The organism is Bacillus sp. CIS52 (assembly GCF_053545315.1).
Genome location: NZ_JBIUFR010000001.1, coordinates 346030 through 807402, shown reverse-complemented (window position 1 = coordinate 807402; position 461373 = coordinate 346030). Strand labels below are relative to the sequence as shown.

Below are 461373 nucleotides of genomic sequence, written 5' to 3'. Positions count from 1 at the left end.
GATTATCCGGTTATCATGGCCATGACGGTCATTTCAGCTGTTTTGGTTGTAGTGGGGAATTTAATTGCAGACATCTTATATGCGTTGGCTGACCCCCGTATTGAATATTAACAAAGAGAGGTGAGAGGTCAAATGTTACAGCCAAATACCGGCACACCCCCCAGTGAAATAAAATTAAAAGAAAATATTCAATCCAAACCGGAAACAATGACTAAGATTTTTTTCGAAAAGTTCTTTCAAAACAAACTTGCTGTAATCGGAGCCGTTATATTAACCATCATCATTTTGTCAGCTTTATTCGCTTCGGTAATCGCTCCTTACTCTCCAGAGAGTCAATCTCTTATCAATCGTTTGAAGCCGCCGAGTTTAAAACATCTAATGGGAACAGATAAATTCGGAAGAGACATCTTTACGAGGGTTCTGTACGGGGCGCGCGTTTCCTTGCTTGTCGGATTCGCATCTGTGATCGGTGCGATTACAATCGGAACTGTTGTCGGAGCCGTTGCCGGTTATTTTAAGGGGATTGTCGATGCCGTTCTCATGAGAACTGTTGATATCGTATTATCCATACCTGATATATTTTTGCTTATTACACTTGTTACGATTTTTCAGCCCGGAATGGATAAATTAATTTTAATTTTCTCCCTTACAGGCTGGACAACAACAGCACGCCTTGTGCGGGGGGAGTTTTTATCGCTTCGTTCCAGAGAATTTGTACTGGCTGCAAAGACGATCGGTACAAAAAATCATCATATTATTTTTTCTCATATATTGCCTAATGCGCTTGGACCGATTATTGTCTCGGCCACATTAAAGGTCGGAACGGTTATTTTGGCAGAATCTACATTGAGTTATCTCGGTTTCGGGATTCAGCCGCCGATCGCAAGCTGGGGCAATATGCTCCAGGATGCACAGAACTTTACGCTTATGATTCAGGCTTGGTGGTATCCGTTATTCCCAGGGTTGCTGATTCTTCTTACTGTATTGTGTTTCAACTTTGTCGGCGACGGGCTGCGTGACGCGCTTGATCCGAAAAATGTGAAATGATCTCCCGGACGGAACGGGAGATTTTTTTGTTGGGATGCAAGCGGAAATCTTATATTAAAATGGAATAATTTATCTACCCCTTGCCTATACTGTGGACAACAGTTTTTGTAAAGTGAGGGGTCGAATATGTTATTTCTTCATGATGTGTGGGTCAATTGGTTTGAAGGGGAAGAGAATGGCTACAATGTATGTCATTTTCACGAATGGCGGAAGGAAGACACGGTTGAGCTTTTGGATCAGACGCCGCTGCTCAGAGTGCCGTCGGTATTATTTCATTACATAGAAAACGACTTATCAGAGCTTCCGAAAGAGCTGCTGGAACAAGTGCATCAAAAGTCATACGTGCGAAAAAATCATGAACGGACGAAGCTTGAGTACTGTTTTGTCGTGACTGACGGAATCGGCATCATTGCCGTGGATACGATCGGGTATACCATTCCGGTCAGAAAGAGCCGCCTGATTCCAAGGCAGGAGCAGCTTGTTTATGAAATGGTAAAGGATGTAGAGCCGGAATCGTTTCAATTTGAGCCTGCACAATTGGAGTCTTCAAAAGAATATCACATTTTATCATTGGCGCCGGAGCATGTCAGAGGGCTGACGAGAAAAGAACGGCAGATCAAGCAGCTGATGTTTATGGCGCTTGACCAGCTGAAAGGGCTGAAAAACCGCGCGGAAATAGTGTATTGGTACACGGAATGGAATCCGCATATGTACGAGCAGATCAAACGGATGAGCTTCGAAGAGATTTGGGACATGCTTTACAATGAAACAATCGAAGGCTGGTCAGACAAGCATCTTGCGTTCTGTGAAAATTTGATTAAAGGGCAGCCGTTTTTCGAAAAGCTTTGGGAAATGGAACAGGAATCAAAAGTGAACTAAAAAAGAGGCGGGGATCATCCCGCCTCTTTACTTTATCTTCTTTTCCGTCCGAGACCCATGGCGTTCTCCATTTTTTTCACCATTTTGCCGGCGGTTTTGTTTGCGCGTGCTGCCCCTTCGTCGAGAATGCGGTCAAGCTCGTCGCTTTCAATTAATTCACGATAGCGCTCTTGGATCGGTGACAAAGCGCCGATAACAACTTCGGCTAAATCGCTTTTGAATTCACCGTAGCCTTTGCCTTCATATTTTGCCTCTAATTCTTCAATTGATGTATTTCCTAAAATAGAATAGATCGTCAAAAGGTTAGAAACACCCGGTTTATTTTCTTTATCATACTTTACAATGCCTTCCGAATCAGTCACGGCGCTCTTGATTTTCTTTTCGAGCTGTTTCGGCTCATCAAGCAGCGTGATGTATGCCTTTTGGTTCGGGTCTGATTTGCTCATTTTTTTGAGCGGATCAGCCAGTGACATGATGCGCGCGCCCGTTTCAGGGATTTTCACCTCAGGAATCGTGAAGATGTCATTGTATTTCTTATTGAAGCGTTCTGCCAGATTGCGGGTCAGTTCAAGGTGCTGTTTTTGGTCTTCTCCGACCGGAACAAGGTCCGTGCCGTACAGTAAAATATCACCGGCCATCAGCGGCGGATATGTTAACAGCCCTGAGACGACGGCTTCTTTGCCTTTTGACTTATCTTTAAATTGCGTCATCCGCTCAAGCTCGCCGATATATGCGACACATTGGAGCATCCACCCCGCCTGGGCATGAGCGGGAACCTCTGACTGGATAAAGAGGGTCGCTTTCTCGGGGTCAAGTCCGACGGCCAGGTAAAGAGCCGCCAGATTGCGGATGTTCTTCCGCAGCTCAAGCCGATCCTGCGGAACCGTAATTGCATGCTGATCGACGATGCAGAAATATCCGTTGTAATCATGCTGCAAATCGACAAATTGTTTCATGGCGCCGATGTAGTTGCCGAGGGTAACGGAGCCGCTCGGCTGAATGCCTGAAAAAATCGTTTTCTTCATAGTTCTTACCTCATTTCTTAAAACATAATAAAAAAAGCCCATTCTTCCCGTAGAAAAAAGGGACGAATGAACCGTGGTGCCACCCTGATTATTCCATTACAATGGAATCGCTCGAGACGTTGGTAACGGAGGCTGCTCCGGCTGGGCCTACTTTACGTTCGGTCAGCTGCTCAGAAGTCCATTCCACAGGGCCCGTTACCTGCTCCCAGCACCGCAGGCTCTCTTCAAACGGGTTGATATGTGTACTACTCTTCATCATAGCAATCACAACAAAATGTTCTTTGATTGATCTATTATAAATCAATTATAGCCAAATGTCATCAGAAGAATACAAGCTTATTTCCAATTTACTTAAAGGCTGAAAATCCGCAAAAAGAACTGAAAATCCCTAAAAGATAACGGATATCAACATTTCGTATAACGAATATTATATGTAAAAAGCAATATGAACTGGAAATTACAATAAAAATATTTAGTTAGGTCATGCTTTAAACTATAGAAGTGTATCACCTTTTTGGCAGAAAAACTGACCAAATTTAAATATTTTAAATTGAGAAAATAGTATTGCAATAAATTATTCATTTCATTATAATGAACTTGTTCACTCTATTGTTACAGCTTCTTTACATAAAATAATCAGAAAAGACGGAACACAATTAAAGTTTAGAAAAATATTACGTTATTTTGTCTGATATTTCTGAGTATTTAGTAGTAAAGGCTGAAAATTTGATTAGGGGGTTAGTGCATGAAAAAGCGTTGGTCTATTGTAGGTTTGATGCTTATCTTCTCGCTTGTGTTAAGTGCGTGCGGCGGATTCAGCGGCGGATCAGGCGACGGTAAAAAAGACACCAAAGGACAGACTACACTTAATATCAATATTAAAACTGAGCCGTTTTCAATGCATCCGGGATTAGCGAATGATTCCGTTTCAGGAGGCGTAATCCGCCAGATTTTTGAAGGATTGACACGCGTAAACTCCAAAGGTGAGCCTGAAGAAGGAATGGCATCTAAAATTGAAACAAGCAAAGACGGAAAGACCTATACATTTACGATTCGTGACGGTGCGAAATGGTCTAACGGCGATCCCGTGACTGCGCAGGATTTTGAATATGCATGGAAATGGGTGCTTGACCCGAACAACGAATCACAATACGCTTATCAGCTCTACTACATCAAAGGCGCTGAAGCCGCCAATACAGGAAAAGGCAAGCTTGATGACGTAGGCGTAAAAGCCGTAAATGACAAAACATTAAAGGTGGAACTGAACAACCCGACACCTTACTTCCTGCAATTAACTTCATTCTATACGTATATGCCGATCAACAAGAAAATTGCTGAAAAACATAAAAATTGGAACACAAACGCAGGTGAAAATTACGTGTCAAACGGCCCGTTCAAAATGACAGCCTGGAAACACAGCGGTTCCATCACGCTTGAAAAGAACGATCAATATTGGGATAAAGACGCTGTGAAATTGAAGAAAATCAACATGGTGATGATTAACAATGACAACACCGAACTGAAAAAATTCCAGGCGGGTGAGCTTGACTGGGCAGGAATGCCGCTCGGCCAGCTTCCGACCGAATCTCTGCCGACTTTGAAAAAGGATGGATCGCTCCATGTTGAACCGATCGCAGGTGTGTATTGGTACAAATTCAACACAGAAGCGAAACCGCTGAACAATGTGAACATCCGTAAAGCCCTTGCTTATGCGATCGACCGCTCATCTATCGTGAAAAATGTGACGCAGGGGGAACAAATCCCGGCCATGGCTGCAGTGCCGCCGTCAATGAAGGGATTCGAGGATAACAAAAAAGGCTATTTCAAAGACAATGACGTCAAAACAGCTAAAGAATACTTAAATAAAGGACTGAAAGAATTAGGTATCAAGAGCGTCTCTGACCTTCCGGCAATCAAATTGTCCTACAATACGAATGATGCGCATGCGAAAATAGCGCAGGCCGTACAGGAAATGTGGAAAAAGAACTTAGGTGTCAAAGCTGAGCTTGATAATTCCGAATGGAATGTGTACATCGATAAGCTGCACAGCCAAGATTATCAGGTCGGGCGTATGGCCTGGTTAGGCGACTTTAATGATGCAATTAACTTCCTTGAAGCATATCGCGATAAAGATGGGGGAAACAATGATACAGGATGGGAAGACCCTGAGTTTAAAAAGCTGCTGAACCAATCTCAGCTTGAAACGGATCCGGATAAACGTATCGAAGAGCTGAAAAAAGCAGAAAAAATCTTTATGGACGCAATGCCGGTCGCGCCAGTTTACTTCTATACAGATACTTGGGTGCAGGATAAAAACCTCAAAAATGTAATCTTGACCGGAACAGGTGACGTTTTCTTCAGAAACGCTTCTTTTGAATAACAGGCGGTTCTGAAAACAAAAGACCCAAGGTATATGGGGAGGATGTCCCCGTATACCTTTCTTGCTTATTAAGTTTAAAATGGTAAAAAATATGGAGGTGTTCACCTTGCTGAAATACATCGGTAAACGATTCATTTACATGATCATCACGCTGTTTGTGATTGTCACCGCCACTTTCTTCTTAATGCAGGCAGCCCCGGGCGGACCATTTTCCGGCGAAAGAAAGCTGACGCCTGAAATTGAAGCAAACTTAAACGAACACTATGGTCTGGACAAGCCTCTTTTCGTTCAATATGTCAGCTACTTAAAATCTGTAGCGATGTGGGACTTTGGGCCTTCTTTTAAATATAAAGGCCAAAGTGTTAATGATTTAATCAATTCCGGCTTCCCCGTCTCATTCACTCTCGGTGCAGAAGCAATTCTCCTCGCATTAGCGTTTGGTGTGCTTTTCGGGGTGCTGGCTGCCCTGTACCATAATAAATGGCAGGATTATACCATTGCGATTTTAACGATCTTTGGGATCTCAGTTCCGAGTTTTATATTGGCGACGATTTTGCAATATATTTTCTCCATTAAATTAGAACTGTTCCCGGTCGCGGGTTGGGAATCCTGGGCATACACCTTTCTGCCCTCCATTGCGCTCGCTTCCATGCCGATGGCATTTATCGCCAGACTCTCCCGTTCAAGCATGATTGAAGTGTTAAACAGCGATTACATACGGACTGCAAAAGCAAAAGGCCTTTCCCGGCCGTCAGTCACCGTGCGCCATGCGCTTCGAAACGCGCTTTTGCCCGTCGTGACATATATGGGGCCGATGGCGGCGTCCATTTTAACGGGAAGTTTCATCATTGAATCGATTTTCGGAATCCCCGGTTTAGGCGCGCATTTTGTAAACAGCATTACAAACCGTGATTATACGGTCATTATGGGAGTTACCGTGTTCTTCAGCGTGATCCTGCTTTTATGCGTATTGATTGTAGATGTGCTGTACGGATTGATCGATCCGAGAATCAAGCTTTCTAAAGCAAAGAAAGGAGCCTAGACCATGCAGAACATTCCTAAAAATATGTTTGAACCAGCTTCAGCTAATGCCGGCGATGCCGAAAAAATAAGTAAAAAAAGCCTTTCCCTCTGGAAAGACGCCATGCTCCGCTTCCGCAGCAATAAGCTTGCGATGGTCGGGTTGGTACTGATCGTTCTTATTATTCTTATGGCGATTTTTGCACCTGTTTTTTCAAAATATGATTATGCGACTACCAATCTATTAAATGCTGATAAAGCGCCGTCGAAAGATCATTGGTTCGGCACCGATGACCTTGGAAGGGACATATTTGTCCGGACATGGGTGGGCGCGCGGATTTCGATCTTTATCGGAGTCGCAGCTGCCGTGCTTGATTTATTAATCGGCGTAATCTGGGGCAGTATTTCCGGATTCCGCGGCGGACGCACAGATGAAGTGATGATGCGCATCGCCGACATTCTGTGGGCTGTTCCTTCATTATTAATGGTGATTTTGCTGATGGTTGTTCTGCCGAAAGGGTTGCTGACCATTATCGTCGCCATGACGATCACGGGCTGGATCAATATGGCGAGAATCGTCCGCGGACAGGTGCTGCAATTAAAGAATCAGGAGTATGTGCTTGCTTCACAGACACTCGGTGCCAAAACCGGCCGGCTTTTGTTTAAGCATATCGTCCCGAATGCGATGGGATCTATACTTGTAACGATGACGCTCACGGTTCCGACGGCGATTTTTACAGAAGCATTTTTAAGTTATTTGGGGCTTGGCGTACCTGCACCGCTTGCGAGCTGGGGGACGATGGCCTCAGACGGATTGCCTGCATTAACCTATTACCCTTGGCGTCTGTTCTTCCCTGCAGGATTTATCTGCCTGGCAATGTTCGGCTTTAACGTTGTCGGCGACGGGTTAAGAGACGCGCTGGATCCTAAGTTACGCAAATAAGGAGTGATATGAGTGACACGCTTGCTAGAAGTAAAAGACTTAGCCATTTCATTTAAAACATACGGCGGAGAGGTACAGGCAATCCGCGGCGTGAATTTCCATTTGAATAAAGGAGAGACGCTGGCGATCGTAGGGGAGTCAGGTTCCGGAAAAAGTGTGACATCTCAGGCGATAATGAAGCTGATTCCGATGCCTCCGGGCTATTTCAAAAGAGGACAGATTCTTTTTGACGGGCGCGATATCGTGCCGATGTCCGAAAAAGAAATGCAGGCCATCAGGGGAAGGGACATCGGAATGATTTTCCAAGATCCGATGACCTCTTTGAACCCGACGATGAAAGTCGGAAAACAAATTATGGAAGTGCTTTTCAAACATGAAAAAATCTCAAAAGAAGCTGCGAAAAAACGCGCCATAGAGCTGCTTGATCTCGTCGGCATCCCGATGCCTGAAAAACGGGTCGGCCAATTCCCGCATGAATTTTCAGGCGGTATGAGACAGCGCGTCGTCATCGCGATGGCGCTCGCAGCAAATCCGAAGCTGTTAATTGCCGATGAACCGACAACAGCGCTTGATGTAACGATTCAGGCGCAAATCCTTGAGCTGATGAAAGATCTGCAAAAGAAAATTGATACGTCTATCATTTTCATCACGCACGATCTCGGCGTTGTCGCCAATGTCGCCGATCGGGTCGCCGTCATGTACGCGGGTCAGGTGGTTGAATCGGGCACGGTGGATGAAATCTTTTATGATCCGCGCCATCCGTATACGTGGGGGCTGCTTGCCTCAATGCCGAGTCTGGACAGCACAGATCAGGAAAAACTGACGGCCATTCCGGGCACGCCGCCTGATCTCACAAACCCTCCGATAGGGGACGCATTTGCGCTCCGCAGCTCGTATGCGATGAAAATTGACTTTGAACAGGAACCGCCGATGTATAAAGTGTCCGACACGCATTTTGTGAAATCATGGCTTCTGCATCCTGATGCGCCTAAGGTCGAGCCGCCAGAAGCGGTGAAGGCTAAAATCCGTCAGCTGCCGAATACGTATCAGCAGCCTGTTTTAATGAAGGAAGGTGAAAAAAATGACTGAGAAACTGCTTGAAATCAAACATTTACAACAGCATTTTTTTACGCCGAAAGGAACGGTAAAAGCCGTAGATGATTTATCATTTGATATTTATAAAGGCGAAACGCTCGGCCTTGTCGGAGAATCGGGCTGCGGTAAATCAACGACGGGCCGCAGTATTATCCGGCTGTATGAGGCAACCGGCGGGGAAGTCCTCTTTAACGGGGAAAATGTCCACGGGAAAAAATCCCGCAAGAAACTGCTGGAGTTTAACCGGAAAATGCAGATGATTTTCCAGGATCCGTACGCTTCGTTAAATCCGAGAATGACAGTCGCCGACATTATTGCCGAGGGAATAGATATTCACCGCCTGGCCAAAACGAAAAAAGAGCGCATGCAGCGGGTTCACGAACTGCTGGAAACGGTCGGTTTAAATAAAGAGCATGCCAACCGCTATCCGCATGAATTTTCGGGCGGGCAGCGCCAGCGTATCGGAATCGCCAGAGCATTGGCGGTTGATCCGGAGTTTATCATTGCGGACGAACCGATTTCGGCGCTTGACGTTTCCATTCAGGCGCAGGTTGTCAATTTAATGAAAGAATTGCAGCAAGAAAAAGGGCTCACTTATCTGTTTATCGCCCATGATCTATCAATGGTCAAATACATCAGCGACCGCATCGGCGTCATGTATTTCGGGAAGCTGGTGGAGCTTGCGCCGGCGGATGAGCTTTACGAAAATCCGCTTCATCCTTACACGAAATCATTGCTGTCCGCTATCCCGCTTCCTGATCCGGACTATGAAAGAAATCGCGTGCGAAAGAAATATGATCCGTCAATTCATCAGCTCCAAGACGGAGAAAAGATGGAATTTCGCGAAGTGAAACCGGGACATTTTGTCATGTGCACAGAAGCTGAATTTAAAACCTATCTATAAAAGCAGCATCCTTCAAGACTTAGTCTTGGAGGATTTTTTTTTCGCGCACATCCAAGTTTATTCAGCCTGCTCCCGTTTTCCTATAATGGAAAAAAAGGGGGAGATCAGTATGAAAACCATTTTATGCGCCTTTGCGGCGGGACTGTTTTTCAGTGCAGCCGCTTATCCGGCACAGGCGGCTGTAAAAGAAGAGCAGCCGCTTGTAAAAATAGCGCTGACTGAAAAAGAGCTGCCAAAAGCAAATGAGAGGTTTGCTTATCCGTCAGGACTGCATTTTACACGTCCTGATAAGGTCCGGGGCATTTACGTCACAGGACATTCAGCGGGAGGGAGCAAATTCGGGGAGCTGACAGACTTTGTGGACAAATCGAAGCTCAACACAATGGTGATTGATGTGAAGGACGACAACGGAAATCTTACCTTTAAACCAGACGGTCATTCTGAGTATGACAAAATCGCCAAACCATACATCAAAGACCCAAAAAAGATGATGAAAAAGCTGGAGGAAAAAAAGATCTATCCGATCGCGCGTATTGTCGTATTTAAAGACAGCGAACTCGCGAACGAAAAGCCGGAGTGGTCCTTTAAAGAAAAAAACGGAAGCGTCTGGAAAAACGGCCGCGGAGAATCGTTCGTCAATCCGTTTATGAAAGAAGTATGGGATTATAATGTAAAGATTGCAAAACAAGCTGCGAAGATGGGCTTTCAGGAAATTCAGTTTGATTATGTCCGTTTTCCTGAAGGATTTGAAAAACGTGATGGCGAACTGACATACGGACACGGCGATTACGGAAAAACAGCAGACAGCAATGTGCAAAAACGCGTTCATGCCGTCACCGATTTTGTCGGATATGCGAAGAGAAAACTCAAGCCGTATGGCGCAAATGTGTCGGTTGATATTTTCGGCTATTCTGCGACACTGCCGGAGGCGCCTGGGATCGGCCAGAATTTCAGCAAAATTTCAGAACAGGTCGATGTCATTTCATCTATGATTTATCCGAGCCATTGGACAAGCTATTTCGGCATTGATAAACCGGATCTTGAGCCTTACAATGTCGTCAAAGAATACGCGAAGGTGGAAAATAACAAACTGTCTAAGCTGAAACACCCGCCTGTGTCGCGCCCGTGGCTTCAGGACTTCACGGCTTCTTATCTTGGCAGCGGAAATTATCAAAAGTACGGGAAAAGCCAGGTGGAAGACCAGATTAAAGCGCTGCATGATGAAGGAATTGACGAATTTTTATTATGGGATGCGGCAAACCGTTATACAAAAAATGTCGATTACACACCATTTTAAAAAAATTGAAACCATGTCAAAGGGTCACACGTCTTAATAGATGTAAGATTGTTTAAACAATCGGAAATGGGGTATATCTAAAAGTGTGAAGACAACGAACCCATAAGGAGCAAATGAATGAACTGGTACGAAAAGCTGAGTGAATATTTTCCGATTGAAGAAATGAAATCAAAAGCGCATATGGAAGCTCTGTTAAAGGAGCGAAGCGATGTTTATCATAAAGAAGAAGGACAGTACCACGTGCTGATGTATGCGGAATTTGACTCTTTCATCTTTATTGATTACCTGTTTGTGTCGAAGAAATCCAGAGGACAAGGTCTCGGAAGCAAGCTGATCGGCAGGCTGAAAAAGAAAAACAAACCGATTCTTCTTGAAGTGGAGCCTGTTGATGAGGATGACACGGACACACAGAAGCGCTTGCGTTTTTATCAAAGAGAGCATTTCAAGCACGCGCAGTCAATCGGGTATCGGCGCCGGTCATTGGCTACGAATGAAGTGAACAAAATGGAGATTCTGTACTGGTCGCCTAAGACGGAGTCAGAAGAAGAAATGTTTGAAGCGATGAAACAGACATATGAAAACATTCACACTTATAAAGATGAAAAATGGTACGGAGAATCATACGAAAAAACGGATGAAGTTCTCAAAGTCATTGAGGAGAACAAACGAAAAAACATTTTCGATCAGCTGAGCTAATTGAGAATGGGAAATAATCCGAAAACGTAAATTTGCCGGATTGACACATTTTTTTCTCAGGAGACTGTTCATACTTACTTTTTTATAGTATAATACCTATAAAGATTCCTTTTTTAAAGTCATTTCAATTTGAGAATACAAACATGTTCATCCTACTAATTAGAGGAGTGAAGATTAATGGTTACATTATACACATCACCTAGCTGTACGTCATGCAGAAAAGCAAGAGCTTGGCTTGAGGAGCACGAGATTCCGTTTGAAGAAAGAAACATTTTCTCTGAGCCGTTATCAATTGATGAGATCAAGCAGATTCTGCGTATGACTGAAGACGGTACGGATGAAATTATCTCTACCCGTTCTAAAGTATTTCAGAAACTGAACGTAAATGTTGAATCAATGCCGCTTCAAGACTTGTACACTTTGATCAATGAGCATCCGGGACTGCTCCGCCGTCCGATCATCATTGATGAAAAACGTCTGCAAGTCGGCTATAACGAAGATGAAATCAGACGATTCCTGCCTAGAAAAGTACGTTCTTTCCAATTAAGAGAAGCACAGCGTCTGGCTAACTGATATAAGCTTACGATAAGCATGAAAAAAGCCCAAAACCGTCGGCGGTTTGGGCTTTTTATTATTTTTCAGTCTGCTGATAAATCATACTGGCGAGGATGACAAAAGCGACGGTCAAAATCGGCAGCATCATCTGTATAGTGCCGTGTTCCGCCATGAAGAAAGACAGCTTGCTGTCCCCGGCAATCATTTCACCGCCGGTAAATGCGAGAAGGCCGCTTCCAGCGTACATCAGTAAAGGCATTTTCTCCATAGCGGTATGAACGAGCTTGCTGCCCCAAATGATAATCGGCACCGAGATGAAAAGCCCTATCACTACAAGCGTCAGCTCACCGTGAGAAGCGCCGGCTACTGCGATGACATTGTCAAGAGACATAAAGATATCAGCCAAAACAATTGTGCGGATGGCTTTCCAAAGGGAAGAACTGCTTTTCACATGCTGCGCATCTTTCTTCTCAATCAGAAGCTGATAGCCGAGATACAATAAAAACACTCCGCCTGCGCATTGTAAAAATGGAACATTCAATAAATAGACCGCGGCGCTCGTCAGCACGATTCTCAAGACGACTGCGATAAACGTTCCGAAGAGGATCGCTTGCTGTCTTTGTTTATGCGCCAGATTCCGGCTGGCCATCGCGATGACGACGGCATTGTCACCGCCGAGAATGAGATCAATTCCGATAATGAGCAGAAGGGACAGCAGGTAATCGTGCGGCATGGTAACACCTCGCTTATAGTTCGGTTGCTTGTACAGCTAATATATGAAGCAGTGTGCCATTTATGATGGGAACCGGGAGAAAGCCTGTTTTTCGGCGTGAAAATGCATTTTTATTTCTTTTATAACTGTTTTATCATAAAATAGAAATATACAGAATTTGTGCTGTCTTCTATAAGGTTAAGATGTGGACGGAATGGGTAAAGTGTAGTAAAGTACTATTCATCGGGAGCTTAGATGTCCCTTCAACATCTTATAAAGAAGGGAAGGTTGGCAAAATGGAAATAGAAAGAATTAACGAGCATACTGTAAAATTTTATATGTCTTATGGTGATATTGAAGATCGCGGTTTTGACAGAGAAGAAATCTGGTACAATCGCGAGCGCAGTGAAGAACTGTTCTGGGAAGTCATGGATGAAGTTCATGATGAAGAGGAATTCGCTGTCGAGGGTCCTCTTTGGATTCAGGTTCAGGCATTGGACAAAGGACTGGAAATAATCGTAACAAAAGCCCAGCTTTCCAAGGACGGACAAAAACTCGAACTGCCGATCCCGGAAGATAAAAAACAAGAGCCGGCAGATGAAAATCTCGATGCTTTACTTGATGATTTCCAGAAAGAAGAGCAGGCCGAGAGCCGGGAAGATAAGGAGCAAAAGCTTCAGTTCACTTTGCGGTTCGATGATTTTGAGGATCTCATCTCGCTATCAAAATTGAATCTTAACGGAATTAAAACGACCCTGTATTCGTTTGAAAACCGATATTATTTATATGCAGATTTTTATGAGCAAACTGATGAAGAGGTTGAAAATCAGCTAAGCATCCTGTTGGAGTACGCGCACGAATCGCCAGTCAGCATTCACCGTCTTGAAGAATACGGAAAATTGGTGATCGCTGATCATGCGTTATATACGATAAAAAAACACTTTGCATCATAACAAACCGATTTCTCTCAGCAGAAATCGGTTTTTTTTGTTCTGAATGACATGATAAACGGCTGAAAACCCCATAACAGCGCTCACCCGCAAACAGGATTATGCCTTCTTTCTGCTGAATACATCAAGATTCAGGAAAGGAGAAGATGCAATATGTTCAGTGCTGTGAATGCCGGCGGCCGGCTCATTCAGCTGGCCGGAAGCTATTCAAAGGAAAAGGCGGCGGAACTGAGAAAAAAGCGCTGGTTCTGCCCCGTGTGTAAAAGTGAGCTTGATATTAAACTTGGACGGGAGAAACTGCCGCACTTCGCCCATAAAAAAAGCAGGCTGTGTCCGGGAGAATCCGAGCCTGAAAGCGAATACCATCTGGAAGGAAAAAGACAGCTTTTTCTCTGGCTTAAGGCACAAGGGTGCACCGTCAGCCTGGAGCCGTATCTGACTTCTGCAGGTCAGCGGCCTGACTTGACGGCTGAAAACGGAAAAGAGAGGCTGGCTATTGAATTTCAATGTGCGAACCTTTCGGCAGACTCTTTAAAGAGCCGGACGGCAGGCCTGCAAAACGCCGGATACCGGCCGGTCTGGATCATCGGGGCAAAACGCCTGAAACGGCTGGCTGCGCATTTTTTCCGGCTTTCTGCATATCACTGGCAGTTCTTTGAAGCGAATTCATTTTCATCCTTGATGTTTTACTGCCCCGACGCCCGCTCCTTTTACAAACTGCATTCCATCACCCCGTTTTACACCGGCTATTCTTATGCCGGCTTAACCACGATCCCTCTTCACAAAGCAAACCTGAAAGACATTTGTCATCCGGAAGGGCGGCACAGCGTCAAACTTTCCAATTGGAGACGCGCCGTAGCTGGCTTTCGCACAAAAAGCGGCCGGTTTTTATCTGAGGATGCCGGTCTCATCCGGCGGCTTTTTTACGAGAGACACCAGGTTGCATTTCCTTTTCTGCCTTCTGAAGTGTTTATTCCCGTTTCAGCGGGATTTGTGTTTGCAAGTCCCGTTTTCGTGTGGCAGGGCCATTTATACTTGCGGCTTGCGGAGCTTTTTGAAAAAAGAGCACCAATCCGGTTATCCGGCATGATTCAAAATGTACGGCATAACATCCGCCGTCAGGAAATCCGGATGCGGTACGATTCTCACGAACATCTCATCGGAATGGCGGTAAAACAATATGCGGATTTCTTATGCTTGCAGGATTTTTTAAGGGAAACTGAGAATGAAGTATATATGCCCTCATCTCAACAGAAGCGCCCTCAAACGGCTGAAGAGCTGCGTCAGCGGGATCAGCTCTTTTTTGGAGAATGAGAATGCTTGATTTCGTTCACCCTAACGTCAAGGTGGTGGCGAATGTGAAGGGCGTACGGGCATTTTGTTTTCGTTTTTTCACTGGATTATTGGTATGCTTGGTCTTATATGCCGCATATGATTTGACAAAAGGCAGTGAAAAGCCGGAAGATAATCACAACACAAGTTTTTGGAGAAACAATCGTTTTTTCAATTGGCTTGAAGTAAAGAAAACGAGGGGGATCACCATGACTGAGGAAAATAAAGCAGCACAGCTGCCTGACAGAAGTGAAGTAAAGGCAGAGCATACATGGAGACTAGAGGATATTTTTCCTAGTGATGAGGCCTGGAATAAAGAATTTCAAGCGGTTAAAGAATTAATTCCGAATTTATCTTCCTTTAAAGGCACGCTTGCTCATTCAGCCGATAATTTATACGCGGCGCTTACCGCACAGGATGAAGTGACGAGCCGTTTGGGGAAACTTTATGCATACGCGCATATGCGTTCAGACCAGGATACGGGAAATTCTTTCTACCAAGGGCTGAACGACAAAGCCGCAAGTCTGTATTCTCAGGCTGCCAGCGCGACTGCTTATATTGAACCGGAAATTCTGGCGATTCAGGAGGACAAGCTGCATCAGTTTATTCTGGAAAAAGAAGAGCTGAAGCTTTACTCCCATGCAATTGAAGAAATTACAAAACAGCGTCCGCACGTGCTGAGTGAAAGAGAAGAGGCCCTGCTTGCGGAAGCGTCAGAAGCGCTGTCTTCGCCTTCCAATACATTCAGTGTGTTAAATAACGCCGATATTACGTTTCCGTCGATTAAAGATGAAGACGGCAAGGAAACTCAACTCACACACGGCAACTTTATTAATTTTCTGGAAAGCAGCGACCGGGAAGTCCGTAAAAACGCCTTTAAAGCCGTATATAAAACATACGGACAGTATAAAAACACGATGGCGACTACACTCAGCGGCACTGTGAAAAAAGACAATTTCTACGCCCGTGTGAAAAAATACAAATCAGCACGAGAAGCGGCTTTATCCAATAACAGCATCCCTGAAGAAGTTTATGATAACCTGATCAAAACGATCAATAAACATCTTCCGTTATTACACCGCTACATTGATCTGCGGAAAAAAGTGCTCGGCCTTGATGAAGTCCATATTTATGACCTGTACACACCGCTTGTAAAAGATTCGGGAATGAAGGTCACATATGAGGAAGCAAAAGATTATATGCTCAAAGGGCTTGCTCCGTTAGGCGAGGAATACGCGTCTATTTTAAAAGAAGGACTTGAAAACCGCTGGGTCGATGTATACGAAAATAAAGGAAAACGCAGCGGTGCTTATTCGTCCGGTACATACGGCACGAATCCGTACATCTTGATGAACTGGCATGACAATGTCAACAATCTGTTTACGCTCGTTCACGAGTTCGGCCATTCCGTGCACAGCTACTATACGAGAAAATATCAGCCGTATCCATACGGAAACTACAGCATTTTTGTCGCTGAAGTCGCTTCTACGACCAATGAAGCGCTGCTTGGTGAATATATGCTGAACAGCTTAAAAGATGAAAAACAGCGTCTGTACCTGCTCAACCACATGCTTGAAGGTTTCAGAGGCACAGTCTTCAGACAGACGATGTTCGCTGAATTTGAGCATCTGATTCATACGAAAGCGCAGGAAGGCGAGCCGCTGACGCCTGAACTGCTGAGCAAGCTTTATTATGATCTCAATAAAAAGTATTTCGGAGACAACATGGTGATTGATAAAGAAATCAGCCTGGAATGGTCAAGAATTCCGCATTTCTATTACAATTATTATGTGTATCAATATGCGACAGGCTACAGTGCGGCACAAGCGCTGAGCAGCCAGATCTTAAAAGAAGGCAAGCCTGCGGTTGAGCGTTATACCGAATTCTTAAAAGCAGGAAGCTCAGAATACCCGATCGACATACTGAAAAAAGCGGGAGTCGATATGACATCGCCTGAACCGATCGAGGCGGCCTGCAAAATGTTTGAAGAGAAACTGAATGAAATGGAAGAGCTCCTTTCGAAAGTGAACCCTTCATAATAGAAAAAGCCTGTGCAGAAGATGCGCAGGCTTTTTAAAATCCTTTAAACGTTTTTCGGTGATTCAGCCGGTACAGGGCAAACAATATCGACAGAAACAGCAGGGGAGATGTGATGTAAATCGGCAGCATGTGCATCATGGCCAGCAGATTTAAAAAGAAGAAAAACACAATCATTCCGATGGTCAATACGGTGCGAAGCATGTATGTCCCTCCTTGTTTACATTGATATATTCTATGAAAACAAGCAGTCAGTTATGTTTTGTGACAAAAATATGAACATTAAGCTTATGGGTTGTCAAAACTCGACAAGATTTGATATGATAAGGATGTGAAATTGATCACAAACAAACATTACCCCTTTGTTTGACCGTGAAAAATTTCTCCCATCCCCTTTGTTGTCGTTAAGACATATGAAACCGCGCTTATCCCGGCGCGGTTTCTTTATTTGCACAAAAAAAGCCGGCTCCGTAAGGAATCAGCTTTTTTTAATGATCGCAGCAGGTGACATCCTCTTTGGTTCCGGTTAAGGATTTCCAAAACAGACCGTGCTTTGCATCCACTCTGGCGACCTTTTTGGCGAACGCCAGTTTTTTCATTTCTTTTTCAACTTCCTCAAGGCTTAAATCATAAACAAGTGCAATTTCTTTCGATGCGACAAATCGGAAATATTCAATGAAACATTCCAAAGGCGGCGTTTCAGAAGGCTTCGGTTCATCGCCGAGCATTTCGAATAAGATGTCTTCGTATACTTCATAAGAATAGTTGCCGGGCACTTTCAGCCCTTCATCATCATGCAGGCTGTTAAAGAACGTCAATGTCGGATTAACGGTGACGTCCATTTCCGCGGCGATTTTCATATCGCACTGCAGCGCTTTTACCGCGCTTTGTGAATGGAGATCGCGTTTAAATTCTTCGACATCCAATTTTGTCTTTTTGGCAATCTCTAAAAGAACGTCTTCATCTGTAATATTCTGCTTTGAGACAAACAGGCTTTCCTGCATGTTGCGGAGAAACAGGATGCCGGCCTTTCTTCCCTGCAGTTCGGCCGCTTTTAAAGCGAGTGCCGCCAGATAAGGTGATGAAAGGGGCTGATCCTGCTCAAGCCAAAGGCTTCCGTCACACGGCATCCCGGAACGGTTCGCGATTTTTTCCCAAGCTTCGGCAAGAAGGTGTTTTTTACGCTTTTGCTTATTCAGTGATGTGATGCTCGCGGAAACAATGATCCGCAGCGTAAAAAAACGTCCGTATCGGATTTTTAATTTTTTTATGGCGGGCTCCAGCGACCAGCATTCAGGACATAAAGGGTCGACAAACATGTAAATTTCCAGCGGTTTTTTTGGATGTCCGTGGCAATGGGCGAAGTATTGCTCATGCTGATAATTCGTCAATATGATCGATCCTCCGCTTCCGACTGGTTTACCATATGTCTGGCCGTTAATTCCAGACGCCCGTACAGAAATTCACGAATATCGCCCTCTAGCCCGACATGATCCATCGCTCTGCTCATACAGCTCAGCCACGCATCAGCCCTTTCTGCCGTAATCGGAAAGGGAAGATGCCTTGCTCTGAGCATGGGATGGCCATGTTCTTCAGTATAGAGGGGAGGCCCGCCTAAATACTGGGTTAAAAATTGCTTTTGTTTTCTGGCCGTTTCAGTCAAATCACTTGGGAATATCGGCTTCAGCAAGGGATGAGACGAGACACGCTCATAAAAAGTATCAACAAGTTGCGATAGAAGTTCCTCTCCAATCGCTTCATATGGTGCGTTAAACGATTGTCCCATGTTGACTACTCCTTTTATATGGCTAATAGGAATCATAATTCCTATTGCGAAATTATCTTTCAGTTTTACTATCTTCAGTTACTGTATATTTTAGCAATAACATTTTATTTCTACAAACAAAGTGCCTTTCTGTCAGGCGCTTGTATTTCATATCATATCACATCGACTTCATTCATGTGTAAGATTTACTCCGCAAAAAAACCAGAGAAGGAAGCCTCTCTGGTTTACGCGTAATACTGTTGGGTGATGTTTTTGACATATTGCTGTGTTTCTTTAAACGGCGGAATGCCTCCGTACTGATCTACGTTGCCGGGGCCTGCGTTGTAGGCGGCTAACGCCAAAGACACATTTCCGTCGTATTTTGTGAGCATCTGCTTTAAGTATTTCGTCCCGCCGTCAGCGTTCTGGACGGGATCAAGCGGGTTTGACACCCCGAGTGATTCAGCCGTGGAAGGCATGAGCTGCATCAGTCCCATCGCCCCCGCACCGCTGACCGCTTTCGGATTAAAGCCTGATTCCTGTTTAATAACCGCACGGATCAGCTTTTCGTCGACTCCGTATTTTTCGGCCGCTTTTTGAATGGCGCTGTCTATTGAAAAGTTTCCGGTGCTGATGTCAGAAGCTGTATGCGCAGGTTTTATGCCGGAAGAAGCGGTCTGTGAAGCGGCCGCGTGACTGACTGAAACCGGAATTCTCGGTGAATATGAAGTATGATCGGTCCGCACCCCGTTTAAAATTCCCGCTTCCGGCTGCTGCCGGACGGCTGTGCCCGTATATTGGCTGAGCAGCGCGCTGAAATTTGCAAGCGGGCTTTCTGCAGATTGTCCGCTTGAAGCGGTGCTTGTATTAGAGATTGATTGCAGCGCCATTGATTGAAGCTGGAGAAGGGACGCCCAATTCGTTATATTCACTGTGTCATTCCACCTTTTTTTGTTTCTGTTCATAAAAACGCTGGATTTTATTTTTAGTGACCCGCTGAGGGATGCCGAATTGCTTGAGCAATTGTTCAAACGCCCGTTTTCCTTCGTCCCACTCAGCAGCCTCGAATTCCAATTCAAAATCTTCTTTCTCTAAATATCGGCTGTGATCTAAAATGATTAAGCCTTTTTCTGATTCTTTTTCCGCGCGTTCAGTCGACAGCGTTCCGAAGTAACAAATGGCTTCTGAATGGATACCGAGACCGTCCAGCTGCCGTTTTACGGGGCCATCGGGAATTTTGAAGCTGGCAAGGCCAGGCTGTTTTGCAAGCTCTTGGTGCGTTTCCAGCAGACCGACCGCGGCAGGCTCTTTTAAAGTCAGGACGAACGCGCCGTCTTTTTCACGGATGCGGAGGGCTGATTTTTTTTGTTTCAGAGAAAAATCTTTTGTATCGAAATAATGATTGATTTGCTGCTTAAAATCATGTTTTTTCATGCCGAGTGCTTCACTCAGCTTCTGAAATTCTGATTTTGTCAGCAGATTTTTGAATTCAATTTCTATTTCTTGGGTCATGACAGTCTTCCTTTCAGGACGAAAAATTGTATAATTCCCATTATCTCTTTAGAGGTTACGTTTATCAATATCGACCTTGATATGATAAAATAAATGCTGTACTTTGTTAAAAAAGGAGAACATTATGCAAAAGAGAATTGAAATTCAAAATGCATCATTAACAGAAGACGTGCTCCGCCTGAAGTGCGGAGAGGACTTAAGCGGAGCGGAACGCAAAGCCACAGGTCAAATGCTTGTTGATTCCGATCACTTTGCTTTTGTATACATACTTGAAACAGCTGACTCTTTTGAATATGTCATTATAAAAGAACATGTATGGCCGGATCTGAAAGAGGCCTTTGACAAAAGAAAACCGGCGGTGCTGGAGGCCGGCGGCAAAACGGTTGAACTTTCAGGGCTGCATGAAGAACTCGATTATCTTATTGAAAATATTAAAGATAATGCAAACTACGGAGACATGGAAGAAAAAGTGAAAAGCGTATTTCTTTAGATCAGGTTCGGAATTGGGGGATGTACGATGGATGACAAACAATGGGAGCAATTTCTAGCGCCATACCGCCAGGCTGTTGAGGAATTAAAGGTGAAGCTGAAAGGCGTCAGAACCCTTTATGAGTATGAAGATGACCACTCACCGATTGAGTTTGTGACAGGCCGCGTGAAGCCGGTGGTAAGCATACTTGAAAAAGCGAGACGGAAAAGCATACCGCTTCATCAGATTGAAACGATGCAGGATATCGCAGGACTGCGTATTATGTGCCAATTTGTCGATGATATCCAGATCGTCAAAAATATGCTGTTTGCCAGAAAAGATTTTACCGTTGTCGACAAGCGGGATTACATAGCAGAGCATAAAGAGAGCGGATACCGGTCTTACCACCTTGTCGTTTTATATCCTTTACAAACTGCGTCCGGAGAAAAGCATGTTCTTGTGGAGATACAGATTCGGACGCTTGCCATGAATTTTTGGGCCACCATTGAGCATTCACTGAATTACAAATACAGCGGGAACATTCCCGAAAAAGTAAAGCTGAGGCTGCAGCGGGCCTCGGAAGCCGCATCCCGGCTCGATGAAGAAATGTCTGAAATCCGCGGAGAGATTCAGGAAGCCCAAGCCGCGTTTTCACGAAAGAAAAAAGCGGGAGGCCACCAGTAGAAAGGAGGGGAATGGCATGAAATTTGCCGTTTCTTCAAAAGGAGACGAAGTTTCAGATACACTGAAAAGCAAAATACAGGCGTATTTACTTGATTTTGATATGACCCTGGATGAAAAAGAGCCGGAAATCGTTATTTCCGTCGGCGGTGACGGAACGCTTCTCTACGCATTCCACAGATACAGCGACCGTCTGGATAAAACGGCTTTTGTCGGGGTTCACACGGGGCATTTGGGTTTTTATGCCGATTGGGTTCCGCAGGAGATAGAAAAGCTTGTTCTTGCCATCGCCAAAACGCCGTATCATACCGTGGAATATCCCCTTCTTGAAGTGGCTGTCACTTATCATGATGAAGAGCGTGAGGAACGGTATCTGGCTTTGAATGAATGTACGATCAAAAGCATTGAAGGCAGTCTCGTCGCTGACGTTGAAATTAAAGGCCAGCTGTTTGAAACGTTCAGGGGAGACGGTTTATGTCTGTCAACGCCTTCCGGAAGCACGGCTTATAATAAAGCGTTAGGCGGCGCGATCATTCATCCTTCCATCAGAGCGATTCAGCTCGCGGAAATGGCATCCATCAACAACAGAGTGTTCAGGACTGTCGGTTCGCCGCTTTTGCTTCCCGATCATCATAACTGTGTCATCAAACCGAGAAACGACGTCGACTTCCAAGTCACGATTGATCATTTGACCTTGCTGCATAAGGATGTCAAATCTATTCTATGCCGGGTGGCAAATGAAAAAGTCAGATTTGCAAGATTCCGCCCTTTTCCGTTTTGGAAAAGAGTGCAGGATTCCTTTATCGGAAAAGGCGAATAGAAAGAGGAAACGGATTGAACAACTTTTTTATCCAAAAGAATATTTCAGCCTGGGAAGCCGGCATGACGGTAAAAGAATATACGGCACAGCTCGGCATTTCGAAACGGCTTCTCGCTGACATTAAATTCGGCGGGGGAGATCTTCTTGTCAATGGAGAGCATGTAACCGTCCGCGCCGTATTAGCGGCAGGGGATGTGCTTAAGATTGAATTCCCAAAGGAGCATGTGAGTGAAACGCTTTTGCCTGAGCCGGTTCCGCTTGACATTCTTTATGAAGATGACCATGTGCTGGTGGTCAATAAACAGCCGTATGTTTCCTCAATTCCATCACGGGAACACCCGTCGGAAAGCATCGCTAACGGAGTGATCAGCCATTACTTAAAAAGCGGCGTACAGTCCACGGTTCATCTCGTCACCCGTCTTGACAGGGATACGTCGGGAGCGATGCTGATCGCCAAGCATCGGCTTGCTCATTCTCTTTTGTCGGCAGCGCAGAAGAAGGGGCTTGTCAGCAGGCGGTATCTCGCTGTCGTACACGGCGTCATGCAGCAGAAAAAAGGAACAGTGGACGCGCCAATCGGCAGAAAACCCGGCAGCATTATTGAGCGGATGGTAACGCCGGAGGGACAAGAAGCGGTAACGCATTTTCAAACGGAAAAAACCGGACGTGTGTTTACGCTTGCGCAGTTGCGGCTTGAGACGGGGCGGACGCATCAAATCCGGGTGCACATGAGTTACCTCGGCCATCCGTTAGTCGGTGATACGCTGTACGGCGGGAAAAACGAGGGAATTGCACGGCAGGCGCTTCACAGTGAGCGGCTTTCATTCGTACACCCCATAACAGGAGAAACGCTCGTTTTTCATGCCCCCGTTCCTGACGATATGAAAACATTGATTGAACATATGTAAAGCCCGAACCGTTTACCGGTTTCGGGCTTTTTTTCATGTCTGACTGCCTTGATCTTCGCGAAAGCGTGAAGCATCATAGGGCATTGAGCTTTCAACAGAGACGGTTTCATGCTCCGGAAAGCGAAAGCCTGTCAGCTGATTCCCGAAGACGCATCCTGTATCAATGTTGATTGTACGGTTGACGATCCGGGGGCGTTTTACCGGGGTATGGCCGTAAACAATCCATGCCTTCCCTTCATAGGCGGCGGCCCAGTCTCTCCTGACGGGTCTGCCGTCGGGATGCGTTTCACCCGTGATATCGCCGTACAACACAAATTCTTTTACCTTACGCGAGTATTTACCGATATCGTCAGCTTTTATGCCGGCGTGGGCGACAACGAGATCGCCATTATGTAAAATGTCATAAAGCGGCGCTGACTCATATAATCGGATAAATTGTCTGGAGACTTCCGTTCTGTCGGCGGGAGACAGCTCTTTCAGTTCGGCTGCCGTCGTTTCCAGTCCGTGCATCACTTTTACGGGGTTTCCTTTTAAGTAACGATACAGTTTGTTGCAATGATTTCCCGGGACATAACGGACGATGCCTTTTTCATATGCTTTTGCCACGAAACGCATCACATCTACGGATTTGGGGCCTCTGTCTGTTAAATCTCCCGCAAAGACTAGCGTTCTGTCTTCAGAATGGACGGGCATTCCGTCTTTCACTTCATATCCGAGCTTTTGCATTAACGCGATCATTTCGTCATAACATCCGTGTATATCGCTGATGATGTCATAAGCCATTCTGTCAGCCTCCCTTTTCCGGTTTTTTATTTATTATGGGACTAATTCCTTTACCTAATTACGCTGTTTTGGTACAAATTAAAAAAGAATTTGAAGAAATAATGCCTTATCACTTTTTTTTCGCCGCCAGCCTTGTTAGAATATGCGTTATGTTTTTAAAAAAAGTAAGGTATTGCCCGCTTTAAGCGGGCTTTTATAACCCTTGTTTTAAGGAGGTATTTACAAATGGAACACACATCAGTCGCTTCTTTAGTCGTCGTTCTGATCGTCGCTTTTTTGACACCGCTCCTTTTACATCGGTTTAAGCTCAGCATTCCGGTCGTTGTCGCGGAAATCATCATGGGGCTTATTATCGGAAAAAGCGGCCTGAATCTCGTCGTTCAGGGAGACACGTGGCTGGAGACGCTGTCTGTTCTCGGCTTTATCTTTTTAATGTTTTTAAGCGGATTGGAAATTGACTTTTCGTCATTTGAGAAAGGGAAGAAAAAACAATTCCTTCCGAACGGCAAGGAAGCACCCAATACGTTTTCTGCCGCACTGATCATATTTTTCGGCATCTTTATTTTATCATTGCTGCTGTCCTATGCCTTTGTATTAGCCGGTTTTATTCAAAACGCGTTTTTAATGACGCTTATTATTTCGACAATATCACTCGGTGTGGTCGTTCCGACTTTAAAGGAAGAACGAATCATGAATTCCAATATCGGCCAGATCATTCTGCTTGTCGCCGTTATTGCGGACTTGGCTACGATGATTCTGCTCGCTTTCTTCTCTTCTCTTTACGGGGAAGACAGCGGAAATATGTGGCTTCTTTTGATTCTCTTTGCCGCGGGGGTGGTGCTGTATTTCTTCGGCAGGATCTTTAAACACCGCTCATTTGTGCAGTCGATGTCTAAAGGCACTGTCCAGATCGGCACGCGAGCCATCTTTACACTGATTATCGTGCTTGTCGCTTTATCGGAATCTCTCGGGGCGGAAAATATTCTCGGTGCATTTTTAGCAGGCGTTTTGGTATCGCTTCTGTCGCCGAATAAAGAAATGGTGGAGCAGCTGGATTCATTCGGCTACGGGTTTTTAATTCCGATCTTTTTCGTCATGGTCGGGGTGAAGCTGGACATATGGACGCTCTTCCAAGATCCAAAAACTTTGACGATGATTCCGCTGCTTCTGCTTGCGCTGTTTATCAGCAAAATATTCCCGGTGTTTTATTTAAAGAAATGGTATGACAAAAGAACCGTGTTTGCTTCGGGGTTTTTGCTGACTTCTACGCTGTCGCTTGTTATCGCGGCGGCTACGATCGGAGAAAGGCTACACATTATCAGCGCCAATATGTCCGGCGCGCTGACTTTGGTTGCGGTTATCGCCAGCATCATCACACCGGTCGGCTTTAAAAAATTATTCAAGCGGCAAAGTGCGCCGCAGGAAAAGAAGCGCATTACATTTATCGGCGCCAACCAAATGACGCTTCCGGTGACGCTGGAGCTGCCTGATGAGGAATATGATGTGCGGGTCGTCCATGTGTATCAGGAAAATGCCGGGGAAAAGCTTGCGGAATCTGTTTTTTCTGTTGAAACGATTTCTGATTACGAGCCCGGCACGCTTGAGTCGCACGGTATTTTTAAAACGGATATTCTTGTCGTGGCGACGGGAAATGAAGATGTGAACGCTGAAATCGCCTTAATGGCGAAAGAGAAAGGGACTGAGCGCATCATCGCAAGCGTCGGCTCGGTTGAACATGAAACAAAACTGAAGGAAGAGGGCATCAGTATTTTTTCTATCCTTCTGTCTACAAAGACGCTCTTGCGCGCATTAATTGAGGCGCCGGGCGTGATGAACCTTCTGACGAATGAAGAGTCTTCGCTTTATCAGATCAATCTGGAAAATACGGCGTATAACGGCATTATTCTGCGCGAATTTCCGCTGATGGGCGATGTGATTTTCGTCCGGATTTTCAGAGGTGTGGACAGCATCGTTCCGCACGGGGACACGAGGCTGAAAACAGGAGACCGTCTCATCGTTACGGGCTCACGCAACTACGTGTCGGAGCTGAGAAAAATCCTTGAAGCTTGACCAAATTGCATTTCGTGATAAGATAGAAGGCATAACAAGTAAATGATCAATCGTATGACCACTAGGGGTGTCCTTCATAAGGGCTGAGATAAAAGTGAGACTTTTAGACCCTCATAACTTGAACAGGTTCAGACCTGCGTAGGGAAGTGGAGCGGTATTTTTTGGGTTCCTTTTATCCAGATAAATTCCAAACCACTTTTCCGATGCGGGAAAGTGGTTTTTTTATTTTATCAGGGGGGAAAACTTTATGACATTTTCTGAAGAATGCAGACTGGCGGCAGCCGAATGGTGGGACGGAAGCTTTGTTCATCCGTTTGTAACAGGGATCGGTGACGGAAGCCTGCCGTTAGACCGTTTCAGTTATTACGTGCTGCAAGATTCCTACTACTTGACGCATTTTGCAAAAGTTCAGGCGTTTGCAGCCGCATATGCCGAAGACTTGTTTACGACGGGAAGGATGGCGGGCCACGCTCAGGGCACATATGAAGCGGAAATGGCGCTGCACCGCGAATTTACGGAGCTTTTAGGGATTACAGAAGAAGAGCGCGCGGCATTTAAGCCGGCGCCGACAGCCTATTCTTATACGTCTCATATGTACAGATCGGTGATGAGCGGGAATTTTGGAGAAATTTTAGCCGCGCTTCTGCCCTGCTATTGGCTTTATTATGAAGTCGGCGAACGCTTAAAGGAATGCAAACCGGAACATCCGATTTACGAAAAATGGATCGGTACATACGGCGGAGACTGGTTCAGACAGCAGGTCGAAGAACAGATCAGCCGTTTTGACGAGATTGCTGAAAACAGCACAGAGGAAATCCGCGCGAAAATGAAAGAGAATTTTGTGATTTCAAGCTATTATGAATATCAATTTTGGGGAATGGCTTATCAAAAAGAAGGCTGGTCCGAGAAGGGCGGAAAAGAGGTGGAATCCTTTGGAGCTGCACGCCGTAACTGATAATCGCAAACCCGTTGCCGAGCTGGCCGAGGATATTCTATCGATTCAGCGCGAAGTAAGCTTTATCCATATCAGGGAGCGGGACAAAACAGCGGGAGAGATCATGCAGCTTTTGTCCCTTTTGAAAAAGGGAGGTGCGGATAAGGACAAATTGATCATCAATGACAGAGCGGATATCGCGCTTTTTGCCAACATACACCGTGTTCAGCTTCCATCCCGCAGCTTTTCCGTAAAGCAGGTGCGAAGCAGATTTCCCCATCTTCATATCGGACGTTCGGTTCATTCGCTGGAAGAAGCCATCCAAGCTGAAAAGGAAGATGCGGATTATGTGGTGTTCGGCCATGTGTTTGAAACCGAATGTAAACAAGGACTTGAAGCAAGAGGCATCAGCCTGCTTTCAGAGATCAAACGCACGCTTTCCATCCCTGTCATTGCAATCGGCGGAATGACACTGCAGACGATCCGGCTCACAAAGCAGGCGAAACCGGACGGAATTGCTGTCATGTCAGGCATTTTCTCAGCTGAAAATCCTGAGGAGGCGGCAAAACGGTGTGCACGCGCGGTGAGGGAGGCTGATTATGAAGAAGCACTATGATACGGCGGTTATCGGGGGCGGAATTATCGGATGCGCCATTTCTTATGAGCTGGCGAAGACGCAGCAGAACGTTGTCTTGTTTGAAGACGGAGCAATCGGCCGAAAAACGACAAGCGCTGCGGCGGGAATGCTTGGCGCTCACGCGGAATGTGAAAACCGGGATGCGTTTTTTGATTTTGCTATGCACAGCCAAAGACTGTATGAAGCGGCGGGGCAAGAGCTTGAGGAAGCCAGCGGCATTAATATCAGGCGCCATAACGGCGGAATGCTTAAACTGGCGTATACAGAAGAAGACATGATCCGTTTACGGAAAATGGATGATTTGCCTTCCGTCACTTGGCTCTCAGCGGAGGAGGTTCTTGAAAAAGAACCTTACACTTCAAAGGACATTCTCGGCGCATATTTTATAAAAGACGATGTCCATGTAGAACCTTACTATGTTTGCAAAGCATATGCAAAAGGGGCGCGGCGTTATGGCGCTGACATATGTGAGCATACACAAGTCACTTCCGTAAAACGGGTGAACGGGGAATACTGCATCACAACGTCCGGCGGGGATGTTTATGCTGACAAAGTCGCAGTTGCCAGCGGTGTATGGAGCGGCCGGTTTTTCAGCCAGCTCGGCTTGGGACAGCCTTTTTTCCCTGTGAAAGGAGAATGCCTCTCTGTGTGGAATGACGAAATCCCGCTGACCAAAACCCTTTACCATGATCATTGTTATGTCGTTCCGAGAAAAAGCGGGCGGCTTGTCATCGGCGCCACGATGAAACGGGGCGACTGGAGCGACACGCCTGACATCGGCGGGATTGAGGCTGTCATTGCGAAAGCGAAAACCATGCTTCCCGCCATCGAACATATGAAAATAGACCGGTTTTGGGCGGGGCTCAGGCCGGGGACAAAAGACGGAAAGCCGTTTATCGGGCGGCATCCTGATAACAGCGGCATCATATTCGCCGCCGGCCATTTTCGAAACGGCATCCTGCTAGCTCCGGCAACGGCTGAAATGGTGCGGGATATGATCCTGGGAAGACAGGTTAAACATGAATGGGAAGAAGCGTTTCGAATTGATCGCAAGGAGGCTGTTCAAATATGATCCTTCAGCTGAACGGAAAACAAATTGATTGGAATCGAAAAGAGGGGACGGTTCAGGATTTGCTTGAATCGTATCAGCTTGATCAAAGAATCGTAGTTGTAGAAAGAAATAAAGAAATCATCGAAAAAAAGAATTATGAAAACACAAGTTTATGTGATCGCGACGTCATAGAAATTGTCCATTTTGTAGGAGGCGGATGAGGATGTTAACAATAGGCGGGAAACAGTTTCAGTCAAGATTGCTGTTAGGAACGGGAAAATATCCGAGTTTTGAGATTCAGAAAGAGGCGGTGGCCGTCTCGGAATCAGATATTTTAACCTTTGCGGTGCGGCGGATGAACATCTTTGAACAGTCTCAGCCAAACTTTCTCGAACAGCTTGATTTGTCTAAGTACACGCTTCTCCCGAATACAGCCGGCGCCGCAACGGCTGAAGAGGCGGTCAGAATCGCAAGGCTTGCTAAAGCTTCGGGACTTTGTGACATGATAAAAGTGGAAGTCATCGGTTGCAGCCGGTCACTTTTGCCTGATCCGGTTGAAACGCTGAAAGCATCAGAGCAGCTGCTTGAAGAGGGATTTATCGTTCTTCCGTATACGTCAGATGATGTCGTGCTCGCAAGGCGTCTTGAGGAGCTCGGAGTCCATGCTATTATGCCGGGCGCTTCACCGATCGGTTCAGGCCAGGGAATTTTAAATCCGCTGAATCTGTCCTTCATCATTGAACAGGCGAAAGTTCCGGTCATTGTCGATGCCGGCATTGGTTCTTCAAAAGACGCTGCCTGCGCGATGGAGCTCGGAGCTGACGGTGTGTTATTAAATACCGCTGTGTCAGGCGCTGATGATCCGGTCAAAATGGCCCGGGCGATGAAGCTTGCCGTAGAAGCGGGCCGCCTTTCTTATGAAGCCGGGCGGATTCCGGTGAAAGATTACGGAACTGCAAGCAGTCCGCGGGACGGTCTTCCGGTATGACGGACAGATATTCCAGACAGGAGCTGTATCAGCCGATCGGTCCCTCCGGACAGGAGAAGCTCCGGTCGTCTCATGCCGTGATTATCGGCGCGGGTGCGCTTGGTGCGGCAAATGCGGAGATGCTTGTCAGAGCAGGGGTCGGGAAGGTAACGATCGCTGACAGAGATTATGTGGAGTGGAGTAATCTCCAGCGCCAGCAGCTTTATACCGAAGATGATGTCAGACAGGAAATGCCGAAAGCCGCAGCAGCTGAAAAACGGCTTAAATCCATCAACAGCGATGTAGATGTGAAAGGATTTGTCATGGATGTCACTGCGGAAAACGCACCCGGACTGATTTGTGACGCATCTCTTATCATTGACGCGACTGACAACTTTGAAACGAGGCTGATTGTGAACGATGCGGCCGTACAGAAAGGAATTCCCTTTCTGTACGGCGCCTGTGTCGGCAGCTACGGACTCTCCTTTACCGTCATTCCCGGTGTCACGCCGTGCCTTCACTGTCTGCTTGAGACATTGCCTTTAGGCGGTATGACATGTGATACGGCGGGAATTATCAGTCCGGCTGTATTACAGACGGCTGTTTTTCAGACTGCAGACGCGCTGAAGCTGTTAACAGGCGGACCTGTTGAGCATGTTCTCCGCTCGTTTGATTTGTGGAAAAATGAACGGTCCGAAATAAACGTTGCCCGTCTCAAGAAAGCTGATTGCCCAAGCTGCGGCACGAACGATTTTCCGTTTTTATCTTACGAGAATCAGTCAAAAGCGGCTGTTCTGTGCGGGAGAAACACGGTACAGATCAGAACAGGAATCTCAGAGCCATTTGATCTGCAAAGGCTTTCGGGACAGCTCAGACGGGCCGGGCTTGACGTTTCGGCCAATCCGTATTTAATTTCTTTCACGACAGACAGTTTCAAGATGGTTCTGTTTCGTGACGGCAGAGCATTAATTCACGGTACAAGCGACATCAGCAGAGCGAAATCCTTTTATCATAAATGGATCGGATAATGCGAAAGGAGAGAAAAACAGCATGAGCATTTGCAAAGCATTGACGATTGCCGGGTCAGATTCAGGAGGAGGGGCCGGTATACAGGCGGACCTGAAAACTTTTCAGGAGCTCGGCGTCTTCGGGATGTCAGCCATTACAGCGGTAACCGCCCAGAATACATTGGGGGTTCACGGCATCTACCCGCTCACCCGGGAAGCGCTCGGCAGCCAGATCGACGCGGTGGCGGAAGATCTGCGGCCTGACGCGATAAAAACGGGAATGCTGTGGAGCGCGGAGATGATTGCGGAAATTGCGGAAAAAATGGATCAGTACAGACTGGAGCATCTCATCACTGATCCCGTCATGATTGCCAAAGGAGGCGCATCCCTGCTGCGTGAGGAAGCACAGGCCGCGTTAAAAGAGCTGTTAATTCCGCGCAGTTATGCGATTACGCCGAATGTTCCGGAAGCTGAGGCATTGACCGGAATGGAAATCCGTACGTTTGAAGACCGGAAAAAAGCGGCGGAACGCCTTTGCCATCTTGGGGCAAAGAACGTCATCATAAAAGGCGGACACCAGCCGGAAAAGGGAAAAATCGTTGATTTATTATTTGACGGTTCATCTTTTACCGGAATCAGTCACGCCTATATTGACACGAAACACACCCACGGAACGGGCTGTACATTTGCGGCTGCGCTGACGGCGGAGACCGCAAAAGGAAAACATATTCAAGCCGCGTTTGAGACAGCCGCCAACTTTGTGCGTGAAGCCGTGGAACATACGCTCGGCATCGGAGCTGGACACGGGCCGACAAATCATTTTGCCTATAAAAGAAACAGCCTGCAGACGAGATAAAAAGAGACCGCTTCAACACTCCGCGGTCTTTTTCCCATGCTTTCAATCTGGACAAGGTTATGATATGATAAAAATTAAGATCAGGTACTAAATTATGTCTTTAAGACGATTACAGGAGGCTTTATACATATGAATTTCTCACTAGAAGGCCGCAACATCGTTGTGATGGGCGTTGCCAATAAACGCAGTATCGCCTGGGGAATCGCCCGCTCGCTTCATGAAGCCGGAGCGCGCCTCATTTTCACTTACGCAGGGGAGCGATTGGAAAAATCAGTTCATGACCTTGCGGCTACATTAGAAAGAAATGATTCTCTCATCCTTCCGTGTGATGTGACAAATGACGCTGAGATCGAAACTTGCTTTGCGAGCATTAAAGAGCAGGTCGGCGTGATTCACGGCATTGCGCACTGCATCGCATTTGCAAACAAAGAGGAGCTTGTCGGTGAATATTTAAATACGAACCGTGAGGGATTCCTGCTTGCACATAACATCAGTTCTTACTCTCTGACAGCGGTCGCAAAAGCGGCTCGTCCGATCATGACTGAAGGCGGCAGCATCGTCACACTCACTTACCTCGGCGGCGAGCGCGTCGTTTCAAACTATAACGTAATGGGTGTTGCAAAAGCGTCTCTTGATGCAAGTGTCAGATACTTAGCGGCTGACTTAGGAAAAGAAAACATCCGCGTCAACAGCATTTCAGCAGGACCGATCCGCACGCTTTCTGCAAAAGGAATCAGTGATTTCAATTCTATCCTGAAAGAAATCGAAGAGCGCGCGCCGCTGCGCCGCACGACAACACCTGAAGAAGTGGGTGACACGGCCGCATTCTTGTTCAGTGATCTGTCAAGAGGCATCACGGGCGAAAATCTTCACGTTGATTCCGGTTTCCATATTACCGCACGTTAATTGACAAGCAGTCCCTTTTTAGGGATTGCTTTTTCTTTCTTCTGATTTTAATCATTCCGTCATATAGATAAAACATGACAGAATCGGAGGGATGAAGATGTCAAAACAAAACAGAAACGCGGACAAAAAACCGCTCATGTATATTGTGCAGCCGGATTATTCAGACACGCAATCATCAATGCAGGATATATTAATCAAAAGGAAAACACCTCAGCCGCCTATAGAAGAGCCTGCGCAAGGAAGACAGGAGGAAAAAAGTAAGACTCAGCCTGTCGAAGCAGCGCCTGCCGAACCAGAAAAGCAGACACCTGAACAGCACAGCCGCACAGAGGAAGCCGCACAAGAAATTCCGGCGCAAGTGCAGGATGCTGCTGAGCCCGACACCGCAGAAAAAGAGCCTGAAGCGGTTCACAATGACGCCTCGGAGGAGAGGGTTCCGCCAAAGCGCGTGAAAAAGCCGATGAGCAGAATGTCCATTCTTGAAAAAATTGATTTCTTAACGAAACTGCCGCATAATATGCCCCGGGCGCTTTGTTTGATAGAAGCCAACGGGAAAACTTATAGAGGCGTAATCGTCGGCAGAAAAAATGATGCCATCTATTTGAGGACGACGAGCAACGGTGCGCCTGCTGAGCTTGCCATCAGCGATATCACCTCGCTGCATCCGCTCGGTTTTTAACCATACAAAAAGCTGCCTGAATTCTTTACTCCGGCAGCTTATTTTTATGCTTTTCGGTTAAGAATGTGTGCGGTTCAGCAATCTCGGGCTAAGGCAATTGATGGCGCAGAAGCTGTGAAGATCGACTTCAACGCAATAGTTTGTTTTTTCTAAACGGAATACATCACAGACAGAATCTTTATCTGTAAAATCAAGGATGTGCTTATGTTCGTCAAAAGCAATAAGCAGGCTTAATGTGGCACAGCCGTCACAGACTCTTTCAACTCTGAAAAAAAGAGTATTAAAGCACGGACCGTTATCCAGCTCGCCGACATTTCCGAAAGCGATAAACGGCGATGATTTAGAAGTGAAAAGCACAAACGGCACTGTATCGCCTAATGAAAAACCCGGCGATAAAAGGTTGGAATAGCATCCGGCCGGGCAATCTTCCTCAACCGCATTTTGCAGGTCCTCAATATTTTCCACCGCTTCACGCACACAGTATGTTGTATTCTTGCTCATAATTTCCCTCCTGACTTCACGTTTTAAATGGCACCGGATTAAACGATATCGGAGAGTCAGCCGCCCGGGCGTCCGGGCGGGCTGATGATTGCATCTGTAATAGAAAGTTGGAAGGGGATTCCTCTTTAGAAAAGATGCGAATCAATGACTATCCGTGATGCTTTTTCTCTTTGTGCGGCGCAGGCCGGTCGACAAGTTCGGGTGAAAGGCATTGAATGGCGCTGAAGCAGCTCAGATCAACTTCAATGCAAAAATCTGTTTTTTCTAAACCGAAGAAATCCGGATCACAAGGATGGCAGACGCTGAGGGTGTCGCCGTGCACATCTACGGGGCGCAATATTGAAAGCGTCGCGCAGCAATCGCAAACTCTTTCTGCCCGGAAGAAAATAGACTCGAAACACTGGCTGTCATCCGCAAATCCTCCGACGTTCCCGAATGTGGAGAACAAACCGCCTTTTTTATCAAACAAGAGAAACGGGATGGTATCTTTACCGGTAACCGTCGGGCTTAACAGATTGGTATAGCATCCAGTCGGGCATTGTTCTTCAACAGCCTCTTGTTCTGCTAAAATCTTCTCGACTGCATCGCATACACAATTTTCATCTCGGCCATGGTGTTTTCCGCAGCTCATGGATTTCAGCTCCTTCTTTTAGGGTATTTGACTTTTGTCTTTAACAACATATGTACGCGAGCCTCACTTGGTGTGGGTGAACGTCTATATATTCATCATATGCGGAGAAAATAAGAAAAAGCAGAGCGTTTTTTAGCTCTGCTTTTCTTTTTAGAGGACGAGAGTGATGACTAAGATGGCAACCAGTGTATTTGTCGCTGTTGAGATCAGCGTTGCGATATCGGCATCTACTGTTGTCACGTTTACGCCGCGGGAGTTTTCGATGAGTAATTTTTGGCGGTTGATTTGTTTGTTAGCTGTCAGCTGCAGTAAGTCTTGTGCGACCAATTCAGCGATGACTCCGTCAGCGATTGAAGTGAGAGTAGCCGTTACGACTGCTGCATTAAGCGCTGTTACAACGGAAGTGACTGCCTGAACGTCTGTCGATGTCACGTTAATATCGCAAGAATCTCTGATAATAATCGCTTCTTCAGAAACTTGTTTGTTGATGTTCGCTTGGGCCAGGTCTTGGTCAAGGAAGGCGTTATCTTCGCCGAATCCGTTTCCGTTACAGCAAACACTGCATCTTCTGCCTTCTTTTTCTTCTTTTTCTTCTCGCGGATGTTCGCATTCAGGATCAAGTGCAACCCAAGAGTATGGTCTGCTTTCCATATCTATTCCTCCTTTTCTTTTACTATTATTAAATGAGCCGGCCCCTTACTTTGACTCAGGCATATATCCTGATAAAAATCACTATTTTTTAGTTATTGACCGGGATTTTGGCGTCTTTGCCGGAGCTGTTCGATTAATTGTTCTCTGCGGGTTTGCGGAGTTTTCTGCTGCTCTTGTGCTTTTTCCTGCTCTTTTTTCTGTTTCTGGCTTTCAAGAAAAGCTTCTGATTTCGCCTGCATGTCTTTGACTAAAGCGATCAGCATTTCTTTTTCTTCATCAGGTATTTCCCGTAATTTATCTTTTGTCACGCCGTGTTTTTTGAAGACATTGCTGACAAGCACTTTTAAAAGCGGGTCCACTTCTGGTAGATTTTCGAGTTCTTTTTTGATTTTTTCGTTGTCTGCCATTTGTTCTCACCTCTATTTTAAAAAATTTGAATAGAAAGAGTTAAAGGATGTCTAGTTCAGCAAAAAGTATATTTAATAATTGAAACAAAATTTGTACAAAGGCCATGATATCGTCTGCTGTCAGTGTGATTTTGACATTGCGGCTGTTCAGAACTTGAATGACGGTCCTCTTTTTTATTTGGCAATCATCCAGGATCAGCAGTTCGGTTACCATTTGGTCGGCTGTGTCTTCATCTGCTATCACGAGCTGTGTCGCGAGGATAATCGCCGCAGTAACTGAGGCTTGTATAGAAAGAGCGGCCGTTATATGTGTTGTATCTACTGTGACATTTTCGCAATCAATCACTTCGATCTTCTGCTCGAATTCGTTGGATAATTGTTCGAATATTTGTGGTTGCAGTGTTTCAACATTTTCTTCAAACGACATAACCTTCACTCCTTTCTCATTCATACTTTATATAATGCAAATGAAACGCCGAGCGGAATAAGAAAAACAACTAAACCGCACCTATTTTTTTCCCGGACAAGGTGCGATTCATGAAGAACAGGGTTTTCGCATATATATTATGAGGTCAAGTTTTAAAAAGGAGTGAACAGGTGGTTATCAATTGGCTTTCATTTATTCTGTTATCGTTTGCCGTTTTTCGGCTGGCCAGGCTTTTCGTATTTGACACTATAATGGCGCCGCTCCGGAGCCTTTTTCATGAGGAAAAAACAGAAACCGCACCAGACGGCACGACAGAAACCTATATTGTCATAAAAGGCAAAGGCATCAGGGCTTTTATCGGTGAACTGCTCAGCTGTTACTGGTGTACGGGCGTATGGTGCGCCGCCTTTTTAATTGCGGCGCAGATTGTGATTCCCGAGGCTGCGCAATGGCTGATTTTACTTTTAGCCATAGCCGGCGCGGCCGGGATCATTGAAGCTGCGGTTTCGCGTCTTCTCCAGGAATAAGGCGGTTCCATCAGCAACTTACCATTATTTTCTGCATAAAATGGTATATATGACATAAGGAAAGGAAGGATCAACATGAATCAATCAAGCAAACCTTCCCAAAAAACTCCATACAAATCCACTGAGTACCAGCCTTACGAAAAAAAAATTAAAAAGAAAGGCTGCGGCTGCGGCCAAAAGAAAAAACCGAGATAGCCGTTTTCTAAAAAAACCGGGGATTCCGGTTTTTTTGTTTTTTGCCGAACACCGGTCCCTGTTCCGCATAGATCATAGGAGGAGGGGATGTTATGAATATATTTGAAGCATTGATCAATGGAAAATACCGCAGACACAATCAAAATCAGCGGGAGTATAACAAACATATCTTATCTATTGAAAAGCAGCTGTCAGAGTTTGATGAAGCCGGTTTGCGCTTCGAGGAATGGATAGATGTGTTTGCCGCTGAAACCGAAGCCAAACTGAAGAAAAATGAGCATTCTCAATAAAATGAAATGAAATCCGCACCGGCCCTATGCATTTATCCAAGCCAAACAAGTCTCATCACATAGAGTATAGAGAGTAAAGGAGGTGCTTAAGTATGGGATTCGGATATGGCGGATTCGGAGGCGGCTACGGCTGCGGCGGATACGGTGGCGGCTATGTCGGAGGCGGTTACGGCTCAACATTTGTTCTTGTTGTCGTATTGTTCATCCTCTTGATCATTGTCGGTGCATCCTTTTTCGGCTAAAACTTAGCTAGACCCAGGATAAGCGCGGGATCGTTCCCGTGCTTGCCTGATGTATGAAAACGGGGTATGCGGAATTTCCCGTTGTCTTACGGGCACATGTTCCGCCCTTTGTTCATACAATATCGTATTACTCCACAAAAAGGAGGCACAACATGGATAATCAATTTTTTAAAAATATTGAGAAGAAAACAGGCGTCAGCATGAAGGATGTCATGAACCTCGCGGGATCATTGCAAAATGCAAATTTCAAAGATGAAAACACGGTGAGAGGTGTCATTCAGAAGGTATCCCAGCTGGCTAACAAACGTGTACCGAAAGAATTGGAAGACAAAATCGTTCAATCAATTACAAGCGGTAAAGAGAAACTTGATTTTGGCACCATTTCTAAAATGATGGACAAAAAATAGGCGTCAGCCGGCCTTATTGAAGGCCTTTTTATGTGAGAAGAACCCGGCAGTGATCTGCCGGGCTCTTTATATTCTGAGTGCGCTCCGTCTGTCCGTCCGAAGAAGGGGCTCGAGAAATCTTGAACTGCGCGCTGTTTTCCCCCGTCTGTTCGCGGGACATGATACATATAAATGCTGCATGGCCCTTGTCATTGCGACGTACAGAAGCCGTCTTTCTTCTTCGAGCGGAGCGGGATCGCCCTGTCTCGCCGTCTCAAGCGCGAAGTCATGGGGGATCGAGCCGTCAGCCGCGCCTAAAATATAGACCGTATTGAATTCAAGACCTTTTGAGCGGTGAATGGTCATCAGTTCGACGCCGTTTTCATCGGTTTTCAGATTCTCGGCGGCGCGCATATGATCGACATGCGCAAGAAAATCCGGAATGGTTTTAAATTTTTTGGCGGCCACTTTGACATCCCGGAGATCATCAGAGCCTTTTTCCAGCTTGTTTCCTTCATTGCCCCGTTTTTTTAAATACTCGGAAAAGCCCATTTTGCTTTCGGCGAAGGTGATGGCTTCAACGGGCTTCATTGTCCGGATGCTGGCGAAAAACGGAACGATCTGCTTGATTTTCCCTATTTGAAACGGCTTCAGGTCAGGAAGTTTCGTCAGCGCCTTAATCATCGTGCAATCTTCTGTGATTGACAGCGCCTTTAGCGTTTGCAGGGCGGATTGCTTTAAAAATAAGGCCGAAAGCAGATCTTTCACTGCATCCGTATCATCCTCGTTCTGGCTCGCGTATAAGTAGGCGAGGATCTGCCGGACGATTCTGCGGCTGTAAAACGTCTGTACGCCCCTGTCGGCATGGTAAGGGATTGATGATTGATGCAGTCTTTCATAAATGGCCCGCCCGGCGCTGTTTGTCCGGTAAAGCACGGCAAAATCGCCGGGGCTCGCTCCGTTTTGAATTTTCTCTTTTATATCCGAAACGATCATGGTTGCTTCTTCTTCCTCATCGTAAGGATAAAACATCACGGGATCGTGAGCGCCGTCTTTGATGGCAGAAAGTGTTTTTTCATACCGTTTTTTATTTTTCTTTACGACGGTATGAGCACTTGAGACGATCGGATGCGGCGAGCGGTAATTTGCCGTTAAGTAAATGGTTGTTGCTGCCGGATAGTCTTTCTGAAAATCAAGGATGAAAGACGGGCTGCTTCCGCGGAACGCATAAATGGATTGGTCGTCATCCCCCACGCAGCACAGGTTATTCTCTGGGCTTGCGATCAGCTGCATAATTTTATACTGTACAGGATTAATATCTTGAAACTCATCAATCAAAATATGAGAAAATCTGTTTTGATACTGTGCGAGAATATCAGGCCGGCTTTTTAACAGCTCATAACAGCCTTGGGCCATGTCATCAAAATCAAACTGGCGATTTTCCCGCTTTTGCCGTTCATAATGTTCATAGAGCCTGTATACTTTTTTCTCCCAGTCATCCGCAAGCGGAATTGTCTCATGGGGGAGGTACGTGTTTTTCCAGCAGCCGATAAGCTGAAGCGCCTGGTCGACGGGAAACTCTTTTTCATCCAAATGTTCTTCATAGAGCGCCTTTTTTACATATTGCTCTCTCTGCCATTCCATTTTTAGAAGCTGGCTGCCGTTCCATTTTGAAGAATCAAAATGATAGAGTATTTTATAGAAAAAGCTGTGGAATGTTCCCGTCACGAGACGGGAGACTTTGCCGGCTGCCAGCCCGTACTCAGTCGCCATCCGCTCTTTCATTTCGGCGACGGCTTTTGTCGTAAAGGTCACAAGCAGCATGTTCTCAGGTGAAATGCCGAGATGTTCAATCATATGGGCGGCGCGGGCTGTCAGCACCCTCGTTTTTCCGCTTCCCGCTCCGGCGAGCACCAGCAGGGGCCCGTCGGTTTCTGTGACTGCCCGCATCTGTTCACGGTTCAGTCCGATACCGGGAAACAAAGATGTATCAGCTGCTTCAGATATTGGTGAAAACGGCTCGGCTGCAGGCACCTTTTTCGGGCTTTTCCATTCTGAGACGATCGGTTTCGGATTCTCTGAAATCGCTTTTCCTTTCGGCAGGCGGAACATGCCGGCTTCCTTATACTCTTCCTTTTCCTTCTCCGCTTTTGGCTCCTTGGCCGCGCATGCTTTTTCACAGGCGGTAAAGTCTCCCTTTTGCCGGTGATAAAATGCCGGCTGCTCTAAAATCGAAAGCCGCATGAAGACGGGCTGGTCACAATGTGCGCAAAAAATATTTCCTTTCTGAGCTTCTTCAAAAAGGAATTGGTAATGTTCTCTAGAATATGTATGTAAATGTATCGTTCGGTTATTCAGTCGGGCGCATTTCAAAAAGGGGTCCTCCCATTAAAAGGTGTTCATCCATTTGATAGACAAAGAATATCATAACAAAAGAACCGCGTTTCAAAAAGTAAGATTAAGGGAAATGAAAAGCTGAAGGGGAGGGGTACATATGATTTATGCAGGACGGATTCAAAACCAGCAGTATACTCAATACGCAAACCGGACAGCGGGTTATAGGCCTGATTACGCCGGCATTACGAAAGCGGCCGCCCTCGCCAATGACAGGATGTACAGAGAGGTGGAGCGCCGCCAGGAAAACACCGCAGCCGCAGAAAAGAACGTACATGAGGAAAAACGTAAGCGCTCTCTTTCCCGTCTGCCGCAAATTATGGGAAAAGGCCGATTGATTAATCAATACGTGTGAAAAACCCGGAAAATATCCGGGTTTTTTTGAGTCGTATATATAAAAGGTGAAGAAGGAGATGATTTTTTTTTGAGAAGGTATACATTATTCATCGCGGGGTTGTTTTTATTCGGCCTCTTTATTGCCGGAATGAAACCGGCGCACGCATCGGCGGGCTCCGCAGCAAAAGATGTCACTCTCACACAGCTGGCGCCGCATGTTTGGATGCATACAAGCACCGGCATGGCAGACGGAAGTCCCGTCCCTGCGAACGGATTGCTCCTTGAGACGTCCAAAGGAATCGTACTGATTGATACGCCATGGAATGACAGTCTCACAGAGCAATTAATGACAAAAATAAAACAGCAGTTTCCCGGTAAAAAGATGACCGATGCCATTGTGACACACGCCCATGACGATCGCATCGGCGGGCTGAACACCCTGTATACATACGGCGTAAAGGTCCACAGCACGAAGCTGACCGCCGACTTCGCCCGGCAGCAGGGATATGACCGGCCGCTCGGAGATTTGAAAAACGTGACCAAGCTGCAGTTTGGCGATATGAAAATTGAAACGTTTTATCCGGGTAAAGGGCACACGGAAGACAATATGACTGTCTGGCTGCCTGAGGATAAGCTCTTATTCGGCGGATGCTTAATCAAGTCATTAGAAACAAAGGAAATCGTGCCTACTCCTGGGTTTTACCCGGACCACTGGCCGCGAGCCGTCCGCAAAGTGATGAAAAGATATCAAGATATCAGTATTGTCGTTCCGGGCCACGGCAGCCCGGGGGATGATCGTCTGCTGCCGCATACGATAAGCCTTCTGAAAGAAACGTAAAAAAGAAGACCGGCGCTCCCATTACGGAGTGCCGGCTTTTTTTATCTCTTCCTAATTTTTATAAAACTGAGGAAAGCAAGTGCAAGCGCCAAAACGGTATATCCCGCTATCGGCCAAACATGCTGATGAAATGAAGAATAATCTCCGGATATGACTTCCTGGGCCAGCTCGATCGAGTGGATAAACGGCAAGGCATAAGCAATATGTCTGAACGTCTCACCGAGCAGATTAACATCCATCCAAGCTCCGCCCAGAAATTGCACGAGTGTTATATAAATCGTTCCGATACCTGAAATTTGTTTGTCCGTAAACACAGCCCCTAAACATAAACCGAAGAAAACGGACATCATCGCAATCGGCAGCAGTACAGCGATACCGGCGAGAAGATTGATCCATTCGGCTGACAAACCGGCAGCCGCTGCTGCGGTAAAACAAATGACAATTTGTAAAACGGCTAACGGGAGCATCGGCAGTGTATAACCGATGACATAATCGGCTGTTTTTAAAGGAGAAGCAAACAAACGGGTCAGAAGAGCGGTCTGTTTGTCTTTTGCGATCAGCAAGGCAGAGAACATCGTAAGGAAAGCAAAGCCGAAAACAATGAGTCCGGGTGCTAAATGCTGGACTTTAAAGGTGTCAAGCGGCGCATTTTTCTCAATCGCCGTAAACAGAAACAATAGAATAACAGGCAGTGCGATTCCAAGGATGATAGATAGGGGATCACGAAAAATCTCTTTGCGGTTGCGTATGGCGAAATCAAGCATAAAGTCCCGCCTCCCCGTCACAAATCGCTAAAAAGGCATCTTCAAATGTGGCTGAATGAGTTTGCTTTTTCAGAGCCTCTGCCGTACCCAGTGCTTTTAATGTCCCATTTTCTAAAATGCAAATACGGTCTGCCAGGGCTTCGGCCTCTTCTAAATAGTGTGTCGTTAAAATAATCGTCATGTCTCCCTTTAATGCCTCAAGATTTTTCCACAACTCGCGGCGTGAACGGACGTCCAGCCCTAATGTCGGCTCATCTAAGAAATAAATATCCGGCTTTGTAATCATACCCATGGCGATGCTGAGCCGGCGCTGCATTCCGCCTGATAATGTTTTTGTTTTTGCTCTTTCTTTCTCTTTTAATTGAAACAATTCGAGCATCTCATCCGTTCTTTTTTTTCCTTCTTTTTTGGAAATTCCATAGACTCCGGCTATAAACTCTAAGTTTTCCCGTACGGTTAAATGAGGGGCAATGGCTGTTTCCTGCGGAGATATATTCATTTTCGGTTTAATTTTATCCAAATCAGTCAAAATGCTGAAGCCGAGCACTGATGCATCACCTTCATCCGGAGAAAGGAGGCCGCAAAGCATGCTGATTAATGTCGTTTTTCCAGCTCCATTCTCACCGAGTAAAGCGAAAAATTCTCCTTTTTCAACTGAAAAATCAAGACGGTCAACGGCGGCGGTTTCTTTATAATGTTTCGTTAATTGCTTCAGCTCAATCGCGTGCATTTACTCATCCTCGCCATCTGCGTCAATTTGCTTTGCGTTTAAAATATCTTTTGCAAATTCGAAAAAGAGTTCTTGTTTTACAAGTGCGATACCCTGCTGGTCATCCCCGAGCATAAGCAGTGAGTCCCCGGGATTTATATCAAAAACATCTCTTGCTTCTTTAGGAATGACAATCTGGCCTTTTGTGCCAACTTTAACGGTCCCGAATATATGCTTTCCTTTAGGTGCTGTCATGTGTATCCCTCCGTTGTGTGAATTGTATTTTTTGTATGAATTGTAATACTTCGTATACTAAACATACATTAACCTTCCATAAAATTCAATAAAATTCATGAAAAAGTAATATTTTCATAAAAAAAGCACTCCTGCCATATCAGCAGAAGTGCTTTTGATTTTATAATTTGTGTTCCTTTATCATTTCCAGGTGGGGGATGCCGGCATCGAGAAATTCTTCGCCGGATGTGACGCGGTACCCTTGTTTTTCATAAAACGGAACCGCCTGCGTCTGCGCATGTAAGATAAAGCTGCCGGCGCCCTGGGCGGCCGCCGCTTTTTCAAGCGCCTGCATAATGATTGCTCCGACACCGAGAGAGCGGTGGCTTTTCATCACGCAGATGCGCTCTAATTTTCCGCGCCCGTCTTTCAAGCGCCATCTGCCGGCTCCGACCGGCTGGCCGCCGTCATATATGACTATATGCTCTGACGCGTCTTCGAATTGATCAATTTCCTCTTCTTCCGGAACGTGCTGCTCTTTCACAAAGACCTCTTTTCTGACGAAAAAAGCGTCATTCAGATGTTTTTCAGTTTTTGCAACGATGGCTTCCAAACAGTTATTCTCCTCCGCCTAATAAAAATGTTTCGTACACAGTCCATGAGCCGTTATCCAGCTGATAGAGCAGGTGAAAACGGTCGATGACTTCTTCGTGGGAAATGTCCTGCATTTTCAGCTGTCCGAGTACGTCGGAATGTTCATCTGACGACAGCTTCTGGCCGACCGTGACATGCGGAACGAAGCTGTATTCCGGCTTACCGGACAATGCTCCTGAGTAGCATTTCTCACTCAGAGTTTTTAATTCCTCCGTCGGCTCCGCTTTCATATATATCACATTATTCACAGGAGAAAACGAGCTGTATTTTGTGATCTTCAGAACGAGCGGGTGCGACTCTTTCGCCGTCTGTCTCAGCTGTGATACGATCTGCTCGATTTCCTGTTCTGTCGCTTCAAACGGATCTCTTACCGTCAGATGCGGCGGTATGAGCGCGTAGCTCGGGTCGTAGCGTTTCCGGTACGAATTTGCGAGATCCTGTAATTTTTTTGATGGAAATAAAACAATACCGTATTTCATGAAAGTTCCCTCCTTAATGAATGGTTACAGCATTTTTTTCAGCGCCGGCGTGATGAGCGGCTGCCAGTATGTCCATTTATGATCCCCGTCAAAGGTTTCATACGTGTATTCAGACTGTTTGCTTTCCAGCAGCTGTTTGAGCTCTTCGTTCGGCGCGGTGAAATCAAGCACCTGGCCGTCCGTCGTGTGGACATCGGTTTCTTTTTCTCCGATTTGATGATAAACGGATATCTGTTTGAGATCCTCCGACTGCCGGACGGCATCCAGCACGTGCCCGTCAACATACGGAGACTGCATGATGACGTTTCCAAACATGTTCGGATAGTCAATCGCCGTCATGAGCGAGACGGTTCCGCCGAGGGAATCCCCGATCATGGTGCGGCCGTATCCGACTTGATAAGTCGGATATTCTTTGTCGATAAAAGGAACGAGCTCATTTGCGATAAACCGTTTATATGAGGCGAACTTAGAGCCTTCGGGATGGTATGTGTTTCTTCGCTCCCGCACATTTTTATATGGGACGCCGATAATGATGCAGCGGTCAATTTCCCCTTTTGACATGAGCTCTTCCGCCTGCCGCCCGATCCTCCCTAATCTGAAATAATCATGGCCGTCCTGGGCGATGACCGTATGATATTTATACAGAGGGGAGTAAGTGTTGGGCAGGTAGACCAAAACGGTCATTTCTTCTTCAAGCTCATGAGAGAAAAGTTTTTTCTCATGAATGATTCCGGTTTTCGGTGCCACTTCGCATTCCTCCAGGCCGCTTCTTGTCTTGATGGTTTTTCCCTATTGTACCATGAATTATTAGAAATTTCTTTCTTCAGATGCACTTCTTGCGAGAGTTCAGAAAATTAAAAAGTTGTTGAAATCCATTTTATAGTGCGTTAATATAGAACAATCAGAAAATACAAAACAATATTCTTATCACGAGAGGTGGAGGGACTGGCCCTTTGAAACCTCAGCAACCGGTTTGCTTTGCCGCGGGAAGGCAAAGTGCCAAGGTGCTAAATCCAGCAAGCGATTCACATGCTTGGAAGATAAGAGGAAGAGAAAAGCTCCTTCTTCTTATGAAGAGGGAGCTTTTTTATTTTTGAAAAGGATGGTGCTTACTGATGACGCAGCATGTTGAAACAAAATTAGCCCAAATTGGAAATAGAAGCGAAGAAGCAACAGGAACGGTCAGTCCGCCGATTTATCTGTCCACCGCTTACCGGCATAGAGGAATAGGAGAATCTACAGGTTTTGATTACGTGCGCACGAAAAACCCGACACGCCAGCTCGTTGAAGACGCTATCGCCGTGTTGGAAAACGGTGCGAGAGGCTTTGCTTTCAGCTCGGGAATGGCAGCCATTCAAACGATTATGGCTTTATTTAAAAGCGGGGATGAATTGATTGTATCCTCCGATTTATACGGAGGCACATACCGTTTGTTTGAAAATGAATGGAGAAAATACGGCTTAAGCTTTATTTACGATGATTTCAGCGATGAAGACTGTTTACGCTCCAAATTAACGGAAAACACGAAAGCGGTATTTGTTGAAACGCCGACAAACCCGTTAATGCAGGAGGCGGACATTGAAAAAATCGCCCGGATTACGAAAGAAGCCGGCCTGCTCTTGATTGTCGATAATACGTTTTATACCCCGGTCATCCAGCGCCCGCTTGAACTGGGAGCCGATATCGTCATTCACAGCGCCACAAAATATTTAGGCGGGCACAATGATCTCCTTGCCGGTCTTGCTGTCGTAAAGGATGAAGAGCTCGGCGACATCATGTTTAATCACCAAAATGCGATCGGAGCCGTTCTCCCGCCATTTGATTCGTGGCTTTTAATGAGAGGGATGAAAACACTCGGGCTCAGAATGCAGCGTCATGAAGAAAACGCCCGTGAACTTGCAGAATTTTTAGAACAGGAAGAAGAAATCGCCGACGTGTTATATCCCGGAAAAGGCGGAATGCTTTCTTTCCGGCTGCAAAAAGAGGAATGGGTCAATCCGTTTTTAAAGGCGCTGAAAACGATCTGTTTTGCAGAAAGTCTCGGCGGGGTGGAAAGCTTTATTACATACCCCGCGACACAGACGCACATGGACATTCCGGAAGATATCCGTATCGCAAACGGCGTCTGCAACCGCCTGCTGAGATTTTCAGTGGGAATTGAACATGCAGAAGACTTGAAGCGGGATGTAAAGCAGGCATTACAGCAAGTAAAAGAGGGGGCCGTGTCATATGAGTAATCAAAATTGGACGCTGGAAACCCAGCTCGTGCACAATCCATTTAAAACTGACGGAGCTACAGGAGCCGTCAGCGTGCCGATTCAGCATGCTTCCACATTTCATCAGTCTTCCTTTGAAGAATTCGGGACATATGATTACAGCCGCTCCGGCACACCGACAAGAACAGCGCTTGAAGAAACGATCGCAGGTCTTGAAGGCGGAACGAGAGGCTTTGCTTTCAGCTCCGGAATGGCGGCGATTTCGACGGCGTTTCTGCTCTTATCCCAAGGCGACCATGTTCTCGTCACGGAGGATGTATACGGCGGAACATTCCGCATGGTGACAGAAGTGCTGTCCCGTTTCGGAATCGAACACACTTTTGTCGATATGACGGACACAGAAGCGGTTGCCCGCGCCATCCAGCCGAATACGAAAGCCATCTATATGGAAACACCGTCAAACCCGACGCTCGGCATCACGGACGTTAAAGCCGTCGTCGAGCTGGCAAAAGAACACGGCTGTCTGACATACCTTGACAACACTTTCATGACGCCTGCACTGCAGCGGCCGCTTGATTTCGGCGTAGATATCGTGCTTCACAGCGCGACGAAATTTTTAAGCGGCCACAGCGATGTGCTGTCAGGCCTTGCCGCCGTCAAGGATGAAGAGCTCGGCAATCAGCTGTATAAGCTGCAAAACTCATTTGGAGCGGTGCTCGGCGTTCAGGACTGCTGGCTCGTATTGAGAGGCTTAAAAACATTGCAGGTCAGACTGGAAAAAGCGAGCCGGACGGCTGAACGGCTGGCTGCCTTTTTTGACGGGCACCCCGCCGTCAAAAACGTTTACTATCCCGGCCTTGCCGGACACCCGGGAGCCGATATCCATAAACGGCAAGCAAGCGGAGCGGGCGCCGTCCTGTCCTTTGAACTGGAAAGCAAAGAAGCCGTCAAAAAGCTGGTCGAAAATGTATCTCTTCCGGTATTTGCGGTCAGCCTAGGCGCCGTTGAATCCATTCTCTCATACCCTGCAACCATGTCGCATGCCGCCATGCCGAAAGCGGAGAGGGAAAAACGCGGCATCACAGACGGCCTTCTGCGCCTGAGCGTCGGGGTCGAAAACGCCGAAGATTTAGAACGCGACTTCGAACAGGCATTGAAAAAAATAACTCCCGCCAAAGTCAGATTATAAATGAAAAGGGCGGCGCCAATTGAGCGCCGCCCCTTTTTTTATTTTTGATAAAAAAGTGTTGACGAACGGCTAAGCAGGATATATAATTATAAATGTCAGAGAGACAACAACATACCCAGCAACACATACATATCATGATTCCGTAGCTCAGCTGGGAGAGCGCTACCTTGACAGGGTAGAGGTCGCTGGTTCGAGCCCAGTCGGAATCATACACTGCGGTTAGAGGCGTTATATCAACGTTTCTAGCCGTTTTTTATTGCGTTGACTTAGTCGTATTAAGGCGCAGGGTAGCGGCGGGCCGTTACCGTGTTTGAACGTTTCTTATTCTATTAAACTGGAATAGGAGGCGTTCTTTTTTTTATGGATGATATTCGAAAAGGGAAACCAATTAAACGAACACGCAGGCGTAAACTTCGTGATCTCAATGACTTAGACGGATTATTTCAGACGCTCATCACGATAAATACGCGCTTTAAAACACTGCGAATGCTGTATAACATTCAGAAGATGATACTTAACAAAAGTAGGTAAGCTTACGTAAGTCTAGTAGATGCTATTAAAGATAACCCAGACAGTAAAGTCAAAGATACAATAAAGTTGAAGAGCATTTATAGAAACAAACTGCTGTAATGGAAGCGACTGTTGAACCTCAAAAGCTAGAATGAATATGGCTTATGATAGAGGTATCTCTATTTCCTCTCAATCACTTCATATACCGCCAAGGGGTTATTTGCCCTTGGACGGAAAAACATGGCTCTAGCAATACGAGAAGATACACAGAAGATTGAGAAGGTCAAATCTAGATTATACGAGTATGTATTTATTTAAAACATGAATTAAAACTTGGTGAGATAACAGAGTATATTTTTAAACGAAAACGTAAAACTGTTGACACTGCTCTTAAAGAAATCTGTCCAAAGGCAATTTAAAAAATTATTTTAGTACACGAAAATCTTAAATCAACCAATAATGAAGATTGGGCAAATGCAGTACATACCTGCAGAAGAATTATAAAGAGATTGCTGATTCTCTTTACCCACATATTGAGCAAGTCTACTAGCAAAGAGTTTTCATCTATTGTTGGGTTACATTTGAGATTTAAAGGTCAGATCGCGTCATGAAGCAGTAAATAAAGGAACTCATGCAGAAGTGACACTTGATGAAGTAGAACTAATACATTATTTTACTTATTTAGTCGTTAGATACATTTTATTGTTTAAATTATTGGTAGGATATGAAATTCACTTTGGCTGATTGCTATTTTATTTGATAAAATTCACAGTCATACCTGATAGTGAAAAAGTCCTTTATCCATAGGTGTGATTCTATTATTTAGGATGAATTTACTTTTTTTAAATGATATGTTAATATTGCGAAATGAAAATATTGAAATGATTTATAATTATTAGATTATGGAGGTACATATGAATAGAAAAAGTAGTATGTTATTGAAAGTAGTTTCCTCAGTTTCTATTTTGGGTTGTGTAGGTTTTCTAACTGAGTCAGGTCCACAAACTTCTTTTATAGACAATGTAGCTTCTGCTGCAGAGGTAGGCATTCTTCCTAGTGAAAATGCTTCATTATTATCTGAGTCGGGAGATATAAGTCATTATAATTTTGTTAATTCTAGTTCAGTTTTTAATTATACTGATAACAAATGGGTTTATAAATCATCAACAACACCAATTAAAGATGTGAAATCATTTGATGGCAAAAACCTATATGCTACTGCAGACGATGGTTATTATGCAAAAATACTAAAATGGAATAATAGTTTAAAAGTATGGGATCAACTTGGGAGTTTTAGAGGCGGGCCAATTTTTGATTTGATCAAAACAAGTGATAATAAATTTGCCGCCGGTGGAGGAGAATCACGCACATATGGGACCACTTCAACAATTTTCACATCAATTGGCGGTGATGCGAACTGGTCACAGAAAGTCAATGGCTATAAATCCAAAAACTCAAGTTACACCACAGGTGGCTACTTAGGTGTCGTGTTCACTGGAGTTGCAATTGATGATAAGATTCTTATGTTTGGTAACTCATATGCTACAAACTATATAAGTGAGTCTTCTGATGGTATTAATTTTACTAGAAAAGGAAGTTTTGATGGTGAATATTTTGATGCCATTTACAATGGAGATAAGGTTGTGGCTGTTGGCCAACAAGCAGGAGGGACATTTAGCGATTATGGTTTAGTTGCTGTTTCCTCTGATAAAGGCGAAAATTTTAAAACGACGGTACTGGGGTATAATACTCCTCTGAATTCTGTTACATATAAAGATGGTGTATACATTACTGTAGGAGATCTTGGAGCAATTTATTATTCTGAGGATGCAGACAATTGGACTAAAGCAACTTCTCCTACAACCAACAAACTAAATGATGTTGAATGGGATAACGTAAATAACCGTTTTGTTGCAGTGGGGGATTCTGGAACTGTTTTATTCTCCTTAGATGGTAAACGATGGATTTCCATTAACAGTGGAATAAAAAATAATATTAACGGTGTTATTATGGCGGAAAACTCATAATAATAAATGAAACAGGCAATATCTTTTTAGGTATTGCCTTTATAATATAGTCAAATAGAAACACTATAGCTGATGACACAAATCTTCATTATTGGCCGACTAAGCTAGGGTATAGGTAATCATTTGAATCTGAGCGCGGAAGAATGGGTGGATGGAGAAATCACTACTTTTAATGAGTACACAAGGAGCCAGCTGCGGTGACGTGTGGATCAATGGTTTTTACGGATTCGAACATGATGAGCTTGAATGTAAATTGGTAAGGTTAATATATAGTTAAGGTATTTCCTTGACCTTTTTTATGGATATACTGATAACTATAAGTGATCGTGGATAAACCTCCTTGCTAGATTCTCGTTTCTCCGAAATCCATGCTTAAAATATTCCAATCTATAGAAAGTATATCTGGACGGTATTGGAATGCAGACATTTGAGTTCAATAAAGAAATATCGGCCACGTTATCAAGCCCCCCACCATTAACTGAGGGGGGCTTCTTATTAATTTGGAAAATGCGTTGACTAACAATCCATATTCAAAAAGATCAATTGCTTTTAGATTCACCGTTCTTTTTGCTCCTGACAATCTTTTTGTCGACTAAATCACTTTATTTAAGTTGAATTGGTTGTTAGAACATCATGTGATGCACCTCCTTTAAAAAGCATACACACATATTAGAGGGCTGAAAATTACCCGTATGAATTGGGATACGGCGGTCCACATGGCTTTTCGCATGGAGCCAACATGCGGCAACTGGTCAACAGCTTTAGAAACTTCATCCTAACAGGGAAGTGCGGCAAGCATTGGGAATATAAAGGAATATAGGCTTACAGCTATGAAGGATGTATGAATATCCGTCAGACGGCGAAGGAAAGGCAATCTCCATGTGTCGTGACGGTTCGTATGCGGTTGGACCTTCCCATTCATCCGCTGTTATGTCAGAGGGACGAAAAGACATGTTTTGAGGAGGAAGCGGAATGATTAAATTCACACGGCCATCGCCTATGAAGAAAACATGCTCGATGCACCCGGAAAAGAAATCTGTCAGAGCGGTTTCGTTTGCTGATTTTAACGGCAATTCTGTAACAATAACACTTTGTGAAAAGTGTCTGGCTGATTTAAAAAAGAAAGCCGCGGCTGAGTACAGGGGCGTGATCGAGGAGCGGGCCAAACAGAATCGTTTCAAGATTGGCGATCATGTGTATTTAAAGCATTTGGGAGTAGTCGGCGAGGTGAAAAACATGGAAGGCGTTCAAGCGGCAAACAGGACAGACACAGACGAAATCCGAATGGCCACCCCTAAGGAAATCGCAGAATACAAAAAGCAGGAGAAGCAATAACAAGGAAATTCTATCAGCGGTATTACTAACGGGAGCGGCGGCCGTTGCTCCGTCTGCTTCCGCGGCTTGGTCTGGCTGGCAAAATCAATCCGTGTAGAGCAGTCGGGTGTTCACGTATGCCCCCACTTATACAAGATTTTAAAACGGCAACGCCTCTGAAATTATTCAACGTGAAAACAATCCAGAATAAGAGCGTAAAGGGAATATATTCCATCAATCTGGAATCCGGCAAGGGGAACTACATGGGAACATTTGAATCAGTCAATTGTCATATCAAATAAGGGGGATTCGATGGCGCTAAGAATAGTTTTTCTGCTGATGGGGTTAGGATTCTGGTTTTATTTTCATTACGAATAAAGGCAGGAAAGAGAAAGTGGACCTTGCTTTGATTGGGGCAATCATTTCGTTCACGGCTACGACGTTTTTTCAAGATATTGATAAGTAATAGAGAAGAGGAATGACAAATGAACCCGATTTAATAGTATTTTTTAAAAAACTAAAGAAAATCCATAATTTGCCGATCTTAAAAAGAGACTATTTAGAAGAGGAGGAAATGTTATGGATGTTGTTGGTTTGCTTAAGAGTATTGGGATACCAGGTTATATAGCTGCTGCAGGTATCTTAGCTTACGGGTTAGTTGTAACATTTAGGCCAATAACTACTTTAACTGCCAATATATTTGAAAAGAAGCTTTTTTCTAAAGAGAAATTGTTTACAATAATGATTTGGCGTCACTTTTGGCAGACAGTATTTTGGACAGCGGTTTTTCTTTCTATACTAAGCTTGAGCAATTTACCAGAATGGACAGTTAATTTCAATACATCTACGACGGTTGGTACAATAACTGCTACGATTGGAGAAATATTATTCATAATTATATTGTTTATCAAAGAATTTGAGGACAAGGACTGGGGATTTTCGAATTTTTTCAAACCATATTTGGCAAGGTGTAGCATTGTTATTATTTTTGTAATATGTTTAATCTTGTTCTACGTTGCGCTTGATGGTTTTATAATCGGAAGTACCAAAGATGAGAACCAATTAACTAAACTAATTTGCATCCTGGCTCTTCCTTTTGTTTTTTCTTTACCAGTTCCGTTTTTAATGAGGCCGGTATCCAGATTAGTCGAATGGTCAAAAGATAAATATATTGTTATAGATAGATCCGAACAAGAACGTCAACAAAATCCTTCAACAAATGAAGAGAGTGAGGACTATTGGTATGTTTTACATGCAATCAGCAAGGAACTTATTTTGTTAGGAAATGAACCAAAGCCCAAATTATGCACGGAAACAAAGATAATAAAATTAGATGAACTATGTGATAAGAAAATGTTTATAAAAGACAAAGCTTAATATAGTCCAAGACGGAAAGCCTGCGGACACTGATCATTGCACAGAATCACTGTGCTCTGATTGGTGTCCGTTTTTTATTTGAACGGAGGAATGACATGAAGCTGGAAAAGAAAAAGCTCAATAAAACACGCAGGAGCGCTCAGATCGTTTCTGGCAACAAATGATGAACACGAACATGCAAACACTTAAACGAGGCAAGGGCGGCGCATTTAAGCGCAAATAAGGGGAGGAATCAGAATGCAAGTTAATCATTGAATACAAACGAGCTTTAAGAGAAACAAGAAAAATGTATCGGCTCTACAAAGATACGGCTGAAGTCAATCTGACGGCTGAACAGATCAACGACAAAAAGATTATCAGTAGCATGATCAGTGACATTGAATTCACTCTCGAATGGCTGCAAAACGGAAGACAGCCGGGCGCCCGCCGAGGTGCTGACAGAAGAGACGCATATCAAAGGACGATTCTTGCTGATCCGCGCTTAATTGATGCGCTCCAGGAAGAATACGTAATCGTTCAAGAGGTTGATGGAGAGGTAAGTGATTGGGATAAGGAAAGAATCGCTGATGCCCTTTTTAAAAGTGGAAGATTGTTGGTCAGCTGTTGTCCAAACTTCAAGCGGGTGCGCTGGCGGCTATCTATCCAATTCGAATAAAAGGTATAGAATTTCGATTGCTGGTGATAATGTTCCGAAAAAAACGAAAAATTGCGTATAGAAGGTTTCAGGTCTATAAACAAGTTGGTCGCTGAACTAATGCTTTACAAAGTAAAGATCATTATTTATAAAGAAATTTAAAAATTCACCGATAATAGTATTGTTCTTTACTAGATTAACTTTTCGGAGAGTGATTTTTTTGAAGAAAAACATAATTATAGTTTTGTTTCTTATTTTTTTTAGTGCGTTACTCACTACTACTGCTTCAGTAGAAGCTCAAAATGCAGATCAAACTGGAGTGAAAACTTGGGAAGGTAAAGAGGATTTACCAAAGGGACTATCTCTTTTTAGCACTGCAGTTATTGACGGTAAAATCTATGTAATTGGTGGTAATAATAACGGCAAAGTTCAAAACCAGATTTATGTATATGACCCTAAACAAAATAAATGGATTGAAAAAGTTTCTATGAATGAAGGGAGAGAAGGTGCAGCTATTGCAGTTGTTGATCATAAAATCTATGTAATCGGAGGTTATGGCGAGGATAATTCTGGTTCGAAGACCTATTTAAAAACTGTTGAAATATATGACATTAACACAGATTCATGGACAAAAGGTATAGAATTACCTAAATCTCTAACGGGATCATCTGCAACAGTTATAGGGAAGGATATTTATTTAATAGGTGGATTTAATCCTAGTGAAGGTCCAACTTCCAATACTTATATGTACAATACTGAGACTAAAACCTGGTCTGAAAAAAGTTCTCTGCCGATTCCATTAAGAGCTTTAAGCACAGCAACAGTAAAAGAGAAAATTTATGCTATTGGTGGCGAAAATAAAAGTGGTTTTAGTAATAGCATTTTTGAGTATGATCCCAAAACTGATAATTGGACCTTTAAATACTCTTTGCGGGATAAATTAAGCTATATAGCTTCTACGGTTTATAATAATAAAATTTATTTAATGGGAGGATCAGATTCAAGTAAAAAAGCATCAAATAGTTCAGTAATTTATGACCCTGTTGCAAATACAGTTAATGATTTTCAAAATCTAACCAGTTCTCGAATAGCTGCAGGTGCGGCAACAATAAATAATAATATTTTTATTATCGGGGGAACTACTAAAGGTGGCTCTATTGCCGTAGATACTTCAGGTATGATGAAAACAGTTCAGGTGTATACAGAGAAAAACCCAGATGATAACTTGGGAGATCCGAGTTCTGGTGGCAATATTCCTGAGGAAGGGAACGCTGATCGAGCTGTCCTTACTATAACAATGACAAACGGACTTGAAAAAGAATTTGATCTTTCGATGGAAGAGTTAAATAATTTTGTTAACTGGTACGATAAAAAAGAGTCGGGAACAGGCCCTTCTAGATACGAGATAGACAAACACGACAATAATATTGGTCCGTTCGAGAACAGAAAAGATCATGTTATTTTTAAGAATATCCTTACTTTTGAAGTGAGTGAGTATTCAACCAATAAAAGCAGTAATCAGAGTGACAAAACCTCTTAACAAAAACAGATTTACATAAAAACCCCTCAAATTATTTGTTAAATGGTTAATGCTCTTTTGAGCCAAGGATCTTTCCTGTTAGAGTATTATCTATTAATCTAACGTTGACGTGCGGGCCTTGACCGCCTTCACAGGAGGCAGTAAACATTTCTGCTCGATTGATTGACTCTGGCTGTTTACCGTCAGCAGGCGTTTTTTAGCTGCTTTCCTAACTGTCACGGAAAACATTTCACAGGAAAAATATTGACTGTTTTCCTGTTTGTGATGTTTATTAGAAGGAGTATGAAAAATCATTATAATGAGGAGGTCTGGATGTGAAAAATAAAGCGAGAATACAAGTTGGAATATGCATTGGGCTTTTATGTTTAAGCTTTACCGGTTTCAGCCCTTTATTCGGCTCAGCGCATGCTGAAGCGAAATCCATAGAAGACACAAAAATGACAAGCTGTACAACGAACAAAAAATTTGTTCAGCTTGAGAAAAAATTTGATGCCAAGCTCGGGGTTTATGCGATTGATACGGGGTCAAATAAGACAATCGCCTACCGGCCGAATGAACGGTTTGCTTACGCATCAACCTATAAAGTTCTGGCCGCAGCTGCTGTTCTGAAGAAAAGCTCAAATGAAAAACTTAATGACATCATCCGCTACACCAAAGATGATCTTGTTACATATTCTCCAATCACAGAAAAACATCTGGATACAGGCATGAGCCTGAAAGAAATCTCCGAAGCCGCTGTCCGTTACAGCGATAATACCGCCGGGAACCTATTGCTCCAGCAGCTTGGCGGCCCTAAAGGTTTCGAAAAGTCATTGAAACAGATCGGGGATCATGTAACGAAAGCTGATCGATTCGAGACGGATTTAAACTCGGCGATTCCCGGGGATCGTCGTGACACAAGCACCGCAAAAGCACTGGCAACTGACCTTAAGACTTTCGCTTTGGGTAACACTCTCACGGCTGACAAGCGCACGATTTTAACAGATTGGATGCGGGGCAACGCTACCGGCGACGAACTGATTCGGGCAGGCGCTCCCGCAGGGTGGGAAGTCGGCGATAAATCCGGAGCCGGAAGTTACGGCACACGAAACGACATTGCGATCGTTTGGCCGCCTGACAGAGCTCCAATTGTTTTGGCAATCCTGTCAAACCGGTTTACAGAAGATGCCGATTATCATAATGCTCTTATCTCGGAGGCTGCAAAAGCCGCCCTTGATGGCCTTAAATAAACATTGCCGTTCATTGCGGTATTTTTTTCGATAAATGTGATAATGTAAAGCCATAAAATGATGGGAAGAAGGGGAATTGTGATGCATTACATAACAGCATGCTTAAAAATCATCAGCGACAGAGACCTTAATGAAATCATGAAGGAATTCAAAAAACTTGAGGAAGAAACGAACAAAGAAGAAGGCTGTATTCAGTTCCATGCTCATCCGCTTGAACCATCAGAACGCAAAATCATGCTTTGGGAGATTTGGGAAAACGAAGAAGCTGTTAAAATCCATTTCACGAAAAAGCACACAAAAGACGTTCAAAAACAAAAATTAACGGAAGTAGAATGGTTAATGAAAAGCAATGTGAGTGAGTAAAAGGCTTTGTCTGTTTGGCCGACTCTTCCAGCAACAATCATCAGTTTCATTCACTAAAACCCTTGCTGCGCAAGGGTTTTTTACTTTGAAAAGTTCTTTATATCGCAGTCTTTTTATGGGTAAGGAACAGACTTGGAATGAAGATGGCCGCAAGGATGATGACGGATATTAAGAATCCGGCATGGTAGCCTTTTAAACTGTTCGAAATCGTCGGCTGCAATCCTTGTATGACAGTTGCGGTAACGGTTGCGATCACAGCTGACCCAAAGCTGGAACCGAGGTTTTCAATCATATGAATACCGACACCTGCTTCCGGAAGCTGTTTACTGTCAAGACCTGTATAAGCGTCACTCATCAATGGGAGCATAATTCCTCCAAAACTGGTGCCGCGGATAAACAATATGACGGAAATCCAAATCATACTTGTGTTATCGGTGATAAAAATAAGCGGGACAGATCCGATCAGCGACAGAACAAGACTGACCATAACCACGTATTTCGCACCAATCTTATCAATCATTTTTCCGGTCAGCGGACGAGTCACGAGCATTCCAACTCCTTGAGGGATTAAAGCGAGTGCTGCTTCGACTGCCGTGAAATGCCGGAAGTTTTGAAAAAACAGCGGAAGTATTAACATCGGCCCCATGATGGCAACATTCGCTAAGAACAACCCGATCGCTGATGCTAAGAAGCTCTTGTGAGCAAACAAATTCATCGGCAGCACGGTTTGATTTTTTTTGATTCGATTATATACGAGGTAAATCGCTGCTGAAACAAGACCGATGACCATCCAAAAGATCGTGTCACTATTGTTAAATGATGCATGATCCGCCGCTTTCGTAATACCGTACATCAATGCCGCGCTCATTAATGACAAATTGATAATCCCGAAAATATCGAGTTTCCGATCTTTGTTGAATGGTTCAAAGTCCGGAATGGTTTTCATCATAAGCGGTGCAGCAATCAAAACGATGAACACGTTGATGTAAAAAATCCAATGCCATGAAGCACCTTGGACGATGAAGCCTCCGATGACAGGTCCTAAGATCGGGCCGAAGATCATAGGGGTGCTGACGATTGCCATCACTTTTCCCAGGTTTTCCTGACCTGCCGTTTTAACCAAGAGTGTTGACATAAGCGGAGTGATAATGCCGGCGCTGAATCCTTGAAGCAAACGGAAGAAGATGAAGCTGGAAACGTCACGGCTCATTCCCGCAAAAACAGAAATGACACCAAAGGCGATGACTGAGCCGATGAAGATTTTCTTGCCGTTATATTTGTTCATAAGCCAGCCGGATACGGGTACTGCAATCGCAAGTGCTAACATATAGCCTGTAACGGACCACTGAATGGCATCCAATGTCGTGTGGAAGTCTTCAGTCAGTTTGCCGATGGCGATGTTTACCATCGTAGAATCAAGCATTGGAGCGATTGCTCCCAGTGCAATAGCCCAGGCGGCAGTGAGAATTTCTTTTGGCAGCCGAAGTTCATTTCTTTTATGTGTTGACATATTATTCTCCTCTCAAAATTGCTGTCTTTGTTTCCTTGTCAACAAAATAATAGAGTGTTTTTGTTTCTTTGTCAACAATAAGAGGGGTATAAAAAGGCAGCCCGTTTTCATGGAGCAGGGCTGCCTGTTGTTTTATTCATATTTATTCCGATTTTATGTCTGCACCAAGTTTCTTTATTTCTGAATCCAGATGCCTGCTGTATGTTTCCACGAAGTTCAGCATCGTGTCAAATTGTTCATCAGTTACTTGTTCAAACACGATTTCGTCCCGTTCTTGAAACTCTTTGTGCAATTCCTCGTGAATTCTATAAATGACTTTTCCTTGCTCGGTAAGCCTGAAATAGATTTCTTTCTTGTTAAGCGGCTTCTGATAGCTTTCGATAAGGCCTTTATTGATAAGCTTCTTCGTTAATTTACTTATGGCGCCTCTTGTCATATAAAGGGACTCCGCAAGTTTAGTCACATTGGCGTCTTCAATTTTTTCGATTTTTTCGATGCAATGCACTTCAGAAGGTTTATGCCCCTTAAGGCTTTCTTCCATCTTCAGCCTATTCAGCCACACCATCTTGTTAAAAAAGTCCCTGAAATTCGTGAGGAGCTGTTCTTTTTTGTCCATGGCCCGTCCTCCTGCTCGGTGGTGCTTACACAATAGTATAAAATTTTTGTTTCTTTTTCAACAATCGTAAAGCTGTTTTAGGAACTGAGAGTTAACCGAAACGTGGTTTTTCGGGTATTTTTCTTTCCGTATTCGTTACTTGCTCTTTTTCATAACAGGCCAACTCTACAGCCTTATAAAAAAGCAGGCTGCGCAATAGCCTGCTTGAGAATCGCATCAATCATTTTCCTGTTGCGGCGTCATAAAAAGCGTCGATTGCGGTGGTGTATTTCAAGACGTTTTTAGACACTTTTGCGGTTGCGCCTAATGGATATGCGTCTGACAGAACGCTGGAGTGAGCCTCGGGCTCCCAGTAAAATACGCCGGTTCCTTTACTGTTCGGAACCGCTTTCACCAGTTTTATGGTGTCTTTTATGGTCCAGTAGGAATCTTTAGGATTATTTTCATCTCCGCCCAGTTCAACCACCATGACTTCCTTGTTGTAGCGGGAGGCGATGTCATTTAAATTAGAGGATAATTGGCCGGTGAGCTCCCAGTACGGCTTACCCTCCCAATAGGGGTAGAACGAAACGCCGATGATGTCGGTTTTGCCGCCATTTTTAAAGAATTGATCAAACCACCATCTGAATAGGCTGTTGTCCGTGCCGTGTGCCAAATGGCTGATTACCTTGGTGGCCGGGCTGACGGATTTCACGGCATCATAGCCTTTGTTCAATAAGGCGGTCAATTTGCTGAAATCGTTCGTGCTGCCGTCGGGCAGTAAAATTCCTGAATTCATTTCATTTCCTACTTGCACCCAATCAGGGGAGATGCCGTTATTTTTAAGTTCTTTCATGACGTCGTACGTATGGTTATACACCGCTCCCTGCAGCTGGCTGTTTGAATAGCCGGTCCATTGGTTCGGCTTGATCTGATGGCCGGGATCGGCGAACACATCACTGTAATGGAAGTCAACCATGACCTTCATTCCTAACGCTTTTGCCCTTTTGGCCGCTGCAAGTACGCCCGCTTTGTCACTATAGCCGAGCATGGTCCATGTTGTGCCGTCTTTCAGCCAATAATAGCTGCTTGGCGGATTCACAAACACTCTCAGTCTCACGGCATTTATTCCGTGATCTTTAAGGATCTGCAAGGCATCTTTCTGTTTCCCGCCGTCATCCAGCCAGCGCACACCTTCATCCTCCATTTGTTTCAGCCAACCTATATCAGCGCCATAGGCAAACGGGGCATCCGCTTTTGCTTTAGGAGACTTCTCAATGAATGTAAAAGCGGTGAAAATGAGGGAAAGACAGATGACGTTTACAAATACACGTTTTTTGAACATCACAATACCTCCTGATAAAAAAGATTGTTGATTGAGTTCACTCTGAATGTTTCAGCTGCCATTCTCCAATAACGTCGTGAAACGCTGAAACGCCTGAATGCCTTCGGCTGTCATTTTAAAAACGCCTGCATCGGTCAGCGCGCGTAAAAATACATTCGCGGTTTCTCTTTGTAAAACAGCGGCTGCATTTTCTGGTGTCACGTCTTTATCCGCTTTGATGTTTTCAGCCCACGGAAGATGAATGTCTTTGATGTCATGAGGTTCATTCAGTAAATACTTTTTCACTTCTGCCAGCTCATCTTTCAGGCGGGGAGGTAAAACGGCGAGCCCCATCACTTCAATCAGACCGATATTTTCTTTTTTGATGTGATGAACGTCTTGATGCGGGTGAAAAATGCCATCCGGATAATCTTCGGAGATGCGGTTGTTTCTGAGGGCGAGATCGATTTCAAAATCCGTTCCCCTGCGTCTGGCAATTGGAGTGACGGTATTATGGAATTCATTCGTCTTTGCGATGACGCCGACAGTTTCGTCTGTATATTCCCGCCACTTTTCAAAAACATATGCAGCCGCCTCAGTCAGCAAATCCGGATCTTTTGCCCGCAGGCGGATCACTGATACCGGCCACTTCACGACAAAAGCCTGAACGTCTGGAAAATGATGCATACGAAAAGGATAAAGGGAGTCCGCTTTTGCCATCGGAAACTCATGAGCGCCGCCTTGATAATGATCGTGTGAAAGAATGGATCCCCCTACGATCGGTAAGTCTGCGTTTGATCCCGCGAAATAATGCGGGAAGATTTCCGTAATGGCCAGAAGTCTTCTGAAGCTGCCGCAGCTGATGTTCATCGGCTTGTGCGTGCTTGAAAGGAAAATGGCGTGCTCGCTGTAATACGCATAAGGTGAATATTGAAAACCCCACTGTTCTCCCGCTAAGTCAAGCCGGATGATGCGGTGGTTTGAACGGGCAGGGTGATGTAAAGTTCCGGCATATCCCTCGTTTTCCATACAGAGCAGACATTTCGGATAACGGTTTTCCGGGCTGTTTTTAACCAAGGCGATGTCTTTAGGGTCTTTTTCCGGCTTTGATAAATTAATCGTGATCTCCAACTCGCCAAAAGGTGTTGGTGAGCGGTACACGATATTTTTTCGGATGGCCCGCGTCTTCATATAGTCGTTGTTTTGGCTCAGACGGTAAAAATAATCTGTTGCTTTTTTCGGGCCATCTGATAACAATTCGCTGAATGTGGCATTGATCAGAGAAGGGGCCGGTGTGATTACATCCATGATCCTGCTTTCCAGCATGTCTTTTTCAGCCGGCGTGTCGTTGATCATTGACCGTTTTACCGCGTCTTTCACCATTTCGTCCAAATAGTGAAGCCTGTTTTGTTTCTTGATATGCTTCGGTTCTGCATAATCCGTCAGTCCGAGCAGATCAAGAAGCCTGTTTCTTGTATAAATTACATCTGTTTCATTTATGTCGCCTAAGACAGTGCTCTCTTTCAGAAACCCTGCCACTGATTCAAAAACTTCAATGACCGCCGCCTCCATTTCATTTGTCTTTGTATCCGTTTGGATGACGCAGATGCCAATTCCATGCTGATGCAACGATTTCCGTTATGTCCGTTTGTTTCGGATTCCAGCCGAGAATGTTCCGCGCTTTATCGCTTGATGCGATGAGCGTGCCCGGATCACCGGGTCTTCTTTCGGCCGCTCTTGCTTTTATGCCTCTCCCGGTTGCTTGCCGGGCTGCCTTGACCATTTCTAATACGGAAAATCCGCTGCTTGAGCCTAAATTGAAAATGCCGCTGTCTCCGCCGTTCTGCAAATATTCCAGAGCGAGAATATGGGCATCGATTAAATCAGAAACATGAACATAATCGCGGATGCACGTGCCGTCTTTAGTATCATAGTCAGTGCCGAATATCAAAACCTCCTCGCGCTGACCGAGCGCCGTTTGTAAAAGGATAGGGATAAGGTGGGTTTCCGGATGATGATCTTCTCCGATGGAACCGTCCGTTTTCGCGCCGGCCACGTTAAAATACCGAAGGGAGACATATTTTATGCCCCAGGCGGCATCGCACCACTTCAGCATTTTTTCTGCCATGAGTTTTGATTCGCCGTATGCGCTTTCCGGCTTTTCCGGCATGTCTTCTGTGATGGGCACTTTTTCAGGTTCGCCGTATACAGCGGCGGATGAAGAAAATACAATGTGTTTCACCCCGAATTCCTGCATGACCTCCAGTGTAATTTGTGTGCCGTACACATTATGATTGAAGTATGAAAGCGGGTCTTTCATTGATTCGCCGACAAGAGATTGAGCGGCAAAATGGAGAACGCCTGTTATGTTCTCCTTCGCAAAAACAGAGCGAAGAAACGGTTTGTCGCGGATATCTCCATGGTAAAAAACGGCTTTTTCATGAACGGCTTTCCGGTGGCCTGTCTGGAGATTATCCACAGCTATCGTTTTAAATCCTTTGTTTACTAATTGATCAACCGCATGAGAACCGATATAGCCGGCTCCGCCGAGAACGAGAATCGCCATGATTTATTTTTCCCTCCATTCAGCCGCGCCATCGCTTATATCCGCGATGTAGAAAGAAGCTTCAAGACCTGTCCTGCTGCGGTAGTGAGATGAAACAGCCCGGATAAAGCCGGCGGTTTCTCCGCTTTCCACAATGGCTATGGCGCAGCCGCCGAACCCCGCGCCCGTCATCCGCGCCCCGAGCGCTCCTTCCTTCCAGGCTGCTTCAGCGAGCGCGTCTAATTCGGCACCGGTCACTTCATAATCATCGCGTAACGAACGGTGGGACGCGTTCATCAGCTCCCCGAACGTTTTCAAATCATTCAATTTGAGAGCTTCCGCGGCTGAGAGGGTCCGCTCGTTTTCATTGATTCCGTGACGGGCTCTTTTGCGCAATGTTTCACGGGAGAGAAGGTGTTCGAGTTTGTTGAATTCTTCTGCCGTTAATTCCGCAAGTGATGCGATATTCCGATATTGCCGCAGTTCCGAGAGAGCCTCATCACATTCACTGCGGCGTTCATTATATTTTGAAGCTGCCAGTTCCCGGCGCTTGTTCGTATTCATAATGACGATTTTATATCCGTTAAAAGCAGCCGGAATCATTTCGTGCTCAAGCTTATCGCAGTTTAAAAGAATGGCCATGTTCTTTTTGCCTTTTTGCACTGCGAATTGATCCATAATGCCTGAATTCACGCCGATAAATTCATTTTCGACTCTTTTTCCGATAAGCGCCAGTTCAGTATCGGAAACATTCAGACTGAATAACTCTCTTAAAATGGCACCGGTTAACATTTCAATAGAAGCGGAGGAACTTAATCCGGCGCCGTTTGGAATCGTACCGTGAAAAAGAATATCCATTCCGCTGTCTATTTGGCCGCCGGCTTCGAGAAGGTAACGGATCATTCCCTTTGGGTAATTGGTCCAGCCGTCTTCTTTTTTGTATGCTGTATCGTGGAGATCCAGGCAGGCAATGCCGCTGTCCGGAAAGTTTTCTGAGAATAACCGGATTTGGTGATCTCCGCGCTTTGCGCAGACGGCATATGTTCCGATTGTAATCGCGCAGGGAAGAACGTGGCCGCCTATATAATCCGTATGTTCCCCGATCAGGTTGATCCGGCCGGGTGCGAAAAACAGTTCCCCGTTACTTCTCTGGAAAACGTCTTTAAATCTTGATTTCAAACGTTTGTCATCCATGATAACCCTCCGATTCTATTTTGAGGTATGCTCCAGTATGAACTGAATGGCTTTGTGCGAATTCCTGGTGAGGCTGATATATTCCGCTCCTTTCGTTGCGATGAGTTTCACATGCAGGCGGTCTGCATCTTCTTTAATGTCATCGTAATAAGAGCCGACTTGCGGAGCCAAAATGATCATATCGAAGTCTTTCATGATGTCGTAATGGGATCCGTAGGCGCCTGCTGAGGCGGTGATCGGCACGTTATATTCCTCGGCGCCCTCTGTCAGTGCGTTCGCAAGCATGGCGCTCGTTCCCGCTCCGGCGCACAGCACTAACACATTGGTGCCGTGTTCCAAGGCGGATGAGGATTCCTGAAGATTTGTGCTGATGACCGAGGCCGCGTCTTCTGAGGCGCCGGCCATTGCGGGCTGTATCTCCCGGGATGTTTGCGGCGCGGTTTCAGATTCGGTGTGTTGAGCTTCTTTCGCCGCTAATACATTGTCGTAAGCTTTACAGAATGGCAGGTATATCAGGAAATCGACAATGATTAACACAGCTGTGAGAACAAAAGCCGAAAGCCCCATCCCGGTCCCCAGAATCAGGCCGACGGGAGCCGGGGCAGCCCACGGAAGAACATACATAAAACTGTTCATTCCGATGACATCCACGAAAAATTTAAACAGACAGACATTCACCATCGGCGTTACAACAAACGGAATGAAAAAATAAGGATTTAAAATGATCGGCGCAGCAAAGAGAAGAGGTTCGTTTACTGCGAAAGACACCGGAACCGCGGATGCTTTTCCGACTGCTTTCAATTGCTTGGATTTCGCGAAAAGAAGAAAGATAAACGGAACAACAAGGGTTGCGCCGGTTCCTCCCATTGTGCCGACGAAATTTCCGAGTCCGACGGTCAGCACGTTGGACGCCTGCTCACCGGCATTATGAAGCTGCAGGTTCGCCTCCACATTTGCGTAAATAATAGCCGCGATGGCAGGCTCCACAATAGAAGGCCCGTGAACGCCGACAAACCAGAACAGCGCCATCATTCCCCAAATGACAGAAATCCCAAGATAACCGTCTGCAGCGGTAAAAAACGGCGATAAGAGAGAGGAGAGAGCCTCCGCGAACGATACGTTCAGCGTATTCCTGATCAATAAATCAATGATCACCATGGCCAAAACGGAAAAGGCGAACGGGAAAACATCTTTAAATGTTTGTGAAATGGTTCCCGGAACTTCTTTCGGCATTTTAATCGTAATATTTTTCAGAGCGCAGAATCTGTATACGTTCACTGTTATGAAAGCGGATACAAAAGCGGCTAAAAGGCCTTTTGTTCCGAGATATTCCGTCGAGAATCCGCCGTCGATTTGAGTGACGCTTAAAATGAGAAACCCGACGACTGAAGCAAGCATCGCTGAAACGGGATTGATCCCTTTGTTTTTCGGCATTTTCCGGTTCATTGATTCACTCAGGCATTTCGCAGTTGTTGCCGCAACAATCAGGCCGAGGGCGCCCATTGAATAGTTATAAACTTTCCAAAGCCATTCAGAAACACTTTTAGGCCAAGTGAAACCCAACACTTCCGGCACAGCCGCGGTGAGGATGAAAATGCTGGCGAATAAAATAACAGGCATGGCCGTTAAGAAGCCGTCGCGGATCGCGCCTAAATAAATGTTTCTTGAGATTTTTTCAAAAAACGGTTTTCCCTTTTCGATTTGCTTGATGATACCGTTCATTTTTCCACTCCTTATCGGCGGCTTCGGTAGAGTTCTATAAAATCCTGAATAAGATCACGGAGCAGAAGGGTTGTCATTAAATGGTCCTGGCCGTGAACGAAAATAAACCCTAATTCCATGTCCTTGCCGTCAGCTTCTTCAGCTAACATTTTCGTTTGCACATTGTGGGCGAGGGTTAGATTTTCATCTGCGCTTTTTAATGCTGCTTCCGTGTTTTCGAAGTTTCCGGCACGGACTTCTTTCAGGACTTTCAATAAAGTGCTTCTGGCGTCGCCAGCATAGGCGACGATTTCAAAACCGAGCATCTGCAATTCTTCCTTTGTCATGAAAAAACCCTCCTAAAGACGGCACACATGATGAAAAGAGATTCTTTTCACCATGTATGATCGTTAAATGATTGTTTTTGTTTCACTTACAAGTTTGTACCAGTAGGCCGATTCTTTCGGATACCGTTTTTGGGTGTCGAAGTCGACGTAAAAAAGACCGTAACGTTTGTTGTAGCCGTTGGTCCATGAAAATAAATCCATTAAGGACCATAAGAAATATCCCTTTACGTTGACCCCGTCGCTAATCGCTTTGCTGACGGCTTCTAAATAGACTTTTAAATAGTCGATTCTTGCCTTATCCATAATGATGCCGTCTTCAAACTCATCTTTATAGCCCATGCCGTTTTCGGTAATGTAAATTTTGTTATATTGCGGATAGTCCCGTTTGATGCGCATCAGCATGTCATACATGCCTTCAGGATAAATGAGCCAGTCCCAATCGGTCCGTTTCAGGCCTTCTTTGTAAATTCTTTCGCCGATCCCTTTTACTTTATAGACCGAAGTGCCCTTATCGCCCGTTCCGTTATGGTGAATAACGGTCTCTCCGTCGTACGCTTTGACGAAATGGCATTGGTAATGATTGATGCCGAGATAATCATTGCGTGTTGACGCTTTTTTCATCACGTCAAAATCGCTGTCTGAAAACTCGTATGAAGCGCCGTTCGCCTCACAGATTTCATCCAGAGCACGCATCGTTTCCTCAGAATAATAGCCGAGGTAGGTGGCATCCAGGAGGAATCTCACTGATAACGCGTCATCGAGAAAGCAGGCATGGCGGTCTTCTTCCGAGTCACTGGCGGGGTATTTTGTTTCCAGTGAGTGGACGACACCGATTTCTCCCGGATAGCCGCCTTCTTTAAAGAGGTTGACGGTCATCGCATGCGCCACCATCATGTGATGGAGACATTGAATGACTTTTGTGATATCACTTTTAACAGATGGCGGGAAAACGCCGAGTAAATACTGGTTGGTGGCTGTAGGATAGATTTCGTTAAACGTGCTCCAATATCGGATTTCGCTGAATTCTTTAAAGCAAAACTCCGCATACCTGACGAACGCATCTATTGCGGCGCGGTTGAGAAAATCTCCCTGATCAAATAATCCTTTCGGCGTATCGAAATGATGAAGCGTGACAAAAGGGGTGACGCTGCGTTTTTGGCACTCTGAGAAAATACGATGATAGTAATCAACGCCTTCCTGATTGATTTCGGCTGTGCCGTCAGGGAAAATTCTCGTCCATGCTATAGAAAGGCGGATGCCGTTTATTCCGAATTTCTCACATAGTTTGATATCTTCCGGAAACTGCCGGTAAAAATCACTTGCCGGATCAGGGCTGAATCTTCCCTGTTTTTCAAGAAATTCATCCCAGGCTACAGGCCCTTTGCCGCCTTCTTTTGTGGCGCCTTCCGCTTGGTATGCCGCAGTCGCCCCGCCGAAAATAAAGTCATGAGGTAATTTGAGCATTACTGAATCCTCCTTCGCCAATGTGTGAATTGAAGTTTGTTAATGTTTGTAAATGTTATCTTTTGTTTAATAGTAAACGCATACATTTTTGTTGTCAATAGCTTCATAAGGAAATAATAACTGTGTTTACAAGGGTGAAACAAGTTTTTCAATGTTTTATATGTTGATAATATTGTTTGTTAATGTTTGTTTTTGTTGACCGGAGTGCCGCGGTATGTTAGATTGTGTGTAAAGTTGAGGGGATGATTGAAAATGTTAAAAAAAGAGCGTCTTTTAAAAATCATCGATATCGTAAACTCGCGGGGGTTTATTACGGTGAGTGATATTATCGATGAATTGGAAGTTTCTGATATGACGGTGAGAAGAGATCTGGATGAGCTGGATAAGGCCGGAAAAATCGTGCGTATTCATGGAGGCGCACAGAGCATTTCTTATTCCATTGACCACGAATTATCGCATAATGAAAAACTGGATGTTCAAATGGAGGAGAAGGGGAAAATCGCGGAACTCGCGGCTTCATATGTAAATGACGGCGATACCGTTTTTTTAGGACCGGGCACGACAATTGAACTTTTAGCGAAACACCTGCTGCATAAGAGAATTCGGATTATCACCAATAACTACCCCGTGTTTGATATTTTAAAGCATGGCGACACTGCGGATACCATTCTGATTGGCGGCGACTTCCGAAAAAACACCGGAGCATTCGTCGGGCCTATTGTGAACGGCAACCTGCAGAAATTCAATTTTACGAAAGCCTTCATCAGCGCAAACGGCATACATAATGATGAAATTTCTTCTTACAGCATTGAAGAAGGAGAGGCCCATCAAATCGCGCTGAACAATTCGCGGACGAAATTTTTGCTGGCGGACAATAAAAAATTCAACCGGGAAGATTTTTACGTGTTCTACAACTTACACGATATGGATTATCTGATTACGGATGATAAAGTGATGAAAGATGTTCAGATTCATTATGAGCAATATGTGGATGTCAAAATCGCAAAAAAATAAAAAGGGGAGGCGGTTCGATGAAAGGGGTTATTTTTGATTTCAACGGCACGATGTTTCAAGATTCACATCTCCACGAAAAAGCGTGGTTTTACATGGTGAAAAAATACGCTCCGAAAGCGATTTCTGATGAAGATATTTTCGTTAACATTCACGGAAGAACAAACAGTGAAATCCTGACGCATTTTATTTCCAACGATTTAACAAATGAAGACATCAAGAAGATGTCTTTTGAAAAAGAAGCCTACTACAGAGAATTATGCCTTGAAAACAAAGCTGAGTTAAAGCTGACGAAGGGGCTGACCGGCGTCTTAAACCATCTGAAAAAGTCCGGAATGCCGATGACCATCGCCACGGCTACGGTAAAGGAAAATGTCGAGTTTTACTTTGATGTCTTTCATTTGGGGAAGTGGTTTGATTTTGACAAAGTCACGTTTGATGACGGAAGCTTCCCCGGAAAGCCGGCGCCGGATATTTTTATCATCGCATCGGAAAAATTAGGCCTTAACCCTGAAGAGTGCCTAGTCATTGAAGATGCCTTTTCCGGGCTCACAGCGGCGAAAAAAGCAGGTGCGGGCAAGATTGTGGCCATTGACCCGTTCGGAAAAAACCGCGCGTTATTTGAAGAAAAACATCTGGCGGATGACGGGATACTGACAGATTTCACCTCGTTTTTTGAGGTGATTGCCGGACATTCTGTTTGAGAGATCAGCCGGTTCTTCATGTTGGTATGGCCTTACAGATGCGGACACCGTTCGTAACACAAGATGTTTTTGTGTTCGGGCGGTGTCTTTTTCTGATGAGACTGTGCAGAATCAGTTTCGGACAGGGGCCTTTCTTCTTTTTTTCGCACATGTTCAATTAAGCGCTCGCATGTATTCAAGTCTTATTACTGACTGCTGATATGTTTTACGATAACATCCTGAGCATATAAGAATAGCAGCCATCCTGTTAGTCCAAGCCCTGATGCGGCAATGAAAGGCAGTGAATGGCGAAGGGCGATGCCGATAATGACCAGCATAATGACTGTGGAAGGGATGCCGGAAGCCACACTGAAGGCAAAATGACTTAATGTCTCCTTCGTTTCTCCTTGGATGTACAGCCAAACCATGCTCAGCATACTGACAATTGGCAAAGCCGCTATTATACCTCCATAACTCGGGCTTCTTCTTGATATTTCAGTGATAATCCCAATAATAGCAGCAGAGACAATAATTTTAACGATCGTAAACATCTTCAGCCCGCTCCTTCATCAAACTGAATGCTTTTAAGACAAGTGTTCTTTCTTCATTATTCATGTTGTCAAAAAGAAGCTGTTTAAGCTTTTCTTCATCGAGGCCGGAATGACGGTAAAGGACATCCGCCCCCAAATTGGTAAGTTTTAAAATAACCTTCCGCTCATCCTCAACACTTCTGATTTTATAAACGTACTTTTTCTTAAGTAAACGTTTTATATGTTCGGAAGCGGTATTATGTGAGACTTGAATCGCTTCGGCAATGTCTTTTATTCCGACTGCCTGCTCTTTTTGAATGACTTGCAGAATTCGCACACCTTGGTGAGTGATTTTTTCATGATGCTGATAACGGAGCCGATAGTAAATATCTGTCCAGAGGCCGTTTAATTCCAATATTTCGTTTGCCATCGTCATCAACCCTTATCGTTTATTAAGATTATATCTTATAATACGATATAAATTAACGGATTGAAAGAAGTTTTTAAACATGAGTGATGGAACTGCGTTTTGTTTTGGAAGATGGAAGCGAAAGCAGCCGCTGACTTCAAAGCCAAAATAGAGAAAGAAGCTTTTTAGCATAATAAAAAGGCACTGACAATAAGTTGGAGAACCAAAGAATATATTAAAATACCATGTGCTGATTGAAAAAGATACACGGAATAAAAAGCGGGTAAGAAGATAAGGAAAGGAGAGAGACGGATGGAACTTGATTTTGTGATTCGTCTGGCGGTTGCGGGGCTGCTTGGGGCCTTGATTGGATTGGAGAGAGAATTCAGGGCGAAGGAGGCCGGTTTGAGAACGCATTTTCTAGTGGCCGTCGGCAGCGCCTTGATGATGATTGTTTCCAAATATGGATTTTTTGATTTGTTATCCAACAGCCATACGTCCTTTGACCCGAGCCGGGTGGCGGCGCAGGTTGTCAGCGGTGTCGGATTTTTAGGGGCCGGCACGATTATTTTGCAGCGGCATGTCGTGCGGGGGCTTACGACAGCCGCGGGGATTTGGGCTACGTCCGGGATCGGTCTGACGATCGGGGCGGGTATGTATGTCATCGGTATCAGCGGCACGATATTGGCGTTAATCGGGCTTGAACTTTTAAATTTTCTGTTTAAACCGGCGGCGCATTCTCTGTCTGTCAGTTTCCAGATTGAGGAGAAAGCCGTTATGCATGAAATTTTAACTTCGCTTGAAGCAAAGGGAATTCTCATCACGTCCTATGAATTGAATAAGGCGGTGCTTGAAGTGAAGGGAAGGGTGAAAAGCAAAAGCGGAAAAGCCTCGGTGATGGAGAAAGTTCAATCCCTCCCGTATATCCTGTCCGTCAAAGTTGAATAGCAAAAAGGGGAAGCTCCCCTTTCTGCGGTCATTTCTTTTCAAACATTAATACCAAGGATAGAACGGGATATACGGCCGCGGATAGTATGGATACGGTCTTGGGAAATAATAAGGCGGCCGCGGATAGTATGGATATGGTCTGGGGAAATAATAAGGCGGCCGGGGATAATGATACGGCACCCGCTCGTGGCTCTCGGCTGTGTATTCATGATCAAAAGGATCGTACAAGAGGAAAACCTCCTTTGAAAGAGTTATTCCGTTTACCATATTCCTGTATGCCCGGTATGGTGTGCGTAATCCGGGCAGAAAAAAAGATGCCGGTTATCATCCGGCATCTTTTTTTACACTTTTACATCAATGGAATGGCCGGCAGTCGGGTGCTGGGCCGGCAGCATTTTTACGGTTTCTTCCGCAGCGGTCTGGGCATTCTGCATGACCGTTTTTGTTAACGCGATATTTACATTCTGCGCCAGAGATGCCTGGTGCATAGCGATTGATAACGCAGGGATATCCATAGCTTCCACCTCCTTATCCCTTCATATCGGCGGCGTGCTCCGATTATGAAGAGAGCCGGCGTTTTCTTTTGACGGCCCATTCTAAAAGTGCGGCCGCGCATACTCCGAGGGTATAGGCGAAAATGTCGCTCCAGACAAATTGCCAGCCGAGGATCAGCCCGCCGAGCGTGCTGCTTCTGATCTCGTCAATCCACGGCGCATGATACAGCTGGCTGCATTCAATCAGACAGCAAAACGAGAGGCTCAGGATAGCGGCTGTTTCCGTCCGGATGTTTCGAAATAAAAAACCGAATCCGGTAAAAATCATTGCCGCCCACAGGGCATCTCCTAAATAAGCGTTTATCATGCCGGGCAATAGGTTGGTAATGCAGTTGGTTCTGGATAGTAAACCGAGAGCGATGATAAAAACGGTCAATGCCCCGTATGTCAATCGATGTCTATTCACTTCACACTGTTCCCCTTTTTTTGTATTCCCATGTATTGTAAGGAATGACGGAGAAGCTGTCTATGAAAAAAACGGCCCGGGAGGCCGCTTTTTCGGATTATCTTTCTTTTAGGTTGACATGGTCTGCTTTTTGATCACTGCCGATGACGAAGCGGAGCTCATACTGTCCCGTATGATAGACGTAATCTGTTTCGCCCGTTTTCGGCACTGTCAGGATTTTGTCAGCGCTGCCGATTTGTTTGCTTAAAACGTCAGGTGTGACGCTGCCGAGGTTTAAACGCCGTTCCACCCCTGTCCCGAAATAGCGGATTTCTGAGATTTTGCCGTTTTTATGATAGGAAAATCCATAACCGGGGTTTCCCATGTTCCAGCTGTATAAATCAAATGGATTGCGGCTGTCCGCTTCCTGTTCCGGCTCGCCGATTTTATCGTAAACATCCTGTCTCGTGCTTTGGTTGATTTTCAGGCCTTTCACTTGTTGCGGCATTTCTCCTTGAAACGCCGATTGATAAAGGCTGTTCACCAGTTCTTGTGCACGTTGATTTTCCGTTTTTGAAGCAGCTTCGGCATGAACGGACTGTGTATCCGAAACTGCTTCTGCGCTGAGTGCGCCGCCTGTGAGCATCACGGCCGACAATCCCGTGATGAGTGTTTTTTTCTTCAGCATATGTGAATGCCTCCTTTTTACCGCTCATACCCGTATGTTTCCTCAGTTAAACGGGATGTTTTAGTGAAAGGTGGGCTGGGAATCATAAAGGATGTATAGAGGGGAACAGAAAGGGGAAAAGAAAATGGCTGATACAAAGAAGGTTACAATCAATGGCGTTGAAATGGAAGCCGCAGACGGACAAACCGTTTTGCAGCTTTTGAACAATAGTTCAATTGACGTGCCGCACGTGTGCTATCATCCGAGTCTCGGTCCGATTGAAACGTGCGATACTTGTATCGTCAGTGTTAACGGGGAACTCGTCCGTTCGTGTTCCGCGCAAATAAAGGACGGAGATGTCATTGATACGCTTTCGTCCGATGTGAAAAAAGCGCAGATTATCGGCATGGACAACATTCTGCACAACCATGAATTATACTGCACGGTTTGTGATTACAACAATGGGAGCTGCGAAGTACATAATACCGTAAAGGAAATGAAAATCAATCACCAAAGCATTCCGTTCGATCAAAAACCGTATCCTAAAGATGAATCAAATCCGTTTTACCGGTATGATCCCGATCAGTGCATCTTATGCGGACGCTGCGTCGAAGCCTGTCAGGACGTACAGGTAACCGAGACGTTAAGTATCGATTGGGAGCGCAAACGTCCGCGGGTCATTTGGGATCAGGATGTGCCGATTAATGAATCATCATGTGTTTCCTGCGGACATTGTTCAACCGTATGTCCGTGCAATGCCATGATGGAAAAAGGCATGGAAGGCGAAGCGGGCTATTTAACAGGCATCAATGAAGAGACGCTTCGGCCGATGATTGACATCACAAAAGGCGTCGAAACCGGCTACGGATCGATTTTGACCATATCGGATATGGAATCAGCCATGCGTGATGAAAGAATCAAAAAGACGAAAACCGTATGCACATACTGCGGTGTCGGCTGCAGTTTTGATATATGGACGAAAGGAAGAGACATTTTAAAGGTAGAACCTCAGGCCGAGGCGCCCGCAAACGGAATTTCGACGTGTGTAAAAGGGAAATTCGGCTGGGATTTCGTCAATAGTGAAAAGCGCCTTACCAAACCGCTTATACGGGAAGGGGATTCGTTTCGGGAGGCGGAATGGGATGAAGCGCTGCAGCTGATCGCCGATAAATTTACCGATATAAAAGAACATTTCGGCCCGGACGCGCTTGCTTTTATCACATCTTCCAAATGCACGAATGAAGAATCATACGTGATGCAGAAGCTTGCCAGAGCCGTGATCGGCACAAATAATGTCGACAACTGCTCACGCTACTGTCAGTCTCCAGCTACGGCCGGTTTGTTCAGAACGGTCGGCTACGGCGGCGATTCAGGATCGATTACAGATATAGAAAAAGCTGAGCTCGTACTGATTATCGGCTCAAATACGTCTGAGTCTCACCCCGTTCTGTCTACACGTATTAAACGTTCCCATAAGCTGCACGGACAGAAGCTCGTCGTGGCGGACTTGCGAAAGCATGAAATGGCCGAGCGCTCCGACGTGTTTTTCCAGCCGCGTGCCGGATCGGATATTGTCTGGCTGAACGCCGTATCGAAGTATCTGCTTGATCACGATTTGGCGGATACTGCATTTCTGAATGGAAGAGTGAACGGATTAGATGAATTCGTGAAAAGCCTTGAACCTTACACGATGGAATATGCTGAAAAACATACCGGTGTGGACAAGGAGACCTTAATCAAAGTAGCGCGGATGATTCATGAAGCCGGCAGTGTGTGTGCGCTGTGGGCAATGGGGGTTACCCAGCATATCGGAGGAAGTGATACGAGCACGGCCATTTCCAACCTGCTGCTTGTGACCGGAAATTACGGCAAGCCCGGGGCAGGCTCATATCCGCTTCGGGGCCATAATAACGTGCAAGGTGCCAGTGATTTCGGCAGCATGCCTGACAGCTTCCCCGGTTATGAAAAAGTAACGGATGAAAAAGCCCGCAAAAAGTATGAACAGGGCTGGGGAGCAGACCTGCCGAAAGAAATCGGAATGACAAATCATGAAATGATCGAAGGCATCCACTCGGGAAAACTGAAGTCCATGTACTTAAAAGGAGAAGAAATGGGGCTTGTCGACTCCAACATCAACCATGTTCATGCCGCCTTTGAAAAGCTTGATTTCTTTGTTGTGCAGGATATTTTTCTCTCGCGGACGGCCGAGTTCGCCGATGTGGTGCTCCCGGCAAGCCCGAGCCTTGAAAAAGAAGGCACGTTTACGAATACGGAACGGAGGGTGCAGCGCCTTTACCAAGTGTTTGAACCGCTGGGCGATTCAAAGCCTGACTGGCAGATCATTACGGACATCGCCAACCGGCTGGGCGCTGATTGGCGCTATGAACATCCGGCAGACATTATGGAAGAAGCGGCGATGCTTTCACCGCTCTACGCAGGCGTCACTTACGAACGTCTCGAAGGCTACAATTCACTGCAATGGCCCGTTGCAGCGGACGGAACCGATTCACCGCTTTTATTTACGGAGAAGTTCCCGTTTTCAGACGGCAAAGCGGTTCTTTATCCCGTTCAGTGGACCGAGCCGAAAGAATTTGATGAAGAGTATGATCTCCATGTGAATAATGGGCGGCTGCTTGAGCATTTTCACGAAGGAAACCTGACTTACCGGTCAAAAGGAATTTCCGAAAAAACACCGAGTGTGTTTCTGGAGGTCTCACCCGAACTCGCTGAAGAAAGAGGGCTTGAAGACGGGACGCTTGTCCGCCTGACATCACCGTACGGAAATGTGAAAGTCAAATGCGTCATTACAGACCGGGTAAAAGGCAAACAGGTTTATCTGCCGATGAACGATTCAAAAGATGCCGCCATTAACCTTTTAACAAGCAGCTATGCGGATAAGGATACGGATACACCAGCCTATAAAGAAACCTCAGCGAAGATGGAGATTTTGAAAAAAGAAGGCATTAATCCGCTTCCGAAAATCAATTTCCGTTACGGAAACCCGCAGCCGCAGATCGGTGTCCAGGTTGAGCGGAAATGGGCGCGAAAAGATTATGTATTTCCGGGAGACGCGGTAAAAAGGGGGAAACAGCAAAATGGCTAAAGCAACCCGCACCATCCGAAAACAGACCGTCACGGAAGAAGACAAACGAAGAAAGGATTTAGAAGAGATTGAGACGGCTCTTCTGCAAAATAAAGACGCGATTTTGGAGTCTTTGCACATTCTTCAGCACATGAATGAGCGCGGCGTTTTGGCGCTTCTGCGCGGACTTTTCGGCCAGGGCGACAAAGTGATGGACATCCTCGTGAAGAAGGCGAATACGCCGGAAACGGCCAATATGCTGAAAAATCTCCTGCTGTTAACCGGCGTCCTCGGCATGCTTGATGTAAAACAGCTTGAGCCGTTTATCGTCAAAATCAACGCGGGCGTCACAAAGGCTGTTGAGGAGAAAGACAGCAGCAAAAAGACGGGTTATTTTGATATCGTCCGCGCTTTAAAAGACCCGGAAATCAACAAGGCCGTCACGCTGCTGTTTTCTTTCCTGAAAGGCATGGGTGCTGATACAAGCGATATGGAGAGAAATACGCGGCCTCCTGAAGACCAAAAGCACCATCAGGAACCGCAGACGAATGAGTGAACATCACCCCCCGAGCCTCTCATACGGCTCGGGTTTTTTGTGCGTTCATGCTGCTTTCTTGGGAAAAATTTCACCTCGGGATTCATGACTTTTGTTGTGTTATGTTAATAGTTAAGGTTATGAATAGAAAAAAATTGAAAATATGTGCTAGGATAAAATTCAAAGTAGGTCAACTGTTCAAATATGAAACAATCAGGAGTGATAAAACATGAGTAAGCTGAGGAGCCCGAGACAAGCCATCCAAAGAACCCTGATGAAAGGAAAAAACGGTCTGGACGTATACAATCCTTTTCCTTGGTACGAAAAAATGAGACGGGAAAGCCCCATTCAATTTGATGAAGAAACTAAGGTATGGAGTGTGTTTTTATATGATGATGTCAAAAGGGTCATCAGTGATAAAGAGACTTTCTCAAGCCTTATGCCAGACGTGAAAAGCTCGATTGCAAAGTCCATGCTGAATATGGACCCGCCGAAGCATACCCAAATCAGATCGGCCGTCAATCGCGCTTTCACTCCGCGCGTACTGAAGGAATGGGAGCCGAGAATTGAAGACATTACAGAAAATCTGCTGAAACAGGCAAAGAACAAAGGGCGGATTGATATCGTGAAAGATCTTTCCTATCCTTTGCCGGTCACGGTGATTTCAGAATTATTAGGCGTCCCGTCCGAATACATGGAGCAGTTTAAAAAATGGTCGGACATTCTCGTCAGCATGCCGAAAGATGCGAGTCCTGAAGCGGCGGAGAAAAATCAGCAGGAGCGTGACCAATGTGAGGCGGAGCTGGCGGCGTTTTTTGCGGAAATAATAGAACGCAAACGAAAACAGCCCGGCCAAGACATTATTTCTATTTTGATCAAAGAGGAAGAAGAGGGGGAGAAGCTATCGGCAGAAGACCTAATTCCGTTTTGCAATTTGCTTTTAGTAGCGGGAAATGAAACAACGACTAATCTCATTTCAAATGCGGTTTACAGTATATTAGAGACGCCCGGCCTTTATAAAGAACTGAGACAGGACCCTTCTCTCATCGCGCAAACGGTGGAGGAAACACTGCGTTTTCGCGCTCCCGCTCCATTTGTCAGAAGAACGGTCCGGCATGATACTGAATTGTGCGGCCGCCGTCTGAAAACCGGGGATATCGTTCTTTGCTATATTGCATCTGCCAACCGTGATGAAAACAAATTTGAGCAGGCTGACGTATTTGATATTCATCGCGAGTCAAATCCGCACCTCTCCTTCGGGTTCGGTATACACTTCTGCTTAGGAGCCCCGCTTGCCAGACTTGAAGCGGAAGTTGCGCTGAAAGGAATTGTAAAGTCCTTTCCACACCTGGAGCCCGTCCGGATTGAGCCGATCCGAAACAGTGTCATGTACGGGCTGGAGTCTTTAGAAGCGGAGATAAACGAAAATAAGGGAGAGAAACAAAGATGAGACAAACACACATCGCCATTATTAATGTGGGCGCTCATGGCCATGTCAATCCCACGCTGCCCGTAGCCGAAGAGCTTGTCAATCGCGGGCACAGAGTGACATTCGCTACGACTGAGGAATTCGAGGCTTCCGTTGCCAAAACGGGTGCCGTTCCTCTTTTATACCGCACAAGCATTAAGGCGGATCCGAAGACGATAAAAGAACGGGTAAATAAAAATGACGCGTTTGTGATGTTTCTGGAAGAAGCGGTTGAAGTGCTTCCGCAGCTGGAAGAGCTGTACAAAGACGACCTTCCCGACATCCTCCTGTTTGATTTTTTAGCGCTTGCCGGAAAGTTGTTTGCGGATAATGGCGGCATCCCGGCCGTAAAGTTCTGCCCAAGCTATGCAATGAATGAGTATTTTCAATTAGGAAGAGACGAAGAAACGATGGAAGCCGCCAAACAGGCGATAGAAGAATATCAGGAGAAAATTGAAAATGAACAACTGAAACGGATGACGATGGAAGAGTTTTTCATGCCTGAAAAACTGAATATCGTCTTTATGCCAAGAGCTTTTCAGCCGAAACAGGAAACCTTTGACGAACGGTTTTGTTTTGCCGGTCCGTCCCTTGGGAAACGTACAAATACGGGAAGTTTGGAAATTGATGCGGCTGATGACCGTCCGCTTATGCTCATCTCACTGGGAACTGCGTTTAACGCTTGGCCTGAATTTTACCAAATGTGTATCGATGCGTTTCGGGACTCAGACTGGCGGGTTATTATGTCAGTCGGCACAACAATTGATCCGGACAGTTTTTCGGATGTGCCCGATCACTTTATTATCCGCCAGCACGTTCCGCAGCTTGATGTACTGGAGAAAGCAAAGCTGTTCGTATCTCACGGCGGGATGAACAGTACAATGGAGGCGATGAATGCGGGTGTTCCGCTCGTTGTCGTTCCGCAAATGCACGAACAAGAGGTCACTGCAAAGCGCGTGGATGAATTGGGGCTCGGCGTGCATCTGCCGCCGAAGGAAGTCACTGCGGCGCGTCTCCAAAAAGATGTTCAGAAAGTTTACGGTGATAAAAACATCCTCAGCCGTGTGAAAAGCATGCAGCAGAAAATAGAAGAAACCGGCGGCGCCAAACAGGCTGTTTGTGCCATTGAAGAATTTCTGAAAGAGGCGTCCGTCGAAAATTGATTGAAAAAACAGGCAGCGCCGGACGGCTGCCTGTTTTGTTATATATTTTTCTTCATGCCGCATCTCCGGCATTCCCGCAAAAATTTTCCGCCCTTCACTGAGCTTTTAAACAGCGTATAGTCGCAATTATCACATCGGCCGCTGTGAACATCAGGATATTCATTGAACTCATAAATGACCGAAGTATCGTAACCTTTTGTTTCGAACTCTTTTTTTGTTTCCATGATTGAAAGTCCCTCCGCGAATCAAATCATTCTGCCCGGTTAATGATACAGCAACTGCACGGGGGATTCAACGGAGCATATCTTGATTTTCCCGGCTGATTGCGTAACAATAATAGAAATAAATGACGGCCTGCCATGGGGCGCCCGGCATCTGAAGGGAAGAAAAAACAGCGATGGGAAAAGGATTGAAAGGTAAACGGATTGCCATCGGCGGTTCGCGGAAAACAGAAGAGATCACAAGATTAATAGAAAAGCAGGGCGGAACGGCAGTCACCCGTTCCCTCCAAGGAACCGTATACTTGGCGGAGGATCAGATAGAACCTGACGTAAGAACATTTGCTGAGCAAAAAGCCGACTGGGTGATATTTACCACAGGCATCGGGACGGAAACGTTATTGTCCGTATCAGAAAAAATAGGTTTGAAAGAAGAATTTCTAGCGGCCGTACATGAAGCGAAAATCGGCTGCAGAGGCTATAAAACATATGCGGCCTTAAAGAAGCTCGGCATCACGCCGCATGCCTCTGATGAAGACGGTACAACAAGAGGGCTGATCCGCTCCTTGGAACGGTTTGACTTTAAAGATAAAAAAGTCATGATACAGCTTCATGGCGAAAAAGCGCCCGTTTTAACGGAATTCTTCGAGAAAAACGGAGCGGAGGTATTCCCCGTTCTGCCTTATCAGCATATTCCGCCTGAAAGGGAGACGGTTGATAAACTGCTGGGAGAGCTGTTAAACGGCGAGGTTGACGCCGTCTGTTTTACGACAGCCATTCAAGTGCGTTCTCTCTTTGATTATGCAAAAGAAAAAGGGTCCGCAAAAGAACTGCAGCAAGCATTCGAAAACCATGTTCTTGCCGCCGCAGTCGGCAAAGTGACGGCTGAAGCGATCAAGGATGAAGGGGTGGAGAGAGTCCTTGCTCCGGACATTGAGCGGATGGGAGCGATGATTATTGAATTATCCCGTTACTATGAATCTCTGACATTGTCATAAACAATCATTCAGCAGGGAAAAGCCTAAGCTTCCCTGCTGAATTTTTTTAATTGCCAGTGTTCCGTGAAAAGGGATGGATACGTTAAGGCGCTGAGTATGATACATGTAAGAAGAGCGGAGGCCATCGTTGTAAAAACGATCAACAGCTGAAAGCGCACCGCCTGTATCGGATCAGCCCCTGCTAAAATCTGTCCCGTCATCATGCCGGGAAGCTGAACGAGACCTAATGTTTTCTGGCTTTCCAGTGTCGGTATCATACTGAGTTTCATACTGGACGTCAATATATGGCGGACTGCCTGCTTAGGCGTTCCGCCGAGAGAGAGAATCAGCTGAATTTCTTCCTTCCGCAGATCCGCTTCCGAACTGAGCCGGTTTAAAAACAGGCTTGAAAGCACCATGGAGTTTCCGATGACCATGCCGCTTATCGGAATGACATATCTTGAAGTAAACGGAATGATATGAAGGGCCAGTAAAATTCCCTGTGTCACGATTTCCACAATAGCCAGTGTCAGATAAACGCGCCAAAATGAACCGATCCGCATTTTTTTCCGTTTGGCGACATTATGCGAAGCGGCCGTGAGCATAAGAAGCACCATGAGTAGGATAAACACCGGGTGATCACCGTGGAAAATCAGCGACAGCACATAGCCGATGATGAGAAGCTGAATGACGGCCCTGACGGTTGCGATGATCATATCTTTTTCTACGCCGGCTTTAAAAGATTTAGACAGGAATAAAGCGATAATGACAAATACACTTGTAAATAACAGAGAAAGATAATCCATATCAGCACCCGCTCCCTTGTAAAAGCGCCCGGGCCTTTTCGTGTTTCGGTTCTTTAAAGAACGTTTTCGTTTCCGCGATCTCTAAAAGCCTGCCCTCGGCCATAAACCACACCGTATCGGATATCCGTTCCGCTTGTTCAAGATTATGAGTGATCCACAGGATCGTCAGCTGTTTTTGCCGATGGAGCTTTGTAATCAGCTTTTCGATGATGAGAACAGATGCGGGGTCCAGGGCCGATGTAATTTCATCGAGAAGCAGGATAGACGGCAGGCTGGCGAGGGTTCTCGCCAACGAGAGCTTCTGCCGCTGTCCGCCGGATAATTCTTTTGCATCCTGATCCAGAAGCCCGTGCGGAAGATCAGTGAAGTCTGCGAGCTCTTCAGGCGTATAGTGCTGTGTCCCGTGAAGTTTTTCTGCGAGCAGAAGGTTGTCCCGCACTGTGCCGTCGATGACGGGAGCTGACTGGAATGCAAGGCCCGCGGTTTTTCTGAGCTCTCTGATGTCCCAGCGCCTTATTTCTTTTCCGAATACAAGCACTTCGCCTTCATCAGGTGTATTCATCAGATTGCACAGTGACAGCAGTGTGCTTTTCCCCGCGCCGGACGGCCCTATCAACGCCGTAATAGAGCCTTTTTGGATATGTCCGGTTACCTGGTTGAGGACATCAAAGGACGTATTGTTTTGTTTATAGCGTTTGCCGGCCGACAGAAAAGATATTGCCGGAATTTCTTCTTTCATACAGGATGACACCTTTCGTAAAAAAAATCAGGAACCGGTGAGATCGGCTGCCGTTTGTTCCGCCGTTTTCGGGTCTGTCTGCCGTGAAGCGAATGTATGCATGACCATTCCCGCAATAATAATGAACAGTCCGGCAAACGAAAGAAGTGACGGAAACGCTGCAGATAAAAAGACGATCTCGCCGATCAGCGCAAACAGAACCTCTCCGGATTGCGTCGCTTCAACAGCAGCGAGCTTCTGCGGCTCATTCCTCACCATATCGGTGGCGCGGAAAAATAACACTGTCGCGATAACACCCGAGCTGAGCGCGACGATAAAAGATTGAAATGTCTGCCCCATTGACGGAAGCCCGTCTCTGTGCCAGCCGAAAGCGGCGATCAGAAGCCAAAACGGAAGGCTTGCGAGCGTCATGCCGAGCACGCGCTGAAACGTGTCGAGTTTACCGCCGTATTGCTCCAGCATTTTTCGATTGCCGAGCGGATAGGCAAATGCAGCGATGACGACCGGCACAACACTGAATAGTATCGTGCGCCCGGACAGAGAGCCCGCATGCTGAAGCTGAATCAGGCCTGCTCCGATCAGGATGATGACGGAAGTAACCAGCGAAATCAGCGGGATCTTTTGTCTGACGGGAACCGGGCCCGCCGGTGAATCTTTTGTTTCATAGAAAAACGGCGACAGGAGCACACCCGCGACAATTGTAACCTGCCACGTGCCGGCGATCAGCCAGCCCGGCCCGTATGCCGCCGCAAAGGTAATCGGGGCATAAAAAAGCACGAAGCCGGTAAAGCTCCACTTCAGCCAAAAAAACGGTTTTTTCCGGATTTCATGCCAGAGCGGCACCCATTTTCCTTTCGCATAAACGATCAGAAATAAAAACGGAACCATAAAAAGAAAACGCAGGGAAGAGCTCCACATCCAGTTTCCGCCGGAAAGCTCCATCGCCCTGTTTAAAATAAATGTGACTGCAAAAAACAGAGATGCCAATATTCCGAATATGATGGCTTTCATGAAATCCCTCATTTTGACACATATTTTTTTATACTATACTATTCACCGGCAGGCTTCGCAATGGAATATGTGAAAATAGCGTTTTAACAACTGATGAATGGGAAACAGACATATACGGAGGTGAACACAATGCAGAAAGAGGATATTGAAGTTCTTTATTTTGAAGATGACGGCCGCATTCCGAATAATCCGAATCTCCCGCTTGTCATTTATAAAGCGGTATTTAATGAAGAAACGGTACAGAAAGCGGAATCCGTCCTCCGCCGGCACGATTGGTCGAACAGCTGGAGGGGCGGAGTATTTCCGTATCACCATTTTCACAGCACCACCCACGAAGTTCTCGTCGCGGTAAAAGGAAACGCGGTTTTGAGGTTCGGCGGGGAACAAGGCGCAGACGCCGTTCTTCAAACTGGAGACGCAGCGGTCATTCCGGCCGGCACCGGACATAAAAAACTGTCGGCCAGTTCTGATTTCACCGTGATCGGGGCTTATCCGGGCGGCCGGCAGTACGATACAAAAACGGAGAAAAATGATAGAACTTCAGAAGAAATCAGCCGTGTCCCGCTCCCGGAATATGATCCCTTTACGGGAAAAACGGGCCCGCTTATAAAATTGTGGGAGAAATGACAGGGGAAAAGCGGATGGTCTGTAAAAAAATAGCCTAAAAGAAACGTTATTACACCCCCGCCATATAAATAATTTCATAAACGAAACAATTCACGTTCAAATTTTGTTCAAAAAGTGTTATTATATAAGAGTAATTCAAATTGGGGTTTTTTATGTTTGCTATTTTCAGAGAGGAAAAAGAAATTTTGACTTATTCAATTGTTTTTGTTGATATAAAAATAATACTGAATATGGCAAAGTGAAAAACTGGGTAGTAAACATTTATTTTTGCAACTGATTGTGCACGGATTCACAATCTTGCTTTTTCATGCTTTTCTGCATGAGAGGGGAAAGGCTACCCTTTCCAAAAAAATCAGCACACTGCTTATAGTAAAGGAGAATCGGATATGCCAGAAACAATCGATCAAACAAATGCATCTGTCAGCCAAGGCCAACGCGATCTTATTGATCAGCTGCTAAAACCTGAAGTTCAAGAATCACTGACTGTTTTAGTGGATCAGCTACCAAAACTGACTGAGTTAGTAAATATTTTAACGAAGTCTTATGATTTTGCACAGTCTGTAGCGACAGACGAAGTATTGAAGAGCGATACAGTGGGTGCGCTTACAGAAATTCTTGAGCCTGTGAAAGAAACAGCGAAAGACATTGCGGCTACTGCGATCGAAGCAAAAGACCGCGCGGATGCAAGCAATGACACGATCGGACTTTTCGGCCTGCTGCGCATGCTGAAAGATCCTCAAGCGCAAAAGCTGTTCCGTTTTGCTAACAGCTATCTTGAAATCATGAACGAAAAACAAAAATAATCTCAGATTCAAATTGATATAAAGGACGGAGGATATACGATGTCAAAACATATTGTCATTTTAGGCGCTGGTTACGGCGGAGTTCTTTCTGCTTTAACCGTTCGCAAACATTACAGTAAAGATGAAGCACGCGTAACCGTTGTGAACAAATACCCGACTCACCAAATTATTACGGAACTGCACCGCCTTGCAGCCGGCAACGTGTCTGAACAGGCTGTTGCTATGCCGCTTGAAAAACTTCTTAAAGGAAAAGACGTTGACATTAAAATCGCAGAAGTCAATTCTTTCTCAGTTGATAAAAAAGAAGTCGCCCTTTCTGACGGTTCTAAGCTGACTTATGACGCGCTTGTTGTCGGACTTGGTTCAGTTACGGCTTATTTCGGCATTCCTGGACTCGAAGAAAACAGCATGGTGCTCAAATCTGCTGCGGATGCCAACAAAGTATACAAACACGTGGAAGACCGTGTGCGTGAATACTCTAAAACGAAAAACGAAGCTGATGCAACGATTCTTATCGGCGGCGGCGGCTTAACAGGCGTTGAGCTTGTCGGTGAGCTTGCTGACATCATGCCGAACCTTACGAAAAAATACGGCGTAGACCATAAAGAAATCAAACTGAAACTAGTTGAAGCAGGTCCGAAAATTCTTCCTGTTCTTCCTGATGATCTTATCGAACGCGCGACAAAAAGTCTTGAAAAACGCGGTGTTGAGTTCTTAACAGGTCTTCCTGTTACAAACGTGGAAGGAAACGTCATTGATCTGAAAGACGGTTCAAAAGTCGTTGCCAACACATTTGTATGGACAGGCGGCGTACAAGGCAACCCGTTAGTCGGCGAATCAGGTCTTGAAGTGAACCGCGGCCGCGCGACTGTTAATGATTTCTTACAATCTACTTCTCACGAAGATGTATTTGTTGTCGGAGACAGCGCAGTATACTTTGCGCCGGACGGCCGTCCATACCCGCCTACAGCGCAGATCGCATGGCAGATGGGTGAACTTGTCGGTTACAACCTGTTCGCTTACTTAGAAGGAAAAACGCTTGAAACATTCAAGCCTGTAAACTCTGGTACGCTTGCAAGTCTCGGACGTAAAGACGCGGTTGCCATCATCGGAGCGAACTCTACTCCGCTGAAAGGTCTTCCGGCATCTTTAATGAAAGAAGCAAGTAACGTACGTTATTTAACACATATCAAAGGATTATTCAGCCTGGCTTACTAATCCTTCAAATGACACTGCCGACTTTCTCGGCAGTGTTTTTTTATGTCTAAATGTTAACGTGAACAGTCAGCACCGCGGCTGATGCGCTGAATTTCTGTCTTCCGTCATCAGGATTTCTTTCAGGCATCGGACTGATCAATACCGGCTATATCCCGAATACATCTCGACGAAAGGCACGTTAATCGGGATTATAGGCTCCTTTTGCTGTGCGCCATGCTGATTATCGGTATGATGGATAAGCTGATAGACAGGCAGCATGCCGGGTCCGTTCAGGACTTACATCATGCAAAACCTCAACTTTAGTGATTTTATGGACTGTCCGTTAATGGTACAATAGAAATAAATGACAGTATACAGGGAGAAAGGAAAACCGATGGTAACCATAAAAGATATCGCAAAACTCGCCAACGTATCCCATACAACGGTATCCCGGGCACTGAACGGCAGCCCCTACATTAAAGAGCATACAAAACAGAAGATATTAGAGCTCGCTTCACAGCTGAATTACACACCGAATGTAAATGCAAAAAGCCTTGCCATGCAAAAGTCCCATACGATCGGACTGTTTTTTACAAGCATCACAAACGGAACTTCACACAGCTTTTTTTCCGATACGATCAAAGGAGTAAACCGCACAATCAGCGAGGATTACAGTTTGTTCGTCCGCGCGATTGACGACCTGAAAAGCTTTGAAACCATTACGCCCATGAGATATGACGGAATCATCTTAATGAGCCAAAGCGACAGTGATAATTCCTTTATTTATCATATCCGTGAGAAAAACATCCCGCTCGTCGTGCTGAACCGGGACATTGATGACCGGAGCATCACGAATATCCTGTCAAACGATAAAGAAGGCTCCAGACAGGCGGTTGACTGCCTGATCGCAAACGGACACAGAGATATCGCGATCATTGAGGGAAAAGAAGGATTCAGGTCAACTTCTCAGCGGAAAGAAGGCTATTTGTCATCTTTAATTGATCATTCTATTCCGATTAAGCAAGAATACAGTGTAAAAGGCAACTACGATATGGAGAGCGGCAGTCAGGCGATGGAAAAACTCTTGGCGCTTCAATCACCGCCTACCGCTGTTTTTTGTTCAAATGATGATATGGCGATCGGAGCGATGAACGCCATTTTCGCCAAAGGTCTGAACGTTCCCGAAGACATATCCGTCATTGGGTTTGATGACATCGGCATTTCACAATACATGACGCCGAGGCTTTCGACCGTAAAACGCCCGGTTGAAAAAATCAGTATCCTCGGCGCAGAGAAGATTCTGGCGCTTATCGCTGATCCGAATACGGCGGCGAGAAAAATATATGAAAACACTGAGGTGATGATAAGAGATTCAATCAAAAAACTCACATAAACTGCCCCGTCTGAATATCCGGGTTTTTTTATACGGAAAAATGTTAACGTGTGCATAAATACAGCAGGAGGCGGACAGCTTGCGGCAGATACATTCAATATCCTGAAAAAGTCCTTCAGTTCGGTGAAGGCCATTTCTTGCGGGCTTTATCAGTCCGGCAGATCGATCAATTGAATCAATTGACGGACTTTAACGAGAAGCATAGCCGCCGTACAGCCGAGAGGCTCTGAGAAAATCAAATATTAAAATGAGCAGGACGGTATTTACGCTTCTTTTGCAGGGAATAAAGGACGGGAAACCGGCTGTAGAACTCATGATTGTCAAATCCATCAGCCGCGGCATTGATCTTTTATCTGATTATGATTCATTTAAACGGCTGGCAGCACATTGCATTGGAAGAGGCTTTATACATCATTCAAGCGGCAAGCGCAGAATTCACCAATAATAAAAAATGATTTCCGGGAGCTTGCGATTTTTAAGTCCGGTGTGACGTTATAAGAGAAAAGGCGATCCGTGAAAGGGTTGCTTTTTTATTTTGGAAATGAATTGTGAAAGTGGGATGTGCGAAAATGCAGGCAGAGGAAAAATGTTACTGCATACTTGATTAAGTTATAATTTGGAATGACGCTGTAAAGAGCAATCAAAACGGAATGGTTTTTAATAGCGACATTTTTTCTGCTGCAATAAACCTCGTAACGTTTCATTTCTGGTAATGAAAATGTCCGGTCGCAATCGTCTTATCTTTTTCCCAGACTAATAGGCATATTTGAAAAAATAGAATGTAAATGGAGGGTGATTTGACATGGATCAGGTTATTTTTGGGATTTCAATGCTCGCTTTAGGAGTTACACTGGTGACATTTTTCGGAATGATTTTGAATGACGGATTAAGAGGAGTATTAAACTTCTCAAGAAAACCCGTAAAATTTATGACCGGATCATTTCTGGTATACATTGTCGCGTTTGCTGTTTATATTTTAATAAGTGTAAGGTGATATCGAAAAATAAAAAAGCGTTCCTGTAAAGGACGCTTTTTTTATATTAATTTTATTCCGCTGATCAAAATAATCGCCGCCATCACAAACTGCAGCGGGCGCGGAGAGAATTTCGGCGAAAAGAAGCTGCCGAGGAGCACACCCGGTACGGAGCCGAGCAGAAGATTCAATACGAGCAGGTAATCGACGCTGCCGAAGCTTGCGTTTAACAGACCTGCGGCCGTTACGAGCAAAAAGGCATGTGCGATATCCGTTCCCACTACTTCTGCAGTTTTCATTCTGAACAGGTACAGCATGGCGATCGCGAATAATGAGCCGGACCCGATAGATGTCAGGCCGACGATGAAACCGAAAATGACGCCGATCAGTATCATAAGTGTCCGTTTTTCTTCAAGCGTTTTTTGCTGCCAGCGGTTCGGCCGCAGTTTTTTATCGAAAAAAAGGCGGGCGATAATGGAAATGGCGACAAGAGTCAGCACGTAGCCGAGCGCCTGTTTGATAATCTGCTCCTGATGCTGGTGAAAAGCGGGAAACAGGTGAAGAATGCCGATGGCGGCTGTTGCGCTGGGAATACTTCCGAGCGCCAAGTAGCCGACAAGTTTAAAATGAACGGTGCGCTGCTTCCAATGAGAAACGACACCGAACAGTTTGGTGATGGAGTTATATAAAAGGTCCGTGCCGACGGCAATTGACGGGTTGATTCCCAAAACGATCAGTAAAGGAGTCAAAAGCGCCGCTCCTCCCACACCCGTCAATCCGACCAGCGTTCCGACAATGAACCCCATAAACACAATGCTTACAGTCATCTGTGTGCCCCCTGAATAATCCTACTATTTTTATCAGATTATATATGATTAAGGGGCGATTATCAATTAAATTTTCGGAAAATTTTATACAGAACAAAAAAATCCGCCGGCCTGCTGTTATTTCGCAGACCGGCGGATGGCCGGATTATGATTTTTGCTGATAAAACGGAAGTTCCGTGTGGCCCATTTCTCTTACATACACGAAAAGATTGCCTTTATGATGAATTTCATGTTCCATCGCAAGCTGAAGGAGAGCGGAGCCGGTAATTTTTCTGCCGAAAGAGGCAGTCAGGTCAATTTCGCGGTTCAGCTGCTCTTCAGTCAGCTGTGACAGGATGTCTGTCGTTTTTTCAGTACATGCTTCCGCCAGTTTGACGAGGTCTGTTTCCGCTTCTTCTTTCGGCTTGTTCTGGATGGCTGATCCGTCTCCGTCTTTAATGACGTTTGCAAACATGAGAAAAGAATAAACGATGTGTTTTACAAGTTCCTGAGCGGACATTGATGTCTCTGCCGGCTTGTAATCGTAATGTTCGCGGCTGATTTTTTCCGCCAGCTCAATCGTCACGTTTCGATGTGACAGAAAGTGGCTGACCAATTGATTTTGTGCTGTCATGTGAAAACCCCCATTTGATCAAGAATTAAAATGATGCAAGGATATGCTATATCAACGGCACGGAAGAAACAAGCAATAAGCTCTTGATGAAGATAAATCGTTGCGGATTTCCGAAATTCGACAATTGCGGTCTTTTTGCGTTCTTCTTTTTCTAGCAAATATGATAAAATATGACATATCTCGGTCATTCCAAAAGGGGGGATTAATTGAGGATGAAGCAGACTATTCCGTCCTCTTTTGTCGGGCTCAAAATTAATGAATGGTATACCCATATCCGGCAGTTTCACGTCCTTGAGGCGGAGCGCGTCAAACGTGAAGTAGAGAGAGAGATCGAGGATATGGAAGAAGATCAGGATCTGCTGCTGTATTATTCATTAATGGAATTCAGACACCGCGTCATGCTGGATTACATTAAGCCCTTAAAGGAGGACCCTTCTCAGCCTGAGTTTTCAGAATTATTGGAAGACATTGAAGGCAGCCAGTATAAGCTGACAGGACTGCTTGATTACTATTTTAATTTTTTTCGAGGAATGTATGAATTTAAACAGAAAATGTTCCTAAACGCCATGATGTATTACAAACGGGCTGAAAAAAACCTTGCACTCGTTTCTGATGACATCGAGAAAGCTGAGTTTGCTTTTAAAATGGCCGAGATATTTTACAACCTGAAACAAACCTACGTCTCCATGAGTTATGCCGTACAAGCCCTTGAAACGTACCAATCGTATGAGACGTACAACGTCCGCAGAATCCAATGTGAATTCGTTATTGCAGGGAATTATGATGACATGCAGTATCCAGAAAGAGCATTGCCCCACTTAGAACTTGCTTTAGATCTTGCGAAACAAGAAGGCAATCCCCGTCTTATTAGTTCAGCCTTATATAATCTCGGAAACTGCTATGAAAAAATGGGAGACCTCTCTAAAGCAGCCGAATATTTTGAGACATCTGTTTCCATTTGCAAGTCAGAAAAGTTCGATAATCTTCCGCATTCTATTTACTCATTAACACAGGTCCTTTATAAACAGAACACCACTGCCGAAGCAGAGAAGCAATACCGCCTCGGGCTTAGTATCGCCCGCGAATACAATGATGAATTGTTTGTCAAGCTGTTTCAGTTTTTACATGCGTTATATGGCAAGATGGATAACGCATGCGTCAGGCATACCTTTGAGTTTCTGGAGGAACACATGCTGTATCCGTATGTTGAAGAATTGGCGCATGACGCTGCCAAATTTTACATGGAGCATGGACAGCCTGGAAAAGCGCTCACGTTTTATGAAAAAATGGTGCACGCCCAAAAACAAATCCAGAGAGGAGATTGTCTATATGAAATCTAAACTGTTGTCAGGATTGCTGCTTGTTGCTGTCGGGTTCAGCTTTACACAGGGAATCGGCCATGAAAGCCATTTGGAAAACCAAGCGGACGGCACATTTCATATTGCCGCGCGCAACCAAACATAAGTAAAGACCCTTCTTAGGAAGGGTCTTTTTTTTGCCTAAGCACAAATATTCCACTTTTATCCGATTGCGGGGTCTATATACTCAAGGCGTCTGTCCTACGAATGCCACCTATTTATGAAAAAGGCATAAGGAGAGATGAAGAGTGGGGATTGAAGTGAAAAAACGGCTCGTATCGGCTGATAAATATGCGTTAAAATGTCCGAATCCAATGACGCCGGAGTATATTACCATCCATAACACGGCAAACGACGCATCCGCCGCCAATGAAATCAGCTATATGACGGGGAACAGCGAATCAACGAGCTATCATTTTGCAGTCGATGACAAAGAAGTGATTCAGGGCATTCCGCTGGACCGGAATGCCTGGCATTCGGGAGACGGCACAAACGGCACCGGAAACCGGAAGTCGATTGCAATAGAAATCTGTTACAGCAAGTCAGGCGGCGAACGGTACAGAGCCGCAGAAGAACTGGCGATTGAGTTTGCCGCTCAGCTTCTGAAGGAGCGGGGCTGGGGGATTGACAGAATCAGAAAGCACCAGGACTGGAACGGAAAGTACTGCCCGCACCGCATTTTGTCTGAAGGCCGCTGGGATGAAGTGAAGGCGAAAATTGAAAAGAAATTAAGCGGCAGTACGCCTGCAAAAAAGGCTGCCGTTTCTCCGTCGGTATCTGAATACCATGTGAAAAAAGGCGACACCTTGTCGGAGATTGCCGCATCACACGGTGTCAGTGTAAAATTGCTGCAAAGCTTAAACCATATCACCGACCCGAATCACATTACAGTCGGACAGGTGATCAAGCTGTCTCAGACGGGATCTTCCTCGAAAAGTCAGGCTGCGTCTTCCTATCCGCTCCCGTCCGGAGTGATTAAAGTGACAAACCCGCTGACGAAAGGGACAAACGTGAAACAAGTGCAAAACGCTTTATCCGCCCTTTATTTTTATCCTGATAAAGGCGCAAAACATCACGGGGTTGACGGCGTTTACGGTCCGAAAACGGCAAATGCCGTAAAACGTTTTCAATCCGTCAGCGGATTAACGGCAGACGGAATTTACGGCCCGAAAACGAAGGCAAAAATCGAGGAAAGGCTGTAATCAATAAAACGGAAGCTTTCCGGGCTTCCGTTTTTCTTACATACAAACTGCGGCAAGAGCCTTTTGAATATCATAAATGCTTTCATCTTTTTTAAACTGCTTTGAGACAGCGGGAATTTCCGCGCCGGAAATCCAAATTTTCAGCTCTGAATCTAAGTCAAAGCGGCCGGCGGTTTCTACGCTGAATCTGGAAATGCTTTTGTACGGAATGGATTGAATCTCTGTTTTCTTACCCGTAAGCCCCTGTTTATCAACAAGAATAAGACGCTTATCCGTAAAGACAATGATATCGCGGACGAGTTTAAACGCGGCGTTGACATTCTCACCTTCCAGCAGAATACGGGCCAGTTCTTCTTTTGCTTCAGCCGTCGATATTGTCGACGCGTTACCCAGCAATCTATTGATAAACCCCATGATAGATCCCCCCTGATACGTATTCTTTCAAATCATACTATAAAAAGGTTTTCATTCCTAGACGAGTAGAGTAAACTGGTGCTGACTGAAAAAGGAGAGCATGTTAAACATGAAAGATCGATATGACAGTTTCGCAGCTCTTTCCGCTGCTGAATCGGAATACAGAATTATCTATGAAGAAAATGAGGGAAGTGAACATATCGTCCTCGCTCCCCACGGCGGCAGAATTGAGCCCGGTGTCAGTGAACTGGTGCGGGCATTTTCTGACCAAAGCTCAATTTACTTATTTGAAGGCACAAAGCAATGCGGCAATCGCTCCCTCCACTTGACAAGCACACGCTTTGATGAACCGCTGGCTTTAGAAAAAGTGACCGCTCATCATTATGCATTGGCTTTTCATGGGTACCATGATCGGGAAACGGCAAATACGCTCGTCGGGGGCGCGGATCTGGAAAAGGCCAGACTGATTTGTGATCTGCTGCGTGAAGCGGGTTTTAGCGCCGAGCTGACGGACATGAACGACCGGCTGGCAGGTGTAAACCCCGGGAACATTGTGAATCGGACAAAAAGGAAAATGGGGCTGCAATTGGAAGTAAGCACGGCACAGAGAAACGTGCTGTTCAGCAATTTTGGCTGCAGGGGAGAAGAATACACGCCAACGGATCTGTTTTTTCGGTATGTAGATGCCGTCAAACTCGGTTTTTATGATAAATGAACAGGGTTCACTGGGTCTGTGGGGAGCAAGAAGTGCTTGGCTGGCAGCACGGTGAGAACAGCTTCATAATGCAAAAACCTTTCCTCCGATGTCAAAATGATGACATTCTGCCGGCTGCGTTTTCAGCCGGCAGAGAATCGCTAGTTTTCAATAAAATACGGCGATTTTTCTTCAGCGGCATGCAAGTGTGTCTGCCTGCCTTCGTAATACACATTCGGCCGCTTGTCGGATAGCAGACAAGTGAGCCGCTTCTGAAATTGAATACCTGCTTTACGCCGTTCAAACAGCTCAAGCCTTTTTTCCGCAAATGATGCCGTCACCCGGAAAGCGGCTGCGATTAAAATAACGGCGTGGTTCCTCCGCTGAGGAAGCTCCATGTTTAACAGCATAAAGGTCGGTACACAGAAGTGGTACATAAAATGGTTGGCCTGGAATTCCTGCAGTTCCCTGAACAGCTTGTTCATGTGGAAATGGTTCCCGGTATGCTTCAGCACATGGCACAGTTCGTGTGCAAAATCCTCCCATTGCTCCTCAGGTGACTTTTTTTGGTTCAGGACGATGCTGTACATGCCGTCCCGCTTCAGCATCATGCTGTGCGTATCTTCAAAATGAATCCAAATGTCAAGCTCCTTGGCAATCGTTTGCATATCAATATGGAGGGGGGCGGTCATTCCCATGCGGCAATATAAGTTTTTGACGTATTCCTCAAGATGTGTTAAAAAATCGCCCAATTGAATACACCCTTTCGAACATATGTTCTTTTTTAGCGAGAAAGAAAAGCCCTGATCGGACTTTGAATCAATTCCCTTTTCTTTCAAAAATAAACATTCAGATATTATATCGGCTGAACGTTAAGCATTTTAAGGAAAAGAGCGAATTATTTATGTTTCGGCCTGCGGTTTTTCTCTTTTTCTTTTAAATAATTAATGAATTCAATGGCCTGCTGTTTGCTTTCCGGTGAAAAGTCCTGCATGTCCCGATATGCGATCTGCAGGTCGGGATCGGCAAACATGTCTTCATCTGAAGGTTCTTTTCCGGTTAACAAATAATCCGTCGACACTTTGAAATAATCCGCAAGCTTTTGCAGCGTTTCATAATCGGGTTCAGATCGGCCGTTTTCATAATGAGAATATCTGGCGCGCGAGACACCGATATGATTTGCGACTTCTTCCTGCGTTTTTTTTCCTCTGAGACTTTTCAATCTTCCGCCTATCATCCGAACGACCTCTCTTTTTTCAACACCCTAAGTTACTTATCATTATAGATACAAAATGTATCAAAATAAAGCGATGATAAAAAAAGTATCAAAAAGGTCTTGATGATACGAAAGGTATCGTTTATAATCAACATCATAGGGATACGAAAAGTATCGAAATATGATAAGAAATTGATCAGGAGGGTGAGAGATGCATCCGATTATCATCCGTTTCAGCAGCAATCCGGCTGACCAAAGAAGTTTAGGAAAAGCAGGCGGGTCGATATCTTTTACCGCTTGCGGACTTCCGGTGTTCCGATTTGATAACCGATTGCAGTATGAACACTATATAAGTTTGAAGAAAAACGGAGATGTCCGTTATGAATCGTAAAAGCTACCCGTTTTTTATCTATTCCGGATTATTAAATTCTGAACATTATGACAAAATAGGTTCCGCTTTATGGCTGTTTTTATGGTTCATCAGTTCAACGACAAAGGAACACGTAAAAGACGGCGTCAAGTGGGGGCTTGTCCTCGGACATAAGCCAGTAAAAGCAAGAGAAATGGCCGATGTATTCGCAGTCAGTGAAAAAACCGTCAGGCGGTGGCTCGAGAGCTTGGAACAGCATGAATATATCAAAACCGTCCGCGCGCCTTACGGACTTATCATCTCCGTAAAACACTCGAAAAGATTCACGCAAAAAGGGACATTGCCCCGCCCGGAAGCAACTGACCGGACAATATCGGCAGATCACCGGGACAAAAATGTCCAGAGAGAAATAGATATAACAAAAAATCATACTGCTGAAGAAGCGATTACCGAAATTGCCGCCCAATTTATCAGATTAAGGTCTGCACAGGAGGGGCGGAGCGTATACCCGTCGCCAAGAGTTTATCAGGCCATCGCCCGTATTGTTTCCCTCGGTGCGTCAGCACAAGAAGCAATCAAATGGCTCGGCGAATGCTTTACCGCTTTTGAACAGCGGCGCACCTCTTCAGCTGAAACGATCAAGGCTTTCAGCTATTGCGCTAAGTTTATGGAAGACCGCTTGAATGCACGAATTGCGGGAAGGACAATCACAACAAAAAAAGAGAGGAATACGATACATGACAAAACGAACGATCGAGCAGATACTGGCCGACCTGAAAAACGGAAAACGTCCATTACTGGCGGACAGACCGGAAGAATCAGACGAAAGCCGCTTTGACTGTCCGCTCTGTAAAGATCAGGGCGGTTATCTCGAAAAACAGCTGGGAATGGATGTGTGGGTCAAGTGCCGCTGCGCCGCGGAACGAAAAGCAGAGCGCATCCTCAGCGCAAGTGAGATTACAGGCGCTTTTCGGAAGCTGGATTTCAAAGGATTTATTACGCAGGGCAAGCCTCAGGCGATCGTTGACGCATATGAATGCGCCCTTGAATTTGCTGACAACTTCGACAAGATTAAAAACTGCCGGAAAAACAGCATTGCCCTATTAGGGCGTCCGGGATCGGGGAAAACCCACCTTCTGACTGCTCTCAGCAATCATGTCATGAGACAGAAGCAGACACCGGTGCTGTATTTTCCTTTTGTGGAGGGATTTACAGATTTAAAAAATGATTTTGATCTGCTCGATACAAAACTGACCCGTATGAAACGGGCGGATGTGCTCTTTATTGACGATCTGTTCAAACCGCTGAACGGAAAACCCCGGGCGACCGATTGGCAGATTGAACAAATGTACGCCGTCGTGAATTACCGCTATTTAAATCATAAACCGCTTCTTATCTCGAGTGAGCTGGCGTGTGACGAGCTGGTGCAGGTTGATGAAGCATTGGGCACAAGAATGTATGAGATGTGCAGCGATTATTTAGTCATCATTAATGGAAACCCATACGAAGTCAACCACAGATTAGAGGGGGCGAGATAATGTGTAAACTGTGCGGGCCAAAGAGGGTCGTTGTGACGGAAACAAGTTTCGGCGCTGTCTTTCACCCTTGCCCGAACTGCAAAACAGGAACAGATTTAACGCCGGTCATTAAACGTCTTGAGCGAATGGTTCAAGACGCAAAAGCGAGGCTTGATGCACGTGTATAAATATATCAAATGGCTTTTTTGCCTGCTGTTCAGGGCGAAACGGATCGAAAAGCAAATTGAAGCATGGCATGAGGCTGATGGAAAGTGAGGATAAACATTGCAAGTAAACAACAGCCCCGCTCCATGGCGGGCCGTACACAGCGGAGAAGAAAAACCCATTTACATTTATTCTGCTTACAGCGAAGCGGAAAAAGAGAAATTTCCTTATTCAAACGGAAGGCTTATCGCGGCCGTTTTCAACTTAAGTTCATACTCACAGCGGATCAACGCGGCAATGATGGCGAAAGCCCCGGAACTTTTTGAGGCGGCCGAAACGGCTCTCCGCCTGCTCCGGGGAGAAAGTGCTGAAGAAAAAGAAGCATTCATAAATAATCTCGAAAGCCTCATACATGAAGTAAATATCCTGAAAAAGACGGAGGGCGTAAAACATGAATCCTAAAAAACTGTCAGACATTGAACATACAACATTAAAAAGCCAGCTGGAAGAAGGCAAGGTGCGGGTGATTATTGTAGACGGGCTGAAGAATGAAGCCTGGCTCGCAGAGGCGCCGGAGCACGGCAAAACGCTTGTCGAAACGAGAAAAGGCGATCTGGCCCGTGTCGAATATGAAATCGGCTTTAAATTGAATTAATCGAGAAAACAGAATACGTCCAAGACGGAAAGCCTGCGGACACTGATCAATCGCGCATATGCTGCGCATTGGTTGGTGTCCTTTTTTTGTCCGAAAAAGAGGAGGATCTATGATGGAAGACTTACTATTTGAATATAAACGCACGCTGAAAGAGACGAAAAAATGGTACAAGCAGCTGGGGGAAGCCGATGAATCGGCTCTGACTTCAGAAGAACTGAAAGATAAAAAAATCATCAGAACGATCATTACAGATTTGGAATATGTCACCGAATGGCTTGAAAAAGGCCGGCAGCCCGGCATAAGAAGAGCAATAGACCGCAGAGACGCTTATCAAAGGATGCTGATTAAAGATCCTAGAATCATAGATACCTATTCACAGGCGCTGATGTTCGAACCTTCCGGGAATGTGACTGAAGATGACAGAATCAGATTGCGGGAAGCATTAGCCGTTTTAACGGAAAGAGAAAAAGAAATACTGCTGCTCCACAAAGCGGAATGCTTTTCATATGAACGGATCGCCGCATTGCTGAATGTAAAAAAATCAACCGTACAGACGACGGTCAAACGGGCGCTTCTAAAAATTCAAAAACAGCAGGAACAAAGAAATCAGTCGCCTGCTTAAAATGTTGTCATACGTTTGCCACTTAGAAGTGAACAGACGATTACAAAAAGCGGCCCGAAAGAAGCCGCTTTTTATTATAGACATCCATGTCGGAGGTGGCGGTGATGCCGTAGCATGAAAAACGCAAAAAGAGAACAGGCATTTACAATCTATCAGTCTCATAAAGGCCGCATCACAAATCGCGCCCTTGCCGGCAAATCAGGCGTATCCGCAAGAACGATCGGCAGATGGAAAAAAGAAGGGCGCTGGGACGAGGCGCTCGATAAGAACGCGGAAAGCGGCGGAAAAATCGCCCCGGCCGAAAGTGATGAGTTAAACGAACGGCAGCGGCTGTTTTGTCTTTATTATGTGAAAAGCTTTAATGCCACCCAATCTGCGATAAAAGCCGGGTATTCACCGGAAAGCGCGCATGTCACGGGAAGCAGGCTGTTAAAAAACGAAAAAGTCGCCAAAGAAATCAGCCGCATGAAAAAGGAAATGGTCAATAAAGTGTTTGTCGAAGCGATGGACGTTCTTCAAGTCTATGTGAAAATCGCTTTTGCCGACATTACCGATTATGTAACCTTCGGAAAAAAAGAGGTTCAGGCCTTCGGAAAATCAGGGCCGCTCTTTGACGAAAATGATAATCCGATTATGCAGGAGATCAGCTACGTTGACGTTAAAGATTCGAATCTGCTGGACGGAACGATCGTCACGGAGGCAAAACTCGGGAAAGAAGGCATTGCAATCAAACTTGCCGACAAAATGAAGGCTCTTGAAAAGCTGTCGTTGTACTTTGACCTTTTCCCCGATCAATTTAAACAAAAAATTGAAAATGAAAAATTAAAGCTGGCGCAGCAGAAGCTGGAAAAAACAGAAGACAGCCAAAAGCCGATTGACATTGTCATTACGCGGAAAGAGGAACGGCCATGATTGAAAAAGCGGTCAACCCGCGCTTTGAAGATTATTTATTCAATTGGAATGAAACGTACCAATTTCTCGTCGGAGGCTATGGGTCGTCAAAAAGCTATCATACCGCGCTGAAAATCATCTTGAAGCTGCTTCGTGAAAAGCGGACGGCGCTTGTGGTGCGGGAAGTTTTCGATACGCACAGAGATTCTACCTTTGCCTTGTTTGAGGACATTATCGAGGAGCTTGAGCTGGGACATGCCGTAAAGGCCGTGTCTTCACCGATGCAGCTGAGATTTTCAAACGGAAGCCGGATTATGTTTAAGGGGATGAACAACCCGGCCAAATTGAAATCTATTCATCATATTTCTCTGATTTGGATTGAAGAATGCTCAGAAGTGAAATATGAAGGCTTTAAGGAGCTGATCGGCCGTCTGCGCCATCCCGAGCTTTCGCTTCATATGATATGCACCACAAATCCCGTCGGCACTTCCAATTGGACGTACCGGCATTTTTTTCGTGATGAGCAAAAAAAACGGTTCGTTTTGGATGATCAGATGCTGTATGAAAAAGGCACCGTCGTTAAGGGAGATACGTATTACCATCATTCCACAGCGTGCGACAATCTTTTTTTGCCGAAAAGCTATATTAAGCAGCTGGACAGCTTACGGCAATACGATCCCGATTTGTACCGGATCGCCCGCAAAGGACAGTTCGGCGTGAACGGCATCCGTGTATTTCCGCAATTTCAGGTCCTGGAGCACAACGAAGTCACAGAGAGGATTGCCGCCATCAGGCGCCCTCTGTTTCGGACGGGCATGGATTTCGGTTTTGAAGAGTCATACAATGCGGTCATCCGGCTTGCCGTCGATCCCGATCAAAAAGAGCTTTATATTTTCTGGGAGTATTACAAAAACAAAATGACCGATGACCAGACAGCTGAAGAGCTTCAGGAATTGGCGGATCAAAAAGAGCTGATCAAAGCGGATTCGGCCGAGCCGAAAAGCATCCAATATTTCCGCAGGCAGGGCTTTTGCATGGTCGCGGCCAAAAAATTTCCCGGCTCAAGGCTCCAGTATACGAAAAAGCTGAAACGGTTCAGACACATCTATTGCTCAGACAGCTGTGAAAATACGATCCGCGAATTGCAGAACTTAACATATGCGAAAAACAAAAACGGCGCTCTGTCGGAAGATGAGTTTTCAATTGATCCCCACACACTTTCAGCCATTTGGTACGCGCTGGATGATTATGACGCGGCGGATCTGAAAGAGTCATCGCAAAAACGGATGCGTCCGAATCGGGAAAGGAGGAGGTAAACGTTGCCCAACAATCAAAACGTTAGAGCCACCGTCATTAAATCAAAAATGGCCGCGCCGCAGGCAAGGCAGATGCACGAAGATCAATTTGCCGATCTGTACGGAGAAGATATCATTTCACCGCCCTATAATCTGATCGAGCTGAAAACGATCGCTGAATATTCGACCATTCTTCAGCAGTGCATCGACGCATACCGGGTCAATATTACGGGTTTTGGATTCGATGTGGAATATACCTTTGACGTAAATAGTTCAGATTGCTCCCCGGGCAAAAAGGCGCGGGCCGAAAAAAACTGGATGAAGCTGGAGAGCTTTTACAAATGTCTTCATTTTGATGAATCAGCTGAGACGATCCTTGGATATGTGATAGAAGACCGTGAAAAAACAGGCAACGGTTTTCTCGAGGTGCTCCGGGACGGGCTGGGAAAACCGGCGGGGATTGAATATCTGGATGTAAAGCATATGCGGGTATGCGGTGTGACTGATCCTGTTGAGGTCACGTTTTCCTATGAAGAAAACGGCGCATCCAAAACGATTAAAAGGCAAAAACGGTTCCGTAAATATGTTCAGATGCTGAACGGACGGAAAGTGTTTTTCAAGGAATACGGCGATCCCCGCATGATGGACATGAGAACCGGCGAATACGTAAAAACCCTGCCTGAAAAGTTCAGGGCAAATGAAGCCGTTCACTTGAAAATCGGAAGCGGAACGTACGGTATTCCGCGCTGGGTCGGCAATATCGTCAATCTGTACGGCGCCCGGAAAGCGGAAGAACTGAATTTTATGTATTTCAAACAGGGCCGTCACGTGCCGGCCGCCATTACGGTTGAAAACGGCATGCTGTCAGAAGCGTCGTACAAAGAGCTACACGATTATATGAATGACCTTGAAGGGGTGGAAAACGCCCACAAATTTCTGCTGATTGAGGCGGAAGGCATTGCGAAGGAAAAAGACCTTCACGGAGGCGAAGACATTACGCCTGTGTCTGTGGAAATTAAATCACTTGCGGAAATTCTGCAGGAGGATGCGCTGTTTCTTGAATATGACGACAAAAGCAGAAATAAACTCCGCTCCGCGTTTCGTCTCCCGCCGCTTTATACGGGCGAGGCGCAGGAATACAACAAAGCCACAGCCGATACGGCACGCAAAATTACGGAGGAGCAGGTGTTTCAGCCGGAGCGGAAAACGCTGATTAATAAGCTCAATACGTTATTTTTGCCTGAATTGGGGCTTCACGATGTACAGCTCACTTTAAAAGGGCCTGATTTTCGCGATCCGCTTGAAATTGCGAAGGTGCTTACACCATTTATCTCCGCCGGTGCCGTTTCTCCTAATGATCTCCGTGATCTGGCCGGAAGAGTGCTCGGCAAAACGCTTGAGGAATGGCCGGAAGAGTACTACAGCCGGCCGGTGCTGAAAGGGAAAAAAGAGCAATCCTGAAAGGGGGTGAAAACATCTCGTGCCGAGAGAATTAAGAAATGCTGTCATCAGTTTTGTGAGCTATGTCGATAAAGCGGCGAACCAAACGGAATTTTTTTTCACAAAAGCAGCCGGCCTTCCGTCATTTGAAAAAAAGGTGCAGGTGTTTACAAAAAGCGAACCCGATGAGCAGAAGCTTGTCTACGGCATCGTTTACGAGCCGGATGTCCCGGATGCCCATGGCGATTATATGACGGCCGAAGAGATTGAAAAGGCCGCTCACGGTTTTTTGGCGGACGCCCGCAACATTGATACAAATCATAATTTTGAAGGCGGAACCGGCGAGGTGGTGGAGTCGTACGTCGCCCCGGATGACTTTGAAATCGGGAATGCTGTGATCCGGAAAGGATCTTGGGTGCTTGTCACCAAAGCCTCCGATGAAGTATGGGATCAGATTAAAGCAGGTGTCATTACAGGCTACAGCATGGCGGGAACCGCTGATGTTTACGAGGAGCCGGCGGAAAAGCAAGCCGGATTAATCGGCGCGGTCAAGCAATTTCTCGACCGTGACCGCAAATCAAGATACCGCAAGGGAGAGGACTTGAACAAGATGAGAAAAGATGATTTAAGAGAATCGATTGAACACGCGCTGCACCCGCTCTTAAAGCGGCTTGACAGTATGGAGCAAAATACGGAAGACAAAGACGGGGCGCCTGCACAGTCTGATGAAGAAAAACTGAAAACGCTTGTCGAGGACATGCTGGCGCCGATTATTAAACGCATCGAAGCGCTTGAAAAAGCAAGAGGCGCTTCAAAGCAGCCGGAAGAAGAGACGGGCGGCCAAGAACCTGTTAAAAAATCCATTTGGAGCGGACTGCTTTAAGCCCAGTCAGAAGGAGGAACTGTTAGTGAGAAATCAAGATATCATCAGAAAGGCGGAAATGTCACTTTCCGCTTTAAAAAGCGGCGGTTTAATGAATCCCGCACAAGCTTCAGCATTTATCCGCATGGTGCAGAACACGCCGACCATTTTCAGCGAATCACGTGTGATTCAAATGGAAAACGACTCGCAGAAATTTGAAAAAATCGGTTTCGGCCAGCGTATTCTGCGTGCCGCTGAGGAAGGAAAAGCCTTAACGGACGATCAGCTGACCGTCCCGGCAACAAGTACGGTGCAGCTGAATACGAAAGAAGTCATTGCGGAAATTAACATCACCTATGACACGCTTGAAAACAACATTGAAAAAGACGGTCTGCAGCAGACAATCATGCAGATTTTAGCGGAGCGGGCGGCAGTCGATATTGAAGAGCTTGTCGTAAACGGCGATACATCTTCTTCTGATCCGTATTTGGCACAGCTTGACGGAATCCGTAAACAGACTGTGTCTCACGTCATCGACGGAAACGGGGAAGAGCTGTCCAGGGCTACATTTAAAAAAGGTTTAAAAGCCATTCCGGCAAAATATTTACGCCTGCCTCAGGAATTCAGATTTTACACGTCTCAAGGCATGGAGATTGAATGGAAAGACCGTGTGGCTGACCGTCAGACCAATCTGGGGGATCTTGCGGTGCAGGGCGGTTTATCCTCAGCATTCGGCGTTCCGGTCAAGGGGGTTTCCAATCTGCAGCCGTACTCAGTCGGAGAAGGTGATTCCCAGTACGATGCGTCTGACATCATTTTGACTCATCCGAAAAATATCATTCTCGGTTTTTCACGGAATATCCGAATCGAAGTAGATAAAGATATCCGCAGCCGAAAATTTATTATCGTACTGACGGCTAAACTTGACAGCAAATTTGAAGAAGAAGATGCAAGCGCCAAAATCGTAAACGTTAAAGAATAAGCCGGGGGTGGCAGTTATGTTAATTCAGCCGTCTGACGTTGTCTCATATTCAATTTATGATGAAGTCAAAAACAGGCCGGAGCCGCTGCTTATACAGGACATTCTGGAGGCGGAAGCGGAAGCGGCCAGAATGGCGGGGCACTCGTTCACTGATCCTGTTTACTCACCGCTTCCCGAGAAGGTTAAGCTTGCGTTATTAAAGCTTTCTCAATATTTTGTGTTGATCAATCAGAATGAAGCCGCCGCTTCCGCCTATCAATCTGAAAAGATAGGCGACTATTCCTATACAGTGTCGGGGGAAGGCGGAATCCGAAAACCGGCGGTATACCATCTGCTCTGTGAATATATCGCGCCGGGCTATTCCCCGGTTTCTATAAGCGCTAAGGTGAGACCGTTATGAGCTATGAACGGCTGCTCACTGACAGATGCGATATTTATCATGAGACGGTGTCAGTTCCGAAGGCCGGGCGCTTCGGCATTCCCGCTGAAAAGCTCCAGCCTGTTTTTTCTTATCCGGACGTTCCCGACGCTGAAGACGTGCCGTGCCTGTTTGTTGAAAAACAGCAGCGGCTTATTCAGCTTGCGCCTGATCATAAAGTATATCAGCGGTTTCTCGTTCATTTTCCGAAAGAGGCTGCAGTGCGTGTTAATGACAAAATCATTTGGGAAGGACAGGCGTATATTCTGGAAATGCCGAAGAAAGCAAGACAGCACCATTGGGAGGCCATCGCTGTGAGAGATGACAGACTATGAGCATAAAGAGCCTGGAAAAATGGAATCGGTCGCTGCAAAAGGCATCATCCGGAGAATTTGCCCGTCAGGCTGGCCGATGGCTGGAACAATCAGGGGAGGATTTTCTCGACCTGGTACGGGAGGAGCTTATGCATTCGGGAGGGATTGATACAGAAAACCTGCTGTCTTCCTTCCGAAAAGGAGCGCAGGATCATGTATGGATCATTGAAAACGGGGGACTGACCCTTGAAATCGGCACCAATGTAGAGTATGCCTCATTCATAAATGACGGACATTGGACCGTCTCAGATGAAAATGTCAGATGGGTGCCCGGGTATTTTCAAGGCTCCCGGTTCATCTATGATCCGTCAGCTTCAACGGGAATGGCCCTTAAAAAACAGTGGATCAGCGGGAATGGGTTTTGGGACAAAGCCCTTCTTATGTATGAAACAATCTTCGCCGGTTCGCTGGACAAGCGCTTCAATCAGTGGCTCAACACGTTAGGGGGGAGATAACGGATGAATCGCGAGACCGGTTCAATCGCCGCTTATTTGTATCAGCAGTGCGGCGTGCCCGTATATGAAAATGAACTGCCTGAACAATTTCAGGTGCCGTCCCTTTACATCCCGCCCCCGTATGTTTTTGACGAGAATGACACAGTCTCCACCTTTAAGAAGACATACAGTCTGAATGTGAAGCTGTTTCATGCTGACTCGGTGCAGGCGCTCTCTGCAGCCGACCGGATTGCTGATGCGGTGAGAGAATCAAGACAGATCATTCCGCTGCTTACGGAATCAGGAGAGGATACGGGTGATTTCGTCCGCATCAGCCGTATCGAAACAAGAGTCGGAGACAAAGGCGAGGCAGTGATCACCATCCGCTGGACGAGCCGCTACTACTATCAGAAACAAACATCTCCCGCACTGCGGGATGTGGACATTAACAGCGGGGTGAAACAAAAGTGAAAGAACATAAAAAGAAAAATGCCGCAACGGCAGAAAGAGCGGTTCTTTTTGACACGGTGGATTTAACAAAGCACGCGAAGGAGCTTTTCGGCGTAAAACCTGAGATTCTCCAGGGGGCTTTATTCGGCGTGAAGCAGAAACAAATGACAAAAGCGCAAGCCCAGACTTACATTCAAGCATTTTTAACCAAGGAGGTCATGCAATAATGAACGGCGGAACATTTACGCAAGGAAAAGAAAAAGAACGTGCCGGGATCTATTTTAACTTTAAGACAACTGCCCAGGAGCGGGTCACAATCGGTGAACGGGGGATTGTCGCCCTTCCCGTCGCATCTAACTGGGGGGAAGCGAAAACATTCGTCTCTATTTCAAGCATTGAAGATTTGAATAAAAAAGTAGGGCTCAGTATTGAAGATCCGTCACTGATTCTGCTGCGCGAGGCGAAAAAGAATGCAAAAACCGTTTTGATGTACCGTCTGACAGAGGGAATCAGAGCGAGCGCCGATCTTTCGCAAGGTGTAAAAGCAACCGCTTTGTACGGCGGTTCAAAAGGAAATGACATCATCATCCGCATCAGTGAGAACGTCCTTGACCAGACTGCTTTCGATGTGACCACATACATGGATGAAGCGGAAGTTGACAAACAAACGGTGAAAAAGGCCGAGGAGTTAAAAGCGAACGGCTATGTCACATTCACGGGAACGGGCGAGCTGTCGGCTTCTATCCCGCTGACAGGCACTGACGAAGAGTCCGGAGAAACGTTAAATCCTCAGGCAGGCATCCGTCTTGCGGGAGGAACTGATAAAGCGCCGGTCAACTCAGACTATACGGATTTTTTAGCTGCGGCTGAAACGGAGAATTTCGATGTCATCGCTCTTCCTGTCGCGGATAACGATCAGCTGAAAGCGACATTTGCCGCATTCATTAAACGCCTTCGCGATGCGCAGGGACAGAAAGTGCAAGGGGTGACTGCCCATTACAACGGAGATTACGAAGGTATCATCAATGTGACTGAGGGCGTCCTGCTTGAAGACGGAACCGAAATTAAAGCTGAAGATGCGACCGCGTGGGTGGCAGGTGCAAGTGCCGCCGCTGCATTTAACCAATCCTTAACTTTCGTTGAATACGAAGGCGCGGTCGATGTGCTGCATCGCCTGACTCATGATGAAGTGATCGAACGCCTTGCCAAAGGTGAATTCCTTTTCTCTTATGACGCCCGTGATAAGTCAGTCAGCGTTGAAAAAGATATCAACTCATTGGTGACATTTACGGCAGAGAAAAACAAAAAGTTCGCGAAAAACAAAATCGTCCGTGTGCTTGATGCGGTGAATAACGATTTGACACGTGAACTGAAAGCCTTAATTAAATCGAAAAAAGGCACCGGAAGCGATCTTCCTGCGACAAACGACGGCCTTCAATTCGTCAAAACGATGATTATTCAATATTTGACAACGCTTCAGGATGCGGGCGGCATCGCTAACTTTGATTCAGATAAAGACATTACAATCGGCCTTAATGAAGACCGCGACGGCTTTTTAATTGATCTCGCCGTGCAGCCTGTGGATGCAGCAGAAAAATTCTACTTTAATGTGGAGGTAAACTAAGATGGCATTAAAAGCGCAAAATACAATTTCAGGAAAAGAAGGCCGTTTATTTCTCGATGGAGAAGAGATGGCGCATATTAAAACATTTGAAGCAAACGTAGAAAAAAATAAATCAGAAGTAAACATCATGGGACGCCGCATGACGGGGCATAAAACCACTGGCGCCAACGGAACGGGCACGGCGACGTTCTATAAAGTCACATCCAAATTCGCCGTGCTTATGATGGATTACGTGAAAAAAGGCAGCGACCCGTATTTTACGCTGCAAGCCGTTCTTGACGACAAATCATCAGGCCGCGGAACAGAACGCGTCACCCTGTATGACGTCAACTTTGATTCTGCAAAAATCGCCGGACTGGACGTAGACTCAGAGGCGCTTGAAGAAGAAGTGCCGTTTACCTTTGAAGATTTCGATGTGCCGGAAAAGCTTTCTGAAACGTTTTAATCAAAATCAGTATGAATGAAACAGGCCTTGTACAGGCCTGTTTTTTATAAAAAAAAGAGTAAGGGAGTTTTCATCATGAGCGAAAAAAACGAACAAGTATATGATCTGTCATTCTTTATGCCGGGTAAAACAGTCGAGGCTGAGGAGATCCGCGTTCCGCTTTCAAAGCGTTTTGTCGATAAAAAAGGAAACATCGTGCCTTTTATTTTTAAAGCCATTACGACGGAACGCATTGATGAACTGGAAAAGGAAAGCACGACTTATAAAAATGTAAAAGGCAGAGGCCGCGTAAAAGACTTAGACAGCCAGCGTTTTTATGCGCGGATCGCAGTTGAATCTACGATTTACCCTGATTTCCGGTCTAAGGAGCTCCGTGATGCCTACAAAACGGCAGATCCGGTCGAAGTCGCAAAACGCGTTCTTTCAGTCGGCGGCGAATATGCAAATTGGCTGAATAAAGCGATTGAGATCAATGGTTTTGAAGATGAATTAGAAGATCTGGAGCAAGAAGCAAAAAACTGATAAAAGATGGGAATAAGGAAGCCGTGTATCTTTATTACGCGATGCACGAGCTTCATTATTCTCCATCAGAACTGAAAGAGTTATATGAAGCACCGAGGCATTTTAAGGCGCTGCTGTACGGTTTAATCGGTTACAAGCTGGACATTCTTGAAAAACAAGCGAAGAAAGGGGGAGCGACATCATGGCAAAGCTGACCGCCCGTTTTGAATTGGAAGATCGGGTTTCAAAGAAAATAAGGAAAATCCAAAATGGCTTCAGAGCGCTTGAGAAATACAGAAAAATGACAAAACGCCAAAGTGAAATTGATATACGCAAAGAGAGTAAATCTGTTTTAAGAACAATTGACCGCATTCAGCGCTCTATGAAAAGAAAGCTGGGCGCACAAACGATCTCTATTTCAGCTGAAGACGGAGCCAGTGCCGTCATTCAAAAGGTGCAAGCCCAATTAGCGGGTCTGCCTGCGTCTTTAACCATTAAAATAGGAGCAAAAGACAGCGCGACAGCGGCATTTGACAGATTGCGGAATCTGGCTGCGGGTTTCAAAGGATTTACCGTTTCACTGTATGCGTCAGACGAAGTGACCCCTGCCATGGAACGCATCAAACGCTACATGCAATCTGCGTTAAAAAACGGGTACTCCGTCACTATACGCGTCATAGATCATGTCATGAAAACAGTCGGCCGAATTTCAGCGGGCATTGATTCGCTGACGGGAAAAAACAATGTCATTCAATTATCGTTAAACGAAAAGGTGACAGCACAGCTGGCTGCAATGCAAAAGAATATGCCGGAATTCGGAAAAGCTTCTGCATCTGCTGCTCCTGCTTCGCCGAAAACCGATTTTTCAATGCTTGATTCCGTTGCAGACACCTTCATGAAAAAAGTCAATGACATCGCATCCAAGTTCTATCCGGAAACGATTATCGCGGAACTGGACAAATTCGCCGCAAACTTTATGAAAAAGGCAGACGAAATCGCAAGCAAATTCAGTCCGGAAACGATTTTAACAGAGCTGGACAAGTTCACGACGTCATTCATGGGAAAAGTGGACGAAATCGCGAGCAAATTCAGTCCGGAAACGATTTTAGCGGAGCTGGACAAGTTCACGACATCATTCATGGGAAAAGTGGACGAGATCGCAAGCAAATTCAGCCCGGAGACAATTTTAAGCGAACTGGACAAGTTTACGACGTCATTCATGGGAAAAGTGGACGAGATCGCAAGCAAATTCAGCCCGGAGACAATTTTAAGCGAACTGGACAAGTTTACGACGTCATTCATGGGAAAAGTGGATGAAATCGCAAGCAAATTCAGTCCGGAAACGATTTTAGCGGAGCTGGACAAGTTCACGACGTCATTCATGGGAAAAGTGGACGAGATCGCAAGCAAATTCAGTCCGGAAACGATTTTAGCGGAGCTGGATAAGTTCACGACGTCATTCATGGGAAAAGTGGATGAAATCGCAAGCAAATTCAGTCCGGCAACAATATTAGCCGAACTGGACAAGTTCACGACGTCATTCATGGGAAAAGTGGACGAGATCGCAAGCAAATTCAGCCCGGCAACGATTTTAACCGAACTGGATAAATTTGCTGATTCGTTTATGAAAAAGGTAGACGGAATCGTGAGTAAATTCAGTCCGGAAGCCATATTGAAAGAACTGGATAAATTCACTGATTCATTTATGAAAAAGGTAGATGACGTTGTCAGCAAATTTAGTCCGGAAGCCATATTGAAAGAGCTGGATCATTTTACTGATTCGTTTATGAAGAAAGTCGACGACGTTGTCGGTAAATTCAGTCCTGATAAGCTAATCGACCGCGCCGAACAATTTGTAAATGACACGATCGACCGAATTTCTGAGAAATTCGATTTTCTCAATCCGGATAAGATTCTGGAAAAAGTGGAGCAGTTTACATCCTCACTGTTCGGAGGCATTGATAAAAAGTTCGGCAAGTTCAGTCCTGATGCGATCATCGAGAAAGCTGAGGCATTTGTTGATAAAATTGTCGGCAAGATTGCAAAGAAATTTGAGAAATTCAGCCCGGACAAAATCATCGAAAAAGCCGGGGAATTAATAGAAAAAATATTCGCAGGCATCGCCGAAAAATTAGGCAAACTCAATATCGGCGGATTATTAGGCGGCGGCACGAAAAAAGAAAAGAGTAAGGGCGGCCTTTCTGCCGGCGGCGCCAACGGCCCGAAGCGTCCTGATCTGACAAAGGGTTCACAGCGCACGGCAACAGCGCCAAAATCTTCAGGAAAGTCAGCCAAAAAAACCGGCGGGGCTTTTGGGGGATGCTGCTGCTGTACCGGAGTGACAATGGGCAAAAGCAGTAAAGTCGAAGGGCGAAATAAATCTTCGAAAACAGGCTCCTCTGTAAAGGAAAGCAAACAGGCATCTGTAAACACGCCGAAAACAAAAGGGGCAGGTAAAGGAATCGGCGCATTTTTGAAAGACTTGGGAGGTTCAAAGGCGCTGAAAGGCGGTATGAAAGGGTTGAAAGGTGCCGCTAAAGGAATTCCAGGCATAGGTGAATTGTTGTCACTTACTGATTTAGCCGGCATCAATAAAGATAATGCAGGGGAGAAAGTCGGCTCGGCGGGAGGCGGTCTTGCCGGCGCAGCGGCCGGCGCGGCAATAGGCAGCGTTGTTCCCGGAGTGGGCACATTAATTGGCGGCGCGGTAGGCGGCATCGCCGGCAGTTTAGGCGGTTCCAGCTTAGGAGAGGCCTTTGATTCAGGGGCTCTGAAAGACACGTGGAATGATATTTCCGAAGCGGCACAAAGTGCTTGGACAACAATACAAGATACTTGGGGAAGCGTTTCATCATGGTTCATGGAGAATGTGTGGACGCCGGTTTCAACGGCAGTAGTCGGAGTGGCGACAAGCATTTGGTCAAATATCGTGAATGCGTGGACGACGATTCAAGGGATTTTCGGCACGGTGTCATCCTGGTTCATGGAGAATGTATGGACGCCGGTTTCAACGGCAGTAGTCGGAGTGGCGACAAGCATTTGGTCAAATATCGTGAATGCGTGGACGACGATTCAAGGTGTCTTCAGTACAGTATCCGGCTGGTTTATGAGCACTGTCTGGGAGCCCGTAAAATCGGCTGTAGTCGGAGTAGCGACGTCCATTTGGAGTAAGATCACAGGAGCTTGGGATAAAATTAAATCTGTTTTCAGTACGGTATCCGGCTGGTTCATGGATATAGTCTGGAACCCGGTGAAAAACATGGTGGAAAAAGTCGGAAAAGGAATATCAGACGCTTTCACGACTGCTTTAGATACTGTAAAGGATATATGGAAAGGGTTAAGCGGCTGGTTTGAGAAAAATATAAAAGAACCTCTTGTAAAAGTGGGAACAGCCATATCAGATGCTTTTTCTGCAGCATTCGACTGGGTGAAAAAGATTTGGGATAAAACCGGAGGCAAATTGATTTCAGGCGTAATGGACTTCGTCACAGGCGGCGGAGATAAAAAGAAAAAAACGGACAAAAACGCCACAGGCGGCTTCATTACAAAGCCGACCATTTCGTGGATCGGTGAAGCCGGTAAAGAATTTGTTATTCCCGTTGACAACAACCGCGGCCGCGGGAAAATGCTGCTTTCACAAGCTGCGTCTAAGCTTGGCATGCGTGTCGTCGACGATATGGGAGCGGCTTCGGCTCAGTCTTCCGCTGCACCGGCGGGAGCGGGCGGTGTTTCTTCTTCGGCGTCTGTATCAGCCTATGCGTCTATGGATGCTTCCGGATTTGCCGGGACGGCTTCATCACTCGGCAAACAGTTTACAGAAGGCTTTGACAGCGGGATCAGCAATAAAGCAGTGGATATGGACGGCTGGAAAGAGAAAAACATCGGTACGCCGTTTAACGCCCTCATTTCGTCTTCGCCCGATTACGGAAAGCAAGTCGTTGCGGGCTATGCGAAAGGTCAGAATACGTCACAGACGGGCACCGATTCGTTTTTAAAAACAAAGGTGAAAACACCTTATCAATCGGCGGTCAATCAATCGTCCTCCTGGGGCACCGCTACAGTTAAAGGATTTTCGGCCGGACAGAATGCAAAAGATACGGGAACCGCACAATACGTGAGCACACACATCAATAAACCGTTTGTGCAATCAAGAGATTCTGCGAACGGCTGGGGGTCAGGCCTGATCGGACACTTCGTATCAGGGATGAATGCGAAGGGAAGCGAAGTCAAACAGGCGGCCAAAGATTTGGCCAAAAAAGTCGAGGACGCATTCAGGGAAGAGCTTGATATTCACTCTCCTTCCCGTGTCATGATGAGTCTCGGACGCTTTGCTTCAGTCGGCGTCGTCAAAGGGCTCAGCTCAGTTGACGTGAAAAAATACGCCGAAAAACAGGCAGGCTCGCTTGCAGCGGCCTTTTCCGGCATGGGTGCAGCGGGAGGAAGCGTCAAAGAGTGGCTATTGGCCGCAATGAAAGCGACCAATACTCCGATCAGCTGGCTTCCCGGATTAATGACGATCGCACAGAATGAATCAGGAGGCAACCCTAATTCCATTAACTTATGGGACAGCAACGCCAAAGCCGGACACCCGTCACAGGGCTTAATGCAGACAATTCCGAGCACTTTTGAATCTCACAAAGCGCCGGGAATGAATGATATCAGAAATCCAATCCACAACGCCGCTGCCGCCATCGGCTATATTAAAAGCAGATACGGCTCGATCAACAATGTGCCGGGGATTAAGAGTATGGCGCACGGCGGCCCATACGTCGGTTATGCCAACGGAGGTCTGATTACGAAGGAGCAGATCGCCCGTGTCGGCGAAGGGAACAAACGGGAGTGGATCATCCCTGAAGAACGGGGCATCCGCGGCCGTTATCTGCTTCAAAAAGCGGCTCAAGCGCTCGGCATGGAAGTGTCCGATCCGTCCCAGACGGAACCCGCGGCGCTTTCAGCCGGCACGGTTTCCGCAGCTGTTAAAGGCGGCGGACAAACCATGCAAAAAACGGGAACAAAAGAGATCAAAATCGAATTCAGCGGCGATCAGCATTTCCATAACGGACAGGACGCCGACAGCCTCGCTGCCAAAATCAAACAGGCGCTGATTGATGAACTGCAAAAAGACATTTATACCGGAGCAAAGGGGGCCGTTGCTTTTGACTAAATCTGTTTACGAATTTTGGCTGTCACAGGGGAAGGACAAGCTCCGGCTTCCCGTTCTCCCTGAAGCGATTGATATCGCAAACAGCGTGCAGAATGATTCCGTGAAAGTCACGGGTCTTGGAGAGGTGACGTTTATTGAAGAACCGGGAGCGAAAGAAATTTCGTTCTCTTCTTTTTTTCCGAAACGATACACCCCGATTGCCGAATATCAAAGCATCCCTTCGCCGGAAAAAGCCATTTCAGCTATTGAAACATGGATGAAAGCGAAAAAACCCGTTCAGTTTTTGATTACAGGAACAAAAATCAATGTTACATGCAGTATTGAAAGTTTCAATTACAGCGAAGGTGACAATGAAATCGGCGACCGGAATTTTGATATCGTACTGAAAGAATATAAAACCGCTTCGCCAAGAAAAATCAAACAAAAGAAAAAAACGAAAGCGAAGCGCCCATCCAAAGCTTCACCCAAAACATATACCGTCAAAAAAGGGGATACGCTTTGGGACATCGCCGGCAAGTTTTACGGAAACCACACGGAGTGGCGGAAAATCTGGAACGCGAATAAAACCGCCATGATTAAGCGGAGCAAACGGAATATCCGGCAGCCGGGGCATTGGATCTTCCCGGGGCAGAAGCTGAAGATACCGCAATGAAACGGGTGAGAAGATGATTGAACTATTTGTCATAAAAGAAACGGAGTGGCTCGAGCTTGTCACAGAAAGCGTAACGCTGGAAGGACACAGATATCAGGCGCCCCGCTCCATCGAAGCGACAATTGTCGTAAAGCAGGGCAGCCAGACGTATTACGGCGTATCAGAAGGGGATACGGTTTTGTTCAAATGGAACGGAAAAGAGCTGTTCCGCGGCATTGTCTTTGCAAGAACGCCGGATGAGCATACCGTCGCCTTCACCGCATACGATATGCTCCAATACCTTGTGAAAAACCAGGACGTTTATGTGTTTTCCAACAAGCGCGCCGATCAAATATTAAAAAGGATCGCCAGCGATTTTCAAATTCCCGTGACATCCATTGCCAACACAGGGCATACCATTAAATCACTCGTTTTCAAAAATGATACAAGTCTTTACGATATGATGTTAAAAGCGTTAAAACAGACAAAAAGCCAGACGGGCCGCAATTATCAGCTCTATTCAGAAAAAGGCAGACTCGGCTTGCGTGAATGGCCGGATCCGTCTGACATTTGGGTGCTGGAAACAGGAGTTAATATTACAGGGTATCAATACAGCACTTCAATTGATGATACCGCAACCCGTGTCGTCATGCGGCTGCAAAAAGACGATAAAACCGTGAAGGCTTCCGCGTCAGACAGCGCGGGCATGAAAACATTCGGCGTTTTACAGTATACCGAAACGGTTTCTGACGACATTAACGAAGCCCAGCTGAAACAGCGTGCAAAAGTGAAGCAGGCTGAGAAAAAAGGCGTAAAGAAAGAGCTGAAAAATATACAGGCGATCGGTATTCCGGGGTTGGAAAGCGGATTGCCGGTCTATATCTCAATTCCGGAAATCGGGCTGAAGAAAACTTATTATGTAGATACGGACCGCCATGAATTCCAAGGAACAAAGCATACCATGACGATTGATGTCACGGAGAAAAATTCACTTCCGGAGGGGACATCCTGATGAGATTAAGCGATGCTATTAAACATTTAGCCGTCGGGGCGGTTGACGCCGAAGCGCCGGTGGAGCTGATGACAGCGGAAGTGACCTCGGTTTCGCCGCTCGAGCTGAAGCTGAAAGATCACGACAAACTTTTGATTCCGTCTGATGCACTCATTGTGCCGAAGCGGCTGAAATCCGGCGGAGATGATCAGCTTCAGGCAGGAGACCGGGTGATGACCGCCGCATTAACAGGAGGACAGTCCTTTTTTGTGCTGGATAAAATTTAACCGCATTCGATGAATGCCGGGAGTGTGACTTTGAAAATTCATCCGTCTGGACAGAAATGTATTAAAGATATCAGCCTGTTAAAGCCGCTTCATTTTCTGAAGAGGGCTTTTTTACATGAACAAATCAAAAAGGAGCGGGTGCAATGGCCCTGACACCGGAAATCGAATTTGAAGATTTGGAGGATGCGAGTGAGGCCATTGAAACTTCACAAACCTACCGAATTGATTTTGAAAACAACCGGATTACCAATGAACTGATAAACGGACTGGATGCCATCAGACAATTCGTCTATATCGCTCTTCACACAGAACGGTATTCATATTCGGTTTTCAGCCATGATATCGGGAATGAACTGCAGGAAGTGCTTTCTGATCAGAACACGACGGATGCTTATAAAAAAATGGAGATTCCAAGACTGATAGAAGAAGCCTTGCTGTATGATGACCGGATTTTGGCTGTTGCCAATTTTGAGATTGAGAAAAAAGATGATGCCTTCATCGTCTCTTTTACCGTTGAAGCGGATGAGGGCATGCTTGAGATAGAGGAGGTGCTGGGAGAGAATGTTTGAAGCTCAGACGTTTGACGGCATTATGGACAGAATGCTGGCGCGCATTACGGCGGATATTGATACGAGAGAAGGAAGCGTCATTTACAATGCGCTCGCGCCTGCGGCCGCTGAGCTCGCAAAGTCTTATATTTGGCTTGATACCGTGCTGGAGCTTGTTTTTTCCGATACGGCTCAAGGAGAATTTCTGGACAGGCGAGCTGCCGAAGCGGGAATTGAACGAACACCTGCCACAAAAGCGGTCAGAGCCGGAGAATTCACAGCGGGCATCACCATTCCGACAGGCTCCCGTTTTTTCGTCGACAACCTGTATTTTCAATATACAGAGGATGGAACGCTCGAATGTGAAACGGCCGGAGAAGCGGGGAATGCCGGCATTACAGGTCAAAATCTGCTGCCGCTTGATACGATTCCCGGGCTTGAGAAAGCGGTCATGGGCGATATATTAATTCCCGGCCGTGAGGAAGAAGATGACAGCAGCTTAAGGACACGATATTTTACCCGAGTCCGCCGGGAGGCAGTCAGCGCAAATAAACAGCATTATAAACAGTGGGCTGAAGAAGTGGACGGTGTCGGCAGAGCGAAAATCTTTCCGCTTTGGAACGGAGACGGAACGGTGAAAGTTGTCATCACAAATGCGAATTTGGAACCGGCATCAGATATTCTGATCAAGAAAGTAAAGGATTATATTGACCCGGATGAAGGCCAGGGAGAAGGCCAGGCGCCGATCGGAGCTGCAGTAACAGTGGAAAGCGCGGTATGGAAAGAGATCGAAATCTCCGCTTCCGTGCTGCCTGAACTGAACAGCTCGATCGATGACGTGAAAGCGGAGATTGAAAAAGGCATCCTGAATTTATTTAAGAAAATGGCCTTCGAAGAAAACACCGTCCGCTTATCACAAATTAACAACATCGTTTATAACGCGGCATCCGTCAGTGACTACGCAGATATCAAAATGAACGGTGCGGCGGAAAATCTTGTGCTCAGTGATGTGGAAATTCCTAAACTCAAAGGGGTGACAATCCTTGAGCAGACTCGATGAGATGACGGCATACCTCCCGCCGTTTTTAACTCAATTAAAAGAGATGGCGGAAATTCTTGAGGCGGAAGCTCCCGAGTTTGAGCGGCAGAATAACGATATTTTCGATTTGACAGACCAGCTTTTTATTACGACGGCGACGTGGGGGCTTGACCGCTGGGAAAAAATATTAAAAATACCGCGGGAGTCAGGTGACACAGAAGACATGAGACGGCTCAGGCTGATCTCGAAGATGTCGAATATTCCGCCCATCACCCATCAAGCGATCGAACAGGCGCTAAACCGTTTTTTAAAACATCCGTCAGCTTATGTTCGGATGTTTCCGGGGGAATATCGTTTTTATGCCGATATGGAGCTTGATGACCTGCAGTACATGAACGACCTGATTGAAACGCTTGAAAAAATCAAACCCGCTCATTTGGCGTATACACTGAGAGCTGCATTAAACGAAACACTGGAAATCAAAGACCGGGTCATTCTCAACAATCGGAGATACCGAAAAGTCAGTGAACTGAAGGTCGGTTATTCCGTCACACTCAACAATAACGAGGTGGTCTTACCATGATATCAGCCGCTTACAGACAGCGTGCTGCAGCCGATTTGAAAAACAGGATCACAAAAGTGCTGTTAAACGGCAAAGAAACATTGATTGCGGACATTTCTGTAAAAGATGCCGCAGTCACCGTTCTCACACGCAGGGAAGAAGACATTAAACATATTGAAACCGTGCAGATGCTTGACGAAACAGGGAGCATCATCACAGAACGAAAAACAAATTTGGACCTCAGCAATAACAGAACGCTTGATTTAAGATTTACTTTTGAGGTGGTGTAACGATGGCTTACGAAGAAAAAACAGACTGGCTTCCAGACGACCCGATTAACGAAGATGACGTCAACCGCTGGGAAAAAGGCATAAAAGACGCACACACGGATCTGGCGGCCCATAAAAATGACATGAACAACCCGCACAAAACGACAAAGGCCCAAATCGGCCTCGGAAACGTGGACAACGTCCAGCAGGCAGCAAAAAAAGATTTCGACCAGCACAATCAAGATCAGAACCGGCATGTGACGATAGCTGATAAGGATAAATGGGATGCAGGACAGCTGTTTAAAATCACCGCCGATAACGGAACTCAAAAAATCAATTTAACTTCCGGCTCGTTTTATGAATCGTTAAAAGACGTGGGTTCTGTAACTTTTTACGGAACCAATGCAGTAACAGACAACCCATCAGATACGAGCTTACGCGGCATGCAATTAGTGGGGCAGCCGGGAATAGGTAATGGTTATGCCGTAGACGTGAAGGGTAACGCATGGTGGTTTTACTATAACTCTAATCAAACAGCAATCAATTGGTATCCTATAGAGTCTACAACTGATGTGCAATCAAAGATAGATGCCCATGCTAATAAAACAGATATTCACGTAACAAAAACTGATAAAGACAAATGGAACAATTCGCAGTTAAATAAAATTTCGAATGATGACGGCCAGCCGTTATTAAATGTCACAACTGATCTTCATGCTGAATTGTTAAACTATCCGTCATTAACCTATTTCTCATATGAAAAAACTGCGGCGAATACCCCGCCTGCAGGCGGACGCGGGTTTTGGACCTGCAGCGTCGGAAAGTCATATGGTCATGTTCTTGCCATGACAAATGACAACAGAACATTTCGTAAGTCTTTGGCAAATAACGTTTGGAGTGATTGGGTTGAGTTGGACAGCACAGAAGATGCACAAAAACTAGTAGACGCTCACGCCAATAAAAAAGACATCCATGTCACACAGGCGGATAAAAATATGTGGAACGGCGGGCAGCTTTCCAAAATCACAAACGACAGCGGCGGCATTCTTCTCGCGATTGGTGATGAAGATAACTTTCTTGAAAAAATTGTAAAAAACGGCAGGGCGTTCGGCACCTTTTATTCAACCGGCAAAGCTGCAAACAGTCCGAGCAATGCTTCGACCCGCGGCATGTTTCATTTTACCTCTCTTGACAGTGAGGGAAAGGGAACGTTTGGGTATGTCATTGCCATCGATTATAAAAATAATATGTTCACGAACTATTTGGATTTGAACTTGGGCTGGCAGGGCTGGAGGCGGATCGTTACCGAACTTGATACTGAAAATGTTCCTTGGGTAAATGTTCCTTATAAAAATGGCGCTAAGTCAGGAGACAGGCCGCTTCAATATCGCAAAGTGGGAAACACCCTTCACCTGAACGGACACGTTCTTACGGACAGAGAAGTGGTATTCGGGAGTGTGCCATCCTCTTGTGCGCCGGCCAAAGGCGTTGTGACTATGGTCGCAGCCAGCGGCACCACCGGTTACAGTAAGATTGTTTTTTATTCTAATGGAGATATGAAGCTGACGGGAATTATGGCCAATATAGAAAATAATGTTAACGGCTATTACATTGATCTTGTTGTGGCCCTCACGTAAAGGAGCGAGAATATGAAATTAATATTTCCGTATGACAATGACAACATTTATACAGGCAGTCCGGTTGAGCTTTATCCGGATTCTGAGACAGGAGATTATATAATGCCGGCTAACGCTGCGGACTTTCCGCCGGAAATAAACGGCGAAGGCATGTGGCGCCCATTTTTTGATGAGGAAAAACAAGAATGGGTGGAAACGGCTGATGAAGCATATAAAAACAGCTTAAAAAAAGACATGGCCCCAGATTCAAATTCATTAAACCAGCTTGCGGGCCTCGGCGCGCAGCTGGCAAATGAGAAATTGGCCAGAAAAGCAGCCGAACAAGCACAGCAGTCACTCGGCGTGCAAATAGCATCTTTAAAACTGGAACTCTTAAACGTAAAAGGAGAATGAAAAAATGAAGAGACTTAACTTTTGGGTTTATGCTTTGTTTTATAAGTGGGCCTCAACAGAAATGGTCAAACAGGCTATGGGTTATAATGACTGTTCTGCCGAAGATCTGGCTGAAGGGGTGGCCGCGCATTATATCACGCCTGAGGAATTTCAAGAAATAACGGGTGAAACATACGAAAACTATAAAAATGCTGTGTCATAAGCCAAACGGCTTTTTTTATTTGTCATTTTTAAAAAAGGAGGATGGCCAATGATAAAGCATTCATTTGAATTTCCCGCTGATCAACTTGGCAGGCCAGGCGCCGTAAAAGCTTATCGCGGTAGCAAAAACGATTATGCCACACCGGTTGCTGATTTGTCCGGAATGGCAGAGCTGCTTACCAACACGCCGCTGCAGGCAATTGAAGTTTACAGCCAATTCGGACAAGACCGTTTAGGGGCCGTCTTAATAGACAGAGCACAGGGTTGGGCTTATTCGGACCGCAGCGGAACTCTTTTTATCGAAGAGAGCGAAGATAACAATTCGTGGACAGCTTCACATTCTGTCACAGTCAAAGGCGGAGTGCTGACCGCTTCGGGGTGGGTCTGCCTGACAAAAAGATATTACCGGTTCCGTTTTGAAAATGGAAATCAAAAGCAGTCCGAATTTGTTTTATACCAATCCGTCGGTACGGGCGGTGATATGGCGTTTTCATATACAGACGTGATTTTTCATGAAGATGCAGCAGAGGCGGGCGAGGGGGTCATCTTCTCAGCGGGCGCCTGGAAAAAACTTCTCGTCGAAATCACCGGCACGGCTGAGTCGGGCCATGTCGCGTTTTGGGGAAGGTCTATCTCGGGGAAAAATGTGCCGATCAGGGGAATCAGATCTGACGACGGAACCTCAGCCGCCGGCACGTCAGGCACAGGAGAAGTGTGGTTATTTGATATTGCCGGCTTTAAAGAAATCGTCATGGAAATCAAGAGCATTTCCGGCGGCAGCCTGTCTGTCAAAGGCACGGCATTTTCTTAAGAATGAAGCTTCCGAAGGGAGGTGAGAACAATGTAAGAGGGGGGAGCGGAAGTGCTTCTGGATGAACAAGCGGTGCAAAAAGAATTCGCAGGCATTAAAGGTGAACAAAAGGTGCTTGAACAGCGGGTGGCCGCATTAGAGCGGGTATCCGACCGGCAGGATCAGCAAATCATGACGCTGAATGAAAAACTGAACAAAATTGACGAAAACACAACATGGATTAAGCGGACCATTACAGGAGCGATCGTGACAGCAATCTGCACGGGCGTCATTGGCGGAGCCATCGCCATCATGTACAATCTGCTGCAAAAGTAAGGGGGAAAACCGATATGAAATTCGCGGACAAAGGCACGGTCGTCAGGACGGTGCTTCTTTTGCTTGCTTTATTAAACCAGACTTTGCTGATGTTCGGCAAATCGCCGCTTGATATTCAGGAGGACCAGGTCAGCCAGCTTGCAGATACACTGTATGCCGCCGGATCGGCCGTTTTTACGATCGTAACGACAGCCGCAGCCTGGTTTAAAAACAATTACGTCACTGCAAAAGGGAAAAAACAGCAGGCTTTATTAAAAATAAACAATTTATCGAAATAGGAGAGATGAGAACATGGTAAAAATCACACAGGATTTTATCCCGGCAGGAAACAATAACCGCCCCGGCTATGCAATGACACCGATTTACATTACGGTGCACAATACGGCCAATACCGCAGCCGGCGCTAACGCCAAAAGTCACGCAAACTATGTGAAAAACCCCGATACGCCGACAAGCTGGCATTTCACAGTCGATGATACGGAAATTTATCAGCATCTTCCGCTCAACGAAAGCGGATGGCATGCCGGAGACGGAAACGGGGACGGCAACCGCAAATCTATCGGTATTGAAATTTGTGAAAACGCCGATGGCAACTTTTCAAAGGCCGTGGCAAACGCCCAATGGCTCATCCGCACATTAATGACGTCGCACGGCATCCCGCTTTCAAATGTCGTTGCGCACAAACATTGGTCAGGAAAGCTTTGTCCGAGAAGACTGTTGGATACATGGGACGAGTTTAAAGCGGGAATCGGTTCTGAGGAAAGACAGACGTATACTGTTCAAAAAGGAGATACGCTGTCGGCCATCGCGCGAAAATTCGGCGTCAGTGTGGCTGATCTTCAGAAATGGAATAACATCGCAGACCCGAATTTGATTAAAGTCGGACAAGTGCTGTTTGTCAGCCCGCCGGTTGAAGCACTGTATCCTCTTCCAGATGAGGTGATTCAGCTGACAGAGCCGTACACGTCCGGTGAAAAAGTATACCAGGTGCAAAACGCGCTCGCCACGCTTTATTTTTATCCTGAAAAAGGAGCTGTCAATAACGGCATTGACGGCATCTACGGACCGAAAACCGCAAATGCCGTGGCCCGATTCCAATCTGTAAACGGACTGCCGTCTGACGGCATCTACGGTCCCGCTGTAAAAGCGAAAATTCTGATGCAGCTTTAAAAAATAAAAGGCTGGGTCCCGATCACATTACGGGATTCAGCCTTTCTTCTTTTTTAATCGGTTCAATAGCCCGAGACTCCTCGCCCGCATCCTCAGAGAATAAGCGGAAAGCCCGAACCGTCCGTAATCCACAAACTTTACGCGCCTTACAATTTTCTTCACATCATCACCTGTCGCATCTCTTTGTTGATTTTATTATATGAAATATAAGGAAAAAAGGAATAAGGACAAGAGCCGTGTCTCCTGTCCTTAGTGTAATCAAGCTTTTTTTTGTTTATACTTGTCAATCAGCCGTTCGTTTTCTTTGAAAATTCTGGCGGTATGAGGGCTGACCTGGTAACTTGCGATACTTGTCATTGAGCGTTTTTTAAACATTTTGAACGGTTTCGCTCTTTGTTCCGGCTGCCCGTTTTGAAATGCCTGCTCCATTATTCGTCACCTTCCTCTTCTATTGGCAGCATTAAATCATAAATGCTCGTGAGCGATGTGAAAAGCAAATAATCGAATTCCGTCAACAGGTTTTCTGACGTCAGTTTGATCACATAATGGCGGTCCTGGACTGTAAACGGAATAAGCACAAGCCTGCCCTTTTGATCATAGTAGACGTCTTTTCGGTTAAGGCGGGACTGAACGTCTGCCGCATCAGGCATATGCTCCGTCAAGCGGTCCTTATCCGACTGTGCCGAATAGTCGCACAATGAAGCCGTGACATTCATTTTTTCTGCATAAGCGGCCAGCAGTCTGCTGATGCCTTCTGCATAAGCTTCTGTACTTCCATAATATACATGGATCGGTTCATTTTTCAACAGATATTGATAGGTTTTCAGTTTTTCAAGGTAGGAGTGAAGCATTTCATTGTTTTCTTCCAAAATCTCCCTCGTATCCGTCTCTAATTCATTGCCGGCGAGCTTTTTGATATATGCGCTCAAAAAGATAAACGCATCAATAAGAGCAAAGCAGACGGCAACAATCAAATATTGTCTCCATGCGGAAAAGAGCGATTCGGGATCATATGTCCAATAGACCATGGAGCCCAGTACAAATAGTAAATACCACGTTTTACGGATGGCAAACATTTTTTCTTTTACCTTTGCCTCAAACCGCCAGGATGCGTACACATATAAAATGAGTGCGGCGGCCATCGTCCACACCATGATCTGAAAAAACATGAGCATGAGCATCCCTCACAATTCGAAAAATGGTCTGCTATGTTCATTCTATGTCATGACATCATTTTCCTGTCACAAAAAAACCGCTTCTGTAAAGAAGCGGATGCCGTCATTAGAAAAAGAGATCTAAGATGAAAAAGGCGATGGCGCCGAGTGTGCCTGCAATCGGCAGGGTGATGACCCATGTAATGAGCATCCGTTTAGCCGTTCCCCAGTTTACGCCTTTTACGCGGTGGGAAGCGCCCACACCGAGAATGGAAGACGAAATGACGTGCGTCGTGCTGACAGGGAGATGAATAAACGTGGCCCCGAAAATAATGGCTGCGCCGGTTAAGTCGGCAGATACGCCGTTTACCGGACGGATTTTCATAATTTTACCGCCGACGGTTTTAATGATTTTCCAGCCGCCGATGGATGTGCCGAGACCCATTGCCAGGGCACAGGAGAGCTGCACCCAGAAAGGAATCGTATCACTTTTATGTAAATTGGCCGTCATAAGCGCCATCGTAATGATACCCATCGCTTTTTGCGCGTCGTTTGTTCCGTGTGTATAGGACTGAATGGCAGCCGTCAAAATCTGCACTCTGCGGAAGCGTTTATTTGTTTTCGCCAGATTGCTGTCTTTAAAAATCAGCTTCACGATCGAATATACGATAAAGCCGAGAACAAAGGCGATGATCGGTGATAAAATAAGTGCTTCGATAATTTTAATGAACCCTTTATAATTAAGCGTCGCAAAACCTGATGCTGCAATAGCCGCACCGGCGATCGCTCCGATAATCGCATGTGAAGAGCTGCTCGGAATGCCGAAATACCATGTGATCAAGTTCCAGGCGATTGCGGCGAGTAAAGCAGCAAGAATGACAACCGATCCGTTGTCTAATGTATAAGGATTCACAATATCTTTCGTAATGGTTTTCGCCACACCGGTAAACGTCATGGCTCCGAGAAAGTTCATGATGGCGGCCATGATAATCGCGTGCCGCGGCTTCAGCGCTTTTGTCGAAACTGAGGTGGCGATTGCGTTGGCGGTATCGTGAAATCCGTTAATGAAGTCAAATACCAAAGCGCAAATGACAATTAATATCGTTAAAAGTAATAGAGTATCCATTATAACCCCTCGTTACGCGTTTTTCATAATGATGGTTTCAAGGTTATTGGCAACGCTTTGGCAAGAGTCGGCAATTTCCTCAAGCGTTTCGTAAATCTCGCGGTACTGAATCACTTTAATCGGATCGGTTTCTGTGCCGAACAGATTTTTTAATGATTTTCTGTGCAGGTTGTCACAGTTGTGCTCATACTCTTTAATTTTGATGGCGTGAGGCTGAATGTCCTTTAAGCGGTTTTCTGCCAACAGCTCAGTTGCAATTAAAATTTCTTTCGCACATTCTCTAATGTATCCGCTGAATTTGTCGATATGCTCGTCTGATGAAGTAATTGAGAAAATCTCCATCATGGCAGAGAAATGTTCAATTCCGTCAAGCACATCATCCAGGCTGTTTGTCAGCTGAAGGATATCTTCGCGTTCAATAGGAGTGATGAATGCTTTGTTAAGCTCTTTAATCATGACATGAACATGATTGTCACCTTTTGTTTCGTATTCTTTTAACGTATCTGCAAATTCTTTAAGTGTTGTTTGGTTTGTGACTTTAAAGTTCACAAAATACTCTGCAGTTTCATCTATATTTTTTGCGATTTCTGTTAAAAGGAGTGAGAACTTATCTTTTTTTCTTTTTATCATTAAAAACCCTCCATTGTTTGAATGAGACAATGCACACATCAAATTATTATATAGCCTTTTGTCGAAAAAAAACAGATGAAGTCGAAAAAAACGCCTCTTGATTTTTTCGTAAAAACGTGTCTCATCCTGTTTTTCTTATGTTACCCACTTTGCCAAAAAAACGTAACATACTTCGAATTCAGACATCTTGCTTAAAAAGTATAACAAAAGATGTGAATTTGCTGTCAACTTTTGCACGTGATTTTGCCGAAAAAAAACGGCTCCCGTAAAAGGAACCGTTTTTGTCAGTCATTTCTGCGGTTTTTCAGCCAAAAATAAAGCGGGAGTCCGGCAAGACCGATCAAGATGGAAAGCCCGCAGCTCAGTGTATCTGTAATGATCGTGCTGATCAGCACAAACAGTGAACCCGCTATGGCCAAAACAGGAATGACCGGATACAGAGGCACGCTGTAGGCGCGCGGTTTTCCGCCGCTTTTTTTTCTTAGGATGAAAACGGCGAAAAAGGCCATGACGTAAAAAATATAAATCATGAAAATAGAGATTTCAGACAGCTTATCAGGGTTGCTGATGATCATAAAAATAATAGCCAGCGCGATCTGAAATGACACGGCAATCCAAGGAGTGCGGAACGTCGGATGCACCCGTGAAATCTGTCCGGCAAACGGCAGCTGTTTCCGTTCCGCCATTGCAAACGAGACACGCGGAAAAGCGAGAATCTTTCCGTTTAAACAGCCGAAAATGCTGACGATGATCCCGACGCTGATCAATTTTCCTCCGATACCGCCAAACAGCATTCCGGCAGCGGTGCCTGTGGCATTTTCACCGAGTTTGACAATGTCGGTCGCGGGAAGAATGTGCAGCAGTGCGAAGTTAATGAAAAGATAAATGGCGGTGACAACCAAGAGTCCGCCCGTCATCGCTCTCGGGAGAAGCTTTTCCGGGTTTTTCATTTCACCGCCGAGAGCCGCAAGCAGAATCCAGCCGTCATAGGCAAACAAGGTAGCCAGTATGGCAGCGCCGAAATTCATTTCTGACATGCTGCTTGTAACGGCTGTGAAAATATGCTGATCGCCTTTCCAAAGGCCGAACACAATCATGCAGATAATCGGAATCAATTTGCCGACCGTCGTAATTCCCTGGACGATGCCGCCATATTTCGTTCCGATAATATTAATGATGCTTAAAAACAAAACGGCTGCAATTCCGATCAATTTAGACCAGCCGGAATCCCAATTGAACAAGTGCGCCATCAAAGAGCCGAAATACAAGCCGATTGCTCCGATAATCGCGGGTCCGTAAATGATGATTTGCACCCAGCCGCACAAAAAGCCCCAAAATTCGCCGTACACTTCTTCAAGATATGTATAAAGTCCGCCCGTTTTCGGAATCTGAGTGCCGATTTCCGCAACGGTCAGGCCGCCTGCTAGCGTCAAAATGCCTCCTAACAGCCACGCGATAAGCGCGGTTTTTGCATCACCGGAGTAGGCAAGCACGGCGCCTGGTTTCATAAATACGCCGGAACCGATGATGGTGCCGATAACAAGTGAGAGGGCGATGGTAAGGCCGATCTCTTTTTTTAGTCCGTTTTCTTCAATCTGCATATCCTTTCCCTCCAGATGTAAAATCGTCATGCTGAAAAAACTATTTTCCATATTGTAAACCCTAATTGCTGAAACACGAATAAAATAAATTTTCTGATTTCGGCTTTTGGCTTAAAAACAAAGGTTTTCGCTTTTGATAAGAAAAATATTTTATTTTAAAAACGAACATTAAGAGTTTTAAAATTTCTATAGTTCGTTATTTTGAAGACGGAAATCTGCGGACCGTCGGCAAAGCAGATGTGTTGACTTTATGCTCCGGATAACATAAATTGTATATATAAAATATCTCGAAATCGAGATAATTGAGTGGAGGATAACATAATGAAAGTTAACGGAATACACCATGTATCAGCAATGACGGCTGATGCGCAGAAAAATTTAGATTTCTATCGGGACATCCTGGGACTGAAACTTGTGAAAAAGTCCGTAAACCAAGATGAACCGACGATGTATCATTTGTTTTACGGTGATGAAACAGCCAATCCGGGATCTGAATTGACGTTTTTCGAAATTCCGCGGATTGCGCCGTTTCATGCGGGAACAAACAGTATTTCTTCAATCGGCCTGCGTGTCCCGGATGCACAAGCGCTGCAATATTGGAAAAAACGATTCGAAGAGCATCAGGTCGCTCATGGCGACATCGTGACAATAGCGGGCAGAGAGACACTCGCTTTTCAGGATCATGAAGGACAGCGGCTTGTATTGACGGCTGACGAAAAAGGAAAAGACATCGGTGAAGCGGTGAAACAAAGCGGCATTCCGGAAGAATATTCTTTCCGCGGTCTTGGTCCCGTTGAATTGACTGTCCCGTATGCGGAGCCGACGCTGCGTGTGTTAACCGATGTGCTCGGCTTCACTGAAATCGGAAAAGAAACCCATGAAGACCGGGGCACAGTTACAGTGCTGGAATCAGGAAACGGAGGCGCGCGCACGGAAGTCCATCTGATTGAAAGAAACGATCTTCCGCGAGAGCGTCCGGGGAAAGGCAGCGTCCACCATGTGGCCTTCCGCGTTCAGAATGAAGAGGAGCTTGCTTTATGGCACCGCATCATTACAAAAGAAGGTTTCAGCAACTCAGGCATCGTAGAGCGTTATTATTTCAAAGCGCTGTACTTCCGGGAACCGAACGGAATTCTGTTTGAATTGTCAACGGACGGTCCGGGATTTATGGTTGATGAAAAACCTGAGGAGCTCGGCAAAACGGTGGCGCTTCCGCCTTATCTCGAACACCGCCGTTCTGAAATAGAAGCGCGGCTGAAACCGATTCAATAAATCAGGAATAATGACAGATGCCTCCCGCGGCTTGAGGGAGGCATCTTTTTTTACTTTCTAAAACCGTTTTGTCCTTCTTTTTACCCATTTGTAAACGGCAAAATAATTGTCTTTGTTTATTAATAAATTTTTCACATTTGGTTGTTACACTTGTTCAAAGTTCAACCAAAGGAGTGAAAATACAGGTGAAAATGAAAAAACGCGAGATAGACGCAGTCTTAATCCTCATTTTACTCGTTTCCGCATTCTTGAATATGTACAACATCTGGAATGACGATACGGTGAACCCTTATTACACCGCAGCGGTAACGAGTATGCTACAAAGCTTTCATAATTTCTTTTACGCTTCATTTGACGCAGCCGGATTTATCACGGTAGATAAACCGCCTGTTACATACCAGATTCAAACGATCAGCGCGCTGATATTCGGTATGCACGGGTGGAGTGTCATCCTGCCTCAAGCATTGGCGGGTGTAGGCTCGGTTCTGTTCATGTACTTATTAATAAAGCCGACGTTCGGAAAAACGGCGGCCCGCATCGCCTCATTTGTCATGGCATGCACCCCGATCGCTGCAGCGGTCGCGCGGACAAACAATGTCGATGCTTTACTGGTCTTTTTCCTGCTGTTCGCCACATGGCTCCTCTTTAAAGCGATTCGAAAAGGAAAACTGATTTGGCTTCTGGCGGCGTTCTTTGTCGTCGGGGTAGGTTTTAATACAAAAATGCTTCAAGCTTATATGATTTTACCGGCTTTCTTGCTGTTCTATATGATTGCGGCAAACACAACCATTAAGAAAAAAATCATTTCATTGGCAAGCGCGCTGGCCGTATTAGCGGCCGTTTCGTTGTCATGGCCGCTCATTGTTGACAATATCCCTGCCGGCAAACGGCCATATGTCGGAAGCAGCCAGACCAACTCAGTATTGGAATTGGCTTTCGGATATAACGGCATTCAGCGGCTGACAGGCCAAAGTTCGGGCGGCGGTCAGGGCATGCCGCACGGAGACGCTTCGAAAGAAAAGGCTTCTTCCGCCGGTTCTTCACAACTGCAGGCGCCGCCCGGACAGTCTTCAAACGAAGGCAAATCTCAAAACGGCAACATGACGGCACCTCCATCTACAGGGCAAATGCCAAGCGGCGGCGAAATGCCGAATGGCGGTCAAGGAGGCCCTCCAAGCGGCGGAGGAAAAGGAGGCGCAGGCACCGGCTCAAAAATGCAATCAGGTTCAGGAATGTTCGGGACGGGAACCCCCGGTCCGCTGAGGCTCTTCCAACAAGAATTATCTGATCAGATCAGCTGGCTCCTGCCGTTTGCGATTTTTGGAATGGCCGGTTTACTGATCGCCGGGGCGAGAGAAAGAAGAAGATTGTCAGAAGAACAGAAGGAAACGATCTTTTGGGCAGCGTGGCTAGTGCCGATTGCCGGATTCTTCAGTGTGGCGGAATTTTTCCACCATTATTATCTCATTATGCTGGCCCCTCCGATTGCTGCTCTTGCCGGTGCGGGATGGGTTGCTCTCGTTCATCTGTACCGCATGGAGACAGGCTGGAAGTCTTGGCTTCTGCCGGCCGCTATTCTTGTGACAACCGGATTTGAGCTGTTTATCCTCAGAAACTGGATTGATCAAATCGGCGCAGGTTGGAGCATCGGTGTTGGCGTTATCGGAGCTTTGTCTGCAATCGCTCTGTCCGTGTTCAAACAGCGCCAAAAACCGCTCAGTTATTATCTGTCACTTGCCGCTCTTCTCGTCTTGCTGGTGATGCCGTTATATTGGGCGAGCACACCGCTTCTGTACGGGGGCAACAGCTCATTGCCTGAAACAGGCCCCCAGCTTGCGTCAACAAGCGGGAAAGGCATGGGAATGAATAACGCCTCTGTAAATAAAAAACTGATCAGCTATTTAGAGAAACATAACGCCGGAGCGGACTATCTATTTGCAACAACCGATTCCAACACAGCGGCGCCTTACATTATCAAAACGAAAAAAGCGGTCATGGCGATCGGCGGATTCAGCGGATCTGATCCGGCCATCACGCTGACTCAATTTAAAAAGCTCGTAAAAGAAGGGAAAGTAAAATACTTCTTAACATCCGGAATGGGCAAAGGCGGAAACAACGAAATTGTTGAATGGGTTGAGAAAAACGGTAAGAAAGTATCTTCAGATAAATGGCAAACAAGCACAGATCAGAAAACGAAAAATCATGATGCAGCTGATACAAAGCGCAGCAAGACCTCAGGTGAAAACAGCCGGATGGGCGGCGGCCCCGGCGGAATGAATCAGTCAGCTTCATTATACGAACTGCAATCTGATGAATAGGAGGAAAAAATATGAGCAGACATATTCAATATTCAATTGTCGTCCCGGTGTATAACGAAGAACCCGTCATTCAGACAACCTATCAGCGTCTGAAAGAAGTCATGGATCAAACAAAAGACCATTATGAATTAATCTTTGTTAATGACGGAAGCAAAGACCGCAGTATTGAAATATTACGAGAACACAGTCTGATTGATCCGAGAGTGAAAATTATTGATTTTTCCAGAAACTTCGGACACCAGATCGCGATCACCGCGGGCATGGATTACGCAGAGGGAAATGCAATCGTCGTCATTGACGCCGATTTGCAGGACCCTCCCGAACTAATCCTTGATATGATTGAACAGTGGAAAGAAGGCTACGATGTCGTGTACGCCGTCAGAACAAAACGAAAGGGAGAAACCTTTTTCAAGAAACAGACGGCTTCTATGTTTTACCGGCTGCTTCGGAGCGTGACTGATATTGATATTCCGCTCGATACCGGAGATTTCCGCCTGCTTGACCGAAAAGTCTGTGACGAAATGAAAAGATTAAAAGAGAAAAATCCTTTTGTCAGAGGGCTCGTCAGCTGGGTCGGCTTTAAGCAGACTGCTGTTGAATATGAACGTGATGAGAGGCTTGCGGGAGAAACGAAATACCCGCTTAAAAAAATGCTGAAGCTTTCCATGGACGGTATCACAACGTTCTCCCATAAACCGCTCAAGGCGGCAAGCTACGCGGGAATGATGATGTCCGGGGCGGGTTTTCTCTATATGTTTATCGTTTTATATATGAAACTCTTTACAGACAGCACCATAACGGGCTGGTCCTCTCTGATTGTGATACAGCTGTTATTCAGCGGCATCGTTCTTTTAATGCTCGGAATAATCGGCGAATATATCGGAAGGATTTATGATGAAGCAAAAGACCGTCCGCTCTATATCGTGCAAAAAGCGTACGGCATTAAAAACGAAAAGGTTTATCGGGATCAGCATATGTCTTAACCGAAACACCCTGTCCGGCCACCCGGGCAGGGTGCTTTTATGTCAAAAATAAAATCCGCAAGAACACAGAGTGTCCCGCGGATTTTTTCATTCATCTGCGGCCGGTCTGGATGTGCAGAGAGCGCATGATCAAGCCGGTTCCCGTCAGGTTCAATAAAATGCTTGCACCCAGCGTCATGCCCCAAGCCACGTTTTGCTGAGGAAGCTGAATGCTCAGCTGCAATAAGATAAGGCCGGTAACGACCAGCAAAAGTCCGGTATGTTTCATAGGTATGTATCCTCCTTTGTACACTAAGTCATACGGCTGATCTAAGCCTAAAGTTTCATCTGTATATAAAAAATCCAAGGCCGCTGCCTTGGATTTTTGTTAAGACGAAGTTTCTTCTTTTTGAGTCAGTTTCATTTTTTTTGTCATTTCCTTGCCGTTTCTGATAATCTTCACGTCAACGGTGCTGCCGACTTTCGTATTCTTATAGAGAATATTGCGAAGTTCGCTGCCCGTGTCAGTTTCTTTCCCTTTCAAGCTGATAATGATGTCTTCTGCTTTTAATCCGGCTTTGGCTGCAGGGGATCCCTGCGCCACTTCGCGAATGTAAACCCCTTTATTCAGCTGTTTGCCGAAAAGGCCGAGTGTGCCTTCCTGATAGTTTTGCGGCACTTGCTCCAAGTCGATCATGCTCACCCCGATATAAGGGCGCTCCACCTGTCCTTTCGTGAGAAGCTCTTCGGCAATCGGTTTGACATCGTTGCTCGGAATCGCAAAACCGATGCCTTCTACATCATTTTCACTGATTTTCATGCTGTTGATGCCGATGATTTTGCCGTCTGTATTCAAGAGCGGCCCGCCGCTGTTTCCAGGATTGATGGCGGCATCGGTTTGAATGACGTTGATACTTGACTCGCCGGCTGATGTGGAAATCGAGACCGTTCTGTTTAAACCGCTCACGATTCCCTGTGTGACGGTGCGGGAAAGGTCTTTGCCGAGCGGATCACCAATGGCGATCACGGATTCACCCGTTCTGAGAGCGGATGAGCTGCCGAAGCTTGCCGTTTTTGTTACGTGTTTATCACTGATTTCTAATACGGCCAAGTCTGTCAGCGAATCACGGCCGACGAGTTTAGCTGTTACATCGGTGCCGTCATATAATGACACTTTAAGGGAAGAGGCGCCTTCAACCACGTGATTATTCGTAATAATATACGCCTTGCCGTTTGCTTTCTTAAAGATAACGCCTGAACCTGAGCCTGTTTCCGCATCTTCACCCGATGAATTTGAGTTCGAATCTGAACCGGAACCGAATCCGAATAAATCTGAACTGTTTTGCTGCTTTTGCAGATTGGTGATTCCGACGATCGCCGGTGAAATATCTTCCACCATATTCGAAATGCTGCTTGAATTTGCGGATGAGCTGTTTGCCGATTTGCCGCTGCCGGAATCAGAAGATGTCTGCTTAGCGGTTACTGAAGACGTTTCCTGAGCGGGAGCCGGATTTGAAGTATCTTGAGTCTGATGGTCTCCAAGCGGCGTAAATGAATAGATGCCGAGGGCGAGCCCCCCGCCGATCACCCCGCCGAGAAGCGGTCTGAACCAGCCGAAGCTTCGTTTTTTCTTGTCCTCGTCCGGTGCGGAATATCTCGCCGGCTGCTGATTTTCTTTTACTAAAAGGACTTCCTGTTCTTTTTGGTCTGTCCGATTTTCATCACGATAGTTATCCATCATGTTCACTCCGTTTCTCTATTTCATCATAGCATGATTTGCCTATTATTACTGACTCCATCTTAAACAAAAAATGTGGGATAATAATGAAAAGATTGTGGGAAATTGTGAAAAAGACGTAATCGGACGGCGGCGCTCTATATTGACAATTTCCATCGGATTTGAAATAATAAATAAGATATTATGTTCAATCCTTCACATGAAAAGATATGAAAATTCTGTCAAGCTAATGGGGGAAATCTGTTAGCTTTTTCACTTTGTCAAATTTTAGAAAGGGGCTGCCAAATGAAAGAAAAACATCACTGGATTATTTCTCTGCTTGCTGTGCTGGCGGTCGGGCCGGGACTGATGTCGAACACCGCTCTTGCGGCTGTCCAAAGCCTTGTCCGGCAGACGGTCGGCGGGGAAAACTTTGACTCTTTTCATCCGATTATTATCGGTAATATGGCATTCGTCTTATTTGTGCCGGCTGGGCCGTATTTAAGAAAAAGGTTCGGCTCCCGGCCTGTCTATATGATTTCGATGGCCGCGGGTGTCATCGGTGCGCTGCTCGCTGCTGTGACGAATGATATTTACCTGCTCGCTGCGGGCCGTTTGCTGCAGGGAGCTGCGGCGGGCACTATGCTGATGATTATGATTCCGATGCTGGTGCTTTCGTTTCCGATTGAGCGGCGCAATTACGCATTATTTGTGTTAATCGGCGGATTTTACGGAGCCGTCATTATGGGGACCGTATTAGGCACGGCGGCGGCAAGCGCCGCCGGCCATTGGCATTGGCTGTTTATCATTTTTGGCCTGCTGTCTCTTTTCGGCTTGATTTTCAGTTATGTGTGGCTGCGGGATGATGCTCATAAAAATGCTGAAAAATCTCCATTTGACAGCATCGGTTTTCTTTTGGCCGGTATATCAGCCGTGCTGACCGCTTATACGTTTATTCATCTGCCGAAATGGGGCTTTTCGTCTTGGCATACATTGGCGGGATTTGGCGGAAGCTTCGTCATTCTGCTGATCCTGCTGATTATGCAGTACAGAAACGAACATGCGCTGATTTCGATTAAACTTATGCTGATTCCAAAGCCGATTCTGGGTGTTTTCATGATCGCTGCGGGCAGCATTTCCATAGCGGTCAGTCTTTCTGCATTTCACGGGGAGCTTCAGACCGCATACCATTTGTCACAAACCCAGTTAATATTCTTATATGCGAGCCTTTTGGGAGGCGTGGCCGTTGCCGCTGTCATCAGTGCTTTAGCATATGATAAAGTCGGCCCGGGCATGCTCGGCATAACAGGCTCTGTTATATTGGTGTTCGTGAATTTTCAATGGATGACGACGGATCATCATCTGCCGCTTATTCTATTTGCGGGTCTTTTCGTGATGCTGGCGGCAGGGACAGGGCTTATCGTGGCGGCCGGACTGATGGGCGCCGCGTTGGGCGGGCCGCTTCCGGAACTGGTGAAACGCATGACGGCCGTTCAGTTTTTACGGCTGTTCATTTATATGGGCGCGCCTGTATTAATCGGGTATTTTACGAAAAGAGATGCTTCGGGCACGCTTTGGGGCGCGCGCAGCACACAATCGCCGCATGACCAGCTGATGGGGACATACAGCGATCTGTTTCTAATTGCTTTTATCTTTAGCCTGCTTTTAGTGTGTTTATCATTTGTCATGAATGCGACCGGCATGGGACATAAGCTGGCGCATAAACCGCATACCGTACGCAGGCAGGCGGCTGAAGAGCCTTCGCCGCAGGTTCCTGAACCGATCAGGCATCAGGTCATTCCCGATCGCGAATACAGAAGTGCGGTCAGACAGTTTCAGGGTCACCCTATAAACAAAAACAGGATGTAACTTTTTCTATCAACAAACCCTTTTCCCTGTGAAAAGGGTTTGTTTTTTCCTATAAAGGCATAATGGTATATTGCATGTTTCATCCTTTTTTAATATAATTTGTTAGAATATTCATAATTTAATATCGGAATTTTAAATAAAAAAGGAGGCATTATATGAAACTGTATCTATCTGTAGACATGGAGGGGATTTCCGGACTGCCGGATGAAACATTTGTCAATTCCCGCATGCACAATTATGAGCGCGGCAGGGTTCTGATGACTGAAGAAGCAAACTGGTGCATCGCTGAAGCGTTTAATAACGGATGCACGGAAGTGACTGTGAACGACAGCCACTCTAAGATGAATAATCTGCTTGCAGAAAAACTTCATCCTGAGGCAGAGCTGATCACGGGGGATGTCAAGCCGTTTTCTATGATGCAGGGGCTTGATGAATCATATTCGGGCGTGATGTTTATCGGCTATCATGCAAGAGCCTCGATGCCGGGCGTCATGTCACACAGCATGATTTTCGGCGTGCGCCATTTTTACATAAATGATCAGCCGGTCGGTGAACTGGGGCTGAATGCCTACCTCGCCGGATTTTACGGCGTCCCGGTTATCATGGCAGCCGGAGACGATTGCGCCGCAAAAGAAGCGGAGGAGCTGATACCGAATGTGACGACTGCCGCCGTCAAACAATCCATTTCAAGAACCGCTGTCAAATGCCTGTCTCCTCAAAAAGCCGGGCGGCTCCTGACGGAAAAAACAGCTTATGCGCTCAAAAATAAAGATAAGGTCAAGCCGCTGACACCGCCTGATCGACCTGTATTAGGCATTGAATTTGCCAACTACGGACAGGCTGAATGGGCCCATTTAATGCCGGGCACAGAAATTGTACCGGGAACGACAACCGTTCAATTTCAGGCAAAAGACATGCCGGAAGCTTATCAGGCCATGCTCGTCATGACAGAACTCGCCATGAGAACAACATTCTGTTAAAGGGGTGAACGGCATGCTGCGGTATTTTATCAAACGTTTTATCGCCATGATTGTGACCGTGCTCGTCATCACCACTCTGACATTTGTCATGATGAAAGTGATACCCGGCTCGCCTTTTAACGAGGAGCGGGGCACAAACGAAGCGGTCCAGCGAAATCTCGAATCCTACTACCATCTGAACGAACCTCTTATCACTCAATACGCCATTTATCTAAAATCCATTCTCGCCTTTGATTTCGGTCCTTCAATCAAAAAACCGTCAGACAGTGTAAACGCCATGCTTGAACGCGGATTTCCCGTTTCCTTTGAGCTTGGCATAACGGCGATCATTGTCGCTGTTATTTCAGGACTTGCGCTCGGCATAACGGCCGCTCTCAGACGCGGCGGCTTTCTCGATTATGCAGCCATGAGCCTTGCGGTGCTGGGGATTTCCATTCCGAATTTTATTATGGCGACACTGCTGATTCAGCAATTTGCGGTTCATCTGAAATGGTTTCCGGCAGCCACCTGGACGAGCCCCATTCATATGGTGCTGCCGACTGTTGCGCTTGCCGTCGGCCCTATGGCCATTATCGCGAGGCTGACAAGGTCAAGCATGGCCGAAGTGCTGACTCAGGATTATATCCGCACGGCAAAAGCAAAAGGTCTTTCCCCTGTCAAAATTATCATCAAACACGCCTTGAAAAATGCTCTTATGCCCGTTGTGACAGTACTTGGCACGCTTGCCGCAAGTATCCTGACGGGCAGTTTCGTCATCGAGAAAATCTTTGCCATTCCGGGAATGGGCAAATATTTCGTGGAAAGCATCAATCAGCGTGACTACCCGGTGATTATGGGAACGACCGTTTTTTACAGTGTGATTCTGATCGTCATGCTGTTTCTGGTTGATTTGGCATACGGCCTGCTGGATCCGCGCATAAAACTTCATAAGAAAGGGTGAGCCTGATGAGTCTCCCGCAAGAAACGGTAAAACACACAGAAGTGCCAGATGACTGGTTTCAGCCGGGCATGGAAAGAAAGGGTGAAACCGAGTCGGTGAAGCGTCCGAGCCTGTCTTACACTCAGGATGCGTGGCGGCGGCTTAAAAAGAACAAATTGGCGATGGCCGGCCTTGTGATTTTATGCTGCCTGTTTCTTTCAGCAGTGTTCGGTCCGCTGATATCACCGCACAGTGTGACGAGGCAGACGCTCGCCGAGCAGAATCTTCCGCCGTCTTTTTCACATTGGTTCGGAACTGACGAGCTTGGGCGGGACGTGTTTACAAGAACATGGTACGGAGCGAGGATCTCTTTATTTGTCGGTGTGATGGCGGCGTTGATCGACTTTTTGATCGGCGTCATTTACGGAGGCGTCGCCGGCTACAAAGGTGGGCGGACAGACAGCGCCATGATGAGAATCATCGAAGTTCTCTACGGCTTACCGTATCTGCTCGTTGTCATTTTGTTAATGGTGCTGATGGGACCGGGGCTCGGTTCCATCATCGTCGCTCTGACCGTGACGGGATGGGTCGGCATGGCGCGGATTGTCAGAGGGCAGGTACTGAGGATGAAGCATGATGAACACGTGCTTGCTTCGAAAACGTTTGGAGCGAAAACATTTCGGATCATTAAGAAAAATCTGCTGCCGAATACGATGGGAGCCATTATTGTCCAAATGACGCTGACGGTGCCGGCGGCGATTTTTGCGGAATCATTTCTAAGTTTTCTCGGACTCGGCATTCAGGCGCCGTTTGCAAGCTGGGGCGTCATGGCAAACGACGGGCTTCCGGCGATTTTATCAGGCCATTGGTGGCGGCTGTTTTTCCCCGCCTTTTTCATTTCCTTAACGATGTACGCGTTTAACGTGCTTGGAGACGGCTTGCAGGACGCGTTAGATCCGAAACTGAGGAGGTAGGAAAAATGACGCAGCCAATTCTTTCAGTTCAAAATCTGCATGTTACTTTTTCGACATACGGCGGCACCGTAAAAGCCGTCAGAGGCGTCGGCTTTGATTTATATAAAGGTGAAACGTTTGCGATCGTCGGTGAATCGGGCTGCGGAAAAAGCGTGACGTCACAAGCCGTGATGGGTCTTCTTCCGAAACATTCGGCAAAGATTGAATCCGGAAGCATACAATTTAAACAGAAAGACCTTTGCCAAATGACGGAGCGGGAAATCCGGGCAATTCGGGGGCGCGACATTTCTATGATTTTTCAGGACCCGATGACGGCGCTCAATCCGACGTTGACCATAGGGGATCAGCTTTCGGAAGCGCTGTTGGAACACCGCGCCATGACGAGAAAAAAAGCTGAATCCGAGGTTCTCGCTATGCTGGATCTGGTCGGAATCCCTGACTCGAAATCCCGCCTGAAGCAGTATCCTCACCAATTAAGCGGGGGCATGCGGCAGCGGATCGTGATCGCGATGGCGCTGATCTGTGAGCCGGAAATCATGATCGCCGATGAACCGACAACGGCTCTTGATGTGACGATTCAAGCGCAAATCCTTGAATTATTTAAGAAGATTCAAAGAAAAACAGGCGTATCTATTATTCTGATCACGCATGACCTCGGTGTTGTCGCTCAAACCGCTGACAGGGTGGCCGTCATGTATGCGGGAAAAATCGCCGAAATCGGCACGAGGCATGATATTTTTTACCGGCCGGCTCATCCCTACACAAAGGGGCTGCTCCGCTCAGTGCCGCGGCTGGATATGGAGGACAGTGAGCTTTCGCCGATTGACGGGACTCCGCCTGATTTATTCGATCCGCCGCCGGGCTGTCCGTTTGCCGCCCGCTGTCCGGACAGGATGATCGTCTGTGAAAAGGTATATCCGGAAACAACCGTGAAATCCAAAAGCCATTTCGTCAACTGCTGGCTTCAGGATCACCGTGCCGAGCGGCTGAAGCACAAACAGCTGACGGCAGCAGAGGAAAAAGGGGGATTCAAATGAAAAAGAGATGGGCGATCGGAGTGATTGCTGTTGTTTCGTTTGCTTTGATGGGCTGTACGGCCAATGAGCAGGCGGGGACAGAACCCGGCAAAGCAAAAGAACAGGGGGGCGAAACGGTGCTCCGGCTCAATAACGAAAATGAGCCGACCTCACTTGATCCGCCGATCGGATTTAATAATGTTTCCTGGCAGCCGCTCAATAACATCATGGAAGGCTTAACGAGGCTTGGAAAAGATAATAAGCCCGAACCGGCCATGGCGGAAAGCTGGAAGGTGTCCGCTGATAAGCTGACATATACCTTCAATATCCGTGATAATGCCAAATGGACAAATGGCGATCCCGTCACGGCGGATGACTTCGTCTACGCCTGGAAACGGATGCTTGATCCGAAAACGGGCGCATCTTCCGCATTTCTCGGCTACATGATCAAGGGCGGAGAAGAATTTAACAGCGGAAAAGGCAAAAAAGAAGACGTGAAAGTTGAGGCAAAAGATAAAAAAACACTGGTCGTCACATTGGCGGCACCGCAGGATTATTTTCTGAGCGTCGTATCCAATCCGGCGTATTTCCCGATTAATGAAAGGGCAGCCAAGGCTGATCCGAAATGGTTCACTGAAGCGAAAACCTTTGTCGGCAACGGACCGTTCAAGCTGACGGAATGGAAGCATGATGACAGCATGACGATGGTCAAAAACGAGACGTACTGGGATAAAAAGACGGTGAAACTGGATCAAGTCACATGGGCGATGGTCAGTGACCGGAATACAGACTATCAAATGTTCCAGTCGGGGGATTTGGATACCGCTTTCGTGCCGGCAGAACTGAGTGAGCAGCTGATGGGCGGAAAAAACGTCCGCACGTGGGATCAGGCCGGACTTTATTTCTATCGCTTTAACGTAAAAATGGAGCCGTTCCAAAATGAAAAGATCAGAAAAGCGTTTGCTGCAGCAATTGATCAAAAAGAAATCACGGATTATGTGACCAAAAACAGGGAAAAGCCGGCGCATGCTTTCGTATCTCCGGGATTTACGCAGCCTGACGGGAAAGATTTCCGCGAAGCGGGCGGCAGTTTATTAACCCCGAATGAATCAGAAGCCAAAAAACTGCTGGAAAAGGGCATGGCAGAAGAGCATTATGACAAGCTGCCTGAAGTCACACTGACATACAGCACAAAACCGGAGCATAAGAAAATAGCGGAAGCGATACAGCAGAAGCTCAAAAGTGTGCTCGGTATAGACATTAAGCTCGCCAATATGGAATGGAACGTCTTTTTAGAGGAGCAGAAAGGACTGAAGTTCCAGTTCTCTCAAAGCTCATTTTTACCGGATTACGCAGATCCGATCAGTTTTCTTGAAGCTTTCCAGACGGGGAATTCCATGAACCGCACAGGCTGGGGCAGCGCGGATTACGACGAATATATCAAACAGGCAAAACAGGAAGCCGATGCAAAAAAACGTTTTGCGCTCATGCATAAAGCGGAAAAGCTGCTCATGAACGAGGCACCGATCATTCCGATTTATTTTTACAATCAGGTGCATCTGCAGAACAGCGGTGTGAAAGGCATTGTCCGGCATCCCGTCGGTTACATTGATCTGAAATGGGCGGAAAAGTCCTGATATCACAACGGAAACAAATACCGCTGTGTTTCACTTTTCAATCCATGGAAAAGGAGATTGAAAAAGCCATGAACCATAAACCGAAAGCACTGCAAAAAGGCGACACGGTCGGTGTGATTGCCCCTGCGAGCCCGCCTGAGAGCAGGACGCTGCAAACCGCGCTGCTTTTTTTAGAAGATGAGCTTGGTCTTCAAGTGAAACTCGGCCGGGCGCTGAAAGCCCGTCACGGCTATTTGGCGGGAGAGGACCGCGCGCGTCTCGATGATCTTCATGACATGTTTAGCGATCAGAAAGTCAAAGCAGTGATATGCGCGTGCGGAGGATTCGGCACGGGCCGCATTGCCGCTGATATGGACTTCGGCTTAATCCGCCGCAATCCGAAAATTTTCTGGGGATACAGCGATATTACGTTTTTACATACCGCCATTCATCAAAATACGGGACTCGTCACATTTCACGGCCCGATGCTGAGTACGGATGTCGGGCTTGATGATGCTGATCCGCTGACAAAGGCGTCATATCACCAGCTTTTCGCAGAAAAGGAATTCACCTATACGGAGGACATTTCCCCATTAGAGGTGCTGACAGACGGAAGAGCCGAGGGAGAGCTTGCGGGCGGCAATCTGTCCCTCATTACATCGACACTCGGCACGCCGTTTGAAATTGATACAAAAAACAAATTGCTGTTTATCGAGGATATTGATGAGGAGCCGTATCAAATCGACAGAATGCTGAATCAATTAAAAATGGCCGGAAAACTGTCAGACGCGGCAGGAATTCTGGTCTGTGATTTTCACCAATGCGAACCGAAGAATAAAGAAAAGTCTCTTACTTTAGAGCAAGTGCTGAACGATTACATTGTCAAATCAGGAAAGCCTGCGCTTAAAGGCTTTAAAATCGGTCATTGTTCACCGAGCTTCGCCGTTCCGATCGGAGCCCGCGCGGTTATGGATACGGCGGCCAAAGCGGTAACGATTGAATCGGGGGTTTCCGGAAGGGAGTGATCAGGCGTGAGGATAACAGATATTCAAACGGGGCGGATATCCGTCCCGCTGAAAAAGCCGTTTAAGACCGCTTTGCGCACGGTTTACCATGCTGAATCTGTCATTGTGAAGCTCACATTTGACAACGGTCTGACCGGCTGGGGCGAGGCACCGCCGACGGTTGTGATTACAGGCGACAGCGCGGCCGGTATTGAAAGCGCCGTCTGCGATGTGCTGAAGCCCGCTCTCTTGGGGCGGAGCCTATCCAGCATGGAAGCTGTGCTGTATGATATCAGCCGGCTGTTGGAAAGAAATCAAAGCGCCAAAGCCGCTGTAGATATGGCTGTATATGACGGATGGGCGCAAATGCATGGGCAGCCGCTTTACCGGCTGCTCGGCGGCTACCGGAATACACTGGAAACGGATTTTACCGTCAGCGTCAATTCTCCAGAGGAGATGGCGGGGGACGCAGATTATTATGTAAATAAAGGGTTTCGTATTTTAAAAATAAAAGTCGGCATAGGTGACATATCAGACGATGTGGCGCGGATTCAGGCGGTCAGATCACGTGTCGGCGCAAACGTCAAACTGAGACTGGACGCGAATCAAGGCTGGACGCCGAAAGAAGCCGTGGCCGCGATCCGAAAGATGGAAGACGCCGGACTCGGCATTGAGCTGGTCGAACAGCCTGTTCACAAAGACGATATCGGCGGGCTGAAACAGGTCACTGATGCCGTAGACACGCCGATTATGGCGGATGAGAGCGTGTTTACGCCCCGTCAGGCCTTTTGCGTGCTGCAGACAAGAAGCGCCGATTTAATCAATATTAAGCTGATGAAAGCGGGCGGCATCAAGCAGGCGGAAACAATCAATGCGATGGCGGAAACGTGCGGGGTGGAATGCATGGTCGGCAGCATGATTGAGACCAAGCTCGGCATCACCGCCGCAGCCCATTTTGCAGCGGGCAAACGCAATGTGACAAAGTTTGATTTTGATGCGCCGCTTATGCTGAAAAATGATCTCATTAAAGGCGGCATCATATACAGCGGCAGCCAGATTACGATCCCCGATGAACCGGGTCTCGGCATTACCGGTGTGTCGAAACAAGAGGAGGCGAAACAATGAGGGCAGCCGTAACAGCGGCGGCAGCCAACATATGGACGCTGCCGTCATCTCCCCGTTCGCATGATGCGCCGATGCTCGAAAACCCGCCCAAGATCAGAAAATGGCTGGCGGCTATGGGATATGAAGAGCGGCTCCGATTATGCACGGACAATCTTGTCCAAACGCAAGTGCTTTTCGGGGAAGAGGTGATCATTCTCAAAGAAGAAGGAGAATGGGCTTTTGTTGCCGTTCCCGGTCAGCCTTCAAAAAAGGACGCGTGCGGATATCCGGGCTGGATGAAGAAAAGCCAGCTTTCAGCATCCGGCTTTCAAACATCTTCTCCCGCCGTCTGGATTACCAAACCGACAGCTTTTTTATATCACACAAACGGCGAACCGGACTTGGAAGTGAGTTTCTTAACGCGTCTTCCGGCATCAGGACGTGAAAAAGGCTTTTTTCGTGTGATGACGCCGCTCGGGGAACGGCTCATAAATGAAGCTGACGCAGACGAATTTCGGCATACAGAAGGGCGGGCCGCAGATGTCATCGAAACGGCAATGATGTTTCTTGGACTTCCGTATTTATGGGGAGGACTGAGCGGTTTTGGGTTTGATTGCTCCGGATTGATGTATTCGGTATTTAAAGCAAACGGCTATACCCTTCCCCGAGATGCCCGGGACCAGGCAAAAGCGGGACGCGGCGCAGAAGTAAACGATATCCGGCCGGCTGACCTTTTGTTTTTCGCCTATGAAGAAGGAAAAGGCGCGATTCACCATGTCGGTTTGGCGCTTGGAGACGGCAGGATGCTGCACTCCCCGAAAACGGGAAAAGCCATTGAAGTGCTGCGTTTGAAAGGAACCGTCTATGAAAAAGAATTATGCACCGTACGCCGCTGTATAAGCGAAAAGGGGGAATGAATATGACGGCATCTCCGCTCCTTGAAGTCAGTGGGCTGAAAATGCATTTTGACGCCGGAAGAAAGAAAGCCGTCAAAGCAGTCGACGGTGTCAGTTTTCACATTCAAAGAGGGGAAACATTCGGACTCGTCGGAGAATCGGGTTGCGGTAAATCGACGCTCGGAAGAGTTATTCTCCGTCTGTATGACCCGACTGCCGGTTCGGTATTATATGAAGGGACGGACATACACCGTGCCGCGGCAGAACAGCGGTCCGTCCTCTTCCGTAAGCTGCAGATGATTTTCCAAGACCCGTACGCCTCGTTAAATCCGCGTTTGACCGTACGTGAAATTATTATGGAGCCGATGGAAATCCATAATCTTTACAATACCCGTAAAGCCCGGCTGATGATGGCCGATGAACTGCTTGAATCTGTCGGGCTTCATCCGGATTTCGGCAGCCGGTATCCCCACGAATTCAGCGGCGGACAGAGGCAGAGAATCGGGATTGCCAGAGCGCTTTCTCTGCACCCCGAGTTTATTGTGGCGGATGAGCCGATTTCCGCGCTTGATGTGTCCGTGCAGGCCCAGGTCGTCAACCTTTTAAAAAGGCTTCAGAAAGAGAAAGGGCTGACATTTTTATTTATAGCCCACGATTTATCAATGGTTAAGCACATCAGCGACCGGATCGGCGTGATGTATCTGGGGCGCATGATGGAAATCACTGAAAGCGCTGCGCTTTATAAGGAACCGCTTCACCCTTACACGAAGGCGCTTTTATCCTCAATCCCGATTCCTGATCCGCTTCTTGAGGACAAGCGTGAACGGATTATTCTGAAAGGGGAGCTGCCGAGTCCCCTTAACCCGCCGAGCGGCTGTGTGTTCAGGACGCGATGTCCTGAAGCAATGGAGATCTGCGGCAGAATAACGCCTGAGCTTGAGGAAGTGAAGACAGGGCGTTTTGTCGCCTGCCACTTATACAAAAAAGAAAGCTGACCTTATGCCGTCAGCTTTCTTTTTGATTAAACCTGATGGAGAAATGACACGCAGACCGGATACGGAACCGGTACGTCGGATTGAAGCAGAGTCAGTCCGCCCGTTTCGGAGTCGCGTTCAAACAAAACCAGATTTCCCGTTTCTTCATTTGACGCGACAAGGAATGTTTCGGACGGATCAAACGCGAAATCACGCGGCCAGTTTCCTTCTGTCGGCACCCATTCAAGAAGAGACAATTCACCGGAATACTGGTTGATCTTAAAGATGGCGATGCTGTCATGTCCGCGGTTGGCGGCATAAAGAAATCTGCCGTCTTTAGATATGCGGATCGCGCTGCCCTGCGATTTGTCCGTAAATCCTTCAGGCAAAGCGGAAATGACCTGCAGCTCTCTGAATTCACCTAAGGTCGGGTTGTATTCAAGCACAATGACTTCATTGCTGATTTCCGTCATGACATAGGCGTATTTCTCCGCCGGATGGAAAACGATGTGGCGCGGCCCTGAACCGGGTGCGAAAGAATGGGTTTTCACCTCAGTGAGCGCACCGTTTTTCATTTGGTACGTATACAGCGTATCCGTCCCTAAATCGAGGGCTGCAATGTAGTTATGCTCAGGTGTATAGCCCGCGAAATGGGCATGCGGTTTCTCTTGTCTTTCATGAGGGCCAGTCCCCGTATGAGCGGCTTCGGCTGCCGGCTCCCGCAGGCTTCCGTCCTCATTGACCGGAAAGGCGTGCACTTTTCCGCTGTGATAATTCGCGGTTAAAACATATTCATGTTTCTCATCAATGCTGACGTGGCACGGTGACGGGCCTTCAATCAGCTGATGGTTCACAAAAGTTAATTCCCCGCTGTTCTGATGAATCTGATAGGCTGCCACGCCGCCTTTACCGTCTGTTTTTTCAATGGAATACAGCATGCTGTTATCAGAGTTCGGTGTGACGTACGTCGGGTTGCCGAGCTTTGCAGCCAGCTTCGGCCGGCTGAGCCGTTTCGCTTCTGTATCAAGTTCAAAACAATAAATACCTTCGCTTCCGCCTTTTGTATATGTTCCCGCATATCCTATGTACTTAGCCATTCGGTTTCCCCCTTTAAGTCTTGTCTTCTCTATATTAACGTATCTTGAAGGAAACTGCCTTGTAAATGTTTAAGATGTTCTGACAAGCGGAAGGGTGCAGCAGCGGAAGGAACCGCCTGATTTAATAATTTCGGAAAACTCGGTTTCAATGACATTATATCCTCTTTTTCTAAGCTCGCGGTTCGTATGACGGTGCTGGGGCAGGCTGATAATTGTCTGATTCCCGATGGACAGGATATTCGGGCCGAGCGTAAATTGCTCTTCTTCAGGCACTTCTATCAGCTCAAAACGTTCGGCGAGAAGATCAATTTCTTTTTGCCCCAAGCCATTTTTGCAGTATAGCGCCTCCGTTTCCGAGATCATATTAAATACACAGTCCAAATGTAAGAAATCCTCCTTGAGAGGGATCGGCACAACGGTCATCTCCGGCAGCGCTTCCTGCAGCTCCCGGACAGCCGTTTTATCCGTGCGCTCGCTCAGCCCGGCATAAACGGTGCCGTCTGCGATCATGACGTCGCCGCCTTCAATGTTCGCTTTTCTGAGCCGCGTATAAGGGATGTTCTCCTCGTCAAGCAGGTTTTGAAAGACTTTTTCTTCTCCCTGCCTGACTGAAGCCGCCATGCTTGAAATAAACGCCGTCTCTCCTAAGACAAATCCGATATCCCGGGTGAATATCTGCTCGGGCAAACCGGGATCGGCGGGAAGCAGGGCGACTTCAATCTGATGGGATTTTAAAATGTCAATAAATGCATCATGCTGTTTGAGGGCGGCGGGGATGTCAATATTTTCTTGTTTGAAATGTTTTTGTGTTCCGTTAATAATATCTTTGATGGCCATGTGTTCCGGCCGGCATAAGATAACGGTCTTCAAAGCATCATATTCACTTCGGCATGCCGGTTTCTGTGTGGATTTGGGAATGGATACGTCCATGTGACAGCCTCCTATCAGTAATCAATGTGCGTTTATTATTCCCGGATGCGATGAATAATGAAACATTTCTGATAGAATATCTAACCAACTTAACATTTAAAATTTTAGACAAAATGGTCAAATTATTGTTTAATAAGGTACAGATGCAGTACGACCAGACACAAAGGGGAGTTTAAATCATATGAAGTTGCCAGAATCAAGGTTTTGCAAAGAAACAAGGGTTGTCAAGACAAGCAGGGTTTTTCCGCTCGATACGAATAATCACAATACACTGTTTGGCGGAAAGCTGATGAGCTACATAGATGACATCGCCTCAATTTCCGCGGCCCGTCACTGCCGATGTGAAACAGTCACGGCCTCAATGGACTCTGTAGATTTTTTGCGCCCTATCGGCCAACAGGATTCCGTATGTCTTGAATCCTACGTCACATGGGTCGGCACATCGTCTATGGAGGTGTTTGTCAAAGTCATTAAAGAGCATCTGATGACGGGTGAACGCGAGCTTGCGGCAACGTCGTTTCTGACATTTGTCGCGCTCGATTCAAACGGGAAATCGGTGCCCGTTCCGCGAATCGTGCCGGAAACCGAGGAAGAAATCATGCTTCACAAGACGGCCGTTCAGCGCGCCGGAGAACGAAAAAACCGCTTAAAACACAGCAAGGCCCTGGCTGAGGCGCTCGGAACAGATAAGCCTTGGTAATCAATCGCCAAACCGCTTTTTTTTAAAAGCGGTTTTTTTACGCTGAAAAAGGACTTTTCCCGCCGGATCCATAATCTATTACAGGGAAAGGAGCGTGGCGTGTATGATGAAACATAAATCTTCCGGCACCATCCTGACAACCGGGCGTATCCGCCTGCGGACCATGCGGGATGACGATGAAGAAAATTTGTACGGGCTGTTTACCGACAAAGAGGTCATGAAATATTATCCTTCTCTTAAAAGCAGGCGTGAAACAAAGGAATGGATCGCCTGGAACAAACGGCTGGCCAAAGGATACGGCGTCAGTCTTTGGATCGCAGAGGATAAAGAGACGGGCGCATTTCTCGGTCAATGCGGAATCGTTCCGCAGACGGTAAACGGAAACACATTGATGGAAATCGGCTATATGGTTGCCCGCAGCCGTTGGGGATGCGGTTATGCGACAGAGGCTGCGAAAGCCTGTCTGAAGTATGGTTTTCACACGAAACAATACGGACGCATCGCGGCGCTGATTGACCTGGATAATCTTGCTTCCGTCCGCGTCGCGGAAAAAATCGGCATGGTGCCGGGCGAGACCGTTAACAAATGGGAAAGGCAGCTGACGGTTTTTGATATTACATCTGACATTGAACGTTTCAGCGAAGTGTAGTATGATACGAACAGACATGTTTTCTAGGGTTCCGCATGTTCATACATGGCCTGGTCCGAGAGAAAACACATATGCGGACATCTTCCCGCATATGCACACGGAGGGAAAAAAGCCCGGGAGAGTCAATCTCATGTGAGACGACTATCCGGGCTTTTTTGTATTGTCCGGAACAAGAAAGGGTGAAGAACATGAAATGGGGTTTAGTGGTCATAGCCGCCGTATTTGAAGTGGTATGGGTCACCGGACTGAAACATGCTGATTCGGCACTGGCGTGGAGCGCCACGATTACGGGAATCATCATCAGTTTTTATCTATTAATCAAGGCGACAGACAGCCTGCCCGTAGGAACGGTATATGCGGTCTTTACAGGGCTCGGAACAGCCGGCACCGTGCTCAGTGAAATTCTGCTTTTCAAAGAGCAGGCCGATCCGGTGAAAATCGTGCTGATCGGCGTTTTGCTGATCGGTGTTATCGGATTAAAGCTGGTGACGCAGGATAAGCCTGAGACGAAGGAGGAGAAGGCGTAATGCATTGGATCAGCCTGATAGCCGCGGGCCTTTGTGAAATGCTCGGGGTCATTTTGATGAATCAATTTCAAAAAGAAAAGAAAGTCAAATGGATTCTTTTCATTATCGCAGGCTTTGCGGCTTCTTTTTCCTTGCTTTCTTATGCGATGGAGACGATTGCGATGGGAACGGCCTATGCGATCTGGACCGGTATCGGCACGGCGGGCGGCGCTTTAGCCGGCATTCTTTTCTACGGCGAGCAGAAGGATGCGAAGCGCATCTTTTTCATTGCGCTTATTTTGTGCGCAGCCGCAGGGCTGAAAATTCTTTCGTAAATTGATTTTTATCAAATTTTCAGTATAATCTATAATAAGTTACGAATTATGAAGATACGAGGGATTAAAGCATATGAATTCATATATGACACAGCGGCTGAAAGAATACCGCGACGGGAATGAGGAAAAAGGGCGCCTGCTTGTCAGCTGCCCCGATCAGCCGGGAATTGTATCGGCTGTGTCCGCGTTTTTGTTTGACCACGGTGCAAATATTATTGAATCAAATCAATATACGACTGACCCTGAAGGCGGACGTTTTTTTCTCAGGATTGAATTCGACTGCAAGGGCATTCGTGAGAAAAAAGAGGATTTAAAGCAGGCGTTCGCTTCAATCGCCCAGACATTCGGCATGACATGGAGCCTCTCTCTGGCAAGTGAGCTGAAGCGCGTGGCGATCTTTGTATCCAAAGAGCTGCACTGCCTTCATGAACTCATTTGGGAGTGGCAAAGCGGCAATATGATGGCCGAAATTGCGGTCGTCATCAGCAACCATGAAGAGGCGAAAGAAGTGGTCGAGCCGCTGAATATTCCGTTCCATTACATGAAAGCTAACAAAGACATCCGCGCCGAAGTGGAGCGGCGCCAGCTTGAGCTGCTGGAGCGATATGAGATTGATGTGATCGTTCTTGCCCGCTACATGCAGATTTTGACGTCTGATTTTGTATCTGCCCATCCGAATCGGATTATTAATATCCACCATTCATTCCTGCCGGCCTTTATCGGCGCCAATCCGTATAAACGGGCTTATGAGCGCGGAGTGAAATTAATCGGGGCGACATCTCACTATGTGACGGACGATCTTGACGAAGGTCCGATTATTGAACAGGATATCGAACGCGTCGATCACAGAGATCACGCGGAGGATCTGAAGAATATCGGCAGAACCATTGAGCGCAGCGTGTTGGCGAGAGCCGTAAAATGGCACTTGGAAGACCGTGTCATCGTTCACGGAAACAAAACCATCGTATTTAATTAATGACGGTCCGCCGGGGAGGCGGGCTGTTTTTATGGATAAAAATGTCTTGACAAGAACCTTTTTTCTTTGCATAATATAAAAAAATCATTGAGCGTTGAAGAGGATCAGTACGCAGAAATTTCTGTGACAGAGAGCAAAATGGCCCGCTGAAACATTTTGCCGCATGAAACCTGCCGAACCTGCCTTGGAGTCCTGAGGGGAAAACTCAGGCGCGATAACCTGGCGTTACAGGAAAGCGGGACGCGTGCAAAACGCGTTCAAACAAGGTGGTACCACGGAAAGCCCATTTCGTCCTTATTTTTCAGGACGGAATGGGCTTTTTTTATTGAAGAAAGCCGGTTTGGATTGATTGCCACGGAGGAGAAACGATGAAAAAGCAAAGAATTGTTGTGAAAATCGGGAGCAGCTCGCTCACCAACAGTAACGGAAGCATTGATGAAACCAAAATCAAAGAGCATACGGAAGCCATTTCATTATTAAAAGAAGACGGGCATGAAGTCATTCTCATTACCTCAGGCGCTGTGGCCGCGGGTTTTTCCGCTCTCGGCTATCCGTCGCGCCCCGTTACGATAAAAGGAAAGCAGGCGGCTGCCGCGGTCGGCCAGACGCTTTTAATGCAGCAATACATGGACCATTTAAAAAGATACGGACTGACGCCGGCGCAAATTTTATTAACAAGAAATGATTTCTCAAAAAGAGAGCGGTACAGAAATGCGTACGCTACGGTAATGGAGCTGCTGGAGCGGGGAGTCGTGCCGATTATCAATGAAAATGATTCCACATCTGTTGAAGAGCTGACGTTCGGTGATAACGACATGCTGTCGGCGCTTGTGAGCGGTTTGATTCATGCAGACCAATTAGTGATTCTCACAGACATTAACGGCCTGTACGATGCCAATCCGAATGAAAACCCGGACGCAAAGCGGTTTGACTATCTGAATGACATCACACCTGAATTGCTCGGGTATGCCGGATCAACAGGCTCAAAGGTCGGCACCGGCGGCATGAAGTCAAAACTTCTCGCCGCCCAGACCGCATTGTCGCTCGGAGTGAAGGTGTTTATCGGCACCGGCTTCGGGCGGGAAAAACTGAGGGTGATTTTAGACGGAAAAGGTGACGGCACATATATCGGCGATAAAGAGCTGTCCTCAGTGAATAATACACGGCAATGGATCATGTTTCATTCTCCGATATCAGGGGAAATCATCATTGATGGGGGAGCGGAGCAGGCGATGATCCATAACGGGTCAAGTCTGCTCCCGGCCGGTGTCGCCGATGTCTGCGGCAGTTTTCCGAAAGGGGCTGTGGTGGAAGTCAGAGGGCCCGGCGGCATCATCGGAAAAGGCCAGACGCTTTACTCATCCGATGAGATTTTAGAAGCTAAAGGGAAGCGGAGCGATCAGCTTCCGGGCACGAAGCAGGTGGAAGTGATTCACAGAGATGATTGGGTGAATTTATTTGACGAGGGGGAAAACAAATGAGTGAAGTATTGCAAAAAGCAGCCTTGGCAAAAGAAGCCGCTGCCGAAATGGTCATGAAAACGACGGCTGAAAAAAACGAAGCGCTCCAATGTATCGCAGACGGACTCAGAAATGAACGGCAGCTGATTTTAACAGAGAATCAGAAAGACATTGAAGCAGGACAGAAAAGAGGATTGACAGCTGACATTATTGACAGGCTGACTCTTGATGAAAAACGCCTGCTCGATATAGCGGACGCTGTGGAACTGTTAATCGGTCTTGAAGATCCCGTCGGTGAATCATTGGAGACCATTCAAAAAGAGAATGGATTATTCATTGAAAAAATCCGTGTGCCCCTCGGAGTAGTGGGTATGATCTATGAAGCCAGACCGAATGTTACCGTAGATGCTGCTACACTCTGCCTGAAAACCGGAAACGCGGTTGTCCTCAGAGGAAGTTCTTCAGCCATCCACAGCAACATAGCGCTTGTCAGTGTGATGAAACGCGCACTCGGGCTGTCAAAGCTTCCGATTGATGCCATTCAGCTCATAGAAGATACAAGCAAAGAAACCGCGAAACAGCTCTTTACATTAAATGACGGTCTGGATGTATTGATCCCGCGCGGCGGCAAAAATTTAATTGATCTTGTGGTCAGGGAATCCACCGTACCCGTGTTAGAAACCGGAGCGGGAAACTGCCACGTGTACATAGATGAGTCAGCAGATCCAGATATGGCAAGAGAAGTCGTCATCAACGCCAAAACACAGCGTCCTTCCGTTTGCAATGCGATTGAATCTCTTTTGATTCATGAAAAATGGGCGGAAGAACACGGGCGAAAACTGTTGCGCCAGCTGACAGAAAAAGGGGTGGAGCTTCGCGGAGATCAGGTGATTTGCGGACTGGAGCCTGCAGCGAAACAAGCCGAAGAGGCCGATTGGGGAGCGGAATACCTGGCGCCGATTCTCAGTGTAAAAACGGTGCAGGACGTACAGGAGGCGGTCCGCCATATTCAGCAGTACGGCACAAACCATTCAGAAGCCATTCTGACGGAAAACGGCGAGCATGCCGCATACTTCCAGACGGCCGTAGACGCCGCTGCCGTGTATCATAATGCTTCAACCCGGTTTACAGACGGCTTTGAATTCGGATACGGAGCCGAAATCGGCATCAGCACGCAAAAGCTTCACGCGAGAGGGCCGATGGGGCTTCCGGCGTTAACCTCTACAAAAATCATCATCAAAGGAAACGGACAAATCCGAGTATAGTCTATTAAGCTTATCCTGAAAAAAAGGGTAGGCTTTTTTTTATACAGAAAGATTGACGAGTTAATTTGTATTGTGTAGAATTAAATTGCGCAAAATATAAAAGAGGTGAATTCACATGACAAAACCATTATTTACAGCAACAGTATCAGCCGCCGGCGGACGGGAGGGAAAAGTCACGTCTTCTGACGGTGTGCTGAATCTTGATGTTGCCATGCCGGGAACGCCAAGAGCGAAACGTCTCGAACACGCCACAAACCCTGAACAGCTGTTTGCTGCAGGGTACTCAGCCTGCTTTGACAGCGCCCTTCAGCTCGTAGCGAGAAAAGAGCGCCTGAGTATTGAAACAGAAGTCACTGCGCATGTCAGTCTGCTGAAAGATGAAGCAGATCAAGGATATAAACTCGGCGTTACGCTTGAGGTTAACGCATCCGGCATTGAGAAACAGGAGCTGGAAGCACTTATCCAAAAAGCGCACGGTGTCTGCCCGTATTCAAAAGCGACGGCGGGAAATATAGAAGTAAAGCTTCTGGCAGCAGAATAAAAATAAGGATGCCCATTCGGGGCATCCTTATTTTTCGCCGTGCAGCGTTCTTAAAACCTCATAAAGCGACTGCTTTACCTGCTTTAATTCCTCTTTTGACAGTCCCGTCTGTTCCAGCATGGCAATGGGAATATCCGCCGCCGTTTTCTGCATGGCCCATCCTTCATCTGTCAGCCTGATCGTTACGGAGCGCTCATCTTCAGGCGACCGCCTTCTTATAATGATTCCGCGCTGCTCCATCCGTTTCAGCATCGGTGTCAGCGTTCCTGAATCCAGGTGCAAAAGCTCACCCATCCGTTTTACATTCAGTTCTTCATGCTCCCATAATAAAAGAAGCGCCAAATATTGCGGATAGGTCACATTGAGCTTATCAAGCAGCGGCTTGTACCGTTTCGTCATTTCCCTTGAGCTTGCATACAGCAAAAAGCAAAGCTGATTCTCCAGTTTCATATGTTCAAATTCTTTTTCTGCCATAACTTCTTCACCAACTCTTTGTTTGTTAACGTTACCCCTATTGTAGCCGAAAAACGGCCCATTTCCTATTCTAATATGTTTAAAAATATGAGCATGGGTAATATAAACAATAAGTACAATGAGGAGGCTGATAATTATGGCATTATTTACTGCAAAAGCGACCGCAGTCGGCGGACGGTCAGGACATATTAAATCCGAAGACGGAGTGCTGGATTTTGACATCATCATGCCGAATGCAAAAAAAGACGGAGAAACGGGCACAAACCCTGAACAGCTTTTTGCGGCAGGATATGCTGCCTGCTTCGGGGGAGCGCTTGAGCTCGCTGCCAAAAAACAGAATATCGACCTGACTTCTGAAATTGAAGGGCAGGTCAGCCTTTTAAAAGATGAGAGTGACGGGGGATACAAAATTGGCGTAACGCTCGTCATTGATACAAAAGACCTTGATAAAGAAACGGCGGAGAAGCTTGTACAGGCCGCTCACGAGTTCTGCCCGTATTCAAAAGCAACAAGAGGAAATGTTGACGTAAAACTTGAACTCAAATAAATAAAGAACGAATATCCCGGATATATAAGATCCGGGATATTTTATTAACGAAACATCAGTAATGAACTCTTCTCTCCCGGAATAAGAATACGATATAGCACTTTTGCATAATGACACCAAGAGAAACGAGGGAGAAATCGATGTCTCTTCCAAATATCCCGAACATCACCCCCGACATTACACTCTCCAAATGTGAGACTTTGAACTTCCTTCTTTCATCTGTGGCTATGGAAGAAATCGGGCTATCCCATATTCTGCAGGCGGAAGCAGATCGAATTCAAACGTTTCTCGGCGCTTCCGGCGATCCTTCTCTGGGGGAATTGTCAGCAATCAATCGAAGCACCGAACGGCTTCTGCGCACAGTCATGAAATCCCAGCTCCTTTTGCAGACAAAGCTTGAGGACATTATCTACTTACAGGATTCTGAAGCCTGCATGGATCCTGATGACCGAAGCGATCCGAGTGACCCGGACGATCCTGATGACCCGTGGGACCCAGATGAACCCTGCGATCGTGATGATCCTGATGACTCGTGGGACCCAGATGAACCTTGCGATCGTGATGATCCTGATGACCCGTGCGACAATCCAAGCGACTCATGTGATCCGCGCTTTCCGAATCCTCCGCCCGAAGATCCGTGCGACGGTCTGTTTTACGGCCGCATTGGCTGCTGTGAGTGCGGGGATTGTGAGGAATGCGAATGGAGGAGAAAAGGCGGGGAGCGTTCATAAAGGAAGAGATGGGTGAAGCATATGCCGTATCCAAGCCTCTCAAAAGCGAAACAGACATCTTTTGAAGCGATGCATTGTCTCACAATTGCGCTGTTACATATATTAGCTGTGACCGTTGAAAAAAGAAAGGATTCAAATTACAAAGAAGAAATCAGGCTGTTCTCCGCATTGTGCCGCTGGCAGGCGGAAACAGGCGGGCGGCTGTTTTTAATGATTAGCATGGAAAGAGAGAAGAAGCGGATGTATGAGCGGCACTTTCACGAAATGAAGACAGTGACGGAACGAACGAAAAAATTCATTTCTGAAAGCCCGCCAGAATTCCGGACGCATCCCATTACGAAACGGGCGGTCAGGCAGCTTCGGGAATGGGATCCGGAATCATCTGCCGAACCTGCCGTCAGATGGGTGCGGCCTGTTTTCGTAACGATGAACGGCACTCCTGAGAAGCCTTGGTTCAATCAACAACTCCAAAAGCGGGAAAGGTGAGAACATGAGCGGAAATGCTGAATGTAAACTGACGCTTTGCATGATTGTAAAAAACGAGGAGAGATATATCTCCCGGTGTTTATCAAGTGTACAAGATATTGTGGACGAGATCGTCATTGTAGACACCGGATCACAAGATAATACAAAAGATATCTGCAAAAGCTTTCAGGCCAGAGTGTTTGATTTAGAATGGGAGAATGATTTCGCCAAGGCGAGAAATTACGGCCTGCAGCATGCCAATGGGGATTGGATTTTAATGCTTGACGCTGATGAAGAGCTCGATCAGGAGAGCGGCCGCTTTATCACTTCGCTGCTTCATGATGAATTACCGAGCCGGGGTCTTTTAAAAATCATCAATTACACTGGGAAGCAGCTGGATGAAAATGAAGCGTTTGAAAGCATGCAGCCGAGATTGTTCCGCAATCGTGAAGGCCTTCTGTACCAAGGCAGAATTCACGAAAATATCACCTCTTCCAATGAGGAAGAAAACAATACTTTTTTTACGCTTCCTTGTGTGATTCATCACTACGGTTATTTGGAGCAGGAAGAAAAGATCAAACAAAAACATAAACGGAATATCAGCATTTTAAATGAAGAGCTTTCAGAGGAGAATCCGGATCCGTGGCTTATTTATCATTTGGCAAGCGAATGCTGCAGAATAAAAGACTATGAAAAAGCATTACATCTTGTCAACGGATCAATTTTTCAATTTTTAAGCGAAAAACGAATGCCTCCGTCTCTCTTGTATCATTTAAAATATACAATGTTGCTTGAACTCAAACGGTATGAAGAAGCGGAGCAAGGGATTGAGAAGGTGCTCAGGCTTTATCCTGATTACAGCAATCTTCATTATTATAAGGGCCTTATATTATATCATTTGGGAAAGTACAGAGCAGCTATCAAAGCATTTGAAAACGGAACGAAGATTGAAGAAGAAAATGCTGGCCACTTACATTTAAAAGGTGCCGGCGATTTCAGAGCTTTTTATCATATGGCGAAATGCCATGCTGCATTAAACCATGATATGACGGCCGTCGCTTACGCCAAAAAATCCGTGAAATCTAATCCTCAATTTAAACCTGCACAAGAACTTCTGACACAATTAAAAAAGGATCAGCGGACAAACGCCTGATCCTTTTTTTTTGTTCCTGTTAAGATAATCGAATAATGTTCAACGCCGCACCGGCACTTCCTCCAAGCAATGCCGCCGCACCTAATAATCCGAACAGCTGAAGCTGGATGGTGCTGCCTGCTGACAAATTCACAATGAAGGAGTTGTTGAAGTTTGCCAATGACACGGCAGGTGCAATAATTGAACTTGCAGGCGGGGTGCCATTAATCAGGACCCGTGAACTTACAAGCAGGCCGGCTGCTAAATTAATCTGGTAGGAGATATAGTACCGTCCTGCCGTCGCAACGGTAAACACAGTATTAGCAGCATTAGCCGTAATATCTGCGGAAAGGTTTTGATCATTCGGCAAGGAAATGGCTGTGCCGCTGATAACAACAGCGACAACACCGCCGCCCGTATTACTTGCAAACCCGGAAGTCGCCGTTAAACTTGTTCCGGTGACACCCGCAGCGCCGGTGGCTCCAGTGATACCAGTGGGTCCGGTGGCTCCGGCAGCACCAGTGCTGCCTGTGGGCCCGGAGACCCCTGTAGCTCCGGTAATTCCTATCGGTCCATTTTCTCCAGCATCGCCAGTGGCCCCGGTAATCCCGGTCGGTCCAGTCGGCCCCGCCAGTGAAGGAACATTTGTGATACTGTCCAATTTTGAACCGAGAAGAAGTTCCTGTTTCATTAAGCTGTCAAGCGTATGACGGACGCTCTCATTCAAGTTCAAAATATCCGTAAGACTTGACGGCGGCCCTGTTAATCCGGGAATCGTTCCGAGCGCATATTGGATTTTTTCTCCTTCCGCATCCAGAATATGTGCCATTCCCAGCTCTTCCATCGCAATTGATGAAAGAAGAAGGTCAATGGTATCGTCCCTGGAATGGGTCACGACAGGGGTGATGTTAGGTAAATTAGGCTGTGACACAATGTCCCTCCTTATGAGTTGACAGAAAATGTCTTCATTACGTATTAAGTCCCCGAAAAAAAGCGTAAAGCAGTACTTTATCAATATATTCACTTATGCTGTCCATTTTTCTGAAAGAATGATCTTAACTAACCAATTGCGTCCACGAAAAATAAACCTGCGTTGTAAGCAGGTTATTCGGGATTAATATACTTTTTTGCGGGCGGAAGTTTTCCAGGCGTCAAAGGGCGCGGTATGATCGGAGAAGCTGAGATGATAAAAAGGAATTGATCTCTCCGTCCGCTGTTTCTTGATTTCATCATATATGAAGGTGTCATCAAAGCCTGCATCAGAAGCATCTGAGTGGCTGGATGCGTAATATACCGCTTTTGGCCTCGCCCAATAAATGGCGCCTAAACACATAGGGCAGGGTTCACAGCTTGTGTAAATCACACAATCATCAAGCTGATATGTTTGAAGCGTCCGGCACGCATTCCGGATCGCCGTTACTTCAGCATGGGCTGTCGGATCGTTGCTGGATGTCACATTGTTCTGCCCTTCGGCGATAATGACGCCGTTTTTAACGATGATGCAGCCAAAAGGCCCTCCGCCTTCATCCACGCTCTCAACTCCCAGCGTGACCGCCCGCTTTAAAAATGAAGTGTGCTGATTCATCTCAAGTCCCCCTCGGTTGATCGAATACTTTAACTATAGCTGAAGATACATCGCAAAACATTGGCAAATCGGTCAAAATAACTGCTGGAAATGGGATCATATATATAAAGAAAGCTTTGTCTATATATCTTGTGCATGTCCTGCAAAAACTCTCTTTTTCATTTCCAGTTTTCTGTATAAAAGGGCAAGAAGCATAGAGGGGATCGTACAAACAACCATTCCGATAAAGGCATACCGGGGTTCAATTTCATATAAAAAACCTCCGAAAATAGTAAATACCGCAGTGCTCCAGCTGAGCGCAAGCGCTGAATATATGCCTTGGGCTTTCGGGACTTGCGCAGGGGAAATATGTTTAATTAAGTATTTCATAAATGCATAGTGTCCCATCGCGAATGAACAGGCATGCAGCGTCTGCGCGAGGCAGAAAATGATGACATGCGGAAAGGCAAAGACGAGTACCCAGCGTACGGTAGCACCAAGCGCCGCCAAAGCGAGTAAAGCACCAGCCGTAAATTGATGAAAGCATCGGTCAGCGATTGCGAAGAAAATGATTTCCGCAATAACGGCGATGTTGATGATGATTCCGATTGCATATGCGGGTGCATGAATTTCCTGCAAAAAGAGATAACCGTAATTGTAGTAAGACGCATGTGCCGCCTGCAGCAAGATAACGATTGCGAGCACCAGACCGAAATGTTTGATGCGGAATAAGGCAAGCATGCCCTCTTTTTTTGTACAATCTGTTTCCGGCCGTTTTGAAAGAACAGCGGGCGCATGCATAAAGCTGAGGCATACGAATATCAGAGTGCCCAAAAGCAGTGCCCATAAAATCACTTGATCTCCAAATATACCTGTAAAGACGGACAGGATGACGCCGGCTGAAACAAATCCGGCGGACCCCCACTGCCGGCTGGTCCCGTAATCTCTTAATTCATTATGCTGTACCAAAACGCCGCAAGCGCTGTCCAAAGCAGGCATCAAAGCCGGATAAAACACATGCAGCCCTAATGTGACAAGAAGCAGGCTTAGAAAAGAGTCAGCCGGAATATAACATAAAAGCGCAAGAAGCGTACCGATTCTGGCTCCGTTCAATATGGCTCTGCTGCTGAATTTTCCGGATAAATAAGGAAAGAAAAGCAATGTGGAAATTCCTCTTGCCGCCAGACCTAAGCTCATAATGAAACTGGCTTCGGATACAGAAACCCCTTTTATATGAACCATCCATCCCGTCCAATAGGGCAGAAAAATCCCCCATGTCATAAAAAAGCTAAAAAAATGCAGACTCATCCAGCGATATGCGTTCATTCCCGTTCCTCCTTTTCATTGGCATGTTATCATGTAAAACGTAAAGATAATATGAGATATCTCATATATTTCGGGGTGGGCGATGGAAATTTATAAAGGTGAGAAAAAACGGCATCAGATAGAAAAACACTCAATCGCGCATTTATTTTCTTTTCCCGCTGAAGAGTATATGGAAGTGCGGGAATATCAGCGGGATGAATGGATTATTCAAGAGGGCATGAGGCCGGACTTCCTGTTTTACGTGATTGAAGGAAAAGCGAAAATATTTGTAACCCATCAAAACGGAAAAGTATCGTTAATTAATTTTATCAACAAAAATGATTACATTGGAGAGATGGAACTATTACATGAAGTATATTACACAAAAGGCATTCAGGCCTCAGCGAAGACTGTGTGTTTCGCTCTGCCGATTTGCCGCTGCCGCGCGCAATTGCTGCAGGATGCGAATTTTCTGCGTGAATTGGCTAAGTTTTTAAGTGATAAGGCAACGCTTATGGCTTCAAAGTATTCACAAAGTCTGGCGTTCCCTGTTGAAAACCGGCTTGCTGATTTTATTTTGCAGACGGCTTATGAAGGATTTTATAAAGAGAAGCACGTAACGGTTTGTGATTATTTAGGTGTATCTTACCGTCATCTCTTGCATGTGCTGACGCAATTCTGCCAAAAAGGGTATTTGCAGAAAGAAGGGCGGGGCTATCAAATTAAGCAGCATGATTCACTAAGTGAACTTGCAGAGGCGCTGAAGAATAAGTAGCAAACCCAAAAAACAGCCATCCGCACATTAGGGGATGGCTGTTTTCATTATACAAGCTGAGCTTGTTTTTTTCGCGCCTGTTTCGCAGCGTCGACCATATTTTTTAATGCCGCAACGGTTTCTTCCTGCTGTCTTGTTTTCAGCCCGCAGTCCGGGTTTACCCAGAAGCGGTCTGTCGGACACACTTCAAGCGCATCATCGATAATTTGATAGATTTCTTCAGTAGCCGGCACGCGCGGGCTGTGAATGTCGTATACACCGAGTCCGAGGCCTTTCACGTAAGGATGATCTTTCAGATATTCTAAAAATCCTCCGTGGCTTCGGCTGTGTTCGATTGTGATGACATCCGCATCAAGGTCATTGATCGTATCGACAATATCTTCAAAGTTGCTGTAACACATATGCGTATGAATCTGCGTCTCATTTTTCACAGAAGACGTCGTTAATCGGAAAGCTTCTGCGGCCCAAGTTAAATATTCATCCCAATCCTGCGTTTTTAACGGCAGTCCTTCGCGGAGCGCGGGTTCATCCACTTGGATAATCTGAATACCAGCATCTTCAAGCGCTTTTACTTCTTTTCTGAGGGCAAGCCCGATCTGGAAGGCGATTTCTTTTCTTGAAATATCCACGCGCGGGAATGACCAGTTTAAAATGGTGACAGGTCCCGTCAGCATGCCTTTCATGTGCTTTTCTGTCAGCGATTGGGCATAGACCGTATCTTTTACCGTCATCGGTTCGATAAATTCGACATCTCCGAAAATGACAGGCGGACGTACGCAGCGTGAACCGTAAGACTGCACCCATGCATATTTCGTAAAGGCGAACCCGGCCAGTTTTTCACCGAAGTATTCGACCATGTCCGTCCGTTCAAATTCTCCGTGAACGAGCACGTCTAAGCCGATTTCTTCCTGAATCTCAACCCAGCGCTTCGTTTCCGCATTAATAAACGCTTGATACTGTTCATCCGTCCAATCTTTTTTCCGCCATTTTTGCCGTGCGCTCCGCACTTCTGCAGATTGGGGGAAGCTTCCGATCGTCGTCGTCGGCAGAAGGGGAAGACCGAGTGATTCATTTTGCAGCGCCAAACGTTCTTCAAAGCTTGCAGGGCGGGAGAAATCTTTTTCTGTCAGCTGATTCAATTCTTCTTTTTGAGCTGAGTTCGCCCCTGTTGCGAATGCTTTCAAAGCTTTAAGTGCCGCTTTTGACTCTTCGATCTGCTCACTGACAGCCGCTTTGCCGGACAGAAGCCCTTCTTTTAAGACGCCGAGTTCCGCCAGTTTTTCTTTAGCGTATGACAGGCCGTTCAGCAAATCCTTTTCAAGATGCTCGTCAGGGTGTTTCGCCACCGGCACGTGCAGAAGGCTGCTTGAAGGCTGAATCCATAACTCCTCAACATCAGCGTGGCTGAGGATATCCAAAGCCGCATCAAGGCGTTCTTCAACATCGATTTTCCAAATGTTTCGGCCGTCGATCACACCGGCTGCCAGCACTTTATCTTTCGGGAAGCCGTACTTTTTCAATTGCTCAAGGTTTCTGCCTTTATCATGCACGAAATCAAGCCCGATTCCTTGTACAGGATACGAAACGAGTTCTTCATATGCATCAACCGAATCGAAGTATGTCTGCAGGAGGACATTCAGCCCTGAAAGCTCTTTTGCAATAGATTCATAGAGTTCTTTTGCGGCGCGGACATCTTCAGCAGAGGCTGTCACAAGGGCTGGCTCATCAATCTGAACCCATTTGACGCCTTCTGCTTCAAGCTCTTTCAGCAGCTGCACATAAAGAGGAACAAGGCGCTTTTGAATCGCTTTCGCCTCTGATTCTTCGTATCCTTTCGCAAGCGTGACGAATGTGTACGGACCGACGATGACAGGTTTCGTTTCCGCTCCGAATTCTTCTTTGATCCGGCGGTAGTCGTCAAGCTGTTTGTTTCTCGTCAGACGGAATTCAATGCTTTCGTCATATTCAGGAACGATGTAATGGTAGTTGGTATTGAACCATTTTGTCATTTCACTGGAAACGGCGTCTTTAACACCGCGGGCAATCGCGAAATATGTATCAACGGGATCTGTGATACTGCGGAATCTTTCCGGAATCCAGTTAAAGCTGACAGCTGTATCAAGCACATGGTCATAATGAGTAAAATCAGAGACCGGCACGATGTCGATATTTTGGTCAAGCTGTGTTTTGACAGCCGATAAGAATAAACCGTCAAGCTCTTTAAGAAACGTTTCTTTATCAGTGTTTCCTTTCCAATAAGCCTCAAGCGCTTTTTTCCATTCTCTGTTCAAGCCGATTCTCGGAAAACCGAGATTTGAAGTTTTGATTGTAGTCATTAAGTCTCCTCCTTTAAGTGAGATGTAACAAAAAAGCCTCTTTCTCATGAGAGAAAGAGGCTTTAACATCAAAATTTAAGCCTCTCTTATCTCTCAGATCACGTCTGATGGAATTAGCACCGTGCCTTAGGAGACTATCGTCTCGGCGCAAAAATCACGCGCCCCATTTCACAATGGAATTACGGTCGGTTGCTGTTGGGGTCAAAAGGCCAATCCCTCGCCCAACTCTCGATAAGAGAAAATATTTCAATTTTTTTGAAAAGTTACATCATTTGTTGGTTATCTTATCAGCTTATTCAGATCACTGTCAATAGAAAATCTCACATTTTAAAAATTGGTGATTTTGACAAGCGGATCAATCATTATATGAAAAAAATATCAGAAAGACAGCAGCTGTGCCTGTTCGGCTCTTTCCAGGAGCACATCAGGCGCGTCTAAATACAGAAACCCGTTCCCGGCCAATGTTTTGGAGATGTTCAAAGGAAGAGTACGCCGCACAAGCTGGGCATAAATTTCGGCTTCAGAAAGCGTCCGCTGAAACGAGTCCTGTTCAAGCCCTTTTATTAAGGCCAGCGCTCCGCTCACGTGCGGGGCGGCCATTGAAGTGCCCGTCAGCTTCCCGTATTTATGGTTGGGAAGGGTGGAGAGAATGTTTTCTCCGGGCGCCACGAGGTCAATTTCTTTATTTGCGTTTGAAAATTCTGACGATTTACGGGCGATTGAGACTGATCCGACGGCAATCACTTCGTTGTAAGCGGCCGGATACGACAGTTCTTCTGTCCGCTCGTCTCCGTCACCTTCATTTCCTGCTGCGCAAACGACCAGTACACCGCTTTTTACCGCATTTGAGACGGCTTCTTTCAGTTCAGGCACATCGTTCGGTCCGCCGAGTGACATGGAAATAATGTCCGCCTTTTGTTCAACGGCGTAGTTGATGCCGTTAATGATCCATTCGTATTTGCCGCTGCCGTTTTGACCGCCGAGAACTTTAACGATTAAAAGGCTCGCTTCCGGCGCAACACCTGAAATTCCGCCGTTTGAATCATTGGCGGCAATCGTTCCGGAAACATGTGTCCCGTGGCCGTTGTAATCGGAAATCGCGTCTTCTTTGCCTTCGTCATCATCGGTAAAGTTTTTTCCGCCGATAACCCGGTCTTTCAAATCAGGATGATTAATGTCGCAGCCTGTATCAAGCACCGCGATTTTAATATCCTTTCCTTTAAACCCTTTTGCCCACAATTCTGGCGCCTTAATCACTTTAATACCCTCAGGAAGCTCGTTCACATCCATGATCTGCTCATCCGTGACATAAGGAATCAACCGCATTTCACCATTCATAAAAAAGCCCTCCTTTTTTATGCTTGCGAGTGGATTCAAGGGTGTTGCTACTATTTTATGGCAGATTATGCCGTTCGGAAAGAGTCATTTGAAGCATTTTCATAAAAAAGGCGCAATCTATTGCACTAAATAATTTCAAATAATTGGATGGTTCAACGGCTTTTATTTTGATTCGGCATCAGCTGACGCTATAATTGGAAATGGGAAAGGAGAAGAGGTATGAAGATAAATGAAGCATTGTACGACTATTTTTCCGAACGGGTGGATCAAATTGCGAAAGAATGGATTGAAACGATGGAAGATTCGGATCCGAATTCGATTTACTCTTTGACAAATCCCGTCATCATAGAAGAGCTGATGGAGCAAGATAAAGAATTTTACCGGCATATTAATAAAATGTATATCATGCCGGAAAAAGAATTTTTAGAAGAGTTCGAGCGATGGGTGATTGAGCTTGCGAAAGACCAGAAGCATCTGGATACCCCGGTCCAGTATGTGGTCCGTGAATTCATGAGAAACCGGAGACTGTACATCGGTTATTATGATGCGTTTGCCGATAAACATGAATCTTCGTTTGCCGAGGGAGAAAGGAAGAGATGGGAGAATTTAATCGTTCAAGTATTTGATTTTACGATTTACACCTTTGTCGATCACGCCGAATATAATTCGAAAATGCAGCTGAATGCGCAAAGAGAAATGATTTTAGAATTAAGCTCGCCGGTTATTACGCTGAGCAAACGGACGGGTCTTCTGCCGCTTGTCGGCAATATTGACACGGAACGCGCCAAATACATTCTTGAAAATACGCTGAGTACATGTGCAAACCGGCTGATTGAGCATCTGTTAATCGACTTGTCGGGCGTAGTGGTTGTCGATACAATGGTGGCGCACCAGATTTTTAAATTAATTGAGGCGCTGAACCTGATCGGCGTTTCGTCCACTTTATCCGGGATCAGGCCGGAAATTGCCCAAACCGCCGTACAGCTCGGCATTAATTTCTCGGATATTACGGTTAAATCCAACCTCGCCCAGGCTCTCAATTATCATCAGTAACATACATATAAGAACAGGCTGCCGAATCACTCCGGCGGCCTGTTTTTATACAAACAACAGTGAAATGAGACAGCTTGCGCCGAATAAAAGGAGCACGAGCATGAAAAAGAACCAGTCGGCGCGGCGCACAGTAACCGTTCTGTAAAACGTGCGGTTTCGGCTACCTGTAAAGCCTTTAGATTCCATTGCGATCGCTGTGCGTTCCGCCTTTCTGATGGCGCCTGCCAAAAGCGGGATGGTAAAGCGCCTGAAGGCAAAGAGCTTTCCTTTCAGCCCGGAATCAGATGCCGCGCCTCTGATTCTGTGCGCCTGTCTGATAATCAGGATTTCATCTTTCAGAAGAGGAAGAAACCGGAACCCGGCGATCACGCCGTAAGCAAGCTTCGGCGGGAGCTTACATTGCTGAATCAGACTGAGCATAAACAGAATCGGATCGGTTGTGAAAAGAAACATCATCGACAAAGCGGAAAAACATAAAATACGAAACGCGATAGAAATCCCGAGCGCCGCATTATCACTGTTGACGGCAATCGGTCCGAGCTTAAACAGCAGATTGCTTTCGGTTGTCGGGACGTTTCCGAATACGGCGGCTGTCCATAAAGAACCGAAGGCAAGAATGACAAACGGAACCGTAAACAGCCGCCATTTTTTCAGCGGCACACGTCCCGCCAAAAGGACGCCTCCGGCAATGATAATATAAAACAAAGCAGGCGTGTACGGGTTATAAATAAACGAAAGCATAATGACGCATAACAAAACAGCCGCCGCCTTAATTGACGGGTTAACAGCCTCCAGCCGCAGGTGCATTTCTCCGCCTCCTGTCGTGTTTCATCCATTCATACCGCAGGGGCAAAGCTAAATGCGCCCGCTCCGCGATTCCGATATGATCAGAAAACAATGAGTCGGGCGTTCCGCGGTACACAAGCTTCGTGCCGCAGAGCACAACGATCGTATCGGCATAATCTGAGACGAGCTCCATATCATGTGTCACCATTAAAACGGCCGTTCCTTCCTTTTGGATCTCCTGAAGCATCAGCATGCACTCACGCGCCGTTTTTGCGTCCTGCCCGAAAGTCGGTTCATCAAGCAGCAAAACTTTCACCTGATGCATAAGCATCGTGGCGACGCTGAGCCTGCGTTTTTGTCCTTGGCTTAAAGAGAATGGATGCTGTGAGGCATAGCGTCTCAGGCCGAACCGGGTTAAGAGCTGAAGAGCTTTCTCCTTTGCGGCTTGACCGTTTTCAAAGCCGAACAGCAGCTCTTGAATGACGGAATCTGTGACAAACTGGTGTTCAGGATTTTGGAAAACATACCCCATCAGCCGCCGAAGCTCTTTTTCCGAATAGGAATCTACCGGTCTGCCGTCTATTTTGATGTCTCCGCTCACAGGACGGATGAGCTTGGCCGCGGCGGACAGGAGCGTTGATTTTCCGGTTCCGTTAGGGCCGGCAATCGCGGTGATTGACCCTTTTTTTACGGAAAAGCTCACGTCCTGAAAAATGGTGTCTGTTCCTCTTATGAATGACAGCCCGTGAACACTCAGCGCGTCCTCTGCCGAAAGCGCGGCGGGCCGGGGGCCGGGAAAGGGCGGTACAGGTTCTTGAAACAGTCTTTCTTTGCACAATGTAAAAGGAATGCTGACGTGCTCCTGCAATGAGATCACCCGCGGAATCGGAATGCCGAGCTGTGTCAGCTCTTCAAGTTTTGTTTCAAAGATCGCGCCCGTCTCTCCGTCCATCACTTTCTGACCCGTTCCGTCAAGGACAATTGTCCTGTCCATCCACGGCGCCCAATGATCAAGCTGATGCTCGATAACAAGAAGTCCGAAGCCTTTTTGGGCCTGCAGTTCTTTGATCAGCCGCACCAATTCACGCACGGAATATGGATCAAGCTGTGCCGTCGGTTCGTCTAAAATAATGAGTTCCGGTTCCATCGCAATGATACAGGCGAGCGCGACCTTTTGTTTTGAACCGCCTGACAGCGAGGCGATCGTCCGTGTTTTCAGATGAGTGATTTCTAATTTTTCCAAAACGTCCTCAATAATTAAGTCCATCTCTTCTTTTGTATATTGCAAATTTTCCAGACCGAAGGCTATTTCATCTTCAACCGTCAGCATGCAAAACTGCTGATCCGGATCTTGAAACACGACCCCGATGGATCGGGCGGCGGGTTCTGACAGGTCCGAAAGAGGTGTTCCGTATAAGGAAACGGTTCCCGTTTGAACCGCATCGCAGGCTTCCGGGTACAGACCGTTTAAACAAAGTGCGAGCGAGCTTTTGCCGCATCCGCTCGGCCCGAGCAATAAAACCCGTTCTCCTTTGCGGAGCTGAAATGACACGTCTTGAAAAACCGGCTTCTCATCCTGCTCATAAGAAAAGGTAAGACGGCGGGCCGATAGAAGGGGTTCAGATGCCTGCATCTTGGTTCACCTGTTTCTTTTTCTTCTTGAATTCTTTTCCGAGCGCCATGCCGTTCAGCACCCCTGTGTAAGCCAGCGCATCACTGATTGCTTTGCCGAGAAGGCCGGCAAGAAGCGCACCTGAGACCAGGCGGATGAGAAGCATGACGGCTAATAAACCCGGATTCAAAACAGAGTATCCGGAAATGAACAAGTCATAAATGAAGCTCGCAACAGAAGACCCCATACCGGATAAAAGGAGCACGGGCAGGGTATACACCCGCCAGCGTGTCGCAAAAAAGACCGCTTCCGCACCGATTCCCTGCGCGATGCCGATCAGAATTACCATCGGCCCTGACGGATTTCCGAGTAAACACTCCACAAACGCGGCGATGATTTCAGAAATGAGCGCCGCTCCCGGTTTTTGAATAATGTAGGCGGCAATCACCGAGACGATAAACCAAATACCGTAAATCGGTTCGTAGCTCATCCGGCCGAAAAACCCTGCCGCTATATTGCTTGCATGAGTTGATAATAAATAAACGACAGCAAATACAACACTGATGACGGACATGACGACAATTTCTCTCATTTTCCAATTTTTCATTGTGATCTCCTGCTTTCTTATCGGATAGTCGTATGTATGAAAGAGTTGATTTTACGAAAGACGATTGGTCGTAAGTTTCATATTGCAGTGTCCTCCCCCGTTTTTTAATGAAAAATAAAAAACTGCATATCCGAGGGAATATGCAGCAGCAGAACGAAAACGCATGGAAAAAACCCTGCGCTCCGGTCAATCTGCACTTCCCCACGCTGGTATTATCCAGATCGGGTTATAAGGGATCAAAACACGCCTGCCGCATGTTTTATCTCAGCCGATAACAGCACCCCTAGTGCGTTTCCTATACAGTTTTTTATGATGACATCATCATAGTTGATCATGTCTGATTTGTAAACAGCCTTTCTCTAAACAGAGTTTGGAATCGGACCGGAAGATCATTCATAAAGATAAGAAGAGCCCTTTTGATCAAAAGGAAACGGAGGACATCTATGTTTGTTCATACAGTGCAGTCTGGCGACTCGTTATTTTCCATCAGCAGAAAGTACGGATACCCTGTTGACAGCATCAGAAGCGTCAATGGGCTTGAGGAAACGAATATCGTACCGGGGCAGGCGCTTTTGATCCCTCTTAATGAATATACGGTTCAGCCGAATGATACGTATGCCGTTATCGCAAGTAAAACTTATGTGCCGCAGATGCAGCTGATGCAGGCAAACCCGGATATTCCGCCGAACCGGCTGCGGCCGGGTGTGAAAGTGAGAATTCCGGATATCTCCAACTATCTGGCGGGAACCCTCCAATTTTATGTCATTCGGACACCTGAAGCGGACAGAGAGCTCATTAATGATTTTGCACCCTATTCATCGGCGATTTCTTTGTTTGAATATCATTTTGGCCCGAACGGAGATATCATGAATGATTTAAACGACAGAACCGCGATAGAAACCACATGGCAAAACAGGGTGCGGCCGCTTGCGGTTATCACGAATCTGACAGAAGGAGGGTTCAGCCCGGAATTAGCCCATCAAGTCCTGCAGAACCCGACGGCGAGAACGAACCTCGTCAATAATATCGTCTACCTGACCGTAAGAAAGGGATACGGCGGTGTAAATATTGATTTTGAACGGATCAGGGAAGCCGACCGGGACCTGTTTACAGGATTTCTCCGGCAGTTAAAAACCAGGCTCTCAGAGCATCAGCTCGCGCTAACGATATCGGTTCCGGCGAAAACAAATGAAGCGGTGCCGTGGCTGAGGGGATATGATTACGGCGGAATCGGAGCCGTCGTCGATTATATGTTCATCATGGCGTACGACTGGCACCATGCCGGCAGTGAGCCGGGACCCGTAGCGCCTTTGACGGAGGTCAGAGAAACCATCCATTTTGCCATCAGCAGGGTGCCGAGAAGAAAGGTGATTCTCGGTGTGCCGCTGTACGGATATGATTGGGTGATTCCGTACCGCCCCGGGACGATCGGATCGGCGATCTCCAATCAGCGCGCCATGGAAACCGCCATGAAATATCAATCAGTGATCCGCTACTCTCAGAGGGATCGCTCCCCTTACTTCCGGTATACGGATGAAAATGGAAGAACGCATGAAGTATGGTTCGAGGATGTGCGGAGCATGAGTGAAAAAATGGTTCTCGTGCGGGAATTCGGACTGCAGGCGATCGGCGCGTGGCAATTAACGCTCGGCTTCAAACCGGGTCCGTGGCTGTTGCGGAACTTTTTCACCATCCGAAAGATATAACTGCATTGTCCCGCTTTTGCGGAGAGTTTTTCTTTCTTATGATAACGGATCTTCTTTTGGACAATCTAAAGTTGAAAAGGAGGTCTGTTCTGTGAAGAAAAGGGAAGAGCAGTATATCAACGAGGCTGAGTATGTACCGCACCCGACAAAAGAAGGGGAATACGCGCTCATGCTGCATGAATCATATCATTTACTTTCAGAAGAAGATGAAAGCGATTTGCCGGAATAAGGGCTTTATGCCTTTATTCCGTTTATTTTATAGGCATATGCTGAAATAACAATTTAAAGGTTGACACATTCCTTTTTTTTCTGTAATCTCAGTGTGTCAATTCAAATAACAACTTCGTTAGGTGAGGCTCCTGTATGGAGATACGCTGCTGCCCAAAAATGTCCAAAGACGCCAATGGGTCAACAGGAATCATCGACATAAGGTGATTCTTAACGCAGCTGGATGATTGTCCTATGCCATACAGTGCTAAAGCTCTACGAATGAAGGCCCCGCACGTTTATTTGCCGTGCTTGTTTTCGCCTTCATTTCGGAAGGTTTTTTTTATGCCTCAAAACGTACATGACTGAGCATGATAAGGAGGTGCGGAGTATGGATTCTCCCCATTCGAGTATGTCAGAAGAAGTACCCATATACAGCCAGATAACCAGTGACGACATGATGAGGAGACAAACCGCCGCACTTCCCTTGACGGACGGCGCGTCTCCGTAAAGGAGGTACGAGTCCCGATGGTCCAAAACATGACCTATGACGAACTCATATTACGCATTATCATTTTATTGCGGGACGGAAAAATAAAAGAATTCCGAAACATGATAGACGAGCTTCAGCCCTATGATATGGCCTTTTTATTTAAAGAAATGCCGGAAAAGCACCGGGCCCGCTATCTGTCATATATGACGGTTGATGACATCACCGACATGATCGGAGAGCTGGAGCGGGAATTTCAGCTTGCCGTTCTCCATAAAGTCGGTAAAACGAAAGCCACTCTCGCAATGAATAAAATGGATAACGACGATCTCGCCGCTTTGCTGGAAGAGATGGATGAAGAGCTGAAAGAGCAGCTTTTGTCCAGCATGGAAGCCGAGGAATCAAAGGCCGTACAGCTTTTGATGAACTATCCGCAAGAATCCGCGGGCCGGATGATGACGAACCGCTTCGTCTGGATTCCGCAGCATTATACAGTAAAAGATGCGGTCGTGAAGCTGAAAAGCTTTGCGGAAATCGCAGAATCAATTAACTACTTGTACGTGATTAATGACAGCAAGCAGCTTGTCGGGGTGCTGTCTTACAGAGATTTAATTCTCGGCGAGCCTGACGATAAAGTGCAGGATCTCATGTTTACGCGTGTCATCTCGGCCGGGGTGCTCCAGGATCAGGAAGAAGTCGCCCGGCTGATCCAGCGGTATGACTTTTTAGCCATTCCCATCGTTGAAGAAAATAATGTGCTTGTCGGCATCGTCACTGTCGATGATATTATCGACGTCGTGATTAAAGAGGCTGATGAAGATTACGAAAAATTCGCCGCCTCCGGTAAGGCGATTACATTTGATACGAAAGCGTACGTGGCGGCGTACCGCCGCTTGCCGTGGCTCATTCTCCTTTTGTTTATCGGATTGATTTCCGGAAGCATCCTGAATTATTTTGAAGATACATTGCAAAAAGTGGTCGCCCTCGCATTTTTCATGCCGATGATCGCGGGAACGACGGGAAATACAGGCACACAGTCGCTCGCTGTCGTTATCAGAGGATTGGCTAAAGAAGAAATGAATAAAAAAACCATCTTTAAGCTGATTTTCCGGGAATTAAGAGCCGGCATCTACATCGGTATTGTCTGTGCGATTGCGATTACGATTGTCGCAACCGTCTGGCAGAAAGACTTAACGCTCGGTTTTGTCGTCGGTTCATCGCTGCTTGCAACGCTGATTATCGGTACGATGGCCGGAACGATCGTCCCTATTATTCTTCATAAACTGAACATAGACCCGGCGATTGCATCCGGGCCGCTGATTACGACGCTGAACGATATTTTGTCCTTATTAATTTATTTCGGCATTGCAACTGCATTTCTTCATGCTTTATAAAAAAAGGTCCGTCTCATTAGGAGGCGGACTTTTTTTGTCAGCGGTTTTTATATTTAAAATGAGCATTAAGCTGTCCTTCCAGCATTTTCTTGCGGAGCTGCGGGTCGTTTTTGAGGGCCTGCTCTTTTTTGCGCATGTCTTTTAAAATCTCAGCCGTCTGTACGCCGTCCTCACGCTTGTTGGCAATATCCATCAGCCGCTCAACGTCCGCGAAGGAATATTTTCTCGTTCCCCGCGATGAGCGCTGCGGGTAAATTAATTTCCGTTCTTCATAGTATCTGATCTGCCTGACTGACAATCCGGTTAATTCGCTTACAATGCCGATCGAGATTACTTTTTTATCTTTGTAAGATTGTTCGTCTGTCGTCATTTTTCCACCCCTGGATGTCTTTTACTCATATTATATAAGAAAAAAAGAGAAAAAACCTGACGCTTGTCAGGTTTTCTGACGTGAAATAGAAGATTTTAGAAAAAAAGCGTCAGAAAAATTAACAAGGTTAATGCATGGCTCTGTATCCCGTTTTATGCTTACTTTACAGATACAATGAGAGGAAGGATATGAATGGAGAAAGAAAAAGCGGTTTCGCTGGCAAAAGAAATCATTGAATTAGATATGAAACGCGATGAAATGCTGGAGACGTTTATGCAGATTGCCGGGGAACACGCTTTTCCGCTGCTCAGAGCCGTCCAGAACGGACTTTACCGAAAAACATCATAATTCCACATAAGTTTTACAATGGCTTCATACGTCATTGAAATAAAAGCGGTATTCTGATCATAGAATAACGGAAAACAAAGGAGGGCGTCATGAGTCATTTGTTTCAAAATGCACTGGACAAAGAGAGAAACCATTATTCCAAAAAGCTTCTTCAGATCGGAGTCTATACGAAAGAAATACTGAACTCCATGACAATCACGGAGCTGAGAAAGGAATACGCGTATTTTTTCCGGAACATTCCCTATAAAGAACGAAACCCTTATACAAATTAAATGATGTATAAGGGTATTTTTTTATATAAAAAAGAAGGAATTCTGAAAAACGGCACGAATAGAATATAAAACAAAGAACGACTCTTATGAATTGTAAGGGTTTACATTATTTTTTTATAAAAATCTTAAATACGGGGTAGATATGATGAGATTATCATTTAATGAAGAAGAAGTGATGCGTTCGATGAATTTGTACAAAGTTTTTGCAAGGGCTTTCAAAAGTGTGTCTGAACACAGCATCCGCGACAGTAAAGAACACGGTTTTAATCCGACTGAATTTGCCGTTTTGGAGCTGCTGTATACGAGAGGCCCGCAAAAGCTCCAGCAAATCGGGTCGCGTCTTTTGCTTGTCAGCGGGAATGTCACCTATGTCATCGACAAGCTTGAAAGAAACGGGTTTTTGGTCAGAGAACAAGACCCGAAGGACAAACGGTCTGTTTACGCCCATTTAACTGATAAAGGAAATGAGTATTTAGACAAAATTTATCCGATTCATTCATTGAGAATTGCGAGAGCGTTTTCAGGACTTATGCCTGAGGAACAGGAACAGCTGATCGCCTTATTGAAAAAAGCGGGGATCCACAGCCAGCACTTGCTTTTCCGTTAAAAGAAAGCGGATACAAACACTCTTCTTCAAGGAGAGTGTTTTTTTCTGTCCGACGGTAGAGCCTGAAGCGGATTTTGCATATGATGATACAGGGCGGCATCATTATTTACCAATCATAATGTGACATGCCCCATGCCAAAATATGAAAGTGCTTTGAATATAAAGAAGGTGAACGTGTGAGAAGCTGTCTGCTGACTATATGGTACTTACTTGATCCGCTTTATTTCTTCTTTACCCGGCTGACGCTGATTGATAAACAGCAATCGAATGTATTCCGCGTTCGTTTGACAAGATATAAAGGGAAAGAGGTCATCCTGAGCGACGGAACCAGAATTAAAAAAAATGACGTGTTAGTCAAGATTCATCTTCATAACGTCAAACTCCTGAAAGAGCTGCAGCCTATTGAAAGCGCGGTCAGAAGGGGGATTATGCTATATCAAAAGGTTTATCAATCCATGCCTCATTTAGCTGATTATATTAACCAGCATAAACGGAAAGACGAGATTAAAGGCGTCGTCGGCATTACAATGCTTCATAAAGGGGCGGCAAGACTCGGATTTGATGTGATAAAGCCGTCCAGCTGCTGCTACAGGCTGTTTAAAAAAGCGGCACATATTCCGATTTTATATTTTACTGAAAAACAGCTCACCCTCAAAAACATTCCTTATTCCTGCTATTTATTCATTTCCAAAGAAAAACTGATGTGCACGTATCAGACTGAAAAGAGCTGACGAAAAGCGTCAGCTCTTTCTCTTGATTTGCTCAAGCACGTTTGAAAGCGGGCCGTCCTGCGGATTCCGGTAAAAATCATAAAACGGATCTCCCTCTGTCCTGACCCGATTCACCACTGTATCAATCGTATAATCATCGGGTGTTAAAGAGGAGTTGACTTCGTTCCAATAAAGAGGGGCGGCAACCGTTCCTAGTTCGTTGCCCCGGGTCGAATAAGGAGCGATGATCGTTTTTCCTTCGGCATGCTGCAAATAATCAAGGTAGAGCCTGCCGTTTCGGTTTTTGATGAACCGCTCTGTCGTAAAAAGATCCGGACGTGTCCTGACGCAATAATCGGCGATGAGCATTGTGAACGCACGGGTCTCCTCATAGGTGAATGCTTCCGGTGAAAGCGGGATGTAGAGCTGAATGCCTTTATTCCCGGAGAGCTTCGGGAATGATGTAATGCTGAATGAGTCAAACAGCTGTTTCAGCACATGCGCCGCCTCCACGGCCATAGGAAAATCGTTCCTTGACGGAGGATCAAGGTCAATGACGATTTCTGCGGGCCTTTCAGAATGCACCGTCTGAAACGGAACGTGAAATTCCAGCGCCAGCTGATTGGCGAGCCATAAAAGAGACGGTACGCTGCTGCATACGATGTGTTCGTGGCTTCCGTCAAATACGCTTGAGACGAAGTCAGGCGTGTAATCCGGTTTGTTTTTTTGAAAAAAAGATTCGCCCGGCGCCCCATGCGGATAACGGATCACCGTGACGGCCCGATCTTTGAGAAAGGGCATAAGAAAATCGCTCATCTTCACCATATAGCAAAGGAAATCCTCTTTCTTTTTTTCAGACTTCTTAAAAACGGTCTTGTCCAGGCTTGTGAACTGCAGTTTCGGCGGCAGCGTTTTAGAACGGAGGATAAGCTGCTGATACGTACATTCAGTCCAATCCATTTCAAACTGAAAAGAAACAAAAGATACTTCACGCAGCGTGTCCTGCAATATGGTTAAATACTGCACGGTCATACAGATGGAAGGCTCAAGTATATACTCGCCGCTTTTTTGTTTTTTGCCGTGAGTCTCCATAATGGTTCTGACGGCGTTTTTTTCTTCCGTCTGCATGCCGTGGGAAACGGAAGCGATCGGGACAATGGTGCCGTCTTTTAATACCGAGGCCGTCACATACCCGTTCTTCGGATTAAACCCGGTTAATAGCACGTGAGCCGTTTTCATATGTTTATACTTCTGCCAGTCGGGAGACCGTTTATTTTCCGCCCAGCCGCTTGATGCTCTTTTTGCTACTATTCCTTCTCCGTCATACCGGACGACCTTGTCCCAGAGCGCTTTAAAGTCAGTGTGCTCCGGAATGTACTGAATCGCTTCCTCCGCTAAGTGATGGGGGCTTTTCGGAAGATTGGCTTCTTCAAACAGTTTGAAAAGGGCGCGCTTCCGCTTCACATACGGCAATGAGACGGTGCCGGCACCTTCCAGAACCAGGAGATCAAATGCCAGAAAGCGGCACGGCCGTCTATGGGCGGTGGTTTCAATGGCTTCTGCCCGTTTTAAACGCCCGCGGATTTGAATATGTTCAAAGTCCGCTCTGTACGGATTGATTAAATAGACAAGCTCTCCGTCAAGCGTAATGGGCAACCGGTCTTTTATGTGCTGAAAACACTGTGCCGCAAAAGCCGTGATTTCCGGAAATTGATTCGTCAGCGTCTGGCCGTTTCTGCTGGTCAATGTGACGCCGCTTTCGTCTATGCGGAGAAGACAGCGGAATCCGTCATACTTTACCTCATAGCGCCACTCACTGCCTATGGGCGGTGAAGAGGTTAAAATCGGCTGCATCGTCAGCACCATGATTAAGACGTTCCGGCTTTTTGTCTGGTCGTCTTCCGCTTTTTGCCTTCGCCGCCTGCAGGTGCGGCGTCTTTTGTCCGTGCCGGTGCAGCCTGCTCGCGATTCGGCCGCTTCGTCCGGTCGATGCTTGCCTGAAGGGCGCTGACAAGATCAATGACATCTTCGCGCGGGCCGGCAGCAGCCGGTGTTACGCCCGCTTCTTCATGTTCAAGCTTATCATTAATTTTGGCGAGAAGGGCTTTCCGGTATGTGTCTTCGTATTGCTCTGGCTCAAACTCGGTTGTCAGCTCATTAATTAACGTAATCGCCGTCTGCAGCTCTTTTTCATTAACGGCTGTCTGCTCCGGAACGCCCGGCACATGTCCGGCGTTTCGGACTTCATCCGGATAATGAATGGATTCCATCACGATGCAGTTGTCATACACCCGAAGAATCGCAAGCTGCTGCTTAGAACGGATCGTAATAGAGGCAATCCCGATTTTACCGGTCGTCCTCAGCGCTTCCCGCAAAAGTGTATAGGCTTTTGTGCCGTTGTCTCCAGGGCCGACATAATAAGACCGGTTAAAATAAATCGGATCAATCTCTTGCAGCTGGACAAAGTCAACAATCTCAACCGCTTTTTCTTCGTGTTCCTGTTTTACGTCTTTCAGGTCTTCGTCTGTCAAAATGACGTATTTTCCCTTTACATACTCATAGCCTTTAGCGATTTCATCCGGCTCCAGACTCTTTTCACACCCGGTACAGATCTTTTCGTATTTAATCGGCGCATGATCTTCTTTATGAAGACTGCGGAATTTTATATCTTTATCTTCAGTGGCCGCAAAGAGCTTGACCGGGATATTGACGAGGCCGAAACTGATCGAACCCTTCCACATCGTGTGCATGAATAAAAACTCCTTTTTTCTTTATTGTGGATAATCGGGTCCGTTCCATGTGTAGAAACTTATGGGTGGCGCGGCGCTTCATTGAGGAGCCGTTCAATCTCCTCAGGAGGCAATGGCCTGCTGAAATAGTATCCCTGAAGAAAATCGCATCCTTTTTCATCTAAAATCTTTTTTTGCATCGCCGTTTCAACCCCTTCAGCAACGACTAAAAGAGAAAGCTGATGGCCCATGGCAATAATGGCGCCGGTGATCTGCGCAGATTTAGGATGTGTCTGGAGATCATCTATAAATGATTTATCTATTTTCAATCTGTGAATCGGAAAGTCCTTCAAGTAGCTGAGAGAACTGTGACCCGTTCCGAAATCATCGATGCTTACACTGATTCCCAGCTCAGTTAGTGCAGTAAGCACTTTTTTGCTGTGCTCGTGATCCTCCATTGTCATGCTTTCGGTCACTTCTGCTTCAATCAGCCGGGGAGGAAGCTTGTAATGGGAAAGTGTTTTCTGAATAAACGGAACCAGTTCTTCTGATTGAAACTGTTTGGCCGAAATATTAATGGCGACTGGAAGATGGTATCCTTTTTCATGCCACTCCTTCGCCTGCCGGCACGCCTCGGTGATGATCCATTTGCCGAGGTCAATAATCAGCCCGGTTTCTTCGGCAGCCTGGATAAAGTCTCCGGGATTCTTCAGTTTCCCATCCGCGCCGGCCACTCTCAGAAGCGCTTCAGCTCCCGTGATGAGCTGATCAGAAGAGCTGTATTGAGGCTGATAATGAAGGACGAACCTTTTTTTCTCAATCGCTTCTCTCAGCTCCATCTCAAGCCGAAGCTTTTTCGCTTCTTTTTCTCCGATTTGGGCAGAATAATATTTGTATTTGCTTTTGTTTCGGTCTTTGCAGGCGTACATCGCCATATCGGCTTTTTTCATCAGTTCCATCCCGTCCGACCCGTCTTTTGGAGAGACAGCGATTCCGATGCTGACGGAGGTGATCAGCTCATGCTCCTGAATGGTAAACGGTTTTTCGAACTGCAGGATGATCTGTTTTGCTAAATCATCAATGTCATCGTTCTCAGAAGGGACGTCAGTTAAAATAATAATAAATTCATCACCGCCAAGACGGGCGATAAAACCATTATCCGGGATGATGGAGGAGAGTCTCTGAGCCGCTGATTGAAGAAGTCCGTCTCCGGCATTGTGCCCGAGCGCATCGTTAATAATTTTAAACCGATTTAAATCGAGAAAGAACACAACGGTCAAGCGTCCGAATGAATGATCTCTTTCCAGAACTTCTGTCAACCGCTGAACGGCATGCCGGCGGTTCGGCAGGTCTGTCAAAGAATCATAATGCGCCATACGGTGAATGTCCTTCTCGGCTTTCCGCTGTTTGGTCATGTCTTTGCAGATGACATATACACTGTCCAGTCCGTTATCGACCAAAACGGGGATAAAGGTAACATTTATATAAAATAAGCCGACGTCTGTTTTCAGATCAGCATCAATATGCAGGGCCTGCTGTTCTTTTTTTACCTGTTTAAAATAAGTTTTCAGCTGTCTGCTGATATGCCGGCGCCAATTTTGGCTGTCCAGTCCGAAATTGTGTTTCATCTCGGCTCCTGCTTCATTAGAGTAAAGAATTTTACCGTCAGGAGATAGGATGAAAATAGGGTCAATATTATGATTGATTAATGATTGGAACCGCTGTTCATGGTCTTTCATACGTTCATTGTGGCGGAAAAACTGACGATCGAAATGTGAGCTGAAAAACAATAACATCTGAAAACAAAAGATGATCAGCGTAATAAAAACGGACCAATGAAACGAATGAATTTCCATATCGTTTTCCGGCTTTCTCATGTCTTCATAAAATGAGGCAGCCATCATTCCGGTATAATGCATCCCTGAGACGGCCGCGCCCATGAAAACAGAACCGATGATTTTGTGAAAAGTAAAAGGTTCCGTCGGTTTCTTCGCTGCCAAACCGAAAAATACTTTCAGCGAAATGAAAGAAGAAGCCATGGCAATTAGAATAGACATACAGAACAAAAAGGGATTATACATAATCATTACCCGGGAAATGGCCGACATTCCCATATAATGCATGAGAGAAATTCCCGCTCCCATAAAAACAGATCCGGTAATCAGCCGGCTGAATGTTAAGATTCTCCGGCTGACGATGTATAAAGCCGCAAAAGATCCGGAAATCGCGGCGGCTGCAGAAAAGAACATCGGCACAGCTTCATAATTCATATGCATGTTCATATAAACGGCAAGCATTCCGACAAAGTGCATTGACCATATGCCGAAACCCATGATAACTGAACCCATAAACAGCCACAGCTTACTGTGAATCCCCGTTTTGAGCGTTATTTTTCTGGAAATTTCAAGTGAAGTAAACGCCGCCAGACAAGCAATCAGGATGGATAGCCCGACAAGCGGGACATTGTATTGTACATGTAATTCCAAAAGATGATTCCTCCTACTACTACCGATCTGAAACGATCCTCATTTATATCGGCGCGGCATAAAAATATTTCAGTTTCGAGGTTTTGTGTTAAAATGATTCTTAAGATTCGGAATACAAAATGCCTGGAGTGATAAATCATCGAAGGTTTTATCATATCAATAATAGAAGCGTTTAAAAGCTTATCCTACGCCGGAATTTTTTTGGCGCTGAGTATAGAATTCATCCCGGCGGAAATTGTACTTCCGCTTGCAGGCTACTGGGTGTCAAAAGGGGATATGACGCTTGCCGGAGCCGTGTTTGCCGGATCGCTCGGCGGTGTTTCGGGTCCGCTGGTCTTATATGGAATCGGAAGGCTGGGGGGCCGGCCGTTTTTGCTGAAGTATGGAAAGTATATATGGATAAAGCCCGAATCGCTTCAGAAATCAGACCATTTCTTTCAGAAACACGGAGGTTTGGTAGCGTTCAGCGGCCGTTTTATACCGGGGGTCAGGACGCTGATTTCTCTGCCGTGCGGAATCGCGAAAATGAATGTCTGGGTGTTTTCTCTTTATACATATGCAGCGATGCTCCCGATTACGTTTGTTTACGTATACCTCGGAATGAAGCTCGGGGAAAATTGGAAAAGCGTCGGTTCCATTCTTGATCAATATATGCTGCCGCTCGGTATATTCATTGTCTTTCTTCTTGTCTTTTATCTGCTTTTAAAGAGAGGAAAGCAACGGGATAAAACAGAAAAAATTTCTCAATTTGTTAAAAAAGTTAAGCGTTGACAAATGATGAAACAGGCTTTATCATGAGCGTATAAACAAAATATTTCTTGAAATCCCAAAGGGGAGTAGCGTCCGGATGTTCCGGAAACAAAGTCGTCAATTCATGGATCATATCCATCGGCTTTGTTGGCATGCCAATTATTCATGTCTAGCAAGACCTTTGCCTTATATCGGCAAAGGTCTTTTTTGCGTAAAAAAACGCCGGTATAAGCTCGGATGATAGAAATGAAACGGAGGGAATGGATTGGACTTTGCATTATTATTGGAGTATGGATGGGTTCTTCTCGTTTTAATCGGGCTGGAAGGGATTTTAGCGGCGGATAACGCGCTGGTGATGGCTGTGATGGTGAAGCATCTTCCGGAAAAACAAAGGAAGAAGGCTTTATTTTACGGATTGGCGGGCGCATTTATTTTGCGTTTCGGGTCGCTGTTCGCCATTTCTTTTCTGGTGAATGTCTGGCAGGTTCAGGCCCTGGGCGCCTTATATCTGCTTTACATCGCGGTCAGTCATTTGCTGAAGCGGTATGTATTCAAACATGGCACAGGGCAGAAAACACAGAAAGAGAGCGGATTTTGGCAGACTGTATTGAAAGTGGAGCTGGCTGACATCGCTTTTGCCGTTGACTCCATTTTAGCGGCGGTCGCGCTTGCCGTAACGCTTCCGGAAACGCCGCTTCCTGCCATCGGCGGCTTGGATGGCGGTCAGTTTCTCGTTATTTTAGCCGGCGGTGTTATCGGTTTAATCATCATGCGCTTTGCAGCGTCAATGTTTGTTTCCTTATTAAAAACCAGGCCGGGCCTTGAAACGGCGGCATTTGTTATTGTCGGGTGGGTAGGCGTGAAGCTCGCTCTTTATACTCTGGCTCATGAGGAACTCGGCGCCATTCCGGCGGATGTTATTCATTCTGCGGCTTGGAAAATCATTTTCTGGACGGTTTTGGCAGCCATTGCGGTTTGCGGATGGTTTATGTCAGGAAGAAAACAAATAGAGCAGGACGCGGCATCGGCGGAAAGAGAACATGCATAAAAGGAATCTTAAAGGGACTGTTTTTTCAAAAAACAGGTTCCCTTTTTTATTTGAAACGCTTACATTTAAGACATATGATAACAATTTTATAACAGCCTTGTTACAAAAAACACAGAGAAAACCCCCTTAATTCTGCCCGAGCGCACGAAATCATGTATAGTACGTCTTATTGGCTTGTCATAATTGAGACAAATGAAATCGATTTCTCTTTTTCTTCCTTTGCGAATCCCTACTAAATTAGCTATGATTATGAGTAGTTATAGGGAGGAACTGAGGTGAAACCAGTGCTTAGCCTTTTGTTTAAATTGGGAAAAAAGAAGCAAACGCTTGAAACATCTGTTGAAAAAATACAAAAAGGCGACAAAGATCTGCAGAACGATTTAATACAGCAATATAAGCCTTTTATCGCGAAGACGGTTTCATCCGTTTGTAAACGATATATAGATGAAAAAGACGACGAATTCAGCATCGGGCTGATCGCGTTTAACGAAGCCATTGAAAAATATTCGGCTGAAAAAGGTAATTCGCTGCTTGCATTTGCAGAGCTGATTATAAAAAGAAAAGTAATAGATTATATCAGAAAAGAAGCAAGAGCCGCCCAGCATATCAATATGGATGTGCAGGAAGGCGACGACCAGGAGTCTTCGCAAAGCCTTATTGAAGCGGAGCTTTCCATTGATGAATACCGCAAACAGATAGAACAGGAGCAGCGCCGGGAAGAAATTCTTTTTTTTCAGAAGCAGCTGCAACAATACGGTCTGTCCTTTAAAGAGCTGCTGGAACAATCGCCGAAGCATACAGATGCGAGGCAAAATGCGATTAAGGTAGCCTACACGCTTGTGGAAAATGAAGAGCTGGCGTCTATTTTGCACCAGAAGAAACAGCTTCCGGTCAAACAGCTGGAGCAGCTCGTGTCGGTCAGCAGAAAAACGATCGAACGGAACCGAAAATATATCATCGCCATGAGTATTATTATTTCCGGTGATTATATTTATTTAAAAGATTATCTTAAAGGGGTGTTGCACTCATGAGAAGAGGGATCATAGTAGAGAAAAATAAAAAATTCGTCACGTTGCTAACCCCTGACGGACAATTTTTGAAAACAAAAAATGATCACCGTGCTTGTGAAATTGGAGAGGAAATTACGTTTGAAGGCGAAACGCGTATGGGAAGAAGGGCCAGCTTTTTTGATTTTCTGAAACTGCGCCCTTTTAAATTGGGAGTGTTTACAATGACTGCTATTATCCTATTTATTTTAATCATGCTCCCGGTTTTTTCTGATAACAAAGCTTACGCGTATATGACGCTTGACATTAATCCAAGCATTGAAATGGCTTTAAACAGCAAATACGAAGTCATTGAACTCACACCGCTGAACCATGACGCCCAAAAGGTCATAAGTGACATCGGAGACTGGAAAAGCAGCGATTTTAAGGAAGTCATCAGTAATATTATTACCGATTGCAGCAAGCATGGATATGTAAAGGAATCAAAAGAGATTTTAATTTCCACGGTTTACGAAAATACAGATGACAATACATATAAAAAAGGCGTTAAAAAACAGCTGGCTGACATGACTGAAAAATATAAGGGCACCTACCAGCTTCAATCTCTTGAATCGGATATGGAAACAAGGGAAAAAGCAAAACAGGAAGGGATGTCAACAGGCAGCTACATAAGAAGAAACGAAAAGAAAACAGAAGATAAACAGCCTGAAAAGAAAACCGACGATAGTGAAAACGAACAGAAAAACACTGAAACAGATACCGATCAAAATAAGCAGCCGGACACAGAAAAACCGGCGGCTGATGACAACACGGCTCCTGATGAAGAAAAGGCAGCAGAGCAGCCGGAAAACAATGAAACAACGCCCGGCACGGAAGATGCGAAGCCGGACAGTCAAGACGGCAATCAGCAAAACGAAAAAAATGCAGTTTCCGGATCAGAGGAAAATACTCAGAAGGAACAAGATGGGGAAACAGAGCAGCCCCCAACACAAAATCCTCAGGAAAACGGAAATGACAAAGAGCCTAAGCAGAGGTATAACAATCATTACTGGAATCATGAACGAAATGAACATTGGGAATCCTATCGGCGCCATGAAGATCCGTCAGACCGAAGGAACCCGAACGGCTACCGGCACGGAAGGGAGAATGCCGATAAACATCAAAATTCGCCGAGAAATCCCGGCGAATAAGCTGCATTATTGAGTTTTGCCGTTTAATTGTGATTGAGCCTGCTGTACAAGCCGCTTTGTCATTTCCCCGCCTACAGAGCCGTTTGCGCGTGCTGCTGTATCAGAGCTAAGGTTCACGCCGAATTCTTGAGCCACTTCGTATTTAAATTGGTCAAGTGCCTGCTCAGCCCCTGGAACTAAGAGTTTATTTCTGCTCGCCATCTTTTTCATCTCCTTTTCTCTGGCAAGATGTTTTTACGCGTTTTAGTTTCAAACGGAACGGTATTGATTATGCTGGCAATTGTTGTGCACCTGAAAAAACCCCGGCGCAGACACCGGGGCAAAAAAACGTATGAATTATAATAAATGGCTGGTCATTTTGTAGGCGGAGGCTTGGATATGGAAAGTCAAAACGGAGAGCACGGTAACCGCGAGTATGGCCCTGATATTGTTCCATTGCCCGCTTTCGAGTTCTTGAAAGCAGCCTCTGAGCTTGTCCGTCTGCTGTTCAACAAGCTCCTGCAGGCTCGTTTCCTTCATCGGCGGGTTTGTCTTATGATGAAGATAATCAATTACCTGGGCGCAGCTCTCATAATAGCTGATCGGGCTGATGACGTCATCTGATCTGTCGGTGATCGTGTTAAAAGCGATTTTTAATATGGCGCGTATATGTTCGAAGTCATAAATTGATTTTAAATCACGTACAATGAGAAGGATGACAGCTTGTTCAATTGTATATTTTTTTCCGAGTAAAGGGTGTCCGATTAAATCTTTAATATCGCGCTTCACCCAGTTTTGAACAGCGGTTGATTTTAAAGACGTCAGCTCGCACAGGTTTCCCAGCTCGACAATCTCGTTTGTTGAAAGCCCGTATTCCTTTTTCTCTTTTTTTCGTTCGAATCTCGTCAGAAATTCAGGGATGTGCAGCCGGCTTTCCGCTTCATCCAATGTCATGTCCGCTGATTGCAGTAAGATTTGGAGAGGGGTTGCGTCTCCTTGGCCTTTTAACGCGTAAAGAAGCCGCACCATATCGGTTCGGGTCAGTTTAAACGTGTTCATGATTCACCTCTGATTGATTACGTGTTCACTTTCTTATATCACTGAGAATTACATTAACATCATACGTCGAAATTGTTGCATTTTCAAACAGATCATTTATAATTTAATTAAATAAGTTCTTTTGATCTTAAAAAAGACGGAGGTAATTATGGCGAAAAGAATATTTCTGTTTATTTTAACGAACCTTTTGGTCATTACGACAATCGGAATTGTGCTTACGATTATTACAAGCGTTACCGGTGTCGGCTCGTATATACAAAATGGCCGCGTCGATCTGATGGCATTGCTCGTGTTCAGTCTTGTCGTCGGTTTTGTCGGTTCTTTTATTTCTCTCGGTATGTCCAGATGGATGGCAAAAACGATGATGGGCGTCCGGGTGTTAAATCCGAAGAAGCAGTCACTCAGCTATGAAGAGCAGCAATTGGTTGACCGTGTGCACAGATTGTCCCGTGCAGCGGGGATGACGAAAATGCCTGAAGTCGGCATTTATCATTCATCTGAGGTCAATGCCTTTGCGACCGGGCCTTCTAAGCGCCGCTCGCTTGTCGCGGTTTCCTCAGGTTTATTGCAGCAGATGGATGATGCTGCGGTGGAAGGGGTTCTTGCCCATGAAGTCGCACACATTACAAACGGTGACATGGTCACGATGACGCTGCTTCAGGGAATCGTCAATACGTTCGTCGTATTCCTTTCCCGTATCGCGGCATGGATTGCGAGCCGCTTTGTCAAAGAAGATCTCGCGCCGGTCGTGCATTTTATCGCGATGATCGTGTTTCAGATTATTTTTTCCATTCTCGGCAGTCTTGTCGTCTTCGCATATTCGCGTCATAGAGAGTTCCACGCTGACCGCGGCGGTGCCGACCTTGCCGGAAAGGATAAAATGATTCACGCCCTGCGTACGCTGAAGTCTTATACGGGACATGTGAATGAAGAGGACCAGACGGCGGTGCAGACGTTAAAAATTAACGGCAAAAAGCATTCGTCACTGTTCTCCACACACCCTGATCTGGATGAGCGCATCCGCAGGCTGGAAGCCAAATAATCAACAAAACCTCTGACAATCGTTTCAGAGGTTTTTTGTTTAAAGATCGGCAAATTACATAAGGTAATGAAAAATCTTTCTAAAAAGCCCTTTAAAAAATCTCCCAATATCATTAGAATAATTACGTACTACATTTGAGAGGCAGAAGGAACTATCTTATGAAATTAAAGCTGAAGAAATTCATACAGGTTTTGTCGCCTGCACAGCTGATCGCGTTATATTATTTTCTTGCTGTGACGGTGGCATTTATTTTGTTAAGTCTGCCGGCCGCCCACAAACAAGGGGCCAGCTGGTCGTTTATAGACGCGCTGTTTACGGCGGTCAGCTCAGTCAGTGTCACCGGTTTAACGGTCGTCAGCACGGCTGACACGTTCAGTACGGCCGGAATTGTCATTTTGGCTTTCGTGCTGCAATTCGGCGGCATCGGCATTATGACGCTCGGAACATTCGTCTGGCTCATTATGGGCAAACGGATCGGTTTGCGGGAACGGAAGCTCATTATGGTGGACCAGAATCAATCGCAGTTTTCCGGTATCGTCAACTTGATGAAGCAAGTGCTGTTTTTAATTTTATTAATCGAGTTTTTAGGCGGCATCATTTTAGGAACATATTTTTTAACGTACTATAATTCGTTTGAACAGGCGTACTTGCACGGCTTCTTTGCGAGCGTCAGCGCCACGACAAACGGCGGTTTTGATATTACGGGAAATTCACTCGTTCCGTTCAGGCATGACTATTTCGTGCAGTTTATTACGATGCTTCTGATTGTTTTCGGTGCGATCGGGTTTCCGGTGCTCGTAGAAGTGAAGGACTTTTTGTTTTCAAAACAGCGCAGATACTCATTTACGCTGTTCACGAAAATTACGACCGTAACGTTCGGACTGCTCGTTTTGTTCGGGGCTGTCGGAATATACGCGCTTGAAGCCAGCCATGTCATGAAGGGAAAAAGCTGGCATGATGTTTTATTTTTATGTCTCTTTCAATCAACCGCTACGAGAAGCGGCGGGCTTGCGACGATCGATATCAGCCAGCTGTCCGCGCCGACATTATTTTTCATTTGCGCCCTTATGTTCATCGGCGCATCGCCGAGCTCGGTCGGCGGCGGAATCCGTACGACGACATTTGCGCTCAACCTTCTTGCCCTGTTTCATTTTGCCCGCGGAAATAAAGCGGTCAAGGTCTTTAAGCGTGAGCTTCATCAGGCTGATGTCATAAAGTCGCTGGTCGTTACGATGATGGCGATTCTGCTCGTATTTGGGTCAACGCTGATTCTGGCAGTGACGGAGAAAAATCAGACGCTGCTGGGGCTGCTGTTTGAAGTTTGTTCCGCTTTCGGAACGACCGGGCTTTCGCTGGGAATCACTCCGCATTTAAGCGACATCGGAAAATGCGTGATCATGGTGGTCATGTTTATCGGCCGAATCGGTATTTTGACGTTCCTTTATTTAATCGGCAGAAAAGAAATCGAAGCAAATTATCACTATCCGAAGGAAAGAATCATTATCGGCTGACACCGCTTTTTGAAAAGCGGTGTTTTTTTATTACCGGAAAATGGATGGGTGGAAACCGTTTATTTGGAGATTCTAATTCGTAAAGAGGTGACGTCATTGCTTGCCGTTTTTTGGAAATCTTTGATTATGATAGCTGTCGGTACCTTTTTATTGCGAATTGCCGGACGGAAATCGATCAGCCAGCTGTCGGTGACTCAGACGGTCATCATGATTTCCATCGGCTCGATTATTATTCAGCCGTTTATTGAACATAATTTATGGGAAACCATTTTCGCAGCGTCTATTTTTATCGCGGTACTGATTCTGATGGAATATTTAGAAATCAAATCAAACTTTTTTGAGTTTTTGTTTTCGGGGAAAACCGTCGCCGTTGTCAGAGACGGAAAAGTCATCCCGGAAAATTTAAAAAAGATGCGTTTCACCGAGGCGCAGCTCTCCATGCGGATCAGGCAGGAAGGCCTTGGGGACATAGAGGATTTTAAATATGTGCTGCTTGAGCCGAACGGACAGATCGGCTATGAGCTCATTGATGATGCCAAAAATGTGACAGTGCGCGACCTGAAAAAAATGTTTGATGAATTCAAAACAGATCTGCAGACAGAAGGAGGAAATCAAATGAAACGAAAAGCAGCGAAGAACGAAGCTTTGACCAACAACAATACACCGACTGAGAGCATGGATAAAGATGCATACAAAACACAATATGACGGCGATCCCGGACTGAGAGGGGCAAACCGCAAATCAAAGCACGGCAGACAAGGGGGCGAATAATGTGACGAAAACAAACCGGCACAGCAAAGACATGCAAAATCATAAAAAGCCGATGGACCCTAAATTGCTTGAAGAAGAATTTTCAAGTGAGCTCGGAGATTATAACGCCGGAAAATGGATTGAAACGCTTGAACAGACGAAGCCAAAGAAAAAAGAAGACGGCAAAAAATAAAAAATACCTCTTAGGCGATAACGCTTAAGAGGTATTTCACATTATTTCGAATAAGCCCCGTTCCTTGTTCCTTTAATCGCTTCAAGCCAGCCGGTAATCCGCAATTCAATAAACGGCTGTGCGGCCGTTTTCACCGCATTGCTGGAGAGAATGGACGTGAGGGCGGCCGTTAAAATCAAGAGCATGACTAAATTCTGGTAATCAGACAGATGATCTTCAAGCCCGATCTGCCGCAGCGTTTTTATAATGAATCCATGCAGCAGATAGACGTAAAACGTTCTCGTACCCCACTTCGTAAAGAAATAGCGCTTTTGCGGAACGAGCGCCAAAAAGCTGAAGGTGGCGGCAAAGGCCAATACATACCAGCCGATCCGCGACAGACCGCTCAAAAGCGTCACTGTGCCGAATGTAGAATAAGGCTCCGATCCGAACAGCCACGAGTAATCAAAATCAATGCACCAGCATAAGAGGAAAACAATGCCCAGTACGCCCGCGGCAATCTGCCTGCCCCTTTTGGCCCGAAGTAAATCAAAGTGCTGTTTTTTCAAATAAAACCCGACGAGGAACATCGGAAGAAAGACAAACGTCCGTGAAAGACTCAGCGTGCTGCTGACAAAATCGAGATACCCGATCATGACGGCAAGCCCGCAGCTTGCCCCAAGCGCCCACATTTTCGGCAGCTTCGTAAAGGGATACAGCAGCAGATTCCAAAAGAATAAGCTGACTAAAAACCAGAGAGACCACTGCGGATCAATCGGATTGACGCTCGTCATGCTTTCATCCTGAATCAAATAGTAAAAAACCGAGTAGATGCCCTGAAAAATCAGGTACGGAATAATCAGCTTCACAGCCAGCTTTTTTACATAACCTTTCCGCTTAAAGTTTTTTGCGAAGTAGCCGGAAACCAGAATAAAGGCCGGCATATGAAAAGTATAAATGAATTTGTAGAGATGGAGCATAAACTCATTTCCGTTAATAAATGACCGGAGGATATGGCCGAACACCACCAGAAAAATCAAGATAAACTTGGCGTTGTCAAAATAACTGTCTCGCGATTTTGTCATAGCATCACCTTCTCTTCAAAAATCATCCACTGCATGATTATTTCCTGATGATGTTCATTTTAAAATAAAAAACAAAAAATTGAAGGAGGAAAAAAGGGATTGTTAGGATGATGTAACGGGGAGGTAAGGATCGTAGAAAAAGACTCTAACTTGTCATATCATTGAAATTTTCTGAAATGTATAGGGCGAATGAAGGAAGATGAGGTATTTTGTAGAAATATTGAAGGATAGGTTTTTGAAGAAGGAGTGTACTGAATGGCTGAAACTCTGGATTTGCAGACAAAGGAGTCGCTGAAAGAGCAGCTGAAGCGGCTGAAGGAGGAAAATGACCGCCTGAAGAGTGATTTGAACCGGTATCATGTGATTATGAATAACACGCTTGATGCCATTTTTATATGCCATAAGGAAATGAAAATCGTCCAGGCGAACGAGGCCGCGGCCCGGATGATGCAGATTGAGGCAGAGAGCCTCATGAACCGCTCCGTTCTGGACTTTTTATATTCCGTGCCTCAGGAAGAACTGAATAAGGCCGTGAAAAAATTTTTGAAAAAGGGCTATCTGTGGAAAGAGGTGCCGATTAAGCTTGACAGCGGCGCGACGAAATACATTGAATTCCTCGCCAGAGACGGAATTGGGGAGGATTATTTTTTTGTGGTAATGAGGGATATCTCCTCTAAAAAAATCTTAGAGCGTGAATTCTCCATGAACGAGCAGCTGTTCAAAGATTTGTTTGACAGAGCTGTCGACGGCATCGTGCTGTTTGATAAGGACGGCGGTTTTATTGATGCGAACCTCTCTTTTTGCAAAAGCTTTGAGATCGGCCAGAATGAACTGTCCCATCTGTCGCTCCGCCATTTTACCGATGGAGAAAACAAAAAGCACCTGAAAGAAATCTGGGACACCCTCCGGAGAAAAGGAAACGCCAAAGGAGAACTGCCGGTCAAGCTTCGGTCGGGCGAGGAGAAGCTGTTTGAGTTTACGATTACGTCCAACTTAATCAGCGGGTTTTACATGTCTATTATGAGAGACATAACGGAGAAACGGTCGATGGAATTGAAACTTTTTAAAAGCGAAGAGCGCTTCCGCGAAATCTTTGAAAACGCCATGGACGCGATTGTCATTTGGTCTGATGACGGAAAAATCGCCAAAGCAAACGAGTCGGCGTGCCGCATTTTCGAGCTGCCGATGGATAAGCTGGTGGAGACGAATTTATGTACGTTTATCGTTGATCCGCAGAAAAAATACAAGCAGATTAAGAAGAAATATGAAAAATACGGGGAAATCCGGGAAGAGATGCTGTTTCAAATGGCAAACGGCCAATACAAAGAGCTTGAGTTCACATCAAAACGAACCATACTCGAAGGTCAGCATTTAACCATTTTAAGAAATGTCAGCGATCGTAAGCGGATGGAAAAAGAATTGCGGGAAAGCGAGCTGAAGTTCAGAAAAGTATTCAACGGCTCAATGGATGGAAAAGTCTTGTTTGACAACCAATTCCGCATAATTGACGCGAATCCTCTCGCAAGCCGTATACTCGGCATGCCCGATGATGAGCTGAGAGCGCATACCGTTCCGGATATTCTTTCTAAATTTGAAATTGAAAACGCGGGTGTACCCGCCAAAAAGATCGATTTGGAAGGAATGGATAATGAAATCCCCTTCCTGTTAAGCAGCAGTGACAGCCGCAAATTGGAATTTTCCTTCAAAAGGAATATCATTCAAAATATGAACCTGGCCATCTTTAAAGATGTCACCGAGGCCAAAGAGCTTGAGGAGAGGCTGCGGAAATCCGACACTCTTCACGTCGTAGGGGAGCTGGCGGCCGGCATCGCCCACGAAATCAGAAATCCGATGACTGCGCTGAAAGGGTTCATTCAGCTTCTGCAAGGAAGCATTGAAGGCGAATATTCCCTGTACTTTAACGTTATTACCTCAGAATTAAAACGCATCGAGTCTATCATAACCGAATTTTTAATTTTAGCGAAACCTCAGGCAATATTATATGAAGAAAAAGACGTGACGCAGATTATGAAAGACACGGCTGATCTTTTGAATGCCCAAGCCAATCTTGTCAATGTGCAGATCCATTTGAACCAGACCGGGAACATCCCGCCGATTTATTGTGAGCCGAATCAATTAAAACAGGTGTTTATCAATATTTTAAAAAACGCCATTGAAGTCATGCCGGGCGGCGGCAATATCTACGTGACCATCCAGCCTTCTGATAAAGACCACATTCTGATATCCCTTCAAGATGAAGGAACAGGCATTTCTGAAGACAAATTAAAACGTTTGGGCGAGCCATTCTACACGACAAAAGACAGGGGGACGGGCCTCGGTCTCATGGTCAGTTATAAAATCATCGAAGAGCATCAGGGCCGCATTCATGTGGAAAGTGAAGAAGGGAAGGGAACGGTTTTTCATTTGACGCTTCCGATCCGGCAGAATACCGAAGAAAGAAGGAGCGGCGAATGATCTGCTTTACAAGTGTGAAAGCACCGTTTGGAACGGTCAGTCTGACGGAGGAAGAGGGCTTTATTACCGGCCTGTTTCTCACCGGGGAAGATTTTGAGGAGTGGCGGAAAGATACGCCCGGCGTGAAATTTTGCGAAACCGATGTGCTGTCGGAGGCGAAACAGCAGCTGACATCATATTTTTCCGGAGAGAGAAAGCATTTCTCTCTGCCTCTGAAACAACAAGGCACACTCTTTCAGGAAAAGGTATGGAACGCGCTGACGATGATTCCTTACGGTGAATCACGAAGCTATGGCGATGTAGCTGAAGCTATCGGCAAGCCGAAAGCGGTGCGCGCCATCGGACAGGCCAATAAACGCAACCGGCTGCCGATTTTTGTCCCGTGCCATCGGGTAATCGGCAAAAACAGCGCCTTAACGGGATACGCAGGCACGAAGACGGATGTGAAAGCGGCGCTGCTGAACATCGAACAAATATCCTATAAAGAAAAATAAAGCATATGGCACGTTCCGTTTTTTCACGCCCGACATATCATTTTATTAAGTGAAAAAAGTTGGTCTGATGAAAAAGGAGGACGAAGCCTGATGAAAATGAGCCGTCCGCAAAAGATAGCCGGTTATGCAGAGCTGTTTTTTAAAATGCATCTGATTTCAGCCGCCCAAAAAGATGAAGTGCTGACATTATGCAGACAAAAAAACCGCTGACATTGCCTGAGGCAACATCATCAGCGGTTTTTCAGCTCAGCTGGCAGTCTGCGAATAATTGTTCAATTTCTTCCGTGTAAGAACCCGTCACAATTCCTTTCTCGGTGATAATGCCTGAAATCAGGCTGCCCGGTGTGATGTCAAAGGCCGGATTGAAGACCGGCACATCTTCGGGAGCGGTGCGTATGCCGGAGATTTGTCTGACCTCATCCGGATCTCTTTCTTCAATCGGAATCTGATCGCCGTTTTCAATCTGCAAGTCAAATGTCGAAAGCGGTGCGGCCACAAAAAACGGAATCTGAAAGGCGTTTGCCAAGATCGCGAGGCCGTACGTTCCGATTTTGTTGGCTGTATCTCCGTTTTTAGCAATTCTGTCAGCGCCGACAATGACTGCTGAAATATGTTTTTCCTTCATTGTATGGGCGGCCATGCTGTCAGTAATGAGCGTGACATCAATCCCGCCCTGCATCAGCTCCCACGCCGTCAGCCGCGATCCTTGGAGAACGGGCCTTGTTTCACATGCGTAAATATGAAGGCCGAGGTCTTTTTGTTTCGCTAAGTAAAAGGGAGCAAGCGCCGTACCGTACCGGCTTGTGGCAATTGAACCCGCATTGCAGATGGTCATGATCTGGTCGCCTTTTTTAAAAAGGTGCAGCGCATTTTGGCCGATCATCCGGCATGTTTCTTCATCTTCAACCTGAATTTGAATGGCTTCATGAACGAGCGTTGTCTTCGCTTCATTGATTGAGATTGCATTCCTGATGGAATCCGTCAGTCTGTCAAGCGCCCAAGCGAGATTGACGGCAGTCGGTCTTGAGCTGTTTAAATATGCTTTGACATCGGCCAGCTGACGGCGGAAATCAGAAAGATCGCGTGTTTCAAACGATTTGGCGGCAAGCGCGAGTCCGAACGCCGCAGTTATACCGATGGCCGGAGCGCCCCTTACTTTCAGTGTGACAATCGCGTCGAATACATCTTCCTTTGTTTCAAGATCCGCATACTCAGTGACATCAGGGAGCTTTTGCTGATTTAAAATGCGGATGTGTGTTTCTTTCCATTCCACGGAACGGGGGATGGCAAATTCATTTGTCATGCTGCATCATTCCTTTACACGGAGCTTAAATTGATCCAGAACCTCAGTGATATGCTTTAGTTCTTTTCTGTTTTCGATATAATAGGCGCCGATTTCAAGCGCCAGCTTCTTCCGTTCAATTCGTTTATCAAACGGAGTGATTTCATCCAAGTCAGCCACATGGGCGAGCCCGATCGTGCGCCGGATCAGTTCGCATCCCGCAAAACCGACTGCTTCCTCAAACGCGTTTTTCAGTGTATTTTCCAGCAGGTGTCTGCAGGAAGGCAGGCAGTCTTTCTCCCATGCTTCACTGAATGTTTTTACAAATGTGTCCCATACGGCGGCGGTGTGGTCATATAACGGCTGTCTGTCGTCACCGTCCCGGCTGAGGGCGTTTAACAGCAGATTTGCAATAAATTGGCCGATGTCAAAGCCGATCGGTCCGAAGAAAGCAAACTCGGGATCAATGACCTTTGTTTCATGTTCATCGGCGAAGATGCTTCCCGTATGCAGATCGCCGTGAACCAATGTTTCCGCGGAATTCAGAAAGACGGCTTTCAATTCATCAGCGCCTTCTTTCAGGCGGGAATTGTTCCAAATTTTTTCTGCGAATGGGCGCAGCTCCTCTTCAAAATCGTTTGTTTCATGGTCGAGAAACGGTTCTGTAAACACAAGCCTTTCTGTAATATTGCAAAGTTCGGGATTTGTAAACTGCTTTGCGAGCTGCTGTTTTACTTTCGCATCAAGCGCATAATCGGATGAGTAAAAGAGCGTTTTTCCCAGAAATTCACCGATATGAGCTGATAAATTCGGATAATGTTTTCCTTCAATCAGTCCTTTTCTTGAGATCTTCAGATGCGAAAGGTCTTCCATTACCGTGACCGCCATTTCAGTATCGGAATAGTAAACGGCCGGAACGAGATGGGGCACGTGTTCGCCCTGGCGGATGAGGGCGCTGCTTTCGATTCTCGCCCGGTCAATCGTAAGCGGCCAGCTTTCCCCGACGATTTTCGCGTAAGGAATCGCCTGTTTGATAATCAGTCCCTTTTTGTTTTCTTTATCGAAAACGTGAAAGACGTAATTTAAATTGCCGTCGCCGATTTCACGGCATGTGAGAGTGCTTTTGCTTTGAAATAAGCCGAGCTTCACAGCTAACGCTGCGGCGGAGCTTTCCGTTAATTGTTCATAAAGACTTGTTTTAGTTGCAGACATGGATTTACCCTCCAATTATGTAGTGGCAGTAAGAGATCGTGACGGAGAATACGCCCGAAAAAAAGCCTCCTTCTCTGAAAGAGAAGGAGGCCGAAACAGTGCAGTCCGCCTCTTATCTCTCAGATAACATCTGATGGAATTAGCACCGTGCCCTATGAGACAATCGTCTCGGCGCAAAATGTACGCGCCCCATTTCACAATGGAATTACGGTCGGTTGCTGTTGGGGTCAAAAGGCCAATCCCTCGCCCAACTCTCGATAAGAGAAAAATATATTGATTTGTATCACAATTCGGATTAATCAGTTGATGAAAATATTAGCAGGTGCCGAATATTCTTGTCAACGTTTTTTTGAAAATTAATATAAATCATGCCGCAAATCTTTGAAAACCGGGATGGTCTCGCGTACGGACGCGCTTTCTGAAACATCGATTTCCGCCCGGACTGCGCCTTCCGTCCGATCTCCTTCGGCTAAAATCCGGCCCCACGGGTCAATAATCAGGCTGTGGCCGGCAAATTCATTATCGGGATTTGACCCCGTGCAGTTAGAGGCTGCGACAAAACATTGGTTTTCAATGGCTCTGGCGACAAGCAGACTCCGCCAATGATCGAGGCGGGGCAGAGGCCATTCCGCAGAGATAAACAGGACATTCGCTCCTTGGGACGTATGCTTTCTGATCCATTCGGGGAACCGGATATCATAGCAGATCAGCCCGGCGCACTTGACACCGTCAAGCTCAAAGGAACCATCACTGTTTCCTGCTGTCAGATACAGATGTTCATCCATCAGCTGAAACAGATGGGCTTTCTGATAGCGCTTCACGATCTTTCCGCTGTTATCGGCGGTGTACATAGTGTTATAGACATTTTCGCCTTCTTTGACTGCAAAAGATCCGGCAACGAGGTGTACGTTGTATGCTTTGGCCGTTTTTTTAAGCCATTGTGCCGAAACTTCGCCGTTTTCATCCGCCAGCTGGTCAAGCCGTGTGAGATCATAGCCGGTCGTCCACAGCTCAGGAAGCACGATGACATCAGCATGGCGGCTTTCTTGCTCAATCAAAGATTCTGCTTTTTTGAAGTTTTCTGAAGGATTTCCGTATGAAATATCAAATTGCAAACAGGAAACGGTCCATTTCATTTTTTATACACCTCAAGTTTCTCTTTACTTTTTTTATTTAACCATATATGATGATGGACTATCATTTCAAGACATTTTTAGAAGGTGAAAATATGAACTTTGAAGTCTCAGATGTACTCAAACAGCTGCCGGAACAATTTTTTGCATCTTTGGTGCAAAAGGTCAATCAAAAGCTGAAAGAAGGCAAAGACATCATCAATTTAGGACAGGGGAATCCCGATCAGCCGACACCTCAGCATATCGTTGAAGAAATGAAGCGCGCCGTCGAAAAGCCGGAAAATCATAAATACTCATCATTCCGGGGCGCTTACAGCTTCAAAAAAGCTGCGGCTGAATTTTATGAAAGGGAGTACGGGGTGACGCTTGACCCGGAAACGGAAGTAGCCGTGCTGTTCGGAGGCAAGGCGGGGCTTGTTGAGCTTCCGCAATGTCTTTTGAACCCGGGAGATACCATTCTTGTGCCTGATCCCGGATATCCTGACTACTGGTCGGGGGTCGCCCTTGCGAAAGCGAAAATGGAAATGATGCCTCTGACGGAAGATAGAGGGTTTCTCCCCGATTACAGCGCAATTCCTGAAAAGGTGCAGAACGAGGCGAAGCTGCTGTATCTCAATTATCCGAATAATCCGACCGGTGCTGTGGCAACAGAGGCGTTTTTCGAGGAGACGGTCAGCTTTGCGGAACAAAACGGCATTTGTGTCGTTCATGATTTCGCATACGGGGCCGTCGGTTTTGACGGGCATAAACCGCTGAGCTTTTTGCAGACGGAAGGCGCAAAAGAAACGGGGATTGAAATCTATACTTTGTCCAAAACGTATAACATGGCGGGCTGGCGGGTCGGATTTGCCGTCGGAAACGCGTCTGTCATCGAAGCGATCAATCTTTATCAAGATCATATGTTTGTCAGTCTGTTTCCCGCGGCGCAGCAAGCGGCAGCCGCCGCTCTTTTGGCGGATCAGACGTGCGTCGCAGCGCAAAATGACAGATATGAGTCGAGACGCAATGCCTGGATTGCAGCCTGCCGTGATATCGGCTGGGATGTGAAGGCTCCGGCGGGTTCCTTTTTTGCATGGCTTCCGGTGCCGGACGGTTATACGTCGCAGTCGTTTTCAGATCTGCTTTTGGAAAAAGCGGATGTCTCGGTCGCAGCCGGAAACGGGTTCGGAAAATTCGGAGAAGGCTATATAAGAGTCGGTCTTCTGACAAGTGAAGAAAGACTTAAAGAAGCTGCGGAACGGATCGGGAAGCTGAATCTTTTCACCCGAAAAAGCATTGACATATCAGGATAACAATGCGATAATTCAAAATACTTTATAAAATCATTATTCTTATCAAGAGCAGGCAGAGGGACGAGCCCGATGAAGCCCGGCAACCGACTGATAAAGCACGGTGCTAATTCTTGCAGCAGGAGCTGAGAGATAAGATTCGGACATAACACGAAGCCTCTTTCTGCTCTTAAGGAAGAGGCTTTTTTATGTTTTGCGAAAGAAAGAGAGGCGTTCACGCATGAGCGAAGTATTGGCAACATATCTTCTGACAGACACAACGGACAGTGAAAAGCGGGCGGAACAGATTGCGGCGGGGCTGACGGTAGGCTCCTGGACGGATCTGCCCCTGGTGAAACAGGAACAGCTCAGAAAGCATAAAGGCCGGGTCGTGAAAGTTGAGGAAAAAGAAGGGGCCAAAGAAAACGAAACACAATCCGTCATCACCATCGCCTATCCTGAGGCGAACTTTTCAAGAGATATTCCGGCCGTCCTGACGACGGTATTCGGAAAGCTGTCACTGGACGGAAAAATAAAATTGACTGATCTTGAATTTTCCGAAGGGTTTAAACGCTCCCTTCCCGGGCCGAAATTCGGTATATACGGCATCCGCAAACTGCTGGGCGAATTTGAAAGACCGCTTCTGATGAGCATCTTTAAAGGCGTGATTGGACGGGATCTCGCCGACATTAAAGAACAGCTCAGACAGCAGGCGCTCGGCGGCGTGGATCTTATTAAAGATGACGAAATTTTCTTTGAAAATGAACTGGCTCCGTTTGAAACCCGCATTATCGAAGGAAAACAAGTCCTGAAGGAAACGCGGGAGGAGACGGGGCATAAGACGCTGTACGCCGTAAACCTGACGGGGAGGACTTCTGAATTGCGGGATAAAGCGAGACGCGCGGCAGAACTCGGGGCAGACGCCCTCTTACTGAATGTATTCGCCTACGGCTTAGACGTCATGCAAAGTCTTGCTGAAGATGGGGAAATCCCGCTTCCGATTATGGCGCATCCGGCGGTCAGCGGCGCGTTTACATCATCTCCCGTTTACGGTTTATCGCACGCACTTTTGCTCGGCAAGCTGAACCGCTATTGCGGCGCCGATTTCAGCTTATTTCCGTCACCATACGGATCCGTCGCTCTTCCGAAGGAGTCCGCACTTGCGATCCATCATGAATGTGTAAAGGAAGACGTCTTTCATCCGACGTTTGCCGTCCCGTCAGCAGGCATTCATCCAGGCATGGTGCCATTGTTAATGCGTGATTTCGGTATTGATCACATCATCAATGCAGGCGGAGGCATTCACGGCCATCCGAAAGGAGCCGAGGGCGGCGGAAGAGCGTTCCGCGCCATTATTGATGCGGTGCTTGAAGCACAGCCGATTAAAGAAAAAGCCGCGTCGTGCAAAGATCTTCAGCTCGCATTAGACAAATGGGGAAAGGCGGAATCCGTATGACCCGCACACCGCTGATTATTTGTGATTTCGACGGAACAGTCACCATGAACGACAACATTGTCAGCATGATGAAAGAATTCGCGCCCCCTGAGTGGCTTGAATTAAAAGACGGTGTTCTGTCTAAAAGCATATCAATTCAGGAAGGAGTCGGCCGGATGTTCGGGCTGCTGCCGAGCAGCTTAAAAGATGAGCTGACGGACTTTATTCTGGAGGATGCGAAAATACGGGACGGCTTTTTGGATTTTGTTTCGTTTGTCCGGTCAAACGATCTCCCGTTTTATATCGTAAGCGGGGGAATGGACTTTTTTGTGCATCCGCTTTTAGAAGGCATCGTAGAAAAAGAGCGGATCTTCTGCAATCATGCATCCTTTGACAATGAATATATTCATATCAATTGGCCGCACGCCTGTGACGAAGCCTGCACGAATCAGTGCGGCTGCTGCAAACCGTCAGTCATCCGGAAGCTATCCGACCGGCAGAAATTTCTCATTATGATCGGTGATTCGGTGACGGATGTCGAGGCTGCAAAGTTATCCGATATGTGTTTTGCGAGAGATTATCTTTTGACTGAATGCAAAGAGCTTGGTCTTCGGCATCAGCCTTTTCAAGATTTTCATGAAGTGAAAGCAGGCATCGAAAATATCGGGGAGGTGCAGGCATGGCTGCAAAAGAAGAACGCTGGCGCGAACTTGCCGAAGTAAAGCGCGAGCTGGCTGAAAGAGACTGGTTCCCGGCAACAAGCGGGAATCTTTCCATCAAAGTATCCGACGGGCCGCTGACTTTTCTCGTTACGGCAAGCGGAAAAGACAAACGAAAAGAAACAGACGAAGATTTTCTCTTAGTCGATGAGAACGGGGAGCCCGCGGAGACCGGCCATTCCTTAAAACCCTCGGCAGAGACGCTTCTCCATACGTACTTATACCAAAAGACAGACGCGGGCTGCTGTCTGCATGTCCATACCGTTAATAATAATGTCATCTCAGAGCTCTACGGGGATGAAAAACAAATCACTTTTCAGGGGCAGGAAATGATTAAGGCGCTCGGATTGTGGGAGGAAAACGCGTCGGTGACCGTTCCAATCATTGACAATCCGGCGCACATCCCGGCATTGGCCGAAAGCTTCGCGCGCCATGCAGACGCCGGGTCAGGCGCGGTATTAATCCGCAATCACGGCATTACGGCATGGGGGCGGACCGCGTTTGAGGCGAAAAGGGTGCTGGAAGCCTATGAATTTTTATTCAGCTGTCATATCAAGCTTCTGTCACTTCGGCCGCAGCTTGTAAAATAAAAGGAGGAACGCAAAATGGCGACAATCAGAATTCATGACGAAAAGAATACGATCATTGAACATCAGGAAGAAGTAGCGCGCTTTTTAGACGAACAAGAGGTGATCTATGAGCAGTGGAACATTGAAAAACTTCCGCCTGAGCTTTCGGAGAAATACGATCTAACCGAAGATGAAAAAAACCGGATTCTCACAGTGTTTGATAAAGAGATTCAGGATATTTCAGCCCGGCGCGGCTATCAGTCTCAGGATGTCATTTCTTTATCAGATACAACACCCAATCTTGATGAGCTGTTGAAAAATTTTCAAAGAGAACATCACCACACGGATGATGAAGTCCGCTTTATCGTCAGCGGGCACGGCATCTTCGTCATTCAGGGCAAAGACGGCACTTTTTTTGATGTCCGTTTAAATCCGGGGGATTTGATTTCGGTTCCGGAGAACATCCGCCACTACTTTACGCTTCAGGAGGACCGCCGGGTCGTCGCAATCCGAATCTTCGTGACGACTGAAGGATGGGTGCCGATTTATGAAAATGAAAGTGTGCAAAACGGATAGATGTCCGAACCTCTCATGCGGTCAGCCGCATGAGAGGTTTTTTATTGTAATATAAAATCTCTGTTTTTTTATGCATTAAATGGGCGCATTTTGTTTATATCATTACCTGAATGGGTATTATTCTCGTAATCATAGTAAAGATTCCAATATGAAATGAAAAATTAAGTTATTTAGTAAAAAAATGTTTACAAATAAAGTATAATCTGTAATAATGCTCAATAACCCAATCAAACTTGTTTCCTATTCTTTTAGCGGTGAGGGGTGAAGTGAATGGGCAGTTATTCTGAACAAGAAAAATTGCTAGTATCTATTGATGAAAAGAGGAAAATGATGATAGATGCGGCTAACAGGCAGGGGTTTACAGGATATGACACGATCAGACACAGCCAGGAACTGGACAGTCTGATGAACGCGTATCAGCAGCTGATAAACCGTGAACGCACACATCACCAAGGAATACAGGGCCTTGTGAAGAAAATAGGCTTGTTCTCCCGCGGTGACGTCATGCCTGCATATGAAGCAAACAAATGATTGATGATAAACAGATAACGAAGACTGAATGCGCTTCATGATCAACCGCCGCATCCGAAAGATGACCGCGTACAGTCAGCGGGTTTTTCCGCTGGCACAGCTCACGAAGCGCCTCGTATCTATCTGCCGGCTATGTTGCCGTTCCCCGGTATATCCTCTTACACATATTCTTCTTATATAAAAAACACCCTGTTTCAGGGTGTTTTTTCATCGTGAAGCGGCAGGGAGGGTAATGGTGACCTCTGTGCCTTTATCGACTTCACTTTGAATGTCAATCGAACCGCCGTACATCAGCACGATCCGTTTACATACGACAAGACCGAGGCCGGTGCCTTTTTCCTTTGATGTGACAAACGGAAGGAAAATGTGCTCAAGCATATCCTCAGAAATACCCATTCCGTTGTCGGCCACCTTAATGACTGCTTTATGGTCGAGGGCCTCTAAATAGATGGACAGCCTGCCGCCTTCCTGCATTGATTCGAGCGCGTTTTTCGCGACATTTAAGATCACCTGTTTAATATGGTCTTTCGTGCAGTTGACCTTGAGCGGCCGATTGACGAGAATCTCCACATTCACTTCCACATTATAAAGATTCCCTTCCGAATAAATAATCGGCATAATCTCATCAAGAATATCCTGCAGCGAGTTCACTTCCAATCGTTCCGCGGTCGGTTTGCCAAGCACTAAAAACTCACTGACAATCTGATTGATCCGTTTAACCTCCTGCTCAATAATTGAGAAATACAGCTGATCTTCCTCTGTTTTATATTTTTTCTGCAAAAGCTGAATGAAGCCGCTGATCCCTGTAAGCGGGTTGCGTATTTCATGAGCGGTGCTTGCGGCAAGCGTTCCGATCAGCTCCAATTTTTGCGCCTCGTTTTGAGCGCGCTCCAGCTCGGTCTTGCGCTTAAGCAGATAATATTGAACGAGGATGAACAGAATATTCAGCAGCACGGCAATACTGGACATCGGCAGCAGCACGCTTTTGGTCAGCTCGTTCAGCTCTACCGGTTTCGGGTAAACATTGATATTCCAATTAATATCATCCAGATAGCCGCTGACGGGTTTCACGCCTTCTGACTGATCTGCCCGTCCGCTGGCAAATATCACTTTATCCTCATGGGTTGCCTTGACATAAACGTCGGGGCTCAGCATATTGATCATATTTCTCAAATAATCGACTTGTATGGCGGCCACGAAATAATCCGTGACCTCCCGGTTTGCGTCTAACACCGGCACGCAGATCGTAAAGATGCGCTGGCCTGTAATTCTGCTGGAGTAGTCGTTTGTGATGACCGTTTTTTTCGTCTTTTTTGCCTTCGTAAAATACGGTCTGTCGGCCAAATTCACCTTTGTTTTCAGATCGGTCGTGCTTGCGATGACGTCACCTTTGGAATTCAGCATATACAATCCGCTGAATCTGGGTTCATCCTCAAAAGCCTGATCGAGAATTTCATTTATCTTTTCTTCATTGACAGGCTTATCGACAGCGATCGCAAGTGTTGTCATCCGGGCTTTTGTTTCACCGATTAAATAATTGAGCTTATTGCGGTGAAGATTGAGCATCATACTGGCTTCCTGTATGTGTTTATCGGCTATTTTCTGCTTTTCTTTTTCATATATGAAAAAGCTGATAATAAGTGCCGGGATGATCACCAATATGAGATAAAGTTTGATCTTTCCCCGGGCACCTTTAAATGTATTCACTCTGCATCGCTCCAACATTACACTTGAATAGAGGTATTATATCATTGTTTATACTTCTTTAATAAGAAAAAATAACCAAAATGCTATAAAAACAAATTATTTTATTAAGGTCCGTCAAAAAGAAGAGAAATTTTGGAAAGATTTTTGTTGACATTTTTCATTTTGTTTATTAATGTTTCTCTGTAACGGTTTCTTTTGCAAAAAGGATGATTGAATGTATGACGGATAAAACAGAAAACTCATTGAAATTATTTATTGTACTGTCGCGTGCATACCGGTCCATAAACGACCATATGAATAAACATATTCATAAGCACGGCCTGAATCCGACAGAATTTGCTGTGCTTGAACTGCTGTATCATAAAGGCAACCAGCCGCTGCAGCAGATCGGCGACAAAATTTTATTAGCGAGCGGAAGTATTACATACGTTGTTGACAAATTAGAGAAAAAAGAACTTCTCATCAGAAAAGCCTCGCCGACTGACAGGAGGGTGACTTTCGCACAGATTTCCGAAAAGGGAATCCGTCTTTTGGACGATATTTTCCCTGATCATGCAGCCGAAATTAAAGAAATGATCAGTGTGCTGAGTGATGAAGAGATAGAAATGTGTACGGAAATGCTGAAAAGAGTGGGATTAAACGCTAAACATTTTCATCAGAAATAAAAAAGGAAGCCATTTGAAAGGCTTCCTTTTTTATATTACTGATTTTCGTCAGGGACGGCGTTTCGCGGCTGTATCAATACTTCGACACGCCTGTTTTTGCTGCGTCCTTCCGCGGTTTTGTTCGACGCAGCCGGCTTATACTCACCGAAACCTTTGGCGCTGAATACTTTTGCATCAAGTTTCGGGTTTTCTGTAAGAATAGCCATGAAGTTGACGGCACGCATGACGCTTAAATGCCAGTTTGATTGAAATTGTGAGTTTTTAATCGGCACATTGTCCGTATGCCCGCTGATGATAATGTTCCTTGGCGGATTCAGCACAAGGAGATTCGAGATTTCCTTCGCAAGCGGAATATCTTCCTGGCGGATATCCGCCCGTCCTGAGTCAAAAAAGATACTGTCTTTAATGGTAATTAAGAGTCCTTCTTTAGTCAGCTTTGTTTCCAGCTGAGTTTCAAGCTTTTTGTTTTTTATAAATTGATTGACTTGCTTTTGCACACCTTCAAGCTCTTCGCGGTCGGCTGCTTCTCTTTCTTTCTTTTTCTGTTCTTTATCTTTTTCCTTGTCTTTTTTTAACTGATCAACGCCGTCTTTTTCATTTTCGGGAGGGGTGACGCTTGAATATTCAAGGACCCCCGTGCCTCCTGTGAAAACGGCGTTAAATGATTTAGACAGCATTTGAAATTTCGCCGCGTCGACAGAACTCATGGCGAACAATACAATGAACAGAGCCAAAAGAAGGGTGAGAAGGTCCGCGTACGGGATCAGCCAAGACTCATCCACATGCTCGTCATCATGCTTCTTCTTCTTTTTTCTCGCCATTGGTTGCCTCTCCTTCTTGTTCAATGACTTTTGCTCGTTCGTTCGCAGGGAGATACATGAGAAGTTTTTGTTCGATCACTTTCGGCGCCTGTCCTTCAAGCACCGACAGAACGCCTTCAATCATGATTTCACGCAGTTTGACTTCCTGTTTTGATTTCCGTTTCAGCTTGTTGGCGAAAGGATGCCATAGTACATATCCCGTAAAGATCCCGAGAAGGGTGGCGACAAATGCCGCACTGATGGCATGTCCGAGCGCCTCGGTATTGTTCATATTGGAAAGAGCGGCGATAAGACCGATGACCGCACCCAAAACGCCGAGTGTCGGCGCATATGTGCCGGCTTGGGTAAAGATAGCCGCGCCGGCCTGGTGTCTGTCCTCCATCGCTTCAACTTCCTCAGTCATAATATCTCTGATAAATTCTGCACTTTGTCCGTCAACCGCCATGCTCAGTCCGTTTTTCAAAAACGCGTCATCCACGTCTTCGATGCTTGCTTCCAATGCGAGCAGACCTTCCCGTCTGGCGATTTGCGCCCATTGAGAGAACATGGGAATTAATTGCGCAATGGTCAGCTGTTTGTTTTCTTTAAACAGCACTTTAAAAAGGGCAGGCACTTTTTTGATTTCTTTTCCGGGGAATGCGATGATTACCGCAGAAATCGTACCGAACAAAATAATCAGAATAGCTGCCGGGTTAGCGAGTGCGCTTAAGCTGACCCCTTTCAGCACCATGCCCACGCTTAAAGCAATCAGGGCGAGGATGATACCGATAATCGATGTTTTATCCATAGTTTTCACCAAATCCTTTATACTAGCTTTCTATGGTTAATATCGGTGGCAGTGGATGGAACTTTAGGGTGAATGCGAAATTGTTGCCGAATTCTTCACAGTTTCTGCCCTCCGGCATGGAAAAAGATACAAAAAAGCGGCTCCCCGGACAGGGAACCGCTTTTTCTTATTGTGCACGGACTTTGATGCCGTCTTCTTCCATTACGACATGGAAGGCTTTTATTTCATTGTCATCCAATAAGAGATCTGTCATTTCGTCTTCGATCAATTCCTGGATGGTTCTTCTGAGCGGGCGTGCTCCGAAAGCAGGGTGATAGCCGATTTCAGCGATTTTTTCTTTCGCATCATCGGTGACGCTCAGGCTGATGCCGCGCTCTTTTAATGTGTCTTCAAGCTCTGCGAGAAGCAGGCTGACGATTTTCACGAGATGTTCTTTTTTCAGGGATTGGAATTCAATAATGCTGTCAAACCGGTTTAAAAACTCCGGTTTGAAGAACGCGCTCAGTGAATCAATCAGCGTTTGTTCTTCCATGACGCTTTCTTCAGACTGGAACCCGACCTTTGCTTGTTTTTCGCCGGTTCCCGCGTTGCTTGTCATAATCAAAACGGTATCTTTGAAGCTGACAGTTCTGCCTTGGCTGTCTGTCAGACGGCCGTCCTCCATAATCTGCAGGAACATATGCTGGACGTCAGGGTGCGCTTTTTCAATCTCATCAAGCAGCACGATGCTGTACGGATTGCGTCGCACTTTTTCCGTTAATTGCCCGGCTTCATCATGTCCGACATATCCCGGCGGTGAACCGATGATTTTAGAAACGGCGTGTTTTTCCATGTATTCACTCATATCGAGCCGGATAATGGAATCTTTTGTGCCGAACAGTTCATCTGCGAGTGTTTTTGATAACTCGGTTTTTCCGACCCCGGTCGGTCCGACAAAGAGGAAGGAGCCGACAGGTCTGTTTTTTGATTTTAAGCCGGCGCGGCTTCGTCTGACTGCTTTCGCCACTTTTTTCACGGCTTTTTCCTGACCGATGACGCGCTCATGAAGGCGCTCTTCAAGTTCCTTCATTTTGACTTGTTCATCAGCCTGAAGTTTTCCGACCGGAATGCCTGTTTTCTGTTCAATGATGGCTTGAATATGCTCCGCCCCGATTTCTGAAGAAGCGGCCGGTGTTTCATGCGCCAGCTGCTTTTCCAACGCCGCTTCTTCATCGCGCAGTTTCGCGGCAAGCTCATAATTTTCTTCCTGAAGCGCTTTTGATTTCTCCGCGTCAATTGCTTTAAGTCTCTCAGCCGCATCTTCTTCATTTACGGTATCAAGCTCCAGGTTTGCCTTAGAACCGGCTTCATCTAACAAGTCGATCGCTTTATCCGGCAGATGGCGGTCCTGAATGTAGCGGGAAGAAAGTGTAACACACGCTTTGATCGCTTCATCGCTGAATGTGACGCCGTGGTATTTCTCGTATTTATCTTTAATGCCTTCAAGAATGCTGATGGCTTGTTCGATAGAAGGCTCGTGAACCATGACAGGCTGGAAGCGTCTTTCAAGCGCTGCGTCTTTTTCAATCTGGCGGTACTCTTTCAATGTTGTCGCCCCGATGACCTGCAGTTCACCTCTGGCCAGCGCAGGTTTCAGGATGTTTCCGGCATCCATTGATCCCTCGGCAGAGCCGGCGCCTACGAGAAGGTGAATCTCGTCAATGAACAAAATGACGTTTTTCCGCTCTTTTAATTCGTTCATTAATTGTTTCATTCTTTCTTCAAACTGGCCTCTGATTCCTGTGTTGGCGACGAGGGAAGCGACATCAAGCAGATAAAGTTCTTTGTTTTTCAGTTTGTTCGGCACATCGCCTTCAGCGATTTTAAGCGCCAAACCTTCTGCAATAGCCGTTTTGCCGACACCGGGTTCACCGATAAGCACCGGGTTGTTTTTATTCCGGCGGTTCAAAATTTCAATTACGCGCGCCACCTCATCATCGCGTCCGATCACAGGGTCAATCAGACCTGCTTTTGCGCCGTTTGTGACGTTTTGAGCGAGCTCATCGAGCAGACCCTTTTTACGGCTGTCCTGCTGTTTATTTTGACCGGGAGCGAAGCCTTGCTCAAACGGGAATCCGAAAGATTGCGGACCCATGCTCATAGCCGGTTTGCGGGTTAATTCTGTATAACATGTTTCACATAAAACGAATTGTCTTTGAATGGAATTGACTTGCATGTTCAGGCGAATCGTCGCCTCGTTTTTGTGACAGTGTTGACAACGCATTTGCCAAAACCTCCTTGTTTGATCTTCTTTGACCAAATGAATTAGAAAATAAGGCCTTAACTTTGACCTTCTTTGATTAATAGTATACTCTGACCTTCTTTGACTTTCAAGTGTTTTGTTTTAAACCGCGAAAAATCAAAGTTTACAGCATGAAAAGCGGCATTTCCAAATGTTTGACCTTTCTTGATGAAGAGTATACGCCGGTCCTTTTTTTCTTTCAATATTTTTGCTTAAAGGGGAGAACTGAATTCGTTTTTGGGGAAGGATGATTTGTTCTTCTTTTCAGGCGACTTGTCTCATATGCTGATAAAAAGGCCTGGACAAATCTGCGCATAGCCGGAGGGTGAAATGGGACAAAGAAAAGGTTCTGCAAGTCAGCTTGCATTCGTATACGTAGGAACGGTTGTAGGAGCCGGTTTTGCCACGGGACGGGAAATCGTTGAATTTTTTCTGAGGTTTGGCTGGATCGGTCTGTTCGGTATTATGGTAAGCGGTCTGATGTTTACATATTTAGGCGCCAAAATCATGATTATTTCCAAACGGATTCATGCAGCATCTTATCAGGAATTGAACACATATTTATTCGGCCGGTCCATCGGCCGCGCCGTGAACATATTTATGATGTTTATCTTGCTTGGAGTGACCTCCGTCATGCTGTCCGGAGCTGGAGCGCTGTTTCATGAGCAGCTTGGCTGGCCCGCACAGGCGGGGATCCTTCTGACGATCGTACTGAGCTTTGCCGTCATGACAAGCGGTGTTAAAGGTGTGTTCGGCGTCAATATATTGGTTGTGCCGCTTTTAATTTCTTTCTCTTTTATCGTGACAGCTGATTCATTTGTATTTACAAGCACGAGAAACGCGGACGAATGGGTATGGCCTGACAAGTGGAACTGGCTTTTGTCCGCCGTCTCTTACGGCGCGTTAAATTTATCGCTTGCCCAAGCCGTCCTTGTGCCGCTTGCGAACGAAATGTCTTCAGAGAAAGTGATCAGAAGGGGGGCTTATTTAGGCGGCGCTCTTTTGACACTAGTGCTTGCCGCGAGCTTCTTATCATTATCGGTGCTGCCGGATGTACTGGAGTTTGACATCCCGATGGCTCAAGTTGTGTATTTGTATTCGCGCTCGCTTCATATCATCTATTTGTTTATTATTTTCGGGGAAGTGTTTACGTCAGTTATCGGCAATTTATATGGATTGGAAAAACAATTAAACAGTTTTCTTCATATAAAAAGTACATATATTTACGGCGGCATTTTGATGTTTGCGTTTATTGTCAGTCAAATCGGCTACGGACAGCTGATTTCTACCGTTTATCCGGTGTTTGGATATGTGAGTCTGGCTTTTATCGGCGCATTGGTTTGCAAAAAAGTCCCGAAAGAAAAACAACGTAAATAAGGAAAATGTCTGTATTTTTTGGGAATTCCCCTTCTTTTTTCCTGTCATTTCTGTATAATGAATTGGGAAATGATGGGGAGGATTAAGAGATGAAAGAGCGACGTGTATTATTGGGATTTATTTTTATTTGTATCGGCATTGCATTTTTTTTACAGAAGGCGGGAGTTATACATCTTTCCGCCGGTTCGGCGTGGCCGCTTCTTTTCATTATAATGTCCGCGGGGTTTCACGCCGGATTTGTTTTTTCGAAAAAAACGCCTGAACAGGCGGGACTGCTCGTTCCCGGCGGTCTTTTTCTTGTGCTGGGCTGCCTGTTTTGTTTTGAGACGGCAACAGGATGGGCGTATTCAGGCGTGACGTGGCCTGTTTATATATGGGCGCCTGCTCTCGGTCTGTTTGAGCTGTGGTACTTCGGCGGTAGAAAGATCGGCGTATTGATTCCTGCTATGATTTTGGCTGGGACGGGTGCCCTATGCTTTGCCGGTATGCTGTTGACAGGGCTGTGGCCGCTTTTGATCATTGCAGTAGCGCTTCTGTTTCACGCCGCTGCCTTCATGCAGCCGAAAAAAAGAACGGGCCTTCTCATTCCGGGCGGAACATTGCTTGTGATTGGCGGATTGTTATGGTTTGAAACGCTGACGGATTGGACATACGCAACTATGACATCGCCTCTCTACCTCTTTGCCGTCGCGTTCGGCCTGTTTGAAGCCTGGCTGTTCGGCAGAAAGCAAAGAGGGCTTTTGACTGCTGCGGCGGTTCTATGCGCCGCGGGCATTTTCGGCATATTCACCAATGCAAATGAAGTCATCAGCGAACGCGGCTGGCCCGCGCTCATTCTTTTGCTTGCAGCCGCTTTTCACATTCCGATTTTCGGTCCGAAACCGGTCAAAAACGCAGGACTTCTTGTACCGGGCGGCATTTTATTGGTTACGGGGATCTTGTTTGTTTTTGAAACGGCGACCCATTGGGCCTATTCCGGTGTGACATGGCCTGTTTATCTGTTGGCAGCGGCATTCGGTTTATTTGAACTGTGGCTGTTCGGCGGGAAACAAAAGGCGCTGCTCATTCCGGTTGCGGTTCTGACCTTGACCGCGCTATGCTTTACGCTGATGTATCAGCCGATCATCCCGGTTTCTGTTTTCTGGCCTGCCTTATTTGTGCTGATCGGGATTGCACTGATGGCATTTCCGAAAAAGAAAAGCCGGGCTTAAATCGGTTTTTGCAGCCTGACACATGTTTCAGGCTGTTTTTTTTATTGTCACGGGAAGCGGCATTATGGTATGATAGCAAAAGTGAAAAAAAGAAGAAAATCCGTATTGATGCGGGAGAGGTTCTAGCTACACCCTCTATAAAAAACTAAGGACGAGCTGTATCCTTGGATACGGTTTTTTTATGTTTTTTAGGGCGCCTTCTCCGAGATAGGCGCTTTTTTTATTGAATGATAGATAAGGGAGAGAAAGACATGAAAAAAGAAAAAGCGGTTGTGGTGTTCAGCGGAGGCCAAGACAGCACGACGTGTTTATTATGGGCTTTGCAAAACTTTGAAGAAGTAGAAACCGTTACATTCCATTACAATCAGCGTCATCAAGAAGAAATTGATGTAGCTAAATCGATTGCCGAAAAGCTCGGTGTCAAAAATCATCTGCTTGATATGTCTCTTTTAAACCAGCTTGCGCCAAACGCGCTGACACGGGATGATATTGAAATTGAAGCGAAGGACGGAGAACTGCCGACAACGTTTGTGCCGGGGCGCAACCTCGTATTTTTATCCTTTGCATCGATTCTTGCATATCAAATCGGCGCACGCCACATCATCACCGGTGTATGCGAGACTGATTTCAGCGGCTATCCGGACTGCCGGGACGAGTTTGTCAAGTCCTGCAATGTCACCGTCAACTTGGCGATGGAAAAGCCGTTCGTCATTCATACGCCGCTTATGTGGCTGAACAAAGCGGAAACATGGAAACTTGCTGATGAGCTCGGCGCGCTTGATTTTGTAAAGAATAACACATTGACTTGCTATAACGGCATCATTGCGGACGGATGCGGAGAATGCCCGGCATGCCTGCTCCGCAATAAAGGATATGATGAATATATGAAAATGAAAGGGGAGCGGAACTAATTGCTTTCTCAAATTTACCCGCAGGTTCAGCATCCTTATTCGTTTGAGCTGAATAAGGACATGCACATTTCAGCAGCGCACTTTATTCCCCGTGAAAGTGCCGGAGCGTGCAGCAGAGTCCATGGCCACACGTATACAGTAAATATTACAGTTGCAGGGGATGAACTGGATGATTCAGGCTTTCTCGTGAATTTCAGCGTGCTGAAGAAATTGGTGCACGGCGCTTACGATCATACATTGCTGAATGACCATGATGAATTTTCCGATGATGACAGATATTCGCTGCCGACAACCGAAGTCGTAGCCAAAACGATTTACGATAAAGTTCAGTCCTACCTCGAAACACTGGAGAATCAGCCGGTCTGCGTCCAGGTTTTTGTCAGGGAAACCCCGACAAGCTATTGCGTATACCGCCCGAAAAAAGGTGATTTGAATGGCTAAAGGAATCCCGGTTTTAGAAATTTTCGGACCGACGATACAAGGAGAGGGCATGGTCATCGGCCAGAAAACCATGTTCGTCCGCACGGCAGGCTGCGACTACTCCTGCAGCTGGTGCGACTCCGCCTTTACATGGGACGGCTCAGCCAAAAAAGATATCCGCTGGATGACGGCGGAAGACATTTACCGCGAGCTGAGAGAAATCGGCGGAGACGCCTTTTCCCATGTTACCATCTCAGGAGGAAACCCGGCGCTGTTAAAGCAGCTTGACGCGCTGATTCTGCTGCTGAAAGAACATGGTGTGCGCGCCGCTTTAGAAACGCAGGGAACGGTCTATCAGGATTGGTTTACAATGATTAACGACCTGACGATTTCACCGAAGCCGCCGAGTTCAGGGATGACAACCGACTTTGCAAAGCTCGATCACATCGTATCTTCGCTTGATGCGGCTGAAAGGCTTAGCGCAGTCAGCTTAAAGGTCGTCATTTTTAATGATGAAGATCTGCAATTCGCGAAAACCGTGCATAAGCGGTATCCGAATATCCCGTTTTATCTTCAGGTCGGAAACGATAATGTCCACACGACAGATGACCGGGCATTAATTGCGCATCTGCTCGAAAAATATGAAAAACTCGTTGATAAGGTTTCTGCCGATTCGGATCTGAATCTCGTCAGAGTCCTGCCTCAGCTTCATACATTGCTTTGGGGCAATAAACGGGGAGTTTAATAGAAAGGGAGAATTTACATGACAAGAAAAGAATCAGAATTAGAAGGAGTTACACTCCTGGGGAATCAAGGGACAAACTATTTATTTGAATATGCGCCGGAGGTTTTGGAATCATTCCCGAATAAACACGTGAACCGTGATTATTTTGTTAAATTCAACTGCCCGGAATTTACGTCGCTTTGCCCGAAAACGGGACAGCCGGATTTTGCAACCATTTACATCAGCTATATTCCGGACGAAAAAATGGTGGAAAGCAAATCGTTAAAGCTGTATCTTTTCAGCTTCCGCAACCACGGAGACTTCCACGAGGACTGCATGAACATCATCATGAATGACTTGATCGAATTAATGGACCCCCGCTACATTGAAGTATGGGGCAAATTCACGCCAAGAGGCGGAATCTCCATTGACCCGTATACAAACTACGGCAGACCGGGAACAAAATATGAAAAAATGGCCGAACATCGCATGATGAATCATGATATGTACCCGGAGACGATTGACAATCGGTAATTATTCCGTTGTGTGATACGGAGTGCAAGACGAAGTGGGGTCACAGTAAAAGCGGGAAAAGTCACATCTGAAAATGGCTCTACTCATGGGAATTGTATTAAAAAGTGTGACCTGAGGTGCAACCTGAACTGTGACTTTTATGCAGTGAAAAATTGATAGTACAGAAGCAGATAAAGGCGTACAATTTGTACGTCTTTTCTTTTTTATCCGAAAGAAAAAATGCCTATCTAGAGATCACAGGCATTAAATATTATTATCAATATCTTCATTTATTTTTTGGCTAAGTTTCTGAACCTTCTTTTTAACATTTGAAACAGCTCTTTTTTGAATGTCATCAAAGTTCTCCTGAATATAGTTCATGACACTTCTTATTATAACTTACTTTCAAAATTGAATATCTCATTTATTTCTGACTGTTCTTCATCTGTTAGGTGATGGTATTAAAGTTGTTTAGCATTTACTTCAGCAGCTACATCAATCCTAACTTTAGTTGTTCTGGTTGTACAATTTCATATTCACCTTCTGCATACTCTTGCTCCGCATAATGGACTCCCCATTGACAGAGCTCCTGCAAGATAGGTTTAAGAGATTCTCCAAGTTCAGTGGATGAATATTCAACCTTCGGCGGTACTTGATTATACATCTTTCTGCTCACAAGTCCACTGGCTTCAAGCTCTCTAAGTGTTTGAATCAGCATTTTCTGAGTTATATTTGGGATAATGCGCTTTAATTCACTCGTTCTCTTTGGTCCATTCATTAAAAAGTATAATACAAGGCCTTTCCATTTTCCGCCAATAACTTCCTTTGTCACTTCAAACCCACAGCTAAATTTTTTCATGTCTAAAGCTCTCCATTCCACATTTATTACTTTTTAGTTACTATATCACAAAAAAGTGGGTACTTCCGATAATGTGCTTACTGAAGGATACTATATCTTGTAAGTTGTTCTTCAAGTACTTAAAGGTACTAGACATAAAATAATATTAATTCTAAAGGAGTGTTAAGTATGGGTAAATTTGAAGGTAAAATAGCGCTTGTAACGGGTGGAACAAGTGGGATTGGTCTTGCTACAGCACAAAAATTTGTAAACGAAGGTGCATATGTTTATATCACGGGACGTAGACAAAACGAACTTGATAAAGCTGTTAACCAAATTGGCAAGAACGTAACCGGTGTTCAAGGTGATATTTCTAAGCTTGAAGACTTAGACAAACTATATGACATGATAAAGCAGGAAAAAGGTAAGTTGGACATTCTTTTTGCTAATGCAGGCACCGGCAACTTCCTTCCATTAGGTGAAATTACTGAAGAGCAGGTTGATAGAACGTTCGACATTAACGTTAAAGGAACCATCTTTACTGTTCAAAAAGCGTTATCACTATTCCCGGACAAAGTAGGTTCTATTATTGTAACGGGCTCTACTGCTGGATCAATTGGCAACCCGGCGTTTAGTGTATATGGAGCATCTAAAGCAGCATTAAGAGCACTAGTTCGCAACTGGATTCTTGACCTAAAAGGCACTGAAGTCCGTGTAAATGTGGTTAGTCCAGGAGTTATTCTTACACCTGCATACGATGAGCTTTTTGGTGATGCACTTGAGGGAGCCATGGAAAATGCCAGAAATACTGTTCCAGCTGGAAAAGTTGGGACACCTGAAGAAGTAGCAAACGCTGTATCTTTCCTTGCTTCAGACGAAAGCAGTTACTTGACGGGTGTTGAATTGTTCGTAGATGGCGGACTAGCACAGGTATAATTTCACTGCGCAGAGATTACAAATAGTCCCCAAAAAAGGTTAATGGGGATTTACTTGAAGAAGTCGTATAAAAAAGTCGTTCTCCTTAAAGGACAGGGAATTCGACTTTTTTATGTTTGAATTTGATTAACGTTGTAAATACGCATTTTCCTGGGGCTACCACTAATGCTAAATGGGAAATAGACTCACAAAACGGTAACATTTTAGGTGCTGGTCGTGTTGAAAGTGCTTCAAACTTCAAGGACTATGCTGAGTATTTTGAATCTGCAGATGGCAAAAAGATTGAAAGTGGATACCTTGTAACCCTTGAAGGAGATAAGATTCGCAAGGCTTTAAAAGGTGATGAGATGCTAGGTGTTATTCTGAGACAGCGGGCGTTGTATTAGGTAGTGCTGAGTTTTATTGGAATGACAGATACTTAAGAAATGATTTCGGTGGATTGATCTATGAAGAAACTGAAGTTGAATACACAGATAAGGATGGGAACATAAAAACTGAAAAGAAAAGCCTTGCTAAGCCCAATCCGGATATGATCCTGAATTAGACTACACTTCACGACAGGAGCGTGATGAGTGGCATATTGTTGGACTTATTGGACAGGTGCATTTACGTATTGGTGATACTGTTCAAGCAGGTGATAAGATTATAGCTAAGAATGGTAAGGGATCCAAAGCGGAAGACAACACAGGATTAACAGTCATGAAAATTAAGCAGCCATATGATTCTAATAAGGGATATGGTGTAGCAATAGCATTTATCAGATAAGGAGGTAATAACGATTTATAAGGAATTAGTATTAAATGATGAGGATATTCATGTGAATAAGTCATTTAAGGATAAAGTAGGGGAGCTGCTTCAACAGTTCACATCAGATTTCAAAGCTAAAATGGAAGAATTGTTACAACAGTTCACTGCACATAGTTTTAATCAAATCCGACATACCTCTGATGCTGAGCGTAAGAAATGGAACGGAGCTGTCACATATGTCAACATCATGCTAAAGAATGGGGCTACAGCAGGTACGCGGACACCAATGTACGCAAAATGGGGAGCGTTTTTAATTTTAAGGGGGCATGTGAAAACAGATCCGGAAATCATTTTCGGCTCAATTCCGGTTGAATTCGTACCATACGGAGGTGCAGTAAAATCAGTACCACTTAGCGGAACAGGTGGAACAGCCAATCTGATAATTTACGATTGGTGGTTATTCTAAATCTGATACTAAATGGAATGGTTATGGTGCATCTGATATTAAGAAATTTATTGTTTATGCCAAATCAATTGGCTTTGAATGGGGTGGGGATTGGACAGGGTTTGTAGATCAGCCACACCTTCAATTCAACTATAAGGGCTATGGTACTGATACTTTTGGAAAGAAAGCATCTTCTGCACCTTCAAAATCCACAAATTCAGGCATAAAATCAGTCGGTAAGATTAAAATTGTAGGTGTATCAAATGCTGCAATTATCATGGACAAACCTGACCGTATTAAAGCTAAGAACATAGGTGCAATTGGGCTTGATAAGACAATTGTATCGCTGGGTCTGTTAGAGGTTCAAACAATTCTAAAGGATACTGGGAGATCATTCATAACGATAAACGCCGAAATGTGTCTGGTCAGTATGGCAAAATGGTCTAAGTAAATAAATAGTCCCCTTAAATTTCTTTGAGGGGACACTTTTGTTTATTTGATGATTTATCCTCTTTTTAATATTCACATGGCTTATCTTCGCATTCTGGCTTTTCTTTAGCATCAACATAAGACGATGTTATAGTGTCATTTGACTTGTCATAAATCCCCCAAAACTCTTTTTCTTTGTTGCCGTTCAAATAACCCTCTGCATTAATCCCTCCCATTGGATCTATTTCATATTTGTCCGAGAAATCAATTTTATCTATACCTTCATAGTTGGCATTTATGTAATCAGTCATTCGTTTTTTAGCTTTATCAAATAACTCTAGTTCTGCAGTCTTAACTTTTTCTTGCTTTTCATCATATTGGTGTTTCATGTATATTCCCCCAAGTGTTATTAGAGCTAGAGTAGTAAGTATAATTATGGATTTCTCCATAAAACCATCCTTCTTGTCGTATAATGAGAGTGGATTATCATTTTTTTGAAAAATCTATTGAAGTGGGTTAAGAAAAGTATCCGATCCTTTGATAATACTAATGAGTTTTGAGAAAGCATAAAAGACCCCTCTACTCTATGGTGAGGGGTTGTATACTTAATACTCACATACTTTATCTTCGCACTCAGGCTTCTCGGTTGCATCCACAGTAAATGATCCTATTTCGTCATTAGTTTTGTCGTAAATTCCCCATATTTCTTTTTTCATATTTCCATTGAGATAACCATTGATTTCAATACCACCCATTGGATTCACCTCATAATCATCAGTGTAATCAATTCGTTCAATACCTTTATAGTTTGTTTTAATAAAGTCAGTCATTCTTTTTTTAGCCAAAGAGTACAACTCTTCCTTTTGTTGAGTTTCTTGGGCTTCCATTTTTTTGTCGTATTGTTCCTTCATAAATATCCCTCCAAGTGTTATAATAACCAGAGCTATAAGGATAATTATGTATTTTTTCATAAAACCATCCTTTCTGTCTTACATTTTACATGAGGGAAGGGGCATTGTACATGAATACAAAGACCGACATACCTAATTTATCTGATAAAGACTATTTTTTTCTCAGTCAAAATACATACAGTGAAAAGAAAATGAAAAAAGCCTATGAAAATAAGACTCCCATTGTAAATAGATCAAAAAAGGCTTTTTACGTGGAGAAAATCAAAAAAGACCCAGACACAGGTCTAGATGTTTACGTATTTGTTCAAGCGAAGAAAAAAGAAGGCAAATGGGTAAAACCAAAAGAACCAGAAAATGTCGTTATAGGTTTTCAAGGAACAAATCAGGAACAAATTAAAGCTGATGTTATAAGTGCAGATGGCGGCAACGTAGTCATGGGTAAAGACCCGAAAAAGAAAGTCCAATACATAATGAAAAAAGATGCATCTGAAAACTCTAAAGCTATTGCCAAGTATAACGGCAGTATGGAACAAGCAATGATGATTAAGAGCGGAGAATACAAAATTGTCACTAAGACATCTCAATTTGATCAAGGTGATAAGCTCGTTGCCAATGAAGTGAAAAAGTATGCTGGCACTAACACAGTGATTTCGACAACAGGTCACTCACTTGGAGGGGCAGATGCGGAATACGCTGGTGTAAACAATAACGTTTACAGTGTAGCTTTTAACAACCCTTCCATTGTTAAACTGCACGATGAAGAAACACAGAATAAAATCAAAAATAGCGAATTTGATTTGTATCATAAGGCAATTATTAACCCTGATGATATGGTGGGCTCAGGATGGTTTTTAGAATACGACAGACACAACGGAACAACCATATATACGAAAGATCCAAGCATCGCACGTCAAGATCGAGCTCAAAGACTAATTTCTTCTTACGGAGTTCCTGGTATTTTGACCAACTTGATTACTTCTTTCTATGGCCAAGCATTTGCAAAAAATCCTGATACTCATAGTTTAAATGATTCGAATTTTAAATTTGATAAGAATGGTAATATCCAGAGTGTTGATGGCAGAAAAGGTGTTTATAACCAGAATATCGAATCATTCTCATCTTTCTCAGGCATGAATGGCCAGACAATTAAAGTGGATGCTAAATATGCAAAAGAATTAGCTAAACGATTACAGGCAGCTATCGAAGACTTAAAAACAAAGAAACAAGCAATTGAACGATTTCCTCATGATCACAGCAAAATGGTGTATGACGTAAAATCTATTTGCGGGAAGAGGTTAGGAGAATTCAAGGATCTAGAACCAAGCGATGTTGATAAAGCTGTATTGTTTCACGCACCTTATGTGAAAGATGGGGCAGCATTTTATGACTCAGAAGAACAGTATCAAACTGAGGCTTCTCTTCATTATTTGATTAGAGATTTAGAGGATATTAGTGAGTTTATTGTTAAAATGGCTGAGGATTTAAAAGATAAGGATAATGAATTAGCAAGCTGGTTACGGTTATAAGGGGGATTTAAATTGCCATATGGTGTTAATATGGATGCAGATGAATTTTACAGACGGTTACAACAGAATGAGGAATTAAAAAAAATTGTGGGTTCAAGTTTAAAAACTCATTGCCAGAACCTAAAAGAAGACACAAAAAACGCATCAGACTTTTCTTCAGCACAACAGGTTATAGCTGAAGTGTATGTTGCTTTACTCTCTTCATTTGAAGGTAAAGCTAAAGAAGCATTAGTACAAAGGCTTAATGAAAATGCGACAATGCTGACAAATGCTACAGAGAACAGAAGTGCTTTTCTGAGGAGTATAAGGACTAAATAATTAAAACAACCTCTTCACTTTAGATGTGAGGGGGTCTTTTTAACTTATGATGTAGAAAAATTCGCAGACGTCTGCGAAAATACTCAGTTATTCAATCTCTCTTCTAATTCATGAATACGTCTTTCTAAACTAGAGAATTTCTTATCGTTATAACTATGATCAAGTTCGATGTTCTTGTTGATCAATTTGAGCATCGACATAACTTCTTCAGGTTCATTTTCCTCTATACGGGAAACTGTATCCTTGATTTCCTTTACATCCTGTTTAACTTCAGCAATGTCCTTTGATAACTGCTGAATAGCTTCTAATATTTGTTTCTCCATCCCGTTCACCTCTCCTTACAGTATAACAGCTATTGCAATACTTTTGATTGTCCGAAATTTGGACAATCCAATATTTCAATGGTTTTGTTTAACGGTTTGTAGAATTCTCCTCTACAAACTCTACAACCTAAACCCCGCCTTTTAAGCGGGGGTATTTTTCGTCTGTGGTGCGCCGCCGGAAAGGTGCATGATATCCGCACAGACCTTGTATAATGAAAAGAGAAATCATCTGGACAAAAGAAAAAGACGAGTAAACCCGGGGGGAGTGTACTCGCCGCTTCATTACGTGACGGGTGCTGGATGGCAGCTCGTCTGTTTCATTATAAAATAGGGAACGTATGTTTGTAAAGGCCTGCGCCGTTTTTTTCTTATCCGGAGCGGATCAATTGTAAATGAATGATCATCATGATAGCATGTCCTGTAAAAAGAAGGAGTGTTTGTCATGGAGCCGTTAGAGTTAAACGGTGTAAGGCTTGAAATGTATGACTGTAAAGAAAGTGCGGGCAAAAATGGGCGCGTCATCTCATTTATATTGAAGGTGACCTCTGAAACGTATCATGACATTGCCGTCCTTTTGTATGAAAAAACATTTGAAATTAAGGCGCCCGATCGGGGTCTTGAATTCCGCGGCAAAATAACCAGCTACCATACATCCATCACAAATCTTTATAATAAAGATGAGACCGGAGATTTTTTCGTTGAAATGACGGAAATCTGAAATCATTTGAAAAAGCTGCCGGGCGGCAGCTTTTGTGCGGGATATGTAAATGGTTCGGATTGTTCAGTGGGGGTTAATAGGAGTCTCTGATGATTTTATAATTTTTATGGTTGACGACAGTGAGGGAATCTAATTCAAGATCACGATAATTATCCATGATGGTTACATCAACGATGACGGAGTTTTCATTTACCTTTTCAACAACACCGGTTAATCCGTTTTTAAATTCAATGACGTTTCCAACCTTAGCAATTTTCACGAGCTTCCTCTCCTTTATCATAAATCCTGTTTGAAAATATTTTGCAGTATTTTCTTTAAGAAGTAAAGCGATATGGGTATCGGCCTGCTCAATCATTGTCCCGGCGGGGGAAAGATGGTATATTGATTTTCGGGAAAAAGCCGAGAAAAGGAGGCTGTGTTCGTTGCTGCCTGAAGAAATATCAGAACGTATCAACCAAATGCGCACCGGTGAAATCAAAGAATTCAGGGTGCAGAAAGAACATTTTCTTGCATTTCGAGCGGTTTTATCGAAGCAGGAAGATTTTAAGCATTTCCGCGGTATTGCACAGCAGGGCGGAGATGTTGTTTTCCAGTATTTAGAACAGCCAAGAAGCTGACGGCTCCTCGCATATGAGGAGTCTTTTTTTGTTTTCGCTGCTCATTTCATCTTGCTGTAACAGATGTAAACAAAATGTAAAATCCCTCCGATGGATACTTTTACTGTAATTTGGTTAATGTTATGAAAATGACGGCCGTTTTTCTGCCAATAGTAAGGCCGTTAACGAACTTTTTCCATCATAAAAGCTGATTGGGAGTGCTGGAAAATCTTTAACCGTGAATTTGCGCACTGCTCTTGTTAAGGTAGTGAAGTATTTAAGGAGGAAAGCGTATGACGACAAAATTTGCTGCCTTGGCTGTCTTTTTTCTTTGTTTTATGCCTGCAACAAAAATTGAACATACAGAAGCTCTGTTTACTTTAGCGAAGAAGCCAAAGCAAGAATCCAGCACACTGGTTGCTGATTTAAATAGAAATAGTTCGGTTCCGAAGTTTTCAAAAACTGACCAGAAGCATTCGATCCATGTGATAAAGCTGTCATCTCATCTTGAGCAGAAAGCCAAACCGGAGAAAATGGCTTATCAGCCGCCGAAAAAGACGTATTCCAGTGCCGACAGGGAACTTCTGTCACGTCTCGTTCACGCAGAAGCGAAGGGTGAGTCTTATAAAGGAAAGGTCGCGGTAGCCAGCGTCGTGCTGAACCGGACTGAAAAGAAAGGCTTCCCGGATACCATTCGGGGTGTGATTTATCAAAGGAATGCATTTGAACCGGTAGCAAACGGAAGCATTAATCAAAAGCCGGATAAGGATTCCATCGCCGCCGCAAATGAGGCGCTTAACCATCCGGGCAGAGAAACGAACGCATTGTTTTTCTACAATCCGAAAACAGCTTCTGACCATTGGATCCGTTCCCGAAAAATTATCGAACGGATCGGCAGACACGTATTTGCTATGTAAGCATAGCGGGACAAATATCCCGGCTATGCTTTTTTCAATTTTAAGAAATCGAAAATATTTTCAGAACTTGTCTCATATGATGATGAAAGAACGAGAGACAAGGAGAGACACCATGAATCGATTTGTGAAAGGGATCATTCTTTTATCCATCGCCGCCTTTTTCGCTGAATGTCTGGAATTTGTCGTGAATATGATACTGGCGCGGGAGCTTGGCGAGCATGGGATGGGGCTTTACATGAGCATTCTGCCCACCATTTTTCTCATTATCGTGATCGCCAGTCTGGAGCTTCCGATCTCCATCTCAAAATTCATCGCGGAATCCAATCAGAAGCTGCATGAAAGCATGCTCCGGCATGCCTTCAGAATGACCGCCGTATTTACCGCGTTTTCAACCGCGGCCGCAAGCATCGCGCTGCCGTTCATTCCTGTATTCGATACGTACCACCCTTTTATTAAAGGGATTGTCATCGGACTGATTCCCGTCGTCGCTTTTACATCCATCGCCAGAGGCTATTTTATGGGTGTGCAGCAGATGGGGAAAATCGCGGTTGCGAATGTTTTGAAAAAAATCATTCAAGTGCTTTGTCTGTTTATCTTTTTTCAATGGTACTCTTTTGAAATTGATATGGCCGTGCTCATTTCGTTATTTGTGCTGGTCGCAAGTGATGTCGTGGTGTTCGTATACTTGTATACGCAGTTTATTTTGGCGAGGAGGACGCTTTCCGGCCATCAGCACATTCATCTCCGCGGCAAGGATGTGCGGAAACGTCTTCTGGCGGTATCCATTCCGACAACGGGGCTTCGTATTTTTCACGCGGTGACAAATGCCATTGAACCTTTTTTAGTAAAAGGAGCGCTGCTGGCCTCAGGGGCGGCCGGGGCAGCCGCGATTGATCAATACGGCATGCTTGCCGGTGTAGCGGTGACGATCGGTTCGTTTCCCGCATTTATCGCTCATTCACTGATGGTCGTCATGATTCCGAGCATTTCAGAAGCGTACGCGCTGTCTCAATATGACATTGTACTGAAACGGCTGAGACAAGCGATTTTTATTACATTCGGCTATGGCATTCCGGCAGTCTGGTTCATGTTTCAGTTCGCCGGCCCGCTGACCCATTTATTTTTTCAGTCTCCGGAAGCGCAGTATTTTTTGCAGCTTTTGTGGCCGTATTTTCTTTTTCAGCTGTTTGTGATGCCGCTTCAGGCCTGTCTGATCGGCATCGGTCATGTGAAAACGGCGTTTTATCATAATGTATGGAGCAGCATTGTGGGTCTTTCGATGATGTATGTGCTTGGTTCTATGCCGAATCTGCAAATGCTCGGCATTATACTTGGCATGAATACCGGCATGATTCTTCTGACAAGTTTACATTACGCGACGATCTGCAAAGACCTCGGTGTCTCCGTGTTCCTGACCGGCGGCGGAAGAACAGCACCCCGGATCGAGAGCTGAAAAGACTGATACATTTCAGTAAGGAGGGGCAAGCTATCCGAAACGCGTGAAAGGAAGATCTTATGCATAAAAACCGTCTTATTGCATGCGCAGTCCTTTTGATAGCTGCCTCTCTCTGGATGCCTGAAGCAAAAGCCTCATCAGAAAAACAGGCAGTTCCCGCCGTGTTTCTGATGAAGACGATTGAAGGAGACGAGATATCGGTCCCGAATAAAGGGCAGAAAACCATTTTGCATTTTTGGACATCGTGGTGTCCGCCGTGTAAAAAAGAACTGCCGCAGTTTCAAACGTATTATGAACAGCATCAATCTGATGATGTAAGTCTTGTAACGGTAAATCTCATGAATGCTGAGCGAAACAAAGAGGCCGTTCAAAACTTTGTCAATCAGCACCATCTCACATTCCCGGTCGTTCTTGACTCTAAGGGCGAGCTTATGAAGGAATACGGGATCATGACGATTCCTACGTCATTTCTGCTGAATGAAAAAGGAGAAATCGAAAAAAAGATCATCGGTCCGATGACCGCTTCACAATTAAAAGAATGGGCTGAGAAATAAAAAGGTGCGGGGGATTTCCTCCCGCACCTTTTTTGCACATCATGAACAGCTGAAGGGTTTCTAATGATAATTATTATCAAAAAGAAATTAAAACAATTATAATTGAAATCTTTCGCCGGCATGCTATAATAAAGAAAAACACCGCGATATTACTGTGAAAATGCTGCCTGTAAGGCGGCAGTTTTTGCTTTTATCGGGGAAATGAAGATGATTTGCGTTCTCAATTAGAGAGGAGAATTCATAATGAATGAACAAGTGGTAACTCAAACCCCTTCACAACAGCAGACTCAAGAAGAGCGGTCCGGAAAAAAGTGGCTCCAGCATGCGGAACTCATTGCGGCTCTCGTATCGGGCGCCCTTATTCTTGCAGCCTGGTTTTTCACCGAAGCAAAAGGCCTGTCCGTTACTTTGTATATCCTGGCCTTTGTGATCGGCGGATTTGCAAAAGCGAAAGAAGGAATTGAAGATACGCTGGAGACGAAGGCTTTAAATGTTGAACTGCTGATGATTTTTGCGGCTGTCGGCTCTGCCCTTATCGGGTATTGGGCGGAAGGCGCTGTTCTTATCTTTATTTTTTCGTTAAGCGGCGCGCTGGAAACGTATACGATGAATAAAAGCAGCCGTGATTTAACCTCCTTGATGAAACTGGAACCGGAGGAAGCGACCCTGCTTAAAGACGGACAGGAAAAGCGGGTGCCGGCCGCTGAACTCAAGATCGGCGACATGATCGTCATTAAGCCGGGCGAACGCGTAGCGGCAGACGGGATCATCGAGTCAGGCGCGACGAGTCTTGATGAATCGGCGCTGACGGGTGAATCGATGCCGGCGGAAAAAACAACCGGAGACTCTGTGTTTACAGGAACGGTAAACGGAAACGGCTCTTTAACGGTCCGAGTTACGAAAACAAATGAGCAGTCTCTATTCAGAAAAATCATCCGGCTGGTGGAATCGGCTCAAAACAGCGTGTCACCGGCTCAGGCATTTATTGAGCGTTTCGAAAGTGTCTATGTAAAAGGCGTGCTTTTAGCCGTGGCTTTGCTTTTATTCGTTCCTCATTTTGCTTTAGGCTGGAGCTGGAGTGAAACCTTTTACCGGGCGATGGTATTTATGGTGGTCGCCTCCCCTTGCGCTCTTGTCGCTTCCATTATGCCTGCTGCGCTTTCTCTTATTTCAAATGGAGCCCGCAACGGATTGTTGGTTAAAGGAAGTGTGTTTTTAGAGCAGCTGGGAAGCGTCCGGATGATTGCTTTTGACAAAACCGGCACGGTCACAAAGGGACAGCCTGCAGTTGCTGCATTCCAAGCGGCGGAATATGTGAATGAGGATGAGGTCATGCAAGCGGTGTATGCGATTGAAAAGCAATCAAGCCACCCGCTTGCAAAGGCGATAGCTGAATTTGCCGAAAGCCGGGGCGCTGTGCCTGCAGGCCATACATCGATTGACGAGACGTCCGGATTCGGTGTTCAGGCCGATATAGAAGGCGCTAAATGGATGATCGGAAAAGCTGGATTTGCAGGGAAAGAGGATGCAGACGCTTTTTTGAAAACATCGGGAAATGAGTTAAAAGATAAAGGCTGTACGCTGGTTTTTGTTAAGAAAGATGACAGGATAGCGGGCTGTTTTGCGTTAAAGGATCAAATCCGGCCAGAAGCAAAAGCCGTAATGGCTGAGCTTGAATCACTCGGGATTAAAACGGCCATGCTTACCGGAGATCAGCCTGAAACAGCGGCTGCCATCGCAAAAGAGGCTGGCATGACGACGGTTGTTGCCGATTGTCTGCCTGACCAAAAGGCAGAGGAAGTAAAGAAACTGAAAGAAACATACGGCACAATCGCCATGGTCGGAGACGGCATTAATGACGCGCCCGCTCTGAAAACCGCTGACGTCGGTATTGCGATGGGAGGGGGAACGGACGTGGCTTTAGAGACGGCTGACTTGGTCCTGATGAAAAATGATCTTCATAAGCTTGTGAAAATGTGCAGGCTCTCACGGAAAATGAACCGGATTATTAAGCAGAACATCGTTTTTTCGCTCTCGGTCATCTGCCTGTTGATCTGCGCCAACTTCCTGCAGGTGATGGAACTGCCGTTTGGCGTTATCGGGCATGAAGGAAGCACGATTCTGGTCATACTGAACGGACTCAGATTATTAAAATAAACAAAGCAGCCGCACATCGGGCGGCTGTTTTGTTAAATGTTCGTTCACAGCATAAACGCCGGAAAACTGATAGAATGAATAAAGAGCCACTTTGGTAAGGAGGAAAAACAAAAATGAACAGATTACAACGTGTTTCAGATTGGCTGAAAAAAGAAGGACACGATGCGGCGTTTATACATACAAAGGAAAACGTATTTTATTTAACTGATTTTTATACGGATCCGCATGAGCGGTTAATGGGATTGTTCCTGTTTCAAGAACAGGAGCCGTTTTTCGTCTGTCCGGGAATGGAAGCCGGACAAGCCCGCAGTGCCGGGTGGGAGCATGAAATTATCGGCTACGGCGATCACGAAGACCCGTGGGAGCTGATCAAAGCCGAGCTCACAAAACGAAATGTGCGCCTTGATTCCATCGCGGTTGAAAAGGATTCGATCTCGCTTTCACGTTCAGAACAACTCAAGCATGCTTCAGGGGGCGCCGCGTTCGCTTCGGCAGAAGAAACGCTCAACCAATTCCGTCTCGTAAAAGATGAGAAAGAAATCAGCATTCTCAGGGAAGCGGCAAAACTTGCGGATTTCGGAGTTGAAGTCGGTGTCGCAGCGCTTAAAGAAGGCGTGAGTGAAACTGAAGTGCTGGCGCAGATTGAGTTTGAGCTAAAGAAAAAAGGCGTGCAGGGCATGTCGTTTTCAACGATGGTGCTGTTCGGAGAAAAATCAGGCCAGCCTCATGGCAATCCGGGTACAGACCGTCTGAAAAAAGGCGATTTCGTTCTGTTTGACCTGGGTGTTATTCTTGACGGCTACTGCTCAGACATTACGAGAACATTCGCATACCAATCAATCAGCCCGAAACAGGAAGAGATTTACGAAACGGTGCTTAAAGCTGAAAAGGCGGCGCTTCAATTAAGCAAACCGGGTGTGAGAATCGGCGATCTTGATTTAAAAGCCCGAGGCATTATTGAAAAAGCCGGATACGGAGACTATTTCCCCCACCGCCTCGGCCACGGTCTCGGGATTTCGGTTCATGAATATCCATCAATGAGCAGCGCGAACGACACGCTCCTCAAAGAAGGTATGGTGTACACGATAGAACCGGGGATTTACGTGCCGGATGTAGGCGGCGTGCGCATTGAAGACGATGTGTTTGTCACAAAAGACGGCGCCGAAGCATTAACGCAATATCCGAAAGAATTAACGATCCTGAAATAGAAAGCTTTGTGATAAAAAAGGACGGTTCTGGAACGCAGCGTCCTTTTTTATCACCTTGTTAAATGAAAAAGTCATCAAAATGCTGAAATGGTTTGATATCATGCTTTTCCCGCAGCGGCCGCATAGCAAGATAACTGCCGCCGAGTATGGCCAGACACAAACCGATTAAGCAAAGAATCCCCATCACTGTTATTCTCCTTTCAAATGAATAGGCTGTATTTGTTTTTAGCTTACTGTATGAAACGCATTCCAGATCAAGGAAAAAAAGAAAGGGGGGACGCCATGGCTACGATCAGAGACATTGCCGGCGCTGCCGGGGTTTCTGTTACAACAGTATCAAGAGTATTAAATGATCATCCTTATGTAAGCGAAGACAAAAGAGAAAGAGTGAAAAAAGCGGTACAATCGCTCGGCTATATGCGCAACATCCATGCTGTGCATTTATCCAAAGGCTTTTCCGATATGATCGGCGTTGTGCTGCCGTCGGTGAATCTTCCGTATTTTGCAGACCTTGTCGCGGGTATTGCCGAGGCTGCCGAAGCCTCAGGCGTGCATCTTTCTTTATACCAGACGGATTATCAGCAGCAAAGAGAACGCTTTGCTTTATCACAATTACAGGAGCGCCAGGTGGATGGCCTGATTATCTGCTCCAAAGCAATTTCCGATGAGCAGCTGCTTACCGTGAAAGAACCCATTATTCTCTGCCAGCACACTGATGCTGCTGAGCTGTCCTCAATCAGTAATCCGCATGGGGAAGCATTTCGGCACGGCCTGGATTATCTGATAGAAAAGGGACACCGAAAAATAGCGATCAGCCTGGCCAGAAAAAAGGGAAAAAACAGTCAAGTCCGCATTGCCGCATACAAAGAGGCGCTGAAGAAGATCGGCCGGCCTTACAGGGAAGAGCTGGTTGTGGAAAAGGCGCTGACGCTGCTTGACGGGAAAGCCCTTTTTCACAGATGGAAGAGCTGGGATGACAAACCGACTGCGCTGTTTGCGGCGAATGATCAAGTATCCGCCGGTCTTTACCTTGAAGCCAAGGCAAACGGGACGCGCATTCCGGAAGAGCTGGCGATTTTGAGCATCGACAATCATGATATCAGCAAGATGTTAGGTATTTCCACAATAGATATACAAACGAAAGAAATGGGAAAGCAGGCTTTTCACATGCTTAAGAATCGGATCAGCGGCGGGCCTCCGGCAAGGAAGATTCTTGATTACCGTCTTATTGAACGATCAACCGTCTAAAAAAAGAATTGACGCGCTTTCTGTTCGTTTTGTACGATATGAGGTATTGAATGACAAAGGAGCTGAGGATCATGAAGGGGTCCTTTACAGTTGAGAAGGTATTAAATAACAATGTGCTGATCGCAACACATGATAGATACAGTGAGGTCGTCTTGATCGGAAAAGGAATCGGCTTTGGAAAAAAACAAGCGGATGTCATTGAGGATAAAGGGTATGACAAGATGTTCATCTTAAAGGATGAAAAAGAACAAAAACAATTTAAAAAGCTCCTCGGTTATGTGGACGAGACACTTGTCGACATCTCCAATGACGTCATTTATCATATCAGGAACCGAACAAGCCAACCGTTAAATGAACATATCCATATTGCGCTGACGGATCATATCGCCTTTGCGGTAAAGCGGCTGCAGCAGGGCTTTGACATTAAAAACCCTTTTCTTATGGAAACCGAAACGCTTTATCCGGAAGAATTTCAGATTGCCCGTGAAGTTGTCGGCATGATTAATGAAAAGACTGGAATCTGCCTTCCGGAAGGGGAGATCGGCTTTATCGCTCTTCATATCCACTCCGCCCTGACGAATCGGTCCCTTTCAGAGGTCAACCAGCATTCGCAGCTGATGTCCCGGCTCGTTCAGGTGATAGAGGAATCTTTCCAAATGAAAGTCAATAAAGAAAGCGTCCACTATTTGCGGCTGATCCGGCATATCAGATTTACCATAGATAGGATTAAACGGGAAGAGCAGACAAAAGAACCAGAAAAGTTAATGTTATTATTGAAAAATGAATACCCGCTATGCTACAATACTGCTTGGAAACTGATAAAAATCTTACAGCAAATGCTGAAAAAACCAGTTCATGAGGCGGAAGCGGTTTATCTCACGCTTCATCTGTACCGATTAACCAATAAAATTTCATAATTTCAGTTGAGACCTTTAAAAACGTGTCACTGATTCGATCAGGCATGAGTGATTGAGGGTAAAAAACGGGAAGAACGGCCCCGTTATTTTGCACACCCTTTTTTACTCATGCTTTTTGTTGTGTAAAAGGGCAAATGTAAACGGTTAAACTGAAGACTTGCGCCTGTGAATTCGTTGTCATGAATTTTCGCTGTAAGGTCACACTAGCTAACAGGGGAGGTACATTCTTTATGTTTAAAGCATTATTCGGCGTTCTCCAAAAAATCGGCCGTGCTCTTATGCTTCCGGTTGCGATTTTACCGGCTGCGGGGATCTTGCTTGCGTTAGGGAATGCCATGCAGAACAAAGATATGATCCAAGTCATGCATTTCTTAAGCAATGATAACGTTCAGCTTGTGGCAAACGTTATGGAAAGCGCCGGCCAAATCGTATTTGACAACCTGCCGCTTCTTTTTGCAGTAGGGGTTGCGATCGGTCTTGCGAATGGAGACGGTGTTGCCGGAATCGCGGCCATTATCGGATACTTGGTCATGAACGTATCCATGAGCGCCGTGCTTATGGCAAACGGCAGTATTCCGTCTGACAAAATTGAACGCGCTAAGTTTTTTGCGGAAAACCATCCGGCCTATATTAACATGCTGGGGATACCGACTTTGGCGACGGGCGTGTTCGGCGGTATTATCGTCGGGGTTCTGGCCGCGTTATTGTTCAACAAGTTTTATAAAATTGAACTTCCGCAGTACCTCGGATTCTTTGCGGGTAAGCGGTTCGTTCCGATTATCACATCAATTTCCGCATTAATTCTCGGTCTTATTATGTTAGTAATCTGGCCTCCAATCCAGCATGGTCTGAATTCCTTCTCAACGGGACTTGTGGAAGCGAATCCAACTTTGGCGGCCTTTATTTTCGGAATGATTGAACGGTCATTGATTCCGTTCGGTCTTCATCACATTTTCTACTCGCCGTTCTGGTATGAATTTTTCAGCTATAAAGATGCCGCTGGAGACATTATCCGCGGAGATCAGCGGATTTTCATGGCTCAGATTAAAGACGGCGTACAGCTGACGGCAGGTACATTTATGACCGGGAAATATCCGTTTATGATGTTCGGCCTTCCGGCGGCAGCGCTTGCAATCTATCATGAAGCGAAGCCTGAAAAGAAAAAACTTGTAGCCGGAATCATGGGTTCTGCCGCTCTGACAAGTTTCTTAACGGGAATCACCGAGCCGCTTGAATTCTCATTCTTGTTTGTGGCTCCTATCCTGTTTGCGATTCACTGCGTATTCGCGGGGCTTTCCTTTATGGTCATGCAGCTGCTGCATGTAAAAATCGGCATGACCTTCTCAGGCGGTCTGATTGACTACTTCCTGTTCGGAATTCTGCCTAACCGGACGGCTTGGTGGCTTGTCATTCCGGTCGGCTTAGGATTAGCCCTCATATACTACTTCGGTTTCCGGTTTGCGATCAGGAAGTTCAACTTGAAAACGCCGGGCCGTGAAGAAGAAGTTGCAGATGAAGGGGCAGGCGCATCAGGCGAAGCCGGCGACCTTCCTTATGAAATCCTTCAGGCGATGGGTGATCAGCAAAACATTAAACACCTTGATGCTTGTATCACGAGACTTCGTGTGACGGTCAACGACCAGAAGAAAGTGGATAAGGCCCGCCTGAAACAGCTTGGCGCATCAGGCGTCCTTGAAGTCGGAAACAACATTCAGGCCATTTTCGGCCCGCGCTCTGACGGTTTAAAAACTCAGATGCAGGATATCATCGCTGGACGCACGCCGCGCCCTGAACCGAAAGTATCCGCACAAGAAGAAGTCAGCCAGCAGGTTGAAGAGGTTATCGCGGATCCGCTCCAAAACGAGCAGGGTGAAGAAGTGTTCGCTTCTCCGATCACCGGCGAAATCCATCCGATTACGGATGTGCCTGACCAGGTGTTCTCAGGGAAAATGATGGGTGACGGTTTTGCGATTCTTCCGGAAGAAGGAATCGTCGTATCGCCTGTCCGCGGAAAAGTGCTGAATGTTTTCCCGACAAAACATGCGATCGGCCTCCAGTCTGACGGCGGAAGAGAGATTCTGATTCATTTCGGAATCGATACAGTCAGCCTGAAAGGTGAAGGATTCACTTCTTTTGTTTCTGAGGGTGACCGGGTTGAACCGGGGCAAAAGCTGCTTGAAGTTGATCTTGAGGCGGTTAAACCTCATGTTCCTTCATTAATGACACCGATTGTCTTTACAAATCTTGCTGAGGGTGAAACGATTTCCCTTTCGGCCGAAGGTACTGTAAAACGGGAACAAAAAGATATTGTGAAAATCGGAAAATAAGCATATAAATACGCCGTGCTTGTCAGATGACAAGTACGGCTGTATGATATAATATTGTGTAGTAAAATAGCTTTAATTTAAAGGAGAATGATAATCATGGCACAAAAAACATTTAAAGTAACAGCAGATTCCGGAATCCACGCTCGTCCTGCGACAGTTCTTGTACAGACTGCAAGCAAATATGATGCTGACGTAAACTTAGAATATAACGGCAAAACAGTAAACCTTAAGTCTATCATGGGCGTTATGTCTCTAGGTATCGCTAAAGGCGCTGAAATCACAATTTCCGCTGCAGGCGCTGACGAAAACGACGCTCTTAACGCTTTAGAAGAAACAATGAAAAGCGAAGGACTCGGCGAGTAATGCAAGAATTAAAAGGAATAGGCGCTTCAGCCGGAATTGCGATTGCAAAAGCATACCGGCTTGAAGAGCCGGACTTAACGGTTGAAAAGAAAAACATTGCTGATGCTGCGGCTGAAGTAAGCCGTTTTGATGAAGCGATTGTACGTTCTAAAGAAGAGCTTGAGAAAATTAAAGAGCATGCTTTAAAAGAACTGGGACAAGACAAAGCTGATATTTTCTCCGCGCACCTTTTGGTTCTGAGTGATCCTGAGCTGTTAAACCCGGTAAAGGAAAAAATCAGCACAGATTCAGTTAATGCGGAATTCGCTTTGAAAGAAACGGCTTCCATGTTCGTGACCATGTTTGAATCAATGGATAACGAATACATGAAAGAGCGTGCGGCGGATATCCGTGACGTAACAAAACGTGTGACAGGGCACCTGCTGGGCGTGGAAATTCCGAACCCGAGCATGATCTCAGAAGAGGTTGTCATCGTGGCTGAAGATTTGACACCGTCTGATACGGCGCAATTAAACCGTCAGTTTGTAAAAGGTTTTACAACTGATATCGGCGGACGCACTTCACACTCCGCAATCATGGCCCGTTCGCTTGAAATCCCGGCTGTTGTCGGAACAAAAGCGGCTACAGGCACAATTGAAAACGGTGTTACGGTGATCGTAGACGGCATCGATGGTGATGTGATCATCGATCCTTCCAGTGAAACATTAAAGAAATATGAAGAAAAGCACAGTGCCTACCTGGCGCAAAAAGCTGAATGGGCTAAGCTCGTCAATGAACCGACTGTTTCAAAAGACGGCCATCATGTAGAGCTTGCCGCAAACATCGGCACCCCTGATGATGTAAAAGGCGTTCTTGAAAACGGAGGAGAAGCTGTAGGGCTTTACCGTACGGAATTCCTTTACATGGGACGCGACCAGCTTCCGACAGAAGACGAGCAATTCGACGCTTATAAGACGGTTCTTGAGCGTATGGAAGGAAAATCAGTAGTCGTGCGGACATTGGATATCGGCGGCGACAAAGAGCTTCCTTACCTGCAGCTTCCTAAAGAAATGAACCCGTTTTTGGGCTACAGAGCCATCCGCCTTTGCCTTGAAGAACAAGAAATCTTCAGAACTCAGCTGCGTGCGCTGCTTCGTGCAAGTACATACGGAAACTTAAAAATCATGTTCCCGATGATTGCGACAGTAAACGAGTTTAAACAGGCGAAAGCGATTCTTCTTGAAGAAAAAGAAAAACTCGTCAAAGCCGGCGTAACGGTTTCTGACGATATTGAAGTCGGTATGATGGTAGAGATTCCGTCTACAGCCGTTATCGCAGATCAGTTTGCCGCAGAAGTTGACTTCTTCAGTATCGGAACAAATGACTTGATCCAATACACAATGGCTGCTGACCGCATGAACGAGCGCGTGGCTTATCTGTATCAGCCATACAATCCGGCGATTCTCCGTCTTATCACGCTTGTCATTGAAGCCGCTCACAAAGAGGGCAAATGGGTCGGCATGTGCGGAGAAATGGCAGGAGACGAAATTGCGATTCCGATTCTTCTCGGCTTAGGCTTGGATGAGTTCTCAATGAGCGCTACATCCATCCTTCCGGCAAGAACGCAGATCAGCAAGCTTTCTAAAAAAGAAGCTGAATCATTCAAAGAAACAATCTTGTCTATGAGCACGACTGAAGAGGTTGTCGCATTCGTTAAAGAAACTTTCAATAAGTAATACAACAGCCAGACGGTGTAAGCCGTCTGGTTTTTTTCATATTCGGAAAAAAGGGGGGAACAATAACTTTCAACAGGAGGGATTATCATGACAAAATCATTTGGAGCGGGGGATACGGTCTACGTCATTTACCGTAATCCGCATGCCGCCAATGTTGCCCATATTAAAGAGGCGGAGATCGTTCATCACCCATACCATGAGGGGGAACTGTCTCTTTTTTTACACGAAACCTATCATCCGCTGGCCGAAGATGATGCAGTCTTTTCGACATATGAAGAAGCGGAAGCGCTTTACAGCGAGCTTTTTGAAGAAGATCGGCACCACTGATCAAAGGAAATGTTTACAACGCATATTCACTCTCTTTTAAACGGAAAGTAACAACGTGAGACTATGTAAAGGGAGTGTCTGTCTATGCTGAAGCCGTTTGTTCCCCAGCTTGTTTATATTGAACCGCGAGCGCTCGAATACCCGTTAGGACAAGAGCTGAAACATAAGTTTGAAAACATGGGGCTTGAAATCAGAGAAACGACCTCGCATAATCAAGTCCGGAATATTCCGGGGAAAAATCATTTGCAGCAATACCGGAACGCGAAATCAACCTTGGTGATCGGCGTCCGGAAAACATTGAAATTCGATTCTTCAAAGCCATCCGCCGAATATGCCATTCCGTTTGCGACGGGCTGTATGGGGCATTGCCACTATTGCTATCTGCAGACGACGATGGGGTCAAAGCCTTACATCCGGACATATGTCAATGTGGAAGAGATTCTGGATCAGGCTGATGAGTATATGAAAGAACGGGCTCCGGAATTTACAAGATTTGAAGCCTCTTGTACGTCTGATATCGTCGGAATTGATCATTTGACACATACATTAAAAAGAGCCATTGAGCATTTCGGACAAAGCGAATTGGGAAAGCTCAGATTCGTGACCAAATTTCATCATGTCGATCACTTGCTTGATGCGAAGCATAACGGAAAGACAAGATTCAGATTCAGCATTAATGCGGATTATGTCATTAAAAACTTTGAACCGGGAACTTCTCCGCTCGACAAACGGATTGAAGCCGCTGTCAAAGTCGCTAAAGCGGGCTATCCCCTCGGTTTCATCGTGGCGCCCATTTATATTCATGATGGCTGGGAGGAAGGCTATAAGGAACTGTTTGAGAAGCTGGATGCGGCACTTGATGAAGATGTTCGGCATGACATTACATTTGAACTGATCCAGCACCGTTTTACAAAACCGGCCAAACGGGTGATCGAGAAGAACTATCCGAAAACAAAGCTTGAACTGGATGAAGAAAAGCGAAGATACAAATGGGGACGTTACGGAATCGGCAAATATATATACCAAAAGGACGAAGAACATGCCTTAAGGGAAACGCTCGAGTCTTATATCGAAACCTATTTTCCGAAAGCGAAAATCGAATATTTTACGTAAGGCGGAGCTGTCGGCATGACGGCTCTTTTTTTTGCTGCGTCAAATGACGGAAATTTTTGATATTTATTTCAAGGTTTATTCATTTTCTTGGCCGAAAGACCGATATAACTCTCAGGAGGGGATGGTTATGTTTAAAAAAATGCATATCAAAATTGCTGTGTTTGTATCGGCAATGCTTATCGTAACGGTTGTTTTTTTAACGGTATCTTCATATTTGACATTAAAGCCGATGATGACAGATGAAGCAAAACGCACGACAGAAAATGTCACCAATTCACTCGGTCAGAACATTGAGCTTCAGCTGAAAAATGATGAGACTGTATTATTGAGATTAGCAGGCGGTGAATTGTCCCGCACGTTTTTAACAGATGGGAATAAAGAAACCGCGCGGCTCTTTAACGATGAGTTAAAGCAGATAGGACAGAATGACAAATATGTCGCGCTTGCATACGTCGGAACCGCAGACAAACAAATGTTTACATATCCGAAGGCTGACTTTGCCAAAGACTATGATCCGACAAATAGAACGTGGTATAAAATGGCGGCCGAAAAACCCGATACGGTTGTCTGGACTGAGCCTTATAAAGATGCTGTGACAGGAGATATGATCGTGACGGCTTCAAAAGCCATTCAAAACAGCGGAACCGTCATCGGAGTGGCGAGCTTAGATTTGAAGCTGTCCTCCATTCAGAGCATGGTCAATCAGCAAAAGGTTCCGTATAAAGGATTTGCGTTTTTAGCGGATGAAAACGGTTCTCTTCTGGCGCATCCGTCAAAACAGGGGAAAAATATTTCGGAAGATCAGGCGTTAAAAGACATCAGCTCAGACAAAGAAGGCATCAAAGAGCTGCAAGGGAATATGGTCGTCTATCAAACGATAAAAGAAACAGGATGGAAGGTCGGAACGCAGTTTGAAAAAGATCAGCTGATGGGAGTAGCCGACAAAATGAATACAGTGAGTATTTTTATGTCACTGATCGCTCTTGTGATTACGATCGGGCTCAGCTATTTCCTTGCGAAAACGATAACCGGGCCGATTCAGCAGCTGATCGCCAAAACAAATTCGGTCTCAGCGGGAGATTTAACCGTCCGCGCCCAGACTAAATCAAAAGATGAAGTAGGCGAATTAACAAAAGACTTTAACCAAATGGTTGAAAATATGAAAGACATGGTCGAACAGGTCAAGACCTCTTCAGAAAAAGTGTCCGATACATCTGACCAATTAACAGTCATTTCACAAGAGACAAATGAAACGAGCGGACAAATCGCAAAAGCGATAGAGGAAGTCGCCGCCGGAGCGACTGAGCAAGCGTCAGAGGTTGAGACGATCAATGAAAAATCTGAAAATCTCTCAGTCAAAATAAGAGGAATCGCCGATCGCGCGGGCAGCATAAAACAACTCTCAAAATCTTCAGAGGAGGCCAGCTACAAAGGCCTGGATGCGCTCGGCCAGCTGCTGATGAAGTCAAATGAAGCCAATTCAGAAACGAAAAAAGTAGAGGCCATGCTGACTGACCTGGAAAACCAAACGAAAAACATAGAGGAAGTCGTAACGGCAATATCCGCCATTTCGGACCAGACAAATCTCTTGGCGCTGAATGCGAGTATTGAAGCCGCAAGAGCGGGAGAAAGCGGACGGGGTTTTGCCGTCGTCGCTGAAGAAGTCCGCAAGCTTGCTGAACAATCAGCTCTTTCCTCCGGCCATATCAGTGAGACGGTCCGGCTGATTCAATCAGAGACGAAAGAAGCGTCGCACGCAATGATCGAGGCAAGCAGAATGAATGATGAACAAAACAGCGCCATTCATGAAACGGGCGAAGTGCTCAATCTGATTACGACGGAAATGCAGTCTCTCGTTCAAGGAATAGATCATATTTACAATGACATTCAAAAAATGAGTGAAGAACAAGCCGCGATACAAGAAGCGATTCAAAGCATCTCCGCCATTTCTCAAGAATCAGCGGCAGCCGCGGAAGAAGTGAATGCCTCAACTGATGAACAGCTCGTTACGCTTGAAAAAGTGAAGCAATCGACCGACATGTTAAAGAGCGCGAGCGAAGATCTGATCAGCGCCATTTCTAAATTCACCTTGTAACGCGGACTCTATCAGCCTGTCATATGGTAATATAGACATGAAATCGTATATATGAATCGCAGCAGGGGAGGAAAACGCAGTGAACAAAACGGTCGGATTTATCGGTTTAGGCGTCATGGGAAACAGTATGGCATCGCACATTTTAGAAGCGGGCTATCCTGTTTTAGTCTACACGCGGACGAAACAAAAAGCGGAAGAGATTCTGAATAAGGGAGCGGTCTGGCAGGAGACGGTCAAAGACCTTTCGGAGAAAGCTGACATCGTTATTACCATGGTCGGCTATCCGAGTGATGTCGAAGAAATCTATCTCGGTGAAAACGGCATTCTCCGTCATGCAAAAGAAGGGGCGTTTGTCATTGACATGACGACATCAAAACCGTCTCTGGCGAAGAAGATTGCGGAGAAAGCCAAAGAAAAATCGATTCACGCCCTGGACGCACCCGTTTCCGGCGGTGACATCGGCGCCCAAAACGGAACACTTGCCATTATGGCCGGAGGAGAAAAAGAAGCGTTTGAAGCATGTCTGCCGCTTTTCTCCGTAATGGGGGAAAATATTCAGTATCAAGGGCCGGCAGGGAGCGGCCAGCATACGAAAATGTGCAACCAGATCGCGATTGCAGCGGGAATGGTCGGAGTGGCTGAAGCGATGGCTTACGCTGAAAAATCCGGTCTGAACCCGGAACAAGTGCTGAAAAGCATTACAACCGGAGCTGCCGGAAGCTGGTCATTGTCCAACCTCGCTCCCCGTATGCTGAAAGGCGATTTTGCACCAGGATTCTACGTGAAACACTTTATTAAAGACATGGGCATTGCTCTTGAAGAAGCGGAGCTCATGGGAGAAGAAATGCCCGGATTGGCGCTGGCCAAATCATTATACGACAAGCTTTCCGCGCAAGGAGAAGAAAACAGCGGAACTCAAAGCATTTATAAGCTTTGGGTGAAATAAAAAAGATTGCCCGAACGCGACTATTTTATGGATGCTGAGGAAGCGAATACTTACAGTATTGTTGGTAGTGTTTTGTAAACAATGATCTGCAAACCTTGTATTCTTAGGGCCTTAATGAAGACAGGAACTTGGCAGGATAATGTATTAATGTGTATCCGTTTATAATATTCTACTGTTTGGAAAATCCCCCTCGTTTGTTTGATGCAGACTGTCTATTATAAATCAAAAGGGGGATTTCCGAATAATTATAAGGATTAATACAACTTTCCAACAGTAGGATGTTTCATGTTTGATTCAACTATGAAATTCGAGTAACCCAAATGTACATAGCAATAAATCGAGTGATTCCCGCAATTAAAACCTAATAATTTGGCATCCGAAATTGAAATTCTATAGATTAGCCTTCTAGCAAAACTGAAAAATAAAAGAGGATGTATCGTAAAAATTCAAGAGATTTACGAAAACATCCTCGATTCAGAGATTTCATCATTACATGTTGTTTTTTGAGAATTCCAGATGAAATCAACGTTAAACCCATTTGTTAATAATATGAATTTTAATGCTGTACAGTAATATAGTGTTTCAGTTCTCCTCTATGGGTTTGATTTCCCCAAGTCAATGCTACCACCACATCATACTTGCCTGCTGGAATATTTTTTGTCAAAAAGCTCACTTTAAAACTGCGAATATTACGGCCATTAACATATATGTCTTTGACTACATCTCTTTTTTTATTGACAAGAAGAACATTAACACCCCTGTTTACCTCAGCATATCTTGTAGACACAGTACCTGTTACGACAATAGAAGTAGCGTGTTTTGAGTAAGTATTAGCATCTGTTTGGAATTTAATTGCTCCTTTTGAAGTCATGGCTAACGCTTCTGAACTGTTTGAGAAAATCCCGAATGTCAATAGAGCAACTGTGAATAGTGTCATTACAATTTTTTTCAATTTAAACTTCCTCTCTCCATTCATTTAGAAACCCATTCAATATATTACTAAATTTTGAAAAAATATTCAATGGAAAATAGGTAAATTCTACTTTTTATTATAAAAAAGTATTACTAAAGAAGTAAAGGCTAGCAAAACCATTTTAATCCTCACGTTTATGATTTTACAAAAAAGCTCCCGGCACCTCTGTGCCGGGAGCTTCAAAATTTATAAATTTATAAAGTGTCAGGCCCTTCTTCGCCCGTACGGATGTTGATTGTATTGGGAACTTCGAAAATTAAGATTTTGCCGTCACCGGGTTCACGGGTTTTGAGCACTTTTTGCGCCGTCTCAGCCACTTTTTCGACAGACAAAAGATTGCCCGCTGGGGCAATCTTTTTTATATTATTTTCCGATGAATTGCTGTGTCCAGATGTTTCCTGATTCTACATAACCGACACCGATTTGAGTGAACTCAGGATTCATGATGTTCTTTCTGTGGCCTTCACTGTTCATCCAAGCTTTAACGACAGCTTCAGGAGTCGGCTGCCCTTTGGCGATATTTTCACCGGCAGTTTTATAAGTGATCCCGAATGACTTCATCATATCGAAAGGTGAACCGTAAGTCGGACTTTGATGATCGAAATAGTTTTTGTCTTTCATATCTTGTGATTTTGCGTGAGCTGATTTGCTTAGTTTATCATCAATCTGCAGAGGTTTTAAGCCTTGCTTTTGTCTCTCTGCGTTTGTCAATTCAACGACTTTCTTTTCATACGCACTGACAGATGAAGGAGTTTTCTCGCTGCTGTTGTTTGTATTAACTGTCTGTTTTGCATTGTCAGCCGTCTGGTTTTGATCGGCTTTCGGTTTTTCAGCAGCTGCCGGAGCCGTTTTTGCAGGTGTTTCTTTTTGAACGTCTTTAACTGTCATATCAGAATGCTTTGCGTGTTTTTGCAGCTGCTGTTTCAGTTCTTTCTCATTTTTAAAGCTCAGCTGTTTCGCGCTCTTTTTCATATGTAGTTTTTCAACAGCCTCTTGAAGAGTCAGATGCTGTACGGTGTTTCCTTTTTTCACAGTAACGACGTGCTGGCATGACAGCTCTTTGGCAGATGCCTGCTGAATGCCTCCGAATGTTATCAAACTGACTGCCGCGGCGGCAGATAAGAGAAATGCTTTCTTCATAAGTTTATAGCCTCCCAGAGAAGTTGTTTTTTTCTACATGAAAAATCTTATCACAGCTTTTTTGTCATAATGCAGGCATTCATTTCCTTTGACAACAATCTCTTGTCATAATTGTAATTGAGCATAGAAAAATGGCTTTATATCAGGAGAAACGATCTGTATTTATATTTTAAAATCCGTTACATTACTTCAAGTTATTTGAAGTGTTAGATATTTTTTAAGATAATTTGATCTTGACAGTTTTTTTTACCTGTTTTCGCTGTAACAACTTTTACAAAAATGTTACAATTAAAATCTGTTTATGTAAATATATTCAATGATTTGAGAGGTGTAACAGAAAGTGGCTGAAGTCGCGCGTGAACCAAAGAAAAAAACGAAACGTTACAGAGCGCTGAGAATGAATATCTATTTTTTAGTTGTTTTCCTTCTCTTTACGGCACTGATTTTTAAACTCGGCATCGTCCAGATTGTCGAAGGGGATAAACACCGCCAGGATGCGGAGAAGGCAAATGCAAAAACCGCCTATTACCCGACACCGCGGGGAAAGATGTATGACAGGCAGAACAGAGTGGCGGTTGATAACCAGGCTGTGCCTGAAATTGTATACGTTTCTACCTCCAAAACCTCGGCAAAGGACAAATTGAAAACGGCAAAAAATCTCGCCGCACTGATCCATATTGATACTGAATTTATGAAGGATCGAAATATCATTGATTACTGGCTTGCCGCACATCCGAAGAAGGCGGAAAAGCTTATGAAGGATTCAGAAAACAGCCTGAAATCCCAAGAAGTGTACAAACGCCAGATTGAACGCGTCCCGAAGCAGGAGATTGATGCGATTAAAAAAGATAAAAAAGAGCTGCAAATCGCGGCGATTTATACGCGTTTTTCAAGCGGCAACGCCTATCAGCCGCAAGTCGTCAAATCAATGGACCCGAATAAGCTGAACGGAAACGGAAACAGCGGTTCACTGCTTGACGAACATGAAAACAACAAACAGAAACCGAAAAGCGACCTGACATATGAAGAAGTTTCCGTCGTATCCGAGCACCTGAAAGAGCTCCCCGGCATTGACGTGATTAATGACTGGACGCGGAAATATCCGTACGACAAAACGCTGTACTCTCTGTTCGGCGGTGTGACGACACCGGAACAGGGATTGTTGGGCGAACGGAAAGATTATTATGTCACAAGAGGTTACTCACTGAATGACCGGGTGGGAAAAAGCTACATTGAATATCAGTATGAAGACTATTTAAACGCACATAAAGAAAAAGTAGAGTATGTGGAAAACAGCAAAGGTGAAGTCGTCAGCCAAAAGCCCGTCAATGAAGGCAGCAGAGGCTACGATCTGCAGCTCTCGCTCGATATGGAATTACAGTCGAAAGTCGAAAAAGTCATTGAAAATGAGCTGAGAAGAAGCCGCGCCGCCGGCAACTATATGGTTGACAGAGGATTTGCCGTCATGATGGATCCGAACAACGGGGATATTCTCTCAATGGCGGGGAAACGCATTGATCTCGAAACAAATAAAACACAGGATTTTGCGATCGGGGCATTTACGACCCAATATGAGATGGGCTCCTCTGTTAAAGGAGCTACTGTTCTTGCGGGTTACCAAAGCGGCCTCCCGCATTATAAAACGTTTGTCGATGCACCGCTTGTATTTAAAGGCAAAACGAGAAAACAATCGTGGACACAAATGGGGACCATTACTGAGCTGACCGCGCTGCAAAGAAGTTCAAACGTATATATGTTTCATGTGGCCATGCATATAGCCGGCATTACCTACGTCCCGCACGGCATGCTGCCTGCCGGATTAGACGATATTAAAAAAATGCGCAACTACTACGCCCAATTCGGCCTGGGTGTGAAAACCGGGATTGATCTTCCTCAGGAATCAGCGGGAATGCAGTCAAATCCGCAATTGGTCGGGGGATTGCTGCTGGATTTTGCGATCGGACAGTTTGATACATATACGCCGCTTCAAATGGCTCAATATATTTCGGCCATCGCAAACGGCGGATATCGCGTCCAGCCGCGGATTGTCACAAGCATTCATGAACCGGACAGCAAAAACAAGCTTGGGAAAGCGATTGAACAGCGCGATATTAAAGTTTTGAACAAAGTAAATAACAGCCCGAGCGATTTTGATCAAGTTCATAAAGGAATGAAATTGGTCACAAGCTCACCTCAAGGAACGGCTTATTCAACATTTCAAGGTTCCGGCGCTGATGTTTCCGGAAAAACGGGAACCGCGCAGACGCGCTATTACGGCACGAACAAAAACTGGTGGGGGAAAGAAACGTATAACCTGACTTTTGTCGGCTATTACCCGTCAGAACATCCACGAGTGGCATTCAGCGTCGTCGTTCCGTCTGTTCGAGATGATAAAGATCATATCAGTAAAAACATTGCCAAGGGAGCAGTTGACGCTTACAAAGAGCTTGAAAAGAAATACAATAAAAAATAACAAATGAAAGGGCGGCCGAACATATCGTGCGCCCTTTCTTTCATTCAGGAAAATTGACGTTCACAATAAGAATAGAAGGAGAATGCTCATTTTTTAGCGAATCAATCTAGTGGAAATTCTTTTAATATCAGCCCGTGACCAGCCTGCAGTGTGAGTAAAATGCAAAGGAGGGATTCTGTGGAACAGGATACTCAGCATGTCAAACAGCTTCAATCGAAAACCGATCTTCATGCCGTTTTGACGTCTAACGGGCGTATTATGTATATTTCTGCAAACTGCAAATCGTATTTCAGTTATTCCCAGGAAGAAATGATCGGATCGTTTCTCAAAACGTTCCTGCATGAGGAAGATCAATTTTTGGTTGAAAGTTACTTCTATAATGAGCATCATTTAATGCCTTGCACCTTTCGCCTTATTAAAAAAGATCATACCATTGTTTGGCTTGAAGCAGGTGTGGAAATTGTCACACCGCAAATGGAGGGGACAGATCGGGAAATTATCCTTAAAATCAAGGTGCTTGAGGAGAAGACACCGTGCAGGTCTTATATGTATGAACAAAAGAAGCAAAAGGCAGAACAACAGTCAGCAGAAGCGGCTGGAAACGGCGAATTTGAGCGTCTTGTTGAAACGCTGCCGAATCCTCTATACGTCAGTATCAACGGCACAATCGCCTACGCCAATAACGCGATGCTTGCCATGCTGGGAGCCGACAGCAAAGATGAGGTGATCGGCAGACGCTCTTATGAGTTTATCGAAGAAGAGTATCATGACATTGTGAAAAACCGAATTGTGCGGATGCAAAAAGGGATGGAAGTCGGAATGATTGAACAGACGTGGAGAAGGCTTGACGGCACGCCCATTCATTTAGAAGTGAAGGCGGCGCCGACGACATATAAAAATCAGCGGGCGGAATTACTGCTTCTGATTGATATTTCTTCACGGAAAAAATTCCAGACGATTCTTCAAAAAAGCAGAGAGCGTTATCAGCTCCTCATTCAGAATTCAATTGATACGATCGCCGTGATTCACAATGACAAATGGGTATTCATGAATGAGTCGGGCATTTCGCTGTTTGAAGCCGAAACCTATGAAGATTTAATCGGTAAAAACATCTATGAACAGCTTCATCCCTGTGATCATGACGACGTGAAACAGCGGATTCAACATATTATCGACCGAAAGACCGAGTCCGAAATCATTAAACAATCGTGGTTTACTTTTAAAAACCGGCTGATCTACACGGAAATGGTCTGCATTCCGACGACGTTTTTCGGAGAAACGGCCGTGCAGGTCATTCTGCGTGACATTTCTGAGCGGAAGCAGACGGAGGAATTAATGCTGAAGTCGGAAAAGCTGTCTATCGCAGGGCAGCTTGCGGCGGGAATCGCTCACGAAATCCGCAACCCGCTGACGGCGATCAAAGGATTTTTACAGCTCATGAAGCCGACGATGGAAGAAAATGAACATTATTTTGACATTGTGTTTTCTGAACTGAGCAGAATCGAATTAATTTTAAGTGAACTTTTAATGCTTGCCAAACCTCAGCATAACGCAGTGAAAGAGCGTGTAAACTTAAAGAAAATTATAAGTGAAGTAACCGCTCTTTTAGAGACGCAGGCAAATCTTAAAGGGATTTTCATCAAAACGGATTACGAACGGGACAGCATGTTTATTAACGGTGATCAAAATCAGCTGAAGCAGGTGTTTATCAATCTGATAAAAAATGCCGTTGAGTCGATGCCTGATGGAGGAACGGTCCACATTCTCATGACAGAAGATGAATATTCCGTCAATGTGACGATCAAAGACGAGGGTGACGGGATACCGGAAAACGTGCTGAAACGGATAGGCGAACCGTTTCTGACGACGAAAGAAAAAGGAACCGGCCTGGGGCTGATGGTCACATTCAACCTTATTAAAAACCATCAGGGAGCCATCCAAGTAGACAGCAAACCGGATAAAGGCACTGCTTTTCACATTACATTCCCGAAACAATAAAAAACAACGGCGTAACGCCGTTGTTTAAATAGTCTGCATGGATTCTCTCGTTTTTAAAATAAATGCTTCCAGCCGGTCCAAACCTTCTCTCAATGTATCCAGTGAATATGCGAATGACAGCCTCACATACCCTTCACCCAACTTTGAAAACGAGCTGCCGGGCACTAGAGCCACACCTGCATCCTCTAAAAGAGCCATACTAAAATCAAACGATGACATTCCGAATGACTTAATGGAAGGGAAGATATAAAATGCGCCTGACGGCTTTACGACGTCAAGCCCCATTGACACAAGACGGTCATATACATAATCAAGCCGCTTTTTATACTGTTCTCTCATAATAAGAGCATCATCAACGCCGTTTGTCACCGCTTCAAGCGCCGCTTTCTGGGAGATCGAGGACGCGCATGTCACACTGTACTGGTGAACTTTTAAGATGTGCTTGGCAATGTCTTTCGGTGCGAAAATGAAACCGATTCTCCAGCCCGTCATGCTGTGTGATTTTGACAGCCCGTTGATCACGATCGTCTGGTCTCTCAAAAAAGACGCGATTGAGTAATGCGGTCTGTCATAGGTTAATTCGCTGTAAATCTCATCCGACAGTACAAAAACATTTCTGCCTTTCAGCACGGCCGCGATGTTTTTCAGCTCTTCTTCTGACAATGTCACTCCGGTCGGATTTGACGGATAAGGAAGAATGACGCATTTTGTTTTAGGCGTCAGCGATTCTTCAATGAGCCGCGCTGTCAGCTTAAATCCGTGTGTCGTCGTGTCCACATGAACGGGAACGGCGCCTGACATGCGGATAATCGGTTCATAGCCGGGATAAATCGGTCCGGGCAGAATGACTTCATCGCCGGGAGATAAAATCGTCCGCAAAGACGCGTCAATCGCTTGGCTCGCCCCGGTTGTGACGATGATTTCTGTTTCGGCTTCATAATTCAGATCCGCTTTTTTCTTCATATAAAGCTGTACGGCCTGTCTCAGCTCAAGACTGCCCGCATTCGGAGTATACGCCGTAGCGTTCTCGTCGATTGCTTTTTTGGCCGCCGCTTTGACATGGTGCGGCGTGAAGAAATCCGGCTGGCCGATCGTAAGCGAAATCACATTATCGTGCTGAGCTACAAGATTTGAGAATTTGCGAATTCCTGAAATTTCAATTTCTTTTACATTCGGATTAAGCAAATGTTCCATAATTCATCACCTTATACTATATATTGAGTTTATCCTATTTTACCACTAGCTGAGCATTTGTCATCTATTTAAGTGAACTATCCCGAGTATATGTCCGATATGTGAAAACATACCTTCTTTCAGAAAAAAATAAGACAACCAGCTGAAATGATTGTCTTCATTGTATCATGATCTATCTATTGTGATATGTGGCGAATGTCATTAATACCCGTATTCAAAGCTGATGTTTTCCCGCCATACGATATATGGAGCGGGCTTATCGGGACACTCATTCGCTTCTTTTTTCATTTGGAGGTAAGCCGTTTTGCTGATATCTTCTAACACCGTCATTTGATCTTGGTCGAATATAACTACTGTACCCATTTATTACACCCTTCTTCCTGAAAAATCCTTGACTATTTTACCACTCGATGTCAAAAAGTCAATGGGATATCAGAAAAAAGAATCTTTTTATAAAGAGTTAATGGCCAGTTGGCCTGAATACATTCACTTTTTCCGTTTACAGCCGATATAAACAGTACAATACTGAATGCGGATAGCGAGGGATTGAATTGTCTTTACAACAATACGATATTTTATTGGATTCAGGCACAAATGAATTAGAAATCGTCAAATTTGAAGTAGGCGTCAATACATTTGGCATAAATGTGATGAAAGTCCGGGAAATCATTCAGCCGGTAGATGTCACATCTGTGCCCCAGTCTCACAAAGACGTAGAAGGGATGATTAAGCTGAGAGGCGAAATTCTTCCCGTCATCAGCCTGTATACCTTTTTCGGTGTTGATGCCGAAGGGGCAAAAGACGATAAATATATCGTGACGGAATTCAATAAGCGGAAAATCGTCTTTCACGTCGGTTCCGTATCACAGATCCACAGGGTGTCCTGGGAGGCGATTGAAAAGCCGACTTCGCTGAATCAGGGCATGGAGCGGCACTTAACGGGTATCATTAAACTGGAAGATACGATGATCTTTTTACCTGATTATGAAAAGATCATTTACGACATTGAATCGGCATCCGGAGTTGAGACTTACCATGTCCATCAGGAAGGATTTGATGAAAGACGGGCGGGTAAAAAACTGATTATCGTAGAAGATTCGCCGCTTCTGATGCGCCTTTTGACGGATGAACTGACTGAAGCGGGGTACAGTGAAATCGTTACGTTTGAAAATGGAAAAGAAGCGTATGATTATGTCGTGGAATTGACGGATAAAGGAGCAAATCTGTCAGACCATATTGACATGATCATCAGTGACATTGAAATGCCGAAAATGGACGGGCACCGTTTGACGAAGCTCCTTAAGGATAACCCGCAAAGCTCTGACGTGCCGATTATGATCTTTTCGTCCCTGATTACGGATGACCTGCGCCATCGGGGCGAAGTCGTCGGAGCGGATGAACAGATCAGCAAGCCTGAAATCAGCGAGTTAATTAAAAAAGTGGATACGTACGTGATTGAATAGAAAAAAGCCGATGCGTCATGCATCGGCTTTTTTGTGGCGGAATTAAAAATAACTCTCACCAAGTTTTTTAAACACGGGTTTATGATAAGCGGGCTGCTGCCTGTTGGCGGCTAGCGGTTTTTCCTTTAAGCCCACATATTTTTGCAATAAGTTTTTCGCTTTTGTCAAAGACATTTGTGCTTTAGGATTGCGGTACGATTGATTTAACGTACCTAAATGCGGAAGATGCTGGAAGTCTTCTTTTGTTGGAGGCATGTGAAAATAGTAGTCTCCGATAGAGATAAGTACGTCTGACTGCTGTTGGCTAAACCTGGGATTATTTGAAAAGTGAAGCCCTATTTTTTTCCCTTTGCCTTCTTTCACAAGCTTTTGTAATGCCCGTTTTTTCAGCAGATAAAGGTATTTAGGGTTGGGGGCGGTTTTGGCATGGCGGTTCACAGTATAAACAGCTTTTGAAAGATTCTCGATGGTTGGCTGCAGCTCTTTCGAATAAGCGTGGTCGTCCATTATTTCTCTCCTTTGCATTGATCAAGTTCATATATAGATTATACTTTTTTAGCGTTGAAATGCAAATATTGAATATAAAAATACGCCTTTTTCTGATGAAAAGGGCGCATTTTTTTCCTTTATTAGACAGGATTCGCATGTTTTTCAGAATCAGCTTTTAATGATTGCTGCACATCGATTTCCGCCGCCTCGGCGCTGTACTTCGGAAGGGCGATAAAATAGAACAAAAATACCGCCAAAATCACGATTCCCATGCCGTAATAAAGGTAATCAATATTGGCAACGAATTTCGGAAATAACAGGGCGACAAGTCCGAGTGTAATCGATTGGGCAAACATCATAAAGGGATCCTGCCAGCCGCTGACCCGGCCCATTATTTTCGGATGAACGATTTTCGGCATCCAGCCGCCGATGGCGATATTGACAGGGCCGATGCACATGCCGAGGACAAAAGCCGCCGCATAATAAATCCACAGCTGATCCGTATAGCCGAGGACAAAAATGAGCAGTCCGGCAGCCAAAATCGGAAGCGACATCAAATGATGCGGTTTGACTTTTTTTGCGATCATCGTTCCGATCACACTTCCGGCAAGCAAACCGAAGCCGAGTGCGACGGTGAAGATGGAAGTGTGTGATTCGTAATGATCGGGCGCAAGTCCGTATTTCATCGTAAACATCGGCAGTACGGCAAAGCCGCCGTTGACAAACCCAAAAATAAAAAATCCGAAAATAAGAGAAGCAAGCAATTTGTTTTTAATAATATATACGATCCCTTCTTTAAAATCAGCGACCGAGTCTTTCAGAAACGAATCTCCCCATTTAAAAGGGCCGTTCGGCTGACGGGCTGCTATCGGAATGCGGCAGGCGCGAATCAGAAAGCCTGACACAATAAAGCTTACAAAATCAAGGATAATGGCTCCGTGAACACCGATCGTTTTATACATAAACGCACCCATACCGACGCCGAATACCATAAAGATGCTGAACAGGATCTGGTTAAGCCCCGCTGCTTTCGCATAATGCTCCTTAGGCAGAATAGCTTGTACAAGGCTGGCTTCCGCCGGGAAAAAGAACTTGGTCACGGCGCTTCTGATGAACAAAATGCAGAACACGAGAGGAATATTCCCGCTGTATAATGCCGCAAACAATACGATCGTCAGTCCCGCCCTGATCCAGTCACAATTTTCTGCGACCTTTTTCCTGTCGAGCCGGTCAGCTGCGACACCGACAATCAGAAATACGAAAACTGTCGGCAGCGAATACATCAGCTCTGCCAAAGTCGTGTATGCCGGCTGGTTGGCAAAGCGATCCAGCAAGTAAAAAGCGAAAGCCATATTACCTACAGTCGTTCCCATTTGAGAAGCGAGTGCTGCGAAAAATAAACGGACAAAATTGCGATTTTTAAATATATCCATAAACACGCTCCTTACCCTAAAGGTCCCACTGTAATATATTATCATCAGCTCGTTCCATAAACAAATGAGATCTTTCTATCTCATAATCGTCACCCTTGTTCCATTAGGGACGGTAGCGGCAAGTTCAGTGACGTCCTGATTATACATGCGGATGCATCCTTTTGATACCGCTTTGCCGATGGAGGAAGGATTATTTGTCCCGTGAATGCCGTAATGGAGCTTAGAGAGGCTGAGCCAATAAGCGCCGAACGGACCTCCGGGCTTAGGCTGGCGATTCACGATGTAAAATTCCCCGGTCGGCGTGGTCGTCAATATTTTTCCGACTGCGATCGGATACGTACGGATGAGCCTGCCAAGGCGGTATAACTCCAGTTTCTTCGTTCCGATATACACGACAATGGAATAGGGAATAGTGGATGGGTCGGGAAGATTCGGTATGATAATATGCTGTCCCGCATAAATGACCGATTGGATTGAGGGATTTGCCTGAAGGAGAGCGGCCGTGCTTATTCTGAAGTCTTGCGCAATGCTTGAGATGGTTTCTCCTTGTTTCACTTGATAGGTCAGCAGTTTCATCACCCTCCTTTTTGTTCTTTTCCATATACATATTAAGGAGGGGCTGTTTGTGCATCGGGATAAAAGTCTTATTTTTGTACAGTTTTCAATGTGAACAGCGTGATTTCCGGTCTTGCTAAAAATCGATACGGCAGCCTTGTCGTACCGAGCCCGCGATTGACATAAACGGTTGTGTCATGCAGCGTATACATGCCGTCGGTATACGTTTTTCCGTAAGGGGGCGTAATGAGAGGCCCGAAAAACGGAAGCTGCACCTGACCGCCGTGAGTATGTCCCGACAGCTGCAGGTTTACGGGATGTCCGCCGATTTTGAGTGCGGCATCCGGCTCGTGAACGAGTAAAATGGAAAACGCGTCTTCGGAAAGACGGGATAGAGTGCCTTCATAATCAGGCTTTCCGAGCATTAAATCATCCAAAGACGCAAGTTCAATCCGGCTCCCATCTGCCAGCTGCACCTGACGATAGCCGTTTCGAAGCACTTGAAAATCAGCCGCTTCCATCAGGGTCTTGTACGTGTTCGTGCCATAGCCTCCGTGGTCATGGTTTCCGTATACACAAAGTTTGCCGAAAGGAGCTTCAAGCCTTTCCAGCACGGCGAGCGCATGCTGATGATCATGATATAAATGCGGCTTATCAATTAAATCTCCCGTAAAGATAAGCAGATCAGGCTTCAGCTGATTGATCTTCTCAGCTGCTTTATTCAAGTCTTCGATTGTAAATACATCACTGAGATGCGTATCGCTGAATTGAACGATTTTAAAATTGTCAAAGCCGCGTGGAATCAGGCGGCCGGTAATTGTATGCCGGGTGATTTCAATCATACGCGGTTCAATATACCGGGCATAGCCGTAGCCTCCGCAAGCCGTCGCAAGAGCCGCGCCAAAAATGCCGAATCCTCTTTTTAAAAATGTTCTTCTCGTCATTTTCTCCATATGTAAAACCAACCTTTGTCAGAGTTTTTCTATTATATCATCAGCTTGGCCGGAAAATCCCTTCTCAGCATGTAATGACGGGCAGAGACATCTGTGATAGAATTGTGAATGATTATTCATTCAATAAAAGGGGTGGGGTTGTTATGGATAAGAAAGCGGTAATCATTACAGGCGGTTCAAGCGGCATGGGAAAAGCAATGGCGAAAAAACAGGCTGAACTGGGATGGCACGTCATGGTGACGGGGAGGAACCAGGAAGCACTTGAGGAAACAAGAAAAGAAATTGAGACCTTTGAGGGACAGGTCGCCTGTTTTCAAATGGATGTCCGTTCTGAATCCGCCGCTTCAGACATGATGACAGAAGCGGTAAAAGTCTTTGGCCGGCTTGATGCGCTGATTAACAATGCGGCCGGTAATTTTATTTGCCCGGCAGAAAAGCTGACGCCCAATGGATGGAAAGCGGTTATTGAGATTGTTTTAAACGGCACTTTTTTTTGCAGCCAAGCCGCGGCAAGACATTGGATCGAGCAAAAGCAGAAGGGTGTCATATTGAATATGGCCGCCACATACGCATGGGGAGCGGGAGCAGGGGTCGTTCATTCCGCTGCAGCCAAAGCGGGGGTATTGTCACTGACAAGAACGCTGGCCGTTGAATGGGGGAGCAAATACGGCATCCGCACAAACGCGATAGCCCCAGGCCCGATTGAACGAACAGGCGGTGCGGAGAAGCTGTTTGAATCGGAAAAAGCAATGTCCCGCACTATGAACAGTGTCCCGCTTGGCCGGCTGGGCACACCGGAAGAAATCGCCGCGTTGGCAGCGTTTTTGCTTTCTGATGAAGCGTCCTACATAAACGGGGATTGTATCACAATGGACGGCGGGCAGTGGCTGAATCCTTATCCATTTTAATTTTTCGTATATTGACTATTTTGCAAAACAAGCGAACGTCAAAGCCGGCCGTTCGCTTGTTTTATTTTCTATTCAAAATTATGATATAATTTTGAAAGATTAAGGGGCGATTAATTGAAGAAATTATTTAAATGGTTCGTTGTACTATTTTTAAGCAGTTTAGTTATCATCTTTAATATTTGGTACTTTATGATTTGTGCTTTTACTCCAGAGTATTATCAAAATACCCATCTTACATCTGATGAAATAATCAGATTTGAAAAGCTATATCACATCGATTTTCCTGATGAAACGAAATTTATTAAAGCCAGGGAGTATTTGAGCGGGCTCGGAGGCGATACATCGGCTGTATTATATGTGTCTCTCCCGACCAAGCTGGCGGAAACAAATTTATCTGATTATACGTATATGCCAATAAATCATACTGATCATGCCGGTTCAATGTATGGAGTTGACGTTTCCAAGAGTGTTGGCGGGTTCACAACCCTTACATTTGGCACGTTAGATAAAAAAGGAACTTTCTTTCAGTTGAAACATGAGGATGATTGGATATATAACAGAACTGATTGGAGCCATTATTTTTGGACAGCTGCCGGTTATAATGCTCTTATATTTATACTTTTATTTGTGATTGTGAAACAAATGAACAACGTCCTTAATGAACCGGTCTAAAGAGTGATCTTCAAAAGTTTTCTCCTTTTACTTTAAGCTGCTGCCATACTGCCTCCTTTTCCCCTAATCTAAACATTTGTGGTGCTGATATAATTGTGTATAATCAGACAAAGATAGAGAAGCAGGTGATAACATGTTGGACCCACTTGATATACTGACGAATATTGATGATGTCATTCCGTATTACCAAGCGATTTTTAATGCTGAGGAACAAAGAGTCGTAGGCTACGAAGTGCTTGGCCGGATTTTGGCAGATACGGAGATTGAGAGCCTAGGGCCGTTTTTCTTAGATGCCGGCATTCCGGAAGAATATAAGCTTGAGGTCGATGACAGAGTCATCAGGCAGGCGCTGGAGAGGTTTAAAGAAGCTGATCGTGATCTGTTGATTTTTATCAATCAGGATGCGAATGTATTAATGCTTGACCACGGCGAAAGCTTTCTTGAGCTTTTGAAAGAATACGAAGAGCAGGGCATTGAATTGAACCGTATTGTGCTTGAGATCACCGAGCACAATTTCGAAGGCGACATTGAACAGCTGTACCATATGCTTGCCTACTATCGTACATACGGCATTAAAATCGCGGTGGACAATATAGGTAAGGAGAGCAGCAACCTGGACAGAATCGCGCTCCTTTCACCGGACCTTCTGAAAATAGATTTGCAGGCGCTGAAGGTATCCCAGCCGTCACCATCATATGAGCATGTGCTGTACAGCATTTCATTGCTGGCGAGAAAAATCGGCGCCGCGCTGCTGTATGAAGATATAGAAGCTGATTTCCAGCTCCAGTACGCATGGAGAAACGGAGGCCGATTTTTTCAAGGCTATTATCTGCAGGCGCCGAGCGGCGATTTTATAGACCGGAGCCTGTTAAAAGCACGCTTGAAAACAGAGTTTCAGCAATTTATCACGAGAGAAAAAAAGAAGCTGGAGACAGTATACGAACACTCTGAGAATTTTTATAAGCGGGTCAATCAGGCAGTTTCCGAGCTGAAGAAAACCCATCAGGCGGATGATGAGTTTATTAAGAAACTGGCGGAAAACCTGACGGACTGCTGCTTCAGAATTTATATGTGTGATGAAGAAGGCTATCAGCTGACGGGAAATGTGTTCAAGCAATCCGGCGAATGGCTTTATCAGCCTGAATACATGGAGAAAAACTGGAGCTGGCGTCCGTACTTTCTAGAAAACATCATGAAGATGCGTAATTCAAGAAAAGGCTTTTTCAGTGACCTGTACAGTGATATTGAAACGGGTGAGATGATCAGAACCTTTTCATACCCGATGGATGACAATATGTATTTATTTATCGATCTGCCTTACTCTTATTTATATGAACAGGACGGATTACTATAAAGCGGCTGCTGTAAGCCGCTTTTTTTTATAAATGTGAAAAAGTTTAAAAAAATGATTGACAATGATACTGATAATCATTATCATTTAGTTATAGAGAGAAGTTACTCTCTGTTCCCCAACCCCTCTATCAGATCAAGATCCGAAAAAGCTTGGCGCTACCCCCGCCAAGTTTTTTTATGCCTTCCTGCGCATAAAAAGGCTTCTTCTCACATACATCTGACAATGGCGGCTCAAAAAGCGAAAAATCATTTATAAAAGGTGTATGACATTCCGAAAAAAGCTTCAAACTATTCGAAAACACGGTTTTCCCGTTTATTTTCTTATTGAAAATCCAGCGGGAAAATGCCATCCCGGTCTACTTTATGGTATGATGCTCTGTAGAACTTGTATTATAATAAATACTTGTTGATTTGAAGTTGTTTTTTGAAAGGAGTCTTTTTTTAGAATGTCACAATTAATGGGTATCATCACACGGCTGCAAAGTCTGCAAGAAACAGCCGAAGCGGCTAATGAGCCGATGCAGCGTTACTTCGAAGTAAATGGTGAGAAAATATGCAGTGTTAAATATTTTGAAAAGAATCAAACGTTTGAGCTGACGGTTTTCCAAAAAGGTGAAAAACCTAACACATATCCGTTTGATAACATTGACATGATTTCTATTGAAATTTTTGAGCTCCTTCAGTAATTTGGTTTGATTTTTCAGGCTGACCAAGCTTCCCGTCTTCCGCAAGCGGAGCTTTATTAAATCATGCAAAGGAACCGTGCTCGTTCGTTTGGTTGTAGATTTTGGAAAGAGGAGTGTCCGTACATGGCTGATTCTTTTCTGTTTTATAATCTTTCTGAGGCACAGATGACCTTTCAAGACGTGATGGAGCGGCTGAAACGCTTTGTCAATAAAGACCCCCGATCAGCATACGTGCTGTCTGTGGGGACTGATTCACAAGTTTACCGCGACTTCACGAAGTTTATTACGGCTATACACTTGCACCGTACAGGCAAGGGAGCTTGGGGCTGTTTGAAAAATCACGATCTCGCCAGACCGATACATAGCCTTCGCGAAAAAATTTCGCTGGAAACCGCATTCAGCCAGGAGATGGCTGCGCATATCCTCGACGGACGTTTCATGGAAATTACTGATTTGCTCCTGCCTTTCGCTGATGAAGGAGCGGATCTTACATTTGAAGTGCACTTGGATATCGGCCAAAAAGGGCTGACAAAAGAATTGATACAAGAAATGACCGGCCGTATTACCTCGATGGGCATTGAAGCGAAAATCAAGCCCGATTCCTGCACAGCATTCAGTTATGCCAATCGTTACACAAAATAATATGTCATACAGAATCCGCAAATTGTCGAATTATGCGGTTGACGATTTTTTTCTGTTTACTTATCCTAGCGGTAGAGCTGAAAGCAAATATCACCTTGCTTTCAGAGGTATTCAGTTAAAAATAGGGGGCCTGATTACGTATGAGTCTTATCGGTGAACGATTTACGGAAGAAGAACAAAAACTTCTGCTGAATATCCTGATCAATCATGAATATGCCATTGAGCTTTTGACCAGCGAAATCAACGATATAGAAGCAGGGTCAAAAAGCGTTGATGGAACCACTTATAAAAAACTCGTAACGCTTTATGACCGTTTCCGGAACGAAAATTAATCAGCGGCCTATAAATTGATACTCGATTGCAAAGAGTATCTTTTTTATTGACGGAAACTTTTCGACAAAAAATGATAATGTTTATATTATTGCGATATAGGGAATACATGTCTTGATGAAAAATGTAAAGGGGTCGAAGTGACATGATTAGCTTACAATCAGATCAGCTTCTTGATGCAACAGTCGGACAATTTATGATCGAGGCGGATAAAGTGGCGCACGTACAGGTCGGAAACAACCTTGAGCATGCTCTTTTAGTGCTGACGAAAACCGGCTATACCGCTATTCCAGTCCTTGACGCTTCGTACCGTCTGCATGGTTTGATCGGCACAAATATGATTATGAACAGCATTTTCGGACTTGAGCGGATTGAGTTTGAGAAGCTGGATCAAATTACGGTTGAGGAGGTCATGCTGAAAGACATTCCCCGTCTCCACATCAATGATCCGATTATAAAAGGGTTCAGCATGGTCATTAACAACGGCTTTGTCTGCGTTGAAAATGATGAAGGCGTCTTTGAAGGCATCTTTACGAGAAGAGTCGTATTAAAGCAGCTGAGCAGTCATATCAGGTCATTGAATAAGTAGGCTCGCACGATCAGCCTATTTGTTCTTTGTATGCCAGAAAAAGAAAACGTATACATATTGGTCGCACTTGCTTCGGCAGCCTTTAATTTATTAGAATGGTAGATAAGAAATACGAAAAGGCATTGAAAAGGAGGACGACATGCAGCTTCAAGAGCTTCATATGCTCGTAGTTTTAGCTGAGGAATTAAACATGAGGAAGGCTGCCGAACGGTTATTCGTGTCACAGCCGGCTCTGTCCCAGCGATTGCAGACCATTGAAAAAGCCTGGGGAACAAAGATCTTTCTAAGATCTCAAAAAGGACTCACGGTAACGCCGGCAGGAGAAAAAATCATACAATTTGCAAATGATGTCACAGACCGGCAAGAGAGAATAAGAGAAAATATTGATGAACTTGAAGGGGAAATTCATGGCACATTGAAGCTTGCCGTCGCCTCCATTATCGGGCAGCACTGGCTTCCGAAAGTGTTAAAAACATATGTGGAGCGTTATCCGAATGCAAAGGTTTCCCTCATTACAGGATGGAGCAGCGAAATGCTGAAAAGTCTGTATGAAGATCAGGTACATATCGGCATCATCCGGGGAAACCCGGAATGGAAAGGCCGAAAAGAATATCTAATGACCGATCATTTATATTTGGTCGATACGGAAATTTCCTGCATTGATGATATAGCCCATACCGACCGGCCGTTTATCCAGTTCAAAAGTGACAGTACATATTTTCAGGAAATTCAGCATTGGTGGCATCAAAAATTCAAAACCTCGCCGAAACAGACGATCCTCGTCGATCAGATTGAAACGTGCAAGCAGATGGCGCTGCACGGAATCGGTTATGCCATTTTGCCGTCAGTCACCTTAGATGAGGAAGACAAAGTAAATAAAATGCCCCTGCTTGATGCAAAGGATCATCCGATCGGCCGCGACACATGGCTGCTCGGTTATGAGCCGGCATTTGAATTAAAACAGGTACAGGCTTTCGTTTCTGTCATCAAAGATATGCTGAAGCAGGAGAGCCCTTTTTAGAAAGACAGCAATGAGGCTGTCTTTTTTTATTTTTATTGACAATGAAAATCATTATCATTTAAAGTAGTGTATATGTTATTGAAAATCATTATCAATTACGGGGTGATCATATGCAGAAAGCATTAATGATATACGCAAGCATGTCGGGGAATACGGAGGATATTGCCGGCATTATAAAAGAAACACTGAGCGAGCATCAGATTGCAATTGACTGCCTTGACATGGATGAGGCAGATGCGGATAGTCTCGAAGCATATGATTATGTTTTTGTCGGCACATACACATGGGGAGATGGTGATCTTCCTTACGAAGCGGAAGATTTTTATGAAGATATTCTGCACCGCCAGCTAAACGGACTGAAAACGGCTTGTTTCGGTTCAGGCGATCACGCCTATCCGAAGTTTTGTGAAGCGGTTACGCTGTTTTGCGATGCGTTTGAACAGGCCGGAGCCAATTTATATCCGGAAACGCTGAAAATCGAATTGGCGCCTGAGACGGCTGAGGATCAGGAATGCTGCAAAGAATTTGTCCGCGGTTTTCTTGCATGGGCCGCTCACCAAGGAGACCGGTGCCATGTTTCATAAAGGCGCGACGGCTGTCATGGCATCAGTGTCTTCAGGATTTTTTGTCGCAGTAAAAGGCGAAGGCATTTTTCATTTTTCTGCAGAAGAAGGCTGGAAAAGGCTGTACCGGATGAAAAGCAAGATTCATGTGCTGACCTACATCGGGCCTTACATATTCGCGGCAGGGGAAAAAGGCGCCGTCCTCAGATCGGCCGATCAGGGAAAGACCTGGACGGCATCCCGATTTCCGACCAGCGCCTCCGTTTGGGCCGTTGCCGGGCGCAATGACGGGTTCGTCTGTGCGCACGGCACGCACTGCCTCTACTTATCTGATGATTTCGGCGTCACTTGGCATGTGGCTAAGCCCTTTTCACATTTAAAGGAGCCGCCTGTCATTCGCTCGCTTTGTTTGCACGGTCAGGCGATTTATATCGGCACCCGGATTCATATGAATTATGGCGGCATTTGGGCGTACGATCTGACAGAAGACCGCATCCGGCGTATAAGCCGTGAAAGACAGCGCATGACGGCTTCCATGCTTATGTACAAGAAGGACTGGCTCATTGCCGCAAAGGGTGCGGCAAAGGGAGAACGGGGCGAGGTTGCCGTCCGAAACGTGCGGACGGACGAGGCGTTTGCCATTTCAGCCGCGCCTGCCGTACGGGAAAAATCATTTCTCGACGTTTCTGAGGATGACGGTATTATTTATGTCACTTCGGCACAGGACGAAAACGGATTTTCGCGCATTTACCAAGCTGATTTCGCCGCCGGAGAATTAAAATGGTTTGATACGATCCGCGGTCACGGATGGCGGGTGGCCAATCGGAAAGAAAGCTTTTTTTGCGCGGGCCTTTACGAATGTAAGTTTGTCAGACCGTATGAGGCGGCCTGGCTTGCACATTAGTTTCTATACATAAAGGAGAGACGGAGATGGGGAAAGTATTGCTTGTTTATGCGACAATGTCAGGAAACACCGAGGCAATGGCGGATTTGATTGAAAAAGGGCTGATCGAAGCACAAGCATCTGTTGACAGATATGAAGCGATGGATATCCATGCCGAACTTTTTAATGATTACGAGTATATTTTATTAGGCACATATACGTGGGGAGACGGGGATCTTCCTGATGAAATGCTCGATATCGCTGAAGATATGGAAAACCTGGAGTTTGCAGGGAAGACCTTTGCTCTGTTCGGTTCCGGAGATACGTCCTATACGTTTTTTTGCGGAGCGGTTGACGAATTGGAAAAAGTGATCACGGCTCGGGGAGGACGGGTGGTGCTGCCACCGGTCAAAATTGAAAACAATCCTGAAGGCAGCGAGGAAGAAGAGCTCAGGGAATTCGGAAGACAGTTTGCCGCACTGTGCAGACAGCCGGCAGAATAAAGGCTTGTTCCTTTTTTTCTTGTTTTTGCATCCTTCCTTTGTTACAGTAATGAGGTAGAAAATCAGAGGAGGACAATACATATGAAAATGATGGATGCAAATGAAATTATTTCATTTATTCAAAATAGTACAAAATCAACGCCTGTAAAAGTGTATGTAAAAGGCGATCTTGAGGGAATCAGCTTTGGCGATTCCGCTAAAACATTCCTGAACGGCCAATCCGGCGTTGTTTTTGGCGAATGGGCTGACATTAAAGCGGCAATTGAAGAAAACAAAGATAAAATTGAGGATTACGTCGTTGAAAATGACCGCCGCAACTCTGCGATTCCGATGCTTGACTTGAAAGATGTAAAAGCGCGTATCGAGCCCGGCGCTATTATCCGCGACCAAGTCGAAATCGGCGACAATGCCGTTATCATGATGGGGGCGTCCATTAATATCGGTTCAGTCATCGGTGAAGGCACAATGATTGATATGAACGTTGTGCTCGGAGGACGCGCGACTGTCGGAAAAAACTGTCACATCGGAGCGGGTTCTGTATTAGCGGGCGTTATTGAGCCGCCAAGCGCTAAGCCTGTTGTCGTAGAAGATGACGTTGTAATCGGCGCAAATGCGGTTGTGCTTGAAGGCGTAACAATCGGAAAAGGCGCGGTTGTCGCTGCGGGAGCTATCGTAGTAAATGACGTTGAGCCATATACCGTTGTAGCAGGAACACCAGCGAAAAAAATCAAAGATATCGATGAAAAAACAAAAGGCAAAACAGAAATCAAACAGGAATTACGCCAGCTGTAAGGAATGGTTTGATAGAATGGGCGTGGATGATAAAATCCACGCCTTATTCTTATCTTAAGGAGGAATACATATGGAAAAAGAGCGGCTCATAGCGATCCGGAGAGATCTGCACCGCATCCCGGAAATCGGCTTTCAGGAATATAAAACACAGCAGTACCTGCTGAATATATTGAAACAATATCCGGAAGAACGAATTGAAATCGAAACGTGGAGAACCGGCATCTTTGTCAAAGTCAACGGCACGGCTCCGGAAAAAATGCTCGCCTACAGAGCGGATATAGACGCTTTGTCGATTGAAGAGCAGACGGGGCTTCCGTTTGCATCTGAACATCCCGGTTTTATGCACGCATGCGGCCACGATATGCACATGACCATCGCGCTCGGCATTATTGATCACTTTGTCCATCACCCGGTCAAGCATGATCTGCTCTTTTTATTCCAGCCGGCTGAAGAAGGACCGGGCGGAGCGGAACCGATGCTTGAAAGCGATGTGCTGAAAAAATGGACGCCGGATTTGATCACGGCTCTCCATATAGCACCTGAACTGCCGGTCGGCACAATCTCCACCAAAAGCGGATTGCTCTTTGCCAATACGAGCGAGCTTGTCATCGACCTTGAGGGGAAAGGCGGACATGCGGCATATCCGCATACAGCAGATGACATGGTCGTCGCCGCAAGCACGCTTGTCACGCAGCTGCAGACGGTCATATCCAGAAATACGGACCCGCTTGACAGCGCGGTAATTACTGTCGGAACGATTACCGGAGGCACGGCGCAAAATATCATCGCAGAGCGTGCTCATCTGGAAGGAACGATCCGGACGCTTTCTGAAGAATCAATGCATATGGTGAAAAAGCGGATTGAAGAACTCGTCAAAGGAATTGAAATCGGCTTCCGCTGTAAAGGAGAGGTCACGTACCCGTCTGTTTATCATCAGGTTTATAATACAAGCGGCCTGACCGAAGAATTTATGCAATTTGTCAGTGATCATCATCTTGCAGAAGTGAAGACGGCGAAAGAAGCGATGACCGGAGAAGATTTCGGGTATATGCTGAAAAAATATCCCGGATTCATGTTCTGGCTCGGTGCCGATTCTTCCCACGGGCTTCATCACGCAAAGCTGAATCCGGATGAAGCTGCGATGGAAACCGCAGTAAATGTCATGGTCGGATATTTTTCGGAGTATGCCAATTAAATCCGAAAAGAAGAATAATCTAACAAAAATTGAGCATTCTACGTAACGGAGGTGTTCAATATGACGAAAAAAATTGGAATTGAACAATCTTTATCTGATGTAGAACAGGCGTTAAAACAAAAGGGATATGACGTAGTGATGATGAAGACTCCTGAGGATGCGAAGGATTGTGACTGCTGTGTCGTAACCGGACTTGACAGCAATGTCCAAGGCATTGCCGATACGTCAACTCAGGCTCCCGTCATTACGGCTTCCGGGATGACAGCTGACGAAATCTGCAGCGAAGTAGACAAAAAATTTCATTAAAAAGAAAAAACCGAAGCTTATGCTTCGGTTTTTCTATTCGGCAGAAGCGGCGTTTTTCAAACGGTCGAGCGCGATTTTCATTTCTCTCCGCAGCACGCGTTCAACCCGCCATTGCTCCATATTTTCTGTTTTGGCGATGATTCTGATGACCATTTCTGATGTGCTTAAATCCTGAACCCCGATGACGTCCGGTCCTTCCTTAATCTGCGGAAGCTCAAGGGCTGCTTTGTCACAGGCGTTTTGCAGGACTTGAATGGTTTCATCAAGATTTTTTTCAAGCGGCACCTTAATATCGACAAGCGCCTGCATCGTTCCGCGAGAATGGTTGCTCACATTTGTGATCCCCCGGTTGGGAAGATAGTGAAGCGTGCCGTCAAAGCTCCGGATTTGCGTCGTACGCAGACCGACCTGCTCGACAATGCCGCTGTAGCTGGCAACCGTAATATAATCACCAACATCGATCTGTTTTTCCAAAAGGATAAAAAATCCGGTGACAATGTCACTGACAAGTCCCTGAGCGCCAAAGCCGACTGCAAGACCGACCACGCCGGCGCCTGCTATGAGAGCGCTCGGATTGTAGTGAAATAAATCCAATATCATGACGATAAAAACGAAAATCAGTATGTATCCGTACACATTCAGCGCGAGACTCCGCAAAGTATAAGCGCGGCCCGTAGAAAGGTTATTTTGCTGCTCGAATTTCTGAAACAGATGTTTAATCAGCTTTTTGCCTGCCGTTCGGAAAATAAAATACGCTAAAATAATAAGTGCCAGCTTTACGATAAAAATCCCCGCAGAAGTGATGAGCCCGGCCCAATCAAAGTGTTTTAAATCAATCATAGTGATGTCTTCCTTTCAAGTCTATTGCAGAAAAAGCTAAAAGTTACTTACCCGTTTTACAATAGGATAAACCTTTTAATAGAAATCAGTTTTTTACAGTTATGATTTATTCTATTGAACGGTTTCAATCTCATTATTTTCGTGAAGATATTAACTAAAGAATCTCCGCTCTCATTTTAACATGTCGGTTCAGCCAAATCATTTACTTTGGAGGGAAAACAGCCGGATGTTGCCCGAGCGAAGTGAGAGTGCGGACGAAAGAACACAAATCTTTTTCATTAGGAGGGACATCAGATGAAATTACATCAGCAAATGCCTGAATTGACAGGCGCCAAAGCCTGGATTAACGGAGAAGTCACGAAGGAACAGCTGATCGGTGAAAAGCCGGCATTGATTCACTTCTGGTCCGTCAGCTGCGGCATGTGTAAAGAAGCGATGCCTGAGGTGAACGGGCTTCGTAATAAATATAAAGATCAGCTGAATGTGGTAGCCGTTCATATGCCCCGTTCCGAAGATGATCTTGACCTTGAGAAAATCAAGGAAACAGCGGCTGAATACGATATCTCTCAGCCGATTTACGTGGACAGCGATCATACGCTGACTGAAGCATTTGAGAATCAATATGTGCCGGCTTATTACGTTTTTGATAAAACCGGACAGCTCCGTCATTTTCAAGCGGGAGGAGCCGGGATGACAATGCTTGAAAAACGCGTCAGCCGCGTACTTTCAGAAATGGAGCAGGCTTCTGAATAATTGGGACAATCTCCGTCGGACTATTGTCTCGGTTCTGCAAACCCTTTGCCGTTAGGTAATAGGGTTTTTTTGTGCTGATTATATAAAAAATTCCAAAATGACATGTGTGATTGTTGAGCTGGAGTGAAAACGAAAATGAAGAAAAACGGGAGAAAACACGCTGTATCGCATGTTTTCTCCATATCTTTAGCTTTTACATATTATAGTCGAAAATTGTAGATATTACGCTAATTTTCATTAAACAAGTAATTTCAAGTTATATTTTGAAGGGTTTGAACAAAATGGAACATCGCCCAGAATCCCCTATATGACGAGGGTTTTTGTATAGAAAGTACCATTTTCAGAAAATAAGCAATTTTTCATAGAGTAAATAAAATAGTAAAATGCTAAAATAATAGTTGATAAAATTACTTTTGTAATCTAATATCAAAATAAAAGCGTTTAAATTTTTGACAGGGGGTTTTACACATGTTTAATGAAAGAGAAGCGCTGCGCTTACGTTTAGAACAATTGAACGAGGCAGAGGTAAAAGTCATTCGTGAATATCAAATAGAACGAGATAAAATATATGCAAAACTGAGAGAATTAGACAATACGGGCAGCCTGTCTGATACAAAAAAAGAGTTTCGTCCGGAGAAAAAAAGCGACTCTCTCCCAGTGCTTGCAGAGCTTGCGGCACAGGAAATGAGAAGCTACCAAAAGCCGCAGACACAGCCTCAATCCTCCCAGCCGCAAATGCAGTCTATTACGTCTCTTCCCGCCGGCATTCCGGATGGTTCTACAAGAAGAAGAAGAGGGACGGCAAGACCGGGTTCAAAAGCGGCAAAACTGCGCGAAGCAGCCATTAAAACTTTGAAGCGCCACAATGCGGCAATCAAAAGTTCGGAGCTGCAAAAGGAAATTGAGAAGGAAAGCGGCCTTGAAATTCCTAATATGACAACGTTTATGCAAAGTTTAATTAAAATGTATCCGGAAGTGAAAAAACCATACCGCGGCCAATATATTCTTGAGGGAGAAATTTCTCAGGAAACAGAAGAAACGGCAAATGATACGGCTGCTGAATAAAACAGTAAAAAACTGCTTGCGTTACTCAAGCAGTTTTTTTGTGCTGTCCCGCGTATCTTTTAACGCCTTTTTTTCAAGCTTGACGACATATTTCTGGAACGGTTTTTCTTCATCAGCCCGTTCTTTCACCGCGTCCAGCTTTTCTTCAAACGACTGATCACGGGACTCTGATTGTGCAAACTGTTTTTGCAGGGAGATGACTTGTTCGGTGACCGCTTTAAGCAAGTCTTCTGCCTGAACAGTCCCGGCCGCAGCAGAAGGAAGTTCCAGCTCTTTTTCTGCCGGTTCCGCCGTCCGGCTGTCAATATCAGCAAAATGACCGGCAATCCAAGCATCACTTTCGTCCAGCTGCCTTTTGTACGAGAGAATGGTTTCTTGAAATAACTTTTCTTTCGTTTTTTCTATTTCTACAAGCCGTTCTTTTGTTTCTAGTATTCGATCTCTCATATGATTAATTTCTATTTTAATATGTTTGAGCTGGTATTCTTTTTCTGTCATTTGTGTTTGCAGCCGGATATTTTCTTCTGCAGCAGCCTGAAAACGCCGTTTCGTATCTTCGTGAGAAGTCTGTTCGGTTTCCATTGCGGTCTCAAGTGAGCGGATACGGGTATGTAAGTTTTTATTTTCTTCTTCAAATTTTACATTCGTAAGATGGAGACGGTGTTTTTCTTCCATCTCATTTTTCCGCCGAAACGTTTCCTTCTGCAGCAGTTCTTGCAGAATGACGATTTTATCGAGCAGCCCGGCCCTGATTTCATGCAGAGACCGTTCCGTGTTACTTGTCTGTTTGTGTTTTTGAGCCATTGCTTCCAGTTCGTCAGTAAGCTTGTGAAGCCGCTCTTTAATATTGGCGTTTTCCTCCTGAAGCTTATTGTTTTTTTGATGAAAGTAGCTTGCTTCAAACTCCGAAATCAGTTTTCTGCATCTCGAAAGTTCAGACTTCAAATAAAGGTTCTCTTGAGAAGTGTCGTGGAAAAACGGACCTGATATTTTCATAAGAACCATCTCCCTCATGATGTTAACACTACAATATGGAATAGGACAGACGGCTATTCCTCTTAATTAAATTGACAAGCACTGTAATATTGTATTTCGGCTGAGGCGTTTGCTATGCTTTTATATAGAATGGGGAGAGATGACATGAAACAGGTGAATGTAATATTAGCAGGGGGAGCTTCCCGAAGGTTCGGGGAACCGAAAGCTTTTGCAAAGTGGAAGGGCGGCATGTTTTATGAGCAGGCGAAAAAAGCCTTCGGCTGCGGAGAGACGGTGATTATCAGCCGCCCTGAACATATAAAAAAGTTCTTAGCAAACAAAGAGAGACATGTTTTCTCCGATGTGCCGCAGTTTCGGGGAATGGGGCCGCTGGCCGGCATATATACGGCAATGAAACAAACGGAAGGCGAAACATACACGGTCATATCCTGTGACACGCCGCTCGTGACTAGAAAGACCATGGCAGCGCTTGAAATGAAGCTGACCGGAAATGTGGACGCTGTCATTCCGATTTGTGAAAACAGAGCGCAGCCTCTCTTGGCTGTTTATTATAAACGGGTGCAAGAGGTGCTTTTTGATCAGCTGGCACAAAACAAGCTGAAAATGGCAGACACGCTGAAACATCTGTCTGTCTGTTATGTGCTGGCTGAAGACATCGGCGCCGGGCCGGAAGAGTTCGTCAATATCAACACCCGGGATGATTACGCCAGACTTTTGGCGCTTATCGAGTCTTCACATCAGGACTGATGGTGAGGAAACATGGTATGATGGAAATAAAAATGCAAGGGGACAACACAGATGGAAGAGCGCTATTCGCGGCAGACAAGATTTAAGCCGATAGGGGAAAAAGGGCAGAAGGCGCTGGCTGACAGCAGTGTCCTGATTGTCGGGGCCGGGGCCCTCGGAACAGCCGCAGCAGAGGGGCTGGCAAGAGCCGGAGCAGGCCGTATGGCGATTATTGACCGGGATTATGTGGAATGGAGCAATTTACAAAGACAGCAGCTGTATACAGAAGAAGACGCGAGGGAGCGCCTGCCGAAAGCCGTGGCGGCAAAGACGCGTCTTTTGGCGATAAACAGTGACATACATATAGAGGCTTATGCGGCCGAAGGTACGGCGGAAACGCTCGAACCGCTGATCGAACAAGCGGATTGCATCGTGGATGCGACAGATAATTTTGAAACGAGAATGGTCATCAATGATCTGGCGCTGAAAACGAAAACGCCTTGGATTTACGGTGCCTGTGTCAGCAGTCAGGGGATGAGTATGACGATTATCCCGGGGGTTACGCCGTGTTTATCCTGTCTGTTTGAGCAAATACCGGTGGGCGGAGCGACATGTGATACAGCAGGCATCATACCTCCGGCCGTTCATATCGTCTCTGCTTATCAGCAGGCTGAGGCGCTGAAATTGCTGACAGGTAACCATGAAGCGGTAAATCGGCGCTTTTTTACGTTTGATGTGTGGAATAACACCAATATGAGCGTAAATGTGGATCAGACCAAACGGGATCATTGCCCTTCCTGCGGCGCGGAGCCCGTATACCCGTACCTGCAGCCTGAAAATAGGCCAAAAGCAAGCGTGCTGTGCGGAAGAGACACCGTTCAAATCAGATCGGAAGCGTTAAAGAGGCTGGACAAAGAAGAGCTCGTCAAACGTCTGAAGCAGATCGGCAAAGTCGAAGCAAATGAATTTTTGCTGCACATGGCGTACGAACGCTTCAGGATCGTTATTTTTCAAGACGGACGGGCTCTGATTCACGGTACAAACGACATCAAAGAAGCAAATTCAGTTCTGGCCAGAGTGATCGGACTGTAGTAAGGGGAGGTATTGCTATGCTTGAAAAAAGAACGCCGATTCAGGTGGGCGAAGCAGTCCGCCGGGTGAGCCGGTATAAAAAACAGGGGGATACCGAATGGGTGCCGCTGGAGGACAGCCTTCACCGCTATTTGGCGGAAGATGTTAAGGCGGACCATGATGTGCCTGCCTTTGACCGTTCTCCGTATGACGGTTTTGCCATCAGGGCGTGCGATTCAAAGACGGCTTCCCGTGACAATGCCGTCACGTTTGAAGTCATTGACCATATCGGAGCCGGCGCCGTGTCAGAAAAAGAGCTCGGACCGTATGAAGCGGTCCGCATTATGACAGGGGCGCAGATTCCAAAAGGCGCGGATGCCGTAGTGATGCTTGAGCTGACAAAAACGCACTCTGAAAACGGCACGGATTACATGTCGGTGAAACGCCCTTTCCATGCGGGTGATAATATTTCATACCAAGGAGAAGATGCAAAAAAGGGCAGCTCGCTTTTAAAAAAAGGAACGAAAATCACGCCGGGCGTCACCGCTCTTTTGGCAACCTTCGGCTATGCTTCTGTTCCTGTGGTGAGAAAGCCGGTGGTCGGAATTATCGCCACGGGAACCGAACTTCTTCATGTAAGCGATCCGCTTGAACCGGGCAAAATCCGCAACAGCAACGCGGCCATGGTGTATGCCCAGATCATTGAAGCGGGTGCGGTGCCGCTGAACTTAGGCAAAATTTCCGATGATTTTGATGACAGTTATATGGCGGTGAAGGAAGCTATGAAAAAAACCGATTTTCTGATCACGACCGGCGGCGTATCAGTCGGTGATTTTGATTTTCTTCCTGACATTTATGCTAAGCTCGGAGCGGAAGTTTTATTTAACAAAGTGGCAATGCGCCCGGGGAGCGTGACAACTGTCGCGCGGGCCGATGACATGCTGCTGTTCGGCCTTTCAGGCAATCCGTCGGCATGTTATGTCGGTTTCACCCTGTTTGTCAAACCGATGATTCAGTCGTGGCTTCTGAATGAAAAACCTCACGCCGGATGGGCGGAAGCCGTGTTAACAAACGACTTTCCGAAGCCGAATCCGTTTGCGAGATTTGTGAGGGCGTTTGTTTATCATAAGGACGGAAAGATGATGGCGTCACCGGTCGGTCTCGACAAATCAAGCTCAGTCACATCTCTTGCCGAAGCAAACGCGTTTATCCTTCTGCCGGGAGGAACGAGAGGATATGAAGCGGGACGGACGGTTCACGTGCTTCTCATCCGCGACGAGAATGGAAGTGAGTGGCCGTGGTCAATTCTTTCCCGATCGTCCAGATCGTAGGGTTTCAAAACAGCGGTAAAACAACGTTTATCGAACGTATACTGAAAGCGGCGCCGAAAGAATGCACGGTTGGATGTTTAAAGCATCACGGACATGGCGGAGAGCCGGAACCTTTTTCTGACGGAAAGGATTCAGAGCGCTTATCAAAAGCCGGTGCCGCGGTTACGGCAGTAGAAGGGGACGGGGTCTTGCAGCTTACGGCGCGAAAAAAATGGGATCTGGCTGGTTTGATCGGCCTGTATGAATATTTGGGAATCGATTGTCTTCTCATTGAGGGTTTTAAACATGCGCCGCATCCGAAAATCATTATGATTAAAAGCAGCGAAGATTGGCAAAAACTGAAGCATTTGGAGCGCGTGCTCGCGGTTGTCAGCAGAAGTACGGAGCATATGCCTGCAGATGCGGGCATACCCGTATTCCATGCGGATGATCCGGCTGCCATTATGTTTGTGCTTTCGCAGCTGAAAGGGGGATCTGCATAAATGGAACGTTTTCAAATTACAAGGGAACCTATCATTGCGGAAAATATCGTAAAAAAAGTTGAAAAGCGCGAAGCCGGGGCCATCACAACGTTTATCGGCACGGTCAGAGAGTGGACTGCCGGACGGCGGACGGTGCGTCTTGAATATGAAGCATATGAACCGATGGCTGTTCAAATGCTTTCTCAAATCGGCGATGAAATCAGCGCGAAATGGGAGGGAGCCGAAGCTGCGATCACTCACCGCGTCGGCGTCCTTGATATCGGAGAAGCGGCGGTCGTAATCGCCGTGTCTTCTCCGCACAGAAAGGCGGCATATGAGGCGAATGAATATGCCATTGAACGGATAAAACAGATTGTTCCGATTTGGAAAAAAGAAATCTGGGAAGACGGCGAAGAATGGATAGGCGATCAGCTGGAAACGACGCCTTATCCGAACGGAAAACCGGATTTAAATAAAGGGGAATCACGATGATTAAAGTACTTTTGTTTGCCGGACTTGCGGAGCAGGCGGGAACGCCGGTCATTGAACTTGACGAAAAGGAGGCGGCAGCGTCTGCTGTAAAAACGCTGTTAAAAGAACGATACGGCCTTCAGACGATAGACAATGCCATGATCGCGATCAATGAAACTTACGTAAAAGATAACAGCATCGTAACAGAAGGCGATACCATTGCCTTTATCCCGCCTGTAAGCGGAGGGTGAATAAAAGCCGGATGTGCATCATTGCCATCCGGCTTTTTTGCACAGTACGCCGATAACATCGGCAAGAAAGGCTGAATTCCAGGGGGAGACCAAATGGAATTTAAAGGGGATTTTTAATTGTGCGGTTTTCTTTACATACACAGGCTTAAAACGGTGTCACCACAAGGTTTTGAGCCTGCTTTCATATCTGTCCGGCGCTGGTCATTTTTTACATAATTATGGAACGTACATTTAAGATTTTGTGTTACAATTTAGCATAAATACGCAAACGGCAAAAAAATTGAAACTTTTATAAGCCGGATGCGTACGTATAAACAGAATAATACATAGGAGGCATCTGCAATATGGAACCAAATCTAGAAAAAAACAATACGGCAGTAACGGAAAAGCCGTCAATTTTCGGCGTCATTACAAGTCCAGTTGTGCAGTTTAAAAGATTAAAAGAACACCCGGTCATCGGACTTCCTCTCCTGATTGTCATCATTCTCATTGCGGCGGGGAGTATTTTGCGCGGGCTGGGGATGAATTATGAAGAACTGCTGAACAGCTCATCTCTTGACGGATTGACCGATGATCAGATTGAAATGACCAAAACCATTGCGAAATTCGGCTCGATTTTCGGAGGGATTTTCGGAGGCATTATCGCTCTCTTTATCGTTCCGCTTATTTATTGGCTGTGCGTCAAAATTTCAGGCGGCGTGACAACTTATAAAAAAATGCTCTCACTCGGCCTCTTTACTGCATTTATTACTAACATCGGCTTAGTCATTAACGGACTTGTCATTTATTTTACCGGTGCGGGCTCACTGTACCCTGTCACATCTTTGGCGAGTGTCATACCGGCCGGAGACGGCGTATCGGTCTTTTTAAGCGCGATCGATATTTTCAGCATCTGGAGCTATATTCTGCTCGCTTTAGGTCTGCGCTATACCGGCGGCATTTCTAAAAAAGCAGGCTGGATTTCCGCAATTGTCCTGTTTGTTATTATGCTTTTGGTATCGGCAGTCGGAGGACTGTTAAATTCAGTGGCAGCAGGTGTATAACATGAAAAAACTTTGGATCGGAATCGGCATCGCAGTCATTGTAGCAGTATTCATCAGTATCAATATTTATAAGTCGGCCGCTCCCGCGGGCGGCAGCGCCGGGGAAAAAGTCGATACCGGGACTATGGAAAAAAGAGAAATCTCATCTGCAGTCATGGTTCCGGGAACACTTAAATTCTCCAAAGAACAGTATGTTTTTTATGAAGCGGATAAAGGAACCCTTGATAAAGTAAAAGTAAAAGAAGGCGACAAAGTAAAAAAAGGGTCGTCACTAGTCACTTATACAAACGAACAGCTCAACCTTGATAAAGAGCAAAATGAGTTGACAGAACAATCAAAACGGCTGCAAATGGAACAAATTCAAGAAAAACTGCAAGCCTTAAACAGTAAAGAAACAGATCTGGCAAAACAAGCGGGAGAAGCGGAAGCAAAAAAACAAATTGAATCCGAACGGACTGATCTGCAGCTTCAGCAAAAAACGGCTGAAATTGAATTAAAGCAATCTGACCTGCAAAAGCAATCTCTTGAAAACCAGGTGGCGAACCTCAATGTCAAGAGTGAGATGGACGGGACGGTTATCTCGGTAAATCAAGAAGCCGCTTCTAAGAAATCGGATATTCAAGAACCGGTAATACATATAGGCGATCCGGAACACCTGATCGTTGCCGGCAATTTGTCTGAATATGACACACTGAAAGTGAAAAAGGGACAAAGCGTTACTATTACCTCAGACGCCATCCCGGATAAAACATGGAAGGGAAGGGTGACGGCTGTCGGTCTCGTTCCGGAACAAAAGTCAGGAGCTGCTTCCGGTGAAAGTACGGAACAAGCCGTGCAGTATCCGTTTCAGGTCAAGCTGATCGGAAAGCTTCCGGAGGGCAAACCGGGGTTTAAACTCATTATGAACATTGAAACCGAGAAGCGGAAAGCCGATACGCTGCCGTCCTCCGCGGTCAAAAAAGACGGAGATGAGCACTGGGTCTTTACGGTAAAAGACGGGAAGGTCAAACGCGTGAAAGTCAAAGTGGGCGACACCTCGAATCAGTTAACGGAGATAAAAGAGGGACTTTCAAAGAATGATAAAGTCATTCTGAATCCGGCTGACGGTTTGACTGACGGAACGGATGTGAAAGCATAGATGATTCAGCTTTCAAAGGTGAAAAAAAGCTATCAGATCGGCAAGGAAACGTTTGATGTCCTCCGTTCAATCGACCTGACGATTGAAGAAGGGGAATATGTATCCATTATGGGACCGTCGGGATCAGGTAAATCTACGATTATGAATATCATCGGCTGTCTGGACAGACCGACATCAGGCAGTTACAGACTTGCGGGAGAAGATGTATCTTCATGTACGGAAAAAGAGCTTGCGGCGGTCCGGAACAAATCAATCGGATTTGTCTTTCAGCAATTTCAGCTGCTGCCGCGATTGAATGCAAGAAAAAATGTCGAACTTCCCATGATTTACGCAGGTATCGGCAAAAAAGAGCGTGAGGAACGGGCGGAATATGCGCTGGAAAAAGTCGGCTTAGCGGATCGGATGCTTCACATGCCGAATGAGCTGTCCGGCGGCCAAAAGCAGCGTGTCGCGATTGCAAGAGCCATCGTTAACGAGCCGAAGCTTATCTTGGCTGATGAGCCGACCGGCGCGCTGGATACGAAAACAAGCATTTCCATTATGGAGCAGTTCACAGAGCTTAACGCAGAGGGCGTGACCGTGGTGCTTGTCACACATGAGCGTGAAGTGGCGGATTGTACAAACAGAGTGATTTTCGTCCGTGACGGCAGTATCGTTCCCCGCGATTCTGAGCAGAGGAGAGTGGGGGAATGAGCCTGTTAGAAAATCTCCGGATGGCTCTCAGTTCCGTCAGAGCTCACAAGCTGAGATCGATTCTGACGATGCTCGGCATCATTATCGGCGTCGGTTCAGTAATCGTTGTTGTGGCTGTCGGCCAGGGCGGAGAGCAAATGCTGAAGCAATCCATCAGCGGGCCGGGCAATACAATTGAATTGTATTATCTGCCGAGCGATGAAGAATTAACAGCCAATCCGAACGCTTTGCAGCAAGCGAGTTTTACAGAAGAAGATATTAATGGATTAAAAGGAGTGGACGGCGTAAAGCAGGTTGTCGCTTCCGCTGTAAAATCAATGACGGCCCGTTATCATGAAGAAGAAACGGACATTACGCTGAATGGCATTAACAGCGGCTACACGGACGTAAAAAAGCTGGACGTTCAGGATGGGCGGACATTTACGGATAACGATTTCCTTTCCGGGAAAAGAGCGGGCATCATCTCGAAAAAAATGGCTGAAAAGCTGTTCGGGAAAACATCTCCGCTCGGAAAAATCGTCTGGGCCGGCGGACAGCCCGTAGAAGTAATCGGTGTATTAAAAGAAGAGAGCGGATTTTTATCACTAGGGCTCAGTGAAATGTATGTTCCGTTCAACATGCTGAAAACGTCTTTCGGCACAAATGACTACAGCAACGTTTCGATTCAGACGGAATCCGCTGACCAAATCAAAATAACTGGAAAAGAAGCGGCCCGCCTCTTAAATGACAATCACGGCACAAAAGAGGCCTACCAAGTCATGAATATGGAAGAAATCGCCGCGGGCATCGGTCAGGTCACGACCGTCATGACGACAATCATCGGTTCGATCGCCGGTATTTCTCTCGTCGTCGGCGGAATCGGGGTCATGAATATTATGCTCGTATCGGTAACGGAACGGACAAGAGAAATCGGCATCCGCAAATCGCTCGGTGCCACGAGAGGACAGATTCTGACACAATTCTTAATTGAATCCGTTGTGCTTACTTTAATCGGCGGCTTAATCGGAATCGGTCTCGGCTACGGGGGAGCATCACTCGTTTCCCTTATCGCGGGCTGGCCGTCGCTCGTTTCCTGGCAGGTGGTTTGTATCGGCGTGCTGTTCAGTATGCTGATCGGTGTCATCTTCGGTATGCTGCCGGCCAACAAAGCATCCCGCTTAGATCCGATTGAAGCGTTACGGTATGAATAGTGAAACCTCCCCATGCAGTCCGCATGGGGTTTTTTCTGTGTTTTAAAGATTGAATGAATATAATAGACTTTTTTCATTTATGATAAAAAGAAATGTCATACAATTGTCCCCCTTTTTGTCGAATTTACAGTTTACAAACCCTATGTACATACGTTAATATGAACAAATGTGAAAGATTTTGATAGTTATTGAATGAATTTGAGTGATTTTAGTTGCTCGAAGTAAAAAAAGCGTTTACAATAATCTTGTAGGTGAAATGAATACGTTTTCAAAGGGGGCGGAATATGCTCACTCCTGAAAGGTATCAGCTGATCCTTGATCAGATTGAAAAGCGTGACGTGGTAAAGATTCAAGAGCTGATAAGCATGACAAACGCTTCTGAATCAACAATCAGAAGGGATTTATCAACGCTTGAAGAGCGCGGGTTTTTAAAGCGCGTTCACGGCGGGGCATCTAAGCTTTCCAACAGCCGGCAAGAACCCGATATGCTTGAAAAATCCTCCAAAAACCTTCAAGATAAGCTGAAGATTGCAGAAAAAGCGGCATCTTTATTAGAAGAAGGTGACTGTATTTATCTTGATGCGGGAACAACTGCATTGCATATGATTGATTTTATAGATCAAACAAAGGACATTGTGGTTGTCACAAACGGAGTTATGCATATCGACGCTTTAATAAGGAAAGGGATCCCCTTTTATCTTCTCGGAGGATATGTGAAGCATCGAACAGGTGCGATGATCGGCGGCGCCTCATTATCGGCGGTCAGCCAGTACCGGTTTGACAAAAGCTTTCTCGGAGTGAACGGCGTGCACATTGAAGCCGGTTTTACAACACCCGATCCGGATGAGGCTCTTCTGAAGACAAAGGCTGTGAGACAGGCGAAAAACGCGTATGTTTTAGCCGACCCTTCCAAATTCGGCGAGATTTCTTTCGCAGCGTTCGCCGCTTTGGGCGATGCCGTTATCATTACCACTGAATCTGAAGAACTTGCATTCGATAATTACCAAGAAAAAACTGTCGTAAAGGTAGTGAAATCATGATTTACACTGTAACCCTCAATCCGTCTGTTGACTATATCGTTCACGTTGAAGATTTTGCCGTAGGCGGTTTAAACCGTTCCAGCTATGACACGAAGTACCCCGGCGGAAAAGGCATTAACGTTTCGAGATTACTGAAAAGACACCATGTGCCGTCAAAAGCATTGGGGTTTGTCGGCGGATTTACCGGAAATTATATCACGTCATTTTTGCAGCAGGAAGGTCTGGAAACGGCTTTTTCTGAGGTGGATGAAGACACGCGTATAAATGTAAAACTGAAAACGGGCGATGAAACGGAAATTAACGGTCAGGGCCCGACGATTTCAGACGAAGTGTTCAGTGCCTTTTTAGAACAGTTCTCCGCTCTGAAAGAAGGAGACATCGTCGTTTTAGCGGGAAGTATCCCATCTTCCCTCCCGCATAACACGTATGAAAAAATTGCTGAGGCATGCAGAAAGCAGAAAGCCCGGGTTGTGGTAGACATCTCCGGTGAAGCGCTTATGAAAGCGACAGAAATGAAACCGTTTTTGATGAAGCCGAACCATCACGAGCTTGGCGAAATGTTCAATACGGTTATTGACTCAGCCGAAGCAGCCGTTCCGTACGGCAAAAAATTAATTGAACAAGGCGCTGAACATGCGATAGTTTCGATGGCTGGCGACGGTGCGCTTTTATTTACGAAAGAGGCGGTTTTCCTCGCTAATGTTCCTAAAGGAAAGCTGGTCAATTCGGTAGGCGCGGGTGATTCCGTTGTGGCGGGTTTCCTTGCGGGAATCTCAAAACAGCTGCCTTTGGAAGACGCGTTCCGTTTAGGTGTTGCTTCCGGAAGCGCGACGGCGTTTTCTGAGGAGCTCGGAACTGAAGAGTTTGTACAGCAGCTTCTTCCTGAAGTTAAAGTCACACGTCTATAGAGGAGGAAAGAAAAGTGAAGATAACTGAGCTGTTAACAAGAGATACAATTCATCTCAATATAGAAAGCAAAGAGAAAGAAAACGTTATCGATGAAATGGTGACAGTGCTTGACAAAGCCGGCAGATTAAATGACAGAGAGGCTTACAAAGCAGCCATTTTAAATCGTGAAAGCCAAAGCTCGACGGGAATCGGCGAAGGCATTGCCATTCCTCACGCGAAGACGGCGAGCGTCATTAACCCGGCCATCGCATTCGGACGTTCAAAAGAAGGTGTGGACTATGAATCATTAGACGGTCAGCCGGCACACCTGGTCTTTATGATTGCGGCAACCGAAGGAGCGAACAATACGCACCTTGAAGCATTATCAAGACTTTCAACGCTTCTCATGCGTGAAGAAATCCGCAAACAGCTTCTTGAGGCTGAATCAGAAGATGCGATCATTGACATCATCAATCAGCATGACAAAGATGACGATGAGGAAGAAGAAGAGCAGGAAGAACAGGCAGCGCCGTCAGGAAAGGGCAAAATTCTTGCGGTTACTGCATGTCCGACCGGTATCGCTCATACATTCATGGCTGCTGACGCACTGAAAGAAAAAGCGAAAGAGCTCGGCGTCGACATTAAAGTAGAGACAAACGGCTCAAGCGGAATCAAGCATAAGCTGACGGCTCAGGAAATTGAAGATGCGCCTGCGATTATCGTAGCGGCTGATAAACAGGTTGAAATGGAGCGCTTTAAAGGCAAACATGTTCTTCAAGTGCCCGTAACGGCCGGTATCAGACGTCCTCAAGAACTGATTGAAAAAGCCGTTAATCAAGATGCCCCAATTTACGAAGGCAGCGGCGGAGGATCTGCCTCTTCTAATGAAGACGGCCCGAAACAGAAATCAGGCACAAGCATCGGAAGCACTTTCTATAAACACTTAATGAGCGGTGTCAGCAACATGCTGCCATTTGTCGTCGGCGGCGGAATCCTCGTGGCGATTTCATTCTTCTGGGGAATTCATTCAGCTGATCCGAAAGATCCGACATACAACACGTTTGCTGCAGCGCTGAACTTTATCGGCGGCGATAATGCGTTAAAACTGATCGTTGCCGTTCTTGCCGGATTCATCGCAATGAGTATTGCGGACCGTCCGGGATTTGCGCCGGGTATGGTCGGCGGATTTATGGCTACGCAGGCGAATGCCGGATTCTTGGGCGGACTGATTGCCGGATTCTTAGCCGGTTATGTCGTAGTCCTGCTGAAAAAGCTGTTTGTCTTTATTCCTCAGACTCTTGACGGATTAAAACCTGTATTGATTTATCCGCTGCTCGGTATTTTTATCACCGGTGTCCTGATGCAGTTTGTCATTAACACACCTGTAGCAGCGTTTATGAATTTCTTAACAAATTGGCTTGAAAGCCTTGGAACCGGAAACCTTGTCTTAATGGGGATTATTTTAGGCGGTATGATGGCTATCGACATGGGCGGCCCGCTCAATAAAGCGGCGTTCACTTTCGGTATTGCGATGATCGGCGCCGGAAACTATGCCCCGCACGCAGCCATCATGGCGGGCGGAATGGCTCCGCCGCTTGGAATTGCACTGGCGACAACATTCTTTAAACATAAATTCTCTAAACGTGACCGTGAAGCCGGTATTACGTGCTACTTCATGGGAGCTGCTTTCGTTACAGAAGGCGCGATCCCGTTTGCGGCGGCTGATCCGCTTCGCGTCATCCCTGCAGCCGTTATCGGTTCTGCGGTAGCGGGCGGACTGACAGAGTTTTTCCGGGTAACGCTCCCTGCACCGCACGGAGGAATATTCGTTGCATTCATTACGAACCATCCGCTGCTTTACTTAATGAGCATCGTGATCGGAGCGGTTGTAACGGCGGTTATCTTGGGAATCGTCAAAAAACCGGTAGTAGAGAAATAAGCAAAAAGCGTCCTTTACGGGCGCTTTTTTCAATCATATGCGCATAGAAGCGTTATGTATTTTGTGATGAGTTGTGATAAAGTAAAGATAGTACATGAACCGTAACAGTGATCGTCTAGGAGGAACCACGTTGACTGAAGAACAAAAACCTACTTCTGAAAAATCGGTAAAAAGAAAATCCAACACGTATTGGGAATGGGGAAAGGCCATCATTATAGCGGTCGCTCTTGCGCTTTTAATCCGCCATTTCCTGTTTGAACCGTACTTAGTGGAAGGATCATCAATGTACCCGACATTACATGACGGTGAAAGGCTGTTTGTCAACAAAAGCGTCAATTATATCGGAGAAATCGAGCGGGGGGACATCGTCATTATTAACGGCGATACATCGAAAGTCCATTATGTAAAGCGGCTCATCGGAAAACCCGGAGAAACGGTGGAAATGAAAAATGACACGCTTTATATAAACGGCAAAAAAATCGATGAACCGTACCTCGCGAGCAATAAAAAAGAAGCGAAAAAACTGGGAGTCAACCTGACGGGAGATTTCGGCCCCGTAAAGGTTCCGAAAGGCAAATACTTCGTCATGGGCGACAATCGGCTGAACTCAATGGACAGCCGGAACGGACTCGGTTTAATTGCCGAAAAACGGATCGTCGGCACCTCGAAGTTTGTGTTCTTCCCGTTTCATGATATGCGTCAGACAAAATAAAAACGCCGCGCTGCCCGATTCGGACGGCCGGCGTTTTTATTTGGCAAACGAGGCGGCGATGGCAATGAACATTACCGTGGCCAGCACTGATCCGACAATGGCCAGAACGCTGAAAAAAAGATTCACCTGCTGCTTCTCTTTGCCGCGTTTTTCAAGCATCCGTTTTGAAAAGAGATGCGAAAACGTGTAAATGAGGGCGATTCCGACGTACAAGCCGATGTCACGTGCGGTAAAGCCTGTGACGGCCAGAAAAACCCCGGTAAAGAAAATCATAAGACAATATTCTGTGAGTGTTAAAAGCTTCAACTTGTTCCTCCGTGATGAATATGTATATATATCTATTGTATCACAGGGCTTCGGGTTTGGCGCTTGCGTCTTTTCAAAACCCTTATATTCGCAGGGAAACATTTCTCTTCCCCTTTATTCATGGTATACTTTTATTGATGTTAGACACGATGGAGGATTATAAATGATTGCTGTAAATAATGTGAGCTTGCGTTTTGCGGATCGCAAGTTATTTGAAGATGTCAATATTAAATTTACGCCGGGCAATTGCTACGGATTAATAGGCGCAAACGGTGCCGGAAAATCAACATTCTTGAAAATTTTATCCGGTGAACTGGAGCCTCAGACCGGCGATGTCCATATGAGCCCGGGCGAACGCCTTGCCATCCTGAAGCAGAACCATTTTGAATATGAAGATTACGAAGTTCTGAAAGTCGTCATTATGGGACATAAACGTTTATACGAAGTCATGCAGGAAAAAGACGCGATTTATATGAAACCGGATTTTTCTGATGAGGACGGCATCCGCGCCGCTGAGCTTGAAGGAGAGTTTGCGGAATTAAACGGATGGGAAGCTGAAAGTGAAGCCGCTATTTTGTTAAAGGGTTTGGGCATCTCTGAAGACCTGCATACGAAGAAAATGGCGGACTTAGGCGGATCAGAAAAGGTGAAAGTGCTTTTGGCGCAGGCGCTGTTCGGCAAGCCGGACGTTCTGCTGCTTGATGAACCGACGAACCACTTGGATCTGAAAGCGATTCAGTGGCTGGAAGAGTTTCTGATCAACTTTGAGAACACAGTCATCGTCGTATCCCACGACCGTCACTTTTTAAATAAAGTGTGCACGCACATCGCCGATCTTGATTTTAATAAAATTCAAGTGTATGTCGGCAACTATGATTTCTGGTATGAATCCAGCCAGCTTGCATTAAAGCTTTCTCAGGAAGCCAATAAGAAAAAAGAAGAGCAGATTAAACAGCTTCAGGAGTTCGTGGCCAGATTCAGCGCCAACGCCTCTAAATCAAAGCAGGCGACATCAAGAAAGAAACTCCTTGATAAAATTACGCTGGATGATATCAAACCGTCATCACGCCGTTATCCTTATGTCAATTTCACGCCGGAACGCGAGATCGGAAATGACGTGCTGCAGGTAGAAGGCTTAACGAAAACGATTGACGGCGTTAAGGTGCTTGATAACGTCAGCTTTATTATGAACAGAGAAGACAAAATCGCGTTTACGGGCCGCAATGAGCTTGCAGTTACGACATTGTTCAAAATCATTTCCGGGGAAATGGAAGCTGACAGCGGCACATTCAAATGGGGCGTCACCACTTCTCAGGCGTACTTCCCTAAAGACAACAGCGAATATTTCGACGGCAGCGATGCGAACCTTGTAGACTGGCTCCGCCAATACTCGCCGCATGACCAAAGCGAAAGCTTTCTGCGCGGCTTCTTAGGACGCATGCTGTTCTCTGGGGAAGAAGTCAACAAAAAATCAAACGTTCTTTCCGGAGGAGAAAAAGTGCGCTGCATGCTTTCAAAAGCGATGCTTTCCGGCGCGAACATTTTAATTCTGGATGAACCGACAAACCATTTAGACCTGGAATCCATTACAGCGCTTAACAACGGTTTAATCAGCTTTAAAGGCGCTATGCTGTTTTCATCTCATGACCATCAGTTTGTACAGACAATTGCCAACCGCATCATTGAATTAACGCCTAAAGGCATCGTTGACAAACAAATGTCTTATGACGAATTTCTTGAAAATGCGGATGTGCAGAAAAAGCTTGAGGAGCTATACGCGTAATAAAAAAGCAGAGGAGACTCTGCTTTTTATTTATGAAAAAAGTTTTCAATCTTCTGACTTCCCGTTACAATAAAGGAACATATGAATTGAAAAGAGACGGAGGAATGCATCATGAAGTTTTTAGTTGTCGGAGCAGGGGGAGTGGGCGGTTATATCGGCGCACGTCTTGCAGAGAAGGGAAATGACGTTACGTTTCTCGTCCGTCAGAAGCGGGCGGAACAATTAAAAGAGACGGGATTGACCGTCAAAAGTGCAAATGGTGATGTTTCAATCAAGCCGAAAATAATCATGGCGGGCGAAGAAGGAGAGTTTGACGCCTTTATCATCGCATCAAAAGCGTATTCTTTGCAGGACGTCATTGGGGATGTCAAACCGTTTGTCAAACCTTCGTCGGTCATTATTCCTTTTTTAAACGGGTACAGGCACTATAACGAGCTGTTCGAAGCTTTTTCAAAACGGCAGGTGCTAGGAGGCCTCTGCTTTATTGAGAGCGCCCTTAACGAAAAAGGGGACATTCTTCATACGAGCGCTGCCCACCGCTTTGTGTTCGGTGAATGGAGCGGGGAACGCACGGAACGTATAAATGAGCTGGAAAAAGCGTTTGCGGGTGTGAAAGCGGATGTCATCATCAGCCGGGATATTGAAAAGGATATTTGGAAAAAGTACATGTTCATTGCCGCGCAGGCGGGAGTGACCACTTTGTTTCAACAGCCGGTCGGACCTATTTTAGATACAGAAGGCGGCCGCAATACGGCAAAGCGTCTTTTTGCAGAAATCGGAGCCATTTTCAAGGCTGCGGGCATTCCGAAGGACGCTGACCTTGAAGAAGAGAGTTATCGTACGTTGACAAGCATGTCTTATCACATGAAATCGTCGATGCTGAGAGACATGGAAAAGGGCCGGGTGACAGAAGGTGATCATTTACACGGTTTTCTGCTTGAGAAAGCGAAAGGCTTGTCAGTTGATACCCCTGTTTTGGAAACTGTCTTTGCCAACCTGCAAATGTATGAAGCAAAATAAAAAAGGAGGCCGAAGCGCCTCCTTTTTTATTAAAATGCCCAGTTTCCGTTTCTGAAGATTGGTTCTCTTTTGCCGTCAGCAGTAATCCCGTCGATATTCATATCTTTGGAGCCGACCATGAAATCTACGTGCGTAATGCTTTCATTTAAGCCCTCTTTGACAAGCTCTTCCCGTGTCATATGTTTGCCGCCTTCGATATTAAAGGCATACGCGCTGCCGATCGCCAAGTGGTTTGATGCGTTTTCATCATACAGTGTGTTGTAAAATAAAATATTCGATGTTGAAATCGGTGAATCGTACGGCACTAAGGCCACTTCTCCAAGATAATGCGAGCCTTCATCGGTTTCGACGATGCCTTTTAAAATCTCCTCGCCTTTTTCAGCTTTCACATCAACGATGCGGCCGTTTTCAAAGGTAAGTGTAAAGTTATCAATAATGTTGCCGCCGTAGCTCAGCGGTTTCGTGCTGGAAACTGTGCCGTTCACCCCGTCACGCTGCGGAAGAGTGAAAACCTCTTCTGTCGGCATGTTGGCCATGAATTCGTGCCCGTTCTCATTCACGCTTCCCGCGCCCGCCCATACATGTTTTTTCGGTAATTCAATGGTTAAGTCTGTTCCTTCAGCTTGATAATGCAGGGCGCTGTAATGTTTTTTGTTCAGGTGTTCCACTTTCTCATGAAGGTTTTGATCATGTTTTTTCCATGCTTCCACTGGGTTTTCTTCATTTACGCGGGTCGTTTTGAAAATTTCTTCCCATAAAAGCTGAACGGCTGTTTCTTCCGGCTGATCCGGGAACACTTTTTTCGCCCAGCCTGTTGAAGCGGCTCCGATCACCGTCCAGCTGACCTTATCTGATTGAATATATTGTCTGTATGTATGCAATGCTTTTCCGGCGGCTTTTTGGAACGCTGCAATCCGTTTCCCGTCAGTGCCTTTTAACAGGTCGGGGTCGGATGAGACGACAGAAATAAACGCAGCTCCTTTTTTCGCGAGCTCTTCTTTGCCTTTCGCTTCCCATTCAGGATATTCTTCAAACGCTTCAAACGGAGCCATTTCGTATTTTAATCTGGACAATTCATCGTCCTGCCAATTTACGGTGACGTTTTTTGCGCCTTTTTCATACGAATGTTTAGCCAGCAGTCTGACAAGTTCCCGGACATCGGTTGAGGCATTGATTACGACATGCTGTCCTTTTTGGACATTGACGCCGACTTCTACCGCCAGCCGAGCATATGTATTTAACTTTTCAGTAAACGAACTCATCGTTCATTCCTCCTCATCGGTTTTTCTCATCATATCAAATATCGCCTCATAAAGAAAAGAAAGGAGCGTAAATGAAAAAGACACAGCCTTTGCTGCGTCTTTACGGATGATTCAGTTTTACGGTGCTGCCGGCCGGAGAATGGGGCATATTGGCCAGCGAAATGCTCATACCCCCCAAGATAATTCCGCTTAAAATGACAGCTACCGCTACGCGTCTTCCCACATCTCTAAGCATATGCTTCCTCCTTAATGTTTCTCCAGTTCTCACAATATGAGCCGGCCGGAGAAAAAAGAAGCACAATCTTATTATTTAATCGCTTTTTGCAGCTTGTCGATGACGTCTAACGAACGCCCCGTGCCGATAGCCACTGATTCAAGCGGATTTGCGGCCAAATGAACGGGAACGACGATTTCTTCTGTCAGCCATTCTTTCATCCCGTTTAAAAGCGAGCCCCCGCCGGTTAACACGACGCCGCGGTCAACGATGTCCCCGCTGAGTTCCGGCGGACAATCTTCAAGAGTCGCTCTGATGGCTTCAAGAATATGTAGGAGCGATTCACGCATCGCGTGCTGAATTTCATTAGACTGCAGTCTGATCGTCTTCGGCAGACCGGTTACGAGGTCACGGCCGCGGATTTCCATCGTTTCCGGCACATGTTCAATCAATGCAAAACCGATTTCCATTTTCACTTGTTCTGCCGTACGTTCTCCGATCAGCAGGTTATATTTTTTTCTGACGAACGAAGCGATATCTTCATCAAGCTGGTCGCCGCCGATTCTGATAGAGTGGCAGGACACGACGCCTCCGAATGAGATGATGGCAACTTCAGTCGTACCGCCTCCGATATCCACGACGACGTTTGCGACCGGCTCGTCAACCGGCAGGTCGGCTCCGATTGCAGCTGCTACGGGTTCTTCAATTAAGTGAACGTTTTTTGCTCCGCAGTTTTTGACAGCGTCACTGATGGCTCGGCGTTCAACGGCTGTTGATCCTGAAGGCGTGCAGACGACGACATTCGGTTTGCGGAAGGTCATCCCGATTTTTTTTCCGGCTTTTTTCATAATGTGTTTTAATAAGTCAGTTGTCATATCATAATCAGCAATGACACCGTCTTTCATCGGCCGTACGGCGACGATTTTCCCCGGCGTCTTTCCGATCATGTTTTTGGCATCTGTTCCGATGGCAAGCACCGCTTTCGTTGTTGTATCTACAGCGACAACGGAGGGCTCGTTTAAAATAATTCCTTTATTTTTACTGTAAACAAGTATATTAGCGGTTCCTAAGTCGATTCCGATCTCAGTTGATTGAAACATATTTTCACCCAATCCCTATCCTGATTTAATTGATTCTACATTTAAAGTTTCTGAGAAAAACCACGATTTTTGGGGGTTTCCGCCGGGAATGAAATGTTTTTGTAAAAAAGGAGGGAAAGTCTGTATCCCGTATTTCAAAAAGGCTTTCTTCTGTAAAAAAACATTCATTACCGGATGCGGAGAAACTTTTGCTCCGTTACTTTCGTCTACGTTTATGAAGGATTTTCCTTGGACATATATAAGAGACATTAAAGGAAGTAGGGGATTTCTATGAAATCAATTGGTGTAGTAAGAAAAGTAGACGAACTAGGGCGTATTGTCATGCCGATTGAATTGAGAAGAGCATTGGATATCGCTATTAAAGATAGTATTGAATTTTTTGTTGACGGAGACAAAATTGTCTTGAAAAAATACAAACCGCACGGCATTTGCTTAATGACCGGAGAAATTACCCCCGACAATCAGGAATACGGCAACGGTAAAATCATCTTAAGCCCTGAAGGAGCGAAAATGCTGCTTGAGGAAATCGAGGAAGCGTTAAAAGATAAATCATAATGATAAAAAGGGCGGAGCGTCATTCCGCCCTTTTATTATGAACTTGTGCAAAAACTCACGGTAAAATCAAGTAAACCTGCTCAAATAATTGGGAATAGTTATCATTTTTTAGTCAATAATGCGGTCAACAATGTTACAATATATGTAGAAATGCTAGCGGCAGGTGGGACTATGGGAAAATATCAAGCGCGTATCATTTCATTAATCTTGGCAATGATTTTTATTATGTTTTGGGATTATTTATTTTACATAATTGAACGGAATCCGATTAACTGGCCTGTTGATATCACTTTTACCACTGTCACGTTAATCAGCGTCTGGCTGCTGGCTTATTATGTAGATCATAAAAAGCAGCTGCTGGCGGAGCTGAAGGACAGCGAGCAGAAAGCAAAGGCGCTTTCAGATGAGAAAAACCGGATCATGGACAATCTGCAGGAAATTGTTTTTCAGACGGATTCACAAGGGAATATTACATATTTGAATCAAGCTTGGACGGCGATTACGGGCTATTCCATCAGCGAATGTATGGGCACGATGTATAATGATTATTTTATAAAAGAGAAACATATCATTGATTATATTATCTCCCAAATTAAGCAGCAGTCCCCGTCAGGAATGTTCACGGCTAAATATATTAAAAAAGACGGCACTATCTTTTGGGGAGAAGTTCATTATAAGCTGTATTATGACCGCAGACAGAAATTTGTCGGAAGCCTGGGAACGATGTCTGATATCAGTGAACGGAAAAAAGCGGTTGATGAGCTTCTGGAAACGAACGAACGGCTTGCCATGCAATCTCAAAAGCTGGCTATCGCCGGTGAACTTGCGGCAGGAATCGCCCACGAAGTAAGAAATCCTTTAACATCAGTCAGCGGCTTTCTCCAGCTGATGAAAGCTCAGTATCCGGAACGAACGGATTATTTCGATATTATTTTTTCGGAAATTAAAAGGATAGATCTTGTGCTGGGAGAGCTGCTTCTGCTCGCCAAGCCGCAGACCGTGACGTTTACCGCCCATCATCTCAACCATATTTTAAGGCAGGTGGCGACGCTTCTTGACACAAACGCGGTGCTGTCAAACACTGTGATTGAGAAGGATTTCAGGCAGACTGAGTCCTGTATGGTCAACGGTGACGAAAACCAGCTGAAACAGGTATTTATCAATATTATTAAAAATGCGATTGAGGCGATGCCTGACGGCGGGAATATTCATATTTACACAAAACGGGATGAAGAATACGCGGTGATCAGCATACAGGATGAAGGAAACGGCATGTCGAAAGAAAAGCTTAAAAACATCGGGAAACCGTTTTTCTCGACAAAAGATCAGGGAACAGGCCTCGGCCTTCCGATTTGTTTACGAATTCTCAAGGAGCATAATGGTAAACTTAACATTAAGAGCAAAAATGGAGAAGGCAGTACGTTTCAGGTATTTCTGCCGTTAGAAGCGGATGCTGTCCAAAAGGAGGAAAACTAACTTGCTTCTTTTTGTATACGGTTTGTTACGGAAGCGTGAAGAAAATCATGAGCTGCTGAAAGGCGCTCCGTGTGTGTGCGAGCAGGCCGCGATAAACGGCGTGCTGTACAAAACAGAAAAAGGTCAGCCCGCGGCGTCTTTAGCAGAAACAGCTTTTGTATACGGAGAATTGTATGAAACAGGTCATCAGATGATCTGTAAGCTGGATGCGCATTATGCCGATTTTGACCGGGAGGAAGTCGCCGTGACGACGGATCTCGGGAATAAAACGGCCTTCGCATATGTCGTAAAGCCCGAGCAGTGTGCTTCATTCAGCCGGATCAAAAGCGGAGACTGGAAAGAATATCGTTTTATGAAACGGGAGGATGACAGCCCGGTTTATTATTTCGCTTACGGTTCATGTATGGATAATGCCCGTTTTAAACAGGCGGGGGTCGATCACTTTTTTGCTGAGCCGGTCGGAGGGGCGGTTGTTGAAGGGTATTCGACGAGATTCACGTTAAGGCGTCCTGACGGTTCCAGAGCCGATCTTGTTGAAGACGGCGGCCGTACTGAAGGCGTGCTGTACAAGCTCCCGTTTGAAGCGGCAACCTATCTGTATAAACGGGAAGGTGTTGATAGCCATACATATCGTCCCGCGTTCATAGAAGTGAATGCCGGCGGCCGTATATACAGGGGCTGCCTGACGTTTCTTGTGCTTGATAAAGCTGAGGAAATTGCGCCTCCGGGTCACTATCAGGAAGAAATCGAACGCGGAGCAGACTTGTATTTATCGCCCGCCTTTTCAGAAAAGCTCAAACGCCATATGAACTCATTGCCGAAAATGTGATACTATTCCTATTAGAGATATTGTTTAAAGGAGTACTGTTATGAGAAAAGAGTTTGCCGTTATCGGTCTCGGACGCTTCGGCGGGAGTATTTGCAAAGCATTAAGTGAAGAAGGCCTTGAAGTCATGGCAATGGATATTGATGAAGATAAAGTAAATGAATATGCCAAAATCGCATCACACGCCGTCATCGGCGATTCAACCGATGAATCGGTGTTGAAAAATCTGGGGCTGCGCAATTTTGACCACGTTATTGTGGCAATCGGCGAAAATATACAGGCGAGCATTTTAACGACGCTGATCTTAAAGGAACTCGGCGTGAACACGATCACGGTCAAAGCGCAAAACGACTATCATGAAAAAGTGCTTGCGAAAATCGGGGCCGACCACATCGTCCACCCTGAACGTGACATGGCAAAACGCATCGCCCACAACATCGTATCAAATAATGTGCTTGATTATTTAGAGCTGTCTGATGAACACAGCATCGTGGAGATCGTAGCCAACAGCAGGCTTGCGGGCAACACACTGCTTGATCTGGACATACGCGCGAAGTACGGCATTAACATCGTGGCCATCAAGAGAGAAAAAGAAGTAATCGTATCTCCGCTGGCGACTGAAATGATCCAAAAAGACGATATTCTCATCGTTATCGGCTCTCTTACGGACATTTCCCGATTTGAAAAAAGAGTGCTTCATACAAAGTGAAAAGCCTGTCCGTAAAAGGACGGTCTTTTTTATATGTCAGAATAGAAAGACATTTATCGTGTAAGCGGTATATTCTGCAGTTTTTATTGACTATGATCAGGCGATCCGATAGCATATTGTACCATATAAAGAAAAAGAGGAGGCCTCATTTTGAACAAAGAAACACTGGCTGAACGGCTGAATGCATCGGCCGGCCGACAAAAAGCCGATACCGTCATTAAAAACGGAAAAATCATGGATGTATTTAACCAGGAATGGATTTCTGCAGATATCGCCATTACAGACGGAGTGATCGTCGGGTTGGGCGAGTATGAAGGGGAAGAAGTCATTGATGCAGAAGGCCAAATGATCGTTCCGGGCTTTATTGACGGACATGTTCATATCGAGTCCTCTATGGTTACTCCGATTGAATTTGCAAAAGCAGTCCTCCCTCATGGAGTGACGACTGTCATTACTGATCCTCACGAAATCGCGAACGTTTCGGGGGCAAAAGGCATTTCATTTATGATAGAGCAGGCGAAAAAAGCGCCGCTGAACATCCGTTTCATGCTTCCTTCCTGTGTTCCGGCCGCAAGCTTTGAACGCTCGGGAGCCGTATTAAAAGCCAAAGATTTAAAGCCTTTTTATCAGGAAAAAGAGGTGCTTGGACTGGCGGAAGTAATGGACTACGTGTCTGTTGCGGAAGGTGAAGAGGATATGCTTCAGAAACTGCTGGATGCCAAGCATTATGGGAAACGGATTGACGGGCATTTAGCCGGACTGTCTTCAGATATCATCAATATATACAGAACCGCGCTAGTGTCAAATGATCATGAAGTGACGACGAAAGAAGAGGCGCTGGACAGAATCAGGCGGGGAATGTATGTCATGCTGCGCGAAGGATCGGTGGCCAAAAATACGCTCAATGTGCTGCCGGCGGTGAACGAAAAAAATGCGCGCCGCTTCTTCTTTTGTACGGATGATAAACATGTGGACGATCTGCTTTCAGAAGGAAGTGTGAACCACCAAGTCAAAATGGCAATAAAAGCGGGACTTGATCCATTCCTTGCGTATCAGCTCGCCAGCTTAAATGCGGCCGAGTGCTACGGCCTTGAAACAAAAGGCGCGGTGGCACCGGGTTTTGATGCAGATCTCTTGTTTATTTCGGATTTGCGGGAGGCTTCCGTCACAAAGACCTTGGTCGCCGGCCGGACCGTTGCGGAAAACGGCTGCCCGGTTTATGAGCAGTCCGCCGGCTCTTCTTCTCCGGATCAGGCGCTGTTGGATACAGTACGGCTGAAAGCGCCGCTGACTGAATCAGATTTTCATATGCCGATTCAAGAGGGCAGGCTAATGAATGTAATCGAAATCATACCAAATCATTTAGAGACGAGGAAAAAAGAAGTCCCTGCACCGTCTGCCGGCACATTTTGTCCTGATACAGAAAATGATTTATTAAAAATCGCCGTCGCTGAACGCCACAGCGGAGAAAAAATGATAGGTCTCGGGATTGTACAAGGGTTCGGGTTAAAAGAAGGCGCCATTGCCACAACCATTTCTCACGATTCCCACAACATCATCGCTGTCGGTACAAACGATGCCGATTTGGCAAAAGCAATCAACAGACTGCGTGACACCGGAGGAGGCCTGACAGCCGTGAAAAACGGTGAATTGCTTCACTCTGTCCCGCTTCCAATCGCCGGGCTTTTGTCTGATAAGTCTGCGGAATGGGTGAATGACAGCCTGGGCGTGCTTCATGAAAAGCTTCCTCTGCTCGGATTCACCGGTAATTTCAATCCGTTTCTTACATTATCGTTTTTAGCGCTTCCGGTGATTCCGGATATTAAAATGACGGCAGCCGGTCTGTTTGATGTCAAAGCCTTTCAGCATATTCCGCTGCAATAAAAAAACTGCACTCATCACGAGTGCAGTTTTTTTTAGACCTCCATAATGATCGGAAGGATCATCGGACGGCGTTTTGTTTTTTCATATAGGAACGGAGCGAGCGTGTCGGTAATTTCGTTTTTAATTTCGGACCACTGCGTTGTTTTTCGATCCATTACTTTCTCAAGATGGTTCGAAATGAGCTGCTGTGCGTCGTTGATTAAATCTCCGGATTCTCTCATGTATACAAAACCTCTTGAAATTAAATCAGGTCCTGCCGATACTTTAAAGTCGTCCATGTTGATGCTGACAACAACGATAACAAGGCCTTCTTCTGAAAGAATGCGGCGGTCGCGGAGCACGATATTGCCGATGTCACCGATTCCGCTTCCGTCAATGTACACGGAACCGGACGGGATTTTGCCTGCCACAGCTGCTTCTTCGCCTTTGAGCGCCAGCACTTCGCCATTGTCCATAATAAAGCAGTTTTCTTCAGGAATGCCGCAATCAGTCGCGAGTTTGACGTGCATTTTCTGCATTCTGTATTCCCCGTGAATCGGCATGAAGAACTTCGGTTTAATCAGACGGAGCATTAATTTTTGTTCTTCCTGTCCGCCGTGTCCGGATGTATGGATGTCATTCAGCGAACCGTGAATGACTTCTGCGCCCGCACGGTACAACTGGTTGATGGTGCGGCTTACGCTGATTGTGTTTCCGGGAATCGGAGAAGAAGAAAAGACAACCGTATCTCCGGGATTAATGGATATCTGACGGTGCGTGCCGTTAGCGATGCGTGATAGCGCCGCCATCGGTTCACCCTGGCTGCCCGTACATAAAATCGTTACTTTATTGGCAGGTATACGGTTGATTTCGTTATGCTCAATAAACGTATTTTTAGGGCAGCTGATGTAACCGAGAGTCTGTCCGATTTCAATAGCCGATTCCATACTGCGTCCGAATACGGCAACTTTTCTGCCGTTTAAAACGGCAGCTTCAATCACTTGCTGAAGACGGTGAATGTTCGAAGCGAATGTCGCAAATATAATTCTGCCGTCCACTTTTCGGAAAATATCGTGAATGCTTTCGCCTACACGGCGTTCTGACATGGTGAAATCGGGCACCTCACTGTTCGTGCTGTCAGAAAGCAGGCACAAAACGCCTTCTTTCCCGATTTCGGCCATCTTTGTCAAGTTTGCCGGTTCGCCTACCGGTGTGAAATCGAACTTAAAGTCTCCGGTATGTACGATATTGCCCGGCGGTGTTTTGACGACGATTCCGTATGAATCCGGAATGCTGTGTGTCGTTCTGAAGAAGGATACAGACGTCTTCCGGAACTTAACAATGTCGTCTTCACCGATGATGTTTAATTTTGTCTGTCTTAACAGTCCGTGCTCTTCAAGTTTATTCCGAAGTAAGCCGATCGCGAGTTTACCGCCGTAAACGGGAATATTTACTTGTCTGAGCAGGTACGGAATACCGCCGATATGGTCTTCGTGACCGTGGGTGATAAACAGACCTTTAATTTTGTCTTCGTTTTTTACTAAATACGTGTAATCGGGGATTACGTAATCAATGCCGAGAAGTTCATCTTCAGGAAACTTAATTCCCGCATCAATCAGTACAATCTCATCCTGAAACTGCACCCCGTACGTATTTTTCCCGATCTCGCCCAATCCGCCGAGGGCAAAAACGGCAGTCTGGTCATTTTTTACAAATTTCATTCCGCTCATAACTCCAATACTTTAAAATTTTCGCTCTGCTTCTCATATTCTAAAAAAGCACCGTCCACAGGCTGAACAAATTCAATGTTGTATTTCTTATCTTTCAGTTTTGTTCTGACGTCCCGTTCTGAAACGCCCTCAATGTAAAGTGAATCTGTATTTTCCCGTACAGGTACTTCGTCAGCCTTCTTTTGATAAAATACCTTATAAATCATCCAAATCTCTCCTTAAATGCCGTATGTTAGACTCGCTTATTCTATTATATTCGAAAACGGATTATAAGGAAAGTCTCGAGCAAAAAAGGGACTTTCAAAAACCGAAAGATCCCTTCTACGCGATGACTTTTTTCCGGAGCATTCCGCCCCACTGTCTTCTGAGTTTCTTCCGTAACCGGCGCAGCATCATATACCTCCTTTAAAGCCCTTTATAGCAGTAGTATGCGGCAAAACCGGATTTGTTTTCGTGGGTAAAATTGGAATTTCATCAAGGCTGTTTGCCGGAAGAAAAACTTTCTGTATGATGATATTGAACAAGACACGACTGATAAACGGGATAAAGGAGAAATTGACATGAAACCAAAACTGATCTTTTTTGATATTGACGGCACGATCTATGACCATGATAAACATATCCCCGATAGCGCAAGAAACGCCGTGGCGGCGCTTCAAGAGGCCGGCCATCACGTTTTTATCGCCAGCGGGCGGTCTCCGTTTATGGTAAAACCGATTCTGGAAGAGCTTGAGATTGAATCATTTATTTCATACAACGGCCAGTTTGTCGTGTTTGAAGGCGATGTGATTTATAAAAATCCGCTGCCGGAAGATGCGGTCGCGCGTTTATTAAAGCAGGCGGCGGAAGGGGAGCACCCCGTCGTATTCATGGCGGAAGACACGATGAAAACGACCGTTCCGGGACATCCGCACGTCTCGGAAGGAATCGGCAGTCTGAAAGCGTCTTATCCCGAAGTTGATGAAACATTTTATAAAGGAAAAGATATTTATCAGCTGCTTTTATTCTGCCGCGGACATGAAGAAAAAGCATACGCCGCTTTTCCGGAGTTTGATTATGTCCGCTGGCATGAACTGTCAACGGATGTGCTTCCGAAGGGCGGTTCAAAAGCGGAAGGCATTAAAAGAGTGCTTGAGCGCCTTCCGTACAGCATAAGCGACACTTATGCCTTCGGCGACGGACTAAATGATCTTGAGATGATCCGTTTTGTCGGCACCGGGGTGGCGATGGGAAATGCAGTTCCGGAATTAAAGGCTGCCGCCGATTTCGTCACAAAGCCGGTGGATGAAGAGGGAATCAGCTGGGCTGTCAAAGAACTGGGGCTTTTGAAATGAAGAAAACCGGCACTTCAAGAAGTGCCAGTTCTTTTTAACGGTCAATAGCAATGGCGTTTTCAGGTTCTTTTAACGGATTTTCCTGATCGATATGATCGTAAAACATCACACCGTTCAAATGGTCGATCTCATGCTGGAACACGATGGCCGGAAAACCTTTGAGGCGGATGTCAATCTGTTCCCCTTCAAGCGTCGTCGCCTTTACTCGGATGCGTGCGTAGCGCGGCACATAGCCGGGAATGGGTTCATCTACTGACAGGCAGCCTTCTCCGCTCGTCAAGTAGCTTTTTTCTACTGAGTGGCTGACGATTTTAGGGTTGAAAAGGGCATAGCTGTATAAAGTGCCTTTCGCATCTTCAGCATGAACGGCGATCATCCGTTTTTTTACGTTTATTTGAGGAGCGGCAAGACCGACTCCGGGACGAAGGTTGTATTTCTCGGCTAATTCAGGATTTTGGCTGTTTTTCACAAACTCAATCATATCAGCAAGTTGCTGTTTTTCTTCGTCAGAAGCGGGAAGCCGGACCTCTTCAGCGATCTCTCTGAGCACGGGATGTCCGTCGCGGACAATATTTTCCATAGTAATCAAGAAACTTCACTCCTAAAGCTTAATATGTAAATTATAGCGAACTTCCTTATCGCGGCGCAACGAAACAATTGGCCGGCCATAGCAGGCCGGCCGATGTTCATGGTGTATAAGGTCAGCAGCCGCAGCCTAAATAAGCGGCACCGACGATGATTAATAAGATAAACAATACGACGATTAATGCGAATGTGCGGCCGTAACCGCCTCCGCAGCCGTATCCGTATCCGCCATAACCGTATCCGCCGCCGCAGCAACCGCCGCCAAATCCGCCGCCAAATCCATATCCGTACATAAAAAAACCTCCTCTTTTAATTACGCTGACCCTTTTCAGCAGGGCCGGCGTCTACTATAAACTATGTAAAAGCCAAAAAGATGTATGGTCATCCGCCCTGTTTTCTCAATTTTTTACGCAAGTACGCTCTGGCGAAGCTATAAATGTCTTTGCCCAAAAATTCCGGGAATACCAATTACAGCTCAGCTATTGTCAAAAGGCGTTCTGGCTTCTATAGTGGAAATTGTCAAGATTGGGGGATTTTAAGTGAATATGTTACAAAAAAAGATGCTGGCGGGAATCGGAGCGCTCGCCGCCGCAAGTATGCTGCTTGCAGGCTGCGGGGAGAAAGACCCGGTTGAAACAATTCATGATTCGATGGAAAAAGCCGTACAGGCGGAAAAACCGTTTCAAAAAGAGCAGAAAACATTAGAAAAATTAGAGAAAAAGGAAGATGAGCTGTATAACGAAGTCATTCAGCTGAATATGAATGATTACGAAAAAATCGTCTCACTTTCGGATGAGGCCCTTAAAAACGCGGAACAGCGCAAGCAGCATCTGAAAACGGAAAAAGACAGCATGGACAGTTCGAAAAAAGAATTTGAAACCGTCACACAAACAGCCGGATCGATTAAAGACCGGTCCATTAAGAAAAAGGCGCAAGCAGCAGCCTCACATATGGAAAAACGCTATGATTTATACGGCGGACTCTATAAAGACTATATGAAAGCCATTCAATATGATAAAGAATTGTACAGCGCCATTAAGAAAAAAGACCTGACTGCAGAAGACCTCGACAAGAAGATCGGCAAAGTGAACGATTCCTACAAAAAGGTATTAAAGCGGGGCGGAGCGTTTAACAAGCAGACAAAAGAGTATAATCAGGCCAGAGAAGAGCTGTATAAAGAGGCCGGCTTTCATGTCAATGAAAGCTGAAAGCGATGAAAGGTGCCGGATGCCCGGCCCTTTTTTTATGCGGAAAAAAGGATTCTGAATTCTATTGTAGTACAGCAGGTGTATGTATACTAGTACAGTTTTGGCTGATGAACAGCTTGTCCCGCCGGAAAAATATAAAGCGAATACATTTATTTAAAATCAACATTTAAAACGATTGACGGGTCTTCTTTATTTAGTGTAAACTTATCCATGTTAAGCGGTGTTGTATCAGTCTTTTACAACTCCGAAATAATACAGTTCAGATCAGATAGTGATGATCCTACATAAAGGTTTCGGCAAACTGGGGATAGGCTAAATATATACGACTTGCTGCTAATACTTTAGGGTATCCTAAGTTTGTATGTATACAGGAATGCACGTCTAATGACTGTTTAAAAGAAAGGAAGAGGTGACTTTAGTATGGCTGCAAAAACGAAAAAAACAATCGTTGACAGTAAGAAGCAATTTGATGCCATTAAGAAGCAGTTCGAAACGTTCCAAATTTTAAATGAAAAGGGAGAAGTCGTGAATGAAGCGGCGATGCCTGATTTAACAGATGATCAATTAAAAGAGCTTATGCGCCGCATGGTATACACACGCGTGCTTGATCAGCGCTCTATCTCATTAAACCGTCAGGGACGTCTCGGTTTCTACGCTCCTACTGCCGGCCAGGAAGCTTCACAAATCGCAACGCATTTCGCGCTTGAAAAAGAAGATTTCGTTCTTCCGGGCTACCGCGATGTGCCTCAATTAATCTGGCACGGTCTGCCGCTTTACCAAGCGTTCTTATTCTCCCGCGGACACTTCCGCGGAAACCAAATGCCAGATGATGTGAACGCCCTTTCTCCGCAAATCATTATCGGTGCTCAATACATCCAAACTGCCGGTGTAGCGCTCGGTCTTAAAAAACGGGGTAAAAAAGCCGTAGCTATCACATACACAGGTGACGGCGGCGCCTCTCAAGGGGACTTCTACGAAGGAATCAACTTTGCCGGAGCTTACAAAGCGCCAGCAATCTTCGTAGTGCAAAATAACCGCTATGCGATTTCAACTCCTGTTGAAAAACAATCAGCGGCTCAAACAATCGCTCAAAAAGCGGCCGCAGCAGGTATTGTCGGCGTTCAGGTTGACGGTATGGATGCCCTTGCGGTGTACGCTGCAACTGCTGAAGCGCGCGAACGCGCAATTAACGGCGAAGGCCCGACACTGATCGAAACACTTACGTTCCGTTACGGTCCGCATACAATGGCCGGTGACGATCCGACTAAATACCGCACGAAAGAAATCGAAAACGAATGGGAGCAGAAAGATCCGCTCGTCCGTTTCCGCGCTTTCCTTGAAAACAAAGGCCTGTGGTCTGAAGAAGAAGAAAGCAAAGTAATTGAGGCTGCAAAAGAAGAAATTAAGCAGGCCATCAAAAAAGCAGATGCTGAACCGAAACAAAAAGTGACTGATTTAATCAAAATCATGCACGAAGAATTGCCTTACAACCTAAAAGAGCAATTAGAAACTTATACACAGAAGGAGTCGAAGTAAGCCATGGCGCAAATGACAATGATTCAAGCAATCACGGATGCGTTACGCACAGAACTGAAAAATGACGAAAATGTCTTAGTTTTCGGAGAAGACGTTGGTGTTAACGGCGGCGTATTCCGTGCGACTGAAGGATTGCAAAAAGAATTCGGTGAAGACCGTGTATTTGATACGCCGCTTGCTGAATCCGGTATCGGCGGTCTCGCTCTTGGTTTAGGGTTAAACGGTTTCCGTCCGGTTATGGAAATCCAATTCTTCGGATTCGTATATGAGGTAATGGATTCAGTTTCAGGCCAAATGGCCCGTATGCGCTACCGTTCAGGCGGCCGCTGGAGTTCTCCGGTGACAATCCGTTCTCCATTCGGCGGCGGGGTTCACACTCCTGAACTTCACGCTGACAGCTTAGAAGGCCTTGTGGCTCAGCAGCCGGGTATTAAAGTCGTTATTCCGTCTACTCCGTATGACGCAAAAGGTCTTTTAATTTCTGCAATCCGTGACAACGACCCAGTCGTTTTCTTAGAACATATGAAACTTTACCGTTCTTTCCGTCAGGAAGTTCCTGAGGAAGAATACACAATTGAGCTTGGAAAAGCTGACGTGAAACGCGAAGGTGCTGACCTTTCTATCATCACATACGGCGCAATGGTTCATGAGTCGCTTAAAGCTGCTGAAGAGCTTGAAAAAGAAGGCGTTTCTGCTGAAGTTATCGATCTTCGCACTGTAAGCCCGCTTGATATCGATACGATTATCGCTTCTGTTGAAAAAACAGGCCGCGCAATTGTCGTGCAAGAGGCTCAAAAACAAGCAGGTGTCGGCGCCAACGTTGTAGCTGAAATCAATGACCGCGCGATCCTGAGCCTGGAAGCTCCGGTACTGCGTGTCGCAGCGCCTGATACAGTATTTCCTTTCTCGCAAGCTGAGAGCGTATGGCTTCCAAACCATAAAGACGTTCTTGAAACTGCGAAAAAAGTTCTTGAATTTTAATCAGGCTTCATAACAGGAGGGAAAGACACACGTTCTTTTCCTCTATTATAAACCTGTTTTTAAAGGTTCAATGCTTGCGTATGCATAACTAAAATTTGCTTAATCAACTAGGAGGTCGAAAACTGTGGCATTTGAATTTAAACTTCCGGATATCGGGGAAGGTATCCACGAAGGCGAAATCGTAAAATGGTTTGTTAAGCCAAACGACGAGGTAGAAGAAGACGATGTACTGGCTGAAGTGCAAAATGATAAAGCAGTGGTAGAAATTCCTTCACCTGTTAAAGGAAAAGTATTAGAATTAAAAGTTGAAGAGGGAACGGTTGCAACTGTTGGACAAACGATTATTACGTTTGACGCACCTGGTTACGAAGATCTTCAATTTAAAGGAAGCGACGAATCCGGCGATGCGAAAACTGAAGCGCAAGTTCAGTCTTCCGCTGAGGCAGGACAGGACGTAGCGAAAGAAGAACGCGCAGCAGAGCCTGCAAAAGAAACTGGCGCAGGACAGCAGGACCAAGCGGAAGCTGATCCGAACAAACGCGTGATCGCTATGCCTTCTGTACGCAAATATGCACGTGAAAAAGGCGTTGATATCCGAAAAGTAACAGGTTCAGGAAATAACGGACGTGTTGTAAAAGAAGATATCGACAGCTTTGTAAACGGCGGAGCTCAAGAAGCGGCACCGCAAGAAACAGCGGCGCCTCAGGAAACGGCTAAACCTGCAGCGGCTCAGGCTCCTGAAGGCGAGTTCCCTGAAACACGCGAAAAAATGAGCGGTATCCGTAAAGCGATTGCTAAAGCAATGGTGAACTCTAAGCATACTGCACCGCACGTAACTCTTATGGATGAAGTTGACGTAACAAATCTTGTTGCTCACCGCAAACAGTTCAAACAAGTTGCTGCTGATCAAGGCATCAAGCTGACTTACCTGCCTTACGTCGTAAAAGCCTTAACATCTGCTCTGAAAAAATTCCCTGTTTTAAACACATCTATTGATGATAAAACAGATGAAGTGATCCAAAAACATTACTTCAACATCGGAATTGCAGCGGATACTGAAAAAGGCCTGCTTGTGCCGGTAGTGAAAAATGCCGACCGTAAAGCCGTTTTCGAAATCTCTGATGAAATTAACAGCCTTGCTACAAAAGCGCGTGAAGGCAAGCTTGCACCTGCGGAAATGAAAGGCGCTTCTTGCACAATCACAAATATCGGTTCTGCCGGAGGCCAATGGTTCACACCGGTTATCAACCACCCAGAGGTTGCGATTCTCGGTATCGGCCGCATCGCTGAAAAGGCGATCGTCCGCGACGGTGAAATTGTAGCTGCTCCTGTCTTAGCTCTTTCTCTCAGCTTTGACCACCGTATGATTGACGGAGCAACTGCACAAAATGCGTTAAACCACATCAAGCGTTTACTGAACGATCCACAACTTATTTTAATGGAGGCGTAATGTTATGGTAGTAGGAGATTTCCCTATTGAAACAGATACTCTTGTGATTGGTGCGGGACCTGGCGGCTATGTAGCTGCCATCCGCGCTGCTCAGCTTGGACAAAAAGTAACAGTCGTTGAAAAAGCAACTCTTGGAGGCGTTTGTCTGAACGTCGGCTGTATTCCTTCAAAAGCGCTTATCAATGCAGGCCATCGTTACGAGAATGCAAAACACTCAGATGACATGGGAATCACTGCTGAGAACGTAAAAGTTGACTTTACAAAAGTCCAAGAATGGAAAGCTTCTGTTGTAAATAAGCTTACCGGCGGTGTTGCAGGTCTTTTAAAAGGAAATAAAGTGGACGTTGTAAAAGGCGAAGCTTATTTCGTAGACAGCAACTCTGTACGTGTAATGGATGAGAACTCTGCGCAAACATACACATTTAAAAACGCGATCATTGCTACCGGTTCTCGCCCTATCGAATTGCCAAACTTCAAATATAGCGAACGTGTTCTGAACTCTACAGGCGCACTGGCGCTTAAAGAAATTCCGAAAAAACTCGTTGTTATCGGCGGCGGATATATCGGTACCGAGCTTGGAACAGCGTATGCAAACTTCGGAACTGAATTGGTGATTTTAGAAGGCGGAGATGAAATTCTTCCTGGCTTCGAAAAACAAATGAGTTCTCTCGTTACCCGCAGACTGAAGAAAAAAGGCAACGTTGAAATCCATACAAGCGCTATGGCTAAAGGCGTTGAAGAAAGACCTGACGGCGTAACAGTTACGTTCGAAGTAAAAGGCGAAGAAAAAACGGTTGATGCTGATTACGTATTAATCACTGTCGGACGCCGTCCGAACACTGATGAGCTCGGCCTTGAGCAAGTCGGTATCGAAATGACTGACCGCGGTGTCATTAAAACGGACAAGCAGTGCCGAACAAACGTATCGAATATTTACGCAATCGGTGACATCATTGACGGCCCTCCATTGGCTCACAAAGCGTCTTACGAAGGTAAAATCGCTGCGGAAGCTATTGCGGGAGAGCCTGCTGAAATCGATTACCTCGGTATTCCGGCGGTTGTATTCTCTGAGCCTGAACTGGCTTCTGTCGGTTACACTGAAGCACAGGCGAAAGAAGAAGGCATTGAAGTCGTTGCTGCTAAGTTCCCGTTTGCTGCAAACGGACGCGCGCTGTCTCTTAACGAAACTGACGGCTTCATGAAGCTGATCACTCGTAAAGAAGACGGTCTTGTGATCGGTGCGCAAATTGCCGGCGCGAGCGCTTCTGACATGATTTCTGAATTGAGCCTGGCGATCGAAGGCGGAATGACTGCTGAAGATATCGCAATGACAATTCACGCTCACCCGACATTGGGCGAAATCACAATGGAAGCTGCCGAAGTGGCAATCGGAAGCCCGATCCATATCGTAAAATAATCATTGCAAGAAAATGAACAGCCCCCGCTTTTAAAAGCGAGGGCTGTTTTTATTGTGCAAGCACATGCTGCATAGGCTTGATAATATCCTCTTTTTTCTTTACCGCGCCTTCAATCTTCATGACGACATGCCGGTGATTGACTACCATCAGTGCCGGGAATGTGTTGATTTCTTCTTCCCAGCCCTTTCTGTTGTCATAAACTTTCATTTGATCAACATGATGGGGGTATTTCTTTTCTAAATCAAGAATCGCATCGTAGTAAGGAACTTCTTTATCTATATGATTTTCATCGGAAAAAAACAAGATTTGAGTGTGATGAATGCTGTCGATCCGGTTATTTTTGAACGGACTGACAGTAGAAACCGAACAGCTTGACAGAACGAACAGCATCAAAAAAAAGGGAATCACCGTACGGTAGCGCATCTATCTTACTCCTCTGTTTTATATAATATATTGGTTCATCCATTTATAAGGACTATATCAAGTGTATCACGATAGGTGAAAAACCTAAGGCTTGTTACTTAATTGTTATATAATTGAAACCGTTTTTAATGAAGAAATAATACGTGTGACAACTTGTGAAGCCGATGTGTAAAAAAGGCACATTATTTTTCGTGAGAGCGCTGTTTTTTCGTTATACTGTGGGCAAAACCATATCAGGAGGGATTGTCATGTATAAAGCCGCTGCCGCCGTTATATGGATGTGCTTGCTCATCGGCTGCCAATCAACTGAAAAAACGCAAACAAATAAACAACCCCATTCTCAAGCTGCGGTCAATCATGCTAAACAGGAAAACACTCATACAAAAGAGGAAAAACGGAAGGCAGAGCCCCGTTACTATATCAATCCGAAAACCTTTGCCGTGGAAAAACTGGATGACCAGAAAGACAAAAAACCGATTGCATTGTTAACGATAGATGATGCACCCGATCAGCATGCCGCTGAGATTGCGGACAAACTGCATGATCTCCATGCGTCAGCGATCTTTTTTGTGAACGGCCAATTTTTGAAAAAAGATGAAAATAAGAAAGCGCTTCAGCATATTCATGAGTTAGGCTTTATGATCGGAAATCATACAATGACTCATCAAAATTTAAAAGAACTTTCCGAACAAAAACAACGGGAAGAAATCATCGGCGTTAATAAAGCCGTTGAAAAGATAACCGGGGAGAAACCGGCATTTTTCAGGGCGCCTTTCGGAAGCAATACGGACTACAGTGACAAACTTATAAAACAAGAAGGTATGGTGAAAATGAACTGGACCTTCGGCTACGATTGGGATCAGAAATATCAATCCAAAAAAGCGCTTACCGATATCACGCTGAGCAGCCCTTATCTGCGGGACGGCGCCAACATATTGATGCATGACCGGAAGTGGACGGCCGAAGCCATGCCGGACATTGTAAAAGGATTGCGTACTAAAGGATATACCGTGATTGATCCTCGAGCTATAAAAAGACCGTAAAAAATAAATGTGTTATACAATTTATCGGTTGACATATTAAATGTGACATAATAATATAATAACAACAAGTAAGAATTAAGCGTTTTCAAATTCTGAGAAATGGGGAATGAGAGATGGGTACGATTGTTTGCCAAGACTGTAACGAAGCGATTCATTACTTTGAGGATGAGAAGGTAACGACGTTATACGGAACATGCTGCGGACAATGCCGGTGTCATCTTGAAGAAGAGTAAAAAGTGTAAAAAAGCCCGAAACGATTTCGTTTCGGGCTTCTTTATCTTTATTGGATGGCTTTTTGTTCTTTGATGACTCTGATCATTTCAAGCGTCGCGTCTTCCGGACCCTGCACGGGAAGGCCAGCGTCCAGGTTTTTGAAAATGTAGCTGATGTTTTCTTCAGTAATGATTTCGCCCGGAATAAAGATCGGAATTCCCGGCGGATACACCATGACAAACTCTGCAATGATCCGTCCCGCGGATTCTTTTAACGGAATGACTTCCGTATTTGCATAAAACGCGTCTCTTGGCGTCATCGCTAACAGAGGAATTTCAGGAAGCAGAACTTCCGTTTGCTGATGAGCATATTCATTGGCAGCAGCCTGCTTTGAAATGTCTGTAAGCGCGTTTACGAGGCGGTCGGCATCTCCTGCTCTGTCTCCGGGAGTGAAAATACATAATATGTTATACAAATCGGACAGCTCGACTTCGATATTATATGATTCGCGCAGCCATTTTTCAATGTCATGCCCGGTCAGGCCGAGGTTTTTGACCGAAATGATTAATTTAGTCGGATCATAACTGAAGGCGGCTTTAGATCCTGTGATTTCTTCGCCGACACAGCGAATGCCTTCAATTTGATTGAGGCGTTCCCGTGTCTGATTCGCCAGCAGAATCGTATCTTCAAGAAGGCCGCGGCCTTCTGTAGCGAGCCGCTTTCTTGCGACATCCAGTGAAGCGAGAAGCAGATAGGATGTTGACGTTGTCGTCAGCATGCTTAAAATCGACTGCACTCTTTCTTTGGACACAAGGCCTTCTCTCACATTTAAAATGGAGCTCTGCGTCAGAGAGCCGCCTAACTTGTGTACGCTTGTAGCTGCCATATCAGCGCCCGCCTGCATGGCTGACAAAGGAAGCTTATCATGAAAATGAATATGCACGCCGTGCGCTTCATCGACAAGAACAGGCACATTGAAAGAATGCGCGAGCTTGACGATGCTGCTCAGGTCAGCCGCCACACCGAAATACGTCGGATTGATGACAAGCAGACCTTTTGCGTCAGGGTGCTCAGTCAAAGCCCGCTCGGCAGACTCAAGCGTAATGCCGTGAGAAATCCCGAGCTCATCGTCAATTTCCGGGTGTATAAAAATCGGCACCGCTCCGGAAAATACAATGGCCGTCATAATGGATTTATGAACGTTTCTTGGGATGATGATTTTATCTCCGGGTCCGCATACGGCCATGACCATCGTCATAATGGCGCCGCTCGTCCCTTGTACGGAAAAGAAGGTGTGGTCTGCGCCGAATGCTTCTGCGGCTAGCTCCTGCGCTTCTTTAATGATGCCCTTTGGCGCATGTAAATCATCCAAAGGTTCAATATTAATTAAATCTATGCTTAACGCGTTTTCTCCGATAAATTGTCTGAATTCCGGATCCATTCCCGCGCCTTTTTTATGGCCCGGAATGTGGAATTGGACAGGCTGTCTGTCCGCGTGCTTTTTCAGTCCGCTGTACAGGGGTGTTTCATGTTGCGGCAATTGTTTTCCCACCTTTATCATAATACCTACGGATTAGTTTGTATTACATTCAGTATGATTACCCGTTTTTTAAACGTAAAACAAATGAATTATATTATGAACTTGAAAGAAAGTAAAGAACAATTTATGATCTATGGAAGATGCTTATTTTGAGCATGATTATAAAGGAGTGAAGACATTTGGAATATCAATATCCGATGAATGAAGACTGGACGACAGAGGAGGCCGTGGATGTCATTGCGTTTTTTCAGCAGGTGGAAAACGCCTATGAAAAAGGAACTGACCGCAACAGACTTTTGGATGCGTACCGCCGCTTTAAAGAAATCGTTCCCGGAAAGGCGGAGGAAAAGAAAATCTGCAGCCAATTTGAAGCGGACAGCAGCTATTCCCCGTATCGGACTGTGAAAGAGGCGAAACAATCAGATCAAGCGGTTATCAAAATGTAAACAAAGCGAGCCGGAAACCGGCCCGCTTTTTTATGTTATGAGACTTTCTGAGTCAGCGTGTATAAAAAGGAAAGCTTCTTAAAAGTATCTTCAATGGTTTGCAGGAATTCATTGTTGTTCATGTTGATCACGTCTTCTTTTTGAAGCTGGATGCCGCACAAAAGCTCTGCTTTCTTTACGGTCTGCAGACGTTCAAATAGTGTTTTCAGCTGTTCCCGATCCATCTCCGACTGCTTGTACGCTCCTGGCTTCGTGTGATCCGGCGACCATACAAAATGACCGGGAATCTGTTTTGTGATGTCATCCTGCTTCGCTTCCAGCAATCTGCCGTATTCCTCTTTTATCGGAGACTCATAAATGATGGCAAACCATACAAACATGTGAGTGTCCCATAGTCCGATCTGAAAGTGGGGGAGCTTCTTATAGCCGCGTTTGCTGTTTGCAAAGGCAACCCAGCTGTCAGCCGGCGGGTTGACAGATCTTCTCGCGTGCTTGGCGACATGCGGGAACATTTCATCTCCGGTCAATGCCGACAATGTCGGTGCGAAATGTTCTCCTAACAGAGTCAGCTTCGGACGCACCTGTTCTTTTAACACCTCCATGCGCGGATCTAATCCTTCTATTGTAAATGTGTCAAAGTCTTCTTTTGTAAAACGCATCTGAGTCATCTTTTTCCTCCTTATCGTAAGTATTCATATTTTACCACAGCCCCTGCCGGCCGCAAAAACATTGAGAACGTTTGAGCGGAGAGGAGTGGTGGTAAAAAATGAATAGGTAAACACACAATTTTAAGAATGTTGTTACAGCCGAATATAAGTTTCCATAGGATATAAGAAGTATCATTAATAATGAATTGGAAAATGGGATGCTTTTTTAACAAATGATCTCTGGAAGGGGCGAAAGACAATGAGGCAAGTGGTGAAGGAAGGATTCAGGGAGGAAAAAAATAACCGTGTAGCTGTCTGGAGACTAGAGGTTGATTATGAATTGGCAACCCTTTATGAGGCCATGCAAAAAGAGAATGAAGATCAAATCGATCTCAGTAAAAGAAAACTGGAACGTCTCAGAAAAGAATGGATTCGTCTTAACGGATAAAGAATAGTAAAAACGAACCGCAGGAAATGGTTCGTTTTTACGTGAGAAGGCATTTTTTTCATTTTCCTTGCTTTTTAATCGTTTTTATCAGTATGCTATAGAGTAAGCTATACATAGAAAAGAGGTACACGGTATGACAAATTGGACGGAAATTGATGATATCGCAAAACAATGGGTAAAAGAAGCCGGAACGAGAATCAGACAATCCATGCAGGAAAGCTTGACGATTGAAACAAAATCAAATCCGAATGATTTAGTCACAAATATGGATAAAGAGACGGAACGCTTTTTCATTGACCGTATACAGGGAACATTTCCCGGACACCGCATCCTCGGCGAAGAAGGGCAGGGAGATAAACTCCGCTCCCTTGACGGAATCGTTTGGATCATTGATCCGATTGACGGGACGATGAATTTTGTCCATCAAAAGCGGCATTTCGCAATCTCCATCGGTATTTTTGAAGACGGAAAAGGCAAAATCGGCTTAATTTACGATGTGATGCAGGACGAGCTGTATCATGCATTCAGCGGAAAAGGGGCATATCTGAACGACACGCCGCTTGCTCCTTTAAAAGAGGTTTCCATTGAAGAATCGATTATTGCAATCAATGCCACATGGGTGACGGAAAACAGAAGAATCGACCCGAGTATTTTGGCGCCGCTCGTAAAACGGGTAAGAGGAACGCGTTCCTACGGCTCGGCGGCACTTGAGCTGGCCAGTGTTGCGGCCGGCCGCATTGACGCATACATCACAATGAGGCTCGCGCCGTGGGATTACGCTGCCGGCTGCGTGCTGCTGAACGAAGTCGGCGGCATTTACACGACAACAGACGGCGAACCGTTTACGTTTTTAGATAACCACAGCGTGCTTGCGGGAAATCCGGCGATACATAAAATCATCTTTGACGACTATTTACATGCTGACAGATAGGGAGTTTGAAGAAGAAGATCTGGAATTTCTGGAGCAGCTGGCGGCGGCACACCCGGTGTGGAGAGCCGAAGAATTCGGAACAAAAAATGCGGCGGAGTTTATGCTTGCATACTCCATGTACAATGGAACGTGGCTCGTATGGGAGCTTGACGGCGCTCCTGCCGCCGTCAGCTTTCACTTAGAATGGGCGCCCTCAAACGGAAAACCGTGGCTCGGGACTGTGGCCGTCGCTCCAGAGGCAAAAGAGAAAGGCATCGGTCGGGCGGTCATTGAAGAGATTGCCGGCCGGCTGAGAGCGGAGCATAAAGCGATGTTTGCAGCCGTTCCCCTGGACAGGCAGGAATGGGTGCTGTTTTTAAGCCAATGCGGTTTTGAACAGCTGAAGCTTGAAAAAGACGATCGGGAAAAGACATATATGATCATGGTGAAGCCATTGTGAATGTATCAGATATAAAAAAGAGACCGGACATCCGGTCTCTTTTCTAGTTTACAAGCCGACTGAATTCCAGGCCGCTTCTACGCTTGCAGCATCCTGAGAGCCGTAAAGGTCCCGCGCTGATTGAATCAAAGCTGCTTTTGCATCTTTAAAGGTTGATGACGGAGTGAGGTATACCGTCAGGGCGCGATAGTAAATCTGCTCCGCTTTGTTCACGCCGATTTTTGTAATCGTATTGTAAGCGGCTTTGTTCGGAATTCCGCTGTTTGTATGCACGCCGCCGTAGTCGCCGGCATCAGTGTTCGGAAGGTTTTTGTAATTTTTGTAGTTGTCAGGCTGATCGTATTTTGTCGGATTTGATAAGCTGCGGAGAGCCGGCTGGCTGACCGTAATATCTTCACCGATATCCCAGTCCTCAGTATCGTTGAAGTACCCGAATACATCAGAGAAGGATTCATTTAAAGCGCCCGGCTGATTTTCATAGTTCAGGTTGGCTGTTTCCTGTGTAACGCCGTGTGTCATTTCATGGGCCGTTACGTCCATTGAACCGGAAAGAGGCGAGAAGAATGAACCGTCACCATCTCCGTAAATCATTTGGTCGCCGATCCAGGCCGCGTTATTGTATCTGCTGCCGTAATGAACGGAGGATACGATCTTGCCGCCTCTATTGTCGTAGCTGTTGCGTTTAAACTTCTGATAGAAATAATCATACACTTTGCCGAGGTTGTAATGCGCATCAACGGCAGCGCGCTGAGAAGAAGTTGTAAACTGGTTTGTCGTGCTGGATACGAGTGTGCCCGGCAGGTTATACTCGCGGTTTTTCAGATCGTACGTAATAATTTGTGTTCCGGTAGGTTTAGAAAGATCGCGCAGCACATATTTGCCGCTTTCAGAAGAAATATTTAATGAGACCGTTTTTCCTTTAAGAGTCGTACCTGTTCCGGTTGCAGCCGCATGTTCCACTTTGTTTTGCTTTTTCAGGATTTTCCCAGTTTCTGCATCAACGGTTACTTCCCAGTTTGCAGGTTCCGGTTCGATATAGCGGATCGTTACATCATAGGCGAGGCGGTATTTTCCGTCTTTTGTAGCTGCTGCTTTGAGCTCGGCTTTATTTTTGTTTGCGACGTTTCCGTTAGAAACGGCTTCAGGTGATTTGCCGATTGCTTTAAAAGCATGGTCCAGCGCCTGATTTGCAGATAATTTTTTGCTGTTTGCCGTTTTGACAGAAGCATCGTTGTTTAATTCACCGTTAATCGCATAGACGTTGTTGGATTTATCAACGTGAATAATGACTTGAGAGTCTTTCACAGGCACACCGTTCACGACAGGCACATAACGGAAGTGTTTATAGCCGAGATCATCGGTTGTTTGGTCAATCAGCTTTAGCCTTTCAGAAGGATTGCCTTTAAAGACTTTACCGTTTTGTTTCAAATATTGCTTGATTGCTTTGTCACTGACAGAAGGCAATTCAGATTGCACCAAAGAATGCTTCGGCACAAAATTTGTCATGTTTTCTTTAAGCTGAGGATTCTCAGCGGCCTGAACACCCGGCAGACTGATCGTTAAACCTATAAAAGAAGCGGCGACAGCAACAGACAATTTCTTACCTAAACCCACAATAAATCCCCCTTTTTGAAAATAATGAAAACTTATATTGTTATAATAAACCAGCAATCTCTCATTCTGCAATATAAAACTAGACTCCGCAGCTGAATTGATAGAATCGTCCCGTACAGGCTCCTGGGAGGCGGTGTCAGGGGATAAGCCGAGAGGCACGTGTCGGAATAGACATGAGTCGAATGACGCGATTTCTTCTGAAAAAAATGACAGATGAAGACGGGAAAAATGATAGGGGAAAAATGTTAGGTTCTTTAAAACTTTTTTTAATGCCGGTTGTCTAAACGGGTGAGGCCTTAATAAACGTAAAGGATTGTTACAGATGTCAGAGATTTTCAGTCATTTTATTCAGCATTTCGACAGATATTTCATTTTGAGCAGACAGAGTGTGTTGATCATCCAGTGGTCGGCCGTCTGCCTTGCTGTTTTATACGGGCTGACTTTCCATCCGAAAATCAGCCCTGAAAGAGTTTGGTTTTATGGCGGGATCATGCTTCGGGCCGTATTATTGGCGGGCATAACGATTGAATTGGTTCATCAGGTGCAGAGCACTCACTTTAGCGCGCACTATTTGACAACGGAAGAAAGAGAGCTTCTTCCGATCGTTCATCTCTTAATGTACGGATATGCGCTGCTCACCGCGTTTCACTATATGCTGATGCCGCAGGAGCAGAGGGGAAAAGGCATGTTTTATACGTTTGATCTCACTGTGGTGACACTGCCCGTCATTCAGCTGATCTTCAGTTTTTTTGCTTTCTGGAACAGCAATCGTGACACGATGGCTGCAGAGGATTTAGTCTCCTCGCTTTGTTCCGTTGCGGTTGTTTTACTCCTTCTGATTTCTATGAATGTTTTATTTTTTAAAATGTATTGGAAACCGAGGCCGGTTTTTATCGGCGTGTTTTATGCAGCGGTCATCGGGCTATTGGTGTGGGTGCTCTCTCCGTCCTCGGCCGGGGTATCAAGAGATTACGGCAGGCTTCTCCCGTTTACGGTGTATTTAACAATGGCGGGTTTTCTGATGACCCATCACTTATTTCATCGGTCAGACAGGATCAGACGGCGGACGAAAAGCTTTCTTGCGGCGGCCGCTGCCGCTGGTTTTATTATCTTTTTGAATCCGGTGTACAACGCAGGAGATGCCGCATTTGCGGTTTCAAAACCGATAGCTGAAGATTCTGTTGATTATGTGGGCGAACATATTACTTCAGACCAGGCGGAACGGATCCTTACGTCATTTTTTCCGGCTGAGAATCCGATTTATTTGACAGAAACCAATCAGGATCTCCATTACTTTTACCGCTTTAAAACGGAAGATTATGAAGCGGAAGTGGACGAGGTTTCCCGAATGATTACAAATTATCAATATCTTAAAAAACCGGAAGGCCGGACATTAACAGAAGAAGAGTACCGGAAAAAGTCGCTGGATTTCTTGTCGGTACACGGCCGAAAACTAAAAACACAAGGCATTCAGACAACAGAGAGAAAAGAAGACGGACAGTTTGTCGTGGAGATCGCGCCGAAAAGACAAGGGAAGCATCACGAACAAACGGGTGCTGTATTTTACTGGGAAAAAGAAACGATCATGGGTTTTTCAGAAGACCCGTCTATTTATCAGCTTCAGTCGCTGCCGCAGGTGCACATGAAGGAAAAAGACATAATGAAAGCATCAAAAGCCGTCTTTCATACGCTTCAAATGCCTGGTCAGACATTTGAAATCACAAATACAGATATCAACAGCCTGATCGGCAGCAGTGTGACCGTAACAGCGAATAACGGGGCGGAGCTGGTATTTGATGCCGAATCCGGGCGCCTTATGAAAATCAGAATCTCATCAGGCAGCACCGTTTTGACAAAAAAAGAACTTCAGAAGAGGCTTTTTACATTGCTGGGCGCGGATACTTCAAAGCTTAAACAAATTGACAAATCGGAAGACGGCCTCGTTTTTGAAAACCTTGAAGGAACGTCCGTTTTTACGCTCCGGAATGAAGAAGGCATGATAGAGGCCTCATCCTGCGGACAGGTAAGCGCCAAAACATTCCCGCATACATACAGAGACGGGGAAACAGCCTTCAAAAGAGTGGCGGGGGCATATAACGGCATCATTTATAAAAAGCGGGTGAAGCCTGTCAAAGCGATGAAAGACGGCGTAACATATAACGCATGGCTTGTTATTATTCAGCCGTTCGGTTCAAACCGCCATGACGCATATGTAGTGAATGCGGATACTTACGAGGCGGTGAACCTTTATGAACAATAAAGAAAGAAAGGCTGTCTTCTTCGATTTATACGACCTGTATAAGGAAGGGGAACTTGAAGGCGGCACGCTTCAATGGATGAAAGAACATGAACCGGAATTCGGAGCAGAGGCGGAAAACAGAAAAAGACAGAATGAACATGATATGAAGCCGCCGCCGGGCGACATCCGCCAAATTAAATATATGAAATGCCTGACGTATGGACTGTATGGTTTCTTCATTGTGCTCTCAATCTGGATGACAGTGTGGTTTTATTTATAAATGAAAAACAAGATGTCAATTGAACAGTTGTACCGTGAACATTATCAAGATATTATGTATTACCTTTACAGACGCACACATCACGCTGAGACCGCTAAAGATCTCGCTCAGGATACGTTTATGAAAGCATTTAACGGGCTTGAGTCATTTAAGGGGCACTCGTCTATCCGCACGTGGCTCTATGCAATTGCCCACCATACCTTCATCAATTGGTACAGACGGGACAGAAAATACCAATTTTCAGATATCACCTTGAATGAAGGGCTTCAGCAAACAACATATGAACTGCCGGAGCATTACGTTGACCGGACAGACACAAAGAACGCGCTGGCCGGGCAGATTCAGCGCCTGAAAAATGATCAGCAGACCGTTTTAATTTTAAGGGAATTTCAAGAGCTGTCATACGAAGAGATTGCTGATATTTTGGGTTGGAGCCTGCCGAAGGTGAAGAGCACCTTATACAGGGCGAGAATGCAGCTGAAACAGCACTTGGCGGAAAAAAGGAAGGACGGACACATATGACTTGCTGTTTAGTGAGAGATTTACTCCCTTTATATATTGAAGGCGATTGTGAAACAGAAACAGAGCGGTATATATCCCGCCATCTTGATACATGCGGTGAGTGCAAAAGGGTATATCATATGATGAAGGAGCCGCTTGACCTTGACGAAGCTGAAATGAAGGCGCCAGACGGTTATGAAGAGGAGGAGAGGCGGTTTCAGGAAAGATATTACGGGAGGCTGCTGACAAAAGCCGCCTGTATGTTCGGGGCTGTATTTCTCATCATGCTTGCGCTTAAACTGCTGAATTAAAAAAACGCCCGGCTGGATGACCGGGCGTTTTTTTCGTTTACTCAGCCGGGTGAAAGGCTGTATAAATGCTTTCAAGTAATTCCTGCGGCAGTGAATTAAAGAATTCAGCACACAGCTTCGCTTCTTTTTTACCTGCACCTGCTTTTTCAGCAAGCTCCTGATCAAACGTATACACGCCGTCTTCTTCAACCAGCGCAGATTGAAGAATATGAAGACTCTGGGAGAAAGCGGTGAACAGCTGATCAACGATAAGAGCTTCTTTTTCCGTAAAGCCGAGCTCCACTGCTTTTTCTTTATTAAATGTATATTCGCCGTCCGTTTTCTCGATACATTGGGTAAGGACGGTTAAAAATTCCGTTGAACTGTCCCACAGCTTTTGAATGGTCTGTGCGGCTTCTTTATCTAATCCCAATTCAACCGCTTTTTCACCGTCAAAATAATAGACGCCGTCTTTTTCGTAAATGGATTGGCTGATGATGTCTAAAAGCTTTGCCGCATCTCCCGGTGTTTTCTCGGCAAAAGCCTGCAAGACAGGCGATTCATTTGCCTGAATTGTTTTTGCACCGGCAGACTCAAGCGGACTGAATGCAAGCAAGGCGGCTGAAGCAGTTGCAGCGGCAGTTACAGCGGTTTTCTTCAAAAAAGATGTTTTCATTTTGTTCTCTCCTTGTCATGTGTATTTGCTTACAGCCACAAGTATAAAAATCCAGTGATGGAATTGAAATAGGAAGTTTGGTATTTTCTTCATAACAATACCGGACTAATTCCGGCTGCCTTTTCTGAGGGACTCTGCTGTTGTCACTAGAATGCATGCTGCTGTTTCCGGCTTCTTGACTAGGCGGCGGGGGAGATAAGCCTTACATCCCGCCGGTTTTGAGGATGCAAAAAAGCCTGAATGTTTCATTCAGGCTTCATACAATATTGTGCTTTTCATGTTTACGGAATTTTGCAAAGGGTCATGCTTTTAATCAAGCAGTCCCTGTTCGCGCATTTTTTTCTTTACAGTGAAACCGCTTCCCATCATGGCGATAACGAGAACAATGCTTCCGATGACACCCCATGCGCTTTTCTCAGCGATTGATACGCCGATCAGCATCATGCTGAAGACTGCTGCGAATGCAAATAATAATAAGAGCCAATTCAATTTTTTCATATTTCCATCCCCTTTAACGTCATACTTTCAGTTTACAGAAAAACGTGACGCTTTTAAAGAGGATGTGTGGTATAATATGAAAGTTATCTAATTTTTTTAGGAGATGAAAATGTGAAACTTCGAAACGATCTTCGCAATATCGCGATTATTGCCCACGTTGACCATGGGAAAACGACTTTGGTAGACCAATTGCTTCACCAAGCCGGAACCTTCCGTGCCAACGAAAATATTGCCGAACGCGCAATGGATTCAAACGATCTTGAACGTGAACGCGGTATTACAATTCTCGCGAAAAATACTGCGATTAACTATAAAGATACACGCATTAATATTTTGGACACTCCGGGACACGCCGACTTCGGCGGAGAGGTTGAACGGATTATGAAAATGGTTGACGGCGTTCTGTTAGTCGTTGACGCATATGAAGGCTGCATGCCGCAAACCCGTTTCGTTCTGAAGAAAGCCCTTGAGCAGAACTTAAATCCGGTTGTCGTCGTAAACAAAATCGACCGTGATTTCGCCCGCCCGGAAGAAGTTATCGATGAAGTGCTTGATCTGTTCATCGAGCTGGATGCAAACGAAGAACAGCTTGAGTTCCCTGTCGTCTACGCTTCTGCGATTAACGGAACGGCAAGTCTTGATCCGAAAAAGCAGGACGAAAACATGGAATCACTGTATGAAACGATTCTTGAACATGTCCCTGCGCCGGTTGATAACGCCGAAGAGCCTCTTCAATTCCAAGTGGCGCTTCTTGATTACAATGACTATGTCGGCCGTATCGGTATCGGACGCGTTTTCCGCGGCACGATGAAAGTCGGCCAGCAGGTTTCATTGATGAAACTTGACGGAACGGTCAAATCATTCCGTGTAACGAAAATCTTCGGTTTCCAAGGATTGAAACGCGTGGAAATTGAAGAAGCGAGAGCGGGAGACCTCGTTGCCGTTTCTGGTATGGAAGACATCAACGTCGGTGAAACGGTTTGTCCGGCTGACCACCATGAGCCGCTGCCGGTTCTGCGTATTGATGAGCCTACGCTTCAAATGACATTTGTCGTAAACAACAGCCCGTTTGCAGGCCGTGAAGGCAAATATGTCACAGCCCGTAAAATCGAAGAGCGTCTGAACGCACAGCTTCAAACAGACGTCAGTCTTCGTGTCGAACCGACGGCATCGCCTGACGCATGGGTTGTTTCAGGACGCGGTGAGCTTCACCTGTCTATTTTAATTGAAAACATGCGCCGCGAAGGCTATGAGCTTCAAGTGTCTAAACCTGAAGTTATCATTAAGGAAATTGACGGCGTAAGCTGCGAGCCTGTTGAGCGCGTGCAGATTGACGTGCCTGAAGAGCATACCGGTTCTGTTATGGAATCAATGGGTGCGAGAAAAGGCGAAATGCTCGATATGATTAATAACGGAAACGGCCAGGTCCGCCTGATCTTTACCGTACCTTCACGCGGGCTCATCGGCTATTCTACTGAGTTTCTGTCACTGACACGCGGTTTCGGTATCCTGAACCACACGTTTGACAGCTATCAGCCGATGCAAAAAGGCCAAGTCGGAGGCCGCCGTCAGGGTGTGCTCGTTTCCATGGAAAATGGAAAAGCGACATCTTACGGAATTCAAGGTATTGAAGACCGCGGCGTCATCTTCGTTGAGCCGGGCACAGAAGTATATGAAGGCATGATTGTCGGCGAACATAACCGTGACAATGATCTTGTCGTCAATGTCAGCAAAATGAAACAGCAGACAAACGTCCGTTCCGCAACGAAGGATCAAACGACTACGATTAAGAAAGCGCGCATTATGTCGCTTGAAGAATCACTCGAGTACTTAAACGATGATGAATACTGTGAAGTAACACCGGAATCCATCCGTTTAAGAAAGAAAATCCTGAACAAAAACGAACGTGAAAAAGCGGCGAAAAAGAAAAAAACAGCAGGAATGTCTTAATCACTTGCAGAATTTGAAAAGATAGAACCCGAACGGAAAAGGGGAGGGGATCTTTTTGAATGAAGTAAGTGAACGGCTGTCGTTCTTTGCTGCGCTTTACCAAGTGGATGAGCATCCGCTGACGGGAATGTGGCTGTTATACGGAACGATCGTCGTGCTCTCGGTGATTGTATTTAAACTCGGCTTTGCCAAAAGGCTGCCGGTTTTAAAGGCTGCGGCAGTTTATCTCTTTCTCGTGCTCGGCTGCACCGTGCTGACTTTTTTCGGTGTGTTTCTGCCGGTCGGAGAAGGGCTTGTTGTCGCCGCCTTGATTTTGATCATTTACAAAATCCGTCTGCATCAGTCCAAAAAAAGCCAGTCAGCTAAACCGCAATAAAAAAATGACCTTGCCTTTCGGCGGGTCATTTTTTTATTGGTTTATTTTTTCACTTTATCTTTTTTCGTTTTTTGCCCTGGATGAAAGGAGAAGTGTCCGGTATTCAGCCGCGCCTCTGTTTTGACTTTGATTCGGTCATGGCATTCCTGGCACATATATGTATGAATCGGACGGTTGCGGAGGCGTTTGGCTGTCAGTGTTTCATCATCAATTTGTTCAATTTTGTCGCAAATGGAACATTTAACTCTCATTGATTTTTCACCTCTTTCACTATGACAAGCATTATATCATGGATGACCCGCCTGCCAAAGGGAAAGAAAGCAGCGCCCTTCCTTTGTAGCGGGCGCTGCTTTTTACCGGCGGTTATTCATGTGATGATCCGATTGATCATTCTGCTCGTTTTGCAGCTTGTTCTGATCTCTTTGATTCAGCTGGTCATCATTCGATTTAGTCGGTGATTCTTTTTCATTGTCGGTCACATCATTCGGAACTTCCGGCATGACACGTCCGACGATTGCGGCGAGTTCGTCCAAAATGCCTGAAACCGGACGCCCGGCCTTAATATCGCTGCCCATTCCTCTCAGGCGGGAGACTGTATCAGGATCAGCGACGACAACGGCATTGGCGCCGTAAGGATCGTTTTTTAATGCTTGGGCAACGGTGTATTTAATGCTTTCCACTTTGCTCCGTTCTAAATTGTCATCCACATCGATTCCGACGACTGAGTATCGCCCGAGTACGACCGCGGTGGCGTCTGTAATGCCTGGGATTTTTTCAGTCACTTCGACTAGATGCTTTGCAATGTCTGTCCGGCCGGGATTCGCAGCTGTTTCAGGAGCTGTATCACTCACATGAATCGGTTTTGCTCCGCCCTGATCGGTTGATTCGTTTTGGATATTGCTGCGTCCGCGGCTATCCTGTACAGCTGTGCAGCCGGTCAGAATAAATAAAGCTTGTATGATAATGAAAAGAATTCGCACGTCAGATTCCCTCCTTAATGCTTTCATTTCTTTTATTGTTGAATTAACCTTCTATCTTTATTCACCAAATCATATATTTTAGCAGGCATCCCCGTTTTTCACGAAAAGAGAAGCACACGCTGGGCTTTGATCCTTATTTTTCAGGAGGCTGAGACTTGAGTAAAATTTATGTGTTAGATACGAATGTACTTTTGCAGGATCCTAACGCCATTTTTTCTTTTGAAGAAAACGAAGTTGTCATCCCCGCCGTCGTGCTGGAAGAGGTCGATTCAAAAAAGCGGTATATGGACGAGGTCGGGAGGAATGCGAGGCACGTATCTAAGCTGATAGACGGGCTCAGGGAGAAAGGAAGGCTGCACGAAAAGGTTCCGCTTGAAAGCGGAGGAACGATCAGAATTGAACTGAACCACCGGTCATTTCATCAGCTTCAGGAAATTTTTATCGAAAAAACAAATGATAACCGCATTTTGGCGGTGGCAAAAAATTTAAGCCTTGAGGAGGAAACGAAAGAAAACGGCCGCCCCGTCATCCTGGTCAGTAAGGATGTGCTGGTCAGGGTAAAGGCGGATGCCATCGGGCTTTTGGCGGAGGACTTTTTAAACGACAGAGTCGTTGACCATGATGAGATATACAGTGGGTACAAAGATATATTTATGAATAAAGAGCGGTTTGACTCGTTTTATAAAAACAAACAAATTTCAGTCAAGGAGCTTCAGCAGCATCAGGTTTATCCGAATCAATTTGTGCTGATGAAAGATGAATTAGGAGGATCTTCTTCTGCGGTCGGCATGACAGATAAGAAAGGGGAGACCGTAAAAAGACTCGTCTTTGATGATGAGCACGTATGGGGCATCAGGCCGAAAAACGTCCAGCAGACAATGGCGCTTGAACTCCTGCTGAGAGAAGATATCCCGCTTGTCACCCTGATCGGAAAAGCGGGAACGGGAAAAACTTTGCTTGCCCTCGCAGCGGGGCTTCTGCAGACGGAGGATCTCGGTATTTATAAAAAGCTGATCGTCGCTCGTCCCATCGTCCCGGTGGGCAAGGATATCGGATATTTGCCGGGTGAAAAAGAGGAGAAGCTCAAGCCGTGGATGCAGCCGATCTTTGATAATCTTGAATTTTTGTTCAATGCGAAAAAGCCGGGTGAACTTGAAGCGATTTTAGCGGGCATCGGATCAATTCAGGTCGAGGCGTTGACATACATTCGGGGAAGAAGCATTCCGGATCAGTTTATTATTATCGATGAGGCTCAGAATTTGACGAGGCACGAGGTCAAGACGCTTTTGACACGGGTGGGAGAAGGCAGCAAAATTGTCCTGATGGGTGACCCGGAGCAAATAGATCACCCATATTTAGACAGTTTAAATAACGGACTTGCTTATGTCGTAGAGCGGTTTAAAGGACAAACCGTCTCCGGCAGCGTGAAGCTTATGAAAGGCGAAAGATCCGGCCTTGCACAGCTTGCGGCCGATTTGTTATAGAACTTCGATTTCTGTGACGCCTGTTATCGGTTTTTCAAAGTTTCCGTTCACGTAAAAATGGACCGGACCGCCGTCTTGAAGAGGCTTCCCTGACTCACAGAAATGGGCGATTGCGTCCATCGCCTTTTCAAGCGGCACCTCGGTTCTTTCAGATCCTGAAATAAATACGCAAAGGACAGCGCTTTCTTTCGGCTCGGCATTTGCTAAGACAGCACCGAGCTTCATGGCGAAACTGCCGTTCATTAATCTTTCTTTTTCAAAACGTTTTTCGCTTTTTAAAGTCGGCGGCGAAATGCGCCCTTCTCTGATCACCCGTTCCGGATCGAGTGTATGCTCCTTAGTTTCTGCCGAGCCGTCTGAGTGAACGGGCTGATTGTTTTCAAACGGAAACTTGCGGTCATCGAAAATCCAGACACTCGGATCAATTGTAATCGGGTATGTAACATTGCCTTTAACTTGAATAACGCTCATGGTGAAGCCCCCCTTTACTTAAAGTATAAAAGTTTTCGCATGAATTGTCACTTTGCGTCGCAAATTAGACGTAACGAACGGCAGCAAAGTGAGGGGATCGAAATGGTATGCCGGCATTACCAGGAGCTGGACGCACTCGTTCAAGAAGCGAAAAAAAAGACCGGAGAAGGCAAAGTGGCAGACTATATTCCGGCTTTGGCAGAATCGGGTCAAGACAGCCTTTCAGTCACGATTTATCATGCGGAAAATACATGTCTGACGGCAGGAGACGCCGACCGGACATTTACGCTGCAGAGCATTTCGAAGGTGCTTTCTCTGGCGCTCGTCCTGATGGATTACGGAAAGGAAAAGATATTCAGCTGCGTAGGGCAGGAGCCGACCGGCGACCCGTTTAATTCCATTGTGAAGCTTGAGACGGTGAACCCGGGCAAGCCTTTAAATCCGATGATTAATGCGGGCGCTCTCGTCGTTACAAGTTTTATTAAAGGGCATACGCCGAAAGACCGTCTGGATTATCTGCTCGGATTTATCAGAAGGCTTGCGAATAATCAGGAAATTACATATTGCAGACATGTCGCAGAATCAGAATTCAGCTCCTCCATGATCAACCGGGCAATGTGTTATTACATGAAGCAGTATGACATTTTTAAAGGCGATGTTGAAGAGGTCATGGATTTGTATACAAAGCAGTGCGCGATTAAGATGAGCAGTCTGGATTTAGCCAAAATCGGCTGCGTATTCGCACTTGACGGCAAGCATCCGGAGACCGGGGAACAGGTCATAAAAAAAGATGTGGCGAGAATCTGCAAGACGTTTATGGTGACATGCGGCATGTACAATGCGAGCGGGGAATTCGCGATCAAGGTCGGCATTCCCGCCAAAAGCGGGGTTTCGGGAGGAATCATGGGCATTTCGCCATACAATTTCGGAATCGGTATATTCGGCCCGGCGCTTGATGAAAAAGGCAACAGCATCGCGGGTGTGAAGCTTTTGGAAATCATGTCTGAGAAATACAGGCTGAGTATTTTTTGAAACACTTTTTATCATGACATCTGCTTAAATCCTCTTGCAATTTCACCTGATACCCTTTATGATAAATAGAAGAATTAGGTACTCGCCTGGGGAACGGAGGGATACTTTTGGCTTCAGAGATTATAGTTGACCATCAGCAGAAAGCATTCGAACTGTTGAAGTCAGATGCTGAGAAGATTTTGAAGCTGATCCGAGTACAAATGGATAACTTAACGATGCCTCAATGTCCTCTGTACGAAGAGGTCTTGGATACTCAGATGTTCGGACTGTCGAGGGAAATCGATTTTGCTGTCCGCCTGGGATTAGTTGATGAAAACGACGGAAAAGAGCTGCTGGACAGACTTGAAAGAGAACTGTCTGCTCTGCATGACGCGTTTACAGGAAAATAAATGATCAAACTCAAACTATTCAACGGTTTGGGTTTTTTTATAACCGTAAACCGTTTTTTTGCATCTTCTTTTTGTGAGACGGTCTATTAATCTGCATTTCATCCGAAAAACTATAAAGAAACTGCGTAAATTGTTTATGAATTATAGTAAAATATAATACGCAATAGGTATTAAACGTAAGCTTTAAGCAGGAAAGAGGATGTTATGTTTAAAAGAATGTTAAAATCTTACGATTATTCATTGATAAGCGCTATTATTCTGCTCTGCAGTTTCGGATTGGTAATGGTATACAGTTCAAGTATGATTACCGCCGTTATGCGTTACGGGGTGAGCAGCGACTATTTTTTTAAACGGCAGCTGTTCGCCGTCATTGCAGGGCTCGTGCTGTTTATCATCGCGGCCGTTTTCCCGTACAAAGTGCTCGCCCATCAAAAGGTCCAGAAAATATTACTGCTTGCGTCAGTGGCTGCGCTTTGCGCGCTGTTTGTTTTCGGACATGTTGCCGGAAACGCGCAAAGCTGGTTTAAAATCGGCGGAATGGCCATTCAGCCGGGGGAATTTGTCAAGCTGACCCTGATTCTGTATCTTGCCGCGGTGTACGCGAAAAAACAAAGCTATATCGATCAGCTTTTGACAGGAGTTGCTCCGCCGGTGATCGTCACCGTAGTCATTTGTGCGCTTATCGCCATTCAGCCTGACTTCGGAACGGCGATGATTATCGGTCTGATCGCGTTTTGCGTCATTATGTGTTCGGGATTCAGCGGAAAGACGCTGCTCAGGCTGGTGATCATGGCGGGAATCGTATTACTTCTTGTCAGCCCGATCATTTATTTGAAATGGGACGATATTTTAACGCCCGGGCGCATGAGCCGGTTTGAAAGCCTTGAAAATCCGTTTAAATATGCCGGCACATCAGGCCTGCAGATTATAAATTCGTATTATGCGATCGGCTCAGGCGGTTTTTTCGGCCTCGGTCTCGGAGAAAGCATTCAAAAATACGGATATCTGCCGGAATCGCATACAGACTTTATCATGGCGGTTATTTCAGAGGAGCTCGGCATTTTCGGCGTCCTGTTCGTCATTGTGCTGCTTGCTTTTGTTGTGTTAAAAGGTTTTTATATTGCGAGAAAATGTGAAGATCCGTTCGGCAGTCTCCTGGCAATCGGGATATCCAGTATGATTGCGATCCAGACCTTCATCAATCTCGGCGGTGTCAGCGGCTTAATTCCGATTACGGGTGTTCCGCTGCCGTTTATCAGCTACGGAGGCTCATCCATGTTTTTATTATTGACGAGCGCCGGTATATTGGTGAACGTCAGTATGCATGTCAAGTACTCAGAAAAGAAGAAAAAGAGGGAACCCGTTCCGTCTAAGGGGATAAAAAGACGGCAGACGGAAAAATCTGTGTATCTGTAAAAAACAAGTGTATACACAGGACGGATATTCCTTTATTATAAACTACATATTTACTAGGCCAAGGGGGAGAGAAATTTGTCACAACAATCCATCCAAAAAGTGTTAGTAGCAAACAGGGGAGAAATTGCGATCCGGATTTTCCGGGCGTGCACAGAATTGAACATCAGAACGGTAGCCGTTTATTCAAAAGAAGATTCGGGTTCCTACCACCGCTATAAAGCGGATGAAGCCTATCTTGTCGGAGAAGGCAAAAAACCGATAGACGCGTATCTTGATATTGAAGGGATTATTGAGATTGCGAAAAGAAACGGCGTTGACGCCATCCATCCGGGTTACGGATTTCTGTCTGAAAATATCCAATTTGCGAGACGCTGTGAAGAAGAGGGCATCGTATTTATCGGACCGACGTCAGCGCATTTGGATATGTTCGGAGATAAGGTCAAGGCCAGAGAGCAGGCTGAAAAAGCCGGCATCCCCGTTATCCCGGGGAGTGACGGGCCTGCTGAAACATCAAAAGATGTCGAACAATTCGCAAAAGTTCACGGGTATCCGTTTATTATTAAAGCGTCGCTCGGAGGCGGCGGCCGGGGGATGAGAATCGTCAGAAGCGAGGGCGAATTGAAAGATTCGTTTGAGCGGGCCAAATCAGAAGCGAAAGCCGCATTCGGAAACGACGAAGTGTATGTTGAAAAACTGATCGAAAATCCTAAGCACATTGAAGTTCAGGTGATCGGAGATAAAGAAGGCAATGTCGTCCATCTGTATGAGCGGGACTGTTCCGTTCAGAGACGCCATCAAAAGGTCATTGAGGTGGCGCCGAGTGTATCCTTACAGCCTGAATTAAGGGACGAGATCTGTGAAGCGGCTGTCGCCCTTGCGAAAAATGTCGGCTATATCAACGCGGGAACCGTGGAATTTCTCGTAGCGGACGGTGAGTTTTACTTTATTGAAGTGAATCCTCGCGTACAAGTGGAGCATACGATTACGGAAATGATTACGGGGGTTGATATCGTTCAGACGCAGATTCTCGTTGCGCAGGGCTACGGACTCCACAGCCGTGCCGTCAATATTCCTCAGCAAAAAGACATTTTTACAATCGGGTATGCGATACAATCACGTGTGACCACTGAAGATCCGCTGAATGACTTTATGCCTGACACGGGTAAAATTATGGCTTACCGCTCAGGCGGCGGCTTCGGCGTCCGCCTTGATACAGGGAACAGCTTCCAGGGCGCGGTTATCACGCCTTATTACGATTCACTGCTCGTCAAACTGTCGACATGGGCGCTGACGTTTGAGCAGGCATCGGCAAAAATGGTCCGCAACCTGCAGGAATTCAGAATCAGGGGCATTAAGACCAATATCCCGTTTCTTGAAAACGTGGCAAAGCATGAAAAATTCCTGACCGGGCAATATGATACATCGTTTATCGACACAACGCCCGAACTGTTTGTTTTTCCTAAACAGAAGGACCGCGGGACAAAAATGCTTTCTTACATCGGCAATGTAACAGTAAACGGTTTTCCGGGAATCGGGAAAAAAGAAAAACCTGCGTTTGATAAGCCTCAGGCTATTACGTTAGGTATCGGAGAAAAGCCGGTAAACGGCACGAAACAGATTCTCGATGAAAGAGGCGCTGAAGGGCTTGCTGACTGGGTGAAAGAGCAAAAGTCCGTACTCCTGACTGATACAACGTTCAGGGATGCCCACCAGTCTCTGCTTGCGACCAGAATCAGAACAAATGATTTGAAAAAAATCGCGAACCCCACGGCTGTCCTGTGGCCTGAACTGTTCAGCCTTGAAATGTGGGGAGGCGCGACATTTGATGTAGCATACCGTTTCTTAAAAGAAGATCCTTGGAAACGCCTTGAAGATCTCCGCAAGGAAGTGCCGAACACATTGTTCCAGATGCTGCTTCGTTCATCAAATGCCGTCGGTTATACCAACTATCCGGACAATGTCATCCAAAAATTTGTCCGGCAGTCAGCAGAGTCAGGTATTGATGTATTCCGGATCTTTGACAGTCTGAACTGGGTGAAAGGGATGACGCTGGCCATCGATGCCGTCCGTGAAACCGGAAAAGTGGCGGAGGCTGCGATTTGTTATACGGGAGATATTCTTGATAAGAGCCGGACGAAGTATGATTTGAAATATTATCTTTCCATGGCGAAAGAGCTTGAGGCGTCTGGTGCGCACATTCTCGGCATTAAAGACATGGCAGGTCTTTTGAAACCGCAAGCCGCATATGATCTTGTCTCCGCGCTGAAGGAAACGATTGATATTCCCGTTCATCTTCACACGCATGATACGAGCGGCAACGGCGTCTTTCTCTATGCCAAAGCTGTTGAAGCGGGTGTGGATATCGTGGATGTCGCCGTCAGCTCAATGGCGGGGCTGACTTCACAGCCGAGCGCAAGCGGATTTTACCATGCGCTTGAAGGGAACAGCCGCCGTCCAGAAATGGATGTCCGGCAGGTTGAAAGACTGTCACAATACTGGGAATCCGTCCGTCAATATTACAGTGAGTTTGAAAGCGGGATGAAGGCTCCGCACACTGAGATTTATAATCACGAAATGCCGGGCGGGCAGTACAGCAATTTGCAGCAGCAGGCAAAAGGCGTCGGCCTGGGTGACCGCTGGAATGAGGTGAAAGAGATGTACAGCGTCGTCAACCGCATGTTCGGCGACGTCGTTAAAGTAACACCTTCTTCCAAAGTCGTCGGAGATATGGCGCTTTACATGGTGCAAAACAATTTAACAGAACAAGATGTTTATGATAAAGGCGAAACGCTTGATTTTCCGGATTCTGTCGTTGAGCTTTTTAAAGGGCAGATCGGCCAGCCGCACGGCGGATTTCCGGAAAAACTGCAAAAGCTCGTGCTGAAAGGGCAGACGCCGATTACGGTAAGACCCGGTGAGCTGCTCGAACCGGTATCTTTCGAAGGCATTAAAGAAGAATGGAAAGAAACACATCAGATGGAATTGAGTGACCAGGACGCAATCGCATATGCGCTTTATCCGAAGGTTTTCACTGAATATGTACAAACGGCTGAACGCTTCGGTGATATTTCCGTATTGGACACACCGACTTTCTTCTACGGCATGACGCTCGGTGAAGAAATCGAGGTGGAAATCGAGCGCGGAAAAACGCTGATCGTGAAACTTGTATCTATCGGTGAACCGCAGCCGGACGCGACACGGGTCGTTTATTTCGAATTGAACGGCCAGCCGCGTGAGGTAGTCATTAAAGATGAAAGCATTAAATCGTCCGTACAGGAAAAATTAAAAGCCGATCGGACAAACCCAAGCCACATTGCGGCATCAATGCCGGGAACCGTTATTAAATTGTTAACTGAAACCGGCGCGAAGGTGAACAAAGGCGATCATCTGATGATTAATGAAGCGATGAAAATGGAGACGACGGTGCAGGCACCGTTCTCCGGGACGATTCAGCAGATCCATGTGAAAAACGGAGAACCGATTCAGACAGGCGATTTACTGATCGAGATTGAAAAAGCGTAAAAGAATGAACATTAAAAAACCTGATCCATGTGCGATCAGGTTTTTTGTATGTAAAAAGACCGAAGCTCTGATACTTCGGTCTTTTCATGCGCCTCAAATGTTCCGCTGTTTTGATTCATAACGGAAGCGGGCGATTAATAATAAGAAATAGCATAGGACGCCGAACAGCCCGGCAATAAAGAGTGAATGGGCAAGTGCAAAACCGGTGGCCATTTCTGAATAAACAACCATGATTCCGGAGAGCGCTTGTAATAAAACAAAGATAAGAGCCGCCGTCCAGCCACCAAGAATCTGTTTTTGGTCTTTGTAGGAGCGCACCGCATGCACGAAAGCGATAAGGATCCATATGAACAGAAGCAGCGCTGCCGTTCTGTGGCCCATCTGCACCCACTCCTGAAATTGGGACGGAAGCCCGTGGTTCAGTCTGCTGCAAAGCGGAACATCAGGACAGGCGAGGCTTGATTGCGTATGGCGCACATAAGCCCCCGTATAAACGACGATATACGTGTAAATCGAAAGGCCGATCATATGAAACTGCATTTTCCTGCCGATTCTGAGCGGCTTGACGAGCTTTTTGTCTGATTTATCCGCTTCAAATATGAGCAGCGTCAAAATCAGAACAGAAGCGAAAGAAATCAGCGATATGCCGAAATGAAGCGCCATAACGAGCGCATTTGATCCGAAAACAACCGCTAATGCGCCGAGAAGCGCCTGTAAAAATAAAAAGATAATGGACATAATGGCGAGAAAGGTTGTTTCACGGAAAACAGGCGTGACTTTTCTCCATGCCCAAAACGCGAGGCTCAGCACGAGAACGATTGAGACACCGCTTGCGAGTCTGTGGCTCCATTCAATGATAGAAGCGGCATTAAGCTCCGGGAAAAAGCGGCCGTGGCAAAGCGGCCACTGTCTTCCGCATCCTAGACCCGACCCTGTCTTTGTGACAAGAGCGCCGCCGATCAGCACGACGAGCATGACGAATGTCGTCAGCACACCGAGTGCTTTTAAAGCTTTATTCATTTTACATTCACCTTCTTAACAAACTGGACAAAATGATATACGTACCAAGTGTAAGCGAATATGTGTTTTGTGGCAATTCTCAATTCTGTTTGTTCACAAAAATATAATAGAATCAGGACTTCTTAGATAATGGGGTTGATTATTCCAGATGGGTCTGATAGAAATAAAGTAACCGCTTTATTATGCAATTGGCGGATGTGGTAAAATTCATAAAACGTTCACAAATAAATTCCTGTTTCTCGTTTAATATTTAAGAGGATGTTTTTTTACAGGTCATTATCTTGTATGATAGAGTTGCAGGTCTTAAAAAACCTGCTTTAGGTTTGTAAGGGAGGTTTACGTTATGGCTAATTCCAGAATTTTAAACGATACAGCTATAGACGGACAGATTGAAGAGACGACGGCATGGAAGGATTTCCTTTCGCTTATTAAAATAGGAATCGTCAATTCGAATTTAATTACGACTTTTACCGGCATGTGGCTTGCGTTACATATATCCGGTCTGAGTTTTTTAGGCAATTTAAACACCGTGCTTCTTACATTAATAGGATCTTCACTGATCATCGCCGGTTCTTGTGCGGTTAATAACTATTATGACCGTGATATTGATCATTTAATGGAACGCACGAAAGTAAGACCGACGGTTACCGGAAAGATTCAGCCGAATCAAGCGCTGTGGTCAGGAATTTTACTCATTGCTTTAGGACTTATCATGCTTTTAATGACCACCGTAATGGCGGCAGTCATCGGTTTTATCGGGGTGTTTACGTACGTTGTTCTTTATACAATGTGGACGAAACGCCGCTATACGATTAATACGGTTGTCGGAAGTGTATCGGGCGCCGTTCCGCCGTTAATCGGCTGGACAGCGGTTGAAGGGCACATCGGTGTTGTCGCATGGGTATTATTCATGATTTTATTCATCTGGCAGATTCCGCACTTTTTAGCGCTTGCGATTAAGAAGACGGAAGATTACAGAGCAGCGAACATTCCGATGCTTCCGGTAGTGCACGGCTTTGAGGTGACGAAAAGACAGATTATCGTCTGGGTCGCATGCCTGCTGCCGCTTCCGTTTTTCCTCGGCAGTCTCGGTCTTCCGATCGTCATTCTCGGCACTCTGCTGAATATAGGATGGCTTGTTCTCGGATTGATGGGTTTCCGTATGAAAAACATTATGAAGTGGGCAACTCTTATGTTTGTCTATTCGCTTAATTACATGACCATTTATTTCGTAGCAATGGTGGTCTTCACGCTGTTTTAATTGAATGTTGTTTGATCGCCAAAACAAACAATGACAACTAGTAAACGCCGCCTTGACCTTTTGTTTAATCAGGCGGCTTTGCTTTTATACATAGATGGAATTTTAAGTAAAAAATCTCATATTTTAAAAAATGAGGAAATGAAGTATTTCAGCTGGAAGCAGATTTACTGCTCGTGCATTTTGTACTGATTCAAAAAAGGGGTTGGGTGAAATGTTAAAGCGTTGGCGTCTTTTATCATTATTAGCCTTAGTGCCGCTTTTATTGAGCGGCTGTGGAAAACCGTTTCTGTCCACACTCAAGCCTGCCGGCGAAGTGGCTGATAAACAATATGATCTGACGGTGCTCAGCACACTTATCATGGTTGTCGTCGTTGCGGTCGTAGCAGTTATTTTCTTTTACGTCATTGTGAGATTCAGACGGTCGCGTGTAGGGGAAGACACGATACCGAAACAGGTGGAGGGGAACCGTTTTTTAGAAATCACCTGGACCGTTATTCCGATCCTGCTTCTGATTATTCTTGTCATCCCGGTTGTCATCCAGACACTGGCGCTGGCGGATACGTCGCCGATGGATAAGAAAAACCGTAAAGCAGAGGATGCGCTCGTGATTAATGTAAGGGCGAATTTATACTGGTGGGAATTCGAGTATCCTGATTACGGGTTTGTGACCAGTCAGGAGCTGATCGTTCCCACAGATGAACGCGTTTATTTCAAGCTGAAGTCCTCAGATGTGAAACACTCTTTCTGGATTCCGTCAGCCGGGGGGAAAATCGATACGAATACGGATAACGACAATACTTTCTTTCTGACCTTCGATTCTAAACGCAGCAAAGAAGCGGGCAAATATTTCTTCGGGAAATGCGCGGAGCTGTGCGGACCTTCACATGCGCTGATGGATTTCAAAGTGAAACCGCTGCCGTCAAAAGAATTTAAACAATGGACGAAAGCGATGAAAAATTATAAGCATACAACAGATTCCGATTTAGCCGCGCAAGGAGAAGAGCTGTTTAAGGAAAAAAACTGCCTGAGCTGTCATGCGGTTGAGCCTAATGATAAACGGGCTGAAGCGGCAAGAACGGCTCCGAACCTGGCTACCTTCGGCGAACGTGTCAAAGTGGCCGGCATCAAGGATGCGAATAAAGAGAACATAAAAGCTTGGCTGAAAGATCCGGACAGCATTAAACCGGGCAATAAGATGACAGGCACTTATCCGAAGCTTTCGGACTCTGAAACGGATGCGCTGTATGAATATTTAAAAGGGCTGAAAGCGGAGAACAAGTGAGGACAGGGAGATATCAGGGGGGAGGTCGCAAATGATGAATACGCTTACAGGGCAGCAAAGAAAAGGCTCTATGCTTTGGGACTATTTGACGACGGTTGACCATAAGAAAATCGCGATTTTATATATGATCGCCGGGGGATTTTTCTTCGTCGTCGGCGGACTTGAGGCCATGCTTATCAGGATTCAGCTCTTGAGACCGGGAAACGATTTTGTGAATGCGCAGCAGTTTAATGAAATTATGACGATGCACGGCACGACAATGATCTTCCTGGCGGCAATGCCGCTGTTATTCGGGCTGATGAACGCGGTTGTGCCGCTTCAGATCGGGGCGCGTGACGTATCATTTCCGTTTCTGAATGCGCTTGGGTTCTGGCTGTTTTTCTTCGGGGGAATCTTCTTGAATCTGAGCTGGTTTTTAGGAGGCGCTCCAGATGCAGGCTGGACGGCGTATGCGTCGCTTGCGCTGAATTCGAAAGGGCACGGCGTTGACTTTTTCGTGCTCGGCCTGCAGATATCAGGCTTAGGGACGCTGATTGCGGGGATCAACTTTCTGGCAACCATTATTAATATGAGGGCGCCAGGTTTGACGTATATGAGACTGCCGCTGTTTACGTGGACGACATTTGTGGCGTCGGCACTCATTTTATTCGCATTTCCTCCGCTCACCGCCGGTTTAGCGCTGATGATGCTGGATCGTCTGTTCGGGACGAATTTCTTTAATCCTGAATTGGGCGGAAATACGATTATCTGGGAGCACTTGTTTTGGATTTTCGGCCATCCGGAAGTATACATTTTAATTCTTCCTGCGTTCGGGATTTTTTCAGAAATCATTCCTGTGTTTGCGAGAAAGCGTCTGTTTGGTTATTCGTCTATGGTTTTTGCGATCGTGCTGATCGGCTTTCTCGGATTCATGGTATGGGTTCACCACATGTTTACGACCGGACTCGGACCGATTGCCAATGCAATATTTGCGGTTGCAACGATGGCGATTGCGGTGCCTACGGGCATTAAGATTTTCAACTGGCTTTTGACGATTTGGGGAGGAAACGTCAAATTCACGACGCCTATGCTGTATGCCGTCGCCTTTATTCCGTCTTTCGTGCTCGGAGGTGTGACGGGTGTCATGCTGGCGGCCGCAGCGGCAGATTATCAGTTCCATGATACGTATTTTGTCGTAGCGCATTTCCACTACGTCATCATCGGCGGCGTTGTGTTCGGCATCCTGGCGGGCGTGCATTTCTGGTGGCCGAAAATGTTCGGGAAGGTGCTTCATGAAACGATGGGGAAAATTTCCTTTGTCTTGTTTTTTATCGGGTTTCATCTTACCTTCTTCATTCAGCATTTCCTCGGCTTGATGGGAATGCCGCGGCGCGTTTACACATATCTGCCCGGCCAGGGGCTTGATACCGGAAACCTGATCAGTTCAATCGGCGCGTTTTTCATGGCGGGCGCGGCTGTATTGCTCGTCGTCAATATTATTTATACTTCTGTAAAAGGGAAATACGTCGGGAATGACCCATGGATGGACGGACGTACACTCGAATGGGCGGTCTCTTCGCCGCCGCCTGAATATAATTTTAAACAGCTTCCGTTTGTGCGGGGACTTGATCCGCTGTGGATTGAAAAGCAGGCCGGAAATGAAGGGATGTCGCCTGCAGAGCCTGTAGAGGACATTCATATGCCGAACGGCTCCATCATGCCGTTTATCATGTCCTTCGGGCTGTTTGTCGCAGCGTTCGGGTTTTTATACCACTCTGACTATTCATGGGGGCTTCCGGTTATCTTTATAGGCCTCGGCATCACATTCTTTACCATGCTGCTTCGGTCCTTGGTCGATGATTACGGCTATCATATTCACAAAGAAGATCTGCCTAATGATGATAAAGGGGTGAAGGCGTAATGCAGCTACAGGAAAAAATGACGGCTGAAACCTTTCCGGCTTCTCCTGAAAAAGCAACGCTTGAAGGGAAAAATAAGTTTTTAGGATTTTGGCTGTTTCTCGGCGGGGAAACGGTTCTGTTCGCCTCGCTTTTTGCGACATTCCTCGCTTTGCGGGAATCTAAAGCGGGCGGGCCGTCAACGGCTGACATGTTCGAGCTGCCGATCGTGTTTATCGCCACGATGCTTCTGTTAACGAGCAGCTTAACGAGTGTGTATGCAATGTATCATATGAAAAATTTCTCCTTTAAAAAAATGCAGGTGTGGCTTTTGATTACCGTTTTATTGGGAGCCGGATTTTTAGGGGTGGAAATTTATGAATTTAAGCATTACACTCATGAGTTCGGCTTTACCATTACTAGCTCTGCGCTAGGCTCGGCGTTTTACACGCTGGTCGGCACACACGGAGCACACGTGGCGTTCGGGTTATTATGGATCAGCGCACTGATGATCCGGAATGCTAAAAGAGGGCTCAGCCTTTATAATGCGCCGAAATATTATGTGGCCAGTCTATATTGGCATTTCATTGATGTCGTGTGGGTCTTTATCTTTACCGTTGTATATTTGATGGGGATGGTGGGATAACGATGGACGATAACAAAAACAGAGGGACTGTCAGTACGGATCTCGAATATCGGAAAAAGAAAAATGCCGAGGAGATGAAATATCAGGTCATCTCCTTCGGTTTGATGATCGGCCTTACGCTTGTCGCGTTTTTGACGGTGGCTGCAGACGGCATTGCCGGATGGTTTACGATGCCGTTTCTTATCCTGCTTGCGGTCATCCAGGTCATCTTTCAGCTGTTTTACTTTATGCATATGAGCCAGAAAGGGCATGAAGCGCCGTCACTATTTCTGTATTCGGGAATATTTGTCGCGTTTATCACCGTGCTTGCATTTGTCACGATTATTTGGTGGTAATCGGGGCGGCGGGGAGTGAGAGATTTGATTAATTTGGAAATGTTCGGGTTTCGCGCCATGTGGAGCCCTTATCTGTTTTGTATAACTGCCGTGATAACAGGTGTTTACTTTTACTGGTGCAGCCGGCATAAAGGACGTGTGTCGGCTAAAGAGAAGGTGCTGTTTGTGCTTTCCGCGCTGTTTTTTTACGCGGCTGCGGGAAGTCCCGTTGATTTATTGGGCCACGTGATGTTCAGCGCTCATATGGTGCAGATGGCGGTTCTGTTTTTAGTCGTGCCGCCACTCTTGATTTCCGGAATTCCCGGCTGGGCATGGAAAAAACTGATTTTCCGTCCCGTCGTAAAGCGGCTGTTTTCATTTTTTTCACAGCCGCTTATCGCTTTGCTGCTGTTTAACGGCATTTTTTCACTGTATCACATTCCGTTTATATTTGATTTCGTCAAAACGGATTCGCTGTATCACGCGCTGATGAACGGACTCATCTTCGTAACGGCGTTTTTTATGTGGTGGCCGCTTGTGCATCAGGTGGACGGTCTGCCCCGGCTCAGCGGTTTAATGAAGCTTGGGTACATTATGGCGGACGGGATTCTGTTAACGCCGGCGTGTGCGCTCATTATGTTCAGCGGGGCGCCCATGTATGCCACGTACACAGATCCGGCGGCTTGGGCCGAAGCTATGAAGCTTTGTGTCCCTTTAGACTTGGCGGAGAAGATCCCTTTATCCGGTCCGGAGATATTTAACACGCTTCCTCCTCTGGAAGATCAGCAGCTCGGGGCAGTACTGATGAAAATCATACAAGAGATTGTTTACGGAACATATTTGGCTGTCGTCTTTTTTCAGTGGGTCAGAACGGAACGGGAAAAAGATACGCTCTCAGAGCCGCCGTATATCGAGCATACCGTCTCATAAAAAAAGTACAGCATATTCTGCTGTACTTTTTTATTACATTTGCACTGTTTTTAAAGACTCTGCCAATTCAAGCAGTAATGCCTTGCTTTTTGCGACGACATGTTCCGGAAATTCTTCATCGCTGCCGTATTCTACGCCGTGCGGATAATAATGCTTTCCTAAAAGAGGGGCCTTCAGCTGAATCACGGCACGGCTGCCGCCTACATCGCCCTCTTTTGCCGTTCCTTGAATCCGCAGATAAAATGTCCCCTCAGCAACTGAAAACTTTTTGTCGTAAGTCACTCTTTCATAATCCCATTGTCCGGCCAGAATGAGCCCTTTGCTTTCCATCAGATCATTCAAGCGGCTGAGCTCCGCAGTTACCCCTTCAAGACCGCTGTTTTCAAACTTCAAACCTTCCCCCTCCTTTTAAAATTTACCTTTCCTGACAATCATAGTATGAAAGCGTTGCACATTCAATGATTCATACGGTGAAAGTATGCAAAAAGAAAAATTTGACGACAATAGTAGCAGAAAAAAGGAGGAATTCCGCAATGACAAAGATCAATAAGCTCATGACGTCAGACTTGCAATATTGTACAGTATTAGATAATGTATATGAAGCTGCGGTGAAGATGAAAGACGCGGATGTCGGCGCTATTCCGATAGTGGATGAGGACGGAGCGACCCTTGTCGGGATCGTGACAGACAGAGATCTCGTATTACGGGGAATTGCTTCTAAAAAGCCGAACTCTCAAAAAATAACCGACGCAATGACAGAGCGGGTTATCAGTGCAGAAGAAGACGCTTCTGTAGAAGAAGTGCTCCATATGATGGCTGAACATCAGCTCAGAAGAATCCCCGTCACAAGGGATAAAAAACTGGTCGGCATTGTCACGCTCGGCGACCTTTCCTTGGCTGAGCAATCAAATGAGCAAGCAGGCCAGGCGCTGTCTGACATTTCTGAAGATGAAGGGCCGGAAGGGTTTATCCATTAAACATAAATGACGGACGCTGCAAATAGGCTGTACTGTATAAGAAAAACAATAATAGAACGGTTTGATTTCATGGGGGTGAGAGGTTGAAAAATATCGCCAGGGCTCTCGTTATCCTTTTGCTTATTTACGGAGCGTATGTTCTGTTTATACAATATGGATCGGCTCCTCAGAAAAAAACGAATCAGGAGGAGCCTCAGGTTTCCAATGAGGAGGCGAGCGGAAAACGGCTGAAAATACCGTCATCCGGACTGCTTTCTCTCATGGGGAAATCTGCTGCCGATGTGAAAAAGAAACTCGGGGAACCGTCCCGGAAAGATCCTTCTGCTTATGATTATGAATGGTGGGTGTACAACCAGGGGAAAGACCAATATGTACAAGTCGGTATTCTGAATGATAAAGCCGTGACTTTATACGCTTCAGGAAGCGGCATCAACGCAAAACCGTTTAAGATCGGCGAATCGACGGGCGAAGTCTTTAAAACGACGCAGGTTGCTCCGTTTGTCAATGTGACGGATAAGGGTAACACGTACCGGTTTGAGTTTTCTGAAGAAGATATCAATACCCGTCCCACTGTTAAGATCGGCGGTATGTATGTTCAGCTGTACATGGACAAATTTGACGGGAATCTGTCAAGCATCAGGGCATTTGATGCGGAAACGCTAGTAAAACAAAGGCCGTACGAGGTTATGTACAGAGGAAGACTCACAGAACCCGAGCCTGTTTCCGATAAAAAATGGGACAGCATTGAACGGGCGAGCGAACAGCAGATTCTCGATATTACAAATGTCATCCGCGTGAAACACGGACTTGCAAGGCTGAAATGGGACGAAGGCGCTGCAAAAGTGGCATTCGGCCACAGCCAGGACATGAAGGACAACAAGTATTTCTCCCATGTCTCAAAGAAATACGGGACTTTGAAGGACCGCTTGGAAAAAGGCGATGTGAAATACCGTGAGGCCGGTGAAAATATTGCATACAACTATGTGGACGGTCCGGCGGCAGTGGAAGGCTGGCTGAACAGCGAAGGACACAGAAAAGCGCTGTTAAGCCCTGATTACACACACCTCGGGGTCGGCGTGGACCGGAAATATTATACGCAAAACTTCATTAAGCCTTGGCAGTAAAAACCGCAGAGGGGCGCGGCCCCCCGCGGTTTTTTTATGTTTTTTCGCGAGCGGGCTCCTGCCGGGAAAAATTATTTTTGCATATACCTGCTTTTTTTCGCAATTTAGGCGAACATTAAGGCGCCTGAACCGATACATTATAGCAGGCAAAACTTTTCAGAGGGGGTGAGAATTGTGGCGAATCAGCAATCACGGCAATCAATCGATGATTTTAAACAATTCGTAAAAAAGCATCCCAAACTGATCCAAAATGTTCGCAAGGAACAAAGAAGCTGGCAGGAAGTCTATGAAAATTGGGTTCTCCTCGGCGAGGACGATTCGATGTGGGACCCATTTAAAGATGAGGCCGTTCAGTCTGCTTCTGAAGCGGAAACCAAACAGGAACCAGCTGAAAAGAACGATTTCGTTTCAAAAATGGTCACTGCCGTCAAAAAAATGGATATCAACCAAATGAATGAGCAGATCAATAAAATGAGCCAGTCTATTTCATCATTGCAAAGCCTTTTAAGCCAATTTTCGAGCAGCGATACGAAGCAGCCCCGGCAAGGCTCCGGACAACATCCTTTTTCGTTCAGGAAGGATTAAAGAAGGGGATCGTGTATGCGAAAAGAGGTTCAGGAATTCATATCTGCAGATGAGGAACGGAAACAGTTTATACGGCAGCGCCCCGTCTGGTACCGAAGACTCGCGAGAAAGCCGGACGATCTCAATTCATTTCAGCTGGACATGATGAATTTTTATGAAAAAACGATACCGCACCGGGTAAGCCAATTCTCAAACGGGATTCAGATGGCGCAGATGATGATGCAGATGGTTCACGCCATGCGTTCGCAGGATTAAAAAAGCATTTAAACGCCGCATTTTCCAATTGGCAGGTTTCGTGGTAAACTAACAACTGGAGGTGCGTATTAATGTATGCAACAATTGAGTCCGTCCGGCTTCAAAGTGAAGCGGAGCAGCTTGCCGGCATGATTCTGCAGTCTGAGACGGCTGAAAATTACCGTGATTGTTACAAGCGTCTCCATGAAGATGAAGAGGCAGGGCGGATTATTCGTTCTTTTTTGAGCATTAAAGAGCAGTATGAGGATGTGCAGCGCTTTGGCAAATACCATCCTGATTATAGAGAAATTTCCCGCAAAATGAGAGAGTTGAAGCGGGAGCTGGATTTAAATGATAAGGTGGCCGAATTTAAAAAAGCGGAGACTGAGCTTCAGTCGCTGCTTGACGAGATCAGCATCGAACTCGGCACGGCCGTTTCGGAGCATGTAAAAGTTCCGACGGGGAATCCTTATTTTGACGGCCTGTCATCCTGCGGCGGCGGCTGCGGTTCCGGCGGCGGCTGCGGATGCAAAGTTTCCTGACGAGACGGCCGTCTCGTCTTTTACATAAAATGAACAGAGAGTCAGGCGGTGATCATGATGGAAAGCAAGCGCCAAGGCATAATCGTATATCTGCATTCTTTAAAACACAGTAAAATGCTGAGAAAATTCGGCAACGTTCATTATGTTTCCAAGCGGCTGAAATACGCAGTGCTGTATTGCGATATGGGCCAAATCGAAAAAACGATGGAAAAGATTTCTTCTTATTCATATGTGAAGAAAGTAGAGCCTTCATATAAGCCCTTTTTAAAGCTGGAATTTGAATCAAAGCTTGATAAAGCGAAAGAGTACGATTATAAGATCGGCATATAAAAAAATCCCCGCAGAAACCTGCGGGGTCCTTCTATTCCTTAACAAGTTAAGGAGAAGGCAAAGGGAGAGGAGAAACCGGAGGAAGAACTTATGGGGAAACGTAAGTCTTCTCCGCGGTTGGCAACAACATCATTTATTGATGCTGTTACACGTAGTTTTGACAAGAATGTGAGCATGTATACATGATTTCACGCTCATTGTTTGAAAGAATGCTTTATGATAAGATAGGGATTGTTTTTGTACATAACGGCTCAGCCGATGCGAAACATCAAAGTTTTCAGAAAAAGTGGTGTGAAAAATGAGAGTAATTTCCGGTTCAAGAAAAGGACGAGCCTTAAAGGCTGTGCCGGGCACATCAACAAGGCCGACGACGGATAAAGTAAAAGAGTCTATTTTTAATATGATCGGCCCGTATTTTGACGGAGGAACGGGGCTGGATTTGTTTGCGGGGAGCGGCGGCCTCGGAATTGAAGCGCTGTCGCGCGGATTTGACCGCTGTATCTTTGTGGATCGTGATTTCAAAGCCATCCAAACGGTAAAAGCGAATTTAAAAGCGCTGGATCTGCTGTCTTCAACGGAAGTATACCGCAATGATGCAGAGCGGGCCCTCTATGCCGCGGCGAAACGGGAAAAAGGTTTTGACGGAATTTTCTTAGATCCTCCGTATAAGGAACAAAAGCTGAAAGCGCTTATCGAAATGATTGATGAAGAGAACATGCTGAATGAAGGCGGTTTTGTCGTAGCCGAGCATGATAAAGCGGTTGCGCTTCCTGAAGCCGTCGGCACGCTTACTGTAACAAGAAGGGAAATTTACGGGCTTACAGGAGTGACGATATACCGAAATAGGGGGTAATGATGTGGCAAGTATAGCTGTATGTCCCGGAAGTTTTGATCCCGTCACCTACGGACACATGGACATTATCAGGCGGGGAGCAAACGTGTTTGAGCATGTGTACGTATGCGTGCTTAACAATTCTTCCAAGCAGCCGCTGTTTACAGTCGAAGAACGCTGTGAGCTATTGCGGGAAGTGACAAAAGACATACCGAATATTACGGTCGAGACGTCAGGGGGACTGTTGATCGACTACGCGAAAAAAAAGCAGGCGAATGCGATTATCAGGGGGCTCAGAGCTGTTTCTGACTTCGAATATGAGATGCAGGGAACCTCTGTCAACCGCGTGCTTGACGAGTCAATAGAAACCTTTTTTATGATGACGAACAATCAGTACTCTTTTTTAAGTTCAAGCATTGTAAAAGAGGTCGCAAAATATAACGGGCCTGTTTCAGAGTTTGTTCCTCCGGAAGTCGAACAGGCGCTGCAGCAGAAATTTAAAGGATGAGAAGCGCGTTTGGCGTCTCATCCTTTTTTTATCCGTGCTGACAGCCTGTAACAATAAATCAGTGCGTATACGGTGAGGGCAGCCAGAGTTACGGCGGGGCCGGCTTCAACAAGTGTGTTCCATCCGCTGACGGCAGCCGAGGCCGCACTCTGATCGCGGAGCGGAAGGAATACGGACTGGTAAGGTTCGTCCAATGCAAGATAAAGCGGCTTCCATAATAAAAGAATAAAAAGGGCGGCATAAATGCCTTGAAGGATACGCGAAACAAAAAACGGTTTAAAGCGGATGTCTGTTTCCGATAAAATGCCGGCCACTTGGGCCTGTACGGAAAGGCCGCTGAAACCGAGAATAAAACTCACAATCATCGCTTTCGGCAGCAAGGCGGCATCCGCTTCACTGACCAGCTTGCTCCCAAGCGTAATCTCAAACATTCCGCTGATAAGAGGAATGTCCAGACTTACGGGAAGATGGAAGAGCGAAAGAAGCGCGTTCGTAAATACAGAAAGCACATCCATGACTTGTACGATTGATAATAACCGGCTGAAAACCGAAAACAATATAATAAAACCGCCCACCATCAGCAAGGTTTGTACAGAAGACGTGACGGCGTCGCTTAAAATTTTTCCGAGCGGCCGCTTCTCCGAAAGCCGCGCTTTGTGCAGCGCCAGAAATGCTTCTTTCAGTGAAGGAAGAGCGATCGTCTTTTTACCGCTATACGCCGTTTCTTCTTTCCGTCCGTATGAACGCATCGTCAGGCCGACGGCGATGTTTCCGAGATAGTGAGCCGATGCTAAAAGAATGCCGAGAGAGGCGTTATGAAAAAAGCCGACCGCCACAGCCGCGAATATAAATAACGGATTGGATGAATTGGTAAAAGAGACGAGGCGTTCAGCCTCCACTCTGGAGATCTGTTTCTCCTGGCGCAGCCGTGCAGTCAGTTTCGCGCCGGCCGGATTTCCTGAAGCCATGCCCATAGCCAGTACAAATCCGCCGACCCCCGGCACTCTGAAAATGGGGCGCATAAAGGGTTCGAGTAAAAGGCCGACAAACCTGACAATGCCGAATCCGATTAAAAGCTCAGATAAAATAAAAAACGGAAGCAGCGAAGGAAAAACTACCTCCCACCACATGGAAAGGCCGGTTTTGGAGGCTTCGAATGAGGCCTGCGGGTGTGAAATAACCGTCGCCGTCAAAAAAATAAAAAACAATGAAATCAAAAATGTATGAAACTTAGACAAGTTCATTCTTACCTCCCCGATGCTAAAATTGCACACTGACATTTATATCATGATAAAATATAGAACAGACCTTAAGGACGGCCGGGCAAGTACCTATTTGTCATCCTGTACTAATATACGAGCATAGGGGTTCAATTTAGACCATAGAATTCATGTATAGGATGTCTATAGGGGGTTCGTCGCGTTGGCCAAACCTACAATCGGGTTAGCGTTAGGTTCGGGAGGGGCAAGAGGCATTGCCCACCTCGGAGTGTTATCCAGTTTACATAAGCATCAGATTCCAATTGATATGATTGCCGGCAGCAGCATGGGAGCGTTAGTCGGAAGCTTTTATGCGGCCGGGCATGACGTGGCCACGATGAAAAAAGTCGCCAAAGCATTTAAGCGGCGGCTGTATGCGGATTATACGATGCCGCGTCTCGGATTTTTGAAAGGGGACCGCATCAGGCAGCTCGTACATGCGTATACGTACGGCAAGCCGATAGAAGAACTGCGGATCCCGCTCGGCATCGTGGCATGCGACCTCCAGACCGGAGAAAAACTCGTTTTTACAAAAGGCTCCGTATCCGAAGCCGTCCGCGCGAGCATCAGCATACCCGGCGTTTTCGTCCCGCAAAAAATGAACGGGCGCATGTTGGTGGACGGCGCGGTGGTCGACAGAATCCCGGTTTCCGCGGTAAAGGATATGGGCGCTGATATCGTTATCGCCTCTGACGTATCGCGGGTGAAAAAAACGGAAAAAGCGGCACATATTTTTGATGTAATCATGCAAAGTATGGATATACTGCAAAATGAATTGGTCCGTCACCAGACCATTGCCGCAGACGTCATGATCCGCCCTTCTCTTGAATCATTCAGTTCAAGCTCTTTTGCCAACATTGATCATATGATCACAGCGGGCGAAGAAGCCGCAGACCGCATGATCGGCCGGATTAAACAAGAAATAGAGAACTGGGAGGGCTAACTCATATGAAAGCAAAACATTTTCGCTGGGTGTTTATCATCCTGATCTTATTAATCGCTGTTACATTTATTAAGCTTCCGTTTTACATCACACAGCCGGGAGAAGCATCAGAGCTGAGACCGCTGATTAAGGTGGACGGAGGCTATCCTGAAAAAGGAAGCCTTTCCTTGATGACTGTCAAAGTAGGCCCAGCCAATCCGTATACATATCTTTGGGCGAAAGTGCATCCTTACGATGAAATCGTCCCGGATGAAAGCATAAAAGAAGAGGGCGAAACAGATTCAGACTATATGAAGCGCCAGCTGCAGATGATGAAAAGCTCTCAAGAAAACGCGGTCATTGCCGCTTATCAAAAAGCCGGCAAACAGGTAAAATACTCATTTAACGGCATTTACGCCAGCTCAGTCGTTTCCGGCATGCCGGCAAAAGGAAAAATAGAGGTCGGTGATAAAATCATCAGCGCGGACGGAAAAAAATACGAATCCGCTGAAAAGCTGATTGATTATATCAGCAGCAAAAAAGCGGGGGAGAAAGTCACGTTTCACATTGAACGGGACACGAAAGAAAAGACCGTTGACATTGGGCTGAAATCATTCCCGGATGACCCGAAAAGAGCGGGTATCGGTGTCGCGTTATATACGGATCGGAACGTGAAAGTGAAGCCCGATCTACATTTCAGCATTGAAAACATCGGCGGGCCTTCTGCAGGTCTCATGATGTCTTTAGAAATTTACAACCAGCTGACAAAACCTGACGAAACAAAAGGCTACAATATAGCCGGAACGGGAACAATCGACGTTGACGGCAAAGTCGGGCCGATCGGCGGAATCGATCAGAAAGTCGTCGCCGCAGACAAAGCGGGGAAAGATATTTTCTTTGCGCCGAACCAAAACGGTGCTGAAAACTCTGATTATAAAAATGCGGTAAAAACGGCAAAAGCTATCAAGTCCGATATGAAGATCGTTCCGGTCGACACCATGCAGGACGCACTTGATTATTTGGATAAGCTGAAAGTAAAAAGCACCTGATACAGTCAGGTGCTTTATTTACGCATTCAAAAAACGTTTTTCGTCTTCATCATAGCGGATCGGCGCTTGTGAAAATTCCTGTTTCTCAAACCATGTGCGTTCAGGTTCTTTTATCGGCAGGCTGTAAACCCGTCCCGCCGATATGTCCAGATCCAGAGCGGGATGGGAGAAAGAGGAGAGCTTGCTGACGAGCGGCGCGGTAAGCTCTTTTTTCTTTGCCGACAGGTATGCCTGTCCTTTTTTCGTCATTCCGAGAAGACGGATATAAGGTGCGCTTGCAGGATTTAAAAGCCGGTGCATGTCTTCTTTTTTCGTTCGTGTCAGAATGTGCGTATTCATCCGCTGCAGCCTCGTCCACGTGTATCGTTTTGTTTTCAATAGTTCCATCATTTCCTGGTAGGAGCGGGCTTGTCTGATGGTGCGCAGAATTCTGTGCTCAAGGCCTTCTTCCACTTCATAGATTCGGCTTAATTCTTCAGCTGACAGAGTGCTGAGACTGTATTTTACATATGAAAAATAGTCTTCCGTGCTGTGCCATAATCCGTATGAGTTTCTGTATGCGTCCAGCTCGCGCACAGACGCTTCCGGGAGAAAGCTCTTTGCGGCCTCCGTTCCTTTTTCGATCAGCGCTTTTCTGATGCTTGTGGCGCTGGCTATCCGGCTGTCATCCCCGGGAAGCTCGGCGTCATGATACCCGGAAGCGATCCTGGCTGTCGTATAAGGCTTCATGGCGGAACCGGAGGCATGTATTGCTTTGACATAGTGAAAACCGAGAATATTATTCGGCTTAGACAAATCAAGCATGTCCTGTCCTTTGAATATGTGTGAAAAAGCTTTTGAGGCGGCGGCCGGATAGCTGAGCCCCTTTTTCAGCTCCTCTTTCAGAATCTGGCTGCAGTCAGATTCCTTTCGGCTGAACGCTTCAGCGGCTTCAATAAAGGGGTCAATCCGTCCGTTTTCACTGCCGAAAAATAAGCTGCTGCATCCTAATTGGTGAAGAAGCGAAATACTGCCGCGCGCGAATAATTCCGCTTTTTGTACGGCATACATATAAGGGAGCTCAATGACGATATCCACGCCGTTTTCCAGCGCCATTTTTGTCCGGGCCCACTTTGAGACGGCGGCCGGTTCCCCGCGCTGCAAAAAAGGGCCGCTCATCACCGCTGCCGCGACGCTGCTGTCCGTCTTGATTTTGGCTTGTTCCGCATGATAGCGGTGTCCGTTATGAAAGGGATTATATTCAACAACCAGGCCGACTGCTTTCATATTTGTTCCGCCTTTCTTGCTATGTTTTGCTTCGTATGGTACATTTGCAAATGAAGTGCATATTTTCGTCCGTTTCGTTTAGTGTATGATTAGCCTATCCGGCTGTCAACGATTGCAAGACGGCGGCATTATGCTGTAAAGAAAAAATATTGACAAAAACATTCTGAAAAGCTATAATCATGTTTGTTGCTTTCCTGAGGTGATACAAATGAAATGGACGATTTATCAGCTTCATCAAATGGCGAAAAAGAGCTTTGAATTTGATGAAACAGTTGAGTTGAATGAGCTGACAAAATTGAATTCTGATATCCGCCGCATTTCTCCCGTCCGGGTGAAGGGCCGCGCTGAGATTGAATCCAAGCAGGTTTCGTTTGACTTTACGATTTCAGGCGAAATGGTTTTGCCGTGCTCAAGAACTTTAGTTGATGTGCCGTATCCATTTACAATCGCGACAAAAGAACTGTTTAGATTTCATAAGACGGATGATATAGAAGATGAGGACGTTCATATTGCTGAAGACGATACCGTCGACTTGACTCCGATCGTAAAAGAAGAGATTCTTTTAGAAATTCCTATGCAAATCTTTTGTGAAACTGAACAAAAAGAAGGGGCCGCTCCCCAAGTGGGAAAGGATTGGCAAGTGATTTCTGAGGAAGAGAAGAAAAATCAGATCGACCCCAGACTTGCGGATCTGAAAAAGCTCTTAACACAAGATGATGAATCTTAACTCTTTAAGGAGGTGGGAATAATGGCTGTACCTTTTAGAAGAACTTCTAAAATGAAAAAAAGATTGCGCCGTACACATTTCAAACTAAATGTACCTGGTATGACAGAATGCCCGTCATGCGGAGAGATGAAATTGTCTCACCGTGTATGTAAAGCATGCGGATCATACAACGGCAAAGACATAAATGTAAAAAGCAATTAATGTATGAAGAAAAGCGCGGGAATTTCGGTTCCTGCGCTTTTCTTTTTTTCTCCCTCCGGCCTGCTGCCGCCGAAAAAATTGTGAGCGCCAATAGTCTATCTAATCTATCAGCGGCATATGTATGAGGTAAATGAGCAAATATGGAGGGAGATACGATTGACGATTACGAGACAAGATGCGTGGACGCAAGATGAAGATTTGCTGCTGGCCGAGGTGGTGCTCAGGCACATACGGGAAGGCGGGACCCAGCTTTCCGCTTTTGAAGAAGTCGGCAGAGCGCTGACGAGAACGGCTGCCGCCTGCGGGTTCAGGTGGAATTCTTATGTCAGGAAACAATATCAGTCAGGGATAGAACTGGCGAAAAAACAGCGGAAGGAATTAAGAAAGCAAATCGGGGTGCATTCCGCCAATCTGCCGGGAACCGTTAAGCAGCCCCCGATCCGCAGGGCGGAAGGAGAAAAAGAGCTGTCCATTGATGATGTGATTTTGTTTCTGCAGCAATTTAAAGAGTCGCCAGCCGCAGCGGATGTGCGTCATGAAAAAGAAAAACTCACAGAACAGCTGACCGCGCTGCAAAAAGAAGTCGAGGATCTGCGTGAGGAAAACGAAAGCTTGAGAAACAAGCTGGAGATGACGGAAGAAGATTACAAAGCGTTAATTGATATTATGGACAGAGCGAGAAGGATGGTCAATTCGAAAGATGATGAAAGAAAATCGGCGCAGAGCCTATAAAATCAACCGGCCTGAGGGCATTGTCCCGGCCGGTTTTTTATTATGCCGTTTCCCCGGCTGTCATTTCACCGTCCATATCAGGATGCCAGATGTAAGGGTTTTCTCCTTTGTCACGCGCCATATCATATTTAACGGGCTCGAAATTCATCTTATCCCAGAATTCTGCTGATTTCATGCGTGAATTCGTCCTGATCGGCATTCTGAAGGATTTTGCAAAATCGACAAGCGCTTTGCCGTATCCGTTGTTTTGATAGCCAGGAAGAACCTCAAGCTTCCATAGTTCCAAAAAGTCCTGACGCTGATCAAAATACGGATTCGTGCTTCCGCTTACCTGATATAAACTCATTCTCGCCACTAGTTTATCCCCGAAGTAAATCCCGTAAAAAGGCGAGGTGCTGTCATTTTCAATGATATTATCCTGCAGATCTTCAAGCATGGACAGCTCCTGCATCCCGTATTCTTTAAACCTTTTAAATTCTTCGAGTGTCTTAAAGTTGATGAGCAGGCGCTCTATTTTCAACACAAACTCCCCCTTTGTTGTGTTCTACTTATTATTGTAAACGCTTTAATTGAAAATTCCAACTATAATATGTTCGTCTGTCATTTTGTTCAAAACGAAATTGAAGTAATTTGCGGCGGCTTCTGCTATGATAATATGGAAAAAAGCAGATATAGGGTGTGACAGTGTGAAAATCGGAATTATCGGCGGCGGAGCGGTGGGCCTTTTATGTGCTTACTACTTATCGTCCCGCCATCAGGTAACGGTCATCACGCGGCGGACGGAGCAGGCTGATGCGATTAACTCAGGCGGTATACGGCTGGTGAAAGACGGAAAAGAATTTACGGCGTCATGCAGAGCGCAAACAGGCATCACTTCCGGATTCGATCTCTTAATCGCAGCTGTTAAACAGCACCAGCTCAGCGATGTTTTGCCGGATCTTGAGACAATAAAAGGGACGAATGTGCTGTTTTTGCAAAACGGCATGGGACACATACACGACATCAAAGATTGGCATACAGATCATTCGCTTTATGCCGGCACGGTTGAGCACGGGGCAAAAAGGATATCAGATCATGCCGTTGAACATACTGGGACCGGTGCCGTAAGATGGAGTGTATTCCGCGCATCCCGGCCGGAAACGCTCAACACCATCTTTTCCGGCATGCACCGTGATTTTCCCGTATATGATGAAAACGACTGGTATCAACTGTTGACGGGAAAACTGATCATAAATGTATGCATCAACCCGTTAACTGCATTGCTGCGTGTGAAAAACGGAGAGCTGTTAACAAATGCCGCTTACAAAAAATATATGAGAAATGTGTTTGAAGAAGCGGAGACAATTCTTGGCCTCGCGGATAGAGAGGAAGCGTGGAACAGGGTTTGCGAAGTTTGCAGCCGGACGGAAAAAAATCATTCTTCCATGCTTGTCGATATCTTGAAGGGAAGACGGACGGAGGCCGATGCGATTATCGGCTACCTTGTGAAAGAGGCGGAGAGCCGGGGATTGCCGGCCGTTCATCTCCCGTTTTTACACCGCAGCATAAAAGCGTTAGAAAGAAACTGAAACAAAGTCTTTTGAGGTTTTCCGGTAACATGCTATACTCATTTCGGAAACCTAACTATTTATTGGAGAAAGGAAGTTCCAGACAGATGCAGCTAACTGAACTTTCCATCAAAAGTCAAAATACGTTTGTGCAGCACTATATAGATGGAGAAAACATGTCTTCATTTTTTGATTATGATATTTATTCTGAGGATGTATGGCAAAAGCGGCTTCATGACCTGTCTTCAAGGCCGTTTGCCAGAGAGGAATTAGCCGATTACCTATCCTCGTATAACGAAAAATTTAACTCCGCCGCCATGCAGGCCTCCATCAAAAAACTGAGAGATCCAAAAAGCGCAGCAGTTGTAGGCGGACAGCAGGCCGGTCTTTTAACAGGACCCCTTTACACCATACATAAGATTATCTCCATTATCGTACTTGCCAGACAGCAGGAAGAGGCGCTCCGGATTCCTGTCGTTCCGATTTTCTGGGTGGCGGGTGAAGATCACGATCTGGAAGAAATCAATTATGTGCATACGTCAACAGAGAAAAAAGGTCCGGTGAAACAGAAGCTGCCGCAGTCTTACTGGAAAAAAACATCGGCGGCCAATACCTCTCTTGATCAGGAAAAATGTGCGGCGTGGATTGATGAAGTGTTCGCTTCTTTTGAGGAAACGGATCACACAAACGCACTCCTTCAAAATGTGAAGCGATGTTTACGCTCATCAGAGACATTTACGGACTTTTTTGAACTGTTAATCGCCGGTTTGTTTCAAGAAGAAGGACTTATTCTGATCAATTCCGGAGATCCCGGGATTAAAAAGCTGGAAACGGTCATGTTTCAGCAGATTTTAAAGCACAATAATGAACTTGCCGAAGCAGTGTCAAATCAGCAGCGTCTTATGCGGGAAGCCGGTTATCACCCGATTATTGAGTCGGACAAAGAACAGGCCAACTTATTTTACGAGTATGAGGGAGAGCGCTTCTTAATTGAAAAAGAAAATGGCGTTTTTGTCATTAAAGAACTTCACCTCAAGTGGACGAACGACGAACTTCATACCCATATGGAAGAAAAACCGGAATGTTTCAGCAATAACGTTGTGACAAGGCCGCTGATGCAGGAGTTTCTCATCCCGACTCTTGCGTTTATCGCAGGGCCGGGGGAAGTCAATTATTGGGGCGAGCTGAAGCAGGCTTTCTCATTAATGGGCTTTTCTATGACTCCGGTAGTGCCGAGATTAAACATTACGATTCTTGAGCGCCATATTGAAAAGAAGCTTTCGGAACGGAATATCCCGCTTCAGGAAGCGATCGAACACGGCACCGGACATCTGAAGGAGACTTATTTTAACGAGCAGATTCCTGAAGAATTTTCTTCTGTGATGGAAGAGGCGAAGTCGCAGATTGAAGCTGCCCATAAAAAAGCAAGGGACGAAGCGCTTAAAGTCGATTCAAGCCTTGAGCCGCTCTTACAGAAGAATGCCGCCTTCATTCAAGATCAGCTCTTGTTTCTAGAACGGACGGTAACAAAAAGAATTGAAGAAAAAGAAGGTTTTGTGCTTCGTGACTATGAAAGAATCCAAAACAGCATCAGACCGCTCGGCGCTCCGCAGGAACGGATCTGGAATGTAATGTATTATTTGAACCGTTACGGTCCAAAATTCTTCACAACCTTCAAACATCTGCCATTTTCTTTTCAAAACCAACATCAGATTGTCAAACTTTGAAACAAAGTTTTAAAGAACCCTGAATAGTTCAGGGTTTTTTTTTATGTTTAAACAGTGTAAAATGAGGTTGTGGAGAGAAGTGGCGGATAGTGGTGAGTTTAGGGGAGAAAGTGGGGGTCCTTATCATGTTTATGGGTGAATACCAGCATACAATTGATGCAAAGGGCCGCATGATCGTACCCGCAAAATTCAGAGAAGGCCTCGGTGAGCAGTTTGTGCTGACAAGAGGACTTGACCAATGTCTTTTCGGCTACCCGATGAATGAATGGAAGCTGATCGAAGAAAAGCTGAAGGCGCTGCCGCTCACCAAAAAAGACGCCCGCGCATTTACCCGTTTCTTTTTTTCCGGTGCGACCGAATGCGAACTGGACAAGCAGGGAAGGGTTAATATTGCGTCATCTCTTCTGAATTACGCAAAACTGGAAAAAGAATGTGTTGTCATCGGGGTTTCCAATCGAATTGAATTGTGGAGTAAGGTAATCTGGGAACAATACACAGAAGAGCAAGAAGATTCATTCGCTGAAATTGCTGAAAACATGATTGGATTTGATATATAATGGATCTTCGTGCATCACAGCAACTGACAATTCAATTCATTCCTGATAAAGGTGGGACCGACACAAATGTTTCAGCATAAGACAGTACTTCTACGTGAAACCGTCGACGGTTTAAATATCAAACCGGACGGAACCTATGTGGACTGCACCCTGGGAGGCGCCGGGCACAGTACATATTTATTGCAGCAATTATCGGAAAAAGGGCGTTTAATCGCCTTTGACCAAGATGACACGGCGCTTGAAAACGCAAAGCAAACATTGTCTGAGTACAAAGGACAGCTCATTTTGGTGAAAAGCAACTTTCGTTATTTAAAAGAATGTTTACACGAACACGGCATTACGAGTGTCGACGGAATTTTATTTGATTTAGGAGTATCCTCACCGCAGCTTGATACACCGGAACGGGGATTCAGCTATCATCATGACGCACCGCTGGACATGAGGATGGACCAGTCGGCCGCCCTTACGGCGAAAGAGGTCGTAAATGAATGGCGGTATGAGGATCTTGTGCGGATTTTCTTTAAATACGGAGAAGAAAAATTCAGCAAGCAAATCGCCAGAAAAATTGAAGAGGCGAGAGAGAAATCGCCTATTCAAACAACCGGCCAACTGGTCGATCTAATAAAGGACGCGATACCGGCTCCGGCGAGAAGAAGCGGCGGTCATCCGGCCAAACGCGTATTTCAGGCGATTCGAATTGCCGTAAACGATGAGCTTCAAGTATTTGAAGAGGCTCTCTTGCAGGCGATAGAGATGCTGAAGCCGGGCGGAAGGGTATCTGTGATCACTTTTCACTCACTGGAAGACAGAATGTGCAAGACGACATTCAAGGAAAAATCATCACTTCCCGAACTGCCTCCGGGTCTTCCTGTGATACCGGAAGAATTTGAACCGGAATTAAAACTGATTACGAGAAAACCCATTACGGCATCAAAAGAGGAGCTTGAAGAAAATAACCGCGCCCGCTCAGCGAAGCTCCGCATTGCGGAGAAACGAAAATAACGGGCAGCAAATGACAACATAAAGGAGGTCATCAGCCTATGAGCAACTTAGCTTACCAGCAGGAAAAACAACAACGGCCAGTGATAAGTCCCGAAAAAAAGGTGATTGTCAAAAAAAGGGCTTCCATTACACTCGGGGAAAAGGTGCTGCTCGTCCTGTTTGCCATTGCCGTTCTCTCCACTTCAATGTTTATCGTATCAAAGGCATACGCGGCGTACCAATCCAATATTGAGGTGCAAAAACTGGAGGAAAAAGTATCAGAGAAGAATAAGCAGATCGGTGATCTCCAAAAAACGGCGGGTGATTTAAGCCAGCCGCAGCGATTGATGGATATCGCCAAAAAGCACGGTTTGAACCTGAAAGATAAAAAAGTGAAAAACATACAGGAATGATAACCCATGCCGAAAAAAAATAAGTTTATGAACAGAGGAGCAGCGATACTGAGTATTTGTTTCGCTCTCTTTTTCTTTGTCATTCTCGGGAGAATGGCGTACATTCAATTAACCGGTAAAGCTAACGGGGTGGAACTTGCAACAAAAGCGACCGAGCAGCACGAAAAAAAGCGGACGATAGAAGCGAGCCGCGGCTCCATTCTTGACCGGAACGGCAAAGTGCTCGCTGAGGACACGGCGACTTATAAGCTCATTGCCATACTTGATAAAAAGATGAAGCCTCAGTATGTCAAGGATAAAGAGAAAACAGCGGAAAAGCTTGCGAGTGTTATTAAACTTGACAAAAGCGAGATTCTGGACATCTTAAACAGGAATGGCGCGAAGCAGGTGGAATTCGGTTCAGCCGGCCGCGATATCTCTTATGCGAAAAAGCAAAAGATCGAAAAAATGAAGCTTCCAGGTATTTCTTTCTTAAGAGATACGAAGCGCTACTATCCGAACGGCGTGTTTTTATCAAATGTTCTCGGCTATGCCGATGTAAATGAAAAAACAAACCAGATACAAGGATCTTTAGGGCTGGAAAAAATACTGAACAGCTATCTGACGGAACGCGACGGATCCGTCACGTATGAAAGTGATAAATCCGGCTGGAAACTTCCGAACAGCAAAGAAAAAATCACCGCACCTAAAAACGGTGACAATGTATATTTAACCATTGATCAGAAAATTCAAACCTTTTTAGAAGACAGCATGACGAAAGTGGCGGAAAAATACAAACCGAAAAAAATCATGGCGGCTGTCGTAGAACCAAAAACAGGCAAAGTGCTTGCGATGGGTCAGCGTCCGAGTTTTGACCCGAATCTCAGAAACGTCACCAATTATTACAATGACTTAGTGTCGTATGCGTATGAACCGGGATCGACGATGAAGATCTTTACGCTTGCCGCGGCGATTCAGGAAAACGCGTTCTCTGCAAACGAGAAATATAAATCCGGAACATATAAAGTAGGCGGAAAACCAGTTAAAGATTGGAACGACGGAGCCGGATGGGGCATGACAAGCTTCCATGACGGCCTCATGCGGTCGTCAAATGTTGCTTTCGCCAAGCTGGCAAATGAAAAACTCGGGTTTGACCGGTTTAATGAGTATCTGCACAAATTCGGCCTTTATCAAAAAACAGGGATTGATCTGCCCGGTGAAGTATCAAGTAAAATTAACTTCAAATATGATTTTGACAAAGCGTCCACGGCTTACGGCCAAGCATCGGCGATAACGCCGATTCAGCAGCTTCAGGCAGTCACCGCGATTGCCAATAACGGCAAAATGATGAAGCCTTACGTCATTGACCATATTGTCGACCCTGATACGAAAAAAGTCGTCAAGCAGACAAAGCCCGAACAAGCAGGCACGCCGATTTCGGCTGATACGGCCAAACAAGTCCGGGACCTGCTCGGAGAAGTCGTGACATCAGACATCGGAACGGGAAAACCTTATAAAATTGAAGGTTTTGATGTTGCGGGGAAAACGGGAACCGCGCAAATCGCGGGGACGGGCGGATATTTAAAAGGAACGAGCAACTATGTGTTTTCATTCATGGGCATGGCACCGAAAAATGATCCTAAGCTCGTCATCTATGTAGCCGTGCAGCAGCCGCAATTAAAAGCGGGCCAAAGCAGTTCCGATCCTGTCGCGGAAATCTTTAACCCGACGATGAAAAACAGTTTGCATTATTTGAACATCGAGCCGACGGAAAAGTCAGATTCCGGCCAGGAAGAAACGAAAAGCCAAAAGATGCCTGACCTGACAGACAAGACGGTTACGAATGCTGAGAAGGAAGCGAAAAATGAACATCTCACACCGATTGTCATCGGCAGTGATGTTGCCGTAAAAGAGCAGTATCCGAAAGCCGGGGAAGATGTGATTACCAATCAGAAAATCTTCTTAAAAACAGACGGAAAGATGACGATGCCGGATATGTCCGGATGGTCGAGACGGGAAGTGCTTCAATTCAGCAAGGTATCAGGCATTCACATTGATGTGAGCGGCGAAGGTTACGCTGCCAGCCAAAGTGTCAAAAAAGGCAAAGAACTGAAGGGAAATACCGTGATCAAGGTGAAATTTAAAAACCCTGATTAACGGGACAGAGAAGTCCGCGGATGCCCGCGGGCTTCTTTTTTATGCGTGCCGTTCTATGTGTCCAAGCTGAGGCATAAAATGAAACAAGCCTAAATAAGGAGTGGACGGTCCCTTGCGCGTTTCAAATGTAACGGTTCGAAAACGTTTATTACTGGTTTTGCTTTTTGGCGTGATCATTTTTTTGATCATTGACAGCAGATTAGGCTATGTCCAATTTATAATGGGGGAAAAGCTGACTTCGCTGGCTAAGGATTCCTGGAGCCGGAATTTGCCGTTTGAGCCTGAGCGGGGAGAGATCCTTGACCGGAACGGCGTGAAGCTGGCTACTAATAAAAGCGCGCCGACCGTCTTTGTCGTACCGCGCCAGATTCAAAATCCCATAAAAACGGGCAAGCTTCTCGCGTCAGTTTTAAATATGTCGGAAGAGAAGGTCTATAAACACATTACAAAGAAAACTTCCATAGAAAAAATCTCACCCGAGGGCCGGAAAATTTCAAATAAAAAAGCGAAAGAAATCAAAGCGCTCGATTTAAAAGGGGTTTATGTAGCTGAAGACAGCATCCGTCATTATCCGTACGGAAGTTTTTTATCCCATGTTCTCGGTTTTGCCGGTATTGATAACCAGGGCCTTCTCGGACTGGAGGCTTATTATGATGATGACTTGAAAGGTGTAAAGGGCTCCGTGAAATTTTATACGGATGCCAAGGGGAAGAAAATGCCTGATGAAGCGGATGATTACACCCCTCCGAAAGACGGACTTGATATGAAATTGACGATTGACGCCAAGGTTCAGACGATTATAGAACGAGAGCTCGACAATGCAGCGGCGAAATACAACCCGGACGGAATGATTGCGGTCGCAATGAATCCGAAAAACGGGGAAGTGCTGGGAATGTCAAGCCGTCCTGATTTTGATCCGGCTGACTATCAATCAGTGGATCCGTCCGTTTACAACCGGAATCTGCCGGTATGGAGCACGTATGAACCGGGTTCGACCTTTAAGATTATTACGCTCGCGGCGGCGCTCCAAGAACAAAAAGTAAACTTGCAAAGAGATCATTTTTATGACAAAGGATTTGCCGAGGTGGACGGCGCCCGCCTCAGATGCTGGAAAAAGGGCGGCCACGGTTCGCAGTCTTACCTTGAAGTCGTTCAAAATTCCTGCAACCCTGGGTTTGTACAGCTTGGGGAACGGCTCGGAAAACAAAAGCTGTTTCAATATATTAAGGACTTCGGATTTGGAAAGAAAACAGGCATCGATCTGCAAGGGGAAGGAACAGGAATCTTATTTCCGCTTGACAGAGTCGGCCCGGTCGAACAGGCAACAACCGCTTTCGGACAAGGGGTTTCCGTCACGCCGATTCAGCAGGTGGCAGCCGTATCCGCAGCAATAAACGGCGGAACGCTTTATACTCCGTTTATCGCCAAAGAGTGGGTTGATCCCGTCACGAAAAAAACCGTTAAGAAACAATCGCCGATTGCGAAAAGACAAGTTATTTCCCAGGAAACGTCAAAGCAGATCAGATACGCTTTAGAAAGTGTCGTCGCGCAAGGAACGGGACGGAATGCCTTTGTAGAAGGATATCGCGTCGGCGGAAAAACAGGAACGGCACAAAAGGTCAAAGACGGCAAATATCTCGAAAACAACCATATCGTTTCCTTTATCGGTTTTGCGCCGGCTGATGACCCGAGCCTTGTCGTATATGTCGCGGTTGATAATCCGAAAGGCACGATTCAATTCGGGGGAACCGTCGCCGCGCCGATTGTCGGGAATATTATGAGAGACAGTCTGCCGGAGCTCGGCGTCAAACCGCGAAAAAATCAAATCGAGAAAAAATATCAATGGAACGACACAAAAACAATAGAGGTTCCGAATGTTGTAGGGATGTCTGTCTCTGATCTTGAGTCGCTGCTTGTCAATTTGAATATAGACTCCTCAGGAAAAGGAAGCAAAATTGTGAAGCAATCACCTGCAGCCGGAACGAAAGTAAAAGAAGGCTCAAAGATCCGTGTTTACTTGAGTGAAGAATGAGTCTTTTTGAGGCAGCCGATTGTTTTCGGCTGCCTTTTATCATAAAGAGAAAAAAAGAAGATAACTTTTAAGATTAACTGGATGTATCCTTTTATTTACGCTAAAATATGAACTGTATGTTTAAAAGCCATTCTGACTTTTATAAACAATTATCATGATAAAAGAATGAATAGAATTTCTGAGAGGTTTGATACAATGAAACTTACAAAGCTGCTTACATATTTAATGGCCGAACCTGTTCAAAATGACTTTCATGACCCTGATATAACTTCAATTGAGATGGACTCCAGGGAAGTGAGAAAAGGGAGTCTTTTTGTGTGTATAAAAGGGTATACGGTGGACGGACATGATTTCGCCCAAAAAGCCGCAGAAAACGGCGCAGCTGCCATCGTCGCCGAGAAAGAGCTTGACGTCGATATTCCTGTCATTATCGTCCGCCGGTCACAGCGGGCGCTCAGCGTTCTTTCTGACGCGTTTTACGGGCAGCCGACAAAGAAACTTCAGCTTATCGGCATCACCGGCACAAACGGCAAGACATCAACGACGCATATGGTGGATGAGATTTTCAAAAAAGCGGGAAGACAGACCGGTTTAATCGGAACGATGTACATTAAAATCGGTGATGAGACATTCCCGGTCAAAAATACAACGCCCGAAAGCGTCACACTGCAAAAAACGTTCAAGAAAATGAATGACGAGCATGTTGATACAGCTATTATGGAAGTGTCTTCTCACGCTCTGTCACTCGGCAGGGTTCACGGCTGCGATTATGATATCGCCGTGTTCACGAATCTGACGCAGGACCATTTAGACTATCACAAGACGATGGAAGACTACAGACAGGCTAAAAGCCTCCTGTTTTCTCAGCTGGGCGGCTCTTTCAACCATGAAAAGCCGAAGCGGGCCGTTTTAAACGCAGATGACAAAGCCAGCGCTTATTTTGAAAGAGTGACGGCGGCGCACATCCTTACATACGGAATCGAAAATGATGCCGATGTCATGGCGAAACAAATTGAGATCTCTGCGCAAGGCACAAGCTTTGAACTCGTTACGCCAAAAGGAACAAAGCAGATCACGGTTTCACTCGTCGGCCGGTTCAACGTGTATAACGTACTGGCTGCAGCGGCGACAGCGATCGCAGCAGGTCTCCCGTTCGATACGATCACAAGCGCTCTTGAAGAGCTGCAAGGTGTCAGAGGCCGGTTTGAACTGGTGAATCACAATCAGCCGTTTCCTGTCGTCGTCGATTACGCGCACACGCCTGACAGTCTGGAAAACGTCCTGAATACATGCAAAGACATGACAGAAGGCAAGCTTTTCGTCGTCGTCGGCTGCGGCGGTGACCGGGACAAAACAAAGCGCCCGAAAATGGCTGAAATTGCGGTGCGGATCGCTGACGAACCGATCTTTACCTCAGATAACCCGAGAAGCGAGGACCCGCTGGCCATATTAAGAGATATGGAAAGAGGGGTAGAAGGAACTTACTATCACAGTATCGCCAACCGCGAGCAGGCCATCTTTTTTGCCATTGCCAACGCGAAAAAGGGTGATGTGGTTCTGATTGCCGGAAAAGGGCATGAAACCTATCAGCAGATCGGCAATGAAACATTCGACTTTGATGACGCCGAAGTAGCGGGAAGAGCTATCGTTGAGCTGAATAAAAAGTAAAACAGGAAAGAGTGTTAGAATGAGGGAAATGAAAAGAATTACGGGGAAACAATCTGAATATGATAAATACGTATGTCGTTTGAACGAAACGGGAGGAGAAAAGAGCAATGCTTGAGCAAGTGATTTTATTTACAATAATAATGGGATTTTTAATCAGTGTTCTGATATCTCCGATTCTTATCCCGTTTTTAAGACGTTTAAAATTCGGCCAGAGCATCAGAGAAGAAGGGCCGAAATCACATATGAAAAAATCAGGGACGCCGACGATGGGCGGGGTCATGATTATCGTATCCATTGCCATTACGGCGATTGTCATGACGCAGAAATTTTCGCATCTGAGCGCGGAAATGTTTCTTCTGCTGTTTGTCACGATCGGATACGGCCTGCTCGGCTTTTTGGATGATTATATTAAAGTGGTGATGAAACGGAATCTCGGATTAACATCGAAACAGAAATTGATCGGCCAGATCATTATCGCCATTGTATTCTACGGAGTATATCATTACTGCCATTTTTCAACCGGCATCAGGGTGCCGGGAACACATCTGTCAATTGATCTCGGCTGGGGATACTTTATCCTCGTTCTCTTTATGCTTGTCGGAGGTTCAAACGCCGTCAACCTGACAGACGGTCTGGACGGCCTCTTGTCCGGTACCGCTGCTATCGCATTCGGCGCTTTCGCGATCCTTGCGTGGAACCAGTCACAATATGACGTTGCGATTTTCTCGGTTGCCGTTGTCGGCGCCGTTCTCGGTTTTCTTGTATTCAACGCCCATCCCGCCAAAGTATTTATGGGGGATACCGGGTCGCTTGCGCTCGGAGGAGCGATCGTGACCGTTGCCATTCTGACAAAGCTTGAAATTCTGCTCGTCATTATCGGCGGAGTTTTTGTTATTGAGACCTTATCTGTTATCTTACAAGTCATCAGCTTTAAAACGACAGGAAAACGAATCTTTAAAATGAGTCCGCTTCACCACCATTACGAATTGGTCGGATGGTCTGAATGGAGAGTTGTCGTCACATTCTGGACTGCGGGACTGCTGCTTGCCGTTTTAGGAATTTACATCGAGGTGTGGTTATAAGTGGAAAACGAACTTTTTTTGCAAAAACAAAACTTTCTGGTCCTTGGACTGGCGAAAAGCGGATATGCGGCTGCGTCGATTCTTCATGAAAAAGACATTAACGTCGTCGTAAATGATCAAAAAGCCTTTGAAGAAAACGAACCTGCCCAAAGGCTTTCAGAAAGAGGAATTGAGGTTATCTGCGGTGAACATCCGACATCACTTTTTGATCAGCATGATATAACCATTCTGATCAAAAATCCCGGAATCCCGTATGAAAATATTATGGTGGAGGAAGCGCAAAGAAGAGGCATCCCGGTCTGGACGGAAATCGAGCTTGCGTATTATATCACCAATGCAAAATTCATCGGCATTACAGGCTCGAACGGGAAAACAACAACGACGACCCTGGTCTACGAAATGCTGAAGGCTGACTCGATAAAGGCGCTGATCGCGGGGAATATCGGCACTGTGGCCAGTGAAGTGGCTTATCGTGCTGACGGTGATGAATGGATCGTCACGGAGCTTTCTTCGTTCCAGCTGATGGGGACTCATGCGTTCAGACCTGAAATCGGCCTGATTTTAAATGTATTTGACGCTCATTTGGATTATCACCACAGCCGTGAAAATTACGAAAAAGCCAAGCAGAAGGTGTATCTGCATCAGCTTGAGAGCGATACGGCCATCGTGAACCAAAGTGATGAAACAGTCGTGCGGCTTGCTGAAGGCGGAAAAGCCGGCACCGTTCCGTTTTCAGTTCATCAGGAACTGTCCAGCGGCGCATTCATTAAAGACGGAATGCTGATGTTCGGCGATGAAGCGATTCTGCCTGTTGATGACATCGTATTGCCGGGCGCGCACAATTTAGAAAATATTCTAGCCGCTGTAGCCGCGGCAAAAACGGCGGGCGCATCCAATAAAGCGATTCAGAAGGTACTGACAAGCTTTACCGGTGTTAAACACCGTCTGCAGTATGTGACTGCGATTCAGAATCGTAAATTTTATAATGACAGCAAAGCGACGAATATTTTAGCCACAAGCAAAGCGCTCTCCGCGTTCAAAGCTCCGGTTATACTGCTTGCAGGCGGACTTGACCGCGGCAACGGCTTTGACGATCTGAAACCGTATATGGACAATGTCAAAGCGGTCCTTACGTTCGGCCAGACGGCGCCGAAGATAGAAAAACTGGGCAATGAGCTGGGAATACAACATGTCAAACGTGTCGATAATGTTGAACAAGCAGTATCTGCGGCGTTTGCGCTCTCAAATGAAGGAGACGTCATCCTCTTGTCACCTGCGTGTGCAAGCTGGGATCAGTTCAAAACATTTGAAGAACGCGGTGACATGTTTATAGATGCCGTGCATATGCTTAAGTAAGGGCTTGTCTCTGTTCATCGGCAGCCCTAAATGACTTATGCTTGGGGTGTCGATTGCTTTGACTACTAAAAAAACAGCGCCTGATTTGTTATTAGTTATCATTACGTTATTGCTTTTAACAATAGGATTAATTATGGTTTACAGTGCAAGTGCGGTTTGGGCGGATTATAAATTTGACGACTCGTTTTTCTTTGCGAAACGGCAGCTGCTGTTTGCGGGAATCGGCGTCATTGCCATGTTTTTCATTATGAATGTGGATTATTGGACATGGCGCACATGGTCGAAGCTGCTTCTGATCATTTGTTTTTTCCTGCTTGTGCTTGTACTGATTCCGGGAGTCGGAATGGTGCGGAACGGTTCAAGAAGCTGGATCGGTGTGGGCGCGTTCAGCATTCAGCCTTCGGAGTTTATGAAACTCGCGATGATTGCGTTTCTGGCTAAATTTCTTTCTGAAAAACAGAAGAACATTACGTCATTCAGACGCGGATTCGTTCCCGCGCTCGGAATCGTGTTTTCTGCATTTATTATTATCATGTGCCAGCCCGACCTTGGAACGGGGACGGTGATGGTGGGCACGTGCATCGTGATGATATTTGTTTCCGGTGCGCGAATCGCTCATTTCGCGTTTCTCGGACTCATCGGTTTAAGCGGATTTGCGGCGCTTGTTCTGTCCGCTCCTTATCGGATTAAACGGATCACCTCCTACTTAAACCCGTGGGAGGACCCGCTTGGAAGCGGATTTCAGATCATTCAGTCGCTCTATGCCGTAGGTCCGGGCGGTCTGTTCGGAATGGGGCTCGGCCAAAGCCGGCAAAAGTTTTTTTACCTGCCGGAGCCGCAAACCGATTTCATTTTTGCTATCTTATCTGAGGAACTCGGCTTTATCGGCGGATCGCTCATATTGCTGCTGTTCAGTATTTTATTATGGCGGGGCGTCAGGATTGCGCTCGGCGCTCCGGATTTATACGGAAGCTTTGTCGCCATCGGCATTATTTCTATGATTGCTATTCAAGTCATGATTAATATCGGTGTTGTGACGGGGCTGATCCCGGTAACAGGAATTACGCTGCCGTTTTTAAGCTACGGAGGGTCATCATTGACGCTGATGCTTGCAGCGGTCGGCGTGCTTTTAAATGTCAGCCGGTACTCGAGGTATTGATCTGTATCTTGCCTCATCACTCATGATATATTCGTCATTTATAAAAAAACAGACAACATCAATAACCCTGTCCTAAAAAACAGGGTTATCGCTATGTGATTAAGGGGGACATACGAATGCGTATTGCAGTAAGCGGGGGCGGAACCGGAGGACATATTTATCCGGCTTTGGCCTTTATTAAAGAAGTTCAGCGCCGGCACCCGGACGTGGAATTTTTATATATCGGAACAGAGAACGGTCTTGAGAAAAAAATTGTTGAAAGGGAAAATATTCCGTTTCGCGCCATTGAAATTACAGGTTTCAAACGAAAACTTTCTTTTGAAAATGTAAAAACGGTCATGCGTTTCTTAAAAGGCGTGAAGAAAAGCAAATCGTATTTAAAAGAATTTAAACCAGATGCCGTTATCGGCACAGGCGGCTATGTATGCGGTCCAGTTGTATACGCGGCGGCAAAAATGGGAATTCCGACGATCATTCATGAGCAAAACAGCCTTCCGGGCATCACGAATAAGTTTCTCTCGAAATATGTTAATAAGGTGGCGATTTGCTTTGAAGAGGCAAAATCGCATTTTCCTGCTGAAAAAGTTGTTTTTACGGGAAACCCGAGAGCCTCTGAAGTCGTCTCAATTAAGACAGGCCGCTCGTTAACTGAATTCGGGCTGAAAGAAGATCAAAAAACGGTGCTCATTTTCGGCGGAAGCAGAGGTGCGGCTCCTATTAACCGTGCCGTTATTGATATGCAGGAAGAATTGAAAACGAGACCTTACCAAGTGCTTTATATTACCGGGGAAGTGCATTATGAGAAGGTAACGGCTGAGCTGAAAGGCGGAAAAGCCGCTGATAATATGGTGACAAAACCGTTTTTGCACCAAATGCCGGAGTACTTAAAATCAATCGATGTTATTGTGGCCAGAGCCGGGGCGACAACGATTGCGGAAATCACCGCACTCGGCATTCCGAGTGTGCTCATTCCGAGCCCGTACGTGACAGCCAATCACCAGGAAGTCAATGCGAAGGCGCTCAGCCAGCATGACGCTGCAATCGTACTGAAAGAAACCGAGCTCAGCGGAGAAAAACTGATCGCTGCGCTGGACAAAATCGTAATGAATGACGAAACGCTAAAAGACATGAGTGAGCGGACAAAATCACTCGGTGTTCCCGATGCGGCAGCCAGACTGTACAGTATCATGGAAGACATTAAAAAATAGAGCAAATGGAATGCGGAGGTTTACGATGGAGAACGTAATTCAGGAATTAAGAGACCGCGAAGTCGGCAAAGTGCTGGAACAAGAACCGCTCGCGAATCATACAACGATGAAAATCGGCGGTCCGGCGGACATTTTAATCATCCCCAACCGTGTGGAAGCAGTCAAAGATATTATGGATATTGTGAAGAAACATGACCTGCCATGGACGGTTATCGGCCGCGGTTCAAATCTGCTCGTGCTTGATGAAGGCATAAGAGGAGTTGTTATTAAGCTGGGAGCGGGTCTCGATCATTTAGAGATTGACGGCGATCAGGTGACGGTCGGAGGCGGTTATTCAGTCGTCCGTCTTGCGACTTCGATGAGTAAAAAAGGAATGTCCGGACTCGAATTTGCAGCAGGCATTCCGGGATCAATCGGCGGAGCCGTCTATATGAATGCGGGGGCGCATGGATCTGATATGAGTGAGATTCTTGTGAAAGCCCGTATCTTATTTGAAGACGGCACGATCGAATGGCTGACGAACGAAGAGATGGACTTCAGCTACAGAACGTCTGTATTGCAGAAAAAACGTCCCGGCGTGTGTCTTGAGGCAGTTCTAAAGCTTGAGCAAAAGGAACGGGAAGCCATCACGGCGCAAATGCAGCAAAACAAAGATTACAGAAAAAATACTCAGCCGTACTCAAGCCCCTGCGCGGGAAGCATATTCAGAAATCCGCTGCCGGATCATGCCGGAAACCTCGTTGAAAAAGCGGGATTAAAAGGATATCAGATCGGCGGAGCGAAAGTGTCCGAAATGCACGGGAATTTTATCGTCAATGCCGGCGGGGCGACTGCCAAGGACGTCCTTGACCTGATTGAGTATGTGAAAAAGACCATCCGTGAGCAGTATGATGTTGACATGCATACAGAAGTTGAAATCATCGGCGGGAATCGCTAAAAGGTTCTCTGATTTCCGTGAGCTCATGTGATATACTTTTAACAAATGTCAAACGGCATCACAGCATGCCGTTTGTTTTTCAATCAGACGAATGTCAAGCTGTTTCATTCTTAGCGAGGTGGACAGGCAGTGAACCCGAATCATGAAAGAGAAAAAATCGTAAATATTGAAGAACGGATTCCGAAAATCAAAGAGCAGCGGAAACAAAAAGCAAACCGCCGGCTGATTTCATTCATTGTGCTCTTTTTTATGATGGTTTTAATCATCGTGTATTTGCAGATGCCGATCAGCAAAGTCTCTTCTGTCACCGTTTCCGGAAACGAAAACGTGCCTGTAAAAGAGATCAGCGCGCTTTCTGATATACATAACGGACAGACCGAGTTCTGGAGTCTGAACAAGAAAAAAACAGAAGAAAAGATTGAGCAGAATAAGCTGGTGAAAAAGGCGGAGCTTTCAAAAGCATTTCCTAACAAAGTCAGAATTCACATTGAAGAATATAAGACCATCGCGTATCTGCAGCGGAATGATGTGTATTATGAGGTGCTGGAGAACGGCACCGTGCTGCCGAACGAAGTCACGCCCGATGACGCGGGTCCGATTTTGGTAGACTGGACAAACGCGAAAAAGCGGGTCAAAATGGCAGATCAGCTTGATAAGCTTTCAGGTTCGTTAAAGCAGTCGATTTCTGAAATCTATTACACGCCGGTAAAAATGGATCAGGACCGGATTAAGCTGTATATGAACGACGGATATGTGGTGACCGCTTCGATTAAAACGTTTGCCGCCCGGATGAAGACCTATCCTTCTATCGTTTCTCAGCTGGACGGCGGAAAAAAGGGAATTATCCACTTAGAAGTCGCTACATATTTTGAAGAATTTAAAAAAGGTAAATCCGGCAAGAAAAAAGAAACCGATCAATAGTTCTAAAGAACTAATTTTAAGGTGATTCAAAAGGGACTGTTACAATCAGCATGGCAGCCGATATAACCGATAGCGGAATAGTTATGACTATGTTTGTTTTTTGCTGGGGATGCGGCTGCCGGACAAGCGGAAAATTCTTAATGCAATGGGCGTGTCTTCTGCAGTGATCATTGCATTTGGAATTTTCCTCCTGTTTCTTCTTTTTTCGGATGTTTCTGGCAATATCTATCGCTTTTCTGAAGGTTCATCTTAGTGTAGACTAATGGAAAGCGGGTATATTTGCATCTGGATTGCACAGGATGACCCCGTGACAAGAAATCTTACGGTAAGGTGGGCCATCTCCAAAAAAAATAAAAAAAATGCGATATAAAAGAGGATATACATAGAATATAACGAATAGTTTCATTAAACATAAATTGTGAGAAATCAGATGAAAATTTGTTGATGCTGTTGTTTTTGTTACACACTTGTAAAGCCACATCCATTGTATTGTTGTTCCGCAAATAATAGAATAGAATTTGATCGAAATGTGAGGAGGTGCCATAGAATGAACAACAATGAACTTTACGTCAGTCTTGACATCGGTACGTCCAATACAAAAGTGATCGTCGGAGAAATGACAGATGATTCCCTTAACATTATCGGAGTGGGAAATGTACCGTCTGAAGGGTTGAAAAAAGGCTCAATCGTTGATATAGATGAAACCGTTCATTCTATAAGAAAAGCGTTTGACCAAGCTGAAAGAATGGTAGGTTTTCCGCTGAAAAAAGCCATTGTCGGCGTTAATGGAAATTATATTCATATTCAAGATACGAACGGCGTTGTCGCTGTTTCCAGTGAAAACAAAGAAATTCACGTTGAAGACGTCCGCAGGGTAATGGAAGCGGCACAGGTCGTGTCAGTTCCGCACGAGCAGCTGATCGTTGACGTCGTTCCGAAACAGTTTATCGTTGACGGAAGAGACGAAATTACCGATCCGAAAAAAATGCTCGGCGTGCGCCTGGAAGTAGAAGGCACGCTGATTACCGGCTCCAAAACGATCTTACATAATTTGCTTCGCTGTGTGGAGAGAGCGGGCGTCGAAATTACAGATATCTGCCTGCAGCCGCTTGCGGCCGGTTCAGCGGCTTTGTCAAAAGACGAAAAAAACCTCGGAGTCGCCATGATTGATATCGGCGGCGGCTCGACGACGGTGGCGGTATTTGAACAGGGGCACCTGAAGGAGACAGCCGTCATTCCGCTCGGAGGCGAAAACATCACGAAAGATGTATCGATCGGATTGCGCACTTCCACCGAAGAGGCTGAAAGAGTAAAAAAACAATTTGGACATGCATTCTACGATGAGGCTTCAGAAGATGAAGTATTTGAAGTCACCGTCATAGGAACGAATCAAAAGCAATCTTTTACACAGCAGGAAATTGCCAATATTATTGAAGCAAGAGTGGAAGAGATTCTTGAGATTGCCGCAGCCGAAATTGAGCATATGGGAATTACAGATCTGCCCGGCGGCTTTGTGCTGACCGGCGGACAGGCCGCAATGCCCGGCGTGCTTTCATTGGCACAGGAAGTGCTGAGGCACAATGTCAGGGTCGCAAACCCGAATTATATCGGTGTAAGAGACCCTCAATATATGACGGGTGTCGGCTTGATACAATTTGCCTGCCGAAATGCCAGAATTCAGGGAAGAAAAATAGGCTTTCATATGCCGGAAGAAGCCGTGCAGGAAATCGCGGTCTCTCACGAAGAAGAACATCATCAGCGGCCTGAGGCGCAGCAGCGTCCAAAAGCAAAACAAAAAACACAAGCCGAACACAACAAACCGAGCAAAATGAAAAAACTATTAAGCATGTTTTGGGAATAGATTGATAGTCATTCGGCAGATTAGGAGGATTTAGCATGTTGGATTTCGAAACAAACATAGACGGCTTAGCATCAATTAAAGTAATCGGAGTAGGAGGCGGCGGTAATAACGCGGTCAACCGAATGATTGAAAACGAAGTACAGGGTGTAGAGTACATCGCGGTAAATACGGACGCGCAAGCTCTTAACCTGTCAAAAGCAGAAGTGAAAATGCAGATCGGAGAAAAGCTGACCCGCGGTCTCGGAGCGGGAGCGAATCCGGAAGTCGGCAAAAAAGCCGCTGAAGAAAGTAAAGAACAAATCGAAGAAGCGTTAAAAGGCGCTGACATGGTGTTCGTTACAGCCGGAATGGGAGGCGGTACCGGAACGGGAGCCGCACCGGTTATTGCGCAAATCGCAAAAGACTTAGGCGCTTTGACTGTCGGAGTCGTAACAAGACCGTTTACATTTGAAGGACGAAAACGCCAGCTGCAGGCTGCAGGCGGTATCACGGCGATGAAAGAAGCCGTTGACACGCTGATCGTTATTCCGAATGACCGGATTTTAGAAATTGTCGATAAAAACACACCGATGCTTGAAGCATTCCGTGAAGCTGATAACGTGCTTCGCCAAGGGGTGCAAGGTATCTCAGACCTTATCGCGACGCCCGGTTTAATCAACTTGGATTTTGCCGATGTTAAAACGATCATGTCCAACAAAGGTTCAGCATTGATGGGTATCGGGATCGCTACAGGCGAAAGCCGTGCTGCCGAAGCCGCTAAAAAGGCCATCTCCAGCCCGCTCCTTGAAGCGGCAATCGACGGAGCGCAAGGTGTTTTAATGAACATTACGGGAGGTACAAATCTGAGCCTCTACGAAGTTCAGGAAGCAGCCGATATCGTCGCTTCTGCGTCTGATCCTGATGTGAATATGATTTTCGGTTCAGTTATCAATGAAAATCTGAAAGATGAAATCGTCGTTACCGTCATCGCGACCGGTTTTATCGAACAGGAGAAAGACGATTCAAAACCGCAGCGTCCGACTTTAAACCAAGGCTTGAAGTCTCAAAGCCAGCCTGCTGCGAAACGTGAGCCGAAACGAGAAGAAACACAGCATCAAAACACGGTAAACCGCCATACTTCACAGCCGGCGGATGATGCCCTTGATATTCCTACATTTTTAAGAAACCGCAACAAACGCGGCTGATGCAAAAAGGACAAAACCACATGGTTTTGTCCTTTTTCTTTTTTCGCTCAGTCTTCCTGCCTATCCCCATGATCTATACAATGAAAATTGAAACTTTATACCTATGACCAATTGATTGTTTTCTAGTTTCGTCCGGCTTTCTGACAGAATGTGACAATATCTGAATAGAAGATTGTCTACATTTAACGTACAGCATCGAAATGACAAACCATTCCAATTGAGAGGGGAGGAATACAAATTTATATTGCGTTTCCAAATAAGGGGGGATACGATTGAAGAAAAAAATGAGAAACAGATGGACAGGCTCCGTTTTAAGCGCGATTGTCGTCAGTTCACTGCTGTTTCCGGGTGCAGCCGCAGCGGAGACCACACCGGGAACAGTTTCTGCCACCAAAGATCTTTCTTCCTCTAAGAGCGTTCAGCATAAGATTTCCGATTCAGTCAAGAAGCGTTTTGAGAAAAATGATAAAGTCACATTTCTCATCAAATTTAAAGAGAAAGCCGATACGAAAAAAGCGGTTAAAGAAGCAGAGAAAAATGCCAAGTCCCAATCGCTTTCGGCAGCAAAAACAGAATATCAAAAGCGGTCAGCGGTCGTCTCTTCTTTAAAACTGGCGGCTCATGATGCCCAGCAGAATATAAAAACATATTTGGAAAAACAAAAAAAGAAAGGCAAGGCGGAGCGCATCCATTCCTATTATATTGTCAACGGAATGGCAGTCACGGGTTCGAAAGAGGTGATGGAGAAAGTTGCCTCATTTCCTGAAGTAGAAAAAGTTCTTCCGAATGAAAAGCGTCAGCTTACTCAATCAAAAGCTCCTTTTCAATTGAAGAAAAAACAAAAAGAGATCAAGGCAAAGGGAGGCGTTGAATGGAACATCAGCCAAATTGATGCGCCGAAGGCCTGGGCCTCTGGTTACGACGGCACCGGTACGGTCGTCGCCTCGATTGATACAGGGGTTCAGTGGGATCACCCGGCACTTAAGGAAAAATACCGGGGGTACGATCCTGAAAATCCCGCAGCGCCGAATCATGAAATGAACTGGTATGATGCCGTGTCTAAAAAAGACGCGCCCTACGATGATCTTGAACACGGCACTCATGTAACAGGCACCATGACGGGTTCAGAACCTGACGGCTCAAATCAAATCGGTGTCGCTCCGGGCGCGAAATGGATCGCAGTAAAAGCATTTTCAGATGACGGAGGAACCGATGCCGATATTTTGGATGCCGGTGAGTGGGTGCTCGCGCCAAAAGATAAAAACGGCACTCCGCACCCCGAGATGGCGCCGGATGTTGTCAATAATTCCTGGGCAGGCGGTTCAGGAATGGACGAGTGGTACCGCGATATGGTGAATGCATGGAGAGCAGCCGAGATTTTTCCGGAATTCTCTGCGGGGAATGAAGACTTATTTACACCGGGAGGACCTGGTTCAATCGCAAATCCGGCCAATTATCCGGAAGCATTTGCGACAGGCGCGACTGACATCGACAAGAAACTTGCTGATTTCTCACTTCAAGGCCCCTCACCGTATCATGAAACTAAGCCGGATATTTCGGCTCCGGGAGTGAATATCCGTTCCTCTATTCCTGGGGGAACATATGAAGGCGGCTGGAACGGAACTTCAATGGCCGGGCCGCATGTGGCGGCGACGGCGGCTTTGTTAAGGCAGGCAAACGCTTCTATTACGGTTGATGAAATGGAAGACGTTTTGACGCGCACCGCTGAAAAGCTGACAGACTCCGTTTTTCCGGAATCACCGAATAACGGCTACGGCCACGGTTTAGTCAATGCTTTTGACGCCGTTTCTGCCGTAACAGACGGAATCGGAAGCGTAGAAGGCAAAGTATCTTCTGCGGGCGAAGATCACAATCCGCCCAGCTGGCATCATGAACCCGTCCAAGTAGCTTACAAAGGGGCAAATCTGCCGTTAACGGTTACAGCAGAAGACGATGTAAGCGTGACTAAGGTGTTACTTTCCTATCAATTTGATAAAGGAGAGTGGAAAACGATCGCCGCCGTTCAAAAAAGCGGTGATGAAAAAAAGGGACTCTACCAGGCAGAAATTCCGCATGTAACGGGCAGCACGGTAAGTTATAAATGGACAATAAAAGATTTCGGGGGTCATTCTACAGAATCTGATACGTACCGGGCTGACGTAAAACCGAGCATTACGGCGGGGTACAAAGAAGATTTTGAATCACAGCCGGCCGGCTGGTCCAGTTACGGGACACATGACCAATGGGAATGGGGGATTCCGAGTTCAGGCCCCGGCGCTGCATTTTCCGGAGATAAAGTGTATGCGACGAACCTGTCCGGACCGTATGCCGATTCGGCCAATATGAATTTAGTGATGCCTCCGATCCAGGTTCCGGATTCAGGACGGTTGTTTTTGCAATTTAAAAGCTGGCACAAGCTCGAAGAATTTTTTGATTACGGGTACGTGTTCGTTCTGCCGGAAGGAAAATCGAATTGGGAGCAGGCGGCTGTTTACAATGGTGACTCCGCAGGGTGGAATGATGAAGAAGCAGACTTATCCGCGTATAAAGGCCAAAATATAAAGCTTATGTTTAATATGCAGTCAGACGAAGTACTCAATGAAGACGGATGGTATATTGATGACGTCCGGCTTTCAAGCAGCCCTCTCGGCAAGGCGGCCAAAAAAAGCAAACACAATAGACAAACACCGCCCGGCCATCTGAAGAAAAAAGCCGTCAGTCCGAAACTGGCCAAACCGGCGGTAAAATCATCCGGAAAACCGGTGAAACATGAAACGAATCTCCTGCCGCTCAGAGCGCAAATCAGTGTCGCCGAGACGGGGAAATCCGTGTATTCCGACCCCGCAACCGGAAGCTACAGCCTGTCTCATAAAGCGGGAAACTATACGCTGAAAGCCGAGGCATACGGATTTAAACCCGCTGCAAAACAAGTTTCTGTTCAAGCAGACAAAACCGCACAGGCAGACTTTACACTGGAACAAATGCCGTCCGGCACGCTAAAAGGAACCATCACCAATCAGTCGACAGGCGAACCGGTGGAAGGGGCCGCGCTTTATGTAGTGGAGGACGCTGCAATTGAGCCTGCGGTGACAAATGATAAAGGGGAATATTCGCTTCAGGCGTACGAAGGCTCATACACCATTAAAGTAGCCGCAAAAGGCTTTTACAACAGCGAATTTTCTGTTGACATCAAAGGGGATGCTGAAAAAAACGCCAAGCTTAAGCCGTATATCGGCTATGAAGGGGAAATTGCTTATGATAACGGGACTGAAGAGGCCGGACTGTCCTATTTTAAAGCAGGCAGCAAATCTGCCGTTAAGATGACGCTTAAAGACGGAAAAGAACACGGTATGCTGACAGGAGGCCTCTTTAAATTTTGGGGCGCGGACTGGCCTGATCCGGGCGGTACCGAATTTCAAGCAGAAGTATATGATGCATCCGGCCCTGACGGGAGCCCGGGCAGCAAAATTGCCGGCCCGTTCCAAGCTGAAGCGCTTCGAAACGGAAAATGGACCAAAGTGGATCTCAGCTCAAAAGGAATCGAGGTCGGAAAGGATTTTTATCTTGTGCTCCGCCAGACGAAACCCGATCCTTATTCACCTGCCCTGTCATCTGACGACGGCAGTCCATATTCGAACAGAAACTGGCAATACCTCGACGGCAGCTGGTCAAAAGCCGATAAATCAGACGGAAACTTTATGATCAGGGCTTTAGTCGACTACGAAGCTTCCGTGCCTGACATCACGTCGCCTGTTGACCGGTCATTTACAAACAAGAAGTCAATCACGGTGCAAGGAACGGCTTCGCCAAGAACCGCAGTCCGCCTGACCAATAACGGTAAAACCGCCGCTGAAACGAAAGCAGATGCAGACGGCCATTTCCAGGCTGATGTCACACTGCGTAAAGATGCCAATCGGCTGACGGCGGCATCTGTGACGGACAAGGGATCAACCGATGAGTCACGCCCTGTCACGGTCATACTCGATCAGGATAAGCCGGATGTGACGATTGACAGTCCGGCAAACGGAGATAAAACAAATAAAGAAGCGGTGACTGTAAAAGGAAAAGCTTACGACGCCCATTTAAAATGGGTGAAGGTGAACGGCAAAAAGGCCGAGGTGAGTGACGGCTCTTATCAAGTAAGAATCCTTTTGGAAAACGGCAGCAACGAAATCAAAGTCACGGCCTCAGACGAAGCGGGTAACAAAACAACGAAAAAGACGGTGATTGATGTCAATTATCACGCTCCCGTCATCTCCGGATTGGTTCCCGGAGCGGATAAAGAATTAAAAGCCGGAGAATCAGTGAAAATCGCTTTTTCAAGCGGGAAGAAATTAGACGCCTCATTCGTGATCCGTATGCCTCTGACAAACGCCCGGGCAGGGACCCAAAACGCGACGGAGCTTCCGCTGAGAGAAATTTCTCCGGGACGATATGAGAGTTACTGGACAGCGACTTCTTCCATCAAAGCAAGCGGAGCAAAAATTGACGTTATTGTAAGAGATGACTATGGAAATGAAACGAGACAGACAGCAAAAGGAAAACTTTATATCAATGAGTAAAACAGAGCGCTGCCGGGACACGGCAGCGCTTTTTTGGCTGAGACGGTCAATAGGAAATCAATCTCTTCGACCCTCGACAAATAAAACGGTTATCCCTTAAAAATTGTACTTTCCCCTCAACATTAATTGACAGACTTTCCCACAGAGCTTGCTTTATACTTATGAAACAAGAGAGAGAAACAGATATTTAAGACAAAAGAGGAAAGGGGTCAGATGTGAAAATCTATCTGGATGTCATTTGGCTGTTGAACTTTTGTTTTGATTCTCTTTTGCTTTTATTAACCGCCTTTATTTTAAAACGCCAGGTAAAAAAAAGAAGAGTGGCCGCCGGCGGTTTCATCGGATCAGCCATTGTGCTTCTGATGTTTACGCCTGTTTCTCCCTTTGTAGAGCATCCGGCGGGAAAAATGGCATTTTCAGTTGTCATCGTGCTTACGGTTTTTGGCTTTAAACGGTTTCGGTACTTTTTTCAAAATTTGTTCGCCTTTTATTTCGCGACCTTTCTCGTCGGCGGGGGAATGATCGGCGTACATTCCCTGCTGCAGACAGAATCAATTGTAAAACACGGCGCCATGGTTACGAGCCAGACCGGCTTCGGCGATCCGATCAGCTGGATATTTGTTGTCATCGGATTTCCGGCCGTATGGTTTTTTTCGAAAAAGAGAATCGAAGACATCGAGACGAAGTCCATTCAGTACGATGAACTTGTCATGGTTCAGGCAGAATTCAGCGGACAGACAATCCGCGCAAAAGGCCTGGTGGATTCCGGGAATCAGCTGTATGACCCGCTGACAAAAACGCCGGTCATGATCCTTCACATTGACAAATTCGCTCCGATTCTCAGTGAAAAGGAAACGGACATCATCAAATCTGCCAGTCCGCTTGAAGTGATAGAGCAGCTTGATGATTCGTTCCGCCATGCGGATAAGCTGAGGCTGATTCCATACAGGGGCGTCGGCCAGGACAATCAATTTTTACTCTGTTTAAAGCCGGATTACGTCACGATTATAACGAAAGACGAGATGATTGCATGTGAAAAATGCCTGATCGGCATCAGCGCGAAACAATTATCAGCGGACGGTGAATTTGACGGAATCGTTCACCCGAAGATGCTGACCGGGAAGGCTGTGAAGCATGTATCCTGACGAAAAGTCTGTTATTCATCATACTCAAAACGCATTGTATTTAGAAGGGGGAGGAAGATGAAAAAACTTAAGCTGCGTCTGACATATTTGTGGTATAAATGGCTGATGAAACTCGGACTGAAAAGTGATGAAGTATATTACATAGGAGGAAGCGAAGCGCTGCCGCCGCCTTTGTCTAAAGAAGAGGAGCAGGTGCTCTTATTAAAGCTGCCGAGCGGGGATCAGGCGGCGCGGGCCATCCTGATTGAGAGAAACTTACGCCTTGTCGTTTACATTGCCCGCAAATTCGAAAACACCGGCATCAATATCGAGGACTTAATCAGCATCGGCACAATCGGTTTGATCAAAGCGGTAAATACGTTTAATCCGGAAAAGAAAATCAAACTCGCAACCTACGCGTCGCGATGTATTGAAAACGAAATTTTAATGTACTTGCGCCGAAACAATAAAATCCGTTCAGAGGTGTCCTTTGATGAACCGCTGAACATTGATTGGGACGGAAACGAACTGCTGCTTTCGGATGTGCTCGGCACAGATGATGATATTATTACAAAAGACATTGAAGCCAATGTGGATAAAAAACTTTTGAAAAAAGCGCTTGAGCAATTAAATGATAGAGAAAAGCAGATCATGGAACTGCGATTCGGGCTTGTCGGTGAAGAAGAAAAAACACAAAAAGATGTAGCCGACATGATGGGGATTTCACAATCTTATATCTCCCGGCTCGAAAAGCGGATTATTAAAAGACTGAGAAAAGAGTTTAACAAAATGGTGTAAAATTTTTTCCATCTGACGGTCCTTACTGCTGCAAGGATTGCCGGCACTGGATGTTTATTTCTGTAAAATAGCGGTGCATATTTTTCCCACCCGAGGAGATACTTAACGTTGTACAGCAGCTCCTAGTGGGAGGGAAAAACGTGTCAAGAAATAAAGTCGAAATTTGCGGGGTGGATACCTCCAAATTACCGGTGCTCAAGAATGAAGAGATGAGAAAGCTGTTTAAGCAATTGCAGGATGAGGGCGATGATTCAGCGAGGGAAAAGCTTGTAAACGGCAATCTGCGCCTTGTCTTAAGCGTCATTCAGAGGTTTAACAACAGAGGAGAGTATGTTGATGACTTATTTCAGGTCGGCTGCATCGGACTAATGAAATCCATTGATAATTTTGACCTAAGCCATAATGTTAAGTTTTCAACATACGCTGTACCGATGATTATCGGAGAAATCCGCAGATATTTGCGGGATAACAATCCGATCCGCGTCTCGAGGTCGCTTCGCGATATCGCATATAAAGCGCTTCAAGTAAGGGAGCGGTTAATCAGTGAGACAAGCAGGGAGCCGACAGCAGAGGAAATCGCCAAAGTTCTTGAAGTGCCCCATGAAGAAATTGTGTTTGCCCTTGACGCCATCCAAGATCCGGTATCACTGTTTGAGCCGATTTATAATGACGGCGGCGATCCGATTTACGTGATGGACCAGATCAGCGATGAGCGCAATAAGGATACACAATGGATTGAGGAGCTCGCTCTGAAAGAAGGCATGAGAAGACTGAACGAACGGGAAAAAATGATTTTGCGAAAGCGCTTTTTCCAGGGGAAAACCCAAATGGAAGTCGCAGAAGAAATCGGCATATCCCAAGCTCAGGTCTCAAGGCTTGAAAAGGCAGCCATTAAACAAATGAATAAGAATATCCATCAATAACGGAGAAAGCCTTTAAACATTGTTTTAAAGGCTTTTTTCGTGCGCCGGTTTACGTTTGCGAAAAAGTGATGTATTCTAATGTGTAAAAGTTTTAAGAAAATTGAAACAAATAAACGGGGGAACTGCAATGATTTTACAGCTGAACAATGTGTCATTAAAAAGAAACGGCCAATGGATTTTGAAAGATATCAACTGGCGCGTTGAGAAAAACGAAAATTGGGTGCTGTTCGGACTGAACGGAGCCGGAAAAACAGCCTTGCTGAATATGTTATGTTCTTATTACTTTCCCACTTCAGGAGAGATGCAGGTGCTCGGCCATCAATTCGGCAAAACAGAGCTCGGTGACAGGCTCAGAAAAAAAATCGGTCTTGTTTCAGCGGGTCTGCAGCACAAATTATATGCCGCGGATTCTGCTTTTGAAATCGCCCTCAGCGGCGCGTACGCTTCAATCGGGCTTTATGAAACACCGAGTGAACAAGTGAGGGAAAAAGCGATCGGTCTGCTGAAGGATTTAGGCGCCATCAGCTACGCGGACAGACGGTATGAAACGTTATCTCAGGGGGAAAGGCAAAGAGCGCTGATTGCGCGGGCGCTTATGGCTGATCCGGAACTGCTGATTTTGGATGAGCCCGTGACGGGTCTCGATTTTATGGCAAGAGAGCAGCTGCTGGACACGATAACGTCGATCGCTGAAAAAGAAAATGCGCCGTCCATCCTTTATGTCACTCATCATGCTGAAGAAATTCTGCCGGTATTTGATCAGGCGCTGCTTTTAAAACAAGGCGAGGTGTTCGCTGCCGGGAAAATCAAGGACATGCTTTCTGACGAGCGGCTTACAGCGTTTTTCGATATGCCTGTCAATGTCTTATGGAACAACGGCCGTCCATTTTTAACGCGTGCAAAAGCGGCATCATCCGTCAAATAAAATCAATTCACCCTGGGGGTGTTGCTTACATGCAGCTGAGAGAGACGTTGGTCTCAACCCTTAACGGACCTGATCCGGATCATGCCGGCGGAGGGAAGCGGTGAAAAAAAGCGGAGGAAAATCCGTTTTTACCCGTTTCATTTGATGAAACGGGTTTTTTTAATACAGCAAAAGGAGAGATGTTCAATGAACCAGCTTGACATGCTGCTGCAGCAGGCGGATAAACGGCGGGACGATTTAATACATATTGCTGAAAGGTTGATTGCCTTTCCGACACCGGCTCCGCCTGCAAGAAATACAGCAGAAGCTCAGAAGTGGGTGGCCGGATTTTTAAAAGAAATGGGCTGCTCGGTTGATATGTGGGATGTGTACCCGGAAGACCCGAACGTAGTCGGTGTTTTTAAAGGGACAGATTCAAGCGGGCATCAAAGCCTGATTTTAAACGGACACATTGACGTAGCCGAAGTCAGGGATGAAGACTGGGACTCTGACCCGTTTCAGCCGCTCGTTAAAGCCGGCATGCTGATCGGAAGAGGCGCCGCTGATATGAAAGGCGGATTGGCGTGTGTTCTATTTTCTCTGAAGCTGATACATGATGCAGGCATTGAGCTTGCGGGCGACCTCATTGTACAATCTGTGATCGGAGAAGAAGTCGGCGAGGCGGGAACGCTGGAATGCTGCAAACGCGGCTATCACGCGGATTTTGCGGTTGTCGCGGATACGAGCAGCCTGCATATTCAAGGGCAGGGCGGAGTCATCACCGGCTGGATAGAATTGAAAAGCAAACAAACATTTCATGACGGCATGAGGCGCAATATGATTCATGCGGGCGGAGGCACATTCGGAGCGAGCGCAATCGAAAAAATGGCGAAAATTATCACTGCCTTGGGAGAGCTGGAACGCCACTGGGCGGTAACGAAAAGCTATCCCGGCTTTGCGCCAGGCACCAATACGATCAACCCCGCCGTTATTGAAGGGGGAAGGCACGCAGCGTTTGTCGCCGATGAATGCCGATTATGGATTACCGTCCACTTTTACCCGAACGAAACGCACGAACAAGCTGCTGCAGAAATCGAAGACTATATCAATCGTGTCTCTGACGGTGATCTGTGGCTCAGGGAAAACAGGCCGGTGTTCAAATGGGGCGGATCTTCCATGATTGAAGACAGAGGAGAGGTGTTCCCGGCGCTGGAAATCGACCCGGACCATCCGGCCGTTTCTGTTCTGGCGGAATCGCACTCAGCCGTCAAACAACAGGAGCCCGTCATTGATGTTTCCCAAACCGTAACAGACGGAGGATGGCTTTATCATGCCGGGATTCCGAGCGTCATATACGGACCCGGCGATTTAAAAAACGCCCATTCCGTAAACGAAGAAGTGTCCGTCGATGAGCTGATGGACTATACGAAAATCATGCTGAGATTTATCCACACCTGGTGCAGCCGCAAAAAAGATTGCCCGATGTGACAAGGTTCAGCCCGGCCGCTCATATAATAGGGAAAAGAACGGGCAAAGGGCGTGATACAAATGATCAGCATATCTGAATTTCAAATAAAAGATGTAGTCAACGTGTCGAACGGAAAAAAACTCGGAAGCATCGGTGATATTGATATTAACGTGACAACGGGAAAAATTCAGGCGATTATTTTAGGCGGCAGCGGAAAAGTTCTCGGTTTTTTCGGAAAAGAAGAGGAAATGATCATTCCTTGGCGAAATATAGTTAAAATTGGGGAAGATGTCATCTTAGTGCGTGTAAACGAACCAAAGGGGGGAGCATAATCCTCCCTTTACTTGTAAAAAGCCGGAAATCTCAATGTTTCCGGCACATTTATTTATCTCATTTTTCAATCAGCCGCTAAACGTATGCTTAAAATTGTGTTAAAATGAGTGGGAAATTCGCTTTTTAATGTTTGTCGAAAGGTTGGATCTTCATGAATACATATCACCCGTTTAGTTTTACCACCCCCTCGGCACTCATGATAGAAGACTGGAACCGTGTGAATCAGCATAACACAAAGGTCATCGCCGGATTCACAACGAAAAACGGCGGTGTCAGCAATCCTCCGTATGAGTCATTAAATACCGGATTGCACGTCCGGGACGAAGCTCATGATGTTGTGAAAAACCGTGAAATCATAGCGTCCTTATGCGGTACTGATCTGGATTCCTGGGTATTCGCCGATCAGACACATGAAAACCGCGTCCGACGCGTGACAGCGGGAGATAAAGGAAAAGGGGCGAGAGACTATTCCTCCGCATTCCGCGGGACGGACGGGCTCTATACGAAAGATACGGATCTTTTTTTGGCCCTGTGTTTTGCAGACTGTGTGCCTTTGTATTTTTATGACCCGGTGAAATCTATGATCGGCGCTGCCCATGCCGGATGGAAGGGGACGGTCAGACAAATCGGGCGCATCATGACGGATCGCTGGGTAAACGAAGAAGGCTCACGCTTAACAGATATTCAGGCCGTCATCGGTCCGTCCATCAGCGCGGACAGCTATACCGTCGACGACCGCGTCATCAATGAAGTCCGGGCGCTGCCGTTTTCCGCAGAATCCGCCATACGCGAAACGGAAAAAGGCCGGTATCAGCTTGATTTAAAAGAGGTCAACCGCCTTCTTCTGATACATTGCGGCATTCCGGAAGAAAACATTTCAGTCAGCGGTTTATGCACCGAACAAGAGCGTGAACTATTCTTTTCACATCGCCGCGACAAAGGAAAAACGGGACGCATGATGTCCTTTATCGGAATGAAGGAGGCATAAGTTATCTTGCGTGTTGCTGATCAATTACGACATATAAACGAAAGAATAAACGAAGCATGTAACAGATCGGGCCGAAGCCCCGAAGATGTAACCGTCATCGCGGTTACAAAATACGTATCAGCCGAAAGGGCTCAAGAGGCCGTGGATGCCGGTATTACAAGTCTGGGAGAAAACCGGGATGCCGAGCTTATCCGTAAGCAGGATGTCATCAAAGGCAGCCCCGTGTGGCACTTTATCGGCAGTCTTCAGTCCAGAAAGGTGAAGACCGTCGTTGACCGTGTATCTTATATACATTCCTTAGACAGACTGTCATTGGCTAAAGAAATTGAAAAACGGGCGCAGCATGCGGTTCGCTGTTTTGTGCAGGTGAATACTTCGCTTGAGCCGTCTAAGCACGGTTTGAAAACAGAGGAGGTCATCCCCTTTATCAGAGAGCTTTCTGAGTTTAGAAACATTTCTGTAGAGGGCCTGATGACGATGGCTCCCCTGACAGACGATACAGAAACGATCAGAGCCTGTTTCCGGCAATTGCGTGATCTGAGGGACCAGGTGCAGGAGCTGAACCAGACAAACGCACCGTGCCGGGAACTGTCAATGGGCATGTCAAATGATTATGAAATCGCTGTTGAAGAGGGCGCTACTTTTATCAGAATCGGCTCTTCATTAGTCGGAAATGAAACGGGGGGTGTAAACAAATGAGCATGAAAAATAAACTGAAAAACTTTTTCTCGATGGATGAGGAGGAGTACGAATACGAATACATTGAAACGGAGCAGGATCGTCCGGAAGAGCATGAACAGCAGAAAGATAAACAGAATGCCTACGCTCAGAAGCCGGCGGGCAAACAGAACGTAGTAAGCTTGCAAAGTGTTCAGAAATCCTCTAAAGTGGTGTTGAGTGAACCGCGTGTATATGCGGAAGCGCAGGAAATCGCCGATCATTTAAAGAACAGGCGGGCGGTTGTCGTCAATCTTCAGCGCATCCAGCATGATCAGGCGAAAAGAATCGTCGACTTTTTAAGCGGAACCGTCTATGCCATCGGCGGCGACATTCAAAGAATCGGTTCGGATATTTTTCTGTGCACGCCTGATAATGTCGATGTTTCCGGCACGATTTCGGAGCTTATAAATGAAGACGAACATCAGAGGTGGTAAAGCAGGATGATTCTTTATCAAATTTTTTCCGTTCTGAGTTATTTAATTTACATCTACTCGTTTGCCCTGATTATCTACATTTTTATGTCATGGGTGCCGAGTACGAGAGAAACGGCGGTCGGACGGTTTCTCGCATCGATTTGCGAACCGTATTTAGAGCCGTTCAGAAGGATCATTCCGCCCATTGCCATGCTGGATATATCCCCGATTGTAGCGATTATCGTGCTTCGGTTTGCCACGACGGGACTTTGGGGCCTATACCGCATGATCGCAATGTATACTTGAATGCGACAGTTTGATACGGGCTTGGCACCAGCCAAGCCTCTTTACATAGAAAGGAAAGAACATGAGCGATATTTACCAGCACTTCAGACACGATGAGCGCCCTTTTATCGACCAGGCGCTTGAATGGAAAGAGATTGTCCTGGACCAATATCGGATGAAGCTGACCGATTTCTTAGATCCGCGGGAACAGGTGATTGTAAAAGCCGTCATCGGCGATGCGTGCGGTCTTGCCTTTTTCGGGGGATATGACAGAGCTGAGCGCAAACGCGCGATTTTATATCCTGAATATATGGAACCTGAACAAGATGATTTTGAGCTTCAGGCCTTTGATGTTCAATACGCTGAAAAATTCGTCAACATCGATCACCGCTCTCTTCTCGGATCATTAATGGGGATCGGCTTAAAGCGGCAGAAATACGGCGATCTGATTTTCTCAGAGGAGGCCGTGCAGCTTATCGTTTCCGGTGAAATCGCCGATTTTGTCGGCACTCAGCTGACCAAAGCGGGCAAAGCGCCGGTAAAGCTTGAGAAAATCGAGCTTTCAGCTCTTCACATTCCCGCTTCAGATGTCGAAATAAGGGATGACACGGTTTCTTCATTGCGCCTCGACGCTGTCTGCGCTTCGATGAGCAGGCAATCCCGGCAGAAAGCGCAGACCCTTGTGAAAAACGGGCTCGTTAAGGTGAATTGGAAAGCCGTTGAGGATCCGTCCTATCAGGTTGCTGAAGGGGACATGCTTTCGATTCGGGGCTTCGGACGATGCAGTTTGACAAAAGTAGACGGAAAAACGAAAAAAGACAAATGGAAAGTCACATTCGAACGGCAAAAATGAGTCGTTTTTTCAGATTTTTTCTCCATCTATGGCCGTATTTGTTTTATAATGTGAACTAGATAACCGTACTGAAATGTAAAATGGAGGTGGCAATATGCCATTAACGCCGAATGATATCCATAACAAAACGTTTACAAAAGGTTTTCGCGGATATGATGAAGATGAAGTAAATGAATTTTTAATGCAGGTCAGAAAAGATTACGAAATCGCACTCCGTAAAAAAACGGAGCTTGAGGCGAAAGTGAACGAGCTGGATGAAAAAATCGGCCACTTTGCCAATATTGAAGAAACGCTGAATAAGTCAATTCTCGTAGCTCAAGAAGCGGCAGAAGACGTAAAGCGCAATTCGCAGAAAGAGGCGAAGCTGATCGTCCGTGAAGCAGAAAAAAATGCTGATCGAATCATCAATGAGTCGCTTTCCAAATCAAGAAAAATCGCAATGGAAATTGAAGAGCTGAAAAAACAGTCTAAAGTGTTCAGAACGCGTTTCCAAATGCTGATTGAGGCGCAGCTCGACCTGCTGAAAAACGATGATTGGGATCATCTGTTAGAATACGAAGTCGACGCGGTATTTGAGGAAAAAGAATAATTTTCAGATTTTCTTGACATTCTCCGGCCCGTTCGAATATAATACGTTCATAAATTCAGATGAAAAGACGATGAAAGGGACCGGCATGACTCAACGCAGGCCATAAAGCGAACCGGGGAAGGTGAAAGCCCGGGATGGCCGGAATCATGCAGATCAGCCCTTTAGTTTCCTTTCTGAACCGAGAGTAGGAAAGGACGTTCCATCACGTTACGATGTTCGAGAGGAAAAGACGGATGATCGTTTTTTCTAAAAGGGTGGTACCGCGAGATAAGCTTTCTCGTCCCTTATGGGATGAGAGGGCTTTTTTTATTTTCTGAAAAATGTTGTGGAGGAATGAAAATGGATTACAAAGATACGCTGTTAATGCCGAAAACAGATTTTCCGATGCGCGGAAATCTGCCGAACCGTGAGCCGGACATGCAGAAAGAATGGGAGGAGCAGGATATTTACCGTCTTGTTCAAGAACGGACGAAAGACCGCCCGAAATTCGTACTGCATGACGGACCTCCTTATGCAAACGGAGACATCCACATGGGTCATGCCCTGAATAAAATCCTGAAAGATTTTATCGTCCGCTATAAATCAATGAGCGGCTACAACGCCCCGTATGTGCCGGGGTGGGACACGCACGGTCTGCCGATTGAAACGGCACTGACAAAAAACAAAAAAGTGAACCGGAAAGAAATGTCCGTAGCCGATTTCCGCAAGCTTTGCGAAGAATATGCATGGCAGCAGATCGAAAGACAGCGCGAACAATTCAAGCGTCTCGGCGTCAGAGGCGATTGGGAAAACCCTTATGTTACGCTCCAGCCTGAATTTGAAGCGCAGCAGATCCGCGTTTTCGGCGAGATGGCGAAAAGAGGCTATATTTATAAAGGCCTGAAGCCTGTCAACTGGTCGCCTTCAAGTGAATCTGCCTTAGCAGAAGCGGAAATTGAATATCAGGACAAACGTTCGGCATCCATTTATGTTGCATTTAAGGTGAAAGACGGTAAAGGCGTTCTCGAGAACGGAGAAAGCTTTATTATCTGGACGACGACACCGTGGACAATGCCTGCCAACCTCGGAATTTCCGTTCATCCTGATCTTGAATACAATGTCATCAAGGTTGGAGACAAGCGTTATGTAGTAGCGGCTGAATTAATCGAAAGCGTAGCGGAGGCATGCGGCTTTGAAAATCCTGAAGTTGTCGCATCGTATAAAGGCAGAGAGTTAGAATACATCACTGCAGAACATCCGCTGTACGGCAGAGATTCACTCGTCATGCTCGGTGACCATGTTACAACCGATGCCGGAACAGGCTGTGTTCATACTGCTCCGGGCCACGGGGAAGATGACTTTATCGTCGGCCAAAAGTACGGCTTAGAAGTACTTTGCCCTGTCGATGAAAAAGGCAACATGACCGACGAAGCGCCGGGCTTTGAAGGAATGTTTTACGATAAAGCCAATAAACCGATCACGGAGAAGCTTGAAGAAAACGGCGCGCTCTTAAAGCTCGAGTTTATTACACACTCTTATCCGCATGACTGGAGAACAAAAAAACCGACTATTTTCAGAGCGACCGCGCAATGGTTTGCGTCAATTAAAGATTTCAGACCGGAGCTGCTTGATGCCATCAAACAAACGAAGTGGGTGCCGGAGTGGGGCGAACAGCGCCTTTACAACATGGTGCGCGACCGCGGCGACTGGTGTATTTCAAGACAGCGCGTCTGGGGCGTTCCGATCCCGGTATTTTATGCTGAAAACGGTGAGCCGATCATCACCGACGAAACGATTGAACACGTTTCTGAGCTGTTCAAACAGCACGGCTCAAACGTCTGGTTTGAAAGAGAGGCAAAAGACCTTCTGCCGGAAGGATTTACACATCCGGGAAGTCCGAACGGAATCTTCACGAAAGAGCAAGACATTATGGATGTATGGTTTGATTCAGGTTCTTCTCATCAGGCCGTTCTTGAAGAACGTGATGATCTCGTCCGCCCGGCTGATTTATACCTTGAAGGCTCTGACCAATACCGCGGCTGGTTTAACTCATCTCTTTCTACCGCCGTTGCAGTCACCGGCAAAGCGCCGTATAAAGGCGTATTAAGCCATGGATTTACACTTGATGCAAACGGCCGTAAAATGAGTAAATCACTCGGCAATACGATTGAGCCGACAAAAATCGCAAAACAGCTTGGAGCTGAAATTCTGCGTTTATGGGTTTCTTCCGTAAACTATCAGGCCGATCACCCGGTTTCTGAAGATATTCTGAAGCAGGTCGCGGAAGTATACCGGAAAGTCCGCAACACGTTCCGCTTCCTTCATGGCAACCTGTTCGATTTCGATCCAAGCGTCAATGCCGTTGATGTAAAAGATCTTCGTGAAGTGGATCAATATATGCTGATCAAGCTGAATAAGCTGATCGATAAAGTGAAAAAAGCGTACGATGAATACGAATTTGCGGTTGTTTATCACAGCATTCATAATTTCTGTACGATCGAGCTCAGCTCTTTCTATCTTGATTTCGCAAAAGATGTCGTGTACATCGAGCATGCGGATCATCCGGACCGCCGCAGCATGCAGACCGTCTTTTATGAAACGCTGCTGGCGTTAGTGAAGCTGACTGCGCCGATTCTCCCTCATACGGCGGATGAAATGTGGTCTCACTTATCATTTGTTGAAGAAGCGAGCGTGCAGCTGACAGATATGCCGGAAACCATCTCTGTTCCGGACAGTCAAGCGACAGAAGAAAAATTCGACCGCTTCATGGAGCTTCGCAATGACGTGCTGAAAGCTTTGGAAATGGCCCGTAACGAAAAAATTATCGGAAGATCATTGGAAGCGAGCCTGACTTTGTATCCGAACAAAGAAAACCGCGACCTCTTGTCATCCATTAAAGAAAACATCGCACAGCTGTTTATCGTCTCGGAACTGACAGTAAAAGACGAAAGCGAAGCGCCGGAAAACGCGCAAAGCTTCACAACAGGAAAAATGACCGTAGAAAAAGCGGAAGGTCAGATGTGTGAGCGGTCCCGCGTGATTTCTAAAGATGTCGGCGCCAATCCGAAGTATCCGACATTATCACTGCGCAATGCGGAAATCGTTGAAAAATATTATCAAAATTAATGAATGAGAAAGCGCCCGGCTGACAGCCGGGCGTTTTTTTTACATGCCACTAATGTCATCGATTAGAACGATAGGAAAAATCTTATGGGCTTCAAATGGCGCTCTGGGGGCAACAATAAAGCTATAAATCAAGAGCAGGAGTTGTGATGAATGAATGATCAACTGACCGCAATCCACACGGAGCTTCTCATGATGAAAGAAGAACTTCAATCAAGATTATTCGAATATTCTTGCTTTCAAATGTCAGCATCTGTTGAACCTTCAATGAACGACCAAGAAGCAACTCTGATCTATCATATAAAAGAAGAACTTCAGGATGTTCTTCTTGCCCTGTCTAAGTTTGAAAACAATACGTACGGTTATTGTGAAAAAACAGGCGCCCCCATTCCGATTGACAAGCTCGCGGTATTGCCGACGGCCAGAACCGCTGATGATTTTTATTATCCCGCTCAATTTGAAAAGAAAACCCTTCCATACTGGGTACCCGGAGACTATGCATATGATCAGGCGCTGTATGAGTGACAGCGTCTGTCTTCATGCCCTTATGATCTGCCTTTACTCCGGCATCTTTTACTGATAAAATTCATAAAGGATAAAAGTAACTGTATACTGGAGGAACGTGTGTGCTTTATTATCTTATCGCTCTTTTTATTATTATTGCCGATCAATTAACCAAATGGCTTGTCGTCAGCCATATGGAATTGGGACAAAGCATACCTGTCATCGATCAGGTGCTTTATATCACCTCTCATCGCAACACGGGAGCGGCATGGGGAATTTTAGCCGGCCAAATGTGGTTTTTCTACGTCATTACCATCGCCGTGATTATCGGAATCGTTTATTACATACAGCGTTATGCAAAAGGGCAGATGTTACTCGGAATTTCTCTCGGCTTAATGCTGGGAGGTGCAGCCGGAAACTTTATCGACCGGGCGGCACGCCAGGAAGTAGTCGATTTTATTCACGTCATCATCGTGAATTATCACTATCCGATTTTTAATATCGCGGACTCCTCACTGTGCGTCGGCGTCATACTTTTATTTATTCATATGCTGTTTGACAGCGGGAAAAAGAAGGAGCAATAACATGAATCAATTTGAGATAACCGTTCAGCCTGAACAAAAAAGCGAACGGATTGATAAATTTTTGGCCGCAGCAGGAGAAAACTGGTCACGCACTCAGGTGCAGCAATGGGTGAAAGAGGGACTGGTAACCGTTAACGGCAAATCCGTCAAAGCCAACTACAAAATGCAGCCCGGCGATCAGGTAACCGTCACCATTCCTGAACCGGAAGAACTGGACGTGCTTGCAGAGCCGATGGATCTGGATATTTACTATGAGGATCAGGACGTCTTGGTTGTGAACAAACCGCGGGGCATGGTCGTACATCCGGCGCCCGGCCATGTGACAGGGACGCTCGTAAACGGACTGATGGCTCACTGCAATGATCTTTCAGGCATTAACGGCGTCATGCGCCCTGGAATCGTCCATCGTATTGATAAAGATACCTCCGGCCTGTTAATGGTCGCCAAAAACGATATGGCGCATGAATCACTCGTTAATCAGCTCGTCAATAAAACCGTGACGAGAAAGTACACAGCGGTTGTCCACGGGTTGATTTCACATGATGACGGAACGATTGACGCTCCGATCGGAAGAGATAAGAAAGACCGTCAAAGCATGACCGTAACAAGAGAAGGCAGCAAAAACGCCGTCACGCATTTCCACGTGCTTGAGCGTTTTCAAAACTTCACGCTCGTAGAGTGCCGTCTTGAAACCGGAAGAACGCATCAGATCCGCGTTCATATGAAATATATCGGGTTTCCTTTGGCAGGCGATCCGAAGTACGGACCGAGAAAAACCATTGATTTCAACGGCCAGGCGCTTCATGCCGGAATATTAGGTTTTGATCATCCGCGGACGGGCGAATACATGGAGTTTGAAGCGCCCCTTCCTGAAGATATGAAAAAACTCATTGAACATTTGAGAAATAGCCATTGACAGCGACTTTCTTTTCTGAAATAATAAAAACAAGCTGAATAGATTCTTTAACACAGTCCAGAGAGGCTGAGAAGGATAACGGAAAGGACAGAAGAGATACGTGTGTGTCTTCGTCCTGGAAAGGAACCCCTCTATCGCTCTGGCAGGAGGGGTTTTTTCTTCTTATATACGAATGGAGAGGTGTCACGAGTGAATCAAAAAGCTGTTATTCTCGACGAACAGGCCATCAGAAGGGCGCTCACAAGGATAGCCCATGAAATGATCGAACGGAATAAAGGAATGAATGACTGCATTCTTGTAGGGATTAAAACAAGAGGCATTTATTTAGCAAAGCGGCTGGCGGAACGGATCGAACAGATTGAAGGAAATCCGGTCACCGTCGGAGAAATTGATATTACCCTTTACCGTGACGATCTCACAAAAAAAACGAGCAATGAGGAACCGCTTGTAAAAGGCGCGGACATTCCGGCTGATATCACAGACCAAAAGGTTATTGTGGTCGATGATGTGCTTTATACCGGCCGGACGGTGAGAGCGGCGATGGATGCACTCGTTGATGTCGGACGGCCGTCATCGATACAGCTTGCCGTGCTTGTCGACAGAGGGCACCGGGAGCTGCCGATCAGAGCGGACTATATCGGGAAAAATATCCCGACTTCAAAAGCTGAAAAAGTGATGGTTCAGCTGAGTGAAGTTGATCAGACTGATATGGTCGCCATATACGAAAATGAATAGTCACCCTTTTTAAATGCATTCCAGAGAGTCTGCAAAGAGGATTTTAAAACACAAAGCCGGGCGGATCGACGCGGCCGGGTTTTGTATGCCTCTTTGCGTAAAAGCAAAGAGGTTTTTTTATACCATTTGAAAGTCAACCGGGAGGAAAACGCCATGAGTAAGAAAAAAGTAAACCTGGGAGTCAGGGACGTCCCCAATCCATTGTCCTGGCTGTCATTCAGCCTGCAGCATTTATTCGCCATGTTCGGCTCAACCATACTCGTGCCGAAACTGGTCGGAATGAGCCCGGCAGTGGCGCTTGTCACGAGCGGAATCGGGACACTCGCCTATCTCTTGGTGACAAAAGGCCGGATTCCCGCTTATCTCGGCTCATCATTCGCTTTTATATCACCGATTATCTTGGTGAAAGCGGCGGGAGGGCCGGGGGCTGCCATGGTCGGCGCCTTCCTGGCGGGAATTGTGTACGGCCTGATCGCGCTGCTCATCAGGCAGCTTGGAACGGGGTGGCTGATGAAGCTGCTTCCCCCGGTGGTCGTCGGGCCGGTCATCATCGTCATCGGCCTCGGATTGGCGAGTACAGCCGTCAATATGGCAATGTATGCCGATCCGAATGCGAAGGAACTCGTCTACAGCCTGAAACATTTCAGTGTAGCCGGCGTCACTTTGGCCATCACCATTATCTGCGCCATCTTTTTACGGGGATTTTTAAGTCTGATTCCGGTATTGATCGGCATTATAGGCGGCTATCTGTTTGCGCTGACGCAGGGCATCGTCAATTTCCAGCCGGTCATTGATGCAAAATGGTTCGCCGTCCCTGAATTTATCATCCCTTTCAAAGATTATACGCCGTCAGTGACGTTGGGCATTGCGGCTGCGATGGTGCCGGTCGCTTTCGTGACGATGTCAGAACATATCGGCCATCAAATGGTGCTGAGTAAAGTTGTCGGGCAGGATTTCATTAAAAAGCCGGGACTGCACCGCTCCATAATGGGGGACAGTGTTGCGACGATCATCGCTTCGTTAATCGGCGGCCCGCCGACGACTACATACGGCGAGAACATCGGAGTACTGGCAATTACGAGAGTGTTCAGCGTCTTTGTCATCGGCGGCGCCGGCGTGATTGCGCTGTGCTTCGGATTTATCGGCAAAGTTTCAGCGCTGATCAGCTCTGTTCCCTCAGCGGTTATGGGAGGCGTTTCCTTCCTGCTCTTCGGAATCATCGCCTCCAGCGGCTTGAGAATGCTGATTGACAACAACATTGATTATGAAAACAAGCGAAATTTAATTATCACATCCGTCATCCTCGTGATCGGCGTCGGCGGTGCGTTCATTCAAGTATCAAAAGGCGGGTTTCAAATATCCGGCATGGCGCTTGCGGCAATCGTCGGAGTCATTCTGAACCTTGTCCTGCCGCACGCAAATGACGAAGACACGGACGTAACGGAAAAACAAAATCATATGTAAACCTTTTAAAGAAAGTCCAGAGAGGCTTGGAAGGGTTATAACGGGAAGAAGCTGTACGCCGCTTCTCTCTTTAACCGCACCCCGAGTCTATAGACCGGGGTGTTTTTTACGGCCTTCAAGCGGAAACGGAGGAGAAAAAACATGAATCATTTAACGGCGATGTCTGAACTGAGCGCGGCTGAAATTACAGAACTGCTGCGTGAGGCAAAAGCGATAAAAGAGGGTACAGTCCGCCCTGATCTCGCGGGAAAATTCGTTGCGAATCTGTTTTTTGAACCGAGCACGAGAACGCGGTTCAGCTTTGAAGTGGCGGAAAAGAAACTCGGAATGAACGTGCTCAGCTTAGACGGCACGAGCACAAGCGTTCAAAAAGGCGAGTCCTTATACGACACGGTCAGAACACTGGAATCAATCGGAGCGGACGCCTGCGTCATCAGGCACAGCACGGATGAATATTACAAAGATCTGATAGACAGAGTCAATATTCCGATCTTAAACGCAGGCGACGGCTGCGGCCAGCATCCGACTCAGTCATTGCTCGATTTAATGACGATTCAAGAGGAATTTGAGACCTTTCAGGGTCTGACGGTTTCCATTCATGGCGATATCAAACACAGCAGGGTGGCAAGGTCAAATGCCGAGGTGCTGACAAGGCTCGGCGCACGCGTGCTGTTTTCAGGGCCGCCGCAATGGCAGGATGAGAAAAACGCCTTCGGCACCTGTGTACAGACGGATGAAGCCATACAAGCTTCAGATGTCGTCATGCTGCTCCGCATCCAAAATGAAAGGCACCAGACAGAAGCCGACCAAAAAGGCTACCTGGAAGCATACGGGCTGACCGCAAAGCGGGCGGAAAGCATGAAGCGGCATGCCATTATCATGCACCCCGCACCGGTAAACAGAGGAGTCGAAATTGACACAACATTAGTAGAATGCGAAAAATCAAGAATCTTTAAACAAATGGAAAATGGTGTGTATATCAGAATGGCAGTCTTAAAAAGAGCACTGCAAACCAATGCGAAAAGGGGAGAAGCGGCTTATGTCTTATCTCATTAAAAACGGCTGGATGCTAAATGAACAGGGAGAAAAAGTGAAACAGGATATCCGGGTAACAGGAGAAATCATTGCGGAAACCGGCATTCTGACCGCGCAAGACGGAGAAACGGTGATTGACGCTGACGGACTGTTCGTCTCACCGGGACTCGTGGACCTTCATGTGCACTTCAGAGAACCGGGCGGCGAGAAAAAAGAAACCATTGAAACTGGCTCTAAAGCTGCGGCGCGCGGCGGTTTTACCACAGTCGCCGCCATGCCGAATACAAGACCCGTGCCGGATACGAAAGAGCAGATGGAATGGCTGCAAAACCGGATCAAAGAAACCTCATCTGTCAGAGTTCTTCCTTACGCATCCATTACGGTCAGACAAACCGGCCAAGAAATGACAGATTTTAAGGCGCTTCATGAAGCGGGCGCATTCGCCTTTACCGATGACGGCGTCGGCGTTCAGACGGCCGGAATGATGTATGAAGCCATGAAACGGGCGGCTTCAATAAATAAAGCGATTGTCGCTCATTGTGAGGATAACTCACTTATTTACGGCGGAAGCGTGCATGAAGGCTCTTTTTCAAAAGCGAACGGCCTGAACGGTATACCTTCCATTTGTGAAGCGGTACATATCGCCCGTGACGTGCTTCTGGCGGAAGCGGCGGGCTGCCATTACCATGTGTGTCATATCAGCACGAAAGAATCCGTCAGAACCGTAAGAGACGCAAAAAAAGCGGGAATCCGCGTGACAGCCGAAGTGTCGCCGCACCACCTGCTGCTTTGTGACGAAGATATCCCGGGACTTGATACCAATTTTAAAATGAATCCGCCGCTTCGCAGCAAAGAGGACAGAGCGGCGCTGATCGAAGGGCTTTTAGACGGCACGATTGATTTCATCGCCACTGACCATGCGCCGCATACAGAAGAAGAGAAAAATACGGACATGAAGCTTGCGCCTTTCGGTATCGTCGGTTTAGAAACAGCCTTTCCGCTTCTGTACACACATTTTGTGAAAAACGGGACGTGGACGCTGAAGCAGCTGGTTGATTTCATGACAACAAAACCTTGCGAAGCGTTCGGTCTTCCGTACGGAACGCTTGCACCAGGCGCACCGGCTGACATCACCCTGATTGATCTGGAAAAAGAAGCGGCCATTGACAAAGATACATTTTTATCTAAAGGAAAAAATACGCCATTCAACAAGATGAAGTGCTTCGGCTGGCCTGTTGCAACGATGGCTGCCGGTAAGCTTGCATATGAAGAAGGGAGACTCGTCAAATGAAAAGAAGACTAGTGCTGGAAAATGGAGCGGTATTTGAGGGTGAAGCATTCGGGAGCCTGGAGCATACCGCGGGTGAAGTCGTATTCAACACGGGAATGACCGGTTATCAGGAAATTTTATCAGACCCTTCCTACTGCGGGCAGATCGTGACACTGACGTATCCTCTGATCGGCAACTACGGGATTAACAGAGATGACTTTGAATCCATCACTCCTTTTGTAAAAGGGCTGATCGTAAAAGAACTGTGCGAGCTGCCTTCCAACTGGAGATCTGCTTACACGCTTGACGAGTATTTAAAAATGAAAAATATCCCCGGCTTACAAGGGATTGACACGCGAAAGCTCACAAGAATGATCCGCACGGCCGGTGCATTAAAAGGAACATTTGCATCTTGCGAGGAGGATGTCGAAGCGGTTCTGGCACGTCTGAAAGAAACGGAACTGCCGAGAAATCAAGTCGCTCAAGTATCGGCGAAAACGGCTTATCCGAGTCCGGGCCGCGGCAAACGCATCGTACTCGTTGATTTCGGCATGAAGCACGGCATTTTAAGAGAATTAAACAAACGAAAATGTGATGTCATCGTTGTGCCGTACAATGTAACGGCGGAAGAAGTGCTCCAGCTGAAGCCGGACGGCATCATGCTATCTAACGGACCCGGAGATCCGAAAGATGTGCCGGAAGCGATTGAGATGATAAAAGGCATACTCGGGAAGGTGCCGTTATTCGGAATCTGTCTCGGCCATCAATTATTTGCGCTGGCATCAGGAGCGGATACGGAAAAAATGAAATTCGGACACAGGGGCTCCAACCATCCGGTTAAAGAGCTTGCGACAGGGAAAGTCGCTTTAACCGCTCAAAACCACGGATATACAGTTTCTTCTATAGATGAGACGGAGCTTGAAGTGACGCACATTGCGATCAATGACCAAACGATCGAAGGCCTCAAGCATAAAACATTGCCGGCATTTACGGTTCAGTACCACCCCGAAGCTTCACCGGGGCCGGAAGATGCCAATCATTTATTTGACAGATTCATTGACTTGATCGAAACAACTGAGAAAGAAGGGGAAGCGGTATGCCAAAACGCGTAGATATTAAAAAGATTTTAGTGATCGGATCAGGCCCGATTATTATCGGACAGGCGGCGGAATTTGATTATGCGGGCACACAGGCGTGTCTCGCTTTAAAGGAAGAAGGCTATGAAGTCATTCTCGTCAACTCAAATCCGGCAACGATTATGACGGATACGGAAATGGCCGACCGGGTATACATCGAACCGCTGACGACGGAATTTCTCACGCGTATCATCAGAAAAGAGCGGCCGGATGCCATCCTGCCGACCCTCGGAGGGCAGACCGGACTGAATCTTGCCGTCGAGCTGTCTGAACTCGGGGTTCTCGAGGAATGCGGAGTGGAAGTGCTCGGCACAAAACTGTCCGCCATCCAGCAGGCGGAAGATCGCGACTTATTCCGTACACTGATGAATGAGCTGAATGAACCGGTGCCGGAAAGCGAGATTATCCGCACTTTGCAGGAAGCTGAGGAATTTGTCGGCCGGATCGGGTTTCCGGTTATCGTGCGCCCCGCTTACACATTAGGCGGAACGGGAGGAGGCATCTGCTCGAATGAAGCGGAGCTGAAAGAGATCGTCGAAAACGGATTAAAACTAAGCCCCGTCCATCAATGCCTATTGGAAAAAAGCATCGCCGGCTACAAAGAGATCGAATATGAAGTCATGAGAGACAGCAGAGATCACGCGATCGTCGTCTGCAATATGGAAAATATCGACCCGGTCGGCATCCATACGGGCGACAGCATCGTCGTTGCTCCGAGCCAGACGCTGAGCGACCGGGAATACCAGCTTTTGCGCAATGTTTCATTAAAGCTGATCCGCGCGCTCGGCATAGAAGGCGGCTGTAATGTTCAGCTCGCGCTCGATCCCGACAGCTTCCAATATTACATTATCGAAGTGAATCCGCGGGTGAGCCGCTCATCCGCCCTCGCTTCAAAAGCGACAGGTTACCCAATCGCAAAGCTTGCGGCGAAAATCGCAGTCGGGCTTTCTCTTGATGAAATGATGAACCCCGTAACGGGAAAAACATATGCGGCTTTTGAGCCTGCGCTTGACTATGTCGTGTCAAAAATCCCGCGCTGGCCGTTTGATAAATTTGAGTCGGCAAACCGCAGACTCGGAACGCAGATGAAAGCCACCGGAGAGGTCATGGCTATCGGACGCACCCTTGAAGAATCGCTGTTAAAGGCGGTCCGCTCATTGGAAGCTGATGTCTATCACCTGGAACTGAAGGATGCGGAAGAAATTTCTGACGGACTTTTGGAAAAACGGATCAGAAAGGCCGGAGATGAACGGCTGTTTTACCTTGCCGAAGCGTTCAGAAGAGGCTACACAGTCGAGCAGCTTCATGAGTTTTCCGCAATTGACGTCTTCTTTTTGCACAAGCTCTGTAAGCTGGTCGCTTTTGAAACCGAGCTGAAAGCGGAAAAAGGCAGCCTCACCATCCTGCAGACAGCGAAGGAACTCGGTTTCTCCGACAAATACATCAGCCGGGAATGGAATATGCCGGAACAAGAGCTGTACCAAATGAGAAAAGAAGCAGCCATCAAGCCTGTATATAAAATGGTGGATACGTGCGCGGCGGAATTCGAATCAGAAACCCCGTACTTCTACAGCACATATGAGGAAGAAAATGAATCTGAAGTGACATCAAGAAAAAGCGTCGTCGTCCTCGGCTCCGGCCCGATCCGCATAGGACAGGGCGTCGAATTTGACTATGCGACTGTTCACTCTGTCTGGGCGATCAAGCAGGCAGGCTATGAAGCGATTATTATCAACAACAACCCTGAGACAGTGTCAACTGATTTCAGCATTTCAGACAAGCTGTATTTTGAACCGCTGACGGTTGAAGATGTCATGCATATCATTGATTTGGAACAGCCGGAAGGCGTCGTCGTCCAATTCGGCGGCCAGACGGCGATCAATCTTGCGGAAGAATTGAGCGCTCGCGGCGTCAAGATCCTCGGCACATCACTTGAGGATTTAGACCGTGCGGAAGATCGGGATAAGTTCGAGCAGGCGCTTGAGGCGCTGAACGTGCCGCAGCCGCTCGGAAAAACAGCTGTGTCGGTGAATGAAGCGGTCAAAATTGCCGCATCCATCGGCTATCCGGTACTTGTCCGCCCTTCATATGTGCTCGGCGGCCGGGCGATGGAGATCGTCTATCACGAAGAAGAGCTGCTTCACTATATGAAAAATGCGGTCAAAATCAACCCGCAGCATCCGGTGTTAATCGACCGTTATCTGACGGGGAAAGAAATCGAAGTCGACGCCGTATCTGACGGCGAAACAGTCGTCATCCCGGGAATTATGGAGCATATCGAGCGGGCCGGCGTCCATTCAGGGGATTCAATCGCCGTCTATCCGCCTCAGTCTTTAAGCGGAGACATTAAGAAAAAAATCGAACAATACACTGTAGCCTTGGCAAAAGGCCTCAACATCGTCGGTTTGCTGAACATCCAATTCGTCCTGTCACAAGGTGAAGTGTATGTGCTTGAAGTAAATCCGCGGTCAAGCAGAACCGTGCCGTTCTTAAGCAAAATCACAAAGATTCCGATGGCGAATCTGGCGACAAAGGTCATTCTCGGCCAAAAGCTTGCTGATTTCGGCTATCAAGAGGGACTGCAGCCTGAACAGCAGGGGGTGTACGTGAAAGCGCCTGTCTTCTCATTCGCGAAGCTGAGAAGAGTGGATATTACATTAGGGCCTGAAATGAAGTCGACGGGAGAGGTCATGGGCAAAGATTCAACTCTTGAAAAAGCGCTCTATAAAGCACTGATTGCCTCTGGCATTCAAATTCCGAATTACGGCTCGGTGCTGTTGACTGTTGCTGATAAAGATAAAGAAGAAGGACTTCTGATCGCGAAGCGGTTCCATGCTATCGGCTATAACATCATGGCGACGGAAGGAACGGCCGCTTATTTGAAAGACGCTCAGATTCCGGCTCAGGTTGTCGGGAAAATCGGCGAAGAAGGGAAGAATCTCATCGACGTCATCAGAAACGGAGAAGCGCAATTTGTCATCAATACGCTGACAAAAGGAAAACAGCCGGCCAGAGACGGCTTCAGAATCCGCCGTGAATCCGTTGAGAACGGAGTCGCCTGCCTGACATCTTTAGATACGGCCGAAGCCATTTTGCGGGTGTTGGAAAGCATGACATTCCGGGCGGATCATATGCCTGCATCTGAAACCAATCAAAAGGCGGCCGTTACGGTATGAAGAAAGCGCACTTGACTGTTCAATCCAACTCAGAAATTGCCGACCGGATTTATAAGATGGTGCTGAAAGGAGAGGTTGTCCGGCACTTTACCGAGCCGGGACAATTTCTTCATCTGAAGGTAAGTGACGCGGTCACGCCGCTATTAAGAAGGCCGCTCAGCATTGCGGACGTCAATTTCGCCGCGGATGAAGTATCCGTTATCTACAGAGCTGACGGTGAGGGGACGCGTCTTTTGTCTGAGAAAAAAGAGGGCGGCAGGATAGACGTTCTCGGCCCTCTCGGCAACGGATTCCCCGTCCGGCGGATAGAACCCGGCAAAACCGCGCTGTTAGTCGGAGGCGGAGTCGGGGTTCCGCCTTTGCAGGAACTGTCAAAGCGACTGACGGAAAAAGGTGTAAACGTTATTCATGTGCTTGGGTTTCAATCAGCAAAGGATGTGTTTTACGAACAGGAATGTCTCGCGTACGGAGATACCTACGTGGCGACTGCTGACGGAACATATGGAGAAAAAGGATTTGTCACCGATGTCATCCGCGAAAAGCAGCTCGAATTCGATGTCCTGCTCAGCTGCGGGCCGACACCGATGCTGAAAGCGCTGAAGCAGCAGTACGGCCATAAAGAGGTTTACCTTTCGATGGAAGAGCGGATGGGCTGCGGAATAGGGGCTTGCTTCGCCTGCGTGTGCCGTACGGGCGAAAGCGATACGTCGTATGTAAAAGTCTGCCTTGACGGGCCGGTATTTAAAGCTGAGGAGGTGGCGCTGTAATGTTAGAGGTGAATCTGCCGGGTCTCCAATTGAAAAACCCGATCATCCCCGCTTCCGGATGTTTCGGTTTCGGGAAGGAATATGCCGGATTTTACGATTTATCATGCCTCGGAGGCATCATGATTAAAGCCACCACGAACGAAGCGCGCTTCGGAAATCCGACACCGAGAGTGGCGGAGACAAGCGCGGGAATGCTGAATGCCATCGGACTGCAAAATCCCGGTCTGGAGCATGTGCTCAATCATGAGCTGCCTTGGCTCGAACAGTTTGACACGCCGATTATCGCAAACGTCGCGGGTTCTCAGGTGGAAGACTATAAAGAAGTGGCCGAACGCATCAGCCAAGCGCCGAATGTGCATGCGCTTGAGCTGAACATCTCGTGTCCGAATGTCAAAACGGGCGGTATTGCTTTTGGAACTGATCCCGTCATGGCGGCCGATCTGACAAAAGCGGTGAAAGAAGTTTCCTCAGTGCCTGTGTATGTGAAGCTTTCTCCTAATGTCGCAAACATAACCGAAATTGCGAAAGCGATTGAAGCGGCCGGTGCTGACGGGCTGACGATGATTAATACACTTGTCGGAATGAGGCTCGATCTTAAGACGGGACGGCCGATTTTAGCAAATAAAACGGGCGGACTGTCAGGCCCGGCAATCAAACCGGTCGCCATCCGGATGGTATACGAAGTCAGCCAGGCCGTTGAAATTCCGATTATCGGGATGGGCGGCGTCCAGACCTCAGAAGATGCATTAGAATTTCTTCTCGCCGGAGCGAGTGCGGTTGCCGTCGGGACGGCCAACTTCGTCAATCCGTTCGTCTGCCCGGAAATCATTGAACAGCTCCCTCATGTGCTGCGCCAATACGGTTATCAATCTGTAAGTGAATGCATCGGAAGGAGCTGGAAACATGCAAAACAACCTGCCCATCATCGCGCTTGATTTTGCATCAGGAGAAGAAACTTTAGCGTTTCTAGATTTGTTTGAAAAGGAAAAGCTGTTTGTCAAAACGGGGATGGAACTTTTTTATCAGGAAGGACCCGCCATCATTCATCAATTAAAAGAACGGAACTGTGATATATTTTTAGATTTGAAGCTTCATGATATTCCGACTACAGTCAATAAAGCGATGAAGCGGCTTGCGGGCCTCGGCGTTGATCTCGTCAATGTACATGCCGCAGGGGGCGGACGCATGATGCGCGCAGCTCTTGAGGGGCTTGAAGAAGGCACCCCGGCAGGCAAAAAACGCCCGTCATTAATCGCAGTCACCCAGCTGACGAGCACTTCAGAGCAGATGGCGAAGGAAGAGCTTCTGCTGCAAAAGCCGCTGTCAGAAACGGTTGTGCATTACGGCAAAATGGCTGAAGAGTGCGGGCTGGACGGCGTGGTATGTTCGGTTCATGAAACAAAAGCCATTTATGAAGCGGTCCGGCCGTCATTTCTGACAGTCACGCCGGGCATCCGCACGGCCAATGACGCCGCTGATGATCAAGTCCGGACGGCGACTCCGTCATTTGCGAAAGAAAACGGTTCGTCTGCCATTGTCGTGGGCCGTTCAATTACAAAAGCGGAAAACCCCGTTAAAGCATATGAAGCCATTAAACTGGAATGGGAGGGCGTTCGCCGATGAAACAGGCTATCGCAAAACATCTATTACACATTGAAGCTGTCTTTTTACGCCCGAATGAGCCGTTTACGTGGGCGAGCGGCATTTTATCGCCGATCTATTGTGACAACCGTCTGACATTGTCGTATCCAAAAGTGAGAAATGATGTGGCGGACGGGCTCGGCAGACTGCTGAAAGAGCATTTCCCCGAGGCGGAGATGATCGCGGGCACTGCAACGGCAGGCATTCCGCATGCTGCGCTTCTCGCAGACCGTACAGGCGCTCCGATGTGCTACGTCAGAAGCAAACCGAAAGCGCACGGCAAAGGAAATCAAATTGAAGGCGCCGTTAAAAAAGGACAAAAAACAGTCGTGATTGAAGACTTGATTTCTACCGGTGGCAGCGTGCTTGAAGCTGCGGCGGCCCTTCAAAGAGAGGGCGCGGAAGTTCTCGGCGTCCTTTCAATTTTTACATACGGACTGCCGAAAGCAAGAGAAGCCTTTAAAAAAGCGGGTCTGCCGTACTACTCGTTAACAGATTATGACACGCTGATTGAAGTAGCGCTTGAAAACGGAACGATACATTCAGATGACATTGAGAAACTGAGATCATGGAAACAGAATCCCGAGTCAAAAGATTGGTTTAAAAAATAATGACAATAAAAACAGGCCTCAGGGCCTGTTTTATTATTCCTATCAAAAAACTCGGGTTGACTTCTGTTAGAATTGTGCTAAAATTTAGTACAAATCTAAAAAGCTTATCAAGAGCGGCTGAGGGACTGGACCGATGACGCCCGGCAACCTGCGTATCATGCAAGGTGCCGCATCCAGAAAAATGCACAGCATTTTGAAGATAAGGGCTATAACGGGTCACTGTCTTTCATTCCGCTGGATTGAAAGTTTTTTATATGAAAAAAGATTGAGGGATAAGACAACCGGCAGAAAACAACAGCTGTTTGATTGTCTCCGGGAGGAGGAAAGAAAAAATGCTAACGTATGACACATGGGAGGAACCGGCGATTACATTTCCGGAAGACGATTCCTATAAAGGCGCGCTGTCCGTTTTAAAATGGGCATACGGCCACTACGGAGACCAGCTTGTTTACGCGTGCAGCTTCGGGATTGAGGGAATCGTCCTGATCGATTTAATTTCTAAAGTGAAAAAAGACGCGGAAATCGTGTTTCTCGATACAGGACTTCACTTTAAAGAAACATATGAAACGATCGAAAAAGTGAAAGAACGTTACCCGGGACTGAACATCATCCTGAAAAAGCCCAGCCTTACTCTTGAGGAACAGGCCGAGGCTCATGGAGATAAACTGTGGGAAAGAGAACCGAACCAGTGCTGCTTCATCAGAAAAATTCTGCCGTTAAGAGAAGCGCTTGCCGGGCGTCCGGCATGGCTGTCCGGCCTCCGACGCGATCAAGGGCCGAGCCGGGCGAATACGAATTTCCTGAATAAAGACGATAAGTTTCATTCCATTAAAGTATGCCCGCTGATCCACTGGACGTGGAAAGACATCTGGAGATATACATCCAAGCATGAGCTGGATTACAACATTCTTCATGATCAGGGCTATCCGAGCATCGGCTGTGAACCGTGCACTTCACCTGCGTTTACCGCAGAAGACTTGCGGAGCGGCAGATGGAACGGAATGGCGAAAACAGAATGCGGACTGCATGAATAAAGGAGCTGCACAATGGAATTAGCCGCTATTTTATTCTGCCTGTTTTTCGCCATGAATATCGGAGCCAGCGGAGCCGCGGCTTCAATGGGAGTCGCTTACGGGTCCGGCGCCGTTAAAAAGAAAACGTATGCGCTGATCATCTGCGCGGCTGGCGTCCTGTCAGGGGCGGTTATCGGCGGCGGAGAAGTCGTTAAGACGATCAGCGGCGGAATCATTCCCGAACAGACCATTACGCTCACCATTGTCTGCATTATTATCGGAGCTGCGGCGTTATCGTTATTCACGGCGAATGTGCTCGGCATTCCGCTGTCGACGAGCGAGGTCACCGTCGGGGCGATTGTCGGGGTCGGAGTCGCGTACAAAGTATTGTTTCTGCAGCATCTTTTGGTCATCGTGATTTTTTGGGTGCTCGTTCCGTTTGTCGCGTTCTGTTTCACGTTTCTCGTATCGAAGGTATCCAGTTCTCTGAATATTCGAGTCATTTCGAGCCGGAAACAGAAGGTTTTGGGGATTGTCCTGCTTATTGCGGGGTTTTGGGAAGCTTTTTCAGCCGGAATGAACAACGTCGCAAATGCGGTAGGGCCTTTAGTTGCCGCCGGCGTGCTCAGCGTGTCCAAAGGGACGCTGTACGGAGGCATCTTTGTTGCTCTCGGCGCTCTGCTTTTAGGACGCAGAGTGCTTGAAACCAACGGGAAAAAGATTACGAGATTTTCCGCCGGCGAAGGCATACTGCTTTCCGGAACCGGGGCCGGGCTTGTCATTATCAGTTCCGTGTTCGGTCTGCCGGTTCCTTTGGCGCAGGTGACATCATCATCAATCATCGGTATCGGAATGGCCAAAAACGGGCCGAACGTTTTTCATAAAGAAGTCGTGAAAACGATGCTCAAAGTATGGGTCGTTTCACCGTTTTTGTCACTGTCGATTTCGTATCTGCTTGTCTCTCTGCTGTTAAAAGGAGATTACTATTCCATCTTTATGATGGCCAGCGTGCTTTTGGCAGCTGGCGGAGCCGCCAGTCTGATGAAAGCCATCCGAAAAGAGAAGCGCTCTGTCCATGAACAAGGCGGGGGCATTTAACTATTAATCTGAGTTTATTTATCTGTTAACTGGGAGGAAAATGTACTATGAGTCTAGCACCGCACGGAGGAACATTAGTTAATCGGGTGAATGAGCAGTATGATCTTACATCCGTCCAAAAAGAAATTGAGCTGGATTTGATTTCGTTTGCTGATTTAGAGCTGATCGGAATCGGTGCCTACAGCCCGATTGAAGGATTTTTCACAGAAAAAGATTACGTGTCAGTCGTTGAAAATATGCGTCTGGCATCCGGGGCCGTCTGGTCTTTGCCGATTACACTTCCGGTCGATTCAGAAAAAGCGGCTGAGCTTGCTGTCGGAGACACCGTAAAACTGACTTACGGCGGAGAAACATACGGCGTAGTGGACATCGAAGATATTTATACGCCGGATAAACAAAAAGAAGCCGTTCACGTATATAAAACCGATGATGACGCTCATCCAGGAGTGAAAAAACTATTTTCACGCGGCGATACGTATGTCGGCGGGCCGATCACATTAATTAAAAAAGCGTCAAAGCAGTTTCCTGAGTTTACATTTGAACCTGCTGAAACGAGACGAAGCTTTGAAGAAAAAGGCTGGAAAACCATCGTCGGTTTCCAAACGAGAAATCCGGTTCACCGCGCTCACGAATATATCCAGAAAACCGCGCTTGAGACGGTTGACGGCCTGTTTTTGAACCCGCTCGTCGGTGAAACAAAATCAGATGACATTCCGGCGGATGTCAGAATGGAAAGCTATCAGGTGTTGCTCGATCATTATTATCCGAAAGACCGCGTTTTCCTCGGCGTATTTTTGGCGGCAATGCGGTACGCGGGACCGAGAGAAGCCATTTTCCACGCGCTTGTCCGCAAAAACTACGGATGCACGCATTTTATCGTCGGCCGCGATCATGCCGGCGTCGGTGATTACTACGGCACATACGAAGCGCAAGAGCTGTTTGATCAATTTACAGCGGATGAGCTCGGGATTACACCGATGAAATTCGAGCACAGCTTCTTCTGCCAAAAATGCGGCAACATGGGAACGGCCAAAACATGTCCGCATGACAGAGAAGACCACGTCATTCTGTCGGGAACAAAGGTCAGAGAAATGCTGCGAAGCGGCGTCATGCCGCCGGCGGAATTCAGCCGTCCTGAAGTTGTCGATGTGCTGATTAAAGGGCTGAAAACGAAAGAAGAAGCAGGCGTTTCTTAAGGAGGGAAAAAGAGTGACAAATCGTGATATCGTATGGCATGAAGCCTCAATAACGAAAGAAGAATACCAGCAGAAAAACAAGCATAAAAGCTCTATCCTCTGGCTGACGGGTTTAAGCGGTTCAGGGAAATCTACGATTGCAAACGCTGCAGCCCGCGAGCTGTTTGAACAGGGCTATCAAGTCATTGTGCTTGATGGAGATAACATCCGTCACGGCTTAAACAAGGACTTAGGATTTTCTGATGATGACCGCAAGGAAAATATACGCCGAATCGGGGAAGTGGCAAAGCTTTTCGTTCAGCAGGGCACCATCGTCATTACGGCTTTTATTTCTCCGTTCCGTGAGGACAGAGATCAGGTGAGAGCGCTCATGGCAGAAGGCGAATTTAATGAAATCTATGTGAAATGCGACCTCGATATATGTGAAAAGCGCGATCCGAAAGGTTTGTATAAAAAAGCCAGAAACGGCGAAATTCCGTTCTTTACGGGAATCGACTCACCGTATGAAGAGCCGAATGCGCCTGAGCTCGTACTTGATTCAGGAAAATATGAACGCGAAGAATGCACCGGCAGACTGATTGATTTTGTGAAAAACAGCTTAGCATAATAAGTCCGAAAAGGCCGCGCAATCAGCCGGATATCCCCTAATGGCGGGATATGGTAAAATAGCTGAGGTGCGGCCTCGCGGCTGTTCTGTGAAGATGTCAAAACGGATCGGGGAGACATGCTATGGGGAAAGTATTTATCGTTGGAGCCGGTCCGGGAGATCCGGACTTATTAACGGTCAAGGCAATGAAAGCCATACAGAAAGCGGACGTTATACTATATGACAGATTGGTAAACAAAGAGATTTTACAGTATGCAAGAGAAGAAGCGGATCTGATTTACTGCGGAAAACTCCCGGATTTTCATATTATGAAGCAGGATACGATCAACCGTTTCCTTGTGAAGTATGCGAAAAAGGGAAAAACCGTGGTCAGGCTCAAGGGGGGCGACCCGTTTGTTTTCGGCCGCGGGGGCGAAGAAGCGGAGGCTCTCGCGCAAAACGCCATTCCGTTTGAGATCGTTCCCGGCATTACATCGGGAATCGCGGCAGCTGCTTACGCCGGCATTCCCGTGACGCACAGGGAGGCGAGCTCCAATGTCGCATTTGTTACAGGGCATTATAAACAAGAAGACGACTTTGAAGAAAAATGGAAAGCACTGGCGACGGGCATTGATACGCTGGTGATTTATATGGGGATTAAAAATATCCGGCAGATTGAAAGAATGCTGCTGGAAAACGGCAGAGACGGCGGCACTCCGGCGGCCTTTATTCATTGGGGAACGACGGACAGGCAAAAAACAGTCGTCTGCACCGTCAGCACACTTTCAGACACAGTGATAAAAGAAGAAATCAAAAATCCGAGCTTAATCGTCATCGGTGATGTCGTTAATTATCACTGCAAGCTGGACTGGTTTGAATCTGAACTGAAAAATCCGGATCTGAGCGAGGCGTTGTAAATGAAGCAGGCGATTTTATACATCGGGCACGGAAGCCGGCTGAAAAAAGCGCAGGCAGAATCGGCGGCGTTTTTAAAAGGGTGCATGCCGCACGCTGACGCTCCCATTCAGGAAATCTGTTTTTTAGAACTGCAGGAACCGTCTATTGAAGCGGGCTTTGAAGCATGTGTCAAACAAGGCGCCACTCATATTGCAGCTGTGCCGCTGCTGCTCTTGACCGCTGCCCACGCAAAGCATGACATTCCGGCTGAAATCGCCCGTGCAGCGGCCCGGCATCCCGATATAAAAGTAACATACGGTGTCCCGATCGGAGTGGATGATGAAGTCGTCAAAGCGGTGCATCATCGCATTGAGGACACCGGAGTGCCGATTGAGCAGGCGAAAGTGGTGCTGATCGGCAGAGGAAGCACAGATCCGGCGGTTAAAAATGCCGTCAGTGAGATTGCCGGAAAACTTGAGGCGATCACACCTGTTAAAGAAGTCATCCCTTGTTTTTTAACAGCCTGTGATCCCCACTATAAAGAAGTGTTTGCAGGCCTTGAAGAAGATGGCGGAGCACCCGTTTTTATCGTCCCGTATCTTCTGTTTACAGGGCTTTTAATGACTGAAATTCAACGGGAAGTCCAAAAGCTTCAGACGGTCAATCGAAATGTGCATCTCGCTTCATACTTAGGTTTTCACCCGCATATTAAGCAGGCGTTTTTGAACCGTGTGACAGAGGCTGTTCGAAACCCCGGCGGGCAGTTTGATTTTAAGGGGGGACAGTATGCTGCCTCTTCACATTAATCTCAGCGGAAAAAGAATTGTCATCGCGGGCGGGGGCAATGTTGCCTTAAGAAGGCTGAAAACAGTGCTTCCGGAAGGCGCGGATATTACTGTAATCAGTCCCGATGTCCTGCCTGAAATTAAACAGCTTGCGGATGAAGGACGCATCCGTTGGATTGCCCGGAAAATTGAAATGAAGGATCTCACGCCCGCTTTTTTCATTATTGCCGCGACAAATGACCGAGGCGTGAATCAGAAGATAGCCGCAAGCGCTTCTGAAACGCAGCTGGTCAACTGTGTAAGCAACGCTGAACAGGGCACAGTATATATGCCGAAGATCATCCGCAAAGGACGCATTGAAGTATCAGTATCAACAAGCGGTGCAAGCCCGGTACATACGAAAAGACTGGCTGAAAATATTGAGCCCTTGATTACTGATGATTTAGCTGAAGAAGTGGATCGATTGTTTGAGAAAAGAAGAAGACGATAAAAACTATACCTTGTCTGTCATCAGGCAGGGTATTTTTTATGCTTTCCTGATTGCCTTGCTGCTTTCGAGACGAGGGAAAATGATTCAAAAAAAGGAAGCGGGCTGTTTCGTTCAGAATTTGCTTATGTGAACGCTGACACGGGAGTCACCGCCGCCCGCATACAAAGGAACAAGCCGATCAGAGAAGGCAGACATGACAGGAAACCGTTCACATCCTGTAAAGATCTGTTCTGACGGCTGGAGGGCCTGTCTCCATTTATGTTCAGAAATGAGGTAATAAAAAAACACCACCAAGCTGAGTGCGGTATCAGCTTGATGGTGCGTTTATTTTTTCAGCCGTATGACAAGATCGGCATCAGGTGTGACAAATACGGTATGCTGGCTGTCATAGGTGACGAAGCCGGGCTTTGCGCCGTTTGGCTTTTTCACATGTCTGATTTTTGTATAATCAACCGGTACGGAGCCGGAATCTTTCGCCTTGGAAAAATAAGCGGCAATTGCAGCTGCTTCCAATATGGATTGTTCATCCGGATCGCTGCTTTTAATCACAACGTGGGAACCCGGAATGTCTTTCGTGTGGAACCATACATCATCCCTTGCGGCGGCTTTTGTCGTTAAGTACTCATTTTGTTTATTGTTTTTGCCGACAAGGATCGTCAATCCCTGCGAAGATTCATATTGCTCTAAAACAGGAACGTGCTGTTTCTGTTTTTTCTGTCCTCTTTGCTGTTTCGGACGCAGATATTTGCCTTCGACAAGCTCCTCCCTTATTTCGTGAATATCCTTTGTGGAAGCGGAGGAAAGCTGCTGGATCAGCTGATCGAAATAAGCGATTTCCTCCTCGGCCAGGCGGATCTGTTCTTTTACAACCTCAACGGAATTCTTCGCTTTTTGATATTTTGTAAAATACATCTGCGCGTTTTCGGACGGTGTTTTGTTCGGATTTAAAGGGATGGTCACCGTCGGACTCTCTTCATCATAGTAATTGATGACGTTCGCTTCTTTGTCGCCTTTTTTCAGCATATACAAATTCGCCGTCAGCAGCTCGCCGTATAGCTGGAATTCTTTCGCGTTCTCTGAGTAGTCCAGTGTCTTTTCCAGTTTTTTGATCTTGTTGGCGTTCTTTTTTCGTTCATTTGCGACAAACCGCTCAAGATCCTGGGCCTGCTGTTTAACGCGGTCGCGCTCTGCTTTTCCGAAATAAAACCGGTCTAACAGTTCACTCAGTGATTGAAAGGTTCGCTCTTCTCCGTTTACATGCGTGAGAGACAGGAGATAAAAGTATTCCTTTCCGCCTGCTGTCGTGATGTTCGGTGTAAACCTGCAGTCCTTCACGCTGCGGAACATCTCTGTCAGCGTCTTCGGCAGCGTTATTTTGTTAGCGAGGCCCGCTCTGTGAACAGCTTCTTTTGCAAACAGCGGAGAAACCCCGGAGAAATGTGTGACGATCTGCTGGTCAAGCCGCCCTTCCTGAAAACTGAGATGACGCAAAATGTCCTCTTCATCCGCAGCAAGCGGCGAAATTTTTTCCTGAGCGGGAGGGAGTTTGTAATCATAGCCCGGCAGAACGGTCCGGTAGCTGTTCATTGACGGAGATAAATGCTTCAGTCCGTCAATGATGGCACCTTCTCCGTCAGTGAGAATAAAATTGCTGTGGCGACCCATAATTTCAACATACAGTGTTCTGATGGTTTCGTCGCCGATTTCATTTCTGCTTTTTATGCGGAATATCATAATCCGGTCTAATCCGGCCTGTTCTATTTTCTCAATAAAGCCGCCTTCTATATGCTTTCTGAGCAGCATACAAAACATCGGGGGCTCGCTCGGATTTTCATAGGCCTGGTTTGTCACGTGCACCCGTGAATAGCTCGGATGCGCCGATAATAATAATTTATGGTTTTTTCCGTTAGCGCGGATATGGAATATTACATCGTGCTTAAAAGGCTGGTGGACTCTCGTAATCCGGCCTCCGGCGATCCGGCTGTTTAATTCATGTGTCATTCCGTATGTAAACATGCCATCAAAAGACATATAAAACACCCTTTCCTTCTTCCTGCATTCGATAATTATAGCATGAAAAGGGACGAGTCAGAATAAGCTTGTTTACAGAGTGACATCTCTAAAGCGAGGCAGGGGAGTGGACGAGAAGAATGAAGTTTCATGAAATGGGTCAAACCGATTTGCTGAAAGCAACAAATACGTCCATTAAACAGGGATTGACCGAAAAAGAGGTGAAAAAACGCCTTGAAAAGCACGGACCGAACGAGCTTCAGGAGGGTAAGAGGACACCGGCGATCGTCGTGTTTTTCGCCCAATTTAAAGATTTTATGGTGCTCGTGCTGCTTGTGGCAACCTTAATTTCCGGGTTTTTAGGCGAATATGTAGATGCCGTGGCGATTATGGCGATTGTATTTGTCAATGGGGTGCTCGGTTTTTTTCAGGAGAGACGGGCGGAGAAGTCTTTACATGCATTAAAAGAGCTGTCAACGCCGTATGTGTCAGCATTGCGGGACGGGAGCTGGAAGAAAATTCAGTCCAAGGAGCTCGTTCCCGGCGATATCGTGAAATTTTCAAGCGGCGACCGGATCGGCGCTGATGTCCGGATCGTTGAAGCGAAGAGTCTTGAAATCGAAGAATCGGCGCTGACCGGGGAATCGATCCCGGTTGTCAAACAAGCTGATAAGCTGAGAAAGCCGGATGTTTCTTTAGGCGATATCAACAATATGGCGTTTATGGGGACGATCGTAACGCGCGGCAGCGGTGTCGGCGTCGTCGTCGGTACAGGAATGAATACGGCAATGGGGAAAATCGCCGATATGCTGGAATCCGCCGGCAATCTTTCAACACCGCTGCAGCGAAGACTGGAAGAGCTCGGCAAAATCTTGATTATCGTCGCGCTGCTTTTGACGGTATTGGTCGTTGCAGTCGGCGTCTTACAGGGACATGAGCTTTACAGCATGTTTTTGGCCGGGGTGTCATTGGCCGTCGCAGCGATTCCGGAAGGGCTTCCCGCCATTGTTACGGTGGCATTATCAATCGGCGTTCAGCGCATGATCAAACAAAAATCAATTGTCAGAAAGCTCCCGGCAGTTGAAACATTGGGCTGCGCCTCTGTCATTTGTTCTGATAAAACCGGCACGCTGACACAAAACAAAATGACCGTCACCCATATGTGGTCAGGGGGAAAAACATTTAAAGTGTCAGGTATCGGCTATGAGCCGGCGGGAGTTTTTACACGCGATGAGCGGGAAATCAAGCCGAAAGATGAGAAGATGCTTGAACAGATGCTGGTTTTCGGCGCATTATGCAATACGTCCGAAATAGAACTGAAAGACGGTCATTATGTGCTTGACGGCGATCCGACAGAAGGAGCGCTGCTGACGGCCGCGAGAAAAGGCGGCTATTCAAACGACTGGCTCAGTGAACAATACCGGGTTGTTGCCGAGTTTCCGTTTGACTCCGTCCGCAAAATGATGACCGTCATCGCCGAAGATAAGGAAAAAAAGCGGTTCGTCATCACCAAAGGAGCGCCTGATGTGCTGATTGAACGCTCGTCACATATGATGCACGGCGGCAGAAGTGCGCCGTTTTCAGAAGAAAAGAAAGCTGAGGCAGAAGCGGTCTTGAAAGAACTGGCGTCGCAAGCCCTCCGGACGATCGCGATTGCTTATAAACCGTTAAATCCGGGTGAAAAGCCGACAATGGAGCAGGCGGAAAAGAACCTGACGATACTCGGCCTGTCCGGCATGATTGATCCGCCTCGTCCGGAGGTCAGACAGGCCATTAAAGAATGCCGTGAAGCGGGCATTAAAACGGTGATGATTACCGGTGATCACGTCGAAACGGCAAAGGCGATCGCGAAAGATTTGCGGCTTCTTCCGAAAAAAGGGCGTGTGATGGACGGAAAAACGCTGAATAAGCTTTCTGAAAAAGAGCTTACGGAGACAGTCGATGATATTTACGTATTCGCACGCGTATCACCTGAACATAAATTGAAAATCGTCAAAGCGTTTCAGGAAAACGGACACGTCGTCGCCATGACAGGAGACGGAGTAAATGACGCCCCGGCCATAAAGCAGGCTGATATCGGCGTTGCTATGGGCGTGACGGGAACGGATGTGGCAAAAGAAGCGTCCTCTCTCATTCTGGTAGATGATAACTTCGCTACGATTAAATCAGCCATAAAAGAGGGGAGAAATATCTATGAAAATATAAGAAAATTCGTCCGGTATTTACTCGCCTCCAACGTCGGTGAGATTTTAGTCATGCTGTTTGCGATGCTTCTCGCTCTGCCGCTGCCGCTCGTTCCGATTCAGATATTGTGGGTGAACTTAGTCACTGACGGGCTGCCGGCTATGGCGCTCGGTATGGATCAGCCGGAAGATGACCTGATGAGGCGGAAGCCGCGGCATCAGAAAGAAGGGGTATTTGCGAGAAAACTGGGCTGGAAAGTCGTCTCAAGAGGATTTTTAATCGGAGCCGCAACCATTTTAGCGTTTATCGTCGTGTATCACCGCAATCCTGAAAATCTCCCGTATGCACAGACCGTCGCATTCGCGACTCTTGTTCTGGCTCAGCTTATACACGTATTTGACTGCCGGAGCGAAACGTCTGTTTTCTCCCGTAATCCGTTTGAAAATATCTATCTGCTCGGCGCCATCGTTTCTTCTGTTTTCCTGATGGCCATCGTCATCTATTATCCGCCGCTGCAGCCTATTTTCAAAACTGTGCCGATTACGCCGGGCGATTGGATGCTGATTCTCGGCATGTCGGGCATACCTACTTTTTTGCTGGCGGGTTCACTTTTGACAAGAAAAAAATAATTCCATATGATATAATCTTAGGGGTAATAGCATGTCTATTGCCCTTTTATTTTGATAATGGGAAAGAATTGGGTGTTTCATATGATACGGAGTATGACAGGCTTCGGCAGCGCAAGCAGCACAAAAGGCGATCTTTCGGCAACCGTTGAGTTGAAATCCGTCAATTACCGGTTCAAAGAAGTGACCGCCCGTCTGCCAAGGCCTTTGCTATATGTAGAGGATAAGCTGAAACAAATCATATTGCAGCATATACAGCGCGGAAGAGTAGAACTGTTTCTTACTGTAAACAGTGACGCGCTCATAAAAAGAAGCCTGAAAATCGATTGGGAGCTCCTTGATGAATATGTGAGCGCCGCCCGCGTCATGAAAGATCGCTACAGCCTGGCCGCTGAACCCGACGCAATGGATTTCTTTGCTTTTGAACACATTGCACAGATTCATGAAGAGCAGATGCGTGATGACAAGCTTGAAGAAGTCATCAGGGAGGCTGCTGAGCTGGCGGTAAAGGAACTTTGTGACATGAGGGAAAAAGAAGGCCGGCTTTTGGCGGAAGACTGCTTTCTGCACATTGAGCGGCTTGAGACGCTGTCCGAACGGGTGAAAGACCGCGCTTCGGCCGTTGTTACCCATTACCGCGAGCGTCTTTACGCCCGAATGAAGGAATGGACGGAGGACGCGATTGACGAAAGCAGGCTGATCACGGAATGCGCCATTTTCGCCGACCGTTCTGATATAACGGAAGAAATTACCAGATTAAAGAGCCATTTTGTTCAATTCCGTGATATATTAAAAGAAGGCGGTGCAGTCGGCCGCAAACTTGATTTCCTCGTTCAGGAACTTAACCGCGAAGCGAACACGATCGGCTCAAAAGCCAATGATCATCAAATCACAAAGCTTGTCGTGGAAATGAAAAGTTCTATTGAAAAATTGAAGGAACAAGTGCAAAATATAGAATAGCGACTGTGCGTATTGTTTACAGACGGTCTCTTCAGGTTACACTAGAGACGTCTATTTTACAGGGGGAACGTAGAAGATGACGATTAAACTGATTAATATCGGATTTGGCAATATCATCTCCGCCAATCGGATGATTTCGATTGTCAGCCCGGAGTCTGCGCCAATAAAGCGAATGATCCAGGATGCAAGAGACCGCGGAATGCTAATAGACGCTACATACGGACGAAGAACCCGTGCAGTTGTCGTCATGGATAGTGATCACATTATCCTATCTGCCGTCCAGCCTGAGACAGTTGCACACAGACTTTCTGTGAAAGAAGAAATTATGGATGAAGGGCAGGGGTAATTGCCGCATGAAAGAAAGAGGGTTATTAATCGTTCTCTCAGGTCCCTCCGGAGTTGGAAAAGGAACGGTTCGGCAAGCAATATTTTCACAAGAAGATACAAAATTTGAATACTCAATTTCAGTCACGACGAGAAACCCGAGAGAGGGCGAAGTCGACGGCGTCGATTATTTCTTTAAATCAAGAGATGAATTCGAACGCATGATTGAAAACAACAAACTGCTTGAATGGGCAGAATATGTCGGCAACTATTACGGAACGCCCGTTGATTATGTCGAACAGACGCTTCAAGAAGGAAAAGACGTCTTCTTAGAGATTGAAGTGCAGGGCGCGCTCCAAGTGCGGAATGCATTTCCGGAAGGCCTGTTTATCTTCTTAGCGCCGCCGAGTCTTTCTGAGCTGAAAAACAGAATCGTGACAAGAGGAACAGAAACAGACGATTTAATTGAAAACAGAATGAAGGCCGCCAAAGCTGAAATCGAAATGATGGACGCGTATGATTATGTCGTGGAAAACGACAATATCCAAACGGCTTGTGATAAAATTAACGCAATTGTTCTCGCCGAGCACTTAAAGCGTGAACGCGTTGCTCCGAGATATAAGAAAATGCTGGAGGTAGAATAACTTATGTTAGATCCGTCAATTGACTCTTTAATGAATAAATTAGATTCTAAATATACTTTGGTGACTGTGTCTGCAAGACGCGCGCGTGAAATGCAGATCAAAAAAGACCAGCAGATTGAACATACCATTTCTCACAAATATGTAGGCAAAGCTTTAGAAGAAATTGACGCGGGCCTGCTTTCGTTTGAAAGAGAAGACAGCGAATAACAAGCACACGTAGCAACCTATCTCTACATAGGTTGTTATTTTTTTCCGTTTGGGATTTGTCCAATGCTTTCATAAAGGAGAGAGACTTCATGAAAAACCGAAACATTCTGCTATGCGTAAGCGGAGGGATTGCCGTTTATAAAGCTTCCGCGCTCACGAGCAAGCTGGTTCAGGCCGGTGCGAACGTAAAAGTGATTATGACTGAGTCCGCGCGTGAGTTTGTTTCTCCGCTGACATTTCAGGCGCTGAGCCGGAATGAAGTGTATACAAATACTTTTAAAGAACAAAATCCGAAGGTGATTTCTCATATTGATGCCGCTGACTGGGCGGATTTAATTATCGTCGCACCCGCTACGGCAAATGTCATCGGCAAGCTTGCCAACGGAATTGCTGACGATATGCTCACAACGACGGTGCTGGCGGCGGAGGCTCCTGTCTGGGTGGCGCCTGCGATGAATGTCCATATGTATGATCATCCGGCGGTGAAACGGAACATTTCCGTGCTTTATCAGGACGGCGTCCGTTTTATTGAGCCGAGTGAAGGCTATTTGGCATGCGGATATGTCGGCAAAGGAAGGTTAGAAGAGCCGGAGCTTATTGTTGAGCGTGTCAGAGAGCACTTTAAGGAGCCTGAAGACGATGCGCCGCTGAAAGGAAAACATATTGTCATTACGGCAGGTCCGACGCGCGAAGCCGTGGACCCCGTCCGCTTTTTCACAAATAAATCCACCGGCAAAATGGGCTATGCCGCTGCCGAAGCTGCCGTCCGGCTGGGTGCGCGGGTGACGCTGATTTCAGGTCCGGTGTCAATAGAACCTCCTGAGGGGCTGTATCAGTTCCTTCCCGTGCAATCAGCAGCAGATATGAGAGAAGCCGTGCTATCTGTGTTTGATTCATGTGACATCGTCATTAAGACGGCGGCCGTGGCCGATTTTACGCCGGCGGCTGTTTCTGAACATAAAATGAAGAAGAAAGACGGTTCACTCGTGATCGAATTCAACCGTACGGCAGACATTCTGAAAGAACTTGGCGAACGGAAAACACACCAGATTCTGATCGGCTTTGCGGCTGAAACACAAGACATCGAACGCTATGCGCGCAGAAAACTTGAACAGAAAAACCTTGATATGATCGTGGCGAATGACGTGAAAGCGGAAGGAGCCGGGTTTGGCACAGATACAAATCTCGTCACCTTCTATTTCCGGGACGGAAGAAAGCGGGAGCTTGCGCTTATGTCTAAACTTGATGTTTCCTTTGAAATGCTGAAGGAAATAACAGCTTTGAAAGACGAGGACCGAAAACCCGTATGAATGTAGCTGAAGTCATTGTTGATGTAAGCTCCAAAAACATTGACAGACCCTTTGATTACAAAATCCCCGATCATTTAAAGGGAATGATCGAAGTCGGCATGCGGGTGATTGTCCCGTTCGGCCCGCGCAAGCTTCAAGGGTTTGTGACCGGTTTGAAAGATTCGTCTGAATTAAACGGCGGGTCAATGAAGGAAGTGGAGAAGCTGCTGGATTTGACGCCCGTTCTGACTGAAGAACTGATGCAGCTGTCTTCATGGCTTTCTGACAAAACACTGTCATTTAAAATCACGGCGCTTCAGGCCATGCTGCCGGCAGCGCTGAAGGCGAAGTACGAAAAAGAGCTGAAAGTCGTTGACGAAGAAGCGCTGACACCGGACATCAAACAGCTTTTCAGGAATCAAAAAAGTCTTCTGTACTCGGATATTACCGATGGACGCCTTCTTTCGTCACTTCAAAAATTCGTGCGCAAAGGAAGCATTGATGTCACGTATAAGGTCGCCCAGAAAACGAATAAAAAAATGATCCGCATGATCGAAGCGGGGGCAGACAAAGAAGAACTCGCCCGGCACGCAGATTCATTGACAAAGCAGGCTGCTAAACAGCTCGCCGTGCTTACTTATTTTATCGGCGGGGGAGAAAAGATTTCCGCGGCTGAACTTTGCAAAAAGACCGATTCCAGTTCCGCGACGCTGAAAACGCTTCTTAAAAAGGGCCTTCTTACGGAAAGCTTTGAGGAGGTTTACCGCGATCCTTATCAGGACAGAATGTTCAAAAAAACAGAGCCGCTCTCTCTTACAGAAGAGCAGCAGGCCGCTTTTGAGCCGATTAAACAAGCCGTAGCCGATCATGTCCACCACGTCTTTCTGCTTCACGGCGTAACGGGAAGCGGCAAAACAGAAATTTACCTGCAGTCCATTGAAAAGGTGCTGGCAAAAGGAAAAGAAGCCATCGTGCTCGTTCCGGAAATCTCATTGACACCGCAAATGGTGAACCGTTTTAAAGGCCGCTTCGGCTCACAGGTTGCGGTCATGCACAGCGGTTTATCCACAGGTGAAAAATACGATGAATGGCGGAAGATTCAGCGTAAGGAAGTCCGGCTTGTCGTCGGAGCCAGGTCGGCCATCTTTGCTCCGTTTGAAAATCTCGGTATGATCATTATTGATGAAGAACACGAATCTTCCTATAAGCAGGAGGAAATGCCGCGGTATCATGCAAAGGACGTAGCCATCCGCCGAGCCGAGCATCATAGCTGTCCGGTCGTCCTCGGGAGCGCCACGCCGACATTGGAGTCATTTGCGCGGGCGAAAAAAGGCGTTTATGAGCTGCTTCCGTTAAAACACCGCGTAAATCGCCAGCTCATGCCGGATGTTTCTCTCGTTGATATGAGAGAAGAGCTGAGAAACGGCAACAGGTCGATGTTTTCAATAGAGCTGATGGAACAGCTGGAAGAGAAGCTTGCGAAAAAAGAGCAGGCCGTTCTCTTTCTGAATAAACGGGGGTATTCTTCGTTTGTCATGTGCCGGGACTGCGGTTATGTACCGCAATGTCCGCATTGCGACATTTCAATGACGTATCACCGCTACGGGCAAAGGCTGAAATGCCACTACTGCGGTCATGAGGAGTCTGTTCCGGGAACATGTCCGGAATGCGGCAGTGAACATATCCGCTTTTTCGGCACGGGAACGCAGCGTGTGGAGGAAGAGCTTACCAAAGTGCTGCCACAGGCGCGCGTCATCAGGATGGATGTGGACACGACTTCAAGAAAAGGCGCCCACGAAAAGCTATTGTCCGCGTTCGGTGAAGGAAAAGCGGATATCCTGCTCGGCACGCAAATGATCGCAAAAGGGCTTGATTTTCCGAACGTGACACTCGTCGGAGTATTAAGCGCAGATACGACGCTTCACATCCCTGATTTCAGGGCGGCTGAGAAGACATTTCAGCTGTTGACCCAAGTAAGCGGACGGGCCGGGCGGCATGAAAAGCCGGGAACGGTGGTTATTCAAACGTATACACCGTCTCATTACAGCATTCAGCTGACGAAAACGCATGACTATGAAACTTTCTTTCAGCAGGAGATGGCGCACAGGCGGGCTCAGTCATATCCGCCTTATTATTACGTGGCGCTGGTGACCGTTTCTCATGAAGAAGCGGCAAAAGCCGCGGTCACCGCAGAAAAGATTACAAACTATTTAAGAGCGGGGTGCGGGCCCGACACGAAAATTCTTGGGCCGGCGGCTTCCCCGATTGCCAGGATCAAAGATAGATATCGCTATCAATGCGTGATAAAATACAGACAGGAAAACGAGTTGCAGATTCAGTTAAAAAAAATACTGGAGCACTATAAACGCGACATTGCGCAAAAGCATGTGATGATTTCAATCGATATGAATCCGTACATGCTGATGTAACATTAGTTTTGGAGGGCAAAATTTTGGCTGTAAAAAAAATCGTCACACACCCCGCGGAAGTTTTGGAAACACCCGCTGAAGAAGTGACAGTGTTTGATAAAAAATTAAAAAAACTGCTTGATGATATGTACGATACGATGCTTGAAATGGATGGCGTCGGCCTCGCCGCGCCGCAAATCGGCATTTTAAAAAGAGCGGCCGTCGTTGATATCGGTGAAGAAAGCGGCCGGATCGACCTTGTAAATCCGGTTATTCTTGAAAAGAGCGGTGAGCAGACCGGAGTTGAAGGCTGCTTAAGCTTTCCCGGGGTCTACGGCGACGTCACCCGCCCGGATTACGTAAAGGTAAAAGCTTACGACCGTAAAGGAAAACCGTTTGTTTTAGAAGCGGAAGGCTTTTTGGCCAGAGCCGTCCAGCATGAAATGGATCATTTAGACGGCATTTTATTCACATCAAAAATTACGGCTTACTACACTGAAGAAGAACTGGCAGAAATGGAAGGATGATTGGATGACAAGGATCGTTTTTATGGGAACGCCCGACTTTTCAGTTCCCGTGCTGCGCACGCTTATTGAAGACGGATATGAAGTGGTTGGGGTCGTTACGCAGCCTGACCGCCCCAAAGGCAGAAAAAAAATCATGACGCCGCCTCCCGTAAAGGCTGAAGCTGAACGTCACGGCATCCCCGTGCTTCAGCCCGAAAAAGTAAGGCTTGAAGAAGAAATAGAAAAAGTGCTCAGCCTGAAGCCGGACCTGATTGTTACCGCGGCATTCGGACAGATCCTGCCCAAGCAGCTGCTTGACGGCCCGAAATACGGCTGCATTAACGTGCACGCGTCACTATTGCCTGAATTAAGAGGCGGAGCGCCGATACATTATTCGATTCTCCAAGGCAAGAAGAAAACGGGCGTGACGATCATGTATATGGTAGAAAAGCTTGATGCGGGTGATATGATTTCTAAAATCGAAGTGGAAATTGATGAAACGGATAATGTCGGCACACTTCACGACAAATTAAGCATAGCGGGGGCGAAGCTTTTGTCAGAAACCGTTCCGAACGTCATTTCCGGAAATATTAAACCGATCAGACAGGACGAATCAAAAGCGACTTACGCGCCTAACATTAAGCGTGAGCAGGAGCGGATCGACTGGACAAAGCCCGGGGAAGACATTTACAACCAGATCAGAGGCTTAAACCCTTGGCCTGTCGCCTATACAACATTGAACGGACAAAATATCAAAGTATGGGCGTCTGAAAAAGTTGCGGCAAAAACTGAAGCAGCGCCCGGAACAGTCATCCGCACGGAGCAAAACGGCATTGTCGTCGCATCGGGAAACAGCACCGCTCTTTTGATCACAGAGCTGCAGCCGTCAGGTAAAAAACGGATGAAGGGCGAGGATTTTGTAAGAGGAAAAAATGTTCAGTCAGGTGACGTGTTAGGAGCAGCAGATGAAAAAAATTAATGTCCGTGAGCTTGCCCTTGAAGCGCTTGAGAAGCTTGAGCAAAATCAGGCATACAGCAACCTGCTTCTTACATCGGTTATCAAAACGAACACGCTCAGCGACCAGGACCGGGGACTGCTGACAGAGCTTGTCTACGGAACGCTGCAAAATAAAATCGCTCTAGACTATATACTGAAGCCTTTTATCCGCAAGCCGAATAAGGTGAAGCCGTGGGTGATTCAGCTGCTGCGTCTGTCCGCATATCAAATGGAATATTTAGAGAAAATTCCGGATCGCGCCGCCATCCATGAAGCGGTGGAAATCGCCAAAAAACGCGGGCATAAGGGAATCGCGTCCTTTGTCAACGGCATCCTGCGCTCCCTGCAGCGTGAGGGCGCGCCGTCATTCGCTGAAATTGAAGACCCGGTTCTCCGCCTTTCAACAGAGACGAGCCATCCCGAATGGCTTGTAAAGGAGTGGGTTGAGGCGTACGGCTTTGAGGCGGCCGAAAAGATCTGCCGGATTCATCTCGTTCCGCCGAAACAGACGCTCCGTGTCAATCACATCAAGGCCGACAGGGAAAAGCTGCTGGATAAGATGGAAAATGCAGGTCTGGAAGCGGAAGCCGGAGACCTTTCTCCTGATGCGATTAAGCTTTTAAAAGGAAGCATCGCAAACACGGAATTTTTCCAAAACGGGCAAGTATCCATCCAGGATGAAAGCTCAATGCTCGTCGCGCGGGCGCTGGACCCGAAGCCGGGGGAAACCGTGTTAGACGCATGCGCCGCACCCGGAGGAAAGTCGGCTCATATCGCGGAATTAATGGAGAACGAGGGGAGCCTCACATCGCTTGATCTTCACCGCCATAAAGTGAAGCTGATTAAAGAAGGCGCGGAACGGCTCGGACTTACGATCATCGACGCGCAAACGATGGATGCCAGAAAAGCTGGGGACGCTTTTGGCGCAGAACGGTTTGACCGGGTTCTCGTTGATGCCCCGTGCTCAGGTTTCGGCGTCATCAGAAGAAAGCCTGATATGAAATATACAAAGACGCCGGATGACAGCAGACGGCTGTCAGAGATCCAGCTCGGTATTTTAAGGGAAATCGCCCCATTAGTAAAAAAAGGTGGCACACTCGTATACAGTACGTGTACAATGGACCGGACAGAAAATGATGAAGTTATGCATGCGTTTATACAAGAACACCCTGAGTTTGAACCCGATTTGTCTCTTGAAAAGCGGCTGCCTGAAAAGGCGAGACCCTTTGTTCAGGATGGAAGCCTTCAAATTCTTCCGCATTATTTCGGAACAGACGGTTTCTTTATTAGCAGCATGAGAAAGAAGGGATAAAAAATGACACAATTAAAAAAGACAAGCATACGGAAAGAGCTGCGGACTGAACAGCCGTCCATTTACTCTTTTGAATTAGATGAAATCAAACAATGGCTGACCGAGAATGGCGAAAAGCCGTTCCGCGCAGCACAGATTTTTGAATGGCTTTATGAAAAACGGGTTTCTTCTTTCGAGGAAATGACAAACCTTTCAAAAAGCCTGCGTGAAAAACTCGAGAGCAATTTTGTGCTGACAACGCTGAAAACGGCTGTAAAGCAGACGTCACAAGACGGCACGATGAAATTTTTATTCGAGCTTCACGATGGTTATACAATTGAAACGGTTTTAATGAGACACGAGTATGGCAATTCTGTATGTGTAACGACACAGGTCGGCTGCCGGATCGGCTGCACATTTTGCGCGTCAACACTTGGCGGACTGAAACGGAATCTTGAGGCGGGAGAAATCGTCGCTCAAGTCGTGAAAGTGCAAAAGGCGCTTGATGAAACGGATGAACGCGTCAGCTCAGTCGTCATCATGGGAATAGGAGAGCCGTTTGATAATTTCAATGAAATGCTCGCTTTCTTAAAAATCATTAACCATGATAAAGGACTGAACATCGGAGCGCGTCATATCACGGTTTCCACAAGCGGCATCATTCCGAAGATTTACGATTTCGCCGATCAAAAAATGCAGATCAATTTCGCGATTTCTCTGCATGCCCCGAATACGGAGATCAGAAGCCGTCTGATGCCGATTAACAAAGCCTATAAGCTTCCTGACCTTATGGAAGCCGTCAAATATTACATCGAGAAAACAGGCAGACGGATCAGCTTTGAATACGGGCTGTTCGGAGGCGTAAATGATCAGGTCGAACACGCGGAAGAGCTTGCAGAACTGTTAAAAGACGTGAAATGCCATGTCAACTTAATTCCGGTAAACTATGTGCCTGAACGGGATTACGTCCGCACACCGAGAGATCAGATTTTCGCATTCGAAAAAACGTTAAAATCCCGCGGTGTAAATGTCACGATCAGAAGAGAGCAAGGCCATGACATTGACGCGGCCTGCGGTCAGCTTCGCGCGAAGGAGCGTCAAGACGAGACGAGGTGAAGAGGTTGATTACAGCCTTGAAAACAGATACAGGTAAAGTCCGCCAGCATAATGAAGATGCGGCGGGCATTTTCACAAAAGAAGAAGCGGTGCTTGCGGTTGTCGCTGACGGCATGGGCGGTCATCTTGCCGGAGATGTGGCGAGCAGGATGGCGGTTGCAGCGATGGAAGAGCAGTGGAACCGGGCCGAATCCGTTCCGTCTCTGCCGTCTGATTGTGAGGTTTGGCTCAAAGACCGGATTCATGAGGCGAATGTCAGGGTGTATGAACACGCAAAAGCGAATGAAGAATGCCGGGGAATGGGCACCACCGTTGTCTGCGCTTTATTCACGGAGAAGTTTGTCACTGTGGCCCATATCGGAGACAGCCGGTGCTACCTGCTTCAAGAGGGTGAATTCGTTCAGCTGACTGAAGACCACTCGCTTGTGAATGAGCTGGTCAAGACGGGAGAAATTTCGAAAGAGGACGCCGAGCATCATCCGCGGAAAAATGTATTGACGAGAGCGCTGGGGACAGAGGAAACCATCAGCCCCGACGCCCGTTCTTTTGAGCTGTCTGACGGCGATCAGCTGCTTTTATGCTCTGACGGTCTGTCAAATAAACTAGAAGATCACGAGATCAAACAAATGCTTCAAGCCGAATCTGCTCCTCAGGAAAAAGTAGACCTTCTCATCAGCAAAGCGAATCAAAACGGCGGCGAAGATAATATCACGGCTGTATTGATTGAGTTTTCCGCAGAGGCAAAAGAGGGTGAAGACAAGTGCTAACCGGCAAGCGGATCAGCGGGCGTTATCACATCCTCCGGCCCATTGGAGGCGGCGGAATGGCGAACGTTTTTTTAGCTGAGGACATCATTCTCGAACGTGAAGTCGCAATTAAAATTCTGCGGTTTGACTTTGTGAATGACATTGAGTTTATCAGGCGTTTCAGAAGAGAAGCACAGTCGGCATCAAGCCTTGACCATCCGAATATCGTCAGTATTTACGATATCGGGGAGGAAGGCGATATTTATTACATTGTCATGGAATATGTGGAAGGCATGACATTAAAGGAATACATAACCGCACACGGACCGCTTCATCCGAAAGAAGCGCTGTCCGTTATGGAGCAGATCGTCTCAGCCATCGCCCATGCCCATCAAAATCATATTGTGCACCGGGATATTAAACCGCACAATATTTTGATAGATCATTCAGGGCATATTAAGGTGACGGATTTCGGAATCGCCACAGCCCTCACTTCGACGACAATTACACATACGAATTCTGTGCTGGGCTCGGTTCATTATTTGTCTCCGGAGCAGGCGAGAGGCGGTCTGGCAACGAAAAAATCAGATATTTACGCGCTCGGCATCGTACTGTTTGAGCTTTTAACAGGCAAAATCCCTTTTGACGGAGAATCAGCCGTAAGCATAGCATTAAAGCACTTGCAGACAGAAACGCCTTCCGCCAGAAAGTGGAACCCTTCGATTCCGCAGAGCGTTGAAAACATTATTTTAAAGGCAACCGCCAAAGATCCGTTTCACCGCTATGACAGCGCAGAGGACATGGAAGCGGATATCAGAACGGCTTTTGACGCCGGCAGGCTGAATGAACAAAAATTTTCCGTGCAGGATGATGAGGAAATGACGAAAGCGATTCCCGTTATTACTGACGGTGCAAAAACTGCGCCTCATGCGGAAACGCCGGAGGAGACGGACGATAAGGCACAGCAGCCCGCCAAAAAGAAAAAACGGAAATGGCCGTGGATTCTGATGGCTGTCTGCTTCATTTTCATTATGGCGGCTGTTCTTGCAGTCACTGTGTTCCCGTCTCTGTTTATGCCCAAAGATGTAAGTGTCCCCGACGTACGGGGCATGAAGTATGAAAAAGCGGAAGCCCTGCTGGAAAAGAACGGTCTCGAAGCCGACCCTGATATGGCGGACATTGAAGATGAAAAAATCGAAGAGGGATTAATGGTCAAAACTGATCCGAAAGCGGGATCTGCCGTTAAAGAAGGCTCTTCTGTAAAACTGTACAAAAGTATCGGGAAACCGAAAACCCAGCTGATCGACGTGAAAAGCCGGCAGATCGACGACGCGAAAAAAGCGCTGAAGGATAAAGGCTTCAAACATGTCAATGTAAAAGAAGAGAATGATGACAGTGCGGCAGGCACCGTAATTGATCAGAGCCCGTCAGCCGGCACCGACATGGTCGCAAGCGATGATGAAGTCAGCTTAACGGTCAGCCTCGGGCCGGCGGATGTTACGCTGAGGGACTTAAAAACTTACAGCAAAGAAGCAGCTTCGGGGTATCTTGAAGATAACGGCCTGCAGCTTGTTGAAAAAGAAGCGCATTCAGATGACGTGCCAAAAGGACAAGTCATGAAGCAAGAGCCGTCAGCCGGCACAGCGGTTAAGCCGGGAAGTAATGTTGAAGTGACATTTTCGCTCGGACCTGAAGAAAAACCGGCGAAAACGGTAAAAGAAAAAATCAGCATTCCCTACGAACCCGAACATGAAGGGGACGAGCTTGAAGTGCAAATCGCCATCGATGATAAAGACCACAGCATCTCTGATACGTATGACTCGTTTAAAATTAAAGAGCCGACTGAAAAAACGATTGAACTGAAGATTGATCAGGGACAAAAAGGGTATTATCAAGTGATGGTCGATCATAAAGTCGTCAGCTATAAGACGATTGAATACCCTGAAGATAAAGACTGACCAAGGAGGGACCGTATGCCTGAGGGCAAAATTATTAAAGCATTAAGCGGATTCTATTATGTCTTGGATGAATCACAGAACAAGATCATTCAATGCAGGGGCCGGGGCATTTTCAGAAAAAATAAAATAACGCCTCTTGTCGGCGATTATGCCGTTTATCAGGCTGAAAATGATAAAGAAGGTTACCTGCTGGAAATCAAAGAACGAACAAACGAGCTGATCAGGCCGCCGATTTCTAACGTCGATCAGGCCGTTCTCGTCTTTTCCGCCGTTCAGCCGGCGTTCAGCACGTCATTATTGGACCGTTTTCTCGTCCTTGTGGAAGCCAACGGCATTCATCCGATCATCTGCATAACCAAAATGGACTTAGCTTCAGACGCGGAAACGAAAGAGAAGATCCTTTCTTATGTGAAAGACTATCAGGCGATCGGTTATGACGTATATGTGACGTCATCAAAAGAAAACAGCGGTTTAACAGACATTGTGAAACACTTTGAGAACAAAACCACGGTGTTTGCCGGCCAGTCCGGAGTCGGGAAATCTTCGCTTTTAAATGCGATCAGCCCGGAGCTTGAGCTGAAAACAAACGAGATTTCCGCACATTTAGGACGCGGGAAACATACGACGCGCCATGTGGAGCTCATTCATACATCAGGCGGTCTTGTGGCGGATACTCCCGGGTTCAGTTCGCTTGAGTTTACCGATATTGAAGAAGAAGAGCTCGGCAGCACGTTCCCTGAGATCAGAGACATAAGCGCTTCGTGCAAATTCAGAGGCTGTCTGCATCTTAAGGAGCCGAAATGCGCGGTTAAGCAAGCGGTTGAAGAAGGAGACATCCGGACGTACCGTTATGAGCATTACAAAGAATTTATGCAGGAAATAAAAGAGAGAAAGCCGAGGTATTAATATGATTAAGGTTGCGCCATCAATTCTTTCCGCCGATTTTGCTTCACTGGGCGAGGAAATTAAAGACGTGGAAAAAGGAGGGGCGGACTATATCCATATTGATGTCATGGATGGCCATTTCGTCCCTAACATTACAATCGGACCGCTTATCGTTGAAGCCGTCCGTCCGGTGACTGATCTGCCGCTGGATGTCCATCTTATGATTGAAAACCCGGACCGCTACATCCCGGCATTCGCAAAAGCCGGCGCGGACATCCTTTCCGTCCACGCCGAGGCATGTCCGCATCTTCACCGGACCATTCAATTGATAAAAGAGCAGGGGATAAAAGCGGGAGTTGTGCTCAATCCGCATACGCCCGTTCAAATCATTGAACATGTGATCGATGAGCTGGACCTTGTGCTGTTAATGACGGTTAACCCCGGTTTTGGAGGACAGCGCTTCATTCATTCGGTCCTGCCGAAGATCCGTCAGGTCAAACAGCTGGCTGAGGAGAAAGGCCTTTCTGAGCTTTTAATCGAGGTGGACGGCGGCGTTAATAAAGAAACAGCTCCTTTATGCGCTGAAGCGGGCGCCAACCTGCTTGTTGCCGGGTCTGCCGTATATAATCAGCCGGATCGGAAAAAAGCCATCGCTGACATCCGAAACGCAGAATAAACATGCTGAAAAAGAGCCCGGTGAAAGCCGCCGGCTCTTTTCGTATTTAAGAGAGAAAGGATAATATATGAAGACAATCAATATTGTTGCGGGCGGCCCCCGGGAGTTTATTCCCGAGCTGTCCGCGTATACAGACGGAGATACGACGTGGGTCGGAGTGGATAAAGGGACGGTCGCTCTTTTGGAGGCCGGGTTCATTCCGCAGGAAGCTTTCGGTGATTTTGACAGCATTACGGAAGAAGAACTCCTGCAGATTCAAGAAGCTGCGCCGTCCCTCCATGTGTATCAGGCGGAAAAAGATTATACCGATCTGGAACTCGCTCTTGACTGGGCTTTACAAAAAGAACCGGAGCACATTCGGATATTCGGTGTGACGGGCGGAAGAGCCGATCATTTTTTAGGGAACATTCAGCTGCTGTATAAAGCCGTAAATAAGGACACTGATGTTAAACTGATCGACAGGCAGAATGAGATTCAGATGTTCGGACCCGGCCGTTATACAATTGAAGAAAAAAGCAGCAGACGCTATGTTTCTTTTATTCCGTTTGCTGAAGCGGCAGACGGCCTGACGCTCGACGGTTTTAAATATCCTCTGGATAATTGTCATATTCCCATGGGTTCCACACTATGTATTAGTAACGAACTCATTCATTCACGAGGTACTTTTTCGTTTGCAAAAGGCATATTAATAATGGTAAGGAGCGCGGATTAAAAAAGCGGCTTCTGCCATATGCGGAAAAAACCATGAATCCTAAAGTGATGAACGCAGCGGATACGGAACTTATAGGAGGGGACAAAATGAAATTTTATACCATTAAATTGCCGAAGTTTTTAGGAGGAATTGTCCGGGCGATGCTGGGCTCATTTAGAAAAGAGTAGGCCCTAGGAGCTGAAATCGCCCTCTTTGAACGCATAAAAAACGCCTGCCGCATAAAAGGGCAGGCGTTCATTTTTGCTTATACACGCTCAACTTTTCCGGATTTTAAAGCCCGGGCAGATACATATACTTTTTTAGGTTTGCCGTCAACGAGGATGCGGACCTTTTGAAGGTTGGCGCCCCAAGTACGTTTAGAAGCGTTCATTGCGTGAGAACGGTTGTTTCCGGCTTTTGTTTTTTTACCTGTAATAAAACATTTACGTGCCATTTGTTTCCCTCCTAACTGCGCGAAACATCTTTTCAAACATAGTGTCTCAGATGCTTTCGTTATACAATACTTTAAATAATTTACCACAGCTAAAAACCGTTTGCAACTATTGTTTACCTTACTTTCAAGAAAAATCACTTGACATGTAAAACCAATCACATTTCCGCGCTGGAGCGCCGCTGTCTGTATCTTTTCTTTTCATAATGGGATACATATAGTAGAATAATGATAACTCTATGCACCTGAAGGAGGAACCTGTGTGTCCATTGAAATGAAGACAAAATACGGACAGATTGATATATCCAACGAAGTCATCGCAATGGTTGCCGGAGGCGCTGCCATTGACTGTTACGGAATAGTGGGGATGGCCTCTAAAAACCAGATTAAAGACGGTTTGTCTGAAATCCTCCGGAAAGAAAACTTTGCAAAAGGCGTACATGTCCGTCAGGAAGCAGAACAAATACATATCGACATGTACATTATTGTCAGCTACGGCACTAAAATATCAGAAGTAGCCCACAATGTTCAGACGAAGGTAAAATACACAGTAAATCAAACAATCGGACTTGCAGTTGATTCTGTAAATATTTATGTCCAAGGCGTACGAGTAACGAACCCGTAGTGAGGAGGATGAGTATTGTCTAGACGAAACTTAGATGGGAGAGCTTTTGCGGCAATGATTCTGGCGGGGGCTGAGACATTGTCTCAAAACGCATCCGCGGTGGATGCGCTGAACGTGTTTCCCGTTCCGGACGGCGATACCGGAACAAACATGAATTTATCGATGTCATCCGGTGCAAGAGAGGTAGAACACCTTGACTCACCTGACATCGGCAAAGTCGGCATCGCCCTGTCAAAAGGCCTGCTTATGGGAGCAAGAGGAAACTCAGGGGTGATCCTGTCCCAATTATTCAGAGGTTTCACAAAGAGCATTGAAAACAAAAAAGAAATAAATGCCCAAGAATTTGCCGCCGCACTCCAAGCGGGAGTGGATATGGCATATAAGGCAGTCATGAAACCGGTTGAAGGAACGATTTTAACCGTGGCAAAGGACGCGGCTAAAAAAGCGGTCGCCTCGGCCAAAGAAGAAACCGATATCATTGCTCTCATGGAGGCCGTTATTGAAGAAGCGGAAGCGTCGCTCAACCGCACGCCGGATCTGCTTCCTGTTTTAAAGGACGTCGGTGTCGTTGACAGCGGCGGAAAAGGTCTGCTTTGTGTATATGAAGGCTTTTTGGCTTCCTTAAAAGGAGAGTCCGTACCGAAAAAAGCGGTTCTTCCGGCACTCGATGATATGGTGAATGCCGAACATCATAAAAGCGCGCAGAGCATGCTGAGTACAGAAGACATTGAATTCGGATTTTGTACGGAAGTGATGGTAAGGCTGGATCAAGATAAACGGACGTTCGAAGAAGAGACATTCAGAAATGAACTGAGCCGTTTCGGTGACTCATTGCTGGTCGTGGCTGATGATACGCTGGCGAAAGTTCACATTCATGCCGAAGAGCCAGGGAACGTGCTGAATCTCGCGCAGCGTTACGGCGATTTGATTAAAATCAAAATTGAAAACATGAGAGAGCAGCATACGTCCATCATCAGCCAAGAACATGATGAAAAAAAGCCGGCCGGTGTAATGAAAGAATCCCGTAAACCTTTTGGGATCGTGACTGTGGCAATGGGCGAAGGCATTTCTGAACTGTTTGCGAGCATCGGCGCCTCACACGTTATCGAAGGCGGCCAGACAATGAATCCGAGCACAGAAGATATTGTTGAAGCCGTTCAGTCTGTGAATGCGGAAACGGTTTTCATTCTTCCGAACAATTCCAATATTGTGATGGCTGCCAATCAGGCGGCGAGCGTGGCTGAAGAAAATGTCATTGTCATTCCGGCAAAAACGGTGCCTCAAGGCATGACCGCCCTGCTTGCGTTTAACCCTGACCAGCCGGCTGATGTAAATGAAGCCAATATGCTTGAAGCCATCCGGAATGTGAAAAGCGGACAGGTGACATATTCAGTCAGAGACACCCATATCGACGGCAAGGATATAAAAAAAGGTGATTTTATCGGCATTTTAAACAGTTCGATTATCGGCAGCGCCGAAGACCGGATAAATGCGGCGAAATTACTGCTGGATGAGATGATCGGAGAAGAAGATGAAATCGTCACCATCCTGTACGGAGAAGACGCGCCGGAAGAAGAAGCTGAGAAACTCGCTGAGTATATTACAAGCGTCTGTGAAGATATCGAAGTTGAAATCCATAACGGCAGACAGCCTCTTTATCCATATATATTTGCGGCAGAATAGAAGGGCTTATCAGGCCCTTCTATTCTTATGCCTTAATTTACCTGCGGCAGTGCGGCAGTGTGCCTGCTTGCCAATTGATAAATGTTCAATTAGTCTAAAGAAAAGCGCTGAATGAAGTGATGTTAAGGAGGAACAAACCAGCATGAAATATAGAAGCGTTTTTGATATTATCGGCCCGGTAATGATCGGCCCGTCCAGTTCACACACCGCAGGCGCAGCCCGGATCGGCAGAGTGGCCAGAAGCTTATTCAGACGGGAGCCCCGCCGGATCGTTGTGTCTTTTTACGGATCATTTGCAGAGACGTATAAGGGCCACGGCACTGATGTCGCGATTATCGGCGGCCTGCTTGATTTTGATACATTTGATGAACGGATTAAAACAGCGATTCAAATTGCTGAAGAGAAGGGCATTGATATAGAGTTCCGCACAGAGGATGCCGTGCCCGTTCATCCGAATACGGCGCGTATCATCATTTCTGATGATGAGGGGGAGCTTGCCTTAACCGGTATTTCAATCGGCGGCGGGAAAATAGAAATTACGGAGCTTAACGGCTTTGAGCTGCGACTTTCCGGGAACCACCCGGCTATTTTAGTCGTTCATAATGATAAATTCGGCACAATTGCAGGCGTTGCCAATGTGCTTGCGAAATTCTCAATCAACGTCGGACATATGGAAGTGGCGCGTAAGGAAGTCGGCCAGCTTGCGCTGATGACGATTGAGGTCGATCAGAATATTGAAGAAGAAGTGCTGGACGAACTTTCAACACTTCCTAATATTATACAGGTTACTAAGATAGCTGACTAAAAAGTCAGGAGGAAAATGACATGTTTCGTAATGTAAAAGAATTAATAGAAATCACTCAAGAAAAACAAATTCCGATCTCAGAAGTGATGATCACCCAAGAGATGGAAGTGACACAAAAAACGCGGGAAGAGATCTTTCAAGGAATGGAACGCAATCTTTCCGTCATGGAAGCGGCGGTTGAAAAAGGGCTGAACGGCGTCACGAGCCAGACCGGTTTAACAGGAGGAGATGCCGTGAAACTGCAGGCGTACATCCAATCGGGAAAAAGCCTGTCAGGCAATCTGATTTTAGACGCCGTGTCTAAAGCTGTAGCCACAAATGAAGTCAATGCGGCGATGGGAACGATCTGCGCTACACCGACCGCCGGCTCTGCCGGGGTTGTGCCGGGAACGTTATTCGCCGTAAAGCATAAGCTGAACCCTACGACGGAACAAATGATCCGTTTTCTGTTTACAGCCGGCGCGTTCGGTTTTGTCGTAGCAAATAACGCGAGTATTTCGGGAGCGGCTGGAGGCTGTCAGGCGGAAGTCGGATCAGCATCCGGTATGGCTGCCGCTGCGATTGTGGAAATGGCGGGCGGAACGCCTCAGCAATCAGCGGAAGCAATGGCGATTACGCTGAAAAATATGCTCGGTCTCGTATGTGATCCGGTCGCCGGCCTGGTAGAAGTGCCGTGTGTCAAACGGAACGCAATGGGAGCCTCCAATGCGATGATCGCGGCGGATATGGCGCTGGCAGGGATTACGAGCCGCATTCCTTGCGATGAGGTAATAGACGCGATGTACAAAATCGGCCAGACGATGCCGACAGCACTGCGTGAAACGGGACAAGGCGGTTTAGCCGCGACACCGACGGGAAGAGAATTAGAGAAAAAAATTTTCGGAGGAGCGCTGAAATCAAGTGAAACACCATCAGCAAACTAGTATAGCGGAGATTAAGGGCATTGGGCCGGAAACAGAAAAAACATTGCACGAACTGGGTATCTATGACATTTCTGATCTTCTGAATTATTTCCCTTACCGTTATGACGACTATGAGCTGAGGGATTTAGAGGAAGTAAAACATGAAGAAAGAGTGACGGTAGAAGGGAAGGTTCATTCAGAACCTTCTCTTACCTATTACGGCAAAAAACGAAACAGGCTGACATTCAGAGTGCTTGTCGGCAATTATTTAATTACCGCGGTTTGTTTTAACCGTCCGTACTTAAAAAAGAAACTGACGCTCGGTTCTGTCGTCACGATATCCGGTAAATGGGATAAACACAGGCAGACCGTATCCGTGCAGGAACTAAAAAACGGTCCTCATCAAGAAGATAAAAGCATTGAGCCTGTTTATTCCGTTAAAGAAAACGTCACCGTTAAAATGATGAGACGATTTATTAAGGATGCGCTGCAGCATCATTTGGACAGTGCGGCCGATCCGCTTCCTGAAAAATTGAGAATCCGCTACAAGCTGCCTGATTACAAACAAGCCCTGCAGACGATGCATCAGCCGGAGACGAGGGAATCGCTGCAGCAGGCAAGACGCCGGTTTGTGTACGAAGAATTCTTATTGTTTCAGCTGAAGATGCAGGCGTTCCGTAAAGCGGAAAGAGAACAGTCAAAAGGCATCAGCCACGTGTTTCCTGCTGAAAAGCTCGCCGCTTTCACAGACAGCCTTCCGTTTTCGCTCACGAACGCACAGATGCGCGTGCTCCGTGAAATTACCGCTGATATGACATCGCCTTACAGAATGAACCGTCTGCTGCAAGGTGATGTCGGTTCGGGAAAAACGGCGGTCGCCGCCATCGCTTTGTACGCTGCGATTCTGTCGGGGTATCAGGGGGCATTAATGGTGCCGACAGAAATTCTGGCCGAACAGCATGCCGACTCTCTCGTATCGTTGTTTGCAAATGAAGACGTGAATATCGCGCTTTTGACGAGTTCTGTAAAAGGAAAGCGGCGCAGGGAGCTTTTGGAGCGGCTTGCTCTCGGAGAGATTGATATTTTAGTAGGGACCCATGCTTTAATCCAGGATGAAGTGGAATTTAAAGCGCTGAGCCTTGTTATTACGGACGAGCAGCACCGGTTCGGGGTCGAACAGCGCAAAAAACTCAAGAATAAAGGCCAGGATCCGGATGTGCTGTTTATGACAGCCACTCCGATTCCGAGAACGTTGGCCATTACCGTCTTCGGAGAAATGGATGTTTCCGTGATAGATGAAATGCCCGCGGGACGAAAGCAAATCGAAACGTATTGGGTGAAACACGACATGCTGGAGCGGATTTTGGCTTTTATTGAAAAAGAGCTGAAACAGGGCAGACAAGCCTATATAATCTGTCCGCTCATTGAAGAATCGGATAAGCTGGATGTGCAGAATGCGATTGACGTATATAACATGCTGTCTGATGTGTACCGCGGCAAATGGAATGTCGGTCTGATGCACGGGAAACTCCATTCTGATGAAAAAGATCAGGTGATGAGAGAATTCAGCGCCAATCAATGTCAGGTTCTCGTGTCAACAACCGTCGTAGAAGTCGGGGTGAACGTGCCGAATGCGACAATTATGGTCATCTATGACGCCGACCGTTTCGGATTATCTCAGCTCCATCAGCTCCGCGGCCGGGTCGGACGGGGAGACCACCAATCTTTCTGCATCTTGATGGCCGATCCAAAATCCGAAACCGGGAAAGAGCGGATGAGAATCATGTCGGAGACAAATGACGGGTTTGAACTGTCTGAAAAGGATCTTGAACTGCGCGGTCCCGGCGATTTCTTCGGAAAAAAACAAAGCGGTATGCCCGAGTTCAAGGTGGCGGATATGGTTCATGACTACAGAGCTTTGGAGACGGCCCGTCAGGATGCGGCCAATCTTGTGTCTTCAGAAGCTTTTTGGAAAGATGACGAATACAGCATGCTTCGCGCTCAATTGCTTTCAAGCGGTGTCTTAGAAGGGGAGAAATTAAGCTGATTCTGCAAAATTCGGCGGCTTTCAAAAAACAATCATTGCATTCCAATCTATGAAATTATATACTACTATTAGTACCTAGTCTTAATTGTCCGGATGGTGTTTATAGATGAGAAGAAGCAAGAAAGAACGCCAAAAATTATTGCAGCAGACGATCAAATCGACACCCTTCATCACAGATGAAGAATTAGCGGGGAAATTCGGCGTCAGCATTCAGACGATCCGTTTAGACCGCTTAGAGCTCTCAATACCGGAGCTGAGGGAAAGAATTAAAAACGTGGCAGAGCAAACGCTTGAAGATGAAGTGAAATCACTGCCTTTAGATGAAGTGATCGGTGAAATCATTGATCTGGAGCTTGACGGCCAGGCCATTTCTATATTAGAAGTAAGACGCGAACATGTTTTCAGCCGCAATCAGATTGCGCGGGGGCATCATTTGTTTGCGCAGGCGAACTCACTCGCCGTAGCCGTCATAGATGATGAGCTGGCGCTGACCGCAAGCGCAAATATCCGCTTTACAAGACAGGTGAAAGAGGGCGAGCGCGTCGTTGCGAAAGCCAAAGTGACGGCAGTCGAAAAAGAAAAAGGCAGAACGGTAGTGGAAGTAAACAGTTATGTGGGAGAAGAAGTCGTATTCTCCGGCAACTTTGACATGTACCGTTCAAAACAATCATAAAGGTGGAGCATGCATGAGAATAGCTGTAGATGCAATGGGAGGCGACAACGCACCCAAAGCTGTTATTGACGGAGTAATGAAGAGTATTGAGGCATTTGAAGATCTTCATATTACGCTGGTCGGTGACAAGACAACGATAGAATCACACTTGCCAACAACATCAGACCGCATCACCGTATTGCACGCCGATGAAGTGATTGAACCGACGGATGAACCGGTCCGCGCCGTACGCAGAAAGAAAAACTCTTCTATGGTGCTGATGGCGCAGGAAGTGGCTGAAAACAGAGCCGATGCCTGCATTTCAGCGGGGAATACGGGTGCATTGATGACAGCGGGGCTGTTTATTGTCGGCAGAATTAAAGGAATCGACCGGCCGGCCCTTGCGCCGACGCTTCCGACCGTATCAGGCGACGGTTTCCTTCTTTTAGACGTGGGTGCCAATGTCGATGCCAAGCCGGAGCACCTTGTCCAGTACGGAATAATGGGATCTGTATATGCCCGGCAGGTTCTCGGAATCAGCTCGCCGCGCGTCGGCTTGTTAAATGTCGGCACGGAAGAAAAGAAGGGAAACGACCTGACAAAAAAGACGTTTGAATTATTAAAAGAAACAAACGTGAATTTTGTCGGAAACGTAGAGGCGAGAGACTTGCTGGAAGGCGCTGCTGACGTTATCGTTACAGACGGCTTTACGGGCAACGTCACGTTGAAAACATTGGAAGGTTCAGCGTTATCAATTTTCAAAATGCTGAAAGATACACTGACTTCAAGTTTTGTTTCTAAGCTGGCAGCAGGAGTGCTGAAGCCGAAGCTGATGGAAATGAAACTGAAAATGGACTATTCTGAGTACGGCGGGGCGAGTCTTTTCGGTTTAAAGGCGCCTGTTATTAAAGCGCACGGCTCTTCTGATGCACGCGCTGTTTATCACGCGCTGCGCCAGGCGAGAGAAATGGTCAGCCAAAACGTGGCCGCATTTATAGAAGAAGAAGTAAAAGAAGAAAAAACAGATGAGTAGTCTGGAGGTTATCACACCATGAGTAAGATTGCATTTTTATTTCCCGGACAGGGATCACAATATATCGGTATGGGAAAAGACCTGTACGAACGCGAAGAAGCATCAAAACGTATTTTTGATGAAGCGGATGAAACGCTTGAAACAAAGCTGAGCTCGCTCATTTTTGAAGGCGATGCTGAAGAATTAACCCTTACATACAATGCGCAGCCTGCGCTCTTAACAACAAGCATTGCCGTATTGGAAAAGTTTAAAGAATCCGGCATCACGCCGGATTTCACAGCCGGCCACAGCCTCGGAGAATATTCGGCGCTCGTTGCGGCGGGAGCGATGACATTTAAAGATGCCGTTTACACGGTAAGAAAACGGGGAGAATTCATGAATGAAGCCGTACCGGCGGGAGAAGGCGCAATGGCCGCTATTCTCGGAATGGATGCGGAATCCTTGAAAAAGGTGACGGATCAAGTGACGGAAAACGGCCACCTCGTACAGCTTGCAAACCTGAACTGCCCCGGCCAGATCGTGATTTCCGGAACGGCAAAAGGCGTGGAGCTTGCTTCAGAAGAAGCGAAAAACAACGGGGCAAAACGGGCGATCCCGCTAGAAGTAAGCGGACCGTTCCATTCTGAATTAATGAAGCCCGCGGCGGAAAAACTCGAAGAAGTGCTCAGCGCATGTGAGCTGAAAAGTGCGGCTGTTCCCGTTATATCAAACGTTTCGGCTGACATCATGACAGAAAAAGACGATATCAAGAAAAAGCTGATCGAACAGCTTTATTCACCTGTACGCTTTGAAGAAACAATTAACAAACTGATTGACGAAGGCGTTACGACGTTTGTTGAAATCGGTCCCGGAAAAGTGCTTTCAGGCCTTGTGAAAAAAGTGAACCGCCGTCTGAAAACAATCGCGGTTTCTGACCATGAAACCATTGAATTGGCGATTCAAACGCTGAAGGAGGAGAATCAGGATGCTTAATGAAAAAACAGCAGTCGTAACGGGAGCGTCCCGCGGAATCGGGCGGGCGATCGCGCTTGATCTTGCGAAAAACGGATGTAACGTAGTTGTCAACTACTCCGGAAGTGAAGCGAAAGCGAACGAGGTCGTAGATGAAATCAAATCTTTGGGCCGAAATGCGATCGCGGTAAAAGCCGATGTATCAAATTCCGAAGAAGTACAAAACATGATGAAAGAGGCTGTCGCCGAATTCTCTTCAATCGACATTCTCGTGAACAATGCGGGAATCACAAAGGACAATCTCCTGATGAGAATGAAAGAAAATGAATGGGATGACGTCATCAACATTAACCTGAAAGGTGTTTTCAACTGCACGAAAGCCGTGACTAGACAGATGATGAAACAGCGCTCAGGCCGGATTATCAACGTATCATCAATCGTCGGCGTCAGCGGAAACCCGGGCCAGGCGAACTATGTGGCGGCAAAAGCCGGTGTGATCGGCTTGACAAAGTCATCTGCCAAAGAGCTTGCGAGCCGTAATATTACGGTCAACGCCATCGCTCCGGGCTTTATTTCCACGGATATGACGGACAAGCTTTCTAAAGAAGTCCAAGATGAAATGCTGAAGCAGATTCCGCTCGCGCGTTTCGGTGATCCTTCCGATATCAGCAGCGTTGTCACGTTCCTTGCTTCTGAAGGATCGCGTTATATGACGGGCCAGACCCTCCATATTGACGGAGGAATGGTGATGTAAAGATTTGTTTTTAAAATTTCATCCTAGTTTCTCTAGTTTTTTAAAAACGAATCCTCTATAATACTTGAGGGGAGGTGAATTGCTATGGCAGATACATTAGAGCGTGTAACGAAAATCATCGTAGACCGCCTTGGCGTTGATGAAGCTGACGTCAAACTTGAAGCTTCTTTCAAGGAAGACTTAGGTGCTGATTCCCTAGATGTAGTTGAGCTTGTTATGGAACTTGAAGACGAGTTTGATATGGAGATTTCTGACGAAGATGCTGAAAAGATTGCAACAGTCGGCGACGCTGTGAACTACATACAAAACCAGCAATAAGCTGATGCTAAAAGTCCCGCCTGACAGCGGGGCTTTAGCCCTTTAACCGTTCGGTTACCGGCGTCTGACGCTGTACGCGCTGCCGATTCCGTTTACGGCGGGAAGCGCGGTGAACCTGATGTGCCTATGGAGGTTACTATGTCAAAACACTCACATTTTAAAGATAAAAAAAAGTTCTATAAAAAAATAGAGCAATTTAAAGAGTTCCAAGAACGGATTTCGGTTCATTTTCAAAACGAGAAACTTTTGTATCAAGCATTTACACATTCATCTTATGTGAATGAGCATCGGAAAAAGCCGTATGAAGACAATGAAAGGCTTGAATTTTTAGGTGACGCTGTTTTGGAACTGACGATCTCCCAATTCTTATTTGCCAAATATCCGGCCATGAGTGAAGGAGATTTGACGAAGCTGAGAGCCGCTATCGTATGCGAGCCGTCACTCGTCTCCCTTGCCCACGAATTGTCATTCGGCGATCTTGTTCTTTTGGGTAAAGGAGAAGAAATGACGGGCGGCAGAAAGCGTCCTGCGCTTTTAGCGGATGTGTTTGAAGCGTTTATCGGCGCACTGTATCTGGACCAGGGCCTTGAGCCGGTTCAGCAATTCCTGAAAGAGTACGTGTTCCCTAAAATAAACGATGGTGCTTTTTCTCATGTGATGGATTTCAAAAGCCAGCTTCAAGAATTTGTACAGCGAGACGGAAAAGGATCGCTTGAGTACAAAATTCTCAATGAAAAAGGACCTGCCCACAACCGGGAATTCGAGGCGCTTGTCTCTCTTAAAGGTGAGGCGCTGGGCATCGGGAACGGACGTTCCAAAAAAGAAGCCGAGCAGCACGCCGCACAGGAAGCTCTTGCAAAATTGCAAAAACACCATACGAAACAATAAAATCCCCCTGTATCCCTAGGGGGATTTCAATATGTCTGCGCCTGATATAAGCGGGGGATTATGATAATATTGAGATACTTATACGATAAGGAGGATCTGGGATGTTCCTCAAACGTTTAGACGTTATAGGATTTAAATCATTTGCAGAACGGATATCCGTTGACTTTGTAAAAGGCGTCACGGCCGTTGTCGGTCCGAACGGCAGCGGAAAGAGCAACATAACCGAAGCCATCCGCTGGGTGCTCGGCGAACAATCAGCCCGCTCGCTTCGGGGCGGAAAAATGGAAGATATCATTTTTGCCGGAAGTGATTCACGCAAGCGGCTTAACCTTGCGGAAGTCACGTTAACGCTTGATAATGAAGATCATTTTCTCCCGATCGATTATCACGAAGTCAGCGTGACGAGACGGGTTTACCGTTCCGGAGAAAGTGAATTTCTCATCAACAATCAGCAGTGCCGCCTGAAAGACATCATTGACTTATTTATGGACTCCGGGCTCGGGAAAGAAGCGTTTTCCATTATCAGCCAGGGGAAAGTCGAAGAGATTTTAAGCAGCAAAGCGGAAGACCGCCGCAGTATTTTTGAAGAAGCGGCCGGCGTGCTGAAATATAAAACACGAAAGAAAAAAGCGGAAAACAAACTGTTTGAGACGCAGGATAACTTAAACAGGGTGGAAGATATTCTTCACGAGCTCGAAGACCAGGTCGAACCGCTGAAAATCCAGGCATCAATCGCCAAAGACTACTTAGAAAAAAAGAAAGAGCTTGAGCACGTCGAAATCGCCCTAACAGCCTTTGATATCGAAGAACTGCATGGCAAATGGTCGGGTTTAAAAGACAAGGTGCAGGCTGCTAAAGAAGAAGAATTGGCGGAATCGTCGGCGATCTCCGCTAAAGAAGCGGCGATAGAAGAGACGAGAGATAAAATCCACGCGCTCGACGAATCCGTCAACGAGCTGCAGCAGGTTCTGCTCGTGACAAGTGAAGAGCTTGAAAAGCTGGAAGGCCGGAAAGAAGTGCTGAAAGAGCGCAAAAAAAACGCCGCGCAAAACCGGGAACAGCTTGAGGAATCGGTCACACATTACACAAAGAAAGAAGCAGAACTGAAATCGGCTATTGAAAAACAGTCTGCCGTCTTTGATAAGCTGCGTGCCGAAGTGAAGCGGTTAAATGCCCAGGTGAAAGAAAAGCAGCAGGCGCTCAGCCTTCATAATGAAAACGTCGAAGAGAAAATCGAACAATTAAAAAGCGATTACTTCGAATTGTTAAACAGTCAGGCGTCGATCCGCAACGAGCTGCAGCTTTTAGATGACCAGATGTCCCAATCTGCCGTCCAGCAGGCGAGACTGACCGCAAACAATGAAAAATATCTTCAGGAACGAAATGATATTTCCGTCCGCAAAGCGGCATGCGAAGAAGAACTGGCCGCAGTTGAAGCGGATATTGACAATCAGGTCGGCCGCTTTCGCGAAGTCCAGACCGCATATGAACAGAAAAAACGCCAGTATGAAAAGAAAGAATCAGCCCTGTATCAGGCGTATCAATTTGTACAGCAGGCCAGATCCAAAAAAGATATGCTTGAAACGATGCAAGGCGATTTTTCAGGGTTTTACCAAGGCGTAAAAGAAGTGCTGAAGCAGAAGGAGCAGCTTGGCGGCATCCGCGGCGCTGTTCTCGAACTGATTTCCACTGAACAAAAATATGAAACGGCGATCGAGATTGCACTCGGCGCGGCGGCGCAGCACGTTGTCACAGACGATGAGCAGGCGGCGCGGAAAGCGATTCAATATTTAAAACAGAATTCTTTCGGCCGCGCGACGTTTCTGCCGCTTACGGTCATGAAACCGCGCCAGCTCCAAACCCGTGATGAACAGACGGCTTCGAAGCATCCGTCTTTTCTCGGCGCAGCGAGCGGGCTTGTCACGTATGATGCGGCGTATCGGAATGTCATTGAAAACCTTCTCGGCACAGTGCTGATCACTGAAGATTTAAAAGGTGCGAATGAACTTGCCAAGCTTGTCGGGCACCGCTACCGCATCGTGACGCTTGAAGGCGATGTCGTCAATCCAGGCGGATCAATGACAGGCGGCGCAGTCAAAAAGAAAAACAATTCTCTGCTCGGCAGAAGCCGTGAGCTTGAGACGGTGACTGCGCGGCTCGCCGAAATGGAAGAAAAAACAGCTGTGCTCGAAAAAGAAGTCAAATCGCTGAAACAAGCCATTCAAGAGCTTGAACATACGCTGAACGGTCTCCGTGAAGACGGTGAGGCTTTCAGAACAAAGCAGCAGGATGTAAAAGGCAGGCTGTATGAACTCGAAGTCGCCGAAAAGAACATCAATACCCATCTGGAGCTTTACGATCAGGAGAAAGCATCACTGACGGAAAGCAGCCGGGAAAAAGAGGCGCGAAAATCAGCATTGGAAGAACAGCTGAGTGAGGCATCCGGCCAGCTGAAAGAGCTTGAGGAAGAGATGGACAGGCTGACAAAACAAAAGCAGACCCTATCCTCAACAAAAGAAACGCTCTCTCATGAACTGACGGAATGTAAAGTGGCCGCGGCGAAAAAAGAACAGGCGTGCTCGAGTGAGGAAGACAACCTCAAAAGGCTGAAAAAAGAGCTTGAAGAAACGCAGCTCGCCCTGAAAGAAACACGGGAAGATTTAAGCCTCCTGACTTCAGAGATGACATCCAGCACAAGCGGTGAGGAGCAGCTTGAAGAAGCAGCCCATCATAAGCTTCACGATAAAACGAGAACGATCGAATTGATCGCCAGCCGGCGCGATCAGCGTGTGAAACTTCAGAGGGCGCTTGATACGAACGAGCTTGAACTGAAAGAGATGAAGCGTCTGTACAGGCAAAAAACAGAAATTCTGAAAGATGAAGAGGTAAAACTCGGCCGGATGGAAGTTGAGCTTGATAACCTCTTGCAATATTTACGTGAAGAGTACAGCTTATCCTTTGAAGGGGCAAAAGAACAATATCAGCTCGAACTCGAGCCTGAAGAGGCGAGAAAACTGGTCAAACTGATCAAGCTTTCAATTGAAGAGCTCGGAACGGTCAATCTCGGCAGCATCGATGAGTTTGAAAGAGTGAACGAACGGTATCAGTTTTTAACGGAGCAGAAAAATGATCTGACGGATGCGAAAAATACACTGTTCCAAGTCATTGAAGAAATGGATTCAGAAATGACGAAGCGGTTCCATGAAACGTTTATCCAGATCCGTTCTCAATTCAACGACGTGTTCCGTTCCTTGTTCGGAGGAGGGCGCGCTGAACTGAAGCTGACCGATCCGAATGACCTTCTCAACTCAGGGGTGGACATTATCGCCCAGCCTCCGGGCAAAAAACTGCAAAACTTAAATCTTTTGTCAGGGGGAGAACGGGCGCTGACCGCCATTGCCCTTTTATTCTCCATTTTGAAAGTAAGGCCCGTTCCGTTCTGCGTGCTTGATGAAGTGGAAGCTGCGCTTGATGAAGCCAATGTATTCAGGTTTGCGCAATACTTAAAAAAATACAGCGGCGACAGCCAGTTTATCGTCATCACCCACAGAAAAGGCACCATGGAAGAAGCGGATGTCCTCTACGGTGTTACGATGCAGGAATCCGGCGTTTCCCGAATGGTTTCGGTCAAACTGGAAGAAACAAAAGAATTCGTTCAGTAACGAGGAAAGAGGTTGAAAGATGAGCTTTTTTAAAAAATTAAAAGAGAAAATCACGAAACAGACAGACTCCGTCTCTGAAAAATTTAAAGACGGTCTCGAAAAAACAAGAAATTCCTTCTCAAATAAAGTGAACGAGCTCGTCTCACGCTACCGGAAAGTCGACGAAGATTTCTTCGAAGAGCTTGAGGAAGTGCTGATTAGCGCTGACGTCGGTTTCACAACGGTGATGGAACTGATCGACGAGCTCAAAAAAGAAGTGAAGCTGAAAAACATCCAGGACCCTCAGGAAGTGCAGTCCGTCATTTCTGAAAAGCTCGTCGACATTTATAACAGCGGCGACGAACAGATTGCTGAACTGAATATTCAGGACGGGCGCTTAAACGTTATTCTGCTTGTCGGCGTAAACGGCGTCGGAAAAACGACAACGATCGGAAAGCTGGCCCATAAGCTGAAGAATGAAGGCAAATCCGTTGTGCTTGCTGCCGGAGACACCTTCAGAGCCGGGGCGATTGAACAGCTTGAAGTGTGGGGGGAGCGTACTGGCGTGCCTGTCATTAAGCAGGCTGCCGGGAGTGACCCTGCGGCAGTTATTTACGATGCCGTACACGCGGCTAAAGCAAGAGGAGCGGATGTGCTGATTTGTGATACGGCCGGCCGCCTTCAGAATAAAGTAAACTTAATGAAAGAGCTTGAAAAAGTCAAACGCGTCATCGAACGCGAAGTGCCTGAGGCTCCGCATGAGGTTCTCCTTGCGCTTGACGCGACGACAGGTCAGAATGCGATGGCGCAGGCGAAAGAATTCTCCAAAGCGACGAATGTGACGGGTATCGCATTAACGAAGCTTGACGGCACCGCAAAAGGCGGTATCGTCCTGGCGATCCGCAATGAGCTTCATATCCCCGTGAAATTGGTCGGCCTCGGAGAAAAGGTTGACGATCTCCAGCGGTTTGATGCAGAATCTTACGTATACGGTCTCTTTTCGGATTTAGTTGAAAAAGCCGAGGATTAATGAATAAAAAACGAGTATAAAACCTTCCATTTTATACTCGTTTTTTTATACACATTGATACTCGGAATGGAGGGGGCAGCTGTTGGACAAATGGCTGAAAGCTGAATTGGAAAGTAAGATCGGCGCGATAAAACATATCTCGCTGCTGGATGAACAGGGAGGCACTTCAACCGTTCGGAAAATAGTGACCGGCCAAGACGCATTTTTGCTGAAAAGTTCTTTTCAACAGAAGTATCGGGAATGGTTAATGAGAGAAGCCTTCGTTTTACAACAACTGACGGAAACTCGTCGTCTGCCTGTTCCTATTTATTATGGGATGATACAGGAACAGCATGCCAGCCATATCATCATGTCATTTGAGGATGGAATCACCCTCACTTCGGCTTTAAGAAAAGCAAAAGGGGATACTGAAAAGAAAAAGCTGATCAAAAGTTTCGGCCAGTTTCTGCAACGGCTGCATGAAACCGAAATGGTCCCTGGTTTACAGCCGGAAACAGACTGGCTCGATCTGCAAATCAAACGAGCCGGGGAATATGTCAAAAAAGGACAGGCTGAAGGAAGTGCAGAGCTTTTGAAGGATTTGGACCGGTACAGGCCTGTTCCTGTTCAGCAGACAATGATTCACGGTGACTGCACGACTGATAATGTGCTGGTGAAAGACGGAGAGGTCTGTCTGTTTATCGATGCTGCGGGAATATCGGCGGGAGATCCGCGATATGATGAATCATTAGCGATCCGTCATTTTGTCACAAATGAAGCATGGCTCAATGCTTTTTACGAAGGCTATTGCCGCTATCGTGTATCAAAACAAGAATTCGAGTATTTTAACGGCGGTCTATACGAATTTTTTTAAAAACTGATTATGTAAAAAGAGCCTCATGCTTTGACAAGATAAAAACTTGACACACGCTCTGAAACCATGTAAACTATGTTTTTGTAAAGGGATTTGACTTAACAAAGGGGAGAGCTCAAATGTCGCTCGAAAAAACGACGAGAATGAACTATTTGTTTGACTTCTATCAGTCGTTGCTGACGTCAAAACAAAAGAGCTATATGTCGCTTTATTATCTGGACGATTTCTCCCTTGGTGAAATAGCCGAAGAGTATGACGTTTCAAGGCAAGCCGTTTACGATAACATCAAACGGACTGAAGCGATGCTTGAACAATATGAAGAAAAACTGCTCCTTTTTAAAAAGTTTCAGGAGCGTAAAGAAATGTTTACAAAGCTGAAAGAGCTTGCTTCCGGCTTGCAGGAAGAGGAAAAAATGACGGCTCTGATTGAAGCGCTTGAGAAATTAGATTAGGAGGCGGCAAACAATGGCATTTGAAGGATTAGCCGACCGACTGCAAAAGACGATTTCAAAAATCCGCGGAAAAGGAAAAGTCAGCGAACAAGACGTAAAAGAGATGATGCGTGAAGTTCGTCTTGCGCTTCTTGAGGCTGACGTTAACTTTAAAGTCGTAAAGGATTTTGTGAAAAAAGTAAGTGAACGGGCTGTCGGACAGGACGTCATGCAGAGTCTGACACCCGGTCAGCAGGTTATTAAAGTCGTAAAAGAAGAGCTTACCGAGCTGATGGGCGGCGAAGAAAGCAAAATTGCCGTCGCCAAACGCCCGCCGACCGTTATTATGATGGTCGGGCTCCAAGGTGCCGGTAAAACGACAACCACGGGGAAGCTCGCCAACCTGCTGCGCAAAAAACATAACCGCAAACCGCTGCTCGTGGCTGCAGATATTTACCGTCCCGCTGCGATTAAGCAGCTGGAAACACTGGGGAAACAGCTTGATATGCCGGTCTTTTCGCTTGGCGATCAGGTCAGCCCGGTGGAAATTGCCAGACAGGCGATTGAAAAAGCGAAGGAAGAGCATCATGATTATGTGATTTTAGATACCGCCGGACGGCTGCACATCGATCACGAACTGATGGATGAGCTCTCCGGCGTAAAGGAAGTCGCAAACCCTGAAGAAATTTTCCTTGTCGTCGACTCAATGACCGGTCAGGATGCGGTGAACGTCGCCAAAAGCTTTAATGACCAGCTCGGTTTAACGGGCGTCGTTTTAACAAAGCTTGACGGGGATACCCGCGGAGGTGCGGCGCTTTCTATCCGCGCAGTTACTGAAACGCCGATTAAATTCGCCGGAATGGGAGAAAAACTCGACGCTTTAGAAGCGTTCCATCCCGAGCGTATGGCATCCCGGATTCTCGGAATGGGTGACGTGTTAACCCTGATTGAAAAAGCTCAGGCGACAGTTGATGAAGACAAAGCCAAAGAGCTTGAGCAGAAAATGAGAACGATGAGCTTCACATTGGATGATTTTCTTGAGCAGCTCGGCCAGGTCCGAAACATGGGGCCTCTTGACGAACTGCTGCAAATGATGCCCGGCGCAGGCAAAATGAAAGGCTTAAAAAACATCCAAGTCGATGAAAAACAGCTGAATCATGTGGAAGCGATCATTAAATCAATGACTGTTCTTGAAAAAGAACAGCCGGATATCATTAACGCCAGCCGGCGGAAGCGGATTGCCAAAGGAAGCGGAACATCCGTTCAGGAAGTCAACCGTCTTTTAAAGCAGTTTGAGGAAATGAAAAAAATGATGAAGCAGATGACCAACATGTCAAAAGGGAAGAAAAAAGGCTTTAAACTACCTTTTATGTAATCGGTTATACATGATAAAACCGTTGTTAAGAAAAAACACTTTACAAACACTTTTATCATTGTTAATATACTATCTTGTTGAAATATTTTCGGAGGTGCTAGTAAAATGGCAGTAAAAATTCGTTTAAAACGTATGGGAGCAAAAAAATCTCCTTTCTATCGTATTGTTGTAGCAGATTCTCGTTCACCGCGTGACGGCCGTTTCATCGAAACAGTCGGAACATACAACCCGGTTGCAAAGCCGGCTGAAGTGAAAATCAACGAAGAGCTTGCTCTTAAATGGCTGCAAACAGGAGCTAAACCTTCTGATACAGTCCGCAACTTGTTCTCAAGCCAAGGAATTATGGAAAAATTCCACAACGCTAAACAAGGCAAGTAATGACTGATCAGAACTTGGAAGATTTGATTGTCAGCATTGTGGCTCCGCTTGTCGACCATCCGGAAGACATAATGGTCACAAAAGAAGAGACCGATCAAAAGATTGCGCTGCGCTTATCTGTCAATAAGTCAGATACCGGTAAAATTATCGGAAAGCAAGGCCGGACTGCAAGAGCGATTCGAACCGTCGTTTTTGCAGCTGGCGCACAGTCTTCTAAGAAAGTTCAATTTGAAATATTTGACTGAAAGGGAGAGGGCCGGCACCTCCCCTTTTTTTACACGTAAAAAAGGCAAATGAACAGAAATATGTTGGAAGAGTGGGGAGTCTGGTCCTATGCAGATTATTCACAGGGTAACCGTTATGCAGGTTCTGACCGAGCAAAGCAAGGAAAAGCTTTTGGCCTCTTTTGCAGAAAAAAAGCAAACGCTTGAACGAGAATGCAGCCAGCTCTATTTTCAGCTTAGAAAACATGAAAAAGATCAGCAGAATCCCGATGTGGCGGAATCTTTTAAAAAAGCCATTGAAAAAAGACAAGACAAAATCAAAATGATCGATTTCCAAATAAGCCAGACACATTCGCTCCCGCTCGGAAGCGAAGTGAAGGAAAAGGAGATCGATGCGCTGCTTTCAATCAACGTCGGTGATAACTGGCATGAAAAAACAGCGGCAAATACCATCGTCATAAAAGACGGGGTAGTAATTGAAATTCGCCCGAGGTGATAATATGACAAACAGATGGTTTAATGTAGGCAAAATTGTAAATACCCACGGCATTAAAGGCGAAGTGCGGGTCATTTCTAAAACGGACTTTGCCGAAGAACGGTACAAGCCCGGCAATACGCTCTATTTGTTTGCGGAAGGAGCTGCGGAGCCAATCAAAGTAACGGTCAGCACCCACAGGCTTCACAAGCAGTTTCATCTGCTGCAATTCAAAGAAATGCCGAGTCTCAATGAAGTCGAACACCTAAGAAACATGGTAATCAAAGTCCCTGAAGAAGACTTGGGAGAGCTTGAAGAAGATGAATTTTATTTTCATGAAATCATCGGCTGCGAAGTGGTATCAGAGGACGGGGAACTGATCGGCACAGTGAAGGAAATCTTGACGCCCGGAGCTAATGACGTATGGGTAGTTGCAAGAAAAGGGAAAAAAGATGCGCTCATTCCGTATATCGCTTCTGTGGTCAAGGATATTAATATAAATGAGAAGAAAATTAAGATTCATGTAATGGAAGGGTTAATAGACGAATGAAAATCGACTTTTTAACACTGTTTCCCGAGATGTTTCAAGGGGTTCTCGGCTCATCCATCCTGCAAAAAGCACAGGAAAAAGAGGCTGTCCGTTTTGACGTCATCAATTTCCGGGCTTTTTCGGATAATAAACACCAAACGGTTGATGATTACCCGTACGGCGGGGGAGCCGGGATGGTGTTAAAGCCGCAGCCTGTGTTTGATGCTGTTGAAAAGCTGACAGCCGGTACGGATGCCAAGCCGCGCATTATTCTCGTCTGTCCGCAAGGTGAACGTTATACGCAGAAGAAAGCCGAGGAGCTGGCGGAAGAGGAACATCTGATGTTTATTTGCGGACATTATGAAGGGTATGATGAACGGATCCGGGAACACCTTGTCACGGATGAAATCTCCATCGGGGACTTTGTGCTGACAGGCGGAGAGCTCCCTGCCATGATGATTGCCGACAGTGTTGTCAGGCTTTTGCCGGGCGTCCTCGGAAAAGAAGCATCCCACGTGGAGGATTCCTTCAGCACGGGGCTTTTAGAGCATCCGCATTATACAAGGCCTGCAGATTATAAAGGCTTAAAAGTGCCTCAGACGCTTCTGTCCGGCAACCATGCCAAAATAAAAGAATGGCGCAATAAAGAATCAATCAGAAGAACCTTTTTAAGACGTCCGGATCTTCTTGAAAACTATCCTCTCACCGATGAGCAAAGAAAATGGATTTCCGAGTGGGAAAACGAATAGATTCTATTGCGCAGGCAATGAAGATATGATAAGATACTACTTGTGGCTTAAGAAGGCTTATCCTTCAAAAGCTTGAAAACGATGTTCCGCTGTGCCTTGCAGTTGTGGCTAAGAGCATCTGTTGGAAGGAGTTGAAAACGATGCAAAAACTAATTCAAGATATCACAAAAGAACAGCTTCGCACTGATCTTCCTGCGTTCCGTCCTGGTGACACTTTACGTGTACACGTAAAAGTTGTTGAGGGTAACCGTGAGCGTATCCAGATTTTCGAAGGTGTTGTGATCAAGCGTCGTGGTGGTGGAATCAGCGAAACGTTCACAGTTCGTAAGATTTCTTACGGTGTTGGCGTTGAACGTACATTCCCTGTACACACACCAAAAATCGCGAAAATCGAAGTTGTACGTTACGGCAAAGTACGTCGCGCTAAGCTTTACTACCTGCGTGAACTTCGCGGAAAAGCGGCTCGTATTAAAGAAATCAGACGATAATGATAACGAACGAAAAGAGCTTGTTACCCGTAACAGGCTCTTTTTTTATATGACATTTGTAAAAGCGGAACAAGCAACGTAAAATACATAAGAGATCACCGGGACATACAGTTCCGGCAAATAAGGCAGGTGTCGAAGTCACATGACCATTCAATGGTTCCCGGGCCATATGGCTAAAGCGAGACGGGAAGTAACAGAAAAACTGAAGTTAATTGATATCGTCTACGAATTGGTGGATGCGAGAATACCGATGTCATCGAGAAACCCGATGATTGAGGAAATTTTAAAAAATAAGCCGCGCATTATGCTTTTAAATAAAGCCGATAAGGCCGATGCGGCTGTAACGGCCCAATGGAAGGATCACTTTCAGGGACAGGGGATTCCCTCTCTTTCAATAAATTCCGTTAACGGACAGGGGCTGCATCAAATCGTGCCGTCCTCGAAAGAACTGCTGAAAGATAAGTTCGATAAAATGAAAGCAAAAGGCATTAAGCCAAGAGCGATCCGCGCATTAATCATCGGCATTCCGAACGTCGGGAAATCTACGCTCATCAACCGTCTGGCCAAAAAAAACATTGCCAAGACGGGAGACAGGCCCGGCATTACCACTTCCCAGCAGTGGGTAAAGGTAGGGAAAGAATTAGAGCTGCTCGATACACCGGGGATTTTATGGCCTAAATTTGAAGACGAGCTTGTCGGTTTGCGCCTGGCGATCACCGGGGCGATTAAGGATTCCATTATCAACCTGCAGGATGTGGCCATTTTCGGGCTGCGTTTTCTGGAAGAGCATTATCCAGACCGCCTAAAGGAGCGTTACGGACTTCAGGAAATCCCTGAGGATATCGCCGCTCTTTTTGACGCGATCGGTGAAAAACGCGGCTGTTTAATGGGCGGCGGACTGATTGACTACGATAAAACGACAGAAGTCATCATCCGGGACATCCGGACGGAAAAGTTCGGCAGGCTTTCATTTGAAACACCATCAGAATAAAGACGCGCAGAGATGCGGGTCTTTATTTTTTCCGCAGAATACCGATATACATAATGTAAGGGAGAAGAGAACGTGAATACATTAACCGTAAAAAGCGTAAAAGAACGCCTGCAAGAGGTCAAAGATGAAAGAGACCCCTTCCTTGCCCAATGTGAAAAAGATCCGAGAAAAAGCGTACAGACGCTTTTAGAGCAATGGCTGAAGAAACACGCGAAGGAAAAAGCCCTTAAAGAGCAGTGGCTGAACATGACGGCATACGAAAGGCTCTCATACAAAAAAGGTTTCCGCCTGATTGCAGGCGTTGACGAAGCGGGAAGAGGGCCGCTTGCCGGACCGGTTGTCGCAGGTGCTGTCATTTTGCCGGCAGAATGCGAGATTCTCGGACTCACGGACTCGAAGAAACTGTCGGAAAAGAAGCTCGGGGAGTATTACGATCGGATTACGGAAGAAGCCACAGCGATAGGAGTAGGCATTGTCCATGCGGATGTCATTGACCGGATCAACATTTATGAGGCCGCGAGACTCGCGATGGTAAAAGCGGTCAATGCTTTATCGGAAACACCTGATTATCTGCTTGCAGATGCCATGACGCTACCGCTGGACATTCCGCAGTCATCTGTTATAAAAGGGGATGCCAAAAGCGTGTCAATTGCCGCCGGAGCCTGCATTGCTAAAGTAACGCGGGACCGTCTCATGGCGGAATACGCCAAAACCTATCCCATGTACGGCTTTGAAAAAAATAAGGGCTACGGAACAAAAGAACATCTTGAAGCTCTTCAGGCATACGGACCGACAAATATTCACCGAAAAACATTCGCTCCCGTTCAATCTTATTGTTAGAAAAGAGGCTTAAGACATGAACATAAGCGGCGAAATCCAAGCGGCTTTCAGACAGCTGACGGCGGAAATCTCTCAGGATCGGCAAGACGGCGGTAAAGACAGCGGCGAAAAAAGACTGCTGTTAGGGAAGGTTCTCCGTTTGCTGGACGATCAAAGCGCGCTTATCCAAATCGGCGGCCGGACGATGCAGGGAAAGCTTGAAACCGCCCTCCGTCCTCAGGCATATTACTGGTTTTCTTATGACAGACAGCCGGCGGAAAAAATAGGCCGGCTTCATGTTGTTGACCAATTTGATGGAAGCCCGAAAACCGTTCAGGAAGCGGCGGGAAGATTGTTAAACGCTCTTTCCGTCAAACCGAACCCGGTATCTCTGCAGATTGCCGAAACGTTTATGCAGCAGAAGCTGCCGATGACGGAAAACAGCCTCAAAGCCTGCATCCGCTGGGCTGAATCGCTTCCGGCCGCCGAATTGAAAAAGGCGGCAGAAACAATCGTATTTGCGCTGAAACGGGAACTGCCCGCGCACCCTGAAGTCTTGTCAGCCATTCATGCCGTTAAATATCCGGTTCCGACCCGCCGCCTTCTTTCCGGACTGCTTCAGGCAATCAATCAGGCTCCGCAATCGGCAAAAGAGCTGTCCGCGCTTCAAGAGGCGGTTTCTGACGTGTTAGATGCGGAAACGGATCTTCATGCAGAGCGCCTCTTGAAGAAGCTTGCCGAGACCGCACGCATGCCGATTTCAGAAACCGGGCCGATGGATAAAGGAGAACGGACGGAATTAAAACAATCACCAATTGTCCGAGAGACTCGTGAAAACGTAAAGGCAGTCTCAAGCCGCCCTTCTCCTCCGCGTGCCCGGACAGATCCGGAGCTGCCTGAAAAAGCGGCAAGACAGCTTATCGAAAAATTAATGACATCAGCCGAAAAGAATGAAAACCGTCCCGTAAAAGAAACGGCGGACATCATCAAGGCTTTCATTTCTCAAGATAAAACATCCAAAACAGCACCTGTTCTCCAAAACGTACAACTGACAGAACAGGAGGCGGCTGTTTTCGAAAAAGCCGTTCAGCTTACTGAACTGAAATATGCGGAAAAACATGACGTATTAAGCCTTTTGCAAAGAATCAAAAATGGGCTGGGCACCCGTGATGAATTATCATTCATTACAGCGCTTGAAAAAGGCGCGGCTCCGCAGCCGGAGAAACAAGCGCTGAAAACGGCTCTCCAAGCCGTCCGGACGCTTCAAGACGCGCCCCAATCCGTTAAACAAGAGGCAGAACCGCTCATTCATAAATTAAACGGACAGCTGTTTATTGAGCAGCAGAATCCATCTTTTACGCAGATGGTGCTGTCATTTCCGTTGGGAGCGTCCGCGTATGAGAATGACATCACAGTTCTCTTTAAAGGACGAAAGAAGCCGGACGGAAAACTCGATCCGTCACATTGCAGGCTCCTGTTTTTGCTGCAGCTTGAAACGCTGCAAGAAACCGTCGTGGACTGTATGATTCAGCAAAATGTAATGACCATTACGGTTGAGACCGATTTTGAGCTTCAGGCGGCCATCGACCCTCTCGTACCGGCTTTAAAAGAGGCTGTAAAAGAAACGGGCTTCAGTCTGTCGGGCGTTACGGCTAAAAAGCGGCGACCGAAAGACCAGAGCGCTCTTGTGGAAGAGTTTATAGAAAAAGACGGCGGACGAAAAGTGGATGTGAAAATATGAAAGAGCAAACGCCGTTAAGAAGAGCTGTCGCCCTGCATTACGACCGGCAGAAAGACCAAGCCCCAAAGGTTGTCGCAACAGGCAGGGGGCATGTCGCAGAAAATATCATAAAAGAAGCTGAGAAGGCGGGGGTTCCTATTCAGGAAGACAGAACCCTTGTCGAATTAATGCGCCATTTAACGGTCGACGATCAGATACCGGAAGCGCTTTATGAGACCGTTGCTGAAATTTTTTCATTTGTTTACCGACTGGATGAAAGCCTGAAAAACGAAAAATAAGGAACATTCATTTCCCGGACTCCGTATAAATTTATATTTTCAATAAAATAAAAGTTAGAATGTTCGGAAGGATATAAAGATTTTGTTTTGAACCCTAGACAATTCTTCCAGTATTATATAGAATGAAAGCGCAGTCTATTTTTAGTTTTGCTACATAAGTTAGGAGGATGGGAAATGAATATCCATGAGTACCAGGGAAAAGAAGTCCTCAGAAAATACGGGGTGTCTGTTCCTGAAGGTAAAGTGGCTTTTACAGCAGAGGAAGCAGTTGAAAAAGCAGAGAGCCTGTCAAGCTCGGTTTATGTCGTAAAGGCGCAAATCCATGCTGGCGGCCGCGGCAAAGCTGGTGGGGTAAAGATTGCAAAAACAATAGATGAAGTGAAGGGGTATGCTGAAGAACTGTTAGGCAAGACGCTCGTCACCCATCAAACGGGTCCGGACGGACAAGTAATAAAACGCTTACTTATTGAAGAAGGCTGCGATATTAAAAAGGAATACTATGTCGGGCTTGTACTTGACCGCGCCACTTCAAGAATCGTTTTAATGGCGTCTGAAGAAGGCGGAACGGAGATTGAAGAAGTAGCGGAAAAAACACCTGAAAAAATTAAAAAAGCGGTTATTGATCCGGCTGTCGGCCTTCAAGGCTATCAGGCAAGGGAAATTGCATTCGCAATTAACATCCCGAAAGAGCTTGTCGGCAAAGCCGCTAAATTTATGCTCGGTTTATATAAAGCATTTGTTGAGAAGGACTGCTCCATCGCCGAGATCAACCCTCTCGTCGTCACGGGAGACGGAAACGTCATGGCGCTTGATGCTAAGCTGAACTTTGACAGCAATGCGTTATACAGACAAAAAGATATTATGGAATACAGAGATTTAGACGAAGAAGATCCGAAAGAAATCGAAGCGTCAAAATACGACCTGAGCTATATTTCTCTTGATGGAAATATCGGCTGTATGGTAAACGGCGCGGGTCTTGCAATGTCTACAATGGATATTATTAAACACTACGGCGGAGAACCTGCAAACTTCCTGGATGTCGGGGGCGGCGCAACCGCTGAAAAAGTAACGGAAGCTTTTAAAATCATTCTTTCCGATCAAAACGTAAAAGGAATTTTCGTAAATATTTTCGGAGGCATCATGAAGTGCGATGTCATCGCCGAGGGCGTTGTTGAAGCGACGAGACAAGTCGGATTGACATTGCCGCTGGTCGTGCGCCTTGAAGGGACAAACGTAGATTTAGGAAAGAAAATCCTGAATGAATCAGGCTTAAACATTACATCTGCGGAATCAATGGCAGACGGTGCGCAGAAAATCGTATCCTTAGTTTAGGAAAGAATGAAAGGCAGGGGACCAGATAATGAGTGTTTTTATCAATAAAGATACGAGAGTTATTGTACAGGGGATTACAGGTTCTACCGCTTTATTTCATACAAAGCAGATGCTGGAATACGGCACGAATATCGTTGGCGGTGTAACACCTGGTAAAGGCGGAACGGAGGCGGAAGGCGTACCGGTATTCAATACGGTCGCAGAAGCGGTTCGTACAACAGGCGCTGATGCGTCAGTCATTTACGTGCCGGCTCCATTTGCGGCGGACGCAATTATGGAAGCGGTTGACGCGGAAATTGATCTTGTCATTTGTATCACTGAGCACATCCCGGTTTTGGACATGGTGAAAGTGAAGCGCTTTATGGAAGGCAAGAAAACGAGATTAATAGGGCCGAACTGCCCTGGTGTTATTACGCCTGAAGAATGCAAAATCGGCATTATGCCGGGATACATTCATAAGAAGGGGCATGTAGGCGTTGTATCCCGTTCGGGAACATTGACATACGAGGCCGTCCATCAGCTTTCAGAAGCCGGCGTAGGCCAATCTACCGCTGTAGGAATCGGCGGTGACCCGGTCAACGGCACGAACTTTATTGACGTGTTAAAAGCGTTCAATGAAGATCCTGAAACACATGCCGTCATCATGATCGGAGAAATCGGCGGCACAGCTGAAGAGGAAGCGGCTGAGTGGGTGAAAGCAAACATGACGAAGCCTGTTGTCGGCTTTATCGGCGGTAAAACCGCTCCTCCGGGAAAACGCATGGGCCATGCGGGCGCCATCATCTCCGGAGGAAAAGGCACGGCAGAAGAAAAAGTCAAAACGATGAACGCCTGCGGGATTGAAGTGGCGGAAACCCCTTCTGTAATGGGCGAAACGCTGATTAAGGTGTTAAAAGAAAAAGGCTTATTTGAAACGTGCAAAACTCACTGATTGAAGCAGGGGCAGCCGTAGCGGCTGTTCCTGTTTTTACTGTAAAAAAAGGAGGTTGCCAGATTTGGATCAAGCATCGCGCTGTTTAATGGTCTGCAGTATCAATCAAATTATTTCCCCGTCTCTTCTATTAAAATGGTGGAAAGCTGATCACTCCCTGTCTTTTTTACGGGATCCGCATCCATTAACCGTTTTGTCAGAAGGGAAAACAGCTCCGAAAGCCATTTTTCGAGAAATAGAGCGCAAGGATTCGGAACTCGATGAAGTTCTGTCCGATTACCGCCGCGAAGGCATTACAGTCATCCCGATTTCATCAAGCCGCTATCCTTCATGGCTTAAAACGATTTATGATCCGCCGGCTGTCTTGTTTGCAAAAGGGAACACGCAGCTTCTTGGAAAAGGCCGAAAAATTGGGATTGTAGGCACGCGGAAACCGACGGAAGACGGAATAAAAGCGGTTGGGCATCTTACCGCCGAACTCTCAAAAAAAGGCTGGGTCATCGTAAGCGGGCTTGCATCCGGCATAGACGGATTGTCTCATAAGGCGAGCATCAGGGCAAAAGGGCTTACGATCGGCGTGATAGCCGGCGGATTCCATCACATTTATCCCCGGGAAAATCTCCTGTTAGCAGAATACATGGCTGAACACCACCTCCTACTCTCAGAACATCCTCCTGAAACAAAGCCGAAAAAGTGGCACTTTCCGATGAGAAACCGTATAATCAGCGGATTAAGTGAAGGAATTGTAGTCGTGCAGGGAAAAGAAAAAAGCGGTTCATTAATCACAGCTTATCAGGCCCTCGATCAAGGGAGAGAGGTATTTGCAGTTCCCGGTTCCATATTTAATCCATATTCCGGAGGACCTATAAAACTCATTCAAGAAGGGGCGAAAGCTGTATTGTGCGCAGAGGATATTGACGGAGAGCTGACCGCCCGAGGCGTTCAGTATACGGAACCCTTTTGAAATATCGTTTGACAAACGGTATTGTAATATTTAATAATAGTGAGGATTTAAAGTTGCACATTATTTTCATGTATAAAATGACGTTCATCATAAAGAATGAAATGTTGAAAGCCATAAAAAGGCAGCTCTAAAATGAATTGATACTTGAAAAGAGAGAGAACACCTCTTGAGGGGGATGAAAATGTCTGATTATCTAGTCATCGTGGAATCGCCGGCAAAGGCGAAAACGATTGAACGTTATTTAGGAAAGAAATATAAAGTTAAAGCTTCAATGGGACATGTCCGGGATCTTCCAAAAAGTCAAATGGGAGTTGACATCGAACAGAACTTTGAACCGAAATATATTACGATCCGCGGAAAAGGCCCTGTTTTAAAAGAATTAAAAACAGCGGCAAAGAAAGCAAAAAAAGTCTATCTCGCGGCCGACCCCGACAGAGAAGGGGAAGCGATTGCATGGCATCTCGCGCACAGTCTTGATCTGGATCTCAACTCTGACTGCCGGGTCGTCTTTAATGAAATAACAAAAGACGCCATTAAAGAATCATTTAAACATCCGCGCATGATTAACATGGATCTTGTGGATGCGCAGCAGGCGCGCCGCATATTAGACCGGCTCGTCGGATACAAAATCAGCCCGATTCTTTGGAAAAAAGTAAAAAAAGGCCTCAGTGCGGGCCGCGTGCAATCCGTTGCGCTCCGGATCATCATTGACCGGGAAAAGGAAATCAACGACTTTAAACCTGAAGAGTACTGGACGATTACCGGCTCATTTCTAAAAGGAAAAGAGACGTTTGAAGCCGGCTTTTTCGGAAAAAACGGCAAAAAGCTTCCTTTAAAAAGTGAAGAAGACGTAAAAGCCGTTCTTGCTGAGCTGAAAGGCAATAAGTATACAGTAGACAAGGTTACGAAAAAAGAGCGGAAACGAAATCCCGCTCTGCCGTTTACAACGTCCACCCTGCAGCAGGAGGCTGCAAGAAAGCTGAATTTCAGAGCGAAGAAAACGATGATGATCGCTCAGCAATTATATGAAGGAATTGATCTCGGTAAAGAAGGTACAGTCGGACTCATCACGTATATGAGAACGGACTCAACGAGGATTTCCAACACAGCTGTTGAAGAGGCGTCAGCTTTTATTGATCAGGCGTACGGAAAAGAGTACTTAGCGGGAAAACGGAAACCGGCAAAGAAAAATGAAAACGCTCAAGATGCCCACGAAGCGATCCGCCCGACTTCAGTACTCAGAAAACCTGCCGATTTAAAAGCGGTGCTTGGCAGAGACCAGCTCAGATTATACAAGCTGATTTGGGAGCGCTTTGTTGCAAGTCAGATGGCGCCAGCCGTTCTGGATACGATGAGTGTCGATCTCAGCAATAACGGATTGACATTCCGGGCAAACGGAAGTAAAGTCAAATTCGCCGGCTTCATGAAAGTCTATGTAGAGGGTAAAGACGATCAGCTGGAAGAAAAAGACCGCATGCTTCCGGACCTTAAAGAGGGAGACACGGTTTTGTCGAAAGATATTGAGCCCGAGCAGCACTTTACTCAGCCGCCGCCGCGTTACACAGAGGCGCGCTTGGTTAAAACGCTTGAAGAACTCGGTATCGGCCGTCCTTCCACATATGCGCCGACTCTTGACACGATCCAGCGGCGCGGTTACGTGGCATTAGACAATAAACGGTTTGTGCCGACTGAGCTCGGACAGATTGTACTGGATCTCATCATGGAGTTTTTCCCGGAAATCATTAACGTTGAATTCACGGCAAAAATGGAAAGAGACCTTGACCATGTTGAAGACGGTCAGACAGAATGGGTTCAAATCATTGACAGCTTCTATTCCGATTTCGAAAAGCGTGTGAAAAAAGCGGAAGCCGAAATGAAAGAAGTGGAAATTGAACCTGAATACGCCGACGAAGATTGCGAGTTATGCGGCTCCCGGATGGTTTATAAAATGGGCCGGTACGGCAAATTCATGGCGTGCTCCAACTTCCCTGACTGCCGGAATACAAAACCGATTGTTAAACAAATCGGCGTGAAATGTCCTAAGTGTCATGAAGGAAACATTGTCGAACGAAAATCAAAAAAGAAACGCGTCTTTTACGGCTGTGACCGTTATCCTGACTGTGACTTCGTATCTTGGGATAAACCGATTGAACGAAAATGCCCGAAATGTGAAAATATGCTCGTAGAGAAAAAGCTTAAAAAAGGCATACAAGTCCAATGCGTCGAATGCGATTATAAGGAAGAACCACAGAAGTAGCGGTGAGCAGAGCCTTGCTCACCTTCTTTGTGTGGAAGCAACAAACAACAGGAGATGAAAAGAAATGAACCAGCAAACAGTTAATGTAATCGGAGCAGGCCTTGCCGGAAGTGAAGCGGCATGGCAGCTTGCAAAACGAGGAATTCAAGTAAAACTATATGAAATGCGGCCCGTAAAGCAGACGGCAGCCCATCACACTGATAAATTTGCCGAACTGGTATGCAGCAACTCCCTCCGTTCAAATACGCTTGCCAATGCGGTAGGCGTATTAAAGGAAGAAATGCGGGCGCTTGACTCAGCAATCATTCAATCTGCTGATAAATGTTCGGTTCCGGCAGGGGGAGCGCTTGCCGTTGACCGTCATGAATTTGCGCAAAGCGTGACGGATCTCGTGAAAAATCATCCGAACGTAACGGTACTTACTGAGGAAGTAACAGAGATTCCGGAAGGCCCGACAGTTATTGCGACCGGACCGCTTACGTCAGAATCGCTTTCACAGCAGCTGAAAGAACTCACCGGAGAAGAGTACCTGTATTTTTATGACGCGGCGGCGCCGATTGTTGAAAAAGACAGCCTTGATATGGATAAAGTGTACTTAAAATCCCGTTATGACAAGGGAGAAGCGGCATACTTAAACTGCCCGATGACAGAAGAAGAGTTTGACCGTTTCTATGAAGCGCTGACGACGGCTGAGACGGTTCCGTTAAAAGAATTCGAGAAAGAAATTTTCTTTGAAGGCTGCATGCCGATTGAAGTCATGGCGAAAAGAGGCAAGAAAACGATGCTGTTCGGACCGATGAAACCGGTCGGGCTGGAAGATCCTAAAACAGGCAAGCGGCCTTATGCAGTCGTGCAGCTCAGACAGGATGACGCGGCGGGAACGCTATATAATATTGTAGGTTTTCAGACACATTTAAAATGGGGAGACCAAAAAGAAGTGCTTAAACTGATCCCCGGACTTGAAAATGTTGACATCGTCAGATACGGCGTCATGCACAGAAATACATTTATCAACTCGCCTAGCCTCTTGAATCCGACATATCAATTTAAACAGCGGAACGACCTGTTTTTCGCAGGCCAAATGACCGGCGTAGAAGGTTATGTTGAATCTGCTGCTTCAGGCCTTGTGGCGGGAATCAATGCGGCCAAACTTGTGCTCGGTGAGGACCTTGTGACATTCCCTCAGGAGACGGCGATCGGAAGCATGGCTCATTACATTACGACGACGAACCAGAAGAACTTCCAGCCGATGAACGCAAACTTCGGCCTGTTAAAAGAACTGCCTGTTAAAATTAAAAACAAAAAAGAACGAAATGAAGAATACGCTAAACGCGCAATTGAAACTATTCAAACTATTTCGAAAACGATATAGCTTTTCATTGCAACTTCAATGCATTATATGATACCATTTAAAAGCCCTTCGGAGAGGAAGGTCATAATAATGGCGGAGAATGTTAACTTTTTTTTAAAGTTATTCGTTGAATATTTACAAATTGAAAAAAATTATTCACAATATACTATTGTGAATTATGTTAATTCGATTGAAGAATTTGGGATGTTTCTGCATGCTCAAAATATAAATGGATTGAAAGAAGCTGCATATCATGATGTGAGAATATTTTTGACAGAAGCTTATGAAAAAGGCCTGTCAAGAAAAACAATCAGCAAGAAGATTTCAGCTTTGAGAAGCTTCTATAAATTTTTGATGAGGGAAAAGCTTGTTGAAGAGAATCCGTTTCAGCTTGTTCATCTGCCGAAACAAGAAAAACGGATTCCGAAGTTTCTTTATGAAAAAGAACTTGAGGAACTATTCGCTGTTTCAGACAGAAGCAAGCCGTCAGGGATGCGCGATCAGGCCTTGCTTGAGCTTCTATATGCGACCGGAATGAGGGTCAGTGAGTGCTGTACGCTCACTGTCGGCGATCTTGACTTATCTATGGATACGGTGCTCGTTCACGGGAAAGGCAGGAAGCAGCGCTACATCCCGTTCGGCTCATATGCCCGTGATGCGCTGGAGCTGTATATCAATAGCGGAAGGCAGTGCCTGCTTGAAAAAGCAAAAGAGCCTCATGATTTGCTGTTTGTCAATCAAAGAGGCGGTCCGCTTACCGCCAGAGGCATCCGGTATATTTTAAGCGGGCTTGTAAAAAAGGCATCCGGCACTTTACATATACACCCGCATATGCTTCGGCATACGTTTGCGACTCATCTGCTGAATGAAGGGGCTGACTTAAGAAGCGTCCAGGAGCTTTTGGGCCATTCTAATCTGTCTTCCACGCAGATATACACGCATGTATCGAAGGAAATGCTGAGAAACACATATATGTCCCACCATCCGAGAGCTTTTAAAGAAAATTAAAAGGAGGCCCTTCTCATGTCATCTTTTCATGCGACAACGATTTTTGCCGTCCAGCATAAAGGAAAAAGCGCTATGTCAGGAGACGGCCAGGTCACATTCGGTCAGGCTGTAGTCATGAAACATACTGCGAGAAAAGTGAGAAAGCTGTTTAACGGAAAGGTTCTGGCCGGCTTCGCGGGATCTGTTGCAGACGCTTTCACACTTTTTGAAATGTTTGAGGCGAAGCTTGAAGAATACAACGGCAATTTAAAACGTGCGTCGGTTGAGCTTGCGAAAGAATGGCGCAGCGATAAAGTGCTGCGCAAGCTGGAAGCGATGCTGATTGTCATGAACCAGGATACCTTGCTTCTCGTATCGGGAACAGGTGAAGTGATTGAGCCGGATGACGGCGTTTTGGCAATCGGCTCCGGCGGAAACTACGCCCTGTCAGCAGGAAGAGCGCTGAAAACTTATGCCGGAGAAAACCTGTCCGCCAAAGAAATTGCAAAAGCCGCTTTGAAAATCGCAGGCGAGATTTGTGTGTACACAAACGATCAGATCATTTTGGAAGAACTTGAATAGAAAGGACTTGAGGCGCATGGAAAACAAACCGTTAACACCGAGACAAATCGTAGATCGGTTGGATCAATACATTGTAGGACAGCAGGATGCAAAAAAAGCTGTCGCCGTGGCATTAAGAAACCGCTATCGCAGAAGTCTTCTTGATGAAAAACTGAGAGATGAGATCGTTCCCAAAAACATCCTGATGATGGGTCCGACAGGGGTGGGGAAAACAGAAATCGCCAGACGGATCGCCAAGCTTACCGGTGCGCCATTTATAAAAATTGAAGCAACAAAATTTACAGAAGTCGGCTATGTAGGCAGAGATGTCGAATCAATGGTCAGAGACCTTGTTGAGACATCCGTGCGGCTCATTAAAGAAGAAAAAATCAGCGAAGTGAAAGAACAGGCTGAAGAAAATGCAAACAAACGCATTGTGAGGCTTCTCGTTCCGGGAAAGAAAAAACAAGCGGGTGTGAAAAATCCGTTTGAAATGCTTTTCGGAGGAAGCCAGCCGTCAAGCGATGATGAAAGCGATCAGCAGGAAGAAGCGAGCCTTGAAGAGAAAAGAAAGCGCATGGCGCATCAGCTCGCATTGGGAGAGCTCGAAGACCATTACGTCTCCGTAGAGGTGGAAGAGCAGCAGCCGTCGATGTTTGACATGCTGCAAGGCTCCGGCATGGAGCAGATGGGCATGAATATGCAGGATGCGCTGAGCAATCTGATGCCTAAAAAGAAGAAACGCCGCAAAATGACGGTCAGAGAGGCAAGAAAGGTTCTGACCAATGAAGAGGCAAGCAAATTAATCGATATGGATGAAGTCAGCCAGGAAGCCGTGTTAAGAGCTGAAGAGGGCGGCATTATCTTTATTGACGAAATAGATAAAATCGCAAAAAACGGAGGGGCTTCTTCCTCGGCCGATGTCTCGAGAGAGGGCGTCCAAAGGGATATCCTTCCGATTGTCGAAGGCTCGACCGTCGTCACGAAATACGGCTCCGTCAAAACCGATCACGTGCTGTTTATAGCCGCCGGGGCATTCCATATGGCCAAACCGTCTGATCTGATTCCGGAGCTGCAGGGGCGCTTTCCGATTCGTGTAGAACTGAGCAAGCTGACGGTGGATGATTTTGTGAAAATTCTCGTCGAACCTGATAATGCGCTGTTAAAACAATATCAGGCTTTATTGCAGACAGAAGGTATATCTCTTGAATTTTCTGACGAAGCTATTCGTAAGATCGCCGAAGTGGCTTATCATGTGAATCAGGATACGGACAACATCGGAGCAAGAAGGCTTCACACGATATTGGAACGTCTATTGGAGGACCTGTCGTTTGAAGCGCCGGACGTGACGATGGAAAAAGTCGCCATCACGCCGCAATACGTTGAAGAAAAGCTCGGATCGATTGCAAACAACAAAGATCTAAGTCAATTTATATTGTGAAAATTTAATAACAGGAATTCTAGGAGGATTATTTAACATGGCTTTACTACAAAAAACACGAATTATTAACAGCATGCTGCAGGCTGCGGCAGGCAAACCCGTAAACTTTAAAGAAATGGCAGAAACGCTTCGCGACGTCATTGATTCTAATATTTTCGTCGTCAGCCGCAGAGGAAAGCTTTTGGGCTACTCTATTAATCAGCAGATCGAAAATGACCGCATGAAAAAAATGCTTGAAGACCGCCAGTTCCCGGAAGAGTACACGAAAAACCTTTTCAACGTTCCGGAGACATCTTCAAACCTTGATATCAACAGCGAATATACGGCTTTTCCTGTTGAAAACAGAGACCTGTTCCAAGCGGGCTTAACGACGATTGTGCCGATTATCGGCGGAGGAGAGCGTCTGGGCACATTGATTCTGTCCCGTCTGCAGGACCAATTTGAAGATGATGATCTCATTCTTGCTGAATACGGAGCAACTGTTGTAGGAATGGAGATTTTAAGAGAAAAAGCAGAAGAAATCGAAGAAGAAGCGCGAAGCAAAGCAGTTGTTCAAATGGCGATCAGTTCTTTGTCTTACAGTGAACTTGAAGCGATTGAGCATATCTTTGAAGAGCTTGACGGAAACGAAGGCTTGCTTGTGGCAAGTAAGATTGCCGACCGTGTAGGCATTACCCGTTCAGTCATCGTTAACGCGCTGAGAAAGCTCGAAAGCGCCGGCGTTATTGAATCCAGATCACTTGGAATGAAGGGGACTTACATTAAAGTTCTGAACAATAAATTCCTTATTGAATTGGAAAACCTAAAATCTCATTAATCCAAAAGCAGGATCCCTAAAAGCGGGGGTCCTGCTTTTTTTATGGACAATAGGTGAAAAGTTGGAGTTTAAAGTTGATTATTGGAATCTGATCTGAGATAATCCATCTTGCTGTGTGAGAAAAAGGGGAAGATACAGAAATTCAGCTATTTTCAGTCTTATATTAACCAAATGCTTGTAGTCCAAATACTCTAGGACTTAATACCTATGTGCAAAATAGATACAAATGAGCACTTTTTTTTAGCCTAACTTCATAGACTTTAAGCCTGTTATTTCTTACAATAAGCATATGGTTTTACAATTCTCGACAAGGATTTTTAGGAGAAAAATATCTGAAATGGAGGTAAGTGGATTTGGACTTATTTTCTGGAACTATACAAAATCTTGAGAATGCCTTGGGGAGAGCGGACATTAAGCAAAAAGTCTTAACTAATAATATCGCCAATATAGATACACCGAACTATAAGGCAAAAAAAGTCTCTTTCCGAAATTTGTTAGATCAGGAAACATCCAATCTTGAGGCTGTAAAAACCGACTATCGACACGTTGACTTTACGGATTCGGGGGACGATTATTCCATCGTGTCCAGCGGTGATACATCGTACCAGCAAAACGGAAACAATGTCGATATCGACAAAGAAATGACAGATTTAGCTGAAAACCAAATTAATTATCAGGCTTTGGTTGAAAGAATGAGCGGCAAATTCAATTCCCTGAAAACAGTCTTGACAGGAGGAAAATAATGAGTGGCTTTCAAAGCTTAAATATTTCTGGGTCTGCTTTAACTGCACAGCGTGTCCGGATGGACGTCGTATCGTCCAACCTGGCCAATATGGACACAACGAGAGCGAAGCAGGTCAATGGCGAGTGGGTGCCTTACAGAAGAAAGCTGGTTTCTCTCCAATCCGGAGGCGAATCATTTTCGTCACTTTTAAATTCCAAGATGAACGGAATCGGAAACGCCGGAAATGGCGTAAAGGTATCTTCGATTACGGAAGACCCATCCGCTTTTAATCTTGTTTACGATCCGGAAAATCCCGATGCGAATAAAGACGGATATGTACAAAAACCTAATGTAGACCCATTAAAGGAAATGGTGGATCTTGTCAGCAGCACGAGATCATATGAAGCAAACGTGACGGCATTGAACGCCTCCAAAGGCATGCTTTTAAAGGCTTTAGAAATCGGAAAGTAAGGTGATGTAAGTGGTTAACGCTATTACTCCTTTTCAGCTTCAACAAACCCAAAACACTCAAAACGTAACGAATCAATTAAATCAAGCTCAAAAAACTGATTCTTCAAATCAAACAAGCTTTTCGGAGCTTTTAAAAAACTCGATTGATTCGTTAAATGAGTCGCAAGTGCAATCTGACCAAATAACGAACAAACTGGCTGCAGGAAAGGATGTAAACCTTGACGAGGTCATGATCGCTGCCCAAAAAGCAAATATTTCTCTGACGGCCGCTACCGAATTCCGCAATAAAGCTGTGGAAGCCTATCAGGAAATCATGAGAATGCAGATGTAGTGGTCAGATGAAAGAGAATGACTGGAATGACCGGGGGTTAACATGAATCGTACTCTAACGCAAATGAAAACCAAAACGGCAGCGTTTTGGAATAACAGATCAAAAACACAGAAGATACTCATGGTAAGCGGCTTGGCCGCATTTATTATTTTACTCATCGTCGTTATTATTTTTACTTCGTCTGAAAAGATGGTGCCTCTTTATAAAGATTTGTCCGCGGAAGAAGCGGGGAAGATTAAAGAAGAGCTCGATACGAAAAAGGTGTCTTCTGAACTTGCTGACGGCGGCACGGTCATTAAGGTTCCTGAGAGCCAAGTGGATTCGCTTAAAGTCCAGCTTGCCGCGGAAGGCCTGCCGAAAACGGGTTCAATTGATTATTCGTTTTTCGGACAGAATGCGGGCTTCGGCCTGACAGATAATGAGTTTGACGTTTTAAAGGTTGAGGCGACTCAGACTGAATTGTCAAACCTGATAAATGAAATGGACGGTATTAAAAGCTCGAAGGTCATGATCAATATGCCGAAAGAAGCCGTGTTTGTCGGTGAAGATCAGCCGGAAGCATCCGCATCGATCGTTTTGCAGATTAAACCGGGCTACTCGCTTGATCAAAGCCAGATCAACGGGCTGTACCATCTCGTTTCTAAAAGCGTCCCGAACTTAAAAGAAGATAATATCGTCATAATGGATCAAAATTCTACATATTATGACAAAAGCGACAGCGGCGCAGGGTCCGTTTCTGACAGTTATGCTTCTCAGCAAGGGATTAAGTCGCAGGTCGAAAAGGATATTCAAAAACATGTCCAATCACTGCTCGGCACAATGATGGGGCAGGATAAAGTCGTGGTTTCGGTTACGGCAGATATTGACTTCACGAAAGAAAAACGCACTGAAGACATAGTCGAGCCTGTCGATAAAGATAACATGGAAGGCATAGCGGTAAGCGCCGAAAAAGTTGCGGAAACGTATAAAGGCGACGGCGCGGCCAACGGCGGAACAGCCGGAACGGGCAGCAATGACACCGCGAACTATAAACAGGCAAATGACGGTTCAAACAGCGGAGACTACGAAAAAAGCAGCAATAAAATCAACTATGAAGTCAACCGCATTCATAAAGAAATCGCAGAAAGCCCGTATAAAGTGCGTGATTTAGGCATTCAGGTCATGGTGGAACCGCCGAATCCGAAAAATGCAGCCTCATTATCAGCGCAGAGACAGGCTGATATACAGAAGATTTTAGGAACGGTTGTCAGAACGTCCCTTGATAAAAATGAAACGCAAAATCAAAACCTGACGGCCAATGATATTAACAATAAAATCGTTGTCTCCGTACAGCCGTTTGACGGGAAAACAAGCCTGAACACAAATTCGGCACAATCTTCGGGTCTCCCGATCTGGGTATACATTACAGGCGGGGTGCTGCTTGCAGCCATTATTCTGCTCATTATTCTCCTCATCAGAAAGAAACGCTCTCAAGAGGATGAATATGAAGAATATGAATATGAAACGGCGCCAGAGCCGGTTCGACTGCCTGATATCAACGAAGAGAAAAATGAAACGGAAGAAACAGTCAGACGAAAACAGCTTGAAAAAATGGCTAAAGAAAAACCGGAAGACTTTGCAAAATTGCTTCGAAGCTGGCTGGACGAGGATTAGGGGGAATGGAAAATGGCGAAACGTGATCAGAACAAGCTTACAGGAAAACAAAAAGCAGCCATCCTCATGATTTCCTTAGGTCTTGATGTATCAGCCTCTGTGTACAAGCATTTGTCTGAAGAAGAAATTGAAAGATTGACTCTCGAGATTTCGGGAGTCAGAAGCGTCGATCATCAGAGAAAAGATGAAATCATTGAAGAATTTCATAATATCGCAATCGCTCAGGATTATATTTCTCAAGGCGGTTTAAATTACGCCCGCCAAGTGCTTGAAAAAGCGCTCGGAGAAGACAAAGCGGTAAGCATTTTAAACAGGCTGACCTCTTCATTGCAGGTAAAGCCGTTTGACTTCGCAAGAAAAGCGGAGCCCGAACAGATTTTGAATTTCATTCAGCAAGAACATCCGCAAACGATGGCGCTGATTTTATCCTACCTTGACCCGGTGCAGGCCGGACAGATTTTGTCTGAGCTGAACCCGGACGTTCAGGCTGAGGTGGCGAGAAGGATTGCGGTTATGGACAGGACGTCTCCTGAAATCATAAATGAGGTGGAGCGGGTTCTTGAACAAAAGCTGTCCTCCTCCTTTACGCAGGATTATACGCAGACAGGCGGCATAGAAGCCGTTGTTGAAGTGTTAAATGGCGTAGACAGAGGAACGGAAAAAACGATCCTTGATTCATTAGAAATACAAGATCCTGAATTGGCGGATGAAATCAAAAAACGGATGTTTGTCTTTGAAGATATTGTCACCCTTGATAACCGTGCGATTCAGCGCGTGATTAGAGACGTTGAAAATGACGACCTCCTGCTGTCATTGAAGGTTGCGAGCGAGGAAGTCAAAGAGATCGTCTTCAGCAATATGTCACAGCGTATGGTTGAAACGTTTAAAGAAGAAATGGAAATTATGGGGCCTGTGCGTTTGCGTGATGTGGAAGAGGCGCAATCAAGAATCGTGGGCGTCGTCCGCAAGCTTGAAGAAGCCGGTGAAATTGTAATCGCGCGAGGCGGAGGAGACGATATTATTGTCTAATATCATTAAACAGCAATCATCATTTTCTCCTGAACAAAAACGGCGCAAGCTTTCCTTGCAGGAAGTCAGGAAAACGCATCCCCAGCTCGACCTGGAGGAAGAAAATCCTGAAGCTCTCATGGCTTTTGCCAAAGCAGAAGCCGACAGGGTATCTGAAGAAGCGAAAAATCAGCTGGATTACACCCTCCGGCAGATTGAGGAAGAGAAAAGCCGCTGGGCGGATGAAAAACAAAGACTGATAGAAGAGGCAAAGGCAGAAGGATATAACGAAGGCATGGCATTGGGAAAAGCCGAGGCTCAGGCCGAATACGCAGACCTCATCAGCCGGGCCAATGCCGTTATGGAAATGGCCAGACAGTCAGTCGAGGAAAAGCTGGAAAGCGCTGAGGAAGAAATCATTGAGCTTTCCGTTGCGCTCGCTAAAAAAGTATGGCGGCAAAAAAGTGATGATAAAGAAGCTTTTCTTCTGTTAGTCAAACAGGTAATAGCCGAAGTGAAAGATTATGATGACATTTCCATTTATGTGGACCCGGAATATTATGAGACGGTTCATCAGCATATGGATGAAATTCAGCAGCTGTTATACAAAGAATGCAGGTTAAGCTTGTATGCCGATGAAAAAGCTGCAAAGGGAACGTGCTCCATAGAAACACCGTTCGGACGGGTTGATGCAGGAATAGACACCCAGCTGATGCAATTAAAGCAAAAGCTTTTAACGGCGCTTGAGGCGGGAGCGGAGCAATGAAGACACAGTATTTAATAGACTCGATTGAAACAGCGGATCCGTACAAACGCTACGGTAAGGTTAAACGTGTCATCGGGCTGATGATTGAATCAAAAGGGCCCGAAAGCTCGATCGGAGATGTTTGTCTCATTTATCCGAAAGGTCATTCAAAAAAAGCGATTAAAGCTGAGGTTGTAGGCTTCCAGGATGAAAACATACTGTTAATGCCTTATCTGGAAGCGGCAAGCATTGCCCCGGGCAGCATTGTAGAGGCTACCGGCGAGTCCCTCCGTATCAAAGTAGGCGCAGGTTTAATCGGACAGGTTGTTGATGCGTTCGGTGAGCCTCTTGACGGCAGGGCGCTTCCGAAAGGATTGTCTCCCGTTTCGACGGAACAGCCGCCGCCAAACCCGATGAAACGGCCGCCGATACGGGAAAAGATGGGTGTCGGTGTCAGGTCGATTGACAGTCTGCTGACAGTAGGAAAAGGGCAGAGAATCGGAATTTTTGCCGGAAGCGGAGTCGGAAAAAGCACTTTGATGGGAATGATCGCAAAGCAGACCGAAGCCGATCTAAACATCATCGCACTCGTCGGTGAACGGGGGCGCGAGGTGCGGGAATTCATTGAGAAGGACTTAGGCGAAGAAGGCTTGAAACGCTCGATAGTCGTAGTCGCGACTTCTGATCAGCCTGCATTAATGCGTTTGAAAGCGGCATATACAGCGACCGCCATTGCGGAATATTTCCGTGATAAAGGCCGGAATGTCATGTTCATGATGGACTCCGTCACGAGGGTTGCGATGGCTCAGCGTGAAATCGGGCTGGCAGCGGGGGAACCGCCGACAACAAAAGGATATACACCTTCCGTGTTCGCTATTCTGCCCCGTTTACTGGAAAGAACGGGTGCGAATGAACAAGGGACGATAACCGCTTTTTATACGGTTCTCGTTGACGGAGACGACATGAATGAACCGATTGCCGATACGGTGCGCGGAATATTAGACGGGCATATCGTTCTCGATCGGGCGCTTGCCAACAAAGGGCAGTTCCCAGCGGTGAATATCCTGAAGAGCATCAGCAGGGTTATGTCTAATATTTCAGACGCCGCGCATATAGAGGCGGCCAACAAATTCCGCGATCTTCTGTCAACTTATCAAAACTCTGAAGACCTCATTAATATCGGAGCTTACAAAAGAGGGTCATCGAGAGAAATTGATGAAGCGATTCAGTTTTATCCGCAGCTCATTCAATTTTTAAAACAAGGAACTGAAGAACCTGCTCAATTGGAAGACAGTATTGCGGTATTGACGAGTATGACAGGAAAAGAGGAATAAACATCGTGGCGTACCAATTCAGATTTCAAAAGCTGTTGGAATTAAAAGAGAATGAAAAAGACCAAACATTGTCTGAATACAGACAATCGGTTTCTGAATTTGAAACAGTGGCTGAAAAACTATATGAAAATATGAGCAAAAAAGAATCGCTCGAAAAAGACAAAGAATCAAAGCTGAAATGCGGGATGAGCGTTCAGGAAATGAGACATTATCAGCAATTCGTTTCCAACCTTGAGAACACCATCTACCATTATCAAAAGCTTGTCATTATGAAACGAAATGAAATGAATGAGAAGCAGGAACAGCTCACCGAAAAAAACATTGAAGTAAAGAAATTTGAAAAAATGCGGGAAAAACAATTTAATATGTTCGCACTTGAAGATAAAGCTGCAGAGATGAGGGAAATGGACGACATTTCAATCAAGCAGTTTATGATTCAGGGGCATTAGGAGCGAATGAAATGGCCGATAAAGAAAAGAGATCTGGAAAGTTCGGTTCAATCCTGCTTTTTATCATGATCCCGCTGATTTTTCTGATCATCGTCGCAAGCATCATCCTTTGGGCTGCCGGCGTTGATGTGATGAAGCCGATTCAGGAAACAGCCGCAAAAACGCCTGTTTTAAAAGAATTGGTTCCCGAAACGAAAGATATGAAAAGCGCGGCGGAAAAGCAGAAGGAAGACAGAACGGCTTCTCTTGAAAAGACCATAAAGGAACAAAAAAGTGAAATTAACATTTTGAATAAAGATTTGGACACAAGCAAATCCGAAATCGACAATCTGAACCAGAAAATCCGTTCATTGAAACAGGAAGCTGAACAGCAGCAGAAAACGGAACAGCAGCAGAAAACGGATGAAACGAAAAAAGACGCTTCGGGTTCAGCGGGAAAAGATAAAATGATCAACATCTATAAAAGTATGGACAGCGGTAAAGCGGCAAGCATTATCGTAAAGCTGAAAGAAAAAGAAGCCCTCGATATTTTAAACGGACTAAGTAAAAAGCAGCTTGCTGAAATCTTGACGAAAATGACTCCTGAACAAGCGGCTAAATATACAGAAAAACTATCCGCTGACGGAAATAAGGAGTGATGTAAGTTGAAGCTGCTTGAAATAACGGGGAATCGCACGCAGACTGCGCAAAACAGCAATGTGAAGATGAATGTAAACAGCTTAGGCCTATTTCAGAACCGGCTTCTGTCGGAAATCACTTCTCAACAGAAGCCCGGAGATGAGGCAAAAACAAGTGATGCAGAGCTGAATGATGCTCTCTCGAAAATCGGTGATTGGCTGAAAGCCGGCCCGGAAGATAAAGAACTTCAGCTGAAACAGCTGCTTGAGGCGGTCAAAGCCCTTGAAGGAAAGCAAACGGATGAAACGTCTCTTCCTTTATTGAAGCAGCTTGCTGAATCTGTTGAAGACATGTTAGCCGGCAAACGGCATGGGGTGAAGCCTGAAAAGATTGAGCCGGGTTCGCCCGCTAATGACGGGGATTCCGGGCGAGACGTGCTTGAAACAGGCCTCCTTTTCATTCAAGAAGCCGCAGCCCAGCTATTTGCGCATCAAGAGAATCAGCCGGACAGCGCACAGGCAAAGGCGGTTTATCAGGAAGGCGACCGTTTATTAGCAGCGTTGAAAAAACAAGGCGTACCGGACCGCGTAATTCAAGACCTGCGGCAGACGCTGTTTCCGAAAAATGAATCTGCATCTAAGCTTTATTCTATGTCGGCCGCTGAGCTGAAGAGCTTTCAAAGCGTCGCTGAGCAGCTTGCGGGCCTTTCTCAAAAAGGAACAAAGGAATGGAATATGGCTGAAACTGAGCTGAAAGCTTTTGTGTTATCTCAATCATCTGAATCATCTCAAGAGTCTGCCGGGAAAACGGAACAGCAAAACGGCGGCACGATTTCTCACGTGAAAGCATCTGACAGCAAATTGTCCGCGCATATACTGTTTTCGGGAACGAGAAGTCTTGCCGGCATTCAGCAAGCGTCCGCAGGAGCCGAACAGCCGCCGGCAGAAAATAAACCGTTAACGGACCAGGTCATCAGCGGCTGGAAACAGATGAAATACACGCCTTTCGGGAAAACGACCGGAAGCTTTACGATTCGTCTTAATCCTGAGAACCTCGGCTTTGTCACGATTAAGGTGACAAACGAAAACGGGATGTTTCAAAGCAAAATAATCGCATCAAGCCAGTCTGCGAAAGAGCTGCTGGAACAGCATCTTCCTCAGCTGAAACAGTCGCTTCCGAATATGTCGGTCCAAATCGACCGTTTTACCGTCCCGCTTCAAAGCGGGGATCAGCAGCCGGTTTACGGTCAGACAGCCGATCACAATAAACAGCAGCAGCAGGGACAGAGAGAGCAGAAAAACCAGCAGCAGTCAGGCGATTTCGGAGATATGCTGGAGGAGCTTTCTCTCAATGAAATGGAGGAAGAATAGTTGACATCTGTAAACTCGGATTATGCCGCAGCGGGCGCTTCTAATACGAAGAGCACCGCCGCCGTAAACAGCAGCACGAATTTAGGGAAAGACGAATTTCTGAAGATCTTAATGACACAGGTTCAAAACCAGGATCCGCTCAATCCGGTTGATGACAAAGAGTTCATCAGCCAGATGGCGACATTTTCTTCATTGGAGCAAATGATGAATATGAATACGACGATGACTAAATTTGTAGAAAATCAAGATCCGTTTACGATGTATGTGAACTGGATCGGCAAAAATGTCACATTCAGCGACAGCGACGGGAAGGACCAGACAAGCCCTGTCAATTCAGTCAAACACTCAAACGGTAATTACGTGCTCGTGCTTGAAAATGGCAAAGAGGTCAGCCCGTGGGATGTCACGGCTGTCAGCGATACATCTAAATAAAAAGAAACCCAGGGGGAATTTAACATGTTACGTTCATTATATTCCGGTATCAGCGGCATGAAAAACTTTCAGACAAAACTAGACGTAATCGGCAATAACATCGCCAACGTCAACACAGTGGGATTTAAGAAAAGCCGCGTTACATTTAAAGATTTGATCAGCCAGACAGTCTCCGGCGGTTCAAACGTGACCAATTCAAAACAAATCGGCTTGGGTGCCGCGACTTCTTCCATTGATGTCGTTCATTCAACCGGCGCCCCGCAGGCTACACAGAATAAAACCGACCTAGCCATTGACGGAGACGGCTACTTTCAGATTAATACAGGTGCGGGAATCGTTTACACACGTGCAGGGAATTTCGGGAAGGACAATAAAGGCAACCTTGTTACGACTGACGGCTACTACCTTGAAAAAATCGGCGGGGGCAAAATCAATATTCCGACTGACGCGAAAGATTACAGTATCGGTGCAGACGGAACCGTTACATACACTGATGCAGGGGATGCGGTTCATGATGCCGGACAAATCGGTCTGGTCACGTTCCCTAACAGCGCCGGTCTGGAAAAAATCGGAGGAAACCTTTACAGACAATCATTAAGTTCAGGAGCTGCAAGTGCTGTCACCGCTCCGGGCGAAAACGGCTCAGGTAAGCTTTTGGCAGGCTATCTTGAAATGTCAAACGTTGATCTGACAGATGAATTTACCGAAATGATCGTTGCTCAGCGCGGTTTCCAATCAAACTCAAAAATCATTACGACTTCAGATGAAATCCTTCAGGAGCTGGTTAATCTGAAACGGTAAGGAGGGAGGGGAGGCGGTAAGGCCGCTTCTCCGGATTGAATGATTCAAGTCACCCGTTTAAACGGCCAGCCTTTTACGCTGAACGCGCTGTTTATCGAACAGATTGAGTGCTTCCCCGACACGACGATTACGCTGTCCAACGGCAAAAAGTTCGTAGTGAAAGAACCGGAAGAAGCAGTTCTTAAAAAAGTC

484 protein-coding genes, 1 tRNA gene, 10 pseudogenes, 11 riboswitches and 3 other annotated features (2 of these 509 cut by a window edge) are annotated in these 461373 nt (G+C 46.1%); of the genes and pseudogenes, 378 read left to right on the top strand and 117 right to left on the bottom strand.

The window, feature by feature from the left end:
* The 3 genes from ACH32G_RS03625 to ACH32G_RS03615 form a co-directional block, all read left to right on the top strand.
* A protein-coding gene (locus tag ACH32G_RS03625; protein WP_016938240.1) for an ABC transporter permease crosses the window boundary here: on the top strand, window positions 1-111 show its 3' portion. Its footprint begins 840 nt before the window's first position; the window shows 111 of its 951 coding nt (coding positions 841-951); the start codon falls outside the window, past its left edge; the stop codon is at window positions 109-111.
* A gap of 21 nt (window positions 112-132) precedes the next feature.
* Complete coding sequence (gene opp4C, locus ACH32G_RS03620) at window positions 133-1047, top strand: oligopeptide ABC transporter permease (protein WP_016938239.1); 915 nt, start codon at window positions 133-135, stop codon at window positions 1045-1047.
* Window positions 1048-1173: 126 nt separating this feature from the next.
* Complete coding sequence (locus tag ACH32G_RS03615; protein ID WP_016938238.1) at window positions 1174-1926, top strand: YjbA family protein; 753 nt, start codon at window positions 1174-1176, stop codon at window positions 1924-1926.
* Window positions 1927-1958: 32 nt separating this feature from the next.
* On the opposite strand, the gene trpS is transcribed toward ACH32G_RS03615, so the two are convergent.
* Complete coding sequence (gene trpS, locus ACH32G_RS03610) at window positions 1959-2951, bottom strand: tryptophan--tRNA ligase (protein WP_016938237.1); 993 nt, start codon at window positions 2949-2951, stop codon at window positions 1959-1961.
* 55 nt (window positions 2952-3006) lie between these two features.
* Window positions 3007-3219, bottom strand: a binding site (T-box leader).
* Window positions 3220-3696: 477 nt separating this feature from the next.
* Between trpS and ACH32G_RS03605 the strand changes: the two genes are divergently transcribed.
* From ACH32G_RS03605 to spx, 8 genes are all read left to right on the top strand, one after another.
* Window positions 3697-5331: a peptide ABC transporter substrate-binding protein gene (locus ACH32G_RS03605; RefSeq protein ID WP_045925329.1), complete on the top strand. Its 1635-nt coding sequence runs from the start codon at window positions 3697-3699 to the stop codon at window positions 5329-5331.
* A 106-nt stretch (window positions 5332-5437) separates the two neighbouring features.
* Entirely contained in the window at window positions 5438-6373 is a 936-nt protein-coding gene (locus ACH32G_RS03600; RefSeq protein ID WP_016938235.1) for an ABC transporter permease, read from the top strand.
* 3 nt (window positions 6374-6376) lie between these two features.
* Window positions 6377-7294, top strand: coding sequence for an oligopeptide ABC transporter permease OppC (oppC, locus tag ACH32G_RS03595; protein WP_016938234.1), 918 nt, complete (start codon window positions 6377-6379; stop codon window positions 7292-7294).
* Window positions 7295-7306: 12 nt separating this feature from the next.
* On the top strand, window positions 7307-8383 hold the full coding sequence (locus ACH32G_RS03590; RefSeq protein ID WP_448813999.1) for an ABC transporter ATP-binding protein: 1077 nt from the start codon (window positions 7307-7309) through the stop codon (window positions 8381-8383).
* Window positions 8376-9293 carry an oligopeptide ABC transporter ATP-binding protein OppF gene (gene oppF / locus ACH32G_RS03585; RefSeq protein ID WP_016938232.1) on the top strand — a complete coding sequence of 306 codons (918 nt, stop codon included), beginning with the start codon at window positions 8376-8378 and terminating at the stop codon, window positions 9291-9293. The genes ACH32G_RS03590 and oppF overlap by 8 nt, the downstream gene beginning before the upstream one ends.
* A gap of 109 nt (window positions 9294-9402) precedes the next feature.
* Window positions 9403-10590: a putative glycoside hydrolase gene (locus ACH32G_RS03580; protein ID WP_064777831.1), complete on the top strand. Its 1188-nt coding sequence runs from the start codon at window positions 9403-9405 to the stop codon at window positions 10588-10590.
* Window positions 10591-10707: 117 nt separating this feature from the next.
* On the top strand, window positions 10708-11286 hold the full coding sequence (locus ACH32G_RS03575; RefSeq protein WP_045925331.1) for a GNAT family N-acetyltransferase: 579 nt from the start codon (window positions 10708-10710) through the stop codon (window positions 11284-11286).
* A gap of 177 nt (window positions 11287-11463) precedes the next feature.
* A complete protein-coding gene (gene spx, locus ACH32G_RS03570) occupies window positions 11464-11859 on the top strand; it encodes a transcriptional regulator Spx (protein ID WP_003327578.1) in 396 nt (131 codons plus the stop codon).
* Between the two features lie 58 nt (window positions 11860-11917).
* Here spx and ACH32G_RS03565 read toward each other — a convergent pair whose 3' ends face one another.
* Complete coding sequence (locus tag ACH32G_RS03565) at window positions 11918-12574, bottom strand: TerC family protein (protein ID WP_047477838.1); 657 nt, start codon at window positions 12572-12574, stop codon at window positions 11918-11920.
* A 275-nt stretch (window positions 12575-12849) separates the two neighbouring features.
* On the opposite strand from ACH32G_RS03565, the gene mecA reads away from it, so the two are divergent.
* From mecA to pepF, 3 genes are all read left to right on the top strand, one after another.
* Window positions 12850-13506 carry an adaptor protein MecA gene (mecA, locus tag ACH32G_RS03560; RefSeq protein WP_198698687.1) on the top strand — a complete coding sequence of 219 codons (657 nt, stop codon included), beginning with the start codon at window positions 12850-12852 and terminating at the stop codon, window positions 13504-13506.
* A 150-nt stretch (window positions 13507-13656) separates the two neighbouring features.
* A complete protein-coding gene (locus ACH32G_RS03555; protein ID WP_448813998.1) occupies window positions 13657-14817 on the top strand; it encodes a competence protein CoiA family protein in 1161 nt (386 codons plus the stop codon).
* A 227-nt stretch (window positions 14818-15044) separates the two neighbouring features.
* A complete protein-coding gene (gene pepF / locus ACH32G_RS03550) occupies window positions 15045-16874 on the top strand; it encodes an oligoendopeptidase F (RefSeq protein WP_156132992.1) in 1830 nt (609 codons plus the stop codon).
* Window positions 16875-16908: 34 nt separating this feature from the next.
* Here the strand turns inward: pepF and ACH32G_RS03545 are convergent, their stop codons facing one another.
* The 5 genes from ACH32G_RS03545 to ACH32G_RS03525 form a co-directional block, all read right to left on the bottom strand.
* Window positions 16909-17076: a hypothetical protein gene (locus ACH32G_RS03545; RefSeq protein ID WP_016938224.1), complete on the bottom strand. Its 168-nt coding sequence runs from the start codon at window positions 17074-17076 to the stop codon at window positions 16909-16911.
* 284 nt (window positions 17077-17360) lie between these two features.
* Window positions 17361-18263 (bottom strand): protease adaptor protein SpxH, encoded by a 903-nt coding sequence (spxH, locus tag ACH32G_RS03540; RefSeq protein ID WP_016938223.1) that lies wholly within the window; start codon window positions 18261-18263, stop codon window positions 17361-17363.
* Entirely contained in the window at window positions 18260-18658 is a 399-nt protein-coding gene (locus tag ACH32G_RS03535; RefSeq protein WP_016938222.1) for a globin domain-containing protein, read from the bottom strand. Before ACH32G_RS03535 ends, spxH begins: the two co-directional genes overlap by 4 nt.
* 224 nt (window positions 18659-18882) lie before the next feature.
* Window positions 18883-19569: a lytic transglycosylase domain-containing protein gene (locus tag ACH32G_RS03530; protein ID WP_448813997.1), complete on the bottom strand. Its 687-nt coding sequence runs from the start codon at window positions 19567-19569 to the stop codon at window positions 18883-18885.
* Window positions 19570-19573: 4 nt separating this feature from the next.
* Entirely contained in the window at window positions 19574-20149 is a 576-nt protein-coding gene (locus tag ACH32G_RS03525) for a CYTH domain-containing protein (protein ID WP_448813996.1), read from the bottom strand.
* Window positions 20150-20273: 124 nt separating this feature from the next.
* On the opposite strand from ACH32G_RS03525, the gene ACH32G_RS03520 reads away from it, so the two are divergent.
* Genes ACH32G_RS03520 through ACH32G_RS03505 form a run of 4 tightly spaced genes read left to right on the top strand, consistent with a single transcriptional unit; the run spans window position 20274 to window position 23027 of the window.
* Window positions 20274-20639, top strand: coding sequence for a UPF0738 family protein (locus tag ACH32G_RS03520; protein ID WP_095240942.1), 366 nt, complete (start codon window positions 20274-20276; stop codon window positions 20637-20639).
* A 27-nt stretch (window positions 20640-20666) separates the two neighbouring features.
* Window positions 20667-21302, top strand: coding sequence for a GTP pyrophosphokinase (locus ACH32G_RS03515; protein ID WP_016938218.1), 636 nt, complete (start codon window positions 20667-20669; stop codon window positions 21300-21302).
* A gap of 16 nt (window positions 21303-21318) precedes the next feature.
* Complete coding sequence (locus tag ACH32G_RS03510; protein WP_045925337.1) at window positions 21319-22119, top strand: NAD kinase; 801 nt, start codon at window positions 21319-21321, stop codon at window positions 22117-22119.
* 14 nt (window positions 22120-22133) lie between these two features.
* On the top strand, window positions 22134-23027 hold the full coding sequence (locus ACH32G_RS03505) for an RluA family pseudouridine synthase (protein WP_016938216.1): 894 nt from the start codon (window positions 22134-22136) through the stop codon (window positions 23025-23027).
* Between the two features lie 33 nt (window positions 23028-23060).
* Here the strand turns inward: ACH32G_RS03505 and prpE are convergent, their stop codons facing one another.
* Window positions 23061-23810: a bis(5'-nucleosyl)-tetraphosphatase PrpE gene (prpE, locus tag ACH32G_RS03500; RefSeq protein WP_099745142.1), complete on the bottom strand. Its 750-nt coding sequence runs from the start codon at window positions 23808-23810 to the stop codon at window positions 23061-23063.
* A gap of 225 nt (window positions 23811-24035) precedes the next feature.
* Between prpE and ACH32G_RS03495 the strand changes: the two genes are divergently transcribed.
* The 10 genes from ACH32G_RS03495 to ACH32G_RS03450 all read left to right on the top strand — a co-directional run bounded on the left by ACH32G_RS03495 (window position 24036) and on the right by ACH32G_RS03450 (window position 32917).
* Entirely contained in the window at window positions 24036-25880 is a 1845-nt protein-coding gene (locus ACH32G_RS03495) for a monovalent cation:proton antiporter family protein (protein WP_016938214.1), read from the top strand.
* 53 nt (window positions 25881-25933) lie between these two features.
* Window positions 25934-26042, top strand: a riboswitch (TPP riboswitch).
* An 85-nt stretch (window positions 26043-26127) separates the two neighbouring features.
* Window positions 26128-26835, top strand: coding sequence for a thiaminase II (tenA, locus tag ACH32G_RS03490; RefSeq protein WP_016938213.1), 708 nt, complete (start codon window positions 26128-26130; stop codon window positions 26833-26835).
* On the top strand, window positions 26813-27430 hold the full coding sequence (tenI, locus tag ACH32G_RS03485) for a thiazole tautomerase TenI (protein WP_016938212.1): 618 nt from the start codon (window positions 26813-26815) through the stop codon (window positions 27428-27430). Before tenA ends, tenI begins: the two co-directional genes overlap by 23 nt.
* Complete coding sequence (gene thiO / locus ACH32G_RS03480) at window positions 27414-28523, top strand: glycine oxidase ThiO (RefSeq protein ID WP_016938211.1); 1110 nt, start codon at window positions 27414-27416, stop codon at window positions 28521-28523. The genes tenI and thiO overlap by 17 nt, the downstream gene beginning before the upstream one ends.
* Window positions 28520-28723, top strand: a complete 204-nt coding sequence (thiS, locus tag ACH32G_RS03475) for a sulfur carrier protein ThiS (RefSeq protein WP_003155008.1) — start codon at window positions 28520-28522, stop codon at window positions 28721-28723. The genes thiO and thiS overlap by 4 nt, the downstream gene beginning before the upstream one ends.
* Window positions 28720-29490: a thiazole synthase gene (gene thiG / locus ACH32G_RS03470; RefSeq protein WP_095240937.1), complete on the top strand. Its 771-nt coding sequence runs from the start codon at window positions 28720-28722 to the stop codon at window positions 29488-29490. Before thiS ends, thiG begins: the two co-directional genes overlap by 4 nt.
* Complete coding sequence (locus ACH32G_RS03465) at window positions 29487-30497, top strand: thiazole biosynthesis adenylyltransferase ThiF (RefSeq protein WP_047477873.1); 1011 nt, start codon at window positions 29487-29489, stop codon at window positions 30495-30497. The genes thiG and ACH32G_RS03465 overlap by 4 nt, the downstream gene beginning before the upstream one ends.
* 22 nt (window positions 30498-30519) lie before the next feature.
* Complete coding sequence (gene thiD / locus ACH32G_RS03460; RefSeq protein ID WP_016938208.1) at window positions 30520-31332, top strand: bifunctional hydroxymethylpyrimidine kinase/phosphomethylpyrimidine kinase; 813 nt, start codon at window positions 30520-30522, stop codon at window positions 31330-31332.
* A gap of 129 nt (window positions 31333-31461) precedes the next feature.
* Window positions 31462-32238: an enoyl-ACP reductase FabI gene (gene fabI, locus ACH32G_RS03455; RefSeq protein WP_013351851.1), complete on the top strand. Its 777-nt coding sequence runs from the start codon at window positions 31462-31464 to the stop codon at window positions 32236-32238.
* A gap of 97 nt (window positions 32239-32335) precedes the next feature.
* A complete protein-coding gene (locus tag ACH32G_RS03450; RefSeq protein WP_327813926.1) occupies window positions 32336-32917 on the top strand; it encodes a CotO family spore coat protein in 582 nt (193 codons plus the stop codon).
* 57 nt (window positions 32918-32974) lie between these two features.
* Here ACH32G_RS03450 and cotZ read toward each other — a convergent pair whose 3' ends face one another.
* The 5 genes from cotZ to ACH32G_RS03425 form a co-directional block, all read right to left on the bottom strand.
* Window positions 32975-33418, bottom strand: a complete 444-nt coding sequence (cotZ, locus tag ACH32G_RS03445; protein ID WP_016938206.1) for a spore coat protein CotZ — start codon at window positions 33416-33418, stop codon at window positions 32975-32977.
* Between the two features lie 148 nt (window positions 33419-33566).
* On the bottom strand, window positions 33567-34049 hold the full coding sequence (gene cotY, locus ACH32G_RS03440; protein ID WP_047478023.1) for a spore coat protein CotY: 483 nt from the start codon (window positions 34047-34049) through the stop codon (window positions 33567-33569).
* Window positions 34050-34199: 150 nt separating this feature from the next.
* Window positions 34200-34700 (bottom strand): spore coat protein CotX, encoded by a 501-nt coding sequence (gene cotX, locus ACH32G_RS03435; RefSeq protein ID WP_016938204.1) that lies wholly within the window; start codon window positions 34698-34700, stop codon window positions 34200-34202.
* Between the two features lie 92 nt (window positions 34701-34792).
* Window positions 34793-35107, bottom strand: coding sequence for a hypothetical protein (locus ACH32G_RS03430; RefSeq protein ID WP_016938203.1), 315 nt, complete (start codon window positions 35105-35107; stop codon window positions 34793-34795).
* 40 nt (window positions 35108-35147) lie between these two features.
* A complete protein-coding gene (locus ACH32G_RS03425; protein WP_049628268.1) occupies window positions 35148-35534 on the bottom strand; it encodes a spore coat protein in 387 nt (128 codons plus the stop codon).
* A gap of 170 nt (window positions 35535-35704) precedes the next feature.
* On the opposite strand from ACH32G_RS03425, the gene ACH32G_RS03420 reads away from it, so the two are divergent.
* The 4 genes from ACH32G_RS03420 (at window position 35705) to ACH32G_RS03405 (ending at window position 37195) form a co-directional block, all read left to right on the top strand.
* Window positions 35705-36061: a DUF1360 domain-containing protein gene (locus ACH32G_RS03420; protein WP_015388440.1), complete on the top strand. Its 357-nt coding sequence runs from the start codon at window positions 35705-35707 to the stop codon at window positions 36059-36061.
* A 287-nt stretch (window positions 36062-36348) separates the two neighbouring features.
* Entirely contained in the window at window positions 36349-36546 is a 198-nt protein-coding gene (locus ACH32G_RS03415) for a hypothetical protein (RefSeq protein ID WP_016938200.1), read from the top strand.
* 92 nt (window positions 36547-36638) lie between these two features.
* The gene (locus tag ACH32G_RS03410) at window positions 36639-36788 is read left to right on the top strand and encodes a YjcZ family sporulation protein (protein ID WP_016938199.1); all 150 of its coding nucleotides are present in this window, start codon (window positions 36639-36641) and stop codon (window positions 36786-36788) included.
* A gap of 152 nt (window positions 36789-36940) precedes the next feature.
* A complete protein-coding gene (locus tag ACH32G_RS03405) occupies window positions 36941-37195 on the top strand; it encodes a stage VI sporulation protein F (protein WP_016938198.1) in 255 nt (84 codons plus the stop codon).
* 66 nt (window positions 37196-37261) lie between these two features.
* Here ACH32G_RS03405 and ACH32G_RS03400 read toward each other — a convergent pair whose 3' ends face one another.
* On the bottom strand, window positions 37262-39547 hold the full coding sequence (locus ACH32G_RS03400; protein ID WP_016938197.1) for an ATP-dependent helicase: 2286 nt from the start codon (window positions 39545-39547) through the stop codon (window positions 37262-37264).
* 121 nt (window positions 39548-39668) lie between these two features.
* Here ACH32G_RS03400 and ACH32G_RS03395 point away from each other — a divergent pair, with 121 nt between their 5' ends.
* Entirely contained in the window at window positions 39669-39923 is a 255-nt protein-coding gene (locus ACH32G_RS03395) for a hypothetical protein (RefSeq protein WP_016938196.1), read from the top strand.
* A gap of 129 nt (window positions 39924-40052) precedes the next feature.
* Window positions 40053-40742, top strand: a complete 690-nt coding sequence (bla, locus tag ACH32G_RS03390) for a subclass B1 metallo-beta-lactamase (protein WP_415272844.1) — start codon at window positions 40053-40055, stop codon at window positions 40740-40742.
* A gap of 41 nt (window positions 40743-40783) precedes the next feature.
* Here the strand turns inward: bla (ACH32G_RS03390) and ACH32G_RS03385 are convergent, their stop codons facing one another.
* From ACH32G_RS03385 to ACH32G_RS03360, 6 genes are all read right to left on the bottom strand, one after another.
* Window positions 40784-41506 (bottom strand): ABC transporter permease, encoded by a 723-nt coding sequence (locus ACH32G_RS03385; RefSeq protein WP_095240933.1) that lies wholly within the window; start codon window positions 41504-41506, stop codon window positions 40784-40786.
* Complete coding sequence (locus ACH32G_RS03380) at window positions 41499-42236, bottom strand: ABC transporter ATP-binding protein (protein WP_064777848.1); 738 nt, start codon at window positions 42234-42236, stop codon at window positions 41499-41501. Before ACH32G_RS03380 ends, ACH32G_RS03385 begins: the two co-directional genes overlap by 8 nt.
* The gene (locus tag ACH32G_RS03375; protein WP_016938192.1) at window positions 42237-42470 is read right to left on the bottom strand and encodes an AbrB/MazE/SpoVT family DNA-binding domain-containing protein; all 234 of its coding nucleotides are present in this window, start codon (window positions 42468-42470) and stop codon (window positions 42237-42239) included. It abuts the gene before it with no gap.
* A gap of 160 nt (window positions 42471-42630) precedes the next feature.
* Window positions 42631-43062, bottom strand: coding sequence for a GNAT family N-acetyltransferase (locus tag ACH32G_RS03370; RefSeq protein ID WP_045925352.1), 432 nt, complete (start codon window positions 43060-43062; stop codon window positions 42631-42633).
* 4 nt (window positions 43063-43066) lie between these two features.
* On the bottom strand, window positions 43067-43582 hold the full coding sequence (locus ACH32G_RS03365) for a YjcG family protein (RefSeq protein WP_016938190.1): 516 nt from the start codon (window positions 43580-43582) through the stop codon (window positions 43067-43069).
* Between the two features lie 24 nt (window positions 43583-43606).
* Entirely contained in the window at window positions 43607-44329 is a 723-nt protein-coding gene (locus ACH32G_RS03360; RefSeq protein ID WP_016938189.1) for an esterase family protein, read from the bottom strand.
* Window positions 44330-44503: 174 nt separating this feature from the next.
* Window positions 44504-44629, top strand: a riboswitch (SAM riboswitch).
* A gap of 68 nt (window positions 44630-44697) precedes the next feature.
* Here ACH32G_RS03360 and ACH32G_RS03355 point away from each other — a divergent pair.
* The 12 genes and pseudogenes from ACH32G_RS03355 (at window position 44698) to ACH32G_RS03300 (ending at window position 55981) form a co-directional block, all read left to right on the top strand.
* A complete protein-coding gene (locus tag ACH32G_RS03355) occupies window positions 44698-45819 on the top strand; it encodes a methionine biosynthesis PLP-dependent protein (protein WP_269775572.1) in 1122 nt (373 codons plus the stop codon).
* Entirely contained in the window at window positions 45812-46987 is a 1176-nt protein-coding gene (metC, locus tag ACH32G_RS03350) for a cystathionine beta-lyase (RefSeq protein WP_448813995.1), read from the top strand. The genes ACH32G_RS03355 and metC overlap by 8 nt, the downstream gene beginning before the upstream one ends.
* A 136-nt stretch (window positions 46988-47123) precedes the next feature.
* Window positions 47124-47196: transfer RNA gene (locus ACH32G_RS03345), tRNA-Val, on the top strand.
* A gap of 1215 nt (window positions 47197-48411) precedes the next feature.
* Window positions 48412-49524 (top strand): WD40/YVTN/BNR-like repeat-containing protein, encoded by a 1113-nt coding sequence (locus ACH32G_RS03340; RefSeq protein WP_327813942.1) that lies wholly within the window; start codon window positions 48412-48414, stop codon window positions 49522-49524.
* Window positions 49525-50496: 972 nt separating this feature from the next.
* Window positions 50497-50859, top strand: coding sequence for a hypothetical protein (locus ACH32G_RS03335; protein WP_448813994.1), 363 nt, complete (start codon window positions 50497-50499; stop codon window positions 50857-50859).
* Window positions 50860-50866: 7 nt separating this feature from the next.
* Window positions 50867-51140, top strand: a pseudogene (locus ACH32G_RS03330) (hypothetical protein).
* A 277-nt stretch (window positions 51141-51417) separates the two neighbouring features.
* Complete coding sequence (locus ACH32G_RS03325) at window positions 51418-52215, top strand: hypothetical protein (protein WP_327813944.1); 798 nt, start codon at window positions 51418-51420, stop codon at window positions 52213-52215.
* A 95-nt stretch (window positions 52216-52310) separates the two neighbouring features.
* Window positions 52311-52438: pseudogene (locus ACH32G_RS03320) on the top strand (hypothetical protein).
* Window positions 52439-52501: 63 nt separating this feature from the next.
* A complete protein-coding gene (locus tag ACH32G_RS03315) occupies window positions 52502-52870 on the top strand; it encodes a hypothetical protein (protein ID WP_327813945.1) in 369 nt (122 codons plus the stop codon).
* A gap of 199 nt (window positions 52871-53069) precedes the next feature.
* Window positions 53070-54389, top strand: coding sequence for a Kelch repeat-containing protein (locus ACH32G_RS03310; protein WP_448813993.1), 1320 nt, complete (start codon window positions 53070-53072; stop codon window positions 54387-54389).
* Between the two features lie 308 nt (window positions 54390-54697).
* Complete coding sequence (gene bla, locus ACH32G_RS03305) at window positions 54698-55618, top strand: class A beta-lactamase (protein WP_448814277.1); 921 nt, start codon at window positions 54698-54700, stop codon at window positions 55616-55618.
* 81 nt (window positions 55619-55699) lie between these two features.
* Window positions 55700-55981, top strand: a complete 282-nt coding sequence (locus ACH32G_RS03300; protein WP_045925368.1) for a putative quinol monooxygenase — start codon at window positions 55700-55702, stop codon at window positions 55979-55981.
* Window positions 55982-56078: 97 nt separating this feature from the next.
* Here the strand turns inward: ACH32G_RS03300 and ACH32G_RS03295 are convergent, their stop codons facing one another.
* The 9 genes from ACH32G_RS03295 to lacG all read right to left on the bottom strand — a co-directional run bounded on the left by ACH32G_RS03295 (window position 56079) and on the right by lacG (window position 66661).
* Entirely contained in the window at window positions 56079-57491 is a 1413-nt protein-coding gene (locus ACH32G_RS03295) for an MDR family MFS transporter (RefSeq protein ID WP_448813992.1), read from the bottom strand.
* A gap of 142 nt (window positions 57492-57633) precedes the next feature.
* On the bottom strand, window positions 57634-58107 hold the full coding sequence (locus ACH32G_RS03290; RefSeq protein WP_448813991.1) for a MarR family transcriptional regulator: 474 nt from the start codon (window positions 58105-58107) through the stop codon (window positions 57634-57636).
* 220 nt (window positions 58108-58327) lie between these two features.
* Entirely contained in the window at window positions 58328-59431 is a 1104-nt protein-coding gene (locus ACH32G_RS03285) for a glycoside hydrolase family 53 protein (RefSeq protein ID WP_448813990.1), read from the bottom strand.
* Window positions 59432-59482: 51 nt separating this feature from the next.
* Window positions 59483-60982, bottom strand: a complete 1500-nt coding sequence (gene galT / locus ACH32G_RS03280) for a UDP-glucose--hexose-1-phosphate uridylyltransferase (RefSeq protein ID WP_448814276.1) — start codon at window positions 60980-60982, stop codon at window positions 59483-59485.
* A 1-nt stretch (window position 60983) separates the two neighbouring features.
* Window positions 60984-61976 carry a UDP-glucose 4-epimerase GalE gene (gene galE / locus ACH32G_RS03275; RefSeq protein ID WP_045925373.1) on the bottom strand — a complete coding sequence of 331 codons (993 nt, stop codon included), beginning with the start codon at window positions 61974-61976 and terminating at the stop codon, window positions 60984-60986.
* Between the two features lie 3 nt (window positions 61977-61979).
* Complete coding sequence (locus ACH32G_RS03270) at window positions 61980-63149, bottom strand: galactokinase (RefSeq protein ID WP_264819992.1); 1170 nt, start codon at window positions 63147-63149, stop codon at window positions 61980-61982.
* Window positions 63150-63164: 15 nt separating this feature from the next.
* Window positions 63165-64871 carry a PTS lactose transporter subunit IIBC gene (locus tag ACH32G_RS03265; RefSeq protein WP_045925375.1) on the bottom strand — a complete coding sequence of 569 codons (1707 nt, stop codon included), beginning with the start codon at window positions 64869-64871 and terminating at the stop codon, window positions 63165-63167.
* 11 nt (window positions 64872-64882) lie between these two features.
* Window positions 64883-65197, bottom strand: a complete 315-nt coding sequence (locus ACH32G_RS03260) for a PTS lactose/cellobiose transporter subunit IIA (protein WP_016936492.1) — start codon at window positions 65195-65197, stop codon at window positions 64883-64885.
* A gap of 63 nt (window positions 65198-65260) precedes the next feature.
* Window positions 65261-66661, bottom strand: a complete 1401-nt coding sequence (lacG, locus tag ACH32G_RS03255) for a 6-phospho-beta-galactosidase (protein ID WP_448813989.1) — start codon at window positions 66659-66661, stop codon at window positions 65261-65263.
* Window positions 66662-66913: 252 nt separating this feature from the next.
* Here lacG and ACH32G_RS03250 point away from each other — a divergent pair, with 252 nt between their 5' ends.
* Complete coding sequence (locus ACH32G_RS03250) at window positions 66914-67675, top strand: DeoR/GlpR family DNA-binding transcription regulator (RefSeq protein ID WP_045925377.1); 762 nt, start codon at window positions 66914-66916, stop codon at window positions 67673-67675.
* Between the two features lie 17 nt (window positions 67676-67692).
* Window positions 67693-68376: an HAD family hydrolase gene (locus ACH32G_RS03245; protein ID WP_045925378.1), complete on the top strand. Its 684-nt coding sequence runs from the start codon at window positions 67693-67695 to the stop codon at window positions 68374-68376.
* Between the two features lie 185 nt (window positions 68377-68561).
* Here the strand turns inward: ACH32G_RS03245 and ACH32G_RS03240 are convergent, their stop codons facing one another.
* Complete coding sequence (locus tag ACH32G_RS03240) at window positions 68562-68906, bottom strand: DUF3147 family protein (protein WP_045925379.1); 345 nt, start codon at window positions 68904-68906, stop codon at window positions 68562-68564.
* Window positions 68890-69315, bottom strand: a complete 426-nt coding sequence (locus tag ACH32G_RS03235) for a MarR family winged helix-turn-helix transcriptional regulator (protein ID WP_045925380.1) — start codon at window positions 69313-69315, stop codon at window positions 68890-68892. The genes ACH32G_RS03240 and ACH32G_RS03235 overlap by 17 nt, the downstream gene beginning before the upstream one ends.
* A gap of 291 nt (window positions 69316-69606) precedes the next feature.
* Between ACH32G_RS03235 and ACH32G_RS03230 the strand changes: the two are divergent.
* A pseudogene (locus tag ACH32G_RS03230) lies at window positions 69607-70003 on the top strand (MgtC/SapB family protein); the annotation flags it as partial.
* A gap of 580 nt (window positions 70004-70583) precedes the next feature.
* Here the strand turns inward: ACH32G_RS03230 and ACH32G_RS03225 are convergent.
* The 3 genes from ACH32G_RS03225 to ACH32G_RS03215 form a co-directional block, all read right to left on the bottom strand.
* Entirely contained in the window at window positions 70584-70757 is a 174-nt protein-coding gene (locus tag ACH32G_RS03225; protein ID WP_064777866.1) for a YjfB family protein, read from the bottom strand.
* A 43-nt stretch (window positions 70758-70800) separates the two neighbouring features.
* Window positions 70801-71202, bottom strand: a complete 402-nt coding sequence (locus tag ACH32G_RS03220) for a ribosomal maturation YjgA family protein (RefSeq protein WP_045925382.1) — start codon at window positions 71200-71202, stop codon at window positions 70801-70803.
* A 97-nt stretch (window positions 71203-71299) separates the two neighbouring features.
* Window positions 71300-71869, bottom strand: coding sequence for a YjgB family protein (locus ACH32G_RS03215; RefSeq protein ID WP_045925383.1), 570 nt, complete (start codon window positions 71867-71869; stop codon window positions 71300-71302).
* Window positions 71870-71993: 124 nt separating this feature from the next.
* Between ACH32G_RS03215 and fdhF the strand changes: the two genes are divergently transcribed.
* The 4 genes from fdhF (at window position 71994) to ACH32G_RS03195 (ending at window position 78096) form a co-directional block, all read left to right on the top strand.
* Entirely contained in the window at window positions 71994-74951 is a 2958-nt protein-coding gene (gene fdhF, locus ACH32G_RS03210) for a formate dehydrogenase subunit alpha (protein WP_045925384.1), read from the top strand.
* Window positions 74944-75486 (top strand): DUF1641 domain-containing protein, encoded by a 543-nt coding sequence (locus tag ACH32G_RS03205; protein ID WP_016936482.1) that lies wholly within the window; start codon window positions 74944-74946, stop codon window positions 75484-75486. The genes fdhF and ACH32G_RS03205 overlap by 8 nt, the downstream gene beginning before the upstream one ends.
* Before the next feature lie 208 nt (window positions 75487-75694).
* Window positions 75695-76915 (top strand): cytochrome P450, encoded by a 1221-nt coding sequence (locus ACH32G_RS03200; protein WP_045925385.1) that lies wholly within the window; start codon window positions 75695-75697, stop codon window positions 76913-76915.
* On the top strand, window positions 76912-78096 hold the full coding sequence (locus ACH32G_RS03195; protein ID WP_448813988.1) for a macrolide family glycosyltransferase: 1185 nt from the start codon (window positions 76912-76914) through the stop codon (window positions 78094-78096). The genes ACH32G_RS03200 and ACH32G_RS03195 overlap by 4 nt, the downstream gene beginning before the upstream one ends.
* Window positions 78097-78134: 38 nt before the next feature.
* Here the strand turns inward: ACH32G_RS03195 and ACH32G_RS03190 are convergent, their stop codons facing one another.
* A complete protein-coding gene (locus ACH32G_RS03190) occupies window positions 78135-78320 on the bottom strand; it encodes a hypothetical protein (protein ID WP_003154919.1) in 186 nt (61 codons plus the stop codon).
* A gap of 173 nt (window positions 78321-78493) precedes the next feature.
* On the opposite strand from ACH32G_RS03190, the gene ACH32G_RS03185 reads away from it, so the two are divergent.
* On the top strand, window positions 78494-79312 hold the full coding sequence (locus ACH32G_RS03185) for a uroporphyrinogen-III synthase (RefSeq protein WP_060963030.1): 819 nt from the start codon (window positions 78494-78496) through the stop codon (window positions 79310-79312).
* A gap of 23 nt (window positions 79313-79335) precedes the next feature.
* Here ACH32G_RS03185 and ACH32G_RS03180 read toward each other — a convergent pair whose 3' ends face one another.
* From ACH32G_RS03180 to ACH32G_RS03170, 3 genes are read right to left on the bottom strand one after another with little or no spacing between them, the layout of a single operon-like run.
* Window positions 79336-80097 (bottom strand): ABC transporter permease, encoded by a 762-nt coding sequence (locus tag ACH32G_RS03180; protein WP_016936479.1) that lies wholly within the window; start codon window positions 80095-80097, stop codon window positions 79336-79338.
* Window position 80098: 1 nt separating this feature from the next.
* Window positions 80099-80836: an ABC transporter ATP-binding protein gene (locus ACH32G_RS03175; protein WP_045925388.1), complete on the bottom strand. Its 738-nt coding sequence runs from the start codon at window positions 80834-80836 to the stop codon at window positions 80099-80101.
* Window positions 80837-80863: 27 nt separating this feature from the next.
* A complete protein-coding gene (locus ACH32G_RS03170; protein WP_099745174.1) occupies window positions 80864-81847 on the bottom strand; it encodes a DMT family transporter in 984 nt (327 codons plus the stop codon).
* A gap of 129 nt (window positions 81848-81976) precedes the next feature.
* Between ACH32G_RS03170 and ACH32G_RS03165 the strand changes: the two genes are divergently transcribed.
* The 8 genes and pseudogenes from ACH32G_RS03165 (at window position 81977) to ACH32G_RS03130 (ending at window position 86861) form a co-directional block, all read left to right on the top strand.
* Window positions 81977-82474 (top strand): cupin domain-containing protein, encoded by a 498-nt coding sequence (locus ACH32G_RS03165; protein ID WP_049628303.1) that lies wholly within the window; start codon window positions 81977-81979, stop codon window positions 82472-82474.
* A 386-nt stretch (window positions 82475-82860) separates the two neighbouring features.
* The gene (locus ACH32G_RS03160; protein WP_016936474.1) at window positions 82861-83277 is read left to right on the top strand and encodes a DUF1641 domain-containing protein; all 417 of its coding nucleotides are present in this window, start codon (window positions 82861-82863) and stop codon (window positions 83275-83277) included.
* A 39-nt stretch (window positions 83278-83316) separates the two neighbouring features.
* A complete protein-coding gene (locus ACH32G_RS03155) occupies window positions 83317-84495 on the top strand; it encodes an NAD(P)/FAD-dependent oxidoreductase (protein WP_016936473.1) in 1179 nt (392 codons plus the stop codon).
* Between the two features lie 107 nt (window positions 84496-84602).
* Window positions 84603-84798 (top strand): annotated as a pseudogene (locus ACH32G_RS03150) (MFS transporter); the annotation flags it as partial.
* Between the two features lie 70 nt (window positions 84799-84868).
* Complete coding sequence (locus tag ACH32G_RS03145) at window positions 84869-85867, top strand: LacI family DNA-binding transcriptional regulator (protein ID WP_448813987.1); 999 nt, start codon at window positions 84869-84871, stop codon at window positions 85865-85867.
* A 50-nt stretch (window positions 85868-85917) separates the two neighbouring features.
* Window positions 85918-86252, top strand: a pseudogene (locus tag ACH32G_RS03140) (tagaturonate reductase); the annotation flags it as partial.
* Window positions 86185-86322 (top strand): hypothetical protein, encoded by a 138-nt coding sequence (locus ACH32G_RS03135; RefSeq protein ID WP_448814294.1) that lies wholly within the window; start codon window positions 86185-86187, stop codon window positions 86320-86322. The pseudogene ACH32G_RS03140 and the gene ACH32G_RS03135, both read left to right, overlap by 68 nt.
* Before the next feature lie 347 nt (window positions 86323-86669).
* On the top strand, window positions 86670-86861 hold the full coding sequence (locus ACH32G_RS03130) for a hypothetical protein (protein WP_064778311.1): 192 nt from the start codon (window positions 86670-86672) through the stop codon (window positions 86859-86861).
* Window positions 86862-86902: 41 nt separating this feature from the next.
* On the opposite strand, the gene ACH32G_RS03125 is transcribed toward ACH32G_RS03130, so the two are convergent.
* Both ACH32G_RS03125 and ACH32G_RS03120 read right to left on the bottom strand, forming a co-directional pair.
* The gene (locus ACH32G_RS03125; protein WP_047475431.1) at window positions 86903-87667 is read right to left on the bottom strand and encodes a sulfite exporter TauE/SafE family protein; all 765 of its coding nucleotides are present in this window, start codon (window positions 87665-87667) and stop codon (window positions 86903-86905) included.
* A 145-nt stretch (window positions 87668-87812) separates the two neighbouring features.
* Entirely contained in the window at window positions 87813-88280 is a 468-nt protein-coding gene (locus ACH32G_RS03120; protein WP_016936470.1) for a DinB family protein, read from the bottom strand.
* 206 nt (window positions 88281-88486) lie between these two features.
* Here ACH32G_RS03120 and ACH32G_RS03115 point away from each other — a divergent pair, with 206 nt between their 5' ends.
* The 3 genes from ACH32G_RS03115 to ACH32G_RS03105 all read left to right on the top strand — a co-directional run bounded on the left by ACH32G_RS03115 (window position 88487) and on the right by ACH32G_RS03105 (window position 90840).
* The gene (locus tag ACH32G_RS03115) at window positions 88487-89620 is read left to right on the top strand and encodes a response regulator aspartate phosphatase (RefSeq protein ID WP_448813986.1); all 1134 of its coding nucleotides are present in this window, start codon (window positions 88487-88489) and stop codon (window positions 89618-89620) included.
* Window positions 89610-89744, top strand: a complete 135-nt coding sequence (locus ACH32G_RS03110) for a PhrA family phosphatase inhibitor (protein ID WP_016936467.1) — start codon at window positions 89610-89612, stop codon at window positions 89742-89744. Before ACH32G_RS03115 ends, ACH32G_RS03110 begins: the two co-directional genes overlap by 11 nt.
* Before the next feature lie 142 nt (window positions 89745-89886).
* The gene (locus ACH32G_RS03105; protein ID WP_448813985.1) at window positions 89887-90840 is read left to right on the top strand and encodes an N-acetylmuramoyl-L-alanine amidase; all 954 of its coding nucleotides are present in this window, start codon (window positions 89887-89889) and stop codon (window positions 90838-90840) included.
* A gap of 36 nt (window positions 90841-90876) precedes the next feature.
* Here ACH32G_RS03105 and ACH32G_RS03100 read toward each other — a convergent pair whose 3' ends face one another.
* Window positions 90877-91254, bottom strand: a complete 378-nt coding sequence (locus ACH32G_RS03100) for a PH domain-containing protein (RefSeq protein WP_016936465.1) — start codon at window positions 91252-91254, stop codon at window positions 90877-90879.
* A 109-nt stretch (window positions 91255-91363) separates the two neighbouring features.
* Here ACH32G_RS03100 and ACH32G_RS03095 point away from each other — a divergent pair, with 109 nt between their 5' ends.
* Complete coding sequence (locus ACH32G_RS03095; protein WP_016936464.1) at window positions 91364-91969, top strand: poly-gamma-glutamate hydrolase family protein; 606 nt, start codon at window positions 91364-91366, stop codon at window positions 91967-91969.
* A gap of 140 nt (window positions 91970-92109) precedes the next feature.
* Here ACH32G_RS03095 and ACH32G_RS03090 read toward each other — a convergent pair whose 3' ends face one another.
* Together ACH32G_RS03090 and xre are read right to left on the bottom strand one after the other, a co-directional pair.
* On the bottom strand, window positions 92110-92700 hold the full coding sequence (locus ACH32G_RS03090) for an ImmA/IrrE family metallo-endopeptidase (RefSeq protein WP_045925396.1): 591 nt from the start codon (window positions 92698-92700) through the stop codon (window positions 92110-92112).
* Between the two features lie 146 nt (window positions 92701-92846).
* Window positions 92847-93185 carry an HTH-type transcriptional regulator Xre gene (gene xre, locus ACH32G_RS03085; protein WP_016936462.1) on the bottom strand — a complete coding sequence of 113 codons (339 nt, stop codon included), beginning with the start codon at window positions 93183-93185 and terminating at the stop codon, window positions 92847-92849.
* Window positions 93186-93375: 190 nt separating this feature from the next.
* Between xre and ACH32G_RS03080 the strand changes: the two genes are divergently transcribed.
* From ACH32G_RS03080 to ACH32G_RS02905, 36 genes are all read left to right on the top strand, one after another.
* Window positions 93376-93555, top strand: a complete 180-nt coding sequence (locus ACH32G_RS03080; protein ID WP_047475424.1) for a hypothetical protein — start codon at window positions 93376-93378, stop codon at window positions 93553-93555.
* The gene (locus tag ACH32G_RS03075; RefSeq protein ID WP_448813984.1) at window positions 93545-94372 is read left to right on the top strand and encodes a phage portal protein; all 828 of its coding nucleotides are present in this window, start codon (window positions 93545-93547) and stop codon (window positions 94370-94372) included. Before ACH32G_RS03080 ends, ACH32G_RS03075 begins: the two co-directional genes overlap by 11 nt.
* Window positions 94272-95072, top strand: coding sequence for an ATP-binding protein (locus tag ACH32G_RS03070; protein WP_016936459.1), 801 nt, complete (start codon window positions 94272-94274; stop codon window positions 95070-95072). Before ACH32G_RS03075 ends, ACH32G_RS03070 begins: the two co-directional genes overlap by 101 nt.
* Window positions 95072-95239 carry a hypothetical protein gene (locus ACH32G_RS03065; protein ID WP_095240868.1) on the top strand — a complete coding sequence of 56 codons (168 nt, stop codon included), beginning with the start codon at window positions 95072-95074 and terminating at the stop codon, window positions 95237-95239. Before ACH32G_RS03070 ends, ACH32G_RS03065 begins: the two co-directional genes overlap by 1 nt.
* Before the next feature lie 97 nt (window positions 95240-95336).
* Window positions 95337-95678 carry a hypothetical protein gene (locus tag ACH32G_RS03060; RefSeq protein WP_045925400.1) on the top strand — a complete coding sequence of 114 codons (342 nt, stop codon included), beginning with the start codon at window positions 95337-95339 and terminating at the stop codon, window positions 95676-95678.
* Window positions 95668-95871 (top strand): XtrA/YqaO family protein, encoded by a 204-nt coding sequence (locus ACH32G_RS03055; protein WP_045925401.1) that lies wholly within the window; start codon window positions 95668-95670, stop codon window positions 95869-95871. The genes ACH32G_RS03060 and ACH32G_RS03055 overlap by 11 nt, the downstream gene beginning before the upstream one ends.
* A gap of 112 nt (window positions 95872-95983) precedes the next feature.
* On the top strand, window positions 95984-96493 hold the full coding sequence (locus tag ACH32G_RS03050; RefSeq protein ID WP_415272666.1) for a sigma-70 family RNA polymerase sigma factor: 510 nt from the start codon (window positions 95984-95986) through the stop codon (window positions 96491-96493).
* Between the two features lie 114 nt (window positions 96494-96607).
* On the top strand, window positions 96608-97405 hold the full coding sequence (locus ACH32G_RS03045) for a terminase small subunit (protein WP_264820012.1): 798 nt from the start codon (window positions 96608-96610) through the stop codon (window positions 97403-97405).
* Window positions 97402-98700, top strand: coding sequence for a PBSX family phage terminase large subunit (locus tag ACH32G_RS03040; protein WP_448813983.1), 1299 nt, complete (start codon window positions 97402-97404; stop codon window positions 98698-98700). The genes ACH32G_RS03045 and ACH32G_RS03040 overlap by 4 nt, the downstream gene beginning before the upstream one ends.
* A 48-nt stretch (window positions 98701-98748) precedes the next feature.
* On the top strand, window positions 98749-100140 hold the full coding sequence (locus tag ACH32G_RS03035) for a phage portal protein (protein WP_448814275.1): 1392 nt from the start codon (window positions 98749-98751) through the stop codon (window positions 100138-100140).
* A gap of 19 nt (window positions 100141-100159) precedes the next feature.
* Window positions 100160-101002 (top strand): XkdF-like putative serine protease domain-containing protein, encoded by an 843-nt coding sequence (locus tag ACH32G_RS03030; RefSeq protein WP_045925725.1) that lies wholly within the window; start codon window positions 100160-100162, stop codon window positions 101000-101002.
* A 25-nt stretch (window positions 101003-101027) separates the two neighbouring features.
* Window positions 101028-101963, top strand: coding sequence for a phage major capsid protein (locus ACH32G_RS03025; RefSeq protein WP_007407274.1), 936 nt, complete (start codon window positions 101028-101030; stop codon window positions 101961-101963).
* Window positions 101964-101979: 16 nt separating this feature from the next.
* Window positions 101980-102363: a protein YqbG gene (yqbG, locus tag ACH32G_RS03020; RefSeq protein ID WP_448813982.1), complete on the top strand. Its 384-nt coding sequence runs from the start codon at window positions 101980-101982 to the stop codon at window positions 102361-102363.
* A complete protein-coding gene (locus ACH32G_RS03015; RefSeq protein WP_448813981.1) occupies window positions 102360-102716 on the top strand; it encodes a DUF3599 family protein in 357 nt (118 codons plus the stop codon). The genes yqbG and ACH32G_RS03015 overlap by 4 nt, the downstream gene beginning before the upstream one ends.
* Window positions 102713-103210, top strand: a complete 498-nt coding sequence (locus tag ACH32G_RS03010) for an HK97 gp10 family phage protein (protein WP_047475414.1) — start codon at window positions 102713-102715, stop codon at window positions 103208-103210. The genes ACH32G_RS03015 and ACH32G_RS03010 overlap by 4 nt, the downstream gene beginning before the upstream one ends.
* Window positions 103211-103213: 3 nt before the next feature.
* On the top strand, window positions 103214-103660 hold the full coding sequence (locus tag ACH32G_RS03005) for a hypothetical protein (RefSeq protein WP_047475413.1): 447 nt from the start codon (window positions 103214-103216) through the stop codon (window positions 103658-103660).
* The gene (locus tag ACH32G_RS03000) at window positions 103657-103866 is read left to right on the top strand and encodes a hypothetical protein (RefSeq protein ID WP_448813980.1); all 210 of its coding nucleotides are present in this window, start codon (window positions 103657-103659) and stop codon (window positions 103864-103866) included. The genes ACH32G_RS03005 and ACH32G_RS03000 overlap by 4 nt, the downstream gene beginning before the upstream one ends.
* Entirely contained in the window at window positions 103866-105263 is a 1398-nt protein-coding gene (locus ACH32G_RS02995) for a phage tail sheath family protein (protein ID WP_448813979.1), read from the top strand. Before ACH32G_RS03000 ends, ACH32G_RS02995 begins: the two co-directional genes overlap by 1 nt.
* 1 nt (window position 105264) lies before the next feature.
* Window positions 105265-105708 (top strand): phage tail tube protein, encoded by a 444-nt coding sequence (locus tag ACH32G_RS02990; protein WP_003154837.1) that lies wholly within the window; start codon window positions 105265-105267, stop codon window positions 105706-105708.
* 75 nt (window positions 105709-105783) lie between these two features.
* Window positions 105784-106230 carry a phage tail assembly chaperone gene (locus ACH32G_RS02985; RefSeq protein ID WP_003154836.1) on the top strand — a complete coding sequence of 149 codons (447 nt, stop codon included), beginning with the start codon at window positions 105784-105786 and terminating at the stop codon, window positions 106228-106230.
* A 41-nt stretch (window positions 106231-106271) separates the two neighbouring features.
* Window positions 106272-106424, top strand: a complete 153-nt coding sequence (locus ACH32G_RS02980; protein ID WP_015239684.1) for a hypothetical protein — start codon at window positions 106272-106274, stop codon at window positions 106422-106424.
* Window positions 106412-111373, top strand: a complete 4962-nt coding sequence (locus tag ACH32G_RS02975) for a transglycosylase SLT domain-containing protein (RefSeq protein WP_448813978.1) — start codon at window positions 106412-106414, stop codon at window positions 111371-111373. The genes ACH32G_RS02980 and ACH32G_RS02975 overlap by 13 nt, the downstream gene beginning before the upstream one ends.
* Window positions 111366-112025: a LysM peptidoglycan-binding domain-containing protein gene (locus ACH32G_RS02970; RefSeq protein ID WP_016936442.1), complete on the top strand. Its 660-nt coding sequence runs from the start codon at window positions 111366-111368 to the stop codon at window positions 112023-112025. Before ACH32G_RS02975 ends, ACH32G_RS02970 begins: the two co-directional genes overlap by 8 nt.
* A 13-nt stretch (window positions 112026-112038) precedes the next feature.
* Window positions 112039-113016 (top strand): XkdQ/YqbQ family protein, encoded by a 978-nt coding sequence (locus tag ACH32G_RS02965; RefSeq protein ID WP_016936441.1) that lies wholly within the window; start codon window positions 112039-112041, stop codon window positions 113014-113016.
* Complete coding sequence (locus ACH32G_RS02960; RefSeq protein WP_016936440.1) at window positions 113016-113282, top strand: DUF2577 family protein; 267 nt, start codon at window positions 113016-113018, stop codon at window positions 113280-113282. Before ACH32G_RS02965 ends, ACH32G_RS02960 begins: the two co-directional genes overlap by 1 nt.
* Window positions 113283-113425: 143 nt before the next feature.
* The gene (locus ACH32G_RS02955) at window positions 113426-113851 is read left to right on the top strand and encodes a DUF2634 domain-containing protein (RefSeq protein ID WP_045925717.1); all 426 of its coding nucleotides are present in this window, start codon (window positions 113426-113428) and stop codon (window positions 113849-113851) included.
* Window positions 113844-114890, top strand: a complete 1047-nt coding sequence (locus ACH32G_RS02950) for a baseplate J/gp47 family protein (RefSeq protein WP_045925716.1) — start codon at window positions 113844-113846, stop codon at window positions 114888-114890. The genes ACH32G_RS02955 and ACH32G_RS02950 overlap by 8 nt, the downstream gene beginning before the upstream one ends.
* Window positions 114874-115452: a YmfQ family protein gene (locus tag ACH32G_RS02945; protein ID WP_016936436.1), complete on the top strand. Its 579-nt coding sequence runs from the start codon at window positions 114874-114876 to the stop codon at window positions 115450-115452. The genes ACH32G_RS02950 and ACH32G_RS02945 overlap by 17 nt, the downstream gene beginning before the upstream one ends.
* Entirely contained in the window at window positions 115449-115721 is a 273-nt protein-coding gene (locus tag ACH32G_RS02940) for a hypothetical protein (protein WP_064778770.1), read from the top strand. The genes ACH32G_RS02945 and ACH32G_RS02940 overlap by 4 nt, the downstream gene beginning before the upstream one ends.
* A gap of 2 nt (window positions 115722-115723) precedes the next feature.
* Window positions 115724-117337, top strand: coding sequence for a hypothetical protein (locus ACH32G_RS02935; protein ID WP_448813977.1), 1614 nt, complete (start codon window positions 115724-115726; stop codon window positions 117335-117337).
* Between the two features lie 12 nt (window positions 117338-117349).
* The gene (locus ACH32G_RS02930; RefSeq protein ID WP_099744360.1) at window positions 117350-117730 is read left to right on the top strand and encodes an XkdW family protein; all 381 of its coding nucleotides are present in this window, start codon (window positions 117350-117352) and stop codon (window positions 117728-117730) included.
* Between the two features lie 4 nt (window positions 117731-117734).
* Window positions 117735-117932 (top strand): XkdX family protein, encoded by a 198-nt coding sequence (locus ACH32G_RS02925; protein ID WP_045925711.1) that lies wholly within the window; start codon window positions 117735-117737, stop codon window positions 117930-117932.
* A gap of 48 nt (window positions 117933-117980) precedes the next feature.
* A complete protein-coding gene (gene xepA / locus ACH32G_RS02920) occupies window positions 117981-118742 on the top strand; it encodes a phage-like element PBSX protein XepA (protein WP_448813976.1) in 762 nt (253 codons plus the stop codon).
* 51 nt (window positions 118743-118793) lie between these two features.
* A complete protein-coding gene (locus tag ACH32G_RS02915; protein WP_003154815.1) occupies window positions 118794-119057 on the top strand; it encodes a hemolysin XhlA family protein in 264 nt (87 codons plus the stop codon).
* Window positions 119058-119071: 14 nt separating this feature from the next.
* Window positions 119072-119335, top strand: a complete 264-nt coding sequence (locus ACH32G_RS02910; protein ID WP_016936430.1) for a phage holin — start codon at window positions 119072-119074, stop codon at window positions 119333-119335.
* 13 nt (window positions 119336-119348) lie between these two features.
* A complete protein-coding gene (locus ACH32G_RS02905; protein WP_016936429.1) occupies window positions 119349-120227 on the top strand; it encodes an N-acetylmuramoyl-L-alanine amidase in 879 nt (292 codons plus the stop codon).
* 36 nt (window positions 120228-120263) lie between these two features.
* Here the strand turns inward: ACH32G_RS02905 and ACH32G_RS02900 are convergent, their stop codons facing one another.
* From ACH32G_RS02900 to ACH32G_RS02875, 6 genes are all read right to left on the bottom strand, one after another.
* Window positions 120264-120389 (bottom strand): hypothetical protein, encoded by a 126-nt coding sequence (locus tag ACH32G_RS02900; RefSeq protein ID WP_141228459.1) that lies wholly within the window; start codon window positions 120387-120389, stop codon window positions 120264-120266.
* Between the two features lie 96 nt (window positions 120390-120485).
* Window positions 120486-120656 carry a type II toxin-antitoxin system SpoIISB family antitoxin gene (locus ACH32G_RS02895; RefSeq protein WP_003154807.1) on the bottom strand — a complete coding sequence of 57 codons (171 nt, stop codon included), beginning with the start codon at window positions 120654-120656 and terminating at the stop codon, window positions 120486-120488.
* Window positions 120656-121402 carry a type II toxin-antitoxin system SpoIISA family toxin gene (locus ACH32G_RS02890; RefSeq protein ID WP_016936428.1) on the bottom strand — a complete coding sequence of 249 codons (747 nt, stop codon included), beginning with the start codon at window positions 121400-121402 and terminating at the stop codon, window positions 120656-120658. Before ACH32G_RS02890 ends, ACH32G_RS02895 begins: the two co-directional genes overlap by 1 nt.
* A gap of 106 nt (window positions 121403-121508) precedes the next feature.
* Window positions 121509-122507, bottom strand: a complete 999-nt coding sequence (locus ACH32G_RS02885; RefSeq protein WP_016936427.1) for an inorganic phosphate transporter — start codon at window positions 122505-122507, stop codon at window positions 121509-121511.
* A gap of 12 nt (window positions 122508-122519) precedes the next feature.
* Complete coding sequence (locus ACH32G_RS02880; protein WP_016936426.1) at window positions 122520-123137, bottom strand: DUF47 domain-containing protein; 618 nt, start codon at window positions 123135-123137, stop codon at window positions 122520-122522.
* A gap of 284 nt (window positions 123138-123421) precedes the next feature.
* Window positions 123422-124738: an APC family permease gene (locus tag ACH32G_RS02875; protein ID WP_029575218.1), complete on the bottom strand. Its 1317-nt coding sequence runs from the start codon at window positions 124736-124738 to the stop codon at window positions 123422-123424.
* Between the two features lie 321 nt (window positions 124739-125059).
* Between ACH32G_RS02875 and ACH32G_RS02870 the strand changes: the two genes are divergently transcribed.
* From ACH32G_RS02870 to ACH32G_RS02860, 3 genes are all read left to right on the top strand, one after another.
* On the top strand, window positions 125060-126010 hold the full coding sequence (locus ACH32G_RS02870) for a ring-cleaving dioxygenase (RefSeq protein ID WP_016936424.1): 951 nt from the start codon (window positions 125060-125062) through the stop codon (window positions 126008-126010).
* Between the two features lie 185 nt (window positions 126011-126195).
* Window positions 126196-128328, top strand: coding sequence for an ArnT family glycosyltransferase (locus tag ACH32G_RS02865; RefSeq protein ID WP_327814004.1), 2133 nt, complete (start codon window positions 126196-126198; stop codon window positions 128326-128328).
* 11 nt (window positions 128329-128339) lie between these two features.
* Window positions 128340-129311: a glycosyltransferase family 2 protein gene (locus ACH32G_RS02860; protein WP_016936422.1), complete on the top strand. Its 972-nt coding sequence runs from the start codon at window positions 128340-128342 to the stop codon at window positions 129309-129311.
* A 91-nt stretch (window positions 129312-129402) separates the two neighbouring features.
* On the opposite strand, the gene ACH32G_RS02855 is transcribed toward ACH32G_RS02860, so the two are convergent.
* Together ACH32G_RS02855 and htrA are read right to left on the bottom strand one after the other, a co-directional pair.
* The gene (locus ACH32G_RS02855; protein WP_173425957.1) at window positions 129403-129579 is read right to left on the bottom strand and encodes a hypothetical protein; all 177 of its coding nucleotides are present in this window, start codon (window positions 129577-129579) and stop codon (window positions 129403-129405) included.
* 99 nt (window positions 129580-129678) lie between these two features.
* Entirely contained in the window at window positions 129679-131028 is a 1350-nt protein-coding gene (htrA, locus tag ACH32G_RS02850) for a serine protease HtrA (protein WP_188153958.1), read from the bottom strand.
* A gap of 285 nt (window positions 131029-131313) precedes the next feature.
* Between htrA and ACH32G_RS02845 the strand changes: the two genes are divergently transcribed.
* The 10 genes from ACH32G_RS02845 (at window position 131314) to ACH32G_RS02800 (ending at window position 142380) form a co-directional block, all read left to right on the top strand.
* Window positions 131314-132876 (top strand): MFS transporter, encoded by a 1563-nt coding sequence (locus ACH32G_RS02845; RefSeq protein ID WP_188153959.1) that lies wholly within the window; start codon window positions 131314-131316, stop codon window positions 132874-132876.
* Window positions 132877-133031: 155 nt separating this feature from the next.
* Window positions 133032-133856, top strand: a complete 825-nt coding sequence (locus tag ACH32G_RS02840; protein WP_016936418.1) for a M55 family metallopeptidase — start codon at window positions 133032-133034, stop codon at window positions 133854-133856.
* A 13-nt stretch (window positions 133857-133869) separates the two neighbouring features.
* Window positions 133870-134796: an ABC transporter permease gene (locus ACH32G_RS02835; protein ID WP_016936417.1), complete on the top strand. Its 927-nt coding sequence runs from the start codon at window positions 133870-133872 to the stop codon at window positions 134794-134796.
* Between the two features lie 5 nt (window positions 134797-134801).
* The gene (locus ACH32G_RS02830) at window positions 134802-135749 is read left to right on the top strand and encodes an ABC transporter permease (protein WP_047475384.1); all 948 of its coding nucleotides are present in this window, start codon (window positions 134802-134804) and stop codon (window positions 135747-135749) included.
* A gap of 5 nt (window positions 135750-135754) precedes the next feature.
* On the top strand, window positions 135755-136786 hold the full coding sequence (locus tag ACH32G_RS02825) for an ABC transporter ATP-binding protein (RefSeq protein ID WP_264820021.1): 1032 nt from the start codon (window positions 135755-135757) through the stop codon (window positions 136784-136786).
* Window positions 136783-138402 (top strand): peptide ABC transporter substrate-binding protein, encoded by a 1620-nt coding sequence (locus ACH32G_RS02820; RefSeq protein ID WP_448813975.1) that lies wholly within the window; start codon window positions 136783-136785, stop codon window positions 138400-138402. The genes ACH32G_RS02825 and ACH32G_RS02820 overlap by 4 nt, the downstream gene beginning before the upstream one ends.
* 44 nt (window positions 138403-138446) lie before the next feature.
* A complete protein-coding gene (locus ACH32G_RS02815; RefSeq protein ID WP_448814274.1) occupies window positions 138447-139406 on the top strand; it encodes a S66 peptidase family protein in 960 nt (319 codons plus the stop codon).
* A gap of 6 nt (window positions 139407-139412) precedes the next feature.
* The gene (locus ACH32G_RS02810; RefSeq protein WP_448813974.1) at window positions 139413-140510 is read left to right on the top strand and encodes a mandelate racemase/muconate lactonizing enzyme family protein; all 1098 of its coding nucleotides are present in this window, start codon (window positions 139413-139415) and stop codon (window positions 140508-140510) included.
* Window positions 140507-141406, top strand: a complete 900-nt coding sequence (locus ACH32G_RS02805) for a C40 family peptidase (RefSeq protein ID WP_448813973.1) — start codon at window positions 140507-140509, stop codon at window positions 141404-141406. Before ACH32G_RS02810 ends, ACH32G_RS02805 begins: the two co-directional genes overlap by 4 nt.
* Before the next feature lie 2 nt (window positions 141407-141408).
* Window positions 141409-142380, top strand: coding sequence for an ABC transporter ATP-binding protein (locus tag ACH32G_RS02800; RefSeq protein ID WP_448813972.1), 972 nt, complete (start codon window positions 141409-141411; stop codon window positions 142378-142380).
* A gap of 26 nt (window positions 142381-142406) precedes the next feature.
* On the opposite strand, the gene ACH32G_RS02795 is transcribed toward ACH32G_RS02800, so the two are convergent.
* Together ACH32G_RS02795 and ACH32G_RS02790 are read right to left on the bottom strand one after the other, a co-directional pair.
* Entirely contained in the window at window positions 142407-143456 is a 1050-nt protein-coding gene (locus tag ACH32G_RS02795; RefSeq protein ID WP_448813971.1) for a lactonase family protein, read from the bottom strand.
* 69 nt (window positions 143457-143525) lie between these two features.
* Window positions 143526-144386, bottom strand: a complete 861-nt coding sequence (locus ACH32G_RS02790) for a dimethylarginine dimethylaminohydrolase family protein (RefSeq protein ID WP_448813970.1) — start codon at window positions 144384-144386, stop codon at window positions 143526-143528.
* A gap of 181 nt (window positions 144387-144567) precedes the next feature.
* Between ACH32G_RS02790 and ACH32G_RS02785 the strand changes: the two genes are divergently transcribed.
* The 8 genes from ACH32G_RS02785 (at window position 144568) to ACH32G_RS02750 (ending at window position 150818) form a co-directional block, all read left to right on the top strand.
* Entirely contained in the window at window positions 144568-145086 is a 519-nt protein-coding gene (locus ACH32G_RS02785; RefSeq protein ID WP_016936407.1) for an acyl-CoA thioesterase, read from the top strand.
* A gap of 103 nt (window positions 145087-145189) precedes the next feature.
* Window positions 145190-145735 carry a GNAT family N-acetyltransferase gene (locus ACH32G_RS02780; RefSeq protein ID WP_342007676.1) on the top strand — a complete coding sequence of 182 codons (546 nt, stop codon included), beginning with the start codon at window positions 145190-145192 and terminating at the stop codon, window positions 145733-145735.
* A gap of 12 nt (window positions 145736-145747) precedes the next feature.
* Window positions 145748-145857: riboswitch (guanidine-I (ykkC/yxkD leader) on the top strand.
* A gap of 66 nt (window positions 145858-145923) precedes the next feature.
* Window positions 145924-146262, top strand: a complete 339-nt coding sequence (locus tag ACH32G_RS02775; protein WP_029575216.1) for a DMT family transporter — start codon at window positions 145924-145926, stop codon at window positions 146260-146262.
* Complete coding sequence (locus tag ACH32G_RS02770) at window positions 146262-146576, top strand: DMT family transporter (RefSeq protein WP_016936404.1); 315 nt, start codon at window positions 146262-146264, stop codon at window positions 146574-146576. The genes ACH32G_RS02775 and ACH32G_RS02770 overlap by 1 nt, the downstream gene beginning before the upstream one ends.
* 73 nt (window positions 146577-146649) lie before the next feature.
* Window positions 146650-147552, top strand: coding sequence for a formyltetrahydrofolate deformylase (gene purU, locus ACH32G_RS02765; protein WP_016936403.1), 903 nt, complete (start codon window positions 146650-146652; stop codon window positions 147550-147552).
* An 85-nt stretch (window positions 147553-147637) separates the two neighbouring features.
* Window positions 147638-147851, top strand: a binding site (T-box leader).
* Window positions 147852-147920: 69 nt separating this feature from the next.
* Window positions 147921-149033, top strand: a complete 1113-nt coding sequence (gene proB / locus ACH32G_RS02760; RefSeq protein ID WP_342007677.1) for a glutamate 5-kinase — start codon at window positions 147921-147923, stop codon at window positions 149031-149033.
* The gene (locus ACH32G_RS02755) at window positions 149030-150277 is read left to right on the top strand and encodes a glutamate-5-semialdehyde dehydrogenase (RefSeq protein ID WP_016936401.1); all 1248 of its coding nucleotides are present in this window, start codon (window positions 149030-149032) and stop codon (window positions 150275-150277) included. Before proB ends, ACH32G_RS02755 begins: the two co-directional genes overlap by 4 nt.
* 115 nt (window positions 150278-150392) lie before the next feature.
* Complete coding sequence (locus tag ACH32G_RS02750; RefSeq protein ID WP_016936400.1) at window positions 150393-150818, top strand: organic hydroperoxide resistance protein; 426 nt, start codon at window positions 150393-150395, stop codon at window positions 150816-150818.
* A 27-nt stretch (window positions 150819-150845) separates the two neighbouring features.
* On the opposite strand, the gene ACH32G_RS02745 is transcribed toward ACH32G_RS02750, so the two are convergent.
* A complete protein-coding gene (locus ACH32G_RS02745; protein ID WP_045925688.1) occupies window positions 150846-151292 on the bottom strand; it encodes a MarR family winged helix-turn-helix transcriptional regulator in 447 nt (148 codons plus the stop codon).
* A gap of 136 nt (window positions 151293-151428) precedes the next feature.
* Between ACH32G_RS02745 and ACH32G_RS02740 the strand changes: the two genes are divergently transcribed.
* The 4 genes from ACH32G_RS02740 to ACH32G_RS02725 all read left to right on the top strand — a co-directional run bounded on the left by ACH32G_RS02740 (window position 151429) and on the right by ACH32G_RS02725 (window position 154188).
* On the top strand, window positions 151429-151839 hold the full coding sequence (locus tag ACH32G_RS02740; protein ID WP_045925687.1) for an organic hydroperoxide resistance protein: 411 nt from the start codon (window positions 151429-151431) through the stop codon (window positions 151837-151839).
* 140 nt (window positions 151840-151979) lie between these two features.
* Window positions 151980-152570: a hypothetical protein gene (locus tag ACH32G_RS02735; protein WP_366969488.1), complete on the top strand. Its 591-nt coding sequence runs from the start codon at window positions 151980-151982 to the stop codon at window positions 152568-152570.
* A 21-nt stretch (window positions 152571-152591) separates the two neighbouring features.
* Complete coding sequence (locus ACH32G_RS02730) at window positions 152592-153056, top strand: hypothetical protein (RefSeq protein ID WP_029575214.1); 465 nt, start codon at window positions 152592-152594, stop codon at window positions 153054-153056.
* 4 nt (window positions 153057-153060) lie between these two features.
* Window positions 153061-154188, top strand: a complete 1128-nt coding sequence (locus ACH32G_RS02725; protein ID WP_448813969.1) for a glycosyltransferase — start codon at window positions 153061-153063, stop codon at window positions 154186-154188.
* 19 nt (window positions 154189-154207) lie between these two features.
* Here ACH32G_RS02725 and ACH32G_RS02720 read toward each other — a convergent pair whose 3' ends face one another.
* From ACH32G_RS02720 to ACH32G_RS02710, 3 genes are all read right to left on the bottom strand, one after another.
* On the bottom strand, window positions 154208-155098 hold the full coding sequence (locus ACH32G_RS02720) for a BclA C-terminal domain-containing protein (protein ID WP_448813968.1): 891 nt from the start codon (window positions 155096-155098) through the stop codon (window positions 154208-154210).
* Between the two features lie 183 nt (window positions 155099-155281).
* A complete protein-coding gene (locus ACH32G_RS02715; RefSeq protein WP_047475359.1) occupies window positions 155282-155752 on the bottom strand; it encodes a nucleoside deaminase in 471 nt (156 codons plus the stop codon).
* A gap of 120 nt (window positions 155753-155872) precedes the next feature.
* The gene (locus tag ACH32G_RS02710; RefSeq protein WP_366969485.1) at window positions 155873-157057 is read right to left on the bottom strand and encodes an MFS transporter; all 1185 of its coding nucleotides are present in this window, start codon (window positions 157055-157057) and stop codon (window positions 155873-155875) included.
* A gap of 82 nt (window positions 157058-157139) precedes the next feature.
* Between ACH32G_RS02710 and yeiL the strand changes: the two genes are divergently transcribed.
* A complete protein-coding gene (yeiL, locus tag ACH32G_RS02705; RefSeq protein ID WP_448813967.1) occupies window positions 157140-157811 on the top strand; it encodes a transcriptional regulator YeiL in 672 nt (223 codons plus the stop codon).
* A 47-nt stretch (window positions 157812-157858) separates the two neighbouring features.
* Here the strand turns inward: yeiL and metE are convergent, their stop codons facing one another.
* Together metE and ACH32G_RS02695 are read right to left on the bottom strand one after the other, a co-directional pair.
* Complete coding sequence (metE, locus tag ACH32G_RS02700) at window positions 157859-160147, bottom strand: 5-methyltetrahydropteroyltriglutamate--homocysteine S-methyltransferase (protein WP_448813966.1); 2289 nt, start codon at window positions 160145-160147, stop codon at window positions 157859-157861.
* An 83-nt stretch (window positions 160148-160230) separates the two neighbouring features.
* Window positions 160231-160385: riboswitch (SAM riboswitch) on the bottom strand.
* Window positions 160386-160525: 140 nt separating this feature from the next.
* Window positions 160526-161485, bottom strand: coding sequence for a S8 family peptidase (locus ACH32G_RS02695; RefSeq protein ID WP_342007685.1), 960 nt, complete (start codon window positions 161483-161485; stop codon window positions 160526-160528).
* A gap of 219 nt (window positions 161486-161704) precedes the next feature.
* Between ACH32G_RS02695 and ACH32G_RS02690 the strand changes: the two genes are divergently transcribed.
* Window positions 161705-162538, top strand: a complete 834-nt coding sequence (locus ACH32G_RS02690; RefSeq protein WP_448813965.1) for an STAS domain-containing protein — start codon at window positions 161705-161707, stop codon at window positions 162536-162538.
* Window positions 162539-162583: 45 nt separating this feature from the next.
* On the opposite strand, the gene ACH32G_RS02685 is transcribed toward ACH32G_RS02690, so the two are convergent.
* Genes ACH32G_RS02685 through ACH32G_RS02675 form a run of 3 tightly spaced genes read right to left on the bottom strand, consistent with a single transcriptional unit; the run spans window position 162584 to window position 165543 of the window.
* The gene (locus tag ACH32G_RS02685; RefSeq protein WP_448813964.1) at window positions 162584-163345 is read right to left on the bottom strand and encodes an energy-coupling factor transporter transmembrane component T family protein; all 762 of its coding nucleotides are present in this window, start codon (window positions 163343-163345) and stop codon (window positions 162584-162586) included.
* Window positions 163320-164957 carry an ABC transporter ATP-binding protein gene (locus ACH32G_RS02680; protein ID WP_448813963.1) on the bottom strand — a complete coding sequence of 546 codons (1638 nt, stop codon included), beginning with the start codon at window positions 164955-164957 and terminating at the stop codon, window positions 163320-163322. The genes ACH32G_RS02685 and ACH32G_RS02680 overlap by 26 nt, the downstream gene beginning before the upstream one ends.
* The gene (locus ACH32G_RS02675) at window positions 164944-165543 is read right to left on the bottom strand and encodes an ECF transporter S component (RefSeq protein ID WP_016936385.1); all 600 of its coding nucleotides are present in this window, start codon (window positions 165541-165543) and stop codon (window positions 164944-164946) included. The genes ACH32G_RS02680 and ACH32G_RS02675 overlap by 14 nt, the downstream gene beginning before the upstream one ends.
* A gap of 181 nt (window positions 165544-165724) precedes the next feature.
* Window positions 165725-165838: riboswitch (TPP riboswitch) on the bottom strand.
* Window positions 165839-165986: 148 nt separating this feature from the next.
* Here ACH32G_RS02675 and ACH32G_RS02670 point away from each other — a divergent pair.
* The 3 genes from ACH32G_RS02670 (at window position 165987) to mgtE (ending at window position 169340) form a co-directional block, all read left to right on the top strand.
* Window positions 165987-167249: a glycosyl hydrolase family 18 protein gene (locus ACH32G_RS02670; protein ID WP_099744331.1), complete on the top strand. Its 1263-nt coding sequence runs from the start codon at window positions 165987-165989 to the stop codon at window positions 167247-167249.
* Window positions 167250-167340: 91 nt separating this feature from the next.
* Window positions 167341-167478 (top strand): transcriptional regulator SplA domain-containing protein, encoded by a 138-nt coding sequence (locus tag ACH32G_RS02665; RefSeq protein WP_116746191.1) that lies wholly within the window; start codon window positions 167341-167343, stop codon window positions 167476-167478.
* Window positions 167479-167584: 106 nt separating this feature from the next.
* A riboswitch (M-box (ykoK) riboswitch) is annotated at window positions 167585-167750 on the top strand.
* Window positions 167751-167984: 234 nt separating this feature from the next.
* The gene (gene mgtE, locus ACH32G_RS02660) at window positions 167985-169340 is read left to right on the top strand and encodes a magnesium transporter (RefSeq protein ID WP_045925675.1); all 1356 of its coding nucleotides are present in this window, start codon (window positions 167985-167987) and stop codon (window positions 169338-169340) included.
* Window positions 169341-169377: 37 nt separating this feature from the next.
* Here the strand turns inward: mgtE and tnrA are convergent, their stop codons facing one another.
* Window positions 169378-169710: a MerR family transcriptional regulator TnrA gene (gene tnrA / locus ACH32G_RS02655; protein ID WP_003154734.1), complete on the bottom strand. Its 333-nt coding sequence runs from the start codon at window positions 169708-169710 to the stop codon at window positions 169378-169380.
* Between the two features lie 192 nt (window positions 169711-169902).
* On the opposite strand from tnrA, the gene ACH32G_RS02650 reads away from it, so the two are divergent.
* The 4 genes from ACH32G_RS02650 (at window position 169903) to ACH32G_RS02635 (ending at window position 171668) form a co-directional block, all read left to right on the top strand.
* On the top strand, window positions 169903-170058 hold the full coding sequence (locus ACH32G_RS02650) for a hypothetical protein (protein WP_016936381.1): 156 nt from the start codon (window positions 169903-169905) through the stop codon (window positions 170056-170058).
* 89 nt (window positions 170059-170147) lie between these two features.
* On the top strand, window positions 170148-170330 hold the full coding sequence (locus ACH32G_RS02645) for a Fur-regulated basic protein FbpA (protein WP_016936380.1): 183 nt from the start codon (window positions 170148-170150) through the stop codon (window positions 170328-170330).
* 142 nt (window positions 170331-170472) lie between these two features.
* Entirely contained in the window at window positions 170473-170937 is a 465-nt protein-coding gene (locus ACH32G_RS02640) for a MarR family winged helix-turn-helix transcriptional regulator (RefSeq protein ID WP_007610911.1), read from the top strand.
* Window positions 170938-171113: 176 nt separating this feature from the next.
* Complete coding sequence (locus ACH32G_RS02635) at window positions 171114-171668, top strand: YkoP family protein (RefSeq protein ID WP_016936379.1); 555 nt, start codon at window positions 171114-171116, stop codon at window positions 171666-171668.
* A 9-nt stretch (window positions 171669-171677) separates the two neighbouring features.
* Here ACH32G_RS02635 and ACH32G_RS02630 read toward each other — a convergent pair whose 3' ends face one another.
* Genes ACH32G_RS02630 through ACH32G_RS02620 form a run of 3 tightly spaced genes read right to left on the bottom strand, consistent with a single transcriptional unit; the run spans window position 171678 to window position 176862 of the window.
* Window positions 171678-173513 (bottom strand): DNA ligase D, encoded by a 1836-nt coding sequence (locus tag ACH32G_RS02630; protein WP_099744330.1) that lies wholly within the window; start codon window positions 173511-173513, stop codon window positions 171678-171680.
* A gap of 2 nt (window positions 173514-173515) precedes the next feature.
* Window positions 173516-174397, bottom strand: a complete 882-nt coding sequence (gene ku / locus ACH32G_RS02625) for a non-homologous end joining protein Ku (protein WP_016936377.1) — start codon at window positions 174395-174397, stop codon at window positions 173516-173518.
* A 59-nt stretch (window positions 174398-174456) separates the two neighbouring features.
* A complete protein-coding gene (locus ACH32G_RS02620) occupies window positions 174457-176862 on the bottom strand; it encodes a bifunctional diguanylate cyclase/phosphodiesterase (RefSeq protein ID WP_448813962.1) in 2406 nt (801 codons plus the stop codon).
* A gap of 135 nt (window positions 176863-176997) precedes the next feature.
* Between ACH32G_RS02620 and ACH32G_RS02615 the strand changes: the two genes are divergently transcribed.
* The 4 genes from ACH32G_RS02615 (at window position 176998) to ACH32G_RS02600 (ending at window position 180857) form a co-directional block, all read left to right on the top strand.
* Entirely contained in the window at window positions 176998-177633 is a 636-nt protein-coding gene (locus tag ACH32G_RS02615; RefSeq protein WP_448814273.1) for a DedA family protein, read from the top strand.
* 244 nt (window positions 177634-177877) lie between these two features.
* Window positions 177878-178660, top strand: a complete 783-nt coding sequence (locus ACH32G_RS02610; protein WP_412676571.1) for a TerC family protein — start codon at window positions 177878-177880, stop codon at window positions 178658-178660.
* A 275-nt stretch (window positions 178661-178935) separates the two neighbouring features.
* Window positions 178936-179691, top strand: coding sequence for an RNA polymerase sigma factor SigI (gene sigI / locus ACH32G_RS02605; protein ID WP_045925670.1), 756 nt, complete (start codon window positions 178936-178938; stop codon window positions 179689-179691).
* Entirely contained in the window at window positions 179688-180857 is a 1170-nt protein-coding gene (locus ACH32G_RS02600) for an anti-sigma-I factor RsgI family protein (protein WP_099744327.1), read from the top strand. The genes sigI and ACH32G_RS02600 overlap by 4 nt, the downstream gene beginning before the upstream one ends.
* A 6-nt stretch (window positions 180858-180863) precedes the next feature.
* On the opposite strand, the gene ACH32G_RS02595 is transcribed toward ACH32G_RS02600, so the two are convergent.
* Both ACH32G_RS02595 and ACH32G_RS02590 read right to left on the bottom strand, forming a co-directional pair.
* The gene (locus ACH32G_RS02595; RefSeq protein WP_013352019.1) at window positions 180864-181058 is read right to left on the bottom strand and encodes an alpha/beta-type small acid-soluble spore protein; all 195 of its coding nucleotides are present in this window, start codon (window positions 181056-181058) and stop codon (window positions 180864-180866) included.
* Window positions 181059-181193: 135 nt separating this feature from the next.
* Window positions 181194-181895 (bottom strand): DUF1836 domain-containing protein, encoded by a 702-nt coding sequence (locus ACH32G_RS02590; RefSeq protein ID WP_016936370.1) that lies wholly within the window; start codon window positions 181893-181895, stop codon window positions 181194-181196.
* 148 nt (window positions 181896-182043) lie between these two features.
* On the opposite strand from ACH32G_RS02590, the gene htpX reads away from it, so the two are divergent.
* The 4 genes from htpX (at window position 182044) to ACH32G_RS02570 (ending at window position 185391) form a co-directional block, all read left to right on the top strand.
* Window positions 182044-182937, top strand: a complete 894-nt coding sequence (htpX, locus tag ACH32G_RS02585) for a protease HtpX (RefSeq protein WP_045925667.1) — start codon at window positions 182044-182046, stop codon at window positions 182935-182937.
* A 158-nt stretch (window positions 182938-183095) separates the two neighbouring features.
* Entirely contained in the window at window positions 183096-184448 is a 1353-nt protein-coding gene (locus ACH32G_RS02580) for a TrkH family potassium uptake protein (RefSeq protein WP_047475329.1), read from the top strand.
* Window positions 184449-184544: 96 nt separating this feature from the next.
* Window positions 184545-185219 (top strand): DUF421 domain-containing protein, encoded by a 675-nt coding sequence (locus ACH32G_RS02575; protein ID WP_016936367.1) that lies wholly within the window; start codon window positions 184545-184547, stop codon window positions 185217-185219.
* A gap of 31 nt (window positions 185220-185250) precedes the next feature.
* Entirely contained in the window at window positions 185251-185391 is a 141-nt protein-coding gene (locus tag ACH32G_RS02570) for a hypothetical protein (protein ID WP_095240833.1), read from the top strand.
* Between the two features lie 41 nt (window positions 185392-185432).
* Here the strand turns inward: ACH32G_RS02570 and ACH32G_RS02565 are convergent, their stop codons facing one another.
* The gene (locus ACH32G_RS02565; RefSeq protein ID WP_016936365.1) at window positions 185433-186455 is read right to left on the bottom strand and encodes an acyltransferase family protein; all 1023 of its coding nucleotides are present in this window, start codon (window positions 186453-186455) and stop codon (window positions 185433-185435) included.
* 255 nt (window positions 186456-186710) lie between these two features.
* On the opposite strand from ACH32G_RS02565, the gene ACH32G_RS02560 reads away from it, so the two are divergent.
* Window positions 186711-188930, top strand: coding sequence for a PAS domain S-box protein (locus tag ACH32G_RS02560; protein WP_448813961.1), 2220 nt, complete (start codon window positions 186711-186713; stop codon window positions 188928-188930).
* Window positions 188927-189424 carry a methylated-DNA--[protein]-cysteine S-methyltransferase gene (locus ACH32G_RS02555; RefSeq protein ID WP_448813960.1) on the top strand — a complete coding sequence of 166 codons (498 nt, stop codon included), beginning with the start codon at window positions 188927-188929 and terminating at the stop codon, window positions 189422-189424. Before ACH32G_RS02560 ends, ACH32G_RS02555 begins: the two co-directional genes overlap by 4 nt.
* Window positions 189425-189665: 241 nt before the next feature.
* On the opposite strand, the gene mtnA is transcribed toward ACH32G_RS02555, so the two are convergent.
* The 3 genes from mtnA to ACH32G_RS02540 form a co-directional block, all read right to left on the bottom strand.
* On the bottom strand, window positions 189666-190727 hold the full coding sequence (gene mtnA / locus ACH32G_RS02550; protein WP_099744323.1) for an S-methyl-5-thioribose-1-phosphate isomerase: 1062 nt from the start codon (window positions 190725-190727) through the stop codon (window positions 189666-189668).
* Window positions 190728-190733: 6 nt separating this feature from the next.
* A complete protein-coding gene (gene mtnK, locus ACH32G_RS02545) occupies window positions 190734-191918 on the bottom strand; it encodes an S-methyl-5-thioribose kinase (RefSeq protein WP_448813959.1) in 1185 nt (394 codons plus the stop codon).
* Window positions 191919-192027: 109 nt separating this feature from the next.
* Window positions 192028-192182, bottom strand: a riboswitch (SAM riboswitch).
* 92 nt (window positions 192183-192274) lie between these two features.
* Window positions 192275-193054 carry a carbon-nitrogen family hydrolase gene (locus tag ACH32G_RS02540; protein WP_448813958.1) on the bottom strand — a complete coding sequence of 260 codons (780 nt, stop codon included), beginning with the start codon at window positions 193052-193054 and terminating at the stop codon, window positions 192275-192277.
* Between the two features lie 92 nt (window positions 193055-193146).
* On the opposite strand from ACH32G_RS02540, the gene ACH32G_RS02535 reads away from it, so the two are divergent.
* The 6 genes from ACH32G_RS02535 (at window position 193147) to ACH32G_RS02510 (ending at window position 198149) form a co-directional block, all read left to right on the top strand.
* Complete coding sequence (locus tag ACH32G_RS02535) at window positions 193147-194343, top strand: aminotransferase class I/II-fold pyridoxal phosphate-dependent enzyme (RefSeq protein WP_448813957.1); 1197 nt, start codon at window positions 193147-193149, stop codon at window positions 194341-194343.
* 36 nt (window positions 194344-194379) lie between these two features.
* A riboswitch (SAM riboswitch) is annotated at window positions 194380-194479 on the top strand.
* 81 nt (window positions 194480-194560) lie between these two features.
* Window positions 194561-195775, top strand: a complete 1215-nt coding sequence (gene mtnW / locus ACH32G_RS02530) for a 2,3-diketo-5-methylthiopentyl-1-phosphate enolase (protein WP_045925658.1) — start codon at window positions 194561-194563, stop codon at window positions 195773-195775.
* Window positions 195772-196476, top strand: a complete 705-nt coding sequence (mtnX, locus tag ACH32G_RS02525) for a 2-hydroxy-3-keto-5-methylthiopentenyl-1-phosphate phosphatase (protein ID WP_045925657.1) — start codon at window positions 195772-195774, stop codon at window positions 196474-196476. The genes mtnW and mtnX overlap by 4 nt, the downstream gene beginning before the upstream one ends.
* Window positions 196434-197063, top strand: coding sequence for a methylthioribulose 1-phosphate dehydratase (locus ACH32G_RS02520; protein WP_016936355.1), 630 nt, complete (start codon window positions 196434-196436; stop codon window positions 197061-197063). The genes mtnX and ACH32G_RS02520 overlap by 43 nt, the downstream gene beginning before the upstream one ends.
* A 15-nt stretch (window positions 197064-197078) precedes the next feature.
* Window positions 197079-197618, top strand: coding sequence for a 1,2-dihydroxy-3-keto-5-methylthiopentene dioxygenase (locus ACH32G_RS02515; protein ID WP_064778816.1), 540 nt, complete (start codon window positions 197079-197081; stop codon window positions 197616-197618).
* Window positions 197619-197888: 270 nt separating this feature from the next.
* Entirely contained in the window at window positions 197889-198149 is a 261-nt protein-coding gene (locus tag ACH32G_RS02510) for an aspartyl-phosphate phosphatase Spo0E family protein (RefSeq protein WP_016936353.1), read from the top strand.
* Window positions 198150-198356: 207 nt separating this feature from the next.
* Here ACH32G_RS02510 and ACH32G_RS02505 read toward each other — a convergent pair whose 3' ends face one another.
* On the bottom strand, window positions 198357-199874 hold the full coding sequence (locus ACH32G_RS02505; RefSeq protein ID WP_155816700.1) for an ATP-binding protein: 1518 nt from the start codon (window positions 199872-199874) through the stop codon (window positions 198357-198359).
* Window positions 199875-200074: 200 nt separating this feature from the next.
* On the opposite strand from ACH32G_RS02505, the gene ACH32G_RS02500 reads away from it, so the two are divergent.
* Window positions 200075-200521, top strand: a complete 447-nt coding sequence (locus ACH32G_RS02500) for a MarR family winged helix-turn-helix transcriptional regulator (RefSeq protein ID WP_016936351.1) — start codon at window positions 200075-200077, stop codon at window positions 200519-200521.
* A gap of 35 nt (window positions 200522-200556) precedes the next feature.
* Here ACH32G_RS02500 and motB read toward each other — a convergent pair whose 3' ends face one another.
* The 3 genes from motB to clpE all read right to left on the bottom strand — a co-directional run bounded on the left by motB (window position 200557) and on the right by clpE (window position 204392).
* A complete protein-coding gene (gene motB, locus ACH32G_RS02495) occupies window positions 200557-201342 on the bottom strand; it encodes a flagellar motor protein MotB (RefSeq protein ID WP_198698776.1) in 786 nt (261 codons plus the stop codon).
* Window positions 201314-202129: a flagellar motor stator protein MotA gene (gene motA / locus ACH32G_RS02490; RefSeq protein ID WP_016936349.1), complete on the bottom strand. Its 816-nt coding sequence runs from the start codon at window positions 202127-202129 to the stop codon at window positions 201314-201316. Before motA ends, motB begins: the two co-directional genes overlap by 29 nt.
* A 166-nt stretch (window positions 202130-202295) precedes the next feature.
* A complete protein-coding gene (clpE, locus tag ACH32G_RS02485) occupies window positions 202296-204392 on the bottom strand; it encodes an ATP-dependent protease ATP-binding subunit ClpE (protein ID WP_448813956.1) in 2097 nt (698 codons plus the stop codon).
* Between the two features lie 348 nt (window positions 204393-204740).
* Between clpE and ACH32G_RS02480 the strand changes: the two genes are divergently transcribed.
* The 6 genes from ACH32G_RS02480 (at window position 204741) to queF (ending at window position 209587) form a co-directional block, all read left to right on the top strand.
* Window positions 204741-205787: a YkvI family membrane protein gene (locus ACH32G_RS02480; RefSeq protein ID WP_045926882.1), complete on the top strand. Its 1047-nt coding sequence runs from the start codon at window positions 204741-204743 to the stop codon at window positions 205785-205787.
* Window positions 205788-205876: 89 nt separating this feature from the next.
* Window positions 205877-206998, top strand: coding sequence for a hypothetical protein (locus ACH32G_RS02475; RefSeq protein ID WP_448813955.1), 1122 nt, complete (start codon window positions 205877-205879; stop codon window positions 206996-206998).
* A gap of 110 nt (window positions 206999-207108) precedes the next feature.
* Window positions 207109-207153: riboswitch (PreQ1 riboswitch) on the top strand.
* 96 nt (window positions 207154-207249) lie between these two features.
* Window positions 207250-207909: a 7-cyano-7-deazaguanine synthase QueC gene (gene queC, locus ACH32G_RS02470; protein ID WP_003154679.1), complete on the top strand. Its 660-nt coding sequence runs from the start codon at window positions 207250-207252 to the stop codon at window positions 207907-207909.
* Window positions 207910-208350 carry a 6-carboxytetrahydropterin synthase QueD gene (queD, locus tag ACH32G_RS02465; protein ID WP_016936345.1) on the top strand — a complete coding sequence of 147 codons (441 nt, stop codon included), beginning with the start codon at window positions 207910-207912 and terminating at the stop codon, window positions 208348-208350. It abuts the gene before it with no gap.
* The gene (queE, locus tag ACH32G_RS02460) at window positions 208343-209074 is read left to right on the top strand and encodes a 7-carboxy-7-deazaguanine synthase QueE (protein ID WP_016936344.1); all 732 of its coding nucleotides are present in this window, start codon (window positions 208343-208345) and stop codon (window positions 209072-209074) included. The genes queD and queE overlap by 8 nt, the downstream gene beginning before the upstream one ends.
* Before the next feature lie 18 nt (window positions 209075-209092).
* The gene (gene queF / locus ACH32G_RS02455; protein WP_003154673.1) at window positions 209093-209587 is read left to right on the top strand and encodes a preQ(1) synthase; all 495 of its coding nucleotides are present in this window, start codon (window positions 209093-209095) and stop codon (window positions 209585-209587) included.
* A gap of 469 nt (window positions 209588-210056) precedes the next feature.
* Here the strand turns inward: queF and ACH32G_RS02450 are convergent, their stop codons facing one another.
* Complete coding sequence (locus ACH32G_RS02450) at window positions 210057-210425, bottom strand: winged helix-turn-helix transcriptional regulator (RefSeq protein ID WP_049628613.1); 369 nt, start codon at window positions 210423-210425, stop codon at window positions 210057-210059.
* A 168-nt stretch (window positions 210426-210593) separates the two neighbouring features.
* On the opposite strand from ACH32G_RS02450, the gene ACH32G_RS02445 reads away from it, so the two are divergent.
* The 4 genes and pseudogenes from ACH32G_RS02445 to ACH32G_RS02430 all read left to right on the top strand — a co-directional run.
* Window positions 210594-211340 (top strand): SDR family NAD(P)-dependent oxidoreductase, encoded by a 747-nt coding sequence (locus ACH32G_RS02445; RefSeq protein WP_448813954.1) that lies wholly within the window; start codon window positions 210594-210596, stop codon window positions 211338-211340.
* A 155-nt stretch (window positions 211341-211495) separates the two neighbouring features.
* Window positions 211496-212105: pseudogene (locus ACH32G_RS02440) on the top strand (peptidase G2 autoproteolytic cleavage domain-containing protein); the annotation flags it as partial.
* A 139-nt stretch (window positions 212106-212244) separates the two neighbouring features.
* Window positions 212245-212538 (top strand): annotated as a pseudogene (locus ACH32G_RS02435) (hypothetical protein); the annotation flags it as partial.
* A gap of 52 nt (window positions 212539-212590) precedes the next feature.
* Window positions 212591-212732 (top strand): annotated as a pseudogene (locus ACH32G_RS02430) (M15 family metallopeptidase); the annotation flags it as partial.
* A 315-nt stretch (window positions 212733-213047) separates the two neighbouring features.
* On the opposite strand, the gene ACH32G_RS02425 reads toward ACH32G_RS02430, so the two are convergent.
* Both ACH32G_RS02425 and ACH32G_RS02420 read right to left on the bottom strand, forming a co-directional pair.
* A complete protein-coding gene (locus tag ACH32G_RS02425) occupies window positions 213048-213410 on the bottom strand; it encodes a DUF1433 domain-containing protein (RefSeq protein ID WP_016936338.1) in 363 nt (120 codons plus the stop codon).
* Between the two features lie 156 nt (window positions 213411-213566).
* Entirely contained in the window at window positions 213567-213932 is a 366-nt protein-coding gene (locus tag ACH32G_RS02420) for a DUF1433 domain-containing protein (RefSeq protein ID WP_045926886.1), read from the bottom strand.
* A 50-nt stretch (window positions 213933-213982) separates the two neighbouring features.
* On the opposite strand from ACH32G_RS02420, the gene ACH32G_RS02415 reads away from it, so the two are divergent.
* Both ACH32G_RS02415 and ACH32G_RS02410 read left to right on the top strand, forming a co-directional pair.
* Complete coding sequence (locus ACH32G_RS02415) at window positions 213983-215398, top strand: lipase (protein WP_448813953.1); 1416 nt, start codon at window positions 213983-213985, stop codon at window positions 215396-215398.
* Between the two features lie 12 nt (window positions 215399-215410).
* Window positions 215411-215716 (top strand): hypothetical protein, encoded by a 306-nt coding sequence (locus ACH32G_RS02410; protein ID WP_016936335.1) that lies wholly within the window; start codon window positions 215411-215413, stop codon window positions 215714-215716.
* 83 nt (window positions 215717-215799) lie between these two features.
* Here ACH32G_RS02410 and ACH32G_RS02405 read toward each other — a convergent pair whose 3' ends face one another.
* On the bottom strand, window positions 215800-216039 hold the full coding sequence (locus ACH32G_RS02405) for a hypothetical protein (protein ID WP_021493770.1): 240 nt from the start codon (window positions 216037-216039) through the stop codon (window positions 215800-215802).
* 442 nt (window positions 216040-216481) lie between these two features.
* Here ACH32G_RS02405 and ACH32G_RS02400 point away from each other — a divergent pair, with 442 nt between their 5' ends.
* Entirely contained in the window at window positions 216482-216757 is a 276-nt protein-coding gene (locus ACH32G_RS02400) for a DUF3219 family protein (protein ID WP_095240803.1), read from the top strand.
* Between the two features lie 73 nt (window positions 216758-216830).
* On the opposite strand, the gene ACH32G_RS02395 is transcribed toward ACH32G_RS02400, so the two are convergent.
* Entirely contained in the window at window positions 216831-217016 is a 186-nt protein-coding gene (locus tag ACH32G_RS02395; protein WP_003232446.1) for a YkvS family protein, read from the bottom strand.
* Window positions 217017-217179: 163 nt separating this feature from the next.
* Between ACH32G_RS02395 and ACH32G_RS02390 the strand changes: the two genes are divergently transcribed.
* From ACH32G_RS02390 to ACH32G_RS02365, 6 genes are all read left to right on the top strand, one after another.
* On the top strand, window positions 217180-217374 hold the full coding sequence (locus ACH32G_RS02390) for a hypothetical protein (RefSeq protein ID WP_012117423.1): 195 nt from the start codon (window positions 217180-217182) through the stop codon (window positions 217372-217374).
* A 272-nt stretch (window positions 217375-217646) separates the two neighbouring features.
* Entirely contained in the window at window positions 217647-218270 is a 624-nt protein-coding gene (locus ACH32G_RS02385; RefSeq protein ID WP_448813952.1) for a cell wall hydrolase, read from the top strand.
* A gap of 112 nt (window positions 218271-218382) precedes the next feature.
* A complete protein-coding gene (locus tag ACH32G_RS02380) occupies window positions 218383-219723 on the top strand; it encodes a polysaccharide biosynthesis protein (protein WP_095240801.1) in 1341 nt (446 codons plus the stop codon).
* Between the two features lie 62 nt (window positions 219724-219785).
* A complete protein-coding gene (gene stoA, locus ACH32G_RS02375; protein ID WP_448813951.1) occupies window positions 219786-220280 on the top strand; it encodes an endospore biogenesis thiol-disulfide oxidoreductase StoA in 495 nt (164 codons plus the stop codon).
* Between the two features lie 243 nt (window positions 220281-220523).
* Window positions 220524-222437: a heavy metal translocating P-type ATPase gene (locus ACH32G_RS02370; protein ID WP_366969460.1), complete on the top strand. Its 1914-nt coding sequence runs from the start codon at window positions 220524-220526 to the stop codon at window positions 222435-222437.
* 113 nt (window positions 222438-222550) lie between these two features.
* Window positions 222551-223645 (top strand): M24 family metallopeptidase, encoded by a 1095-nt coding sequence (locus tag ACH32G_RS02365; protein ID WP_064778827.1) that lies wholly within the window; start codon window positions 222551-222553, stop codon window positions 223643-223645.
* Between the two features lie 58 nt (window positions 223646-223703).
* Here the strand turns inward: ACH32G_RS02365 and ACH32G_RS02360 are convergent, their stop codons facing one another.
* Window positions 223704-223829: a hypothetical protein gene (locus ACH32G_RS02360; RefSeq protein ID WP_016936325.1), complete on the bottom strand. Its 126-nt coding sequence runs from the start codon at window positions 223827-223829 to the stop codon at window positions 223704-223706.
* Window positions 223830-223927: 98 nt separating this feature from the next.
* On the opposite strand from ACH32G_RS02360, the gene ACH32G_RS02355 reads away from it, so the two are divergent.
* The 9 genes from ACH32G_RS02355 (at window position 223928) to ACH32G_RS02315 (ending at window position 234696) form a co-directional block, all read left to right on the top strand.
* On the top strand, window positions 223928-224893 hold the full coding sequence (locus ACH32G_RS02355) for a LacI family DNA-binding transcriptional regulator (protein ID WP_448813950.1): 966 nt from the start codon (window positions 223928-223930) through the stop codon (window positions 224891-224893).
* 50 nt (window positions 224894-224943) lie between these two features.
* Window positions 224944-225810 (top strand): glucose PTS transporter transcription antiterminator GlcT, encoded by an 867-nt coding sequence (gene glcT, locus ACH32G_RS02350; RefSeq protein ID WP_016936323.1) that lies wholly within the window; start codon window positions 224944-224946, stop codon window positions 225808-225810.
* Window positions 225811-226040: 230 nt separating this feature from the next.
* Window positions 226041-228137 carry a glucose-specific PTS transporter subunit IIBC gene (gene ptsG, locus ACH32G_RS02345; RefSeq protein ID WP_448813949.1) on the top strand — a complete coding sequence of 699 codons (2097 nt, stop codon included), beginning with the start codon at window positions 226041-226043 and terminating at the stop codon, window positions 228135-228137.
* A gap of 96 nt (window positions 228138-228233) precedes the next feature.
* On the top strand, window positions 228234-228500 hold the full coding sequence (locus ACH32G_RS02340) for a phosphocarrier protein HPr (RefSeq protein ID WP_010334034.1): 267 nt from the start codon (window positions 228234-228236) through the stop codon (window positions 228498-228500).
* Entirely contained in the window at window positions 228500-230215 is a 1716-nt protein-coding gene (ptsP, locus tag ACH32G_RS02335) for a phosphoenolpyruvate--protein phosphotransferase (RefSeq protein ID WP_064778829.1), read from the top strand. Before ACH32G_RS02340 ends, ptsP begins: the two co-directional genes overlap by 1 nt.
* A gap of 87 nt (window positions 230216-230302) precedes the next feature.
* Complete coding sequence (locus ACH32G_RS02330; protein WP_016936321.1) at window positions 230303-230542, top strand: transcriptional regulator SplA domain-containing protein; 240 nt, start codon at window positions 230303-230305, stop codon at window positions 230540-230542.
* Between the two features lie 84 nt (window positions 230543-230626).
* Window positions 230627-231655, top strand: a complete 1029-nt coding sequence (gene splB, locus ACH32G_RS02325) for a spore photoproduct lyase (protein ID WP_049628380.1) — start codon at window positions 230627-230629, stop codon at window positions 231653-231655.
* A gap of 127 nt (window positions 231656-231782) precedes the next feature.
* On the top strand, window positions 231783-233750 hold the full coding sequence (locus ACH32G_RS02320) for a methyl-accepting chemotaxis protein (protein WP_448813948.1): 1968 nt from the start codon (window positions 231783-231785) through the stop codon (window positions 233748-233750).
* 79 nt (window positions 233751-233829) lie between these two features.
* A complete protein-coding gene (locus ACH32G_RS02315; protein ID WP_448813947.1) occupies window positions 233830-234696 on the top strand; it encodes an NAD(P)-dependent oxidoreductase in 867 nt (288 codons plus the stop codon).
* Between the two features lie 556 nt (window positions 234697-235252).
* Here the strand turns inward: ACH32G_RS02315 and ACH32G_RS02310 are convergent.
* The 3 genes and pseudogenes from ACH32G_RS02310 to ACH32G_RS02300 all read right to left on the bottom strand — a co-directional run bounded on the left by ACH32G_RS02310 (window position 235253) and on the right by ACH32G_RS02300 (window position 236809).
* Window positions 235253-235648 carry a hypothetical protein gene (locus tag ACH32G_RS02310; protein WP_049628381.1) on the bottom strand — a complete coding sequence of 132 codons (396 nt, stop codon included), beginning with the start codon at window positions 235646-235648 and terminating at the stop codon, window positions 235253-235255.
* A 215-nt stretch (window positions 235649-235863) separates the two neighbouring features.
* Window positions 235864-235989 (bottom strand): annotated as a pseudogene (locus ACH32G_RS02305) (P-II family nitrogen regulator); the annotation flags it as partial.
* Window positions 235990-236032: 43 nt separating this feature from the next.
* On the bottom strand, window positions 236033-236809 hold the full coding sequence (locus ACH32G_RS02300) for a CAP domain-containing protein (RefSeq protein WP_448813946.1): 777 nt from the start codon (window positions 236807-236809) through the stop codon (window positions 236033-236035).
* 340 nt (window positions 236810-237149) lie between these two features.
* Between ACH32G_RS02300 and ACH32G_RS02295 the strand changes: the two genes are divergently transcribed.
* Complete coding sequence (locus ACH32G_RS02295) at window positions 237150-239282, top strand: peptidoglycan D,D-transpeptidase FtsI family protein (protein WP_448813945.1); 2133 nt, start codon at window positions 237150-237152, stop codon at window positions 239280-239282.
* A gap of 177 nt (window positions 239283-239459) precedes the next feature.
* Window positions 239460-241280, top strand: a complete 1821-nt coding sequence (locus ACH32G_RS02290) for a PAS domain-containing protein (protein ID WP_448813944.1) — start codon at window positions 239460-239462, stop codon at window positions 241278-241280.
* On the opposite strand, the pseudogene ACH32G_RS02285 reads toward ACH32G_RS02290, so the two are convergent.
* Window positions 241261-242474: pseudogene (locus ACH32G_RS02285) on the bottom strand (aminotransferase A). The gene ACH32G_RS02290 and the pseudogene ACH32G_RS02285 sit on opposite strands and share 20 nt — an antisense overlap.
* Before the next feature lie 201 nt (window positions 242475-242675).
* Window positions 242676-242837, bottom strand: coding sequence for a hypothetical protein (locus ACH32G_RS02280; protein ID WP_167388676.1), 162 nt, complete (start codon window positions 242835-242837; stop codon window positions 242676-242678).
* A gap of 188 nt (window positions 242838-243025) precedes the next feature.
* Here ACH32G_RS02280 and cheV point away from each other — a divergent pair, with 188 nt between their 5' ends.
* The gene (gene cheV / locus ACH32G_RS02275) at window positions 243026-243937 is read left to right on the top strand and encodes a chemotaxis protein CheV (RefSeq protein ID WP_049628385.1); all 912 of its coding nucleotides are present in this window, start codon (window positions 243026-243028) and stop codon (window positions 243935-243937) included.
* 42 nt (window positions 243938-243979) lie between these two features.
* Here cheV and ACH32G_RS02270 read toward each other — a convergent pair whose 3' ends face one another.
* The 4 genes from ACH32G_RS02270 to ACH32G_RS02255 form a co-directional block, all read right to left on the bottom strand.
* Window positions 243980-244444, bottom strand: coding sequence for a YkyB family protein (locus tag ACH32G_RS02270; RefSeq protein ID WP_013352067.1), 465 nt, complete (start codon window positions 244442-244444; stop codon window positions 243980-243982).
* 122 nt (window positions 244445-244566) lie between these two features.
* Window positions 244567-245859 (bottom strand): MFS transporter, encoded by a 1293-nt coding sequence (locus ACH32G_RS02265; RefSeq protein WP_415305181.1) that lies wholly within the window; start codon window positions 245857-245859, stop codon window positions 244567-244569.
* Window positions 245860-245934: 75 nt separating this feature from the next.
* Window positions 245935-246429: a L,D-transpeptidase family protein gene (locus tag ACH32G_RS02260; protein WP_448814272.1), complete on the bottom strand. Its 495-nt coding sequence runs from the start codon at window positions 246427-246429 to the stop codon at window positions 245935-245937.
* 74 nt (window positions 246430-246503) lie between these two features.
* Complete coding sequence (locus tag ACH32G_RS02255; RefSeq protein WP_448813943.1) at window positions 246504-247367, bottom strand: metallophosphoesterase; 864 nt, start codon at window positions 247365-247367, stop codon at window positions 246504-246506.
* Between the two features lie 143 nt (window positions 247368-247510).
* On the opposite strand from ACH32G_RS02255, the gene fadH reads away from it, so the two are divergent.
* The 14 genes from fadH (at window position 247511) to ACH32G_RS02185 (ending at window position 257810) form a co-directional block, all read left to right on the top strand.
* The gene (gene fadH / locus ACH32G_RS02250; RefSeq protein WP_060962920.1) at window positions 247511-248275 is read left to right on the top strand and encodes a 2,4-dienoyl-CoA reductase; all 765 of its coding nucleotides are present in this window, start codon (window positions 247511-247513) and stop codon (window positions 248273-248275) included.
* Window positions 248276-248389: 114 nt separating this feature from the next.
* Window positions 248390-248947, top strand: coding sequence for a hypothetical protein (locus tag ACH32G_RS02245; RefSeq protein WP_448813942.1), 558 nt, complete (start codon window positions 248390-248392; stop codon window positions 248945-248947).
* A 133-nt stretch (window positions 248948-249080) separates the two neighbouring features.
* On the top strand, window positions 249081-250301 hold the full coding sequence (locus ACH32G_RS02240; protein WP_448813941.1) for an EAL domain-containing protein: 1221 nt from the start codon (window positions 249081-249083) through the stop codon (window positions 250299-250301).
* A 445-nt stretch (window positions 250302-250746) separates the two neighbouring features.
* A complete protein-coding gene (locus ACH32G_RS02235; protein ID WP_003154613.1) occupies window positions 250747-250986 on the top strand; it encodes a YkuJ family protein in 240 nt (79 codons plus the stop codon).
* A gap of 123 nt (window positions 250987-251109) precedes the next feature.
* The gene (locus ACH32G_RS02230; protein ID WP_016936302.1) at window positions 251110-251628 is read left to right on the top strand and encodes a ribonuclease H-like YkuK family protein; all 519 of its coding nucleotides are present in this window, start codon (window positions 251110-251112) and stop codon (window positions 251626-251628) included.
* Window positions 251629-251768: 140 nt separating this feature from the next.
* Complete coding sequence (gene abbA / locus ACH32G_RS02225; protein ID WP_013352076.1) at window positions 251769-251960, top strand: antirepressor AbbA; 192 nt, start codon at window positions 251769-251771, stop codon at window positions 251958-251960.
* A 143-nt stretch (window positions 251961-252103) separates the two neighbouring features.
* Window positions 252104-252547, top strand: coding sequence for a cyclic-di-AMP-binding protein CbpB (gene cbpB / locus ACH32G_RS02220; protein ID WP_003154608.1), 444 nt, complete (start codon window positions 252104-252106; stop codon window positions 252545-252547).
* A 139-nt stretch (window positions 252548-252686) separates the two neighbouring features.
* Window positions 252687-253568, top strand: a complete 882-nt coding sequence (ccpC, locus tag ACH32G_RS02215; protein ID WP_049628390.1) for a transcriptional regulator CcpC — start codon at window positions 252687-252689, stop codon at window positions 253566-253568.
* 110 nt (window positions 253569-253678) lie between these two features.
* A complete protein-coding gene (locus ACH32G_RS02210) occupies window positions 253679-254152 on the top strand; it encodes a flavodoxin (protein ID WP_366970727.1) in 474 nt (157 codons plus the stop codon).
* The gene (locus ACH32G_RS02205) at window positions 254142-255035 is read left to right on the top strand and encodes a WD40/YVTN/BNR-like repeat-containing protein (protein ID WP_448813940.1); all 894 of its coding nucleotides are present in this window, start codon (window positions 254142-254144) and stop codon (window positions 255033-255035) included. The genes ACH32G_RS02210 and ACH32G_RS02205 overlap by 11 nt, the downstream gene beginning before the upstream one ends.
* A gap of 26 nt (window positions 255036-255061) precedes the next feature.
* Window positions 255062-255517 (top strand): flavodoxin, encoded by a 456-nt coding sequence (locus ACH32G_RS02200; RefSeq protein ID WP_415272700.1) that lies wholly within the window; start codon window positions 255062-255064, stop codon window positions 255515-255517.
* An 81-nt stretch (window positions 255518-255598) separates the two neighbouring features.
* Window positions 255599-256309 (top strand): 2,3,4,5-tetrahydropyridine-2,6-dicarboxylate N-acetyltransferase, encoded by a 711-nt coding sequence (dapD, locus tag ACH32G_RS02195; RefSeq protein ID WP_045926911.1) that lies wholly within the window; start codon window positions 255599-255601, stop codon window positions 256307-256309.
* Window positions 256310-256379: 70 nt separating this feature from the next.
* A complete protein-coding gene (locus ACH32G_RS02190; RefSeq protein WP_448813939.1) occupies window positions 256380-257504 on the top strand; it encodes an N-acetyldiaminopimelate deacetylase in 1125 nt (374 codons plus the stop codon).
* Between the two features lie 60 nt (window positions 257505-257564).
* Window positions 257565-257810 (top strand): YkuS family protein, encoded by a 246-nt coding sequence (locus tag ACH32G_RS02185; RefSeq protein WP_016936295.1) that lies wholly within the window; start codon window positions 257565-257567, stop codon window positions 257808-257810.
* Window positions 257811-257843: 33 nt separating this feature from the next.
* On the opposite strand, the gene ACH32G_RS02180 is transcribed toward ACH32G_RS02185, so the two are convergent.
* Complete coding sequence (locus ACH32G_RS02180) at window positions 257844-258650, bottom strand: mechanosensitive ion channel family protein (protein ID WP_047475248.1); 807 nt, start codon at window positions 258648-258650, stop codon at window positions 257844-257846.
* 294 nt (window positions 258651-258944) lie between these two features.
* Here ACH32G_RS02180 and ACH32G_RS02175 point away from each other — a divergent pair, with 294 nt between their 5' ends.
* Entirely contained in the window at window positions 258945-259403 is a 459-nt protein-coding gene (locus ACH32G_RS02175) for a redoxin domain-containing protein (RefSeq protein ID WP_327814106.1), read from the top strand.
* 468 nt (window positions 259404-259871) lie between these two features.
* On the top strand, window positions 259872-260468 hold the full coding sequence (gene rok / locus ACH32G_RS02170; RefSeq protein WP_047475244.1) for a transcriptional regulator Rok: 597 nt from the start codon (window positions 259872-259874) through the stop codon (window positions 260466-260468).
* Between the two features lie 21 nt (window positions 260469-260489).
* Here rok and ACH32G_RS02165 read toward each other — a convergent pair whose 3' ends face one another.
* Window positions 260490-261464 (bottom strand): hypothetical protein, encoded by a 975-nt coding sequence (locus ACH32G_RS02165; RefSeq protein WP_016936291.1) that lies wholly within the window; start codon window positions 261462-261464, stop codon window positions 260490-260492.
* A 144-nt stretch (window positions 261465-261608) separates the two neighbouring features.
* Between ACH32G_RS02165 and ACH32G_RS02160 the strand changes: the two genes are divergently transcribed.
* From ACH32G_RS02160 to lepB, 14 genes are all read left to right on the top strand, one after another.
* Window positions 261609-262211, top strand: a complete 603-nt coding sequence (locus tag ACH32G_RS02160; protein WP_448813938.1) for a molybdenum cofactor guanylyltransferase — start codon at window positions 261609-261611, stop codon at window positions 262209-262211.
* A gap of 51 nt (window positions 262212-262262) precedes the next feature.
* Window positions 262263-263282 (top strand): molybdopterin-synthase adenylyltransferase MoeB, encoded by a 1020-nt coding sequence (locus ACH32G_RS02155; RefSeq protein ID WP_095240778.1) that lies wholly within the window; start codon window positions 262263-262265, stop codon window positions 263280-263282.
* 17 nt (window positions 263283-263299) lie between these two features.
* Window positions 263300-264592, top strand: coding sequence for a molybdopterin molybdotransferase MoeA (locus ACH32G_RS02150; protein WP_327814107.1), 1293 nt, complete (start codon window positions 263300-263302; stop codon window positions 264590-264592).
* Complete coding sequence (gene mobB / locus ACH32G_RS02145; RefSeq protein WP_029575212.1) at window positions 264553-265074, top strand: molybdopterin-guanine dinucleotide biosynthesis protein B; 522 nt, start codon at window positions 264553-264555, stop codon at window positions 265072-265074. The genes ACH32G_RS02150 and mobB overlap by 40 nt, the downstream gene beginning before the upstream one ends.
* Window positions 265075-265545, top strand: a complete 471-nt coding sequence (locus tag ACH32G_RS02140; RefSeq protein ID WP_045926916.1) for a molybdenum cofactor biosynthesis protein MoaE — start codon at window positions 265075-265077, stop codon at window positions 265543-265545.
* Window positions 265542-265775, top strand: coding sequence for a molybdopterin converting factor subunit 1 (moaD, locus tag ACH32G_RS02135; protein ID WP_015417377.1), 234 nt, complete (start codon window positions 265542-265544; stop codon window positions 265773-265775). The genes ACH32G_RS02140 and moaD overlap by 4 nt, the downstream gene beginning before the upstream one ends.
* Before the next feature lie 344 nt (window positions 265776-266119).
* The gene (locus ACH32G_RS02130) at window positions 266120-266818 is read left to right on the top strand and encodes a YIP1 family protein (RefSeq protein ID WP_448813937.1); all 699 of its coding nucleotides are present in this window, start codon (window positions 266120-266122) and stop codon (window positions 266816-266818) included.
* A 1-nt stretch (window position 266819) separates the two neighbouring features.
* Window positions 266820-267956, top strand: a complete 1137-nt coding sequence (locus tag ACH32G_RS02125; RefSeq protein WP_448813936.1) for an efflux RND transporter periplasmic adaptor subunit — start codon at window positions 266820-266822, stop codon at window positions 267954-267956.
* Window positions 267957-268649, top strand: a complete 693-nt coding sequence (locus tag ACH32G_RS02120; RefSeq protein WP_016936282.1) for an ABC transporter ATP-binding protein — start codon at window positions 267957-267959, stop codon at window positions 268647-268649.
* Complete coding sequence (locus ACH32G_RS02115) at window positions 268646-269839, top strand: ABC transporter permease (protein ID WP_016936281.1); 1194 nt, start codon at window positions 268646-268648, stop codon at window positions 269837-269839. Before ACH32G_RS02120 ends, ACH32G_RS02115 begins: the two co-directional genes overlap by 4 nt.
* Before the next feature lie 284 nt (window positions 269840-270123).
* A complete protein-coding gene (locus ACH32G_RS02110) occupies window positions 270124-270879 on the top strand; it encodes a DeoR/GlpR family DNA-binding transcription regulator (protein WP_016936280.1) in 756 nt (251 codons plus the stop codon).
* Window positions 270876-271787, top strand: coding sequence for a 1-phosphofructokinase (gene pfkB, locus ACH32G_RS02105; protein ID WP_045926922.1), 912 nt, complete (start codon window positions 270876-270878; stop codon window positions 271785-271787). The genes ACH32G_RS02110 and pfkB overlap by 4 nt, the downstream gene beginning before the upstream one ends.
* A 14-nt stretch (window positions 271788-271801) precedes the next feature.
* Window positions 271802-273706 (top strand): PTS fructose transporter subunit IIABC, encoded by a 1905-nt coding sequence (locus tag ACH32G_RS02100; protein ID WP_415272707.1) that lies wholly within the window; start codon window positions 271802-271804, stop codon window positions 273704-273706.
* Between the two features lie 94 nt (window positions 273707-273800).
* Window positions 273801-274418 carry a signal peptidase I gene (gene lepB / locus ACH32G_RS02095; RefSeq protein ID WP_395940959.1) on the top strand — a complete coding sequence of 206 codons (618 nt, stop codon included), beginning with the start codon at window positions 273801-273803 and terminating at the stop codon, window positions 274416-274418.
* 36 nt (window positions 274419-274454) lie between these two features.
* On the opposite strand, the gene ACH32G_RS02090 is transcribed toward lepB, so the two are convergent.
* Window positions 274455-274724, bottom strand: coding sequence for a hypothetical protein (locus ACH32G_RS02090; RefSeq protein WP_015239771.1), 270 nt, complete (start codon window positions 274722-274724; stop codon window positions 274455-274457).
* Window positions 274725-274887: 163 nt separating this feature from the next.
* On the opposite strand from ACH32G_RS02090, the gene ACH32G_RS02085 reads away from it, so the two are divergent.
* Window positions 274888-276507 carry an ABC-F family ATP-binding cassette domain-containing protein gene (locus tag ACH32G_RS02085; RefSeq protein ID WP_045926924.1) on the top strand — a complete coding sequence of 540 codons (1620 nt, stop codon included), beginning with the start codon at window positions 274888-274890 and terminating at the stop codon, window positions 276505-276507.
* Between the two features lie 111 nt (window positions 276508-276618).
* Window positions 276619-277527 (top strand): ketopantoate reductase family protein, encoded by a 909-nt coding sequence (locus ACH32G_RS02080; protein ID WP_064778846.1) that lies wholly within the window; start codon window positions 276619-276621, stop codon window positions 277525-277527.
* Window positions 277528-277556: 29 nt separating this feature from the next.
* Here the strand turns inward: ACH32G_RS02080 and ACH32G_RS02075 are convergent, their stop codons facing one another.
* The 3 genes from ACH32G_RS02075 to mreBH all read right to left on the bottom strand — a co-directional run bounded on the left by ACH32G_RS02075 (window position 277557) and on the right by mreBH (window position 280103).
* Complete coding sequence (locus ACH32G_RS02075; protein ID WP_414831177.1) at window positions 277557-278789, bottom strand: aminopeptidase; 1233 nt, start codon at window positions 278787-278789, stop codon at window positions 277557-277559.
* A gap of 100 nt (window positions 278790-278889) precedes the next feature.
* The gene (locus ACH32G_RS02070; RefSeq protein ID WP_016936273.1) at window positions 278890-279024 is read right to left on the bottom strand and encodes a protein YkpC; all 135 of its coding nucleotides are present in this window, start codon (window positions 279022-279024) and stop codon (window positions 278890-278892) included.
* A 71-nt stretch (window positions 279025-279095) separates the two neighbouring features.
* Window positions 279096-280103 (bottom strand): cell shape-determining protein MreBH, encoded by a 1008-nt coding sequence (mreBH, locus tag ACH32G_RS02065; protein WP_029575211.1) that lies wholly within the window; start codon window positions 280101-280103, stop codon window positions 279096-279098.
* 270 nt (window positions 280104-280373) lie between these two features.
* Between mreBH and ACH32G_RS02060 the strand changes: the two genes are divergently transcribed.
* From ACH32G_RS02060 to ade, 5 genes are all read left to right on the top strand, one after another.
* On the top strand, window positions 280374-280658 hold the full coding sequence (locus ACH32G_RS02060; RefSeq protein ID WP_013352109.1) for an AbrB/MazE/SpoVT family DNA-binding domain-containing protein: 285 nt from the start codon (window positions 280374-280376) through the stop codon (window positions 280656-280658).
* A 171-nt stretch (window positions 280659-280829) separates the two neighbouring features.
* A complete protein-coding gene (locus ACH32G_RS02055; RefSeq protein WP_095240772.1) occupies window positions 280830-282134 on the top strand; it encodes an ATP-binding protein in 1305 nt (434 codons plus the stop codon).
* A 1-nt stretch (window position 282135) separates the two neighbouring features.
* Window positions 282136-282963 carry a gamma-glutamylcyclotransferase gene (locus ACH32G_RS02050; protein WP_448813935.1) on the top strand — a complete coding sequence of 276 codons (828 nt, stop codon included), beginning with the start codon at window positions 282136-282138 and terminating at the stop codon, window positions 282961-282963.
* A 40-nt stretch (window positions 282964-283003) separates the two neighbouring features.
* Window positions 283004-283669: a Ktr system potassium transporter KtrC gene (ktrC, locus tag ACH32G_RS02045; protein ID WP_016936269.1), complete on the top strand. Its 666-nt coding sequence runs from the start codon at window positions 283004-283006 to the stop codon at window positions 283667-283669.
* A gap of 150 nt (window positions 283670-283819) precedes the next feature.
* On the top strand, window positions 283820-285553 hold the full coding sequence (ade, locus tag ACH32G_RS02040) for an adenine deaminase (RefSeq protein ID WP_448813934.1): 1734 nt from the start codon (window positions 283820-283822) through the stop codon (window positions 285551-285553).
* Window positions 285554-285585: 32 nt separating this feature from the next.
* On the opposite strand, the gene rnjA is transcribed toward ade, so the two are convergent.
* Together rnjA and ACH32G_RS02030 are read right to left on the bottom strand one after the other, a co-directional pair.
* Entirely contained in the window at window positions 285586-287253 is a 1668-nt protein-coding gene (gene rnjA, locus ACH32G_RS02035; protein ID WP_029575210.1) for a ribonuclease J1, read from the bottom strand.
* 5 nt (window positions 287254-287258) lie between these two features.
* Window positions 287259-287468 carry a DNA-dependent RNA polymerase subunit epsilon gene (locus tag ACH32G_RS02030; protein ID WP_016936266.1) on the bottom strand — a complete coding sequence of 70 codons (210 nt, stop codon included), beginning with the start codon at window positions 287466-287468 and terminating at the stop codon, window positions 287259-287261.
* A gap of 354 nt (window positions 287469-287822) precedes the next feature.
* Here ACH32G_RS02030 and ACH32G_RS02025 point away from each other — a divergent pair, with 354 nt between their 5' ends.
* A complete protein-coding gene (locus tag ACH32G_RS02025; RefSeq protein WP_327814118.1) occupies window positions 287823-288596 on the top strand; it encodes a Cof-type HAD-IIB family hydrolase in 774 nt (257 codons plus the stop codon).
* 34 nt (window positions 288597-288630) lie between these two features.
* Here ACH32G_RS02025 and def (ACH32G_RS02020) read toward each other — a convergent pair whose 3' ends face one another.
* On the bottom strand, window positions 288631-289185 hold the full coding sequence (gene def / locus ACH32G_RS02020) for a peptide deformylase (RefSeq protein WP_016936264.1): 555 nt from the start codon (window positions 289183-289185) through the stop codon (window positions 288631-288633).
* Between the two features lie 112 nt (window positions 289186-289297).
* The gene (locus ACH32G_RS02015) at window positions 289298-289474 is read right to left on the bottom strand and encodes a YjcZ family sporulation protein (protein ID WP_032862645.1); all 177 of its coding nucleotides are present in this window, start codon (window positions 289472-289474) and stop codon (window positions 289298-289300) included.
* 246 nt (window positions 289475-289720) lie between these two features.
* Here ACH32G_RS02015 and ACH32G_RS02010 point away from each other — a divergent pair, with 246 nt between their 5' ends.
* From ACH32G_RS02010 to lpdA, 5 genes are all read left to right on the top strand, one after another.
* Window positions 289721-290389, top strand: coding sequence for a YkyA family protein (locus ACH32G_RS02010; RefSeq protein WP_016936263.1), 669 nt, complete (start codon window positions 289721-289723; stop codon window positions 290387-290389).
* Between the two features lie 420 nt (window positions 290390-290809).
* On the top strand, window positions 290810-291925 hold the full coding sequence (gene pdhA / locus ACH32G_RS02005; RefSeq protein ID WP_013352119.1) for a pyruvate dehydrogenase (acetyl-transferring) E1 component subunit alpha: 1116 nt from the start codon (window positions 290810-290812) through the stop codon (window positions 291923-291925).
* Between the two features lie 3 nt (window positions 291926-291928).
* Window positions 291929-292906, top strand: a complete 978-nt coding sequence (gene pdhB / locus ACH32G_RS02000) for a pyruvate dehydrogenase complex E1 component subunit beta (RefSeq protein ID WP_016936262.1) — start codon at window positions 291929-291931, stop codon at window positions 292904-292906.
* Window positions 292907-293030: 124 nt separating this feature from the next.
* Window positions 293031-294356, top strand: coding sequence for a pyruvate dehydrogenase complex dihydrolipoyllysine-residue acetyltransferase (gene pdhC, locus ACH32G_RS01995; RefSeq protein ID WP_045926933.1), 1326 nt, complete (start codon window positions 293031-293033; stop codon window positions 294354-294356).
* A 4-nt stretch (window positions 294357-294360) separates the two neighbouring features.
* Window positions 294361-295773: a dihydrolipoyl dehydrogenase gene (gene lpdA, locus ACH32G_RS01990; protein ID WP_016936260.1), complete on the top strand. Its 1413-nt coding sequence runs from the start codon at window positions 294361-294363 to the stop codon at window positions 295771-295773.
* A gap of 49 nt (window positions 295774-295822) precedes the next feature.
* On the opposite strand, the gene ACH32G_RS01985 is transcribed toward lpdA, so the two are convergent.
* On the bottom strand, window positions 295823-296197 hold the full coding sequence (locus ACH32G_RS01985; RefSeq protein WP_016936259.1) for a hypothetical protein: 375 nt from the start codon (window positions 296195-296197) through the stop codon (window positions 295823-295825).
* Window positions 296198-296445: 248 nt separating this feature from the next.
* Here ACH32G_RS01985 and ACH32G_RS01980 point away from each other — a divergent pair, with 248 nt between their 5' ends.
* Window positions 296446-297240: a polysaccharide deacetylase family protein gene (locus ACH32G_RS01980; RefSeq protein WP_448813933.1), complete on the top strand. Its 795-nt coding sequence runs from the start codon at window positions 296446-296448 to the stop codon at window positions 297238-297240.
* 113 nt (window positions 297241-297353) lie between these two features.
* Complete coding sequence (locus ACH32G_RS01975) at window positions 297354-297473, top strand: GapA-binding peptide SR1P (RefSeq protein WP_076982563.1); 120 nt, start codon at window positions 297354-297356, stop codon at window positions 297471-297473.
* A gap of 47 nt (window positions 297474-297520) precedes the next feature.
* Here the strand turns inward: ACH32G_RS01975 and ACH32G_RS01970 are convergent, their stop codons facing one another.
* Window positions 297521-298993 (bottom strand): aminotransferase class I/II-fold pyridoxal phosphate-dependent enzyme, encoded by a 1473-nt coding sequence (locus tag ACH32G_RS01970; protein WP_448813932.1) that lies wholly within the window; start codon window positions 298991-298993, stop codon window positions 297521-297523.
* A gap of 179 nt (window positions 298994-299172) precedes the next feature.
* Between ACH32G_RS01970 and ACH32G_RS01965 the strand changes: the two genes are divergently transcribed.
* Window positions 299173-299439 (top strand): UPF0223 family protein, encoded by a 267-nt coding sequence (locus ACH32G_RS01965; RefSeq protein WP_016936256.1) that lies wholly within the window; start codon window positions 299173-299175, stop codon window positions 299437-299439.
* A gap of 35 nt (window positions 299440-299474) precedes the next feature.
* On the opposite strand, the gene ACH32G_RS01960 is transcribed toward ACH32G_RS01965, so the two are convergent.
* The gene (locus tag ACH32G_RS01960; RefSeq protein WP_342007720.1) at window positions 299475-300107 is read right to left on the bottom strand and encodes a YktB family protein; all 633 of its coding nucleotides are present in this window, start codon (window positions 300105-300107) and stop codon (window positions 299475-299477) included.
* Between the two features lie 238 nt (window positions 300108-300345).
* Here ACH32G_RS01960 and ACH32G_RS01955 point away from each other — a divergent pair, with 238 nt between their 5' ends.
* The 3 genes from ACH32G_RS01955 (at window position 300346) to ACH32G_RS01945 (ending at window position 301904) form a co-directional block, all read left to right on the top strand.
* Window positions 300346-300534 (top strand): hypothetical protein, encoded by a 189-nt coding sequence (locus ACH32G_RS01955; protein WP_003154513.1) that lies wholly within the window; start codon window positions 300346-300348, stop codon window positions 300532-300534.
* A 133-nt stretch (window positions 300535-300667) separates the two neighbouring features.
* Window positions 300668-301465, top strand: coding sequence for an inositol-1-monophosphatase (gene suhB / locus ACH32G_RS01950; protein WP_016936254.1), 798 nt, complete (start codon window positions 300668-300670; stop codon window positions 301463-301465).
* On the top strand, window positions 301452-301904 hold the full coding sequence (locus ACH32G_RS01945; RefSeq protein WP_016936253.1) for a GNAT family N-acetyltransferase: 453 nt from the start codon (window positions 301452-301454) through the stop codon (window positions 301902-301904). The genes suhB and ACH32G_RS01945 overlap by 14 nt, the downstream gene beginning before the upstream one ends.
* A gap of 48 nt (window positions 301905-301952) precedes the next feature.
* Here the strand turns inward: ACH32G_RS01945 and ACH32G_RS01940 are convergent, their stop codons facing one another.
* Entirely contained in the window at window positions 301953-303518 is a 1566-nt protein-coding gene (locus ACH32G_RS01940) for a M4 family metallopeptidase (protein ID WP_448813931.1), read from the bottom strand.
* Window positions 303519-303840: 322 nt separating this feature from the next.
* Between ACH32G_RS01940 and ACH32G_RS01935 the strand changes: the two genes are divergently transcribed.
* Genes ACH32G_RS01935 through ACH32G_RS01920 form a run of 4 tightly spaced genes read left to right on the top strand, consistent with a single transcriptional unit; the run spans window position 303841 to window position 306849 of the window.
* Window positions 303841-305778, top strand: a complete 1938-nt coding sequence (locus ACH32G_RS01935; protein WP_448813930.1) for a hypothetical protein — start codon at window positions 303841-303843, stop codon at window positions 305776-305778.
* Complete coding sequence (locus tag ACH32G_RS01930) at window positions 305768-306037, top strand: hypothetical protein (protein ID WP_264820093.1); 270 nt, start codon at window positions 305768-305770, stop codon at window positions 306035-306037. Before ACH32G_RS01935 ends, ACH32G_RS01930 begins: the two co-directional genes overlap by 11 nt.
* Window positions 306038-306559, top strand: a complete 522-nt coding sequence (locus ACH32G_RS01925) for a sigma-70 family RNA polymerase sigma factor (protein WP_049628411.1) — start codon at window positions 306038-306040, stop codon at window positions 306557-306559.
* On the top strand, window positions 306556-306849 hold the full coding sequence (locus tag ACH32G_RS01920) for an anti-sigma factor family protein (protein ID WP_198698817.1): 294 nt from the start codon (window positions 306556-306558) through the stop codon (window positions 306847-306849). The genes ACH32G_RS01925 and ACH32G_RS01920 overlap by 4 nt, the downstream gene beginning before the upstream one ends.
* Before the next feature lie 37 nt (window positions 306850-306886).
* Here the strand turns inward: ACH32G_RS01920 and ACH32G_RS01915 are convergent, their stop codons facing one another.
* Both ACH32G_RS01915 and ACH32G_RS01910 read right to left on the bottom strand, forming a co-directional pair.
* The gene (locus tag ACH32G_RS01915; protein ID WP_448813929.1) at window positions 306887-307504 is read right to left on the bottom strand and encodes a hypothetical protein; all 618 of its coding nucleotides are present in this window, start codon (window positions 307502-307504) and stop codon (window positions 306887-306889) included.
* A gap of 309 nt (window positions 307505-307813) precedes the next feature.
* A complete protein-coding gene (locus ACH32G_RS01910; RefSeq protein WP_016936245.1) occupies window positions 307814-308002 on the bottom strand; it encodes a YlaF family protein in 189 nt (62 codons plus the stop codon).
* A 111-nt stretch (window positions 308003-308113) separates the two neighbouring features.
* Here ACH32G_RS01910 and typA point away from each other — a divergent pair, with 111 nt between their 5' ends.
* Together typA and ACH32G_RS01900 are read left to right on the top strand one after the other, a co-directional pair.
* Entirely contained in the window at window positions 308114-309952 is a 1839-nt protein-coding gene (gene typA / locus ACH32G_RS01905; protein ID WP_016936244.1) for a translational GTPase TypA, read from the top strand.
* 55 nt (window positions 309953-310007) lie between these two features.
* Complete coding sequence (locus tag ACH32G_RS01900; protein ID WP_015239793.1) at window positions 310008-310328, top strand: YlaH-like family protein; 321 nt, start codon at window positions 310008-310010, stop codon at window positions 310326-310328.
* Between the two features lie 41 nt (window positions 310329-310369).
* Here ACH32G_RS01900 and ACH32G_RS01895 read toward each other — a convergent pair whose 3' ends face one another.
* Window positions 310370-310579, bottom strand: a complete 210-nt coding sequence (locus ACH32G_RS01895) for a YlaI family protein (protein WP_016936243.1) — start codon at window positions 310577-310579, stop codon at window positions 310370-310372.
* A gap of 102 nt (window positions 310580-310681) precedes the next feature.
* Window positions 310682-311308, bottom strand: a complete 627-nt coding sequence (locus tag ACH32G_RS01890; RefSeq protein ID WP_016936242.1) for a YhcN/YlaJ family sporulation lipoprotein — start codon at window positions 311306-311308, stop codon at window positions 310682-310684.
* A 155-nt stretch (window positions 311309-311463) separates the two neighbouring features.
* Between ACH32G_RS01890 and ACH32G_RS01885 the strand changes: the two genes are divergently transcribed.
* On the top strand, window positions 311464-312792 hold the full coding sequence (locus ACH32G_RS01885) for a PhoH family protein (protein ID WP_448813928.1): 1329 nt from the start codon (window positions 311464-311466) through the stop codon (window positions 312790-312792).
* On the opposite strand, the gene ACH32G_RS01880 is transcribed toward ACH32G_RS01885, so the two are convergent.
* Complete coding sequence (locus ACH32G_RS01880) at window positions 312787-313263, bottom strand: hypothetical protein (RefSeq protein ID WP_016936240.1); 477 nt, start codon at window positions 313261-313263, stop codon at window positions 312787-312789. The two genes, ACH32G_RS01885 and ACH32G_RS01880, sit on opposite strands and share 6 nt — an antisense overlap.
* 102 nt (window positions 313264-313365) lie before the next feature.
* Between ACH32G_RS01880 and glsA the strand changes: the two genes are divergently transcribed.
* The 4 genes from glsA (at window position 313366) to pyc (ending at window position 319622) form a co-directional block, all read left to right on the top strand.
* A complete protein-coding gene (glsA, locus tag ACH32G_RS01875; protein ID WP_064778860.1) occupies window positions 313366-314295 on the top strand; it encodes a glutaminase A in 930 nt (309 codons plus the stop codon).
* 107 nt (window positions 314296-314402) lie between these two features.
* Window positions 314403-314684: a YlaN family protein gene (locus ACH32G_RS01870; RefSeq protein ID WP_016936238.1), complete on the top strand. Its 282-nt coding sequence runs from the start codon at window positions 314403-314405 to the stop codon at window positions 314682-314684.
* A 204-nt stretch (window positions 314685-314888) separates the two neighbouring features.
* On the top strand, window positions 314889-316100 hold the full coding sequence (locus tag ACH32G_RS01865; protein WP_049628415.1) for an FtsW/RodA/SpoVE family cell cycle protein: 1212 nt from the start codon (window positions 314889-314891) through the stop codon (window positions 316098-316100).
* Between the two features lie 75 nt (window positions 316101-316175).
* Entirely contained in the window at window positions 316176-319622 is a 3447-nt protein-coding gene (gene pyc, locus ACH32G_RS01860; RefSeq protein ID WP_448813927.1) for a pyruvate carboxylase, read from the top strand.
* Between the two features lie 93 nt (window positions 319623-319715).
* Here the strand turns inward: pyc and ctaA are convergent, their stop codons facing one another.
* On the bottom strand, window positions 319716-320642 hold the full coding sequence (ctaA, locus tag ACH32G_RS01855; protein ID WP_264820098.1) for a heme A synthase CtaA: 927 nt from the start codon (window positions 320640-320642) through the stop codon (window positions 319716-319718).
* A gap of 343 nt (window positions 320643-320985) precedes the next feature.
* Here ctaA and cyoE point away from each other — a divergent pair, with 343 nt between their 5' ends.
* The 6 genes from cyoE (at window position 320986) to ctaG (ending at window position 326952) form a co-directional block, all read left to right on the top strand.
* Window positions 320986-321903 carry a heme o synthase gene (cyoE, locus tag ACH32G_RS01850; protein WP_016936234.1) on the top strand — a complete coding sequence of 306 codons (918 nt, stop codon included), beginning with the start codon at window positions 320986-320988 and terminating at the stop codon, window positions 321901-321903.
* A gap of 211 nt (window positions 321904-322114) precedes the next feature.
* Entirely contained in the window at window positions 322115-323185 is a 1071-nt protein-coding gene (gene coxB, locus ACH32G_RS01845) for a cytochrome c oxidase subunit II (protein WP_016936233.1), read from the top strand.
* A gap of 31 nt (window positions 323186-323216) precedes the next feature.
* On the top strand, window positions 323217-325085 hold the full coding sequence (gene ctaD / locus ACH32G_RS01840) for a cytochrome c oxidase subunit I (RefSeq protein ID WP_064778864.1): 1869 nt from the start codon (window positions 323217-323219) through the stop codon (window positions 325083-325085).
* A complete protein-coding gene (ctaE, locus tag ACH32G_RS01835; RefSeq protein WP_013352146.1) occupies window positions 325085-325708 on the top strand; it encodes a cytochrome c oxidase subunit III in 624 nt (207 codons plus the stop codon). Before ctaD ends, ctaE begins: the two co-directional genes overlap by 1 nt.
* A gap of 2 nt (window positions 325709-325710) precedes the next feature.
* Window positions 325711-326043, top strand: a complete 333-nt coding sequence (gene ctaF, locus ACH32G_RS01830; protein ID WP_007409686.1) for a cytochrome c oxidase subunit IVB — start codon at window positions 325711-325713, stop codon at window positions 326041-326043.
* Window positions 326044-326067: 24 nt separating this feature from the next.
* The gene (ctaG, locus tag ACH32G_RS01825; protein WP_016936231.1) at window positions 326068-326952 is read left to right on the top strand and encodes a cytochrome c oxidase assembly factor CtaG; all 885 of its coding nucleotides are present in this window, start codon (window positions 326068-326070) and stop codon (window positions 326950-326952) included.
* 33 nt (window positions 326953-326985) lie between these two features.
* Here the strand turns inward: ctaG and ACH32G_RS01820 are convergent, their stop codons facing one another.
* Window positions 326986-327345 (bottom strand): YugN family protein, encoded by a 360-nt coding sequence (locus ACH32G_RS01820; protein WP_016936230.1) that lies wholly within the window; start codon window positions 327343-327345, stop codon window positions 326986-326988.
* Window positions 327346-327485: 140 nt separating this feature from the next.
* Here ACH32G_RS01820 and ACH32G_RS01815 point away from each other — a divergent pair, with 140 nt between their 5' ends.
* From ACH32G_RS01815 to coaD, 8 genes are all read left to right on the top strand, one after another.
* Complete coding sequence (locus ACH32G_RS01815) at window positions 327486-327929, top strand: CBS domain-containing protein (RefSeq protein ID WP_448813926.1); 444 nt, start codon at window positions 327486-327488, stop codon at window positions 327927-327929.
* 83 nt (window positions 327930-328012) lie between these two features.
* Window positions 328013-329053 carry a CAP domain-containing protein gene (locus ACH32G_RS01810; RefSeq protein ID WP_016936228.1) on the top strand — a complete coding sequence of 347 codons (1041 nt, stop codon included), beginning with the start codon at window positions 328013-328015 and terminating at the stop codon, window positions 329051-329053.
* A gap of 174 nt (window positions 329054-329227) precedes the next feature.
* Entirely contained in the window at window positions 329228-329638 is a 411-nt protein-coding gene (locus ACH32G_RS01805) for a YlbD family protein (protein WP_047475165.1), read from the top strand.
* Between the two features lie 15 nt (window positions 329639-329653).
* Complete coding sequence (locus ACH32G_RS01800) at window positions 329654-329893, top strand: YlbE-like family protein (RefSeq protein ID WP_099744272.1); 240 nt, start codon at window positions 329654-329656, stop codon at window positions 329891-329893.
* A 71-nt stretch (window positions 329894-329964) separates the two neighbouring features.
* On the top strand, window positions 329965-330414 hold the full coding sequence (locus tag ACH32G_RS01795; RefSeq protein ID WP_016936226.1) for a YlbF family regulator: 450 nt from the start codon (window positions 329965-329967) through the stop codon (window positions 330412-330414).
* A gap of 57 nt (window positions 330415-330471) precedes the next feature.
* Window positions 330472-330744 carry a YlbG family protein gene (locus ACH32G_RS01790; RefSeq protein ID WP_016936225.1) on the top strand — a complete coding sequence of 91 codons (273 nt, stop codon included), beginning with the start codon at window positions 330472-330474 and terminating at the stop codon, window positions 330742-330744.
* Window positions 330745-331042: 298 nt separating this feature from the next.
* Window positions 331043-331597 carry a 16S rRNA (guanine(966)-N(2))-methyltransferase RsmD gene (rsmD, locus tag ACH32G_RS01785; protein ID WP_016936223.1) on the top strand — a complete coding sequence of 185 codons (555 nt, stop codon included), beginning with the start codon at window positions 331043-331045 and terminating at the stop codon, window positions 331595-331597.
* 4 nt (window positions 331598-331601) lie between these two features.
* The gene (gene coaD / locus ACH32G_RS01780; protein WP_016936222.1) at window positions 331602-332084 is read left to right on the top strand and encodes a pantetheine-phosphate adenylyltransferase; all 483 of its coding nucleotides are present in this window, start codon (window positions 331602-331604) and stop codon (window positions 332082-332084) included.
* Between the two features lie 17 nt (window positions 332085-332101).
* On the opposite strand, the gene ylbJ is transcribed toward coaD, so the two are convergent.
* Window positions 332102-333328, bottom strand: a complete 1227-nt coding sequence (gene ylbJ / locus ACH32G_RS01775; RefSeq protein ID WP_095240758.1) for a sporulation integral membrane protein YlbJ — start codon at window positions 333326-333328, stop codon at window positions 332102-332104.
* Window positions 333329-333506: 178 nt separating this feature from the next.
* Here ylbJ and ACH32G_RS01770 point away from each other — a divergent pair, with 178 nt between their 5' ends.
* Both ACH32G_RS01770 and ACH32G_RS01765 read left to right on the top strand, forming a co-directional pair.
* Entirely contained in the window at window positions 333507-334286 is a 780-nt protein-coding gene (locus ACH32G_RS01770; RefSeq protein ID WP_014304961.1) for a patatin family protein, read from the top strand.
* A 5-nt stretch (window positions 334287-334291) separates the two neighbouring features.
* Entirely contained in the window at window positions 334292-335314 is a 1023-nt protein-coding gene (locus ACH32G_RS01765) for a SepM family pheromone-processing serine protease (RefSeq protein WP_016936220.1), read from the top strand.
* Between the two features lie 18 nt (window positions 335315-335332).
* On the opposite strand, the gene ACH32G_RS01760 is transcribed toward ACH32G_RS01765, so the two are convergent.
* Window positions 335333-336580, bottom strand: coding sequence for a nucleotidyltransferase (locus ACH32G_RS01760; RefSeq protein WP_188154024.1), 1248 nt, complete (start codon window positions 336578-336580; stop codon window positions 335333-335335).
* Window positions 336581-336788: 208 nt separating this feature from the next.
* Between ACH32G_RS01760 and ACH32G_RS01755 the strand changes: the two genes are divergently transcribed.
* The 3 genes from ACH32G_RS01755 to gerR all read left to right on the top strand — a co-directional run bounded on the left by ACH32G_RS01755 (window position 336789) and on the right by gerR (window position 338240).
* Complete coding sequence (locus ACH32G_RS01755) at window positions 336789-337307, top strand: YceD family protein (protein WP_016936218.1); 519 nt, start codon at window positions 336789-336791, stop codon at window positions 337305-337307.
* A 21-nt stretch (window positions 337308-337328) separates the two neighbouring features.
* Entirely contained in the window at window positions 337329-337508 is a 180-nt protein-coding gene (rpmF, locus tag ACH32G_RS01750; protein WP_003154457.1) for a 50S ribosomal protein L32, read from the top strand.
* 156 nt (window positions 337509-337664) lie between these two features.
* Complete coding sequence (gene gerR, locus ACH32G_RS01745; protein ID WP_188154025.1) at window positions 337665-338240, top strand: sporulation-specific transcriptional regulator GerR; 576 nt, start codon at window positions 337665-337667, stop codon at window positions 338238-338240.
* Between the two features lie 40 nt (window positions 338241-338280).
* On the opposite strand, the gene ACH32G_RS01740 is transcribed toward gerR, so the two are convergent.
* Window positions 338281-338763: an N-acetyltransferase gene (locus ACH32G_RS01740; protein WP_448813925.1), complete on the bottom strand. Its 483-nt coding sequence runs from the start codon at window positions 338761-338763 to the stop codon at window positions 338281-338283.
* A 163-nt stretch (window positions 338764-338926) separates the two neighbouring features.
* On the opposite strand from ACH32G_RS01740, the gene ACH32G_RS01735 reads away from it, so the two are divergent.
* The 50 genes from ACH32G_RS01735 (at window position 338927) to ACH32G_RS01490 (ending at window position 395975) form a co-directional block, all read left to right on the top strand.
* Window positions 338927-339808 carry a 2-dehydropantoate 2-reductase gene (locus ACH32G_RS01735; protein ID WP_316936403.1) on the top strand — a complete coding sequence of 294 codons (882 nt, stop codon included), beginning with the start codon at window positions 338927-338929 and terminating at the stop codon, window positions 339806-339808.
* Window positions 339809-339894: 86 nt separating this feature from the next.
* Complete coding sequence (gene bshC, locus ACH32G_RS01730) at window positions 339895-341514, top strand: bacillithiol biosynthesis cysteine-adding enzyme BshC (protein WP_188154027.1); 1620 nt, start codon at window positions 339895-339897, stop codon at window positions 341512-341514.
* A gap of 125 nt (window positions 341515-341639) precedes the next feature.
* On the top strand, window positions 341640-342071 hold the full coding sequence (gene mraZ / locus ACH32G_RS01725) for a division/cell wall cluster transcriptional repressor MraZ (protein WP_013352164.1): 432 nt from the start codon (window positions 341640-341642) through the stop codon (window positions 342069-342071).
* Window positions 342072-342137: 66 nt separating this feature from the next.
* Window positions 342138-343073 carry a 16S rRNA (cytosine(1402)-N(4))-methyltransferase RsmH gene (gene rsmH, locus ACH32G_RS01720; RefSeq protein ID WP_016936213.1) on the top strand — a complete coding sequence of 312 codons (936 nt, stop codon included), beginning with the start codon at window positions 342138-342140 and terminating at the stop codon, window positions 343071-343073.
* Between the two features lie 38 nt (window positions 343074-343111).
* The gene (gene ftsL / locus ACH32G_RS01715; protein WP_016936212.1) at window positions 343112-343465 is read left to right on the top strand and encodes a cell division protein FtsL; all 354 of its coding nucleotides are present in this window, start codon (window positions 343112-343114) and stop codon (window positions 343463-343465) included.
* Between the two features lie 6 nt (window positions 343466-343471).
* On the top strand, window positions 343472-345601 hold the full coding sequence (gene pbpB / locus ACH32G_RS01710) for a penicillin-binding protein 2B (RefSeq protein WP_064778872.1): 2130 nt from the start codon (window positions 343472-343474) through the stop codon (window positions 345599-345601).
* 112 nt (window positions 345602-345713) lie between these two features.
* Window positions 345714-347633 (top strand): stage V sporulation protein D, encoded by a 1920-nt coding sequence (locus tag ACH32G_RS01705; RefSeq protein ID WP_064778873.1) that lies wholly within the window; start codon window positions 345714-345716, stop codon window positions 347631-347633.
* Window positions 347634-347828: 195 nt separating this feature from the next.
* Window positions 347829-349301, top strand: a complete 1473-nt coding sequence (locus ACH32G_RS01700; RefSeq protein WP_016936209.1) for a UDP-N-acetylmuramoyl-L-alanyl-D-glutamate--2,6-diaminopimelate ligase — start codon at window positions 347829-347831, stop codon at window positions 349299-349301.
* A gap of 107 nt (window positions 349302-349408) precedes the next feature.
* The gene (gene mraY / locus ACH32G_RS01695) at window positions 349409-350383 is read left to right on the top strand and encodes a phospho-N-acetylmuramoyl-pentapeptide-transferase (RefSeq protein ID WP_007409707.1); all 975 of its coding nucleotides are present in this window, start codon (window positions 349409-349411) and stop codon (window positions 350381-350383) included.
* A complete protein-coding gene (murD, locus tag ACH32G_RS01690) occupies window positions 350384-351739 on the top strand; it encodes a UDP-N-acetylmuramoyl-L-alanine--D-glutamate ligase (RefSeq protein WP_448813924.1) in 1356 nt (451 codons plus the stop codon).
* Window positions 351740-351797: 58 nt separating this feature from the next.
* Entirely contained in the window at window positions 351798-352898 is a 1101-nt protein-coding gene (gene spoVE, locus ACH32G_RS01685) for a stage V sporulation protein E (protein WP_003154430.1), read from the top strand.
* 116 nt (window positions 352899-353014) lie between these two features.
* Entirely contained in the window at window positions 353015-354106 is a 1092-nt protein-coding gene (gene murG / locus ACH32G_RS01680; protein ID WP_016936207.1) for an undecaprenyldiphospho-muramoylpentapeptide beta-N-acetylglucosaminyltransferase, read from the top strand.
* Window positions 354107-354131: 25 nt separating this feature from the next.
* Window positions 354132-355043: a UDP-N-acetylmuramate dehydrogenase gene (gene murB / locus ACH32G_RS01675; RefSeq protein WP_047475120.1), complete on the top strand. Its 912-nt coding sequence runs from the start codon at window positions 354132-354134 to the stop codon at window positions 355041-355043.
* Window positions 355044-355172: 129 nt separating this feature from the next.
* Entirely contained in the window at window positions 355173-355964 is a 792-nt protein-coding gene (locus ACH32G_RS01670) for a cell division protein FtsQ/DivIB (protein WP_047475117.1), read from the top strand.
* A 547-nt stretch (window positions 355965-356511) separates the two neighbouring features.
* Window positions 356512-357825, top strand: a complete 1314-nt coding sequence (gene ftsA / locus ACH32G_RS01665) for a cell division protein FtsA (RefSeq protein ID WP_448813923.1) — start codon at window positions 356512-356514, stop codon at window positions 357823-357825.
* Window positions 357826-357860: 35 nt separating this feature from the next.
* Complete coding sequence (gene ftsZ / locus ACH32G_RS01660) at window positions 357861-359009, top strand: cell division protein FtsZ (RefSeq protein ID WP_013352177.1); 1149 nt, start codon at window positions 357861-357863, stop codon at window positions 359007-359009.
* Window positions 359010-359281: 272 nt separating this feature from the next.
* Window positions 359282-363571 (top strand): S8 family serine peptidase, encoded by a 4290-nt coding sequence (locus tag ACH32G_RS01655; RefSeq protein ID WP_448813922.1) that lies wholly within the window; start codon window positions 359282-359284, stop codon window positions 363569-363571.
* 215 nt (window positions 363572-363786) lie between these two features.
* The gene (gene spoIIGA, locus ACH32G_RS01650; RefSeq protein ID WP_095240748.1) at window positions 363787-364716 is read left to right on the top strand and encodes a sigma-E processing peptidase SpoIIGA; all 930 of its coding nucleotides are present in this window, start codon (window positions 363787-363789) and stop codon (window positions 364714-364716) included.
* A gap of 57 nt (window positions 364717-364773) precedes the next feature.
* On the top strand, window positions 364774-365493 hold the full coding sequence (gene sigE / locus ACH32G_RS01645; protein ID WP_016936200.1) for an RNA polymerase sporulation sigma factor SigE: 720 nt from the start codon (window positions 364774-364776) through the stop codon (window positions 365491-365493).
* A gap of 140 nt (window positions 365494-365633) precedes the next feature.
* Window positions 365634-366416: an RNA polymerase sporulation sigma factor SigG gene (gene sigG, locus ACH32G_RS01640; protein ID WP_013352181.1), complete on the top strand. Its 783-nt coding sequence runs from the start codon at window positions 365634-365636 to the stop codon at window positions 366414-366416.
* 127 nt (window positions 366417-366543) lie between these two features.
* Complete coding sequence (locus tag ACH32G_RS01635; protein ID WP_095240747.1) at window positions 366544-367341, top strand: ABC transporter ATP-binding protein; 798 nt, start codon at window positions 366544-366546, stop codon at window positions 367339-367341.
* A 4-nt stretch (window positions 367342-367345) separates the two neighbouring features.
* Window positions 367346-367454, top strand: a riboswitch (TPP riboswitch).
* A 73-nt stretch (window positions 367455-367527) separates the two neighbouring features.
* Window positions 367528-368808, top strand: a complete 1281-nt coding sequence (locus ACH32G_RS01630; protein WP_448813921.1) for an acetylornithine deacetylase — start codon at window positions 367528-367530, stop codon at window positions 368806-368808.
* Window positions 368809-368868: 60 nt separating this feature from the next.
* Window positions 368869-369120, top strand: a complete 252-nt coding sequence (locus tag ACH32G_RS01625) for a YlmC/YmxH family sporulation protein (RefSeq protein ID WP_003154415.1) — start codon at window positions 368869-368871, stop codon at window positions 369118-369120.
* Between the two features lie 152 nt (window positions 369121-369272).
* On the top strand, window positions 369273-370109 hold the full coding sequence (gene pgeF / locus ACH32G_RS01620) for a peptidoglycan editing factor PgeF (protein WP_448813920.1): 837 nt from the start codon (window positions 369273-369275) through the stop codon (window positions 370107-370109).
* Window positions 370110-370115: 6 nt separating this feature from the next.
* Window positions 370116-370808: a YggS family pyridoxal phosphate-dependent enzyme gene (locus ACH32G_RS01615; RefSeq protein ID WP_049628433.1), complete on the top strand. Its 693-nt coding sequence runs from the start codon at window positions 370116-370118 to the stop codon at window positions 370806-370808.
* Window positions 370805-371263, top strand: a complete 459-nt coding sequence (gene sepF, locus ACH32G_RS01610; RefSeq protein ID WP_045926086.1) for a cell division protein SepF — start codon at window positions 370805-370807, stop codon at window positions 371261-371263. Before ACH32G_RS01615 ends, sepF begins: the two co-directional genes overlap by 4 nt.
* 6 nt (window positions 371264-371269) lie before the next feature.
* Window positions 371270-371548, top strand: coding sequence for a YggT family protein (locus ACH32G_RS01605; RefSeq protein WP_016936193.1), 279 nt, complete (start codon window positions 371270-371272; stop codon window positions 371546-371548).
* A 61-nt stretch (window positions 371549-371609) separates the two neighbouring features.
* Window positions 371610-372380 (top strand): YlmH family RNA-binding protein, encoded by a 771-nt coding sequence (locus ACH32G_RS01600; RefSeq protein WP_016936192.1) that lies wholly within the window; start codon window positions 371610-371612, stop codon window positions 372378-372380.
* A gap of 94 nt (window positions 372381-372474) precedes the next feature.
* Window positions 372475-372969: a septum site-determining protein DivIVA gene (gene divIVA, locus ACH32G_RS01595; RefSeq protein WP_003154406.1), complete on the top strand. Its 495-nt coding sequence runs from the start codon at window positions 372475-372477 to the stop codon at window positions 372967-372969.
* A 61-nt stretch (window positions 372970-373030) separates the two neighbouring features.
* Window positions 373031-373257 (top strand) — a binding site (T-box leader).
* 51 nt (window positions 373258-373308) lie between these two features.
* Window positions 373309-376074, top strand: a complete 2766-nt coding sequence (gene ileS / locus ACH32G_RS01590; RefSeq protein ID WP_016936191.1) for an isoleucine--tRNA ligase — start codon at window positions 373309-373311, stop codon at window positions 376072-376074.
* Between the two features lie 150 nt (window positions 376075-376224).
* A complete protein-coding gene (locus ACH32G_RS01585; RefSeq protein ID WP_045926089.1) occupies window positions 376225-376596 on the top strand; it encodes a TraR/DksA family transcriptional regulator in 372 nt (123 codons plus the stop codon).
* Between the two features lie 101 nt (window positions 376597-376697).
* Window positions 376698-377159 (top strand): signal peptidase II, encoded by a 462-nt coding sequence (gene lspA, locus ACH32G_RS01580; protein WP_016936189.1) that lies wholly within the window; start codon window positions 376698-376700, stop codon window positions 377157-377159.
* 1 nt (window position 377160) lies between these two features.
* On the top strand, window positions 377161-378075 hold the full coding sequence (locus ACH32G_RS01575; protein WP_064778880.1) for an RluA family pseudouridine synthase: 915 nt from the start codon (window positions 377161-377163) through the stop codon (window positions 378073-378075).
* A 189-nt stretch (window positions 378076-378264) separates the two neighbouring features.
* Window positions 378265-378810 (top strand): bifunctional pyrimidine operon transcriptional regulator/uracil phosphoribosyltransferase, encoded by a 546-nt coding sequence (gene pyrR, locus ACH32G_RS01570; RefSeq protein ID WP_003154392.1) that lies wholly within the window; start codon window positions 378265-378267, stop codon window positions 378808-378810.
* 153 nt (window positions 378811-378963) lie between these two features.
* A complete protein-coding gene (gene pyrP / locus ACH32G_RS01565) occupies window positions 378964-380274 on the top strand; it encodes a uracil permease PyrP (RefSeq protein ID WP_448813919.1) in 1311 nt (436 codons plus the stop codon).
* A 141-nt stretch (window positions 380275-380415) separates the two neighbouring features.
* Window positions 380416-381330, top strand: coding sequence for an aspartate carbamoyltransferase catalytic subunit (locus tag ACH32G_RS01560; RefSeq protein ID WP_045926091.1), 915 nt, complete (start codon window positions 380416-380418; stop codon window positions 381328-381330).
* Entirely contained in the window at window positions 381314-382600 is a 1287-nt protein-coding gene (locus tag ACH32G_RS01555; RefSeq protein ID WP_366969406.1) for a dihydroorotase, read from the top strand. Before ACH32G_RS01560 ends, ACH32G_RS01555 begins: the two co-directional genes overlap by 17 nt.
* Window positions 382597-383691, top strand: a complete 1095-nt coding sequence (locus ACH32G_RS01550; RefSeq protein ID WP_016936184.1) for a carbamoyl phosphate synthase small subunit — start codon at window positions 382597-382599, stop codon at window positions 383689-383691. Before ACH32G_RS01555 ends, ACH32G_RS01550 begins: the two co-directional genes overlap by 4 nt.
* Window positions 383676-386891 carry a carbamoyl-phosphate synthase (glutamine-hydrolyzing) large subunit gene (carB, locus tag ACH32G_RS01545; RefSeq protein WP_448813918.1) on the top strand — a complete coding sequence of 1072 codons (3216 nt, stop codon included), beginning with the start codon at window positions 383676-383678 and terminating at the stop codon, window positions 386889-386891. The genes ACH32G_RS01550 and carB overlap by 16 nt, the downstream gene beginning before the upstream one ends.
* Window positions 386888-387658, top strand: coding sequence for a dihydroorotate dehydrogenase electron transfer subunit (locus tag ACH32G_RS01540; RefSeq protein ID WP_188154032.1), 771 nt, complete (start codon window positions 386888-386890; stop codon window positions 387656-387658). Before carB ends, ACH32G_RS01540 begins: the two co-directional genes overlap by 4 nt.
* Entirely contained in the window at window positions 387658-388593 is a 936-nt protein-coding gene (locus ACH32G_RS01535; protein WP_188154033.1) for a dihydroorotate dehydrogenase, read from the top strand. Before ACH32G_RS01540 ends, ACH32G_RS01535 begins: the two co-directional genes overlap by 1 nt.
* Window positions 388562-389281 (top strand): orotidine-5'-phosphate decarboxylase, encoded by a 720-nt coding sequence (gene pyrF, locus ACH32G_RS01530; RefSeq protein WP_188154034.1) that lies wholly within the window; start codon window positions 388562-388564, stop codon window positions 389279-389281. The genes ACH32G_RS01535 and pyrF overlap by 32 nt, the downstream gene beginning before the upstream one ends.
* Window positions 389278-389910: an orotate phosphoribosyltransferase gene (pyrE, locus tag ACH32G_RS01525; RefSeq protein WP_045926097.1), complete on the top strand. Its 633-nt coding sequence runs from the start codon at window positions 389278-389280 to the stop codon at window positions 389908-389910. The genes pyrF and pyrE overlap by 4 nt, the downstream gene beginning before the upstream one ends.
* 101 nt (window positions 389911-390011) lie before the next feature.
* Window positions 390012-390116: riboswitch (SAM riboswitch) on the top strand.
* Window positions 390117-390242: 126 nt separating this feature from the next.
* Window positions 390243-390944, top strand: a complete 702-nt coding sequence (locus ACH32G_RS01520; RefSeq protein ID WP_016936177.1) for a phosphoadenylyl-sulfate reductase — start codon at window positions 390243-390245, stop codon at window positions 390942-390944.
* Window positions 390945-390956: 12 nt separating this feature from the next.
* On the top strand, window positions 390957-392021 hold the full coding sequence (locus tag ACH32G_RS01515; protein WP_016936176.1) for an inorganic phosphate transporter: 1065 nt from the start codon (window positions 390957-390959) through the stop codon (window positions 392019-392021).
* A 47-nt stretch (window positions 392022-392068) separates the two neighbouring features.
* Window positions 392069-393217, top strand: coding sequence for a sulfate adenylyltransferase (sat, locus tag ACH32G_RS01510; protein WP_049628445.1), 1149 nt, complete (start codon window positions 392069-392071; stop codon window positions 393215-393217).
* A 13-nt stretch (window positions 393218-393230) separates the two neighbouring features.
* A complete protein-coding gene (gene cysC / locus ACH32G_RS01505) occupies window positions 393231-393824 on the top strand; it encodes an adenylyl-sulfate kinase (protein ID WP_316100256.1) in 594 nt (197 codons plus the stop codon).
* A gap of 122 nt (window positions 393825-393946) precedes the next feature.
* A complete protein-coding gene (gene cobA / locus ACH32G_RS01500; RefSeq protein WP_016936173.1) occupies window positions 393947-394720 on the top strand; it encodes a uroporphyrinogen-III C-methyltransferase in 774 nt (257 codons plus the stop codon).
* A complete protein-coding gene (locus tag ACH32G_RS01495) occupies window positions 394721-395506 on the top strand; it encodes a sirohydrochlorin chelatase (RefSeq protein WP_016936172.1) in 786 nt (261 codons plus the stop codon).
* Complete coding sequence (locus ACH32G_RS01490) at window positions 395487-395975, top strand: precorrin-2 dehydrogenase/sirohydrochlorin ferrochelatase family protein (RefSeq protein ID WP_099744253.1); 489 nt, start codon at window positions 395487-395489, stop codon at window positions 395973-395975. The genes ACH32G_RS01495 and ACH32G_RS01490 overlap by 20 nt, the downstream gene beginning before the upstream one ends.
* 324 nt (window positions 395976-396299) lie before the next feature.
* Here the strand turns inward: ACH32G_RS01490 and ACH32G_RS01485 are convergent, their stop codons facing one another.
* Window positions 396300-398006 (bottom strand): Rqc2 family fibronectin-binding protein, encoded by a 1707-nt coding sequence (locus ACH32G_RS01485; protein ID WP_448813917.1) that lies wholly within the window; start codon window positions 398004-398006, stop codon window positions 396300-396302.
* A gap of 119 nt (window positions 398007-398125) precedes the next feature.
* Between ACH32G_RS01485 and ACH32G_RS01480 the strand changes: the two genes are divergently transcribed.
* From ACH32G_RS01480 to spoVM, 17 genes are all read left to right on the top strand, one after another.
* Window positions 398126-400798, top strand: coding sequence for a calcium-translocating P-type ATPase, SERCA-type (locus tag ACH32G_RS01480; RefSeq protein WP_198698845.1), 2673 nt, complete (start codon window positions 398126-398128; stop codon window positions 400796-400798).
* An 81-nt stretch (window positions 400799-400879) separates the two neighbouring features.
* Window positions 400880-401755, top strand: a complete 876-nt coding sequence (locus tag ACH32G_RS01475; RefSeq protein WP_029575206.1) for a YicC/YloC family endoribonuclease — start codon at window positions 400880-400882, stop codon at window positions 401753-401755.
* A gap of 76 nt (window positions 401756-401831) precedes the next feature.
* Window positions 401832-402101, top strand: a complete 270-nt coding sequence (gene remA / locus ACH32G_RS01470; RefSeq protein ID WP_003154355.1) for an extracellular matrix/biofilm regulator RemA — start codon at window positions 401832-401834, stop codon at window positions 402099-402101.
* 7 nt (window positions 402102-402108) lie between these two features.
* On the top strand, window positions 402109-402723 hold the full coding sequence (gene gmk, locus ACH32G_RS01465; RefSeq protein WP_016936166.1) for a guanylate kinase: 615 nt from the start codon (window positions 402109-402111) through the stop codon (window positions 402721-402723).
* Between the two features lie 3 nt (window positions 402724-402726).
* Complete coding sequence (gene rpoZ / locus ACH32G_RS01460; protein WP_003154346.1) at window positions 402727-402930, top strand: DNA-directed RNA polymerase subunit omega; 204 nt, start codon at window positions 402727-402729, stop codon at window positions 402928-402930.
* 89 nt (window positions 402931-403019) lie between these two features.
* On the top strand, window positions 403020-404240 hold the full coding sequence (coaBC, locus tag ACH32G_RS01455; RefSeq protein ID WP_342007741.1) for a bifunctional phosphopantothenoylcysteine decarboxylase/phosphopantothenate--cysteine ligase CoaBC: 1221 nt from the start codon (window positions 403020-403022) through the stop codon (window positions 404238-404240).
* Window positions 404237-406648 carry a primosomal protein N' gene (gene priA / locus ACH32G_RS01450; protein ID WP_448813916.1) on the top strand — a complete coding sequence of 804 codons (2412 nt, stop codon included), beginning with the start codon at window positions 404237-404239 and terminating at the stop codon, window positions 406646-406648. Before coaBC ends, priA begins: the two co-directional genes overlap by 4 nt.
* 23 nt (window positions 406649-406671) lie before the next feature.
* Entirely contained in the window at window positions 406672-407154 is a 483-nt protein-coding gene (def, locus tag ACH32G_RS01445) for a peptide deformylase (RefSeq protein WP_016936163.1), read from the top strand.
* 4 nt (window positions 407155-407158) lie between these two features.
* Window positions 407159-408112, top strand: a complete 954-nt coding sequence (gene fmt / locus ACH32G_RS01440) for a methionyl-tRNA formyltransferase (protein ID WP_064778893.1) — start codon at window positions 407159-407161, stop codon at window positions 408110-408112.
* A complete protein-coding gene (gene rsmB / locus ACH32G_RS01435) occupies window positions 408099-409442 on the top strand; it encodes a 16S rRNA (cytosine(967)-C(5))-methyltransferase RsmB (RefSeq protein WP_448813915.1) in 1344 nt (447 codons plus the stop codon). Before fmt ends, rsmB begins: the two co-directional genes overlap by 14 nt.
* A 3-nt stretch (window positions 409443-409445) precedes the next feature.
* Window positions 409446-410537 (top strand): 23S rRNA (adenine(2503)-C(2))-methyltransferase RlmN, encoded by a 1092-nt coding sequence (gene rlmN / locus ACH32G_RS01430; protein ID WP_016936160.1) that lies wholly within the window; start codon window positions 409446-409448, stop codon window positions 410535-410537.
* A gap of 5 nt (window positions 410538-410542) precedes the next feature.
* Window positions 410543-411304: a Stp1/IreP family PP2C-type Ser/Thr phosphatase gene (locus ACH32G_RS01425; RefSeq protein WP_064778896.1), complete on the top strand. Its 762-nt coding sequence runs from the start codon at window positions 410543-410545 to the stop codon at window positions 411302-411304.
* Complete coding sequence (gene pknB, locus ACH32G_RS01420; RefSeq protein WP_016936158.1) at window positions 411298-413241, top strand: Stk1 family PASTA domain-containing Ser/Thr kinase; 1944 nt, start codon at window positions 411298-411300, stop codon at window positions 413239-413241. The genes ACH32G_RS01425 and pknB overlap by 7 nt, the downstream gene beginning before the upstream one ends.
* Before the next feature lie 15 nt (window positions 413242-413256).
* A complete protein-coding gene (rsgA, locus tag ACH32G_RS01415) occupies window positions 413257-414147 on the top strand; it encodes a ribosome small subunit-dependent GTPase A (RefSeq protein WP_047475063.1) in 891 nt (296 codons plus the stop codon).
* A 1-nt stretch (window position 414148) separates the two neighbouring features.
* Complete coding sequence (gene rpe, locus ACH32G_RS01410) at window positions 414149-414802, top strand: ribulose-phosphate 3-epimerase (protein WP_049628455.1); 654 nt, start codon at window positions 414149-414151, stop codon at window positions 414800-414802.
* A 67-nt stretch (window positions 414803-414869) separates the two neighbouring features.
* A complete protein-coding gene (locus ACH32G_RS01405) occupies window positions 414870-415514 on the top strand; it encodes a thiamine diphosphokinase (protein ID WP_016936155.1) in 645 nt (214 codons plus the stop codon).
* 86 nt (window positions 415515-415600) lie between these two features.
* Complete coding sequence (gene spoVM, locus ACH32G_RS01400; protein WP_003154329.1) at window positions 415601-415681, top strand: stage V sporulation protein SpoVM; 81 nt, start codon at window positions 415601-415603, stop codon at window positions 415679-415681.
* A 77-nt stretch (window positions 415682-415758) separates the two neighbouring features.
* On the opposite strand, the gene rpmB is transcribed toward spoVM, so the two are convergent.
* Entirely contained in the window at window positions 415759-415947 is a 189-nt protein-coding gene (gene rpmB / locus ACH32G_RS01395) for a 50S ribosomal protein L28 (RefSeq protein ID WP_003154328.1), read from the bottom strand.
* Between the two features lie 259 nt (window positions 415948-416206).
* Here rpmB and ACH32G_RS01390 point away from each other — a divergent pair, with 259 nt between their 5' ends.
* The 48 genes from ACH32G_RS01390 to ACH32G_RS01155 all read left to right on the top strand — a co-directional run.
* Window positions 416207-416569, top strand: coding sequence for an Asp23/Gls24 family envelope stress response protein (locus ACH32G_RS01390; protein WP_016936154.1), 363 nt, complete (start codon window positions 416207-416209; stop codon window positions 416567-416569).
* A 15-nt stretch (window positions 416570-416584) separates the two neighbouring features.
* On the top strand, window positions 416585-418252 hold the full coding sequence (locus ACH32G_RS01385; RefSeq protein WP_095240732.1) for a DAK2 domain-containing protein: 1668 nt from the start codon (window positions 416585-416587) through the stop codon (window positions 418250-418252).
* Window positions 418253-418394: 142 nt separating this feature from the next.
* Window positions 418395-419057 carry an L-serine ammonia-lyase, iron-sulfur-dependent subunit beta gene (gene sdaAB / locus ACH32G_RS01380; RefSeq protein WP_064778898.1) on the top strand — a complete coding sequence of 221 codons (663 nt, stop codon included), beginning with the start codon at window positions 418395-418397 and terminating at the stop codon, window positions 419055-419057.
* Between the two features lie 20 nt (window positions 419058-419077).
* The gene (gene sdaAA, locus ACH32G_RS01375; RefSeq protein ID WP_045926110.1) at window positions 419078-419980 is read left to right on the top strand and encodes an L-serine ammonia-lyase, iron-sulfur-dependent, subunit alpha; all 903 of its coding nucleotides are present in this window, start codon (window positions 419078-419080) and stop codon (window positions 419978-419980) included.
* The gene (recG, locus tag ACH32G_RS01370) at window positions 419958-422006 is read left to right on the top strand and encodes an ATP-dependent DNA helicase RecG (RefSeq protein WP_448813914.1); all 2049 of its coding nucleotides are present in this window, start codon (window positions 419958-419960) and stop codon (window positions 422004-422006) included. The genes sdaAA and recG overlap by 23 nt, the downstream gene beginning before the upstream one ends.
* 106 nt (window positions 422007-422112) lie before the next feature.
* The gene (gene fapR / locus ACH32G_RS01365; protein WP_016936149.1) at window positions 422113-422679 is read left to right on the top strand and encodes a transcription factor FapR; all 567 of its coding nucleotides are present in this window, start codon (window positions 422113-422115) and stop codon (window positions 422677-422679) included.
* A 13-nt stretch (window positions 422680-422692) separates the two neighbouring features.
* Window positions 422693-423691, top strand: a complete 999-nt coding sequence (plsX, locus tag ACH32G_RS01360) for a phosphate acyltransferase PlsX (protein WP_045926113.1) — start codon at window positions 422693-422695, stop codon at window positions 423689-423691.
* Window positions 423692-423709: 18 nt separating this feature from the next.
* Window positions 423710-424663 (top strand): ACP S-malonyltransferase, encoded by a 954-nt coding sequence (gene fabD / locus ACH32G_RS01355; RefSeq protein WP_016936147.1) that lies wholly within the window; start codon window positions 423710-423712, stop codon window positions 424661-424663.
* Window positions 424656-425396 carry a 3-oxoacyl-[acyl-carrier-protein] reductase gene (gene fabG, locus ACH32G_RS01350; protein ID WP_016936146.1) on the top strand — a complete coding sequence of 247 codons (741 nt, stop codon included), beginning with the start codon at window positions 424656-424658 and terminating at the stop codon, window positions 425394-425396. The genes fabD and fabG overlap by 8 nt, the downstream gene beginning before the upstream one ends.
* An 84-nt stretch (window positions 425397-425480) precedes the next feature.
* A complete protein-coding gene (acpP, locus tag ACH32G_RS01345) occupies window positions 425481-425714 on the top strand; it encodes an acyl carrier protein (RefSeq protein WP_003154310.1) in 234 nt (77 codons plus the stop codon).
* 138 nt (window positions 425715-425852) lie between these two features.
* On the top strand, window positions 425853-426602 hold the full coding sequence (gene rncS, locus ACH32G_RS01340; RefSeq protein WP_003154303.1) for a ribonuclease III: 750 nt from the start codon (window positions 425853-425855) through the stop codon (window positions 426600-426602).
* Between the two features lie 101 nt (window positions 426603-426703).
* Entirely contained in the window at window positions 426704-430264 is a 3561-nt protein-coding gene (smc, locus tag ACH32G_RS01335) for a chromosome segregation protein SMC (RefSeq protein ID WP_448813913.1), read from the top strand.
* A 19-nt stretch (window positions 430265-430283) separates the two neighbouring features.
* The gene (gene ftsY, locus ACH32G_RS01330) at window positions 430284-431273 is read left to right on the top strand and encodes a signal recognition particle-docking protein FtsY (protein ID WP_448813912.1); all 990 of its coding nucleotides are present in this window, start codon (window positions 430284-430286) and stop codon (window positions 431271-431273) included.
* Window positions 431274-431355: 82 nt separating this feature from the next.
* Complete coding sequence (locus tag ACH32G_RS01325) at window positions 431356-432126, top strand: phosphotransferase family protein (RefSeq protein ID WP_198698855.1); 771 nt, start codon at window positions 431356-431358, stop codon at window positions 432124-432126.
* Window positions 432127-432245: 119 nt separating this feature from the next.
* Window positions 432246-432578: a putative DNA-binding protein gene (locus tag ACH32G_RS01320; protein ID WP_003154299.1), complete on the top strand. Its 333-nt coding sequence runs from the start codon at window positions 432246-432248 to the stop codon at window positions 432576-432578.
* Window positions 432579-432591: 13 nt separating this feature from the next.
* Window positions 432592-433932, top strand: a complete 1341-nt coding sequence (gene ffh, locus ACH32G_RS01315) for a signal recognition particle protein (protein WP_016936142.1) — start codon at window positions 432592-432594, stop codon at window positions 433930-433932.
* A 105-nt stretch (window positions 433933-434037) separates the two neighbouring features.
* Window positions 434038-434310: a 30S ribosomal protein S16 gene (gene rpsP, locus ACH32G_RS01310; RefSeq protein WP_003154296.1), complete on the top strand. Its 273-nt coding sequence runs from the start codon at window positions 434038-434040 to the stop codon at window positions 434308-434310.
* On the top strand, window positions 434310-434555 hold the full coding sequence (locus ACH32G_RS01305; RefSeq protein ID WP_045926116.1) for a KH domain-containing protein: 246 nt from the start codon (window positions 434310-434312) through the stop codon (window positions 434553-434555). The genes rpsP and ACH32G_RS01305 overlap by 1 nt, the downstream gene beginning before the upstream one ends.
* 88 nt (window positions 434556-434643) lie before the next feature.
* Window positions 434644-435030: a YlqD family protein gene (locus tag ACH32G_RS01300; protein ID WP_016936141.1), complete on the top strand. Its 387-nt coding sequence runs from the start codon at window positions 434644-434646 to the stop codon at window positions 435028-435030.
* 4 nt (window positions 435031-435034) lie between these two features.
* Window positions 435035-435559: a ribosome maturation factor RimM gene (gene rimM / locus ACH32G_RS01295; RefSeq protein ID WP_016936140.1), complete on the top strand. Its 525-nt coding sequence runs from the start codon at window positions 435035-435037 to the stop codon at window positions 435557-435559.
* Window positions 435556-436287 carry a tRNA (guanosine(37)-N1)-methyltransferase TrmD gene (trmD, locus tag ACH32G_RS01290; protein ID WP_047475031.1) on the top strand — a complete coding sequence of 244 codons (732 nt, stop codon included), beginning with the start codon at window positions 435556-435558 and terminating at the stop codon, window positions 436285-436287. Before rimM ends, trmD begins: the two co-directional genes overlap by 4 nt.
* Window positions 436288-436427: 140 nt before the next feature.
* A complete protein-coding gene (gene rplS / locus ACH32G_RS01285) occupies window positions 436428-436775 on the top strand; it encodes a 50S ribosomal protein L19 (RefSeq protein ID WP_003154288.1) in 348 nt (115 codons plus the stop codon).
* A 142-nt stretch (window positions 436776-436917) separates the two neighbouring features.
* The gene (ylqF, locus tag ACH32G_RS01280; protein WP_016936138.1) at window positions 436918-437766 is read left to right on the top strand and encodes a ribosome biogenesis GTPase YlqF; all 849 of its coding nucleotides are present in this window, start codon (window positions 436918-436920) and stop codon (window positions 437764-437766) included.
* Window positions 437767-437838: 72 nt separating this feature from the next.
* The gene (locus ACH32G_RS01275) at window positions 437839-438606 is read left to right on the top strand and encodes a ribonuclease HII (protein WP_045926118.1); all 768 of its coding nucleotides are present in this window, start codon (window positions 437839-437841) and stop codon (window positions 438604-438606) included.
* Between the two features lie 16 nt (window positions 438607-438622).
* Window positions 438623-440326, top strand: a complete 1704-nt coding sequence (locus tag ACH32G_RS01270; RefSeq protein WP_045926119.1) for a hypothetical protein — start codon at window positions 438623-438625, stop codon at window positions 440324-440326.
* Complete coding sequence (locus tag ACH32G_RS01265; protein ID WP_016936135.1) at window positions 440323-440604, top strand: FlhB-like flagellar biosynthesis protein; 282 nt, start codon at window positions 440323-440325, stop codon at window positions 440602-440604. Before ACH32G_RS01270 ends, ACH32G_RS01265 begins: the two co-directional genes overlap by 4 nt.
* A gap of 174 nt (window positions 440605-440778) precedes the next feature.
* Window positions 440779-441936: an ADP-forming succinate--CoA ligase subunit beta gene (gene sucC / locus ACH32G_RS01260; protein WP_016936134.1), complete on the top strand. Its 1158-nt coding sequence runs from the start codon at window positions 440779-440781 to the stop codon at window positions 441934-441936.
* A 28-nt stretch (window positions 441937-441964) separates the two neighbouring features.
* Window positions 441965-442867 carry a succinate--CoA ligase subunit alpha gene (gene sucD, locus ACH32G_RS01255; protein ID WP_016936133.1) on the top strand — a complete coding sequence of 301 codons (903 nt, stop codon included), beginning with the start codon at window positions 441965-441967 and terminating at the stop codon, window positions 442865-442867.
* 64 nt (window positions 442868-442931) lie between these two features.
* A complete protein-coding gene (dprA, locus tag ACH32G_RS01250; RefSeq protein ID WP_095240724.1) occupies window positions 442932-443831 on the top strand; it encodes a DNA-processing protein DprA in 900 nt (299 codons plus the stop codon).
* A 181-nt stretch (window positions 443832-444012) separates the two neighbouring features.
* The gene (gene topA / locus ACH32G_RS01245; protein ID WP_045926121.1) at window positions 444013-446088 is read left to right on the top strand and encodes a type I DNA topoisomerase; all 2076 of its coding nucleotides are present in this window, start codon (window positions 444013-444015) and stop codon (window positions 446086-446088) included.
* 64 nt (window positions 446089-446152) lie between these two features.
* Window positions 446153-447460, top strand: a complete 1308-nt coding sequence (trmFO, locus tag ACH32G_RS01240; protein WP_045926122.1) for an FADH(2)-oxidizing methylenetetrahydrofolate--tRNA-(uracil(54)-C(5))-methyltransferase TrmFO — start codon at window positions 446153-446155, stop codon at window positions 447458-447460.
* A 69-nt stretch (window positions 447461-447529) separates the two neighbouring features.
* Window positions 447530-448447, top strand: a complete 918-nt coding sequence (gene xerC / locus ACH32G_RS01235) for a tyrosine recombinase XerC (RefSeq protein WP_016936129.1) — start codon at window positions 447530-447532, stop codon at window positions 448445-448447.
* A 15-nt stretch (window positions 448448-448462) separates the two neighbouring features.
* Entirely contained in the window at window positions 448463-449008 is a 546-nt protein-coding gene (gene hslV / locus ACH32G_RS01230; RefSeq protein ID WP_016936128.1) for an ATP-dependent protease subunit HslV, read from the top strand.
* Window positions 449009-449024: 16 nt separating this feature from the next.
* Window positions 449025-450428, top strand: coding sequence for an HslU--HslV peptidase ATPase subunit (hslU, locus tag ACH32G_RS01225; protein WP_016936127.1), 1404 nt, complete (start codon window positions 449025-449027; stop codon window positions 450426-450428).
* Between the two features lie 37 nt (window positions 450429-450465).
* Complete coding sequence (gene codY / locus ACH32G_RS01220) at window positions 450466-451245, top strand: GTP-sensing pleiotropic transcriptional regulator CodY (RefSeq protein ID WP_013352252.1); 780 nt, start codon at window positions 450466-450468, stop codon at window positions 451243-451245.
* 353 nt (window positions 451246-451598) lie between these two features.
* Complete coding sequence (flgB, locus tag ACH32G_RS01215) at window positions 451599-451988, top strand: flagellar basal body rod protein FlgB (protein ID WP_016936126.1); 390 nt, start codon at window positions 451599-451601, stop codon at window positions 451986-451988.
* Window positions 451988-452440 carry a flagellar basal body rod protein FlgC gene (gene flgC, locus ACH32G_RS01210; protein WP_016936125.1) on the top strand — a complete coding sequence of 151 codons (453 nt, stop codon included), beginning with the start codon at window positions 451988-451990 and terminating at the stop codon, window positions 452438-452440. The genes flgB and flgC overlap by 1 nt, the downstream gene beginning before the upstream one ends.
* A gap of 10 nt (window positions 452441-452450) precedes the next feature.
* Complete coding sequence (gene fliE / locus ACH32G_RS01205; protein WP_016936124.1) at window positions 452451-452771, top strand: flagellar hook-basal body complex protein FliE; 321 nt, start codon at window positions 452451-452453, stop codon at window positions 452769-452771.
* A gap of 42 nt (window positions 452772-452813) precedes the next feature.
* On the top strand, window positions 452814-454424 hold the full coding sequence (gene fliF / locus ACH32G_RS01200) for a flagellar basal-body MS-ring/collar protein FliF (protein WP_049628466.1): 1611 nt from the start codon (window positions 452814-452816) through the stop codon (window positions 454422-454424).
* A gap of 12 nt (window positions 454425-454436) precedes the next feature.
* A complete protein-coding gene (gene fliG / locus ACH32G_RS01195) occupies window positions 454437-455453 on the top strand; it encodes a flagellar motor switch protein FliG (RefSeq protein ID WP_003154256.1) in 1017 nt (338 codons plus the stop codon).
* On the top strand, window positions 455446-456198 hold the full coding sequence (fliH, locus tag ACH32G_RS01190; RefSeq protein ID WP_045926457.1) for a flagellar assembly protein FliH: 753 nt from the start codon (window positions 455446-455448) through the stop codon (window positions 456196-456198). Before fliG ends, fliH begins: the two co-directional genes overlap by 8 nt.
* Window positions 456195-457511 (top strand): flagellar protein export ATPase FliI, encoded by a 1317-nt coding sequence (gene fliI / locus ACH32G_RS01185; RefSeq protein ID WP_016936121.1) that lies wholly within the window; start codon window positions 456195-456197, stop codon window positions 457509-457511. Before fliH ends, fliI begins: the two co-directional genes overlap by 4 nt.
* 5 nt (window positions 457512-457516) lie before the next feature.
* Window positions 457517-457960 (top strand): flagellar export protein FliJ, encoded by a 444-nt coding sequence (gene fliJ / locus ACH32G_RS01180; RefSeq protein ID WP_016936120.1) that lies wholly within the window; start codon window positions 457517-457519, stop codon window positions 457958-457960.
* Window positions 457961-457971: 11 nt separating this feature from the next.
* On the top strand, window positions 457972-458598 hold the full coding sequence (locus ACH32G_RS01175) for a magnesium transporter MgtE N-terminal domain-containing protein (protein ID WP_448813911.1): 627 nt from the start codon (window positions 457972-457974) through the stop codon (window positions 458596-458598).
* Between the two features lie 6 nt (window positions 458599-458604).
* Window positions 458605-459948, top strand: coding sequence for a flagellar hook-length control protein FliK (locus ACH32G_RS01170; protein ID WP_448813910.1), 1344 nt, complete (start codon window positions 458605-458607; stop codon window positions 459946-459948).
* The gene (gene flgD, locus ACH32G_RS01165; protein ID WP_049628470.1) at window positions 459949-460380 is read left to right on the top strand and encodes a flagellar hook assembly protein FlgD; all 432 of its coding nucleotides are present in this window, start codon (window positions 459949-459951) and stop codon (window positions 460378-460380) included.
* Window positions 460381-460404: 24 nt separating this feature from the next.
* Window positions 460405-461181 (top strand): flagellar basal body rod protein FlgG, encoded by a 777-nt coding sequence (flgG, locus tag ACH32G_RS01160; RefSeq protein ID WP_049628471.1) that lies wholly within the window; start codon window positions 460405-460407, stop codon window positions 461179-461181.
* 39 nt (window positions 461182-461220) lie between these two features.
* On the top strand, window positions 461221-461373 hold the 5' portion of the coding sequence (locus ACH32G_RS01155) for a flagellar FlbD family protein (RefSeq protein ID WP_003154243.1). Its footprint extends 63 nt past the window's final position; 153 of the gene's 216 nt are visible here — the first part of the coding sequence; it begins with the start codon at window positions 461221-461223; its stop codon lies off the right edge, out of view.

What these genes read in the sequence shown, in the direction of transcription:
- opp4C (WP_016938239.1), top strand. Translation starts at nt 133, where the DNA reads ATGTTACAGCCAAATACCGGCACACCCCCCAGTGAAATAAAATTAAAA.
- ACH32G_RS03615 (WP_016938238.1), top strand. Translation starts at nt 1,174, where the DNA reads ATGTTATTTCTTCATGATGTGTGGGTCAATTGGTTTGAAGGGGAAGAG.
- trpS (WP_016938237.1), bottom strand. Translation starts at nt 2,951, where the DNA reads ATGAAGAAAACGATTTTTTCAGGCATTCAGCCGAGCGGCTCCGTTACC.
- ACH32G_RS03605 (WP_045925329.1), top strand. Translation starts at nt 3,697, where the DNA reads ATGAAAAAGCGTTGGTCTATTGTAGGTTTGATGCTTATCTTCTCGCTT.
- oppC (WP_016938234.1), top strand. Translation starts at nt 6,377, where the DNA reads ATGCAGAACATTCCTAAAAATATGTTTGAACCAGCTTCAGCTAATGCC.
- oppF (WP_016938232.1), top strand. Translation starts at nt 8,376, where the DNA reads ATGACTGAGAAACTGCTTGAAATCAAACATTTACAACAGCATTTTTTT.
- ACH32G_RS03580 (WP_064777831.1), top strand. Translation starts at nt 9,403, where the DNA reads ATGAAAACCATTTTATGCGCCTTTGCGGCGGGACTGTTTTTCAGTGCA.
- ACH32G_RS03575 (WP_045925331.1), top strand. Translation starts at nt 10,708, where the DNA reads ATGAACTGGTACGAAAAGCTGAGTGAATATTTTCCGATTGAAGAAATG.
- spx (WP_003327578.1), top strand. Translation starts at nt 11,464, where the DNA reads ATGGTTACATTATACACATCACCTAGCTGTACGTCATGCAGAAAAGCA.
- ACH32G_RS03565 (WP_047477838.1), bottom strand. Translation starts at nt 12,574, where the DNA reads ATGCCGCACGATTACCTGCTGTCCCTTCTGCTCATTATCGGAATTGAT.
- mecA (WP_198698687.1), top strand. Translation starts at nt 12,850, where the DNA reads ATGGAAATAGAAAGAATTAACGAGCATACTGTAAAATTTTATATGTCT.
- ACH32G_RS03555 (WP_448813998.1), top strand. Translation starts at nt 13,657, where the DNA reads ATGTTCAGTGCTGTGAATGCCGGCGGCCGGCTCATTCAGCTGGCCGGA.
- pepF (WP_156132992.1), top strand. Translation starts at nt 15,045, where the DNA reads ATGACTGAGGAAAATAAAGCAGCACAGCTGCCTGACAGAAGTGAAGTA.
- ACH32G_RS03545 (WP_016938224.1), bottom strand. Translation starts at nt 17,076, where the DNA reads ATGCTTCGCACCGTATTGACCATCGGAATGATTGTGTTTTTCTTCTTT.
- ACH32G_RS03535 (WP_016938222.1), bottom strand. Translation starts at nt 18,658, where the DNA reads ATGGGACAATCGTTTAACGCACCATATGAAGCGATTGGAGAGGAACTT.
- ACH32G_RS03525 (WP_448813996.1), bottom strand. Translation starts at nt 20,149, where the DNA reads ATGACCCAAGAAATAGAAATTGAATTCAAAAATCTGCTGACAAAATCA.
- ACH32G_RS03520 (WP_095240942.1), top strand. Translation starts at nt 20,274, where the DNA reads ATGCAAAAGAGAATTGAAATTCAAAATGCATCATTAACAGAAGACGTG.
- ACH32G_RS03515 (WP_016938218.1), top strand. Translation starts at nt 20,667, where the DNA reads ATGGATGACAAACAATGGGAGCAATTTCTAGCGCCATACCGCCAGGCT.
- ACH32G_RS03510 (WP_045925337.1), top strand. Translation starts at nt 21,319, where the DNA reads ATGAAATTTGCCGTTTCTTCAAAAGGAGACGAAGTTTCAGATACACTG.
- prpE (WP_099745142.1), bottom strand. Translation starts at nt 23,810, where the DNA reads ATGGCTTATGACATCATCAGCGATATACACGGATGTTATGACGAAATG.
- ACH32G_RS03495 (WP_016938214.1), top strand. Translation starts at nt 24,036, where the DNA reads ATGGAACACACATCAGTCGCTTCTTTAGTCGTCGTTCTGATCGTCGCT.
- tenA (WP_016938213.1), top strand. Translation starts at nt 26,128, where the DNA reads ATGACATTTTCTGAAGAATGCAGACTGGCGGCAGCCGAATGGTGGGAC.
- thiO (WP_016938211.1), top strand. Translation starts at nt 27,414, where the DNA reads ATGAAGAAGCACTATGATACGGCGGTTATCGGGGGCGGAATTATCGGA.
- thiS (WP_003155008.1), top strand. Translation starts at nt 28,520, where the DNA reads ATGATCCTTCAGCTGAACGGAAAACAAATTGATTGGAATCGAAAAGAG.
- thiG (WP_095240937.1), top strand. Translation starts at nt 28,720, where the DNA reads ATGAGGATGTTAACAATAGGCGGGAAACAGTTTCAGTCAAGATTGCTG.
- ACH32G_RS03465 (WP_047477873.1), top strand. Translation starts at nt 29,487, where the DNA reads ATGACGGACAGATATTCCAGACAGGAGCTGTATCAGCCGATCGGTCCC.
- thiD (WP_016938208.1), top strand. Translation starts at nt 30,520, where the DNA reads ATGAGCATTTGCAAAGCATTGACGATTGCCGGGTCAGATTCAGGAGGA.
- fabI (WP_013351851.1), top strand. Translation starts at nt 31,462, where the DNA reads ATGAATTTCTCACTAGAAGGCCGCAACATCGTTGTGATGGGCGTTGCC.
- ACH32G_RS03450 (WP_327813926.1), top strand. Translation starts at nt 32,336, where the DNA reads ATGTCAAAACAAAACAGAAACGCGGACAAAAAACCGCTCATGTATATT.
- cotZ (WP_016938206.1), bottom strand. Translation starts at nt 33,418, where the DNA reads ATGAGCAAGAATACAACATACTGTGTGCGTGAAGCGGTGGAAAATATT.
- cotY (WP_047478023.1), bottom strand. Translation starts at nt 34,049, where the DNA reads ATGAGCTGCGGAAAACACCATGGCCGAGATGAAAATTGTGTATGCGAT.
- cotX (WP_016938204.1), bottom strand. Translation starts at nt 34,700, where the DNA reads ATGGAAAGCAGACCATACTCTTGGGTTGCACTTGATCCTGAATGCGAA.
- ACH32G_RS03430 (WP_016938203.1), bottom strand. Translation starts at nt 35,107, where the DNA reads ATGGCAGACAACGAAAAAATCAAAAAAGAACTCGAAAATCTACCAGAA.
- ACH32G_RS03425 (WP_049628268.1), bottom strand. Translation starts at nt 35,534, where the DNA reads ATGTCGTTTGAAGAAAATGTTGAAACACTGCAACCACAAATATTCGAA.
- ACH32G_RS03415 (WP_016938200.1), top strand. Translation starts at nt 36,349, where the DNA reads ATGAATATATTTGAAGCATTGATCAATGGAAAATACCGCAGACACAAT.
- ACH32G_RS03410 (WP_016938199.1), top strand. Translation starts at nt 36,639, where the DNA reads ATGGGATTCGGATATGGCGGATTCGGAGGCGGCTACGGCTGCGGCGGA.
- ACH32G_RS03405 (WP_016938198.1), top strand. Translation starts at nt 36,941, where the DNA reads ATGGATAATCAATTTTTTAAAAATATTGAGAAGAAAACAGGCGTCAGC.
- ACH32G_RS03395 (WP_016938196.1), top strand. Translation starts at nt 39,669, where the DNA reads ATGATTTATGCAGGACGGATTCAAAACCAGCAGTATACTCAATACGCA.
- bla (WP_415272844.1), top strand. Translation starts at nt 40,053, where the DNA reads ATGAAACCGGCGCACGCATCGGCGGGCTCCGCAGCAAAAGATGTCACT.
- ACH32G_RS03385 (WP_095240933.1), bottom strand. Translation starts at nt 41,506, where the DNA reads ATGCTTGATTTCGCCATACGCAACCGCAAAGAGATTTTTCGTGATCCC.
- ACH32G_RS03380 (WP_064777848.1), bottom strand. Translation starts at nt 42,236, where the DNA reads ATGCACGCGATTGAGCTGAAGCAATTAACGAAACATTATAAAGAAACC.
- ACH32G_RS03375 (WP_016938192.1), bottom strand. Translation starts at nt 42,470, where the DNA reads ATGACAGCACCTAAAGGAAAGCATATATTCGGGACCGTTAAAGTTGGC.
- ACH32G_RS03365 (WP_016938190.1), bottom strand. Translation starts at nt 43,582, where the DNA reads ATGAAATACGGTATTGTTTTATTTCCATCAAAAAAATTACAGGATCTC.
- ACH32G_RS03355 (WP_269775572.1), top strand. Translation starts at nt 44,698, where the DNA reads ATGACGCAGCATGTTGAAACAAAATTAGCCCAAATTGGAAATAGAAGC.
- metC (WP_448813995.1), top strand. Translation starts at nt 45,812, where the DNA reads ATGAGTAATCAAAATTGGACGCTGGAAACCCAGCTCGTGCACAATCCA.
- ACH32G_RS03340 (WP_327813942.1), top strand. Translation starts at nt 48,412, where the DNA reads ATGAATAGAAAAAGTAGTATGTTATTGAAAGTAGTTTCCTCAGTTTCT.
- ACH32G_RS03335 (WP_448813994.1), top strand. Translation starts at nt 50,497, where the DNA reads ATGATTAAATTCACACGGCCATCGCCTATGAAGAAAACATGCTCGATG.
- ACH32G_RS03325 (WP_327813944.1), top strand. Translation starts at nt 51,418, where the DNA reads ATGGATGTTGTTGGTTTGCTTAAGAGTATTGGGATACCAGGTTATATA.
- ACH32G_RS03315 (WP_327813945.1), top strand. Translation starts at nt 52,502, where the DNA reads ATGTATCGGCTCTACAAAGATACGGCTGAAGTCAATCTGACGGCTGAA.
- ACH32G_RS03300 (WP_045925368.1), top strand. Translation starts at nt 55,700, where the DNA reads ATGCATTACATAACAGCATGCTTAAAAATCATCAGCGACAGAGACCTT.
- ACH32G_RS03295 (WP_448813992.1), bottom strand. Translation starts at nt 57,491, where the DNA reads ATGTCAACACATAAAAGAAATGAACTTCGGCTGCCAAAAGAAATTCTC.
- ACH32G_RS03290 (WP_448813991.1), bottom strand. Translation starts at nt 58,107, where the DNA reads ATGGACAAAAAAGAACAGCTCCTCACGAATTTCAGGGACTTTTTTAAC.
- ACH32G_RS03285 (WP_448813990.1), bottom strand. Translation starts at nt 59,431, where the DNA reads ATGTTCAAAAAACGTGTATTTGTAAACGTCATCTGTCTTTCCCTCATT.
- galT (WP_448814276.1), bottom strand. Translation starts at nt 60,982, where the DNA reads ATGGAGGCGGCGGTCATTGAAGTTTTTGAATCAGTGGCAGGGTTTCTG.
- galE (WP_045925373.1), bottom strand. Translation starts at nt 61,976, where the DNA reads ATGGCGATTCTCGTTCTCGGCGGAGCCGGCTATATCGGTTCTCATGCG.
- ACH32G_RS03270 (WP_264819992.1), bottom strand. Translation starts at nt 63,149, where the DNA reads ATGGATGACAAACGTTTGAAATCAAGATTTAAAGACGTTTTCCAGAGA.
- ACH32G_RS03265 (WP_045925375.1), bottom strand. Translation starts at nt 64,871, where the DNA reads ATGAACGGTATCATCAAGCAAATCGAAAAGGGAAAACCGTTTTTTGAA.
- ACH32G_RS03260 (WP_016936492.1), bottom strand. Translation starts at nt 65,197, where the DNA reads ATGACAAAGGAAGAATTGCAGATGCTCGGTTTTGAAATCGTCGCCTAT.
- lacG (WP_448813989.1), bottom strand. Translation starts at nt 66,661, where the DNA reads ATGCTCAAATTACCTCATGACTTTATTTTCGGCGGGGCGACTGCGGCA.
- ACH32G_RS03250 (WP_045925377.1), top strand. Translation starts at nt 66,914, where the DNA reads ATGTTAAAAAAAGAGCGTCTTTTAAAAATCATCGATATCGTAAACTCG.
- ACH32G_RS03245 (WP_045925378.1), top strand. Translation starts at nt 67,693, where the DNA reads ATGAAAGGGGTTATTTTTGATTTCAACGGCACGATGTTTCAAGATTCA.
- ACH32G_RS03240 (WP_045925379.1), bottom strand. Translation starts at nt 68,906, where the DNA reads ATGTTTACGATCGTTAAAATTATTGTCTCTGCTGCTATTATTGGGATT.
- ACH32G_RS03235 (WP_045925380.1), bottom strand. Translation starts at nt 69,315, where the DNA reads ATGGCAAACGAAATATTGGAATTAAACGGCCTCTGGACAGATATTTAC.
- ACH32G_RS03225 (WP_064777866.1), bottom strand. Translation starts at nt 70,757, where the DNA reads ATGGATATCCCTGCGTTATCAATCGCTATGCACCAGGCATCTCTGGCG.
- ACH32G_RS03215 (WP_045925383.1), bottom strand. Translation starts at nt 71,869, where the DNA reads ATGCTGAAGAAAAAAACACTCATCACGGGATTGTCGGCCGTGATGCTC.
- fdhF (WP_045925384.1), top strand. Translation starts at nt 71,994, where the DNA reads ATGGCTGATACAAAGAAGGTTACAATCAATGGCGTTGAAATGGAAGCC.
- ACH32G_RS03205 (WP_016936482.1), top strand. Translation starts at nt 74,944, where the DNA reads ATGGCTAAAGCAACCCGCACCATCCGAAAACAGACCGTCACGGAAGAA.
- ACH32G_RS03200 (WP_045925385.1), top strand. Translation starts at nt 75,695, where the DNA reads ATGAGTAAGCTGAGGAGCCCGAGACAAGCCATCCAAAGAACCCTGATG.
- ACH32G_RS03195 (WP_448813988.1), top strand. Translation starts at nt 76,912, where the DNA reads ATGAGACAAACACACATCGCCATTATTAATGTGGGCGCTCATGGCCAT.
- ACH32G_RS03190 (WP_003154919.1), bottom strand. Translation starts at nt 78,320, where the DNA reads ATGGAAACAAAAAAAGAGTTCGAAACAAAAGGTTACGATACTTCGGTC.
- ACH32G_RS03185 (WP_060963030.1), top strand. Translation starts at nt 78,494, where the DNA reads ATGGGAAAAGGATTGAAAGGTAAACGGATTGCCATCGGCGGTTCGCGG.
- ACH32G_RS03180 (WP_016936479.1), bottom strand. Translation starts at nt 80,097, where the DNA reads ATGGATTATCTTTCTCTGTTATTTACAAGTGTATTTGTCATTATCGCT.
- ACH32G_RS03175 (WP_045925388.1), bottom strand. Translation starts at nt 80,836, where the DNA reads ATGAAAGAAGAAATTCCGGCAATATCTTTTCTGTCGGCCGGCAAACGC.
- ACH32G_RS03170 (WP_099745174.1), bottom strand. Translation starts at nt 81,847, where the DNA reads ATGAAAGCCATCATATTCGGAATATTGGCATCTCTGTTTTTTGCAGTC.
- ACH32G_RS03165 (WP_049628303.1), top strand. Translation starts at nt 81,977, where the DNA reads ATGCAGAAAGAGGATATTGAAGTTCTTTATTTTGAAGATGACGGCCGC.
- ACH32G_RS03160 (WP_016936474.1), top strand. Translation starts at nt 82,861, where the DNA reads ATGCCAGAAACAATCGATCAAACAAATGCATCTGTCAGCCAAGGCCAA.
- ACH32G_RS03155 (WP_016936473.1), top strand. Translation starts at nt 83,317, where the DNA reads ATGTCAAAACATATTGTCATTTTAGGCGCTGGTTACGGCGGAGTTCTT.
- ACH32G_RS03145 (WP_448813987.1), top strand. Translation starts at nt 84,869, where the DNA reads ATGGTAACCATAAAAGATATCGCAAAACTCGCCAACGTATCCCATACA.
- ACH32G_RS03130 (WP_064778311.1), top strand. Translation starts at nt 86,670, where the DNA reads ATGGATCAGGTTATTTTTGGGATTTCAATGCTCGCTTTAGGAGTTACA.
- ACH32G_RS03125 (WP_047475431.1), bottom strand. Translation starts at nt 87,667, where the DNA reads ATGACTGTAAGCATTGTGTTTATGGGGTTCATTGTCGGAACGCTGGTC.
- ACH32G_RS03120 (WP_016936470.1), bottom strand. Translation starts at nt 88,280, where the DNA reads ATGACAGCACAAAATCAATTGGTCAGCCACTTTCTGTCACATCGAAAC.
- ACH32G_RS03110 (WP_016936467.1), top strand. Translation starts at nt 89,610, where the DNA reads ATGAAATCTAAACTGTTGTCAGGATTGCTGCTTGTTGCTGTCGGGTTC.
- ACH32G_RS03100 (WP_016936465.1), bottom strand. Translation starts at nt 91,254, where the DNA reads ATGGGGTTTATCAATAGATTGCTGGGTAACGCGTCGACAATATCGACG.
- ACH32G_RS03095 (WP_016936464.1), top strand. Translation starts at nt 91,364, where the DNA reads ATGAAAGATCGATATGACAGTTTCGCAGCTCTTTCCGCTGCTGAATCG.
- xre (WP_016936462.1), bottom strand. Translation starts at nt 93,185, where the DNA reads ATGATAGGCGGAAGATTGAAAAGTCTCAGAGGAAAAAAAACGCAGGAA.
- ACH32G_RS03080 (WP_047475424.1), top strand. Translation starts at nt 93,376, where the DNA reads ATGCATCCGATTATCATCCGTTTCAGCAGCAATCCGGCTGACCAAAGA.
- ACH32G_RS03075 (WP_448813984.1), top strand. Translation starts at nt 93,545, where the DNA reads ATGAATCGTAAAAGCTACCCGTTTTTTATCTATTCCGGATTATTAAAT.
- ACH32G_RS03070 (WP_016936459.1), top strand. Translation starts at nt 94,272, where the DNA reads ATGACAAAACGAACGATCGAGCAGATACTGGCCGACCTGAAAAACGGA.
- ACH32G_RS03065 (WP_095240868.1), top strand. Translation starts at nt 95,072, where the DNA reads ATGTGTAAACTGTGCGGGCCAAAGAGGGTCGTTGTGACGGAAACAAGT.
- ACH32G_RS03055 (WP_045925401.1), top strand. Translation starts at nt 95,668, where the DNA reads ATGAATCCTAAAAAACTGTCAGACATTGAACATACAACATTAAAAAGC.
- ACH32G_RS03050 (WP_415272666.1), top strand. Translation starts at nt 95,984, where the DNA reads ATGGAAGACTTACTATTTGAATATAAACGCACGCTGAAAGAGACGAAA.
- ACH32G_RS03045 (WP_264820012.1), top strand. Translation starts at nt 96,608, where the DNA reads ATGAAAAACGCAAAAAGAGAACAGGCATTTACAATCTATCAGTCTCAT.
- ACH32G_RS03040 (WP_448813983.1), top strand. Translation starts at nt 97,402, where the DNA reads ATGATTGAAAAAGCGGTCAACCCGCGCTTTGAAGATTATTTATTCAAT.
- ACH32G_RS03035 (WP_448814275.1), top strand. Translation starts at nt 98,749, where the DNA reads ATGGCCGCGCCGCAGGCAAGGCAGATGCACGAAGATCAATTTGCCGAT.
- yqbG (WP_448813982.1), top strand. Translation starts at nt 101,980, where the DNA reads ATGTTAATTCAGCCGTCTGACGTTGTCTCATATTCAATTTATGATGAA.
- ACH32G_RS03015 (WP_448813981.1), top strand. Translation starts at nt 102,360, where the DNA reads ATGAGCTATGAACGGCTGCTCACTGACAGATGCGATATTTATCATGAG.
- ACH32G_RS03010 (WP_047475414.1), top strand. Translation starts at nt 102,713, where the DNA reads ATGAGCATAAAGAGCCTGGAAAAATGGAATCGGTCGCTGCAAAAGGCA.
- ACH32G_RS03005 (WP_047475413.1), top strand. Translation starts at nt 103,214, where the DNA reads ATGAATCGCGAGACCGGTTCAATCGCCGCTTATTTGTATCAGCAGTGC.
- ACH32G_RS02995 (WP_448813979.1), top strand. Translation starts at nt 103,866, where the DNA reads ATGAACGGCGGAACATTTACGCAAGGAAAAGAAAAAGAACGTGCCGGG.
- ACH32G_RS02990 (WP_003154837.1), top strand. Translation starts at nt 105,265, where the DNA reads ATGGCATTAAAAGCGCAAAATACAATTTCAGGAAAAGAAGGCCGTTTA.
- ACH32G_RS02985 (WP_003154836.1), top strand. Translation starts at nt 105,784, where the DNA reads ATGAGCGAAAAAAACGAACAAGTATATGATCTGTCATTCTTTATGCCG.
- ACH32G_RS02980 (WP_015239684.1), top strand. Translation starts at nt 106,272, where the DNA reads ATGCACGAGCTTCATTATTCTCCATCAGAACTGAAAGAGTTATATGAA.
- ACH32G_RS02975 (WP_448813978.1), top strand. Translation starts at nt 106,412, where the DNA reads ATGGCAAAGCTGACCGCCCGTTTTGAATTGGAAGATCGGGTTTCAAAG.
- ACH32G_RS02965 (WP_016936441.1), top strand. Translation starts at nt 112,039, where the DNA reads ATGATTGAACTATTTGTCATAAAAGAAACGGAGTGGCTCGAGCTTGTC.
- ACH32G_RS02960 (WP_016936440.1), top strand. Translation starts at nt 113,016, where the DNA reads ATGAGATTAAGCGATGCTATTAAACATTTAGCCGTCGGGGCGGTTGAC.
- ACH32G_RS02955 (WP_045925717.1), top strand. Translation starts at nt 113,426, where the DNA reads ATGGCCCTGACACCGGAAATCGAATTTGAAGATTTGGAGGATGCGAGT.
- ACH32G_RS02950 (WP_045925716.1), top strand. Translation starts at nt 113,844, where the DNA reads ATGTTTGAAGCTCAGACGTTTGACGGCATTATGGACAGAATGCTGGCG.
- ACH32G_RS02940 (WP_064778770.1), top strand. Translation starts at nt 115,449, where the DNA reads ATGATATCAGCCGCTTACAGACAGCGTGCTGCAGCCGATTTGAAAAAC.
- ACH32G_RS02935 (WP_448813977.1), top strand. Translation starts at nt 115,724, where the DNA reads ATGGCTTACGAAGAAAAAACAGACTGGCTTCCAGACGACCCGATTAAC.
- ACH32G_RS02930 (WP_099744360.1), top strand. Translation starts at nt 117,350, where the DNA reads ATGAAATTAATATTTCCGTATGACAATGACAACATTTATACAGGCAGT.
- ACH32G_RS02925 (WP_045925711.1), top strand. Translation starts at nt 117,735, where the DNA reads ATGAAGAGACTTAACTTTTGGGTTTATGCTTTGTTTTATAAGTGGGCC.
- xepA (WP_448813976.1), top strand. Translation starts at nt 117,981, where the DNA reads ATGATAAAGCATTCATTTGAATTTCCCGCTGATCAACTTGGCAGGCCA.
- ACH32G_RS02910 (WP_016936430.1), top strand. Translation starts at nt 119,072, where the DNA reads ATGAAATTCGCGGACAAAGGCACGGTCGTCAGGACGGTGCTTCTTTTG.
- ACH32G_RS02905 (WP_016936429.1), top strand. Translation starts at nt 119,349, where the DNA reads ATGGTAAAAATCACACAGGATTTTATCCCGGCAGGAAACAATAACCGC.
- ACH32G_RS02895 (WP_003154807.1), bottom strand. Translation starts at nt 120,656, where the DNA reads ATGGAGCAGGCATTTCAAAACGGGCAGCCGGAACAAAGAGCGAAACCG.
- ACH32G_RS02890 (WP_016936428.1), bottom strand. Translation starts at nt 121,402, where the DNA reads ATGCTCATGTTTTTTCAGATCATGGTGTGGACGATGGCCGCCGCACTC.
- ACH32G_RS02885 (WP_016936427.1), bottom strand. Translation starts at nt 122,507, where the DNA reads ATGGATACTCTATTACTTTTAACGATATTAATTGTCATTTGCGCTTTG.
- ACH32G_RS02880 (WP_016936426.1), bottom strand. Translation starts at nt 123,137, where the DNA reads ATGATAAAAAGAAAAAAAGATAAGTTCTCACTCCTTTTAACAGAAATC.
- ACH32G_RS02875 (WP_029575218.1), bottom strand. Translation starts at nt 124,738, where the DNA reads ATGCAGATTGAAGAAAACGGACTAAAAAAAGAGATCGGCCTTACCATC.
- ACH32G_RS02870 (WP_016936424.1), top strand. Translation starts at nt 125,060, where the DNA reads ATGAAAGTTAACGGAATACACCATGTATCAGCAATGACGGCTGATGCG.
- ACH32G_RS02860 (WP_016936422.1), top strand. Translation starts at nt 128,340, where the DNA reads ATGAGCAGACATATTCAATATTCAATTGTCGTCCCGGTGTATAACGAA.
- ACH32G_RS02855 (WP_173425957.1), bottom strand. Translation starts at nt 129,579, where the DNA reads ATGAAACATACCGGACTTTTGCTGGTCGTTACCGGCCTTATCTTATTG.
- htrA (WP_188153958.1), bottom strand. Translation starts at nt 131,028, where the DNA reads ATGGATAACTATCGTGATGAAAATCGGACAGACCAAAAAGAACAGGAA.
- ACH32G_RS02845 (WP_188153959.1), top strand. Translation starts at nt 131,314, where the DNA reads ATGAAAGAAAAACATCACTGGATTATTTCTCTGCTTGCTGTGCTGGCG.
- ACH32G_RS02840 (WP_016936418.1), top strand. Translation starts at nt 133,032, where the DNA reads ATGAAACTGTATCTATCTGTAGACATGGAGGGGATTTCCGGACTGCCG.
- ACH32G_RS02835 (WP_016936417.1), top strand. Translation starts at nt 133,870, where the DNA reads ATGCTGCGGTATTTTATCAAACGTTTTATCGCCATGATTGTGACCGTG.
- ACH32G_RS02830 (WP_047475384.1), top strand. Translation starts at nt 134,802, where the DNA reads ATGAGTCTCCCGCAAGAAACGGTAAAACACACAGAAGTGCCAGATGAC.
- ACH32G_RS02825 (WP_264820021.1), top strand. Translation starts at nt 135,755, where the DNA reads ATGACGCAGCCAATTCTTTCAGTTCAAAATCTGCATGTTACTTTTTCG.
- ACH32G_RS02820 (WP_448813975.1), top strand. Translation starts at nt 136,783, where the DNA reads ATGAAAAAGAGATGGGCGATCGGAGTGATTGCTGTTGTTTCGTTTGCT.
- ACH32G_RS02815 (WP_448814274.1), top strand. Translation starts at nt 138,447, where the DNA reads ATGGAAAAGGAGATTGAAAAAGCCATGAACCATAAACCGAAAGCACTG.
- ACH32G_RS02805 (WP_448813973.1), top strand. Translation starts at nt 140,507, where the DNA reads ATGAGGGCAGCCGTAACAGCGGCGGCAGCCAACATATGGACGCTGCCG.
- ACH32G_RS02800 (WP_448813972.1), top strand. Translation starts at nt 141,409, where the DNA reads ATGACGGCATCTCCGCTCCTTGAAGTCAGTGGGCTGAAAATGCATTTT.
- ACH32G_RS02795 (WP_448813971.1), bottom strand. Translation starts at nt 143,456, where the DNA reads ATGGCTAAGTACATAGGATATGCGGGAACATATACAAAAGGCGGAAGC.
- ACH32G_RS02790 (WP_448813970.1), bottom strand. Translation starts at nt 144,386, where the DNA reads ATGGACGTATCCATTCCCAAATCCACACAGAAACCGGCATGCCGAAGT.
- ACH32G_RS02785 (WP_016936407.1), top strand. Translation starts at nt 144,568, where the DNA reads ATGAAGTTGCCAGAATCAAGGTTTTGCAAAGAAACAAGGGTTGTCAAG.
- ACH32G_RS02780 (WP_342007676.1), top strand. Translation starts at nt 145,190, where the DNA reads ATGATGAAACATAAATCTTCCGGCACCATCCTGACAACCGGGCGTATC.
- ACH32G_RS02775 (WP_029575216.1), top strand. Translation starts at nt 145,924, where the DNA reads ATGAAATGGGGTTTAGTGGTCATAGCCGCCGTATTTGAAGTGGTATGG.
- ACH32G_RS02770 (WP_016936404.1), top strand. Translation starts at nt 146,262, where the DNA reads ATGCATTGGATCAGCCTGATAGCCGCGGGCCTTTGTGAAATGCTCGGG.
- purU (WP_016936403.1), top strand. Translation starts at nt 146,650, where the DNA reads ATGAATTCATATATGACACAGCGGCTGAAAGAATACCGCGACGGGAAT.
- proB (WP_342007677.1), top strand. Translation starts at nt 147,921, where the DNA reads ATGAAAAAGCAAAGAATTGTTGTGAAAATCGGGAGCAGCTCGCTCACC.
- ACH32G_RS02755 (WP_016936401.1), top strand. Translation starts at nt 149,030, where the DNA reads ATGAGTGAAGTATTGCAAAAAGCAGCCTTGGCAAAAGAAGCCGCTGCC.
- ACH32G_RS02750 (WP_016936400.1), top strand. Translation starts at nt 150,393, where the DNA reads ATGACAAAACCATTATTTACAGCAACAGTATCAGCCGCCGGCGGACGG.
- ACH32G_RS02745 (WP_045925688.1), bottom strand. Translation starts at nt 151,292, where the DNA reads ATGGCAGAAAAAGAATTTGAACATATGAAACTGGAGAATCAGCTTTGC.
- ACH32G_RS02740 (WP_045925687.1), top strand. Translation starts at nt 151,429, where the DNA reads ATGGCATTATTTACTGCAAAAGCGACCGCAGTCGGCGGACGGTCAGGA.
- ACH32G_RS02735 (WP_366969488.1), top strand. Translation starts at nt 151,980, where the DNA reads ATGTCTCTTCCAAATATCCCGAACATCACCCCCGACATTACACTCTCC.
- ACH32G_RS02730 (WP_029575214.1), top strand. Translation starts at nt 152,592, where the DNA reads ATGCCGTATCCAAGCCTCTCAAAAGCGAAACAGACATCTTTTGAAGCG.
- ACH32G_RS02725 (WP_448813969.1), top strand. Translation starts at nt 153,061, where the DNA reads ATGAGCGGAAATGCTGAATGTAAACTGACGCTTTGCATGATTGTAAAA.
- ACH32G_RS02715 (WP_047475359.1), bottom strand. Translation starts at nt 155,752, where the DNA reads ATGAATCAGCACACTTCATTTTTAAAGCGGGCGGTCACGCTGGGAGTT.
- ACH32G_RS02710 (WP_366969485.1), bottom strand. Translation starts at nt 157,057, where the DNA reads ATGAACGCATATCGCTGGATGAGTCTGCATTTTTTTAGCTTTTTTATG.
- yeiL (WP_448813967.1), top strand. Translation starts at nt 157,140, where the DNA reads ATGGAAATTTATAAAGGTGAGAAAAAACGGCATCAGATAGAAAAACAC.
- metE (WP_448813966.1), bottom strand. Translation starts at nt 160,147, where the DNA reads ATGACTACAATCAAAACTTCAAATCTCGGTTTTCCGAGAATCGGCTTG.
- ACH32G_RS02695 (WP_342007685.1), bottom strand. Translation starts at nt 161,485, where the DNA reads ATGAATGGTGAAATGCGGTTGATTCCTTATGTCACGGATGAGCAGATC.
- ACH32G_RS02690 (WP_448813965.1), top strand. Translation starts at nt 161,705, where the DNA reads ATGAAGATAAATGAAGCATTGTACGACTATTTTTCCGAACGGGTGGAT.
- ACH32G_RS02685 (WP_448813964.1), bottom strand. Translation starts at nt 163,345, where the DNA reads ATGCACCTGCGGCTGGAGGCTGTTAACCCGTCAATTAAGGCGGCGGCT.
- ACH32G_RS02680 (WP_448813963.1), bottom strand. Translation starts at nt 164,957, where the DNA reads ATGCAGGCATCTGAACCCCTTCTATCGGCCCGCCGTCTTACCTTTTCT.
- ACH32G_RS02675 (WP_016936385.1), bottom strand. Translation starts at nt 165,543, where the DNA reads ATGAAAAATTGGAAAATGAGAGAAATTGTCGTCATGTCCGTCATCAGT.
- ACH32G_RS02670 (WP_099744331.1), top strand. Translation starts at nt 165,987, where the DNA reads ATGTTTGTTCATACAGTGCAGTCTGGCGACTCGTTATTTTCCATCAGC.
- mgtE (WP_045925675.1), top strand. Translation starts at nt 167,985, where the DNA reads ATGGTCCAAAACATGACCTATGACGAACTCATATTACGCATTATCATT.
- tnrA (WP_003154734.1), bottom strand. Translation starts at nt 169,710, where the DNA reads ATGACGACAGACGAACAATCTTACAAAGATAAAAAAGTAATCTCGATC.
- ACH32G_RS02650 (WP_016936381.1), top strand. Translation starts at nt 169,903, where the DNA reads ATGGAGAAAGAAAAAGCGGTTTCGCTGGCAAAAGAAATCATTGAATTA.
- ACH32G_RS02645 (WP_016936380.1), top strand. Translation starts at nt 170,148, where the DNA reads ATGAGTCATTTGTTTCAAAATGCACTGGACAAAGAGAGAAACCATTAT.
- ACH32G_RS02640 (WP_007610911.1), top strand. Translation starts at nt 170,473, where the DNA reads ATGATGAGATTATCATTTAATGAAGAAGAAGTGATGCGTTCGATGAAT.
- ACH32G_RS02630 (WP_099744330.1), bottom strand. Translation starts at nt 173,513, where the DNA reads ATGGTGCTGACGATGCAGCCGATTTTAACCTCTTCACCGCCCATAGGC.
- ku (WP_016936377.1), bottom strand. Translation starts at nt 174,397, where the DNA reads ATGCACACGATGTGGAAGGGTTCGATCAGTTTCGGCCTCGTCAATATC.
- ACH32G_RS02600 (WP_099744327.1), top strand. Translation starts at nt 179,688, where the DNA reads ATGAGAAGAGGGATCATAGTAGAGAAAAATAAAAAATTCGTCACGTTG.
- ACH32G_RS02595 (WP_013352019.1), bottom strand. Translation starts at nt 181,058, where the DNA reads ATGGCGAGCAGAAATAAACTCTTAGTTCCAGGGGCTGAGCAGGCACTT.
- ACH32G_RS02590 (WP_016936370.1), bottom strand. Translation starts at nt 181,895, where the DNA reads ATGAACACGTTTAAACTGACCCGAACCGATATGGTGCGGCTTCTTTAC.
- htpX (WP_045925667.1), top strand. Translation starts at nt 182,044, where the DNA reads ATGGCGAAAAGAATATTTCTGTTTATTTTAACGAACCTTTTGGTCATT.
- ACH32G_RS02580 (WP_047475329.1), top strand. Translation starts at nt 183,096, where the DNA reads ATGAAATTAAAGCTGAAGAAATTCATACAGGTTTTGTCGCCTGCACAG.
- ACH32G_RS02570 (WP_095240833.1), top strand. Translation starts at nt 185,251, where the DNA reads ATGCAAAATCATAAAAAGCCGATGGACCCTAAATTGCTTGAAGAAGAA.
- ACH32G_RS02565 (WP_016936365.1), bottom strand. Translation starts at nt 186,455, where the DNA reads ATGACAAAATCGCGAGACAGTTATTTTGACAACGCCAAGTTTATCTTG.
- ACH32G_RS02560 (WP_448813961.1), top strand. Translation starts at nt 186,711, where the DNA reads ATGGCTGAAACTCTGGATTTGCAGACAAAGGAGTCGCTGAAAGAGCAG.
- ACH32G_RS02555 (WP_448813960.1), top strand. Translation starts at nt 188,927, where the DNA reads ATGATCTGCTTTACAAGTGTGAAAGCACCGTTTGGAACGGTCAGTCTG.
- mtnA (WP_099744323.1), bottom strand. Translation starts at nt 190,727, where the DNA reads ATGACAAATGAATTTGCCATCCCCCGTTCCGTGGAATGGAAAGAAACA.
- mtnK (WP_448813959.1), bottom strand. Translation starts at nt 191,918, where the DNA reads ATGTCTGCAACTAAAACAAGTCTTTATGAACAATTAACGGAAAGCTCC.
- ACH32G_RS02540 (WP_448813958.1), bottom strand. Translation starts at nt 193,054, where the DNA reads ATGAAATGGACCGTTTCCTGTTTGCAATTTGATATTTCATACGGAAAT.
- ACH32G_RS02535 (WP_448813957.1), top strand. Translation starts at nt 193,147, where the DNA reads ATGAACTTTGAAGTCTCAGATGTACTCAAACAGCTGCCGGAACAATTT.
- mtnW (WP_045925658.1), top strand. Translation starts at nt 194,561, where the DNA reads ATGAGCGAAGTATTGGCAACATATCTTCTGACAGACACAACGGACAGT.
- mtnX (WP_045925657.1), top strand. Translation starts at nt 195,772, where the DNA reads ATGACCCGCACACCGCTGATTATTTGTGATTTCGACGGAACAGTCACC.
- ACH32G_RS02520 (WP_016936355.1), top strand. Translation starts at nt 196,434, where the DNA reads ATGGCTGCAAAAGAAGAACGCTGGCGCGAACTTGCCGAAGTAAAGCGC.
- ACH32G_RS02515 (WP_064778816.1), top strand. Translation starts at nt 197,079, where the DNA reads ATGGCGACAATCAGAATTCATGACGAAAAGAATACGATCATTGAACAT.
- ACH32G_RS02510 (WP_016936353.1), top strand. Translation starts at nt 197,889, where the DNA reads ATGGGCAGTTATTCTGAACAAGAAAAATTGCTAGTATCTATTGATGAA.
- ACH32G_RS02505 (WP_155816700.1), bottom strand. Translation starts at nt 199,874, where the DNA reads ATGTTGGAGCGATGCAGAGTGAATACATTTAAAGGTGCCCGGGGAAAG.
- ACH32G_RS02500 (WP_016936351.1), top strand. Translation starts at nt 200,075, where the DNA reads ATGACGGATAAAACAGAAAACTCATTGAAATTATTTATTGTACTGTCG.
- motB (WP_198698776.1), bottom strand. Translation starts at nt 201,342, where the DNA reads ATGGCGAGAAAAAAGAAGAAGAAGCATGATGACGAGCATGTGGATGAG.
- motA (WP_016936349.1), bottom strand. Translation starts at nt 202,129, where the DNA reads ATGGATAAAACATCGATTATCGGTATCATCCTCGCCCTGATTGCTTTA.
- clpE (WP_448813956.1), bottom strand. Translation starts at nt 204,392, where the DNA reads ATGCGTTGTCAACACTGTCACAAAAACGAGGCGACGATTCGCCTGAAC.
- ACH32G_RS02480 (WP_045926882.1), top strand. Translation starts at nt 204,741, where the DNA reads ATGGGACAAAGAAAAGGTTCTGCAAGTCAGCTTGCATTCGTATACGTA.
- ACH32G_RS02475 (WP_448813955.1), top strand. Translation starts at nt 205,877, where the DNA reads ATGAAAGAGCGACGTGTATTATTGGGATTTATTTTTATTTGTATCGGC.
- queC (WP_003154679.1), top strand. Translation starts at nt 207,250, where the DNA reads ATGAAAAAAGAAAAAGCGGTTGTGGTGTTCAGCGGAGGCCAAGACAGC.
- queE (WP_016936344.1), top strand. Translation starts at nt 208,343, where the DNA reads ATGGCTAAAGGAATCCCGGTTTTAGAAATTTTCGGACCGACGATACAA.
- queF (WP_003154673.1), top strand. Translation starts at nt 209,093, where the DNA reads ATGACAAGAAAAGAATCAGAATTAGAAGGAGTTACACTCCTGGGGAAT.
- ACH32G_RS02450 (WP_049628613.1), bottom strand. Translation starts at nt 210,425, where the DNA reads ATGAAAAAATTTAGCTGTGGGTTTGAAGTGACAAAGGAAGTTATTGGC.
- ACH32G_RS02445 (WP_448813954.1), top strand. Translation starts at nt 210,594, where the DNA reads ATGGGTAAATTTGAAGGTAAAATAGCGCTTGTAACGGGTGGAACAAGT.
- ACH32G_RS02425 (WP_016936338.1), bottom strand. Translation starts at nt 213,410, where the DNA reads ATGGAGAAATCCATAATTATACTTACTACTCTAGCTCTAATAACACTT.
- ACH32G_RS02420 (WP_045926886.1), bottom strand. Translation starts at nt 213,932, where the DNA reads ATGAAAAAATACATAATTATCCTTATAGCTCTGGTTATTATAACACTT.
- ACH32G_RS02415 (WP_448813953.1), top strand. Translation starts at nt 213,983, where the DNA reads ATGAATACAAAGACCGACATACCTAATTTATCTGATAAAGACTATTTT.
- ACH32G_RS02405 (WP_021493770.1), bottom strand. Translation starts at nt 216,039, where the DNA reads ATGGAGAAACAAATATTAGAAGCTATTCAGCAGTTATCAAAGGACATT.
- ACH32G_RS02400 (WP_095240803.1), top strand. Translation starts at nt 216,482, where the DNA reads ATGGAGCCGTTAGAGTTAAACGGTGTAAGGCTTGAAATGTATGACTGT.
- ACH32G_RS02385 (WP_448813952.1), top strand. Translation starts at nt 217,647, where the DNA reads ATGACGACAAAATTTGCTGCCTTGGCTGTCTTTTTTCTTTGTTTTATG.
- ACH32G_RS02380 (WP_095240801.1), top strand. Translation starts at nt 218,383, where the DNA reads ATGAATCGATTTGTGAAAGGGATCATTCTTTTATCCATCGCCGCCTTT.
- stoA (WP_448813951.1), top strand. Translation starts at nt 219,786, where the DNA reads ATGCATAAAAACCGTCTTATTGCATGCGCAGTCCTTTTGATAGCTGCC.
- ACH32G_RS02370 (WP_366969460.1), top strand. Translation starts at nt 220,524, where the DNA reads ATGAATGAACAAGTGGTAACTCAAACCCCTTCACAACAGCAGACTCAA.
- ACH32G_RS02365 (WP_064778827.1), top strand. Translation starts at nt 222,551, where the DNA reads ATGAACAGATTACAACGTGTTTCAGATTGGCTGAAAAAAGAAGGACAC.
- ACH32G_RS02360 (WP_016936325.1), bottom strand. Translation starts at nt 223,829, where the DNA reads ATGGGGATTCTTTGCTTAATCGGTTTGTGTCTGGCCATACTCGGCGGC.
- ACH32G_RS02355 (WP_448813950.1), top strand. Translation starts at nt 223,928, where the DNA reads ATGGCTACGATCAGAGACATTGCCGGCGCTGCCGGGGTTTCTGTTACA.
- glcT (WP_016936323.1), top strand. Translation starts at nt 224,944, where the DNA reads ATGACAAAGGAGCTGAGGATCATGAAGGGGTCCTTTACAGTTGAGAAG.
- ptsG (WP_448813949.1), top strand. Translation starts at nt 226,041, where the DNA reads ATGTTTAAAGCATTATTCGGCGTTCTCCAAAAAATCGGCCGTGCTCTT.
- ACH32G_RS02340 (WP_010334034.1), top strand. Translation starts at nt 228,234, where the DNA reads ATGGCACAAAAAACATTTAAAGTAACAGCAGATTCCGGAATCCACGCT.
- ptsP (WP_064778829.1), top strand. Translation starts at nt 228,500, where the DNA reads ATGCAAGAATTAAAAGGAATAGGCGCTTCAGCCGGAATTGCGATTGCA.
- ACH32G_RS02330 (WP_016936321.1), top strand. Translation starts at nt 230,303, where the DNA reads ATGACAAAATCATTTGGAGCGGGGGATACGGTCTACGTCATTTACCGT.
- splB (WP_049628380.1), top strand. Translation starts at nt 230,627, where the DNA reads ATGCTGAAGCCGTTTGTTCCCCAGCTTGTTTATATTGAACCGCGAGCG.
- ACH32G_RS02320 (WP_448813948.1), top strand. Translation starts at nt 231,783, where the DNA reads ATGTTTAAAAAAATGCATATCAAAATTGCTGTGTTTGTATCGGCAATG.
- ACH32G_RS02300 (WP_448813946.1), bottom strand. Translation starts at nt 236,809, where the DNA reads ATGAAGAAAGCATTTCTCTTATCTGCCGCCGCGGCAGTCAGTTTGATA.
- ACH32G_RS02280 (WP_167388676.1), bottom strand. Translation starts at nt 242,837, where the DNA reads ATGGGTACAGTAGTTATATTCGACCAAGATCAAATGACGGTGTTAGAA.
- ACH32G_RS02270 (WP_013352067.1), bottom strand. Translation starts at nt 244,444, where the DNA reads ATGGACGACCACGCTTATTCGAAAGAGCTGCAGCCAACCATCGAGAAT.
- ACH32G_RS02265 (WP_415305181.1), bottom strand. Translation starts at nt 245,859, where the DNA reads ATGGATATATTTAAAAATCGCAATTTTGTCCGTTTATTTTTCGCAGCA.
- ACH32G_RS02255 (WP_448813943.1), bottom strand. Translation starts at nt 247,367, where the DNA reads ATGGAGAAAATGACGAGAAGAACATTTTTAAAAAGAGGATTCGGCATT.
- fadH (WP_060962920.1), top strand. Translation starts at nt 247,511, where the DNA reads ATGGATAAGAAAGCGGTAATCATTACAGGCGGTTCAAGCGGCATGGGA.
- ACH32G_RS02240 (WP_448813941.1), top strand. Translation starts at nt 249,081, where the DNA reads ATGTTGGACCCACTTGATATACTGACGAATATTGATGATGTCATTCCG.
- ACH32G_RS02235 (WP_003154613.1), top strand. Translation starts at nt 250,747, where the DNA reads ATGTCACAATTAATGGGTATCATCACACGGCTGCAAAGTCTGCAAGAA.
- ACH32G_RS02230 (WP_016936302.1), top strand. Translation starts at nt 251,110, where the DNA reads ATGGCTGATTCTTTTCTGTTTTATAATCTTTCTGAGGCACAGATGACC.
- abbA (WP_013352076.1), top strand. Translation starts at nt 251,769, where the DNA reads ATGAGTCTTATCGGTGAACGATTTACGGAAGAAGAACAAAAACTTCTG.
- cbpB (WP_003154608.1), top strand. Translation starts at nt 252,104, where the DNA reads ATGATTAGCTTACAATCAGATCAGCTTCTTGATGCAACAGTCGGACAA.
- ccpC (WP_049628390.1), top strand. Translation starts at nt 252,687, where the DNA reads ATGCAGCTTCAAGAGCTTCATATGCTCGTAGTTTTAGCTGAGGAATTA.
- ACH32G_RS02210 (WP_366970727.1), top strand. Translation starts at nt 253,679, where the DNA reads ATGCAGAAAGCATTAATGATATACGCAAGCATGTCGGGGAATACGGAG.
- ACH32G_RS02205 (WP_448813940.1), top strand. Translation starts at nt 254,142, where the DNA reads ATGTTTCATAAAGGCGCGACGGCTGTCATGGCATCAGTGTCTTCAGGA.
- ACH32G_RS02200 (WP_415272700.1), top strand. Translation starts at nt 255,062, where the DNA reads ATGGGGAAAGTATTGCTTGTTTATGCGACAATGTCAGGAAACACCGAG.
- dapD (WP_045926911.1), top strand. Translation starts at nt 255,599, where the DNA reads ATGAAAATGATGGATGCAAATGAAATTATTTCATTTATTCAAAATAGT.
- ACH32G_RS02190 (WP_448813939.1), top strand. Translation starts at nt 256,380, where the DNA reads ATGGAAAAAGAGCGGCTCATAGCGATCCGGAGAGATCTGCACCGCATC.
- ACH32G_RS02185 (WP_016936295.1), top strand. Translation starts at nt 257,565, where the DNA reads ATGACGAAAAAAATTGGAATTGAACAATCTTTATCTGATGTAGAACAG.
- ACH32G_RS02180 (WP_047475248.1), bottom strand. Translation starts at nt 258,650, where the DNA reads ATGATTGATTTAAAACACTTTGATTGGGCCGGGCTCATCACTTCTGCG.
- ACH32G_RS02175 (WP_327814106.1), top strand. Translation starts at nt 258,945, where the DNA reads ATGAAATTACATCAGCAAATGCCTGAATTGACAGGCGCCAAAGCCTGG.
- rok (WP_047475244.1), top strand. Translation starts at nt 259,872, where the DNA reads ATGTTTAATGAAAGAGAAGCGCTGCGCTTACGTTTAGAACAATTGAAC.
- ACH32G_RS02165 (WP_016936291.1), bottom strand. Translation starts at nt 261,464, where the DNA reads ATGAAAATATCAGGTCCGTTTTTCCACGACACTTCTCAAGAGAACCTT.
- ACH32G_RS02160 (WP_448813938.1), top strand. Translation starts at nt 261,609, where the DNA reads ATGAAACAGGTGAATGTAATATTAGCAGGGGGAGCTTCCCGAAGGTTC.
- ACH32G_RS02155 (WP_095240778.1), top strand. Translation starts at nt 262,263, where the DNA reads ATGGAAGAGCGCTATTCGCGGCAGACAAGATTTAAGCCGATAGGGGAA.
- ACH32G_RS02150 (WP_327814107.1), top strand. Translation starts at nt 263,300, where the DNA reads ATGCTTGAAAAAAGAACGCCGATTCAGGTGGGCGAAGCAGTCCGCCGG.
- ACH32G_RS02140 (WP_045926916.1), top strand. Translation starts at nt 265,075, where the DNA reads ATGGAACGTTTTCAAATTACAAGGGAACCTATCATTGCGGAAAATATC.
- moaD (WP_015417377.1), top strand. Translation starts at nt 265,542, where the DNA reads ATGATTAAAGTACTTTTGTTTGCCGGACTTGCGGAGCAGGCGGGAACG.
- ACH32G_RS02130 (WP_448813937.1), top strand. Translation starts at nt 266,120, where the DNA reads ATGGAACCAAATCTAGAAAAAAACAATACGGCAGTAACGGAAAAGCCG.
- ACH32G_RS02125 (WP_448813936.1), top strand. Translation starts at nt 266,820, where the DNA reads ATGAAAAAACTTTGGATCGGAATCGGCATCGCAGTCATTGTAGCAGTA.
- ACH32G_RS02120 (WP_016936282.1), top strand. Translation starts at nt 267,957, where the DNA reads ATGATTCAGCTTTCAAAGGTGAAAAAAAGCTATCAGATCGGCAAGGAA.
- ACH32G_RS02115 (WP_016936281.1), top strand. Translation starts at nt 268,646, where the DNA reads ATGAGCCTGTTAGAAAATCTCCGGATGGCTCTCAGTTCCGTCAGAGCT.
- ACH32G_RS02110 (WP_016936280.1), top strand. Translation starts at nt 270,124, where the DNA reads ATGCTCACTCCTGAAAGGTATCAGCTGATCCTTGATCAGATTGAAAAG.
- pfkB (WP_045926922.1), top strand. Translation starts at nt 270,876, where the DNA reads ATGATTTACACTGTAACCCTCAATCCGTCTGTTGACTATATCGTTCAC.
- lepB (WP_395940959.1), top strand. Translation starts at nt 273,801, where the DNA reads ATGAACCGTAACAGTGATCGTCTAGGAGGAACCACGTTGACTGAAGAA.
- ACH32G_RS02085 (WP_045926924.1), top strand. Translation starts at nt 274,888, where the DNA reads ATGATTGCTGTAAATAATGTGAGCTTGCGTTTTGCGGATCGCAAGTTA.
- ACH32G_RS02080 (WP_064778846.1), top strand. Translation starts at nt 276,619, where the DNA reads ATGAAGTTTTTAGTTGTCGGAGCAGGGGGAGTGGGCGGTTATATCGGC.
- ACH32G_RS02075 (WP_414831177.1), bottom strand. Translation starts at nt 278,789, where the DNA reads ATGAGTTCGTTTACTGAAAAGTTAAATACATATGCTCGGCTGGCGGTA.
- ACH32G_RS02070 (WP_016936273.1), bottom strand. Translation starts at nt 279,024, where the DNA reads ATGCTTAGAGATGTGGGAAGACGCGTAGCGGTAGCTGTCATTTTAAGC.
- mreBH (WP_029575211.1), bottom strand. Translation starts at nt 280,103, where the DNA reads ATGTTTCAATCAACTGAGATCGGAATCGACTTAGGAACCGCTAATATA.
- ACH32G_RS02060 (WP_013352109.1), top strand. Translation starts at nt 280,374, where the DNA reads ATGAAATCAATTGGTGTAGTAAGAAAAGTAGACGAACTAGGGCGTATT.
- ACH32G_RS02055 (WP_095240772.1), top strand. Translation starts at nt 280,830, where the DNA reads ATGGGAAAATATCAAGCGCGTATCATTTCATTAATCTTGGCAATGATT.
- ktrC (WP_016936269.1), top strand. Translation starts at nt 283,004, where the DNA reads ATGAGAAAAGAGTTTGCCGTTATCGGTCTCGGACGCTTCGGCGGGAGT.
- rnjA (WP_029575210.1), bottom strand. Translation starts at nt 287,253, where the DNA reads ATGAAATTTGTAAAAAATGACCAGACTGCCGTTTTTGCCCTCGGCGGA.
- ACH32G_RS02030 (WP_016936266.1), bottom strand. Translation starts at nt 287,468, where the DNA reads ATGATTTATAAGGTATTTTATCAAAAGAAGGCTGACGAAGTACCTGTA.
- ACH32G_RS02025 (WP_327814118.1), top strand. Translation starts at nt 287,823, where the DNA reads ATGAAACCAAAACTGATCTTTTTTGATATTGACGGCACGATCTATGAC.
- ACH32G_RS02015 (WP_032862645.1), bottom strand. Translation starts at nt 289,474, where the DNA reads ATGTACGGATATGGATTTGGCGGCGGATTTGGCGGCGGTTGCTGCGGC.
- pdhA (WP_013352119.1), top strand. Translation starts at nt 290,810, where the DNA reads ATGGCTGCAAAAACGAAAAAAACAATCGTTGACAGTAAGAAGCAATTT.
- pdhB (WP_016936262.1), top strand. Translation starts at nt 291,929, where the DNA reads ATGGCGCAAATGACAATGATTCAAGCAATCACGGATGCGTTACGCACA.
- lpdA (WP_016936260.1), top strand. Translation starts at nt 294,361, where the DNA reads ATGGTAGTAGGAGATTTCCCTATTGAAACAGATACTCTTGTGATTGGT.
- ACH32G_RS01985 (WP_016936259.1), bottom strand. Translation starts at nt 296,197, where the DNA reads ATGCGCTACCGTACGGTGATTCCCTTTTTTTTGATGCTGTTCGTTCTG.
- ACH32G_RS01980 (WP_448813933.1), top strand. Translation starts at nt 296,446, where the DNA reads ATGTATAAAGCCGCTGCCGCCGTTATATGGATGTGCTTGCTCATCGGC.
- ACH32G_RS01975 (WP_076982563.1), top strand. Translation starts at nt 297,354, where the DNA reads ATGGGTACGATTGTTTGCCAAGACTGTAACGAAGCGATTCATTACTTT.
- ACH32G_RS01960 (WP_342007720.1), bottom strand. Translation starts at nt 300,107, where the DNA reads ATGACTCAGATGCGTTTTACAAAAGAAGACTTTGACACATTTACAATA.
- ACH32G_RS01955 (WP_003154513.1), top strand. Translation starts at nt 300,346, where the DNA reads ATGAGGCAAGTGGTGAAGGAAGGATTCAGGGAGGAAAAAAATAACCGT.
- suhB (WP_016936254.1), top strand. Translation starts at nt 300,668, where the DNA reads ATGACAAATTGGACGGAAATTGATGATATCGCAAAACAATGGGTAAAA.
- ACH32G_RS01945 (WP_016936253.1), top strand. Translation starts at nt 301,452, where the DNA reads ATGCTGACAGATAGGGAGTTTGAAGAAGAAGATCTGGAATTTCTGGAG.
- ACH32G_RS01935 (WP_448813930.1), top strand. Translation starts at nt 303,841, where the DNA reads ATGTCAGAGATTTTCAGTCATTTTATTCAGCATTTCGACAGATATTTC.
- ACH32G_RS01930 (WP_264820093.1), top strand. Translation starts at nt 305,768, where the DNA reads ATGAACAATAAAGAAAGAAAGGCTGTCTTCTTCGATTTATACGACCTG.
- ACH32G_RS01925 (WP_049628411.1), top strand. Translation starts at nt 306,038, where the DNA reads ATGAAAAACAAGATGTCAATTGAACAGTTGTACCGTGAACATTATCAA.
- ACH32G_RS01920 (WP_198698817.1), top strand. Translation starts at nt 306,556, where the DNA reads ATGACTTGCTGTTTAGTGAGAGATTTACTCCCTTTATATATTGAAGGC.
- ACH32G_RS01915 (WP_448813929.1), bottom strand. Translation starts at nt 307,504, where the DNA reads ATGAAAACATCTTTTTTGAAGAAAACCGCTGTAACTGCCGCTGCAACT.
- ACH32G_RS01910 (WP_016936245.1), bottom strand. Translation starts at nt 308,002, where the DNA reads ATGAAAAAATTGAATTGGCTCTTATTATTATTTGCATTCGCAGCAGTC.
- ACH32G_RS01895 (WP_016936243.1), bottom strand. Translation starts at nt 310,579, where the DNA reads ATGAGAGTTAAATGTTCCATTTGCGACAAAATTGAACAAATTGATGAT.
- ACH32G_RS01880 (WP_016936240.1), bottom strand. Translation starts at nt 313,263, where the DNA reads ATGAGCGTTATTCAAGTTAAAGGCAATGTTACATACCCGATTACAATT.
- glsA (WP_064778860.1), top strand. Translation starts at nt 313,366, where the DNA reads ATGGTATGCCGGCATTACCAGGAGCTGGACGCACTCGTTCAAGAAGCG.
- ACH32G_RS01865 (WP_049628415.1), top strand. Translation starts at nt 314,889, where the DNA reads ATGTTTAAAAGAATGTTAAAATCTTACGATTATTCATTGATAAGCGCT.
- ctaA (WP_264820098.1), bottom strand. Translation starts at nt 320,642, where the DNA reads ATGAATAAAGCTTTAAAAGCACTCGGTGTGCTGACGACATTCGTCATG.
- cyoE (WP_016936234.1), top strand. Translation starts at nt 320,986, where the DNA reads ATGGCTAATTCCAGAATTTTAAACGATACAGCTATAGACGGACAGATT.
- coxB (WP_016936233.1), top strand. Translation starts at nt 322,115, where the DNA reads ATGTTAAAGCGTTGGCGTCTTTTATCATTATTAGCCTTAGTGCCGCTT.
- ctaD (WP_064778864.1), top strand. Translation starts at nt 323,217, where the DNA reads ATGATGAATACGCTTACAGGGCAGCAAAGAAAAGGCTCTATGCTTTGG.
- ctaE (WP_013352146.1), top strand. Translation starts at nt 325,085, where the DNA reads ATGCAGCTACAGGAAAAAATGACGGCTGAAACCTTTCCGGCTTCTCCT.
- ctaF (WP_007409686.1), top strand. Translation starts at nt 325,711, where the DNA reads ATGGACGATAACAAAAACAGAGGGACTGTCAGTACGGATCTCGAATAT.
- ACH32G_RS01815 (WP_448813926.1), top strand. Translation starts at nt 327,486, where the DNA reads ATGACAAAGATCAATAAGCTCATGACGTCAGACTTGCAATATTGTACA.
- ACH32G_RS01800 (WP_099744272.1), top strand. Translation starts at nt 329,654, where the DNA reads ATGCGAAAAGAGGTTCAGGAATTCATATCTGCAGATGAGGAACGGAAA.
- ACH32G_RS01795 (WP_016936226.1), top strand. Translation starts at nt 329,965, where the DNA reads ATGTATGCAACAATTGAGTCCGTCCGGCTTCAAAGTGAAGCGGAGCAG.
- ACH32G_RS01790 (WP_016936225.1), top strand. Translation starts at nt 330,472, where the DNA reads ATGGAAAGCAAGCGCCAAGGCATAATCGTATATCTGCATTCTTTAAAA.
- rsmD (WP_016936223.1), top strand. Translation starts at nt 331,043, where the DNA reads ATGAGAGTAATTTCCGGTTCAAGAAAAGGACGAGCCTTAAAGGCTGTG.
- ylbJ (WP_095240758.1), bottom strand. Translation starts at nt 333,328, where the DNA reads ATGAACTTGTCTAAGTTTCATACATTTTTGATTTCATTGTTTTTTATT.
- ACH32G_RS01765 (WP_016936220.1), top strand. Translation starts at nt 334,292, where the DNA reads ATGAAAGCAAAACATTTTCGCTGGGTGTTTATCATCCTGATCTTATTA.
- ACH32G_RS01760 (WP_188154024.1), bottom strand. Translation starts at nt 336,580, where the DNA reads ATGAAAGCAGTCGGCCTGGTTGTTGAATATAATCCCTTTCATAACGGA.
- ACH32G_RS01755 (WP_016936218.1), top strand. Translation starts at nt 336,789, where the DNA reads ATGAAATGGACGATTTATCAGCTTCATCAAATGGCGAAAAAGAGCTTT.
- rpmF (WP_003154457.1), top strand. Translation starts at nt 337,329, where the DNA reads ATGGCTGTACCTTTTAGAAGAACTTCTAAAATGAAAAAAAGATTGCGC.
- bshC (WP_188154027.1), top strand. Translation starts at nt 339,895, where the DNA reads ATGCAGCTAACTGAACTTTCCATCAAAAGTCAAAATACGTTTGTGCAG.
- mraZ (WP_013352164.1), top strand. Translation starts at nt 341,640, where the DNA reads ATGTTTATGGGTGAATACCAGCATACAATTGATGCAAAGGGCCGCATG.
- rsmH (WP_016936213.1), top strand. Translation starts at nt 342,138, where the DNA reads ATGTTTCAGCATAAGACAGTACTTCTACGTGAAACCGTCGACGGTTTA.
- ftsL (WP_016936212.1), top strand. Translation starts at nt 343,112, where the DNA reads ATGAGCAACTTAGCTTACCAGCAGGAAAAACAACAACGGCCAGTGATA.
- pbpB (WP_064778872.1), top strand. Translation starts at nt 343,472, where the DNA reads ATGCCGAAAAAAAATAAGTTTATGAACAGAGGAGCAGCGATACTGAGT.
- ACH32G_RS01700 (WP_016936209.1), top strand. Translation starts at nt 347,829, where the DNA reads ATGAAACTTACAAAGCTGCTTACATATTTAATGGCCGAACCTGTTCAA.
- mraY (WP_007409707.1), top strand. Translation starts at nt 349,409, where the DNA reads ATGCTTGAGCAAGTGATTTTATTTACAATAATAATGGGATTTTTAATC.
- murG (WP_016936207.1), top strand. Translation starts at nt 353,015, where the DNA reads ATGCGTATTGCAGTAAGCGGGGGCGGAACCGGAGGACATATTTATCCG.
- murB (WP_047475120.1), top strand. Translation starts at nt 354,132, where the DNA reads ATGGAGAACGTAATTCAGGAATTAAGAGACCGCGAAGTCGGCAAAGTG.
- ftsA (WP_448813923.1), top strand. Translation starts at nt 356,512, where the DNA reads ATGAACAACAATGAACTTTACGTCAGTCTTGACATCGGTACGTCCAAT.
- ftsZ (WP_013352177.1), top strand. Translation starts at nt 357,861, where the DNA reads ATGTTGGATTTCGAAACAAACATAGACGGCTTAGCATCAATTAAAGTA.
- sigE (WP_016936200.1), top strand. Translation starts at nt 364,774, where the DNA reads ATGAAAAAACTTAAGCTGCGTCTGACATATTTGTGGTATAAATGGCTG.
- ACH32G_RS01635 (WP_095240747.1), top strand. Translation starts at nt 366,544, where the DNA reads ATGATTTTACAGCTGAACAATGTGTCATTAAAAAGAAACGGCCAATGG.
- ACH32G_RS01630 (WP_448813921.1), top strand. Translation starts at nt 367,528, where the DNA reads ATGAACCAGCTTGACATGCTGCTGCAGCAGGCGGATAAACGGCGGGAC.
- ACH32G_RS01625 (WP_003154415.1), top strand. Translation starts at nt 368,869, where the DNA reads ATGATCAGCATATCTGAATTTCAAATAAAAGATGTAGTCAACGTGTCG.
- pgeF (WP_448813920.1), top strand. Translation starts at nt 369,273, where the DNA reads ATGAATACATATCACCCGTTTAGTTTTACCACCCCCTCGGCACTCATG.
- sepF (WP_045926086.1), top strand. Translation starts at nt 370,805, where the DNA reads ATGAGCATGAAAAATAAACTGAAAAACTTTTTCTCGATGGATGAGGAG.
- ACH32G_RS01605 (WP_016936193.1), top strand. Translation starts at nt 371,270, where the DNA reads ATGATTCTTTATCAAATTTTTTCCGTTCTGAGTTATTTAATTTACATC.
- ACH32G_RS01600 (WP_016936192.1), top strand. Translation starts at nt 371,610, where the DNA reads ATGAGCGATATTTACCAGCACTTCAGACACGATGAGCGCCCTTTTATC.
- divIVA (WP_003154406.1), top strand. Translation starts at nt 372,475, where the DNA reads ATGCCATTAACGCCGAATGATATCCATAACAAAACGTTTACAAAAGGT.
- ileS (WP_016936191.1), top strand. Translation starts at nt 373,309, where the DNA reads ATGGATTACAAAGATACGCTGTTAATGCCGAAAACAGATTTTCCGATG.
- ACH32G_RS01585 (WP_045926089.1), top strand. Translation starts at nt 376,225, where the DNA reads ATGAATGATCAACTGACCGCAATCCACACGGAGCTTCTCATGATGAAA.
- ACH32G_RS01575 (WP_064778880.1), top strand. Translation starts at nt 377,161, where the DNA reads ATGAATCAATTTGAGATAACCGTTCAGCCTGAACAAAAAAGCGAACGG.
- pyrP (WP_448813919.1), top strand. Translation starts at nt 378,964, where the DNA reads ATGAGTAAGAAAAAAGTAAACCTGGGAGTCAGGGACGTCCCCAATCCA.
- ACH32G_RS01560 (WP_045926091.1), top strand. Translation starts at nt 380,416, where the DNA reads ATGAATCATTTAACGGCGATGTCTGAACTGAGCGCGGCTGAAATTACA.
- ACH32G_RS01555 (WP_366969406.1), top strand. Translation starts at nt 381,314, where the DNA reads ATGTCTTATCTCATTAAAAACGGCTGGATGCTAAATGAACAGGGAGAA.
- ACH32G_RS01550 (WP_016936184.1), top strand. Translation starts at nt 382,597, where the DNA reads ATGAAAAGAAGACTAGTGCTGGAAAATGGAGCGGTATTTGAGGGTGAA.
- carB (WP_448813918.1), top strand. Translation starts at nt 383,676, where the DNA reads ATGCCAAAACGCGTAGATATTAAAAAGATTTTAGTGATCGGATCAGGC.
- ACH32G_RS01540 (WP_188154032.1), top strand. Translation starts at nt 386,888, where the DNA reads ATGAAGAAAGCGCACTTGACTGTTCAATCCAACTCAGAAATTGCCGAC.
- ACH32G_RS01535 (WP_188154033.1), top strand. Translation starts at nt 387,658, where the DNA reads ATGTTAGAGGTGAATCTGCCGGGTCTCCAATTGAAAAACCCGATCATC.
- pyrF (WP_188154034.1), top strand. Translation starts at nt 388,562, where the DNA reads ATGCAAAACAACCTGCCCATCATCGCGCTTGATTTTGCATCAGGAGAA.
- pyrE (WP_045926097.1), top strand. Translation starts at nt 389,278, where the DNA reads ATGAAACAGGCTATCGCAAAACATCTATTACACATTGAAGCTGTCTTT.
- ACH32G_RS01520 (WP_016936177.1), top strand. Translation starts at nt 390,243, where the DNA reads ATGCTAACGTATGACACATGGGAGGAACCGGCGATTACATTTCCGGAA.
- ACH32G_RS01515 (WP_016936176.1), top strand. Translation starts at nt 390,957, where the DNA reads ATGGAATTAGCCGCTATTTTATTCTGCCTGTTTTTCGCCATGAATATC.
- sat (WP_049628445.1), top strand. Translation starts at nt 392,069, where the DNA reads ATGAGTCTAGCACCGCACGGAGGAACATTAGTTAATCGGGTGAATGAG.
- cobA (WP_016936173.1), top strand. Translation starts at nt 393,947, where the DNA reads ATGGGGAAAGTATTTATCGTTGGAGCCGGTCCGGGAGATCCGGACTTA.
- ACH32G_RS01495 (WP_016936172.1), top strand. Translation starts at nt 394,721, where the DNA reads ATGAAGCAGGCGATTTTATACATCGGGCACGGAAGCCGGCTGAAAAAA.
- ACH32G_RS01490 (WP_099744253.1), top strand. Translation starts at nt 395,487, where the DNA reads ATGCTGCCTCTTCACATTAATCTCAGCGGAAAAAGAATTGTCATCGCG.
- ACH32G_RS01485 (WP_448813917.1), bottom strand. Translation starts at nt 398,006, where the DNA reads ATGTCTTTTGATGGCATGTTTACATACGGAATGACACATGAATTAAAC.
- ACH32G_RS01480 (WP_198698845.1), top strand. Translation starts at nt 398,126, where the DNA reads ATGAAGTTTCATGAAATGGGTCAAACCGATTTGCTGAAAGCAACAAAT.
- ACH32G_RS01475 (WP_029575206.1), top strand. Translation starts at nt 400,880, where the DNA reads ATGATACGGAGTATGACAGGCTTCGGCAGCGCAAGCAGCACAAAAGGC.
- remA (WP_003154355.1), top strand. Translation starts at nt 401,832, where the DNA reads ATGACGATTAAACTGATTAATATCGGATTTGGCAATATCATCTCCGCC.
- gmk (WP_016936166.1), top strand. Translation starts at nt 402,109, where the DNA reads ATGAAAGAAAGAGGGTTATTAATCGTTCTCTCAGGTCCCTCCGGAGTT.
- rpoZ (WP_003154346.1), top strand. Translation starts at nt 402,727, where the DNA reads ATGTTAGATCCGTCAATTGACTCTTTAATGAATAAATTAGATTCTAAA.
- coaBC (WP_342007741.1), top strand. Translation starts at nt 403,020, where the DNA reads ATGAAAAACCGAAACATTCTGCTATGCGTAAGCGGAGGGATTGCCGTT.
- priA (WP_448813916.1), top strand. Translation starts at nt 404,237, where the DNA reads ATGAATGTAGCTGAAGTCATTGTTGATGTAAGCTCCAAAAACATTGAC.
- fmt (WP_064778893.1), top strand. Translation starts at nt 407,159, where the DNA reads ATGACAAGGATCGTTTTTATGGGAACGCCCGACTTTTCAGTTCCCGTG.
- rsmB (WP_448813915.1), top strand. Translation starts at nt 408,099, where the DNA reads ATGAAAAAAATTAATGTCCGTGAGCTTGCCCTTGAAGCGCTTGAGAAG.
- rlmN (WP_016936160.1), top strand. Translation starts at nt 409,446, where the DNA reads ATGACACAATTAAAAAAGACAAGCATACGGAAAGAGCTGCGGACTGAA.
- rsgA (WP_047475063.1), top strand. Translation starts at nt 413,257, where the DNA reads ATGCCTGAGGGCAAAATTATTAAAGCATTAAGCGGATTCTATTATGTC.
- rpe (WP_049628455.1), top strand. Translation starts at nt 414,149, where the DNA reads ATGATTAAGGTTGCGCCATCAATTCTTTCCGCCGATTTTGCTTCACTG.
- ACH32G_RS01405 (WP_016936155.1), top strand. Translation starts at nt 414,870, where the DNA reads ATGAAGACAATCAATATTGTTGCGGGCGGCCCCCGGGAGTTTATTCCC.
- spoVM (WP_003154329.1), top strand. Translation starts at nt 415,601, where the DNA reads ATGAAATTTTATACCATTAAATTGCCGAAGTTTTTAGGAGGAATTGTC.
- rpmB (WP_003154328.1), bottom strand. Translation starts at nt 415,947, where the DNA reads ATGGCACGTAAATGTTTTATTACAGGTAAAAAAACAAAAGCCGGAAAC.
- sdaAB (WP_064778898.1), top strand. Translation starts at nt 418,395, where the DNA reads ATGAAATATAGAAGCGTTTTTGATATTATCGGCCCGGTAATGATCGGC.
- sdaAA (WP_045926110.1), top strand. Translation starts at nt 419,078, where the DNA reads ATGTTTCGTAATGTAAAAGAATTAATAGAAATCACTCAAGAAAAACAA.
- fapR (WP_016936149.1), top strand. Translation starts at nt 422,113, where the DNA reads ATGAGAAGAAGCAAGAAAGAACGCCAAAAATTATTGCAGCAGACGATC.
- plsX (WP_045926113.1), top strand. Translation starts at nt 422,693, where the DNA reads ATGAGAATAGCTGTAGATGCAATGGGAGGCGACAACGCACCCAAAGCT.
- fabD (WP_016936147.1), top strand. Translation starts at nt 423,710, where the DNA reads ATGAGTAAGATTGCATTTTTATTTCCCGGACAGGGATCACAATATATC.
- fabG (WP_016936146.1), top strand. Translation starts at nt 424,656, where the DNA reads ATGCTTAATGAAAAAACAGCAGTCGTAACGGGAGCGTCCCGCGGAATC.
- acpP (WP_003154310.1), top strand. Translation starts at nt 425,481, where the DNA reads ATGGCAGATACATTAGAGCGTGTAACGAAAATCATCGTAGACCGCCTT.
- rncS (WP_003154303.1), top strand. Translation starts at nt 425,853, where the DNA reads ATGTCAAAACACTCACATTTTAAAGATAAAAAAAAGTTCTATAAAAAA.
- smc (WP_448813913.1), top strand. Translation starts at nt 426,704, where the DNA reads ATGTTCCTCAAACGTTTAGACGTTATAGGATTTAAATCATTTGCAGAA.
- ftsY (WP_448813912.1), top strand. Translation starts at nt 430,284, where the DNA reads ATGAGCTTTTTTAAAAAATTAAAAGAGAAAATCACGAAACAGACAGAC.
- ACH32G_RS01320 (WP_003154299.1), top strand. Translation starts at nt 432,246, where the DNA reads ATGTCGCTCGAAAAAACGACGAGAATGAACTATTTGTTTGACTTCTAT.
- ffh (WP_016936142.1), top strand. Translation starts at nt 432,592, where the DNA reads ATGGCATTTGAAGGATTAGCCGACCGACTGCAAAAGACGATTTCAAAA.
- rpsP (WP_003154296.1), top strand. Translation starts at nt 434,038, where the DNA reads ATGGCAGTAAAAATTCGTTTAAAACGTATGGGAGCAAAAAAATCTCCT.
- ACH32G_RS01305 (WP_045926116.1), top strand. Translation starts at nt 434,310, where the DNA reads ATGACTGATCAGAACTTGGAAGATTTGATTGTCAGCATTGTGGCTCCG.
- ACH32G_RS01300 (WP_016936141.1), top strand. Translation starts at nt 434,644, where the DNA reads ATGCAGATTATTCACAGGGTAACCGTTATGCAGGTTCTGACCGAGCAA.
- rimM (WP_016936140.1), top strand. Translation starts at nt 435,035, where the DNA reads ATGACAAACAGATGGTTTAATGTAGGCAAAATTGTAAATACCCACGGC.
- trmD (WP_047475031.1), top strand. Translation starts at nt 435,556, where the DNA reads ATGAAAATCGACTTTTTAACACTGTTTCCCGAGATGTTTCAAGGGGTT.
- rplS (WP_003154288.1), top strand. Translation starts at nt 436,428, where the DNA reads ATGCAAAAACTAATTCAAGATATCACAAAAGAACAGCTTCGCACTGAT.
- ylqF (WP_016936138.1), top strand. Translation starts at nt 436,918, where the DNA reads ATGACCATTCAATGGTTCCCGGGCCATATGGCTAAAGCGAGACGGGAA.
- ACH32G_RS01270 (WP_045926119.1), top strand. Translation starts at nt 438,623, where the DNA reads ATGAACATAAGCGGCGAAATCCAAGCGGCTTTCAGACAGCTGACGGCG.
- ACH32G_RS01265 (WP_016936135.1), top strand. Translation starts at nt 440,323, where the DNA reads ATGAAAGAGCAAACGCCGTTAAGAAGAGCTGTCGCCCTGCATTACGAC.
- sucC (WP_016936134.1), top strand. Translation starts at nt 440,779, where the DNA reads ATGAATATCCATGAGTACCAGGGAAAAGAAGTCCTCAGAAAATACGGG.
- sucD (WP_016936133.1), top strand. Translation starts at nt 441,965, where the DNA reads ATGAGTGTTTTTATCAATAAAGATACGAGAGTTATTGTACAGGGGATT.
- topA (WP_045926121.1), top strand. Translation starts at nt 444,013, where the DNA reads ATGTCTGATTATCTAGTCATCGTGGAATCGCCGGCAAAGGCGAAAACG.
- trmFO (WP_045926122.1), top strand. Translation starts at nt 446,153, where the DNA reads ATGAACCAGCAAACAGTTAATGTAATCGGAGCAGGCCTTGCCGGAAGT.
- xerC (WP_016936129.1), top strand. Translation starts at nt 447,530, where the DNA reads ATGGCGGAGAATGTTAACTTTTTTTTAAAGTTATTCGTTGAATATTTA.
- hslV (WP_016936128.1), top strand. Translation starts at nt 448,463, where the DNA reads ATGTCATCTTTTCATGCGACAACGATTTTTGCCGTCCAGCATAAAGGA.
- hslU (WP_016936127.1), top strand. Translation starts at nt 449,025, where the DNA reads ATGGAAAACAAACCGTTAACACCGAGACAAATCGTAGATCGGTTGGAT.
- codY (WP_013352252.1), top strand. Translation starts at nt 450,466, where the DNA reads ATGGCTTTACTACAAAAAACACGAATTATTAACAGCATGCTGCAGGCT.
- flgC (WP_016936125.1), top strand. Translation starts at nt 451,988, where the DNA reads ATGAGTGGCTTTCAAAGCTTAAATATTTCTGGGTCTGCTTTAACTGCA.
- fliF (WP_049628466.1), top strand. Translation starts at nt 452,814, where the DNA reads ATGAATCGTACTCTAACGCAAATGAAAACCAAAACGGCAGCGTTTTGG.
- fliG (WP_003154256.1), top strand. Translation starts at nt 454,437, where the DNA reads ATGGCGAAACGTGATCAGAACAAGCTTACAGGAAAACAAAAAGCAGCC.
- fliI (WP_016936121.1), top strand. Translation starts at nt 456,195, where the DNA reads ATGAAGACACAGTATTTAATAGACTCGATTGAAACAGCGGATCCGTAC.
- ACH32G_RS01175 (WP_448813911.1), top strand. Translation starts at nt 457,972, where the DNA reads ATGGCCGATAAAGAAAAGAGATCTGGAAAGTTCGGTTCAATCCTGCTT.
- flgG (WP_049628471.1), top strand. Translation starts at nt 460,405, where the DNA reads ATGTTACGTTCATTATATTCCGGTATCAGCGGCATGAAAAACTTTCAG.